The sequence below is a fragment of the Prochlorococcus marinus str. AS9601 genome, from assembly GCF_000015645.1.
Classification (GTDB): Bacteria; Cyanobacteriota; Cyanobacteriia; order PCC-6307; family Cyanobiaceae; genus Prochlorococcus_A; species Prochlorococcus_A marinus_O.
This window is the reverse complement of sequence record NC_008816.1, coordinates 857,091-1,314,666: the sequence shown is the minus strand read 5'-3', so window position 1 is coordinate 1,314,666 and position 457,576 is coordinate 857,091. Positions and strand designations below refer to the sequence as shown.

At 30.5% G+C, this 457,576-nt stretch carries 520 protein-coding genes, 11 tRNA genes, 1 other RNA gene and 2 pseudogenes (2 of these 534 only partly in view); 255 read left to right on the top strand and 279 right to left on the bottom strand.

The genetic code is table 11. The features are described 5' to 3' along the window. Positions 1-949, top strand: the 3' portion of a protein-coding gene (gene lpxB, locus A9601_RS16400) for a lipid-A-disaccharide synthase (protein WP_011818949.1). 230 nt of this gene lie to the left of the window's left edge; only the last 949 of its 1,179 coding nucleotides appear in the window; the start codon falls outside the window, past its left edge; its stop codon occupies positions 947-949. Positions 950-965: 16 nt separating this feature from the next. Beyond that, positions 966-1,568: a peptide-methionine (S)-S-oxide reductase MsrA gene (msrA, locus tag A9601_RS16395; protein WP_011818948.1), complete on the top strand. Its 603-nt coding sequence runs from the start codon at positions 966-968 to the stop codon at positions 1,566-1,568. A gap of 11 nt (positions 1,569-1,579) precedes the next feature. Here msrA and A9601_RS16390 read toward each other — a convergent pair whose 3' ends face one another. Further along, positions 1,580-3,052 carry a leucyl aminopeptidase gene (locus tag A9601_RS16390; protein ID WP_011818947.1) on the bottom strand — a complete coding sequence of 491 codons (1,473 nt, stop codon included), beginning with the start codon at positions 3,050-3,052 and terminating at the stop codon, positions 1,580-1,582. A 24-nt stretch (positions 3,053-3,076) separates the two neighbouring features. Continuing rightward, positions 3,077-3,688, bottom strand: a complete 612-nt coding sequence (locus A9601_RS16385) for a hypothetical protein (protein WP_011818946.1) — start codon at positions 3,686-3,688, stop codon at positions 3,077-3,079. A 152-nt stretch (positions 3,689-3,840) separates the two neighbouring features. On the opposite strand from A9601_RS16385, the gene A9601_RS16380 reads away from it, so the two are divergent. The 3 genes from A9601_RS16380 to pyrF are packed head-to-tail and all read left to right on the top strand — an operon-like array spanning position 3,841 to position 6,156. Then, positions 3,841-4,164 (top strand): DUF1825 family protein, encoded by a 324-nt coding sequence (locus A9601_RS16380; RefSeq protein ID WP_002807348.1) that lies wholly within the window; start codon positions 3,841-3,843, stop codon positions 4,162-4,164. 18 nt (positions 4,165-4,182) lie between these two features. Further along, positions 4,183-5,421, top strand: coding sequence for a tyrosine--tRNA ligase (tyrS, locus tag A9601_RS16375; protein ID WP_011818945.1), 1,239 nt, complete (start codon positions 4,183-4,185; stop codon positions 5,419-5,421). A 6-nt stretch (positions 5,422-5,427) separates the two neighbouring features. Beyond that, the gene (gene pyrF / locus A9601_RS16370; protein ID WP_011818944.1) at positions 5,428-6,156 is read left to right on the top strand and encodes an orotidine-5'-phosphate decarboxylase; all 729 of its coding nucleotides are present in this window, start codon (positions 5,428-5,430) and stop codon (positions 6,154-6,156) included. Here pyrF and plsY read toward each other — a convergent pair. The 5 genes from plsY to A9601_RS16345 are packed head-to-tail and all read right to left on the bottom strand — an operon-like array spanning position 6,140 to position 10,305. Then, positions 6,140-6,733 (bottom strand): glycerol-3-phosphate 1-O-acyltransferase PlsY, encoded by a 594-nt coding sequence (gene plsY, locus A9601_RS16365; RefSeq protein WP_011818943.1) that lies wholly within the window; start codon positions 6,731-6,733, stop codon positions 6,140-6,142. The genes pyrF and plsY overlap by 17 nt on opposite strands. A 5-nt stretch (positions 6,734-6,738) precedes the next feature. Beyond that, a complete protein-coding gene (locus A9601_RS16360) occupies positions 6,739-7,749 on the bottom strand; it encodes a DUF3086 domain-containing protein (protein ID WP_011818942.1) in 1,011 nt (336 codons plus the stop codon). Between the two features lie 35 nt (positions 7,750-7,784). Then, positions 7,785-8,189: a DUF3119 family protein gene (locus A9601_RS16355; RefSeq protein ID WP_041484630.1), complete on the bottom strand. Its 405-nt coding sequence runs from the start codon at positions 8,187-8,189 to the stop codon at positions 7,785-7,787. A 4-nt stretch (positions 8,190-8,193) separates the two neighbouring features. Continuing rightward, on the bottom strand, positions 8,194-8,949 hold the full coding sequence (locus tag A9601_RS16350; RefSeq protein ID WP_011818940.1) for an MlaE family ABC transporter permease: 756 nt from the start codon (positions 8,947-8,949) through the stop codon (positions 8,194-8,196). 9 nt (positions 8,950-8,958) lie between these two features. Continuing rightward, on the bottom strand, positions 8,959-10,305 hold the full coding sequence (locus A9601_RS16345) for an MFS transporter (protein ID WP_011818939.1): 1,347 nt from the start codon (positions 10,303-10,305) through the stop codon (positions 8,959-8,961). A gap of 112 nt (positions 10,306-10,417) precedes the next feature. On the opposite strand from A9601_RS16345, the gene A9601_RS16340 reads away from it, so the two are divergent. Beyond that, positions 10,418-10,488, top strand: a tRNA-Gly gene (locus tag A9601_RS16340). Between the two features lies 1 nt (position 10,489). Here the strand turns inward: A9601_RS16340 and A9601_RS16335 are convergent. Next, on the bottom strand, positions 10,490-12,523 hold the full coding sequence (locus tag A9601_RS16335; RefSeq protein WP_011818938.1) for a glycogen debranching protein: 2,034 nt from the start codon (positions 12,521-12,523) through the stop codon (positions 10,490-10,492). A 623-nt stretch (positions 12,524-13,146) separates the two neighbouring features. On the opposite strand from A9601_RS16335, the gene A9601_RS16325 reads away from it, so the two are divergent. From A9601_RS16325 to A9601_RS16310, 4 genes are all read left to right on the top strand, one after another. After that, complete coding sequence (locus tag A9601_RS16325) at positions 13,147-13,422, top strand: HU family DNA-binding protein (protein ID WP_002806330.1); 276 nt, start codon at positions 13,147-13,149, stop codon at positions 13,420-13,422. Positions 13,423-13,614: 192 nt separating this feature from the next. Continuing rightward, complete coding sequence (locus tag A9601_RS16320; RefSeq protein ID WP_225866251.1) at positions 13,615-13,872, top strand: hypothetical protein; 258 nt, start codon at positions 13,615-13,617, stop codon at positions 13,870-13,872. A 54-nt stretch (positions 13,873-13,926) separates the two neighbouring features. Beyond that, entirely contained in the window at positions 13,927-14,181 is a 255-nt protein-coding gene (locus A9601_RS16315; RefSeq protein ID WP_011818935.1) for a hypothetical protein, read from the top strand. Between the two features lie 58 nt (positions 14,182-14,239). Next, positions 14,240-14,497, top strand: coding sequence for a hypothetical protein (locus A9601_RS16310; protein ID WP_041484563.1), 258 nt, complete (start codon positions 14,240-14,242; stop codon positions 14,495-14,497). Here A9601_RS16310 and A9601_RS16305 read toward each other — a convergent pair. The 7 genes from A9601_RS16305 to A9601_RS16275 all read right to left on the bottom strand — a co-directional run bounded on the left by A9601_RS16305 (position 14,492) and on the right by A9601_RS16275 (position 19,556). Then, positions 14,492-14,704: a hypothetical protein gene (locus tag A9601_RS16305; RefSeq protein WP_011818934.1), complete on the bottom strand. Its 213-nt coding sequence runs from the start codon at positions 14,702-14,704 to the stop codon at positions 14,492-14,494. The two genes, A9601_RS16310 and A9601_RS16305, sit on opposite strands and share 6 nt — an antisense overlap. 2 nt (positions 14,705-14,706) lie before the next feature. Further along, complete coding sequence (locus A9601_RS16300) at positions 14,707-14,952, bottom strand: chlorophyll a/b-binding protein (protein WP_011818933.1); 246 nt, start codon at positions 14,950-14,952, stop codon at positions 14,707-14,709. A 48-nt stretch (positions 14,953-15,000) separates the two neighbouring features. After that, positions 15,001-16,020, bottom strand: a complete 1,020-nt coding sequence (gene cbiB, locus A9601_RS16295) for an adenosylcobinamide-phosphate synthase CbiB (RefSeq protein WP_011818932.1) — start codon at positions 16,018-16,020, stop codon at positions 15,001-15,003. Continuing rightward, complete coding sequence (ilvC, locus tag A9601_RS16290) at positions 16,008-16,997, bottom strand: ketol-acid reductoisomerase (RefSeq protein ID WP_011818931.1); 990 nt, start codon at positions 16,995-16,997, stop codon at positions 16,008-16,010. The genes cbiB and ilvC overlap by 13 nt, the downstream gene beginning before the upstream one ends. Before the next feature lie 110 nt (positions 16,998-17,107). Beyond that, entirely contained in the window at positions 17,108-17,719 is a 612-nt protein-coding gene (locus tag A9601_RS16285) for an ATP-dependent Clp protease proteolytic subunit (RefSeq protein WP_002807795.1), read from the bottom strand. Between the two features lie 24 nt (positions 17,720-17,743). Beyond that, the gene (locus tag A9601_RS16280) at positions 17,744-18,406 is read right to left on the bottom strand and encodes an ATP-dependent Clp protease proteolytic subunit (RefSeq protein WP_011376956.1); all 663 of its coding nucleotides are present in this window, start codon (positions 18,404-18,406) and stop codon (positions 17,744-17,746) included. 40 nt (positions 18,407-18,446) lie between these two features. Continuing rightward, positions 18,447-19,556: a PIN/TRAM domain-containing protein gene (locus tag A9601_RS16275; RefSeq protein ID WP_011818930.1), complete on the bottom strand. Its 1,110-nt coding sequence runs from the start codon at positions 19,554-19,556 to the stop codon at positions 18,447-18,449. Positions 19,557-19,651: 95 nt separating this feature from the next. On the opposite strand from A9601_RS16275, the gene hemW reads away from it, so the two are divergent. Then, positions 19,652-20,875 (top strand): radical SAM family heme chaperone HemW, encoded by a 1,224-nt coding sequence (gene hemW / locus A9601_RS16270; RefSeq protein ID WP_011818929.1) that lies wholly within the window; start codon positions 19,652-19,654, stop codon positions 20,873-20,875. Here hemW and panB read toward each other — a convergent pair. Then, positions 20,868-21,641, bottom strand: a complete 774-nt coding sequence (gene panB / locus A9601_RS16265; protein WP_011818928.1) for a 3-methyl-2-oxobutanoate hydroxymethyltransferase — start codon at positions 21,639-21,641, stop codon at positions 20,868-20,870. The genes hemW and panB overlap by 8 nt on opposite strands. A gap of 47 nt (positions 21,642-21,688) precedes the next feature. Here panB and ffs point away from each other — a divergent pair. Continuing rightward, an RNA gene (gene ffs / locus A9601_RS18375) (signal recognition particle sRNA small type) lies at positions 21,689-21,785 on the top strand. 12 nt (positions 21,786-21,797) lie between these two features. On the opposite strand, the gene ftsZ is transcribed toward ffs, so the two are convergent. The 6 genes from ftsZ to A9601_RS16235 form a co-directional block, all read right to left on the bottom strand. After that, entirely contained in the window at positions 21,798-22,913 is a 1,116-nt protein-coding gene (gene ftsZ / locus A9601_RS16260) for a cell division protein FtsZ (protein WP_011818927.1), read from the bottom strand. Between the two features lie 179 nt (positions 22,914-23,092). Next, a complete protein-coding gene (locus A9601_RS16255) occupies positions 23,093-23,824 on the bottom strand; it encodes a cell division protein FtsQ/DivIB (protein ID WP_011818926.1) in 732 nt (243 codons plus the stop codon). Then, on the bottom strand, positions 23,814-24,224 hold the full coding sequence (locus A9601_RS16250; RefSeq protein ID WP_011818925.1) for a hypothetical protein: 411 nt from the start codon (positions 24,222-24,224) through the stop codon (positions 23,814-23,816). The genes A9601_RS16255 and A9601_RS16250 overlap by 11 nt, the downstream gene beginning before the upstream one ends. A 10-nt stretch (positions 24,225-24,234) precedes the next feature. After that, a complete protein-coding gene (locus A9601_RS16245; RefSeq protein ID WP_011818924.1) occupies positions 24,235-25,302 on the bottom strand; it encodes a D-alanine--D-alanine ligase family protein in 1,068 nt (355 codons plus the stop codon). Between the two features lie 12 nt (positions 25,303-25,314). Next, entirely contained in the window at positions 25,315-26,709 is a 1,395-nt protein-coding gene (gene miaB / locus A9601_RS16240) for a tRNA (N6-isopentenyl adenosine(37)-C2)-methylthiotransferase MiaB (protein WP_011818923.1), read from the bottom strand. A 71-nt stretch (positions 26,710-26,780) separates the two neighbouring features. Next, positions 26,781-26,853: transfer RNA gene (locus A9601_RS16235), tRNA-His, on the bottom strand. Between the two features lie 130 nt (positions 26,854-26,983). Here A9601_RS16235 and A9601_RS16230 point away from each other — a divergent pair. Continuing rightward, positions 26,984-28,219: an amidohydrolase family protein gene (locus A9601_RS16230; protein WP_011818922.1), complete on the top strand. Its 1,236-nt coding sequence runs from the start codon at positions 26,984-26,986 to the stop codon at positions 28,217-28,219. 37 nt (positions 28,220-28,256) lie between these two features. Beyond that, on the top strand, positions 28,257-29,609 hold the full coding sequence (locus A9601_RS16225) for an FAD-binding oxidoreductase (protein ID WP_011818921.1): 1,353 nt from the start codon (positions 28,257-28,259) through the stop codon (positions 29,607-29,609). Here the strand turns inward: A9601_RS16225 and A9601_RS16220 are convergent. The 4 genes from A9601_RS16220 to murA form a co-directional block, all read right to left on the bottom strand. Further along, positions 29,606-30,838 (bottom strand): bifunctional folylpolyglutamate synthase/dihydrofolate synthase, encoded by a 1,233-nt coding sequence (locus A9601_RS16220; protein WP_011818920.1) that lies wholly within the window; start codon positions 30,836-30,838, stop codon positions 29,606-29,608. The genes A9601_RS16225 and A9601_RS16220 overlap by 4 nt on opposite strands. 11 nt (positions 30,839-30,849) lie before the next feature. After that, positions 30,850-32,025: an aspartate aminotransferase family protein gene (locus A9601_RS16215; protein WP_011818919.1), complete on the bottom strand. Its 1,176-nt coding sequence runs from the start codon at positions 32,023-32,025 to the stop codon at positions 30,850-30,852. 5 nt (positions 32,026-32,030) lie between these two features. Next, positions 32,031-32,112: transfer RNA gene (locus tag A9601_RS16210), tRNA-Leu, on the bottom strand. A gap of 535 nt (positions 32,113-32,647) precedes the next feature. Next, positions 32,648-34,018 carry a UDP-N-acetylglucosamine 1-carboxyvinyltransferase gene (gene murA / locus A9601_RS16205; protein ID WP_011818918.1) on the bottom strand — a complete coding sequence of 457 codons (1,371 nt, stop codon included), beginning with the start codon at positions 34,016-34,018 and terminating at the stop codon, positions 32,648-32,650. A gap of 159 nt (positions 34,019-34,177) precedes the next feature. On the opposite strand from murA, the gene A9601_RS16200 reads away from it, so the two are divergent. Genes A9601_RS16200 through A9601_RS16185 form a run of 4 tightly spaced genes read left to right on the top strand, consistent with a single transcriptional unit; the run spans position 34,178 to position 38,128 of the window. Then, positions 34,178-35,050, top strand: a complete 873-nt coding sequence (locus A9601_RS16200) for a TrmH family RNA methyltransferase (RefSeq protein WP_430270484.1) — start codon at positions 34,178-34,180, stop codon at positions 35,048-35,050. Positions 35,051-35,061: 11 nt separating this feature from the next. Beyond that, positions 35,062-36,501, top strand: coding sequence for a dihydrolipoyl dehydrogenase (lpdA, locus tag A9601_RS16195; protein ID WP_011818916.1), 1,440 nt, complete (start codon positions 35,062-35,064; stop codon positions 36,499-36,501). Between the two features lie 12 nt (positions 36,502-36,513). Continuing rightward, on the top strand, positions 36,514-37,401 hold the full coding sequence (trpC, locus tag A9601_RS16190) for an indole-3-glycerol phosphate synthase TrpC (protein WP_011818915.1): 888 nt from the start codon (positions 36,514-36,516) through the stop codon (positions 37,399-37,401). Between the two features lie 55 nt (positions 37,402-37,456). Further along, entirely contained in the window at positions 37,457-38,128 is a 672-nt protein-coding gene (locus A9601_RS16185; protein WP_011818914.1) for a hypothetical protein, read from the top strand. Here A9601_RS16185 and sodX read toward each other — a convergent pair. The 3 genes from sodX to A9601_RS16170 form a co-directional block, all read right to left on the bottom strand. Further along, a complete protein-coding gene (sodX, locus tag A9601_RS16180; RefSeq protein ID WP_071813230.1) occupies positions 38,087-38,479 on the bottom strand; it encodes a nickel-type superoxide dismutase maturation protease in 393 nt (130 codons plus the stop codon). The two genes, A9601_RS16185 and sodX, sit on opposite strands and share 42 nt — an antisense overlap. Before the next feature lie 8 nt (positions 38,480-38,487). Next, a complete protein-coding gene (sodN, locus tag A9601_RS16175; RefSeq protein WP_011818912.1) occupies positions 38,488-38,961 on the bottom strand; it encodes a superoxide dismutase, Ni in 474 nt (157 codons plus the stop codon). A gap of 78 nt (positions 38,962-39,039) precedes the next feature. Next, positions 39,040-39,612, bottom strand: a complete 573-nt coding sequence (locus A9601_RS16170; protein WP_011818911.1) for an FKBP-type peptidyl-prolyl cis-trans isomerase — start codon at positions 39,610-39,612, stop codon at positions 39,040-39,042. 86 nt (positions 39,613-39,698) lie between these two features. Here A9601_RS16170 and A9601_RS16165 point away from each other — a divergent pair, with 86 nt between their 5' ends. Then, positions 39,699-41,186 carry an apolipoprotein N-acyltransferase gene (locus A9601_RS16165; protein WP_011818910.1) on the top strand — a complete coding sequence of 496 codons (1,488 nt, stop codon included), beginning with the start codon at positions 39,699-39,701 and terminating at the stop codon, positions 41,184-41,186. Here A9601_RS16165 and mnmA read toward each other — a convergent pair. Next, positions 41,179-42,336, bottom strand: coding sequence for a tRNA 2-thiouridine(34) synthase MnmA (gene mnmA, locus A9601_RS16160; protein WP_011818909.1), 1,158 nt, complete (start codon positions 42,334-42,336; stop codon positions 41,179-41,181). The two genes, A9601_RS16165 and mnmA, sit on opposite strands and share 8 nt — an antisense overlap. Positions 42,337-42,382: 46 nt before the next feature. Here mnmA and A9601_RS16155 point away from each other — a divergent pair, with 46 nt between their 5' ends. Further along, complete coding sequence (locus tag A9601_RS16155; protein ID WP_011818908.1) at positions 42,383-43,948, top strand: bifunctional ADP-dependent NAD(P)H-hydrate dehydratase/NAD(P)H-hydrate epimerase; 1,566 nt, start codon at positions 42,383-42,385, stop codon at positions 43,946-43,948. 139 nt (positions 43,949-44,087) lie between these two features. Continuing rightward, complete coding sequence (locus A9601_RS16150; protein WP_011818907.1) at positions 44,088-45,029, top strand: RpoD/SigA family RNA polymerase sigma factor; 942 nt, start codon at positions 44,088-44,090, stop codon at positions 45,027-45,029. Position 45,030: 1 nt separating this feature from the next. On the opposite strand, the gene pdhA is transcribed toward A9601_RS16150, so the two are convergent. Beyond that, positions 45,031-46,104, bottom strand: coding sequence for a pyruvate dehydrogenase (acetyl-transferring) E1 component subunit alpha (gene pdhA / locus A9601_RS16145; protein WP_011818906.1), 1,074 nt, complete (start codon positions 46,102-46,104; stop codon positions 45,031-45,033). A gap of 113 nt (positions 46,105-46,217) precedes the next feature. Here pdhA and A9601_RS16140 point away from each other — a divergent pair, with 113 nt between their 5' ends. The 5 genes from A9601_RS16140 (at position 46,218) to A9601_RS16120 (ending at position 52,091) form a co-directional block, all read left to right on the top strand. Continuing rightward, entirely contained in the window at positions 46,218-48,323 is a 2,106-nt protein-coding gene (locus tag A9601_RS16140; protein WP_011818905.1) for an IMS domain-containing protein, read from the top strand. A gap of 47 nt (positions 48,324-48,370) precedes the next feature. Then, the gene (ffh, locus tag A9601_RS16135) at positions 48,371-49,867 is read left to right on the top strand and encodes a signal recognition particle protein (RefSeq protein ID WP_011818904.1); all 1,497 of its coding nucleotides are present in this window, start codon (positions 48,371-48,373) and stop codon (positions 49,865-49,867) included. Between the two features lie 54 nt (positions 49,868-49,921). After that, positions 49,922-50,287 carry a 30S ribosomal protein S16 gene (rpsP, locus tag A9601_RS16130; RefSeq protein ID WP_011818903.1) on the top strand — a complete coding sequence of 122 codons (366 nt, stop codon included), beginning with the start codon at positions 49,922-49,924 and terminating at the stop codon, positions 50,285-50,287. A 36-nt stretch (positions 50,288-50,323) separates the two neighbouring features. Beyond that, entirely contained in the window at positions 50,324-51,280 is a 957-nt protein-coding gene (locus tag A9601_RS16125) for a PhoH family protein (protein WP_011818902.1), read from the top strand. A gap of 73 nt (positions 51,281-51,353) precedes the next feature. Then, a complete protein-coding gene (locus tag A9601_RS16120; protein ID WP_011818901.1) occupies positions 51,354-52,091 on the top strand; it encodes a Bax inhibitor-1/YccA family protein in 738 nt (245 codons plus the stop codon). 52 nt (positions 52,092-52,143) lie between these two features. Here A9601_RS16120 and A9601_RS16115 read toward each other — a convergent pair whose 3' ends face one another. Further along, complete coding sequence (locus A9601_RS16115) at positions 52,144-52,671, bottom strand: hypothetical protein (protein ID WP_011818900.1); 528 nt, start codon at positions 52,669-52,671, stop codon at positions 52,144-52,146. A gap of 38 nt (positions 52,672-52,709) precedes the next feature. Here A9601_RS16115 and era point away from each other — a divergent pair, with 38 nt between their 5' ends. From era to larB, 4 genes are read left to right on the top strand one after another with little or no spacing between them, the layout of a single operon-like run. Further along, positions 52,710-53,621, top strand: a complete 912-nt coding sequence (gene era / locus A9601_RS16110; protein ID WP_011818899.1) for a GTPase Era — start codon at positions 52,710-52,712, stop codon at positions 53,619-53,621. After that, the gene (gene trmD / locus A9601_RS18370; RefSeq protein ID WP_011818898.1) at positions 53,622-54,848 is read left to right on the top strand and encodes a tRNA (guanosine(37)-N1)-methyltransferase TrmD; all 1,227 of its coding nucleotides are present in this window, start codon (positions 53,622-53,624) and stop codon (positions 54,846-54,848) included. Continuing rightward, the gene (locus tag A9601_RS16095; RefSeq protein ID WP_011818897.1) at positions 54,838-55,284 is read left to right on the top strand and encodes a TIGR03792 family protein; all 447 of its coding nucleotides are present in this window, start codon (positions 54,838-54,840) and stop codon (positions 55,282-55,284) included. The genes trmD and A9601_RS16095 overlap by 11 nt, the downstream gene beginning before the upstream one ends. Continuing rightward, positions 55,281-55,937: a nickel pincer cofactor biosynthesis protein LarB gene (gene larB, locus A9601_RS16090; protein ID WP_011818896.1), complete on the top strand. Its 657-nt coding sequence runs from the start codon at positions 55,281-55,283 to the stop codon at positions 55,935-55,937. The genes A9601_RS16095 and larB overlap by 4 nt, the downstream gene beginning before the upstream one ends. Before the next feature lie 4 nt (positions 55,938-55,941). Here larB and A9601_RS18955 read toward each other — a convergent pair whose 3' ends face one another. From A9601_RS18955 to A9601_RS16075, 5 genes are all read right to left on the bottom strand, one after another. After that, on the bottom strand, positions 55,942-56,073 hold the full coding sequence (locus A9601_RS18955; RefSeq protein WP_011376917.1) for a hypothetical protein: 132 nt from the start codon (positions 56,071-56,073) through the stop codon (positions 55,942-55,944). Between the two features lie 67 nt (positions 56,074-56,140). Then, positions 56,141-56,308 carry a hypothetical protein gene (locus A9601_RS18745; protein WP_011818895.1) on the bottom strand — a complete coding sequence of 56 codons (168 nt, stop codon included), beginning with the start codon at positions 56,306-56,308 and terminating at the stop codon, positions 56,141-56,143. A gap of 112 nt (positions 56,309-56,420) precedes the next feature. Further along, on the bottom strand, positions 56,421-56,630 hold the full coding sequence (gene thiS / locus A9601_RS16085) for a sulfur carrier protein ThiS (protein WP_011818894.1): 210 nt from the start codon (positions 56,628-56,630) through the stop codon (positions 56,421-56,423). Continuing rightward, the gene (locus A9601_RS16080) at positions 56,620-57,675 is read right to left on the bottom strand and encodes a thiamine phosphate synthase (RefSeq protein WP_011818893.1); all 1,056 of its coding nucleotides are present in this window, start codon (positions 57,673-57,675) and stop codon (positions 56,620-56,622) included. The genes thiS and A9601_RS16080 overlap by 11 nt, the downstream gene beginning before the upstream one ends. A 7-nt stretch (positions 57,676-57,682) precedes the next feature. Continuing rightward, the gene (locus A9601_RS16075) at positions 57,683-58,606 is read right to left on the bottom strand and encodes a bifunctional riboflavin kinase/FAD synthetase (RefSeq protein WP_011818892.1); all 924 of its coding nucleotides are present in this window, start codon (positions 58,604-58,606) and stop codon (positions 57,683-57,685) included. Between the two features lie 68 nt (positions 58,607-58,674). On the opposite strand from A9601_RS16075, the gene A9601_RS16070 reads away from it, so the two are divergent. Further along, on the top strand, positions 58,675-59,208 hold the full coding sequence (locus tag A9601_RS16070; RefSeq protein WP_011818891.1) for a DUF3611 family protein: 534 nt from the start codon (positions 58,675-58,677) through the stop codon (positions 59,206-59,208). Here A9601_RS16070 and surE read toward each other — a convergent pair. Next, positions 59,188-59,997: a 5'/3'-nucleotidase SurE gene (gene surE, locus A9601_RS16065; protein WP_011818890.1), complete on the bottom strand. Its 810-nt coding sequence runs from the start codon at positions 59,995-59,997 to the stop codon at positions 59,188-59,190. The two genes, A9601_RS16070 and surE, sit on opposite strands and share 21 nt — an antisense overlap. 68 nt (positions 59,998-60,065) lie before the next feature. Here surE and pheS point away from each other — a divergent pair, with 68 nt between their 5' ends. Beyond that, positions 60,066-61,073 carry a phenylalanine--tRNA ligase subunit alpha gene (gene pheS / locus A9601_RS16060; RefSeq protein ID WP_041484562.1) on the top strand — a complete coding sequence of 336 codons (1,008 nt, stop codon included), beginning with the start codon at positions 60,066-60,068 and terminating at the stop codon, positions 61,071-61,073. 70 nt (positions 61,074-61,143) lie between these two features. Further along, positions 61,144-62,052: an NAD(+) kinase gene (locus A9601_RS16055; RefSeq protein WP_011818888.1), complete on the top strand. Its 909-nt coding sequence runs from the start codon at positions 61,144-61,146 to the stop codon at positions 62,050-62,052. Positions 62,053-62,065: 13 nt separating this feature from the next. On the opposite strand, the gene A9601_RS16050 is transcribed toward A9601_RS16055, so the two are convergent. Then, entirely contained in the window at positions 62,066-63,340 is a 1,275-nt protein-coding gene (locus A9601_RS16050; RefSeq protein ID WP_011818887.1) for a bifunctional cobalt-precorrin-7 (C(5))-methyltransferase/cobalt-precorrin-6B (C(15))-methyltransferase, read from the bottom strand. Positions 63,341-63,423: 83 nt separating this feature from the next. Between A9601_RS16050 and A9601_RS16045 the strand changes: the two genes are divergently transcribed. From A9601_RS16045 to A9601_RS16015, 7 genes are all read left to right on the top strand, one after another. Then, the gene (locus A9601_RS16045) at positions 63,424-63,675 is read left to right on the top strand and encodes a hypothetical protein (protein ID WP_041484627.1); all 252 of its coding nucleotides are present in this window, start codon (positions 63,424-63,426) and stop codon (positions 63,673-63,675) included. Continuing rightward, positions 63,650-64,150: a DUF3122 domain-containing protein gene (locus tag A9601_RS16040; protein ID WP_011818885.1), complete on the top strand. Its 501-nt coding sequence runs from the start codon at positions 63,650-63,652 to the stop codon at positions 64,148-64,150. The genes A9601_RS16045 and A9601_RS16040 overlap by 26 nt, the downstream gene beginning before the upstream one ends. 15 nt (positions 64,151-64,165) lie before the next feature. After that, entirely contained in the window at positions 64,166-65,260 is a 1,095-nt protein-coding gene (ribD, locus tag A9601_RS16035) for a bifunctional diaminohydroxyphosphoribosylaminopyrimidine deaminase/5-amino-6-(5-phosphoribosylamino)uracil reductase RibD (protein ID WP_011818884.1), read from the top strand. A 114-nt stretch (positions 65,261-65,374) separates the two neighbouring features. After that, positions 65,375-67,237: an ATP-dependent zinc metalloprotease FtsH gene (gene ftsH / locus A9601_RS16030; protein WP_011818883.1), complete on the top strand. Its 1,863-nt coding sequence runs from the start codon at positions 65,375-65,377 to the stop codon at positions 67,235-67,237. 28 nt (positions 67,238-67,265) lie between these two features. Beyond that, entirely contained in the window at positions 67,266-68,192 is a 927-nt protein-coding gene (argF, locus tag A9601_RS16025; RefSeq protein WP_011818882.1) for an ornithine carbamoyltransferase, read from the top strand. Positions 68,193-68,249: 57 nt separating this feature from the next. Next, positions 68,250-68,867: a transcriptional repressor LexA gene (gene lexA, locus A9601_RS16020; RefSeq protein ID WP_011818881.1), complete on the top strand. Its 618-nt coding sequence runs from the start codon at positions 68,250-68,252 to the stop codon at positions 68,865-68,867. A 174-nt stretch (positions 68,868-69,041) separates the two neighbouring features. Then, positions 69,042-70,406 carry a TIGR04372 family glycosyltransferase gene (locus A9601_RS16015; RefSeq protein WP_011818880.1) on the top strand — a complete coding sequence of 455 codons (1,365 nt, stop codon included), beginning with the start codon at positions 69,042-69,044 and terminating at the stop codon, positions 70,404-70,406. On the opposite strand, the gene A9601_RS16010 is transcribed toward A9601_RS16015, so the two are convergent. From A9601_RS16010 to A9601_RS15975, 8 genes are read right to left on the bottom strand one after another with little or no spacing between them, the layout of a single operon-like run. Further along, complete coding sequence (locus A9601_RS16010) at positions 70,401-71,585, bottom strand: FAD-dependent oxidoreductase (RefSeq protein WP_011818879.1); 1,185 nt, start codon at positions 71,583-71,585, stop codon at positions 70,401-70,403. The two genes, A9601_RS16015 and A9601_RS16010, sit on opposite strands and share 6 nt — an antisense overlap. Continuing rightward, the gene (locus tag A9601_RS16005) at positions 71,578-72,414 is read right to left on the bottom strand and encodes an NAD-dependent epimerase/dehydratase family protein (RefSeq protein ID WP_011818878.1); all 837 of its coding nucleotides are present in this window, start codon (positions 72,412-72,414) and stop codon (positions 71,578-71,580) included. Before A9601_RS16005 ends, A9601_RS16010 begins: the two co-directional genes overlap by 8 nt. A gap of 17 nt (positions 72,415-72,431) precedes the next feature. Beyond that, positions 72,432-73,403, bottom strand: a complete 972-nt coding sequence (locus tag A9601_RS16000; RefSeq protein ID WP_011818877.1) for a hypothetical protein — start codon at positions 73,401-73,403, stop codon at positions 72,432-72,434. A gap of 2 nt (positions 73,404-73,405) precedes the next feature. Continuing rightward, on the bottom strand, positions 73,406-74,002 hold the full coding sequence (locus A9601_RS15995) for a hypothetical protein (protein ID WP_011818876.1): 597 nt from the start codon (positions 74,000-74,002) through the stop codon (positions 73,406-73,408). A gap of 2 nt (positions 74,003-74,004) precedes the next feature. Continuing rightward, the gene (locus A9601_RS15990) at positions 74,005-74,919 is read right to left on the bottom strand and encodes a transketolase family protein (RefSeq protein ID WP_011818875.1); all 915 of its coding nucleotides are present in this window, start codon (positions 74,917-74,919) and stop codon (positions 74,005-74,007) included. Continuing rightward, positions 74,916-75,770 (bottom strand): transketolase, encoded by an 855-nt coding sequence (locus A9601_RS15985; protein ID WP_041484561.1) that lies wholly within the window; start codon positions 75,768-75,770, stop codon positions 74,916-74,918. The genes A9601_RS15990 and A9601_RS15985 overlap by 4 nt, the downstream gene beginning before the upstream one ends. A gap of 40 nt (positions 75,771-75,810) precedes the next feature. Then, positions 75,811-76,809, bottom strand: coding sequence for a GDP-mannose 4,6-dehydratase (locus A9601_RS15980; protein WP_011818873.1), 999 nt, complete (start codon positions 76,807-76,809; stop codon positions 75,811-75,813). 31 nt (positions 76,810-76,840) lie between these two features. Then, a complete protein-coding gene (locus A9601_RS15975; RefSeq protein ID WP_011818872.1) occupies positions 76,841-77,908 on the bottom strand; it encodes a zinc-binding dehydrogenase in 1,068 nt (355 codons plus the stop codon). A gap of 195 nt (positions 77,909-78,103) precedes the next feature. Between A9601_RS15975 and A9601_RS15970 the strand changes: the two genes are divergently transcribed. From A9601_RS15970 to A9601_RS18250, 3 genes are all read left to right on the top strand, one after another. Then, positions 78,104-78,967 carry an FkbM family methyltransferase gene (locus tag A9601_RS15970; RefSeq protein ID WP_011818871.1) on the top strand — a complete coding sequence of 288 codons (864 nt, stop codon included), beginning with the start codon at positions 78,104-78,106 and terminating at the stop codon, positions 78,965-78,967. Between the two features lie 145 nt (positions 78,968-79,112). Next, a complete protein-coding gene (locus A9601_RS15965) occupies positions 79,113-80,873 on the top strand; it encodes an ABC transporter ATP-binding protein (protein ID WP_011818870.1) in 1,761 nt (586 codons plus the stop codon). A gap of 38 nt (positions 80,874-80,911) precedes the next feature. Next, a complete protein-coding gene (locus tag A9601_RS18250) occupies positions 80,912-81,895 on the top strand; it encodes a beta-1,4-N-acetylglucosaminyltransferase-like protein (RefSeq protein ID WP_011818869.1) in 984 nt (327 codons plus the stop codon). A 25-nt stretch (positions 81,896-81,920) separates the two neighbouring features. Here A9601_RS18250 and A9601_RS15955 read toward each other — a convergent pair whose 3' ends face one another. The 12 genes from A9601_RS15955 to A9601_RS15900 all read right to left on the bottom strand — a co-directional run bounded on the left by A9601_RS15955 (position 81,921) and on the right by A9601_RS15900 (position 105,207). After that, complete coding sequence (locus A9601_RS15955) at positions 81,921-82,355, bottom strand: LIC12192 family sporadic carbohydrate cluster protein (protein WP_011818868.1); 435 nt, start codon at positions 82,353-82,355, stop codon at positions 81,921-81,923. Next, complete coding sequence (locus A9601_RS15950; protein WP_011818867.1) at positions 82,348-83,037, bottom strand: sporadic carbohydrate cluster 2OG-Fe(II) oxygenase; 690 nt, start codon at positions 83,035-83,037, stop codon at positions 82,348-82,350. The genes A9601_RS15955 and A9601_RS15950 overlap by 8 nt, the downstream gene beginning before the upstream one ends. A 41-nt stretch (positions 83,038-83,078) precedes the next feature. After that, positions 83,079-83,804 carry a TylF/MycF/NovP-related O-methyltransferase gene (locus tag A9601_RS15945; protein ID WP_011818866.1) on the bottom strand — a complete coding sequence of 242 codons (726 nt, stop codon included), beginning with the start codon at positions 83,802-83,804 and terminating at the stop codon, positions 83,079-83,081. A gap of 33 nt (positions 83,805-83,837) precedes the next feature. Then, positions 83,838-84,491 carry a class I SAM-dependent methyltransferase gene (locus tag A9601_RS15940; protein WP_225866249.1) on the bottom strand — a complete coding sequence of 218 codons (654 nt, stop codon included), beginning with the start codon at positions 84,489-84,491 and terminating at the stop codon, positions 83,838-83,840. Positions 84,492-84,547: 56 nt separating this feature from the next. Then, positions 84,548-85,426 carry a glycosyltransferase family 2 protein gene (locus A9601_RS15935; protein WP_011818864.1) on the bottom strand — a complete coding sequence of 293 codons (879 nt, stop codon included), beginning with the start codon at positions 85,424-85,426 and terminating at the stop codon, positions 84,548-84,550. 3 nt (positions 85,427-85,429) lie between these two features. After that, positions 85,430-86,377, bottom strand: coding sequence for an NAD-dependent epimerase/dehydratase family protein (locus A9601_RS15930; protein ID WP_011818863.1), 948 nt, complete (start codon positions 86,375-86,377; stop codon positions 85,430-85,432). Positions 86,378-86,447: 70 nt separating this feature from the next. Beyond that, entirely contained in the window at positions 86,448-87,953 is a 1,506-nt protein-coding gene (locus A9601_RS15925) for a PfkB family carbohydrate kinase (protein ID WP_011818862.1), read from the bottom strand. 31 nt (positions 87,954-87,984) lie between these two features. Further along, a complete protein-coding gene (locus A9601_RS15920) occupies positions 87,985-88,599 on the bottom strand; it encodes an SIS domain-containing protein (protein WP_011818861.1) in 615 nt (204 codons plus the stop codon). Beyond that, on the bottom strand, positions 88,590-89,300 hold the full coding sequence (locus A9601_RS15915) for a nucleotidyltransferase family protein (protein ID WP_011818860.1): 711 nt from the start codon (positions 89,298-89,300) through the stop codon (positions 88,590-88,592). The genes A9601_RS15920 and A9601_RS15915 overlap by 10 nt, the downstream gene beginning before the upstream one ends. A gap of 98 nt (positions 89,301-89,398) precedes the next feature. After that, positions 89,399-90,079 carry an HAD-IIIA family hydrolase gene (locus A9601_RS15910; protein ID WP_011818859.1) on the bottom strand — a complete coding sequence of 227 codons (681 nt, stop codon included), beginning with the start codon at positions 90,077-90,079 and terminating at the stop codon, positions 89,399-89,401. A gap of 94 nt (positions 90,080-90,173) precedes the next feature. Beyond that, positions 90,174-90,893: a methyltransferase domain-containing protein gene (locus A9601_RS15905; protein ID WP_011818858.1), complete on the bottom strand. Its 720-nt coding sequence runs from the start codon at positions 90,891-90,893 to the stop codon at positions 90,174-90,176. Between the two features lie 142 nt (positions 90,894-91,035). After that, positions 91,036-105,207, bottom strand: a complete 14,172-nt coding sequence (locus A9601_RS15900; RefSeq protein WP_011818856.1) for a choice-of-anchor U domain-containing protein — start codon at positions 105,205-105,207, stop codon at positions 91,036-91,038. Between the two features lie 54 nt (positions 105,208-105,261). Here A9601_RS15900 and A9601_RS15895 point away from each other — a divergent pair, with 54 nt between their 5' ends. Together A9601_RS15895 and A9601_RS15890 are read left to right on the top strand one after the other, a co-directional pair. Continuing rightward, positions 105,262-105,600, top strand: coding sequence for a hypothetical protein (locus A9601_RS15895; RefSeq protein WP_011818855.1), 339 nt, complete (start codon positions 105,262-105,264; stop codon positions 105,598-105,600). A gap of 53 nt (positions 105,601-105,653) precedes the next feature. Then, positions 105,654-106,169: a hypothetical protein gene (locus A9601_RS15890; protein WP_041484560.1), complete on the top strand. Its 516-nt coding sequence runs from the start codon at positions 105,654-105,656 to the stop codon at positions 106,167-106,169. Here the strand turns inward: A9601_RS15890 and A9601_RS15885 are convergent. The 5 genes from A9601_RS15885 to A9601_RS15865 form a co-directional block, all read right to left on the bottom strand. Further along, complete coding sequence (locus A9601_RS15885; RefSeq protein WP_011818853.1) at positions 106,153-107,028, bottom strand: hypothetical protein; 876 nt, start codon at positions 107,026-107,028, stop codon at positions 106,153-106,155. The genes A9601_RS15890 and A9601_RS15885 overlap by 17 nt on opposite strands. Positions 107,029-107,433: 405 nt before the next feature. After that, on the bottom strand, positions 107,434-108,597 hold the full coding sequence (locus A9601_RS15880; protein WP_011818852.1) for an HlyD family secretion protein: 1,164 nt from the start codon (positions 108,595-108,597) through the stop codon (positions 107,434-107,436). Further along, positions 108,598-111,498: an ABC transporter transmembrane domain-containing protein gene (locus A9601_RS15875; protein ID WP_167315828.1), complete on the bottom strand. Its 2,901-nt coding sequence runs from the start codon at positions 111,496-111,498 to the stop codon at positions 108,598-108,600. 2 nt (positions 111,499-111,500) lie between these two features. Continuing rightward, a complete protein-coding gene (locus tag A9601_RS15870; RefSeq protein WP_011818850.1) occupies positions 111,501-112,238 on the bottom strand; it encodes a hypothetical protein in 738 nt (245 codons plus the stop codon). Further along, positions 112,231-112,464 carry a DUF6447 family protein gene (locus A9601_RS15865; protein ID WP_011818849.1) on the bottom strand — a complete coding sequence of 78 codons (234 nt, stop codon included), beginning with the start codon at positions 112,462-112,464 and terminating at the stop codon, positions 112,231-112,233. The genes A9601_RS15870 and A9601_RS15865 overlap by 8 nt, the downstream gene beginning before the upstream one ends. Positions 112,465-113,426: 962 nt before the next feature. Here A9601_RS15865 and A9601_RS15860 point away from each other — a divergent pair. Continuing rightward, positions 113,427-113,499, top strand: a tRNA-Ala gene (locus A9601_RS15860). A gap of 166 nt (positions 113,500-113,665) precedes the next feature. Here A9601_RS15860 and galE read toward each other — a convergent pair. Further along, entirely contained in the window at positions 113,666-114,733 is a 1,068-nt protein-coding gene (gene galE / locus A9601_RS15855; protein ID WP_011818848.1) for a UDP-glucose 4-epimerase GalE, read from the bottom strand. A 196-nt stretch (positions 114,734-114,929) separates the two neighbouring features. Here galE and A9601_RS18245 point away from each other — a divergent pair, with 196 nt between their 5' ends. The 5 genes from A9601_RS18245 to A9601_RS15830 all read left to right on the top strand — a co-directional run bounded on the left by A9601_RS18245 (position 114,930) and on the right by A9601_RS15830 (position 119,456). Next, a complete protein-coding gene (locus A9601_RS18245) occupies positions 114,930-115,652 on the top strand; it encodes a cytidylyltransferase domain-containing protein (RefSeq protein WP_011818847.1) in 723 nt (240 codons plus the stop codon). A gap of 74 nt (positions 115,653-115,726) precedes the next feature. Then, entirely contained in the window at positions 115,727-116,383 is a 657-nt protein-coding gene (locus tag A9601_RS15845) for a glycosyltransferase family 2 protein (RefSeq protein WP_011818846.1), read from the top strand. A 1-nt stretch (position 116,384) separates the two neighbouring features. After that, positions 116,385-117,455: an N-acetylneuraminate synthase family protein gene (locus A9601_RS15840; RefSeq protein WP_011818845.1), complete on the top strand. Its 1,071-nt coding sequence runs from the start codon at positions 116,385-116,387 to the stop codon at positions 117,453-117,455. A 67-nt stretch (positions 117,456-117,522) separates the two neighbouring features. Further along, positions 117,523-118,374: a class I SAM-dependent methyltransferase gene (locus A9601_RS15835; protein ID WP_011818844.1), complete on the top strand. Its 852-nt coding sequence runs from the start codon at positions 117,523-117,525 to the stop codon at positions 118,372-118,374. A 158-nt stretch (positions 118,375-118,532) separates the two neighbouring features. Continuing rightward, positions 118,533-119,456, top strand: coding sequence for an NAD-dependent epimerase/dehydratase family protein (locus tag A9601_RS15830; protein WP_011818843.1), 924 nt, complete (start codon positions 118,533-118,535; stop codon positions 119,454-119,456). A gap of 11 nt (positions 119,457-119,467) precedes the next feature. On the opposite strand, the gene A9601_RS15825 is transcribed toward A9601_RS15830, so the two are convergent. The 4 genes from A9601_RS15825 to lhgO are packed head-to-tail and all read right to left on the bottom strand — an operon-like array spanning position 119,468 to position 124,112. Next, positions 119,468-120,583 (bottom strand): hypothetical protein, encoded by a 1,116-nt coding sequence (locus A9601_RS15825; protein WP_041484559.1) that lies wholly within the window; start codon positions 120,581-120,583, stop codon positions 119,468-119,470. Continuing rightward, a complete protein-coding gene (locus A9601_RS15820; protein WP_041484558.1) occupies positions 120,580-121,788 on the bottom strand; it encodes a hypothetical protein in 1,209 nt (402 codons plus the stop codon). The genes A9601_RS15825 and A9601_RS15820 overlap by 4 nt, the downstream gene beginning before the upstream one ends. Before the next feature lie 55 nt (positions 121,789-121,843). Further along, positions 121,844-122,902: an NAD-dependent epimerase/dehydratase family protein gene (locus tag A9601_RS15815; protein WP_011818840.1), complete on the bottom strand. Its 1,059-nt coding sequence runs from the start codon at positions 122,900-122,902 to the stop codon at positions 121,844-121,846. 7 nt (positions 122,903-122,909) lie between these two features. Next, entirely contained in the window at positions 122,910-124,112 is a 1,203-nt protein-coding gene (gene lhgO, locus A9601_RS15810; protein ID WP_011818839.1) for an L-2-hydroxyglutarate oxidase, read from the bottom strand. Between the two features lie 168 nt (positions 124,113-124,280). Here lhgO and hisH (A9601_RS15805) point away from each other — a divergent pair, with 168 nt between their 5' ends. The 13 genes from hisH (A9601_RS15805) (at position 124,281) to A9601_RS15745 (ending at position 138,562) form a co-directional block, all read left to right on the top strand. Next, positions 124,281-124,943 carry an imidazole glycerol phosphate synthase subunit HisH gene (gene hisH / locus A9601_RS15805; RefSeq protein WP_052293371.1) on the top strand — a complete coding sequence of 221 codons (663 nt, stop codon included), beginning with the start codon at positions 124,281-124,283 and terminating at the stop codon, positions 124,941-124,943. Next, positions 124,927-125,691: a HisA/HisF-related TIM barrel protein gene (locus A9601_RS15800; RefSeq protein WP_011818837.1), complete on the top strand. Its 765-nt coding sequence runs from the start codon at positions 124,927-124,929 to the stop codon at positions 125,689-125,691. The genes hisH (A9601_RS15805) and A9601_RS15800 overlap by 17 nt, the downstream gene beginning before the upstream one ends. Beyond that, positions 125,691-126,803 (top strand): N-acetyl sugar amidotransferase, encoded by a 1,113-nt coding sequence (locus A9601_RS15795; protein ID WP_011818836.1) that lies wholly within the window; start codon positions 125,691-125,693, stop codon positions 126,801-126,803. Before A9601_RS15800 ends, A9601_RS15795 begins: the two co-directional genes overlap by 1 nt. A 37-nt stretch (positions 126,804-126,840) precedes the next feature. After that, positions 126,841-127,791 carry an MraY family glycosyltransferase gene (locus A9601_RS15790; RefSeq protein WP_011818835.1) on the top strand — a complete coding sequence of 317 codons (951 nt, stop codon included), beginning with the start codon at positions 126,841-126,843 and terminating at the stop codon, positions 127,789-127,791. A gap of 312 nt (positions 127,792-128,103) precedes the next feature. Then, entirely contained in the window at positions 128,104-129,858 is a 1,755-nt protein-coding gene (locus tag A9601_RS15785; protein WP_167315827.1) for a polysaccharide biosynthesis protein, read from the top strand. Between the two features lie 3 nt (positions 129,859-129,861). Continuing rightward, a complete protein-coding gene (locus A9601_RS15780; protein ID WP_011818833.1) occupies positions 129,862-130,380 on the top strand; it encodes an acyltransferase in 519 nt (172 codons plus the stop codon). A 20-nt stretch (positions 130,381-130,400) separates the two neighbouring features. Next, entirely contained in the window at positions 130,401-131,507 is a 1,107-nt protein-coding gene (locus A9601_RS15775; RefSeq protein ID WP_011818832.1) for a DegT/DnrJ/EryC1/StrS family aminotransferase, read from the top strand. Between the two features lie 40 nt (positions 131,508-131,547). Next, the gene (locus A9601_RS15770; protein ID WP_011818831.1) at positions 131,548-132,660 is read left to right on the top strand and encodes a Gfo/Idh/MocA family protein; all 1,113 of its coding nucleotides are present in this window, start codon (positions 131,548-131,550) and stop codon (positions 132,658-132,660) included. A gap of 4 nt (positions 132,661-132,664) precedes the next feature. Next, positions 132,665-134,464, top strand: coding sequence for an ABC transporter ATP-binding protein (locus tag A9601_RS15765; RefSeq protein ID WP_011818830.1), 1,800 nt, complete (start codon positions 132,665-132,667; stop codon positions 134,462-134,464). Between the two features lie 106 nt (positions 134,465-134,570). Further along, entirely contained in the window at positions 134,571-135,788 is a 1,218-nt protein-coding gene (locus tag A9601_RS15760) for a hypothetical protein (RefSeq protein WP_011818829.1), read from the top strand. Between the two features lie 136 nt (positions 135,789-135,924). Further along, positions 135,925-136,698: a glucose-1-phosphate cytidylyltransferase gene (gene rfbF / locus A9601_RS15755; protein ID WP_011818828.1), complete on the top strand. Its 774-nt coding sequence runs from the start codon at positions 135,925-135,927 to the stop codon at positions 136,696-136,698. A gap of 113 nt (positions 136,699-136,811) precedes the next feature. Beyond that, complete coding sequence (gene rfbC / locus A9601_RS15750) at positions 136,812-137,357, top strand: dTDP-4-dehydrorhamnose 3,5-epimerase (RefSeq protein ID WP_041484556.1); 546 nt, start codon at positions 136,812-136,814, stop codon at positions 137,355-137,357. After that, complete coding sequence (locus tag A9601_RS15745) at positions 137,354-138,562, top strand: class I SAM-dependent methyltransferase (RefSeq protein WP_011818826.1); 1,209 nt, start codon at positions 137,354-137,356, stop codon at positions 138,560-138,562. Before rfbC ends, A9601_RS15745 begins: the two co-directional genes overlap by 4 nt. A 167-nt stretch (positions 138,563-138,729) precedes the next feature. Here A9601_RS15745 and A9601_RS18910 read toward each other — a convergent pair whose 3' ends face one another. Then, on the bottom strand, positions 138,730-138,858 hold the full coding sequence (locus tag A9601_RS18910) for a carbamoyltransferase N-terminal domain-containing protein (RefSeq protein WP_225866277.1): 129 nt from the start codon (positions 138,856-138,858) through the stop codon (positions 138,730-138,732). Between the two features lie 196 nt (positions 138,859-139,054). Here A9601_RS18910 and A9601_RS15740 point away from each other — a divergent pair, with 196 nt between their 5' ends. From A9601_RS15740 to A9601_RS15730, 3 genes are all read left to right on the top strand, one after another. After that, positions 139,055-140,338, top strand: coding sequence for a hypothetical protein (locus A9601_RS15740; protein ID WP_011818825.1), 1,284 nt, complete (start codon positions 139,055-139,057; stop codon positions 140,336-140,338). Positions 140,339-140,416: 78 nt separating this feature from the next. Beyond that, the gene (locus tag A9601_RS15735) at positions 140,417-141,223 is read left to right on the top strand and encodes a glycosyltransferase (protein ID WP_011818824.1); all 807 of its coding nucleotides are present in this window, start codon (positions 140,417-140,419) and stop codon (positions 141,221-141,223) included. A 4-nt stretch (positions 141,224-141,227) separates the two neighbouring features. Further along, the gene (locus A9601_RS15730) at positions 141,228-142,109 is read left to right on the top strand and encodes a hypothetical protein (protein WP_011818823.1); all 882 of its coding nucleotides are present in this window, start codon (positions 141,228-141,230) and stop codon (positions 142,107-142,109) included. 45 nt (positions 142,110-142,154) lie between these two features. Here the strand turns inward: A9601_RS15730 and A9601_RS15725 are convergent, their stop codons facing one another. The 4 genes from A9601_RS15725 to A9601_RS15710 all read right to left on the bottom strand — a co-directional run bounded on the left by A9601_RS15725 (position 142,155) and on the right by A9601_RS15710 (position 147,926). Beyond that, on the bottom strand, positions 142,155-143,879 hold the full coding sequence (locus A9601_RS15725; protein ID WP_011818822.1) for a GumC family protein: 1,725 nt from the start codon (positions 143,877-143,879) through the stop codon (positions 142,155-142,157). A 117-nt stretch (positions 143,880-143,996) separates the two neighbouring features. Next, complete coding sequence (locus tag A9601_RS15720; protein WP_011818821.1) at positions 143,997-144,965, bottom strand: GDP-L-fucose synthase family protein; 969 nt, start codon at positions 144,963-144,965, stop codon at positions 143,997-143,999. A gap of 12 nt (positions 144,966-144,977) precedes the next feature. Beyond that, positions 144,978-146,120: a GDP-mannose 4,6-dehydratase gene (gene gmd / locus A9601_RS15715; protein ID WP_011818820.1), complete on the bottom strand. Its 1,143-nt coding sequence runs from the start codon at positions 146,118-146,120 to the stop codon at positions 144,978-144,980. Between the two features lie 363 nt (positions 146,121-146,483). Beyond that, positions 146,484-147,926 carry a mannose-1-phosphate guanylyltransferase/mannose-6-phosphate isomerase gene (locus tag A9601_RS15710; protein WP_011818819.1) on the bottom strand — a complete coding sequence of 481 codons (1,443 nt, stop codon included), beginning with the start codon at positions 147,924-147,926 and terminating at the stop codon, positions 146,484-146,486. Positions 147,927-147,994: 68 nt separating this feature from the next. On the opposite strand from A9601_RS15710, the gene A9601_RS15705 reads away from it, so the two are divergent. Further along, positions 147,995-149,023 carry a GDP-mannose 4,6-dehydratase gene (locus A9601_RS15705; protein ID WP_011818818.1) on the top strand — a complete coding sequence of 343 codons (1,029 nt, stop codon included), beginning with the start codon at positions 147,995-147,997 and terminating at the stop codon, positions 149,021-149,023. 49 nt (positions 149,024-149,072) lie between these two features. On the opposite strand, the gene A9601_RS15700 is transcribed toward A9601_RS15705, so the two are convergent. Beyond that, complete coding sequence (locus A9601_RS15700; protein ID WP_011818817.1) at positions 149,073-150,131, bottom strand: MraY family glycosyltransferase; 1,059 nt, start codon at positions 150,129-150,131, stop codon at positions 149,073-149,075. An 86-nt stretch (positions 150,132-150,217) separates the two neighbouring features. Then, positions 150,218-151,159 (bottom strand): glycosyltransferase family 2 protein, encoded by a 942-nt coding sequence (locus A9601_RS15695; protein WP_011818816.1) that lies wholly within the window; start codon positions 151,157-151,159, stop codon positions 150,218-150,220. Between the two features lie 151 nt (positions 151,160-151,310). Here A9601_RS15695 and A9601_RS15690 point away from each other — a divergent pair, with 151 nt between their 5' ends. From A9601_RS15690 to A9601_RS15670, 5 genes are all read left to right on the top strand, one after another. Continuing rightward, a complete protein-coding gene (locus A9601_RS15690; protein ID WP_011818815.1) occupies positions 151,311-152,402 on the top strand; it encodes a glycosyltransferase in 1,092 nt (363 codons plus the stop codon). 10 nt (positions 152,403-152,412) lie between these two features. After that, entirely contained in the window at positions 152,413-153,378 is a 966-nt protein-coding gene (locus A9601_RS15685) for a glycosyltransferase family 2 protein (protein WP_011818814.1), read from the top strand. Further along, complete coding sequence (locus A9601_RS15680) at positions 153,379-154,533, top strand: glycosyltransferase family 4 protein (RefSeq protein WP_041484555.1); 1,155 nt, start codon at positions 153,379-153,381, stop codon at positions 154,531-154,533. It begins immediately after the preceding gene. Positions 154,534-154,580: 47 nt separating this feature from the next. After that, on the top strand, positions 154,581-155,738 hold the full coding sequence (locus tag A9601_RS15675) for a glycosyltransferase (protein ID WP_041484554.1): 1,158 nt from the start codon (positions 154,581-154,583) through the stop codon (positions 155,736-155,738). Positions 155,739-155,843: 105 nt separating this feature from the next. Next, a complete protein-coding gene (locus A9601_RS15670) occupies positions 155,844-157,268 on the top strand; it encodes a nucleotide sugar dehydrogenase (RefSeq protein ID WP_011818811.1) in 1,425 nt (474 codons plus the stop codon). On the opposite strand, the gene A9601_RS15665 is transcribed toward A9601_RS15670, so the two are convergent. Together A9601_RS15665 and A9601_RS15660 are read right to left on the bottom strand one after the other, a co-directional pair. After that, the gene (locus tag A9601_RS15665; protein WP_011818810.1) at positions 157,265-158,515 is read right to left on the bottom strand and encodes an O-antigen ligase family protein; all 1,251 of its coding nucleotides are present in this window, start codon (positions 158,513-158,515) and stop codon (positions 157,265-157,267) included. The two genes, A9601_RS15670 and A9601_RS15665, sit on opposite strands and share 4 nt — an antisense overlap. A 102-nt stretch (positions 158,516-158,617) precedes the next feature. Further along, positions 158,618-158,691: transfer RNA gene (locus A9601_RS15660), tRNA-Arg, on the bottom strand. An 81-nt stretch (positions 158,692-158,772) separates the two neighbouring features. On the opposite strand from A9601_RS15660, the gene A9601_RS15655 reads away from it, so the two are divergent. Then, on the top strand, positions 158,773-159,510 hold the full coding sequence (locus tag A9601_RS15655) for a hypothetical protein (protein ID WP_011818809.1): 738 nt from the start codon (positions 158,773-158,775) through the stop codon (positions 159,508-159,510). 250 nt (positions 159,511-159,760) lie between these two features. Here the strand turns inward: A9601_RS15655 and rsmI are convergent, their stop codons facing one another. Beyond that, positions 159,761-160,621, bottom strand: a complete 861-nt coding sequence (gene rsmI / locus A9601_RS15645; RefSeq protein WP_011818807.1) for a 16S rRNA (cytidine(1402)-2'-O)-methyltransferase — start codon at positions 160,619-160,621, stop codon at positions 159,761-159,763. 3 nt (positions 160,622-160,624) lie between these two features. On the opposite strand from rsmI, the gene A9601_RS15640 reads away from it, so the two are divergent. Beyond that, positions 160,625-161,527, top strand: coding sequence for a 3'(2'),5'-bisphosphate nucleotidase CysQ (locus tag A9601_RS15640; protein WP_011818806.1), 903 nt, complete (start codon positions 160,625-160,627; stop codon positions 161,525-161,527). 2 nt (positions 161,528-161,529) lie between these two features. Here the strand turns inward: A9601_RS15640 and A9601_RS15635 are convergent, their stop codons facing one another. The 12 genes from A9601_RS15635 to sppA all read right to left on the bottom strand — a co-directional run bounded on the left by A9601_RS15635 (position 161,530) and on the right by sppA (position 172,245). Then, positions 161,530-163,695, bottom strand: a complete 2,166-nt coding sequence (locus tag A9601_RS15635) for a polyribonucleotide nucleotidyltransferase (protein WP_011818805.1) — start codon at positions 163,693-163,695, stop codon at positions 161,530-161,532. A gap of 170 nt (positions 163,696-163,865) precedes the next feature. Continuing rightward, positions 163,866-164,168 carry a 30S ribosomal protein S14 gene (rpsN, locus tag A9601_RS15630; RefSeq protein WP_011818804.1) on the bottom strand — a complete coding sequence of 101 codons (303 nt, stop codon included), beginning with the start codon at positions 164,166-164,168 and terminating at the stop codon, positions 163,866-163,868. Between the two features lie 64 nt (positions 164,169-164,232). Beyond that, positions 164,233-165,312 carry an RIP metalloprotease RseP gene (gene rseP / locus A9601_RS15625; protein ID WP_011818803.1) on the bottom strand — a complete coding sequence of 360 codons (1,080 nt, stop codon included), beginning with the start codon at positions 165,310-165,312 and terminating at the stop codon, positions 164,233-164,235. Between the two features lie 9 nt (positions 165,313-165,321). Continuing rightward, entirely contained in the window at positions 165,322-166,599 is a 1,278-nt protein-coding gene (gene serS, locus A9601_RS15620; protein ID WP_011818802.1) for a serine--tRNA ligase, read from the bottom strand. Between the two features lie 122 nt (positions 166,600-166,721). Beyond that, positions 166,722-168,188: an AAA family ATPase gene (locus tag A9601_RS15615; protein WP_011818801.1), complete on the bottom strand. Its 1,467-nt coding sequence runs from the start codon at positions 168,186-168,188 to the stop codon at positions 166,722-166,724. 16 nt (positions 168,189-168,204) lie between these two features. Next, on the bottom strand, positions 168,205-169,347 hold the full coding sequence (yidC, locus tag A9601_RS15610) for a membrane protein insertase YidC (protein ID WP_011818800.1): 1,143 nt from the start codon (positions 169,345-169,347) through the stop codon (positions 168,205-168,207). 72 nt (positions 169,348-169,419) lie between these two features. Next, positions 169,420-169,833 carry a PH domain-containing protein gene (locus tag A9601_RS15605; protein WP_011818799.1) on the bottom strand — a complete coding sequence of 138 codons (414 nt, stop codon included), beginning with the start codon at positions 169,831-169,833 and terminating at the stop codon, positions 169,420-169,422. Continuing rightward, the gene (gene rnpA, locus A9601_RS15600; protein ID WP_011818798.1) at positions 169,830-170,216 is read right to left on the bottom strand and encodes a ribonuclease P protein component; all 387 of its coding nucleotides are present in this window, start codon (positions 170,214-170,216) and stop codon (positions 169,830-169,832) included. The genes A9601_RS15605 and rnpA overlap by 4 nt, the downstream gene beginning before the upstream one ends. 12 nt (positions 170,217-170,228) lie before the next feature. Beyond that, positions 170,229-170,366, bottom strand: a complete 138-nt coding sequence (gene rpmH, locus A9601_RS15595) for a 50S ribosomal protein L34 (protein ID WP_002808184.1) — start codon at positions 170,364-170,366, stop codon at positions 170,229-170,231. A gap of 30 nt (positions 170,367-170,396) precedes the next feature. Beyond that, a complete protein-coding gene (locus tag A9601_RS15590) occupies positions 170,397-170,858 on the bottom strand; it encodes a DUF2808 domain-containing protein (protein ID WP_225866247.1) in 462 nt (153 codons plus the stop codon). Positions 170,859-171,045: 187 nt separating this feature from the next. Beyond that, positions 171,046-171,429 carry a chorismate mutase gene (aroH, locus tag A9601_RS15585; protein WP_011818796.1) on the bottom strand — a complete coding sequence of 128 codons (384 nt, stop codon included), beginning with the start codon at positions 171,427-171,429 and terminating at the stop codon, positions 171,046-171,048. 6 nt (positions 171,430-171,435) lie between these two features. Further along, entirely contained in the window at positions 171,436-172,245 is an 810-nt protein-coding gene (sppA, locus tag A9601_RS15580) for a signal peptide peptidase SppA (RefSeq protein ID WP_011818795.1), read from the bottom strand. Between the two features lie 52 nt (positions 172,246-172,297). Here sppA and A9601_RS15575 point away from each other — a divergent pair, with 52 nt between their 5' ends. Genes A9601_RS15575 through A9601_RS15565 form a run of 3 tightly spaced genes read left to right on the top strand, consistent with a single transcriptional unit; the run spans position 172,298 to position 176,156 of the window. Continuing rightward, positions 172,298-173,239: a DMT family transporter gene (locus tag A9601_RS15575; protein WP_011818794.1), complete on the top strand. Its 942-nt coding sequence runs from the start codon at positions 172,298-172,300 to the stop codon at positions 173,237-173,239. A gap of 28 nt (positions 173,240-173,267) precedes the next feature. Continuing rightward, on the top strand, positions 173,268-174,344 hold the full coding sequence (locus A9601_RS15570; protein WP_011818793.1) for a glycosyltransferase family 4 protein: 1,077 nt from the start codon (positions 173,268-173,270) through the stop codon (positions 174,342-174,344). Between the two features lie 6 nt (positions 174,345-174,350). Then, entirely contained in the window at positions 174,351-176,156 is a 1,806-nt protein-coding gene (locus A9601_RS15565; RefSeq protein ID WP_011818792.1) for an ArnT family glycosyltransferase, read from the top strand. Here A9601_RS15565 and A9601_RS15560 read toward each other — a convergent pair. The 5 genes from A9601_RS15560 to A9601_RS15540 all read right to left on the bottom strand — a co-directional run bounded on the left by A9601_RS15560 (position 176,153) and on the right by A9601_RS15540 (position 178,803). Continuing rightward, positions 176,153-176,404 (bottom strand): hypothetical protein, encoded by a 252-nt coding sequence (locus A9601_RS15560; RefSeq protein ID WP_011818791.1) that lies wholly within the window; start codon positions 176,402-176,404, stop codon positions 176,153-176,155. The genes A9601_RS15565 and A9601_RS15560 overlap by 4 nt on opposite strands. Before the next feature lie 97 nt (positions 176,405-176,501). Then, positions 176,502-177,287 (bottom strand): AEC family transporter, encoded by a 786-nt coding sequence (locus A9601_RS15555; RefSeq protein WP_011818790.1) that lies wholly within the window; start codon positions 177,285-177,287, stop codon positions 176,502-176,504. Between the two features lie 205 nt (positions 177,288-177,492). After that, a complete protein-coding gene (locus A9601_RS15550; protein WP_011818789.1) occupies positions 177,493-177,717 on the bottom strand; it encodes a hypothetical protein in 225 nt (74 codons plus the stop codon). An 85-nt stretch (positions 177,718-177,802) separates the two neighbouring features. After that, the gene (locus A9601_RS15545) at positions 177,803-178,060 is read right to left on the bottom strand and encodes a SemiSWEET family sugar transporter (RefSeq protein ID WP_011818788.1); all 258 of its coding nucleotides are present in this window, start codon (positions 178,058-178,060) and stop codon (positions 177,803-177,805) included. A 14-nt stretch (positions 178,061-178,074) separates the two neighbouring features. Beyond that, a complete protein-coding gene (locus A9601_RS15540; protein WP_011818787.1) occupies positions 178,075-178,803 on the bottom strand; it encodes an AhpC/TSA family protein in 729 nt (242 codons plus the stop codon). A 139-nt stretch (positions 178,804-178,942) separates the two neighbouring features. Between A9601_RS15540 and fldA the strand changes: the two genes are divergently transcribed. From fldA to A9601_RS15525, 3 genes are all read left to right on the top strand, one after another. After that, entirely contained in the window at positions 178,943-179,467 is a 525-nt protein-coding gene (gene fldA / locus A9601_RS15535) for a flavodoxin FldA (RefSeq protein ID WP_011818786.1), read from the top strand. Positions 179,468-179,610: 143 nt separating this feature from the next. Further along, positions 179,611-180,669: a chlorophyll a/b binding light-harvesting protein gene (locus A9601_RS15530; protein WP_011818785.1), complete on the top strand. Its 1,059-nt coding sequence runs from the start codon at positions 179,611-179,613 to the stop codon at positions 180,667-180,669. A 76-nt stretch (positions 180,670-180,745) separates the two neighbouring features. Continuing rightward, positions 180,746-181,399 carry a DUF3386 domain-containing protein gene (locus tag A9601_RS15525; protein WP_011818784.1) on the top strand — a complete coding sequence of 218 codons (654 nt, stop codon included), beginning with the start codon at positions 180,746-180,748 and terminating at the stop codon, positions 181,397-181,399. A 6-nt stretch (positions 181,400-181,405) separates the two neighbouring features. On the opposite strand, the gene A9601_RS15520 is transcribed toward A9601_RS15525, so the two are convergent. Next, positions 181,406-181,651: a hypothetical protein gene (locus tag A9601_RS15520; RefSeq protein WP_011818783.1), complete on the bottom strand. Its 246-nt coding sequence runs from the start codon at positions 181,649-181,651 to the stop codon at positions 181,406-181,408. A gap of 111 nt (positions 181,652-181,762) precedes the next feature. Continuing rightward, a complete protein-coding gene (locus A9601_RS15515) occupies positions 181,763-182,401 on the bottom strand; it encodes a methyltransferase domain-containing protein (protein ID WP_011818782.1) in 639 nt (212 codons plus the stop codon). A 325-nt stretch (positions 182,402-182,726) separates the two neighbouring features. Between A9601_RS15515 and A9601_RS15510 the strand changes: the two genes are divergently transcribed. The 4 genes from A9601_RS15510 (at position 182,727) to A9601_RS15495 (ending at position 185,935) form a co-directional block, all read left to right on the top strand. Further along, positions 182,727-183,059, top strand: a complete 333-nt coding sequence (locus tag A9601_RS15510; protein WP_011818780.1) for a phenylpyruvate tautomerase MIF-related protein — start codon at positions 182,727-182,729, stop codon at positions 183,057-183,059. Between the two features lie 20 nt (positions 183,060-183,079). Continuing rightward, the gene (locus A9601_RS15505; protein WP_011818779.1) at positions 183,080-183,466 is read left to right on the top strand and encodes a DUF1824 family protein; all 387 of its coding nucleotides are present in this window, start codon (positions 183,080-183,082) and stop codon (positions 183,464-183,466) included. Between the two features lie 155 nt (positions 183,467-183,621). Then, complete coding sequence (gene glyQ / locus A9601_RS15500; protein WP_041484553.1) at positions 183,622-184,491, top strand: glycine--tRNA ligase subunit alpha; 870 nt, start codon at positions 183,622-183,624, stop codon at positions 184,489-184,491. A gap of 145 nt (positions 184,492-184,636) precedes the next feature. Next, positions 184,637-185,935, top strand: coding sequence for a carbohydrate porin (locus A9601_RS15495; protein ID WP_011818777.1), 1,299 nt, complete (start codon positions 184,637-184,639; stop codon positions 185,933-185,935). A 76-nt stretch (positions 185,936-186,011) separates the two neighbouring features. Here the strand turns inward: A9601_RS15495 and A9601_RS15490 are convergent, their stop codons facing one another. After that, entirely contained in the window at positions 186,012-186,251 is a 240-nt protein-coding gene (locus tag A9601_RS15490; protein ID WP_011818776.1) for a hypothetical protein, read from the bottom strand. Positions 186,252-186,322: 71 nt separating this feature from the next. Further along, positions 186,323-186,988 carry a Fe2+-dependent dioxygenase gene (locus tag A9601_RS15485; protein WP_011818775.1) on the bottom strand — a complete coding sequence of 222 codons (666 nt, stop codon included), beginning with the start codon at positions 186,986-186,988 and terminating at the stop codon, positions 186,323-186,325. Positions 186,989-187,141: 153 nt separating this feature from the next. Here A9601_RS15485 and A9601_RS15480 point away from each other — a divergent pair, with 153 nt between their 5' ends. Beyond that, complete coding sequence (locus A9601_RS15480; protein WP_011818774.1) at positions 187,142-188,113, top strand: extracellular solute-binding protein; 972 nt, start codon at positions 187,142-187,144, stop codon at positions 188,111-188,113. 61 nt (positions 188,114-188,174) lie between these two features. Next, positions 188,175-188,259 (top strand) — tRNA-Ser (locus A9601_RS15475). A 220-nt stretch (positions 188,260-188,479) separates the two neighbouring features. Here the strand turns inward: A9601_RS15475 and A9601_RS15470 are convergent. Beyond that, positions 188,480-189,124, bottom strand: coding sequence for a hypothetical protein (locus A9601_RS15470; RefSeq protein WP_011818773.1), 645 nt, complete (start codon positions 189,122-189,124; stop codon positions 188,480-188,482). A gap of 652 nt (positions 189,125-189,776) precedes the next feature. Between A9601_RS15470 and A9601_RS15465 the strand changes: the two genes are divergently transcribed. After that, positions 189,777-190,934, top strand: coding sequence for a glucosamine inositolphosphorylceramide transferase family protein (locus A9601_RS15465; protein WP_011818772.1), 1,158 nt, complete (start codon positions 189,777-189,779; stop codon positions 190,932-190,934). A gap of 323 nt (positions 190,935-191,257) precedes the next feature. Here A9601_RS15465 and A9601_RS18740 read toward each other — a convergent pair whose 3' ends face one another. Next, on the bottom strand, positions 191,258-191,428 hold the full coding sequence (locus A9601_RS18740) for a hypothetical protein (protein ID WP_011818771.1): 171 nt from the start codon (positions 191,426-191,428) through the stop codon (positions 191,258-191,260). 334 nt (positions 191,429-191,762) lie between these two features. Here A9601_RS18740 and A9601_RS18735 point away from each other — a divergent pair, with 334 nt between their 5' ends. Beyond that, positions 191,763-191,921, top strand: coding sequence for a hypothetical protein (locus tag A9601_RS18735; protein WP_011818770.1), 159 nt, complete (start codon positions 191,763-191,765; stop codon positions 191,919-191,921). A gap of 88 nt (positions 191,922-192,009) precedes the next feature. Next, positions 192,010-192,612, top strand: coding sequence for a rhomboid family intramembrane serine protease (locus A9601_RS15460; protein WP_011818769.1), 603 nt, complete (start codon positions 192,010-192,012; stop codon positions 192,610-192,612). 19 nt (positions 192,613-192,631) lie between these two features. Here A9601_RS15460 and A9601_RS15455 read toward each other — a convergent pair whose 3' ends face one another. From A9601_RS15455 to A9601_RS15425, 7 genes are read right to left on the bottom strand one after another with little or no spacing between them, the layout of a single operon-like run. Further along, complete coding sequence (locus A9601_RS15455) at positions 192,632-193,279, bottom strand: class I SAM-dependent methyltransferase (protein WP_011818768.1); 648 nt, start codon at positions 193,277-193,279, stop codon at positions 192,632-192,634. Between the two features lie 6 nt (positions 193,280-193,285). Next, complete coding sequence (locus A9601_RS15450; RefSeq protein WP_011818767.1) at positions 193,286-194,590, bottom strand: DUF4910 domain-containing protein; 1,305 nt, start codon at positions 194,588-194,590, stop codon at positions 193,286-193,288. Continuing rightward, positions 194,587-195,177, bottom strand: a complete 591-nt coding sequence (locus A9601_RS15445) for a hypothetical protein (protein ID WP_011818766.1) — start codon at positions 195,175-195,177, stop codon at positions 194,587-194,589. Before A9601_RS15445 ends, A9601_RS15450 begins: the two co-directional genes overlap by 4 nt. Then, positions 195,171-195,968 carry a formyl transferase gene (locus A9601_RS15440; RefSeq protein ID WP_011818765.1) on the bottom strand — a complete coding sequence of 266 codons (798 nt, stop codon included), beginning with the start codon at positions 195,966-195,968 and terminating at the stop codon, positions 195,171-195,173. Before A9601_RS15440 ends, A9601_RS15445 begins: the two co-directional genes overlap by 7 nt. A gap of 6 nt (positions 195,969-195,974) precedes the next feature. Further along, positions 195,975-196,697 carry an acylneuraminate cytidylyltransferase family protein gene (locus tag A9601_RS15435; RefSeq protein WP_011818764.1) on the bottom strand — a complete coding sequence of 241 codons (723 nt, stop codon included), beginning with the start codon at positions 196,695-196,697 and terminating at the stop codon, positions 195,975-195,977. Continuing rightward, positions 196,694-197,674, bottom strand: coding sequence for a Gfo/Idh/MocA family oxidoreductase (locus A9601_RS15430; RefSeq protein ID WP_011818763.1), 981 nt, complete (start codon positions 197,672-197,674; stop codon positions 196,694-196,696). Before A9601_RS15430 ends, A9601_RS15435 begins: the two co-directional genes overlap by 4 nt. Next, a complete protein-coding gene (locus A9601_RS15425) occupies positions 197,674-198,693 on the bottom strand; it encodes a Gfo/Idh/MocA family oxidoreductase (protein ID WP_011818762.1) in 1,020 nt (339 codons plus the stop codon). Before A9601_RS15425 ends, A9601_RS15430 begins: the two co-directional genes overlap by 1 nt. A gap of 550 nt (positions 198,694-199,243) precedes the next feature. On the opposite strand from A9601_RS15425, the gene A9601_RS15420 reads away from it, so the two are divergent. Further along, entirely contained in the window at positions 199,244-201,067 is a 1,824-nt protein-coding gene (locus tag A9601_RS15420; RefSeq protein WP_011818761.1) for a hypothetical protein, read from the top strand. A 15-nt stretch (positions 201,068-201,082) separates the two neighbouring features. On the opposite strand, the gene A9601_RS15415 is transcribed toward A9601_RS15420, so the two are convergent. Both A9601_RS15415 and A9601_RS15410 read right to left on the bottom strand, forming a co-directional pair. Next, positions 201,083-201,334: a 2Fe-2S iron-sulfur cluster-binding protein gene (locus A9601_RS15415; protein ID WP_011818760.1), complete on the bottom strand. Its 252-nt coding sequence runs from the start codon at positions 201,332-201,334 to the stop codon at positions 201,083-201,085. Beyond that, the gene (locus A9601_RS15410) at positions 201,331-202,860 is read right to left on the bottom strand and encodes a cobyric acid synthase (RefSeq protein WP_041484551.1); all 1,530 of its coding nucleotides are present in this window, start codon (positions 202,858-202,860) and stop codon (positions 201,331-201,333) included. Before A9601_RS15410 ends, A9601_RS15415 begins: the two co-directional genes overlap by 4 nt. A 66-nt stretch (positions 202,861-202,926) precedes the next feature. Between A9601_RS15410 and A9601_RS15405 the strand changes: the two genes are divergently transcribed. Continuing rightward, positions 202,927-203,538, top strand: a complete 612-nt coding sequence (locus tag A9601_RS15405) for a nucleoside triphosphate pyrophosphatase (protein ID WP_011818758.1) — start codon at positions 202,927-202,929, stop codon at positions 203,536-203,538. Between the two features lie 60 nt (positions 203,539-203,598). Here the strand turns inward: A9601_RS15405 and psbC are convergent, their stop codons facing one another. Together psbC and psbD are read right to left on the bottom strand one after the other, a co-directional pair. Next, positions 203,599-204,981 carry a photosystem II reaction center protein CP43 gene (gene psbC / locus A9601_RS15400; RefSeq protein ID WP_011818757.1) on the bottom strand — a complete coding sequence of 461 codons (1,383 nt, stop codon included), beginning with the start codon at positions 204,979-204,981 and terminating at the stop codon, positions 203,599-203,601. Further along, complete coding sequence (gene psbD, locus A9601_RS15395) at positions 204,965-206,041, bottom strand: photosystem II D2 protein (photosystem q(a) protein) (RefSeq protein WP_002807316.1); 1,077 nt, start codon at positions 206,039-206,041, stop codon at positions 204,965-204,967. The genes psbC and psbD overlap by 17 nt, the downstream gene beginning before the upstream one ends. A gap of 182 nt (positions 206,042-206,223) precedes the next feature. Between psbD and A9601_RS15390 the strand changes: the two genes are divergently transcribed. Together A9601_RS15390 and A9601_RS15385 are read left to right on the top strand one after the other, a co-directional pair. Next, entirely contained in the window at positions 206,224-206,781 is a 558-nt protein-coding gene (locus tag A9601_RS15390) for a photosystem I assembly protein Ycf4 (RefSeq protein ID WP_011818756.1), read from the top strand. A gap of 47 nt (positions 206,782-206,828) precedes the next feature. Then, complete coding sequence (locus tag A9601_RS15385) at positions 206,829-207,434, top strand: peptidylprolyl isomerase (protein ID WP_011818755.1); 606 nt, start codon at positions 206,829-206,831, stop codon at positions 207,432-207,434. Here A9601_RS15385 and ilvN read toward each other — a convergent pair. Together ilvN and A9601_RS15375 are read right to left on the bottom strand one after the other, a co-directional pair. Next, on the bottom strand, positions 207,431-207,955 hold the full coding sequence (ilvN, locus tag A9601_RS15380; RefSeq protein WP_011818754.1) for an acetolactate synthase small subunit: 525 nt from the start codon (positions 207,953-207,955) through the stop codon (positions 207,431-207,433). The two genes, A9601_RS15385 and ilvN, sit on opposite strands and share 4 nt — an antisense overlap. Before the next feature lie 3 nt (positions 207,956-207,958). Then, positions 207,959-208,900 carry an alpha/beta fold hydrolase gene (locus A9601_RS15375; protein ID WP_011818753.1) on the bottom strand — a complete coding sequence of 314 codons (942 nt, stop codon included), beginning with the start codon at positions 208,898-208,900 and terminating at the stop codon, positions 207,959-207,961. A gap of 94 nt (positions 208,901-208,994) precedes the next feature. Here A9601_RS15375 and petM point away from each other — a divergent pair, with 94 nt between their 5' ends. The 4 genes from petM (at position 208,995) to infA (ending at position 210,739) form a co-directional block, all read left to right on the top strand. Then, entirely contained in the window at positions 208,995-209,093 is a 99-nt protein-coding gene (petM, locus tag A9601_RS15370) for a cytochrome b6-f complex subunit PetM (protein ID WP_011132786.1), read from the top strand. 57 nt (positions 209,094-209,150) lie between these two features. Continuing rightward, positions 209,151-210,113 (top strand): NAD(P)H-binding protein, encoded by a 963-nt coding sequence (locus A9601_RS15365; RefSeq protein WP_011818752.1) that lies wholly within the window; start codon positions 209,151-209,153, stop codon positions 210,111-210,113. A 54-nt stretch (positions 210,114-210,167) separates the two neighbouring features. Next, entirely contained in the window at positions 210,168-210,380 is a 213-nt protein-coding gene (locus A9601_RS15360) for a hypothetical protein (protein ID WP_002807551.1), read from the top strand. 92 nt (positions 210,381-210,472) lie between these two features. Then, positions 210,473-210,739 carry a translation initiation factor IF-1 gene (gene infA / locus A9601_RS15355; protein WP_011818751.1) on the top strand — a complete coding sequence of 89 codons (267 nt, stop codon included), beginning with the start codon at positions 210,473-210,475 and terminating at the stop codon, positions 210,737-210,739. 9 nt (positions 210,740-210,748) lie between these two features. Here the strand turns inward: infA and trxB are convergent, their stop codons facing one another. The 3 genes from trxB to A9601_RS15340 all read right to left on the bottom strand — a co-directional run bounded on the left by trxB (position 210,749) and on the right by A9601_RS15340 (position 213,162). Continuing rightward, the gene (trxB, locus tag A9601_RS15350) at positions 210,749-212,125 is read right to left on the bottom strand and encodes a thioredoxin-disulfide reductase (RefSeq protein ID WP_011818750.1); all 1,377 of its coding nucleotides are present in this window, start codon (positions 212,123-212,125) and stop codon (positions 210,749-210,751) included. 79 nt (positions 212,126-212,204) lie between these two features. Then, entirely contained in the window at positions 212,205-212,429 is a 225-nt protein-coding gene (locus tag A9601_RS15345) for a hypothetical protein (protein ID WP_011818749.1), read from the bottom strand. Between the two features lie 154 nt (positions 212,430-212,583). Beyond that, a complete protein-coding gene (locus A9601_RS15340; protein ID WP_011818748.1) occupies positions 212,584-213,162 on the bottom strand; it encodes a hypothetical protein in 579 nt (192 codons plus the stop codon). Between the two features lie 127 nt (positions 213,163-213,289). Between A9601_RS15340 and A9601_RS15335 the strand changes: the two genes are divergently transcribed. The 4 genes from A9601_RS15335 to A9601_RS15320 are packed head-to-tail and all read left to right on the top strand — an operon-like array spanning position 213,290 to position 217,243. Beyond that, a complete protein-coding gene (locus A9601_RS15335) occupies positions 213,290-214,420 on the top strand; it encodes a Re/Si-specific NAD(P)(+) transhydrogenase subunit alpha (RefSeq protein WP_011818747.1) in 1,131 nt (376 codons plus the stop codon). Between the two features lie 12 nt (positions 214,421-214,432). Beyond that, on the top strand, positions 214,433-214,726 hold the full coding sequence (locus tag A9601_RS15330; protein ID WP_011818746.1) for an NAD(P) transhydrogenase subunit alpha: 294 nt from the start codon (positions 214,433-214,435) through the stop codon (positions 214,724-214,726). An 8-nt stretch (positions 214,727-214,734) separates the two neighbouring features. After that, positions 214,735-216,174 (top strand): NAD(P)(+) transhydrogenase (Re/Si-specific) subunit beta, encoded by a 1,440-nt coding sequence (locus A9601_RS15325; RefSeq protein ID WP_011818745.1) that lies wholly within the window; start codon positions 214,735-214,737, stop codon positions 216,172-216,174. Further along, positions 216,155-217,243: an alpha/beta fold hydrolase gene (locus A9601_RS15320; protein WP_041484550.1), complete on the top strand. Its 1,089-nt coding sequence runs from the start codon at positions 216,155-216,157 to the stop codon at positions 217,241-217,243. The genes A9601_RS15325 and A9601_RS15320 overlap by 20 nt, the downstream gene beginning before the upstream one ends. Here the strand turns inward: A9601_RS15320 and A9601_RS15315 are convergent. From A9601_RS15315 to A9601_RS15295, 5 genes are all read right to left on the bottom strand, one after another. Further along, on the bottom strand, positions 217,233-217,574 hold the full coding sequence (locus tag A9601_RS15315; RefSeq protein ID WP_011818743.1) for a (2Fe-2S) ferredoxin domain-containing protein: 342 nt from the start codon (positions 217,572-217,574) through the stop codon (positions 217,233-217,235). The two genes, A9601_RS15320 and A9601_RS15315, sit on opposite strands and share 11 nt — an antisense overlap. Positions 217,575-217,576: 2 nt before the next feature. Next, positions 217,577-218,806, bottom strand: coding sequence for a 1-deoxy-D-xylulose-5-phosphate reductoisomerase (locus A9601_RS15310; protein ID WP_041484549.1), 1,230 nt, complete (start codon positions 218,804-218,806; stop codon positions 217,577-217,579). A gap of 82 nt (positions 218,807-218,888) precedes the next feature. Next, positions 218,889-220,358, bottom strand: coding sequence for a cysteine--tRNA ligase (cysS, locus tag A9601_RS15305; protein ID WP_011818741.1), 1,470 nt, complete (start codon positions 220,356-220,358; stop codon positions 218,889-218,891). Positions 220,359-220,382: 24 nt separating this feature from the next. After that, complete coding sequence (gene polA / locus A9601_RS15300; protein ID WP_011818740.1) at positions 220,383-223,313, bottom strand: DNA polymerase I; 2,931 nt, start codon at positions 223,311-223,313, stop codon at positions 220,383-220,385. Next, positions 223,310-224,371 (bottom strand): efflux RND transporter periplasmic adaptor subunit, encoded by a 1,062-nt coding sequence (locus tag A9601_RS15295; RefSeq protein ID WP_011818739.1) that lies wholly within the window; start codon positions 224,369-224,371, stop codon positions 223,310-223,312. The genes polA and A9601_RS15295 overlap by 4 nt, the downstream gene beginning before the upstream one ends. 144 nt (positions 224,372-224,515) lie before the next feature. Here A9601_RS15295 and ychF point away from each other — a divergent pair, with 144 nt between their 5' ends. Next, entirely contained in the window at positions 224,516-225,607 is a 1,092-nt protein-coding gene (gene ychF / locus A9601_RS15290) for a redox-regulated ATPase YchF (protein ID WP_011818738.1), read from the top strand. A gap of 166 nt (positions 225,608-225,773) precedes the next feature. Here ychF and A9601_RS18730 read toward each other — a convergent pair whose 3' ends face one another. Further along, the gene (locus tag A9601_RS18730) at positions 225,774-225,917 is read right to left on the bottom strand and encodes a hypothetical protein (RefSeq protein ID WP_011863263.1); all 144 of its coding nucleotides are present in this window, start codon (positions 225,915-225,917) and stop codon (positions 225,774-225,776) included. Positions 225,918-226,077: 160 nt separating this feature from the next. On the opposite strand from A9601_RS18730, the gene A9601_RS15285 reads away from it, so the two are divergent. Next, complete coding sequence (locus tag A9601_RS15285) at positions 226,078-226,359, top strand: hypothetical protein (RefSeq protein ID WP_041484548.1); 282 nt, start codon at positions 226,078-226,080, stop codon at positions 226,357-226,359. 363 nt (positions 226,360-226,722) lie between these two features. Continuing rightward, positions 226,723-226,938 carry a hypothetical protein gene (locus A9601_RS15275; RefSeq protein WP_011818733.1) on the top strand — a complete coding sequence of 72 codons (216 nt, stop codon included), beginning with the start codon at positions 226,723-226,725 and terminating at the stop codon, positions 226,936-226,938. A 211-nt stretch (positions 226,939-227,149) separates the two neighbouring features. Here A9601_RS15275 and A9601_RS15270 read toward each other — a convergent pair whose 3' ends face one another. The 4 genes and pseudogenes from A9601_RS15270 to A9601_RS15255 form a co-directional block, all read right to left on the bottom strand. After that, complete coding sequence (locus A9601_RS15270; RefSeq protein ID WP_011818732.1) at positions 227,150-227,329, bottom strand: hypothetical protein; 180 nt, start codon at positions 227,327-227,329, stop codon at positions 227,150-227,152. 1 nt (position 227,330) lies between these two features. Next, a pseudogene (locus A9601_RS15265) lies at positions 227,331-227,438 on the bottom strand (chlorophyll a/b-binding protein); the annotation flags it as partial. A gap of 55 nt (positions 227,439-227,493) precedes the next feature. Next, on the bottom strand, positions 227,494-227,754 hold the full coding sequence (locus A9601_RS15260; protein WP_002805301.1) for a chlorophyll a/b-binding protein: 261 nt from the start codon (positions 227,752-227,754) through the stop codon (positions 227,494-227,496). Beyond that, positions 227,754-227,960: a high light inducible protein gene (locus A9601_RS15255; protein WP_011376777.1), complete on the bottom strand. Its 207-nt coding sequence runs from the start codon at positions 227,958-227,960 to the stop codon at positions 227,754-227,756. The genes A9601_RS15260 and A9601_RS15255 overlap by 1 nt, the downstream gene beginning before the upstream one ends. 321 nt (positions 227,961-228,281) lie before the next feature. Here A9601_RS15255 and A9601_RS15250 point away from each other — a divergent pair, with 321 nt between their 5' ends. Continuing rightward, positions 228,282-228,389 carry a high light inducible protein gene (locus A9601_RS15250; RefSeq protein WP_011818731.1) on the top strand — a complete coding sequence of 36 codons (108 nt, stop codon included), beginning with the start codon at positions 228,282-228,284 and terminating at the stop codon, positions 228,387-228,389. A gap of 65 nt (positions 228,390-228,454) precedes the next feature. Here A9601_RS15250 and A9601_RS15245 read toward each other — a convergent pair whose 3' ends face one another. The 3 genes from A9601_RS15245 to A9601_RS15235 form a co-directional block, all read right to left on the bottom strand. Then, complete coding sequence (locus tag A9601_RS15245; RefSeq protein WP_011818730.1) at positions 228,455-229,192, bottom strand: type 1 glutamine amidotransferase; 738 nt, start codon at positions 229,190-229,192, stop codon at positions 228,455-228,457. Next, positions 229,189-229,485, bottom strand: coding sequence for a hypothetical protein (locus A9601_RS15240; RefSeq protein WP_011818729.1), 297 nt, complete (start codon positions 229,483-229,485; stop codon positions 229,189-229,191). The genes A9601_RS15245 and A9601_RS15240 overlap by 4 nt, the downstream gene beginning before the upstream one ends. 120 nt (positions 229,486-229,605) lie before the next feature. Beyond that, positions 229,606-229,875: a DUF1651 domain-containing protein gene (locus A9601_RS15235; protein ID WP_011818728.1), complete on the bottom strand. Its 270-nt coding sequence runs from the start codon at positions 229,873-229,875 to the stop codon at positions 229,606-229,608. A 149-nt stretch (positions 229,876-230,024) separates the two neighbouring features. On the opposite strand from A9601_RS15235, the gene A9601_RS15230 reads away from it, so the two are divergent. The 3 genes from A9601_RS15230 to A9601_RS15225 all read left to right on the top strand — a co-directional run bounded on the left by A9601_RS15230 (position 230,025) and on the right by A9601_RS15225 (position 230,918). After that, positions 230,025-230,207 (top strand): hypothetical protein, encoded by a 183-nt coding sequence (locus tag A9601_RS15230; protein ID WP_011818727.1) that lies wholly within the window; start codon positions 230,025-230,027, stop codon positions 230,205-230,207. Positions 230,208-230,280: 73 nt separating this feature from the next. Further along, the gene (locus A9601_RS18725) at positions 230,281-230,442 is read left to right on the top strand and encodes a hypothetical protein (RefSeq protein WP_011818726.1); all 162 of its coding nucleotides are present in this window, start codon (positions 230,281-230,283) and stop codon (positions 230,440-230,442) included. A 53-nt stretch (positions 230,443-230,495) separates the two neighbouring features. Then, complete coding sequence (locus A9601_RS15225) at positions 230,496-230,918, top strand: cupin domain-containing protein (protein WP_011818725.1); 423 nt, start codon at positions 230,496-230,498, stop codon at positions 230,916-230,918. A gap of 44 nt (positions 230,919-230,962) precedes the next feature. Here A9601_RS15225 and A9601_RS15220 read toward each other — a convergent pair whose 3' ends face one another. Together A9601_RS15220 and A9601_RS15215 are read right to left on the bottom strand one after the other, a co-directional pair. Continuing rightward, positions 230,963-232,666, bottom strand: coding sequence for a protein adenylyltransferase SelO family protein (locus A9601_RS15220; RefSeq protein ID WP_011818724.1), 1,704 nt, complete (start codon positions 232,664-232,666; stop codon positions 230,963-230,965). Between the two features lie 403 nt (positions 232,667-233,069). After that, positions 233,070-234,413, bottom strand: a complete 1,344-nt coding sequence (locus A9601_RS15215) for a sodium-dependent transporter (RefSeq protein ID WP_011818723.1) — start codon at positions 234,411-234,413, stop codon at positions 233,070-233,072. Between the two features lie 134 nt (positions 234,414-234,547). On the opposite strand from A9601_RS15215, the gene A9601_RS15210 reads away from it, so the two are divergent. From A9601_RS15210 to A9601_RS15195, 4 genes are all read left to right on the top strand, one after another. Next, a complete protein-coding gene (locus tag A9601_RS15210) occupies positions 234,548-234,829 on the top strand; it encodes a DUF3764 family protein (RefSeq protein ID WP_011818722.1) in 282 nt (93 codons plus the stop codon). Positions 234,830-234,844: 15 nt separating this feature from the next. Beyond that, complete coding sequence (locus A9601_RS15205) at positions 234,845-235,144, top strand: hypothetical protein (RefSeq protein ID WP_011818721.1); 300 nt, start codon at positions 234,845-234,847, stop codon at positions 235,142-235,144. Between the two features lie 80 nt (positions 235,145-235,224). Further along, positions 235,225-235,581 (top strand): hypothetical protein, encoded by a 357-nt coding sequence (locus A9601_RS15200; protein ID WP_187146051.1) that lies wholly within the window; start codon positions 235,225-235,227, stop codon positions 235,579-235,581. 362 nt (positions 235,582-235,943) lie between these two features. After that, entirely contained in the window at positions 235,944-237,248 is a 1,305-nt protein-coding gene (locus tag A9601_RS15195; RefSeq protein ID WP_011818717.1) for an NRAMP family divalent metal transporter, read from the top strand. A gap of 223 nt (positions 237,249-237,471) precedes the next feature. On the opposite strand, the gene A9601_RS15190 is transcribed toward A9601_RS15195, so the two are convergent. After that, positions 237,472-237,669, bottom strand: coding sequence for a hypothetical protein (locus A9601_RS15190; RefSeq protein ID WP_011818716.1), 198 nt, complete (start codon positions 237,667-237,669; stop codon positions 237,472-237,474). 79 nt (positions 237,670-237,748) lie between these two features. Between A9601_RS15190 and A9601_RS15185 the strand changes: the two genes are divergently transcribed. The 7 genes from A9601_RS15185 to A9601_RS15160 all read left to right on the top strand — a co-directional run bounded on the left by A9601_RS15185 (position 237,749) and on the right by A9601_RS15160 (position 240,599). Further along, positions 237,749-237,979 carry a hypothetical protein gene (locus tag A9601_RS15185; protein WP_011818715.1) on the top strand — a complete coding sequence of 77 codons (231 nt, stop codon included), beginning with the start codon at positions 237,749-237,751 and terminating at the stop codon, positions 237,977-237,979. Next, positions 237,955-238,197 carry a DUF2839 family protein gene (locus A9601_RS15180; protein ID WP_011818714.1) on the top strand — a complete coding sequence of 81 codons (243 nt, stop codon included), beginning with the start codon at positions 237,955-237,957 and terminating at the stop codon, positions 238,195-238,197. Before A9601_RS15185 ends, A9601_RS15180 begins: the two co-directional genes overlap by 25 nt. A gap of 177 nt (positions 238,198-238,374) precedes the next feature. Then, a complete protein-coding gene (locus A9601_RS18950; protein WP_011818713.1) occupies positions 238,375-238,509 on the top strand; it encodes a hypothetical protein in 135 nt (44 codons plus the stop codon). Positions 238,510-238,875: 366 nt separating this feature from the next. Beyond that, positions 238,876-239,151, top strand: coding sequence for a hypothetical protein (locus tag A9601_RS15175; RefSeq protein ID WP_011818711.1), 276 nt, complete (start codon positions 238,876-238,878; stop codon positions 239,149-239,151). Positions 239,152-239,340: 189 nt separating this feature from the next. Continuing rightward, entirely contained in the window at positions 239,341-239,511 is a 171-nt protein-coding gene (locus A9601_RS18720; protein WP_011818710.1) for a hypothetical protein, read from the top strand. A 192-nt stretch (positions 239,512-239,703) separates the two neighbouring features. Then, on the top strand, positions 239,704-239,994 hold the full coding sequence (locus A9601_RS15170; RefSeq protein ID WP_011818709.1) for a hypothetical protein: 291 nt from the start codon (positions 239,704-239,706) through the stop codon (positions 239,992-239,994). A 407-nt stretch (positions 239,995-240,401) separates the two neighbouring features. Beyond that, positions 240,402-240,599, top strand: a complete 198-nt coding sequence (locus A9601_RS15160) for a DUF2839 family protein (RefSeq protein ID WP_011818707.1) — start codon at positions 240,402-240,404, stop codon at positions 240,597-240,599. Positions 240,600-240,627: 28 nt separating this feature from the next. On the opposite strand, the gene A9601_RS15155 is transcribed toward A9601_RS15160, so the two are convergent. The 7 genes from A9601_RS15155 to A9601_RS15125 all read right to left on the bottom strand — a co-directional run bounded on the left by A9601_RS15155 (position 240,628) and on the right by A9601_RS15125 (position 243,847). After that, a complete protein-coding gene (locus tag A9601_RS15155; RefSeq protein WP_011818706.1) occupies positions 240,628-240,888 on the bottom strand; it encodes a hypothetical protein in 261 nt (86 codons plus the stop codon). After that, positions 240,889-241,026 (bottom strand): DUF3721 domain-containing protein, encoded by a 138-nt coding sequence (locus A9601_RS15150; protein WP_011818705.1) that lies wholly within the window; start codon positions 241,024-241,026, stop codon positions 240,889-240,891. Between the two features lie 105 nt (positions 241,027-241,131). After that, positions 241,132-241,650 carry a DUF411 domain-containing protein gene (locus A9601_RS15145; protein ID WP_011818704.1) on the bottom strand — a complete coding sequence of 173 codons (519 nt, stop codon included), beginning with the start codon at positions 241,648-241,650 and terminating at the stop codon, positions 241,132-241,134. Positions 241,651-241,711: 61 nt separating this feature from the next. After that, a complete protein-coding gene (locus A9601_RS15140; RefSeq protein ID WP_011818703.1) occupies positions 241,712-242,164 on the bottom strand; it encodes a MauE/DoxX family redox-associated membrane protein in 453 nt (150 codons plus the stop codon). A gap of 2 nt (positions 242,165-242,166) precedes the next feature. After that, positions 242,167-242,397 carry a hypothetical protein gene (locus A9601_RS15135; protein ID WP_011818702.1) on the bottom strand — a complete coding sequence of 77 codons (231 nt, stop codon included), beginning with the start codon at positions 242,395-242,397 and terminating at the stop codon, positions 242,167-242,169. A 112-nt stretch (positions 242,398-242,509) separates the two neighbouring features. Then, positions 242,510-242,653 (bottom strand): hypothetical protein, encoded by a 144-nt coding sequence (locus A9601_RS18715; protein ID WP_011818700.1) that lies wholly within the window; start codon positions 242,651-242,653, stop codon positions 242,510-242,512. A gap of 930 nt (positions 242,654-243,583) precedes the next feature. Next, the gene (locus A9601_RS15125; RefSeq protein ID WP_011818696.1) at positions 243,584-243,847 is read right to left on the bottom strand and encodes a DUF1651 domain-containing protein; all 264 of its coding nucleotides are present in this window, start codon (positions 243,845-243,847) and stop codon (positions 243,584-243,586) included. 294 nt (positions 243,848-244,141) lie between these two features. On the opposite strand from A9601_RS15125, the gene A9601_RS15120 reads away from it, so the two are divergent. After that, positions 244,142-244,453 carry a DUF3303 domain-containing protein gene (locus tag A9601_RS15120; protein WP_011818695.1) on the top strand — a complete coding sequence of 104 codons (312 nt, stop codon included), beginning with the start codon at positions 244,142-244,144 and terminating at the stop codon, positions 244,451-244,453. A 61-nt stretch (positions 244,454-244,514) separates the two neighbouring features. Next, complete coding sequence (locus A9601_RS15115; RefSeq protein WP_041484546.1) at positions 244,515-244,682, top strand: hypothetical protein; 168 nt, start codon at positions 244,515-244,517, stop codon at positions 244,680-244,682. A 67-nt stretch (positions 244,683-244,749) separates the two neighbouring features. Here the strand turns inward: A9601_RS15115 and A9601_RS18710 are convergent, their stop codons facing one another. The 3 genes from A9601_RS18710 to A9601_RS18705 all read right to left on the bottom strand — a co-directional run bounded on the left by A9601_RS18710 (position 244,750) and on the right by A9601_RS18705 (position 245,506). After that, on the bottom strand, positions 244,750-244,914 hold the full coding sequence (locus tag A9601_RS18710; RefSeq protein WP_167315826.1) for a hypothetical protein: 165 nt from the start codon (positions 244,912-244,914) through the stop codon (positions 244,750-244,752). A gap of 11 nt (positions 244,915-244,925) precedes the next feature. Then, positions 244,926-245,111 (bottom strand): hypothetical protein, encoded by a 186-nt coding sequence (locus A9601_RS18355; RefSeq protein ID WP_025891023.1) that lies wholly within the window; start codon positions 245,109-245,111, stop codon positions 244,926-244,928. Between the two features lie 248 nt (positions 245,112-245,359). After that, positions 245,360-245,506, bottom strand: coding sequence for a hypothetical protein (locus A9601_RS18705; RefSeq protein ID WP_011818692.1), 147 nt, complete (start codon positions 245,504-245,506; stop codon positions 245,360-245,362). 189 nt (positions 245,507-245,695) lie between these two features. Between A9601_RS18705 and A9601_RS15110 the strand changes: the two genes are divergently transcribed. The 3 genes from A9601_RS15110 to rluF all read left to right on the top strand — a co-directional run bounded on the left by A9601_RS15110 (position 245,696) and on the right by rluF (position 247,485). Beyond that, entirely contained in the window at positions 245,696-246,334 is a 639-nt protein-coding gene (locus A9601_RS15110) for an SOS response-associated peptidase (protein WP_011818691.1), read from the top strand. Between the two features lie 32 nt (positions 246,335-246,366). Further along, complete coding sequence (locus A9601_RS15105) at positions 246,367-246,612, top strand: DUF1651 domain-containing protein (protein WP_011818690.1); 246 nt, start codon at positions 246,367-246,369, stop codon at positions 246,610-246,612. A 150-nt stretch (positions 246,613-246,762) separates the two neighbouring features. Beyond that, positions 246,763-247,485 carry a 23S rRNA pseudouridine(2604) synthase RluF gene (gene rluF / locus A9601_RS15100; protein WP_011818689.1) on the top strand — a complete coding sequence of 241 codons (723 nt, stop codon included), beginning with the start codon at positions 246,763-246,765 and terminating at the stop codon, positions 247,483-247,485. Positions 247,486-247,675: 190 nt separating this feature from the next. Here rluF and A9601_RS18900 read toward each other — a convergent pair whose 3' ends face one another. The 3 genes from A9601_RS18900 to A9601_RS18700 form a co-directional block, all read right to left on the bottom strand. Beyond that, positions 247,676-247,789, bottom strand: coding sequence for a DUF1651 domain-containing protein (locus tag A9601_RS18900; RefSeq protein ID WP_225866275.1), 114 nt, complete (start codon positions 247,787-247,789; stop codon positions 247,676-247,678). A gap of 132 nt (positions 247,790-247,921) precedes the next feature. Further along, on the bottom strand, positions 247,922-248,149 hold the full coding sequence (locus A9601_RS15090; protein WP_041484545.1) for a hypothetical protein: 228 nt from the start codon (positions 248,147-248,149) through the stop codon (positions 247,922-247,924). After that, the gene (locus A9601_RS18700) at positions 248,150-248,404 is read right to left on the bottom strand and encodes a high light inducible protein (protein ID WP_011818688.1); all 255 of its coding nucleotides are present in this window, start codon (positions 248,402-248,404) and stop codon (positions 248,150-248,152) included. Positions 248,405-248,705: 301 nt separating this feature from the next. Between A9601_RS18700 and A9601_RS15080 the strand changes: the two genes are divergently transcribed. Then, positions 248,706-250,460, top strand: coding sequence for an FAD-dependent oxidoreductase (locus tag A9601_RS15080; protein WP_011818687.1), 1,755 nt, complete (start codon positions 248,706-248,708; stop codon positions 250,458-250,460). A gap of 334 nt (positions 250,461-250,794) precedes the next feature. Then, the gene (locus A9601_RS15075) at positions 250,795-251,067 is read left to right on the top strand and encodes a DUF3303 domain-containing protein (RefSeq protein ID WP_011818686.1); all 273 of its coding nucleotides are present in this window, start codon (positions 250,795-250,797) and stop codon (positions 251,065-251,067) included. 325 nt (positions 251,068-251,392) lie between these two features. On the opposite strand, the gene A9601_RS15070 is transcribed toward A9601_RS15075, so the two are convergent. Further along, entirely contained in the window at positions 251,393-251,617 is a 225-nt protein-coding gene (locus A9601_RS15070; RefSeq protein ID WP_011818685.1) for a hypothetical protein, read from the bottom strand. A 638-nt stretch (positions 251,618-252,255) separates the two neighbouring features. Beyond that, complete coding sequence (locus tag A9601_RS15065) at positions 252,256-252,621, bottom strand: hypothetical protein (RefSeq protein WP_011818684.1); 366 nt, start codon at positions 252,619-252,621, stop codon at positions 252,256-252,258. A gap of 228 nt (positions 252,622-252,849) precedes the next feature. On the opposite strand from A9601_RS15065, the gene psbF reads away from it, so the two are divergent. From psbF to A9601_RS15050, 3 genes are all read left to right on the top strand, one after another. Continuing rightward, entirely contained in the window at positions 252,850-253,146 is a 297-nt protein-coding gene (psbF, locus tag A9601_RS15060) for a cytochrome b559 subunit beta, long form (protein ID WP_011818683.1), read from the top strand. 12 nt (positions 253,147-253,158) lie between these two features. Next, a complete protein-coding gene (locus A9601_RS15055; protein WP_041484544.1) occupies positions 253,159-253,344 on the top strand; it encodes a hypothetical protein in 186 nt (61 codons plus the stop codon). Between the two features lie 599 nt (positions 253,345-253,943). Beyond that, positions 253,944-254,357, top strand: a complete 414-nt coding sequence (locus tag A9601_RS15050; protein ID WP_011818681.1) for a hypothetical protein — start codon at positions 253,944-253,946, stop codon at positions 254,355-254,357. Positions 254,358-254,795: 438 nt separating this feature from the next. Here A9601_RS15050 and psbA read toward each other — a convergent pair whose 3' ends face one another. After that, the gene (gene psbA, locus A9601_RS15045; protein ID WP_002805533.1) at positions 254,796-255,878 is read right to left on the bottom strand and encodes a photosystem II q(b) protein; all 1,083 of its coding nucleotides are present in this window, start codon (positions 255,876-255,878) and stop codon (positions 254,796-254,798) included. A gap of 324 nt (positions 255,879-256,202) precedes the next feature. Here psbA and A9601_RS15040 point away from each other — a divergent pair, with 324 nt between their 5' ends. Next, complete coding sequence (locus A9601_RS15040; protein WP_011376693.1) at positions 256,203-256,337, top strand: high light inducible protein; 135 nt, start codon at positions 256,203-256,205, stop codon at positions 256,335-256,337. Positions 256,338-256,913: 576 nt separating this feature from the next. Here A9601_RS15040 and A9601_RS15030 read toward each other — a convergent pair. Continuing rightward, on the bottom strand, positions 256,914-257,279 hold the full coding sequence (locus A9601_RS15030; RefSeq protein WP_011818679.1) for a DUF1330 domain-containing protein: 366 nt from the start codon (positions 257,277-257,279) through the stop codon (positions 256,914-256,916). A 152-nt stretch (positions 257,280-257,431) separates the two neighbouring features. Here A9601_RS15030 and A9601_RS15025 point away from each other — a divergent pair, with 152 nt between their 5' ends. Then, complete coding sequence (locus A9601_RS15025) at positions 257,432-257,809, top strand: DsrE family protein (protein WP_011818678.1); 378 nt, start codon at positions 257,432-257,434, stop codon at positions 257,807-257,809. 161 nt (positions 257,810-257,970) lie between these two features. After that, positions 257,971-258,147, top strand: a complete 177-nt coding sequence (locus tag A9601_RS18350; protein WP_071813229.1) for a DUF3721 domain-containing protein — start codon at positions 257,971-257,973, stop codon at positions 258,145-258,147. Between the two features lie 609 nt (positions 258,148-258,756). Here the strand turns inward: A9601_RS18350 and A9601_RS18945 are convergent. Together A9601_RS18945 and A9601_RS18695 are read right to left on the bottom strand one after the other, a co-directional pair. Continuing rightward, positions 258,757-258,888: a hypothetical protein gene (locus A9601_RS18945; protein ID WP_263890221.1), complete on the bottom strand. Its 132-nt coding sequence runs from the start codon at positions 258,886-258,888 to the stop codon at positions 258,757-258,759. Between the two features lie 49 nt (positions 258,889-258,937). Then, positions 258,938-259,105, bottom strand: coding sequence for a hypothetical protein (locus tag A9601_RS18695; protein WP_011818674.1), 168 nt, complete (start codon positions 259,103-259,105; stop codon positions 258,938-258,940). A 349-nt stretch (positions 259,106-259,454) separates the two neighbouring features. Here A9601_RS18695 and psbN point away from each other — a divergent pair, with 349 nt between their 5' ends. The 9 genes from psbN (at position 259,455) to A9601_RS14980 (ending at position 262,772) form a co-directional block, all read left to right on the top strand. After that, positions 259,455-259,670, top strand: a complete 216-nt coding sequence (psbN, locus tag A9601_RS15020; protein WP_011818673.1) for a photosystem II reaction center protein PsbN — start codon at positions 259,455-259,457, stop codon at positions 259,668-259,670. A gap of 310 nt (positions 259,671-259,980) precedes the next feature. Beyond that, positions 259,981-260,097, top strand: coding sequence for a high light inducible protein (locus A9601_RS15015; RefSeq protein ID WP_011818671.1), 117 nt, complete (start codon positions 259,981-259,983; stop codon positions 260,095-260,097). Beyond that, entirely contained in the window at positions 260,098-260,241 is a 144-nt protein-coding gene (locus A9601_RS15010) for a high light inducible protein (RefSeq protein WP_011818670.1), read from the top strand. 93 nt (positions 260,242-260,334) lie between these two features. Further along, positions 260,335-260,589, top strand: coding sequence for a hypothetical protein (locus A9601_RS15005; protein WP_041484611.1), 255 nt, complete (start codon positions 260,335-260,337; stop codon positions 260,587-260,589). Between the two features lie 224 nt (positions 260,590-260,813). Beyond that, positions 260,814-261,065 (top strand): hypothetical protein, encoded by a 252-nt coding sequence (locus A9601_RS15000; protein WP_032520423.1) that lies wholly within the window; start codon positions 260,814-260,816, stop codon positions 261,063-261,065. Further along, the gene (locus tag A9601_RS14995) at positions 261,065-261,313 is read left to right on the top strand and encodes a DUF1651 domain-containing protein (RefSeq protein ID WP_011818666.1); all 249 of its coding nucleotides are present in this window, start codon (positions 261,065-261,067) and stop codon (positions 261,311-261,313) included. The genes A9601_RS15000 and A9601_RS14995 overlap by 1 nt, the downstream gene beginning before the upstream one ends. A gap of 345 nt (positions 261,314-261,658) precedes the next feature. Further along, positions 261,659-261,961 (top strand): EF-hand domain-containing protein, encoded by a 303-nt coding sequence (locus A9601_RS14990; RefSeq protein WP_041484543.1) that lies wholly within the window; start codon positions 261,659-261,661, stop codon positions 261,959-261,961. Positions 261,962-261,964: 3 nt separating this feature from the next. Then, positions 261,965-262,519 (top strand): RNA polymerase sigma factor, encoded by a 555-nt coding sequence (locus tag A9601_RS14985; RefSeq protein WP_011818664.1) that lies wholly within the window; start codon positions 261,965-261,967, stop codon positions 262,517-262,519. Next, complete coding sequence (locus A9601_RS14980) at positions 262,512-262,772, top strand: hypothetical protein (RefSeq protein WP_011818663.1); 261 nt, start codon at positions 262,512-262,514, stop codon at positions 262,770-262,772. Before A9601_RS14985 ends, A9601_RS14980 begins: the two co-directional genes overlap by 8 nt. 69 nt (positions 262,773-262,841) lie before the next feature. On the opposite strand, the gene A9601_RS14975 is transcribed toward A9601_RS14980, so the two are convergent. The 3 genes from A9601_RS14975 to A9601_RS14965 all read right to left on the bottom strand — a co-directional run bounded on the left by A9601_RS14975 (position 262,842) and on the right by A9601_RS14965 (position 265,831). Next, on the bottom strand, positions 262,842-264,413 hold the full coding sequence (locus A9601_RS14975) for an autotransporter outer membrane beta-barrel domain-containing protein (protein ID WP_011818662.1): 1,572 nt from the start codon (positions 264,411-264,413) through the stop codon (positions 262,842-262,844). Positions 264,414-264,625: 212 nt separating this feature from the next. Then, a tRNA-Pro gene (locus A9601_RS14970) sits at positions 264,626-264,699 on the bottom strand. 139 nt (positions 264,700-264,838) lie between these two features. Further along, positions 264,839-265,831 carry a YadA C-terminal domain-containing protein gene (locus tag A9601_RS14965; RefSeq protein WP_011818661.1) on the bottom strand — a complete coding sequence of 331 codons (993 nt, stop codon included), beginning with the start codon at positions 265,829-265,831 and terminating at the stop codon, positions 264,839-264,841. A gap of 496 nt (positions 265,832-266,327) precedes the next feature. On the opposite strand from A9601_RS14965, the gene A9601_RS14960 reads away from it, so the two are divergent. The 5 genes from A9601_RS14960 (at position 266,328) to A9601_RS14945 (ending at position 271,907) form a co-directional block, all read left to right on the top strand. Further along, positions 266,328-266,840 (top strand): adenine phosphoribosyltransferase, encoded by a 513-nt coding sequence (locus A9601_RS14960; protein ID WP_011818660.1) that lies wholly within the window; start codon positions 266,328-266,330, stop codon positions 266,838-266,840. Between the two features lie 465 nt (positions 266,841-267,305). Then, complete coding sequence (locus A9601_RS18690) at positions 267,306-267,470, top strand: hypothetical protein (RefSeq protein ID WP_011818658.1); 165 nt, start codon at positions 267,306-267,308, stop codon at positions 267,468-267,470. 179 nt (positions 267,471-267,649) lie between these two features. Continuing rightward, a complete protein-coding gene (locus A9601_RS14955; RefSeq protein ID WP_011818657.1) occupies positions 267,650-268,717 on the top strand; it encodes a porin in 1,068 nt (355 codons plus the stop codon). A gap of 130 nt (positions 268,718-268,847) precedes the next feature. Beyond that, complete coding sequence (locus A9601_RS14950; protein ID WP_011818656.1) at positions 268,848-270,692, top strand: tetratricopeptide repeat-containing sulfotransferase family protein; 1,845 nt, start codon at positions 268,848-268,850, stop codon at positions 270,690-270,692. Positions 270,693-270,797: 105 nt separating this feature from the next. Beyond that, positions 270,798-271,907, top strand: coding sequence for a porin (locus A9601_RS14945; protein ID WP_011818655.1), 1,110 nt, complete (start codon positions 270,798-270,800; stop codon positions 271,905-271,907). 676 nt (positions 271,908-272,583) lie between these two features. Here A9601_RS14945 and A9601_RS14940 read toward each other — a convergent pair. After that, positions 272,584-272,691: a high light inducible protein gene (locus tag A9601_RS14940; RefSeq protein ID WP_011132751.1), complete on the bottom strand. Its 108-nt coding sequence runs from the start codon at positions 272,689-272,691 to the stop codon at positions 272,584-272,586. A 437-nt stretch (positions 272,692-273,128) separates the two neighbouring features. Beyond that, a tRNA-Lys gene (locus tag A9601_RS14935) sits at positions 273,129-273,200 on the bottom strand. Between the two features lie 177 nt (positions 273,201-273,377). Here A9601_RS14935 and A9601_RS18345 point away from each other — a divergent pair. Genes A9601_RS18345 through A9601_RS14920 form a run of 4 tightly spaced genes read left to right on the top strand, consistent with a single transcriptional unit; the run spans position 273,378 to position 277,005 of the window. Beyond that, positions 273,378-273,494, top strand: a complete 117-nt coding sequence (locus tag A9601_RS18345) for a photosystem II protein Y (protein WP_011818654.1) — start codon at positions 273,378-273,380, stop codon at positions 273,492-273,494. Positions 273,495-273,500: 6 nt separating this feature from the next. Continuing rightward, a complete protein-coding gene (gene trmFO, locus A9601_RS14930) occupies positions 273,501-274,913 on the top strand; it encodes a methylenetetrahydrofolate--tRNA-(uracil(54)-C(5))-methyltransferase (FADH(2)-oxidizing) TrmFO (protein WP_011818653.1) in 1,413 nt (470 codons plus the stop codon). Between the two features lie 24 nt (positions 274,914-274,937). Next, a complete protein-coding gene (gene crtH / locus A9601_RS14925; protein ID WP_011818652.1) occupies positions 274,938-276,482 on the top strand; it encodes a carotenoid isomerase in 1,545 nt (514 codons plus the stop codon). 16 nt (positions 276,483-276,498) lie between these two features. After that, on the top strand, positions 276,499-277,005 hold the full coding sequence (locus tag A9601_RS14920) for a hypothetical protein (RefSeq protein WP_011818651.1): 507 nt from the start codon (positions 276,499-276,501) through the stop codon (positions 277,003-277,005). Here A9601_RS14920 and A9601_RS14915 read toward each other — a convergent pair. Continuing rightward, positions 277,002-277,739 carry a response regulator transcription factor gene (locus tag A9601_RS14915; RefSeq protein ID WP_011818650.1) on the bottom strand — a complete coding sequence of 246 codons (738 nt, stop codon included), beginning with the start codon at positions 277,737-277,739 and terminating at the stop codon, positions 277,002-277,004. The two genes, A9601_RS14920 and A9601_RS14915, sit on opposite strands and share 4 nt — an antisense overlap. Before the next feature lie 86 nt (positions 277,740-277,825). Here A9601_RS14915 and A9601_RS14910 point away from each other — a divergent pair, with 86 nt between their 5' ends. Further along, complete coding sequence (locus A9601_RS14910; RefSeq protein ID WP_011818649.1) at positions 277,826-278,095, top strand: DUF6761 family protein; 270 nt, start codon at positions 277,826-277,828, stop codon at positions 278,093-278,095. A 48-nt stretch (positions 278,096-278,143) separates the two neighbouring features. Here the strand turns inward: A9601_RS14910 and grxD are convergent, their stop codons facing one another. From grxD to A9601_RS14890, 4 genes are read right to left on the bottom strand one after another with little or no spacing between them, the layout of a single operon-like run. Beyond that, complete coding sequence (gene grxD, locus A9601_RS14905; RefSeq protein WP_011818648.1) at positions 278,144-278,467, bottom strand: Grx4 family monothiol glutaredoxin; 324 nt, start codon at positions 278,465-278,467, stop codon at positions 278,144-278,146. Positions 278,468-278,470: 3 nt separating this feature from the next. Continuing rightward, positions 278,471-278,701 (bottom strand): BolA/IbaG family iron-sulfur metabolism protein, encoded by a 231-nt coding sequence (locus A9601_RS14900; RefSeq protein WP_011818647.1) that lies wholly within the window; start codon positions 278,699-278,701, stop codon positions 278,471-278,473. Between the two features lie 12 nt (positions 278,702-278,713). Continuing rightward, positions 278,714-279,229, bottom strand: coding sequence for a hypothetical protein (locus A9601_RS14895; protein ID WP_011818646.1), 516 nt, complete (start codon positions 279,227-279,229; stop codon positions 278,714-278,716). 43 nt (positions 279,230-279,272) lie between these two features. Beyond that, positions 279,273-279,887, bottom strand: a complete 615-nt coding sequence (locus tag A9601_RS14890; protein WP_011818645.1) for a lysophospholipid acyltransferase family protein — start codon at positions 279,885-279,887, stop codon at positions 279,273-279,275. Positions 279,888-280,047: 160 nt separating this feature from the next. Here A9601_RS14890 and A9601_RS14885 point away from each other — a divergent pair, with 160 nt between their 5' ends. From A9601_RS14885 to A9601_RS14845, 9 genes are all read left to right on the top strand, one after another. Beyond that, positions 280,048-280,764, top strand: coding sequence for a pyridoxine 5'-phosphate synthase (locus A9601_RS14885; protein ID WP_011818644.1), 717 nt, complete (start codon positions 280,048-280,050; stop codon positions 280,762-280,764). Between the two features lie 8 nt (positions 280,765-280,772). Next, positions 280,773-281,090: an MgPME-cyclase complex family protein gene (locus tag A9601_RS14880; RefSeq protein WP_011818643.1), complete on the top strand. Its 318-nt coding sequence runs from the start codon at positions 280,773-280,775 to the stop codon at positions 281,088-281,090. Positions 281,091-281,107: 17 nt separating this feature from the next. Beyond that, entirely contained in the window at positions 281,108-284,290 is a 3,183-nt protein-coding gene (locus A9601_RS14875; RefSeq protein ID WP_011818642.1) for an exodeoxyribonuclease V subunit gamma, read from the top strand. 3 nt (positions 284,291-284,293) lie between these two features. Then, on the top strand, positions 284,294-284,767 hold the full coding sequence (locus A9601_RS14870) for a methyltransferase family protein (RefSeq protein ID WP_011818641.1): 474 nt from the start codon (positions 284,294-284,296) through the stop codon (positions 284,765-284,767). Between the two features lie 12 nt (positions 284,768-284,779). Beyond that, positions 284,780-288,406, top strand: coding sequence for a UvrD-helicase domain-containing protein (locus A9601_RS14865; RefSeq protein ID WP_011818640.1), 3,627 nt, complete (start codon positions 284,780-284,782; stop codon positions 288,404-288,406). Between the two features lies 1 nt (position 288,407). After that, on the top strand, positions 288,408-290,111 hold the full coding sequence (locus A9601_RS14860; RefSeq protein WP_011818639.1) for an AAA family ATPase: 1,704 nt from the start codon (positions 288,408-288,410) through the stop codon (positions 290,109-290,111). A 138-nt stretch (positions 290,112-290,249) separates the two neighbouring features. Beyond that, on the top strand, positions 290,250-292,031 hold the full coding sequence (locus A9601_RS14855) for a DEAD/DEAH box helicase (protein ID WP_011818638.1): 1,782 nt from the start codon (positions 290,250-290,252) through the stop codon (positions 292,029-292,031). Between the two features lie 147 nt (positions 292,032-292,178). After that, positions 292,179-292,334: a hypothetical protein gene (locus A9601_RS18895; protein WP_225866245.1), complete on the top strand. Its 156-nt coding sequence runs from the start codon at positions 292,179-292,181 to the stop codon at positions 292,332-292,334. A gap of 11 nt (positions 292,335-292,345) precedes the next feature. After that, complete coding sequence (locus A9601_RS14845; RefSeq protein ID WP_011818636.1) at positions 292,346-294,118, top strand: ABC transporter ATP-binding protein; 1,773 nt, start codon at positions 292,346-292,348, stop codon at positions 294,116-294,118. A gap of 14 nt (positions 294,119-294,132) precedes the next feature. Here the strand turns inward: A9601_RS14845 and psbP are convergent, their stop codons facing one another. Further along, positions 294,133-294,690, bottom strand: coding sequence for a photosystem II reaction center PsbP (gene psbP / locus A9601_RS14840; RefSeq protein ID WP_011818635.1), 558 nt, complete (start codon positions 294,688-294,690; stop codon positions 294,133-294,135). 103 nt (positions 294,691-294,793) lie between these two features. Between psbP and recR the strand changes: the two genes are divergently transcribed. Together recR and lipA are read left to right on the top strand one after the other, a co-directional pair. Beyond that, complete coding sequence (gene recR / locus A9601_RS14835; protein WP_011818634.1) at positions 294,794-295,393, top strand: recombination mediator RecR; 600 nt, start codon at positions 294,794-294,796, stop codon at positions 295,391-295,393. Positions 295,394-295,396: 3 nt separating this feature from the next. Next, positions 295,397-296,296 carry a lipoyl synthase gene (gene lipA / locus A9601_RS14830; RefSeq protein WP_011818633.1) on the top strand — a complete coding sequence of 300 codons (900 nt, stop codon included), beginning with the start codon at positions 295,397-295,399 and terminating at the stop codon, positions 296,294-296,296. Here the strand turns inward: lipA and A9601_RS14825 are convergent. The 6 genes from A9601_RS14825 to lysA are packed head-to-tail and all read right to left on the bottom strand — an operon-like array spanning position 296,284 to position 301,864. Continuing rightward, complete coding sequence (locus A9601_RS14825; RefSeq protein WP_011818632.1) at positions 296,284-296,793, bottom strand: hypothetical protein; 510 nt, start codon at positions 296,791-296,793, stop codon at positions 296,284-296,286. The two genes, lipA and A9601_RS14825, sit on opposite strands and share 13 nt — an antisense overlap. 11 nt (positions 296,794-296,804) lie before the next feature. Continuing rightward, a complete protein-coding gene (locus A9601_RS14820) occupies positions 296,805-297,737 on the bottom strand; it encodes a rhodanese-related sulfurtransferase (protein WP_011818631.1) in 933 nt (310 codons plus the stop codon). Beyond that, entirely contained in the window at positions 297,734-298,741 is a 1,008-nt protein-coding gene (gene bioB, locus A9601_RS14815) for a biotin synthase BioB (protein ID WP_011818630.1), read from the bottom strand. The genes A9601_RS14820 and bioB overlap by 4 nt, the downstream gene beginning before the upstream one ends. Before the next feature lie 5 nt (positions 298,742-298,746). Then, complete coding sequence (locus A9601_RS14810) at positions 298,747-299,550, bottom strand: isoprenyl transferase (RefSeq protein ID WP_011818629.1); 804 nt, start codon at positions 299,548-299,550, stop codon at positions 298,747-298,749. 3 nt (positions 299,551-299,553) lie between these two features. Beyond that, positions 299,554-300,462, bottom strand: a complete 909-nt coding sequence (cdaA, locus tag A9601_RS14805) for a diadenylate cyclase CdaA (protein WP_011818628.1) — start codon at positions 300,460-300,462, stop codon at positions 299,554-299,556. A 28-nt stretch (positions 300,463-300,490) separates the two neighbouring features. Further along, positions 300,491-301,864, bottom strand: coding sequence for a diaminopimelate decarboxylase (lysA, locus tag A9601_RS14800; RefSeq protein WP_011818627.1), 1,374 nt, complete (start codon positions 301,862-301,864; stop codon positions 300,491-300,493). A gap of 88 nt (positions 301,865-301,952) precedes the next feature. On the opposite strand from lysA, the gene rimI reads away from it, so the two are divergent. The 4 genes from rimI (at position 301,953) to A9601_RS14780 (ending at position 307,115) form a co-directional block, all read left to right on the top strand. Then, a complete protein-coding gene (rimI, locus tag A9601_RS14795; protein WP_011818626.1) occupies positions 301,953-302,393 on the top strand; it encodes a ribosomal protein S18-alanine N-acetyltransferase in 441 nt (146 codons plus the stop codon). Positions 302,394-302,572: 179 nt separating this feature from the next. Further along, a complete protein-coding gene (locus A9601_RS14790; protein WP_011818625.1) occupies positions 302,573-305,101 on the top strand; it encodes an ATP-dependent Clp protease ATP-binding subunit in 2,529 nt (842 codons plus the stop codon). A 15-nt stretch (positions 305,102-305,116) separates the two neighbouring features. Further along, entirely contained in the window at positions 305,117-306,208 is a 1,092-nt protein-coding gene (locus A9601_RS14785) for an iron-containing alcohol dehydrogenase (protein ID WP_011818624.1), read from the top strand. A 7-nt stretch (positions 306,209-306,215) separates the two neighbouring features. Next, positions 306,216-307,115 (top strand): alpha/beta fold hydrolase, encoded by a 900-nt coding sequence (locus tag A9601_RS14780; RefSeq protein ID WP_041484610.1) that lies wholly within the window; start codon positions 306,216-306,218, stop codon positions 307,113-307,115. A gap of 12 nt (positions 307,116-307,127) precedes the next feature. Here A9601_RS14780 and A9601_RS14775 read toward each other — a convergent pair whose 3' ends face one another. Beyond that, positions 307,128-307,985 carry a phosphatidate cytidylyltransferase gene (locus A9601_RS14775; protein WP_011818622.1) on the bottom strand — a complete coding sequence of 286 codons (858 nt, stop codon included), beginning with the start codon at positions 307,983-307,985 and terminating at the stop codon, positions 307,128-307,130. Between the two features lie 9 nt (positions 307,986-307,994). Beyond that, positions 307,995-309,392: an aminotransferase class I/II-fold pyridoxal phosphate-dependent enzyme gene (locus tag A9601_RS14770; protein ID WP_011818621.1), complete on the bottom strand. Its 1,398-nt coding sequence runs from the start codon at positions 309,390-309,392 to the stop codon at positions 307,995-307,997. A 64-nt stretch (positions 309,393-309,456) separates the two neighbouring features. Here A9601_RS14770 and A9601_RS14765 point away from each other — a divergent pair. After that, positions 309,457-311,110 (top strand): annotated as a pseudogene (locus A9601_RS14765) (ABC1 kinase family protein). Between the two features lie 109 nt (positions 311,111-311,219). Continuing rightward, positions 311,220-311,714 carry a helix-turn-helix domain-containing protein gene (locus A9601_RS14760; protein WP_011818619.1) on the top strand — a complete coding sequence of 165 codons (495 nt, stop codon included), beginning with the start codon at positions 311,220-311,222 and terminating at the stop codon, positions 311,712-311,714. Positions 311,715-311,727: 13 nt separating this feature from the next. Here the strand turns inward: A9601_RS14760 and malQ are convergent, their stop codons facing one another. Continuing rightward, entirely contained in the window at positions 311,728-313,248 is a 1,521-nt protein-coding gene (gene malQ / locus A9601_RS14755) for a 4-alpha-glucanotransferase (protein ID WP_011818618.1), read from the bottom strand. Positions 313,249-313,494: 246 nt separating this feature from the next. Here malQ and A9601_RS14750 point away from each other — a divergent pair, with 246 nt between their 5' ends. Further along, positions 313,495-314,490 carry a ribose-phosphate pyrophosphokinase gene (locus tag A9601_RS14750; RefSeq protein WP_011818617.1) on the top strand — a complete coding sequence of 332 codons (996 nt, stop codon included), beginning with the start codon at positions 313,495-313,497 and terminating at the stop codon, positions 314,488-314,490. Between the two features lie 13 nt (positions 314,491-314,503). Here the strand turns inward: A9601_RS14750 and A9601_RS14745 are convergent, their stop codons facing one another. Further along, complete coding sequence (locus A9601_RS14745; RefSeq protein ID WP_011818616.1) at positions 314,504-314,938, bottom strand: hypothetical protein; 435 nt, start codon at positions 314,936-314,938, stop codon at positions 314,504-314,506. Positions 314,939-315,010: 72 nt separating this feature from the next. Beyond that, entirely contained in the window at positions 315,011-315,550 is a 540-nt protein-coding gene (locus tag A9601_RS14740; RefSeq protein WP_011818615.1) for a hypothetical protein, read from the bottom strand. A gap of 106 nt (positions 315,551-315,656) precedes the next feature. Here A9601_RS14740 and A9601_RS14735 point away from each other — a divergent pair, with 106 nt between their 5' ends. Both A9601_RS14735 and A9601_RS14730 read left to right on the top strand, forming a co-directional pair. Further along, a complete protein-coding gene (locus A9601_RS14735) occupies positions 315,657-316,775 on the top strand; it encodes a histidine kinase (protein WP_011818614.1) in 1,119 nt (372 codons plus the stop codon). Positions 316,776-316,816: 41 nt separating this feature from the next. Further along, a tRNA-Glu gene (locus A9601_RS14730) sits at positions 316,817-316,889 on the top strand. A gap of 11 nt (positions 316,890-316,900) precedes the next feature. On the opposite strand, the gene A9601_RS14725 is transcribed toward A9601_RS14730, so the two are convergent. Continuing rightward, a complete protein-coding gene (locus tag A9601_RS14725; protein ID WP_011818613.1) occupies positions 316,901-317,443 on the bottom strand; it encodes an SRPBCC family protein in 543 nt (180 codons plus the stop codon). 182 nt (positions 317,444-317,625) lie between these two features. Between A9601_RS14725 and A9601_RS14720 the strand changes: the two genes are divergently transcribed. The 4 genes from A9601_RS14720 (at position 317,626) to A9601_RS14705 (ending at position 323,086) form a co-directional block, all read left to right on the top strand. Continuing rightward, positions 317,626-318,753 (top strand): FAD-binding oxidoreductase, encoded by a 1,128-nt coding sequence (locus tag A9601_RS14720; RefSeq protein ID WP_041484539.1) that lies wholly within the window; start codon positions 317,626-317,628, stop codon positions 318,751-318,753. Positions 318,754-318,863: 110 nt separating this feature from the next. Then, positions 318,864-320,387: a glucose-6-phosphate dehydrogenase gene (gene zwf, locus A9601_RS14715; protein ID WP_011818611.1), complete on the top strand. Its 1,524-nt coding sequence runs from the start codon at positions 318,864-318,866 to the stop codon at positions 320,385-320,387. Positions 320,388-320,389: 2 nt separating this feature from the next. Further along, positions 320,390-321,691 (top strand): glucose-6-phosphate dehydrogenase assembly protein OpcA, encoded by a 1,302-nt coding sequence (locus tag A9601_RS14710; protein WP_011818610.1) that lies wholly within the window; start codon positions 320,390-320,392, stop codon positions 321,689-321,691. 3 nt (positions 321,692-321,694) lie between these two features. Further along, on the top strand, positions 321,695-323,086 hold the full coding sequence (locus tag A9601_RS14705; protein ID WP_011818608.1) for a cobyrinate a,c-diamide synthase: 1,392 nt from the start codon (positions 321,695-321,697) through the stop codon (positions 323,084-323,086). On the opposite strand, the gene A9601_RS14700 is transcribed toward A9601_RS14705, so the two are convergent. Genes A9601_RS14700 through folD form a run of 3 tightly spaced genes read right to left on the bottom strand, consistent with a single transcriptional unit; the run spans position 323,083 to position 325,412 of the window. Further along, the gene (locus A9601_RS14700) at positions 323,083-323,562 is read right to left on the bottom strand and encodes a divergent PAP2 family protein (RefSeq protein WP_011818607.1); all 480 of its coding nucleotides are present in this window, start codon (positions 323,560-323,562) and stop codon (positions 323,083-323,085) included. The genes A9601_RS14705 and A9601_RS14700 overlap by 4 nt on opposite strands. 13 nt (positions 323,563-323,575) lie before the next feature. Next, positions 323,576-324,478 (bottom strand): polyprenyl synthetase family protein, encoded by a 903-nt coding sequence (locus A9601_RS14695; protein WP_011818606.1) that lies wholly within the window; start codon positions 324,476-324,478, stop codon positions 323,576-323,578. 37 nt (positions 324,479-324,515) lie between these two features. Then, positions 324,516-325,412: a bifunctional methylenetetrahydrofolate dehydrogenase/methenyltetrahydrofolate cyclohydrolase FolD gene (folD, locus tag A9601_RS14690; protein WP_011818605.1), complete on the bottom strand. Its 897-nt coding sequence runs from the start codon at positions 325,410-325,412 to the stop codon at positions 324,516-324,518. A 74-nt stretch (positions 325,413-325,486) separates the two neighbouring features. Here folD and A9601_RS14685 point away from each other — a divergent pair, with 74 nt between their 5' ends. Beyond that, positions 325,487-326,959, top strand: coding sequence for an HDIG domain-containing metalloprotein (locus A9601_RS14685; protein WP_011818604.1), 1,473 nt, complete (start codon positions 325,487-325,489; stop codon positions 326,957-326,959). A gap of 9 nt (positions 326,960-326,968) precedes the next feature. Here A9601_RS14685 and A9601_RS14680 read toward each other — a convergent pair whose 3' ends face one another. Continuing rightward, positions 326,969-327,361, bottom strand: coding sequence for a hypothetical protein (locus tag A9601_RS14680; protein ID WP_011818603.1), 393 nt, complete (start codon positions 327,359-327,361; stop codon positions 326,969-326,971). 82 nt (positions 327,362-327,443) lie between these two features. Next, the gene (locus A9601_RS14675; RefSeq protein ID WP_011818602.1) at positions 327,444-329,084 is read right to left on the bottom strand and encodes a 2-isopropylmalate synthase; all 1,641 of its coding nucleotides are present in this window, start codon (positions 329,082-329,084) and stop codon (positions 327,444-327,446) included. Positions 329,085-329,309: 225 nt separating this feature from the next. Here A9601_RS14675 and A9601_RS14670 point away from each other — a divergent pair, with 225 nt between their 5' ends. Then, complete coding sequence (locus A9601_RS14670; RefSeq protein ID WP_011818601.1) at positions 329,310-330,893, top strand: glycoside hydrolase family 57 protein; 1,584 nt, start codon at positions 329,310-329,312, stop codon at positions 330,891-330,893. Between the two features lie 7 nt (positions 330,894-330,900). On the opposite strand, the gene crtL is transcribed toward A9601_RS14670, so the two are convergent. Continuing rightward, positions 330,901-332,112, bottom strand: coding sequence for a lycopene beta cyclase (crtL, locus tag A9601_RS14665; protein WP_011818600.1), 1,212 nt, complete (start codon positions 332,110-332,112; stop codon positions 330,901-330,903). 23 nt (positions 332,113-332,135) lie between these two features. Further along, on the bottom strand, positions 332,136-334,733 hold the full coding sequence (gene gyrA, locus A9601_RS14660) for a DNA gyrase subunit A (protein WP_011818599.1): 2,598 nt from the start codon (positions 334,731-334,733) through the stop codon (positions 332,136-332,138). Positions 334,734-334,913: 180 nt separating this feature from the next. Between gyrA and A9601_RS14655 the strand changes: the two genes are divergently transcribed. The 4 genes from A9601_RS14655 to rsmD all read left to right on the top strand — a co-directional run bounded on the left by A9601_RS14655 (position 334,914) and on the right by rsmD (position 337,873). Continuing rightward, complete coding sequence (locus tag A9601_RS14655) at positions 334,914-336,077, top strand: GuaB3 family IMP dehydrogenase-related protein (RefSeq protein ID WP_011818598.1); 1,164 nt, start codon at positions 334,914-334,916, stop codon at positions 336,075-336,077. Positions 336,078-336,307: 230 nt separating this feature from the next. Next, positions 336,308-336,631 (top strand): thioredoxin, encoded by a 324-nt coding sequence (gene trxA / locus A9601_RS14650; RefSeq protein WP_011376622.1) that lies wholly within the window; start codon positions 336,308-336,310, stop codon positions 336,629-336,631. Positions 336,632-336,642: 11 nt separating this feature from the next. After that, complete coding sequence (hisH, locus tag A9601_RS14645; protein WP_011818597.1) at positions 336,643-337,260, top strand: imidazole glycerol phosphate synthase subunit HisH; 618 nt, start codon at positions 336,643-336,645, stop codon at positions 337,258-337,260. A gap of 13 nt (positions 337,261-337,273) precedes the next feature. Beyond that, positions 337,274-337,873 carry a 16S rRNA (guanine(966)-N(2))-methyltransferase RsmD gene (gene rsmD, locus A9601_RS14640; RefSeq protein WP_011818596.1) on the top strand — a complete coding sequence of 200 codons (600 nt, stop codon included), beginning with the start codon at positions 337,274-337,276 and terminating at the stop codon, positions 337,871-337,873. Here rsmD and petG read toward each other — a convergent pair. After that, complete coding sequence (gene petG, locus A9601_RS14635; RefSeq protein WP_011376619.1) at positions 337,850-337,969, bottom strand: cytochrome b6-f complex subunit V; 120 nt, start codon at positions 337,967-337,969, stop codon at positions 337,850-337,852. The two genes, rsmD and petG, sit on opposite strands and share 24 nt — an antisense overlap. Before the next feature lie 55 nt (positions 337,970-338,024). Between petG and A9601_RS14630 the strand changes: the two genes are divergently transcribed. From A9601_RS14630 to A9601_RS14585, 10 genes are all read left to right on the top strand, one after another. Further along, a complete protein-coding gene (locus A9601_RS14630) occupies positions 338,025-338,411 on the top strand; it encodes a c-type cytochrome (RefSeq protein ID WP_041484538.1) in 387 nt (128 codons plus the stop codon). Beyond that, positions 338,408-339,160: an RNA methyltransferase gene (locus tag A9601_RS14625; protein ID WP_011818594.1), complete on the top strand. Its 753-nt coding sequence runs from the start codon at positions 338,408-338,410 to the stop codon at positions 339,158-339,160. The genes A9601_RS14630 and A9601_RS14625 overlap by 4 nt, the downstream gene beginning before the upstream one ends. A 117-nt stretch (positions 339,161-339,277) precedes the next feature. Further along, complete coding sequence (gene bchI, locus A9601_RS14620) at positions 339,278-340,366, top strand: magnesium chelatase ATPase subunit I (RefSeq protein WP_011818593.1); 1,089 nt, start codon at positions 339,278-339,280, stop codon at positions 340,364-340,366. 5 nt (positions 340,367-340,371) lie between these two features. Then, a complete protein-coding gene (gene ruvC, locus A9601_RS14615; protein ID WP_011818592.1) occupies positions 340,372-340,845 on the top strand; it encodes a crossover junction endodeoxyribonuclease RuvC in 474 nt (157 codons plus the stop codon). A gap of 10 nt (positions 340,846-340,855) precedes the next feature. Then, positions 340,856-341,413, top strand: a complete 558-nt coding sequence (locus tag A9601_RS14610) for a 5-formyltetrahydrofolate cyclo-ligase (protein ID WP_041484609.1) — start codon at positions 340,856-340,858, stop codon at positions 341,411-341,413. Positions 341,414-341,452: 39 nt separating this feature from the next. Then, positions 341,453-341,869, top strand: a complete 417-nt coding sequence (locus tag A9601_RS14605; protein ID WP_011818590.1) for a SufE family protein — start codon at positions 341,453-341,455, stop codon at positions 341,867-341,869. Positions 341,870-341,914: 45 nt separating this feature from the next. Further along, positions 341,915-343,216 (top strand): homoserine dehydrogenase, encoded by a 1,302-nt coding sequence (locus A9601_RS14600; RefSeq protein ID WP_011818589.1) that lies wholly within the window; start codon positions 341,915-341,917, stop codon positions 343,214-343,216. Positions 343,217-343,286: 70 nt separating this feature from the next. Beyond that, positions 343,287-343,538, top strand: a complete 252-nt coding sequence (locus tag A9601_RS14595; protein WP_193328895.1) for a hypothetical protein — start codon at positions 343,287-343,289, stop codon at positions 343,536-343,538. 17 nt (positions 343,539-343,555) lie between these two features. Further along, positions 343,556-345,127 carry an ABC transporter substrate-binding protein gene (locus A9601_RS14590; protein ID WP_011818587.1) on the top strand — a complete coding sequence of 524 codons (1,572 nt, stop codon included), beginning with the start codon at positions 343,556-343,558 and terminating at the stop codon, positions 345,125-345,127. Continuing rightward, the gene (locus A9601_RS14585) at positions 345,120-346,142 is read left to right on the top strand and encodes an ABC transporter permease (protein ID WP_011818586.1); all 1,023 of its coding nucleotides are present in this window, start codon (positions 345,120-345,122) and stop codon (positions 346,140-346,142) included. Before A9601_RS14590 ends, A9601_RS14585 begins: the two co-directional genes overlap by 8 nt. On the opposite strand, the gene A9601_RS14580 is transcribed toward A9601_RS14585, so the two are convergent. Further along, positions 346,139-347,689: an alpha/beta hydrolase gene (locus A9601_RS14580; RefSeq protein ID WP_011818585.1), complete on the bottom strand. Its 1,551-nt coding sequence runs from the start codon at positions 347,687-347,689 to the stop codon at positions 346,139-346,141. The two genes, A9601_RS14585 and A9601_RS14580, sit on opposite strands and share 4 nt — an antisense overlap. A 2-nt stretch (positions 347,690-347,691) precedes the next feature. Here A9601_RS14580 and A9601_RS14575 point away from each other — a divergent pair, with 2 nt between their 5' ends. Next, complete coding sequence (locus A9601_RS14575; RefSeq protein ID WP_011818584.1) at positions 347,692-348,921, top strand: MFS transporter; 1,230 nt, start codon at positions 347,692-347,694, stop codon at positions 348,919-348,921. Here A9601_RS14575 and A9601_RS14570 read toward each other — a convergent pair. Next, positions 348,918-349,289, bottom strand: a complete 372-nt coding sequence (locus tag A9601_RS14570) for a DUF2834 domain-containing protein (RefSeq protein WP_011818583.1) — start codon at positions 349,287-349,289, stop codon at positions 348,918-348,920. The two genes, A9601_RS14575 and A9601_RS14570, sit on opposite strands and share 4 nt — an antisense overlap. Positions 349,290-349,330: 41 nt before the next feature. Between A9601_RS14570 and A9601_RS14565 the strand changes: the two genes are divergently transcribed. Genes A9601_RS14565 through A9601_RS14555 form a run of 3 tightly spaced genes read left to right on the top strand, consistent with a single transcriptional unit; the run spans position 349,331 to position 350,755 of the window. Beyond that, positions 349,331-350,200: a carbohydrate kinase family protein gene (locus tag A9601_RS14565; RefSeq protein WP_011818582.1), complete on the top strand. Its 870-nt coding sequence runs from the start codon at positions 349,331-349,333 to the stop codon at positions 350,198-350,200. Between the two features lie 16 nt (positions 350,201-350,216). Continuing rightward, positions 350,217-350,402: a hypothetical protein gene (locus A9601_RS14560; protein WP_011818581.1), complete on the top strand. Its 186-nt coding sequence runs from the start codon at positions 350,217-350,219 to the stop codon at positions 350,400-350,402. After that, positions 350,402-350,755, top strand: coding sequence for a hypothetical protein (locus A9601_RS14555; RefSeq protein WP_011818580.1), 354 nt, complete (start codon positions 350,402-350,404; stop codon positions 350,753-350,755). The genes A9601_RS14560 and A9601_RS14555 overlap by 1 nt, the downstream gene beginning before the upstream one ends. Positions 350,756-350,764: 9 nt before the next feature. Here A9601_RS14555 and A9601_RS14550 read toward each other — a convergent pair whose 3' ends face one another. The 5 genes from A9601_RS14550 to A9601_RS14530 form a co-directional block, all read right to left on the bottom strand. Then, a complete protein-coding gene (locus A9601_RS14550) occupies positions 350,765-351,283 on the bottom strand; it encodes a pentapeptide repeat-containing protein (RefSeq protein ID WP_011818579.1) in 519 nt (172 codons plus the stop codon). Positions 351,284-351,366: 83 nt separating this feature from the next. Beyond that, positions 351,367-351,840 carry a hypothetical protein gene (locus A9601_RS14545; RefSeq protein ID WP_011818578.1) on the bottom strand — a complete coding sequence of 158 codons (474 nt, stop codon included), beginning with the start codon at positions 351,838-351,840 and terminating at the stop codon, positions 351,367-351,369. Positions 351,841-352,014: 174 nt separating this feature from the next. After that, positions 352,015-352,872, bottom strand: a complete 858-nt coding sequence (locus A9601_RS14540; protein ID WP_011818577.1) for a transglutaminase family protein — start codon at positions 352,870-352,872, stop codon at positions 352,015-352,017. Positions 352,873-352,883: 11 nt separating this feature from the next. After that, on the bottom strand, positions 352,884-353,825 hold the full coding sequence (locus tag A9601_RS14535; protein ID WP_011818576.1) for an alpha-E domain-containing protein: 942 nt from the start codon (positions 353,823-353,825) through the stop codon (positions 352,884-352,886). A gap of 1 nt (position 353,826) precedes the next feature. Continuing rightward, positions 353,827-355,269, bottom strand: a complete 1,443-nt coding sequence (locus A9601_RS14530; RefSeq protein WP_011818575.1) for a circularly permuted type 2 ATP-grasp protein — start codon at positions 355,267-355,269, stop codon at positions 353,827-353,829. Between the two features lie 128 nt (positions 355,270-355,397). Here A9601_RS14530 and A9601_RS14525 point away from each other — a divergent pair, with 128 nt between their 5' ends. Both A9601_RS14525 and A9601_RS14520 read left to right on the top strand, forming a co-directional pair. After that, a complete protein-coding gene (locus A9601_RS14525; RefSeq protein WP_011818573.1) occupies positions 355,398-355,634 on the top strand; it encodes a hypothetical protein in 237 nt (78 codons plus the stop codon). Positions 355,635-355,678: 44 nt separating this feature from the next. Beyond that, positions 355,679-355,900, top strand: coding sequence for a hypothetical protein (locus A9601_RS14520; protein ID WP_011818572.1), 222 nt, complete (start codon positions 355,679-355,681; stop codon positions 355,898-355,900). Positions 355,901-355,924: 24 nt separating this feature from the next. Here the strand turns inward: A9601_RS14520 and A9601_RS14515 are convergent, their stop codons facing one another. Then, positions 355,925-356,200: a hypothetical protein gene (locus A9601_RS14515; protein WP_011818571.1), complete on the bottom strand. Its 276-nt coding sequence runs from the start codon at positions 356,198-356,200 to the stop codon at positions 355,925-355,927. Between the two features lie 559 nt (positions 356,201-356,759). Here A9601_RS14515 and A9601_RS18685 point away from each other — a divergent pair. Further along, a complete protein-coding gene (locus A9601_RS18685; protein WP_167315825.1) occupies positions 356,760-356,915 on the top strand; it encodes a hypothetical protein in 156 nt (51 codons plus the stop codon). Positions 356,916-356,933: 18 nt separating this feature from the next. Here the strand turns inward: A9601_RS18685 and A9601_RS14510 are convergent, their stop codons facing one another. From A9601_RS14510 to A9601_RS14500, 3 genes are all read right to left on the bottom strand, one after another. After that, complete coding sequence (locus A9601_RS14510) at positions 356,934-358,007, bottom strand: WD40 repeat domain-containing protein (protein WP_011818569.1); 1,074 nt, start codon at positions 358,005-358,007, stop codon at positions 356,934-356,936. After that, complete coding sequence (locus A9601_RS14505) at positions 357,995-359,344, bottom strand: CobW family GTP-binding protein (protein ID WP_011818568.1); 1,350 nt, start codon at positions 359,342-359,344, stop codon at positions 357,995-357,997. The genes A9601_RS14510 and A9601_RS14505 overlap by 13 nt, the downstream gene beginning before the upstream one ends. Before the next feature lie 84 nt (positions 359,345-359,428). Next, positions 359,429-360,592 (bottom strand): metal ABC transporter substrate-binding protein, encoded by a 1,164-nt coding sequence (locus A9601_RS14500; RefSeq protein WP_011818567.1) that lies wholly within the window; start codon positions 360,590-360,592, stop codon positions 359,429-359,431. A gap of 129 nt (positions 360,593-360,721) precedes the next feature. Here A9601_RS14500 and A9601_RS14495 point away from each other — a divergent pair, with 129 nt between their 5' ends. Further along, the gene (locus tag A9601_RS14495; RefSeq protein WP_011818566.1) at positions 360,722-361,492 is read left to right on the top strand and encodes an ABC transporter ATP-binding protein; all 771 of its coding nucleotides are present in this window, start codon (positions 360,722-360,724) and stop codon (positions 361,490-361,492) included. Positions 361,493-361,506: 14 nt separating this feature from the next. Here A9601_RS14495 and A9601_RS14490 read toward each other — a convergent pair whose 3' ends face one another. Continuing rightward, positions 361,507-361,941 carry a Fur family transcriptional regulator gene (locus A9601_RS14490; RefSeq protein ID WP_011818565.1) on the bottom strand — a complete coding sequence of 145 codons (435 nt, stop codon included), beginning with the start codon at positions 361,939-361,941 and terminating at the stop codon, positions 361,507-361,509. Between the two features lie 17 nt (positions 361,942-361,958). Here A9601_RS14490 and A9601_RS14485 point away from each other — a divergent pair, with 17 nt between their 5' ends. Beyond that, positions 361,959-362,744: a metal ABC transporter permease gene (locus A9601_RS14485; protein ID WP_011818564.1), complete on the top strand. Its 786-nt coding sequence runs from the start codon at positions 361,959-361,961 to the stop codon at positions 362,742-362,744. Here the strand turns inward: A9601_RS14485 and A9601_RS18680 are convergent, their stop codons facing one another. Together A9601_RS18680 and A9601_RS14480 are read right to left on the bottom strand one after the other, a co-directional pair. Next, positions 362,745-362,891 carry a hypothetical protein gene (locus tag A9601_RS18680; RefSeq protein WP_167315824.1) on the bottom strand — a complete coding sequence of 49 codons (147 nt, stop codon included), beginning with the start codon at positions 362,889-362,891 and terminating at the stop codon, positions 362,745-362,747. A gap of 83 nt (positions 362,892-362,974) precedes the next feature. Further along, complete coding sequence (locus A9601_RS14480; protein ID WP_011376589.1) at positions 362,975-363,223, bottom strand: hypothetical protein; 249 nt, start codon at positions 363,221-363,223, stop codon at positions 362,975-362,977. A gap of 855 nt (positions 363,224-364,078) precedes the next feature. Between A9601_RS14480 and A9601_RS14475 the strand changes: the two genes are divergently transcribed. Further along, positions 364,079-364,462 carry a DUF1499 domain-containing protein gene (locus A9601_RS14475; RefSeq protein ID WP_011818560.1) on the top strand — a complete coding sequence of 128 codons (384 nt, stop codon included), beginning with the start codon at positions 364,079-364,081 and terminating at the stop codon, positions 364,460-364,462. 620 nt (positions 364,463-365,082) lie between these two features. On the opposite strand, the gene A9601_RS14465 is transcribed toward A9601_RS14475, so the two are convergent. The 3 genes from A9601_RS14465 to A9601_RS14455 all read right to left on the bottom strand — a co-directional run bounded on the left by A9601_RS14465 (position 365,083) and on the right by A9601_RS14455 (position 366,359). Further along, complete coding sequence (locus A9601_RS14465; protein WP_011818559.1) at positions 365,083-365,502, bottom strand: OsmC family protein; 420 nt, start codon at positions 365,500-365,502, stop codon at positions 365,083-365,085. A 126-nt stretch (positions 365,503-365,628) separates the two neighbouring features. Then, positions 365,629-365,871, bottom strand: coding sequence for a hypothetical protein (locus A9601_RS14460; RefSeq protein WP_011818558.1), 243 nt, complete (start codon positions 365,869-365,871; stop codon positions 365,629-365,631). 281 nt (positions 365,872-366,152) lie between these two features. Then, complete coding sequence (locus A9601_RS14455; protein WP_011818557.1) at positions 366,153-366,359, bottom strand: hypothetical protein; 207 nt, start codon at positions 366,357-366,359, stop codon at positions 366,153-366,155. 179 nt (positions 366,360-366,538) lie between these two features. Here A9601_RS14455 and A9601_RS14450 point away from each other — a divergent pair, with 179 nt between their 5' ends. Continuing rightward, positions 366,539-366,913: a hypothetical protein gene (locus A9601_RS14450; protein ID WP_011818556.1), complete on the top strand. Its 375-nt coding sequence runs from the start codon at positions 366,539-366,541 to the stop codon at positions 366,911-366,913. A gap of 97 nt (positions 366,914-367,010) precedes the next feature. Beyond that, positions 367,011-367,172, top strand: a complete 162-nt coding sequence (locus A9601_RS18675) for a hypothetical protein (RefSeq protein ID WP_011818555.1) — start codon at positions 367,011-367,013, stop codon at positions 367,170-367,172. Between the two features lie 18 nt (positions 367,173-367,190). On the opposite strand, the gene A9601_RS14445 is transcribed toward A9601_RS18675, so the two are convergent. From A9601_RS14445 to A9601_RS14435, 3 genes are all read right to left on the bottom strand, one after another. Beyond that, positions 367,191-367,505: a hypothetical protein gene (locus tag A9601_RS14445; protein WP_011818554.1), complete on the bottom strand. Its 315-nt coding sequence runs from the start codon at positions 367,503-367,505 to the stop codon at positions 367,191-367,193. A gap of 131 nt (positions 367,506-367,636) precedes the next feature. Continuing rightward, positions 367,637-368,407, bottom strand: a complete 771-nt coding sequence (locus A9601_RS14440; RefSeq protein WP_011818553.1) for a PAP/fibrillin family protein — start codon at positions 368,405-368,407, stop codon at positions 367,637-367,639. Between the two features lie 85 nt (positions 368,408-368,492). Further along, positions 368,493-368,675, bottom strand: a complete 183-nt coding sequence (locus A9601_RS14435) for a Nif11 family protein (RefSeq protein ID WP_011818552.1) — start codon at positions 368,673-368,675, stop codon at positions 368,493-368,495. A gap of 248 nt (positions 368,676-368,923) precedes the next feature. Here A9601_RS14435 and A9601_RS14430 point away from each other — a divergent pair, with 248 nt between their 5' ends. The 5 genes from A9601_RS14430 (at position 368,924) to A9601_RS14415 (ending at position 370,163) form a co-directional block, all read left to right on the top strand. Beyond that, the gene (locus A9601_RS14430; protein WP_011818551.1) at positions 368,924-369,103 is read left to right on the top strand and encodes a hypothetical protein; all 180 of its coding nucleotides are present in this window, start codon (positions 368,924-368,926) and stop codon (positions 369,101-369,103) included. A gap of 85 nt (positions 369,104-369,188) precedes the next feature. Then, a complete protein-coding gene (locus A9601_RS14425) occupies positions 369,189-369,374 on the top strand; it encodes a hypothetical protein (protein WP_225866242.1) in 186 nt (61 codons plus the stop codon). After that, the gene (locus tag A9601_RS14420; RefSeq protein WP_011818549.1) at positions 369,375-369,677 is read left to right on the top strand and encodes a hypothetical protein; all 303 of its coding nucleotides are present in this window, start codon (positions 369,375-369,377) and stop codon (positions 369,675-369,677) included. Between the two features lie 86 nt (positions 369,678-369,763). Beyond that, the gene (locus A9601_RS18940) at positions 369,764-369,895 is read left to right on the top strand and encodes a hypothetical protein (protein ID WP_011818548.1); all 132 of its coding nucleotides are present in this window, start codon (positions 369,764-369,766) and stop codon (positions 369,893-369,895) included. 88 nt (positions 369,896-369,983) lie between these two features. Further along, entirely contained in the window at positions 369,984-370,163 is a 180-nt protein-coding gene (locus A9601_RS14415) for a hypothetical protein (RefSeq protein ID WP_011818547.1), read from the top strand. Positions 370,164-370,167: 4 nt separating this feature from the next. Here the strand turns inward: A9601_RS14415 and A9601_RS14410 are convergent, their stop codons facing one another. Together A9601_RS14410 and A9601_RS14405 are read right to left on the bottom strand one after the other, a co-directional pair. Continuing rightward, entirely contained in the window at positions 370,168-370,347 is a 180-nt protein-coding gene (locus A9601_RS14410; protein WP_011818546.1) for a hypothetical protein, read from the bottom strand. Positions 370,348-370,484: 137 nt separating this feature from the next. Next, positions 370,485-370,769, bottom strand: coding sequence for a DUF1330 domain-containing protein (locus tag A9601_RS14405; RefSeq protein WP_011376579.1), 285 nt, complete (start codon positions 370,767-370,769; stop codon positions 370,485-370,487). A 79-nt stretch (positions 370,770-370,848) separates the two neighbouring features. Here A9601_RS14405 and A9601_RS14400 point away from each other — a divergent pair, with 79 nt between their 5' ends. After that, complete coding sequence (locus A9601_RS14400; protein ID WP_011818545.1) at positions 370,849-371,391, top strand: PAP/fibrillin family protein; 543 nt, start codon at positions 370,849-370,851, stop codon at positions 371,389-371,391. Between the two features lie 9 nt (positions 371,392-371,400). Here A9601_RS14400 and A9601_RS14395 read toward each other — a convergent pair whose 3' ends face one another. Further along, complete coding sequence (locus A9601_RS14395; protein WP_011818544.1) at positions 371,401-371,694, bottom strand: hypothetical protein; 294 nt, start codon at positions 371,692-371,694, stop codon at positions 371,401-371,403. A gap of 374 nt (positions 371,695-372,068) precedes the next feature. On the opposite strand from A9601_RS14395, the gene A9601_RS14390 reads away from it, so the two are divergent. Next, positions 372,069-372,473: an MAPEG family protein gene (locus A9601_RS14390; protein ID WP_011818542.1), complete on the top strand. Its 405-nt coding sequence runs from the start codon at positions 372,069-372,071 to the stop codon at positions 372,471-372,473. 5 nt (positions 372,474-372,478) lie between these two features. Here the strand turns inward: A9601_RS14390 and A9601_RS14385 are convergent, their stop codons facing one another. Genes A9601_RS14385 through A9601_RS14370 form a run of 4 tightly spaced genes read right to left on the bottom strand, consistent with a single transcriptional unit; the run spans position 372,479 to position 374,312 of the window. Further along, entirely contained in the window at positions 372,479-373,348 is an 870-nt protein-coding gene (locus A9601_RS14385) for a restriction endonuclease (RefSeq protein ID WP_011818541.1), read from the bottom strand. 20 nt (positions 373,349-373,368) lie between these two features. Next, a complete protein-coding gene (locus A9601_RS14380; protein WP_011818540.1) occupies positions 373,369-373,620 on the bottom strand; it encodes a hypothetical protein in 252 nt (83 codons plus the stop codon). 40 nt (positions 373,621-373,660) lie between these two features. After that, positions 373,661-373,858, bottom strand: a complete 198-nt coding sequence (locus A9601_RS14375) for a hypothetical protein (RefSeq protein ID WP_011818539.1) — start codon at positions 373,856-373,858, stop codon at positions 373,661-373,663. A 34-nt stretch (positions 373,859-373,892) separates the two neighbouring features. Continuing rightward, positions 373,893-374,312, bottom strand: coding sequence for an acyl-CoA thioesterase (locus A9601_RS14370; RefSeq protein WP_011818538.1), 420 nt, complete (start codon positions 374,310-374,312; stop codon positions 373,893-373,895). 438 nt (positions 374,313-374,750) lie between these two features. On the opposite strand from A9601_RS14370, the gene A9601_RS14360 reads away from it, so the two are divergent. Both A9601_RS14360 and A9601_RS18670 read left to right on the top strand, forming a co-directional pair. Further along, positions 374,751-374,987: a hypothetical protein gene (locus A9601_RS14360; protein ID WP_011818536.1), complete on the top strand. Its 237-nt coding sequence runs from the start codon at positions 374,751-374,753 to the stop codon at positions 374,985-374,987. 42 nt (positions 374,988-375,029) lie between these two features. Further along, on the top strand, positions 375,030-375,194 hold the full coding sequence (locus A9601_RS18670) for a translation initiation factor IF-2 N-terminal domain-containing protein (protein WP_011818535.1): 165 nt from the start codon (positions 375,030-375,032) through the stop codon (positions 375,192-375,194). 18 nt (positions 375,195-375,212) lie between these two features. On the opposite strand, the gene A9601_RS14355 is transcribed toward A9601_RS18670, so the two are convergent. Together A9601_RS14355 and dusB are read right to left on the bottom strand one after the other, a co-directional pair. Next, positions 375,213-375,470: a DUF2470 domain-containing protein gene (locus A9601_RS14355; protein ID WP_011818534.1), complete on the bottom strand. Its 258-nt coding sequence runs from the start codon at positions 375,468-375,470 to the stop codon at positions 375,213-375,215. An 18-nt stretch (positions 375,471-375,488) separates the two neighbouring features. Then, on the bottom strand, positions 375,489-376,496 hold the full coding sequence (gene dusB / locus A9601_RS14350; RefSeq protein ID WP_011818533.1) for a tRNA dihydrouridine synthase DusB: 1,008 nt from the start codon (positions 376,494-376,496) through the stop codon (positions 375,489-375,491). Between the two features lie 171 nt (positions 376,497-376,667). On the opposite strand from dusB, the gene A9601_RS14345 reads away from it, so the two are divergent. Together A9601_RS14345 and A9601_RS14340 are read left to right on the top strand one after the other, a co-directional pair. Then, complete coding sequence (locus tag A9601_RS14345; RefSeq protein ID WP_011818532.1) at positions 376,668-377,060, top strand: hypothetical protein; 393 nt, start codon at positions 376,668-376,670, stop codon at positions 377,058-377,060. A gap of 47 nt (positions 377,061-377,107) precedes the next feature. Next, positions 377,108-377,587, top strand: a complete 480-nt coding sequence (locus tag A9601_RS14340; RefSeq protein WP_011818531.1) for a hypothetical protein — start codon at positions 377,108-377,110, stop codon at positions 377,585-377,587. 133 nt (positions 377,588-377,720) lie between these two features. On the opposite strand, the gene A9601_RS14335 is transcribed toward A9601_RS14340, so the two are convergent. Then, positions 377,721-378,200, bottom strand: coding sequence for a glutathione peroxidase (locus tag A9601_RS14335; RefSeq protein ID WP_011818530.1), 480 nt, complete (start codon positions 378,198-378,200; stop codon positions 377,721-377,723). Between the two features lie 145 nt (positions 378,201-378,345). On the opposite strand from A9601_RS14335, the gene A9601_RS14330 reads away from it, so the two are divergent. From A9601_RS14330 to A9601_RS14320, 3 genes are all read left to right on the top strand, one after another. Further along, entirely contained in the window at positions 378,346-378,588 is a 243-nt protein-coding gene (locus A9601_RS14330; RefSeq protein ID WP_011818529.1) for a hypothetical protein, read from the top strand. Between the two features lie 9 nt (positions 378,589-378,597). Further along, positions 378,598-379,773, top strand: a complete 1,176-nt coding sequence (gene purT / locus A9601_RS14325; RefSeq protein ID WP_011818528.1) for a formate-dependent phosphoribosylglycinamide formyltransferase — start codon at positions 378,598-378,600, stop codon at positions 379,771-379,773. A gap of 93 nt (positions 379,774-379,866) precedes the next feature. After that, positions 379,867-380,067: a hypothetical protein gene (locus tag A9601_RS14320; protein ID WP_011818527.1), complete on the top strand. Its 201-nt coding sequence runs from the start codon at positions 379,867-379,869 to the stop codon at positions 380,065-380,067. Positions 380,068-380,082: 15 nt separating this feature from the next. Here A9601_RS14320 and A9601_RS14315 read toward each other — a convergent pair whose 3' ends face one another. From A9601_RS14315 to A9601_RS14280, 7 genes are all read right to left on the bottom strand, one after another. Beyond that, on the bottom strand, positions 380,083-380,244 hold the full coding sequence (locus A9601_RS14315; protein WP_011818526.1) for a hypothetical protein: 162 nt from the start codon (positions 380,242-380,244) through the stop codon (positions 380,083-380,085). A gap of 404 nt (positions 380,245-380,648) precedes the next feature. Continuing rightward, positions 380,649-383,255, bottom strand: coding sequence for an aminopeptidase N (gene pepN, locus A9601_RS14305; RefSeq protein WP_011818525.1), 2,607 nt, complete (start codon positions 383,253-383,255; stop codon positions 380,649-380,651). A gap of 50 nt (positions 383,256-383,305) precedes the next feature. Further along, entirely contained in the window at positions 383,306-383,587 is a 282-nt protein-coding gene (locus tag A9601_RS14300; protein WP_011818524.1) for a hypothetical protein, read from the bottom strand. A gap of 155 nt (positions 383,588-383,742) precedes the next feature. Beyond that, positions 383,743-384,459, bottom strand: coding sequence for an MBL fold metallo-hydrolase (locus tag A9601_RS14295; RefSeq protein ID WP_011818523.1), 717 nt, complete (start codon positions 384,457-384,459; stop codon positions 383,743-383,745). 66 nt (positions 384,460-384,525) lie between these two features. Next, positions 384,526-384,828, bottom strand: a complete 303-nt coding sequence (locus A9601_RS14290; RefSeq protein ID WP_011818522.1) for a hypothetical protein — start codon at positions 384,826-384,828, stop codon at positions 384,526-384,528. A gap of 43 nt (positions 384,829-384,871) precedes the next feature. Beyond that, the gene (locus A9601_RS14285) at positions 384,872-385,057 is read right to left on the bottom strand and encodes a hypothetical protein (RefSeq protein WP_011818521.1); all 186 of its coding nucleotides are present in this window, start codon (positions 385,055-385,057) and stop codon (positions 384,872-384,874) included. A 107-nt stretch (positions 385,058-385,164) separates the two neighbouring features. Beyond that, positions 385,165-385,545: a DCC1-like thiol-disulfide oxidoreductase family protein gene (locus A9601_RS14280; protein ID WP_011818520.1), complete on the bottom strand. Its 381-nt coding sequence runs from the start codon at positions 385,543-385,545 to the stop codon at positions 385,165-385,167. A 201-nt stretch (positions 385,546-385,746) separates the two neighbouring features. On the opposite strand from A9601_RS14280, the gene A9601_RS14275 reads away from it, so the two are divergent. Both A9601_RS14275 and A9601_RS14270 read left to right on the top strand, forming a co-directional pair. Then, positions 385,747-385,884, top strand: a complete 138-nt coding sequence (locus A9601_RS14275; RefSeq protein WP_002806597.1) for a hypothetical protein — start codon at positions 385,747-385,749, stop codon at positions 385,882-385,884. Positions 385,885-385,993: 109 nt separating this feature from the next. Beyond that, the gene (locus A9601_RS14270) at positions 385,994-386,263 is read left to right on the top strand and encodes a hypothetical protein (protein ID WP_011818517.1); all 270 of its coding nucleotides are present in this window, start codon (positions 385,994-385,996) and stop codon (positions 386,261-386,263) included. 420 nt (positions 386,264-386,683) lie between these two features. Here A9601_RS14270 and A9601_RS14260 read toward each other — a convergent pair whose 3' ends face one another. The 3 genes from A9601_RS14260 to A9601_RS14250 form a co-directional block, all read right to left on the bottom strand. Next, the gene (locus A9601_RS14260; protein WP_011818514.1) at positions 386,684-387,001 is read right to left on the bottom strand and encodes a DUF3303 domain-containing protein; all 318 of its coding nucleotides are present in this window, start codon (positions 386,999-387,001) and stop codon (positions 386,684-386,686) included. 92 nt (positions 387,002-387,093) lie between these two features. Then, positions 387,094-387,243, bottom strand: coding sequence for a hypothetical protein (locus A9601_RS18665; protein ID WP_167315823.1), 150 nt, complete (start codon positions 387,241-387,243; stop codon positions 387,094-387,096). Between the two features lie 444 nt (positions 387,244-387,687). Next, positions 387,688-388,158 carry a GNAT family N-acetyltransferase gene (locus A9601_RS14250; RefSeq protein WP_011818511.1) on the bottom strand — a complete coding sequence of 157 codons (471 nt, stop codon included), beginning with the start codon at positions 388,156-388,158 and terminating at the stop codon, positions 387,688-387,690. Positions 388,159-388,178: 20 nt separating this feature from the next. Here A9601_RS14250 and A9601_RS14245 point away from each other — a divergent pair, with 20 nt between their 5' ends. Next, on the top strand, positions 388,179-388,859 hold the full coding sequence (locus A9601_RS14245; protein WP_011818510.1) for a peptidase E: 681 nt from the start codon (positions 388,179-388,181) through the stop codon (positions 388,857-388,859). Between the two features lie 23 nt (positions 388,860-388,882). Here A9601_RS14245 and A9601_RS14240 read toward each other — a convergent pair whose 3' ends face one another. Next, positions 388,883-389,287 (bottom strand): hypothetical protein, encoded by a 405-nt coding sequence (locus A9601_RS14240; RefSeq protein ID WP_011818509.1) that lies wholly within the window; start codon positions 389,285-389,287, stop codon positions 388,883-388,885. Between the two features lie 169 nt (positions 389,288-389,456). Here A9601_RS14240 and A9601_RS14235 point away from each other — a divergent pair, with 169 nt between their 5' ends. From A9601_RS14235 to A9601_RS14225, 3 genes are read left to right on the top strand one after another with little or no spacing between them, the layout of a single operon-like run. After that, on the top strand, positions 389,457-389,690 hold the full coding sequence (locus tag A9601_RS14235) for a hypothetical protein (protein ID WP_011818508.1): 234 nt from the start codon (positions 389,457-389,459) through the stop codon (positions 389,688-389,690). 32 nt (positions 389,691-389,722) lie between these two features. Further along, on the top strand, positions 389,723-390,526 hold the full coding sequence (locus A9601_RS14230) for a hypothetical protein (protein WP_011818507.1): 804 nt from the start codon (positions 389,723-389,725) through the stop codon (positions 390,524-390,526). A gap of 20 nt (positions 390,527-390,546) precedes the next feature. Continuing rightward, on the top strand, positions 390,547-391,713 hold the full coding sequence (locus A9601_RS14225) for an NAD(P)-binding protein (protein ID WP_011818506.1): 1,167 nt from the start codon (positions 390,547-390,549) through the stop codon (positions 391,711-391,713). On the opposite strand, the gene A9601_RS14220 is transcribed toward A9601_RS14225, so the two are convergent. Beyond that, positions 391,702-392,298 carry a uridine kinase family protein gene (locus A9601_RS14220; RefSeq protein WP_011818505.1) on the bottom strand — a complete coding sequence of 199 codons (597 nt, stop codon included), beginning with the start codon at positions 392,296-392,298 and terminating at the stop codon, positions 391,702-391,704. The two genes, A9601_RS14225 and A9601_RS14220, sit on opposite strands and share 12 nt — an antisense overlap. Positions 392,299-392,564: 266 nt before the next feature. Between A9601_RS14220 and A9601_RS14215 the strand changes: the two genes are divergently transcribed. Next, positions 392,565-392,882, top strand: a complete 318-nt coding sequence (locus tag A9601_RS14215; RefSeq protein WP_011818504.1) for a helix-hairpin-helix domain-containing protein — start codon at positions 392,565-392,567, stop codon at positions 392,880-392,882. 72 nt (positions 392,883-392,954) lie between these two features. Here A9601_RS14215 and rpsU read toward each other — a convergent pair whose 3' ends face one another. The 7 genes from rpsU to A9601_RS14180 all read right to left on the bottom strand — a co-directional run bounded on the left by rpsU (position 392,955) and on the right by A9601_RS14180 (position 395,523). Continuing rightward, positions 392,955-393,131, bottom strand: coding sequence for a 30S ribosomal protein S21 (rpsU, locus tag A9601_RS14210; RefSeq protein ID WP_002806486.1), 177 nt, complete (start codon positions 393,129-393,131; stop codon positions 392,955-392,957). An 85-nt stretch (positions 393,132-393,216) separates the two neighbouring features. Continuing rightward, complete coding sequence (locus tag A9601_RS14205; RefSeq protein ID WP_011818503.1) at positions 393,217-393,675, bottom strand: nucleoside 2-deoxyribosyltransferase; 459 nt, start codon at positions 393,673-393,675, stop codon at positions 393,217-393,219. Then, positions 393,672-394,067 (bottom strand): phosphoribosyltransferase, encoded by a 396-nt coding sequence (locus A9601_RS14200; RefSeq protein ID WP_011818502.1) that lies wholly within the window; start codon positions 394,065-394,067, stop codon positions 393,672-393,674. The genes A9601_RS14205 and A9601_RS14200 overlap by 4 nt, the downstream gene beginning before the upstream one ends. Position 394,068: 1 nt before the next feature. Further along, positions 394,069-394,254 carry a hypothetical protein gene (locus A9601_RS14195; RefSeq protein ID WP_041484606.1) on the bottom strand — a complete coding sequence of 62 codons (186 nt, stop codon included), beginning with the start codon at positions 394,252-394,254 and terminating at the stop codon, positions 394,069-394,071. Positions 394,255-394,328: 74 nt separating this feature from the next. After that, positions 394,329-394,832, bottom strand: coding sequence for a hypothetical protein (locus A9601_RS14190; RefSeq protein ID WP_011818500.1), 504 nt, complete (start codon positions 394,830-394,832; stop codon positions 394,329-394,331). Between the two features lie 223 nt (positions 394,833-395,055). After that, positions 395,056-395,280, bottom strand: coding sequence for a hypothetical protein (locus tag A9601_RS14185; RefSeq protein ID WP_041484535.1), 225 nt, complete (start codon positions 395,278-395,280; stop codon positions 395,056-395,058). A 36-nt stretch (positions 395,281-395,316) separates the two neighbouring features. Then, entirely contained in the window at positions 395,317-395,523 is a 207-nt protein-coding gene (locus A9601_RS14180) for a hypothetical protein (RefSeq protein WP_225866241.1), read from the bottom strand. Between the two features lie 179 nt (positions 395,524-395,702). On the opposite strand from A9601_RS14180, the gene A9601_RS14175 reads away from it, so the two are divergent. Together A9601_RS14175 and A9601_RS18980 are read left to right on the top strand one after the other, a co-directional pair. Beyond that, a complete protein-coding gene (locus A9601_RS14175; protein WP_011818496.1) occupies positions 395,703-396,104 on the top strand; it encodes a hypothetical protein in 402 nt (133 codons plus the stop codon). A gap of 9 nt (positions 396,105-396,113) precedes the next feature. Next, positions 396,114-396,308, top strand: coding sequence for a hypothetical protein (locus tag A9601_RS18980; protein ID WP_011818495.1), 195 nt, complete (start codon positions 396,114-396,116; stop codon positions 396,306-396,308). Positions 396,309-396,401: 93 nt separating this feature from the next. On the opposite strand, the gene A9601_RS14165 is transcribed toward A9601_RS18980, so the two are convergent. Next, a complete protein-coding gene (locus tag A9601_RS14165) occupies positions 396,402-396,743 on the bottom strand; it encodes an HNH endonuclease (RefSeq protein WP_011818494.1) in 342 nt (113 codons plus the stop codon). 138 nt (positions 396,744-396,881) lie between these two features. Between A9601_RS14165 and A9601_RS14160 the strand changes: the two genes are divergently transcribed. Both A9601_RS14160 and A9601_RS14155 read left to right on the top strand, forming a co-directional pair. Beyond that, positions 396,882-397,694, top strand: coding sequence for a sulfite exporter TauE/SafE family protein (locus tag A9601_RS14160; RefSeq protein ID WP_011818493.1), 813 nt, complete (start codon positions 396,882-396,884; stop codon positions 397,692-397,694). A 470-nt stretch (positions 397,695-398,164) separates the two neighbouring features. Continuing rightward, positions 398,165-398,392: a hypothetical protein gene (locus A9601_RS14155; protein WP_011818492.1), complete on the top strand. Its 228-nt coding sequence runs from the start codon at positions 398,165-398,167 to the stop codon at positions 398,390-398,392. Between the two features lie 269 nt (positions 398,393-398,661). Here A9601_RS14155 and A9601_RS14145 read toward each other — a convergent pair whose 3' ends face one another. The 9 genes from A9601_RS14145 to A9601_RS14105 form a co-directional block, all read right to left on the bottom strand. Beyond that, positions 398,662-399,456, bottom strand: coding sequence for an ABC transporter permease (locus tag A9601_RS14145; RefSeq protein ID WP_011818490.1), 795 nt, complete (start codon positions 399,454-399,456; stop codon positions 398,662-398,664). Next, positions 399,453-400,247, bottom strand: coding sequence for an ABC transporter permease (locus tag A9601_RS14140; protein WP_011818489.1), 795 nt, complete (start codon positions 400,245-400,247; stop codon positions 399,453-399,455). Before A9601_RS14140 ends, A9601_RS14145 begins: the two co-directional genes overlap by 4 nt. Further along, a complete protein-coding gene (locus A9601_RS14135) occupies positions 400,237-401,232 on the bottom strand; it encodes an ABC transporter ATP-binding protein (RefSeq protein WP_011818488.1) in 996 nt (331 codons plus the stop codon). The genes A9601_RS14140 and A9601_RS14135 overlap by 11 nt, the downstream gene beginning before the upstream one ends. 77 nt (positions 401,233-401,309) lie before the next feature. After that, a complete protein-coding gene (gene petP / locus A9601_RS14130; protein ID WP_011818487.1) occupies positions 401,310-401,699 on the bottom strand; it encodes a cytochrome b6-f complex subunit PetP in 390 nt (129 codons plus the stop codon). A 598-nt stretch (positions 401,700-402,297) separates the two neighbouring features. Continuing rightward, positions 402,298-402,374 (bottom strand) — tRNA-Met (locus A9601_RS14125). 44 nt (positions 402,375-402,418) lie between these two features. Further along, complete coding sequence (locus tag A9601_RS14120; protein WP_011818485.1) at positions 402,419-403,384, bottom strand: asparaginase; 966 nt, start codon at positions 403,382-403,384, stop codon at positions 402,419-402,421. Beyond that, positions 403,385-403,879, bottom strand: coding sequence for a CGLD27 family protein (locus A9601_RS14115; RefSeq protein WP_041484605.1), 495 nt, complete (start codon positions 403,877-403,879; stop codon positions 403,385-403,387). Positions 403,880-403,889: 10 nt separating this feature from the next. Further along, the gene (gene rsfS, locus A9601_RS14110) at positions 403,890-404,234 is read right to left on the bottom strand and encodes a ribosome silencing factor (RefSeq protein WP_011818483.1); all 345 of its coding nucleotides are present in this window, start codon (positions 404,232-404,234) and stop codon (positions 403,890-403,892) included. Beyond that, the gene (locus A9601_RS14105) at positions 404,224-404,862 is read right to left on the bottom strand and encodes a DUF3318 domain-containing protein (RefSeq protein WP_011818482.1); all 639 of its coding nucleotides are present in this window, start codon (positions 404,860-404,862) and stop codon (positions 404,224-404,226) included. The genes rsfS and A9601_RS14105 overlap by 11 nt, the downstream gene beginning before the upstream one ends. Positions 404,863-404,969: 107 nt before the next feature. Here A9601_RS14105 and carB point away from each other — a divergent pair, with 107 nt between their 5' ends. Then, complete coding sequence (carB, locus tag A9601_RS14100; protein ID WP_011818481.1) at positions 404,970-408,266, top strand: carbamoyl-phosphate synthase large subunit; 3,297 nt, start codon at positions 404,970-404,972, stop codon at positions 408,264-408,266. A 3-nt stretch (positions 408,267-408,269) separates the two neighbouring features. Here the strand turns inward: carB and A9601_RS14095 are convergent, their stop codons facing one another. Both A9601_RS14095 and A9601_RS14090 read right to left on the bottom strand, forming a co-directional pair. Continuing rightward, positions 408,270-408,488 (bottom strand): DUF6447 family protein, encoded by a 219-nt coding sequence (locus tag A9601_RS14095; RefSeq protein WP_011818480.1) that lies wholly within the window; start codon positions 408,486-408,488, stop codon positions 408,270-408,272. Between the two features lie 33 nt (positions 408,489-408,521). After that, positions 408,522-410,165, bottom strand: a complete 1,644-nt coding sequence (locus tag A9601_RS14090; protein ID WP_011818479.1) for an ABC transporter ATP-binding protein — start codon at positions 410,163-410,165, stop codon at positions 408,522-408,524. A 118-nt stretch (positions 410,166-410,283) separates the two neighbouring features. Between A9601_RS14090 and A9601_RS14085 the strand changes: the two genes are divergently transcribed. Genes A9601_RS14085 through folP form a run of 3 tightly spaced genes read left to right on the top strand, consistent with a single transcriptional unit; the run spans position 410,284 to position 412,067 of the window. Further along, entirely contained in the window at positions 410,284-410,460 is a 177-nt protein-coding gene (locus A9601_RS14085) for an RNA-binding S4 domain-containing protein (protein WP_011818478.1), read from the top strand. A gap of 52 nt (positions 410,461-410,512) precedes the next feature. Beyond that, complete coding sequence (gene tpiA / locus A9601_RS14080) at positions 410,513-411,238, top strand: triose-phosphate isomerase (RefSeq protein ID WP_011818477.1); 726 nt, start codon at positions 410,513-410,515, stop codon at positions 411,236-411,238. Further along, complete coding sequence (gene folP, locus A9601_RS14075; RefSeq protein ID WP_041484533.1) at positions 411,222-412,067, top strand: dihydropteroate synthase; 846 nt, start codon at positions 411,222-411,224, stop codon at positions 412,065-412,067. Before tpiA ends, folP begins: the two co-directional genes overlap by 17 nt. 8 nt (positions 412,068-412,075) lie before the next feature. On the opposite strand, the gene A9601_RS14070 is transcribed toward folP, so the two are convergent. Next, on the bottom strand, positions 412,076-416,086 hold the full coding sequence (locus tag A9601_RS14070) for a magnesium chelatase subunit H (RefSeq protein WP_011818475.1): 4,011 nt from the start codon (positions 416,084-416,086) through the stop codon (positions 412,076-412,078). A gap of 102 nt (positions 416,087-416,188) precedes the next feature. Between A9601_RS14070 and dapB the strand changes: the two genes are divergently transcribed. From dapB to A9601_RS14035, 7 genes are all read left to right on the top strand, one after another. Continuing rightward, positions 416,189-417,037: a 4-hydroxy-tetrahydrodipicolinate reductase gene (gene dapB / locus A9601_RS14065; protein WP_011818474.1), complete on the top strand. Its 849-nt coding sequence runs from the start codon at positions 416,189-416,191 to the stop codon at positions 417,035-417,037. Position 417,038: 1 nt separating this feature from the next. Further along, positions 417,039-417,680: a hypothetical protein gene (locus tag A9601_RS14060; protein ID WP_011818473.1), complete on the top strand. Its 642-nt coding sequence runs from the start codon at positions 417,039-417,041 to the stop codon at positions 417,678-417,680. A 19-nt stretch (positions 417,681-417,699) separates the two neighbouring features. Continuing rightward, on the top strand, positions 417,700-418,854 hold the full coding sequence (locus tag A9601_RS14055; RefSeq protein ID WP_011818472.1) for an FAD-dependent monooxygenase: 1,155 nt from the start codon (positions 417,700-417,702) through the stop codon (positions 418,852-418,854). Between the two features lie 5 nt (positions 418,855-418,859). After that, positions 418,860-419,057, top strand: coding sequence for a DUF2949 domain-containing protein (locus A9601_RS14050; RefSeq protein ID WP_011818471.1), 198 nt, complete (start codon positions 418,860-418,862; stop codon positions 419,055-419,057). A 39-nt stretch (positions 419,058-419,096) separates the two neighbouring features. Next, positions 419,097-419,621, top strand: coding sequence for a DUF3038 domain-containing protein (locus A9601_RS18340; protein ID WP_225866274.1), 525 nt, complete (start codon positions 419,097-419,099; stop codon positions 419,619-419,621). Between the two features lies 1 nt (position 419,622). Further along, complete coding sequence (locus tag A9601_RS14040; RefSeq protein WP_011818469.1) at positions 419,623-420,213, top strand: DUF4335 domain-containing protein; 591 nt, start codon at positions 419,623-419,625, stop codon at positions 420,211-420,213. Between the two features lie 88 nt (positions 420,214-420,301). Beyond that, on the top strand, positions 420,302-420,670 hold the full coding sequence (locus tag A9601_RS14035) for a hypothetical protein (protein WP_011818468.1): 369 nt from the start codon (positions 420,302-420,304) through the stop codon (positions 420,668-420,670). 2 nt (positions 420,671-420,672) lie between these two features. On the opposite strand, the gene A9601_RS18660 is transcribed toward A9601_RS14035, so the two are convergent. Together A9601_RS18660 and mfd are read right to left on the bottom strand one after the other, a co-directional pair. Continuing rightward, a complete protein-coding gene (locus A9601_RS18660; protein ID WP_011818467.1) occupies positions 420,673-420,834 on the bottom strand; it encodes a hypothetical protein in 162 nt (53 codons plus the stop codon). A gap of 72 nt (positions 420,835-420,906) precedes the next feature. Next, positions 420,907-424,419, bottom strand: coding sequence for a transcription-repair coupling factor (mfd, locus tag A9601_RS14030; protein ID WP_011818466.1), 3,513 nt, complete (start codon positions 424,417-424,419; stop codon positions 420,907-420,909). 74 nt (positions 424,420-424,493) lie between these two features. Here mfd and A9601_RS14025 point away from each other — a divergent pair, with 74 nt between their 5' ends. Further along, entirely contained in the window at positions 424,494-425,192 is a 699-nt protein-coding gene (locus A9601_RS14025) for a TerC family protein (RefSeq protein ID WP_011818465.1), read from the top strand. A gap of 8 nt (positions 425,193-425,200) precedes the next feature. Here A9601_RS14025 and fmt read toward each other — a convergent pair whose 3' ends face one another. The 10 genes from fmt to A9601_RS13975 all read right to left on the bottom strand — a co-directional run bounded on the left by fmt (position 425,201) and on the right by A9601_RS13975 (position 434,659). Continuing rightward, positions 425,201-426,187: a methionyl-tRNA formyltransferase gene (gene fmt / locus A9601_RS14020; RefSeq protein WP_011818464.1), complete on the bottom strand. Its 987-nt coding sequence runs from the start codon at positions 426,185-426,187 to the stop codon at positions 425,201-425,203. After that, positions 426,184-427,536 (bottom strand): TldD/PmbA family protein, encoded by a 1,353-nt coding sequence (locus A9601_RS14015; protein ID WP_011818463.1) that lies wholly within the window; start codon positions 427,534-427,536, stop codon positions 426,184-426,186. The genes fmt and A9601_RS14015 overlap by 4 nt, the downstream gene beginning before the upstream one ends. 3 nt (positions 427,537-427,539) lie before the next feature. After that, positions 427,540-428,964, bottom strand: coding sequence for a TldD/PmbA family protein (locus tag A9601_RS14010; RefSeq protein WP_011818462.1), 1,425 nt, complete (start codon positions 428,962-428,964; stop codon positions 427,540-427,542). Positions 428,965-428,995: 31 nt separating this feature from the next. Next, positions 428,996-430,168, bottom strand: a complete 1,173-nt coding sequence (acsF, locus tag A9601_RS14005) for a magnesium-protoporphyrin IX monomethyl ester (oxidative) cyclase (protein WP_011818461.1) — start codon at positions 430,166-430,168, stop codon at positions 428,996-428,998. Between the two features lie 79 nt (positions 430,169-430,247). Beyond that, on the bottom strand, positions 430,248-430,811 hold the full coding sequence (locus A9601_RS14000; protein WP_011818460.1) for a DUF2996 domain-containing protein: 564 nt from the start codon (positions 430,809-430,811) through the stop codon (positions 430,248-430,250). 59 nt (positions 430,812-430,870) lie between these two features. Continuing rightward, positions 430,871-431,134, bottom strand: a complete 264-nt coding sequence (locus A9601_RS18890; RefSeq protein WP_225866239.1) for a hypothetical protein — start codon at positions 431,132-431,134, stop codon at positions 430,871-430,873. A 247-nt stretch (positions 431,135-431,381) separates the two neighbouring features. Then, positions 431,382-433,604, bottom strand: a complete 2,223-nt coding sequence (locus A9601_RS13990; protein ID WP_011818458.1) for an RNB domain-containing ribonuclease — start codon at positions 433,602-433,604, stop codon at positions 431,382-431,384. Positions 433,605-433,676: 72 nt separating this feature from the next. Further along, positions 433,677-433,988, bottom strand: a complete 312-nt coding sequence (locus A9601_RS13985) for a TMEM165/GDT1 family protein (protein WP_011818457.1) — start codon at positions 433,986-433,988, stop codon at positions 433,677-433,679. Continuing rightward, positions 433,989-434,315, bottom strand: a complete 327-nt coding sequence (locus tag A9601_RS13980) for a TMEM165/GDT1 family protein (protein ID WP_011818456.1) — start codon at positions 434,313-434,315, stop codon at positions 433,989-433,991. After that, positions 434,312-434,659, bottom strand: coding sequence for a YkgJ family cysteine cluster protein (locus A9601_RS13975; protein ID WP_011818455.1), 348 nt, complete (start codon positions 434,657-434,659; stop codon positions 434,312-434,314). Before A9601_RS13975 ends, A9601_RS13980 begins: the two co-directional genes overlap by 4 nt. A gap of 82 nt (positions 434,660-434,741) precedes the next feature. Between A9601_RS13975 and psb30 the strand changes: the two genes are divergently transcribed. The 3 genes from psb30 to A9601_RS13965 are packed head-to-tail and all read left to right on the top strand — an operon-like array spanning position 434,742 to position 435,909. Beyond that, positions 434,742-434,819: a photosystem II reaction center protein Ycf12/Psb30 gene (gene psb30, locus A9601_RS18995; protein WP_144010216.1), complete on the top strand. Its 78-nt coding sequence runs from the start codon at positions 434,742-434,744 to the stop codon at positions 434,817-434,819. A 15-nt stretch (positions 434,820-434,834) separates the two neighbouring features. After that, positions 434,835-435,596: an HAD-IA family hydrolase gene (locus A9601_RS13970; RefSeq protein ID WP_011818454.1), complete on the top strand. Its 762-nt coding sequence runs from the start codon at positions 434,835-434,837 to the stop codon at positions 435,594-435,596. Beyond that, positions 435,583-435,909: a DUF565 domain-containing protein gene (locus A9601_RS13965; RefSeq protein WP_011818453.1), complete on the top strand. Its 327-nt coding sequence runs from the start codon at positions 435,583-435,585 to the stop codon at positions 435,907-435,909. The genes A9601_RS13970 and A9601_RS13965 overlap by 14 nt, the downstream gene beginning before the upstream one ends. Positions 435,910-435,912: 3 nt before the next feature. Here A9601_RS13965 and rpmF read toward each other — a convergent pair whose 3' ends face one another. After that, a complete protein-coding gene (rpmF, locus tag A9601_RS13960) occupies positions 435,913-436,083 on the bottom strand; it encodes a 50S ribosomal protein L32 (protein ID WP_002805281.1) in 171 nt (56 codons plus the stop codon). 131 nt (positions 436,084-436,214) lie between these two features. Here rpmF and ftsH (A9601_RS13955) point away from each other — a divergent pair, with 131 nt between their 5' ends. Further along, positions 436,215-437,969: an ATP-dependent zinc metalloprotease FtsH gene (gene ftsH, locus A9601_RS13955; protein ID WP_011818452.1), complete on the top strand. Its 1,755-nt coding sequence runs from the start codon at positions 436,215-436,217 to the stop codon at positions 437,967-437,969. A gap of 800 nt (positions 437,970-438,769) precedes the next feature. Here ftsH (A9601_RS13955) and A9601_RS13945 read toward each other — a convergent pair. Beyond that, entirely contained in the window at positions 438,770-439,354 is a 585-nt protein-coding gene (locus A9601_RS13945; RefSeq protein WP_011818450.1) for a peroxiredoxin, read from the bottom strand. 305 nt (positions 439,355-439,659) lie between these two features. Between A9601_RS13945 and A9601_RS18655 the strand changes: the two genes are divergently transcribed. Then, entirely contained in the window at positions 439,660-439,818 is a 159-nt protein-coding gene (locus tag A9601_RS18655) for a hypothetical protein (protein ID WP_011818449.1), read from the top strand. A 4-nt stretch (positions 439,819-439,822) separates the two neighbouring features. Here the strand turns inward: A9601_RS18655 and A9601_RS13940 are convergent, their stop codons facing one another. Beyond that, the gene (locus A9601_RS13940; protein WP_011818448.1) at positions 439,823-440,044 is read right to left on the bottom strand and encodes a hypothetical protein; all 222 of its coding nucleotides are present in this window, start codon (positions 440,042-440,044) and stop codon (positions 439,823-439,825) included. Positions 440,045-440,113: 69 nt separating this feature from the next. Next, positions 440,114-440,284 (bottom strand): hypothetical protein, encoded by a 171-nt coding sequence (locus A9601_RS18650; RefSeq protein WP_011818447.1) that lies wholly within the window; start codon positions 440,282-440,284, stop codon positions 440,114-440,116. Between the two features lie 185 nt (positions 440,285-440,469). Between A9601_RS18650 and A9601_RS18645 the strand changes: the two genes are divergently transcribed. Continuing rightward, a complete protein-coding gene (locus A9601_RS18645) occupies positions 440,470-440,646 on the top strand; it encodes a hypothetical protein (protein ID WP_011818446.1) in 177 nt (58 codons plus the stop codon). Positions 440,647-441,265: 619 nt separating this feature from the next. On the opposite strand, the gene A9601_RS18640 is transcribed toward A9601_RS18645, so the two are convergent. Next, positions 441,266-441,418 (bottom strand): hypothetical protein, encoded by a 153-nt coding sequence (locus A9601_RS18640; protein ID WP_011818444.1) that lies wholly within the window; start codon positions 441,416-441,418, stop codon positions 441,266-441,268. Between the two features lie 76 nt (positions 441,419-441,494). On the opposite strand from A9601_RS18640, the gene A9601_RS13930 reads away from it, so the two are divergent. The 3 genes from A9601_RS13930 (at position 441,495) to A9601_RS13925 (ending at position 442,667) form a co-directional block, all read left to right on the top strand. Further along, positions 441,495-441,860, top strand: a complete 366-nt coding sequence (locus A9601_RS13930) for a hypothetical protein (RefSeq protein WP_011818443.1) — start codon at positions 441,495-441,497, stop codon at positions 441,858-441,860. 268 nt (positions 441,861-442,128) lie between these two features. Next, complete coding sequence (locus tag A9601_RS18635) at positions 442,129-442,281, top strand: hypothetical protein (RefSeq protein WP_011818442.1); 153 nt, start codon at positions 442,129-442,131, stop codon at positions 442,279-442,281. Beyond that, complete coding sequence (locus A9601_RS13925; protein WP_011818441.1) at positions 442,278-442,667, top strand: hypothetical protein; 390 nt, start codon at positions 442,278-442,280, stop codon at positions 442,665-442,667. The genes A9601_RS18635 and A9601_RS13925 overlap by 4 nt, the downstream gene beginning before the upstream one ends. A gap of 23 nt (positions 442,668-442,690) precedes the next feature. Here the strand turns inward: A9601_RS13925 and A9601_RS18630 are convergent, their stop codons facing one another. Continuing rightward, entirely contained in the window at positions 442,691-442,843 is a 153-nt protein-coding gene (locus tag A9601_RS18630; protein ID WP_011818440.1) for a hypothetical protein, read from the bottom strand. A 225-nt stretch (positions 442,844-443,068) separates the two neighbouring features. Here A9601_RS18630 and A9601_RS18935 point away from each other — a divergent pair, with 225 nt between their 5' ends. After that, the gene (locus A9601_RS18935) at positions 443,069-443,200 is read left to right on the top strand and encodes a hypothetical protein (protein ID WP_257008952.1); all 132 of its coding nucleotides are present in this window, start codon (positions 443,069-443,071) and stop codon (positions 443,198-443,200) included. Here A9601_RS18935 and A9601_RS13920 read toward each other — a convergent pair. From A9601_RS13920 to A9601_RS13895, 6 genes are all read right to left on the bottom strand, one after another. Continuing rightward, positions 443,197-443,448: a DUF1651 domain-containing protein gene (locus A9601_RS13920; protein ID WP_011818439.1), complete on the bottom strand. Its 252-nt coding sequence runs from the start codon at positions 443,446-443,448 to the stop codon at positions 443,197-443,199. The two genes, A9601_RS18935 and A9601_RS13920, sit on opposite strands and share 4 nt — an antisense overlap. An 11-nt stretch (positions 443,449-443,459) precedes the next feature. Next, entirely contained in the window at positions 443,460-443,747 is a 288-nt protein-coding gene (clpS, locus tag A9601_RS13915; RefSeq protein WP_011818438.1) for an ATP-dependent Clp protease adapter ClpS, read from the bottom strand. 67 nt (positions 443,748-443,814) lie between these two features. Continuing rightward, positions 443,815-443,888 (bottom strand) — tRNA-Met (locus A9601_RS13910). Between the two features lie 29 nt (positions 443,889-443,917). Further along, positions 443,918-444,400, bottom strand: coding sequence for a tRNA (cytidine(34)-2'-O)-methyltransferase (locus tag A9601_RS13905; RefSeq protein ID WP_011818437.1), 483 nt, complete (start codon positions 444,398-444,400; stop codon positions 443,918-443,920). 2 nt (positions 444,401-444,402) lie between these two features. Further along, positions 444,403-444,963 carry a bifunctional adenosylcobinamide kinase/adenosylcobinamide-phosphate guanylyltransferase gene (locus A9601_RS13900; RefSeq protein ID WP_011818436.1) on the bottom strand — a complete coding sequence of 187 codons (561 nt, stop codon included), beginning with the start codon at positions 444,961-444,963 and terminating at the stop codon, positions 444,403-444,405. A gap of 10 nt (positions 444,964-444,973) precedes the next feature. Further along, positions 444,974-445,285: a hypothetical protein gene (locus A9601_RS13895; protein WP_011818435.1), complete on the bottom strand. Its 312-nt coding sequence runs from the start codon at positions 445,283-445,285 to the stop codon at positions 444,974-444,976. A 111-nt stretch (positions 445,286-445,396) separates the two neighbouring features. Between A9601_RS13895 and A9601_RS13890 the strand changes: the two genes are divergently transcribed. Further along, positions 445,397-446,023 (top strand): cofactor assembly of complex C subunit B, encoded by a 627-nt coding sequence (locus A9601_RS13890; RefSeq protein WP_011818434.1) that lies wholly within the window; start codon positions 445,397-445,399, stop codon positions 446,021-446,023. Here A9601_RS13890 and lptC read toward each other — a convergent pair. The 5 genes from lptC to rpmG all read right to left on the bottom strand — a co-directional run bounded on the left by lptC (position 446,020) and on the right by rpmG (position 449,903). After that, positions 446,020-446,643, bottom strand: coding sequence for an LPS export ABC transporter periplasmic protein LptC (lptC, locus tag A9601_RS13885; RefSeq protein WP_225866238.1), 624 nt, complete (start codon positions 446,641-446,643; stop codon positions 446,020-446,022). The genes A9601_RS13890 and lptC overlap by 4 nt on opposite strands. Then, positions 446,627-448,171 (bottom strand): methionine--tRNA ligase, encoded by a 1,545-nt coding sequence (metG, locus tag A9601_RS13880; protein WP_011818432.1) that lies wholly within the window; start codon positions 448,169-448,171, stop codon positions 446,627-446,629. Before metG ends, lptC begins: the two co-directional genes overlap by 17 nt. 68 nt (positions 448,172-448,239) lie before the next feature. Beyond that, positions 448,240-449,424: a ribonuclease catalytic domain-containing protein gene (locus A9601_RS13875; protein ID WP_011818431.1), complete on the bottom strand. Its 1,185-nt coding sequence runs from the start codon at positions 449,422-449,424 to the stop codon at positions 448,240-448,242. 45 nt (positions 449,425-449,469) lie between these two features. After that, positions 449,470-449,691, bottom strand: a complete 222-nt coding sequence (gene rpsR / locus A9601_RS13870; protein ID WP_002806014.1) for a 30S ribosomal protein S18 — start codon at positions 449,689-449,691, stop codon at positions 449,470-449,472. Positions 449,692-449,708: 17 nt separating this feature from the next. Next, positions 449,709-449,903: a 50S ribosomal protein L33 gene (rpmG, locus tag A9601_RS13865; RefSeq protein ID WP_002805540.1), complete on the bottom strand. Its 195-nt coding sequence runs from the start codon at positions 449,901-449,903 to the stop codon at positions 449,709-449,711. Positions 449,904-450,003: 100 nt separating this feature from the next. Between rpmG and pheT the strand changes: the two genes are divergently transcribed. Next, positions 450,004-452,448, top strand: coding sequence for a phenylalanine--tRNA ligase subunit beta (pheT, locus tag A9601_RS13860; protein ID WP_011818430.1), 2,445 nt, complete (start codon positions 450,004-450,006; stop codon positions 452,446-452,448). Positions 452,449-452,553: 105 nt separating this feature from the next. Continuing rightward, positions 452,554-452,802, top strand: a complete 249-nt coding sequence (locus A9601_RS13855; protein ID WP_041484532.1) for a hypothetical protein — start codon at positions 452,554-452,556, stop codon at positions 452,800-452,802. A 414-nt stretch (positions 452,803-453,216) separates the two neighbouring features. Here A9601_RS13855 and A9601_RS13850 read toward each other — a convergent pair whose 3' ends face one another. The 3 genes from A9601_RS13850 to A9601_RS13835 all read right to left on the bottom strand — a co-directional run bounded on the left by A9601_RS13850 (position 453,217) and on the right by A9601_RS13835 (position 455,817). Next, positions 453,217-454,227 carry a molecular chaperone DnaJ gene (locus tag A9601_RS13850; protein WP_011818428.1) on the bottom strand — a complete coding sequence of 337 codons (1,011 nt, stop codon included), beginning with the start codon at positions 454,225-454,227 and terminating at the stop codon, positions 453,217-453,219. A 327-nt stretch (positions 454,228-454,554) separates the two neighbouring features. Continuing rightward, positions 454,555-455,385 carry a DUF4922 domain-containing protein gene (locus A9601_RS13840; RefSeq protein ID WP_011818426.1) on the bottom strand — a complete coding sequence of 277 codons (831 nt, stop codon included), beginning with the start codon at positions 455,383-455,385 and terminating at the stop codon, positions 454,555-454,557. 48 nt (positions 455,386-455,433) lie between these two features. Next, a complete protein-coding gene (locus A9601_RS13835) occupies positions 455,434-455,817 on the bottom strand; it encodes a DUF2237 family protein (RefSeq protein WP_011818425.1) in 384 nt (127 codons plus the stop codon). A gap of 98 nt (positions 455,818-455,915) precedes the next feature. Between A9601_RS13835 and A9601_RS13830 the strand changes: the two genes are divergently transcribed. Further along, positions 455,916-456,134, top strand: coding sequence for a hypothetical protein (locus A9601_RS13830; RefSeq protein ID WP_011818424.1), 219 nt, complete (start codon positions 455,916-455,918; stop codon positions 456,132-456,134). Positions 456,135-456,143: 9 nt separating this feature from the next. Here A9601_RS13830 and metH read toward each other — a convergent pair whose 3' ends face one another. After that, a protein-coding gene (gene metH / locus A9601_RS13825) for a methionine synthase (RefSeq protein WP_011818423.1) crosses the window boundary here: on the bottom strand, positions 456,144-457,576 show its final stretch. 2,134 nt of this gene lie beyond the right edge of the window; only the last 1,433 of its 3,567 coding nucleotides appear in the window; its start codon lies beyond the right edge, outside the window; it ends in the stop codon at positions 456,144-456,146.

The following is a 457,576-nucleotide window of genomic DNA, read 5'->3' as shown; positions in this document are numbered from 1 at the left end:
AATTCAAAAAAGGTTCTATAAATTACTAAAAAAAAATCCGCCTGATTGCTTAATTTTGATTGACTATATGGGCCCCAATATAAAAATTGGAACTAAATTAAAAAGATCGAAGACTAATGTTCCAATTTTTTACTATATCGCGCCTCAAGAGTGGGCTTGGAGGGTTGGCAACAATACTACGACAAATCTAATAAAATTTTCTGATAAAATTTTTGCGATTTTCAAGAAAGAAGCAGTTTTTTATAAAAAAAGGGGTGGAAATGTTTTGTGGGTTGGTCATCCAATGATTGATTTGACAAAAAAACTTCCTTTAAAGAAAAATGCCAGAACTATTCTGAATCTTCGCCCAGATCAAAACATTCTACTTTTGATGCCCGCATCAAGACCTCAAGAATTACGATATATTTTACCTACTTTTATGAGAGCGGCTAAAAAATTACAACAAAAATATCCAAGTTTGGTTGTCTATATTCCCTCCTGTAGGAGGGCTTTTGATGAAATATTCAAAAAAGCCTTCAGGAAATATCAAGTTAAAGGTCTTGTTATTTCTCAAAAAGATAGTGCAAAATTAAAGCCTTATATTTATTCGCTTACTAAAATTGCTTTTTGTAAATCTGGGACAGTTAATATGGAATTAGCTTTATATGGAATTCCACAGATTGTTGGTTATAGAGTAAGTAGGGTAACTGCTTTTATTGCTAAAAAAATACTCAATTTCAAAGTAAGATTTATCTCCCCTGTAAATTTATTAGTTAATAAATTAATAATTCCTGAATTTGTACAGAAAGAGTTTGACGAAAATAAAATCTTCTATAAATCTTGCAGGATTCTAGAGGGAAAGTCAGAAAAGATAAAAATAAAAAAAGGTTATGCTTTTTTAAAAAAAGAATTAGGTGAAGAAGGTGTAGTCCAAAGAACTGCAAAAGAGATTATTAATTCTATTATTTGAACTTTATAATAAAAAAATGAAATATTTGTTACCTCTAATAGTCGCTTTTTCACTATTTATGACCCCTGTCAACGCTTTTGCAGATGAATTGATTCTTGCAGGAGGTTGTTTTTGGTGCTTAGAACATGATTTAGAGTCTTTAAAGGGGATAAATTTTGTTCAAAGTGGCTATTCAGGTGGAGATTTGCAAAATCCTACTTACGAAAATCATGAAGGATATCAAGAAGTGGTTTTGATCGACTATGACTCCAATTTGGTAACTTTACCCGAGATACTTAGGCTCTATTTCAGAAATATTGATCCTCTGGACGGCAAAGGTCAATTTTGTGATCGTGGAGATTCATATAGGCCAGTAATCTTTTTCAAAGATGCAACTGAGAAAAGTGATGCAATAAATGCAATTGTTTCGGCCTCCAATGAGTTGAGAGTGCCAATAGAAAAAATATCTGTAGAGTTAAAATCAAAAGGTCAATTTTGGTTGGCTGAAGAATATCATCAGGATTTTGCTGAGAGAAATGAATTAAAATACAAATTCTATAGATTCTCATGTGGTAGAGATCAAAGGTTGGATAAATTATGGGGTGATAACGCTAGATCGATAAATATTTGGAATGAATGATTTAAATATAGTTATTTATTTTTAATCCATTGAACAAGAGTTTTAACTCCAAAACCGGTTGCACCTGATGGATTAATTCCTTTATTCTTATCAGTCCAACAAGTCCCAGCAATATCAATATGAGCCCATTTAATCTCTGAATCAAAGAATTCCTCTAGAAACAAAGCCGCAGTTATTGACCCACCTGCTCTAGGGCCTGTATTTTTCATGTCAGCTATATGAGACTTTAACCCTTCTTTATAAGATTTTTGTAAAGGCATTTGCCATAATTTTTCTCCAGACTGGGCTGATGCAGCTTTTAGGTCATTTGCTAGATCATCATTATTGCTCCAGAATCCAGCTACATCATTCCCTAATGCAACAACGATAGCTCCTGTTAAAGTGGCAAGATCTATTATTGAATCGGGGTTTAAATTGGATGCATAAGTTAAAGCATCAGCTAATGTGAGCCTACCCTCTGCATCAGTATTATTTATTTCAATTGTCTTACCATTTGATGCTTTAACTACATCTCCAGGATGAACAGCAGATCCATTTATCATGTTTTCGCAAGCTGCCACAATAAAATGAATTTCTAATCCCTTTGGTTTTATTGCTCCAAGTGCTTTTGCTGCTCCTAAAACTGCAGCGCTTCCTCCCATATCATATTTCATCATTTCAATTTGAGAGGCTCCTACTTTCAGATTGTACCCTCCAGAATCAAAGGTTAAACCCTTCCCAACAAGTGCAATCTTTTCTTTTATAGGCCCCTCTGACTTCAAAGTAAGATGTATAAATTTAGGATCTAGATCAGAACCTTTTGCTACAGCTAAATATGCACCCATTTCTAAATCTTCACAATCTTTTGCCTCTAAAATTTTTACTTCCAAACCATGATCTTTAGCTATTTTAGAAGCTTGTAAAGACATTTCCTGAGGTGTAAGACTATTTGGAGGGGCGGCTACAAGTTTTCTAGCTAGTTCTACACCTTCACATATTTGTGCTGTCTCTTCAAAGCTAATATTCTCAAATTGTTTTAAATTCAAAAACTCTATTTCTTTAAGAACTTTCTTTTCATCTTTTTTCTTATTAAATCTATTGTCCTTATAGGCAGATAATCTGGCTGATTCTGCTAGTTTAGTTATCTCTAGTTGTGAATTTATTAATTCCCAAGGTAGCAAGATGCTGATTTTTGCATTTTTATCAACAGTTTTCCTAACTAGATTTCCTATAGAGTTTTCTATATCACTTTTGTTTAGGTCTTTTGATTTGCCAAGACCAACTATGATTAAAGTTTCTAATTTTTGATCTAAAAATTCAAAGCTTAAAGTTTTTCCTTTTTCTCCTTTGAATTTTTTTTGAGTAACTTTTTTTAGTAATAATTTTGGGTCAACAACAAATTTTATGTTTTCAAGTTGGCTTGCAATTTCTTCCTCTAGAACTCCAAAAATTAATGAAGCACCTTGCCAGTTATCTAGATTTGTTTGGAATGTGGAAAATTGCATTTGTTAAATGGATTTAATTAACTTTTAGTTGTTTGTGAAAGTAGTTGCCCACCTATCTCGAGTTTCTTTATTAAAAGGTGGTAACCATAAATATATCAGTTGCTGTTCTAATTTACGTCTTAATTTTACTTCTTTGGGTACATCTAAGAAAAAACGAATATCTTGATGACTTGAGAGTTTGTTATGAGCTAGGGCTTCTTTATAGTTTATGAGGTAATTTTTACAGTCATGTTCTCCCTTCCATCTTTTATTTGCTGAATTTGTTTCTCCTATATAAAGGATTATTTTAGAATTATCCATCGAGTCAATTACAAAATACATTGCTGGACCATTATGTATATATTGATTGGTTCTCCAAAAGTTCAATGATAATGGCTGCAAGGAAAAAGGATCAATTTTTATTTCATTGGAAATTGTATTTATAGGAAGACTTGTTTGGCGCAAAATTTTATTGTGTGTGTCTTTTGAAATTTTGAATTGGTGATTGTATATTCTATTTCTCCATTCAGTTAGGATTTCGCCTTTGATTTTTAGATTATTTGAGTGCTGAAAATTAATTGATGTATTTACATTAGAACCAAATAATTCAAATTGTCTATTTTGGTTTGAAATATTATTTACGTTAAATTTTTCCAATATTTATGAAACATCTCTACTAAATTTAATTATGAAAAAATATAAATCAAAGAATTATTTATAAACTAAAATTTATTAATGTTCTAATCAATTTAAAAGATTCTTGTTATCTTGTAATTGAGCCATAATCTTGGGAAGTAAAAAAAATAGAAATGGGATTTTTTGAGTCAGACATCGTTCAAGAAGAAGCCAAAAAGCTTTTTACAGATTACCAAGAACTTATGAAACTTGGTTCTGATTATGGAAAATTTGACAGAGAAGGGAAAAAAATGTTTATAAAAAAAATGGAATCTCTTATGGACCGTTATAAAGTTTTTATGAAGAGATTTGAATTGTCTGAAGATTTTCAAGCAAAAATGACAGTAGAACAACTAAAGACACAGTTAAGTCAATTTGGGATTACTCCTGATCAAATGTTCGATCAAATGAATAAAACTTTAATAAGAATGAAGGATGAACTTGATAAAACTTCTTAAATTTAACTGTTAAACTTCATGTCAGATAATTTAATAATTCCATCATGGCTTTCAAGAGGAATAGAAGAATATTTTCCAATTAAGGGAACAGATCAAACCTTTTTGGAGATAATTGATTATGCGAAAAAAAATAATAAAAAATTAAGGGTTAAACTCGGGATCGATCCAACCGGAACAGATATTCATCTTGGGCACAGCATATTGTTTAAAAAACTTAGGGCGTTCCAAGATAATGGACATATTGCAGTTCTAATTATTGGCGATTTTACTGCTCAAATTGGAGACCCAACCGGAAAAAACAAAACAAGAGTTCAGTTATCGGAAAAACAAGTTAAGGATAATGCAAAAACATATTTAACCCAATTAGGGATGGGAAAGCCAGCTAATGAATCTATTTTAGATTTTGATTCAAAAGATAGAATAGAAATTAGATATAACAGTGAATGGTTAAAAGGATTAAATCTTAATTCGATAATTGAATTAATGGGGAGTGCGACAGTTAGTCAAATGCTAGCTAAGGAGGAATTTAATAAAAGGTACACTTCGCAAGTTCCAATTGCTTTGCATGAATTCTTATATCCACTATTACAAGGTTATGATTCGGTAGTTGTTCAATCAGATATTGAGCTTGGAGGTACAGATCAGAAATTTAATATTGCAATAGGAAGAGATCTTCAAAGGCATTTTAAACAAGAGCCTCAATTTGGTGTTCTGCTGCCAATTTTGACAGGTTTAGATGGTATTAAGAAGATGAGTAAATCTGAATTTAACACCGTCGGTTTGAGTGAAGATCCTCTTTCAATGTATTCAAAATTAGAAAAAGTACCTGATAATATAATTCCTACCTATTTTGAATTACTTACTGAATTAGATTTAAGGTTTCTTGAAAACTCAAATCCTCGTGAATTACAGAGAAGAATGGCTTTAGAAGTTACTACTTTATTCCATGGGGCTGAAGAAGCATTAAAGGCGCAATCAAATTGCGAAAAATTATTCCTTGGACAAAAAGAAAAAGTTGGAGAAATTCCAGAGATTTCTATAAAAGAAGTAGTTTTCCCAGTAAAGTTTTTTTACTTGTTAAGTGCTCTAAAACTTTTCAAATCTAGCAGCGAATCCAAAAGATCTATTAAAGGAGGGGGTGTAAAAATTGATAGTCAAAAAGTAACAAATCCTGATTTAGTTTTTAATTCAAAAAATGATTTGGAAGGGAAAATTTTGCAAATTGGAAAAAAAATAATTAAGAGGTTTGAAAACTAAAAATTGATGAATAAAAGATTTAATTCAGAAGATAAAATAATATTGGCAATTGATGGATTAGATTTAAGTCAAGCAAAATTACTTCTGGAAAAATGTCCCCATGTTAAGTGGGTGAAAGTTGGTTTAGAGCTTTTTGTTAGGGAAGGTCCAAGAGTTATTGAAATATTAAAAGGTTTAAATAAAAAAATTTTTTTAGACTTAAAATTTCATGATATTCCAAATACCATGAGTGCAGCATGTTTCCAAGTTTCAAAATTAGGAGTTGATATAATTTCTATTCATGCTTCAGCAGGTCTAAAAGCCCTTAAGGATTCGAAGAAAGCATCTTTAGAAGGAGCCACATCAGTCAGTGTTAAACCTCCATTTGTTGTAGGAATAACTGTTTTAACAAGCTTTTCTCTTAAAGATTTTCAAACTGATCTTGATAGAAATAATTCAATTGAAGAAAATGTATTGAGACTTGCAAAATTGTCTTTTGATGCTGGATTAGATGGATGTGTTTGTTCCCCTTGGGAGGTAAAAATGTTGAGATCTAACTATAAGAATAATTTTGAACTTATTACACCAGGAATCAGATTAAATATTGATAGTAAAGATGATCAAAATAGAATTATGACACCCCATGAAGCTATAGATAATGGCGCTTCTAAGTTAGTCATTGGTAGATCAATATCAAAAGCTATAGATCCTAATATGGCTCTAATAGAAATATTTAAATCTATTGATTCTGATTAATTTTAGATTCTTCTCCCTTAATCAATCTTTTAATGTTTGTTCTATGTTTCCAGATTACTAATAATGCCACAATTAAACTTATAAAAAAATATGAGTGAATAAATTTACCTAGGTAAAAAAACATAAAAATAGGAAGTAAGATTGCAGCTGAAATACTGGATAAAGAAACAAATTTAGTTTTTGTTAGGACTATTAAAAAAATACCAAGAGATGCGAGTCCAACTTTCCAAGAAAGAGCTAAAAACATACCTAATCCAGTTGCAACAGCTTTCCCTCCTTTACCTCTAAGCCAAATTGGCCAAATATGTCCTGATATAGCGGATATCCCTGCTATAACTTCTATTAATCCTTGATCTGTATAATATTGAGCAATTTTTACTGCAATAAGACCTTTCCCAACGTCAATGATAAATACAAAAAGTGCTGGCCATTTCCCAACATTTCTTAAGACATTTGTGGCACCTGTAGATCCAGAACCTATAGTTCTTAGATCTATATTTTTAAGATATTTCCCAATTAAAAAACCTGTCGGAAGTGATCCTAAAAGATAACTTGTAAAAATTATTAAGATATTCATAAAGCTTAGTTTAGTTCAAGATCATCGTAAATTTCATTATCTGAACCAGCAAATGCAACCCACAATGGGAATTGAAGTATTGGAATTTCAACAGAGGTTTCTGCTGCATCAATGATAATAAATGGCAATTCTTCATTAGCTTCTAATCTATCAGCTCTCTCGATGACACCTTCTGGCCTTTCAAAAAGAACAATCCCACTATTAGGTCCAAAGTCATCCCTGGTGAGACCAAGTGAATCTTGCAGAATTCTTCTCCATTCACCTAATCGTTCAGGCTGCGAAGCTAAAATAAGAGTCTGAAACTGATCACCATATAATTCGCCAAGAATAGAGATTAAACCCGCTGATAACAAAGCATTTTTTTGTCGAGAACCTCTACTTTCAAGAGAACCTCTTCCGCCCATGTTAAAGAACCAATCACTCATAATTTCTATATCTGATGAATCAAGACTCCGTCTTAATTTCCAAGGTTCAGCATAAAAATCAGGTTGTTCTGTAAAACTTGAAAAGCAACTTTTTATAATCTCTTCATCTGGTTTAAATGTTTCAGAAAGAGCGGGAACATTAACTACATTATTTGTGATATTGTTTTGCTTTTTTTCATCAAGGGGAGAAGGCTTTACGATTATTGGTTGAGAAACTAATTCAAGTTTCTCTACGTTTTGCGAAAGATTCTGTAAAGCTCCAGTTAAGTACTCTTGAAAGCCTTTAACTCTCTTAGCAATATTATCTGACTGTCCTTTAAAATTTGACTCAATATCTTTTTCTATTTCATTTTTTTTTGTTTCTAACTCTTTTATTTCTTTAACTAAAAAGTCTTTTTTTGAAATGAGATCTCTAAAAATTTCATTAGAAATTTCATCAAAAGATTTAATTGATTTGTCGTTTTTTGGTGTAATTTTTTTATTTTGCGTTGTATTTTTCTTACTAATTTGTTTGGTTTTATCATCTGAAATTGACTTATCTATTATTAATTCCTTTTCAGGATTATTGTCGGAAATTTCTGTATTTGTCATTTAATTAATTTTGAGGAATAGGCAAAGTCTGAATTTTAAGAATTTTTAATTTCCAAGGAGTCAACTTTTTTAATGAGCTCATCTTTTAATTGCTTTGGATTAAATAAAATTGGCAATAAATGAGGGCTCGACTTTTCTCTAAAATAAAAAATACCTGGGATTATAGGGAAAAAGAATTTCCATGATATCCAGTTCTTGAATGGAAAAGTTCTAATCTCTTTCCCTAATTGTAAAACGATAAAATCATCATTTGTTATTTTTATTCTTAAGGTGAATGACTGAAGTAATAAAAAAAAGCTAAAAGAAGCAAAAACTATTGTTGGCAAAGAACCAATTTTCAAAAACAAAAGCATAAAGCTTAAGACTATTAGAATGATTGGTAACTGAAATGATGGAGATATTATTACTGGTTCCTCTTTTTTTGACTTAGTTTTAAACATAGGATTATCCAAATAAAATTTGTGTTAGAAATACATCCATTAAAGATACAGTAACGAGAGTCATTACAACTGCGCCTGTTGTACTTGTTCCAACTTCTTTTGGACCACCTTTAGTTGTGAGTCCATATCCACAAGCAATGATTGAAATAAGTAATCCGAACACTACAGATTTTATTAACATTGAAGTTAAGTCTGTACTTGTTAAACTCACATTACCTGATCTGACGGATGTCCAAAAAACTATTGGAGGAACTTTATAAAAAATTGTGCTCCAAATTTGTCCGCTCCATAAAGCTACAGATAAAAATAAAAGACATTGTATTGGAGACATTATTACCATCGAAAGTAACCTAGGGACTACCAAATATTGGACTGGTTCGGTCCTTAACATGGTTATTGCCTCAATTTGTTCTGTGACTTTCATAGTACCTAGTTGAGCAGCATAGGCAGTGGCAACCTTTCCAGTCATTAAAGTAGCAGTTAGAAGAGGAGCCATTTCTCTCGCCATACCTACTGCTAATAAACCTCCAATTTCACTTGAAACTCCCATACTTGTAAGTTGTGATGCAACTTGAATATTAAAAACTGTACCTGCAGCAATTCCTGTAATTAATACAATTAATAAGCTGCCCGGACCTGACTCCATAAGTTGGTCAAAGAGATCATTTTTGGAAATTTTACCCTTAAAGATAAAATTAATTGCTTGCCCGCCAATGATTAAGCTGCTTAGAAGTCTTTTGAAAAAATTAGGGTAATACATATCTCTATATTAGTTTGTAATTAATTTTGGATCCCATTTTCTCATTATTAAAAGACCAATTATTACCAATATTGAGGGTATAAAACCAATACATAATCTAATAGTTAATTGTGCTGAGTAGCATTGTTCAATAATATTTAGACTATCTTTATCAACAAAGCATGATTGATAACCTGATAAATACAATAAAAATCCTAATAATTGAACACTAAACGCGATACCAATCTTCTGAATAAGTACCATCCAAGCGGTATATAATCCTGCTGGTTTTTCTGGGTCTTCGTCTATTGCATCAGGAAGTAGTGACCAAGGGATAAGAAAAGCGGTTGAAGCCCCAATGCCAATAAGACAGATTATGAAAATTAAAAGAATGAACAGAAATATATTGCTGGTATTTAGGAATAAACTATCTCCAACTCCTGAAATTTTTGATAAAGAAGGTAAAAATAAAGCTGCCGTACATGAAATAATCCATAAAATCGCTCCATAGTTTAAAGCTGAAATTCTGTTCAATTTATTTGATACTCTGGTCCATATTTGTAGACCCACTAAAGCGCTAATTTGGAAAGGTATCGGGATCCACTTCGCAATGTATGTTGGAACATTAAGTACATCCTCTACATAGATTAACGCTACTGTTTGCATCAATTGTAAGGCGCACCAGAGAAGAATATAAAGAGTAATAACTTTTAGAAATTTTTTATTTCTGAAGATCCTTTTGAATTGAAGTGTTATTGCTTCAACTTTCCCTGAAGGCCTTCTTGCTTTTTTCGCGAATGGAGCCAATCCCCAACAAGAAATTAATGTTGCAGCAACTGCAATACATCCGCTTATTTTACCCATTAAAAAATATTCATTATTTGCTGATCCTTCAGAACCCAATACAACTCCTGCAATGATTAAACCAGTTAGTCCTGCAATTATTGAGCCAGTAAATCTAGAGGCGTTTAATCTTGTTCTTATTGCTGTTTTTTCAGAAATTTCAGTAGATAAAGCTGCAAAAGGAAGATTAATACTAGTATAAGCGGTCATTACGATTATAGAAATTATGGCGTAGTAAATAGTCTTGGTTAGCACGGAACCAGTGGGTGTCCACCATATCGCAGCTAAAGATAAACCAAGCGGAACAGATGCTGCTACCATCCAAGGGATTCTAGGCCCCCATCTGGATTTAGTACGATCACTTAACCATCCAATCAACGGATCATTTACTGCATCCCATATCTTTATTAACATTAATAATGAACCTGCAATTATTACTGGTAAACCAGCAGAAATAAAGAATTTGAACAGAAAAAAACCAAATTGCGTAGCGACTAAACCTGTACCTGCATCTCCTAGCCCATAAGACAACATTAATCTTGTTGTTGATCTAGTAATATTTTTTTTCGAGTGTGAATTTTCCAATCTTTTTACTTTGTTGATTGTTTGATAATGTATTATTGCAATGGTAATTCTATTACTTAATGCGGGCGTGGTTTAGTGGTAAAACCTCAGCCTTCCAAGCTGAAGATGCGGGTTCGATTCCCGCCGCCCGCTTTTAGAATATATTATTTTTTTCCAAAAATACTTCTTCTGAGATAATTAATAAAGAGCTTCTACTCTTTATTGAAACAGATTTTTGATTAATAGTTAAGGGTTCAAAAATCTCGGACATGCTAGTGTCAACAACTTTTAGCCAATTATATTTACATTTCGGCAAAGGGAAATCGATACTTTTTGAATATGCATTTAAACCTATCCAGACCAGCGGATTAGTATTGCCTTCGTTAATGCTAAATGCAACTGTGTGTGACCAACTACTCCAATCTGGGCTATCTAACTTTGTTCCATGCCAATGATATGTTGGAATATTTTCATTGGTTTGATTATTAGGAAAGAATGATGGATTAAAAATGTGTATTAGTTTTTTTCGGATTTTTATAACGTATTTAAAATATTCTAATAATTCCAAATCTTGTTGACCATGTTCCCAATTCATCCAGCCCAGTAAATTATTTTGGCACCAAGAATTATTATTACCGCCTTGTGATCTTCCTATCTCATCACCCATTAGTATCATTGGAACACCTTTAGAGATAAGTAAACTAAGAATAAGATTTTTTTGTTGTCTTTTTCTTAAATCATTAATTAATAAATTTGTAGTTGGTCCCTCCGTACCATGATTCCAAGAATTGTTATGGTTATCACCATCTCTGTTTTGTTCTCTATTGGCAAAATTATGTTTTCTATTGAAAGTTACTAAATCTTTTAGAGTAAATCCATCATGTGAAGTAATAAAGTTTATTGATTTTGGGAAAATAGTATCTTCTTTATAAATCGATGGAGTACCTTTGATTTTATCGCTCATATTCCAAGCTGTATCTTTATCCCCTTTCCAAAATCTACGCAAATCATCTCTAAAATGACCATTCCAAGTGAAAGTATTCTTAGATGGGAAATCACCTAATTTATATAACCCACCACAATCCCATGGCTCACTTATAAACTTTATATCAACAAGTTCTGGCTCACATTCTATATCTTCAAAAATTGGAGGATTATCGAGTGGCGAAAGATTTTCACCTCTTGATAAGGCAATACCTAAATCAAATCTAAAACCATCTACTCCAAATTCACTCGCCCAACACTTTAATGATTCAATAATTAGTTTTCTAACTAATCCTCTGTTTGCTGCAATAGTATTCCCACAACCAGATACGTCCTGATAATTTTTATCTTTCCCAATAAAGTAATAAAGATTTTCATCTATACCTTTCCAACATATCGCAGGCCCTTTGTAATCTCCTTCAGAAGTGTGATTGTATACGACATCTAAAATAACTTCAATGCCTGACTTATGACACTCCTCTACTAATTTTCTAAATTCCTCTCTATTCTTTTCAGCTGATTCATTCGAAACGTATTCAAAATGCGGAGTAAACCAATTAATTGGACTATAACCCCAAAAATTCTCTAAACCACTTGGTGCATCAGTTGGATCAAAACAAAAAATTGGAAGTAATTCTATAGAGGTAATTCCCAGTTCTTTGAGATATGGAATTTTTTTTAAAAATTTCTTGAAACAACTTTCGGTTTTATCATTTGATTCAGTGAAGGATTTGATATGGAGTTCATAAATTATTGTTTCTTCCCAAGAATGTTTCGGTCTTGGAAAATCCTTAAAATTAAATAATTTTCTATCGCAAACAACGCTTTTAAGACAAGAATTAGTATTTTCTTGTGTTTTTAATGCATTTTCTCTTTTATAACTTTCCCACCCAGTTATACCCCTTGAACATGGATCGAGTAATACTTTTTTTTCATAGTTATTGTTGATCGCATTATTTTTTTGTTTTACTCTGAAAGCATAAATACAACCTTCATTTAGATTCTTTACCTCTGCATGCCAGTAGGGACCTGTATTATGATTCTGATCTAGTTTCAATATACTTTTTGGGGAAATAGAGCCCTCTTTCTCAAACAATAAGATTTCTACATATTCTGCATTTGTGGCTACTAGGGAAAAATTAACCCCTTGTGAAGTTAGAGAACTTCCTAGGGGAAATGGTTTACCTTTATTGATATGAGTCACGTTCTCTTTATCATTGATTAATTAAATATTGAGATAATTTATTCAAATTACTGATATTAGAATAATAGATACAAAATTGAGAAAAAAACTAAAATATAAGGTTTCAGTAATCAACTTTATTAGACTTTGAGATTATTAATTTCCAAATTAATTACAATTTGTTTATCCATTTTCTCAATGCATAAAAAGATTTAGAGAGAAAGCTTAATTGTGAGAAAACCAGATTTTTCTTGATTTCAAAATACAAATTATGCTTTTTCATGTGATGAGAAGGAAATATATCTGAAAATTAATAAAACATAATAAATGGCACAAATTCTTAACTTTATTTATCTTTGACATTTTTTCTTTGAAAAATTAAGTTAGATTTTTCAAGGATAAATCAAGTGGTACTAATGGTTTTAGCTGTTTTATAGTTAGAGGTGCTAATTTTATATAAGAAAAAAGTGACGCTATAAAAATAAATAATGGAGCTAAAAATGTCCCTAAGATTTGTATAAAGCTTTGCGCCGCCGGCATTTTCGGTTGCCGTATTTGAATTTGCTCCATATGATATGCAAGTTCGAGGTTTTTAGGCTTGCTTAAAAAACTTGTCTTAAAATCTCTGCTTTATAAACAATTCAATGAACAAAGCTGATTTAGTAAACCTCGTTGCTGCTCGTACAGAGCTCACAAAAACTGATGTTTCTTTAGTTGTTGATGCAGCTATTGAAACTATTGTTGACTCAGTAGTGGAAGGCAAAAAAGTCTCCTTACTAGGATTTGGTTCTTTCGAACCAAGAGATCGTTCTGCAAGACAGGGATTAAACCCTAAGACAGGCGAAAAAATAGCAATACCTGCTAAAAGAGTTCCAACATTCTCTGCAGGTAAACTTTTTAAGGATAGAGTTCAAGGGTAATATTTTTTAATCTATTTATTCCCTTAATAACTAGATGCTCTTTTAGGGCATCTTTTTTTTTAATCGCATTAAAATGGAATTAGCTAAATAACCAAAACTCCTGCCAAGGTATCTAAAATTTTGAAATCTTAAAAAGTAATGAAATTTTTAACTATTTTATTCTTTAAATTTTTATTATTATCAAATTTCCTTATGGCAGAACCAATATCAACGAAGTCTAAAATTTTAAAACAATCTAATAATTGTTTAAAAGATTCTCGAACGCAATTATGTAAAGAATTAGTTTCAGAAATAGAAAAACTTCAATTAGTAGTATTTGACCAAAATAAATTTAAATGTCAATCTAGTTTATTGGGGCTTCAAACGGAAATTATTGAAGCTTATTTTTTTAATAATTCCTCAAATAAGAGAATCTCATTAATGATCCCTTTTGTGATTAAAAATTGTTAATTATTAAAATAATTTATTTTTTTGGAATATTATAAATCTGTTATTTAATGTGAAATGGCAAAAGGTTTTTCTGATAATGAAGTTAAGGATAATACTCAAAAAACTCAAATAAAAGAAATAAAAAAAGAAAAAAAAGGCTTAGCTGGTTTTCTTAAAGGCAAAAAATTTACTTACACTTTGCCAGGTAAAAAACAAATAAATATTTTTGGATCAATAGTAATAGGCTTAAATATGATTTTAGTATTGTTAGTCATCCTGTATTTAAAGAATCAAGAATTCCATGACTTTGTATTTAATGTTGGTCGTTAGCTATATTTTTAGATCGAAAAATTTTATTAGATGATATATTTAAATTTTACAATATCTTATGAAGGTAGTTAATTTAGTTTCTAATGTGTTTTTTTTGTTAATAACTGTTCTATTTTTGATATATTTTCTAACAGGTTATGATTCTGCTTTTGAAGCAGACCAAAATTGTCATTCATATCTTTCAAGTTACGATACTATCTCTGGAAAATATGATTGTGATCATGATACTGAGACACATCAGTGGATACTTTACGAGTCAAATGACAAAAAAGAACCAGCAAAAATTATTAAGAAGTTTAGGTACAAATTTTTATAACTCAAATTTTTTATAAAAAAACTTTGCACTTATTATTGATATTATCGCTGTAATTGTGAAAGTAAGATACTGATATAAGCTTCCTTCTAAGTAAATTTTGTTTTTATAAAGAGGATAATCAATGAAAGAGCCTAATGTTCCCCAAATTATTACCCATACAGATATGTATAGGATTGCTTTTATTGGATTAGATTTCTTTTCATCCATTTTTAATTAATACCAAAAATTGAAGAAGTCACAGGCCTGCCGCTAAAAACCAACTCGGTTAATATGAGCATTAAGAATCCAACCATAGCTGCTCTCCCATTCACAAGCTCGGCGCTGCTATTGAATCCAAAAACATTCTTTACTTCATCCCCCTGATTGTCTACCCATTTTGAGTATTCATTATCACTTGATGAAGTATTAGTTAAGCCATCATTTTGATTTTCCATAGGAGAGCCGTTTTCTTGCATTGATTTTAGGTTTATTCTAATAATTTTTAAACTAATTTATTATTAAATTTAAATCGATATTATAAAAAAAATTAAGGCAAAAATTATTATCCATAAAAATTGTAATCTCAAAATTAATTGACAAATTAATTTGATTTTTTCTTCAGTGCAATTATCTCCAGTCTCATTAATTATTGGCTTTTCAATAATTTCATTTTTATATTTACTTTTGCCTCCCAATTTAATTTCGGAAATATAGGCAAATATAGCTTCTGAAATCCCAGCATTAGGCGAATCATATTTTTTACCATCAAGATAACTTTTTTTTATGATTGATCCATACTCATTAACTTTAGAGCTAATTAAAGGTAACGTGATTAAAACTAATCTTGAAGGAACAAACGTAAAAATATCTTCGATTTTTGCACTGAAAAAACCCAAATATCTAAAATAATCATATTTGTAACCTATCATTGAATCCAAAGTACTTATGGCTTTATAAGCAAAACCAAGTGACAAAGGTCCTGGTAGAAAAATTGAAAACTTCATAAAAATAATTCCAATAAAAATCCAAAATAATGGCCCAAATATTCCATCAACAGAATTTTCGGTAAGGCTCTCGGTACTTGATCTCAAGAGATGTTTTATAGAAGATGACCTTACATCCCTACTTACTATTCTTTGTACCTTCTCTTTGATTATTTTCTTATTTTGGTCATTAATTTCCTCGCGTTCTATTAGCTCTGCAATCTCTTTCACACTTGAAATAAGTCCCTTTGTAGCAATACAACTTGAAAGCCCAAAAAAAATTAACAATCCAACAAAAAAATGATTTCCCGATTGCGCATAACTTAGTTCTATCAATTTTCCTGAACCAAAACTCATTCCAATAGATGATATGGCGACAAAGAGACCACCCCAATACAATATATTTTTATTTTCTCCAAAATTATTTATAAGGTAATCAGATATTTTTTTTATGTAAAAGCCAATTACTTGAACAGGGTGTATTAAGAATTTTGGATCGCCTAACAATAAATCAAAACCAATTGATCCAAGAAATAGTAAAAATAAATTTATTTCAGCCAACTGAACATCGAGCGCAGACCTTTACCCACTTTCTCAATTTCATGTTTTGAGTTCTCTTCTCTTAATTTTGTCATTAAGGGTTTGTTCTTATCGCATTCTTCCACAAAATTCTTAGCGAAAGTACCATCTTGAATATCCTTTAGAATTTTCTGCATTTCTTTCTTTGTATCACTATTGATAAGTCTTTTACCACTTACATAATCTCCATATTCTGCAGTATTTGAAATGGAATCTCTCATTTGAGATAAGCCTCCCTTCACCATTAAATCAACAATAAGTTTAACTTCATGTAAGCATTCGAAGTAAGCAAGTTCGGGCTGATAGCCTGCCTCTACAAGAGTTTCGAATCCTGATTTGACGAGTTCTGATAACCCTCCGCACAAAACTGCTTGTTCTCCAAATAAATCAGTTTCTGTTTCTTCTTTGAAGTTTGTTTCAAGAATCCCAGCTCTCGTTCCGCCAATCCCTTTTGCGTAAGCCATCGCCAATGATCTTGCATTCCCTGAAGAATCCTGCTCTACGGCAAACAATGCTGGAACTCCTTGACCATTCTGATATTCCCAACGAACAGTGTGTCCAGGTCCTTTTGGGGCAATCATTACAACATCCACAAAACTAGGAGGTTTGATAAGTCCGAATCTGATATTGAAGCCATGAGCAAAACTTAATATCTTTCCTTCTTTTAAGTTTGGTTCTATTTCTTTAAGGTAAACATCTTTCTGAAACTCATCTGGGAGGAGAATCATAATCCAATCTGCTTTTTCGCAAGCTTCAGAAACGCTAAATACTTGTAGTCCATCGCTAATAGCTTTGCTCTCAGACTTACTTCCTTTATATAATCCAACAATTACATCCATACCGCTATCTTTAAGGTTTAGGGCATGTGCATGACCTTGTGAACCATATCCAATAATCGCTATTGTTTTATTATTTAAAAGACTTAGATCAGCATCTGTGTCGTAAAAGAGTTGGGTCATTAGTTGTAGTTTCTTTGCATTTAATAATTAATATTTTAGACTTTAAAGGTGTAAATAAACTAAATAATTATTAATTTAAAAATTAAAATTAAAATATTAATTTAGAAAATTTAAGATTGATTTGCTTCGCTTGGATGTGTAATTACTCTATCAATTAGGCCATAGTTTTTTGCTTCTTCCGCACTTAAAAAATAATCTCTATCAGTATCCTTTTCAATTTTCTCAAATGATTGGCCTGTCATATCTGCCATAGACATATTTAACATGTCTTTAATTCTTAAAATTTCCTTAGCTTCTATTTCAATATCACTTGCTTGACGTTGAGATGTCCCCCCTAAGGGTTGATGTATCATTATTCTGCTATGGGGCAAAGCAACTCTTTTACCTTTTGTGCCAGCGGCCAAAAGGAAAGCTCCCATGGAGGCTGCGAGGCCTACGCATATGGTTACTACATCACTTTTTACATATTTAATGGTGTCATATATAGCCAAGCCTGCAGTTACTGATCCTCCTGGGCTATTGATATACAGATAGATAGGTTTGGAATTATCATCAGAATCTAAATAAAGCATTTGTGCTACAAGGCTATTAGCAATTCCATCATTCACTTCTTGTCCAAGAAAAAGAATTCTTTCAACACCTAGTCTTGTGTATATGTCAACCCATCTTTCGTACTGACTTCCTGGAAGTCTGTAAGGCACGCTTGGAGTTCCTATTGGCATGATTTTAAAATAGTTTTGTGAGAGTTAAATTTTATTTGGTAAATCTTTTTGACTTGTTAGTATTCTATCGATAACTCCATAATCTAGGGCTTCTTGGGGGTTGAGATAACTCATCCTGTCAGAGTCTTTTGAGAGTTCTTCGATAGTCTTCCCAGTATTACGAGATAGAATCTCCAGCATTGATTTTTTATTTTTCAAAACCTCCTCAGCTCTTATTTGGATATCGGTTGCTTGGCCTCTTGCTCCGCTTATAGGTTGATGTAAAACAATAGAAGCATGTGGAAGAGCCGCCCTTTGTCCCTTAGTGCCAGATGAAAGGATAACTGCGGCAGTCCCCATTGCTTGTCCGATACATATTGTGTGTACTGGGGGCTTGATGTAACTTATTGTATCGCAGATAGCAAAAGCTTCTGTTTCAAAACCAACTGCATCACCAGTGTACCAACTTGTCCCCGTTGAATTGATATAGAAATAGATTGGTTTTTCTGGATCCTCAAACTCTAAATAAAGAAGTTGAGCAATGATTAGCTCAGTTACATCCATTCCTAATTGTCTTTTAGCATCATCATCTGAAAATAATGGTAAACCAAGATAAACAATTCGCTCTTTCAATAAAAGAGATGGGAGATCAGGGGGAGGGGTCCTCATAACGGTATTTTCCCCGTAATAAGGAGCAGATACAGTCATTTGTATCACGAAATTAAGATTGAACTGATTCTAGCTAGATTTAGCCCTGTGTCGCTGGTGATTTAAAAGATTTGTTTGACTCAGGATTATTTATTAGTTTTCCAAAGACCATTCTTCCAGTGGGAGTTTGTAATGCTCCTGTGATAATAATATCTAATCTGCTGCCAACAAAATTCTTTGCCTCGTCAATAACAACCATTGTGCCGTCATCTAAATATCCAATACCTTGCATTTTTTCTTTGCCTTCTCTCACGATTTTTATATTCAGTGATTCTCCTGGTTGAACTTCTGGCCTTAAAGCAATAACTAGATCACTCAAATTCATAACTTTTAATTCTTTAACTTCAGCAATCTGAGAAAGATTGTAATCAGCCGTAATTAAAGTTCCTGTCATATCCTCAGTAATTTTCAAGAGTTTTTCATCTACCCCATTACCTTCATACTTTGTTGGGTTTATTACAAGTCTTCTCCCATATAGATCTCTTAATTCTTTTAATAACTTGAGACCTCTTCTGCCTTTCGACCTTTTTTCATTACTGCTTGAGTCAGCTAAAGTTTGTAATTCGTCAATTACACTTTGAGCAACAATTAATTGCCCTTCCAATAATCCGCAACTTAATAGGCCATTGATTCTTCCATCAATAATTACACTGGTATCTAGAATTTTTGGACTTGCAGCAGGGAGTATACCTTCATTAACTAGATATGCATCAGTATTATTTGGATTGAATAATCTCAATAATGTCCTTCCATGGGTATCTGCCAACTTATAACCAAGCGCACCAAAGAAAATGTTGCTTAATATAGCTGCCAAGGGTTTTGCGAAAAAAACCTCTCTAGGGAAGGGAATTAATAGTATTGGAGCAAGTAGCAGATTCGCAACAAGTAATCCTAAAATTAAACCAACGGACCTACTTATTAGTAAATCTGTTGGCATTGTTCTTATTTGATCAAGAAACGTCTTTCTAAGTTGAAGAAATACAAAACCAGCTGCTAATCCTACAAAAAAACCAATTATTGCTAAAACAATTCTAAAACCTTCTACATTAGAAACCTGTTTGAGTATGTCTACTGGCAATAAATCAACACCAAGCCATCCTGAAGCAGCCCCAGACAATACAAATAAAATTAATACTAAAATATCTGTCATATATATAATCTACTAGGATTTATTAATTGAGTAAATAAGGATCTTATTTTTTTGATCCTTAATACTTTTTTGGAGCTTAAGAATGAATTTATATTATGAATAAGTTTCCAAGAAGTGCTTATGTGCACATTCCTTTTTGCCACAGAAGATGTTTTTATTGTGATTTTGCAGTTATTCCATTAGGAAACAAAGTTGAAACTTTAAAAGGTTATGGAAGCAAAACTGTTCAAGAGTATTTGCAATTTTTATTTAAAGAAATATTGTCAATTAAACATAAATCACCTCTATCGACAATTTATATAGGAGGTGGTACACCATCAATTTTAGATCCCAGCCAAATCAAAGAATTAATTGATCTTTTTAAAGAAAATTATGGCATTGACTATGGTGCTGAAATCACTATGGAGATTGATCCAGCTAGTTTTACTCAAGATGATCTTTTTGGATTCATAAATGCTGGGATAAATAGATTTAGTCTCGGAGTACAAAGTTTTAATAATCAGGTACTTCAAAAGTCGGGAAGGCGTCATTTGAAAGAAGATGCAGAAAAATCTTGTTTCTGGTTGAAGAGAGAATATGATTCTGGGTTAATAAAAAGCTGGAGTTTAGATTTAATACAAAACTTGCCACTTAGTGGATTTAAAGAATGGCAAGATGACTTAAAAAAAGCAATAACATTTTCACCGCCGCATCTATCTATTTACGATTTAAATATTGAAAATGGCACTGTTTTTAAGAAATTAGTTAATTTAGGCAAATTAAAACTCCCAAGTGATGAAGAAGCTGTTAGAAATAGTGAATCAACACATTTAATTTTAAAAAACTTAGGGTATTCAAGATATGAAATCTCAAACTATTGCCTTCCGGGACATCAATCGAGACACAATAGAGTTTATTGGAGTGGTTTAGGCTGGTGGGGTTTTGGTCAAGGCTCCACTAGTTCACCTTGGGGGGAAAAATTAACTAGACCAAGAGTTAGTAAAGAATATAAAGAATGGGTAATTAGACAATACGAATTTAATTTAGATTCATCCTTAACTAATAAGGATTTTGTCTACAAAGAACTTGATGAGAAAATAATGTTGGGATTAAGACTCAAAGAGGGTTTAGATATCAAAAAAGTGTTTCAAGAACAAAACTGGGAGAACAAAAAATTTGAAAGCAACTTTAGTAAATTGCTCAAAGAATGGGAAAGGTTTCTTGAAAGTGGACTTTTAGTAAGAAAGGGTTATAGATTCTTTTTAAGTGAGCCTAATGGCATGGAACTAAGCAATCAAGTTCTTGTTTCTATGTTTAAGTGGTGGGATGAGATTAATTAAGTCTTTCAGAGTCTACCCATTCTTTTAATTTATCCTTAAATAATTTCTTTCCCTGGATAATTGGTTGGCAAAATGGTGGTTGATCATCATTTAGGCCTAACAAATCTGCAGTAACTCTTACTTGCCCATCGCAATAATTGCCTGCACCAATACCTATTATGGGAATTGTTAAAGAATTTTTTATTTCTTTAGCAAGCAAATCAGGAATATGTTCAAGAACTATTGAAAAACATCCTAATTCTTCAAGAATTGAAGCCTCTTTCTTAATTTTTTCTTGGCTTGCTAAGCTTTCTCCTTGTTTTCTTAATCCAATATTTAGGTAGCTTTGTGGTGTAAGACCTATATGACCCATAACAGGGATTCCCATCCTTATTAATCTAGAGATAACTTTTTGTATTTCTGGTTCTGCCCCTTCCACTTTTACAGCTTTTGCATAAGTGCTCTGAATGATTTTCCCTGCATACTCAACAGCCTTATCCTCACCACATTGGTAAGTTAGAAAAGGCATATCTGAAACTACTAAAGGTTGTTCCTCAATTTTCTTCTTGAATCCTCTAGAAACAGCATTAGTATGGTAAATTATATTTTCCAAAGTTAATGGCAATGTCGATTTGTATCCTAAACAGACCATTGCTAATGAATCTCCTACTAGTACAAGATCAACATTTGCTTGTTCTGCAATAGATCCTGATATGGAGTCCCATGCTGTTAGAGCAATGATTTTGCGAGATTTTTTTTTATAGTTAACTAGGTCTGAAGGTAACATAATAAATTTATGTATCTTTTTTAAACAAGAATTGCTAATATGATCTTGACTCGGCCTTTCGCGGTTTTAACGCCTAAACCTGGTCAGGACCGGAAGGTAGCAGCCACAAGGGATGCTTGAGGCAGGCGAGATAACCGAGTCACTCTATTTTACCTTTTAACCTATATCTTTTTTATTTTGCCTTAATCTCAAAAACTCAGGAATACTAGCTCCTGATTCTTTATTTTCGGAAAAATTATATAAGGGTTGATTAGATAATCTGTTTTTTATTCTTTGTTGATTTAATGGTTGAGTTGTCTCAAATCCTGTAGCAATCACAGTAACTTGTATCTCCCCTTCCATTGCTTCATCAACGACTGCACCAACAATAATATTTGCTTCTTGATCAACAACATCATAAATAATTTCAGATGCAGAGGTCATGTCTTCTAAAGTCATGTCTTTGCCACCAGTAATATTTATAACGCAGCCTTTAGCTCCATCAATTCTAGCAGCTTCTAGTAAAGGACTATTCATTGCAGCCTGTGCCGCCTCTATAGCTCTCGATCTTCCTGAACCTATTCCTATGCCGAGGAGAGCAGTGCCAGCTTCTGTCATAACTGATCTTACGTCTGCAAAATCAACATTAACTAATCCTGGGCAAGTAATTATGTCGCTTATGCCTTTGACGCCCATTCTTAGAACATCATCAGCATTCCTAAATGCTTCTTGAAGGGGAGCTCCTGCTATAACATCTTTTAATCGGTCGTTTGGAATAACAATAAGAGTATCAACGTTTTCAGCTAGTCTTGCGATCCCCTCCTCTGCTTGACGCATTCTTCTTTTCCCCTCAAAAGAAAAAGGTTTGGTTACTATACCTACAGTTAGAGCACCACTTTGTTTTGCTACTTCTGCGACAACGGGAGCTGCACCTGTGCCAGTTCCTCCACCCATTCCAGCGGCTATAAAAACTAGATCAGATCCCTCTAAAGCTTGTTGAAGTTCTTCTTTGGATTCTTCGGCTGCTTTTTGTCCAATACTTGGATTCCCTCCTGCACCTAAACCTCTAGTGAGGTTTTGTCCAAGTTGAACTCTACTTTCTGCAGAAGATTGTAGTAGGGCTTGTGCATCTGTATTGAGGACTCTAAATGAAACACCTTCTAAATCACTATTTATCATTCTATTGACTGCATTACTGCCACCACCACCTACACCAATAACTTCTATTTTGGCGTTTTGGCTTGGAAGGATTTCTCTCGATTGATCAAAGTTTGGATTGTTACCGAAGCTCATCTCTTAATAGGAATCTATTACTAGTATTGGGTGCATTATGAACTTACTGCGCTCATCTGTAGGAATTTGTTGAGGAAAATCCTAAAAATATTTATTTATTAAATATTTTGTTTTGAATGCAAAACCCATATCAACACTACAATAATTAAAAAAAATTACTCAAAATCCTTTTTTAAATATTAGGGTTTGAACACTTTTATTTTTGGTTTATCTGGGTTAGTAAGATCAATATTATCTATTTTTTTTGAAAAGCTACTTTTCTTAAATTCATTTTTCAGATTATTGATTATTTGTAATTGATAGTTGATTAAATTTGGCTTAAATCCTAAGAATATTGTTTTTAAATCTTTTTCCTCAACAGTTAGAAACCCATCGGATGAAAAAGTTATTTTAACTATCTCTAATTCATAATTTTCTATAGCGATAAAAATATCAGATAATATTTTTTTAAATTTTTCTTTCCATCCAAACACTTCTATGGTTAATTTGTTTAAAGTTTTTTTGTCTGCATTTTGTCTATTTATAAAAATTCCATCTTTATCAATGTAGCCTAATATTTTTTTATCTTTTAATATTCTCTCACCGTAAGCTATTGGGATTCTTGAATCAATATGAACTTTCAAACCAAAAGGAAATAATTCTCTGTTTACTGAAACATTCTTGAGAGACAAATTTTGTTTTAACTCTTGTTCTAACAAATAAGTTTTGACAAAAATTAATCGGATCGGGAATTTTAAAGATGAATTATTTATCACATCATTCGGTGAAAATAATTCACTACCAGAAACCCTAATGTCCTTAATATCAACTTTTTTGAGAGTTTTTATGCTTAATAAGCTTGTTAAAAAGAAAAATGAAATTAGAAAAAAAAAGCTTCTATTTTTGATTTTTTTTTGGTTTTCAAAGGTCACATCTAGCTTTTTCCATCAATTGATCCATCCATTCTCTCGCTTGTTCTGCATCTGAAAAAGGTACATCCATCTCTTTCCCGTCACCTACTAATCTCAACCTGCACTTACCTTGAGATTCATTTGTTAGAGGAGCTTCTCCTGAAGTTAGTGCCATTAATTCAACCAACTCTAGTTTTTTGATTATAAAACTATCTTTTTCTTCAAATTTACCAGCTTCAAATGCGCTCCACCTTAACTCCCCATCTTTTAAAGAGGCTGCACCTGAACTGTCTAACTTGCATAGTTCAGAATCACTCGCCCAACTTCTAAAAAGATTTTGCCTTCTTCTTTCTAACCATCCAAGCGCAGTTAATAAAATGAAGATTAAAAGTAATGGTAACCAAAGAAGTCCATGCAACATTTGATTTAAATTACAAATCTAAAGATATATCTACCAGTTTAGCCACAAGTTGTTCAATTTTTAAACCTGAAGCTTTCCAAAGCATTGGGAACATACTATTTTTTGTAAAACCAGGAATTGTATTTATTTCATTTAAAAAAATTTTATTTGAAGATTTTTCTAAAAAGAAATCTACTCTCGCAAAACCGAAAATATTTAGTGCTCTACAACTTTTAATAGCGATTTCTTTAATTTCTTTTGAGATTTTAGAATCTATTTCGGCTGGGATAATTATTTTGTTATTTGAGTGATATTTTGAGTTGTAATCATACCAATCACTTTTGTAATTAACTTCACCTATCTCAGAGGTTAAGAGTTTTGAATTCCCAATTATTCCGCATTCAATCTCCCTTACCTCTAAACCTTCCTCTATTAAGATACTTGGATCTATTCCCCGAGCTTTTTCTAATGCTGGTATTATTTCTGACTTATTTATGACTTTGGAGATGCCTAGAGATGATCCGGAGTTCGATGGTTTAACAAAAACAGGAAAATTTAATTTTTTTAAGATTTCATGAATTAACTTATTTTTTACTTCCTCATCGTTAAGATCTTGATTCTGAAAAACTAGATAATTAACTTGTGGAATTTTTAGATTTGAGAAAATTATTTTCATCAATATTTTATCCATTCCAAGTGCAGAGCCTATAATTCCACATCCGACTAAAGGTTTCTTTGTGAATCTCAGTAAGCCATGAATTGATCCGTCTTCTCCATTAATTCCATGTAAAAGAGGAAACCAAACATCAACATTTTGAAAATCAACTCCGTCCAGGAAGTTAATTTTTTCTTGATTGAAAATTTGTTTTTTTGTTGTGTTTTTGTTTTTAGATTCATCAATTAGGATTTTTTCTGAACTATCACTATCAAGCCAATCTCCATATTTGTTTATGTAAAAAGCTCTTATCGTAAAGCGTTCTTTGTTTATTTCTGATTTAAATGCTTGAAAAACTGTTTTTGCAGAGGATATCGATACTTCATGTTCATTGGAATTACCACCAAATATTAACCCAATACATTTTTTCTTTCCCCCAATCATTTAGAAAAAAAATTATAGATAAAGTTCGCCTGTTAAAGAGAAAGGTCTTGTTTCATTAATTCTGACATCTATCTCATCTCCCAATGAAAAATTAAAGTCAATGTTTTTTGGAATCTCTACGAAAGTTAGTCTATTCGTTCTAGTTCTACCCATAATTTGCGAGGAATTTTTTGGATTTAAACCCTCAATTAAAACGCTTTCTATATTATTTATGTATCTTTTGTTTCTGCTCCTAGCAGTTTTCTCGACCAAATCATTTATTTCTTGCAATCTAGCTTTTTTCACCTCTTCTGAAAGTTGATTCGACCAAACTGCCGCAGGCGTATTTGGTCTTGGAGAGTATGCTGCTGTATTTACTTGATCAAAGCCAATTTCTGTTATTAGCTTTAACGTATCTTGGTATTGTTTTTCGGTTTCTCCTGGGAATGCAACTATTGCGTCAGCTGTGATTGATGCATCTGGCATTAATGATCTTATATTCTCGATAATATTTTTATACTTTTTGATAGTATATCCTCTGGACATTTGCTTTAAAATCTCATCATTTCCACTTTGGAAAGGAATATGGAAATGTTCACAGACTTTATCAAGTTCATAACAAGCTTGAATCAACCTTTTTGAAAAATATCTTGGATGACTAGTAGCAAATCTTATTCTGCGAATTCCTTTAACATCATGAATATAATATAAAAGATCAGTTAAAGTATTTTCTTTTCTTCCCTCTTTTGTTGTTCCTGGAAGATCTCTACCATATGCATCAATGTTCTGACCCAAAAGAGTAATTTCTTTAAAATTATCACCAGCTAATTTTTGAATCTCACTTTTTATCGCATTTGGATATCTTGATTGCTCTTTTCCTCTTACAGAGGGGACTACACAATATGAACATCTTTCATTACATCCATAAATGATATTAACCCAGCCACAAATAGAGCTTTCTCTTCTGGCACTTGTTATGTCTTCAGAAATGAAGTTTTCTTCTGTGGCAGCAACTTGATTTCCTAAATCAACTTTCCCCAGAAGATTCTCAAGATTATTTACGTGTTGAGGCCCCATAACCAGATCAAGTTCTGGGACTCTCCTTAGTAAGGACTCTCCCTCCTGCTGAGCAAGGCAACCTGCAACAACAAGTTTTAAGCTAGGTGTTTTGTGCTTTCTTTTTGCTTGTCTTCCTAGAAAGCTATAGACTTTTTGCTCCGCGTTATCTCTGATTGTGCATGTATTGTACAAGACCAAATCCGCATTTAATTCATTATCTGCTCTGGTATATCCCATTTTCTCCAATGTACCAGCCATTCTCTCAGAATCAGCCTTGTTCATTTGGCATCCAAATGTGGTTATCCAATAACTACCAGTAGTTGAATTCTTTTGAAAAATTTTTTCGTCTGGTTTTGTGTTTGTTAGCACTTTGCTAGGAATTTTTATGATTCTTTAATTCAAAATTACAATTTAAAAAATTTTGCTGCAATTTTTTTGAGGGCGAGCGAGGGGATTCGAACCCCCGAATGGCGGCGCCACAAGCCGCTGCCTTAACCACTTGGCGACGCCCGCCTCACATTTATAAATTTAACAACTCAAGGGTAATTTTTCATAGTTATTTTTATCTTTTAGCGAAATTTGAATTATTTTCAAATTCAGTAAAGTTTTCTTATGATTTAAAATAAAAAGAAAATTTAAAAATTTGAGTAATTCCGGCACAGCTGAGGTTCTTATTCCCAGAAGCCTTTGTCTAATAGAAGATATAGATAACCTCATTATCGATGTAGAGGATTTATGTTCAGTTTCCATTAGTTGGGAGGATGGATTAGTTTCTGAGTTAAAGCCTTTAAAAAATAAAATTACAAAACCAAAAAATATTTTATTCCCAAGATTTGTTGAAACGCATTCGCATTTTGATAAATCTTTTACATGGGCAGACTTTCCTAATCTGGAATCAAACTACGGAGGAGCGTTATCAGTAAATCTTGAAGAACATAAAACTAGAACTACAGATAAGGTTCTTGAGAGAGTTGATAAATCATTAAAACTTGCCATACAAAATGGATACCGAGCAATTAGAAGTCATATCGATACATACAAAGGTCAATCTATTGACATTTGGATTGAACTTTTTAAATTACAAAAAATATTTTCATCTGAGTTGACACTACAATACGTTGCTCTAGCTCCAGTGGAATTCTGGGATACAACTGATGGAGAAGATTTGGCAAAAATATTTTCCTCTAATGGAGGTATTTTAGGAGGTGTTATTGTACCCCCTTTCAATAAAAAAAATACAAGCAAATTTCTAGCAAAGATGCTTCTTCTTGCTAGAAAATATAAATTAGAAATTGATTTGCATATAGATGAATCAATTATTGAACCTGGAGCGGGAATAAAAGTTTTATTAGAAACAATAGAAAATTTAAAAATTAATAGTATTCCAATCACTTGTAGTCATTTGAGTAGTCTTATTTCTCTAAGTAATAGTGAGATTTTAAATTTAGGAGAAAAAATGGCTGAGAAAAATATTAAGGTTGTTGCTTTACCCCTAACAAATTTTTGGCTGCTCAATCGAAGTAATAAAACTACTTCATTTAAAAGACCAGTTGCGCCAATAAAGCAATTACAAAAATCACATGTGGATGTATCTCTTGGTAGTGATAATGTTCAAGACCCTTGGTACCCATTTGGTAATTTTGACCCTTTTTATATGCTGTCTTGCTCGATGCCTATGCTTCAACTAAATCCCTGGGAGCGAATGACTCTATCTTCTATTTTTTTAGCTCCAAGCAGATTATTAAATTTAAAATGGGATGGTTTAATTAAAAAAGGTTGTCCTGCTGATTTTGTGATTTTAGATGCACAAAGGTGGGCAGATGTTTTTTCGAGCAATTTAAAGAGAAAAGTATTTATAAACGGCGATTTACATTCCTAATTGGCTAATTTATATACAAATCATAAAAATTTTATTAATGATATCAAAACTTAAATTTATAGACAAATTTAGAGAAGTCAAAAACTTAGAGATTATTGAAAATAAATCCGATGTAAAAAGACTTTCAAAAGATTTTTATAACTACTCTCCAATCCTTACTGAAAAATTAGACGAATGTATTGCTGATGTGGTGGTAAGACCTAGTGATCACAAAGCGGTAAAAGAAGTAGCAGAAATTTGTTGGGAATTATCTATCCCACTTACTTTAAGGGGTTCAGGTACGGGTAATTATGGACAAGCTGTCCCATTATTTAAAGGAGTTGTGATGCAGATGAGTCAATTTAATAAGTTAGAAGAATTTGATCCAGATACAGGCTTTGTAAAAGTACAATCTGGCTGTGTTATGGGAGATTTGAATAAACAATTAGATAAATATGGGAGGGAATTGAGGTTACTTCCTAGTACTTGGAAAACTGCCACAATTGGAGGTTTTATTGCAGGTGGTTCAGGAGGTATTGGTTCCATTAGATGGGGATTTTTAAGGGATCCAGGAAATCTTTTAGGTTTAGAGGCAGTAACGATGAATGAAAAACCTGAATTACTAAAATTTGATGCTGAAGAATCCGAACCTCTTAATCATGCTTATGGGACTAATGGAATAATTACTTCTTTATTACTTGCTACTGATATCAAACGTAAGTGGTACTCATTAGTTATCGACTGTATTGAATTTGAAAAAACAATAGAAATATTAAAAACTCTTACTAGCGCAGCAATTAATCTGAAATTAGGAGCAATTCTTGAAGAAGAAATTGTAGATCAAATGCCAAAATGGTTTAAAGGTAAATCTAGAAGTCACAAGATATTAATACAATCTACCCTTGGAGGAATAAAAACCATCGAGCTTATTTGTAAAAAATTTAAAGTTGAATCTACCTTACTTGGGGAAGAAGAAAAGCTCGTGAATGGAATTTCTGAAGTCGTATGGAATCATACAACTCTTCATATGAGGTCTAGGGATAAAAATTGGACGTATTTACAGATGCTTTTGCCACTTAATAATGAAATAGAATTAATTAATTTTTTGAGGAAAAAATGGGGTAAAAAAGTTCTTTGGCATTTAGAGGCAGTTTCACAACAAGGATCACCGCGATTAGCGGCTTTGCCTGTTTTAAAGTGGAATGGGCCAGAAGAATTAAAAGAAATAATGGAAGATTGCAAGAAACTTGGTGCGTTTATTTTTAATCCTCATGTTTTAACAGTTGAAGGAGGAGGTCTCGGAGTGGTGGATGCAGATCAAGTAAAAGCGAAATTAAGATTTGATCCAAAAGGGCTATTAAATCCAGGGAAATTGGAAGGTTGGGAAGTAAGAGAACAATTTAAAATTTAGAATTTCTGTTTATACGCAAATTTAATAAATTCAGCAACTAAAAAAATAGAACCTGTTACAACAGGATGATTAGGTGGCCATGTTTCCAGGGAAAATAAATACTCAATGGCATGTTCAAATTTTTTAAATTCAATTATTTTTTGAAAGTCAATTTCTTTAATCTGAGAGAGATCATTTAATTGCCAACAAGGTTGGTTTGGAACTGGCACAAGTAATAAGTGATCATTTTTCTTTAGAAGTGTTTTTAATATTGCGTAAATATCTTTTTGTCTTTGGACACCTAAAATCCAATAAATTCCTTTATCTTCATTCTCCCAATTGCTTCGCTCATTAGAGAGTGCTTTTGCAGCAGGATAATTATGCGCACAATCTACAAGAATTTCTTTGTTTAAATAATTTATTATTTCTAGCCTTCCGTTCCAAGTTGTCTTTTTAAGACCTTCAGATATATGTTTTTCTTTTATATTGAATCCCAAATTATTCAGCGCTTCAATTGCTCCAACAGCTACTGAAGCATTTTGCTTTTGAAAAATTCCTTTTAATCCAAGCTCATAGCTGTTTGAAATTGAATCTTTCCAAATAATTGCTGCACCTGCCTCTTTAACTTTTTTGGTTATTAAATTTTCAACTTTACTATTTTGGTGGCATGAGATAACAATTGAATTTTGTTCAATAACTGCTAATTTTTCTTTGGCAATTTTTTCAATCGTATCTCCAAGAAATTCCTTATGGTCTAAGCCAATATTCCCAATAGCAATTATTGGTCTAGATTTATGAGCTGTTGTCGCGTCTAATCGTCCCCCTAAGCCAGCTTCAAGAATGAGCAATTCAACTTTTTTATTATCAAAAAAATTAAGTGCGCAGCAAATAATTTTTTCAAAAGGTGTTAATTCAAATTTTGAAAATTTTGTTTCTATTAATTTATAGATTTTTTCAAAATCAGTTTTGCTGATATTTTTTTTATTTACTCTAATCCTTTCGCATACGTCAAAAAGATGAGGAGATGTCGTTACACCAAAATTCTTTTTAGCTTCAAAAAGTATACTCTCTATATATGCTGCGATTGATCCTTTCCCATTGGTTCCAATAATTTGTATCGCAGGGACATTTCCGCAGGGATTACCAAGTTCTTGAAGTGCTTTTTTAATTCTTGATAAACCTAATTTGATATTATCCCTTTCGTATTTAGGAGATAATAATTCAAAAATTTTTAAATTTGCATTTTTCAAAATTTAAATTGTTATAACTCTTCAAAAATTGAATTTAGCTTATTCAAAAGAATATTAATTTCTCTTCGAGATATAACTAATGGTGGGACAATTCTTACGACGTTTCCTCCTGCAGGAACTACCAGTAATCCTTTATCAAAAGCTTTTAATGTAATTTTTTTTGCTTCAGCATAATCATCATTGATCACAAGACCTTGTATTAAACCTAAACCTCTTTTTTCGCTAATAATATTTGGAAATTTTTTTGACAATTCTTCAAATCCAGCACTTAATTGTTCCCCTCTTAGATAAACATTATTAATAAGATTTCTTCTATTTATTTCTTCTAATACAGTTAGAGCAGCTTTGCAGGCGAAAGGGTTTCCCCCAAAAGTGCTTGCATGATCTCCTGGAGTAAAAATATTGGCTTTTTCTTTTACTAATAATGCTCCAATTGCATGACCTCCTCCTAATCCTTTAGCAAGGGTGAATCCATCAGGTTCTATTCCTAAATTCTCATAACCCCACATTTTTCCAGTTCTACCTACTCCACTTTGGACCTCATCTAAAATTAGAAGAGAATTATGTCTATTACATATATCTCTAAGGCCTTTGAAAAATATTTTACTTCCTGGAATTACGCCACCTTCTCCTTGTATTGGTTCAACTAAAACGCCGGAAATCTTTTGGTCATTATTTTCACACTCTTCAAATAATTTTTTTACAGAATCAAAATTGTTAAATTTAAAAAATTTGAACCCTTGAATCATTGGTTCGAAACCTTTTTGGTATTTGGGCTGTCCAGTAGCACTCAAGGCTGCCAGCGTTCTTCCATGAAAGCTAGATTCTGCTGCGAGAATAATTGATTCTTTACCTTTATTTGTTGTATTACCATATTTTTTAATTAATTTAATTGCTGATTCATTTGCTTCTGCACCACTGTTGCAGAAGAAGACGCTTTTGGCACAACTCATATTCGTTAAAGTTCTGCTTAATTGTTCTTGTTCTTCAATGTTGTAGAGATTGGAAATGTGCTGAATCTTTTTTAGTTGACTTGATAGCCTTCTTCTTAAAACTCTATCGCTATGTCCAAGACTGCAAGTCGCTATACCAGCGACTGCATCAAGATACTTTTTACCTGATTTGTCCCATAACCAACAACCTTTTCCTTTTTTGAAAGATATATCGAATCGACTATAGGTATTCATCAAAGTGGGAGCGGTCGGACTTGAACCGACATACCCGAAGGTGCCGCATTTTGAGTGCGGTGCGTCTACCAATTCCACCACGCTCCCAAGGCTTTTGAAAAAATGAACTTTTTTATTATAACAAAAATCAACTTGTTGACTATTGTTTTGGTCAAGGAACAATGATCAAGATAACGTTTGTTAATAGTTAATCTTTCCGATAAAAACTTAGAATTATATTTATTGCATTTGCTGACAAGAAATGAGGTAAAAAAGGAAATTTAAACATTTATGATACATTTTTGTGATTAAATGCGATTAAAAGTCTTTTTTTAGAGGATATAGCTTCATGATTAGTAATATTGTGTTATATTTAATAAAAAAAAGCAAATGTCTAAAACTCAAGCTAAAAAATTATCCTTTAAATTTGTACCTTATCTTTTTGTTGCGGTAACTATACTCACAACATTCGGATCTAATAGCGGAACTTGGGTATGAACGAATTCAATTTTAATGGTTTAAATAAAATTTGGTCTAATCGCTTTCTAGTTTTGTTTATATTATTTTTGGGTTGTATTTCACTAATTAATATTGCTTACGTTTAAATCAATTCCCTTAGTTTTAAAAACATATTTGGAAAAGGTTAGGCTGCTCCGAGTTTTGAAAGATTCTCAGATTTAGATTCAATTTTATATCCATTCTCCTCAAAAGTATTTTTACTGATCTCTCTAATTATTTTTACACCTAAATTTTTTAGTTTTAATTCAAAATTTTCATAACCTCTATCAAGATGTTCTAATCCATAGAAATTACTACTACCTTTTGCGATGATTCCTGCAATTATTAATGCAGCTGATGACCTTAAATCTGAGCCAACTAGATTCATCCCATTAATTGTTTTAACACCTTTGATGTGAGCTACGTTTTTGTTTAGTTTTATACTGGCGCCCATTTCATTAAGTAGATAAATATGATTCATTCTGTTTTCGAAAATTGTTTCAGTTATCTTTGATTCACCATTTGCGATTGTCATTAGAGTTGTAAATGGTGCCTGCAAATCAGTAGGAAAGCCTGGGAAAGGAGCTGTTTCAATATCTACTCCTTTAATCTCTTTACTCTTGATAGAAATAGAATTACCTTTAATCGTAATTTTACTCCCACTCTCTTGAAGCTTATTAGTGACAGCTTCAAGATGATGAGGGATTACTGGAGAAATTGTTATTGAAGAGGAAGTTGCAGCAGCAGCAATTAGAAAAGTCCCAGCTTCTATTCGGTCTGGAATTACTTTATGGGTACATCCGCCAAGCTTATTAACACCATCAATAATGATTGTTTCTTTACCGGAGTCATAAATTTTTGCCCCCATTTTATTAAGCATTTGGCATAAATCTTGAACTTCAGGCTCTCTAGCAGCATTTTCAATAGTAGTTCTTCCTTTGGCTAAAGATGCTGCCATAATTAAAGTTTCAGTCGCACCTACACTTGGACAATTTAATTTAATATGAGTGCCATGAAGTCTATTTTTGTTCCCCCTTATTTTTGCCTTTACAATTCCCTTTTCAATAATAATTTCTGCTCCTAGTGCGATTAATCCATTAATGTGCTCTTCTATTGGCCTTGAACCAATGTTGCATCCACCTGGTAACGGTACTTGAGCTTCTCCAAATTTAGTTAATAGTGCACCTATACAAAAGAAACTAGCTCTTAATCCTTTAACAAGTTCATATGGAAGTTCTTTAATCGAAATAGTTGTTGGATCTATTTCTAGTTGGTTGTTTTTACGAACTAAATTCACTCCTAGATTCTTTAGGATATTCCCCATCTTTTCAATATCAGTGAGAAAAGGTACATTTTCAAGAATTATTTTTTCATTAGTTAGCAATGATGAGGCTAATAAAACTAAGGCGGAATTCTTAGCACCACTTATTTCAACTATTCCATTTAACTTGCCTTGGCCAAGAATCTTTAAATTTTGCGATTTAAGATATGACTTCGTTTTGCTTCCGCAAATCATTAAGACTTAATTTATTAGATTCATCATGACAAACTAATATTATTAAGTCCACCCTATGTAACGTCATGAATATTAATTAAAAGTGAAAATGTATTTTTTGATTTTTTGGGAAATAAAAATTTAATAAATAATTGTTCAAAATATTTATGTAATTAAAATATAGTTGATAACAAATTTTTCAAAATACTCATAGAAAATACTTTTTTAAAAATAACTAGTAAAAACAATAATCTAGTTAAAAGATTTAGATCATTTAAAAGAGGATCATCTCCAAAAGATCAAGACTTTTTTTGCATAGAGGGTACACATCTCATTGAAGAATTGCTGAAGTCTGGAAAAAATCCTTCTAAGATTTTAGTTACTGAAAAATGGCTAAGAAAGAATCAAAATCTAAGCAAAAAATTTGATGAGTCATTAATAAATATTGTCTCAGAGGAAGTCTTGGCGTCAGCGATTTCAACAATTAATCCAGATGGGATAGCAGCTTTAGTAGAGATTTCAGCAATACCTAATTATCAATTTAATAGAAAAGATGATTTTGTTCTTGTTCTCGACAGAATTCAAGATCCTGGGAATATGGGTAATCTATTTAGAACCGCTTTAGCTGCGGGTGTTAATGCAATTTTTTTAGCTGGAGGTGCGCACCCATTAGGCCAAAAGGTATTAAGAGCATCCTCAGGTGCAGTTTTTCATCTGCCATTTTTAAGATTTGATGGCATTGAAGAAGAAATATTAAATTCTTTACTTAATTCTTTGTCTGAATTATCAAATGTAGGATTTAAGATTTTCTCTACTAGTAGCCATAATGAGAGTACAAAAAAACCTTCAAAACCTTACTGGGAAGTTGATTGGTCTAGACGTACAGCATTAATTTTGGGTAATGAAGGTAAAGGTATTCATAAAAAAATTCAAGAAGCTTTTAATGAAACAATTACAATTCCGCATAGCGAGATTGTAGAATCATTGAATGTGGCTTGTGTTGCAGTTCCGTTATTACTTGAACGAAAAAGAGTCGCATATACCTCTAAATAAATAAATAAAAAGTGACTGATTCAAGTTTTGATTTTGATTTAATTGTAATAGGAGCAGGATATGGAGGTTTTGATGCCGCTAAACATGCTGCTGGTAAGGGGCTGAAAGTCGCAATAGTAGAATCTTCTGATATGGGAGGCACTTGTGTTAACAAGGGTTGTGTTCCCTCTAAAGCTCTTTTGGCTGCAAGTGGAAAAGTTAGAGAAATAGCTGATTATGAACATTTAGCTAAATTTGGTATACATGCTTCACCAGTAAGGTTCGAGAGATCAAAAATTGCAGATCATGCAAATAATTTAGTTTTAAATGTTAGAGAAAATTTAACAAAAACTCTTAAAAGGAGTGGAGTTGAAATTATTTTGGGCATTGGAAGAATTGAAGGAAATCAAAAAGTAGGTGTAAGAGATAAAAACGGAATTGATAAAATTTTTACATGTAAGAATATTGTTATAGCAACAGGCTCTTCTCCTTTTGTGCCCCGTGGAATAACTTTGGATAATAGGACCGTATTTACTAGCGATGATGCGGTTAAACTTGAGTGGCTTCCAAGATGGATAGCAATTATTGGAAGTGGATATATAGGTCTAGAATTTGCTGATGTTTATACCGCGCTTGGTTGTGAAGTTACCATGATTGAGGCTTTGGAGAATATTATGCCAACATTTGATCCAGACATCACTAAAATTGCCAAGAAGAACCTTATTCAAGCAAGAGATATAGACACAAAATCAAATGTCTTTGCGACAAAAATAACACCTGGATGCCCTGTAAAAATAGAACTGACTGATGCAAAATCTAAGGAAGTTGTAGAAACTTTAGAAGTTGACGCTGTACTAGTAGCAACTGGCAGAAGTCCTAATAGTAATAACTTAAATCTTGAGTCGGTTGGTATCGAAACAGTAAAAGGTTTTATTCCTGTAGATGATCAAATGAGAGTTAAGAATGGTGATGAAATAATACCTAACATTTGGGCTGTTGGAGATGTAACAGGCAAATTAATGCTAGCCCATACAGCTGCAGCGCAGGGTACTATTGCTGTTGATAATATTTGCGGTGGTAATGTCGAAATTAACTATAAAAGTATCCCCGCAGCAACCTTTACTCACCCAGAGATAAGTTCAGTTGGTCTCTCTGAAGTTGAAGCTAAAGAGATATCTACAAAAGAAAATTTTACTTTGGGAGTTGTCAAAAGTTTCTTTAAGGCTAATTCAAAAGCATTGGCTGAATTAGAGAGTGATGGATTGCTAAAGTTGATTTTCAACAAAGATAATGGGAAAGTATTAGGGGCTCATATTTTTGGGTTACATGCAGCTGATTTAATTCAAGAAATTTCGAACGCTATTTCAAGGAACCAAGATGTACTTGAACTATCTAAAGAAGTTCATACTCATCCTACTCTTAGTGAAGTAGTGGAGGTCGCATATAAACAGGCGGCTTCTCAAATAAAATAATACCTAAAATTAATGGAGATAAGACGCAGGCCACCAAATCCAACAGTGAGGGTAGAAAACTTAGAATATGCTGTACCTCATAGAGAAGCACAAGCAAAAAACATTCTGGAAGAAATTGTATGGCACAAGGATATTGAAATTAAGAATTTTAAAAAAATAGTCTCTTTAGAAGATCTCATCAAAAAAATTGAAAATCTTCCTACTCCCAAAGATTTTTATAAAAATATCTTGGAGTCAAAAATAAAACCAGGAGTTATTGCTGAAATAAAAAAAGCTAGTCCGAGTAAAGGAGTTATTAGAAAAGATTTTAACCCTGAAAACATAGCAATTTGTTATGAAGGATTAGGTGCATCATGTATCTCAGTACTTACCGATAAAAAGTTTTTTCAAGGTAGTTATGAAATACTCGAAACTGTAAGGAAATCTACTAATCTCCCTCTACTCTGCAAAGATTTTATTATTTCTGCTTATCAGATTTATAAAGCAAGGGTATCTGGTGCTGATGCAATATTATTAATCGCTGCGATTTTAAGTGATGATGATTTAATTTATTTAAAGAAAATAGCTGATAATTTAAAGATGAGTGTTCTTGTTGAAGTCCATAACTCTTATGAATTAGAAAGGATTCTAAAGTTAAAATCTTTTAATTTGATTGGAATAAATAATAGGGACTTAAAGACTTTTAAAACGGATTTAAAAACATCAAAAGAATTGATGAATACATATGCAGATATATTTTTAAAACAAAATATTATTCCCATAAGTGAATCTGGAATTAATTGTGCCGAAGATTTAGAATCGCTTAGATCTATTGGAATCATGGGAGTATTAATTGGTGAAACTTTTATGAGAGAAACTGATATTGAACAATCGTTCAAGAAATTATTTAACTCAATTTAAAATTGACTTCAAATCGTGCTATAAAATTGGATAAACAGAGTTGTCCTGAATATATATGCAGGCTGTAATTTTAACAGGTATAGTCTCAGGATTTGTGCATGTAGTTAGCGGCGCTGACCATCTAATTGCAATGGCACCAGCAGCGATTAATAATCCCCAAAAAGCTCTTAAAAATAGTTTCTCATGGGGTTTGGGACATTCTTCAGGAGTCCTTTTGTTAGCTTTTCTAGCGATTTTTATTAAGGATATTACGCCATTAAACAAATTTTCTAGTATTGCCGAATTCTTAGTTGGAATTTCACTTTTAATTGTTGGAGTATTTGCTATAAAAAATTCTTTTCAATTAAGTATCCACTCGCATTCCCATAAGCATGAGAATGGAATTGCCCATCGTCACTTTCACTTTCATGTTAAGGAACAAAAAAATAATAATAAGCACTCACATGCTTTGACTGGTTTAGGCTTGCTACACGGTATAGCTGGAGGTTCACATTTTCTTGCAGTTCTTCCTGCTTTAGCACTACCTTTAATAAGCGCTTGCTTTTATTTGATTTCATATTTGATTGGTTCAATCATAAGTATGAATCTTTTTACTTTTTTAATATCTTTTACTACCTTTAAAGCAAGTCAAAAATTTATTAAAAGATTAATAACTGTAGCAGGAGGTCTTTCCTTTTCTTTGGGATTATTTTGGATTCAAAGAAGCGCTTCTGTTTTTTTGAATTAAAAAATTTTTTAATTTAGGAATAATCATTTTAGAGGTAACAATCCCAATTATTTTTTCGTTATTGATTAATCCAAATTTATTACTATCTTCGCTAAATTCAATATTGTCGCCAATAACCTCAACGTTATTTTTATTTACTGAATTTATCCTTTTTATTAGTTTTTTATTTTTAATTGGATGATTAAAAATAACTATTTGTCGATTTTTAAGTATTGATTTATTCTTTTTATATTTTTTAAAAAATACAATGTCGCCTTCTTTTAGGCAAGGAAACATAGATTCACCACTAATAATCGCGGTTCTTCTTAAACCTAAAAAAAATAAAATAAAATCAAAAAAACTTTTGAAAATAATTCTGATTAACTAGCTTTTACAAAAGCGTCTGATCTTCCTTTTGAAGCCCAGAAGATATTATGAATTTTTTCTACATAACTCATTAGTTCTTCAGCTTGGGCTAAGTCAATATTAACTTTGCATGCACTGCATAATTTGGCCGCCTTCCAAATGGTTTCATGTAAGTCTGGATAAGTTTCTAAGTGAACTGGTTTAAAGTAATCTGTCCACAAAATTAAAATATCTTTCTTTGTTTCTTTTGCTTGCTCTTCTTTAACTGCAACATATCTAGAAAATGTATTACTGTATGCAGCCCACTCTGCTGAATCAGTGCTAGAAGGAGCTTCTAATGCAATAAGTTTTTTTGTCATTGATAAAACTGCTTCAGCTGCAACTCTCGTAGATGCTGGATCGTAAACTCCACAAGGACCATCGCAGTGAGCATGGACTGTCATTGGGGATTTTTTATCTAGAAAAGAATTGATGAATTTACTTAACATTTCAAATATTTGATGTTGTATATATATTACTTGGAGATTAACTAAATTGAAAAGTCTTAGATATTTTTCTTACTTAATTTAATTGACTTTTAATAATTCAACTTCAAATATTAAAGTCGCATTAGCAGGAATTACATTTCCAGCTCCTCTTGATCCGTAACCAAGTTCCGGAGGTATTGTTAATTTTCTTTTGCCTCCAACTTTCATGCCTGCTACACCTTCGTCCCAACCCTTTATTACTCGGCCAGCACCCAATGGAAAGCTGAATGGAGCTCTGCCAATACTGGTATCAAATTGTGTCCCGTCTTCTAGCGTTCCTGTGTAATTTACAGTAACTGTTTGCCCAGCACTAGCCTCATCTCCTTCCCCGTTTACGATATCTGCAATAATTAGACCGCTTTCTGTAGTCCTTGAATTGTTGTCTGATGGTGTTTCTTCTGCCATAGCGAAAAGTATAGGATTTGGATCTGATGGGTCTAGTTCAAATAAATTATTATTTGAGACATTTGATGATTTTGCAACAGGTGATCTTTGAACTGACTGAATTTCTGATTCAGCAGCATTAACAACTTGAGGTGAATTAAATTGACTGAAAAGAGTTAATGAAACACAAAAAACAAAAACTGCAAAACTAATAAAGACTTCTCTCACTTAAATTTTGAAAGTTACTACAACTTAGTCTACAGAATGAAGGTACAATAAATGGGTGATTATAAATTTAATTTCGTAATTTTAGATTGTTAATCCCAACTCAAGTTAAAAGTCTAAGACAATATTTTTACCCTTGTTTAGGAGGGATTTTAGGAGGTATTTCAGTTTCAACTCATTTTTGGCTGATTTTTATGCCGATATCATTATTTATTTTATGGAAGGGAAGTGAAAGGAGAATAGCAAATTTTTGTTGGGGTTTTTTCTTTATCTTGATAAGTCATTCTTGGCTTTATGATCTTCATCCATTGACATGGCTTGGTTTTTCAAAGCTTGCAAGTATAAGTATTGCCATTTTAATATTATTATTTTGCGCTTTCTGGGGTGGGATATTAGTTTATTTATGGGGATTATTAGTTGAAATTATTCTCTGGAAAGAGGATGTTTTCAAAATGAAAAAATTATCTTTAATAGTAAAAGTATTTTTTCTATCTTTGACTTGGGGTATTGGTGAATTGATACTTTCTCAAACCCCTTTTTTTTGGATAGGTTTAGGAGAGAGTCTTATACCAGGTGATATTTATCTTGCTGGTTTAGCAAGATGGATTGGTGCAAGTGGTTTATGCGTATTGCAAATATTGTTTGGATTTTGGATTTTTTATATTCAAGGTAGATGGGAAAGAAAACTTTACTTTAAGAAAATATTTCTTTTAGGAATTTTGGTTTTTATTTTCTTACATTTATTTGGAGGTTTAACAACTCCAATAAAAAGAAATTATGAATATCCAGTAGCTATTTGGCAAACAAATATACCAACAAGAGAAAAATTCAAAATAAATGACGAATTTATTGAAGAAAAGCTATCTATCGCTCAAAAATATGCTTTGTCAAACAAAGCGAAACTTCTTGTTGCTCCAGAAGGAACTCTATCTAATAATTTTTATTCTTCTAAAGGCATTAAGGTTAATTCCTTGTTAGGAGGTTTCAGAAATTCAAATAATGAGTTAAGAAGTTCTTTACTCGGATTTCAAATTGGAGATAAATCTTTTACCACATTTATAGATAAAAATAGACTTGTTCCAATAGGTGAAAAAATACCTAGATTTCTAGATAGTTTTTCAAGAGGATTATCTGCAGTAGGAGGCATTCAACCAGGCTCTGATTCAAGATTTTTTGATCCTAAATTTACACCCCCACTAGCAGTAGCTATATGTTACGAAATTAGTGATGGACTAAAAATAAGAAAGGCTATTAGTAGCGGTGCAAAACTAATAATAACTGCAGCAAATTTAGATCCATATCCAGCTAAGCTTTATAATCAATTCCTATCTTTGGCTAGATTAAGAAGTATTGAAAATATGAAAAATAATTTACTTGTATCAAATACCGGCCCTTCGGGCTTAATTCAAGATGATGGAAAAATAATTAAAATTTTAGATTATGATGTTGAGCAAAATGAAATAGTGTTCCCTAATTTTTCATCCGAAAAGACTTTCTATACAAAATTTGGAGATAAACCTATTTTGTTTTTATTTATATTATTTGTGGGATTGAATTTCTTTTGGAAAATTAACTAATTAATCCACCACCTAATAAAATTTCTCCCTTATAAAAAACTGCAGCTTGTCCGGGCGTTACCGAACTTTGACTTTCTTCAAAAATTAATTTAAATGTTGTAGTTGTATTATCTAAATTTTTCAAAGGGATTAATGTACCTTTTACTGGATTACTTCTATATCTAATTTGTGCTTGTACTTCTATCTCTTGCTCAGGTTCTTCGATTGAAACCCAGTTAACCTTACTAATTATTGCTTCTTTATTAAATAGATCACTTTTATCTGCTACATAAACTATGTTTTTTAACCTATCTAAACTTTTTACATATAATGGTTCAGGCCAGGCAATGCCCAACCCTTTTCTCTGACCTACCGTAAAGTGCTGAATTCCATTGTGCTTCCCAAGGACTTTCCCATTTACATGAACAATTTCTCCTTCTTTGGGTTCTATGTGTTTATCGATAAATATCTGCATTGATCCATAATGCTCAACTAAACATAAATCTTGACTTTCTGGTTTTTGAGCAGTTCTAAGGCCTAATCTGAGGGCTTCCCTTCTTGTATCTTCTTTTTTCATTTCACCAAGAGGAAATTCTAATCTGCTTAGTACTTCTTGAGAAAGAGAATAAAGAAAATAACTTTGGTCTTTGTTTTCGTCAGCACCTCTGAGAAGAAGGAATTCCTTAAATACAAGGTTCTTGCAATCAAGTGTTGTAGCATATGATGATTTATTTATCCTTGCGTAATGTCCTGTCGCAATATGAGTAAAGTCTTTTTTGCTTATTGCGTAATTAAGCATCTCTTCAAACTTCACATTCTTGTTACACATCGAACATGGAAGTGGAGTGAACCCTTTCTCATAGCTTTCAGTAGTTTTTTTAATTACCTCTCTTTCGAAAATTTCTCTTGAGTCTATTATTTTATGATTTATTCCCAAATCTTCACAAAGGCCAGCAGCATCTACTAATCCTTCAGAACAACAGGAGCCTTGTCCTTTCATTAGCCAAAGAGTTAGTCCCTCAACATTCCAGCCTCTTTCTACAAGAAGGGCAGCTGAAAGGGAACTATCTACGCCACCAGATAGACCTACAATAATATTTTTCTTCTTTTTAGTTTTATTATTAGAAGAAAAAAAGTTCTCTAAGTTTTTATCCTTTTGTGTCTTTAACATGAATGTTTAAATTTTTGAACAGTACTTCAATTGCTTTGTACTCATTATGAATGAAATTGTATGGCCAACAATTGACTCTGAACATTTAATTGTTGATTCAAAGCAAATGCTGGTATTAGAGAAAGAAATGTTTTCTGATGGGATGCCAAAAGAAGCATTGATGGAAAAAGCTGGTATCCAAATTAGTAGATGGCTCTTAAAAAAGAAACCTCTTCTCAAGCATGGAATAACTTTTTTTATAGGTCCTGGGCATAATGGCGGGGATGGTGCAGTAATAGCTAGAGAACTTTTTTTGAGAGGTTTTAATGTTCAGGTATGGTGTCCATTCCCGATAAAAAAAACATTAACAAATAACCACCTTAATTATCTTACATCTATTGGTGTCACAAAATTAGTAGAGCCTCCTGATGCAAATGGGAAAGAGCTTTGGATTGATGCAGTTTTTGGTAACAATCAAACAAGAAAAGTTGATGATAAATTAATTAAACTGTTTAATCAAAAATTTCATAAAAAACATGGAAAGGTAATAAGTATTGATATTCCAACAGGATTATGTCCTGATAAAGGAGAGCCTTTTTTAGATAACGCAGTAAAGGCAGATTATACCTTGACCATTGGTCTTTATAAGATTGGGTTGACCCAAGATTCTGCTTTGCCTTTTATTGGAGAATTGCACCATATAGATGTTGGGATACCTACTAGTAAACTGTCCAAAGTTGATAAAAAGATTTTTAAGGTTACTTACAAAGACATTAAACATATTGATTTACCTTCTTTACCAAAAAATTACAACAAATATCAAAGAGGTAGGACATTACTAATAGCAGGAAGTGAAAAATATCCTGGTGCCGCATACTTGGCATTAAAAGGGGCTATGTCAAGTGGAGCAGGCTTTATCTCTGCGGTCCTTCCTGGGATAGTTTCTGAATCTATTTGGCAAGTTGCCCCAGAAATAGTTTTGAAAGAAACTATGCAATCTAACCAAAATGGCAATGCATCTTTATTTAGTGCATTAAGGAATATTGATTTAAGTGCATTTGATTCATTAGCTGTCGGTCCAGGAATAGGAATTGATAATGATGATTGGCAAAAATCAAAAGACTATCTTATTGATTTTGGAGGATTATTGATCTTGGATGCAGATGCACTTAATAGAATTTCGGAATCTAAGTTGGGGGCAAATTTCTTTTTAGAGAGAAAGTTTAAGACATGGATTACACCACATAGCAAAGAATTTGGAAGATTATTTCCCAATATCAATTCTCATACCAATGTTGGGCTTGCCCGTGAAGCGGCAAAAGAATTCAATATCAGTATTTTGTTAAAAGGAGCTAACAGTGTAGTTGCTGATAATAGAAAAGTATGGCAACTTTTTGGAACCGATTCTCAGACAGCTCGAGCTGGATTGGGAGATCTTTTATCTGGTTTTGTAGCTGGTAGTTCTGCAATTGATTCAACCTTGTGTAGAAATATATCAACAGATTTTTTTGCTAAGTATGTACTTCTGCATTCATTTGCTGCATCAAAGTGCAAAAAAGGGTCAAATGCTTCTGTTATTGGTGACGAATTGTCAAAATTAATGAGAAATATAAAAACGAGACAAATATCTTGAAAGAAACAATTTAAGAGAGTTATTTATAGTTTTAAACACATAAGTGTACAAATATTACTTGAAATCTGAAGCGCGCATTAAATATTTGGCCATTTTCATAAAAGTGTAGGAGAGTTTTAATACCTTATTAGGTCTAAAAATGGTCTCATCATTACCCATACAATCAGAACCACCTAAAAGGAGGAGTAATGATCCAATAAGTTGGTATTTGCAAAATATTGGTAGAGTTCCCTTATTAACGCCTGCCGAAGAGATTGAATTGGGTAATCAAGTCCAGAAGATGATGATTCTTACAGAAGATGGACAATTAAATGAAAAGGTTAATGAATTTACAACACAGCAAAAAAGAACTATAAAAATTGGACGAAGAGCTAAAGAAAGAATGATGAAAGCTAATTTAAGATTAGTTGTCAGTGTGGCAAAAAAATATCAAGGTAAAGGACTGGAATTACTTGATTTAGTTCAAGAAGGTTCTCTTGGGTTGGAGAGGGCTGTTGAAAAATTTGATCCGACAAGAGGATATAAGTTTTCTACTTATGCATTTTGGTGGATTAGGCAGAGTATGACAAGAGCTATTGCATGTCAATCAAGAACAATCCGTTTACCTGTTCACTTAAGTGAAAGGTTGGCTTCTATCAGAAAAGTTAGTAGAGATTTGGCTCATAAGCTTGGTGCTATGCCAAGCAGAATTGAAATTGCAGAAGCAATGGAAATTGATGTAGAAGAATTGGATTCTGTTTTGAGACAAGCCTTATCGACAAGTAGTTTAGATGCCCCAGTAAATGGTGATGATGGCAGGAGCTTTTTAGGTGATTTGATTGCAGATAGTAATAATGAAGAACCTCTAGATCAAGTTGAACAAAAAATGCATCAAGAGCAGCTTGGTAAATGGTTAAGTCATTTAAGCGAGCAAGAACAACATGTTCTCAAACTAAGGTTTGGACTTGATGCAAATGAGAGACATACGCTTGCAGAAATTGGAAGATTATTAGAAGTTTCTAGAGAAAGAGTAAGACAAGTTGAACTTAAGGCACTAAGAAAATTAAGGAATTTAACCAGAAAATTACCTAGCGGTATTTAATCTAATCTTCTGCCCAAATATATTTGGTTAATTCTTCTGAAGGAGGTTCAGGAGCTTCAATTGCATTTTTAACTGACTCCGCTATTTCAGCATCAATCTTCTTTTCAATAATTTTTAATTCTTCTTCCGTAGCGAATTTACCGTCAATAATTTCTTGAGCTAATTTCTTAATAGGGTCTCTTTTTCCCCAAAACTCCTTCTCTTTTTCAGACCTTAATTCATCTGGATCTGCAAGAGAATGCCCTCTATATCTATAAGTTAAACATTCTAAAAGTGTGGGACCTTCTCCTGCCCTAGCTCGCTCAATTGCTCTTTGTGCTGCCCCTCTTACTGCTAATACATCCATTCCATCAACTTCCTCACCGTGCATGCCAAAAGCAGACGCTTTTCTCCAGATTTCAGGATTACTAGTAGCTCTATCATGAGCCATACCAATAGCCCATTTATTATTCTCAACAACAAAAATTATGGGTAATTTCCATAACTGGGCCATATTTAAACATTCAAAAAACTGCCCATTATTGCAAGTCCCATCCCCAAAAAATGCTGCAGTTACAGCATCACTATTACTATTTCCAGCAACTTCCTTTTTGTATTTACTTGAAAAGGCTGCCCCTAAGGCAACAGGAATTCCCTCTCCAATAAATGCATATCCTCCTAGTAGGTGATGCTCTCTTGAAAATAAGTGCATGGATCCACCTCGGCCTTTGCTACAACCAGTGGATTTACCAAAAAGTTCACTCATTACTTCAAATGAGGGAACACCCGCACTTAGTGCATGAACATGATCGCGATAGGTACTACAAAACCAATCATGTTTCTTTTTCATGGCGCCAATTACTCCTGTGCTTATAGCCTCTTGACCGTTATATAAATGAACGAAACCAAACATTTTCCCCCTGTAATACATTTCTGCACACTTATCTTCAAATCTACGACCAAGCGTCATGTCTTCATAAAGGAATAATCCGGTTTCTCGATCTAATTCGGCTTTTTTTATGTCTTGAAGATTTGAGATTCTCTCTACGTGTGTTTCCAAGAAAAATACCTTAACGAAGTTTTGATTTGTTAACATTCTAAGCCGTGATGGGCGATTTTCATGATTTTTTTTAATAACTCTGTAAGACCTTGTGAAAAAATTTTTTAACTTGATAAAATTTGTCTAAGAATTTTCAATAGGATATTTGTTTGGAACTTCCTTTAGACCATTTTCGTTTAATTGGCGTAAGCCCCTCTGCAACTTCTGAGGAAATATTAAGGGCGTTTCAATTGCGGTTAGATAAAACACCTGATGAAGGTTTTACTTATGAAGTTTTAACCCAAAGATCTGAGCTACTTCGCCTCACTGCCGATCTACTTACAGATCCAGAAAGCAGAAGAGAATACGAAAATTTGTTATTAAATGGGAATTCTGGATTGGATTTTTCCTCAAATAGAGAAGTAGCAGGATTAATACTTCTTTGGGAATCAGGTTCACCAAAAGAAGCTTTTAAAATAACGAGAAAAGCATTGCAACCCCCTCAAACCCCAGCTTTAGGAAGTAGTAGAGAAGCTGATTTAACATTATTGGCTGCTTTAACAGCTAGAGATTCTGCAATACAAGAACAACAGCTTAGATCCTATTCGAGCGCGTCAGACTTTTTACATGAAGGTATAAAACTTCTACAAAGAATGGGAAAGCTTGGAGAAAAAAGAAAAGAACTTGAAGAAGATTTGGCTGCTTTGCTTCCTTACAGAATACTAGATCTACTTAGTAGAGATCTAAATGATCAAGACTCTCATAAAAAAGGTTTAAGTATGTTGGAAAATTTAATAATCAAAAGAGGTGGTTTGGAAGGTAATAATAAATCTGAATATAAAGATTATTTAAATCAGCAAGAGTTTGAAGCTTTTTTTCAACAAATAAAGCCATTTTTGACAGTGCAAGAACAGATTGATTTGTTTCTTGAATTACAAAAAAGAGGATCATTAGAAGCAGGATTTTTAGCGTTTCTATCTTTAACAGCTATTGGTTTCTCTAGAAGAAAGCCAGAAAAATTATTTGAAGCGAGAAGAATTTTAAAAAAATTAAATTTATCAGGTCTTGATTCAATGCCTCTAGTTGGTTGTTTAGATTTACTTTTAGCTGACATTGACCAAGCCTCTGCAAGGTTTTCAAGTAGTTCTGATGAAAATTTACGAGATTGGCTCAATAATTATCCTGGAAATAAGTTAGAAGCTATATGTATTTTCTGTAAAAATTGGTTAGAAAATGATGTTTTAGTTGGGTATAGAGACATTAACTCAAAAGAGGTGGATTTAGATTCTTGGTTTGAAGATAGGGAAATTCAAGAATTTATTGAAAAATTAGAAAAGAAAACAAAAAAAATTGCAATTAGATCAAATCTTCAAAACCAACAAACTGAGAAGGAATCCTCCACAAAAACGACTGAAGATTTTGATAATGTATTGGGGAATATTGATGAAAGAAGATTACCTTGGCCTGGTGGCATAAAACAAGGCTATGAGAAGGTTGAGACCAAAAAAACAGAATTCAATGAGGAATACTTTAAGAAAAAACCAATTGAGTTTTATAATTTTTTAATTGAAAAAATTGCTGAATTTAAGTTTAGTTTTGGGGAATTCTTAAAGGATAAAGAGATAATTAATCGGTCTCCGTATTTAATTTATATCTATGCATTTTTGATCTTATTTGCATTTGGTATTGGTATTGGATTTTTAAGAAATAATTTTAAAAAATCAATTCAGGACGAATCTATTGCTGAAAAACCATTAATTGCAAAAGATAAAAATCAAAAGATTAGTGAGATAGATATTATTCAAGAAATAAAAAAAAATCCTTCAAATAAATTGAATTCTATTTCTGAGAAATCTACTTCAATTATTTCTTATGAATTCAAAGAACTTAATACTGCTTCACCTACTTTGGAAGATATAAAGAATTTAATTAATAGATGGCTTCTTAATAAAAGTAATTACTTAGAGGGAAAGGGTGAAATTAATCTTTCTAAGATTGTTAGTAAAGGTCTAATTGATCGAACAATCGAAGAAAGACAGAACGATATCAAGAAAGGAATTTATAAGGAGATTAATTCCCAAATACTTAAAATTGATTTGGAATCGCAAACTTCATCTAGGATAGTTGTTTTAGTAGAATTGAATTATTTAGAGAGGTTAGTAAAGAATTCGGGAGAATTTATTAATGAAACATCTTTAAATCCCCTTAAAGTTAAATATATTTTGGGCTTTTCAAATAAATCGTGGAAATTGGTTGATTTCGTGAGCGGCTTGTAATTACAAACTTCAAGATCATCTATAATAATTAAAATTACTTTTTAATAATGTTTGATGAACTCTCGTCACGCTTTGAAGACGCAGTAAAGGGTTTAAGAGGCGAAGCAAAAATTAGTGAAAATAATATAAACGATGCCTTGAAGGAGGTAAAAAGAGCACTCCTTGATGCAGATGTTAGTTTGTCTGTAGTAAAAGAGTTTATTTCAGATGTCAAAGATAAAGCTATTGGGGAAGAAGTAGTTAGGGGTGTAAACCCAGGTCAAAAATTTATTGAAGTTGTAAATAAAGAGTTGATTAACATTATGGGGAATGAAAATTCTCCATTAAACGAAAATGAAAAAAGTCCTACAGTCATTTTGATGGCTGGACTTCAGGGAGCTGGTAAAACAACTGCAACAGGAAAATTAGGACTTTATTTAAAGGAAAAAGATAAAAAAGTTCTTTTGGTGGCTGCAGATATTTATCGACCAGCAGCTGTAGAGCAGCTTAAAACATTGGGAAGTCAATATGAATTGGAAGTTTTTTCAGCTAAAGAAAAAAATAGCAAACCAGAAGAAATAGCAAAGGAAGCATTGAATTTTGCTAATGAAAATGATTTTAATTCGATAATTATTGATACCGCAGGAAGACTGCAAATTGATGATTCCATGATGAGTGAAATGGTTCGAATAAAAGAAGTTTCTAATCCTGATGAGATTTTGCTTGTAGTTGATTCAATGATTGGGCAAGAAGCTGCAGACTTAACAAAATCATTTCATGAAAAAGTAGGAATCACAGGGGCGATATTAACTAAGTTGGATGGCGACTCAAGAGGTGGAGCTGCTTTATCGATAAGAAAAATAAGTGGTAAACCAATCAAATTTATAGGTGTAGGTGAAAAAATAGAGGCATTGCAACCATTTCATCCAGAGAGAATGGCCAGCAGAATTTTAGGCATGGGCGATGTATTGACACTTGTTGAAAAAGCACAAAAAGAAGTTGAACTTGCTGATGCAGAAGCGATGCAAAAGAAACTTCAAGAAGCGACTTTTGATTTTAATGATTTTGTAAAGCAAATGAGATTAATTAAAAGAATGGGTTCACTTGGTGGATTGATTAAATTGATTCCTGGAATGAATAAAATAGATGATGGGATGATAAAAGATGGAGAAGATCAACTTAAGAAAATAGAATCTATGATCTCGTCAATGACTCTTGAGGAGAAACAAAAACCCGAAGTTCTTGCCGCTCACCCCTCAAGAAGACAAAGAATCGCTCAAGGTAGCGGTTATGAAGCAAAAGATGTAGATAAAGTTTTAGCCGATTTTCAAAGAATGAGAGGTTTTATGAAACAAATGTCTAACGGAGGGATGCCAGGAATGGGAGGAATGCCAGGAATGGGAGGTATGCCAGGAATGGGAGGAATGCCAGGAATGGGAGGAATGCCAGGAATGGGAGGAATGCCAGGAATGGGAGGTATGCCAGGAATGGGAGGTATGAGTGGTAATAGGCAAATGAAAAAACAAAAAAATAATAAAAAGAAAAAAGGTTTTGCTGATTTATAGTTTCTATATTTTTACCTTTAAATGATATTATTATTTAAAACGCATTAATTTAAGATGATTAAATTGCGCCTTAAGCGCTTTGGAAAGAAAAAAGAGGCAAGTTTCAGAATTGTTGCATGCAACAGTACTTCCAGAAGAGATGGTAGACCCCTGCAAGAACTAGGTTTTTATAATCCAAGAACAAAGGAAACCAGACTTGACACAGAAGCTTTAAGAACAAGACTTACGCAGGGTGCTCAGCCAACTGATGTTGTAAGAACTTTATTAGAAAAAGGAGGGTTATTAGAAAAAACAGAAAGACCCTCGATCGCAATTGGTAAAGCAAAGTTAGAGAAGGAAAAATTAGCTAAGGCTAAAACTAAAGACGAAGAAAATGATAATAGTAAAGTTGAAAGCGAGGGTAATGAAGCTGAAAGCTAGTGAGTTGTTAAATTTTTATTCTTATTCAATAACTAGATGAAAGAAGTTTCCAAAACTGGTCACTTCACAATAGATCTGCCAAGCTCTGATGCTGCTACAGCATTATCTGGACCTGGTAATTCTTTCTTAAAAAAATTTGAGTCTCTTACAGGAGTTTCTTTAACTATAAGGGGCTTACAACTTGAGATGAACGGTGTCATATCTAAAATTGAGAGAGCCTCAGCATTAGTAGAACTAACAAGACCAATTTGGGAACAAGGGTTAGAAGTCCCAGAGGTAGATCTTAAAGCGGCTTTAAGTTCTTTAAATATGGGCGAATCGTCTTCACATGCTGAACTAGGAAAAAAAATTCTTGCGCGTTCCAAAGAAGGAAGATATTTAAGACCAAGAACTATAAGACAAAAAGAATATGTTGAATCAATTGAAAGCTTTGATCTTACCTTTGCGATCGGTCCAGCTGGAACTGGTAAGACATTTTTAGCAACTGTTTGCGCGGCAAGACTATTAAACGAGAAAAAAATTGAAAAAATTATTTTAACCAGACCAGCTGTAGAAGCTGGTGAAAGTTTGGGATTCCTACCTGGTGATTTGCAACAAAAAGTAGATCCATATTTAAGACCCTTATTTGATTCTTTACATAGTATTTTCGGGATTGACAGAACAAATTCGTTAATTGATAAGGGAATTATTGAAGTTGCTCCTTTGGCATTTATGAGAGGCAGAACCTTAGATAACTCCATAGTTATCCTAGATGAAGCGCAAAATACTACTTGCTCTCAAATGAGAATGTTTTTGACCAGATTAGGAGAGAGATCCAAAATGGTTGTAAATGGAGATATTACACAAATTGATTTAAAAAAAGATCAGGAAAGCGGCCTCATCGAAGCATCGAGAATTTTCTCAAAAACTCAAGATATAAAATTTTGTTATTTAACTGTTGAAGATGTGGTTCGTCATCCTTTAGTTCAGAAAATTATTGAGGCTTATCAATAACTTCATAACTCTGGAGATCCGTACCCTGAAATTTTAAAAATCGAGTAGAATAAAACCATATTTAAAAAAGAAAATGCCAGCAAGTAGTAATTTCAATCAAGCTATTCGTGAAGCACAAACTAGTTCAATTGTTGGACCTAATGTTGTTCAAAAAGCTTTACCTTACGTTGGTGGAGGTATGGTTCTAACTTCTTTAGGAGTTTTAGCAGGTGTCTCACTCATAGCAACAAATCCTGGGCTTTTCCAGCCTCTTTCAATAGTTGCATTAATTGCAGAATTGATTTTGTTTTTTATAGCCACAAGTGCTGCAAATAATGCAAATAATGCGAAGGCCCTACCCTTGTTGACAGGATTTAGTTTGTTAACTGGATTCACCTTAAGTGGAATAGTTGCTTTAGCAATAGGAACTATTGGTATTGGTTCGGTTGGAACAGCTGCCTTAGCCACTGGTATAACTTTTGTTATTGCCTCTTATACTGGCCAGAGAATGAGTGATAGTGTTGGTCAAGCACTAAGTGGGGTAGTTGGTCTTGGGTTGATAGGACTGCTTATAGCAATGTTTGTCCAATTAATTGGAGGATTTTTTGCTCCAGGCGTTTTTGGAGGCTCAGGACTCGAATTGATAATTGCAGGATTTGGAACTGTCTTATTCGTCGCAATGTCATTTGTCGATTTCTATACAATGCCAAGAAGATATAATGATGATCAATACCTTGCAGGGGCTTTAGGTATGTATCTAACTTATATAAATCTTTTTGTTTTTATATTGAGATTAATGATTGCACTTCAAGGAGGCGGAAGAAGAGACTAAACACATTACGTAAATAACTAAACTAAAAGCGTAGATTTGTTTCTACGCTTTTTTATTGGGCGATATCAAGAATTTGTTTTTTTATAAATTCCTTTTGCTCTTTATCATACTTTACTGATTTATCAAAACTATTGCCCATATCATCTAAGTCTCTAAGGACTTGATTGACAGACTTTGCAACTGACTTAGATTCTAACAGTCTTAAAATAGCCTTACATCTATCTGAAATGTTTTCTGATGTTATCTCATATTCATGATTATTATCTCTTCGATGAATAATAATTTGAGCAGAACTCATTATTAAATTTTTTACTACTATGTCTGTTACAGCATCACCACCTTCGTTCAGTTTGTAAATTAGTGAAAAAGGAAGTTTATCTAATAAAAAACAATCTTTATCAGATAAAGCGTATGCAAAAAATCCTCTGAGTCCATTTCTTGTTTTAGTTAGTTCCGCGATTCTATCTGCTAAAACCTCTTCGCTGAGTAAATCTTCACCCCACTCTTTGCACCATTGTGCGGATATGTTTATTGCTTGCGTGAACGAAGCTTCTTTTAAATTTATGGTTTTTTTTTTCATTTTTGATCAGAATTTTATTATTGATGCATTAAAAGTCTTTGACCAATTATAGATCTGGGTTTGTAACTTTACTAGGAAGGCCAAATGTGGGTAAATCTACTTTAATAAATAAATTGATTGGCGAAAAAATAACAATTACTTCTCCAATAGCGCAAACTACAAGAAATAAATTAAAAGGAATACTTACTACAAAAGATGGGCAAATAATTTTTGTCGATACTCCTGGTGTGCATAAACCTCATCATCGACTTGGAGAGATATTAGTAAAAAACGCAAAATCGGCAATTAATGGAGTTGATATGGTAATTTTTGTAATTGATTCAAGTGAAGAACCTGGAAGAGGTGATGAATATATTTTGAACTTTTTAATCGCAAATAAAACTGAGTTTATTGTTGCATTAAATAAGTGGGATTTGGTTAATAAAGAATTTAGGAATTTACGATTAGATCAATATAGAAGATTTTTTGGAATTTATAGAAACTTTCAAGTTGTAAGTGCTTCTCAAGGAGAAGGATGTTCTGAACTAATAGATATGGCTCTTAATTTTCTTCCTGAAGGACCAAAACTTTATGGCGAAGAGACGATTTGCGACCAACCGTTAGATAACTTATTATCTGATTTAGTAAGAGAACAGGTATTAAAAAATACAAGAGAAGAAGTACCTCATAGTGTCGCAGTAAAGATAGAAAAGAGAGAGGAAATGAAAAGAAAAAATGGCAAAGTTTTTACAGCCATTTTGGCTACTATTATTGTTGAAAGGTCCACTCAAAAAGGCATTCTTATCGGAAAGAAAGGTTCAATGTTAAAAATGATTGGTCAGTCAGCAAGATCAAATATGTCAAAATTAATTGATGGTCCAGTTCACCTAGAGTTGTTTGTGAAAGTTGTTCCTAATTGGAGAAAAAAAGAATCAAGGTTAATTGAGTTTGGTTATGAGGAAGAATTCTAGATGAGTGGTTTTAATTTTGATGTAATTACATTGTTCCCTAAAGCTTTTGAATTAATAAATAATTTAGGGGTCATAACAAGAGCTCTAGATAAGAAGTTAATCGATGTAAATTTACATGATTTAAGAGAATATGGAGAAGGTTCTTACAGACAAGTAGACGATAAGCCTTATGGAGGAGGAGCAGGTATGGTATTAAAACCTGAACCTATTTATAAGGCATATGAATCAATTAGAAAATCATCTAAAAGTAAAACTTTGTTGATGACCCCTCAGGGTAAAATTTTAAAGCAGAAGGATCTTGCGAGATGGTCCACTTTGGATCAAATAATAATTATTTGTGGTCAATATGAAGGTTTTGATGAAAGGATTAGATGTTTAGCTGATGAAGAGATATCGTTAGGAGATTATGTCCTTTCTGGAGGAGAAATACCCGCTATATCAATAATTAATGGTTTGACTAGGTTATTACCAGGGACTCTTGGTGATCCAGACTCCTTAATCGATGAGAGTCATAATTCTCCTTTATTAGAATATCCTCAATACACAAGGCCTTTAACTTTTAAAGATATGAAAGTGCCAGATATTTTAGTGAGCGGTAATCATGAAGAGATTAAATCGTGGAGAAGAAAAAAAAGTTTCGAAAGAACATTGGAGAGAAGAAGTGACTTAATTTCAAATGAAAACTACAAAAAATCCCCACAAAGTAAGAGAATAATAAAAGAAAATAATCAATTCATGAAATTTAGAATAGGTAATGGATACGATATTCACAGACTAGTAGAGGATAGAGATTTAATTATTGGAGGTGTAAAATTGAATCATCCTGAAAATTTAGGATTGGATGGTCATAGTGATGCTGATGTTTTAAGTCACTCAATAATGGATGCATTATTAGGAGCGCTTTCGTTGGGCGACATAGGAAAGTATTTCCCCCCATCTGATGAAAAATGGAAAAATGCTGATAGCTTGTTTTTGTTGTCAAAAGTAATTGACTTGATAAGACAAGATGGTTGGGAAATAAATAATATTGATAGTGTTCTAGTTGCTGAAAGGCCAAAAATCATGCCACATGTAAAACTAATGAAAAAAAACATTTCTGAAATTTTAAATATTGATGAAAATTTAATTGGCATTAAAGCAACCACTAATGAAAAATTGGGTCCAGAAGGTAGAGAAGAGGGTATAAGTTGCCATTCAGTAGTTCTTCTTGAGAAAAATGAGTTTTAATTTAAATTTGAAAAAAAATTTTCAAAGATTTTGTTTATTATTAATTTGTTCAGTAGTTTTAATTTTTCAATCTGAATTTCCCAATTTAAAAGCTCTTACAATGGATAATTTTCAAAGTGAAATGGTCATAGAGGAATTAAGACTTAAAGTACCTGCTGATGCAAAAGGAGCTTGGCTAAATGCGGAGAAAGAAATATGGGAGCCATGGTTATCTTCTCAAGATGGTTTTTTGGGTAGACAGTTATTTTGGGATAAGGAAAAAGAAGAAGCTTTAATATTAGTAAATTGGAAAAGTAAGAAGTTATGGAAAAGCATACCAATGTCAGAAGTAAATTTAGTTCAACAAAAATTTGAAGATAATGTTAAAGCTGCTCTAAATGTAGGGGATAATCCTTTTGAATTGATTTATGAGGGAGAATTGGATAAACAAAGATGAATTTTGATATCAAGTTTGATTTTCAAAGAAGAGATAGGCTTGGACTCATTGAGGCTATTTGGGGGCAAGATAAGAGCATCGATCAATTAGAAAGATTATGTGGAAATGTATTAAGTAAAAATGAGGTTGTTTTCATTACTAGGATTAATAGTGAAAAGGCTAATTATCTTTTAGATTTATATGATGATGCACGATTCTATGAAAAAGCAAATTGCCTAACAATTGGGAAAAATTTTAATAAAATAATCACCAATAAAAAAGTTGCTATAATTTCAGGCGGCTCTAGCGATTTGGCCATAACACTTGAAGCACAATTAGCGCTTGAAATTTATGGCGTGAATTGTCAATCTTTTATAGATGTTGGAGTAGCGGGACTTCATCGATTGATGAGTCAGTTAGAAGAAATTAATAAATATGATGTATTAATAGTTTGTGCTGGAATGGAAGGAGCTTTGGCTACAGTTGTGGGCGGATTGTTGGCTCAACCGATAATTGCAGTACCTGTCTCAGTAGGATATGGCGTTAGCAAGGATGGAGAAACCGCTTTAAATAGTATGTTATCAAGCTGTTCTCCAGGCATTGCAGTTATGAATATAGATAATGGTTACGGAGCAGCAATGGCGGCTCTCAGAATTATTAAAAGTATTTCTTAAATAATCACTTTTTTTCAATTTCTAATAGGTTTTCTATCCATAAATTTAGTTGTTTTGATAGCATTCCTTCTTCTCTCATTTTGATTGCTTTTATTACGACTTCTGTATTTACCCATTCTGGAAATCTTTTCGGCATTTATTTTTTTATTCAGTATTTTTAATTTGGTACAGATTTTTATAAAAACAAGATCTAAGTAACAAATTTAATCTTTTATGTTTGATTTTGTACCTAATCTGGACAGCTCAGAGGAGGTATGTTCACTTTCTACATTTTTTAATCTTTCAATTAGTTCAGAGAGATCTTTATGTGCTAACTCCCCATTTTGCTCCCATTTTAGAGACCTTGAGTTGTTATCAATTTTTTCTTTCATTGTTAAAATCAAGCACTTAAAATATAAAACGAAAATAGGAGAAATTTGGTTATTGTTTCAAGCCTAAACTTAAAAAAATATGAAGATTTTTAATAAATCAAATATTTTTCTTTTATCCGCCACCAACTATTGAAACAATTTCTAAATTATCACCATCTTTAAGCTTCACTTTTTCCCATTTCATTGAATTTATAATTAAATTATTTAACTCCACTACAATTGTGTTTGGTTTATATCCCATATGGTGAAGAGCTTTAGATAGTAGAGCATTTTCTTGATCAAGTTCTATTTTTTTTTCTTCTCCATTTACCCTAATTTTCATGAGACAATTCTTTTAAAATCATCATAGCGTCTTCTTTAGGATCTTCAGAATTCATTAATTCCGAAACTAAGGCAACTTTTTTAAACCCATTTCTTTTTAAATATGAAATGTTATTTGACTTGATTCCTCCGATAGCAAACCAAGGAATATTTAAATCCTTTGTTAATGTTTTGATATTTTCAATACCTAAAGGTTTTTTATTCTTTTTTGTCGTAGTTTCAAATACTGGCCCTATCCCTATGTAGTCACAACCCTCGTCAAGAGCATTTGAAATATCAATTGCATTATTTGCACTTATACCGATTATTTTTGAATATCCAAATAGCTTTCTTGTGGTTTTTAAGTCTAAATCGTCTTGTCCAAGATGAATCCCATCCGCGTTAGATGCTAGAGCTATATCAAGTCTATCGTTAACTATGAACAAAGAATTATATCTTTTACATAGATTTTTAATCTCAATTGCTTCTTGAAGATGATCTTGATCAGTTCCCGTTTTAAATCTATGCTGAATAATTTTTACTCCCGCAATTAAAATCTCTTCAATTATTTCTAATAAATTGTCCTTTTGATCTGTGATTACATATAAGTCATTTTCTTTTAATATTTTCTCCGACTTCTTAAACTTGCTAAAACTTAATAGGTCAATTTCAACAGTATAAATTTCATATCTAATTTCAGAAGCGATTTTTGAAAGCTCATTATTGTGCAGCCTTGAGAATTCCTCTATGACTCGTAATGCTTCTTGAACTCTTGCTGAATTAGAACTTATAATTTGCTCAGAAGTTTTTCTGTTTAATTGCTCTTGATGAGTCAATCCTTTACAATTGTCTTCGATCTGATTTCTAGATTGTTTATAAACTTCTAAATGATTTTTTCCTAAAATTTGTCTAAAATTTTTAATTTTTTCAACATATTTTTCTTTGCCTAGACCAAATCTAGCCCAATCCTCTAATACTCTTAGTCCTTCTCTTGCTCTATCTAGATTAGCGTCAATAATCTGATAAATTCTTAAATCTTCATGGTCTTTAGTATTGGAATTCAGCATTTGTAATTTATTTTTTGTAGTTTTTAAAAATTTTCAGAGCATTATCTCTATCTATTTTAATTTGATTAGAAAGTTGATCTATATTTTTGAACTTGATTTGTGATCTAAGTTTTTCAACTGGTTCAACAGATAGATTTAAACCATATAGATCGATATCTTTATTTATTAAATGAACTTCAACTGCAGATGGCAATAAAGGATTAATTGTTGGTTGAGAGCCAAGATTCATAACAGATTCAATTTTTTTGTTGGAATTTTCTATGGTTGTCCAAGATGCGTAAACTCCTTCTCCAGGTAAAAATTTTCTGCCATCTATTTCAAGATTTGCGGTAGGCCATCCTATACTTTTTCCAATTCCTTTACCTTTAACTACCTTTCCATTAAAACTATAAGGCCTATTAAGAATTTTGAAAGCGTTGTTCAGATCACTTTTCTCTAATAGATTTCTTATTCTGCTGCTGCTAATTCTACCGTCCTTGTCTTCTAAAATTGGAATAATTTTTAGTTTAATATCCGTATCCTTAATCATATTTTTTATTGTATTTATATCTCCACTTCTTCTGAAACCAAATTTAAAATTAGCACCTACAGAAATGTTTTTTGCTTGTAATTGATTTATCAAAATATCTCTTACGAATCTTTCTGCACTTAATTTGGATAGTTCTATATCAAAAGGAATCAGAACTAATTGTTCAATTCCCAGATCTTCAAGAATAGATAGTTTTTCATTAGGGAGATCAAGCCTAAGACGCATCTCTTTGTAAAGAACTTCTCGGGGATGAGGCCAGAAGCTTGCAATTGTTGGGGTATATTGATTCTCTTCAACTACACTTTTTATTAATTGTCTGTGGCCAGCATGAAGGCCATCAAAACTTCCAATAGCTATTGAGGTAGGACTTTTAACTTCAGATGGCGATATTAAAGAGATCAAAAGATTACGTGCAATTTTATGATTTTGATGGCAAATTTGAATAGATTATAATTTATTCAATCAAATGAATGTCTGACAAAATTGATTTTCAGTCCCTTTCATTTGGAATGCGGCGCATTGGGTGGATACGCTTTTGGGTTCAATCCATTTTAGGTGTTGTTGTTGCAGCTGTTTTGCTTTTTTCAAATGTTGTAAATAATAGCGAAGGACAGCTTGGCTTAGCGCCTGGTCTATCACTTACGACAATATCTTTGATCTTACTACTTTTTAGTCTTTGGCAAGGTTGGTTAATAGTTAGAACAGGTAGAGCAATCGCAAGCAACGCTAGACCTTCAAGAGGACAAACAAGTAAATTAATAAAAAGAGGACTTATAGTTGATTTATTAGGTATTTTGTTTGGATTAATTGGATATCAAGCACTTATGGGGGCTCTATTTATACAGGCATCCTCTCAAACAACTGGTCAATTGATAACTGCGACATCTGATATTCCAATTACTGGACTTGAAATATTATCAGTTCTCAGTAACACACAAGTTATTGCTGCTCATTTTTTTGGGCTTTGCTTTTCTTTATGGCTTTTAAGAAGGATTTATAAATGAATTATTAATTTTAGGTAAGTTTTCTAAATCACCTCTCCAAAATAAATCTGGTTCCACAGGTGTTAGAGATATTTTATTGTCTTGTATTTGAGATACGTCACTGGGCCAGTTCTTTGGGCCATAACCTTTTGATTTAAGATCTAAAACTACCTCACCTGCTAACCAATAATAATCGTCACCCCTTGGATCCTCCCTTTTGGAAAATTGATTTTTATATTTTCTTACTGATAATCTTGTCCAAGATAATTCTTTTATTTTGCTTTTGTCGCAAGGTGGTATATTCAAGTTTAATAGAAGTGAAGCAGGCCAACTATCGTTAATTGCTTGTTCGGCAATATTCATAGCAATTTCTCCAGCAGCTTCAAAATTCTTCCATTTAAAACTAGCAACACTTATTGCCATTGAAGGAACATTTTCTAAAGTGCCCTCCATGGCTGCAGCTACTGTCCCAGAACAAAATATATCTGTCCCTAAATTTGGACCGTGATTTATTCCAGATAGAATTAGATCAGGTTTATTATCCAATAGTTCAGATAGTGCTAATTTAACGCAATCAGCAGGCGTGCCAGAACATCCCCAAGCTTCAATTCCTTCCCCAAACAATTCGTCAGCTTTTTCCACTCTTAAAGGAGATTGTAAAGTTAGACCATGACCAGTAGCTGATCTTTCTTGGTCAGGACATACTACTTTTACTTTATGTCCTCTTTTTTGAGCTGATTTTGCTAATGCTCTTATCCCTGCAGCAAAAACACCATCATCATTGCTAATTAATATATTTAACGGTTTCATTAATCAATGCATTTTATTTATGGACAATATTTAAGTAAGATAAAGTGATACTTATTTTTACTATATCAGTGAGTCAAATTGAATCATTAAGTCAAATTGAGGGAAAACTAAATAATCTTTCTCTTGCAGCAAAAAAAAATATAGATAATCTTAATACCCATGAAGAGCTAGATCAATTAAAAGTTTCTTTGCTAGGAAAAAAAGGTGATTTGTCAGTTATCTTGAAAACAATGGGGCAATTATCTGCTACTGATAGGCCAATTGTTGGCCAGAAGGCAAACTTAATAAAGATAAATTTGCAAGAATTAATAACTGAAAAGAAAAACCAACTAAATAGTGAAGCTTTAGATAAAAAGATTAAAACAGAAAAAATTGATGTAACTATTCCTGCAATTGGAACACCACCAGGAAAAAAACATCCTTTAATATCAACTCAAGATGAAATAATAGATATTTTTTGTGGTTTAGGATACTCAGTAGAAAGTGGTCCTGAAATAGAAACTGATTTTTATAATTTTGAGTCTCTCAACATACCCAAGAATCACCCAGCAAGAGATATGCAGGATACTTTCTACTTAGATGAAAATCAACTTTTGAGGACCCATACTTCACCTGTTCAGATAAGGTACTTAGAGAATAATCCTCCTCCAGTAAGAATAATTGCTCCCGGGAGAGTATATAGGAGAGATGCAGTAGATGCTACTCATTCCCCTGTATTTAATCAGGTTGAGGTTTTATGTATCGATCAAGACATTAATTTTAGTCATTTAAGAGGAACAGTTCTTACATTTTTAAAAGCCTTTTTTGGAGATATTCCTGTAAGATTTAGAGCTAGTTATTTCCCATTTACTGAACCTTCAGCAGAAGTAGACGTCCAGTGGAAAGGTAAATGGTTAGAAGTAATGGGTTGCGGAATGGTTGATCCAAAGGTCTTAGAAAAATTAGGAATTGATTCTGAGAAATGGACTGGTTTTGCAGCAGGATTAGGAGTTGAGAGATTTTGTATGGTTAGACATCAGATCGATGACATCCGAAAATTTTATACAAATGATATTAGATTCTTAGAACAGTTCTAATAGTATTTAATTTTTAAATTAGGATTGTCCAACAAATTAGTTTAAGATAGTCCTAGTTTTAATTTTTTGATTGGTACGTAAAGCAGGACTAATCGTTAATGATGGAAAGGAACTAGCTGTTCAAACTGCAACTTCTGTTCAAAAAAAATTGGAAAAATCTAATTTTGAAGTTGTAAGAGTTAGTAGCTCCGGAGGGATGGTTGGTTTCGCAAATCCTGATCAACATGTACGTCCCTTGGGATATACGAATTGTGTCCCTGAGGGGTTTGACTCATCAATGGAATTCGCAATTGTTCTTGGCGGAGATGGGACTGTACTTTCTGCTGCAAGGCAAACGGCACCTGCTAAAGTTCCAATTCTTACAATAAATACTGGTCATTTAGGATTTCTTGCGGAAGCTTACTTATCTAACCTAGATGAGGCTATAGATAAAATAATTGCTGGAAATTGGGATATTGAAGAAAGAACTTGCTTTATCATTAGCGTAATGAGGAATGATCAGAGGAGATGGGAGTCTCTTTGCCTTAATGAGATGGCTCTTCATAGAGAACCTCTAACAAGTATGTGTCACTTTGAAATTTCTATAGGTCGACATGCTCCTGTGGATATTTCAGCTGATGGAGTAATTTTATCTACTCCAACTGGTTCTACCGCCTATTCTCTAAGTGCTGGAGGACCAGTTATCACACCTGATTGTCCAGTCGTGCAATTAACTCCAATTGCTCCACATTCATTGGCATCTAGGGCATTGGTTTTTAATGATTCAGAGCCAGTAACTGTTTTTCCTGCAACTCCTGAAAGATTAGTAATGGTTGTTGATGGCAATGCTGGTTGTTATGTTTGGCCTGAAGATAGGGTTTTAATAAGAAAAAGTAAACACTCAGTAAAATTTATTAGACTTGAAGATCACGAATTTTTCCAAGTTTTAAGAAATAAACTTGGTTGGGGTTTACCCCATGTGGCTAAACCTGAAAAATAACAATTATTTGAATTTATTTTTTCCCTGTTAATAGAAAAACAGGATTATTTGGTTCTAGTCTCATTCCCTCCGCAATACTTAAGCTTTTATAGGTCTGAATTAAATTTAAATTTGTTTTGAAATTTTTATCTTCTAATTCCTCTTTCAATTCTTTAATAGTTTGAATATTTATTATTGGGATAACGATAATGTCTCCAATATCCATATCTTGTGCAATTTTATTAATAATCTGGAGTTTAGTTTTTTTATCACATCCTCCAATTATTAATCTATTAGGGTTTTCAAAAGAACTTAAATTTCTCGCATTCAAGGTGTGATTTATGTCTTCCTCAAAAATAAATTTTGGGTTGACGTCAAGCCTTTTTGAGTTTTCTAGTATTAATTCTTTTGAGCCAATCCTTTTATCGAAACAAAACAAATCCAAATTAGGCCTTAGCTTTAATGCCTCTAAACCAATTGATCCACAACCTGCTCCTATATCCCAAATGACACCATTTCTTGGGAGCTCTAAAGCAGCTAATATTTGAATGCGAACTTCTCTCTTAGTTAATAAATTTGGTCTATCATCAAAAGTCTTAAAAACATTGTCATTGATTCCGAATAGAGGAAGATTGTTGTTCGAATAATTTTCCTTTTTTTTTGAAAGAATAGCAATATTCAAATTTGATATATCTGAGGGCAATGACTCTTTAAGATTTAATTTCCTGATTTTTTCATTTTCGAAGCCTATTTCTTCACAGAGCCAAAAATCATAGATGTCAATCAGATCAAGTTCTGATAAATTTTTTTTGATTATTTCTAGACTTTTGTTATTTGAATCTGTAATGACAGCCAAATTTGACGGTCTTGCTTTAAGAGCTTCAATTAACTTAGTCGAATCTCTTCCGTGAATACTCACATTAACAGTATCTTGCCATGGGAACTTTAACTTACTAAATGCTAATTGAATGCAAGTATTTGCAGGGTAGAAACTTAATTCATCTTTTGAAAAATTTTCTAGTAGTATTCTCCCAATTCCAAACCAGAGAGGATCTCCTCTTGAAATTAAAATAACATCAGTTTTTTGTGATCTAAGCCAGTTAACAAGTTCCTGATTACTGTTGCTCGAAAAAAATAATTTATTTTTTTCTAAACCATTTTCGCTCCATGATTTTATTTTTTCAAAATATGAATTTGGAACTGCAATATTTTCTGTTTCTAAAAATAGATTTTGTAATTTGAAAGATAGATCCTCAAATTTATAAGAATTAATTCCTACTACATGAATTTTTCTTTTTTTTTCAGTCATGAATATTTAATTAAAAGAAACTTATTTATTTGAATGTTTTATTAAATTATCTTATGATTATTCGAACTTCCATAATAAATCAATTGTCTGAAAGAAGAAAGAGATTACATGATTTATTATTAACTCTAATAAACAAAGATAGTGAATTAGAGTTAATTGAAGAAGATTCTAGCGATTTAACATCTAGCTATTCCGAAAAAGACACTTTGAATTTATCTCGAGTTATAGAAAAAAATCGTAAAATAATCAAAAGATATCAAGCTATTGTAAGAACAGCTGTTACTCTTGATGCCCTAATGGATTCTGAAAATGAAGAAAATTACAAAATCAAATAAAAATATTTTTTTAAAAAAAATATTACCTTTACTTTTACTACTATCCTTTATTTTTAACCCATTAAAAGTATCCGCAGAAGTTACAGAAACAGAAATAAATGGGGAATTTATGAATGCCAGCAGTGAGTTTTTAAGAGATTTGGACTTTGAAACTTGGCAATTAGTTGCCTATAAATCACCTCTTTTTGAAGATAAATTGATCTTGAGAGTAATAGGATATCCAGGAAACCTTAGGATTGATCATCCCACTGACTTGAGGGTTGAATCAGGGAGAAAACAGTGGCTTTTAGATGATAAAACATTACTTAATGTTGAATTGGCAAATGATCGAAGACAAGCTGCAGCAGAATTCGATCTTGATGAATTGATTAAAAATTTAGATAAAAATAGACCATTAAGATTATCTTTGTCGGGAGTTTTTTCTGAGTTACCTGTTCCTCCTTTTGTTGTTAAAGAATGGAGATCATTAAACTGAATTTGACTTTTGGAGATGACTGAAAAAAATGTAAGCCATATAAAATGGATGAAAAGAGCAATCTTTTTGGCTTCTTTAGGAAAAAATACAACGAGTCCTAACCCTAGGGTGGGAGCAGTGATAATTGATAAGAATGGAAAGCTTATTGCAGAAGGATTTCATTACAAGGCTGGCATGCCCCATGCTGAAGCGATGGCTTTTAATAATTTAAAAAAAGATCCCAAAGGTGGATCAATTTATGTAAATCTTGAACCTTGCTGTCACCAAGGTAGAACACCGCCATGTGTAGATAAAGTGATATCCTCGGGGATAAAAAAGGCTTATATATCTATTGAAGACCCTGATGCAAGAGTCGCTGGTAAAGGTATTAAACTGTTAGAAGAAGCTGGAATACAAGTTCATTTAGGATTATGTAAAAAGGAATCCTTAGATTTAAATAACGCTTTCATTCATAGGAATATTACTAACAAGGCATTTGGAGTTTTTAAATGGGCAATGAGTATTGATGGGAGAATAGCTTTAAAAAATGGAAAAAGTAAATGGATTACTAATGAAGAATCAAGAGCATTAGTACACTCTTTTAGATCAGAATTTGATGCAATAATCATTGGCGGAAACACATTAAGAAGAGATAATCCCCTTTTGACTACAAGAGGTTTAAAAAATCCTGAGCCTTTGCGAGTTGTGTTTACAAAAAGTTTAGACCTGCCAACAAAATCTAATCTTTGGGATTGTAATAAAGCAAAAACATTAGTTATTTATGATTCTTCAACTGCAAATGAAAGCTACCTTAATAGGATTCCAAAATCTGTTGAAATTGAAAAGGTATCATCAGATAATCCAGAGTTAATTTCAAAAATACTTGCTAAAAGGGGATGTAATAAAGTTTTGTGGGAATGTGGTCCTCGATTGGCTACTGCCGCAATTAAATCTAATTGTATTCAAGAAATTATAACTTTTATTGCTCCAAAAATTTTAGGAGGAGAAAATAGTATGAATCCCCTTGGGGATTTTGAGTTTGGAGAAATGCATGAAATTATTAAATTAAGCGAATCTCAGCATAGTTTGATTGGTGATGATATATGCGTTAAGGGTTCATTGAAAAATTAATTTTTAAGAAATTTTATATGGGTTAAAGTACCGTACGGTTCTCACCCAAAAAAAACAATACAGATACGAAACCCCTTCGTTTAGTTTATAATAAGTTCAAATTTGACCACAATTATGCCAATAAGACAAGACGATAATCAACCTAATAGAAGATTTGGAATTGTAAATATCATTTTGATAGGGGTTGGAGCATTACTCCTATTTAGTAGCCTCTTCCCTAGTCAAAATATGCAAATTCCTAGGGTTCCTTATTCTTTATTTATTGATCAGGTTAATGATGGGGAAGTTAAGCGTGCTTACATCACACAAGAACAAATTAGATATGAATTAAATGGAGCTGAAGAAGGAGCTCCTTCAGTATTGGCTACTACTCCAATATTTGATATGGACCTTCCACAAAGATTAGAGAGTAAAGGGGTTGAATTCGCTGCTGCGCCTCCTAAAAAACCTAATTTCTTCTCAACAATTTTAAGTTGGGTTGTTCCTCCTTTGATTTTTATCCTTGTCTTACAATTCTTTGCTAGAAGAAGTATGGGTGGTGGTGGAGCTCAAGGAGCTCTAAGTTTTACTAAAAGTAAAGCTAAAGTTTATGTGCCAGATGATGAATCAAAAGTAACATTTGCAGATGTAGCTGGAGTTGATGAAGCTAAGGATGAATTAACAGAAATAGTTGATTTTTTAAAAAAACCTGAAAGATATACTGATATTGGAGCGCGAATACCTAAGGGTGTACTCCTTGTAGGACCTCCAGGAACAGGAAAAACTCTTCTCTCAAAGGCTGTAGCTGGTGAGGCAGAAGTCCCTTTCTTCATTATTTCAGGTTCTGAATTTGTTGAGCTTTTTGTAGGTGCAGGTGCGGCAAGAGTTAGGGATTTGTTTGAACAAGCAAAGAAAAAAGCTCCTTGCATTATTTTTATTGATGAATTAGATGCTATAGGTAAAAGTCGTTCTGGGTCTATGGGAGTAGTTGGCGGAAATGACGAAAGAGAACAAACTCTAAATCAGTTGCTAACTGAAATGGATGGTTTCGCTTCAGCTGATAAGCCTGTTATAGTTCTTGCTGCTACTAACCAACCGGAAGTCCTAGATGCCGCGTTATTAAGGCCTGGAAGATTCGATAGGCAAGTTTTAGTCGATAGACCTGATTTGTCAGGAAGAAAAACAATTCTAGAAATTTACACAAAAAAAGTTAAATTAGCAGACTCTATAGATTTAGATTCCATAGCACAAGCAACAAGCGGTTTTGCAGGTGCCGATTTAGCAAACATGGTTAATGAAGCTGCTTTACTTGCAGCCAGAGCCAAAAGAAAAAGTGTAGAGCAACAAGATTTAAGTGAGGCTATTGAGAGAGTTGTTGCTGGTTTGGAAAAGAAGAGTCGTGTTTTGCAAGATGATGAAAAGAAAGTCGTTGCCTACCATGAAGTTGGTCATGCAATAGTTGGCCATCTTATGCCTGGAGGTTCAAAAGTTGCAAAAATCTCAATCGTTCCTAGAGGAATGAGTGCCTTGGGTTACACTCTTCAACTTCCTACAGAAGAAAGATTTTTAAATTCTAAAGAAGAATTAAAAGGTCAAATAGCCACACTTCTTGGCGGTAGGTCTGCTGAGGAAGTCGTATTTGGAAAAATAACAACTGGAGCTTCAAATGATCTTCAAAGAGCAACTGATATAGCAGAACAAATGGTCGGTACATTCGGAATGAGTGATATTCTTGGTCCCCTTGCTTATGACAAACAAGGTGGAGGTCAGTTTTTAGGAAATGGAAACAACCCAAGAAGATCTGTTAGTGATGCTACTGCTCAAGCAATAGATAAAGAGGTTAGAGATTTAGTTGATGATGCACACGAAACAGCACTTAATATTTTGAGGAATAATTTACCTCTTCTTGAATCGATTTCTCAAAAAATTCTCCAAGAAGAAGTTATAGAGGGTGAGGATCTTAAAACCCTCTTGGCAGAGAGTAAGATGCCAGCATAGTAGAATTTGGGTTTTAGTATAAAGTTAGATGTTAAATCCGATCAAGCTTGCAAGTAAAAATTTCTTATCAAGCTTGGATACTTCACTTGAAGAATTTCTTCATATTTTAGAGTTAGCCAAAAATTTTAAAAATAAAGATCTAAGTATAAAACTCCAAGAAAAAGTTTTAGGGTTAATTTTTGATAAGTCATCAACTCGCACCAGAGTTAGCTTCCAAGTGGCAATGTCAAGACTTGGTGGCACCACAGTTGACCTAAATCCTACTACTTCACAAATTGGGAGGGGAGAGCCAATCAGAGATACAGCAAGAGTGCTAAGTAGATACTGCGATGTTCTTGCGATAAGAACGTTTAAACAAACTGATTTGGAAGAGTACGCAAAATGGTCCTCTAAACCAATTATTAATGCTCTTACTGATTTAGAACATCCATGTCAGGCACTAGCTGATTTTATGACAATTAAAGAGGAATTTCTTGATTTTAACGATGTAGTTTTGACATTTATTGGAGACGGTAATAACGTCGCAAATTCTCTTATTTTATGTGGCGCGTTATTAGGAGTAGAAGTTAGGATTGCATGCCCTAAAGGTTATGAACCTAACTCGTTGTTAATTGATAAAGCATATGAAATATATGAAAATAAGAATTTGTTGAAAATCACTAATGAACCCAACACCGCTGTTTTAGGAGCAAATGTTCTTTATACAGATGTTTGGTCATCTATGGGTGAAGAAAATCAAAAAGATGAGAAAGAAAAAGTTTTTAATGGTTTTACTATTGACAGAGATTTAGTTAGTAAGGCCGATAAAGATGCAATTATTCTTCATTGCCTTCCTGCCTATAGATCCAAAGAGATAACTGATGAAATATTTGAAAGTCACAAAAGTAGAATTTTTGATCAAGCGGAAAATAGATTACATGCTCAACAAGCTCTTTTATCTTGCATTCTCCAATAGAAATACTTGCGAACTAATTAAAAAAAAGGTACAAATGTATTAGAGTACATATGTTTTATGGATGCTTCTTCAGGCGACCAGCTGACCCAAGCTCAGGATGAGCTTTATGAATGGATAAAGGAATATATGAAAAACTTTCAACATAGTCCATCCATCAGACAAATGATGCAAGCTATGGGATTAAAATCTCCTGCTCCAATTCAAAGTCGTTTAAAACATTTGCAAGAAAAGGGCTACATCTCTTGGCAAGAAGGTAAAGCAAGAACAATGCAAATTGTTGATGAAATTATAGAAGGTGTACCAATTATGGGTTCAGTCGCAGCTGGAGGTTTAATTGAAACTTATTCTGATGTTCAAGAGAATTTAGATATTTCTGATGTTTTAAAAAAGAAAAATGTTTTTGCTCTTACAGTTAATGGTGATTCTATGATAGATGCATGTATTGCAGATGGAGATATGGTTTTGATGGAGCCAATTAAAGATTCATACTCTCTTAGAAACGGAATGATTGTTAGTGCATTGGTTCCAGGTTTAGGAACAACTTTAAAATATTTTGTTAAGAGAGGAGGAAAAATATTTCTTGAGGCAGCAAATCCAGCATATGAACCAATTGAGTTGAATTTAGATGAAGTTATTTTTCAAGGAAAATTACTTGCTGTTTGGAGAAAAATATAATTCGTAATTTTTAATATTCTTAAGATAAAAAAATCAGATGCGAACTGAAATAATAATAAGACTTTTAACCTTTTTGATATATTACTTAGGAAGTAATAGAATATTTTATTGTAAAAATTTTAATTAGATAATATTCAATTTCTATTTTGATTTTATCTCAAAGCTTTATTTATTTTGATTGGTAAAAGTTTTCCTAATTTTCGAAATTTAAAAATTTTTGTTTTTAAAAACATTAGAAAATTTTGGAGTAAGGTTGATTATCAATTAGTACCACCCCACGAATTCGTTGAAGAAAGTTCTATTGATAGACTTAGAAAAAAATATTTTGTTGGATTTCTTAAGACAAGAAAATTAGGCAATCTCATACCGATATTTTGGTACTCAGCAACCTTAATTTTTTCTCCAATCTCATTATTAATATATTTGAGTATTAGTCCATTTTTTCCATTAAAAATCGTAAAAATTGATTTATCTCAAATTGGTTCTTTATTATGGCTAGCATCAATTGCAGCTCAAAAAAAAAATAAATTTTGTAATTTCAATTTTGTAGTATGTTTGCCAAGAATTTTTCAATACCAAAATCAACATATTTTTGATTATCTATCAGAAGAAACTTTTCAAAAATTTGTTTTTGTTAAAGATTTTTGTTTGAGATTTTTTTACTCTTCTTTATCTTGGTTCGAATTTTGCTCAATAGATACAAAAGAATTTGAATTTTTTAAAGAGAATCATTTTTCTGAATTTTCTAAAGAGATTTCAAACTCTATCTCATTTGACATAGAAAAAAAATTAGAAGATATTGAGCTTGATAAAGCTAGGTTAAACTTTAAAAGTAAGATAAAAAAAAATGGCTTAGTAACCCTTAATTTAAGGAATTCATCATTTTATAAAGAAGAAAGGAAGTCCCTTAGAAATGTTAGTGGAGTGGATTACTTTGATGTGTGTGTTTATCTATTTCAAAGAGACTATTCCATCGCATTTACCCATTCACCTGGAAGTGAACTTCTTAAAAAGCTAGATGCCTTATCTATAACTTATAGAATTTTTGATTCACGAGATAAGGTTGGTCAATTTGAAAATTTATTGTCTCTAATATCTTGTAAATATTTTATTGGCAGCTCGACGGGTGCAAGTGTTATTCCCTTAATGAGAAATATTCCTGTTTTATTTACTAATTCTCACATTCCATTTTGGATGCCTCTAAAAGCAAATGATGTGGTTATTTGGAAGAAGTATTTTTCATCTTCTGGGGATCAAATTTCCTTTCAGGAATTTGTAAATTTAGGATTAGATATACCTTCTAGATTTTCATCTCTTTTTAAAAAAAAGGAAATAAAACTTGTATCTAATAGTTCAGAAGATCTTTTAATAGCGTTGAAATTATTTCTAGAGTTGCAGGATCCCTCTGTTAATCGTAATCAAATATTGAAAAAATATTCGGCAAAATCAATAAAGGATTATAATTTCTTTCAAAGTTATAGATGGACATTTAATTCGGAAGCTGTATTTTTAAAATCAAATATAAAAATTGATTTATAATTCTGGGAATTGATATTCTTTCCCAGGCACGGTATTATCTTGCCCTCCCTCTTTTAATTCTTCAGAAATAATCATTGTTTGTCGAATGCAATCATCAATATCAATTCCATATAGATATGATCCAGCTCTGCCGATTGAATAAACCCCTTCAGGCATTGCTTCATAATATTTCATTGCTTTTTTTTGTTCTTCTTTAAATGGTACAGGATATTCATATCCTCCATTTAATGCTGGTATTTCCATCCCAACCAAGGTTGTGTTTGATTTATGGTGAGTAAATTTTTTGTATTCAACAAGTCTAGTGAAAGGCTCAGCATTTGCGTAGTAAAGGAAATATACATTCTCGGGAAAAATATATTCTGAAGGGAAAACCATAAGTTTTAGCTCTCTGCCAATGTATTTTAAAGGTCCAAAAATTTCATTTAAAAATATATCTGGTGCAATACTAGAAATGATAAGGTCAAAATAATATTCTTCACCTTCTATAAGTACTTTCTTCTTATTTATATCTACGATTTGACAAGTTGTATTTAAAAGAACTTTTGTATTTTTTGTAGCAAAAGGGAAGTATTTATCATATCCATCTTTAGCATAGGGATATCCAGAAATTGCTGAGTCCCATGCTGCTCTTGGGCCATCTTTTAAAGCAACTCCTTTGGGAGACCAATTGAAGGTATCAATTGATTTGTTATCTTCAACTAACCACATTTTCTTATTATATTTATCAATCATTTTTGAATATAAAGTTTGACCTACACTTGCGATCCAATATTCTTCAAGATTTCTTGCAAATTTTACCCCTTTATATTGCGATTCTTTGATTGATTTAAGTTCTGAGTCGATTATTTCGTAATCGGGCATTTCTCTTACATCTTGCATATTTATTGGATATGCATAGAAAGCGTTATCTCTCTCAACATATGTTAAGAATTCATGTTCAGGACATTTTCTAATTGGAATAATTTTATCTATATAATCAAAAACTTCTTGATAAGGCGTTAAAAAATGACGTGGGCCAAATGTATAAGGATGACCTCCATACCATCTGGTCTTATTACCTGCCCCAAGATAATTTGCTTTTTCTATTAAAGTGACATCCCAGTTCCCTATTAGTTCTAGTTGATGAGCAGCTGAGCAGCCTGCAAACCCGCCACCTATAATTAATGCTTTTTTATTCATAATCTCTTATCTCTTTTATGTAATATTCTAATTCTTCACGTGTTTTTCGTATTGGGAATTTAAATTTATTACATTTTGCATTATCTATAATAAAAGGTTGATGATTTAAAGGTTCTTCAATCCACTTGATAGAAGATAAAGATTTTGTTTTTTGTTTGACAAAATCTACTAATTCTTCTAGAAGCAAAGATTGATTTGATGCGATTAAAAAAGCCCCAGATTCTATATTATTTTGTAGGACATGATTTATACACCTGTAAATTGAATAATCAGATGTAATGTTATTAAACTTTGATTTAGGTGAATGTATTTCTATGGGAATATTTTTTTTTAATTTATGAATTAATGTTGAAATAAAATTTCCTGAAGCTTGGAATGATCCCTTCCCAATTATTCCTGGAGCTCTAAAATGATAAACTCTCATAAATGCTTTGAGATTACTATCGATAATTTCTTCTGATAATAATTTTGAATATCCATAATTATCTTTTGCATCCAATGGACTATCTTCTGTAAGCTGACTTGTATTGGGTTTCCCATAGACACTTACTGAAGATATATTTATGAAATACTTTACTTTGCATTTCAAAGCTATATTGCATAATTTTGATGTATTAACAATGTTTGACTCTAGGATTAATTTATTATCACAGTTCTTTGGAGTTGCAGAAGCCGTATTTATAATTAAATCAAATTCTTCATTACCTTTTAGAATTTCATAATAGGACTTTTGCCTATTATAAAAATGTAATAAGTATGGTTTTTTAATATAAAAATCTTTTAAATTACCACCTAAGAAACCATTTGATCCTGTTAATAAAACTTTCATTTTAAAATAATTTCAGGTTAAAAATCTTTAATAATTTGAATAATTTCTTCACTGTTTTTAAGATAATCAAACGCTTTCATTAAAATTTTAAAACTATCTTCAGATCCTTGTTTATCTTCTTTTAAATAACCATTTAAAATTATAAGAAACCATTTTAATCTATAGATAGGTAAGATTATCCTAAATCTATCAATTGCATTTTTGAATATTTTAAGAGTTGAAATTTTTTCTAACACTATATTGAAATCATCTTTGTTAATAATCTGATCAGGATTAATCAATAGGTCGCAAATTGTTTTTGCGGGATCATCTAAACCAGCATATTCATAATCAAATGTATAAATCTTTTGATTATTTATAAATGAATTGTGTACTCCTATATCTGATTGAGAAAAAATTATTTCTGAAATTTTAATTTTATTAAAGTAATTATCATTTAATCTTAGTTGTTCTTCATATGAATTCAGCCATGGGAAAATTTCATGTGATATAAATTTACAAGCTTCTTTTGTTTGAGCTTGTGAAGTTAGTTTTTCTAAAATAAAATTTGCTTTTTTTTTAACTATTCCTAGATGTTCAAATATACTAAAACCAGCTTCAGAAGCATTCATCATTTTATTCTTATCAATAGGAAGAATATAATTTTGCTGATTTTCTATATATTTTGCTAGATCAAACTTAAATTTATTATTTGGGATTGGTTTATTTGCTTTCAGTTCTTCAATAATCAAATACTTGTAAAAATTATTAAAGTAAAATAATTTAGGACAGAATTCGAAATGGTTTTTATTTAAAATATAAAGACTTTCTTTTTCTCTATGGTATCTAATTTTATCTTCTGATTTATAAAGTTTAAGAATGGAAATTTTATTTTTATATTTTATTTTATAAAGCCTTCCATTTAAAGATTTATGAATTTCCTTGATAAGGGTTATTTTTTCTCCTGTATCTTCTAAATGTTTTTTGATAATTAAATCGATATTAGACATAGTTACTTAAAACAATCATAAATATATGTCCAATTAGAAATTTTATCTAAATTGTAATTTTCATATTTGTTAAAAGGATCATACAAGATTCCTTTAATTCGCGAAGGCAATTTTTCGATAATAAGAGGTAAATCATCAAAGTAATAGTCACATTTTAGAGAATTAATTCTTGCGATTTTTTCTTCTATTGTGGCCTCAAAAAAAATATTATTTTTTGGGAAAATTTTTCTTTTATTAATCTTTAAGAATTCTTCGATCCACTTTTCAGCAGCTTCCCTTAGGTTTATTCTTTCTCCAATATAAGGATATTTTGTTTTATGACTTACTATAAAGAGATCTTCATTTTTTGCAAACTTTAATAATTCACTTAAACCAGTTAATAAATGTTTTGTAGGCTTTGACTTATAAATTTCTCTACCATAAACTAAGCCTTGTATTTCGGTAAAAGCATCCTCTTTATTATTTTTTTTCAAATATTCCTTTACACTATTTTTATCTTTACTAATTGATGGCGGGATTAAACCCTTGCTAAGGGCTATTTCATAAAAAACTCCATAATAGTTTATTAAGGTGTTATCAAAATCAAATCCTACTCTCATTATTAAAATATTATTTCTTGCAAGATTGAATTAGAGTCAAGTCCAATTTCTTTTCTTATATATTTTTGATTCCCAAGATTATGAATAAATTTATCTGGAGCTGCCATTCTTTTAATCTCAGGAGTCTTAATTTTATTATCTATTTTCCACTCAATTATTGAACTTCCCAAACCTCCTATTATTGAGTGTTCTTCAAGAATTATCCATTTCTTAAATTTTCTTTTGTTAATTTGATTTAAAAAATTTGTATCTAATGGCTTGACTGAACCCATACTTACTACAGATACCTTTTCTCTATCAATATTTTTGTTATTAGCAGCCTCTAAAGCTTCATTTAAAATTGGGCCAATTCCAAGAATAATTATGTCATTCCCATCCTTAAGTATATTCGCTTTCCCTATCTCAATCTTGCTAGATTCTTTAGTAAGAATTGGTTCCCCTTTTTTTCCTATTCTCATATATGTTGGGAATTCACTTTGAAGAGATTGATGTAAAAATGCTTTTAATTCGCTACTGTCGCATGGAGCAAGAACTCTTATATCAGGAATAGATCTAATAACTGAGACATCATCTAAGGAATGATGAGTTGCCCCTAATTCTGCATATGATAGCCCAGAACCAGTTCCGATAATTATTACTGGAACTTTGTGATAAGCGGCACCTATTTTTATTTGTTCTAAGCATCTAATAGTGGTAAATGGGGTGATTGTATAAATTATTGGTCTCAAACCGCAAAGTGCCATACCAGAGGCAACACTCATCATATTACTTTCAGCGATTCCACAATTAAAAAATCTTGAATTTGCAATTAATTTAAAGTCATCAAACATTCTATTGCCTATATCCCCAGAAAGTAAAACTACATCTTTCCTCATTTCAGCGATGTTTGTTATTTCTTTTGCGAATGCAGTTCTCATTTGATATTGTCTAATTCTTGAAGAGCATTTTCTAATTCTGTATTGTTTGGAACTCTATAATGCCAATTATTATCATCTTCCATAAAACTTACTCCTTTTCCTTTTATAGTATTTGCAATTATTGCTTTTGGCTTTGATTTAATCTTTCTAGCTTCTATAAAAGCATCATTTATTTGAGAAAAATCATGGCCATCAATTTCTTGTGTATGCCATCCAAACGAAGACCATTTTTCTCTTAATGGATCTAAAGCTAAAATATCTTTACTTCTTCCAGTCGCTTGCCATTTATTAAAATCAATTATTACTATTAAGTTTTCAACTTTTTGACTTGCAGCCATCATTGCAGCTTCCCAAATACTTCCTTCATTGCATTCCCCATCACTGAGCATTGCATAACATCTGAAATTAAGTTTTAGAATCCTTGACGCTAATGCCATTCCTAAAGCCATAGGCAAACCATGCCCAAGTGATCCTGTAGCAGCTTCAATCCCAGGAACAAGACCAGGTTTAGGAGGATGTTCATGAAATAAACTTCCAGCCTTGCCAAAGTTATTAAGATCAGTAACTGGGAAAAAATTCTTTTCTGCTAAAACTTGAAATATCGCTGGAGCTCCATGTCCTTTGCTAAGAACAAATCTATCTCGATTTATATGTTTTGGGTCAGAGGGATTTATAAATAATTCACTCCAATATAAATAGGTTAATAAATCAATGCAAGATAAGCAAGAACCTAAATGTGGAATTTTTGCTCTATGAGAGGTAGTAATTATTTTTTTCCTTAATTTGGTAGCAATTTTTTGTAATTCTTTTTCATTATATTTTTCTTTAAATGATTTTTTTAAATTTTTCATTAATCTATGCATATATTTTTTAAATCTTTTTTTTTTTTCCTCAAGACTTGTGAGAATAATTCCAAGAAATATTTTTCAAAACTTCTAGGTTTTCTTGAATCCATTCCATGGTTATTTTTAATCCTGAATCTAAGTCTACCTTATCCTCCCAATTGAAGGCATCTCTTATTTTTGAACTTTCAAGTAAATAATTTTGATCTTTGCCAAGACGATCTTGCGTATTATTTACAAGAGAATTAGGATTTTTACCTGCAATATCGAAAATTTTTTCTACTAAATTTTTAATACTAATCTTTTTCTTTGTTGATAAATGCCATGATGTTCCAGGCTCAGCATTTAATGCTAACTTAAGTGTCGCTTCTGTTACATCTTTAATAAATATAAAAGATCTTTCCGATAAACCTCCTCCATGAAGATTCATTTTTTTATGACATTTAGCACTTAATATTGTTCTTGGAATGATTCTATAAAGTTGTTGGCCTGGACCATATACATTTGCCGCACGAGTAAAAATAACTGGAAAGCTATATGCCTTAAAAAAACTCATTAAATGTAAATCACATGCAGCCCGACTAACTGCATAAGGCGTACTTGGAGAAAAATTAAAGTTTTCCTTTATCCATCCACTTCCTGTATCTCCATAAACCTCTGGAGTTGTAACGTGGACATATTTTTTAAGAAACTTTAATTTACGTAATTCATCATGCAATGCAACTTGCGAAATCACATTAGTTTTATACCAATCAATAGGATTGTCCCAGCTTTCGGCAACCATACCTTGAGAAGCAAAATTTACAATATGAGTAGGTTCAAATTCTTCGATAAGTTTAAGAAGTTCATTTAGATCTTCATTTAAATTTATTTTATTAAATTGAAAATTATTTAAATATTTTTTATTCCACTTATAAGGTAAGAAAACGTCTTTAGGTTCTAAAGATCTACTTACTCCTAATACTTTTATATCTAAATCTATTAAATCAGAAACAAAATGTGATCCACTAAAACTATTACTACCTATAACTAGAAATTTTTCATTCACAATATCATTTTATTTGGCTTTATTTATTATCTCATTTTTTATGAGACAATTCAATAATTATTCTTCCTGCAGTATCTCCACTTTTTATTGAATCTATTGCTTTATTTATATTTTCAAGATCAAATCTTTGTGTAATTATTTTTTTTGGATCAACTTTATTTTTTATGAAATGATTAATATACCTTGGGATGTCAGAATCAGGATTAGATTCTCCACCATGAGAACCAACTATGGTTTTACCAAAGTGTAAAGGTAGAGAAAATATATTTATATTATTTCCAATTTTTGGAACCCCAACTAAAACAATTATTCCAAACTTATCTACTAATGAATAACCAAGTTCAATAATTGATGGGATACCTGTATTATCAATAAATACATTAAGAGGTTTATTTTTTAAAATCGAATTAATTTTATTCTCAACATCTCCTGACTTTCCATTGATAATATGAGTTGCGCCGATCTCTCTCGCTAGATTCAATCTATTATCAAAAATATCAACAGCAATTATTGGCCATGCTGAAACGGCTTTTGCAGCCTCGATCACACTTAAACCAATTCCTCCAGCCCCATAAATAACGATTGATTCACCAATTTTTAATTTTGCATTATTTTCTACAACACCAAAACCAGTAGTAACTGCACACCCAAGTAGCGAACCAATTTCTGGGTCTAAATCTTTATTTATTGAAGTGCATCTATTTTCACTGATTATCCCATATTCATTAAAAGTTGTTACCCAACCAGCATTTAAGTCTCTTCCTTGGAATTTATATTTTGGAGGATCAGATTGGATGCCTGATCCAGGTCTCCAATGCATCACAACCTTATCATTTACTTTTACAGTTTTAACTCCAGGTCCTATAGCTTTAACTATTCCGCAGCCTTCATGACCCAGTAAATGTGGAATATATTTATCTTCCCCCTTTGCCCCTGAAATCTCTCCAAGTTGAGAACCGCAAATCCCACTTACTAAAACTTTCACAAGTACCTGTCCGTAATCTAATTGTTTAGGAAATTGAATATCATCTACAATTAGAGGGGAATTCTGCTTAACTAGAATTGCTGCCTTTGCATTTTTTATGTCTAAGAAAGTCATATATCAAAATTCAAAATTTATGGTAAGTTTTTAAAATAATAACTTTGAAAGATTCAATTTTAATTTATTATATTTTATTAATGCTTATAAATTACTTTTTTTATTTTTAAGGTAATCTAAGAAAATATTTTTTTATTTAAATTAAAAAGGTTTTTCCTAACTCATATTAAGTTTCAAAGATTAAAAAAGAGATTAATGAAGAATTTCAAAAATTTTAAATTGAAGAGATTTATCTATAAATTAGTAATAAATTTAGTTCTCTCAAATGAAAAAATTAAAAAAAGGGTTCTTGCTATATCTTCTAAAGTATATGCTGATATAGAAAATTTTAATTATGATCCTGAATCAAATGGAGAATATTGGTTATTAAAAAATTTATCAACTAATTACAGTGAAACAATATTGGATATAGGAGCAAATATAGGAGAATATTCGCTCAAATGCTATAAATATTTTCCGAAATCAAAAATCTATGCAATTGAGGCTTCACCAAAAACTTACAAAAAATTAATAAAAAATACATCAAATGTTTTAAATATTTTCACTATTAATAAAGCCTTATCAGATTCTTCCGAAAAAAAATATTTTTACGAAAGAAGTGATTTTTCTGGTAGAAATACATTTGAGGGCAAAAATACAGGATTAACATATAAAAATAAAATAATTATTGAACTTATAAAAGGGGATTATTTTCTTTCAGAAGAGGGAATTGAAGAGAATATAAAAATAATGAAAGTTGATGTTGAAGGCTATGAACTGAAAGTTTTAAAGGGATTTGAAAACTCTTTGAAAAATTTTAAAATTGATATCATTCAGTTTGAAAGATCAACTGCTGCTTGTACACCAAGTATTTTTGAATTTTATGATTTTTTAAGTCCCTATGGATATTACATTGGAAAACTATATCCAAAATATATAGAAATATATAAAAACTATAAATATACTTTAGAAGAATATATTGGATGTAATTGGATAGCTGTAAATAAAAATTCTGAAAGCTTTAAATCTCTTAATCAAAAAATTAAATTTATAGATGAACCGCCAAGACGAATTGGCTAATTATGCCTAAATCAAATATCTGTTATTTATAAAAAGTGTTATATTTTATTTATGGTTTTTGTATTTAAACTAAGTGTTTATTAAGTTTATTAATATGAATTTAGATCTTTTTAAAAAGGTAGTATTGAGATTTATTTGTAATTAAATGAAGATTCATAAGACCATAAAAGATAATATTATATTAATTAAAAAAACTTTATCTATTTTAAGTAAAAGGAGGAAGATTGAATTATTACTTCTTTTATTAATAGCTCCCATAACAAGTTTTTTTGATTCTCTTTCTTTATTAATTATCGGACCATTTTTAAGTGTAATTTCAGGGAGTGATAATATAAACATATTATTGTTAAATAAATTTGTTTATAAATTAATTGATTTATTTGGATTTTCTTCTTTAATTACAATATCTATTTTATTTATTCTTTCAGTAGTAGTTGCAAATATTTTTAGAATTGTTCAACTATATACGAGCAATATATTCTCAGCTTCTATTGAAAGTGAAATTAGTACAAAAACATTTGGAAGTATCATAACTAATGATTATCAAAATTTTATAAGGGATTCATCTTCTTTCAATTTAACTATCTTAGTGAACCAAATTTCATCATATGGTAATTACATAAAATCAAGTATTCAGTTGATTACTTCTTCTTTGATATCTCTTGTTATTTTTGGGACTCTGTTTTTTATTGATTCAAAAGTTTTTATTATAAGCTTTATTACTTTTTTTATTGTATACGTAGGTATTACTTTTAGATATCAAAATCTTATAAAGAATTTTACATTAAGAGAAATAAGACTTAGAGAGAAACAAATTAAGATTACGCAGGAATCATTATCATCAATCAAAGATATTATTCTTGGTAATAATTATTCTACCTATATAAATAACTATAAAAAAAATGATTTCCCAATGCGAAGAATCTCTTCATATTTGGCTTATCTCATATTAGCTCCAAAATATTTTATTGAAGTTATTGCTTTCTCTTTTATAGGATTTATTGCTTTATTTTCAAATAATACAGATTCTTTAAATCAATCATCCTTAGTAGCTATTGGTACTTTAGGACTAGGAGCTCAGAGATTTTTGCCTCTACTTCAACAAATTTTTAGTAGTTGGATAAACCTAAATGCTTCAAGAATTCCTTCATTAGAAGTTTTAGAAGTTATAAGAAAAGAAAAAAATAGGAACAAATACTTTAAAATAGTAAAACCATTAGATTTTAAAAAATATGTAGAATTTAGAAATGTAAATTATTCATATCCTAATCAGAAAAACAAAATAATAAATAATCTGAGTTTAAAAATATCTGTTGGAGATATAATCGGTATAGTAGGAGAAACTGGTGCTGGAAAGACTACTTTTATAGATTTATTAATTGGGCTCCTAAGACCAATGGAGGGTGGAATATTTGTAGATGATAAATTAATTTCAAATGGAAGATTGTTAAATTCATGGAGGCAATCAATAAGTCATGTTCCACAGCAAACGTTTTTAATTGATGATTCCATAGCAGCAAATATTGCTTTTGGAGTTAAAAAAAAAGATAGAGATTCAAGAAGACTTATTAAAGTAGCGAAGTTAGCCCAGATATATGATTTTATTTCCGAGTTACCTCAGAAATTTGAAACTAATGTAGGAGAAAGAGGAGTTAATTTAAGCGGAGGTCAATCTCAAAGAATTTCTATTGCAAGAGCACTTTATGAAAATAAAAATTTGTTAGTACTAGATGAGTCAACAAACTCACTTGATTTAAACACTGAAATTAGGATATTAAAAGAGTTAATAAAATTTAAAAAAAATATTACAATATTGATAATTACTCATCGTTTAGAAAATCTAAAATTATGTAATAGGATTTTAAAATTAGAAAAAGGTAGAATTCTCTCTGATGAGAAATTATAAATTGGTCTATTTGAAAAAAGTTAATTAGGACTATTATTATGAAAATTTATGATTGTTTTTGTTTCTCAGGAGAAGTTAATTTATTAAACCTAAGATTAAAATTATATGAAAAAATTGTAGATTATTTTGTAATAGTTGAATCTAGTGTTGATTTTAGAGGTAAGAAAAAAAGTACTATCATAGACAGTAACTTTTTAAAAAAAAATCCCAAAATAATATATGTTTACTTATCAGAAAAAGATTTTATTCTGGATGATGCTTGGCATAGAGAAATCGTTTCAAGAAATGCAATAAGGAGGGGATTAGATAATGCAAAAGATGATGATCTGATTATTATCTCAGATATTGATGAGATAATATCTCCTTCTAAGTTCCCTAATATTGCTAATTCAATAAGAGTATATGAAATGTATTGGCATAGATTTTTCCCTCAATATATTAATTTCATTTCGACATGGAAACATGCATCATCTTTCCCTTTTAAATATTTAAAAATTTATGAGCCATTTGATATGAAATTAGTTAGAAAAAATTACTATAGAAAGAAGGTTATACCTATCGATAAGTATGAGGAAATTCCAGAAGCGGGCTCACATCTAAGCTACTTTCCTAGAGAATTCCAAAGTAAAGAAAATAAAGAGATCTATAATATAATTTATAAATCTATAAAGAACAAAATAAATTCTTTCCCAAAAGATCATTTAAAAAATAAATATGCGACCTTTGACACAAATGAAAAAGAATTCAAATTATTATTCTATTTCGGTATTGATATTCTTGGAGTAAAAAATATTTGGGGAAATACAAGGAATCCTTTTGACCATTTTTCAGCTGAAGAAAGAATTGTCATTAATGAATTTTTTAAATTTTTTCCAATAAAAACTCTTTTTAATGTAAAAAATTCAAAATCAATTCTTAGGTTTTCAAACTTCATTTCTAATTTTCTTTGGAGAATTATATTATTTTTTATAAGTTTATATTTTAAATTTATAAGATTTATAATTAGTTTAATTAATTTATAGATAGATTAAATCTATAGGAGTCCTTTTATTTTTTCATATTTTTATTACGCAAGGTTTTTAGGTTTTTATATGACATAGCATACTTTTTATTTCTAATAACTTTTTCTATAGTCAAAATTAATTTATTAATATCCATTGATTCATCGCTATAAGTAAAGTGAAACAAAGGACATGCAGAATTATCTTTTTTAAAAAATTCTCTCCAAATTTTTAATATTTTTAGACATTCTTTATTTGCTATCAATATTTCACTAAAAATTATAAATTCAGAAAATCCATTTTTTAAAAGTAAATTTAATGTATTATATTTTTTTGAAAAAAGTAATTCTGATTTTGGCAAAGAAAATATTAAATTTTTTCTTTTTGAATAGTCTCTTGCATATGAAACTTGAACTCTTATAGGTAATTGCCAATTATTTACTTTGAAAGGGATAACATAAACGCAAGATTTTCTATTCATTTTCTTTATCTAATATTTCAAAAGCTCTAATTGTTGATTCTGAAAAACATAAGTCTTCATAATAAACTCCAAATTGTCTATCAGGAGCAAAATTTGATAAATCTGGAGAAAACCAGTTTTTAACCCTAACGTTAATTGATACTCTAGTTTTATCAGTTTTATTTACGATATTTCCATGTTCAGTATTAGGATCAAAAACTAAAAATTCTCCATAATTTATATTAATTGGTTTATAGTTTGATTCTTTATCAAGCATAAAAATAGAATTGCTATCATATGAATTAGTAACTGGAATCCAGACAACTCTCTGAAATGGAGAATCTCCAGTTCTATAATCTACATGTTTTTCTAATATGGAATTTACTTCTCCGGGCATTTGAATAGAAAGATTTAAGTTTTTTTGAATAGCTAAATCAAGTCCTAATATCTCATAAATTTCAGGACTAATTAGATCTAGAATTTTTTTCTTCCATTCACTAATTTTGTTTATAGATTTAAAAGCCTTTATTCTTAATTCATTTATTTTTTCTGATTCAACCTGTAAATGCAATTCTTCTAATTTTTTAATATTAAGACAATTGGAAATATCATTTCTTAATTCTTTAATAAATTTGTTGTCGTTTTTTTTAAATATATATCTATCAAAACTACCTTCAAAACTTGGCTCTGATATATATGACATTTTTTTAAATTCAGTAAAATAATTATAAAGTAATATTTATTTTATTTATATAAAACGTAACTTCTTCCAGCATATCCAACGTCGCGATAATTCTCGAGCTTCCATTTCGTAGAATTTTTCCATTCATTTAATGCAAGTGAAACTCCTTTTTGAGGATTTCCTTTATATCCAGAAAAATAATCATCTATGTATAAAATTGTCCCCTCTTGAACTAAAGAATCAATATGTTGAAATACAGGGACTGCTGATTCATAGAGATCACAGTCTATATTAATTAAAGAGGCTTTTTCATCAGAATAGATTTCTTTTTTATCTATGTTGGGAAGACTAACATCATAAAAGCCTTCAATTAATCTTACATTATCTAATTTAAATCCTGAATCTAAAATCAATTTTTTAAATTCATCTTTACTAGTTGATAAAGCTCCCTCGTTCCATCTAGATCCAAATTCATGATCTTGTTCTACCTTGGGCAAACCCTTAAAACTATCATAGGCAAAGAATCTCATTTTATTTTCTAGAAAATGTCTACTACTTTCTAGTAGAGCCATCCTAAATGTTCTACATCTATGACAACCAAATTCGTGATAATTTCCAAAAATTGAATTTTCAGAAATAAACTCAAATGCTTGATAAAAAAAATTAAGTTTTGAAGCATGACGATTAGTTTGATTATAAATAATCTCATCTTGTTTACACCAATTTTTCTGACCAGTAATTGAATTTAGTCTTTCATTAAACCAGGGCTCACTTCTTTTTGAATTCATAATTTTTTTTAAGATAATAACATTAATCTTTTTTTAAGAAAAATATATATATGAATAATCCCCAGTATATCCACTTTGATTAAACCACCATTCCCATTCTTTTGGATTATTAAACGCCTCACAAGTAACTTGCCAGTATAGAAGGTTAGCTTTCTCCTCCTCATTCCTATAGCTTTCAACACATATATATTTATTTATTTTGGCAACTCTCTCAATTTCTTTTAAAGCCGAGAAAAGATCAAAACAATATAAATTATGTAGAGTATTTATAGAAATTACTAAATCAAACATCTTTGAATTAAATGGGAGATTATTGGCGGATCCTAATTTCAAATTTTCTCTTACTTTTTCATGAGAATTTTTAATAGCATATTCTGAAATATCAATACCAAAAACTTCACATTCTGGAAGTAATTTTCTAAATTCATATAATAAGTATCCCTTACCACAACCAATATCAAGAATCTTTGAATCAGATTTTAAATTGTAAGTATTTATCATTTCTTGGGCAACTTTTGTCCACCTGCCTGGTTTGTAACTATATCCGCCATAGTTAATTCGTCTGTCTCCATCCCAGTAATCAAAGTCAAATTTTTTTGCTAGAGTTGCTGCTTTAGACTTTGGGAATTCTTTGTCATTTACTCTTTCTAAATAATTTCTCTTTGTACTTTTATGAAGTGAACTCATGAAATCTATTTCTCTCATATTATCTTTTTGTATATCTAATTATCTTACTTTAATGTTCACTTTAAAAAGAATATTGATCTCTCATCTTCGTTTAAATTAAAGTTTCCTTGAGAATTACGAGTTTCTTTTTCAATTTCCAATAGATTTATTTTGCTTATTTCTTTATAATCCCATCTAGCAAGATTATATAATTTTTTTCGATTAAAAATGCCATTTATACTTGAGGGAAATAATAGAATAAAATTAAGAAATGAAATTCTATACCCCCAGTCAGATGAAAGAAAAATTCTTTTTATATATTGTTTGAAAGTAATAAATATTGAGGGAGAATAAGAGAAAGAGATACTCATAGCAGAATATTGTGAAGATAAGACCTTTAAGACTTTTTTTCTTCTTTTCTTTATTGGAATTCTTTTTCTAAAAACCTTATGTTCAATAGTAATTAGTTTTCCAAAAGTTGCTAGTTTAGACCATAAAAGTCTATCTTCTCCATAGTAAACATTTTCGTATGGATTTTTAATCATTAAATCTTTAGTGGTCATTTGTATCTGTTTACCACTGAGGAAAAAATCCTTAATTTTTAGCCTTTTTTCCAATTCATGATAGACATTTATAAAAGAATTTATATAAGGTTCCCACACATCATCAGTATCCAAATGTAAAATCACATACTTCCCTTTAGCTGCTTTTATTGATAAATTTCTAGTCTCTCCTAATTTCCTTCTATGATCCCTCAATAAGGCTATAAAATTAAAATTTGATTTATTTTTAGACTTAATTCTTTTTAGAGTTTCAACTGAATTATCGCTAGATCCATCATCTATTACAATTATTTCCGTTCGTTCATTGATTTGTGCCAGTAGGCTATTTATGCTCGATTCTAGAGTATCGTTCATGTTGTAATTGCAAATACATAATGAATAAATAGGTTCCATTTTCTAGTTATGTAAACTTTTTTTTAACCACTTAACAGAAAAACATGTTTCATTTGTGTTAAGAGTTTTTGATTCATAGGAATCAATTATTTCAGAGATAGCATGTTTCACACTTTTTTTAGGAATAAACCCCAAATCTAAAATTTTATCTGAACATTGCCTATAAGATCTTGGGTCATTTGAGGGAGTTATCTCTATTTTCGTATTTGGTAAAAGTTTCTTAACTTCTTCAGCAATTTCTAATATTGAGATATTTTCAAAACCAGCATTATAAAATCCTGATTCAAGTTCACTATATTTATTTATGAAAAACAAGTATAAATCACAAATATCATCTATATGAATATTTGGGCGTATTTGATTCCCACCGAATACAGTTATTAGCCCTTTTGATAAGGCAGAAAAAGTTAGTATGTTTACTGAAACGTCTAGCCTCATTCTTGGAGATACACCGCAAACAGTAGCTGGCCTTATACAAAAAATTTTCATTTTGTCTTGGTAACTTAAAAAAATCCTTTCTGCTACCATTTTTGTTTTGTTATATTCCGAGATAGGTAGTAACTCTGTATCTTCAGTTACTCGTTCTTTGTCACTAATTCCATAAACACTTCCAGAACTTGCATAAATAAAAGTTTTTACACCTGCTCTATAAGCTTTTTCTGCCAATTGCTGACTTGCTAAGACATTAACCTCCCAGCTTAAATGGGGATCTAATTCTACAAGAGGATCATTTGCTATATTGGCCAAATGAATAACTGCATTTATCCCTAAGAAGTGACTTTGCTTTATATTTCTTATATCCTCTTTTATGATTTTTAAGTTTTTAGTTGGTTTTAAGTAGTTACCAAATAAATTTGAATCTATTGAAGTAATTTTATGACCTTCTTTCAAAAGTTTTGGAATTAATACGGTGCCCTTATAACCGTTCCCACCTGTTACTAAAATATTCATAGATTAGTTTTTAGGAAAACATATTAACACAAAGAGAATCTGCTTAAATCGAAAAGAAAATTAAATTTCTCTAATTCTTGCTAATAATTTGTATAGCCTTATTCAAAACTTTATCAATATCTATTGGGTTATTGCCCATAGTATCTACTGCTATAGAAGCTCCACAACATGCAAGTGCTGCTATTTTCATTATTGAAGATTCATTGCACATACCTGTAGCCATTATAGATAATAATGTATCGCCAGCGCCTGAAACATCTACTGGATTTACTGATAGGGCTGGGAAAGCTTGAATTTGAAGACTATTATTTAGGCTTTTTGAATAAACTACAAATCCATTAGCACCAAGTTTCATTATAAGGTTTTGACAATTTGTTTTATCCATCAACTTTCTACATAACTCATCTAGGCCGATATCTTTATTATTCATAGCAATTCTGGCTTCTTTTTCATTTGGACAAAGAAGCGTAAAATTTTTCATTCTTAAAATATCACCAATTTGACTACTCGATTGAGAATCTCCATATAATTTGAGATTATTTTTTTTCGCACATTTTTCTAATCCCTCTATTAGTTCATCTGAAATTAGACCATAAGCAAAATCCGAAATAACAATACCTTCAGATTCGCATGATAAACTTTCTACCTTATTAAGAATTAATTTTGTCATTTCTTTTGTAATCATATGATCATCTAATCGGCTAACTCTAAAAAGTTTTTGATTCTCAACAAGATATCTTTTCTTAAAAGTTGTTGGTCTACTTTGATCAATTATTAATTCAGAAATCACTGAATTTTCTTTAAGTGAATTTCTTATCCAAGAACCTTCACCATCATTGCCAATTATGGAAATAAATTTACAACTAGATCCTATAGAAGAAATATGAGAGGCGACAATAGATGCTCCTCCCAAAAAGTTTTTTTGATCTAATTCTTTCACTACTATTACAGGCGCCTCGGCACTCATTCCTATAGCTTCGCAAGCAGTATATTGGTCTAAAATTGAATCTCCAATAACTATTAAATTAGATTTTTTTATGTTTTTACTTGCTTCCCTTAAACAATCAACGGTTATATTTTGTCTTTCTAAAGCTTTTAAAAATTCCTTCTCGCGTTTGTTTTTTAAATTATCTTCAGATATTGTCAATAATTCAGAGCTGGCATAACTTATTTCTCCAGCATGAAAAAATATTGATTTTTTTGTTTTATGAAGCGTTTTTATTGTTTCTTTAATATCTTCTAATTCTGAGTTTTCATATTCTTTGCCTAATATAACTTCTTTTGGATTTATTTTTTTTACAGCTTTATTGAGACTGTTATCTGGTAGAAGGATTATTGCATCAGCAATTCCAAGTTGGGCAAGTGAATTTGCTCTTTCTGTTTGGTTGAAAATCAATCCTTCGCAGGAAAGATCCTTAAGAATTGCCACAACAAAAAGTTTGTTAATTTCACGGGCATGCTTTAAATATCTAATATGGCCTGGATGAATCGAATTAAAGTGCCCATAACCTAAAATACAATTTGAGTAAAAATTAGCTTCACTTAGTTCGATTATGGTACTAATTTCATTTCTCATTAAGTTTTGAAAACTTTTTTTATTATATTTCTTAGGCCCTTGTTTTAGAAATCCATTGCATACAAATATGAAAAAGTATTAACTGAGTATCTTCAGCTATTTGCATGTCTTTAATTTTAAAATGAATATTTTTATCTGCAATTTCTTTACATTTGCCACCATCAAATCCAACAATTGCATATGTTTTAATTCCTATTTTTTTTGCTGTTAAAATTGCATTTATAACATTTTGGGAATTTCCGCTACCAGACAAGATTATAAGAATGTCCCCAGCATTACCAAGAACTTCTAGTTGATGTGAATAAATATTTTCGTAACCGATATCATTCCCTAGGCATGTAATTATGCTCGGATTGGAAGGTAAAGCAATCATTCTAAGACCAGGAATAGTAGACTTTTTACCTGTATCACTTTTCGAATAACCAATTCCATAGTGAAAGTCATTAGCTATGTGCATCGCATTTCCTGCACTTCCTCCATTACCGCAAATAAATACGTTTTTTGAATTAACCCAACAACTCTTTAACTCTCTAGACAAATCTTGTATTCTTTCCAAAATATTTTCATCAAATACATTATTTAAATTCTTCAAATAAATATTTGCAAAGTTTGTAAAATTATTATTTTCTTTGGACTTTATTTCCATAATTCTCTAGCCTTCTTCAAATTAGTATGAGTGCCAATATCAATGAAATTTGAGTTAGTTTTATAAGTAAATATCCTACCATTAATTTTAGGTATAATATCTAAACTTATATCACCATGCTCAAGATTAAAATTTGATAAGTATTCTATAAAATCTTCATCAAAAGCATAAATTGCTCCATTTGCTAATTTTGTAGGAGGATTTGATATTTTTTCATAAAAACCTTTTACTAAATTATTATTATCTAATTCTATTACTCCACATTGCTCGGGATTTTCTGTTTCGAAAGTAAGCATAGTAATTAATGCTTTAGAGGGCCTATTTTTGTGAGCTTTGATTAACTCCTTTAAATCATCATCTGTGACATTATCTGCATGCAAAATTAAACCTTTTGAACCTTTAAAAAAGCTGAGATTATTAATTAATGTTCCTGCCGTTCCAATAAGTTCTTTTTCATAAATAGTATAAACCTTAAGATTTTTGCTATTCCACCTTTGGATTGATTCATACACTTTGTTCGCAAGATAGTGCGTATTGATAAGTACTGAATTAATTTCTAAATTTTGAAGTTTATCAAGCCACATATGTAAAATTGGCTTGTTATTTATTTCTACTAAACACTTTGGAATATCATTTGTAAGAGGTCTTAATCTTGTACCAAGACCTGCAGATAGTAATAAAGCCTTATATTCATTTTTCATTTTTTAAAAATAATTTAAGTAAATAATTTTAATAAAAGAATTTAAATTCTATAATTTAAAAAAATAAAGATTTTATTTTATAAAGGCATTCAATAATCCTACATTAAGCAATTGTCTTTCAGAATGTTTTCAATAATTTTTAATGATTTATTTGAGAAATTATCAATAAAAATAGGCTCTAAATTATTTTGTGGATTTATAATATTGAAGTATTCTTTTACTTTGTCTCTTTCTTTTAAACCATGTCCAGTTTTTATGTGTATAAGAGTTGAAATTCCTGCATCCAATCCTGCAATTAAATCTGACAATCTATCCCCAATAATTAATGATTTTTTTAAGTCAATATCAAGAGTTAAAGATGCATTGAGAATCATATTAGGACTAGGCTTCCTCCATGAAAAAGATGGTGCATTCGGACCTAATCCATTAGCGTAAATAGCAATTAATGTATTACTTACTTTAACTTTATTTAACATTGCTTTCGTAACATCCATATAATCCTCCCACGTAAAAAATCCTCTTGAAATGCCAGATTGATTTGTAATTATAATTATTGGGATATTTAGAGTATTTGATAATTTAAAAAGACTAGGCACCCCATATTCCAATTCAACATCTTTACCATTAGAAATAAAGTGTTTGTCCTTAATAATTACTCCATCTCGATCTAGAAAAATTGCTGATCTCTTTAAATTGTCTTTTGATTGAAAGACCCTATTTTCATAAAAGAAATTTACTAAATTGCTATTTTCAATAAGCTTATTAATCTTTAATATCATTTGTTCATCATGAGAATTTAATAGTAGTGTTTATTAATTTAATATTCATTTTTATATAATTTTTAACATATTTAAAGAAAATGTAATTTATTTATTATTTTTTTAAATTAGCTTTTACATAATAGAAAAGTGGATTAGTTGTATTGTATCTAAAGTATTTTTCTTTAAAACATTTATGAAAAGCTTTATCTAGAATTACCGCAAATTGCGAGCAAGGTCCATTTATTATTTTGTGGCGATAACCTATCAGTTGCGAGTTTGTAAATGGCCCATAAGAGATAGGAGAAGTAGTTATATTTTTAAATGAATTTTTTCTAAGAAAATTTTTAATATAATCACTTGTTACTCTAATATAATCGTTTGGAGAACCATGAATTGGATAAATAAAAGGAATAATTATATGTATAAAAGAATCATTTTTTAAAACTCTTTTTATCTCTGCAAAAAGAAAATCCCAGTCATAAACATGTTCTAAAACATTAAATAGTAGGCATTGATCAAATTGATCGTCTTCTAAGGGGAATTTTTCATTAATATCAACCAAAATATCAGGATTTATTTTTTTATCAATATTAATTGAGGTATAGTTATCACATCTAATGATGCATGAATAATTAGAGTTTTTTCCGCCACCTATATCTACTATCCTTCCTTTAAAATAGATTTTTTCAATCAGTTGATTCATTAAAGATCTCATTATTGAAATTTTATATACATCCTTTAAAGTTCTAGTGAATTTAGTAAAAGAAAAAATATCAACATTATTTTTCTTTGAAGAACGTTTAATTTTTTTTATCTTGTTCTTCAAATTCATCTTGTAAAAACTTTATTTATAGTAAGAGATAATTGAGACTATTCAAATAAATTTAGTCAATTTGAAAATATATATTTTTATAATGAAGTTAAAGATTTTAAAAAGGATTTCATAATATCTTTAGTAGGAAATAAGCTTTAAATTAAACAGTTAATTTAAGATCAAATCCAAAGATCAAATCATCAAAGTCATTATCGCCACCACCATATAAATCTTCCAAACCTATAACTCCATTACCAAATTCTCTAAAATGAGAAATCCCATCAGCATTGGCTTCAGTAAAAGAGAAATAAGTTTGACCTGTTTCATGAACAGAGGCATAAGGAGCAATCATCTCTGAGTCAGAGAATGATGTGATTGAACTTGTTACAGTGTCTCCATCGCTAGTAGATAGACTGCCAAGAGAGGAAAATAAATTAGTTGAATGCAACGCTGCATCTTTATAACCAGTTTCATCGGGAGTAATTAAATCCCCAGTTGTTGGGTCTATAACTGCTCCGTTACCATTTTGGATTTTATAAAATCCAACGGTGCTTCCGTACATGGCTTCTCTGGCAACGGAAACAGAACCCTCCAAACTTAATCCGGCAAATCCTGTGAAATCTAATATTGGGTTGAATCCTAAATCACTTGAAATCAAATCGTTTACGCCAGAAAATCCTTGTTGTAAAGATATGGCAATTGTGTTCCCTTCATTAGAAGCATTAGCCATTACAAGTGGATCACCCGCTGAATTTGTTGTAATGTCACTAAGGTTGAGGATATTAAAACTAGAGCCAAAACCGTCCAAATTAGTATTATTTACGAGAAGAGATTCAAGTGTTGTATCTACGATTTCAAAGAAAACCAACTTTTGAGTATTTATTAGACTTATATCTGCACTTAAATCCATTGAAGAGAGATTAGGCGTATCTGAATTTTCTACATTTGAAAGTAATATTGAACCTCTATTTTTAATCAAATCATAAGTTAAAGTATCACTTTCATTTGAGTTGAGTGCCACATATCCAATCTGATTTACAGTACCAGCATTACCGCTAATACTTATACTTAAATTAAAAGCAGCAGGAGAGGTAGTATCATCTGCGTCAGCAACAATTAAGGCTTGACCACTAGTAGATCTTGTAAATTTTGGAGTGAGATCAACAACACCAGCAGTAGATGGATCAAGAATTGTTCCATTTTTAATACCGTCTTTATCTCCATAACCCCCATCAACTAACTCTAAATTAACGGTATCGGCATTTCCATCTCCACTTAAATCATAAAATCTTGCGCCTGCTTTTTTTGTTGGGTCAAAAGTAAGAGTTGTAGCTGTGGGAGCAGACCCATCTCCAGAATCTGTATAAGAGAAATATGCAACATTCTTACCTGTTGTTGTAAGTCCATCTAAGAGTGGATCTAAGTCTGTTGTAGTTTTACCTTTACTATTAAGTGCAGCATTTCCTAATAACAATTCAAAATTAATACCAGTTTGACCTATTGAAAGTCCGGAAGGTTTATTAGAAATTGTAGGAGCATTAGATAAACGATTAAGAGTTAAAGCACCGTTGATAGTTCCAAAAGTGGGACTAAATAATGGAGTGATTAGAGTGTTATCAGTCTTTTTATATGAAAGTTTATAAAACTTGTCCAAAGCATTAGTTTTCTCACCAATATCAGTAATTGTGACTGTATGAGTTTGATTAGATGTATTATTTTGAGCATCTGTAGCTCTAACTACTACAACATAGTTATTATCAGAGTCGCTATCCGTAGGATTTTCATAATCAGGTGCGGCCTTAAATGAAAGCGTCCCTGATGAAGAATTAATTTCGAATAAAGAGGCATCAGCGCCCCCATTTAAAGACCAAGTAACAGTTTCATTAGCAGTGAAACCATGAACACCAGTAACATTTTCTTGTATAGATTTTGCACTAGTAGCAGCGCCTGGACTTCCTGATGATCCAGTTATTTGAGCTGGAGTTTCATCTACATCAAGAACAGTAATGGTGGTTGTCTGATCAACAGTGCTACTTGAAGAATTAGTTGATCTAACTACAACTACATAATCATTATCGGTATTGGTATCGGTGGGATTTTCAAAATCTGGCGCGCTGCTAAAACTTAATGCTCCCGTAGAAGAATTAATTGCGAATTTGGATGCATCTGCTCCTCCATTTAATGACCAGGTAACAGTTTCATCTGCAGTAAATGTGTGAACGGTAGTTGCATTTTCATTTATTGATTTAGAGAAAGTAGTACTTCCTGATTCTCCAGCTTCGATAATATTAGAAACAGTAACAGTAACCGTTTGATTGGAAATATTTCCCTGACTATCAGTTGCTCTAACAATGACAACATAATCATTCCCGCTGTTGGCGTCAGTTGGATTTTCAAAATCTGGCGCGCTGCTAAAACTTAATGCTCCCGTAGAAGAATTAATTGCGAATTTGGATGCATCTGCTCCTCCATTTAATGACCAGGTAACAGTTTCATCTGCAGTAAATGTATGAACAGTTGTTTGGTTTTCACTTACTGTTTTTGTACTTGTAGCTGCTCCTGCACTTCCTGTATTACCAGTAATTAATGGATTTGTATCATCAACATCAGTTACTGTTACGCTTACTGTTTGATCAGAAGTATTGCTTCCATTATCAGTGGCTCTAACGACAACAATATATTCATTATTTAAACCATTATCAGTTGGATTTTCATAATCTGGAGCGGCAAGGAAACTTAAAGCTCCAGTTGAAGAATCAATCGAGAATTTAGATGCATCTGCTCCTCCATTCAAACTCCAACTGACAGTTTCATTAGCAGTAAATGTATGAACAGTTGTGGTGTTTTCTGTAATAGATTTTGCACTCGTAGCATCTCCTGCACTTCCAGAAGGTCCTGTTATGTTTGCTGCTGTTGTATCGCTTGAATCTCCAGAATCCCCAATCATTCCAGGGTCACGGACCTTTCCTAAAGTTGTATCCGCATCATATTTTCCATTATCACGAACATATACCGTTAATGTTTTTGTCGAATCATCCCATTTTGCACCTTCGCCAGTCTCTGAATTAAATTGAAAATCAAAATATTCACCTGTTGCAGGATCTTTTTTGTAGTAAACAGGATTTCTAGTATCGTCGGGGAGGACCCAAGATAAGGAAACAATCTTTCCATAATTACTCGCATCTGGGATGGTGACATTAAAGTCCATAACACCAGTTAAAGCTTTAATATTCGAAGAAGATCCACCAGTATCTGCTGCAACTTTTCCTATAACAGCAGCGCTTGCTTCTTGAATGATAGAAACATCCATTGTGTAATCTGTTTTGGCGCTACCATCAACACCTTTGACAAACATCTCAATTTTGGAATCAGATGATGAAGAGTCAGAATTAGATATTGAATAGATATCTGATTGAGCTGTATTAGAAAACTGCTCAATAACCTTTGCATCCGTATTAGATGTTGTTACAGCATCAGCGAAAGTATCAGATGCCGATGAAGTTGATCCATTACTGATATTTCCATCACCTGTAATATCCTGTCCAAACTCTGATTCATTAAGTTCTGCGGTGGTTCTGTAAGTAACATCACCCCAATCAATTAATCCTGCAGAACTTAATTTATAAACCAAATATGAGATATCAGTATTAGATTCAAATGAGGCAGTTTCTTTAACAACTAATTTGTAATCATTACCAACTTTCTGTACTGCAATAGCTTCTGATTTAAAGGATCCTTCAGTAAAAGTATCTGTGAAATTGAGATCAACATAACCACCATCTGGAGATGTTATTTGGATAGTAGAATCACTATCTTTAATGAAAAGACTTCCATCACTTGTTTGTCTAAGCTGCGCTCCTGTTGTATCAGTGGCAATTGCTGTTGTACTACTTGAACTAATTGTTGTTATCGTTCCGTCGCCATCAATATCAATTTGGAATGCTGATTCTAGTTTTTTAGGATCATCGTAATAAGAGAACGTTCCCCAATCAACAATCATTGTTGATTGTTTTATATTTACCGTTTCATAAGCTGTAGTGGTGTCAGACCCAGAGGTGGTTGTGTTTTTAATTAGAACTTTGTAGTAATCAGTGCTTGAAACTGTTGCTGATTCAACTGCAAGGACTTCTCTTTTATCAGTAAAATCTCCAACTTTATATGTCTCATCAAATGAAATTAGACCTCCAGAAAAATCTAATACTGCATTTTTTGTTTGACCAGATCCAGATGCAATAAATAAATTTTTAGAAGAATCTAAATAAGCTAAAGCTCCTTTTGTATCAGAAGAAACTGATGTAAGAACCTCACTTGTTGCAGACCATATTTTCCCATCTCCATCTAAATCTTGATTGATATCTGCTTCATGTAATTTTGCTTCTCCAAATGTTTCTGTATTCCAATTAACGACACCAGCAGTAGATATTTCAATCGTCTGCCATTGTGTTGTTATGGCATTTGAATTGTTATTTTTTAATTCATGCTTGACAGCAAGTTTATATTTATCAATAGTATTATCAGAATCACTATCAATTCCTTCTACCGCATATGCTGCAGAAGTTCTTGTCTCTCCGGCCCAGGTATCAGTCCAGTCGAAGGCGACTGCGGCATCATTAGAATCAATTATCAAAACATTAGTTGATCCTTTTGTTATGTAAAGGCCACCCTGAGCATCTTTTGTTAATGTAACTGCTGTATTGGCGGTAGTACTTGTATCGGTGCTAACAGCTGTAGTTGTGACTTTACTTGCATCGTAGGTGGCACCATCACCATCGATGTCCTGCCCAAAAACAGACTCTTTCTTCCCAATAGCTTTTGACCAAGTTCCACTACTCCAATCCAATGACCAATCTCCCGCACCAGATGAAGATTCTTTAATTACATAAGTTTCCCAGAAAGTATTTTGCTGTCCAGCCCAAGTATCTGAACTTTTTATTGCGAGTAAGAATTTTTTAGTACCACTATCATCAAATGATTCAACGGCATATGCCGCTGATGAATATGCCCATGCGTAATCACCAGAGCCTCCAGAATCACTCCAGTCAAAGGTTGGAGTGCTACCCCATTGATCTGTAATGGCGATAGTTACGTCATCAGAAGTATCTGCAGTATCTTTGTTGTCAATAATATATAAAGCATTACCATCATCTTTTTTAAGTAAATCTCCAGTAGTATCAGTACTTACTGAATTTAAGGCATCTGCAGATAAACCAAAAGCACCATCACCATCAAGGTCAGCTTGTGATGCATCATTACCAAATAGTGATTCTTTGCTTTTTATAGATTGAGTCCAAATACTATTATTCCAATCAATAATCCCTTTGCCATCAGTATATCTAAGCTCCCAATCAGTGAATTGATCAGATCCGTAAGAACCAGAATTTTTAATTGCAATAACATATCCATCTACAGAATTACCAGAGAAATTTGTATAAGTAACATCTTCTACTGCAACAGCTTTACTAGACCAGGAACCACCTTCCCATTGTGAAGAATAATCAAATTGAGCAGAACCTCCCCATGATTCTGTTATTGCAATATGCTCTCCTGCTTCTGTAAGAATAAAGAAATTACCATTAGAGTCTTTTTTTAAGACATCGCTATATGTATCAGTATCAACAGAGGATAAATTACCTAGATTTAATCCCTGACTTCCATCGTTATCAAAATCCTCTCCGAATGCTTTCTCATAAGGTTGAATTGACTGAGTCCAGATACTTTTACTCCAGTCAAGTACACCAGAATTACTTACTGTAAGAATCTCCCAGTCTGTATTGGATTCAGTTCCAAAATTATTTGTATGCTTAATTGCAATAGAAAATGATTCCCCATCTAAATTTATTTCTGCCGCTACAGCTTCTGAACTACTCGATCCAGACCCCCAGTTAGAAGAATAATCAAAGTTAGGTGTCCCGCCATAATCATCCTTTATTGCTTTAATATTCTCGCCATTACTATCACTTATATATAGTGAATTTTTAGAATCTTTCTTTAATAGCCAGCCATTTGTATCGCCAGAAGCAGTAGTTAGATTACTTAAATTTAATCCTGTTGTTCCATCCCCATCAAGATCCTGCTGGAATGTAGTCTCATAACTTTGAATGGATTGGGTCCATACTGTTTTCTCCCAATTATTATTTCCAGCATTGCTACCAGATGCATAAATAGCATAAACTTGCCAATCCTCTGAAGTCGTTTTCTGACCAGTTTGCCAGTCAGTCCAGGTATTTGCATTTTTGACAGCTACTTGATAGTAATCATCTGAGGTATCTCCAGAAGTTCCATTATTATTTACCTCAGATACGGCTATAGCTATTGATGAGTAACTTCCATCTCCCCAATTCGAAGAGGACTCTATCCAACTATCGTTAATAGCGATTTGAGTATTGCCATCAACTATATATAAAGCGCCATTTGCTCCTTCACTTGCAAGTATCGCTCCAGTTGTATCTGTATTTCTATTAGTTAATGAAACCTGACCAGATTTATCTCCATCTCCATTAAGATCTAAATCAAACTCATCTTCCCAACTAGTTATTGATTCTGTCCAGATTTGACCCGACCAGTCAATTTCTCCATCTGATTTAATTTTGTATATTTCCCAGTTTATATTTATATTATTTTCCCCATCAAATTTGTAAGTATCTGTATGTTTAATAGCTATGCGATAATAATCATCTATTTTCGCAACAGCTATGGGATCCATAGAGTAACTGAAATCTGAGCCCGGATCTCCAAAAGAGCTCTTCATTGAGGGATTTCCACCCATTGCATCTTTTACTGCAATCATCGTTGAAGTATCAGATCCGTCCCAAATGTATAAACTTCCAGCCGAATCTATTTTTAATCGATGAGAAACAGTATCTGTTGTAATGTCAGTTAAGCTTTCAAGATCAACTCCAATATGACCATCACCATCAATGTCTTGACCAAGAATTGGTTCGTAACTTCCTATTGATGTAGTAAAGGATGCATTCTCCCAACTAAGAACCCCAGAAGAACTAATAGAGTGGACTTCATAAGCAGTCATTGCCTCTCTATTATTGGCATTTCCTGAGGCTCCTCCAGTAAAGAAATCATTATCAAAGGTTTCTGTGAATTTAATAACAAGAGTGAAAGACCCATCTGATTTTTTTTCTGCTGCATAACCAATAGAACTATATGAACCGCCATCCCAGGTACTTGAATGCTCCAGTGAAGGATTCATTCCATAGTCATCTTTTATTTTTATTGGATCATTATTACCATCAACTATGTATAAAGAACCAGAACCTCTTTTTAGGTCAACACCATAAGTATCTGTAGAAATATCTTCTAAATTATTTAAATCAACTCCAATATGACCATCACCATTAATATCCTGATCAAATATTTTTTCATAGTCTGCAATCTCTGCTCCCCATGTTCCCATCCAGTCAAATGAGCCATCTGTTTTAACTTCATAAACAATCCATTGTTCTTCATCATGAGTTTGTCCTCCCCAATTATTTGTAAGTGTTTCCTTTACCGCCAAAGAATATCTATCATCAGATGTGTCATTGCTAGTTCCTTTATTATCTAAGCCAACATAAAGAGCTTCTCTTTTATAAGATCCATCCCAAGATTGATCATCTAAGACAATTTCATTGCCACTCCATTCCTCAACTACTGGAATATAAGCACCAGAAGAAGATAATATAAAAAGTGAATTATTATTATTTACCGCAAGTTTTTCTCCAGAATTATCCGTAGTTTTTAAAGTTAAATTACTTGTATCGATTCCAATAGCTCCATCATTATTTAAATCTTCATTGAATAAAGCCTCTTTACTAGCAATATCTTCTGTGTAATTGGAATTATTCCAGTCAAGGACACCTGTTGCACTTGTTTCTATAGTCTGCCAACTTGTTCCCTCCCCATAGTTAATTATTTCTTTGATTGCGATAATATACCCGCCAGATGAAAGTTCCTCTACCGCATAAACTTTTCTACTTCCATCTATCCATGAGTTATTCAAATATGCCGCTCCTCCAAATGATTCCGTAATTAAAATTGGATCATTAGATGTGTCGTTGTCTTTTAAGATATAAGTCTTTTTTTCATAGTCATTTTGAACATTGTTCGTATAAACAGCATCACCCTTTTCTCCTCTTCTGACCTGTACTAAATCATTAATATCTGCAGTCTCTTCTGTTTCATAATCCATTTTCCACCAGTCATATCCAGCTGCAGCTGCCCCACTATCAGAAGAAGGCACCGCATCTCCCGATATATTTTCAGTGCTACCTGTATCCCTTTGCCACCAGTCATATCCAGTTCCACCAGTTCCACCAGTTCCACCAGTTCCACCAGTTCCACCAGTTCCACCAGTTCCACCAGTTCCACCAGTTTCACCAGTTCTACCAGTTCCACCAGTTCCACCAGTTCCTGACATGCTTTCTTCAACAGTTGAATATATTATTTGATCCGTTCCAGCACCATGACTCGCCCCCGTCATTTTCATGCCGCCATCAACTACGCCATCCATTACATGAAAATCACCTTCATAAGTTGCTCCATTTATATAGCCAATTACATTTGAATTATTTGTAACGCTTTGAGAGGTGACGCTGCTTAAGTAATTGCCAGTTGAATCTTGAACCGTTTGGGTGCTATGTGAGTAATCAAGAGTTATTTGTTGGCCATAAAGAATTTTGTCCGATAAGGTTGCTTGTAATTCAGCATTAGCAGTATTTACTGCCGTAACTGGATTATTAGTTGTTCCATCTACTGTTACTTGTAACGCCGAAAAAGTAGCTCCTGGAGCTAAGTATATATTCTCGCTAAAGGTAAGGATTAATTTACTTCCATCATTTGAAATCTCAGAAGTAGTTAATGTTGGATTTGTATCAGTAACCGGCATACCAGGATCAACGATTATTGATTCGTTATTGTTATTGCCATCTTGATAACTTAAAACAGTCCTTATTTTTTTACCTACTTCATTCGAAGTGATCGTATAACTAGATTGAGTTCCTACTTCTTCCCATTCAGTTGTATTTATTGATCTTTGCCAGCTGTAACTAATTCGACTATCAGTGCCTGAACCGTCAGGATCAGCACTATCTTGATTGACAGTAAGTGTATGACCTACCTGAAGATTGCCAGATATAGAAAATGATGCATCGCCAGTATCAGTAACATTAACCGGCATACCAGGATCAACGATCCTTCCATTTTTGGTTCCATCACCATCCCAATGAGGATCACCGTCAGTAAGGGTTAAAGTTACTTTTTTATTATTAGGATCACTGGTATCGAAGCTATATAAAGCATTACCATTTGAACCTACATATGGCCTGAAGTCGTTATAAATATAGTTATATCTTAGATAAGTATTTGCACTGCTGAAGGAAGAAGGTAAATAGATATCTGCATTAATAGTGCTGCCAGGTTCTAATCCAGAGATATTAAAGGCAATAGGATCATATGTTGTCTGATATTGAGAATCTACAGAAACCGTATAACTCGTGCCATTTGAAAGTGGAATTGAATACTGGGAATTATTAGCGTCAAAAACTTCTATCCCTTTTAATGAATAAGTTGACTGAACCTTGATCGCAGCAATATTTGTCTGATCAGCGTCAGATCCTAAATTAAATTGCTCTGCAGTTGTCCAAGGAAGTATTGCAATATCTGGTTGATAAACATCTGCCTCTCCATCCTGGTCATAGTCAAGTAATTTACCGTCATCATCTAGGAAACTCTGTGATGCAATTGATAATCCCTTTGGCTGAGTTCTATCAATAGATTGAGAACTTTGCGTGAGAGTAATATCTGAGGCAATATTTACTGACTGAGATTTCTCTAATATCTGCTCACCTTCTTTAGAGAAAGTAGCTGTAAAGATATTGGTTCCATTGACTAAATTCTTCCAATCACCATCTGTAAGTGTGTAACTCCAAGTTCCACCAGAAGAAGTTGCTTTTCTTGTTATCCCGGCAAAGGTAATAGTAACTTCTCGTCCATCATCTTGACCTGTGAGGTTAACTCCAGAAACTTTTTCTGCATTATTAATTGTGTTATCACTGGCAACCTGATTAAAGGAAACATTTGGTAGAGGTTGACTATATATATTGACAGGATCTGAATAAACAGAACTTCTAATACCAGTTCCATCTGAATATGTAGCTTTTACTCTTAAGGTCTTATTACTATCTCCGGACTGAGGGGAATAAGTGCTGGAGTTTGCCCCACTGATATCAGTCCAGGTATTGGAGGTATAAGAAGCTTCCTGCCATTGATAGAAAATATTGGGATTAGAATTTACACCATCTGGATCATCTGTAATGGCACCTGCAGTAATAGTCCCGCCAATAATTGGATCACCAGAAATTGGAGCAAATATTCCCTGACCGCTATCTTTAATAGTTCTGCCAGTAACTTCTAATTGAACATCTGCATCACTAAACGAAATTGTTTTAATACTTGTTAAAAGGTCCTTATTTGAATCTTTTGAGACTGATATTGTCTCAAATAAATTACTAACTTCATATTGAATCGTATAACTATCTTTGGTCCCTGAATAAATAACAGTATCTTCCCCTTCCCCACCATCGATAGTATTGCTTCCTAATCCGGAGTAAACGATATCGTCTCCGCTTCCTAAAGTTAGGACATCATCTCCTTTTCCAAGGGTTACAATATCTACTCCAGCAGATCCTTTAAAAGTTATATCTCCTTCAAATGTTGAGCCAACAGTAAATGTTCCGTCTGATGAATTCTCTCTAGTCGAGGCATCAACCTCTATACCTTCTCCATCTCCCGCAGCTTGATCTCCTAGATTCGCATAGTAACTATCCCTAAAAGTTATTTTTTCAACGTTTTTTATTGCATATCCCCACGTGCTACTTCCTGTCCCTGAGTTGTTCCCGACAGGGATAATCATTAATTCGTCGGTTCCAGTCCCACCATCAAAATAATCAACTTGATAGCCATAGCTATAAATCTCTATAAAGTCATCTCCAGAACCAGCATCAAGATATCTAAAATCACCATCTATATGATCATCTCCATCTCCCGCAAGTATTTTTACGTTTTTACTACCACTCCTTATATACATCCGGTCATCACCGGATCCAGCATCAATTAACTGTTCATTAGTATTGCTGGTCTCAGCGCCACCACTACTCCCTGCATAAATCTGGTCATTCCCATCTCCTCCATAAATTGCGTCAGTACCTTCATTGCCGTAAAGAGTATCATTCCCTCCTCCCCCGTAAATTGTGTCATCACCATATCCTCCTTCAATATTGTCGTCACCATCACCACCGTAAATTTCATCGTTCCCATCTAATCCTTTTAGGGTGTCATTTCCTCCGTAACCATTTATAGAATCATCCCCACCTGCTCCGGAAATTTCATTATTGTCCGCATCTCCATTAAGAGTTTGATCTGGAACGGGGATTGACTTTGTGGAATTATCCTGGAATTTGACTGTTTCTACATTGATAATCTTAGTTATCTCAAGAGAATCATTCTTAGTAAAAATTGTGTAGAGACCTGAAGTTGTTTCGGTATATTGCGCCTCATTCCCAGTTATAGTAACAATGTCAGTTCCTTCCCCACCATCGATAGTATTGCTTCCTAATCCGGAGTAAACGATATCGTCTCCGCTTCCTAAAGTTAGGACATCATCTCCTTTTCCAAGGGTTACAATATCTACTCCAGCAGATCCTTTAAAAGTTATATCTCCTTCAAATGTTGAGCCAACAGTAAATGTTCCGTCTGATGAATTCTCTCTAGTCGAGGCATCAACCTCTATACCTTCTCCATCTCCCGCAGCTTGATCTCCTAGATTCGCATAGTAACTATCCCTAAAAGTTATTTTTTCAACGTTTTTTATTGCATATCCCCACGTGCTACTTCCTGTCCCTGAGTTGTTCCCGACAGGGATAATCATTAATTCGTCGGTTCCAGTCCCACCATCAAAATAATCAACTTGATAGCCATAGCTATAAATCTCTATAAAGTCATCTCCAGAACCAGCATCAAGATATCTAAAATCACCATCTATATGATCATCTCCATCTCCCGCAAGTATTTTTACGTTTTTACTACCACTCCTTATATACATCCGGTCATCACCGGATCCAGCATCAATTAACTGTTCATTAGTATTGCTGGTCTCAGCGCCACCACTACTCCCTGCATAAATCTGGTCATTCCCATCTCCTCCATAAATTGCGTCAGTACCTTCATTGCCGTAAAGAGTATCATTCCCTCCTCCCCCGTAAATTGTGTCATCACCATATCCTCCTTCAATATTGTCGTCACCATCACCACCGTAAATTTCATCGTTCCCATCTAATCCTTTTAGGGTGTCATTTCCTCCGTAACCATTTATAGAATCATCCCCACCTGCTCCGGAAATTTCATTATTGTCCGCATCTCCATTAAGAGTTTGATCTGGAACGGGGATTGACTTTGTGGAATTATCCTGGAATTTGACTGTTTCTACATTGATAATCTTAGTTATCTCAAGAGAATCATTCTTAGTAAAAATTGTGTAGAGACCTGAAGTTGTTTCGGTATATTGCGCCTCATTCCCAGTTATAGTAACAATGTCAGTTCCTTCCCCACCATCGATAGTATTGCTTCCTAATCCGGAGTAAACGATATCGTCTCCGCTTCCTAAAGTTAGGACATCATCTCCTTTTCCAAGGGTTACAATATCTACTCCAGCAGATCCTTTAAAAGTTATATCTCCTTCAAATGTTGAGCCAACAGTAAATGTTCCGTCTGATGAATTCTCTCTAGTCGAGGCATCAACCTCTATACCTTCTCCATCTCCCGCAGCTTGATCTCCTAGATTCGCATAGTAACTATCCCTAAAAGTTATTTTTTCAACGTTTTTTATTGCATATCCCCACGTGCTACTTCCTGTCCCTGAGTTGTTCCCGACAGGGATAATCATTAATTCGTCGGTTCCAGTCCCACCATCAAAATAATCAACTTGATAGCCATAGCTATAAATCTCTATAAAGTCATCTCCAGAACCAGCATCAAGATATCTAAAATCACCATCTATATGATCATCTCCATCTCCCGCAAGTATTTTTACGTTTTTACTACCACTCCTTATATACATCCGGTCATCACCGGATCCAGCATCAATTAACTGTTCATTAGTATTGCTGGTCTCAGCGCCACCACTACTCCCTGCATAAATCTGGTCATTCCCATCTCCTCCATAAATTGCGTCAGTACCTTCATTGCCGTAAAGAGTATCATTCCCTCCTCCCCCGTAAATTGTGTCATCACCATATCCTCCTTCAATATTGTCGTCACCATCACCACCGTAAATTTCATCGTTCCCATCTAATCCTTTTAGGGTGTCATTATTGCGAGAACCAATTAAAAGATCATTTCCGCTTCCTCCTGATGCGGTAATTCCTTCAGTTGTGTTGTCTGCAACCGTAAAAAAGATATCTTTTGAAACCGTTGTTATTTGTTCACTATGGCCTTCGTTATCTGTATAGCTGATAACTGCTCTAATCTTTTTACCTTGATCACTATCTGCTATCGCATAAGTAGAAGATGTTCCTACCTCGCTCCAGGTACTATTATCACTTGATATTTGCCAGCTATAACTTAAGGCCCCTGTTCCATCAGGATCTGCTGCATCTTGAGAAATACTTAATGTATTTCCACCCTCTGTTGTACCAGAAATAGAGAAAGAAGCTTCACCATTATCAACACCGATACTACTTGTCTCTACTAATGTTCCGTTTACAGTTTTTGTGACTATATAGTTATCTACAGATTGAGAATTAAAATCTATTCCTATCGCTTCATTAGATGCATTTGTATAGTCAATATCTAAAGTATCGTATCTTAGATTTACGTCATCGGTCCCTAATCCTATATTTATTACGTCATTAACAGTCTCAAAATAACCTGTTCCAGAGATATTTATCTGACTAAATGTAAATAAATTTGTTAGTACAGAATTTCCACCATTTCTCGTATCAGTTATCTTTATCGTGGGAGTTAAACCTGTGGTAGAGAAACTGGTGTAATGACTATCAGAAGAATTAGTTTTAGTAAAAACAACAGAACCGCTATATTTCAGTTCAATATCAATATCAGATGAATTTCTTGGATTGAGTTTAAAAATTAAATCTGTAACGGTATAAGTTTCTGATACATCGGTGAAAGCTGATAAATCTATAGCTCCAGAACTTATTTCTCTTGTAAAACTTTGTTCTTCAATGAAGTCATTGAAGACATCAGAATTTCTAAAGTTCTCATTAAAAAAAGGTTTATATAAATATCTCCCAATTACGTATAAATTTGAAACTGTACCGAAAGACATCTAAATAGTCTTTATTTATAATGATAATATTAGTTATCTTACTAGAAATCTAGTATGGGAAAATATACTTTGTTACTGTTTAAATTAATTTTTTTTTCAGCAATTCTTAGTACAGATAATATGGTCTTAGCAAATGAGAAGATAAAAGCTATTGAGCAGGAAAATAAAGGTAAAGATTGGATAGAAGAAATAAAGGGAGAGATAAAAGCTATTGAGCAGGAAAATGAAGGTAAAGATTGGATAGAGGAATTAAAAGAAGAGATAAGAGAAGTTGATCAAGAACGTAATGTTAAAGATAAAATATCAACAGAAAAAGAAAAGAAGAAAAAAGTTTCAAAGAAAAAGATTTTGAAGAAATTGGAACGGGTCTATCAGAAAAAGGAATCTATTTAGATTTTTTAAAAAATTCAATTACAAAAAATAAACTTGGGATAAGAATAAATTATTTGCCTGAAGATTTTTTTACTCATAAAAATATATATGTTGATGGTAGAAATGTAAAAGCAGAATATTTTGGAATTGGGATGTTATATCAGCGTTATTTGTTACCTAAAGAATCAAGATCGAATTTTTATTTGCAAGCTAATACCGATATTTCCACTTTTAAATTATCTCATGATATAGATCTAACAAAAGAAACATATACTGATGGTAATGTTCAAGTTACTTGTAGTGCTTGTGGGATTCTGACTATTCAAACTAATCCAGATAAAGTACACATCATTCCTACTGTCAGCATTGGCTATCAATACAAAAATACTCCTAATTTCAAAACAAATTTCTCGGTTGGTATTCAATATATAGATCCAGGATCACTAGAAAATTTCACAAACACAGATTACAATCTTCCCTCTTATGTACAAACAAGAGTAGATGATTGGGTTAAGAAAACTCAGAATAAAATTGATAAGTATTCAGAATTTCAACCATCATTAAATATTGGTTTTAGTTATGCTTTTTGACAATTTTAAAAATATTCTTTAAAAAATCTATTAGTGAGTCTGTAAAGCATCTCGCCCAAAATCTATTTAATCCTAAAATTCCTGAATATTTAGTATGGCCATAAGGACTTGGTCCTATTATTAATTTTGGATTAATAAAAATTGATCCTTGATTTTGCTTGATTGAATTGTGAAAAGATACATGCTCACAAATTTTTTCACCATTTCTACTCAAGCCTATGTATTTTGCATTATCAGGTATACTCGATTTTCTATAAATAGCTAACCCCCCGAAAGCAGAATCTACAGGGATAATTTTTTTTGAGGAATTTATTTTAATCATCCTTGAATATACATTTCTTGATTCCGATTCAAACCTACTGAATCCAATATTTAATTCTTCTTTAGTTGCTTGCCAGCAATCATTCGGAGACCAAATATTATGACGTAGTGCCCAAATATCATAATATGATCCTTTTACATTCGCTGTCTGAGCAGACCATCCGTCTTCTGAAATGCATTTTTTAATTACTTGACTATTTATATTGCGGCAAACACCATCTGTATCAACAACAATTAAATAGTCTACCCAACAATTTTTTTTACTTTTCAATTCCTCTAAACATCTATTTCTACATAAAGCTAATCTTTGTGTATGAATTGGTAATTTCGTTCTTAATTTGCCAAAAGATTCATAACGAAAGTTTTTTTTCTGCTTTGAAAGTTTTTCTAGGCTATTTAGAGTTTTATCATTACTATCAGATTCAACAAAAAAATATTCAATTTTATTCGCAAAATATAGAGCCTTATCTAAACATTTTATTGTTTGAAAAATTTTTCTTTGACAATTTCTTATTGTACCAACTACTAAAAAATTCATAATGAAACTTCTTTAGAAACAATTATCTAATTTTTTAATAAAAGCTAATTTTTATAGTTTTAATTTAGTCTCGTAGTATATATTTTTCAAGATGCAGCAATTTTTAATGTATTTTTTATGACAATTCTTGTAAAGAATGCAAAGAAAATATTCAAATATTTGGTAATTATTATTTAGAAATTGCTTTTTTTAAAAGCAGAATAAATAAACCTGAGAGATTGTTTTAGATTCAGATCAAGAGTATTATTTAACAAGTATTCCTTAGCAGAATAAGGAATTTTTTCTAAAAGCTCAAATAGTAAGAATTTTAAAATTATTTAAATAACCATTTATAATTTATTTTTTATTTATTTTTTATTTATTTTTTAAAAACATTCTTACAAAAAAACTTTAATTTAAATAAGCTTAAAGTTCTTGTATAGATTTTGTCTTATCTTTAAAGTTAGTAAATAGCAATTGCAGATAAGATACTTTTCTAAGTTTTATATTTCCTTGTAAAGACATTCCAACTTTTAAATCTAATTGTTTTCCTCTCCTTAATTTTAGTTTTTGACTCTTAAGCTCAATCCGCGCTGGATAAACAAATTGATTCCTTTGTTCACTTGGATCAGGTTCAAGTGCATCGGTGCCAATACTAGTTATAGTGCCTTCTATTATTCCAAAATCTGTTGAGGGATATGAATCAATACTAATTTCCACATCCATTCCTTCTTTTACAAATCCGATATCAGAACTTGGGATTTCTAAATATGCAATTAGATCTCCCATGGGAACAATTTTTACAATAGTTTCAGTCATCTGGGCTGAATATCCTGATGCGACTGGCTTTAAATCGAAAATGTAACCATTAACTGGCGAATTAATACTTTTCTTCCCTAAATTAAGATCATTTTCTTCTAATTCTCCTTTCAATTGATTTAATGAATTTTTTAACTCTTGCATTTGTAGTTCTTGAGATTTACTTTTAGTAGCCCAATCCATTTCATATTGAAGTAAGTCTGACTTTAGAGATTGTAATTTTGTCTTTTGTTCAAGAAAGTTCAACTCAGAGATTGCACCTTCATCTAGTAGAGTTTGATATTTATCAGTAATATTCTGATAAATATCAATCTTATCTTTAAGAATATTTTTATTTTTATTGTATATTTCTTGTGTGTTTAATATTTGAGAATTTAATGACTCAATTTGCTGTTTTTTTATTTTTATTGAATTTTCTAAAGTAGTAGATAAATTAGAATTTGTATCACTTTCAATTCTCATTAAAACTTGTTTTTCATATACAAGATCACCTTCTTTAATTTCTATTTTTTCTATAACACCTGACATAGGCATTTTAATTTCTTTTACTTTTCCAATTGGAATAATTTTTCCAGGTACGATTATTATTTCATCTGTTTTTGCTAGTGCTAGCCATCCTATTCCAAGAAAACTTGTTAAAACAATTATTGAGCTAGCAACTTTAAGTAATCTTTGATCACTATTAATGAATATATCTTTATCCAAATCTGTTCCTTCAGTTGAATAAAAAGAATCAACTTTATCTTTTAAATTTTTAAATAATTTATTCAATTATTTTTCCTCATTATTTAAGAGTGAATAATATACTGATTTGTTTTTAAGAAGTGATTCATGATCTCCTTGTTCAGATAAGTCACCTTTTTCAAAAACAAGAATTTTATCTGCATTTATAACGTTAGATAATCTATGCGTAATAATTATTATTGTTGAATTTTTAAATTTATTTAATAGATTTTTAACAAATAGTTGTTCAGTTTCTATATCTAAAGCACTTGTTGCTTCATCTAAGATAATTATTTTTGGTTTTTTTAATAATGCTCTTACTAATGCAATTCTCTGACGTTGTCCCCCACTTAATGAACTTCCTTTCTCAGAAATTTTTGTATTGTATCCCAATGGAAGTTCCATAATAAATTCATGGGCGCAACATATTTTTGATGCTTCTACAATCTCCTTATCAGAAAAACTTTCATCACCAAAACATATATTATCTCTTATTGTTCCAGCGAAAAGTAAAGGGTCTTGACTAACTATCCCTAATTGCCTTCTAATTGAACTTATTTCTACCTTTTGGATATCGTATTTATCAATTAAAATAGACCCCTCATTAGGTACATAAAGCCTAGAAATTAATTTACAAAATGTACTTTTACCACTTCCACTTTTACCAACAATTCCAACAAAAGAATTTTTATCAATTTGACAGTTGATTTTATTCAGAGTTGTTTTGGAGTCGCCAATAAATTTAAATGATACATTATCAAATAAAATATTCCCCTCAACACTTGGCAGTTGAATTTTTCCTAAATCTTTTGATTCATTTTCTTTTGGAGTATTAACAATATCTCCCAATCTTTCAAAACTAATTTTTATTTCCTGGTACTGTTGCCATATAGTGCTCAACCTTAAAATTGGTTGTGTTACATATCCAGAAATGATTCTAAATGCAATTAGTTGACCAAGAGTAAATTCACCGTTTAAAACCATTATTGCTCCATACCATAAAACTATTAATTGAGAAATTTTTTGCAGAGATTGAGTAAGTTGATTTAATGAAACAGCTGTAATCGTTTTTTGGTATGTACTCTTAATAAATTTTGAATAGTAATTCTGCCATCTCCAGCGACTTGAGGTTTCTGCATTTTGTGTTTTTACCGTTTGGATACCAGATAGCACTTCTACTAAATAACTTTGAGTATTTGCATTATTAATAGCTGCTTTCCGATATTGTTTTTTAAAAAGTGGCGATCCATAGTATGTAATTAAAATCTGAATTGGGATAACACTTAAAGCTATTAATGTAAGCTTACCGCTATATAAAAATAGTACGAAAATATAAAATAAAGAAAATGACGCATCTAAAAAAGTATTAATACCTTGACTAGTCAAAAAGTTCCTAATTTTCTCAAGTTCACCTACCCTATTAGATAATTCTCCTATAGATCTTTTGTCATAATATTCAAGAGGTAATCTAAATAAATGATCAATTATTTTAATTCCTAATTTTTGATCTATTCTATTAGTAGTTTCTGAAAGGATAAAAGATTTTATACTTGATAATACTGCTTCAATAACTGTAATTACTAATAGTGCGAATCCTAATACTTGTAGTGTATCTAGACTTCTTTGCGATATAACCTTATCAATTATTACTTGAATTAATAATGGATTCGACAATATAAATATTTGTACAACTAATCCTGAAATTAAAATTTGGAATAAAGTATTTTTATATTCTTTTAAAATTGGAATAAACCAACTTATTGAGAATTTGTTTTCTTGAGTTAAACGATTTTTTGAAATATTTATGATGTTAATATTTCCCTCATATATTTTCTCTAAATCATTTTTATACAAAGTAATCAATCCATCTGCAGGGTAAATTAGAGTCAGTTTTTCTCTGTCTGCATTAACTACTAAAGCTAAATCATTTTTATAAATTATTAATGAAGGCGTTTTAACCTTAAGTACTTGCGATATGCTAAGTTCTCCACAAGATACCTCTAAACCTAATCCATAAGCAATTTCTGCGTAATTCCTAAAAGTATATTTCTTTTTATTCTTATCAAGAAAATCTAAATAATTGCTTATTGGATCAACTCGATAATTAATATCAATTAACTTACTTAAAATCCTAAAACATTCAATAACATTATCTTTCCTATTGCAAACATTTTTTTTAATATTTATATCTGCATAATGTAATTCTTTTTTTGATTCATCTATAGATTCTTCAACCATTTGAGAAATTTTATCTACTTTGGGAATTTTATTTTTATGAATTTTAAATTTCTTGAATTTATTATTAATAATTACTAATCTTTCTAGTTCTGAAAAATCTAAACCTAATATCTTCTCGAAATTTATTTTTTCAAGGTAATCAAAGTGAATTGATTTAGAAATTGAAATAATTTCAAAATTTTTTGAATCAATCTTTTTATCCTGAATATTTTTCAAAATTTTCTCATTAACAAGGTCTATATTTTCTGAAAGATTATTAAGAAGTTGTTCTTTATCAAAATTGTTATTAAATTCCTCCTTTAATAATTTATTTAAAATTGAAATTTTCTCATTTTTGAAGATTTGATTATTTATCCATTTACGAAATTCATTATTTTCCTTTAATAAATTTAAAAATTTTTCCTTTTCAATAGATATTAACTGCAAGTCATTTGCTGCTATATAGTAAAAAGAATTTTTAAGTTTATAAATCAATTCAGGAATAAATAAAAAATCATTTTTAACATATTTATAAATATTGGTATTATTTGTAGAATCTCTTTTTATTTGTCTAATACTTCCAGATAAAATAATTGAAACTTTATTAATTGTGATTTCAGGATTGAATATTTCTTCACCTACTGAATAATTCTCTAAAAAAATATCTTTTTCAATTATTTTAATTATCTCCTTATCAAGATCTAAATTTTTAAAGTAACTATCTTTATCCATATTCATAAATTTAATTTATTTTTCATTAAATTTAAATATTCTTTTTCATATTCTTTTTCTATTTCTTTCTCTAATAACTCCATGCATATTTGATTTTCATAATATTCACTATATATTGCTGGAACAAAATTTTCTCTTTGTATTAGATACCATTCATTACCTATTTCGATTGGATCATTAATTATTGAATCCTTTGAAATTTTTAGAATTTCTGCGATTTCTGAATTAAGATTTATCAAATTTACTGGTCCAATAATACCTAGCTTTGTTTTCTCAGATCCTGAGCTATGTTCTTTTGATAAATCATTAATACTCGATTCTTTTGATTCAATTTGATAGTAAAACTCATAAATTTGACTTTTATTTTTGTTCCTTAAGAGCGAATAAAAATATCGATCATAGCTATATTCCTTTCTTATTTCGAAGATTTTCTTGGCTTTACTAGAAAATTTATCAAGAGATAATTTTTTCAAACTAGCTAATTTATATATTTCTTTGTTTAAATTATGGATAAGAAATTCATTATTTTTTTTATTTTTTATTTGCTGAATATTATACTTTAAGTATAATTCTTCTTTAGTTTGATTAATTTGAAGTTCATTTGGGATAATATTTTTTACCTTATCTGCTTTTAAAAGCTCTATAAATATAGATCTAAAAAAACCTTTCTTTTCCAGATTTTGCAAATCGCTTAAGGAAAATTTTGTATCTAAAAATGGTAATTTGCAAATTTCAGCCATTCTGAATTGGTTCTATTTTATCCAAAATCATTTTTAGATCTTGGACCATTTTGTTTTTGCCTAAAGCTATTAATTTAAGAGTATCTTCATACATCTTTGTTTGAGCATCGGCTGTTCTCAAGCCCATTACTATTTGCTTTGCTTCTTTAGGAAGATCATCAAGAAAATATTCAGAATCATCGAACTTTAATTTTTGTTTATTTTCTCCGTCTGTTATTTCTTTCATTGTTTTCTAGTTTTTTTTAAAGATACAATCTAGATTAATAGGAAACTAGATTTTTTAGGAAATCTTTATTTCTTTTGTTAAATTAATTTTAAATTTCGAAGCAATAAAAAAACTAGAGATTTCTACTAACTTTAATGTTTTTGGTATTTTCTTAAATATTTTTTAAAAAATCGTTTGTACGTTCATGCTGGAAAGTATTGGAATGAATAATATTCAATCCGTAATCTTTTATGAGAGAGGATTGATAAGAAAAATAATATATAAATAGATGCAATATTTTAATTTAGTTTATTCATATTACTTCATTTATTGGCTTTTTTTAACTAAAAAAATCTTTAGTTTGGAATATTTTTAAAATTATTCCTTTTCTAAAATTATTATTGATAGGCTCTTTATCTGAAATTATTTCATTAGAAAAGATATTTTTATAGTGTTTTTAATATGGCCTTATTATTCTGACAATGTTAGTTTATTCAAAAACTTCTTAATGCCCAATCCATCCACTATAGTTCTTGTTTAAATTTAGCTTTCACTAGTTTCAATAGCAGTCTTGTAAGCTTTGGCTAAAGATACTTTTTTTCGTAAATTAAATCGAGTAATTTTCTAATTAATGTTTATATATCTGGAGATTTTTGTTGTGTAAATTTGATAGATGTTAAGATTGGTATTGCAAAGGGTTCATTTTGTAAAACATCATCGATCCTGTGAGTTATTAGAAGCTTTTCTAGTTTGCCATACTTAATGCCTCGTATACTCCATCATTCGAAATTAAACAATCAAAGATGTTTTGCGTAGAATTTGGCTCCTTTCATCTTCCCTGTTAGCCAGTACCTTTTCTCAATCAATCGTCCGTAGATTATTGTGCAGAACTATTTATGACAGAAGCGGGCAAAGTATTACAACTTTGACGCTTGGACAGGTGAAGCTCAATCAAATGATTGGTATACTGGAAAACTGGTTGTGGGGCCATAGCTCAGCTGGTAGAGCACCTGCATGGCATGCAGGGGGCCAGCGGTTCGAGTCCGCTTGGCTCCATTTGATTTTATTCTTGTTAGCAAAAGATTTGAAGGACTTAAATAGTTTTTAGGCAAGCCTTCTGCAAATAAGTTGCTGTATTTTTTTTAGGCTCTTCTAAAATTTATATCTTGAACATTCCAAAAATATTTTATGAATTACATCTAGTCGTTCTTAAAGAAAAAAATCAATTATTTTTAAAATTACTTCCTTCTTTACTTTTGATAAACCAACGCCATGAGTCTTTGCAAATATCTTTTAGGTTTCTCTTAGGTTCCCACTTTAAAGTTTGAATAACTAAAGAATTATTCGCAACAACGAAAGCAGCATCACCTTTTCTTTTTTCAGTAAAGTAATATGGAATTTGACAATTATTTACATTGCTAAAGGTCTTAATAAGTTCTAGTACACTTATACCTGTACCCGTTCCAATATTGAGATTAAGGTAAGTCGGCTCATTTTCATATAAATAAATAAGTGCAGCTAAATGAGCTTCTGCTAAATCCATTACATGAATATAGTCTCTAATACATGTCCCATCTTTAGTAGGCCAATCGGATCCGTAAATAGGAAGTTTTTCAATCTCTCTATTAATTACCCTTAAAATTGTAGGAAATATATTTGAATGATTTATTAAGGGATTTTCTCCAATTATTCCTGAATCATGAGCTCCACAAGGATTGAAATACCTCAAGTTAGCTATTTTCCATCTTTTATCGTCGCTTTTAAAAACGTCTTCGATTATTTTTTCGTTACTTAATTTTGTATTTCCATATGGATTAAGAGGTGAAAGGATTCCATTTTCTGATATCTTTTCATTTTTATCAATTTTATAAACAGTTGCGCTACTACTAAATATCAATTTAAAGCATTTAAATTTAGACATTACTGAAAGGAGACATAAAGTAGTGTTGAGATTTACATCATAGTAATTTAAGGGATTTAATATAGATTCTCCTATAGATTTTAAACCTGCGAAGTGAATGACGGCCTCGATAGGTTGTTTTTTATCATTAAATTCCTGAAAAATATTTTCAAGCCATAATTTGTTCCTTAAATCTCCTTTCCTAAAAAATAATTTTTCTTTAATTTCACCCATCTCATTAAATAAAATTTTTTCAATATTATTAAACGTTTCCGACTTAGAATTTATTAATGAATCAATAATCAAAACATTAAAACCCCGATTTATAAGTGCAATTACCGTGTGACTTCCTATATATCCAAGTCCTCCTGTGGTAAGAACAGTTTTCATTCAGAAGTTATAAGATCTAATTTCTAAATTATCATTTAAAGTCATTTATTTTTTATATATTTATAAGTATTAATTAATAAAATACTTTGAGAAATAATTATTTAAGAACAAAATGGAATTTTTTTAAATTTTAATTTAAGTATTTAGGAATATGATCTTATATTCTTTATATAATTAAATTGTTGATTATTTTTTAATGTTAAATAATATTTTGTCTAGTGAAATCAAAAATTCAGTTGTTATAGGCATTCAAGCAAGAATTTCGTCTCAAAGGCTACCTAGAAAAGCATTAATGCCAATAAAAGAAACTACAATTCTTGGAGCAACAATTAGTAGATGTTTAGCATCTGATCTGAGAACATATGTTCTTACTTCTAATCAAGTTGAAGATGACTTAATCGAAAATGAAAGTAAAAAATATAAGGTTAGTGGAGTTTTAAGAGGATCATTAGCTAATGTTTTGTCAAGATATAAGAATCTAGAAAAACAAACTAAAGCGAAATATATCATAAGAGTAACCGCTGACAATCCATTCACTGATACGTTAGGTATCATAAATCTTGCAAATCAAACTTTAAACAATAATTACCTTTATTTACGAAACTTAGAAGAAGATTTGCCTATTGGATATCATTCAGAACTGTTTAATTCTAAAGAACTATACAAACCATATAACAATAATGATTTAGCTAAAGAACATGTAACTTACTCTATAAAAAAGAATGTCAAAATTTCGTATGCGCAATCTTTAAATTATGGATTTAATAAAATTAATTTGAAAGCATTAGAATGTAGTATTGATACTAAGAACGATTATTTGAAAGCTATTAACTTGATAAAAAATATTAATTCAAATCAATGTTTTGAAAGTCTTAATTTGACAAAAAAAATTTTTTTAAATATTAAAAATCAAAAATGATTATTTGTTTCTTATTATAAATTGGCAATACTTAATAAATGTTACTATTAACTTTATTAGTTTAAATTCATAGGATGAATAATCCAATTGTTTCTGTAATAATTCCATGCTTAAACGCAGAGAAATTTATTTCTAGAGCATTAAGATCAATTTTGCATCAATCTTTAAATAGAGAAAAATATGAAATAATTGTAATTAACGATGGTTCAACCGATAATTCAGATTATCTAATAAAACAGTTTAAGGAGGATATAAGGTATTTTACTAATGATAAAAATATGGGGTTGCCTAATACATTAAATAGAGGAATTTTGGAAGCAAAAGGTAAATATATTTGTAGATTAGATGCAGATGATTTTGTGAATCAGTATTATTTGTTATTTCTGCTCGAATATTTAGTTCAACATCCAGAAGCAAAAGTTTGTAAGTGTGACTATTACTTAGTAGATGAAAATGGAGAGAACCGAATATATACTTCATCTTTAGAGAATCCGATTGGATGTGGGACAATTTTTGAATTAGATTTATTGTCAAAAGTTGGTGGATACAATAAGAAATATTTATGTAATGAAGAAAAAGAATTATTTATAAGAATTGAACGTCTAACTAAAGTGCATCATTTGCCAATGCCACTTTATCGATATAGAAAACATCCCGAAAGCCTAACAACTAATGATTTAGTTATGACTAAGTATGATCAAATTTTAGAAAAAGATTATCCACAAAATTGATATGTTAAAAAATCAAAATTTTGATAGTTATTCACGAATATTTAACAGGAAATTAGAAGAAGGAATAATTATTGCAGAAATAGGAGTTAATCATGGAGGAGATATTGATAAGGCAATCGCAATGATTGATGATGTAAAAAATAATGGAGGAGATGCGGTTAAATTTCAGACTTACAAGGCAAATTTGATTGCAAGAAAAGATTCAAAAGCATATTGGGATACTACCAAAGAAAAAACAATGTCTCAGTTTGAGCTTTTTTCTAAATATGACAAATTTGGTTTAGAAGAATTTAAGAAAATTGAGGATTATTGTAAAAGAAAATCGGTTCTATTTATGAGTACTCCATTTGACTCATATAGTGCAAATTATATTAATCAGTTAAGTAAGATACATAAGGTAGCGAGTGTTGACATAACAAATCATATTTTAATTTCGCAATTAGCATCTTATGGAAAGGATATTATTTTATCCACGGGAGCCTCAAATTTAGATGAGATTAAAGCTGCCGTAAGTTTAATAGAGTCTAAAAGTAAAATTTCTCCAGCACTTCTTCATTGTGTAGTTAATTACCCTACATTAGATAAAGATGCTAATTTATTAAGAATAAAAAAACTCAAGGAAAGTTTTCCTGAAAATATTATTGGATATTCAGACCATACTCTGCCAGATAAAAATATGATTGTATGTACTCAAGCATATAATTATGGGGCTTTAATAATTGAAAAACATTTCACATATGATAAGAAAATCCAAGGAAATGATCATTATCACAGCATGAATGCTAATGATTTAAAAATTCTCAGAACTAATATTAGTAAAGCATACTCACTTCAAGGAAAGGGAAATATTAAACCTATGGAAAATGAGAAGTCTTCAATATTGCATGCTAGGAGAAGTTTGACTTCAAAATTTTTGATTAAGAAAGGATCGATACTTTCGAAAGAAATGATCATCCCAAAGAGACCTGGCAATGGAATTTGCCCATCAAAAATTGAAGAAGTATTAGGGAGAAAGGTAAAAAAAGAAATAAAGGAAGATTCTCCTATTAATTGGGAGGATTTAGAAATTTGAAAAATTAATATTTTAATATTGTTAAATGATTTTTTTATTTTCCCAGAATTTAGAAGTAAAATAGTTTATGTGGTTAATAAAAATATTTTTAAAAATTATTTTTTCACGAATACCCATTAAAAAAAGTATTTGGAAAAAAATTGGTGTTTTTAGAAATGGAGGAATGAATAGGGCAGAATATTCTAAAAAGATATTCTTCGGACATTTGGAAGGCTTAAGAGCTATTAAAAAGATTGAAGAACCTACAATTATCGAGTTAGGACCAGGAGATGGTTTGGCGTCTGCTATTTATTCTAAGATTTATAACTCTCCAAAAGTTTTCTTAATAGATATAGAGGAATGTGCCGATTATGATATTTCTGTTTATAAAAAAATTATAAACTCTTTAGATAATAATTTGCTTACTAAATTAGATATCCAAAATTTAAGAAATATAAATGAATTATTAAATACTTTTAATGCCTCTTATTTAACTGATGGATTAAATAGTCTAAAAAAAATAAGTTCAGATTCAATAGACTATTTATTCTCGCATTCAGTTTTGGAGCATATAAGATTAAATGATATTGATGAATATATTTTTGAAATGTATAGAGTTTTAAAGCCGGGAGGATTGATTTCTCATAATATTAATTATAAAGACCATCTAGATGAATCTCTAAATAACTTAAGATTTTCTGAAAACATATGGGAGTCAAGTTTTTTTGCATCTAGTGGTTTTTATACAAATAGAATCCCAGCAATTGAGATGCATAAGAAATTTTCTAATCAGGGTTTCAATATTATTTGGGAGAAATATGGTAATTGGCAAAAGTTGCCTTTAAAAAGAAAGTATCTTAATAAAAAATTTAGAAAATATTCTGATGAAGATTTGAAAAAATGTACTTCAGCTTTTATTGCTTGCTTAGAAAATAAATAGAATAGATTTATATAAGTATAAATTTTAAAATGTTAAAAATTAATATAATTAAATCTAATTAATAAGCTTCTGTAAAATTTAAATTTGTTTATTAAATTTATCTTCTTATTTTTTTTATAATAAATAAACCAGTTTATAAAAATCTTAAGTTTTTCAAAATGCAAAAAGAATTGTTAGTAACTGGATCATCAGGATTTTTTGGAAGTGCATTAATAAATAGAGCCCTAAAAAGGGGATGGTTTGTTAAGGGCACAGCAAGACATTCTTTAGGAATTCTCTCTGAACAATTTGGTGTTGATATCAATTATTTAGATTTATCAAAAGATACAATTTCAATACCAAAAGCTAATTATATAGTTCATTGCGCAACTGCTAATGAAATTAAGTCTTTAGATTTATTTAAATCTATCGATTCAACTATAAAAGGCACAAAAAAATTAATTGAATATTGTTTAGAAAATCGATTTGAGCATTTTATTTATATTTCGACTGTTGGAATTTATGGAAGAGAACTTAATGGAGAAATTAATGAAAATTCTCCTTTTCAAGCAAATTCTAATTATGCTTTAAATCATTATTATGCAGAAAAAATTTGTGAAAGATATGCCTCAAGAAATTTTAAAGTGACAATAATAAGATTATCCAATGTTTATGGAATTCCTTCTGTTAGCACTGTAGATAGAAATACATTGGTACCTATATGCTTTGTAGTTAATTTATTAAGAAAAGGTGTTGTAGAATTAAATTCTTCTGGACTTCAGCAAAGGGATTTTATTAATCAAATTGAAGCATCAGATATAGTATTAAATTCCTTAAATAATCAGAAAAGTAATTTCGATATAATTAATGCTTCAAGCGGAAAAAGTTATTCAATTATCGAAATTGCAAAAATTGCATGTCAAGAATATTCTAAATTTTCAGGAAAAGTTGGAAAAATAACTTCAATGCCTGATAAAAATAATTATGAAAATAACTATAGTTTTTCTAGTAAGGCTTATAAAAGTAAAGACAAAAATTTAGAATATCTTTCAATAAATGAAACTATTTCAGAGTTATTTAAAATTTATAATGCATTAATTTAAAATATTTTTTATTAATTTATAGTTAAAACTTTTTCCCAAATTTCATCAATTTCTAAATTATATTTAATTGAATTAAAATATATTTTATTTTTTTCATTAGTTAATTTTTTAAATTTTGATCTATTTGCAAATATATTAAATAATAATTTTGAACAGTTTATAATAGATGAATATGATATGACTCTTCTATATTTTTTTTCAAATCTTAAATAGTCTTCTAAATTCGGACATAAAACCAAACCTAAACCTAAAGATAATAATAATCTTATTTTATTAGCTGGTTTGTATTTTGTTGCTGGGTGAAGAGAATTGACAGTTATAATCGCAATATCACTTTTTTTTGAGAATTCAATTAAATTTTCCTTAGTCCATTTCTTGTATTGAATATCAGTCCCAATTAACTTGAGAAGATTGACAACTAATTTTGTTGGAATTGTAAGACGACTATAGGCTGATATTTCAGGATCTGTTAAAAAATTTATTTTTGAATTTATATTTTTAATTTTTAATAAAAAACTACAAAAAGCAAGTTTAAGTAATGGAATTAAGGCCCCATATCCAATTCCTTCCCATAGGATATTAATTTTTTTCTGTATATCAGGTATTTTTTTAATTTTTACATTTTTCTGAAAAATTTCTTCAATATAATCTGGAATTACATAAATATCCTTATTTTTTAAAAATGGATATAATGTTAAAAGGTTATCTCTCTGAAAATCAGAACCTAAAATAAGAGTATTTGATAAAGACATTAATTTATAAGAAACTTCTAAAAAGTCGTTCCTTCTGTTATAAATTATCCTTCTATAAAACTTTGTAAATAAATTATATAAATTAGATTTATATCCATGATAAAAATCAATATAAATACAAATTAGTTTCCTTTTTTTATAAGAATCATTATTTTCAAATTGATAAACTAGTCTTGAAATAATATCAGTATTAGCGGGCGTTATAAATACTATTATTTGTGATTTATCAATAATAAATTTATGATCAATAGACTTTATCTCGAACGTTTTTTTTCTAGAGCAAAACATTTTGACCCCTCTCCTATCAGAAGGATGGCTAAAATCTTCCGATGCTGGTAAATAATTTATTATTGTTTGATAGGAATCTTTTCTCATATTTTGAATTCTTTAAGATATTTCAAGAAGTTTTTCCTTATCAAAATTCTATGGTTTGTTTTTGTCATTCTTTTTAAATCGTCAACAATATGATTATCTAATTCATATATGCTCATAATATCAATAAATCCACCCATCTTTTTGCTCAAATTACATGCTGCACCTGCAGAACTGTTTGTTAATATTGGTAGACCTGCTGCCAAGTATTCATAAACTTTTATTCCAACCCTTGTAATATTATCAGGACCATCAAGCATAATATGGCAGCCTAAATTAAAGAATGATAAACTTTCTTCGATTGACAAATCCTCTAAAAATATAACTTTGCATTTTAAGGAATTAGTTAGTTCAGTTTTTTGTATTTTATTGAGCCATGAACTCTTTATCGCAAAGCAAAATTCTATATTTTTGCCAACTAATTGGTAAAGACTGTTTAGATGTTTAATATATGGATAAATAGAATTCCATTGTCTTGAAGACCCAAGACTTCCTAAAAATCCAAAGACTATTGTATCAGGTCTTATATTAAATTTTTCTCTATAAAAGTTTGATAAACCTGGCTCAGAGATTTCAAGATTAAAAATCTTCTCATCAATATTGAAATGTTTTAATGAAATTTCTCCCTTGAACCCCTCGGATTTGAACCATTGATACATCTCTGGAGTAACAACTGAAACTTTATCAGTAAAATGTAATATAAACTTCTCCTGTTTTTTCCAGTTTTGATATATCTTTCCACCAAAAGACCATTTTTGAACTGTCACGCTTTCTTCTGGATATAAACTTCTTGGGTCAAAATTATGATTTATTTTTTTTACTTTAGACTTTATAACTGAGGCAATTACACCAGCGTGATATGCCCTAGATATTATTTCGATTTTATAATTATTTCTAATTTTTTTCTTAAGGTAAAATGACAAAAATCTTCCTATTAATTTCAAATAAATTGAAAACAATTTCGTCTTTTCTAAATATCGGCTTGGTAAAGCAATTGGTAGACATATTAGATTAATATCTATGGAAGTAAGATATTTTGAAAAAGATCTTATTTTTTTTAATTCTTTTAAAAAAATATGTGGTTGCCATATAAGAATAATAGTTACTTTTTTAAATGCTGATTTTATTTTTGCTTCTAGAAAAACTTGATTTTTTAGTATTCCAGATTCTATTCTGTCATTATAAATAAGGTGAACTATTTCATTCATCTTTATTAATTTATGAAAATTTTATTTATTCTATAAGAATGTTGTTTGCAATATATTATTTCCAATTTAAATTTACATCTATTAAGTTGTTTTGTTTGAGAGATTTAAGAGCATTTAATCTAATTAAATGATTTCTATCTTCTCTTGAAAGTCTTTCTTTAAATGGTTTGAGAGCCTTTAACATTCTTATTACAGATTTTTTCAAATTTATTTGAGGTGTAAAATTTTGAGGGGTTAAATTAAAGTATTTATCAAAACAAACTTTATAAGATCTTTTATCAGGTGCAGCAGACTTATTGATTTTTATATGAATATCTTCTCCTAATAATTTTTTAATTTCAAAAGCTAAATCCTTTATTTGGTAGTTCCAATCTTGTGATCCCACATTTATAACCTCCATTTGTTTCCCAGATAATCTATTGCATGCCCAGAAAATAGATCTTGCCATATCTTCTACATCTATAAGTGGCCTCCATGGAGACCCGTCACTTAATATTTCAATTTTGCCTGAATTAATTGCTGTCGCGACAAAATCATTAAGAACAAGATCAAGCCTTAAATTTGGACTATACCCGCAGGCGGTAGAAAATCTAAGTGAGGTGATTTTTGTGTTTTTATAATTAATTAAACCTAATAAATCATTCTCAGTGCCTACCTTACTTTTTGCATAAGCAGTTAGCGGTTTAACAGGATCTTTTTCAGTTCTTGGTGAATCTGATCCGGTTCCATATACTGAACATGATGATGCAAAAACAAATGATTTTACATTATTATTTATAGCCTCTTTGGCTATGAATAAACTTGATTCTTGATTAATCTCTTTTGTCACTTTCGCAAATTCGCTACCCATTGGATCATTTGAAATAGCTGCTAAGTGAACAATAAAATCTGCTTTCTCAATATATTTGGATAATTTATTTTTATCTCTAACGTCACCATATACTTGTAAATCTAAGAAGGGTTTTTCCGTCAATACCTCTGCGGCTATGGGGCAATTAACGAAGTAACCATTGTCATATCCGGTTATGAATGAATTAGGATCATTTTTTTTTATAAATTTACATAAAACAGGCCCTATATAACCCAAGTTTCCTGTTATTAAATAATTATTCATAATAAATTCAGCTAATTAGAGATCTTACTACATAATCTGCAATGCTGAGTGAAGAAGTTGCTGCAGGACTTGGTGCATTTAATATAGATATAAAGTTTCCCTTGATTCTAATATCGAAATCTTGTTCAAGATCTCCTTTTTGGTTCATTAGTTGAGCTCTTATTCCTGAAGGGCCTCGATAAATCATTTCTGATTTTATGTCTGGAATTAGTTTTTGCAAACTTTTAAGAAAAATATTTTTTGACAAAGAACGAATTATTTCTCCAGCGCTAATAAGAGGATATTTTAAAATAAATCTTTGCAAACCAATATATGAAATAGATTCATAAAGTTCATTTAAATTGATATCACTCCATTTATATCCTTCTCTTGCTAATGCTAAAATTGCATTAGGTCCTGCTTCTACACCACCATTTATCATCTTAGTAAAATGTACTCCCAAAAAGGGTAACTTTGGATTGGGAACTGGATATATAAGGCTTTTAACTAAATATTCATAATCAGGTTTTAAGCAATAGTATTCTCCTCTAAAGGGTAAAATTTGTTTTTTTTCAATATCAATTCCTAGAATTTTAGAAATCTTATCACTATATAATCCAGCGGTAGATATTATTATATCACCACATAATTTATCCCCATTTTGTAAAACTAGCTCTTTATATTCATTATGGTGATTAATATTTACGACTTTAGAGGAACAGAGTATCCTTCCGCCAAATGCAATGATTTCTTCTTTATATTTTCTTGCAACTTCCTTATAAGAAACTATACTTTCCTCTGGAACATGAATACCAGCTTTTGATTCAACATAGGGCTCTATTAAATTTACTTCTTTGGCAGTTAATTTCTTAATGCCGATTAATTGATTTATTTTACCATTGTTAAAAAGGGAATCTAATCTTTCTAATTCGTTTTGACTGGTGGCTACTACAACTTTTCCGCATTCTTCCCATTTAATTGAATTTTGATTACAGTAATCCTTCATCAAAAGAATACCTTCTCTACTTAATTTTGCCTTTAAACTGTTTGGGGGATAATAAAGGCCAGCATGCATTACACCACTATTTCTTGATGATTGGTGATTTGCGATATCTTTTTCCTTCTCCAAAATTGTAATTTTTTTAAAACCCTCTTTGAGAAACTTTCTTGCAATAGATAATCCTAATATTCCTCCTCCAATTATTATTATTTTTTCTTTCTGCAGAATCATTTTTAGCTAGAGGTATATTAATTAATTTAAATATTACTTAAATATTTAAAATAGTATGATTTAGTAAAAATTATATCCATATGTAAAAATACATGAAAAAATTGTTATTTTGCATTCAAATCTATGCAGATACCATCTTATATTAGATAGTTATTGATTAATAATTAATTGAGTATAGAAATCCCTCCTGTAAAAGTAGGTGTTATTAATATTGGCTTTGGAAATATTGGATCTTGCATTAATATGCTGGATTCTATAGAAAATTGTGAGACAGTTATTGTAGAAAATTATCAAGATTTTAAATATACAGATATGCTTATTCTCCCAGGCGTAGGTTCTTTTGATACTGGGATGAAACTATTGAAAAAACGTGAACTTTGTAAACCTTTAATTGATTATGCAAATAAAAAAAATCTTTTAGGTATATGCTTAGGTATGCAATTAATTTCAGAAGGTAGCGAGGAAGGAAGTGAAGAAGGTTTGGGTATCATATCAGGATATTTTAAGAAGTTTCCTAAAGAAGATTTCAACTCAAAATCCTTAAAAGTACCTTGCATGGGTTGGAATTTTGTAGAATATTCCTTAGAAAAGGGGTATCTATCCCATGAATATGCAATTAATGGAGTTACTAGATATTATTTTGTACACTCTTATTATTATGCAGGACCAGAAGAAAATGTTTGCGGATGGAGCAATCATGGTATTAAATATGGTGTCGTTATAAATAATAAAAAAACGATCGGGGTACAATTTCATCCTGAAAAAAGTCATGATTTTGGGAGAAAATTTTTAAAAAATTGGATAAATAAAAATTATGAAAAAACATCCTAGAGTTATTTTATCTTTAATAATTGATAGTAAAAGAATGATAAAAAGATCAAAATTCAAAAATTACAAATATCTTGGAGATCCATTAAATATAATAAGGATTTTTAATTCTAAAAGAGTTGATGAAATATCCATAATTTCTTGTGAAAATTATGAAAAGAAAGATATTAATATTGATTTTGAATTCCTGGAAAAAATTTCTGGGGAAGCATTTTGTCCATTAACTTATTCAGGAGGTGTAAGAAGTTTAGAAGATGCTGATAAGCTTTTTTCTATAGGTTTTGAGAAGATTGGGATTAGAAATCTTCTTCATACTAATCCAGAAGTAATAAAACAAATTGCTGAAAAATATGGTTCCCAATCCGTTGTTATTTTTATTGATTATAAAGAATTAAATAATAATGAAATTGAAATTTATACTTCATATAATTCATTTTTCAAATCAACAAAATCTTCAATTCTTGAATTTATAAAAAATGCAGAATCATATGGAGCTGGTGAGGTGGTTTTACAATCTATCCTTAGAGAAGGCCAATCAAAGGGTCTAGATTTAGATATTATTAAAGAGATTACAAATAAAACAATACTTCCAATTATTTCATCTTGTGGAATGAGAGATTTATCTGATGCTAGAAAGGCATTCTCATTAGGAGCTGATGGAGTTATGGCAAGTAAGTTTTTTTCTCTTTATGGGAATTGTGATGGAGTATTATTGACTTATCCAACCTATCAGGATATTGAAAAACTTTAATGGCAAAGGAATGTGTAAATTGTTTATTAAATGATTCTTTAAGCAATGTATTTATTGATAATTCTAATATTTGTAATTTTTGTAAGTCTTATTCAAAAAGAAAAAAACAAAATAATGATAAGCAGTTAAAAAAAATAGCTTTGACTAATATTCTTAATAAAATAAAAGATAATAATAATAAAAAATATGATTGTATTGTTGGAGTATCTGGAGGATTAGATAGTTCAACAGTTTTAATAAAAGCTAAAGAGCTAGGGCTAAGGTGTTTAGCAGTTCATATGGATAATGGATGGGATGAACCTTTATCTCAGAGAAATATTGAGATAATTCTTAAAGCTACGGGATTTGATTATGAAACTTGGGTTATTGATTGGGAGGAATATAGAGACTTACAAAAAGCTTATATCGCTTCAGATCTAATAGATATAGAAATGCTTTATGACAATGCAGCCTTTGCTGTAAATTTTTATTTCGCTCAAAAATATAAAGTTAAAACAATTCTATCCGGGGAAAATATTGCTACAGAGGGTATTTCAATGCCAAAAGAATGGTCTTGGCAAAAATATGATGCAACAAATATTTTGTCAATTGCAAAATCAGCAAATATAACATTAAAGACTTTTCCTTATATTCGTTTTAGAAGAGTATTATTAGCTAAAATTTTAGGAATTAACAGAATACCACTACTAAATTATATTGAATATAGTAAGGAAATTGCTTTAGAAAAATTGATACCATTAGGTTATCAACCATATCCGTATAAACATTATGAATCAGTTTTTACAAGATTTTATCAAGGAGAGATATTACCTAGAAAGTTTAATATCGACAAAAGATTAATTCATCTATCATCTTTGATTCAGAATGAGTCAATTACAAAAAAAGAAGCAAAAAAAGAATTAAATAAACATCCTTATTTAGATTTGCTTAAGTTAAAAAAAGATAGAAAATTTATCTGTAAAAAACTTAAATTAAGCGAATCTGATTTTGAAAGTTATTTAAAAAGGCCCGAAAGAAGTCATCTAAATTTTAAATCTCATGCAAGGCTTGTTATTATTTTTGCAAAAGTAATAAAATTTATTTTTAGAATTAAAAAAAAGATTTATTTTTAATAATTTATATAAATTACAAATAATTTAAATTTATAGAATGACTTATTTTTATTTATTTTTAATTTTTATTATATTTGCCTTATCAAGCTATTTTATTTATAAAAAGTTTATTCCTGCTTTTTTCTCTTTCATACCTGATAGTCCAAATACAAGAAGCTCTCATAGTAAAATTATACCTAGAGGAGGTGGGCTAATTTTTAGTTTGCTTGGTTTATTTAGCCTTTTATTTTCTGGAAATCTATCTCAATTATTTTGTATGCCGCTCGCCTTTATTGGATTTTTGGATGATAAGTTGAATTTGTCTCCATTATTTAGATATTTTTCCCAGATTATTACTGCAGTTGTTTGCTTAATTTATAGTGATAATATTCTAAAAATTTTTGCTTCTTTTTCTCATCCATTCTTATTTTCTTGCTTATATTTTTTGTTTTTAATAGTAATTTCTGCAATTATAAATTTTTCAAACTTTATGGATGGAATAGATGGTCTAGTAGCGAGCTGTTTTTTTATTATTTTTGGAAATATGATTTTAAATGGTGAGTATGATCTTATACCAGTAACTGGAGCACTCTTTGGTTTTTTAATATGGAATTGGACTCCCGCTAAGATTTTTATGGGAGATATTGGGAGCACTTTCTTAGGCGCTTTATTTGCATTTAAAATATTTAATTTAAATTCTTTATCTTTATTTTTTGCTTACTTGATAGTAGCTTCTCCACTTTTTGCAGATGCCTTAATTTCTATTATTAGAAGATTTATAAATAGACAAAATATTTTTAAACCGCATAACTTACATTTATATCAAAGGCTCTATCAAGCTGGATGGAAGCATGATCATATATCAATAATTTATATATTATTCACACTAATTTTTTGTTTGACATTCAACATATTTGGATTTAAATATCTAATAATTACATTTTTCTTAATGTTAATGACTGGTTATTATTTAGAGCGCAAATATGCCCTGCCATTCAAAAGAAATTAATACAAACTTTTATTTTAAAAATGATCTTTAACTTCAATTTTTTAAAATTACCTTAATTTCTAATTGCTTTAAAATTAATTTTTAAATACTTATAGTAAATGAAGTTTGAATTTATTTGAAAAGAACTATCATTACTTGAACTTAAATACAAATAATGCTAATTTTATATTTAATTCTTTTAGATAATTGAGTAAGTTAGACTATTTTTATAGAAACTATAACTTAAGAAAATTAATTGTTATTATTATTGATATTTCAATTTTTTGGATATTTTTTTATTTAGTTTTGTCAATTAAATATAATTTTTATTCTTTGAATGAGGATTTCAATTTTAAATGGATTTTATATATAGGAACTATATTTGGAACTTTTTTTTATATTATAACTGGTCAATATAAAGCACTTACTCGTTATTCTTCTAGTGTCGACTTTTACGCAATCTTAGCCCGTAATATTATTCTTGTATTTATTCTTTTTTTAATTGGAAAGATATTTAACTTGGCAATGCCAGCTTTAACAATATGGATATTGACTGCTGCATTAGTTTCAAGTTTTTCATTTATTGTTCGACTATTTTTAAAAGACGTAATATTTTTCCTTAAAAATAAACTTAATAATAAACAAAAAAATATTGTTATTTATGGAGCTGGTGATGCTGGGAATCAACTTGCGAATGCATTGTGCTTGAGTCAAAAATATAAAATTATAAGTTTTATAGACGATTCTTCTAATCTTCAAGGTAGGACAATAGGAGGAATTCCAATAAAAAGTCCAAATTATTTAAATTTTCAAAATTCAAAAGTTGATAAAGTTCTTTTGGCAATACCTTCTTTGACAAAAGAGAGAAAAAAAACTTTATTAGAAAATTTAGAAAAAAAATCTATAGGTGTATTACAAATCCCATCTATTGATGAATTAACTAGCGGCTCGGCACAAATTGACACATTGCGACCAGTTTCTCCTGAGGATTTATTAAGCAGAGATATTGCAACTTATGAAGATAATAATCTAGAGGAATTAATAAAAAATAAAGTTGTTTGTATTTCGGGAGCAGGCGGATCTATTGGATCTGAATTATGTAGACAGATCATTAAACTTAAACCCAAAAAATTAATACTTATTGAAATGAATGAGCATAGTCTTTATAAAATTAACTATGAATTGACTCAAAAAGAAATTTACGAGATTGAAATTATTCCAATACTGGAAAATGCATCAAACTATAAATCTCTCAATCTCCTATTTAAACAAATTAAAATTAATATCTTATTTCACGCAGCTGCTTATAAACACGTACCCTTAGTAGAAATGAATCCAATGTCAGGTCTGGCTAATAATTTTTTATCAACAAGTAATTTATGTAAATTAGCATTAGAAAATTCAATAGAGAGAATAATTTTAATTTCATCTGATAAAGCAGTAAGGCCTACTAACTTAATGGGCGTTTCAAAACGATTGTCAGAATTAATTTTTCAGGCATATTCCAAAATTGATAATAAAAAAGATGTTAATAAAAAGACTATTTTTGCGATGGTTAGGTTTGGTAATGTACTTGGTTCTTCGGGATCAGTAGTGCCATTATTTAATAAACAAATTACTAAAGGAGGGCCTATAACTTTAACTCATCCAGATGTAATAAGATTTTTTATGACTATTTCAGAATCAGTACAATTAGTTCTACAAGCCGCCTTATTAGCTAATGGGGGAGACTTATTCATACTTGATATGGGAAAACCTGTAAAAATATATGATCTTGCCATGAAAATGATTAATTTAAGAGGATTAAAAATTAAAAATAAAGAGAATCCTGATGGTGATATTGAGATTATTTTTACAGGTCTAAGGCCAGGGGAAAAACTTTTTGAGGAATTATTAATTGATGCCGATACTGAATCGACTATAAATCCATATATTCTTCGAGCACAAGAAAAATTTATTATGCCAGAAAATCTTTTCCCTAGATTAGAAAAATTGGAATATCTTATTGACTCAAGGGATTCAAAAGAAGTTTGGAATCTCTTGAATGAAATTGTTCCTGAATGGATTAGAAGTAAAGAACTAAATTAAATAATGAAAAGTAATTTAAGAAAATTAATAAAAATTTTTATTAAAGAAAGTAAAAATCTTTTTATTTATGATAGCGGAATTAAAAATGTTTCTTTGGGTTCTAATGTCAAGATAATTAAACCAGTTAATATTTATGGATGTAAGATTGGTGATAACTCCTTTATTGGACCATTTGTAGAGATACAAAAAAATGTAAAAATTGGAGAGAATACAAAAGTTCAGTCTCATTCATTCATATGTGAACTTGTTTCCGTTGGTAATAATTGTTTTATTGGTCACAGTGTTGTTTTTATAAACGACTTATTTTCAAATGGTTCCACCTCTAATGGAAATAAAGAAAATTGGCAGAAAACTACAATAGGTAATAATGTCCTAATAGGGAGTAACGCAACAATATTACCTGTAAAAATAGTAGATAATGTAGTTATTGGAGCAGGAAGTGTTGTAACCAGGGATATTCTGAAATCGGGGATATATGTGGGAAACCCAGCAATTTTTCTTAGAAATATTGATTATAAATAAATTTAAAATATATTAAATAAATGAAAAATATTCCAATATTAGACTTAAATCTTCAGCATTTAAATTTACAGGATGAGATTTTTGATGCATTTAAGAAAGTTATTAATAAATCCTCCTTTATAAGAGGGGAGTATGTAGATTCTTTTGAAAATGAGTTTGCTAAATTGACGGGAAGGAAACACTGCATATCCTGTGCAAATGGAACAGATGCACTATACATAGCTATGCATGCTATGAATTTGAAAAATAAAGAGGAAGTTATTGTTCCTGCACATTCTTGGATATCAACTTCTGAGACCGTAACGCAAGCTGGAGGAAAGGTAGTTTTTTGTGATACTAATGTTGATGATTTTACTATAAATACTGATCTTATTGAATCAAAAATAACTGAAAAAACAGTTGGAATAATACCAGTCCACTTGTATGGTCAGCCAGCTAATATGTCAAAAATAAAGCAGATTGCTAAAAAGTATTCTCTTTGGATTATTGAGGATTGTGCACAAGCCCATTTTGCTGAATTTAAAAATTTGCAGGTTGGCTCATTTGGAGAAGCATCGACTTTTTCTTTTTATCCTGGGAAAAATCTTGGAGCTTTGGGTGATGCTGGAGCTATAGTTACAGATAATGATGAAGTCGCTTATAAATTAAAAACTTTTGCTAGACATGGCGGATTATTGAAGGGTGATCATCAAATTGAAGGGATTAATAGTCGTATGGATGGATTACAGGCAGCCTTCCTCTTAATCAAGATGAAGTATATAAACAAATGGACAGATCAAAGAATTGATAAAGCTAATAATTACTTTAAATTGTTAAATGATATTCCAAATTTAACTTTGCCGGTAGTTAATAAGGGTAATAAACATGTTTGGCATTTATTTGTTATCAAACATGCAAAAAGAGATGAATTATCAATTTATTTAAAAGGTAAAGGAATATCCACATCAATTAATTATCCTATTGCATTACCTTTTTTACCTGCATATAAATATCTAAATCATTCTAAAAATGATTTTCCAGCAGCATATGAAAATCAAAGTAAAATTTTATCAATTCCTCTTTACCCAGAACTAACTTTAGATCAACAATCTTTTATATCTAAAAACATAATAGATTTCTGTATTTAGTTTATAGTAAAGTTAAAAATTAAAATCTAAAATAATATTTATGTATGCGAAATTCAAACCTATCACTAATAGAAAAATTAAAGTTGGAATAGTTGGTTGCGGTCGAATTTTTAAAAAGCATCTTGAGGCAATTACAAATAATTTTGAAAGAATAGAATTAGTTGCAATTTGCGATGAAAATAATGATTCTTTAGAAAAAGCTAATGAATTTATTAAAGATGTTTGTTCAAAAATAAAAAATTTTTCAAATAATCCCAAAAGGTTTTTTTCCTATAAAATATTGTTGGATTATTGCTCTCAAAATCCTAATTTCATTGATTTAATTGTATTAGCAACACCAAGTGGTTTGCATCCAAGTCAAGTAATTAGTGCTGCTAAATGTGGTCTAAATGTTATGACTGAGAAGCCAATGGCTACGAAATGGGCTGACGGGCTATCTATGGTTAAAGCCTGCGATGATGCTGGTGTAAGATTATATGTCATAAAGCAAAACAGATTTAATAGAACTCTTCAGTTACTTAAAAAGCAAATTGTAAATGGTAGGTTTGGAAGAATAGCAATGGTAACTTCTAATGTTTTTTGGCAAAGACCTCAATCTTATTACGATCAAGATTCGTGGCGAGGTACCTGGGAGTTTGATGGTGGTGCTTTAATGAATCAAGCTAGCCATTATGTTGATTTAATGGAATGGTTGGTTGGCCCAATTGCATCGGTTAATGCTTCAATTGCAACTGTTGGACGCAATATTGAAGTTGAGGATACAGCAACTTTAAATTTGAGATGGCGAAATGGTGCGCTAGGTTCTATGTCTGTTACCATGCTTACTTATCCTAAAAATTTAGAGGGCTCAATAATTGTGTTGGGTGAAAATGGTTCAGTAAAGGTAGGGGGTGAAGCTGTCAATAAAATAGAATTTTGGGAATTCAAAGACAATCATCCTGATGATAAAAATGTTGAAATTAACAACTATGAAGTTAAAAGTGTTTATGGCTCAGGACATTCATTATTTTATTCAAATATTCTTGATCATTTTCAAGGAAAAAATGTTGATGTTTGTGATGGAAGAGAAGGTTTAAAAAGCCTTGAATTATTAATAGGAGCTTATAGGTCTGCTAGAGATGGTAAGAATATTTATTTGCCCTTAGACTACTGATTTAATGACTACCAGAAACGTAGAAAATATTGATATTAATTTGCCGAATTTAATTTATGCGCTTTGGAAAAAATTAAAAGAACAAAGAAAAATGCAAATTATTTTTCTTTTTTGTTTTGTATTGGCTAGCGCATTTTCCGAAGTTTTTTCATTAGGTTCAGTATTGCCATTTTTATATGTATTAATAAACCCAATAGGACTTTGGAATTTAACTTTCTTTAGAAATATTTTTATATTTTTGGGTATTAATAATCCTAATTACTTATTACTCCCAATGACAGTAATTTTTTGTCTTTGTATAGTTTTTGCAGCTTTTTTTAGATTAGTCACTATTTGGCTAAACTGCAGATTGTCTGCTGCAATAGGTTCAGATTTGAGTTGTGAGGTTTTTACAAGAACTATTTTTCAACCATATAAATACCATTTAGAAAGAAATAGTAGTGAATTAATTGCGGCGATTAACATTCATATTCCTCAATCTATTTATTCAATAAATTTATTTTTTAAATTAATAAGTAACGCAATTATTGCTTCAAGTATCATAATTGCATTGTTAATTATCAATCTGAAGATTGCCTTATCATTAATAATTGTTTTTGGATTTGCTTATCTATTGATTTCTATTTTTATAAAAAATAAACTTGCTGCAAATAGTTTGTTTGCAGTAAATGCAACTCAAAATCAATTATCAATAATACAAGAAAGTTTAGGTGGTATAAGAGACTTGATAATTGATCAAAATTTTAATTATTACATTAAAAAATTTATTAAATATGATAAACCATTAAGAATAAGAGATTTACAAAATGAGTTTTTGGGTTCTTTCCCTAAATATGCCTTAGAAGCTCTTGGTATGATTCTTATAGCTGTTTTAGGTTTCTTAATTAAATCTTTATCTCCTAGCACAGTTAATGCAATACCACTTCTAGGAACTATTGCTCTTGGGGCACAAAGATTACTACCTTCTCTACAGCAAGTATTTACAAGTTGGTCTGCAATAAAAGCTAAGCAAGAAAATTTAAAAAAAATACTTGATATACTTGATCGCCAAAACTATAACAAAAATTTTAATTTAGGATATTCTGAAATTTCCTTTAACAAGGAATTAAGACTTTCATCAATAAGTTTTAAACATTTAAATCAAAAAAAATCAATATTTGAAAATATCCACTTAACTATTAATAAAGGCGAATGTCTAGGAATTATTGGTACAACAGGTAGTGGTAAAAGTACTTTTATAGATATAGTTATGGGTTTGCTAATAGGCTCACAGGGGTACTTGAAAATTGATGGTCTAAATTTATATTCAGGGAAAGATAGTTCAAGAAAAATAAGGGCTTGGATGTCAAAAATTGCGCATGTTCCTCAAAGTATTTTTCTTTCTGATAGCACTATTGCTGAAAATATAGCTTTTGGTATTGAATTAAATAATATTGATTACAGAAAATTAAAAAATGCTATTGAAGCAGCTCAACTTAATGATTTTATTGAAAGTCTGCCGAATAAATACAACACTTTTGTGGGAGAAAGAGGGGTTAAATTAAGTGGAGGTCAAAGGCAAAGAATTGGTATTGCTAGAGCATTTTATAAGAATCCACAAATTTTAATTTTAGATGAAGCAACAAGTGCATTAGATATTAGAACAGAGAGGAAAATAATGGAAAAAGTAAATTGCCTAAGTAAAGACTTAACTATCATTATTATTGCTCATCGTCACTCAACTTTAAAAAACTGTGATAGGGTTATTGAGATTAATGGAGGTAAGATAATCAAAGAAGGTTTACCTAAAGATGTGTTATATTAATTGAAAATATTTTCAATAAACCATTTGAATATTATTTAAAAAAATTTGTTCTTTAGTATTTACATAACCACTTTAAATTTCCAAAAATATTTATTCATAGTTATTAATGTTTTTTAAAAAAAAATATGATATTTTATTAATCTGTAACGATGAAGATAAAGCAGAAATTAAAGATGGGAAGTATTTCTCAAAATTTTTAGATAGCTTGAAAATATTGTTGGAAACGTACAATCTAAAATCTCTTAGTTTAGCTTTGCCTTTTGCAAGAAGATATGGCGGATCAACTTACTCAAATGCAATTTCTGTCAATCTAGAAATTTTTTTTATCAAAGTTATACGAAAGGTGCTTCAAAAAATAAATTTATACAATGGCATTGAAATTTTTCTGAATAAATGTTCTTTGACAGAGGATAAGTTTTACCAAAATTTTATAAAAAAATTCGGTATTAGATTAGTAATTTGCATTGGAGCTAATAAATATATTTGTCAAGCATGTAGGGAAAGTAAAATTAATATTGTTGAGTTACTTCATGGTTTAGGCTACTCAAAGATTCCATGGGGATGGAGTTATGAAGAAATTAAAAATCTACCGACACATATATGGAGTCTTGATAGAGCAAGCACAAAAGTTTTTAAACCTCTTGAAGGTATGGGCATTATTCTGGAAGAGATAGAACATCCTTGGTACTCTCAATTTGAAAATTTTAAGGAAGGTTCTTTCGGCTCAATTTCATTCCTAAGTAAAAAAAATAGTCCAATAAAAAATAAAAAAGTTGTTCTTTTATCTTTAACCTGTGGTTATGACGGTGATGAAGGAACTTATTTATATAGAAAGAATGTAATTAAAAATGGTTTAATTCCATCAAATTTAATGGAACTATTAGAAGATCAGAATCAAAATATTTTTTGGTTTATTAGAAGACACCCCAAGCAAGAAGCAAAGATGAAATATAATAATCAAAAGAAATTATTAGATCAAATTTGTAAGAAAAATAAAAATGTTGATTGGAGACAGGCAACTTCAGTATCATTACCCTATCTTTTGCCTTATGTAGATTGTCATATTACTATGAATAGCCAAATTTGTTACGACACAGCTATATATGGGATAAAATCTCTTGGTCTTTGTCCAAGTTTGATCAAAGGAAACTCATATCAATTTGCATTTCAAGATCTTGAAGAGGCTAATTTGTTTAAAAGGGGAGTTTCTAAAAAAGATGATATTCTTAGCTTTATTTTGGAATCAAAAAAGATTAAACCATTTAAATTAACTTGTAGAAATAGGGATGATTTTGTAAAAACAATTTATAGAGCTATTAAATAAATTTTAAAGAAATATTTTGAAAAATTTCTTATTGATTTAAATTAAAAAATTTAACGAATTAACATATGTTAAACTTTCTAAAATCTTAAATTAAAATTTATTGGATTTTATTTAAGACCACACTTTTAAAATTGATTTGACTAAAGCAGTAATTTTAGCTGGCGGACTAGGGACACGTTTGAGCGAAGAGACATCCTTAAAGCCTAAACCAATGATTGAGATTGGGGGGAAACCAATTCTTTGGCACATCTTAAAAATATTTAGTCATTACGAGATTAATGATTTTATTATATGCTGCGGTTACAAGGGATATTTGATAAAAGAATATTTTGCGAATTATTTTTTACATACAAGTGATATAACTTTTCATATGGATAATGATAACTATATGGAAGTACATCAAAGAAAAAGCGAACCCTGGAAAGTAACCTTAGTTGATACTGGAGACCTGACTCAAACTGGAGGCAGACTTAAGAGAGTTTTTAAATATTTAGATTCTGAGACTTTTTGTTTTACATATGGTGATGGGGTCTCTGATGTTAATATTAAAGATCTTCTTGAAAAACATAAAGAGTCAGAAAAACTTGCTACTGTGACTACCGTTAAGCCTCCAGGAAGATTTGGAGCTTTAAGATTAGATAATGATTTAGTATCAAATTTCCAGGAAAAACCAGATGGCGATAACTCTTGGATAAATGGTGGTTTTTTCGTCTTAGAACCTGAAGTAGTAGAACTTATTGAAAATGATCAAGTTATATGGGAAGAAGATATATTACCTAAATTGGTCTTGAAAAATCAGTTAGGAGCATATAAACATAGGGGTTTTTGGCACCCAATGGATACTTTGCGCGATAGAAATTCTCTAGATTTACTATGCAAAAAAGGAAATGCACCATGGATAAAATGGTAAAATTTGAAAATCAATTTGTTTGATTTTGATTTTATGACCTAAGGTTATAAAATCTAAGAAGTTTAAATGCTTTAAATGATAATATTAATCTGCAATTCAAAGCAATATAAATAATGGCTCATATGCTAAAGCCTACAAGTATTGACGGAGTTTTTGAAATTCAAACAGATATTTTTAATGATCAAAGAGGTTCCTTTATTAATTTTTTTAGATCATCAGAAAAAGCTTTTAAAAATTGTTGGTTTGATAAAGAAATAAAACAAGTTAATTTGAGTAAAAATAGTTTTAAAGGTACATTAAGAGGTTTGCATTATCAATTAAATCCCTACGCAGAAAAGAAAATGGTTAGATGTATAAAAGGTTGTGTTTGGGATGTTGCTGTTGATTTGCGAGAAGATTCTTCAACATATCTTTCATGGCATTGTGTAGAGTTAAGCCCAAAATTTGCAAATGCCATTGTAATTCCAGAAGGTTGCGCTCATGGATTTCAAGTTCTTGAAGAGGATAGTGAGATATTATATTTGCATTCTGGGGATTGGATTAAGGAATCTGAAACTGGTATAAGATGGAATGATCCTCAAATAGCAATTTCATGGCCTTTGCAGGCTGTTAATTTAAGTGAAAGAGATCAAAATTTGCCTTATTTATCTGAGAAATGAATCTTAAATGTAGACATTGTGGAAAAACTCTAAATCATGAAGTTATTGATTTGGGCAACCAGCCTCCAAGTAATGCATATTTGGATAAAAATCAAATATTGAGACCTGAAATTACGTATCCCTTAAAAGTCTATGCATGTGAACATTGTTGGTTAATTCAACTTCCTGAACATGCCACATCAGAGGAATTGTTCACGCCAGATTATGCTTATTTTTCAAGTACATCAACTAGTTGGTGTGCTCATGCTGAGAAATTTGTAAATGAAGCTGTCTCAGATCATAATCTTTCGCAAAAAAGTTTTGTTGTTGAATTAGCAAGCAACGATGGATATTTATTGCAATATTTGAAATCTAGGGGAATACCTTGTTTAGGTGTTGAACCAACTAGAGCTGCTGCTGAAATCGCAAGATCTAAGGGGATTAATACAATAGAAAGCTTCTTTGGCTTAGAAATGGCTAAGGATATGGATAAGGCAGATCTTGTTATAGCTAATAATGTTTTAGCTCATGTACCTGATATTAACGATTTCATGGGGGGTATACATGAAGTTTTAAAGCCAAAAGGAAAAGCATCAATTGAATTTCCCCACTTATTAAGAATGATAAAGGGGAAACAATTCGATACTATTTATCATGAACATTTTAGTTATCTAAGTCTTAGAACAGTTCAAAGAATAGCTTCATCTGTTGGACTGGAAATATTCAAAGTTTCCGAATTAAGTACTCATGGAGGTAGTTTAAGGGTATGGCTTTCCAAAAAAAATAATTTTGAGATTGATTCTTCTGTTGAGAGAATACTAAATTTAGAGGTTCAAGAGGAATTAGAGTCTCTAAAAATTTTTGAAGAATTTCGCGCGAGCGCCTTAAAAGCTAAATATCAATTCTTAGATTTTCTTATAAAAGCTAAAAATAAAAATAAAAAAATAATGGCATATGGAGCCGCTGCAAAAGGTAATACTTTTTTAAATTTTGCTGGAATAAAATCTGATTTAATATCTTTGGTAGCAGATAAATCTATTAGTAAACAAAATAAGTTTATGCCTGGTAGTTTGATACCAATTGTTTCACCTAAAACTCTATTGAATGAGAAACCTGATTCAATAATAGTTTTACCTTGGAATATTATTTCAGAAATCAGATCTCAATTAAAAAACCATCAGCTTGTTACTGCTATTCCGAATTTAAAGGTTTGGAATAATTTATAAAATAATTTCTCTTTAAACCATATTTCAATGAATGCAATAAATGATCTTATTCCTTTAGAAGCAACTGCTAAATATGTTTCTAAAAGTCTATCAATAGTTAAGAGTGGTTTCTCATAGTAAATAATTTCTTTAATTTGACTAAGATCAATTTGATTAGATTTAAGTATTTATATTATTGCATTATTGGGAAATCTAGGATCATGTCCCCTCCTAGAAAATCTTTCTTCCTGAACTGCAGAAATTATTTCGCCAACATCTATAAGAAAAGCAGCGCTGTCATGATAAAAACATGAAATTCCAAGAATAAAAGTTTTGATATTTAATTAAAGAAATATTTATTTTCTAAATAGAATGCGAAATAAATTTTTGCAATTTTTAATAAAAAATTAACCATACTTTAAAAAAAATTTTCAAAATTGTGATTTTTTTATTTTATTAATTTCAAATATCAATAAATACTTTAAAATTGAGCTTAATGCTGAAATAAAAAATTTGAAAATATCAAAATCTTATATTTTATGTTTATCTCTTTTTCTACCTTTTAGATCATATATAATACTTTTTCCATTAATAGTTTTTAGTTTATTTAATAAAATAACTATTCCTAGAAAAGTTTTAAGAGATTTTTTGGTTTGTATATTTGCTTTAAGTATTGCTTTAATATTTGGGAACTCAATAAATTTTGAATTTAATTCAAGTTCAAATCTTTTAAGAATTTTTAGAGAGTATTTTTCAACTGTACGATATTTTTTTCTTATAGTTATCTTTTGTAATGCTGTTAAGAATATTCACCGTTATCATAAATTAATTAATAAATTAGAAAAATTTTTTACTGGATTTTTAGTATTAAATTCTTTAGTTATTTTACTATGTTTATTTTTTCCTCAATTAAATGATTTTTTGAAATATTTATATAACTTTGGTAATGTAGTTGATACTTTGCCAGTTAAATATAGAGCTATGGGTTTAGTTGGAGCATATGAATATTCGTCTCTAGCATGTATCAGTTTATCAATTTTGGGACTAGTTAATAAGAGTCAAACTATGTTTTATTTAGGTATTTTTTCTTCTGCTGCTACAGGAAGATTTGGCGTATTAGCTTCATTCTTATTAATATTTTTTCAATTTGCAAGTTTGATATTTGTGACATTAAAGAAATTAATTTTTAATTTAAAAATTTCAAAAAATATCTCAGTAAAAATTTTAATTTCAGTTGTTTCACTTTCAGGATTTTTATTAACAATATATTTGCTTTTGGTTAATATTCTTGGTCAAAATTTATCAATAAGTCAATTGGTACAAATTTTTGGAGATGCCTCTTATTTTTCAAATACAACATCTAGTAATATTGGGGTTTTTGATAAACTAGGTTATGCTAATTATGATATTTTTGCTGATTATTTTAAATCAAGGATGGGATTTACAGAATTAATGATAGGTTCTGGTGATTCCTCAATTGATTTAATTGAGATTGATTCAGGATGGTATAGATTATTGAATAAAGGGGGTATTCTTTTTTTAATATTTACACTATCTACTTTTTTCTATTTTCTTAAAAAATCATTTGAGCGTGCAGAAAAGATTATTGAAAATAAAGATTTATATAAAAAACTTAAATTCTACATTTCAACTTATTCAATATTTATGCTTTTACTTAATACAAAAAGTATGGCATTATTATCATCTTTTACTTTAGATATTTTCTTAATTACTATTTTGATTATTGTAAATTGTGGTTATAAATACCGAGAAGATTACATTTTTGAAGAAAATTGAATTATAACTGTTTATGCTATTTGTATTCCGAAATTTAAATATATAATGTAGATAGTTTCAAGGGGAAATAGGATTTATATGAATTATAAATTCCTTATAGTTGTACCTACATTTAATTCTTATAAAATTTTATCTAAATTAATTTATTCTTTAGAAAAGCAAACTTATCCTTTTTGGAGAGTTTTATTTGTCGACGGTTTTTCAACTAAAGAACACATTAATTTTCTAAAAAAGATTTGCAAAGAAAATAATCATTTTTCATGGTCCTACCAATTAAAAACAAAACCGGGTATTTATTCAGCTATGAATTATGGTGCTACAAAAGCAAAAAAAGATGAATGGACTTTATTTTGGGGTTCTGATGATTGGGCTTCTTCGAGTAATGTTTTCGAAAGTTTAAATAAATATATAAATAAATGTATATTTGATAAGAAATTTCCAGATCTTTTAATTAGTAATTGTACATATGTCGACAGAAACGAAAATCCTTCAAGGAAAGGAAGATTTCTAAAAAAAAAGGATAATGTAATTAATCATTTTAATTCTAAAGAGTTTAGAAAAGCATTATTCAAAGGTTATATTCCTTCTCATCAGGCAACAATCTTTTCTAAAAAAAGTTTATGTTTCGAACCACTATATGATTCTCAATATGAATTAACCGCTGATTTGGATTTTTTTCTGAGGTTTAGTAATAAAAGTGATTTAAATGTGACTTATATTGATTATGAAGCAGTATATTTGGCAAAAGGTGGCATAAGTGGACGCAAACCTCTAAAAAGAATAAATGAAGTATTTAAATCCTATAAACTTAACTATCCCTTTTTGTATTTATTGCCAATTTTTACTCGATATTTTCGGAAAATATTATCTTCCATAATAAAATAAAATTATGTTTGAGTTACACTTATTTGGAGCTTCTTCACCTACTGGAAAAAGCCTAGCTCAAAAAATTAAAAAAAATAAATTATTGAAACTTATTGGTTACTCAAGGTCAAATCCTTCTTATAAATTTATTGATTTAAGTAAAAAAAATAATGTTATTTCTAATTCAAATTCGCCGTTTATTATTGTTTCCCTTGCACCAATTTGGTTATTTGCAGATTTCTTTGCTTTTATATCAAAAGAAAATAAAACCTTTTTAAAAAATTTAAAAGGTTTAATAATTTGTTCATCATCTTCGGTTATTACAAAAAGATTCGCTAATAATGAGTTTGATAAAAAATTAGTCTCATTATTATTATTAAGTGAGAATAAAATTGTTAATGAAGCCAAAAAAAATAAAATACCTATAAGACTTATTAGACCGACTTTGATTTATGGAGATTATCTTAATTATGAAGATAAAAATATAAGTAATATCTTAAAGGCAATGACTATTTTACCACTGATTCCATTACCTTCTAAATCTGGCTTAAGACAGCCTATTCATACAAGTCAGCTTTCTGAATATATTATAAAAATTTCTCAATTTTTACTTAAAGGATCAAACGAAAATAAGGCTAAAGAGATAATTAATCTAGGTGGAGATGAAGAAATAAGTTACTTTGAAATGCTCATCGCAATTAAAAAATCTTTACCCAAAAAACATAAGGCTAAAAAATGTATAATTTTAGAAATCCCATCAAAGTTTTTTTATTTTATATTTTCTCCACTTCTGATATTTAATAATAAATTTTTTGGTGCAATTTTAAGAATCGGATCTAATTTATCAGGTTTCGAAAAAGTATATAAATTAAGTAAAACAAAACCTAAAAAATTTCCCATTAGTTAAATTTATTTCTTTTCTAAAAGTAAGGATTTAGGTTCAAAAAAATTATCAAGTTTCGTTAATGAAATTGATCCATCCAATCATATCTATCTTAAGTATCTCAAGTTTTTTGTTTAAGTCTTTTATATCATTAAATGTTTCTTCTCCAAGTTTACATACAAAAACTTTTAATCCTACTTTTTGGGCATCAAAAATATTAAATGTATAGTTTATTGATACTTTACCAGTAAGTTTTTTAAGCTCATCAATAAATAGTTTTAATTCCAATTCAGAGACACTTTTTGAGGAAATTATAGTAATTGATTTTGCTTCAATATTATCTGTAAGGATCTTAGAGAGATATTGTAGAGAATTTTCTAATACTATATTTGAATTTATAACGTAATTATCTAAGAAAGGAATTTTTAATATTCTGTTAATATCTTCAATATTATAAATTAGATTTTTCTTTTTTTCTAAAAATATGGAGTAAATAATTCCTAATATACCCCCCCCTATTGCTCCAGCCATTATTAATAATTTTTTATTAGGACCTACAGGAACTTCCAAAAGAGTAGGTCTAGTAATAAGCTCCCAAGGATCTTTAATTTTATTTTTCTCTAATTCAAACTGTAATCTCAATTTTTCTAAATTACTTAATGTATTTTCATCTCTTATTGATTCTGCAGATAATTCTTTAAATTTTAAAATTATTCCATCTTCTCTAGTATTAGCATCTATCTCAGAATTAAGTTCAAATTTTTTAGTTATTAAGTAACTCTTGAATTGTTCTTTAAGGCTTTTTAATAGGGTTGACCTTTTATTTATTAGATTTTGGATATTTCTATTTTTTTCTTTATAGTTTGTTCTTAGAACGGCCAATTTATTGTTAATAAGATCAATTTCTTGTGGAACTCCTTTAAGTTCAGATTCAGAACCATAGTTAGAAATGTAGTTTTTACTCAAAAATAAAACATTAAGTTCATTTTCGTTGTATATCTTATCAAGTTGCGATAAGAGACTATCTATTCTTCTTATTTGATTTGAAGCTGTTATTCTTTCTAATTCCACGTCAGATTTTGTTAAATTAGAATAGTTTCCTTTATCACTAATTAGATTTGGGGATATGAATAATAGATCATGTTTTAATGCAAATTCTCTTGCTTTTGTACTTGAATTAACTGATTTTTTTTTAAATTTTTTTATCTCATCTACTAGATAATTTAAACCATTTGTGATTTCTCTTTCTCTGTCTCTCCCAGAATACTTTTGATATGATGCGGAAATTTGTTTTAAAGCAGGTAAGATAATATTTTTATCTTTATCTCGAAATTTTATATTTAAAGCTGATGTACCTTTCATTAGTTCAAATTTAAAACTATTTTCTCTCCACTCTTTAAATCTCCATTTTTCTGCATATTTCCAATTTTTATTTTTATTATCTAACACATAATTATAAGTAGGCATCAATATGGAGGGACTTTTTAAGACCTCTAACTCTGTCTTTAACTCTCTATTACTTCCTATATTTAAAGAATCCCCAATTAGAGAGTTATCAATCAAAATAGATCTCGCTAGACTTTGACTATTATTAACGTTTGTATCTGATAAAACTATTTGAAATTCTCCCTGCCAAATTTTTTTCAGATTTAATGCAATAATTCCACTCACTAAAACACTAATTCCGGTTATAGAAGCAATAGCTTTTTTATTTCTAAAAATAATTTCATATAGTCTTCTAATATCAAATTCATCTTTTTCAAATTCACTTTCTTTTAAAAGGATATCACTCAATTTAAATCTCCTTACTCTAGAGTTGTGGCACTTATCTTTATAATTATAAAGTATTAAAGATCTAATACCAAAGTAATTTAAGAGTCATAGATTTTCAATTTTTTAAAAAATTCAGAATTAAATATTATTTATTTTTTTATTTTCATTAATGTAGCAATCAATTGTATTTTTAATTCCATCTGAAAGTTTTATTTTTGAGGACCATCCTAATTTGCTGAATTTTGAAATATTTAATTGTTTTTTTGGCGTTCCATCAGGTTTAGAAACATCCCATTCTATTTCCCCTTCGAAACCAATTTCTTTTGCGATTATAGTTGCTAATTCTCTAATACTTATATCCTTACCAGTTCCAACATTCATATATTTTAACTCCTCTTTTTTAGGATACCAATTTTCTAAAGCATAAATAGATGCTTCGCTAAGATCATCTACATGCAGAAACTCTCTCATCGGATAACCAGTACCCCAGCAAATTACTTTATCCAAATTATTTATTTTGGCTTCATAAAATTTTCTTATTAGAGATGGAAGTACATGACTATTGTTTGGATCATAGTTATCCCCTGGTCCATATAAATTTGTAGGCATTAAACTTATGGCATCAAAATCATATTGCTTTCTTAGTGCTTCACATAATTTAATTCCTGCAATTTTTGCAATTGCATACCATTGATTTGTAGGTTCTAAATATCCGTTTAATAATTCCTCTTCATTAATTGGCTGATTAGCGTATTTTGGATAGATACAACTACTTCCTAGAAATAAAAATCTTTTTATATTATTTTCCCAAGATGCTTCTATAACATTTGTTTGAATTTTAAGATTTTCCAGAATAAAGTTTGCAGGGTATTTATTATTAGCCATAATCCCGCCAACTTTTGCTGCCGCGAGTATTACAATATCAGGTTTGTTTTTTTTAAACCAATTCTTTACTTTTAAATCATCTAATAAATTTAAATCATTCTTTTCTACAGTAATTAAATTAGTGTAATTCTTAGAAATTAAATTTTTTTTAATTGACCTACCAACCATTCCTTTATGACCAGCAATAAATATTTTATCTTCTTTGGTAATTAATTTTTTCATTATAATGTATATTTATTTTTCAAAAATGCTCGGAGGGTTTTCAATTGATTTAGGGATGTTAAATCCTTTTCTAAATAAAAAAGCTTCTTTTTTTGCTAACTCAATATCTGCATTTATCATTTCTTTTATAAGCTCTTCTAAACTTATTTTTGGTTTCCAATTAAGTTCTTCATATGCTTTTGAAGAATCTCCAAGGAGTGTTTCAACTTCTGATGGTCTGAAATATTTTGGATCAATCCTTATAATAATTTCATTTGTATCAACTCTTCTTCCTACTTCATCTAATCCTGAACCCTCCCAAACAATAGCATTATTCTCTGCATTTGTTTTCCACCCCAATGCCAAAGCTGCTAAATGAATAAATCTTCTTACACTTTCCTGCCTGCCTGTTGAAATTACATAATCTTTTGGGTCTTTTTGCTGTAACATCTTCCACTGCATTTCTACATAATCAACAGCATGTCCCCAATCTCTTAATGCATCAAGATTACCAAGATAAATACAATTTTCTAAGCCCTGATCTATTCGAGATAATCCTCTTGTTATTTTTCTTGTAACAAATGTCTCTCCTCTTCTTGGACTTTCATGATTAAAAAGAATTCCATTGCAAGCAAATATTCCATAGGATTCTCTGTAATTTACAGTTATCCAATATGAGTAAAGTTTAGCTACTCCATAAGGACTTCTAGGGTAAAAAGGTGTTTTCTCAGTTTGAGGGGTTTCTTGCACTAAACCATATAATTCGCTTGTACTAGCTTGATAAAATTTAGTAATTTTTTCAAGTTTTAATAATCTAATTGCTTCTAATATTCTTAAGGTCCCTAACGCATCACAGTTAGCTGTGTATTCTGGAGTTTCAAAGCTAACACTCACATGACTTTGAGCCCCAAGATTGTAAATCTCATCTGGCTTTACATATTTGATTATTCTTATAAGGTTTGTACTATCAGTTAAATCTCCGTAATGCAATATCAATGAGGGGTTACTTAAATGCGGATCTTGATAAATATGGTCAATTCTCTCAGTATTTAAACTACTGGACCTTCTTTTTATTCCATGAACTATATAACCTTTATTCAATAAAAATTCCGCAAGATAGCTGCCATCTTGACCGGTAATACCAGTAATTAGAGCAACTTTTTGATTCTTTATCATTTTAAATCCTATTGAAACTTGTCATATAAATTTTGGGATACATAAATAAATTACTTCTAAGTTATTCTATTTAAAAGTGAGTAAAAAAATTTACTAATTAATATAATTTGATTATTTTTAAAATTTATAAAATATATATATAAAGCTTTTTATAATTAAATTTATTTTATTTTTTTTAAGCATTATTAATATTATTAAAAATAAAAAAAATAATTAGCATATTTGGCAGTTTTGTTATTTGAACTAAAATTCAAAAAAAAATAGTGAGATATATTTCATAAATTTATTTGAAAATTATACTTAATTGCCTAGTCAAATATAAGCAAGAAATTAAAATTCATTTAAAAAAATTTTTTAAAAAAGTTAAGAATTTAATCTCCCATAATTATCTTCAAAACGTTCTATGTCATCTTCTCCTAAGTATGTACCACTTTGCACCTCAATTATATTTAGTATTTCTTTACCGCAATTACTCAATCTGTGTTTTGCTCCAACAGGTATAAAGGTACTCTGGTTATCCTCTAAGATGAGTACTTTTTTGTCAATTTCGACTTTTGCGACACCCTCTACTACCACCCAATGTTCTGCTCTAAACTTGTGTCTTTGTAATGAAAGTTTTTCTCCGGGATTAACAGATATTAATTTAACTTGCCATTTTGAATCTTCTACTAATGATAAATAATTTCCCCAAGGCCTATAAACTTTTTTATGTGTAAGACCTTCAGGTATATTAGATTTTTTCAATAAACTAACAATATCTTTAACATCTTGCGATTTTTGTTTATCTGCAACGAGTATTGCATCTCTTGTCTCGATTGTTATTAGATCTTTTATCCCTAACCCAACAATTAACCTATTTTCACTTCTCAAATAGCAATTTTCTGTTTTTTCTCCGATAACGTTTCCCTGGAATACATTCCCTTTAGAATCTTTTTTTGATATTTGCCAAAGAGATTCCCAACTTCCTATATCATCCCATCCCGCATCTAGAGGCAATACAGTTCCTAAGTCCGTTTTTTCCATAATTGAAAAGTCAATTGATAAATTAGGACATTTTGAAAATTCTTCTTGGTTAATTCTTGTAAAATCTAGATCAATCTCCTTATTGGAAAGAGATTTTTTGCAGCATTTAATAATTTCAGGATTGAATTTCTGAATTTCTTTTAAAATCACACTTGGTTGGAATAAGAAAATACCGCTATTCCAAACGAATTTTCTATCTTTAATAAATTTCTTTGCAGTTTTTAAATCTGGCTTCTCTATAAATCTAATTATGTTATGCCCATCTAATGAGTTTTCTTTGAATGGGTACTCTGACTCTATATAACCAAAACCAGTCTGTGGTGATTTTGGGATAATTCCAAATGTAACTATTCGTCCTTGTTCTGCATAATTTGTTCCCTTAGAGATAACTTCTTGAAATTTTTTTTCAGATTGTACTATATGGTCAGAAGATAAGATTAATAAAAAAGGATCTTTACTATATTTAATTGCCTCAAGGCATGCCAAAGTAATTGCAGGACAAGTATTTCTTCCGAAAGGTTCTAATATTATCGCTGTTGGTTTTATTTTTATTTCACGCATTTGTTCTGCGACAATAAATCTATGTTCTTCATTACAAATAATTATTGGACCAGAACAATTTTTTATATTTTTAACTCTTTGATAAGTTTGCTGAAGTAAAGATTTTTTATTTTCTGGATTAAGAGATAAAAATTGTTTAGGAAGACTTTTTCTTGATAAAGGCCAAAGTCTCGAACCAGATCCCCCACAAAGAATAACAGGTATGATCACTTTGGAATTCATAAATATATATATAATTATTTATTATATTAATAAAGTAGTTATAATATTTAAACAGAAAAGAATCCTTTTTGAATAATAATCGCATCTTGATAACTGGGGCTGCAGGATTTATAGGTTCTGCTCTAATTTTAAGATTATTAGAAAACGAAAAAACTATTATTGGAGTTGATAATTTAAATAATTATTATGATGTAAGACTTAAAAAATCTAGATTAAAATTAATTACTGAAAAATCAAAAAAGCTTAAAGCAAATTGGATTTTTCATGAATTCCATATTGAAGATAAGAAATCATTAGATTTTATTACAGAAAAATATAGCCCTAGCATCGTTATTCATCTTGCAGCTCAAGCAGGTGTCAGATATTCATTAGATAATCCAAAATCTTATGCAGATTCAAACTTAATCGGATTCTTTAATATTTTGGAATTCTGCAAAGAAAATAAAGTTAAAAATTTTGTTTTTGCATCTAGTAGCTCAGTTTATGGACTTAATAAAAAAATTCCATTTGTAGAGGATGATAATGTTGATCATCCAATAAGTTTTTATGCAGCAACAAAAAAGTCCAATGAACTTATGGCTCATAGTTACAGTCACCTTTATGATATACCAACTACAGGATTAAGATTTTTTACGGTATATGGTCCTTTTGGTAGGCCAGATATGGCACCAATGATTTTTGCTAATGCGATCTTAAATTCTAAACCAATAAATATTTTTAATTATGGGAATTTACATAGAGACTTCACCTATATTGATGATATCGTAAATGGCTTGTTTGGTTGCTGTTATAAGCCTGCAATAAAAAGCGAAAATTTTAGTTCAAACTATCAAAATAAATCTTATTCAAACGCACCTTTTCAAATATTCAATATTGGAAATAGTAATCCTATAAAAATAGATTATTTTATAAGTATGCTTGAGCTAAATTTCAACAAAAAGGCAATTATAAACTTAATGCCTCTTCAGCCAGGAGATGTAAAATTTACCTACGCTGATATATCAAAAATTCAAAAATGGATAGGTTATAAACCAAAAGTATCTTTTGAAAAGGGGATTAGAGAATTCTCAAAATGGTATTTAGATTTCTATGAATAGAAAGTTTAAGTTCTTAACTTAGGCTAATAATTTTTTCTATTGTTAAATATTAAAAATTTATGAACTTGGTTAGGAAACTACTCAAGAATAATAGTATTGAAGAAAACATAAAGAATATTAAATAGAATGAATTATTTAGAGAAGCTAAAGTAATAGTTAAAACAGTTATCCATTGTGAAATACCATATAAATTTAAAACTGTACCAATTTCGGTTAATCCTGAATTCATTAATCTATGGTGGATATGTTCTCTATCTGCAATAAAAGGGGACTTTCTTTTTCTTAATCTTCTGTAAATCACATATGCCATATCAAGTATTGGTAATCCAAGAAGGAGTAACGGAACAAATAAACCTATCGGATTTACATTACTAGAAATACTTTTTAAACTTATAGTAGCTAATAAAAACCCTAGAAAATTAGAACCTCCGTCGCCCATTAATATTTTAGCAGGGAAAAAATTGTATCTTAAAAATCCAAAACTGGATCCTAAAACAGCAGCTCCTAACATGGGCTCAATAATTTGTCCATTTTGAAAAGTAATTGTACTTAAACCCAAAGAGGCAAACCCAACAATCCCGGATGCAAGCCCATCGAGGCCATCAAGCCAATTAATTGCATTTGTTATTCCAACAATCCAAATAGATGTAAAGATTACACTAAATAAATTTGAAAAATAGATTTCTGAAATTTGTAGCCAAACTATATCAATTTTTTCAATTCTTAAACCTTTACTCCATAAAATAATTGAAATAAAAACTTGTAAGATTAATCTTATAAATGGTGAAATATTGTATAAATCATCGCATAATCCTATTAAAAAAATGATGATTGATGCGATTACTATATTTAAAGTAATATCGTTTGAAAATAAAGAAAAATCTGTTATTAAATTTATCAAAAAAGTTGAAATCGCGAATCCTACTACTAGAGATATACCTCCAATTCGAACAAGGTTTTTTTTAGGTTGTTTTCTAGAAGAAGGTTTATCAAATAGTTTTAATTTTAATCCAATTTTTTTTGGTATTGGTAATGATATAAGCGTCAGAAAGTAAGAAGTTGCGGCTATTAATATTACTGTTTCTAATCTTGAGAATGCAAAAATCAATGTTCCTTAAGATTATTTAATTCATTCTAATGAAGACTATGCAAAAAACAAAATTGTTATTATAAAAGCTTTAAATTAAACATAATTTATCTAGAAAAATTTTTAAAGAAAATTTTCAAATCTAGAATTAGTCTTGATTTCCCAGTCTTATAGATATGTATGAAAGTTCTTCTTGGATTTCCTATAAAAAGTAAAACGATTACAACAAATGCTCTGATAAATTTTTTACTAAAGTAATAGTATCTAAGATAAGGCCACTGCAAGGCATGCCATAATAGTTTATTTTGTTTTAAATAAGTTGAATATTTTTTTATTAGCTTTACCTCAGATAAAAAGTTTTTGTAGTTTTTATTATTGCTAGAGGATGACTCTTGATGTATGAGAATATTTTTAACTGATGTGAAAATTATGCCATTTAATGATAACCTTATAGAAAAATCCATATCTTCAACTCTTTCCAAAGACTCATCAAATAGACCAACTTTTTCAAAACATTCTTTAGTTATTGCCATAGAGCATGTTGGTAATCCGAAGCCATAATCAACCCCTTTTTTCTTTTCATAAAATAGTAAAAAATTTGCCAGCTCGTCATCTTTAGGTAATCTTCCTTTTGAACCCATCGCAATTAAAGTTCTTTTATGTCCTGATCTATATTCTCTTTCCATTGAGGCTGTACAAGCTATATATTTTTCATTTGGATATCCTGAATTTATAATCTCCTTTATTTGTAAATCTATTCTTTGTAAATCAGAAATGTCATCATCATCCATAAAAAAAATAATTCTTCCTTTTGCTTGATTAACAATTTTATTTCTGCAAAAAGATATTCCCTTATTTCTTTTATTCTTAAATATTTGTATATTATTTCGACTCTTGAATTTATTTATAGCTTTAATTGAATCGTCAGTTGAACAATCGTCAATAATAATAATTTCTTTTTTTGTCCAAGTTTGTTGGATTGCATTTTTTATAACTTTCTCAATCTTATCTTCAGCATTAAAGCATGTTATACCTATTGTAATAAGCATTTAATTTTATAAGTTAGTAATCTTTTTTTAAACTTTTTAAATTCTAATCTCTATATTAATATTATGATATTATAAAACAAAATTTTACGTAAGAATTTTGAAGAGTTACAAATTAAAAGAATTGGTAACCGTAAGAAATAAAAATCAATAAATGAAGGAAAATAAAAAAATACTCGCATTTGTTTGTATGAGTCTAGATAAAATGGCAGGTGGGTTAGAAAGACAAATAATAAGAACAGCAAAATCTTTATCAGATAGCGGTTTTAAAGTTATTCTTATTACATATGACAACAAATCAGCAGAATCTTTTTATAAAGTTCCTAAAGATATTGAATGGGTTAAATGTGGTATTGGTTTAAGCCCTCATCAGGGAGCCCCAATTTTAAGAAGATTAAAGCAAATTTTTTTTCTCAGAAAAAAACTTTTATTTCGAAAAGTAACGCATTTAATAACCTTTCATCATGGTTTATTCCCAAGATCATTATTAGCCTCTTTATTTCTTCCTATCAAGAATATAGTTTCAGAAAGAAATAGTTTAAATAATTATAAATATATAAAATTATCCAAATTCAATTTAGGTTTTTTAAGTTTAATCTTTGCGAATAAAATAACTGTTCAGTTAGATGCATATGTTGATGAATATCCTAAATTATTCAAAAATAAAATTGAGGTTATCCCAAATTTCATAAAACCTCCTTTGCCGAAATCTAAAAATCCTGCATTAAATTCTAAAAAAGTTTTAATGCTTGGAAGGTTATGTGCTCAAAAAAATTATTCCTTAATTTTAGATCAATTTAAAAATATAGATTCCAAGCCATTCGAAATTAAAATAGCTGGTGAAGGGGAACTAAGAACTAAATTTGAATATGAATATAAGGATATTTTGGATTCTAATAAAGTTAAACTTGTCGGAAATATTAAGGATGTAGATAATTTTCTTTTAAAAGGATCTATTTTTTGCTTCCCTTCATTATGGGAAGGTTATCCAAATGCATTAGTTGAAGCTTTAAGGGTTGGGTTGCCTATAATAACTACTAGCAGAATGGCAAATTTAAGTGACTTTATTGAACATAATGTTAATGGATTAATTGTTGATGATTCTAAATTATTTAAAGCATTATCTTACTTAATTGAAAATGAAAATATTCTTAAGAGAATGAGTTATGAAAGTAAGTTAAAATACTATAAACTTTATTTTAAGAGTCCAAAGAAACTTTGGAATAAATTAATCGATAATCTATGAAAGGTAAAAAATGGTAACAAATCTGGTTACATGCGCATTTACTACATTTAATTCAAGTGATTCAATTGAAATGGCAATTAGGTCAGCTTTTAATCAGGACTATGTAAATATTGAGATAATAATAGTTGATGATTATTCTTCTGATAATACAATAAAAATCCTATTAAATCTTTCAAATAATTCTCCCTTCCCTTTTAGAATTATTTCAAATAAAAAAAATATGGGTATCGGTTACTGTAGAGATGTCTTATTGAATGAATCTAATGGTGAATTTATAGCTTTTTTTGATGACGATGATTTTAGCTATAAAAATCGTATTTCTAACCAGTTGAGTAAAATAAGAGAGTTTGAAAAAGAATCTAATATAAATATTATAAATTTTGAGAAATCACCCTTATGTTATTGCAATAGATATTTAAGAAAAAGCGAAAAAAAAATTTTAGTTAAATCAATATATGCTGATTTTAGAAAAATATCTAATAAAAAAACTTCTTATGCTTTATTATCGTGCGGTCACTTCCCAATTAAAGCCAGCCCAGGCAGCACAGCAACTTGCGTATTATTTGCTAGATTAAAAACATTAAGGTCATTGGGTGGATTTAATCATAAATTAAGAAGATTCGAAGATTTGGATATAGCAGTTAAAGCTGCTATTAATAATATTTCAATGATTTCTACTGAATCTATATTGTTAGATCAATATGTTTCATACGGTGAAGAAAAGAAGGATTCATTAAAATATGAATTGTTGCTGCTTGAAGAAAACAAAAATTACCTGGACAAAAGACAATATAATTTTGCAAAAGATTATATTAACTTTAAAAATTATTGCTTCTCATTTAGGCCATTTTTAATAATCAAATATTTTATTAAGTTTTCTTTTGGAAATCCCCTTTTATTTATTAAGAAGTTTCTTTCAAGTTTTAGGACAATTATCTTATCTATTAAATACAAAGATTTTTCTGAAAATATTTAAATGAAAAAATATCGAGTAATAGTTGATATGAGATATGCTGAAGAACCTCATACTGGTCTAACTAGGTTTACTGTAAACATTTTTAAAAATTTAATCAAAAATTCATCTAAAAACTATTTTTATTATTTATTACTTCCTCCTAAAGAATGCAGTAAACATTTTATTGATGACTTTCCCTCTGATTTAAAAAACTTTAAAAAAATATTTTGGAGACAAAAAAGAGGATTAAAATGGAAAATACCATTTGTTTTATTTGATTTAGATATTTTATTATTAGTTAAAGAAATTAAACCTAATTTATTCATATCTCCTTATATTGATCCTCCATTTATTCCATTTGTAAAAGTTATCGCAACTATTCATGATTTAATATTTATTGAAGTAAAAGATTATTTTCAGCACTTATCTCTATTAAAAAGATTAGTTGCATATTTTAGAATATTAATAACGATATTAATTTGTGATAATTTATTAGTGGTCTCATCTGCCACGAAAAAAAAATTAATTAATAGATTTAATTGGATCCCAAATAGCTTTAAAAGTAAGATTAAAAATGCAAGTATTATTTCTAATGGAATAGACTTGTTAAGTTTAGATAAAAAAAAATATGTTGAAATTAAAGAGTTAATTAACAAAGATTTCTTTCTCTATGTAGGAGATAGAAGACCCCATAAAAATATTATTTACTTAATTAAACTAGTCAAAGCTATTAATAAAAAATTTTCTAAAAATACTATTTTAATTTTAGCTGGATCAAATAAGTATAAGAATTTAAAGCTTAATAAATTAATTACTAAAAATAATTCCTTAGTTCATGAGATTGTAAATCCTTCAGATTTAACATTAGATTTCCTTTACAGGAACTGTAAATCATTTTTCTTGATTTCAAAAGAAGAAGGATTTGGTATACCAGTCATTGAAGCTGCAAGTAGAGGCGCTAAGATTGTAATAAGTAATATTCCTGCTTTAAGAGAAATATCGCCCAAGCATTCATGTATTATTAATTTACGAGAAATTACTGAAGATGTTAATAAGATTTCATGTTATTTGAAAAATGATCTAAGACCAAATTCAAAAGAAGTTATCAAAAAATGGAGCTGGCAAAATTCCTCTAAAAATTTGTTTGAATTAATAAAAATTGTTTTAGAATCTTAATAAGTTATTAAATACTATTATTATTAATATTAAAAATATTCTGAAAAGTGAGCTTAGATAATAAGGAAGATATTATTTTATTTGCAAATACACTATGGTTTATATCAAAATTCAAAGAATCATTAATAGAAAAATTAATACAAGAAAAATATAATGTAAAGGTTTTATTTTTAAGAGAAGGTCCATCATTATCTAAAGAGTTTTTTAAATCCCACAAAATAACTTGCTATAATTACTCACTATTTTTATCTCTTTATATTAGAAGTCTTTTAAATAGAAAGAAATTTATAAGTAAGAATGTTAAATTATTAAGTTTTACTATAGGTCCAATTATTTTATCTTCTTTTTATCCTTTTAATAAAGTAGAAAAATATGCAACTTTGGAAGGTTTAGGAAGGGTCTTTTCTTCTAGAAAGATCTATATGCGGATAGTGAAATTAATAGTGAAACGGATATATAAATTTATTTTTGAAAAAAAGTATAAAGCTATATTTGTACTTAATTATGTTGATTTTGCTTATTTACTAGAAAACAAAATTGCTCCTATTAAAAAGCTCAATATTATTCCTGGTACTGGTGTAGATTCAACTAAATATAATCCTGATAATTTAATTCAAAAAAGAGAAAAGTTAAATCTGTTTAATAAAGATAAAACATTAAAAATTGATGAAATGTTTATTACTTTTATTGGAAGAATTTCAGAGGATAAAGGGTTCTTTAGATTTATTTCTGCAGCTTTATTTTTACTTGACGATAAAAAATTTAAAGATTTAAAGTTTAGAATAGTTTCTCCAATTTCAGATATTGAGAAAATTGATATTGAATTAAAGACTTTTTTAATAAAAAATAATTTTGATATAAAGCCATATTTAAACGATCCAATTTCTTATTATGCACAATCTAAAGTTGTTGTTCTGCCAACTATTTATGGTGAGGGTCTATCAAGAGTCGCATTAGAAGCAGGGTTCCTTGGTATTCCAATTGCGGCAGTTCACAATAGAGGTATATCATCTTTGTTTATTGACGGAGTTGCAGGAGAATTAACTATGGACTATGAACCATATGGAGTAAGTAGGATAATAAAAAAAATTTGTGAAAATTACTATCAATATCTTGATATTAATAAAAATATATTCAACAATTTAAGGCAAAAATACGATAATTCTATTTCAACTAATACAGTATTTAAAATTTTAGATTCTTAATGGTTATCCTAATAAGTCAAGACATAAAAATTAAATTAATTATTTTTTTATTAACAAACTAAACCTGTTATATAATGATTTAGATTTAATAAGCTTGATAATGCAATGTTAAAAAAAAAGGTAAAAAATATTTGTTGTATAGGTGCAGGTTATGTTGGTGGGCCAACTATGGCTGTGATAGCCGACAACTGTAATTATCTAAATATAACTGTTGTAGATATTAATGAAGAAAGAATATCAAAATGGAATTCCTCCGATTTTGATAATTTGCCTGTATATGAGCCTGGTCTCAAGGAAATAATCAAAAGAGTTAGAAATCGAAATTTATTTTTTACTATTGACTTAAAAAACTCAATTAAGAATGCTGATATGATTTTTATCTCTGTTAATACTCCCACAAAAACATCAGGATTTGGAGCAGGTTATGCTAGTGATTTAAAATGGGTCGAAGCTTCTGCAAGGCAGGTTGCTCAAAATGCTGTTGGACATACAATTGTAATAGAAAAAAGTACGCTTCCAGTTCGTACCGCAAAAGTAATTAAACAAATTCTAATTAGTTCTTTCGATGAAGAGTTCGAAAATAAAACCGAGAAATCTTTTTCTATCCTTTCTAATCCAGAGTTTTTAGCCGAAGGTACGGCTATAGAAGATTTAAATAACCCAGATAGAGTTTTAATTGGGGGAGATGAGGAGGATTCTATTAATGCCTTAAAAAACATTTATGAAAAATGGGTTCCTGAAGATAAAATTATTACAACAAATCTTTGGAGTAGTGAATTATCTAAGCTTGCTGCCAATGCTTTTTTAGCTCAAAGAATAAGCTCAATTAATTCGATATCTGCAATATGCGAGGCTACAGGTGCAGAAGTTAATGAAGTGTCCAATGCAATAGGATTTGATAGTAGGATAGGTTTTAAATTTCTTTCTGCAGGACCTGGATTTGGAGGAAGTTGTTTTAAAAAAGATATATTAAACCTGGTATATTTATGTAGATATTTTGGCCTGAATGAAGTTGCAGAATACTGGGAACAGGTAGTTAAGTTTAATGAATGGCATACAAAAAGAATTTCTAAATTGATAGTCGAGAAATTGTTTGATACTGTTGCCCTTAAGAAAATATTAATTCTGGGCTTTTCTTATAAAGCTAATACTAATGACACAAGGGAATCTCCCGCTATCAAAATAGTTAAAGACCTTCTCGAAAATGGAGCCGAAATAATAATCTCAGACCCACAAGTTGACCCTGATATTATTGCACTAGATCTTGGAATTGAGGAGAATGTATTTAAAAATGGAAGTGGACAAGGTAAGTGGAGATATCATAAAGATATATATGAGGCAGCCATGGGGGTTGATGCGGTTGTGATTATAACTGAGTGGAAAGTTTATAAATCATTGTCTTGGCATAAATTAGTAAAAGTCATGAGAAAGCCTGCTTGGTTATTTGATACTAGATCAATTACTAATTATGAAGAATTAAAGGATTTAGATATTAATTATTGGTCAATTGGGAATTCAAATTATTGTTAAATTATTTGGGGGCTTATACGTGTTTTAAGCCCTGCTAGTAAAACCCAGAAAATTATACTTATTCTTAGATCAAAGTACTGTACATCAACTTGTTGAGTGCATAATAGTGTAAAAAATGAAGCGAACCATGCTCTTTCATTTATATCAATATTATTTGTTTTCTTGATATAAATTTCTTTAAAGGAAAAAAAACAAATTAGAAATATTGGTACAAAAACTATTAATGTGATTGGGATACCATAACTTAAAGCTAATTCGAATACTAAATTATGTGTATGTCCTGCATAAGCATTCTTTAAGGATTGATAGATAATAGGAAATGCACCAGCTCCCAAACCTAATAGGGGATTTTTGAATATTAGTTTTATGGCTTCCCACCATATTTCAGGCCTTGACTCTCTAAATTGAAAATGAGTTGAAGTGAATTCTTGATTAATCCAAGAAGGAAATAGGTTACTTATAGTCGTTTGTATATCTAGTGGGATTAGAATATTTAGTAGAAAAACACTAATTATTGTAATAGTTATACCTATAAATATTGGCCAAAAAAGGGAGGCTCCTCTTAATAAAGTAATCAATAACAATAATCCTCCCCATGCATTTCTGGAAGTTGTTAATATCAGACATGTTGAAATGGAAATCAAAAATCCTAGTGATATAAATCTATGTAAATTATTTCTGAATGATTGAATAAAAAAGGATAGACAAAATGGCCAAACTATACAAAACCAAGATCCCGCATAATTTTGGTTGCTAAATAAACTAGTTAATCCAGTTTCGGTTTGCATAGGTCTTTGAAACCAAATAATAAATCCATTTAAAAATTCGAATGGTCCATACCAATTAAACCAATATTGACCAATTCCTGAAATTATGAGGGGAAAACTACCAGCTATTAAAAGCTTTCCAATAATTTCCCTATCTGATTTGCTATTAACAAATTTTTGAAAGGCGATGAAACATAAAATTAAAGGAATCCAATTATTTAAACCAATCCATGTAAGTGACTTATCAAAATTATTAAATTTGTAGAAAAATCTACTACTCTGTATTAAGCAAATTATTGGAAACAAAAAAATAGATATAAAAAAAGTAATATTCCATCTATCTTTGATTAATTCTAAAAAGTTATTTATTAATGAGCAAATGAGACATAAAAAAAGAAAAATAGATCCAATGCTAGGAGCTGAAGGTAATAAAAAAATGCCAATATAAAAAAATTTAAAAAGAGGCTTTTCTATTTTCATTACTTTTAGTTATGAAAATTAATCTTAAATTTAGGGATTTTATTTTGAATCATCATATGAATATAGAAATAAAATCAATTTGTTTATATATAATTTACTATACGCTTCCTGCAGGATTCGAACCTGCGGCCCACTGCTTAGAAGGCAGTTGCTCTATCCAGCTGAGCTAAGGAAGCATCTTATTATTATATCTGACACCATAAGCCTAAACAAACTAAATAAATTCTTTTTAAGATTTTCAGTAAAAATATTTTGTTTTGTTCGAATTGAATAAAAATCGCATAAGATTAATTATTGTTGTACTTTTAACCTTGGCAAGAAGACTTACTGAAAAACAAAAAGAAGAAATAGTAAAAAGGTTTGAATCAGGTACTTCTATTGATCTTTTGTCAAAAAAATATGCCTGCACAATCTCAACAATTACAAGGAATTTGAAAAAAAAACTTGGAGAATTAAAATTTCATGAGTTGTTCACCAAAAGTAAATTATTGAAGGAAAAATCTAAAACCAATAAAAATCAAACAAATAATTTAGTTAAAAAATGTTCTGCTCATGAAAATTTTAGAAATGATGCAAATGATCCAAAAGTTTTTAATGAAAATATAACTACTTCAAATTTTGCGCCAATTGATTCATTTTTTGAAATTGCTCCTTTAGATTACGAGATAGATAATTCATCTCGAAAAGAACTGTCTTCAGTTCCTTTATCAGAGGTAGATTTCCCTAAAATTGTTTATATGGTAGTGGATAAGAAAATTGAGTTAGTGATTAAATTATTAAAAGATTTTCCAGAATGGCAATTTTTACCTCAAGATGATTTGAGTAGAAAAACGATAGAAATATTTTTTGATATAAATCTTGCAAAAAGATCTTGTAATAAAGAGCAAAAGGTACTTAAAGTACCAAATACTGATGTATTTAGAATCGTATCACCTGTTCTTATTTCTAAAGGCATTTCAAGAATAGTTTGCGCTGAAAATCTAATAGCTCTTTGAGCTGTTTTTATTTATTATTTATATTTAAATCAATAAAGCTTCCTAAAATAGAACCTAATATAAAACTAGACCCAATTAAAAAACTTATTGGGAGTTCAACAGTTTCGTTAATTAAAAAGTTTACTTTGCTTTTATTTGAACTATTTTGTATCCCAATAAATAGAAGCACAAATAAACAAGAATTGAAAATTGCTGAGTATAAAAATTTTTTAATAAATAAGCTCATATAGATTAATACTTTAATTTAATTTTAAATCAAATTATAAACTTCGCTTTTCTTTAAACTATTTTTCTTCGCTAAGTACTTTGATGCTGCTGACAAACTTAGGCCGGCATCTATTAAATCATTGAGATCTTTCTTTATAGTTGATTTATTAGGATTGAAATCTGTTTTTCTTATACCTTTTATAACTATTGTTATTTCACCGATAATATCCTTATCTCTGAAAAATTCAATAACGTTATTAATATCATGACCAACATGTTCTTCAAATTTCTTTGTTAATTCTCTGGCTACCATAATTTCTCGATCTCCTCCACAGAATTTAAGTAATTCATCTAATAATTTACTAAGTCTCTTAGGTGATTCATAAATTATGGTTGTTTTTTCATTTTTACTTATCTCTAAAAGAATTTTTTCTCTATCAATTTTCTTTTTCGGAAGAAAGCCTTCAAATACAAATCTTGAGGAGGGAAGTCCGCTTGAAACCAGCGCTGTTATTGCAGCACATGCTCCAGGAACGCAAATCATATCAATCCCCTCATATTTTACGCTCCTTGCAATTTCTTCTCCCGGATCGCAAATCCCTGGCATGCCAGCGTCACTTACAATGGCAATTGATTTCCCATCCTTAAGATCTTTTACTATTTTTGGAATTTTTATTAAAGAATTATGTTTATTAAAACTTATAAGTTTATTTGAAATATTGAACTTATTCATTATCTTTTTTGTTTGTCTTGTATCCTCACAAGCAATAAAAGAAACATTCTGTAGAATATTTAGTGCTCTTTGGGAGATATCATTTAGATTCCCAATTGGAGTGCCGACTATATATAAAATACCGTTTTCCGGTTCCTCCTTTCTATGGGATAATGAGGAATTATTATTCATTTAATGATTGAATTACCGTCTGGTGTTGATATTAATAATCTTATCGATGATATAAGAATTTTCAGCTGGCAAGCAGCAGATGTTTTGCTTTATTACTCTAGATTGTTAGAAAATTCAGATGATAAAAGAAATATAGTCAAAAATAATAATGAAGACGATCCTGTTACTTTGGCTGATTTAAAAGTTAATGAATTAATTATTGAAAGAATAAATGAAAAATATAAAAATATTAACTGGGATATTTTGAGCGAAGAAAATGTAAAAAATTCTTCAGAAATTTTTGATAATAAGACTGACTGGATCTGGGTTCTTGATCCTCTCGATGGAACGAAGGATTTCATCCAGGGAACAGGTAACTATGCAATGCATTTGGCATTGAACTTTAAACAAAAACCATATATCGGGTTTGTTCTGATTCCAGATAAAAATCAATTATGGATTACAGATGGAAAAAAAACATGGTGTGAAAAAAGAGATGGTAAAAAATATAAACTAAGTCTCTCAAATAAAAAAAATCTTCAAGAGATGACTGTAGTAACAAGTAAAAATCATGGAAATGAGATTTTGAGAAATTTAATTCAAAAAATCAATTTTCGCAAAGTAGAAATTATGGGAAGCATTGGCTGCAAAATTGCATCTATAGTCAGAGGGGACAGTGATATTTATATTTGTCTTAGCTTACCGGGTAAAAGCTCACCAAAAGATTGGGATTTTGCTGCGCCAGAAACTATCCTGAAAGCAGCTGGTGGGGCAATTACAAATTTAGATAATCAAGAACTATCCTACGGGAAAAGTAGTTTCGAGCAAGGAGGAATTATAATTGCTACAAATGACAAGAAAACTCACGGAAATATTTGCTTAGAAATAAAGAAAATTATTGAGGATTATGGAATCTATCCTCTTTAGTTTTAATTAAGCGGAGCAACTGGAGTAGGAGTTGGTTCTGGATAAGACATTCCATTATTTTGGCCTACTCCTCTCAAAGTAAGATTAATTCTCCCTCTACTATCAATCTCTCTAACTCTTACGGTTACTTCATCACCTTGCCTTACTACATCTTCGACTCTCTCCACCCTTGCTTCAGATAATTGAGAAATGTGAACCATCCCTTCTTTGCCTGGCAATATTTCTACAAAAGCACCTATTGGTATTATTCGTGTTACGACTCCGGAGAAAATCTCACCTTCATGAACCTTTCGTGTTAATCCTTCTATTATCTTTTGAGCTTCCTCTGCCGCAGCTCCATCATGAGAAGCAATAGTTACAATGCCACCATCTTCTATATCTATTTTTGTATTTGTTCTTTCAGTGATTCCTTTGATAGTTCTACCGCCGGGTCCAATAACTGTTCCTATAAGCTCAGGGTCAATTCTAAAGCTTAAAAGTCGGGGGGCATGAGGAGAAAGAGATTCTTGAGGCTTATCTATTGCCCCTTGCATCTTTTCTAAAATATGTATTCTTGCAGGACGAGCTTTTTTAATTGCATCAGAAATAATAGATACTGGTAAGCCTGTAATTTTCATATCCATTTGTAAAGCGGTTATACCCTTGTCAGTACCTGCAACTTTAAAGTCCATGTCTCCAAGAAAGTCTTCAATTCCTTGAATATCTGTGAGAATTCGGACTTCTTTACCTTCCTTGATTAAGCCCATAGCAGTCCCACTTACAGGAGCCTTTAAAGGGACTCCTGCATCTAGTAACGAAAGAGTGCTGCCGCATACAGAACCCATTGAGGTTGATCCGTTAGAACTTAAAACTTCACTTACTACCCTTAAAACATAAGGAAATGTTTCTTTACCAGGCAGCACAGGTATTATTGCTCTTTCAGCTAATGCTCCATGACCAATTTCTCTTCTGCCTGGAGTTCTCATTGGTCTTGTTTCTCCCACTGAATAAGGAGGAAAATTATAGTGATGCAAATATGTTTTTTCAGTACTTGGATTTAAATCATCCATCTCTTGCGCATCGCTTGGCGTGCCAAGAGTAGTAGTAGATAAGACTTGAGTTAGGCCTCTTTGAAAAAGTGCAGAGCCATGAACTCTTTTTGGAAGAATTCCTGCAGAGGCTGATATTTTTCTAACTTCATCGAGATCCCTTCCATCAACTCTTTTCCCATCATTTATGATTTGCGACCTCATTAATTTTTTTGTTAATTTTTTAAAGTCGGAATGAAGCAATTTTTCATTTTCTGAGGTTAGAACTTTTACTTGATTGTCATCTTTAAGTGAATCAATTTTGCTTTGAGTTTCAGTTTTAATTTTTTCGAGTTCAAGATCTCTTTCTTCCTTTGAAAGGTCAAATTTCTTTAAAACTAACTCAATAGGTTTTGTACAATTTTTCTCTAAATAAGAGGGTAATGTTTTATCTTCTTCAGGTTCAGATGGCTTAATCTGTTTTATTCCTAAATCTTGTAGTAAATCTTCTTGCGATTTAATAAGTTCAGTAACAGCCTCATATCCGAAATCTATAGCTTCGATTGTATCTTGCTCTGACAATTGATTTGCACCTGCTTCAATCATGACGATACCGTCTGGTGATCCTGCAACAACAATGTCTAAATCTCCCTTTTCAATCTCTCTATAACTAGGATTTAAGATGAAATCATCGCCTATCAGCCCAACTCTTACAGCAGCCATTGGCCCATAAAATGGAATCTCTCCAACTAAAGTTGCTATTGAAGCCCCGGTAACAGCCAAAACATCTGCTGGAACTCTTTCATCTAGAGAAAGGCATGATGCGACTATTTGAATCTCATCCCCCATCCATGTGGGGAAAAGTGGCCTCATTGGCCTATCAATTAATCTTGCAATTAAAGTCGCTCTTTCTGGTGGGCGACCTTCTCTCCTCATAAAACCACCAGGAATTCTCCCTGCAGCAAAAAGTTTTTCTTCATAGTCGCATATCAGAGGGAGAAAGTCTGATGGTTCTTTTTTGGCAGTTTTTGTAGCTGTAACTAATAGTGAGGTATCACCACACTCAATCATTACTGATCCACTTGCTTGAGGAGCGTATAGTCCTGTAGTTAGTCGTATCTCTCGTCCGTCAAACGTGATCGACTTATTTTGTCCTTCCACTTTTTAAATTATAAATCTATACATAATTTATTCTTACATTTAATAGGGACATATTGAGTAAATTATTTAGATAAGCTATAAAAATTTTTAAAAATGTCCTAAAAAAGAGTTTATTTTCCAAAAGTTTTATTTTTTCTTGAGAAATATAGTACTTAAGTTGAAATCACATACTACCAACTTGATTTTACTACCCCGGGGAGTTCACCGTTATGAGCTCTTTGTCTTAACTGATTCCTGCAAAGACCAAAATCTCTATATACTCCTCTAGGTTTACCAGTTGCCCAACATCTATTTCTTACTCTATTTGGTGCAGAGTTCCTTGGCAGACCTTGAATCTTTCTATGAATTTCTAATCTTTCCATAGGATCTTTTGCGGCATTAAATTCATCTAATAATGCTTTTCTTTTTGCAGAATATTTCTTCACAAGTTTTTTGCGTTTAACTTCTCTCGCAATCATGGACTTTTTAGCCATTTAGTCAGAATATTTAAAACTATTAACTATATTAACAGCTTGGCGAACAGTTTTTAAAATTTCTTTATTGGTTTAATAATCTTTGTACGATTAATAGTTGACTAGTATCTCTGATAATAAGCAGAACACTTAGTCCAACTAAAAGAAAAAAACTGGACTGAGTAACAACCATTTGCACCTTGACTGGAACGGGTTTCCCTCTTAAACCTTCAATTATAGTAAAAACAAGTTGTCCTCCATCTAACAATGGCAAAGGCAATGAATTAAGTACTGCTAAATTAATAGAAATTAAAGCTGCAAATAATAATATGCCTGTTCCACCTTGTTGAGATAATTGTGCTCCGATTTCAACAATTTTTACCGGTCCACTTAATTGTTGAGCTGTTGATGAGAAATTTGTTATTAAACCTTTATAACCTTGAATTGTTTTTACTAAAAGTGATGAAAATTCATTATTTGTGTATTTAAAAAGTTCGAAAACGTTTTTTGTCTTTTTAGTTTCTTTTCTTATATTCGGTTGCAATTGAGCACCTATTGTTCCTTTCCCATCAATATTTTTTGGTACCAAAGTTAAATCTTTGAAACTCCCATCCCTTTCAATTTTTATTGAAATTGGTTCGTCTGATGAATTTTGAATTTCTTTTACTAAAGTGGAAACGGCTTGATCCCCAACTCCTAAAGTACTAGTTTCGATTTCTAATATTTTATCCCCTGGTTCTAAACCAGCAAGAGAGGCAGCCTTCTCAGGTTGAGTAGCCAAAACTAGAATCCCTGGCTCCGGATCAAATGGAATACCAACAGTAGTTACATTTATAATCAAGATTGAGTAAGCAAGTATCAAGTTGGCAAATACTCCAGCGGAAATTACGATAACTCTTTGAATTATTGGCCTATTTTTTAAAAGATTTGGATCTTTAGGGTCAATATTTTTTAGTTCTTCATCAGGGAAGGATACAAAGCCTCCAAGAGGAAAGGCTCTGAATGAATAAGTAATATCTCTAAACTTTTTTTGAATAATTGAGGGCCCAAAGCCAATTGAAAATCCATCAACATAAATTCCTTGTAAAATGGCCGCAAGAAAATGTCCCATCTCATGAAAAAATATAAGGAATCCAAGTACTGTTATGGAGGTTAAAACATTCATTTTTTTATATTAAGCAGTTTTTAATAGATTTGATCCAAAATATGGAACCAGAGCATCTGGAATCTTAACGCTACCATCTGTTTGTTGGCCATTCTCAAGAATCGCTGCCATTGTTCTTCCAATAGCAAGACCACTGCCATTTAAGGTGTGGATATATGTATTTTTTTTATCAATTTTTGATCTTATTGATGATCTTCGTGCTTGAAAGTCAAGGCAATTACTGCAACTTGAAATTTCTCTATAACATTTACTACTGGGAAGCCAAACTTCAAGATCAAAAGTTCTACTAGAAGAAAAGCCTAAGTCTCCAGTACAAATATCTACTAATCTGTAGGGTAAGTTGAGCTTTTTTAAAATGCTTTCTGCATCAGTAGTAATCTCTTTATGAGCTTCTAAAGATTTACTTGGATCACAAAACCAATAAAGTTCAACCTTATTAAATTGATGAAGTCTTATTAAACCTTTAGTATCCCTTCCATAACTTCCAGCTTCTCTCCTAAAACATGGGCTATATGCAACGTATTTAAGGGGTAAGTGCTTGGGATCAATAAGCTCGTTTCTATGTAAAGCAGTTAGTGGAACTTCAGCTGTTGGAGAAAGCCATAAATCGTCATTGGAACACTTGAAACTTTCATTTGAAAATTTAGGCAATTGACCAGATCCGGTAAGACTTTCTGAATTTACTAAAGCTGGCGGCATTAACTCCAAGTAACCATTCTTAGTATGCATATCGAGCATAAAATTAATTAATGCCCTCTCTAATCTGGCACCATTGCCTATAAGAGTGATAAAACGACTTTTTGATATTTTTGTTGATTTTATAGAGTCAAAAATATTAAGACTTTCTCCGATTTCCCAGTGTGATTTTATATTCTCTTTTATTAGAGGATCCCCCCAAGTTTTAATTTGTAAATTTTCACTTTCATCTTTCCCAATAGGTGCATCTTTGCTAGGGAAATTTGGCAAATTATAAATTTCATCATCTACTTTTTTGTTTAATATTCTTTGTTTCTCTTCGAGTTCAGAAATTTTAATTCTGTATTCGTTTCCTTTTTTCTTTAAATCATTTAATTCTTGTGAATTATTATCTTGGGACTTTCCAATAACTTGACTGATTAATTTGCTTAATTTTTTACTCTCAGATTGGAGACTGGATATTTCTATGTCAATTTCTTTTTTCTTAACAGTTAATTCGTGTATATGAGATATCTTATAAACTTTTCCTCTTAAGGATAAATTCTCTTCAACAGATGTTGGGTTTTCTCTTATTAATTTTTGATCTAACACTCTTTTTTTTTATTACATTAATTAAGATAGTTAATCTCAATTCATTATTTGGGTTTTTTGATTAAAAATTAACTAAATTAATGATTCCTAACTTATGGAATACTTTAGAAATTAAATTTTATTCATGATGCAGAGCGGGCCCGTCCTGTTGATGACCATTCTTTTAGAAATTCAATTTGCTCTTTAGCAGTTCTTGATAAAGGAACTAGTTCAGAAACTGCCTTTATTAAATCTTTCTCCATAAGCTCTCTATTTTCAGAAAATGAAATATGCATCCCCTCTATTACTGCTTGTTCAAGTTCTGCCCCTGAGAATCCATCTGTTCTATCGATGATAGTAGATAGAGGAAAACTGTAACTTGGTCTCCTTTTTTTTAGGTGCAAATCCAGAATACTTAATCTTTCTTCGGAATTTGGCAAATCAAGAAAAAATATCTCATCAAACCTACCTTTCCTTAATAATTCAGCAGGAAGCTTATCTATAGCATTAGCGGTAGCAATGACAAATACGGCGGATTCTTTTTCAGCCATCCAAGTTAGCAAACTTGCCAAAACCCTCTGACTTGTTCCCCCATCGCTTCTAGCATCGCCACCAAAGCCCTTGTCTATTTCGTCTATCCACAAGATACACGGAGACATAGCCTCAGCTCTTGAAATTGTTTCTCTAGTTCTTGCTTCGCTTGAACCAACAAGGCTAGAAAAAAGTCTCCCAACATCTAACTTGAGTAGCGGCATTGACCAACTCTTGGAAATTGATTTTGCGGTAAGAGATTTCCCTGTTCCTTGCGCACCGACGAGTAAGACGCCCTTGGGAATAGGTAACCCATAATCTCTAGCTTCTTTAGAAAAGGCCCTGTATCTTTGGTTGAGCCAAACTTTTAAGACATTTAAACCACCAATATCATCTTGACTTGATTTAGCCTCGAAAAATTCTAAAATTTCACTTCTCGCGATAACTTGCTTTTTCTCTTCAAGAATATCTTTAATATCTTCTTTACTTATTTTTCCTCTTTGAGCGAGGGCCTTTGCAGTGACTTGCTTTACTTTTATTTCCGTTAATCCACTTGAAGCTATAGAAAGTTCGTTTAAGTCTTGTTCCTCAAGATTTGAATTGGTATTAATAGCAATTTTTTTTATTAGATTTTTCAATTCTTTTTGATCAGGTAAAGGTAGATTTACAATTGTCATTAATTCATCCAGCTCTTCTGATGATGGAAATAAATGAGAACTAATAATTAAATTATGACTAGTTTTCTTAAGCGCTGAAGATAGTTCTTTAATAGTTCTATTAATTGATGGATCATCATAAAATTTGTGGAAATCTTTTAATAATAAAACTGCTGAGACTTCAGAATTTTGTTCTTTAAGCCAATTGAGCACTCCTAATGGATTATTAGAAAATTTACCTTCTTCATTTATTAATCCTTTTAAACCGTTAACACAATCCCAGCTAATGAATCTTTTTATATTTAGTCTTTCACAAGAAAATTTAACCAGTTTTTCTAATCTTTCCTCTTCTTTAGTCCTTATCCAAATTAATGATGTTCTTGATTTTATAAGTAACTCTAAATTTCTACTCCAAGAATTCATTACTTAAGATATAAGACTATTTTTTACTGTTAGGTTCAAAAGGCAATCTTTTCTCTGAAATAGTTGAAGCAGAAGTTGTTATTACTTCATCTTTTGCCAATAATTGTTGATCCAGAATTTTCTGTAGATTCTCAGGAAGAGCTTCTTTATTAAGAAGAAAGGTCTGAAATGCTTGAAATATATTGGCAACAACCATATAAAGTAATACTCCTGCAGGTAATGGGAAGAACAGGAACATTCCAGTAATCATAACTGGTGTAATCTTGTTAGCTGTTGATTGTTGAGGATTCGCAGGCATCCCTTGACTAGATAAAACTTGGGAAAGAAGTAGAGTTAATCCAAAGGCACCAACTAATGCAGCGATATCCCAATTAACAGCCCCATCTACATAAAAACCCACTTGACCGAGGGCTTTAATAAATAGAAAACCGCTCTTAGCAGCTAGACCTGGAATTTTTGCTTCAATTGTTGCATCGCCTGGTTTAATTGCAGTGACTGTACCGTCTTGGGAAACTTTTAAATTTTCAGAACCTTTTGAAACCGTCCAAGTAGGGAGGAATTTGGATCCATTTTCGTAATTGGATAAAACTTCTGAGTAGCTATTTCCATTTGTTGTTTGCAAATTTATTTTTATTGAATCTTCTGTACCTAATTTTGTTCCATTTGGAATAGTTGCTACTACAGGAAAATGTGATTTTTCTGTAATAAAAATAGAATGTCTTGGTGATTTATAGGGTTTTGGGTCAATAGCAGCAATTTGATCTTGAGGGACGACCTTAAGATTTATGTTGTAAGGAACATCAGCAAATGGAGATCCTCTAAGGGTTGCAAACAATGCAAATAGCACGGGCATTTGGACAATCAAAGGAAGGCAACCTGCAAGAGGACTGCCAAACTCATTCATTAATTTTCCTAATTCTTCTTGCTGTTTCTTTGGATCACCTGAAAACTTAGATTTTATTTCTGCTTGCTTTTTTTGCATTACTGGTTGTGCAATTTTCATTCTTCTTGCACTTCTAATTGACCCAGCACTTAAAGGGAAAAGAGCAATCCTTATTACTACTGTTAGTGCAACAATCGCCAATCCGTAGCTGGGTACTAGGCCATAGAAAAAATCTAGAATCGGGATAAGTAGTTTTTCAGAAATGAACCCTATCACGATATTAAAAAGAGTGTAATTTTACTAGACATTTTATTTTACAGGAAAAAAAGGTTTTTGTAATTAATTTGTTTAGGATTTAGTTGCAAATCCCTCAACCTCATTGAGATTTGGGATTTGTGATCCTTTATTTATATTCTCTTCTATAAATTTTTGCTTTTCTCTGAATAAAGGTAATGATTTCATTTCAACCTTTGACCCATCATCAAGAATAAGAACCATATCACCATATGATCCGAATCCCCTTGGAATAGATCTGATTTCTTCAATTTTACTTAATGAGACTTGTGTTTTGTTTTTACCAAACCATCCTCCATCTATTGTTATTCTTTTGTTTGTAATTTTATATCTCAACCACAATGCTCTAACAATTGCGGCAAAGGTAAATGGCAACCCAAGAATAGTTATACCTGCAAGAAGATTTATTATTAAATCGCTTTTTGCGGGCCCACCTTCATAAAAGGTTTCTTCATTCATGTTAATCATTTGATTAGACGAGATTTAAACATTAAGTTTTGAAATTCCTCCAAAAGCTTACTTTTGTCATTGCGGAAATCCCCAAATTTAAGGTTAACAAGTAACCAATAAGGTTTGTGGTTATTAATTTTTTGAATATTTGTTAATAACCACTCTTGCAGAATTCTTCTTAATTTATTTCTTTCTACAGCTTTTTTTGAAACTTTTTTGCTAATAGCAATTGCAACCCTAAAATTGTTTGAGGTATTTGTGAGTTTATGGGTTAAGAGTATTTCTGGATTTGATCTTGCAACTTTAAATGTCATTAATTTCCCATGATATGTCATTGAATTTTTGTGAATATAATTAAAAGTCCTGTGACCTTTTAAACGCATATCCTTAGGTATGGCCATTAATATTTGAAGTTATACAGCTATTCTTTCTCTACCTTTTTGTCTTCTGCTTTTAATAACTCTTCTACCTGTATGAGAACGCATTCTTACTCTAAAACCAGATACACGTTTTCTTTTTCTTGAAGTTCCGCCAAAAGTTCTTTTAGTCATTTTTTTAATTATCCTTATTTAATTTATCATTTAATCGATCACTACGGTCCAGCTTCCTAAATAACTTGAATATGATTTCCCTTTAGGTTGCCCAAATGAATGAAATTGAAATAAACCTGATCTTTTGGGATTAAAGATTTTTAATACAATTGCATAACTGTCTTTGTCAGAAGAAATTGGACTGTAGGGGTAAATATCTAGTGAACGTAAGCCTGATTCATCAGTATTAATTTCGATATCAGATGGAATGTCTTCTAAACATTTTGTATTACTATCAAAACCGCCTATTTTTACTTTACAAAAACTAATTTTTTCGTTTTTTAACGTGGATTTAAAGGTCTTAGGAATTGCTAGATTAATTTTTAAGAGATCAGTTTTTCTATCAGATGGCCTCAAGAAAAAATAAATTGTATTCTTAAATTGCCTTTTTTTTTGTTTTTGAAACCACTTCAATCTTCTAAAACTATCGTCTTGATCCCACTGGAATTCCAACCCCGATTTAGCCTCTTGTAAATTATTAAAAAAAGGAGTTAAAACTAAAATTATAGGGATAATAAAAAATCTTAAAATTTTAAGATTTAAATTATGGTTTTTTGTGATTTTTAACATTACTGGAATGGAATTTAAAGGTTGAGTTCGTGCTATTCAAATTTAAAGCAGAAAAATAATTTCACTAAGATTAACATCTATCTGTCCTTAATTTTGCAGCGCCTCTTAAATAAGGGTGCTTTATTGCGTATTTTGGTGGCAATAAAACTTGAGCCATTATTCTTATACAAAAATTAATATCATTGGATACGTGCATTTGTTGGCAGTCTAAAAAGGCAACTGAATCAAGTCCATTAAATTTTCTTGCAACTGAGGCAGGGAAACATGCATTTAAATCTTTTGTTGCTGTGAATGTAATGGATAGTATGTTTGTCTTAATTAGATTGTTTCGTGAAATTAATTCATCCATTAATTCCACTACGGCAACTTCTATTTCCTTAATAGAATTCCCAGATGCTGTTGTAGCTCCACGAATAAATGTAATTTTATAATCATCTTTCATTTTTTCAAACATATCGATTTAAGGTTTGTATAACCAAAGTACTTTATTTGACGAGTCAAACTCAAAAAAGATATTTTTAATAATTTTCTCAATCACTCTACTCCCAGGAATTAGCCCAAGTATTTTTTTCTTTTTCTTCCCAAATGTCAAGGGCTGAATCTTAGGATCAATATTAACCATTTCTGCTGCAAGTTCCCTAGCAACAAATTCATCTCCAATCTTATCAACTAGTCCTAATTCTTTCGCTTGAGTACCAGTGAAAATTCTTCCATCAGCAAATTTTCTTACTTCTTCAACAGGTAAATTTCTTCCTTCAGCAACAGCTTCAGTAAATTGTTTGTAACTTTCATCTATTAAGCCTTGAAGTAGACCTCTTCCTTCCTCACTTAGAGGTTTATCTGGAGAAAGTATATCTTTAAATACACCACTTTTAACAGTCTCAAATTTAATGCCGATCTTATCTAATAATTCAGATAAATTATTTCCTCTTATAATCACACCAATAGACCCTGTAATTGTGCCTGGATTCGCAACTATTTTGTCAGATGCAACACCAATGTAAACACCTCCTGATGCTGAGATGTTCCCAAAACTAGCAATGACTTTACATCCTTTATCTTTTAGTCTTTTAATAGCAGAGTATATTTCTTGGCTATCACCAACAGTGCCCCCGGGAGAATCGATTCTCACGATTAAAGCAGGAAATTCTCTATCCTCAACTTGTTTAAGTGCTTTAAGGAAAGAAACTCTTGTTGAACTTGTAATAGGCTCATCAATTACTATACGAGCCATTCTTTTTTTTGACTTTCGTCTAAAAGGCCAAATCATTCTTTTAAGGTAAATACATAAAACTACTTTAAAAAGACTATCAGCAGACCTAATGAATTCAATCCTAAATTGGTTTTTAATGATTCTCCCTTTTGCACTTTGGGGCACTTCAATGGCGGCGATGACTCCCCTAGTATCTAGTGCTGGACCGGAGTTTGTGGCTTCTTTGAGATTACTTCCTGCAGGAGTCCTTGTTCTAATTACAACATATTTGTTTAAAAGAGATTTAAAAATTTATAAGTGTGATTTGAAGTGGTTTTTTGTTTTTACGATTGTTGATGCCACTTTTTTTCAGTTGTTTTTAACTTATGGTATTGAAAAGACTGGAGCAGGTCTAGGTTCTGTCTTAATTGATTCTCAACCGCTTTTGGTAGCTATTTTAGCGAGGGCAATTTTTGGGAATTTAATTAATCCAATAGGATGGTTGGGACTACTTTTTGGCTTAGGAGGAATAGTATTTTTAGGAGTTCCACAAGAATTTTTAGGGAATTGGTGGTTGATGTCTGATAAGTCTGTAAATGATGTTGCTTTTAACTTTGGAGAACTTTGGATGCTTGCAGCTTCTCTTGCTATGGCATTAGGAACAATTTTAATTAGATTCACTTGTACTAAAAGTGATCCAGTTGCAGTTACAGGTTGGCATATGGTTTTAGGGAGTTTGCCCTTAATTATTAAGCACTGCTTACAATCAAATTTCACAATTATTCCAGATTGGTCAATATTTGATTGGGGACTTATGTCATTTGCAAGTATTTTTGGAGGAGCAATAGCTTATGGATTGTTTTTCTACTTTGCTAATAATAAAGAAATTACTGGATTTAGCACTCTTGCATTTTTAACCCCTGTATTTGCTCTTCTCAGTGGAGGTGTTTGGTTAGATGAAAGACTCACTATTGTGCAGTGGATAGGAGTGGTGTTTGTCCTTATCTCAGTATTTTTTGTTAGCCAGAGAAAGAGTTTATGGGAAAATAAATTTTCTGATACTACTATTTAATTAGTTTCTTTTTGTAAAAAGTATAATAATGCGAATAGTTTTGATTAGTACTCCAATAGGGTTCTTAGGGAGTGGTAAGGGTGGTGGAGTTGAATTGACTTTAAATTCTTTAGTTTCAGGTTTAATTTCTTTAGGCCATTCTGTTGAGGTTATAGCTCCAAAAAATTCTAAGTTACATGAAAGTAACGTAAAGGCAAAATTACATTTTGTGGAAGGTGAAGATCAAATTAGTTGGCAGCATCAAAATTATAATTCTCCCGTGACTATCCCAGACAATTCTCTTTTAGTAGGAATGCTTGAGAAGGGATTAGATATCGCTAAACATTCAGATGTATTGTTGAACATGTCCTATGATTGGCTGCCTATCTGGATGACTCTAAATTTAGAGATACCCATTGCACATATAATTAGCATGGGTTCTGAAAGTTCAGTAATTAGTAATTTAATCTCTAAGGTATATGCTAAATATCCAAATAACTTTGCTTTTCATTCGAAAATGCAAGCTAATGATTATCCATTTATAAAAAAACCAACAATTATTGGGAATGGGTTTAACTTAGATAATTATATTTTTCAAGATTCAGTTAAGGGACCCTTAGCATGGGTTGGAAGAGTGGCTCCTGAGAAAGGTTTGGAGGATGCAGTTTATATAGCAAATCAACTTGGCGAAAAATTAAAAGTTTGGGGATTTATAGAAGATGAGATGTATGCCTCAAAGATAGAAAAATCATTCCCTCACGGAGCTATAGATTGGATGGGGTTTTTATCAACCGATGAATTACAAAAAGAACTTGGCAAATGCAGAGGGTTGCTAAATACTCCGAAATGGAATGAGGCATATGGGAACGTTATTGTTGAAGCTTTAGCCTGTGGGGTACCTGTTGTAGCTTATAAAAGAGGAGGACCTAGTGAAATTATTCAGCATGGCCAAACAGGTTATCTTGCTGATCCTGATGATAAAAAAAATATGCTTTCTTATGTAGAGATTATTGAAAAAATAAAGCGTCAGAAATGTAGAGAATGGGTAGAAAAAAATGCCTCCGCAGATATATTTGCTAACAAGGTTGTGAAATGGCTTAATAAGGTAATGCATGAATATAAATAATATTAAATGATTCTTATTAACTCAAAAAAAAGGCTTATAACCTTATTGATAGTTTTAGTTTGTGGGATCATTATATTTTTCTTAGGTTTAGGCTCCACAGGATTGGTGGATGAAACCCCCCCCTTGTTTGCCGCTGCAGCACGGGCAATGAGTGAATCTGGTGATTGGTTAACTCCAAAAGTCAATGGAATATTCCGTTTTGATAAGCCTCCACTGATATATTGGCTAATGGGTTTTTTTTACTCATTACCGAAAAACGAGATTTGGGATAATTTCGGGACTCTCTCTGCAAGACTACCTTCAGCTTTGGCATCATTATTTTTGATGTTGATGATTGGAGATACGCTGTTTTGTTGGCCACAGAAGAGTGATAGGCAATTCCTCACTCCAATAGTTGCAACATTAGGCTTTGCTCTTTCTCCATTAATAATTATTTGGAGTAGAACTGCCGTGAGTGATGCTCTTTTAACTGGAACCTTAGGTATTAGCTTGCTATTGTTTTGGAGAAGAATGGCAAGTGAAAATAATGATCAATGCATTTCAGCCTGGGTATTTTTAGGGTTTGCAATTTTAACTAAAGGACCTGTTGCATTTGTTTTGGCATTATTTACTATTACGTGCTTCTTCTTTTGTCAGAAGAATTGGAAAACTTTGCTCAGTAAGATAAATCCAAAGAAAGGTTTTTTAATAACAATATTAATAAGTGTTCCATGGTACATATTAGAACTTCTAAAAGAGGGAAAGCCTTTCTGGGATAATTTTTTTGGTTACCATAATTTTCAAAGATATACCTCAGTTGTAAATAATCATGCAGAACCATTCTGGTTTTTTCTTTACATAATGATATTGGCTTCACTACCATTTACCCCTTTTTTGTGCCACGGGATATTTAAAACCTTTAAGGATTTCTTAAAAAGTTCAAAAGAAAGTTGTAATGTATCTGACACACTTTATATATATTCTCTATGTTGGTTATCGTCAGTTTTAATCTTCTTTAGCCTTTCTGCAACGAAACTTCCTAGCTATTGGTTGCCAGCAATTCCAGCGGCGGCATTATTAACAAGTAATAGCTTTGTAAGCTTAAAAAATATAAATAAAAGTTATTTATATTTTTGGATTTTTAATATTTTAATTTTGTTTGGCTTCTCAATAGCATTCTTTTTCTCGGATGTTTGGCTGAGTTCAATTAATGATCCCGAAATGCCTAATCTTGCCTCAGAACTTGTAAGCTCTGGTATTATTTTCAAGGCAAAATTGTTCTTCTCTTCATTTACCCTTCTTGCAATAATCTTATTTTCTTTAAAGTTCAAAAATATCCTCTTTTATCTTCAAATTCTACTTTTGATTGGACAATTTTTATTGATGTCGCCAATTAGAAAATTAGCAGATACTTCTAGGCAACTACCTTTGAGGAATATATCAAAATTAATTATAGATAATCGAAAGGGGAATGAAACTTTAGCAATGATAGGGGTAAGAAAACCGTCATTACATTATTATTCGAGACAAATAGTTTTTTATGAAGGAAGCACAGAAGAGGGATTGATTAATCTCTCAGAAAGGCTTAATACTGATAGGAGAAATAATTATGAAGATCAACCTGATTATGAATACGAATCTATATTGGTTGTGATAGATGAATATTCTTCCCGACAAAAGCAATGGTCAAAAATTAATCATCAAAAATTGGGCAAATATGGAATTTATAATTTATGGCGAATTCAAAAAAGTGATTTGAATAGGTATTCGGAATTTTTAATGATTAACGGTTTTAAATCTGACTGGAAAAATAGAAAAGTTGAAAAATTTTAACAAAGTCTTTTTTTTAGAAGAGCTTTTTTTAGATCATCAACGCTGCACTTACTTGGGATGTCAACTTTATTTAAATCTTCCATTAATTCAAGATCAATGACAGAATCTTCGGCTAAAAAACTAAAAACTTCATTAATGCTTATTCCCATATCTTGAGCCATCTCTGAGATAAGCCTAAGAGTATCCCTCCTTACAGAAATCCTTAGATCTAAAGGGATATATTCATTTTCAGGGTTTGCTGACTTCATAACCTAAATCTTAAGACATTATGTAGTTATCAGGATATAAACTTTACAATTTTCATTAATCATGCTGCCAAAAACGGGTTTTCTCCCATTAAGTTGCTTAAATATATAAGTTCATACATATTTTTAATAAAGGAATTGTAATTATTGAAATTAGAGTTGTAGTAAAAAGAATTTTTGAAGCGATTTGTTGTTTTACACCGTAAGCCTCTGCCATTAATATTGTGGATATTGCTGTTGGGGTGGCTGCCTGTAGAATTATTGCTGATGATTCATAGAAATTAAAGTTTAAAGATTTACATATTAAAAAAATTAATAAAGGAAGAATAAATAATTTTAATAAAATTGAAAATTTAATTTCTTTATTTAGATCTAAAATCCTTCCCTTTTGATTTGTTATTATTCCAAGTCTTGTTCCCACAATTATTATTGCCAATGCAATAACTAACCTTGCAGGAATCCAAAGATAATTGCCTATAATTTCATCTATTTGGAAAAGATATGCAAGAAGTACACCAATAATCCCTCTTGATGCAGGGCTATTTATCAAAGCATTTAATAGTCCATTGATGTTTGGGATATTATTGCTGTTGGATTTTTCTTGAAGAAAAAAAGGTCCAAATATCCAAGCGAAAAGTGTTGTTCCTAAATCAAATCCAATAGTAAAATTTATAGTTGTTGAAGGTAGAAGAGCAAGCGCAATTGGTATTCCAAGAAATGATGTATTACCTATTAGACCTGCTAGCTGCAATGTGTAATTTGGAAGCCTTTTCTTAAATATTGGGATTATATTTATTAAAGTTATTAAAAATCCAATTACAAAGAATGCTAAAAATGCACTTTTAATTAGGTTTATATCTATGCCTTCCTTTAATAATAGACCCATTACACTTAATGGAATGCCAAATCTTATTAGAGGTCTTGCAATATACTTTGAAATCTTTGGATTCTTTTTCCCGAGAAGAAAACCAAGGATTAAGAAAGGAATAATATTTATGAAAAGAGAGTAGATGGTATTAATTAAATATTTATTAAAGCAATATTAACTTGCCGTAGTGCAGGCAAAAAGTTTTTTCTAATTCATTGAGAATTTAAATTATTTTCCAGATTGCTTTGTCAGGAATTAAAGGTGATTTATATAAATTTTCTGGTTCTTTAGTCAAAACTCTCCAAGTAGGAACCCGACAAGTTACGTAAGCAGGACTTTCTATTAAAACTCCTGGTTTCTCATCAAAAGTACATGTAAATCCTTCTTTCCAATATCCACCATTATTAAGGCTACCTTTAAACCAAACCCAGCATTTTGCAGTTTTCAAGATCAGAAAATTTTTGTTCTATATTAATCAATGTTTAGTAATAAATTAAAAATTTATTACTTTATAAAAAAATATTTTATTCATTTTAGTTTTTTGAAAAATATATTTTAGATATTAATATCAAAAGATTTAAGATTAGGGTAATTAAATTCGCTATCAATATTGGTGTAGAAGAAATTTTATAACCGTAAATAATCCAAGACAAAACACCGATAATAAACATTACTAATGTTGTCAAAGAAACATCATCTGCCTTTTTTGTTTTTAAAGTTTTTATCAATTGAGGTAGGAATGCCGCGGTTGTTAAAATCGCTGCAAGGTATCCGAATATATCTACATTCATAAAATTTTTAGAAATTATTTAATTAAATCAGATAAAAATCCTAAAGGATCTCTCATGTTTGATGAATATCCAAGAACATAACTTGAAAAAAATTTATAAACAACTTGATTTTGATCATTTAATAAAAAGGAAGCTCCCCTTTGTGGAAGATATTCTTCATTAAGAATATAATCACTCCAATTTTGGATTATTTCATTCATATTATTTAATCTAAATGTTGCTAATTCAAATGGTCTTAAATAACCTTTTCCGAAAACCTTTTTAAAAGAATTACCTGAAAATTTTATAAATTTTAATACATCGATTTTGTCATATTCTGAATAGATTTGCTTTGCTTTGCGGTCGCCGACATAACCTCTAATAACCTCTCTAATTGTTTTAAAAGAATTTATCCCTGATAGCATCAAAAGCATATTTATCCAACCTCCGAAACCAATATCTAATCCTCTTGAGACTTTTAATTTATTGTGGATTTGATTATCAGAAACAACTATTAAATTCTCTTTGGGAAAGCCAGTAAATTGACAGAATTTTTGTTTCCCATTTTGGTTGCCAATAGCAATGGCAAAAACGTCTAAATTGTTATCTTGATTCTTAATAAAATTTTTTAAGTTTATTGCATATTCAAAGCTATCAAAATCTCCCAATAAACCAAATAATACGATTAATTTGAACTTTTTCTGCCCATTAAAGTTAAATTCTTCAACAAGATTTTTAATATCATTTTGAAATTTATCAGTCACGATGGTTGAAATGTTTTGTAAATTATTCTCAAAAAAATTTTCTTACCTTAATTAGTATAAAATTTTACATGAAAAAGTTTTTAAAGAAATTAATTTAACGTTTTTAGATTTTATTATTTTAATGTAAACATTTTGAATTATGACTGTAGGAATTTATTACGCAACTACAACTGGAAAAACTGAAGACGTAGCAGATCGTCTTCACAACTTTATTTCTTCAGCAGAAGCACCTAAAGATGTATCTGATGTAGATGATCTTTCAGAATTTGAAGGTCTTGATGGAATTATCTGTGGGATACCTACATGGAATACAGGCGCCGATGAAGAAAGATCGGGAACTGCATGGGATTCAATCTTAGAGGATATTGGTGAGCTAAGTTTATCAGGAAAAAAGGTTGCGATTTTTGGTTTAGGAGATTCTTCTACATATACAGAAAACTATTGTGATGCTATGGAAGAACTTCATAGCTACTTCACAAAAGCAGGCGCCGAAATGGTCGGTTACGTAGATAAATCTTCTTATACATTTGATGAGTCTAAAAGTGTAATTGGAGAAAGCTTTTGTGGATTACCTCTTGATGAGGATAGTGAATCAGATTTGACCGATTCTCGTCTTGAAACATGGGCTTCTCAGCTTAAGGGTGAAATCCCCTCATTGGCGTAAGCTTTCTCAGATATTATTTTCTAAATTTGTAACATTTGTTCTTTCACAATATGTTTTTTTTACATAAGTAATTAAATCTGTAAAGAACATGTAAAAACAATTCTGATAAGCAATATGCTCAATGTGCTGTTTACTTAAATCAAGTGTTACAAACTTACGGAAAATCTGATGTCACCTATGACTGGTACGCAGGGAATTCTGGTGTTGTTGGCCGTTCAGGTAAATTCATAGCTGCTCATGCTGCCCATGCAGGCCTAATGATGTTTTGGGCAGGAGCTTTTGGATTATTTGAATTGGCTCGTTACGACGCCAGTATTCCAATGGGCGCACAGAAAGCAATTGTTTTGCCTCACCTAGCGGGTATTGGAATTGGTGGCATTGAAAATGGTGTTATTACTGAACCATATGGAATAGTTGTAATTTGCACATTACATCTAATTTTCTCAGCAGTATTGGGTGCTGGTGGATTATTACACTCCAATAAATTTGCAGGTGATCTTGGAGACTATCCAGAAAATAGTAAGCCACAAAAATTTGATTTTGAATGGGATGATCCAGATAAATTAACTTTTATTCTTGGTCATCATCTAATCTTTCTTGGACTTGGAGCAATTATGTTCGTTGAATGGGCTCGAATTCATGGAATTTACGACCCAGCAATAGGATCCACGAGACAAGTTATTTACAACTTAGATATTGCCGCTATCTGGAATCATCAATTTGATTTTTTAAAAATAGATAGTTTGGAAGATGTTATGGGAGGACATGCTTTCCTAGCTTTCCTCGAAATAATTGGAGGAGTTTTCCATATTTGTACTAAACAATTTGGAGAATATACAGAATTTAAAGGAAAAGGATTACTTGGCGCTGAGGCAATCTTGTCATACTCAGTTGTTGGTGTTTCTTATATGGCTTTTGTTGCTGCTTTTTGGTGTGCTTCTAATACAACTATATATCCAGTTGATCTATATGGAGAACCCTTGAAGCTTCAATTTGAATTCGCCCCTTATTTTACTGATACAGTAGATTTAGGTTCAGGAGCGTACAGCTCAAGAGCTTGGCTTGCTAATACTCATTTTTATTTGGGTTTCTTTTTCTTACAAGGTCATCTTTGGCACGCACTAAGAGCAATGGGATTTGACTTTAAGAAAATTGGTCAAGCTTTTGATAATATTGAAAATACAAAAATTACTCAAAACTAGTTTAATCTAATAAAAAACCTCTCCTCTAACAGGGAGGTTTTTTTTTGTAGAATTGTTCAAAATATTTAAAAAATTAATGGATAATCCAAAAGAAATTAATTGTAATAAGATTTTCAAAAAGGCTTATGAAAATCGTTATACCTGGCAGAATGATTTTCATGGTTATCAAGGTAAATGTATTTTTTTGAGTAATAATAATATTTATAAAGGTGACTTCATATTAGGTAAAGACTTTAAACCAAATATTCAAAAAATAGAAGATGAGAAAGTTGTTAAAAGTATTGCCTCTCAATTATTTGAAGTGTGTATACATAGGGTAAAGAGAGAATTTGAATCAGTGCATTCAGAAAATAATTTTAATTTGCTTAAAAATTCTGAAAGTGGGATTGAAATGATTGTTTCAGGTAAGAATCAAGGTGATAAATATAGGGTTAAAAATAACTGTATTAATATGGTCTATAGAAAAATTCATGGAACTATTATTGAGATCTATGTTGAAGAATTCTTAGATACAGGAATAGGTTATCTTAGTAAAAAATATAGTAGTCAACAAATTGATCCAGAAACACTTGAGGCAAATTCTCAAAAATTTGAATACGAAGATGAATTCATAAATATAGATAGAGAGGACAATTGGATATTAAGTTCGAGGATAATAAAATACACAAACCAAAATCAAGAGGAAGAAACACAAAAGTTTGTTTTCGAGGATCTATGCTTATTAAGATAGGTTTTTTTATTCAACCAGTCTAAACCCTTTATCAAGTAGTTTTTGATATAAGAGTCTTGCTCTAAAAGCTAGAATTTGTTCCTCATTTTCATTACTGATAACATGAAAATAATTATTATCTAATTTATTTTTGCTAAAGCATACATTTGCCTCTCCTAACCTTAAAGTCCAGTTCTCTTCTTTGGCTAAATGTTGATTAGGTCCTAGATCCCAAGGGCATCTTTCAGGATATTTTTCTCTTTTAGAACCCATTTGATAAATTTTAAACTATCCAATATTAGTCAAAATTTAAAAGTATGGCTATGAAAAAAAATTTGATAACTTTTTCATTAAATTTTTGCTTGGTGCAATCCAATTAAAAATTTACTCTTTCGTAGCGATTAAACAATAAAATGGGTCTTTATTTAAAAAATTGAAGATATTAAGTCCTGGTTCAGTAAACTTTTTGAGAATTTTTGGCTCATTAAATCCGTTTGAGATTAATACTTTTCTTACATATTTAACCCTCTCTTCTTCACTAGATGAAGTCCATATATTAGGAGCTTTATGCCAAAATGCTCTGTTTGAAAAAGCAATAATAATCTTGCCCTCTCTGCTCAATATTCTCGCGATTTCTTTAGTTAAATTCTCTGGATATTGTAAATATTGCCATGCGGCCACCATCAAGCAATAATTAACGCTTTCATTATCTAGCGGAATTTGTTGACTTAAATTAAAATTTTGTATCCAATAAGAATCAAAAATTTTATTTCTTTCAAGTTCTTGTTTGTTTAAACCATGTCCAATAACTTTTTTATATTTTTTCCCTTTAGGTAAATAACTATCCCAACTTGACATTAAATCAAGGACAGTTGAATTATTATCAATTTCTCTTTCATATAAATCTGATAGATTTTGTCTGAAGTTTGCATCTAGATGATAAACAAATTTTGGATCAGAATAAAATTCTTCATCATTGCTTTCATCAAGTTTTTTTCTTTGATAATTATTTAAAACTTCCAAAGCAACTAATTAATAATCTACATTCCGAATCTAGTAAAAAGAAATTCTAATTGTGTATTAGAAATTTGCTTTAATTTAAAAAATTAAAAATTCTCAATAAAACTAGACATCTATTAAAAAAAAGTTAAATTATTAATAATACTTGAATAATGATGATTGAGTTCAAAAGGAGCAAAAAAAACAGGTCGAAAAGTGCTCTTTTCAATCCTTATAAAAACGGAATAAGTTCATATGATATGGCATATCTTTCATCAAAAAGAAGTTTAAAAAATAAAATTATTTCTCTAAAGAGTGATCCTCAAAAAGATTCTTTTGCAGCATAGAGATGCCTTATATAAATGTTTCGACTTCTGCAAAAATAGAGAATAAACAAAAATTACTCGAAGAAATTTCAATTCTTATTTCAGATTTAACTAACAAATCAAGAAGTTTTGTTATGGCGAAAATAGATGATAATTGCCAAATGTATTTTGTTGATGAGACCCCTTCTTGCTTTTTAGAAATCAAATCAATAGGTTCTCTAAATCCTTCAGAAATGGCAAAGCCAATATCAGATTTTATATATGAGAAAATAGGGATCCCAATAGATAGGATTTATATCTCTTTTGAGGATGTTCCAGCTTCATTGTGGGCTTGGAATGGAAGAATATTTGGTTAGAATTTTTATTTATATAGCCAGTGGAAATAAATAAATTAGTCGATTTAAATAATCTAAGAAGCGCACCTCAATTAAGTAATAGTCAAGAAAAAAAACTTTTAGAGGAATTAGAATCAAATATTTTTAATGCAGATTGGATAACAATAGGAATAATGGCACCAAGTGATATTAAAGCTATTGAAACATTGAAATCAATTTCTAAGAAATATTCCTCAATTAAATTTGAGAATCTAGGCCCCCTTCATGCTGATGGAAGCGTTTTTTTAAAAGCTAATCAAAAAACTAGTAATGTTTTTGTTAGATCTGAAAATGGTCTTGGAGAAGGAATTTTAATAACATGTCAGTATGACGATGGTCTTAAAGAATCTAATACTTTTGGGCCATTACCATTAGATTTTTTTACATAATTAATTCTCCATTTATTTTTATCAAGGATCTATTTTAATGAAACTTTTTAATCAGATGATATTTTTGAGAACTTGGAATTAAAGATAACTTTACCTTAAAGCTTTGTTATTATGACTACTGGCATTGATCTACATTTTCTACCATCCTAATCTAAATGTTTTTTCAGGAGATAATTCAAAATCTAAATAATTTTTGGTCAGAAGAAGGTTGTTTGATTATGCAGCCATATGATACTGAAAAGGGTGCTGGGACAATGAATCCGCATACTTTTTTAAGGGCTATTGGACCAGAGCCTTGGAGTGTAGCTTATGCGGAGCCATGTAGAAGACCTACAGATGGGCGTTTTGGTGATAATCCAAATAGGGCGCAACATTACTTTCAATATCAAGTAATAATAAAACCTTCCCCGGAAGGAATACAGGAAAAATATTTGACGTCTCTAGAATCTCTTGGAATTAATCCTAGAAATCATGACATAAGATTTGTGGAAGATAATTGGGAGTCTCCAACACTCGGAGCCTGGGGTGTAGGTTGGGAAGTTTGGCTGGACGGAATGGAAGTTACCCAATTTACTTATTTCCAACAATGCGGAGGTATTGATTGTAATCCAATCCCAATTGAAATCACTTATGGACTAGAGAGGATTGCAATGTTTTTGCAGGATAAGGAAAGTATCTGGGACTTAAATTGGAACAAAAATTTGAAATATAGCGATATTTGGCTTCAATTTGAAAAAAGTCAATGTTCTTATAATTTTACTGAATCTAGTGCTGAAAACCTCAGGAAATTATTTGAAATTTACCAAGATGAGGCAAATAATTTAATTGAAAAAAAATTAACTTATCCGGCCCTTGATTATGTTCTTAAATGTAGTCATACATTTAATTTGCTTGATGCAAGGGGTGTTATTTCAGTTACAGATCGTGCTCAATATATTGAGAAGATCAGAAAACTAGCAAGAGAAGTTGCATCTTCATGGGTAGATGAAAGAGAATCCCTTAACTATCCATTGATAAAGAACTAAAACATAATATATATTTAGATAAGAAAAAGAATTTAAAGTATCAAAAGTTACACGGGACTGAAACTTATATATCTTTCCTTTTCTGTTACGCTCGATACAGTATAGGTACCCAAAAAATTTTTGGGCTACTTTAGTGTGAGGTAAAATGAAACTCTTCCAACAAATGTTGGTTGCTGGTGCATCTTTGAGCTTATTAGCTCCAGTTGCTGCCCAAGCTTCCGATGTTGTTAACATTGAAGAAATGAACAGCTATGTACGTAGCCAATCAAAATCTTCGAGACTTAACAGTAAAACATTCATTAACGAAGTTAGTGCTGATATCGCTAACTTAAAGGGTCGTGTTGATGGCCTTGAAGTTAAACAAAAAGAATTTGAAGCCGGTGGCTTCTCAGATACAACTGTAATGGATCAAAAAGTTGTATTTGATATTGGTGCAATAGATCTCAGTGAAACCGATGGCTCCGATGAGGCTGCTAAATTTGCCTACTCTTATAGAGCAAATCTTAATACAAGTTTTACTGGAGACGACAACCTCTATGTGAGACTCCTTTCTGGTAATCATGGCGGCTGGATGAAAAGTAACGTCGACGGAGGTTACTTGACCTCAGTTGGTAAAGGTGACAGCTTAACTGTTGATAAGATTTGGTACTCCTTCCCAGTTGGGGAAAACAATACTGTATGGGTAGGTCCAAAGATTGAAAACTATTACATGCATGGTGCTGCCCCTTCAATTTATAAGCCTGTTACAAAACAATTCACACTTGGTGGAAACGGTAGCGCTTATGGAGCAAGTACTGATACTGGTGCTGGTTGGGCTTTTAAAGCAGATAATGGATTTTCGATTAGTTCAAACGTAGGTACTAAATCACATTCAACCCAAAAAGTAGGTGGTAGTTACGTTGATAGTGGACTTCTCACTGACGAAACAAAAACAAGTTGGGCAACCCAGATTGGTTATACTCAGCCACAATACTCTGTTTCTGCAATTTTTAACTTAAAGTACAATGGTTGGACAGACGGTTATTTACACACCACGACAGCTAAAGCTGCTATTTCTGGTGCAGACGGAAATCATACAGCTGTTGGTTTAAGAGGTTGGTGGAGACCAGATGGAACTGGAACCGCTACACCTTCAATTTCCGTAGGATACGATACGACTCAGTATTCAGGTGTTCCTTCTGGAACTTCAGATAGTACTGATATGTGGTTTGTCGGCCTCCAGTGGAAGGATATTTTCAATCCTGATGACAAAATTGGCTTAGCAATGGCACAGCCAACAAAGTTTGATGATGAAACTAATGATCCATTTGCTTATGAACTTTATTATTCATATAAAGTAAATGATGGCATGACTGTTACACCAACTATTTTTGGTGGAACTGATAGGGATGGTGGAACTGAAGATATTTTTGGAGCAGTTGTTCAAACTACATTTAAATTCTAAATATAGTGAACAAATTAAAAAACACCCGAAAGGGTGTTTTTTTTTGCTTTTTTATATTTTAAAAACTTTTAGTTTTTTACCAACAATTCTCTCCTTCCCCAATAGGAACACAAGCACTTGATTTTGCAGCTTCATCGGCTAGTTTTTGAGCATTTTCATCGAGTACGAAATCTGCATCAATCGGCATATCAGTGCTCCATTCTTTTAATCCTCCGATATCATTCTCTCCCGCTTTTGATGCAATATCTTCAGTTGCAGCTATCGTAAGAATACTTGTAGCAGCTAAGAATATTGAAATTGGACTTTTTCTTGGCATTTTATTTTAATAACTTTATATATAATAAAGAATTCAAGAATTATTATCTATTGAGTGTATAAAATGATTCTCTAATTACCAAGTAATCTCAGAAGATTTGAATATGATTTGAATATCAAATCAAGCTCATCTGACCTCCCATGTTTTGCCAATAATCCTTTAGCCCCTGCATCAAGATCGAATAAATATTCTCTTTTTTCAATAGACTTTACATAACTTTCAATCCAACCTACACATACTATTCTTTCTCCACTTAGTATCTTTTCAACAGAATGTAGATACGTACTTGGATAAATAATTATTTCTCCAGCGTTAAGTTTAAATTTATTTTCTGAATTAATTGTTTCTATGATTAATTCTCCCCCTTCATATAAATCTTTTGGAGTTAGTGAAATTGTGAATGATAAGTCTGATCTTCCAGAAGACATGAATGGGTTGTCGACATGCCTGCCATAGCCCATATTCTTTTGGGATTTCGTAAACATTATTCCATGTATTAATTTAGGTAATGCAAAGCTTTTAATCAGTGGGTTGGCCAGGAGTTTGTTTTTTATTAATTCAGCTAACTTTTTAGATAACTCAGAATTTCTATTAATTTGCAAATTATTTTTGACTTTTGATGCATAACTGCCTGCAGTCTTTTTACCATCTTCCCAAAGATCGCTTTGATTTTTAAGATTATTATTTATTGTTTCTATCTCTTCATTAATTAGTAGTTGACTCGTTAAATAATTCATTTTACATATTAAAAATGATACAACCTGATGTATCAGAACTATCTTTTAGGATTCTTGTGCTTTTGATGTATATAAAGTAACCATAGATACTATTTAAAAAAAGTGCAAAAGTTTAAAAAAATCTTCTTTTCAGCTTTAGCGTTTAGTTGTTTCATGAATTTAAATATACCTGTAAATTCTACTGAAAAAGAAGTCAAAGTTTATTCAGGGAGGCATTACAACACTGATAGGAGCGTCTATAAAAAATTTGCAGAGGAAACAGGGATTAAAGTAAGGCTTATTGAAGCTGCAGGTATATCTTTAATTGAGAGATTGAAGAGAGAGGGTAAGAATTCTCAGGCAGATTTAATTTTATTAGTTGATGCTGCAAGAATTACTAATGCAGCCAAAGCTGGATTACTTCAATCAATAGAATCTTCTAATTTAGAAAATGATGTTCCAATTGGATTGAAAGATCCAAATAAGGAATGGTACGCCTTAACCAGAAGAGTAAGAGTTATGATAGCAAATCCAAAAGTGGTAGATGTTAGCAAGATTAATGATTACACTGATTTAGCTGATCCTTCTCTAAAAGGGAAAGTATGTTTAAGAAATAGAAAAAGTCCATATAATCAATCTTTAGTTGCTAACCAAATAATTAACAAAGGTGAATCAGAAACTAAAGCTTGGTTAAGCGGAATGATTTCAAATGTTTCCCAACCATTCTTCCCAGGTGATATTTCAATAATTAGAGCAGTTTCCAAGAAAAAATGTGGAGTAGGAATTGTTAATCATTATTATGTCGCAAGAATGTTAGCAGGTGTAAACGGAAGAAGAGATGCTTTATATGCAAAAAAAACAAAGGTCCTTACACCGAATCCTGCTCACGTAAATATTAGTGCCGGAGGTATTGCAAAATATGCAACCAATAAAAATGAAGCGATTAAGTTGCTTGAATTCCTAGCGTCTCCTAAAGGAAGCAAAGGTTTAGCAGCGCCAACTTTTGAACATCCTTTGAAGGAAGTTAATCAAAATGAAATAGTAAAAAACTTTGGAGAATTTATACCTGATAGTGTAACAGTAGAAGATCTTGGAGAAAAAAATTCTCAAGCTATTAAATTTATGAAAGATGCAGGTTGGGATTAAAAATTAAGATAATTATATAGGTTATAATTTCACTTAATTTTGTGCATACTTATAAATAGACGGAGAGGTGGCTGAGTGGTCGAAAGCGAACGACTCGAAATCGTTTAATAGGTGACTATTCGTGGGTTCGAATCCCACCCTCTCCGTACGATTTCAAATCTTCCCATTTCACGGACTATAAATTTTCTAAAATTTCTCTGATTTAATAGCTTTAAGTAAATTTCACCTCTATCCAAAATTAAATCTAGTTCTTATTTCTAGCCTAAAAGACGACTTCCTGTTGGCGGGTATGTTGGCGGGAATTTAAAAAGCTGTTGGCGGGATTATGATATGGATAAACACTCTTCATAATAGACGATATGAATTTTAATAAGGGGGTAGTGAGTATCCTTTATTAGACATATCTCTTCTCAAAATTTGATAATAAATACATTCGTTGTTGTTTAATGTAGCGCTATCGCCAGAAGCGTTATTACATAATTTCTTCCTAATTTTAAGTTCGCGATATAAGTCATCAACTTGTTTTGTTTCATTCCTAAATGCTCTTTGCCTATCATTCTCTTCTGAATTTAATCTATCTGCTTCTATTTGATACTTTTTAATTAACCCAAACTTATTAACGGCACGGCATAAATGATTGTCTTCGTCACAAGAAGTTCCTTTATTGAAAACATATTTAAAACCAGTTGTTGTAAATTTAGTACCTTTCAAGTAACAATATGCCCTATATCTATTTCTAGCTGTTGTTCTTTGTTTTTTCCCAGGACTTAAATCAATTCCTGTTCTCTCTGTTGAAGTTTTTGAAATAACGCATTCACAGTCTTCTTTTTTAATGACGAATTTGTTGCCATTGCTATCTTTCCAAGAATAAGAATTATTTAAAAAAGCATATAGTTTTTCCACCCCTTTTTCATCAAAATTTTTTAAAGTATTAGCGCTTGACTGATTATTAAAAATTCCTATTGCAGTTAATAATAAAGAAGCAATTGCAATATTTTTTTTTAGGCTCATAATACTTTAATTTCAATGAAATTGATTATAAATAACTAATTGATTAAAGTAAAACCTTATATTTTTGTATTTTTAAATTGAAATTATTGTTGGCGGGTTTGTTGGCGGGTTTGTTGGCGGGAAATTCTTTTTCGATATGAAAACCCTGTTCAGGTTTGTTCTATAGTGTTCTCTGATGTTGAACTCTTATTCCACCCTCTCCGTACGATTTTAAATCGTCCCATTTCACGGATGATAAATTTATTAAAATTTTCATGAGTTTATAGCTATAAATTAATTTCGCCTCTATTTAAATTAAAATCTAATTCTTAAATTCAGCATTAAGAACAATGCGCTATTGGCGGGTTTGTTGGGAGGAATTTGATTTACGATATAAAAAATCTGTTTAGGTATGTTCTACAGTGTTCTCTGATGTTGAACTCGTAATTAACCCTCTTTGTTTTTAGATAGTTAGTTAGGGCTCAATATGGTCAATACCATTTTACTGACTCGGTTTTTAGAGGGTTTAGGTTGTGATGATCATATTAATCTTAGGGCGATCTAGAGTCCGAAATAGATCCAATTAGAATTTTTCTTAACTATTTGGACTCTGGCCAATCAAATCACCAAGACGAGAACCAGTGCTAGGTTAAAATATTAATCAAAAAACATTATGTTGAAACTAATAATAGGCATAATTAAGACAAGAAAAACAATTTATATAGCTGCCCTTATTTTTATAGCTATTGCAAGCCTACCTTTAGTCATAAAACCAATCACCAAAATAGAGAGGGTATTGCGAAGGGCAGCTAAAAGCTTTATCTATCCAGAGAGCACTTCAAATATTTTAATCGGCGATAACTGGAAAATTTACCTTGCTGAGGTTGAGGACCTCTTCAGCAAAAGGCCAAGGATTTTATCGATAAGAAGTCTGAACATTAACCCAAGAGATGCACACCCAGAGTCTGAGTTGAGATTATATGATCCGTTCATTCTTAGAGTAAAAAAACCTCAACAAAGTGAACGCTCTTATGTTGTCTATGAACCCTGCTACTTCAAGGCCAAATCAACTAAGAAAAGACCAGATTATCAATGCAATATTCAATACTTTCCACTTGAGCAAGCGATGAATGTTAACGAAAATATTAAAAGCGATATTATCTTTGATCCTGATTACAAAGTAAGTTTTCCTTATCCTTATAGTTTCGGAAATAGAATAGGGTTTGTATTCGAGTCAGCCACACAAGATACAATTAAATTTGCAGAGGTAGAACCCACTAAGGATGGAAGAATACAAGTAAAAAAATTACAAAATTTAGTAGGAAATAGCCTTGGACACTATGATCCAGCAATCACTAATTATGAGGGTGTGGATTATCTTATGTCCAACAATAGTAAATCTCTAAGGGTATGTAAGCTTGGTAAGAGTATAGATAAGTTCATAAGTTCTAATGAGGGGAAATGGGATGAAAGTAACTGTAAATTTTACGATCTAGGGAATCAAACAGGAGAAAGAAATGCTGGGTTAATATACAAAGAAGAAGATAGCAATCGCTTTTTCAGATTTACAATGAATAACTACCGTAAATACGGAGAATCTGTAGATCTGTATGAAATAACAGGCTTTGATCCTAAATATAAGCAGAAGCTTGTCAAAAAAGATCTTTTGAAAGATGAATTCAGAAGGATTGGCATGAAAATTGATCTTTACCATCATATTGCGCCTGTAATGAGAACAGGCAAGTCTAAGTATCTAATACTTCTAGATGCTTCTAAGCCTATATTTACATCGCTACATCGTAAAGCGCGTACAAAAATAGAATTCGAATAATTAAATTATCACTTTCATAACAAGCTTTATCAATGAGCCGCTCTGAAAAGCTAACCATTTTTAAAGAAAAGATTTAATTCTTATTTCTTCCTGATTATCTTCTAAATCACTTTGAATGACGATTTCATTTGACTGTATTTTTTAATGGATCATCTTTATATAACACCTTTTTTTCTTCATCTGGAATACATAAATCCAAGATAGATTCCTTGCAAAAGTTTTTAGCTCCACGTTCTAGAAAATTTTTGAAAAATTATCATTAAATTTTCCACTTTATTATAATTTTTTCTGCCAGTTTATTTATCCTGACATTGCTCTTGCTATTACTCCTGTATTTTCTTCAGTCTTTTGCATTCAACATGTAAAACACCTAACCGCCATGAATCTTTTAATCCTTTTACGCCTCCCATTAAGAGTTTTGCATCTGAAGGAGATAGAGACTTCATGTTTAAGAAATCTTTCTTCCAAGATTTGTCATCCCATTTAGTTCTCATACTTACCCTGCATACTTTTTGAACTCATCAAAAAAGATTTTAATCATTATTCTTTGAATAAGAAATAGTATTTTTACCTTATAAGTTTAATTCTTTAACAAAAATTACTAATAAAATTAAAAAAAATAAGAGGGCATTTATGGCCTCTTCGAGTCTTTTATACCTCGCTGTCCACAAAGTCGATGAAGTGTTTTGAATTCTGCATTATTCCTATTTCTGTTTAATGAGAAAAGATAGTCGTGACAATGACAAAGCACTAATACTCGGGTATTAATACTCTATTAATTTTAATTGAATAGGAGGATAATTAAGTAATAGAGATAAAGGAGGCTTTATGAGACTCACCATTACATTCGCTGCCCTTAGAAATTCAATTTCAGATATTTGGAGAATGCATGATTTTAATTATCAATTACCCAAAGATCTTAGACATGAATATTGGGAAAAAGAATGCATAGACCACCCAACAAGTTCTCATTGCAAAGTTTACTAAAGGCAATATAAATTAAGATATTAATTAAGATCCTTGTCAGGGTTTTTTCTTATATTTAAGAAGATATTTTTAAATTTAAAACTTAAAAATGCCTTTTAATAATTCAATATCAAAATATGATTGGCAGTTTATTGTAACTGGATTTTTGTTAATCTCAGTTTTTATTTTTACAGATTTAATTGGAGTTATTGATAAGGAATATTTTTACTTTGTACCAAGATTAATTAGTGTTCAACCCTATAGGATTTTCACATCAACTCTAACTCATGCAGATTTAAATCATTTATTAACTAATCTTAGTGGAATTATCATCACTAGATATTTTTTGATGAGACTCAGAATTAAAAGTAGATTTTTTTATTTGAAATTTATTTTAATTTGTTCTTTTTTAAATTTTTTTATTATCTGGTTTTACGAGATGACTCTATCGTACTTTAATATCTTTCCGAATTATGCCTCAATAGGATTTAGTGGAATAATTTATGCTTTTTTGGGATTCTTATTGTTAACTTCTATTTATGGAAAGAAATATTTTTTAGGTAAAGAAATTGGTTTTAAGTCTAATTATGAAGTTCAAAAAATGTTAAAAACAATATGCCTGATAGGTCTGATTTTCTCTTTTTTGCCGGGGGTAAGTTTACTTGGGCACTTAAGTGGATTTATTTCAGGATGTTGTTTATTTTTAATCTAATTTAGAATAATTATGAGCACTATTTTTTTATATAAATACTGTTAAAAATACTAAACCAGAATGGATATTTAGATCTCATACCAAGAAGGTTTAAAATGAATTTATAATGATCTTGGATAGGATTCGCATATCCACTATTGAGGTAAGGATATTGTGTTTTTAAATGCTGCATATTGTAATTATTCATTACCTTTCTTAATTCAACTGTTGAAGGTACCCAGTAATTCAAATTTTCAACTAGCGGTGGCAATGTTTTATTTAAAATATAGTAGGGTGAATAGGTATTAGGTGAAGCAGTGAAAATTAAATAACCTCCACTTTTTAGATTATGATTAATCAAATTAGATATTGTTTTAAAAGGTGTAGGGAGGTGCTGTATTACTCCTCTTAAGCAAATAGCATCATATTGTTGGTCTTCATTATATTGCTTGAACTGTTTTTTATATTCAAATAAATTTTGTATTGTTGGTGATGGATCGTAAACATAAACCTGAGAAGTTAGTTTTAAAAGAAATCTTGTAAATAGCATTTCTCCACAACCAAAATCCAGAATGTTACTTATATCATTTATATTATTTTTTATAAATTTGAAATCATTTTCGTAAGCGAGTTTATTTCTGTTTTTAGACCTCTTTAAAAAGTATTCATCGTTGTAAGATTTTGCCATTATTAGTTAATCATAAACTATATTTAAATCTATTACTTTTTGAAGAACTTTCTCAACATCTGATCTCTCGGAATCTATTTTACTCATAGTAAGTTTAACTATCTCTTCGAAAGAGAGTTTACCATCAATAATTGATAAAAGTGTAAATAATATTTTTTTTTGATTTATATTAGAATTGGTTTTTTTCGATGTATATGAGCCCCCATCATGTAAAAACAAATCATAAGCACTTAAGCAAGGTTCTCCAAATCTGGCATGAGACTTTGGAATCCTGAGATTTTTATCAAGACTTTTAATTGCATTAAATATAAAATTTGTGCTTTCGTTTACTGCACAAATATCCATATATTCAAGTGTATCAAGAGATGTATGATATTCTTCATATTCGTAGTATCTGTTTCTGCATAGGCTTGAACTCGCAATTCCAACATTTGGGGAAGAGAATTGTCTCTCATCACTGCCATCAGGAGTAAATGGCATTATTTTTATATTAGGGATTTCTTTTTTTAATTCGTTTTTATACGCTTCGGAATAAGATGATTTTACTGGGGATTCTTTGAAACTATAATTTTTTAATTTACCTCCTAGGCATGTTAAAACTGAGCTAAAAAGAATATTTTGTAATTCATCATTTTTTTGAAGATAGTTTATATAAAAAATAGCACCTATTGTCTCTGGGAAAACGGCAAAACGATAAGTAAAGTGAAGGTTATTAAGATTTGAAAGTTGTCTGTATAATTTGCACAATCCAATTAAACCGGAAAAATTATCATTACCTAATCCAGGATGACAGTTATAAGTTGTAAAAAGAATTTCATGCTTTGAATTACCTTCTAAGGTTATTTCAAGAACTTCTAAATTCGATGGCTTGGTTCTTGACTCTACATTTATTGATATTTGGTCTTCATCATTTAGACAGGATAAATATTTAAAGGGTAAACAGATCTTATAATTTTTGGGCGAATAGTAATTTGTTCTATAAGGAGTAGCTAAAGGTTTATCCTCTAAAGTATAAATAAATTTTTTAAGATCAATATAATTTCCTGAAACTCTAAATGATGCGGTTCCAAAAGGCACAATCAAAGGTATATCTTTTTGATTTATTGATAAGGAATTAATTTTAACTTCTACTCTAATTAATTCCCAAGATAAAGGAACTTTCCAATTGTCAATTTTTTCTCCAGATTTATATTTTATTTTTTTAAATGGAATTAATTCACATAATCTTTTGTTTAAATCATTATTTAAGTCACTAACTATACCTCTATTATTATTGAATAAAAAAGATAAATCATTGTAAATATCTTTCATTTGTTCAATTCTATTTTTTCTTTAGAGCAATATTCTCTAAATAAGTTCATCTCTTTTTCAAATAAATTAGACCATTGCTCCTCTTCAGTTATATTCCATTTATAGTCTATATTCTTAGAATCTTTATAAAAATATTTGCTGTTTTTTGAATATGTGCCATCAAAACCGAATAGGTTGATTTTTTTCGGATTATATTGCATACATAATGGCAGCATTATAGTAAATAAAACTGAACAAGTATCTACAACATTTGGATAATTTTTAATATTTTCGCAAACTAAACTTTTTGCTTCTTTTTCCCTCTTTAAAAAATAACTAGATATGTTTTTAATCCCTTTATTATAAAATTCATAGTCAGAGGGGCAATAAATGTTTTTACACTTTTTTGAAAGAGAATAAATTAATTTAAACTTATTTTTAAATGATAAATCGGAAAAACAAACAATTATTCTTTCTGAAAATTCATCAAATTGTTCATGGAGGAAAATTCTATTACAACTAATTATAAAATTACTTTTATTAATAGTTTCTCCAAAATTTATATTAGATAATGAAGGCCCATTTCCTAATAAAGTTACTTCTAACATTCTCTTAATTTATATTTATTTCTTAATTTCTTTAATTCAGAAATTGATAAATTAAAAAAACCTTCTTCATACATTGTGTAAATACTTTTAAGAATAGCTTCTCTATAATCTCTTTCCATAAATGTTCTTCCAAACTTAGATTGTGGCACTGAAGTCAAGCTCCCTTCTATTATTTTATTAATAATATTTTCAATTTCTTCGTATAATTTTTTTTGACAAGATGCAAACATTTTTGTTGGACTCATCCCAAACTTAAGATCAGGAAGCAAGTGACAAAATATATCTCCCGAATCTATGCCAGAATCAATCTCATGAATCGTCATCCCTAATAGTTCAGGTTGACCTAAGGCTAAAGCGTACAAAAGTGTACTTGAACCTTTGAAATATGGCGAAATCCCGCCATGGATATTTATAAGAGGTTGTGGCAGGACTTTCATGAAATCATCACCTATTATACCGCTCCCATATATAACAGTAGCATCTGCATTAAATTCAAAACTTTCTAGAAACTTTGGAGATAACTCATTGAAATTCTTTAAAGAATCGATTTCCAAACTTTTAATAATATTCTTACTCTTGAGAATCTCATTTATATTAAAAATACCTAACTCATCTGTCTCATCTTTAACAAGTTTTTCAAGATGCTCTTTAAGAAAATTCGACTGAATTTGATCAACTTGAGGAACTAATTTTCTTTTATATCTAATCCAAATAACTTCAAAATTATCTATAAGTTTTGAAGCTATACTTAGGTGTCTATTTTGAGTCCCCGTTATTAAAACTATTGTCATTAAATTCTATTTGACTATTTTTAATAAGCTTTCGATAAATCTAAAGTCAAGCATTGTATCAATATCTAGCCTTGAATACTCAGATGAGACCACACCTTTTACTTTGGCGTCCATATAGTTAAAACTATCTATAGGGTATTCTTCATTATTTCTAATTAAACCAGTTTTGCCAGATATTATTGCACCATTAAAACGATAAGCTTTAGGTAATTCTTGTCTATTTGACCACATTACTTTATTTTCTATAGGAAAAAAAGGCTGCATAATGTTTGTTTTTTCACAGACCCTTACTGCTCTATATGGGTGATGCTCACATTCGTTACAAGTAAAAACCCATTCTAAATCTTTATCATTTTCATATGCATTTTTAACTAAATGAATATCTTCTATATTCCTTAAGGGATTAGTAGGCAATAGAATCATTAGGATATCTTCATCTTTGATTGCAGTTAATTTTTTTGCAAATTCTTTATAAACCTTAAACATATGTGTTCTATCTCCTCCAAGAGAGGCATCTCTCATAAAAGGTATTTGAGCTCCATAATCTTTCGCAACTTTTGCTATTTGAGAATCGTCGGTGCTCACAAAAATCTTTTCAAAAATTCTTGATTCTTTTGCACATTCAATTGTGTAGGCAATAAGAGGTTTCCCTTCTAAAAGTTTAATATTTTTCCCTTTAATTCCTTTTGAGCCTCCCCTGGCAGGTATTAAGCAATAGTATTTTTTCATAAGTTTATAAATTGACTGTAAGAAATGTTTTGTTCATTTATTATCCTATGGCATAATTCTAAAGTCCTTAAAGCATCAGCCAATTTTGATATTCCAGGTGATTCTTTTTTGTTTATACAAAATTCCATAAAAGCTTGAGCTTGCGAAAGAAAACCAGGCTTAAATGATGCATCTTCAATATATTCTTCTTTTAGTGATGGGACATATCTTCTCAGTGGCATTTCTTTCGTAGGTTCCAAAATACTCATTTCTTCAAAAATCTTTAATACTTCAATTGGTCTTAATTTATAGACGCAATTATTTGAAGATGCAGAGATTTCGAAATTGTCTGGTACTCCTGGTTTGCTATCAATTAACACCTGCCAATTATTTGCGCCTTTAGCAATTGCAGCAAAATTTTTAATAATATTGTTTGATTCAATATTAGATTTACTATACTGGATTTCTAATTCAGGAATAAGATAATTTATCAAGTCAATCATATGACACCCATTGACTAAAAATTGTCTAACTGTATTAATCGAATCAGGAATAGAAACTCTCAAAATGCCATCTTTATTATTTTGAATGAAATCTTTTAAGATATTCACACCTTTATAAAATCTTCTATTGTAAGCAACTAAGATATTTTCTGAAAAACTTTGATATTCATTTAGGATTTCTTTGAGCTGCTTAGGATGCCATCCAACTGGCTTTTCAACTAAAATAGGGATATTAAGGCTAATAATATCCTTAAGGACTTTTGGGGTTGCTTGAGTGTCTATAGCTATCACAGCACAATCAAATTTCTCGTTTTGAATAGCAAATTTATATCCTTTATTTTCAAAAGCATGAATTAATTCATGGTCTTTGCAGAATGATTGACAACGATCTGAATTCTCTCTTGTAGCTATTTTTTTTATGGAGAAGCCACTTTTCACTAATGCGGGCAAGTGAAAATTAGAAATTGGTCCAGATCCTATGTAAAGAAGTTCCATTAGCTTATATTCCAGGAGTTGTTAAACTCTATTTCCGCATGTTGATGGTAATTTAATTGTTTGCCTAATTTAGAGCTTTCAAGACATAAGATTAACATTCTTGAGGCTCTTAATCCATCAAAAGCTGAACAAATCATTTCATTTTTGTTATCATCAAATATCTCTTCTACAACATTTGGAATTGATGATTTATTTTGAAGAATTTTTGATTCATAAATTAGATTTGCAATTCCATACCTTGTTATTTGATTCTCAGCAATTTCAATTTCCTTCTTATTTCTTTTGTAAACTCTAATAATTGATTTGGAATCTATAGTTATGTATCCATGCTTATAAACTAATTTGGTTTCCGATGCAATTGAACTATTGTTGTCTAAATTAAAAAAAAGTCTTTTATTATTTTCAAAAATAAAAACGCTGGAGCCGTCTATGTAGATTAATTCTTTACTCCTTGGATTTATTTTATCGCAATTATTTAAACTAGAAATTATTTTGGGCATACTTTTAAAGTGCCTACAAGCAAAATCCATCCAATGAATGCCGCCTGTGCTTAAGCAATTCGCGCCTCCAATAATATTAATTGAAGATATAGTTCCAAGATTAAATTTTTTTTCAATAAATTGTATTTCCTCAATTAAGCCAATATAAGGCCATCTAAAGTGAACATTAACTTTAATTTTATCTCTATTAATTTTTTCTAATAACTTTTCTCCTAAAAAAAGATTATTACAAAATGGTTTTTCTACCGTGATTTTCTCTATTTGATTTTTGATAATCAAATCACATGTATTTGTATGATCTGGACCCCAGTTTGAAACAATCCCATAATCAAATTGGTTTTTAAAAACTTTTTCATTTAATTCTTCAAAAACTTCGAAATTATTTGTTTTTGCTTCTTTAAGTGCCTTAGAGGATGGATCTACAATTGATATATCATATTTATCTTGATCCTTTAAATAGTCTCCATATTTCTTCCCAATAGAACCATAGCCTATAATTAAAACTTGTTTTTTCTTCATAAATTTTTAAAAAATAGGACTTAAATAATAAAATTTATCATTAAGGGTGTTATAAACTCCAAGTTTTTAAAAATATTTGGAAATATTATTATTTCTGGCTATCTTTTTCATCCCACTAGATAATAATTATCTTTTAAAATTTTTTGAAAATCTTACTTTTAAATCTATTTATATATAGATAATAAGATCTTCCCCATTCTTTACTCATATTTAGATAGTTATATTAAAGCCTCTTCAAGAATCAAAAAAGGTTACTTTAATAAATAAATTTCAAGGCTCAGTTTTTTATTGAATTTTTTTCTTTGTTTTTATAATTTGGAATGTTTAGTGAAAATTATTATTAGAGACTTCTTAACTAAATCAATATTTTATTTAAATTTTACTCCTCTTTATTGGTTTATTGGCAGATGAATTTAGACAAAAATATAGAACAATTGAAAGATTAGTTTTTTACCTGGTAAGTCAATTTCTTTAGAAGCTTGAGATTGATCGATGTTGTTAACATTGCTTATAATTAAGAAAATACGTATCAAATCTAAGAAGTTTTTAAATGAGGTTGATTTTTTATATATTTTTAATTAGTCAATTCTTAAATTTTCTTGGAGTATTTGCAGAAAAAGTTAAAGAAGACTCGTCTGGATTAAATTCGGTTAACTGGACAAAGGTGGATGAAAATAAACGTAAACCATTGAAAAAGATTATCTGGAAATCTTACAAGAATGATGAATTTTATTTTGGGGATCAAAAACGACAAGGTTCAATTATAAATAAGACTAAATTATCAAACGAAGAAAGAAAATATGAATCCTCAAAAAAATCAGTTTCTTCTATTATTGAAATCGAACCTTTTTTGCCACTTAATAATTTTCTTGATAATGGCAACTATCAAACCTCTATTAGGTGGAAATCATCTTTTGAAGGAGGTGTATCGGGAGGAACTGGGCAACAAAACCCTGCATTTATTTTTGATTATGGTATTTCAGATTCTTCACTCATGACTGTATATTTTGCTGAGGCTGATGATGATTTATACAATCTTATTGATGGTCAAAAAGTAAATTACAATTGGCAAAACTATGCTATTTCATTTAAGAAAGAATTATTAAATGGCGATGTAAATAGCTTAAGAGTTTCCATAGTACCAACCATTGAGTATTGGAGGCAAGCTAGCGGAACTAAAGACTCTAAAAGTATTTTTAATCAAAAAGACAGTTTAAATGGAAGAGATAGATTTGATAATTTGATTGGGTCATTGTCCTTGCCAATATCAAAAAAATTAAATGAAAATTTAACTGCTTTAATTGTTCCTGGCATTAATTTCTTGCCTGAAAAGTTAGGTTCAAAAGGGATTGGTAAAAACGCGTATGGTAATAATTTCTATATTGGAAGTGGTCTTGTCTTTGATGTTGCTAAAGATCTTAATCTTCTTTTCTCATATACAACCCCTTTAGGGCCAGGAAATAATTATTTTGACAGCGATTTGAAATACTCTAGAAAGCCTATTTATAGTATTGGTTTAGGATGGGATATTAATCCCAAAATTGGAATTGAAGGAAAAATAACAAACTCCTTTGGTGCAACTCCATCTACTGGACTATTAACTATCCCATCAGATGATCTGGCACTTTATTCTGCCAAAATTACTTATAAACCTTATGAAAAAAATACCTACCTTACTCCGTTAATAAAAAGAGATAAATCTATTAGAAATGGTGGAATTACAGTAAATAATGCCTTGTTACCAAAAGCGGGAACTTCACAAATTAAATTTAACTATGATAGCAAAGGTAATTTGTTTGGTTTTTATGGTTATTCTTTATCAAATATTTTTCAATTAGAGCTTTTAAGTATTGGTAGTTTTAATGATTTGAACTTTAGTAAAAGTAAAAATTCAAATCTATATTCAACCTACTTAGGTGAAAATAATCTTAATTATCGATTAGGTGGCAAGCTTTTAATATTTAGTCCCCAAAAAAATGACCTTTATTGGCTCACATTTAGATCATCTGTTGGAAGAAATGACGATAGTAATCAAGGGTATTTATTTACAGAATTTATAAATACTTTTAGATTAAATAATTGGTTGGCATTTAATATAAGTCCTAAATACTTTTTTAGTGGAGTGGAAAGTTTTGGGGGGATAGGCTTTTCAAGTTATATAAATTTATCAGATAATTTGATGCTTATCCCAGAAATAAATACTTCAATTAAAAACGATTCTGATTTTAATTCAACTCTCGCATTGAGATATTCTCTTTCTCCTGAAAAGTCATTAGATTTATATTATTCCAATGCTGTAGGAGTTCAAGATATAGGACAAATTCTTAAAAATGAAGAATATACGTTTGGAATTAATTTGAATTTTTTATATTAAAAAAGAATATAAGATTTAGCTTTCCCAAAAGGGATCTGTAGTTAAAGAAACTTTTAATAGACTTTTTTTATTGCTTTTAATATCGCTTATACAAGCCCTTATCGTTTTACCATTTACATCTATCTCACAGGCACCGCAACTACCTGTTAAGCAGCCAGTTGGAATTTCTAAACCTGCTTTTTCTGCAGTTGAGAACCAATCATCTCCCTCAGAAGCATAGGTCTCGTTATTATTTGCCCATAGAATTTTAATTTTTTTATCTTTCAATTTAGTAATGATGTGATATTTAGATGTTTATCAAATTCGTTGGCAAGATTATCAATAATTGATTCTCTTTTCTTTTTATAAGATATTGATTTTTTATTGAATATTGGTAAATTTTTACTTTTCCTTATTAAATTTATATATTGATCTCTCCAATTATCATTTTCAAAGATCCCGTGAATGTATGTACCTGCGATAGTTCCACCTTCCTTTTTTTCAGTATACCAACCAAGATCTAAATCCTTAAAAATAGGCCTAATCTTTAATAAGTTTTCACTTTCTACTAATTCAGTTTTGCCGTTGTGAATTTCGAATCCATTAATTTTTGAGTGGCATGGCCATAAAGATTCGGAGCTGATTTGTCTGGTCAATTTTTTCTCAAAGAAAGTGGTTTTTAATGGCAGTAATCCAATTCCTTTAATTTTTTGTTCTAAACAACTTTTTGACCCCTCTTTGAAAAAAGGATCTTCAAGTGATGTCCCTAACATTTGTAAACCTCCACAAATACCAATAATATTTCCTTTATTGTTTGAGTATTCTTTTATGTCCTGAGATAAACCACTTTCTTTGAGATAAATTTGATCTTTAATAGTTTGCTTACTTCCAGGAAGGATAATAAAATCGAACTTTTTTAAGTTTTGGGATTCTCTTACCCATTCAATTAGTATTGATTTTTCATTTTCTAATGGATCAAAATCTGAAAAATTGCTTATAGATGGTAATTTTATAATTCCTACTTTTATCTCGGCAGTTGTGTGACGAGATTTTTTTTCTAATAAATCTAGTGAATCTTCTGGAGGAAATGAGTCATTTAGCCATGGAATAATTCCAATGATGGGAATTTGAGTTTTACTTTCTATCCATTTTTTCCCCTCTGCAAATAATGAAAGGTCTCCTCTGAATCTATTTATAATTATCCCCTTAATAAGTTTTTTTTCTTCAGGTTTCATTAATTCAAGCGTTCCTATTATTTGGGCAAATACACCCCCTCTTTCAATATCAGTAACTAAAATGCAATTTGCATTTAAATACTTAGCAACTCTTAAATTAGTAAGATCTCTATGAATCAAATTCATTTCTACTGGACTTCCAGCACCTTCGATAATTAAACGGCAATTTGGGGTTTTTTCATAAATAGAACTTAGACTTTTTTTAATTACTTCCCAACCTGGAATAAACCAATCTTTGTAGTAATTTGAGGCAGTTGTTATTCCTATACTTTTGCCAAGGTGAATCACCTCGCTTATTGAGTTTCCTTGTGGTTTTAATAAAATGGGATTCATCTCTGCAGAGGGATTAATACCACAAGCAAAAGCTTGAAGTGCTTGTGAATATGCCATCTCTCCACCTTCCCAATCAACCCAAGCATTGTTACTCATATTTTGTCCTTTAAAAGGTATTGGTTCTTCTCCTAAATTTTTAAGAATCCTGCAAATAGCAGTAACCGTTAACGATTTCCCTGCTCCACTGGAAGTACCTAAGACCATTATTGGTTTCCTTATTTCATGTAATTTTGCTTCTAACTCCATTAGTAATTTATATTAATTTTAAAATTTATTAATTATTAAATTGAATTATAATTTGGTAAAAAATTTGTGTTAATTCTAGCCTCTGCTTCTCAATCTAGAAAGAAATTACTAGAAAATTGTCAAATCGAATTTATCCAAATAGCAAGTAAATTTGATGAAACTACTATTCAAGAAAAGAATATATTTAATTTAGCTTTGGAATTATCTTTTCAAAAGGCTAATAGTTTATCTGAAAATATTCAAAACTTATCATTGCCCGAAGAATTTAATTATGGAACTATGGAAATACTTGGGTGCGATTCAATTTTTGAATTTAAAGGAGAAGCTTATGGAAAACCATCTAACAAAGAGGAGGCATTTATTAGATGGAAAAAAATGTCTGGAGAATTTGGATTTTTACATACTGGTCATACTCTAATAATTGGGAATTTTGATTCAACTTCCAATATTTTTAAAATCACTGAAATAATAAAAAAAACAGTAAGTTCAAGAGTTTATTTTTCTAATTTGGAGGATTGGGAAATCAAGAGTTATGTAGATACAAATGAACCTTTATATTGCGCAGGAGGATTTGCCTTGGAAGGTATTGGTGGCAAATATATAGAAAAAATAGAGGGTTGTTTTAGTAATGTAATGGGTTTAAGTTTGCCATGGCTCAGAGAAAATTTATATAGATAATAAAATTGAGCAAAAAAAACCCTATCTAAAGATAGGGCTTTTTTAAAGATGAAATAGAAATTAATCTAGATCAGGCATTTCTAGAGCTGGTTCACTCTTTCTGTCGATTCCTTTCTCGAAACCAGCAGCGGCAGCTCTAGCACGTCCAGCATGCCAAAGATGACCGATAAATGTAAACCATCCTAGGAAGAATTGAGCTGCAGCTAACCATTGTCTTAGGTTAACGAAGTTAACAGCATTTGGCTCTGTAATGATTCCACCAACAGAGTTGATAGAAGCGTTAGGAGCATGAGTCATATATTCAGCTGCTCTTCTTACCTGCCAAGGCTGAATATCATTTTGAATTTTCTCAAGGCTCAAACCATTAGGACCTCTTAAAGGCTCTAACCATGGACCTCTGAAATCCCAAAATCTCATTGTTTCACCACCAAATATAATTTCACCAGTAGGAGATCTCATGAGATACTTACCTAGACCTGTTGGTCCCATTGTTGAACCTACGTTAGCTCCAATTCTTTGGTCTCTCACTAGGAAAGTAAAGCTTTGAGCCTGTGAAGCTTCAGCATTTGTTGGGCCATAAAATTCTGAAGGGTAAGCAGTATTGTTAAACCAAATGAATGTTGAAGCAATGAAACTTGCTACACAAATTCCACCAAGAGCATAACTTAATAGTCCTTCACCATTCCAGATGAATGCTCTTCTTGCCCATCCAAAGGGTTTTGTGAAGATATGGAATATTCCTCCAATAATTGCAGTAATACCCACGTAAACGTGTCCACCAACAATATCTTCGATGGAGTTGACACCGATTATTGAACCAGCTCCTCCCCATGGAGATCTAAATAGATAACCAAGAATAACTCTCGGATCTAAAGTTGGATTAACAAGTCTGACTTCACCACCACCAGGTGCCCATGTGTCATATGCACCGCCAATAAAACACCAGTTAACTGACCATGCTAATGCACCTACACCTAATACAATCAAATGATATCCAAGAATATTTGTCATTTGATTTTTATCTCTCCAATCGGTGGAGAAAAATGGAAAATCTTCTTCAAGTTTTTCTGGGCCTGCTAATGAATGGTAAATACCACCAAAACCAAGAACAGCAGAAGCTATCAAATGAACCACGCCTGCTTGGAAGAAAGGCATGATATCAGTAACTTCACCACCTGGGCCTATCCCGTAGCCAAACATTGCAACGTGTGGCATACAGATTAAACCTTGCTCCCACATTGGTTTATCAAAAGTGAAATGATTAACCTCAAAGAGCATCATTGCTCCCGCCCAAAAGACTATTAGTCCAGAGTGAGCAATGTGAGCTCCCAATAAACGTCCAGATAAATTGATTAATCTAGCGTTGCCTACATACCAGGCATAACCAGTTTCCTCAATACTTTGGTTTGGAGCTCTTAATAAATTATTAAAGGGCGTTTCCACGTGGAAGAACCTCCTCAGGGAATACAAAGTTTTCGTGTGGTTGATCCACAGAAGACATCCATGCTCGCATACCTTCGTTCAAAAGTATATTTTTTGTATAGAAAGTTTCAAATTCTGGATCTTCTGCTGCACGAATTTCTTGGCTTACGAAATCATAAGCTCTTAAGTTTAGTGCTAAGCCGACGATACCAATTGAAGATGTCCACATACCCATTACAGGTACAAATAGCATCAAGAAATGTAAGAAACGCTTGTTTGAGAAAGCAATACCGAAGATTTGACTCCAGAATCTATTCGCTGTAATCATTGAATAAGTTTCTTCTTCTTGAGTTGGGTCAAAAGCTCTAAATGTTGAACTTTGAACCTTACCATCTGTATAAATACTTGTATCTTCATACAAAGTGTTTTGTACTGTAGCTCCATGAATAGCGCAAAGTAGAGCACCACCAAGAATTCCAGCAACACCCATCATGTGAAATGGATTTAAAGTAATATTATGAAAACCTTGAATGAACAGAATGTAACGGAAGATTGCTGCAACACCGAATGAAGGTGCGAAGAACCAACTATGCTGTCCTAAAGGATAAATAAGGAAAATACTTGTAAATACTGCAATTACTGCTGAGAATGCTAAAGCGTTGTAAGGTCTAATTCCAACAAGGCCAGCAATTTCAAACTGACGAAGCATAAAACCAATAAGGCCAAATACTCCATGTAATGCAACGAAGTTCCAAAGACCACCAAGCTGTAGCCATCTTACGAAACTACCTTGGGCTTCAGGACCCCATAAAAATAGAAGACTGTGTCCCATGGCATCACCAGGGGTACTTACAGCTGCTGTTAAAAAGTTACAACCTTCAAGGTATGAGCTTGCAACTCCATGTGTGTACCAAGAGGTAACAAATGTTGTTCCGACGAACCAACCACCTATAGCAAGATATGCACAAGGAAGTAGGAGTAGTCCGGACCAACCAATAAATACAAAGCGGTCGCGCTTCAACCAATCATCAAGGACATCAAACCATCCTCTTTGTGGGGCGCTACCAACTGCGATCGTCATGAGAAATCGTTTTTAGCTTCGGGATACGCAGTGACTGTAACAAAGATTGAGAGTAATGTGGGGAAATATTTGTATATCTGAAATGCCTTGTAAAGCTTTCCTGACTTTTTTATTAAAAATTAGGTAAGAATACTCCCTTAGTTTGTTAAATTATCTGAATTAGGCTCTAAAAAAAGATAAAAATGAATTCAGACCTCACGTCATTCGATAAAATCGAACAAAAAATTGGTGGATCAAGAAAAATTTCAAATTATATTATTGGAGGGATGTTGACTATAGGAGGTATTGGTTTTCTTTTGGCCTCTATATCTAGCTACACAGGAAGGGATTTATTACCTTTAGGAAATCCTTCAACTTTGTTGTTTATACCTCAAGGAATAATAATGGGAGCATACGGAGTAATAGCTAATTTATTAAATTTTTACTTGTGGTATTTGGTTTACATAAACTTTGGTTCAGGAAGTAATTATTTTGATAAATCATCAAAATCTGTAGAAATAAAAAGAAAGGGATTATTTAAAGATGTTGAAGTTAAATTAAATTTTGATGAAATTAAATCTGTAAAGTTGGATATAAGTGAGGGATTTAATCCTAGAAGAAGAATTGCTCTAGTATTAAAAGGTAGAAAAAAACCTCTCCCTCTAAGCGGTGCGGGTGAACTAAAACCATTGCTTCAGGTTGAAGAAGAAGGAGCTCGTCTAGCTAAATTTTTAGATGTTAATTTGGAGGGCCTAAAATAAAAAAAAAATATTTTTTAAAAACATTATCTCTTATACAGGTTTTGTTTTTGGTTCAAGCATGTAGTTATAAAAGTAAGATTGATCCAAATTATTACTGCCAAAAACTTAAATTTAGTTGTATTCAGAGCAATAAAGTAGTTAGTTTTAAAACTTCAAAAGGTGATTTTGCGGTAAAATTATTTGGTAAAGATAACCCAGTAACAGTATCAAATTTTCTGGAAAACATAGAAAATAATATTTATGTAAATCAAAAATTTTATAAAATAATAAACTACCCCCAAATAAGATTTATACATGGCGGCGTTAATCCGGAAAATAAATTTTATACAGAACGACAACAAAACCTGAATAAGAAAAGTCCAACAATACCTTTAGAAATAAAATTCAAAGAAGAAGTAAAACCGAGATACAACTATCAAATAAAAAATCCTATTGAAACAGTAAATTTAGTTAATACTTTTGAGAGTGGATCAATCGCTATGGTTAAAAGTGGAAAGGATAAGTCTTCATCTACTGAATTTTTTTTTGTAACGACTAAGATCCCAGAACTAGATGGAAGATATTCGATTTTTGGAAAGATTATTAAAGGATTAGACGTACTCGAAAAAATAAATAAAGAAGACTACATTAAGGCAGTCCAGATTTCTAATTAAATTTCTAGAGAATATTTATTTATTTTCAACATTTCTGTATTAACTCCTGAAGAGCGTTTAAGAGCTACCTTACCAGTCCTCGCTATTTCAAGGATGCCGTATGGCTCGAGTAATTTCTCTAGAGCAACTAACTTCCCAGGATCTCCAACTACCTCGAGAGTTAAGGCCATATCTGATACATCAACAACTTTTGCACGGAAGATCTGTACTATATCAAGGATATTACTCCTAGTATCTTCTTTCGATGAAACTTTTAGTAACATCAATTCCCTTTCAACAGCTGCGAGATTAGTAAAATCTACGACTCCCAGAACATTAAATAACTTATTAAGTTGCTTAGTCATTTGTTGAAGAGTTTCATCATCTCCCTCTACTACCATTGTTAACCTTGAAATACCTTTAGATTCTGCAGGTCCTACTGCAAGGCTATCTATGTTGAATCCTCTTCTAGCGAAGAGACCTGAGATTCTACTCAAGGCTCCAGATTCATCTTCTACAAGAACTGATAATGTATGTTTCATATTTTAAAAGGTTTTTAAATCTCTAATCCATTCATAAGAAACTCTATTGAATACTGAAGGGTCTTCATCATGGATACAATGCCCTGAATTGGATATTATTTTTAATTTTACCCATCTATGGAAATTTGCAATCTTTTTACCAACAAACAAAGGTATGAAATTATCTTTTTCACCCCAAATTAATAAAAAAGGAACTTTTTTTGAGGCGCTAAGTTTTCTCAAAAGGTAAGAAGCTTTAAATTTTTCATCTCTAGAAGACATTCCAATACACATTGCTCTTAATGATCTAGCTGAAGTTCTCCTTAAAACTGGTTTTGTTACCAAATCTATTAGTTCGCGATCAATATTATCTTTTTTAAAATAGGCAGAATTTAGTCCCAGTTTAATAACCCCTAATTTAGTTATTAAAAATAAAATAATCTCCAAAGGGAAAAACAAAAAAAATATCGTTATGAATCTATCTTGAAATTTCTTAAATGATGATTTTTTTGTTATGGACTGTTTATATTCTTGAATTTGATCTGGCAAAGGCGATGCAATAACTGTTGCAATCTGATCCTCTAATGAAACAGCACATGTTAAAGCAACTAGTGATCCAAGGGAATTGCCAATAAGAATTACTTTCCCAGAATTCTTTGGTCTTATTACCTGTGCAATAAAGTCTTTCACTTGATCACCCCAAATCTCATTATTTAATTTTCCGATTTGTCTAATCCCGGGTTGATCTGAATCCCCAAATCCTATTAAATCCAAAGAATAAGAGGCAAAATTCTTTTTCGCAAAATACTCTAAATTGTTTCTCCAATGTTTTCGACTTGCTCCAAATCCATGGAGAAAGATAATTGGAATCTCATTTTCTTCGCCTGTAACACTCCAACAAATTTTAAAACCTTTCCAATTCCAGTAATTAGGAATGTTTATATTTTTTTTAAAATTATTATCCATATATTCAAAAAATTTTCAAGATATTTGAATTATCTACATTTTTAACAAATAAATGTATTTTGAATGTAAATTATAGTAATCATTCAATTTTACTATGGCTAAAGAAATTTTTAGTATTGCAGCAGTTTTTTGGATACTGATACCAATAGGATTAGTAGGTGGTGCTTTGTTATTAAAGTTTCAGGGAGACTGATTCTCACGGATACATCACAATTTGAGTTATGGTCTTAAAGTTAAGTAAATCTTAAGTATGAAGATTCTTTTAGTAGGAGCAACAGGGACACTTGGTAGACAAATAGCAAAGCAAGCTATAGAAGAGGGACATGAAGTAAGATGCTTTGTAAGAAATCCAAGAAAAGCTTCCTTTCTACAAGAATGGGGTTGTGAGCTAACAAAAGGTAATTTATTAAATTCTTCTGATATCGAATATGCATTGCAAGATATTGAAGTAGTTATTGATGCAGCGACTAGTAGGCCAGATGATCCTAAAAGTATTTATGAAATTGATTGGGATGGAAAACTTAACTTATTCAATGCTTGCGAATCTTTAAACGTAAAAAGGGTAATATTCCTTTCTATCCTCCTAACAGAAAAGTTTAGAAATGTTCCTTTAATGGACATTAAATTTTGCACTGAAAAACTTCTTGAAAAATCTGATTTAGACTATACAATCTTCAAATGTGCAGCTTTTATGCAAGGAGTTATTGGTCAATTCGCAATCCCAATCTTGGATAGTCAAGCAGTGTGGATGAGTGGAACTCCAACTAAAATTGCTTATATGAATACGCAAGATATGGCGAAAGTTGTTGTAGCAGCAGTAAATAATCCAAAAACTCACAGAACATCATTGCCACTAGTAGGTCCCAAAGCATGGGATTCAAATGAAGTTATATCTTTATGTGAAAAATTTAGTGAAAAAAAAGCGAAAATTTTTAGAGTTTCCCCTTTCCTTATTAGTGTCACTCAAAAAGTAGTTTCCTTTTTTCAAGATTCTCTTAATGTTGCTGAGCGATTGGCTTTTGCTGAAGTAACTAGTAGTGGTGAATCATTAGATGCTGACATGAGCAAAACTTACGAAATATTAGAACTTAAAAAAGAAGATATGACATCACTAGAGAGTTATATAAAGGAGTACTACCAACAAATTCTTAAGAGATTAAGAGAAATGGAAGCAGATCTAAATATTGAAGAAAAAAAGAGATTACCTTTTTAATATTGCAATTTTAGACTTATATAGTATATTTGTACTAAATAAAATTACTGATCTATGTCTGTTTCTAAGTCTAAAAATCTTGAACGAAAACTAGATAATTTTGCAAAAGAAGCAAAAAATGAATTGAATAATGTTTGCGGATCTTCATTATGGGAAAGCCTTGGCTTTGTTTTTTTTGATCAATTAGAAGATTCTGAAAAAATTGCAAAAGCTAATTTTTACTATGGTCAACTTCAAATAATTAATGAAATTAAATTTTCAATTTGAATTGAATTCTATATTGTTACGTATGTAATTTTTCTTAAATCAATTTTGGCCAATCTTTTTCTGATAATATGAATGTAGTAAAAGATTAATTAATGATTGAAACTTCAGGAGTAATAGAAAAAGAGCAGGGAAATGGATTTTATTTGGTTACCTTGGAACAGCCTGAAGGACATCAATGTTTATGTAGAGCTGCTGGTAAATTGACTAAATTTAGAATTAAATTATTAGCTGGAGACAAAGTGTTAGTTGAGATAAGTCCTTATGATCTTTCTAGAGGAAGGATAACTTATAGAGAAAGAAATGCAGGGGGTTCTAAACCCACAACTAATAAAAATAACCCCAAGAGGAATAATAAGTAACCAGTTATTTTAGATAATATTTTTTATTGCTTCTTTAAACTCACTTCTTTGTTTAACACCTTGCCATTGCTTTTTTAATAATTTTTCTTTAAAAAGTTGAACTGTTGGTGTGCCGTTAATACCAGCTTGTTTTGCAATATTTTGATCTTTATCAATATCTATTTCAACCCCAAGCACTGCACCATCAAGTTCTTTGATTACCCTTTTTAATTGAGGTTTTAATACATGGCATGGGCCACAACTTGGGGAACTAAAAATTACCAAGATAGGTTTTTTACTCTCGTGATAAAGTTTCCTTAATGCATAACTGCCTTTTTGCCATTCAGAATTTGAATCGAAAGTATCTTCATTAACTTCTTCTTCATTAAAGTCTGATGAATTAAGTTTTTTTTCTGGTTCGGGTGTTTCTCTGACTATGGTTTTTGCTAAGTTTTTCTCTGCTAGCCACCTTTCGGTAGCTAATGCTGCCATGCATCCAGTTCCTGCAGCTGTAACTCCTTGTCTCCACTCAGAATCAACAACATCACCTGCTGCAAAAATGCCTTCAATAGATGTTTCTGGTCTTCCTGATTTGCAAGCAATATAACCTTTATTATCTAAATCAATTTTGTTGTCTAAGAACTTCGTATTTGGTGTGTGTCCTATCGCATAAAAAAGACCTTTTATATTGATTTCTCCTTTACCTTCCTGAGAGTGAATAGTTTCTATTTTCTCAAGCCATTCAAAACCATCAGCTTTATTAACTTTTGTGTTCCAATGGATTTCTATCTTTGGATTAGCTTTTACTCTATCAACCATTGCTGCGCTAGCCCTTAATTTTTCTGATCTGACAATTAAATGAACCTTGCTGCCATACTTTGTGAGGTATGCTGCTTCTTCACATGCAGAGTCTCCTCCTCCTATAACAGCTAATTCTTCATCTCTGAATTGTGGAGTTGCTCCATCACAGATTGCACAAGCACTTATTCCTTTACTCCAGAATTTATCTTCATTTATCACTCCTAATCTATTTGCACTTGCTCCAGTTGCAATAATAATTGAGTTAGTTTTTATAGTCCCTTCTAAAGTTTTTAATTCAAAGGGATGTGAATCAGTATTTATTGAGACAACATCACTTTCGTATAAATTAGTACCCCATCTTTCTGCTTGAGCCTTCATAAGATCCATTAATTCAGGACCTAGTACTCCATCTGGGAACCCTGGATAATTTTCAACAAATGTTGTAGTCATTAATTGGCCACCAGGAATTCCACCTGAATTAAATCCTGTTACGAGTAATGGTTGAAGATTTGCTCTTGCGGCATATATTGCAGCGGTATAACCCGCAGGTCCTGAGCCTATGATTACAACATTTTCTACGTTTGAATTGTTCTCTTTATTCTCCATTTATTTGCTAAATTCACTACTTATAATAATAAACAAACCCAAATTATGTAGGGCGGGTTTCACTCGATCGACTTGTTATTTAATCGTTGACTTTTTGGTCTAATAATTTTTTTAATTCCTTTGGGAAGTTTAAAACAGAATCTTTTAAATTTTCGTTCTTTTCTCCAATATGTAATATCCACTCTCTAAATTCTTCTGCAATTGCATAACTGTCTTCATATCTTTCTAGAGTATCCATTGCAGAAATTCTATTAGTTGCCCAACATGTTGCGATGTCAATCCTTTTTCTAATGAAATTTTCCATTGAAATTTAAAAGTTGTATATAGATAAACACATCAAACAGCTTATGTATTGTCTAATAAGTTACAACTTCGTACTTCCAAACAATAATTTAATCTTTAATTTATATTTGAGCCAATTTCTAGATTAAATACAAAGAAAATATAAAGAAATAGAGTTAGACTGCCTCGCTGTGGTTAGCAAGTAGCCTTTCAACTTCCTCAAAACCCTCTTTTGCTGAATTTATTGCAAGTTCCTCGCTAACTTTTTCTTCTGATATTAATTTTTCGGATATTTTCTTTAAAAGAGTTTCTTTCTTTTCTCTTAGTGAACTAACAATTTCTTCTTCAATGATAGACTTTATTGCTTTAGAAATTATTTTTTTATCATTTGCTTCTTCGAATGTGCCTTGAACTAATTCTTGAATAAATAATCGATGAACCTCACTACTCCTTAGAAAGCTTTCTGTGGCATTTATAATTCCTTCAACAAGAGCTTCATCAGGTTCAGAATCATTTTCTGCTAGCTTAAATTCCCAATCTAAATGTCTTCTTTGCCAACCTGCTGAGTGGAGACTAGGCATGACTGTCTGTGAATAAGTATCAACTGACATTTCATAAATTCTCTCTGCTAATTTCTCGCACCAATCTTTACCATGCTTTTCTAGATTTTTCTGCATAGCTTGCCTTGGAACAGCATGACCACCATGATGACTGTGGCACACTCCATCAGGACATTCGATTGCTTTTATACTCATTGGATTATTTAGTACTTATATATTCTAGATAGCTATTTTTTACAGAAAAGAAAATATATTTTTAACAAAAATCCAAGACTTTTGACTTTCTTCAATTTATATTTAGTATGTTAAAAAAATAAATAAATTGACAAAGATACTTATTCCTTCCGAAACAAGCTCTGGTGAAAGGAGAGTTTCAGCCACACCAGAAGCTGTAAAGAAATTAAATAGCCTTGGATGTGATGTTTATATTGAAAGTTCAGCAGGAAAATTATCAGGATTTAGTGACTTATCATATGAAGAATCGGGAGGAACAATAATAAACAACTTAGATCAAAAAATTTGGGGTGAAGCTGACTTAGTATTTTGTGTTCGAACTCCATCAGAGGATAATTTAACTAAGTTAAAGAAAGGTGCTGTTCTTCTTGGTCTTCTTAACCCATATGGTAATAAAGAGCTTCTAAGGATTATAAATAGTAATAAGATTTCAGCTTTATCACTAGAGTTGCTTCCGAGGATTAGTAGAGCTCAATCTTCTGATGTTCTTTCTTCACAGGCTAATATTGCTGGATATAAAGCAGTTCTTTTGGCTGCAAGTGAGTTAGATAGATATTTTCCAATGCTTATGACTGCTGCAGGGACTGTCCAACCTGCAAAAGTAGTGGTTCTTGGTGGAGGAGTTGCAGGATTGCAGGCAGTTGCGACGGCGAAAAGACTTGGAGCAATAGTATTTGTGTCTGATATTAGACCTGCTGTTAAAGAACAAGTAGAGTCCCTCGGAGCAAGATTTATAGAACTTCCTGAAGTAGAGGAAAAGCCAGGAGAGGCAGGAGGTTATGCAAAAGCTGTAACACCAGAATTCCTCTCAAAACAGAAGGCAACTTTAACTAAATATTTATCTGAAGCTGATGTTGCTATATGTACTGCGCAAGTTCTAGGTAAAAAGGCCCCTGTTTTAATAGACTCACCCATGATTGAAAAAATGAGGCCTGGAGCAGTAGTTATTGATTTAGCAGTTTCTCAGGGAGGTAACTGCGAAGGAACAAAATCTAATGAAACTATTATCAAAGATGGGGTAAAACTTATAGGAGCAGGCGAATTACCCTCTTCAGTTCCTTATGATGCAAGTTCACTTTATGCTAAGAATTTAACATCTTTGATTACACCATTTATAAAAGATGGTGTAATTAAATTAGATAAAGAGGATGAACTCATTTCTGGATGTTTATTAAGCGATGAAGGAGTTGTTCTTCAAAATAAAGTTTTTGAAAATTGAGGTTTTAAAATTATGTCTTTTATAAGTCTTCTTTGGGTTCTTTTACTTGGTAGTTTATTAGGTCTCGAGTTAATTGGAAAAGTTCCTCCTACTCTTCACACACCTCTAATGAGTGGAGCAAATGCAATTTCAGGAATAACAATGCTCGCAGCCTTGACTTTAATTGTAAAAGCAGAAGGTAACATACCACTTTTAATTATTGGTTCAGTTTCTCTTGGATTTGCTCTTTTCAACGTTGTAGGTGGTTTCTTTGTAACTGATCGAATGCTCGCGATGTTTAGTCGTAAACCATCAAATAAGAAGTAATTTTTAACATGAATCTACCTGTAATCATTAAATTCGTTATTGACCTTCTAGCAGTACTTTTACTGGCTTTGGGAATAAAAGGTTTGTCAAAAGTAAAATCAGCAAGGGATGCCAATAGATTAGCTGCATTTGCAATGTCGCTATCAGTAGTAGGATTACTTTCTTACTATTTAGGCACTTCTGGAATTGCTATTCAGTCTTGGATTTGGATAATAATTGGATCAATCATAGGTAGTTTATTCGGAGCAATTCTTGCAAAAAAAGTACCTATGACCTCCATGCCTGAAACGGTGGCATTGTTCAATGGTTGTGGAGGAATGTCATCTCTTTTAGTGGCCTTAGGAGTAGCTATTTTTCCTATATCTGGTGGCCAAGAAAATTTTGATTTTTTTAAGTCACTGATTAACGAAGTTTCAATATCTGTTTCTATATTTGTTGGTGCCATAACTTTCACAGGTTCAATTGTTGCGATGGCAAAGTTACAGGGGTGGTTGTCAACTCCAGGATGGACTCAGAGTAAAGTTAGGCATTTTGTAAATATTGTTTTTGCAGTTGCTTCCTTGATAGCCTTTTTTGATTTGATAAACGGCAACACAAGTTCTATTTGGCTTTTAGTTATAGTTTCTTCTTTATTAGGCATTGGAGTTACTTTGCCAATTGGTGGAGCTGATATGCCAGTCGTTATATCTTTATTAAATAGCTATTCAGGGATTGCAGCAGCAGCGGCAGGTTTCGTTGTTGATAGTCAGCTTTTGATAGTAGCAGGCGCAATGGTTGGAGCAGCAGGTCTAATACTTACACAAGTTATGTGCAAGGGTATGAATAGATCATTGGTCTCAGTTCTTTTTGGAGGATCTTTAGCTGCACAAAGTACAGCTTCTTCTGGTTCTGGAGAATATACAAATATAACTTCTTGCAGTGTTGAAGAATGTGCATTGACTTTAGAGGCAGCCAACAAGGTAATTATTGTTCCTGGGTATGGTCTAGCGGTAGCTCAAGCTCAACATACTTTAAGGGAAGTGACTAAAAAACTAGAGCAAAATGGTATTGAAGTTGTTTACGCAATTCATCCTGTAGCAGGGAGGATGCCTGGACATATGAATGTACTTTTAGCAGAAGCAGATGTTCCTTACGAACAACTTAAAGAGATGGACGTTGTAAATCCTGATTTTCCAGCAACGGATGTTGTTTTAGTTTTAGGAGCAAATGATGTGGTTAATCCTCAAGCTAAAAATGATAGCTCTTCTCCTTTATATGGCATGCCAGTACTTGACGTGCAGGAAGCAAGAACAGTATTTGTAATTAAACGTGGTATGAGTGCAGGTTACTCTGGAATAAAAAATGATTTATTTGATCTGCCAAATACCTCTATGGTATTTGGTGATGCAAAAAAGGTACTCAATGATTTGATTGGGGAATTAAAGGATCTTGGAGTTGGGGAGAAATAATAGTATATCTTTTAGTTTTTCAGATTACTTAAAAAATAAGCCATTTCGAGAAGTCTTACCTTGGATAGGTGGCGACTTACAAACTTTGAGAGATACGTTTGTTATTGATTTTGTTAAATCAAAAAAAAATAAAAAAATATTCTTTCCGATTAATAAAATTCTTTCTAAAAAATTTGAGTCTGATTATCTTTTAGGTTTTTTAGAATTACCTGAAAACTTAAAATCACTTAGGGGATTTGTAATCGTTACACATGGTTTAGGGGGCTCAACTAAACGGTTTGGTTTAAGAAGAATATCTAGGAAATTAACAAATAATGGTTTTGGAGTTCTCAAATTAAATCTAAGAGGATCTGGATCAGCGAGATATTTAGCTAATGGAAATTATTGTGCTAGATGCTCCAGTGATGTTATTTCAGCAGTTAATTATTTTAAAAAATTGATTAATTTAGAGTTCAAAGATCTTATGAAAAGGAATAATAATCTTCCAATTTACGGCGTTGGATTATCTTTAGGCGGAACTATTCTTTTAAATGCCTGTCTAGATTACGATGAAAACAAAGGAGAAAAACTTTTAGATGGCCTTGCATGCGTGAGTACCCCTTTAGATTTATCTTCATGCAGTCTCTGTATTGAAAAACCTAGAAATTCTATCTACCAAAAATGGTTACTTCATCGCTTAAAAAATCAGTTATGGGAGGGATTTAATGATGAAGGCAAACTCCTTGATAACGAGAAATTAAGAAAAAAAATTAGATCTTTAAAAAGTATTAGGGAATTTGATCAGAAATTTACAGCTCCAAGTTGGGGATTTAATTCTTTAGAAGATTATTATGTTAAAGCTTCTCCAATATTTAGAATCCAAAACTCAATAAAAAAATTACCTCAAATGCTTTTTATTCATGCCAAGGATGATCCTTGGGTTCCATATAATGCAACTTTTAATTTAAGAGGGAAATTTATTGATAAATTTACTATTTTTATAACTGAAAAAGGAGGTCATAATGGTTTTCATTCGATTAATGGCTGCTGGTCAGACGAAGTCGTAAAGAACTGGTTTATTAGTATCTAAAACTATCTAAAAATGGTGTTTTTTTGAAAATCCATTTTTCTATTGGCTTACCGTTAATAATATGTGAGGTAAAAATTTCAGAAATTTTTTCTGGAGAAACTTTCTCATACCAAATACCATCTGGCCAAATAAGAAGAATTGGGCCGTTCTTACATACCCTTAAACAGTCAGCTTTTGATCTTAATATATGTACGTTTTTTGTAGAGGGATCATTCTCAAATTTTTTTAAAGTCTTTTTCAGACATTCCCATGTTTTTTGTCCTTCATTGCCTTTAAAGCATTTCTGTTTTGTAGGTGTTGCGCACAGTAGAAGATGCTTTTTAATATTCACTTTTAGCCAATATTTACGTATTTTTTCCCTTTTTTAATTTCTTGCTTAACAAAAAGCCTGGCCCAATTGTCTACTTCAAGAATATCTTCTAATTCTGGACTTAAATTCAAATTCTCCAAATGTGATTCACAAGCTTTACTTATAAATGTAGGAATTTCTTGAAAAGAAATTTTTTGTTTTAGGAATTGTTCAACAGCCATTTCATTAGCAGCATTTAAGACAGCAGGCATAGTTCCAGAAGATTTTCCTGCGGCATAGGCAAGTCCCATACATGGATATTTAAACTCGTCTGGCTCTTTAAAAGTTAATTTTCCAATTTCACTTAGGTTTAATCTTTTCCAATTTGTTTTAAATCTTTCAGGCCAACTCATCGCATATAAAATAGGTAGCTTCATATCTGGCCAACCTAATTGAGCTAATACTGAAGAATCCTCCATCTCAATCATTGAATGAATAATACTTTGAGGGTGGATAACTATTTCGATATTTTCGTAAGAGGTCCCAAATAAATAATGAGCTTCAATAACTTCTAATCCTTTATTCATAAGAGTTGCAGAATCTACAGTTATTTTTTTCCCCATATCCCAATTAGGATGTGAAGTCGCATCTTCCACTGTGACATGCTTTAAATCCTCAACGGCCCAATCTCTAAAAGCACCACCAGAAGCTGTTAAATGTATGGCTTTTAAACCCTTAGGCATCTCTCCTGTTGAAAAATCTGCATTTTTATAATTAGGTAATCCTTGTAAACATTGAAAGATAGCAGAGTGTTCTGAATCAGCAGGTAACAGCCTACTATTATTTTTCTTTAATGCAGGAATAACAATTGGCCCTGCCGCAATTAAAGTTTCTTTGTTAGCAAGTGCAATATTTTTCCCAGCATTAATTGCTGACATTGTTGGAATTAAGCCTGCACAGCCTACTATCCCAGTTACCACAGTATCTGCCTTATCCCATGCTGCAACTGCGTTAATTCCCTCTTTCCCACCCAAAACTAAGGTAGCATTATCCAAATCTAAGTTATTAATATTATCTTTTAAATCTTCTACAAGATTTTCATCCTCAATTGCAACTACCTCTGGTTTATGTGTTTTAACTTGTTCAGTTAATAAATTAATATTTCTTCCTGCAGAAAGAGCTACCGCTTTAAACTTATCAGGCTGCTCACTAGCTATTTCGAGAGTTTGAGTCCCTATTGAACCAGTAGAACCGAGCACAGTAATGTATTTCAATTTTCTCTGATATTTCTAATATCTTCCCATTTAAAGGTGTATTTAAAAAACAAAAATTTCAAATTGGTTTTTTTCTTAAAATTTAGACCCTTATCCATGTTGTTATTTCCTTTGATTGATCAATAAGTTCAATACCTTTTTCTTTTAACAAATTCCTGATTTCATCCGCCTTCGCATAATTCTTTTCCATTTTTGCTTTCAATCTTTCATTAATGAGCGATGATATTTCTTCTTCTTTTATTTTACTTTCTTTTACTAAAACCTCTTTTTTAAGACCAAGTACCTCAGTTAACTTTTCAAGAGTTTTAAAATTTTCAAGTAGAAAGAATTTTTCATTTAGTTCTACTGTAAAACCTTCAACCCTTTGAAATTGGTTTAAAAAGTTTTTTAAGGGTTTCGCTAAATCGTAAATAATTGCAATAGCACCTGCTGTGTTAAGGTCATTTCCAAGAGCCTCAGAAAATTTAAGCTTTTTTTGAGATAATTCAAAACTTATTTTCTCTTTATATTTTTCTTCGATAGATTCATTTTTATCAATAGATATAAAAGCACCTTTTGTAAGGTCCATAAAAGAAAGTGCTACATTAATGTTTTTCCAAGCTTCTGAAGCACTCCTTAAAGCTTCTTCAGTAAAATCAAGTGGTTTTCTATAATTCACAGTCATAACAAAATATCGCAAAGTCATAGGGCTAATACCTGACTTAATTAGCTCTCTGATAGTTTTAAAATTTTTAAGGGATTTACTCATCTTTTGTCCATTTACATTGACCATCCCATTGTGTAACCAATAGTTCGCTAGCTTTTTGCCATTGGCTGCTTCTGATTGGGCGATTTCATTCTCATGATGTGGAAAAATCAAATCAGAACCACCTAAATGGATATCGATAGTATCTCCTAATTCATCTTTAACCATCGCCGAACATTCAATATGCCATCCTGGCCTACCTTTACCCCATGGCGAATCAAAAAATGGTTCATCATCTTTGGCTTTTTTCCATAGCGCAAAATCTTGCGGATTAAGTTTTTTACTATTTTCCTCATTAACCATTCTTCCTTGCTGATTGATATTTTGTTCTTGTAAATTTTGATTACTTAGCTTTCCATAATTTTTATTTTTGAAAACAGAATAATAAACGTCTCCATCCCTAGAGTATGCATAACCTTTGTCCTCAAGGATTGTTATGAAGGAACAGATATTGCATATATGATTCGTTGCTCTTGGCATGCTATCCGGACGCATTATCCCTAAAGAATCCATATCTTTGTGAAACTCAATGATATTCTTTTCAGATACTTCCTTCATTGAACTGCTTTCTTCTTTCGCTCTTTTTAAGATCTTGTCATCAATATCTGTAAAATTTTGAACATACTTCACTTTGAAATCACTGTAAATTAAAAATCTTCTCAATACATCCCAAGCGATATAACTTCTGGCATGACCAAGATGACATAAATCATAAACAGTTACCCCACAACAATAAATTTTTACTACATCATCAATAGGCTTAAAAACCTCAACTTTTTTGCTTAAAGTATTAAAAAGTTTGATCATCTTAAAATAAGTATTTCATAAGGTTTATTTTGTCTCCATCCAATTGTCTCCAATTCCAACATCAACTAAAAGAGGCACATTTAATTTTACACAATCTTCCATAGTCTTCTTTACTAATTTCGTCGTAATTTCCAAAGAATCTGGTTCGACTTCAAACAATAATTCATCATGTACTTGTAAAAGCATTTTTGCTGGAACATTCATTTCTGTGAATTTTTTATTTAGTTGAACCATTGCAATTTTAATAATATCTGCACTTGAACCCTGTATTGGGGCATTGGCTGCGGCTCTTAGTGACTGTGCTTCCATGCCAGCTCTTCTTGCGGCTTGCAAGTCAATTTCGTAAGGATCTTTTCCTAGTAATCTTCCAAGTCCATTTTTATCAAACTTAAATTCTCTCTTTCTACCAAAAATTGTTTTTACATAACCTTTTGATAAGGCAAGCCTTTCTTGAAGTTCAAGAAATTTGAAAATTTTTGAATATCTTTCTTTGTATTTTATTAGGAATTCTTTTGCTTCTGGAGTACTTACTCCTGTAGAACGTGCAAACTTTTTAATTCCCATACCATAGATAACTCCGAAATTTATTGTTTTCCCAACTCTCCTCTCATCAGAAGAAATTTCTTCTTTCTCAAAAATTAATCTTGCAGTCAAAGAATGAATGTCATCATTTTTATGAAATGCATTTATTAGTATTTCTTCATCCGCTAAGTGAGCGAGTATTCTTAATTCGATCTGAGAATAATCAGCTGATAAAAGTTTCCAATTTTTTTCAGGCAAGAATGCTTTTCTGATTCTCCTACTAAATTCAGTCCTAACAGGGATATTTTGAAGATTAGGATTGCTACTACTTAGTCTCCCAGTCGCTGTAGCAGCTTGATTAAAGTTTGTATGAACTCTTCCTGTCTTTTCGTTAATAAGATTTGGAAGAGCATCAATATAGGTGCTAAGTAATTTGCTAAGAGTTCTATGTTTTATTAAATGTTGGATTATTTCATGTTCGTCGACTAATCTTTCCAGAACTACTGCATCTGTGCTCCATCCTGTTTTTGTTTTCCGTGATTTTTTCTTATCCAAATTTAATTTTTCAAACAAGATCTCACCAAGTTGTTTTGGTGAAGATAGATTGAAACTTTCATCTGCTAACTCATAAACTTTACTTTCAATATCTTCTAAGGTACTTTTTAATTCTTTTGAGAGTTTATCCAAATAAGGGATGTCGATCGTAATGCCATTCATCTCCATTTGGGACAATACCGGCTCTAAAGGTAGCTCGATTTCTTCGAACAATTTGATTAATTCATCTTTTTCCTTTGAAAAACTTTCTTTAAAAATTTTGACAATCTTAAAAGTTAGAAAAACATCATAACCGCAGTAAATACTTGCTTCATCAATATCAACAAATGAAAAGTCTTTATTTTTTCCAACTGTCTCCTTAAATGAAGGAGGCTTAAATCCAAATAATCTAAAACTAATTTCACTTAACCCATGTTTCTCCTGATTATTAAGAAGGTAGTCTGCTAATAAGGTGTCAAAGGTTACGCCTTTAAGATCAAGTCCATGATTAAAAAATATTTGCCTATCAAATTTAGAATTTTGGAGTGCCTTTTCTTTTTTTGGATCTTCTATCCAATTTCTTAGCTTTGAGAAAACATCTTCAATTGATAATTGATCGGGGGTCTCCTTTTTTGTTTGATGACCAAGGGGTATATAAAATAAATCATCATTTTCTTCTCCAAGACATAACCCTATCCCAACAAGTTCCGCATCGATTGGATTCAAACTATTGGTCTCTGTATCTAAAGAAACTATTTGATTAGTCTTGTCTAATCTTTGAATTAATTTATCAAGTAATTCGAAATCATTTACAACAGTTACGTTGATTTTAGGGATTTTATTTTCACTATTTTCTAATTCATTATTGCCTGCGACTTTTGGTGCCTTCTCCTCCTCTTTAGCTACATTATTTTTGTCAAAACCACCTTTGCTGAAAGTTGAATTGAAAATATCAATTTGTCTAAGTAGTGTTGATAGTTCTAATTTTTTCAGTGACTCTGAAAGTAGTTCTTGATTTATATTTTTTAATTCATAACCGTTACTTAAAATTAAAGGCACCTCAGTATTTATTTTTGCTAAATCCCTGGAAAGAAAAGCATTATGTTTATCGTTTCTGAGCTTTTCTATAACTGAACCTTTGATGAATCCTTTATATTTCTTATCTTTGTTCTGCTGAATCTTGTCCAAAGCCTGATAGATTCCATCAAGCGTATCGTTCTCTTTTAGTAGATTAATTGCAGTTTTTGGCCCTACTCCTTTAATACCTGGAATATTATCAGAACTATCACCAGTTAGGGCTTTGAGATCAACTACTCTTTCTGGCGCAACACCTAATTTTTCTTTTACTCCATTTTCATTCATAAGAGTTGGATTTCCACTTTTCGCATATGGACCACCACCCATATAAAGCACATAAATATCTTTTTGATCATCTACTAATTGAAATAAGTCCCTATCTCCAGAAAGAATATTCACGCACCATCCTTTAGAAGAAGCATCATTTGCAATTGTGCCTAGGAGATCATCTGCTTCGTATCCTGGAGATTTGAAAATTGGTAAATTAAGGCTTTCTTCTAAAATGATTTCTAGTTGTTCAATATCCTGAAAAAAAACATCTGGTGCTACATCTCTATTGGCCTTATAATTTGGATCTAATTCATGTCTGAAAGTAGGTTTTTCGGTATCAAACGTAATACAAACACCCTCAGGACTAATATTTTTACAATTATCCAGAAGGCTCTTTAGAAATCCATAAGTGACACTTGTTGGAAATCCCTCTTTGGTAGTTAAACCTCCATCAATCCCTTTGCTAAATGCATAGAAGCTTCTAAAAGCAAGTGAGTGGCCATCGACTAAAAGTAAAATTGGTTTTTTAGAGTTTTCAGATTTTAAACTCATTTTCTCTTCTTAGCCCAAGGTGGAATATCAATAAAGATTTGCTCTCCAGGTTCTAATCCATCAATTACTGAAGTTTTATTTCCACTACTAATACCAATTTCGATTTTTTCAAATTTGGGAGAATTGTTTTTATCAACTTTCAAAATTCCTTTTTCACCTTTTTCCGTGACAATAGAAACTGTTGGTACTAAGATTTTTTCTTCATTACCTTCGACTCTAAATTCAAGATCTGCAGTCATTCCAATTTTAATTTCTTCAGAAATATCTTTAAAATTTAAAGTTACTTCGAATGAGGTTACATTATTATCTTTTACAGCTCTTGTAGCTATTTTTTTAACTATGGCACTATATTTTTTTGAGGGATAAGCCTCAATTCTTACTGAGGCTTCTTGACCTATTTTTATTCTGCCAATGTCACTCTCAGGTACTTTAGCAACAATTTCTAGGCCCTCTGATAGTTCAAAAATAAAGTTTTTGGTTTTAGGGTCTGAACTTAAGTTTGTACTTGGTGTGACATAAGATCCTATCTCAGCATATTTTGCAGTTATCTTTCCTCCATAAGGCGCTTTAATTAGGTAGAAACTTTTTTCAGCTTTTGCATCATTAAGTTTTGCGCTACTAATGTTGAAGTTATTTTTATAACTTTCATAGTCTTCTTTACTTACCGCACCTTCTTGATATAAATATTCCCTTCTTAAAAATTCAGATTTTTGTTTTTCTACATTTAATTCAAGTTCTTCAATTTTATAGATAAAGTCTTCATCATCAAGAGAAGCTAAAACCTGATCTTTTTTTACAAGATCGCCTTCATCTACTATGATTTCTTTTATTACGCCTTGCTTCCGAGGCCCAATATTGCTTGTCCTTATTGCTTTTACTTCACCACTAGTATTAATTGAATCTGAGAGGATTCCTTTTTCAACTTGAACTACAAAATCAGAAATATCTTTTGACTTATTTTTCTTGAAGGAATTGCTTATAAAAACGAAAAATATAGCTAGAGAAAGCAATATAATTCCACTTCTTAGGTTTATATTTTTTTTTATTAAATCAAACATTTCTTTTTAAAAGCAGAAGTAGAGAATATTTAGGAACTAAATAAATAATCAAGACGATTATAATTAACTTATCCAAGATTGGTTAAGTAAATACTATATTACTAGAAGATGTTTTCTTGATAATTTTTCCATAAGTTTTTTCAAATGTTAAAAGCAGGTATTATTGGATTACCAAATGTTGGAAAATCAACTCTATTTAATGCACTTGTAGAAAATGCTAAGGCCCAAGCGGCTAATTTTCCCTTCTGTACTATAGAACCTAATAAAGGCATAGTTTCAGTACCAGATCAAAGGCTGCAAGAGTTAGGTAATTTAAGTTCTAGCCAAAATATTATCCCAACAAAAATTGAATTTGTAGATATCGCAGGACTAGTAAAAGGAGCCAGCAAAGGTGAGGGTTTGGGAAATAAATTTTTATCAAATATTAGGGAGGTTGATGCAATAGTTCATGTTGTGAGGTGCTTTGAAGATAGTGATGTAATTCATGTTTCAGGGAAGGTGGATCCCCTGGATGACATTGAGATAATAAACCTGGAATTGAATTTAGCTGATTTATCCCAACTCCAAAAAAGGAGAGAAAGAATAAAAAAACAGGTTAGAACTAGTAAAGAGGCAGCTAAAGAAGATACCTTACTAGAAAAAATTGAAGAAGAGCTAGAAAAAGGCCTTTCAGTTAGATCAATATCTTTGAATGAAGAAGAAAATTTAATAATTAAGCAACTAGGCTTCCTTACTGCAAAACCAATTATTTACGCAACAAATTTGAATGAAAATGATTTAGCTTTAGGTAATGATTTCTCATCAAAAGTTCAGAGTTTTGCAAGGAATGAAAATACAGAATGTATAAAAATATCAGCGCAAGTCGAATCTGAATTAATAGAGTTAGAACAAGAAGATAAAAAAGACTATCTTATTGGTTTAGGAGTAGAAGAAGGGGGATTAAGTTCTTTAATTAGATCAACATATAAATTATTGGGATTAAAAACTTATTTCACTACCGGAGAAAAGGAGACAAAAGCTTGGACAATAAAAGATGGGATGACTGCGCCACAGGCAGCAGGAGTAATTCATACTGATTTTGAAAAAGGATTTATAAGAGCTCAGACTATTTCGTATCAAAATTTAATTGATTCAGGTTCAATTGCCAATGCAAAAACTAAAGGCCTTTTAAGAAGTGAAGGTAAGGAATATATTGTTAACGAAGGTGATGTAATGGAGTTCTTATTTAACGTTTAGTAAGTCTCTTAAGGCTTACTATTTTGCTTTTTGAATTTAAATTCAAAAAATGAAATTAATAAAATTAAGATACATCCTAAGCAACTTCCTATTAACCCAAAAACAATGGTTGTAAAGCCATCATCGTAGCCATATTGTAGTTGTGGTAAGTGAGGGGGTATTGGCATTATTTTTCAACAGAATTTTCAATATCTTCCAGTAAATGTTTAGTTGATCTACTAAAACCATTAGTTTTTAAATAGTTTTGAGCCTCTCTAAATTTTTCAGCTACTCTTTTTGCATAAGGAGTATTCATGGAATTTTGAGTCATGTTGAAAATGCGACTCATTTTATGATCTGATTTTGGTAAACCCTTGATAAGTATTCAAAAATACAAGAATATAAAAATAGGATTTTTTACTTACTAAGAAATTTATTCTGAAAAGTTCTTGATTCTCCAAATTAAAGTTTTTCAAATTAGAAAATTGACAATGACAAATATATTATTAATTCTTTTTTTTGTAATTATATTATTATTTTTTTATTCAACACGAAACAATAAGTCAACCAAAAAAACAATAATTAGTCCAACTTATGTAACTTTCTTAAAAGAACAAGAATTTAATCCTGATATAAGTACTGATAATTGGGATTTACACAAACTTAGATTAGATAAATTTAAAAGATCACAATATAAGGGATTAACTTTCTTCGTAAGTTCAGAAAATAAAATTTACTATCTTTCGGAAAATGGGGATAAGGTTTATTGCTAACAGGTGAAATTAATTTTATAAATAAGAAAAGCAGATAGAAATTAATAATATTAATGAAGTATTTTTTTTTATTATCAGAAAAGTTTTATAAGTTTATCGAATGGGAGTGGAATACTTTAAAAAATCTAAAAAGAACAAAAAGAAAGAATTTTTTTCTAAGAGGATCATTTGCCTTATTTAGTTTATTCTCTATTCTTTTTTTAATATTTTTTCCTCCTATCGCTTTTGGATTGTTATTTGGAGAGGGATTGAAATTTAGTACTTTTTTTATTTGGATATGGATTTTAAATTTGAAGTTTTTTTGAAAATGTATAATTTATTTCCCGAGATTATTTAAAATTAAGAATATAAAAAATTTACCTTATGCCAAAAATATTCAAACAAAATAAGTTTGCTTTGTTGGGAGCAAATATATTAATAATTTTACTTTGGGTAACTATATCTTCCTTTTTGATGAATTTATTTAAAAGTGAAAATGCTCCATTTTATATATATAAAATTTCTTTTTTAATCAGATTCATTCCTCCTATTTGGGTTACATGGTTCCTTTGGATAAAAAGAGGTGGTTTAAAAAGATAAATTACAAAAGCATTTTTACGGATTTACTATAAAAACAAATCAGTTAAGATCTGAAAGCTTACTTGAAATTTTCATGTAAGAATTAGGTAATTGAGAGATTGTTTTTAGCTAAGAAACAATCTCTTTTTTTTTTACAAGTATTTTTTCTCATAAAAAAAGTGTTTGTCAGTATCCCTATTGACAAACACTCATGACGATCAATTTTCAAAAATTAAACAGGCAATCTATTATCAATTTCTACTACTCCAGAATCCATAAGACGGCCGATTTTAATAACTAAAGCCATATCTAACCTTGAAAATTCAGATTGATGGTTAGTTATCCAATCAAGTTCAGAAAGAGTTATAACTCCCAAAGTATTTACTTTAAGAAAAAGTAAGCCTAAATTCATTTTAAAAAATTCCTGGGATTATCCATCCGAATAAGCCATAATTTACAACTAATGCAAATAAGCCCATCATTGCCATTCTTCCATTAGTTCTCTCGGCGTTTTGCCAATAAGTTGTTTTTGAATTTTCCATTTTTCTGATTTGTAGAAATGTTAAATAGTAGGTTTTAAACGAAACCAGGAATTATTTGACCTGTTGTTAGGTATGCTCCAACAGCAGCTATTAATCCAAGCATTGCGAATCTGCCGTTAAGAGTTTCAGCAACAACTTTTTCTTTTTCGATTGTTTTGACTTTTGTGTTTGTGTTTTTCATTTGATTAGAAGATGAATAGTTTAAATTTTCGTTTTGAAATTGCTTGGTTAAATAAGCAACGAGGATGGCTGTAAAGAATACAATTACGGCTAAGAAACCTGAAAGTGGACTCATTAAAAAATGCCAGGAATAATTTGTCCGGTTGAAACGTAAGCACCTACTAAGGCAACAAGGCCAATCATTGCCCAACGACCGTTAACTTTTTCTGCATTTTGTGGGTAGCTGTCGTAAGAAACAGACTCATCTATGTAAGGACGTGTCTCAGTAGGAAACATATTCTGTCTGCCACCTGATTCAGTAGTAACGTTTGAATTGGCCATTAAAGTTTTGTAATTGTTAATTAATGTAACACTACTATTAATTAATGTAAAGTATTAAGCCAAAATTAAGTTATTTTCAAGATATTTACTACATAACTGTTACAGTTTCGCGACATATATTTAAATAGTTGTTTTTTAGGATTGTTACGCTTTACAGGTTGGCTCGAAGACTATTGCGAGTTCAATTTGTTGTTTAAGTATTTATTTTTAATCCTTAGAAAAATATCAATTTGGTAGAAAAAACTACATCATTCTGAAATTTGAATAATTAGTTTTTAGATATAATTTATTTCACTTTATTATGGATTTCGCAAAAAAATCATGACCGAAAAAGCTGAAAAGCTTAATGGTAAAGCAGCAATGCTTGGAATGTTTGCTCTTGTAGGAGCCTACTATTTTACTGGTCAAATTCTTCCAGGTATTTTCTAATAAAAATCCTTTTTAAATTTTTTCAGGGGTTTTATCAAGTCCTTTTTTAATTGATTATGCCCTTTTTAATTATCTAATAATTCAAATAATTTACTTATTAGAAGCTTTCTTTTTGAAAAAGTTTTATCAATATATTTTTTATTCTCTTCTTCTAAAATTTCCTGACCATTTAAGCCTAATCCTTTAAGGACAAACTCTTTATCTTCTTTAATCCAGTTATTTATCATTACTCCCGTCGTCTCTATATGGAATTGTAATCCGTAAGCAAAATTACCAATCCTAAAAAACTGTTCCTTACAACGTGCACTACTAGCAATGAGTACTGCTTTATTAGGTAACAAAATCCTATCTCCATGCCAATGTAGTACATGAAAAGGGTCTTCAAACAGTGCTTTAAAGTCTTTATTCGATTTGTCTATAAAAATTTGAGACCATCCAATTTCTGGTAATGCTTTTGGAGGTGATCCATATTTAAGAATTTCTACATCTCCCCCAGCAGCACTCGCAAGCAATTGAGCACCTAAGCAAACACCGATTATAGGTCTCTCATTTTCTAATTCTTTTTTTATAAAATCTCTTTCTAATTTAAGCCATGGATATTTTCCGCTTCCAATATCTTTAACACCCATTGGTCCACCCATAATTAAAATTAAGTCACCTTTTTTTGTTTGCGGCAGAGCATTTTTATTATCTAAACGAATAATTTCTATTTTAAAATCTCTTTCTTTAGCAAATTGCTCAAAAAGACCAGGCCCCTCTATTTCTAAATGCTGCAAAACTAACAGGCGTTTTATTTCCTTCATTCACTTTCCATTATTTCAGCTGATTCAGAACAGACATTAACGCTAAACCACTTCATTGCCGACCAAGTATCTTCTTGGTATGTACCTGCTGCAATACTTACAAAACAATCATTTTCATACCAACTTCGATAACTAGGAGTTACTCCCGTTCCTTTTAATCTATTTTCTAAGCCTTTCCCATATTTTTTAATTACAAGATTTATAGCTTCATTCTCAATTTCTCTTTGCCTTTCATCAGCAAAACCTCCTAATGGACTAAAAAAAAGAATTGATGTAATAAGTAAACGTATCATTGAGTCTTTTTTATATGTAGCTAATTTTATATTGAATATTTATTTTTGACACCGAATTCTATATCTTAGGAAACTCTTAAACTTATAAAAAAAATAAATGCTTTTTCTTGTCCGGATCCCTTATCCGTAATAATGAGAGACTTCTGTCCACCCTTTTTGGTGAAGTTCGTGCCACTTTTCCCAGGCTGAATCTATATTGAGTTTTTCAGAGGATTTGTACCCTCCTGGTTCTCCAAGGTGATTTGTAAAGAAAAGATGAGTATGAATTTTCGAAATAGGTTCAAGAGGATTTTTGCATTCTTCGAAAAAGATAATTCTGCTACCTTCAGGATTTAGTAGGCATCCGTTGGGTTTGCTCGTGCTACAACCAAATGAGTACTTAGGCTCCATACTTTACCTTTAATTGGCTGGTTGATTATTGATACGTTTGTACTATAAATTATATCCTCCTTGTTTTGCTGTCAATCCTTTTAAGGTTAAGTACTTATTTACTAATAATTATTTTGTTTTTTAATAAATAAGATAATTTCTTTAAGCTTATGAATTACAGGGAAGATCTAGAAATCAAACTACAAAAAGTAACACTTGCAATGCAGGAAGTTGTAGATGATATCCATAAAACTGATCCTGAGAAGCAAAGAATAATTTCCAAACTTATTGAATTTAAAGAAGCAATTATTTCAAAGGGAATTGAACTTAAAATTGAATTAGATGCAGCTTAGAAATATTTCCTATCTCATGAATGTTTAATAACTTTTAAAATATTGGTATTTACAAAGAAGGGTTATTTATCAAATGCAGCCTGGTACTTTTGAATTATTGATCCTAGTATTTATTTTTTTAGGTCTTCAAGCCTGGTGGATTATTCCAATAGTTATTAAAAATAATAAATTTAATAAGAGAGGTAAGGATTTAAGAGAGGAAATTAAGCAATTAGAAAAGTTATATAAGAAATAAATTAGTTTATTATTTTTGCAAACTACCTATTATTAGTGAAACTTAAATATCTAATGCAAATAAAAACATTTATTCCATTTTGTTTCCTTTTTATTGGGACTTTAGCTTTACCACAACCTTCTCTTGCTGAAGAAAAAATTGAAGTTATACCTATTATTCAAAGTTCAAAAGGACTTAGTGGTAAAAATTTTAATTATCTCGAGGGTAAGCCTGAATTAAGACTCTTAAAAGTCAAGATTCCAGTTGGCTTGAAAACTCCAATTCATACTCATCCTTCCCCAATGTTGATTCATGTCACCAGAGGAAGATTAAAACATGTTAGGGGTGAAGAAATTAATTTCTTTAAAGCGGGTGATGCATTTATAGAGAGTAATAATGGGGGCCCCCACTATGTGAAAAATGTTGGGAAGAAGCCGGCCATACTTCATGTGGGAGTTGTATCAGTAGTTGGAATGCCTACGGCCATAAATGAATAAAATTTTCTCTAAGTTATTCAATCTGCATTTTTAGGATTTACCTTTTACGAAGAACAACTGTAATGAGATACTCCTCCATAGTTAAAATACTGGCTTGGCTTTAGTCGATTATATTTTTGATCTATTTCTGCGGGTTGTTCTACATATGGATTGCTAAAGATATCCTGTAACTCTTTTATTTTCTTGTAATTTCCCTTTTCAGCTTCTTCATATGCAGGAACGACCATCCATTCACGCCAAGTATAGACTGGATTAAGGGATTTCATTGATGCCGATTTTGCTTTAATATTTTCCTCTTTCTTCAAGACTGATTGCCAGTTTTCAAGCCATACTTCCCACCTATTATTGAGCTCGTCATTAATTGGTAAATAGAAACAGTCTTTTAAAGAATCTAAGTTATCAGGGATTTCAGAGAGTTTACGGAACAAAATTGTATAGTCTGCTTTTGAAATGACCATGAGATTAAAAAATTCATTTATTAGAGTTTCGTTGTAATGTTCTAAACCAAGCTTGTTTGCCCACATTTTCATTAATTCCTTATTCATTAATTCAGAAAAGTCTTTTTCGATTTGATCTAACTTTTCTTGATCTTGTTTGCTTTTTGAAAGTAACGGACTAAGAGAGGAACAAAATGTTTTAAAGTTGATTGCCGCTGCAGAAGGCTGGTTAAAAAATGAGAAATGTTCACCTCCACCTGTCCATGGTTGAAATCTTGGATCAAATAATTCACAGAATCCAAAGGGGCCATAATCCAAGGTATAACCTCCAGCAGCACAATTATCACTATTGAAATTACCCTGGCAATAACCAACTCTCATCCAGTTGGCTATGAGTGATATAAGTCTTGATCTGTATAAAGAAGCCAGTTTTATTACTTTACTTTGAATCGAAATCTCATATTCAATTTCATCTTTATAATTTCTATCAATTAGATGTTGAACTATCATCTTTAGTTCATTGAGGGCCTCATCATGCGCATTATCGCGAACTCTTCTTGCAAAAAGTTCAATCTGGCCTACACGTAAAAAAGATGGAGCGACTCTCGTAGTAATTGCTGCTTGATTATCAATCATGATATCAGGTTCAAAATATCTGGACCCTTTGGAATACCACGGTCTTCTAACTATTTCTGAACGTGAGACAAAAAGTGTTAAAGATCTTGAGGTAGGGATTCCCAAGGCATCCATTAATTCCTGTGCGAGAAATTCTCGAACGCTAGACCTTAAGACAGCTCTACCATCTGCTCCACGACAGTAGGGAGTTGGACCTCCTCCTTTAAGTTGCATTTCCATTCTTTTCCCATTGAATAAACCTTCAAAAACAGAAATTGCTCTGCCATCGCCATAACCATTGCCAGTGCCAAAGGGACATTGTTGGGTATATTCAGTCCCGTAAATAGATAATGCATAACCTGTTGCCCAACCAACAGGACTCATTGGATAATTAGCAACAGAAATATCACCTGAGAAAAAACGACAAAAATTCTGGTCTTTAGTAAGATTTGAGCTTAGCCTTAGTTCTTTAAAAAGTTTGTTGCTATGGGAAATATATTCTGGTTCTGGAATAGCAGTTGGAACAACTGGCACGTAATGACCTGAATATACTGAACGCGGCTTATGATCATTTCCATCTTTTGTTGATTGAGGATCTGCTTTAAGAGAATTCATAAAAGAATAGTCAGATAGTTGAGAAAATTCGGAAAAATTTTCTGTAAGCTTTCCTTTTAATGAATCAGATTTGGTTGACATCAAATTTGTTATCTATTCTTTTAGGCGCTCTAATTCCTTTAAATTAAACACCTAAATTTATTTTATATAGATTCTATTAGGGATGGTTTTTGCCGATACGTTTGAGATTTAATATAAGTTAAATTTTAATACTTCATTAAAAAAAGTTCCGCAGTAAAACATTTTCTTGAGAAAAATATTTAGAATTTGGTAATAAAACAAAGCACTTAGTCTTCAAATCAATTTTTTAATTAATAACCATTGCAAATACTTAATTATTGACTAATATTTTTTTGAGTTTGATCAAAAATAATGCGAAAAAGTTAAACTATTTTATCTTTTTTAGACTTGCACCCCTCCCCCTATTTCCGCACTATATCGCAGTAAATTTATTCAATTTTATAAATTATAATTTTATTTATTTTTAACTTACCCAGCCTTTAAGCAAATCAAACACACTAATAAATAGTCCAAAACCAATAATTGGTGGCGCAACCCATCTTGTCATGAATTTCAAATAACGTGTCGTTTTGATTCCAACTTTTGAATCACTAAGTTCTTCATTAAACTTTCCAGGTACTACCCATCCCATAAAGAAAGTAACCAAGAATCCACCAAAGATAAGTAATACACCTCCAAAAATCGAATCAATAGTTCCAAGAATGTTTAAGTTTAATGCAGAAGGAATGCCTGCTAAGAATAAGAAAAGAGTTATCAGCCAAACAGATTTTTCTCTTTTAAAACCAAATTTATCCATTAAAGAGGAAACTGGAACTTCCAATAATGAAACAGAGGAAGTTATTGCTGCAATATAAGCTAATGCGAAAAATGCAACAGCTACAATTCTTCCTGCCGCACCATATGAACCTAAACCTGTTGGAATTGAGATAAATAAAGCACCAACAGTGGATTCAGAAATAGCGTCACTTAAACCGAATGTTAAAACTATTGGGAAAGTTATAAATCCAGCCATTAGTCCAACCAAAGTATCTAATGATGCAACTCCTACACTTAATTTTGGAAGATTACTTTTTTTATTTAAATAGGATGCGTAGGTAACCATAATTCCAATCCCTAAACTTAATGAAAAAAATGCTTGTGTAAAAGCGTTTCTTATTGTTTGAGGATTTCTCAATTCATTGAAGTCAAACTTAAGTAGAAATGTTTTATATCCTTCCCATGCACCTGAAAGTGAAGTAGCCCAAATAGCAAGAATCACAATAATTATGAAAAGGATTGGCATGAAATATCTAGTAACCTTTTCTATACCTTTTTTTATACCTGATGAAACTATTATTGCTGTAAGTACAAGACTTAATAGGTGGCCCAACAAAACACTGCTGCCACTACTAATCGAGCCAAAGAAGGTTTCTGCTTCAGTTAAATTCTTTGGTAATCCAAAAAATAAAGAATGGAACAAGGTATCTGCAGTCCATCCCATTATCACTGAATAATATGATGCTATTCCTAAAGGAGCTATAAAGAAAAGAATTCCTAATGGATACCAATTCTTCCCTGCCAGCTTTACAGGAGCAAGCAATGTACTTGCCATTGCGTTTCTCCCTAGAGCCATTTCAGCAACAAATACTGGAAGACATACAATTAAAACGATCAATATATATAAAAGTACAAACGCCGCACCTCCACCCTGAGATGCTCTGTAAGCAAAACCCCAAAGGTTGCCTAGACCTACTGCACTACCAGCAGCTGCGAGAATGAATCCTAGCTTACTAGTCCATTGTTCTCTCTGAGAAATTTTTGAGTCCAAAATTAAAATCGTTTTTTATAGTTGATTTATAACTCATAAATGAAAATTAGTTAACACTTTGCTTAATAAAAACTAATTTTTTTAGATTAATTTTTTTGATAAAGATTTAGAATTAAAAAAATTTAATTATTCTTATGACTATTGAAACGACTATTTTAGATTTTCAACTAAGTAATACCTATGAGGAGTATGAATCACATATGAATGCAAAAGAACAGCAGACGATGTTTAAAGAAATGGGAGTTAAAACATTTTATATTGGTAAATCATTAGATGATCCTCAAAGGGCAACTGTAATTTTTCAAGGACCAGAAAATGTTTTATATGATATTTTTATGAATCCTGAAACAAAACCTATAGTTGAAGCTTCAGGACATATTTATGAGGGTACAAAAATAACACGCTGGGTTTCTTAAAAAAATAATTCTTTAATGAATTACCAACTTTTAATTGAATCATATTCATTTGGTTCAGCCCTTACTGAGCAAGAAATAGAACTCTTAAGTCTTGAACTTGAAACTCAAATAATGAACATTAATATATCAACAGAATTTGGATGTTTTAAATCTGCTCCCTCTCATATTTGCGAAAGTCTTAATTTAAAAAAAGATACTTATTGGATAATGTGCCTTGCTGAAATATTAGATTTACATAAGCCCCCACAATTTGGGAAAACGAAAAGTGTGGAGGTTTTCGATTTACTTCTTGAAAGAGGACTTGTTATTGGCTAATTAATTAATTATTTGATTATTAAAAATGAATACTTTTTTTCTTTAGGCTGATAGGATTAATTTTGGTCAGCAAAAAAAAAATGGAAGATTCTGGTGAATTGATATTGGGAAATATTATTAAGCTAACCCGATCAAGTGAAAAGAAATTTAAACTTGGAAATTTTAAAGGAGCTTTAGAAGACAAAATTAAAGCTAATGAGATATTGAAATATAAATCTTGTGATGAAAAAATTATTGAAAAGTATAGAGAAGAATTATCTAATTTGTACTCTTCAAAATTCGATCTTATATTTGATCATAAGCTTAAAATTGATGCAATTAAGAGAAATGAAATAGTACAAATGTTGGAACGTAAAAGTGAGGAAAAATTAAAAAATCATGATTACAGAGGAGCAATAAAAGCATTAAGAAGGGCAGAAAAATACTTATCAAATTAAAAAAAACTACAAAAAATTTTAAGAAGTATTGCTTATTGTGTTTTTTTTAGCTTAATTTAAATTTGAAATAATTAGGCAATAATTTATGCAAAAACAAAATAATAAAAATCTAAAAAATGTTGAAAAAAAAGAATTAGATGTTTTGGATAGGTTTTTGAAGATTTTATGGAGAAAAGAGGTTGAATACAAAATAAATATCTGATAAAAGCATATTTGAGGGAGATATCTTATGAAACTTCGAATAGGATTCTTAATTATACTTTTTATTTTTCACTCATTATCTGTTTTTGGGGTTAAAAAAAGAGTATTAAAAAATAAATTTAGAAGGGCTCAAAAAGTAAATTAAATCATTTGATTAAAATATGAATTTAACAAAAGGAATACAAAAAAGTTTAGGTCCAGGAATTGTCCTAGCTGGAGCGGCAATTGGGGGTTCTCATTTATTATCATCCACTACTGCTGGCGCAAGGTTTGGATTTTCATTAGTTGGCCTAATCCTTCTTACTAATCTTTTGAAATATCCATTCTTGTTGGTTGGGACTAGATTTACGGCATCTACTGGTAAATCATTATTAGAAGGTTTTAAAGAGAGGAATTCTTTATATCTTCCTTTATTTCTAGTAGTTAGTCTAATTACAGGTACTTTCACAATAGCTGCTGTAAGTTTTGTCTCTGGTGTCCTTTTAACTAATATTCCCCTTTTCTCAACTTTTCCAGCTATGGATTTGTCGATAGGAATCCTTATTGTTTCTGGAATGATATTAATTCTTGGTAAATATAAAGCCCTTGATAGAATTTCCAAATTTTTAGTATCTCTACTAACTTTATTAACATTATTTGCAGTTTTATCGCTTTTGTTCAAAGGGTCAATAAATGAGTCCTTAAATATGAGTTTTTTTGAACCAGAAATCAGCCCATGGAAGTTAACAAATTTAGCTTTTTTGATCCCTTTAATGGGATGGATGCCTTGCCCAGTAGAGTTATGTGTTTGGCCTTCTTTATGGATGTTTTCTCGAGCGAAAGATTCAAACTATAAGCCAAATATTAATGAAGCAGAATTTGATTTTAATCTCGGTTATTTAATAACTGTTATTACGGCTATTTTCTTCCTTACTCTTGGCGCAATAACAATGTATGGTACTGGCGATGGAATGCTTTCCGGAAGTGGAGTCTCCTTCGCTCAAAAGTTAATACTCCTTTACACTAAATCCATCGGGAATTGGGCTAAATGGATCATAATACCTGCAGCATTTGCCGCAATGTTTAGTACTACAATTACTTGTCTAGATGCATATCCAAGAAGTATTTCTGCTATTCAAGGTTTATTGAGAGGAACTGATTTTGGACACCTGGATTCCAAAGCAGAGCGCAATAGATTTCAAATTTGGATGATTGTACATATCTTTGCATCATTAATAGCTTTGCTGATTGCAAGGTCAGGAGGTATAGGAGTAAAAGATTTTGTATTTGCTGCAATGACTGGAAGTTTTCTAACCGCCCCTTTATTTGCTTGGATGGCAATGGATACTATAAATAGCAAATTAGTCCCATCTAAAAATAGATATGGATTTTTTCTAAAAACAATAAGTTGGATAGGATTAATTTTTTTAACATTATTTAGTTTATTGTTTATTGCAAATTCATTTTTTGGGCTTGGGATTTATTAATTTGAAAATAATAAATAATTAAAGGGTTGATTTTTCTTCAGAATTCGTTTTTGTAGAAATGTATTAATTTTTGGTACTTATTATGGTTATGCCTCAATCTACTTTAGAGAGCTTATTATTTTTTTTGATACTATCTCTTGTTGCAACTTACATTGTTAATTTAAAGTATTCTTCAAAGTTAAAAATACAAAAGTAGTTTTTTATTTATCTTTTTGAATTTGATTTATTTCTTTGGATCACTCCAAGTTTCTTTGTATAACCAACTCAAAAAAGTAAGAGTAAGTATATTCCCAAATGCATAAGTAATTCCTAATAATGGGTCATAAATATTGGCAATAATCGTCGACATTATAAAGATTATTAACCCTGAAACAACCAAATCCTGAATAGGCAAATGTTTAAAATCTACCGAATTTATCATTTGATAATTGTTTTTAAAAGATTAAATTAATTATAAAACAAACAAGTTACTTATTTTTTTATAAGGCAACACCAAAGATATGAATAAATTTAAAATGGCAAAAATAATTATAGTTTTTTCATCATTATCTTATTTGAGTATTTCTTTTTTAAGAAATTATAATTCTCCAGAAAATATAGAAAAAAGATGTATTCTTAAATTCGAAAAAGATTTTAAAAATAATTTGGAAACATCTCATGAAGAATGGAATCAAATTTTAGATATAGTTGATAACAATTATTTAAAATGTATGGGAATTCCTCAGTATTAATTATGGGTGAGGCAAAGAGAAGAAAAAATTTAGGTATTCCGCCTAGAGAAAAAACTGAAGATATAAAGTTGCCTCAACTTGATAAAAAAGCCATACAACAAAAAGTAAGGACTACATTGTATAAATATCCAATTATCCCTTTTCTTTTTTATGGAGCTGCAATATTGATCCTAATAGGAGGTTTATTTTATGTTTTCAAATCCTTTAATATTGCTTAATTATGATGATTCTTTATTTTGTTGTTTATGATTTTTGGCATCATCAATTAAAAAACTTGAAGGATAATAAATGAACAATTTTTTGTGCAAATATAATTAAATAATTAATATATAAGAATTATTTACGATTGACACCATCATATAGTGTTGTAATTTTGAATTAAATTAAAACTATTTATGAAAAAAATAAATAAAAAATATGCTGAAATTATGCGTCAAGCTGATAAGGCAGTTGGAAGAAAAGAAGTAGTTAGTTTATTAAAAAAAGCTGCGATTATAATGTCTAAATCAGAGGAAAATTTAGCTGCTTAAATGATAAAGCTATCTTATTAGGAAAAATAAAACACAATAAAGAATAATAGATGAGGATGCAGCCATAAAGATAAATGGTAATATCATGCCTGAGTTTAACCATCTTAAAAGTCTAATTTTTTTGTTAATTACTCTTGGCATTTTTCCTTAATCTCTTATTTGCAAATTAACAAGTAAAAAAATTGTGTAAATGATTAATTAATCTTTTTAAATATCATTCTTTAGCTATTTTGGAATTAAATTTTCTAAAGAAAATTATTTTAATTGCATCAGGATTTTTTATATTTAGAGATATTTTTAGGTAATTAATACCTTGTATTCTTCAAATTTCTTATGCAAGATTTAGAAACATTAGATTTCTAAATAATGATTAAAAATTTAAAAGATGGCCCTGAAGAATTTAAAGATTATGATTCAGAACTGTTACTTAAAATTATAAATAAGACATCACTGGAAAATGAAAAAGGTGATGATAAAGAACTATTTGTAGATGAAAATTGGAAAATTAGTTCAAAAAATATGAGTAAAATAATTCCTTCAGATAATTCAAATTTGAAAAGAATATTATCAGATATTTTCCCAAATAAAAAAATAGTGATTCAGGATAATAATGATGGGTCGCAAACAATTTTCTTATACTAATTTAGGAAATATTAAAACCTTATTTATACTATCTATTCAATATTTATTTTTTTGAGAAAAATTTAGTAAAAATTACTCTCGCGAAATTTTTTTAAAGATGTTAATGTTCACTAACGTTCATCCAAGTTTATATCTCTGGACGCATGAAATGGGAGTAGGGAACGGGATTCTCATTAACTGCAAAAGACCATGAATAACCTCTTACAAATAAGAGAAAAAATCAAAAGAGCCAATAGGCTATATGAAGCCCAACTTTTGGCTACTAAAAGTGGAGAAGTTACTCCATACAGAAGATCCGTCTTTGAAGAAAGGAGCAAGGAAACACAAAAAGAAATGAAATTGAAAGACTCAAAAAATTAAATTCTTTTTTGAAACTGATCAATTAAGAGGGGGGTTTATCCCTCTCTTTTTTTATTTTTATAAAAACAACGTAACTATTAATTTATTTTTCCGATTATCGATTATTAAAAAGAACATAATTTTGATGCTTTTACAGTTGATTTAAATTATATAAATGGCAAATTTAATTCAGTAATTAAGAGGTAAATAAATATGTTTAAAAAGAAAAATAAACAAATTAAAACCTCACCCAATAAATCAAATTTAGATCAAGTTTTATGGTTTATAGAAAATTATTTGCCCCAAAAGAAAGATCGAGGTGTTAGAAAAAAATTGTATATGGATAATCTAGAAGCAGAGACTATTAAGATATTTTCTAAATTAGCCTCTACACATACTAAAAAATTATTACCAACTACAAAAAATACAACAATCTCTTTTACCTTTGGTAATTGGGCCTTGCCTTACTTGAAATTGCTCAAGAAAATAGGATTAGCTAAGTAAGAAAATTGTAATCGGCTATAACTACATTTATCCCGCAAATAAAAATAAATAAAGATTAAAAAGTCTCAGAAAGTTCTTTTTGAAATTTAAGGAGGAATACTTACTTTACATAAAAAATACAATTGCTAAGTTAAAAATAAGAGATCTATTGATTATGTTTCTAAATTATCTGCCTAGTGAGATGGTTGAAGTTGTTGGTTTGACAATGATTTTTTCATTTCTAGTTGGAACTATATTAATTTTGTTATTTACATCAGATCAGGCAAATACAAAGAATCTATATTTAAAGAAGGCTAAATAAAATTTAAATAATTTGTTTATCTATAAAGGACCTCTGTTCTTAATAAAGTTAACTCGCAGGTGTGGTACATAATTTTTAATATTGATACATAAACAAATTTAAGATTATGGGCGAAGCTAAAAGAAGAAAAGAAATAGGATTGCCACCTAGGCAAAAAAATGAATTAAATAAATCTGATAGATATTTTTCATGGCTTCCAATTACTAAATCAAGAATTAAGAAATACCCCTATATGGGTGTAGCAACAATGGCACTAGGAGCGATAATTTTCTTAGTAAGTGGGGGCGCAAATAGTATTAATTAGTAAGATTTTGGCTTAACTGAGAATATATCTAAGATTTTTTTTGTAATAGTTTAATGCCAGATATTATTGAGATTATTGAAGCCATACCAAGAAATATCGAGTAAAAAGGTTGCAAATTAATAATGCCAAAATTACCTGTATGCCATTTTATTAACCAAAAAGAATCTATTCCAAGTGGTTGAAGAATACTATAAATAGTCCCAGATACAATAGTAATTAGCAAAGGGATTGCTGAAATTGCGGTTATTTTCCTGTGAATTTTTCTTTGATTTGTTTTTAATTTTTTCATCTATTTCCTCAAATAGATATGTAATTCTTTTTCGTTTTTGCATGGCATCCATTTATCTTTATTCTTATGTATTCCTTTGCAACCAAGTTCTAAAGATCTATTTTCGGCGTCCTCTTCAGAAAGAAATGTACCACGCATATGTGCATGCAAATAACTGTTGAAATTTAGAAATAAGGTAAATAAAAAAATAAAAAATTTAAAATTTCTAAGAAAAATATACATTATTTCAAAAAAGTATTTTTATTAAGGAGAGATTTTATCAAATATTTTTGTTTTGCCAGTTTTACTAAATGAAACTACTTTGTAGTTCTCATAATCATGAGAGTGCGAATCGTGAGAATGCATTTCCATCCCTGGAGAGCCAAGTGGCATGCCCGGAACTGCTATCCCATTGATATTTGGTTTTTCTCTAAAAAGTTTGTTGATTGATTCAATCGGGACATGTCCTTCAATCATATAGTTAGCTATTTGAGCAGAGTGACATGATCTCAGATTATTGGGAATTTGATATTGGTTTTTAATTACTGAAACATCCTCAACTATATTATCAACAACTTCTAATCCATTAGCTCTTAAATGATTGATCCATTTTTTGCAACAACCACATGATGCTGATCTGTAAGAAACAACTTTTGGGATATCTATATTTTCTTGAGTTAAAGCAATACTCTTATATGGATTAATTATATTTGTAAAAAGAATTCCAGAAAAAATTAGATAATTTAAAAATCCTCTTTTAATAAATATTTTATTAAGTGCCATACTAATTACGACGATTAAATTTAATATTTAAATTAACCATAAATGAAAATTTATTAAATCGCTATTTAATAAAAATTAAGACACTCATAATTGCCATTAAAAGATTTTCGATAAAACTAATAATTCCCAAAGGAGTTTTTGCATATCCACCAATACATGCACAATTTAATTTTAATTTATCCAAATAAACAGCCTTAAATACCGAAATCATGCCAGAAATTCCTAAAATTAGAGCAATAAAAATAATTAAAGAGGGTGGAGAAGAATTAAGAAAACTTATTCCAATTAATAATTCGCAAAAAGGATAAATATATATCCAGCCATCAAATTTAGAAGATATTAAATCATATTTCTTATAACTTGTTCCAAAAGCTTCAATATCCATAAGCTTGAGCATAGCTAAAAGGCAAATTGATATCCCCATAAAAATTTGGAAACTTTTAAGCAATGAAATGGTTATCAGAAATGAAGTACCAAAGACTGCAATTAACGGGGGAAATGACTTAATCTTCATTTTTAACTTTTAAGGATGGAGTCACAAATACTAGATGGATTTGCTTGTTTAACTATTTTTAGTCTTTTGATAAGTTTGTCTCGATCTATTTGATGTTTTAAATAATTAATACATAAATTTTTTTCCTGATATACCTCTGCTATTGGAGCAATCTTTAAAGCAATGGCAAAAGTACCAATAACTAAAAGAATGTTTGTGGCTAGTCGAATGTTTTGTCGAAAATTAGATCTCATTCGTATTCTTTATTTCTGTCAATAACTTCCCTTAAATATATATCTTTTAGCTCATCATTGTATCCATTTTCATCTGCAAATTTCTCTAATTTTTTCAACTCTTTTTCTGTCATTAAGCAGATTTGGATATATTGTTTTTCATATCTTCAATTTGGTTGATTAATTCATCTAACCATTCTGTATTATTTTCTGATCTTTTCTGAAAATATGTAATTTTAGGTTGATTGATTTCTAGTGTCTCATAATCTCCACTCATAAATTCCCCCTAAATTTATACTCTGCATAATTTATCTAGAGAAATTATGCCCATCAATAGGTTCTATTACTTAAAAGACATTTCCCATGTGTAACAAGTCGCTTTTTTAATATTATAAATATCAAGGAATTTATCTCTAAAATATATGGCAACTAATGAAGAACTAGAAAAAAGAATTGAAACTTTAGAAAAAGAAGTAAAACATCTAAAAGCTGTTCTGCAATATCAAATGAGAAATAAGAAAAAGTGATTCTTATTGTATAGCAATTACTTTTGGTCAGATAAGTATTTTCTTTTTGTCGTTTTAGGTACCTAATAAAAAAGCTAAATATTAAAATTAGTCCATAATAAATTCCTTTTTGAAAAAATAACTTTAGTCATTGATATTTAGAACATATTTGTTTTTATATATATAAAACTAATTGATATGATTAACTCAATAGCTTTTACATTGTTATTATTAGGCTCTTTAGTCGCTTACAAAAGACTCAAAAGAAAGAAACGGCAATTTCACGCACCACCTACAAATCAGCTTCCTAGTTGAAGATTAAATTCCGTCTTCGTCTTCTCCAAAAGGATTGTATCTAATATCCCAGATAAGAACTACTGCTATAGATAAAAGCAATAGACCAAAAATAACTTGAGGTGGTGGGAATAACATCAATGAAATTTAAAATTGTTAATAAGCTTTGCTTATGAAAATTTTAAAGGATAATCAATATTGTTTGGTTCTAAATGTTTTACATAACATGCTGTTGTGCAATCTACTCCCTCACTATTGATGCTACAAGAAGTTATACATTCAAAAAAACTTTCCAAAGCATCGGAATCTTTGATATTTGAATAAATTTCATTTTTCATGTTCAATCTTCCATCCTGAAGCTTATCTAGCAATTAATTTTTAATAATGTCAAATTTTAGGTAAAGTACCTATCCACCATTTTTTTTAAAAAAACTATTGAATCTATAAGTTTTTTCCCACCCTTGCTCTAAAAGTTTTTTATATTCGTTTCTCGCTTCTTCGATAGATTCAACCCTAGAGCCTTTCATAACTGGCTTACTTGATCGCTTAAAAACGCAACCATAAGAGATTAAAATTGCATTTACCATATAAGAGTTCTTAGAACTATCTTCAAAAGGTTCAAATACTTTAATCCTCGATCTGGCTTTATTGATTAAAGTAAATTTTTCCATAAAAAAAGGGCGTTAGCTTCGCCCCAATCAAAAAGCGGGATAATCCCCATCACCCAGCCTTTTCAAAATCTTAGCACTACATATGGTGTTTGTAAGTATTTAAAATTACCTATTGATGGGGTTGTTTGTTTCTATTTAATTTGTCATTATAGGAGTCCCCATCACCTAGGCTCGTAAGAGTCTTTTTTTTTGCTGTTTTCCCTTTTAAGCTTAAACCCTTTTTGATTAGTGTTTAAAGACTTTTTATTTAATTTTTAAATTCGATAATTAATAATTAAAAAAATAATTTTATTCATGCAAACTTACATCGTACACTGGCAATTTCCAGATCAAGAAAGTCATATGCAAGGGGCTGAAGCTTTTGCGGGTTTTGTTGAAGGAGGGTGCGAAGGTGATGAATTTGATGGGTTTAAAGTTCTTAATCGAGTAGTAAATCCTGAGGGGGCTAATGGTTGGGCAATAGTTGAATCTTCAAACCATCAGAACATTTGGAAATGGAGCAGTATCTGGGTCGATAATTTTGGCGTAGAAATTGAAGTTACACCAGTTCTAACGGATAAAGAATTTCTTTCCGTCCATAAAGAAATTGCAGCAGCTTCTAACTAATAGTTAATTTTTTTGATGTTTGACATTTGATCTAAAAATAAAATGATATTTGCTATTTTTTATGGGAAAGTTTTCTTCTGAAGAAATTGAAAGTCAATTCAATTTAATAAAAATGCTTTTAGCCGAACCTGATAAGTATAGAGATGCAATTAATGCAATAAAAAAAGATATTGCATATATGCCTATAGAGCTTAAAAAAAAACTTGAGGAAGAAAATATTATTTTATGAATGAATCGCAAATGGCATTCATCATAATCGTTAATTTTAAAAATTAGTAAATAGCCAATCTCGTAAACTAACCGAGAGAGTCTAAATCTCTACGACGGTGAACTGTATTTGCATAATCTTGTGGAACTTTCTGTTCTCTCATTAAATCTGCAATGGTTGGATAATCTTTTACATTATCAAGATCTCTTGCATTTTTATCTTGAATTGCGAATGGTGATCTTTTTAAATTCATAATTATTTTCCTCAAAATTTTTGTTGGATTCTGATTACAGATCCTGGATTGTCATGTACGTAAGTGTTGAATTCTCTCGCAAGCATTAGGCAATCGTATGCATCGCGCGCGTAGAAGCCAACTTCATGTGTCTTATTTGTTGAATCTTTGTAACTCAACACATATTTATTACAAGACTTTATTGGTGTTGAAGGCATTTAATTTATCTTCGTTACTAATAATTTCTAACTAGACATGCTTATCAATCGACTAATAAAAATGTACGGTTTAAGGCACAAACATATACGGATAGAGGACCAACAACTTAACTTAAAAATAAATATAATAATCAAGTAAATTCCGCAAAGAAAGACAATATTTCTGTTACTCCTATAAAACTATTTTCAGTGATGGCCTGTTTTGCAATAAACTTTTTGTAAATAATAAGTTTTAATAAGCAAATCGACTATCTTGCTAAAAAAGTTTGTTCGAGATTATAAATATATTTTTCTCCATCATCATCACCATCATCATCATCATGGAAGGAAGAGATTAATACATAAATTCCTCCAAGTCCCAATAACATAGATAAATAAAGAATAGGATCTGTCATGATTTAAGTTTGAAACATTCAAATTAAATTTGAGGAAGCTTTTCAATATCTATATTTTCTTTTAATTATTTGGATAAAAAACTTTCTACGAACAAAAAATTGTTTTTTATTTGAGAAGACTTAAAGTATATCTAAAATAAGGTAAATTTACTGTTTTTTTAGTGAGTTTTAAAAATATTTTAAAAATCAATGTGCGGAAGATTTGAGCTGAAAACTAAATTTGAGAAGTTGCCAAAGGTTTTGAAACAAGACTATCCAAGTGGACTTGATTCTAAATATGATACTCAAAGTCTAATAAGACCTAATGATCCTGTTCTTGTAATTAAAAACGAAGGAAGAATTAAAACTACTTTTATGACATGGGGTTTTATTTCTCCTTGGGCTAGAGAACCATTTGATAAAGATAGACCAAGGCCATTTAATGCAAGATCAGAAACCGTAGAAGAAAAAAAATTATTTAGTGGAAGTTGGAAACATAAAAGGTGCCTAATACCTGCGAGCGGTTTTTTTGAAAAAAAATATCGTGTTCGAAAATCGAACTATGAGACTTTTTGGTTGGGTGGAATTTGGAGTAAGTGGACTTCACCAGATGGAGCAGAACTTGAGAGTTGCTGCGTTTTAACAACTGAACCAAATGATTTAATTAAACCTTTACATCACCGCATGCCTGTGATCGTCCCTAATGGATATGAAGAACAATGGACAGAGCAAGTTAAAGACGCAGATGAACTAAGAGGATTATTTGCAATCATGATGAGTTGGTCCCCTGATGGTTGGTTAGTAGAGGATGTAAAGAAAAAAGAAACTGATCAAATAAGTTTGTTTTAAATGGAACGCTTACTAATTCCACGGTTAGACTTATGGCTAAATCTTATTGGTTAATTAATTCAAATAGGTCAGAAGTTAAAAGATTTATGAAAAACGATAAGAGTATTGATGGAGTTTTTGAGTATATGTTTATAGATACTGGAAAAATAGTGGGGGGATTAGGAAACAAACCACCAGTAATGACAAATACAGTTTCTGTTGAAATAGATTTAGCTAGAGAAATTTATGAAAGATTACTTTCTAAGGGATGGAGGAAAATTGAAAAAAATTGGAATTAAACAGAGAGTTAGATCTGTGTGGAATAAATTACTGATGAAAATAATCTGAAATTCAATAATGAGAATATTAACTAAAAATTGACATCCGATCTAAAATATTATGAGATTATTAAATTATTTTTTTGTGCAGATAAAAATTAAACATCCGAAATGGCTACCAGAATAAATAAATATTTAAGTGAAGTCGGTTATTGTTCCAGAAGAGAAGCAGATAGATTAATCCTAGATGGAAAGGTAACCATTAATGGCAAAATTCCAGAAATTGGAACTAAAGTAGAAGATAGTGACCAAGTTGAAGTTAAAGGTCAAAGAATAGAAAAATCAAAGAGACAAAAAAACATATACTTAGCCTTTAATAAACCTGTAGGAATTGTTTGCACAACAGATAGAAAAGTAGAACCGGATAATGTAATAGATTTCATTAAATATCCTAAAAGAATTTTTCCCATCGGAAGATTGGATAAGCTCAGTGAGGGATTGATTTTTTTAACCAATGATGGAGATATCGTAAATAAAATTCTTAGAGCAAGAAATAATCATGAAAAAGAATACATTGTAAAAGTTAATCGTCCTATTAATAACGATTTTATTCAAAGCATGAGTAATGGAGTTGAAATATTAGGCACAATAACTAAAAATTGTTTCGTAAAACAATTGGGGCCAAGAAATTTTAAAATAATTCTCACACAGGGACTTAATCGCCAGATTAGAAGAATGTGTGAGGCTTTAGGATATAGAGTACAGTCATTAAAGCGTATAAGAATTATGAATATTAAGTTAGATGTGCCAACGGGAGAATATAGAGAACTTAGAAAAGAAGAACTCTTAGAATTAAATGAATTACTTGAAAACTCCTCTAAAACAAATGAGTAATCAAAAACCAATAAAAGTAATTGGGAGTTAAAGTTAATTGGCTGGCAAAAATCCAAGATTTATACGTTTCGACTTTGGAAGAAATAATTTAAATAGTATGAAACGCTTTCTACTTGCACCCCTATTAATTCCTAATTGAGTATTGTTTGACCACTTATTAAGAATTAGCAGCCTGAGATCTCTTTTTTATCTAATCTTCCTTATCTCTTCTCCAACCCTGAGCAGCTATTTTTTCCCAATATTCTCTAGCTGTATCTTTCTTTAATTCTTCTCTGGTTGGCATGAGAGGTGGCTCTTTCCCTATATAGAAGTAACCTTCCCAGAATCAATAAATATATATTTAAAAAAACTGATCTTTATTAGTTGCATTTTCGATAAAACTCTTTAGTCTTGAATCATTTGAATTAACCAATCAAAAAGACCTAGTCGTTTTTCTTTAAGGATAAAAGTCTACATCCCAACGCATCAGGCAATAACTTAATGGGTTATATCCATTACAATTCAAGAATTTGAATATTTTTACAGCGAAATGGTGGAAATTAGCATCATTGAAAAATGCCCAACCAAAATAAATAGCAAATGTAGTTACAACAAATGCAGCATACTGAAGCCAATGTGTTCCAGACTTATCTAAACCATTGTTGTCAAAATTAGAATTACTCATTTAAAGGATAGGATAAGCTATCCATCCAAATAAGGTGTAGTTAATAATGACAGCCATGAAACCTATCATTGCTAGCCTTCCATTTGTTCTTTCGGCAATATACCAATAGGTATTTGGCCATTCAAAATCATTCCCCATATTAGATTTTTGATCTTTTGAAATTGGGTCAACTTTGGGAGAATTGTCTTGATCAAGATAATAATTACTATCAGGATAAAAGCTTTCGCTTGAGAAGTTGTCTTTAAATTTATTCATCTTATTAGAAAATCAATTTAGACATATCTTAAAAAATAAAAAAGCTAAATAGGTTAAAAAGGGATTGCATCAACCAATTTTTTTTCAGCCCATTGGATAGAAACAAATCCACCAAGCACTTTCAAAGTGCCGTACACCCCATTAGCATTACTAGGTTTTTAAGCTATAGCTAATTTCTTACTTGATTTTGCGTGATATGTCCCGACAATTTTAGAAACATTTGACCACATTTAAAATAATGAAATTATTTATATCTTTCTAAGGCATAGAGTTAAAATTAAATTATTAAATTTACTTAAAATTGCCTGTTAAAGAACATCTCACTCATATATCAAATGTTCTCGTGATTGGGTGTGGGGGAGCTGGTCTAAGATCTGCTATTGAAATTAAAAAATCTGGTCTCAATGTATGTATCCTAGGGAAAAGACCGAAGACAGATGCTCATACCGTTTTAGCAGCAGGAGGTATTAATGCTGCTTTAGGCAACCTAGATAAAGAAGACACATGGGAACAGCATTTTGTTGATACTTATTTAGAGGGGTATGGTATTGGTGATCCTTTAAAAGTTGAAATAATGGCTAAAGAATCCCCATTTTTAGTAAAAGAAATAGATAAATGGGGGGCTAACTTTGCAAAATTAAAAAATGGTGAACTCGATCAAAGATTTTTTGGTGCACATAAATATCGTAGAACTTGTTATTCAGGTGATTTTACTGGATTATCAATTTTAAAAACTCTCTTAAAAAAATCAGATGATTTAAAGATTCCTATTTATGACAATCAATATGTTACTGAATTATTGATTAGGGAAAATACCTGCTTTGGAGCAATGTCGTTTAACTTGTCTACTTCAGAGAGGACTGTGCACTTAGCAGATGCAGTTATTTTATGTACGGGAGGGCATACAAGATTATGGAAAAAAAGTTCATCTAGAAAAAATGAAAATACAGGTGATGGTTATTATTTAAGTCTAAAAGGAGGATGTGAATTAATAGATATGGAAATGGTACAATTCCACCCTTCTGGAATGGTCTTACCCGAGGAAATTGAAGGAACTTTGGTTACTGAAGCTGTAAGAGGTGAGGGTGGAAAGTTACTAAATAATAAAGGTGAAAGATTTATGAAAGAATATGATCCGAAAAGGATGGAATTATCAACAAGAGATAGAGTAGCAATTGCTAACTATACAGAAATAATTGAAGGCAGAGGAACAAAAAATGGGGGTGTTTTTCTTGATATAAGCCATAAAAGTAAAGAGTTTATTGTTGAAAAGCTGCCAAGCATATATAGACAATTTCTTGAAACCCAAATGCTTGATATTTCAAAGTCGCCAATGGAAGTTGCACCAACTGCTCACTATTCTATGGGTGGAATTTTAGTTAATCCAGAGAATTTATCTACTTCTGTAGAAGGTCTTTTTGCCGCTGGTGAAGTTGCAGGAGGACTTCACGGAGCTAATCGATTGGGTGGTAATTCTTTGGCAGAAATTATTATTTTTGGAAGACGTGCGGGCATTGCAGCTTCAAAATATTCAAAAAATAAAGATCATCAAATGAGATCAAATAAAGCCATCGCCATTGCACATGAAAACATTAATAAGTTTATTAAAAATGGTAATGAATTAGTGGGGCCTCTTCAAAATGAATTGCGATTAATAATGTGGAAATATTGTGGGGTTATTAAAAATGAGACATTACTTTTAGAGGGGTTATCAAAAATTGAAAGTATAAAAAGAAAACTCAGTGACGTTGATGTAAGAATCGATCAATATAATTGCGAAGATCTAGCATTGATTTTTGATTTGCAATCTTCTTTGTTGAGTGCAAAAGCGTCAATTGTTTCGGCATTACAAAGAAATGAGAGTAGGGGCGCACATCAAAGAAGTGATTTCCCATTACTAGACCCCTCATTTCAATTTAATTGCGCAGTAAGGTTGGATGATGATAATAATTTAAAAATTTATAAAGTACCTATAAAGGAACTAAATAACCAACAAAAAACAATTGTTGCAAATGCAAAAAGAGAAGAGGATATCAGAAATAAACTGCTTGAGTAATGTGATTATTTAATTCTAAATTAAAGGATTAATTACGTTAATTATAAAAAATTTAAATGAATAAAAAATAAATTCTTAACCACTATTTGACCTCAATTTGAGTGGTCATATTTTGCAATAAAACAGAAAGGCTGGGAAACCTTTCTATGCCTTGGTCTTTAAGAGTCGGAGCGACAGGATTCGAAACTGCGACTTAGTGCTTTACCTTAACTAGGCGGGACATTTGATATTTTTTTTGAAAGTCGATCTACAATAACAGGCAATTAAAACTATTTATTTTCTATAATTGTTTTTTTTGCTAGTAATAGAAAGCCAATAAAACTTAAAAAATAAAATGCTTTATGTTCAGCATTGGTCATTTAAGGCCGGATTTCATCAAAAAGGTGCAGAAAAATTTCTTGGTGGTGGAGGAGATTATCCTGGAGTTGAGATGATTGGAAGATATCATGCACCCGGTTCTTTAGAGGGATGGATAGTTTTAAAGACTGATGATCCAAAAGCAATATATCAACATGCCGCTGAATGGGGTGAATTTCTCAATTGGGAAACCACACCTGTGTTTACTGATGAAGAAGCTGGTCCAATAGTTGCTAAAGTCTACTCATAAATCGATATTGAAAGTTGATTTAAAATAAGGGGCAATTAGCTCCTTTTTTTAATGAACACTCTGATCATCTCAACTTATAGCCGTACATTTGAAGAATTTAAAAATGATCTAACGACATTATTCCTTGAAGAAATGTGCAAAGAGTTTGTAAATGATTATGAGTTTGTAAAGTCAATGAACACAAATCTCATTTATTAATGAATTGTACCGACTAAGAAAAATTAGGTGCTGAGATAGAATCTCCTCTAGAAAAGGAATGGGATAAAAAAATAATTGTAAGGATGCCGTATATTCGATCAAACTTGTTTCGGAAATATAACGTTTACTAATTTTCTATAACACCTGCTACTTTCCTTTCCGCTAGTCGTTTTTTTAGAATTGAATAATTTTGTGAAGCCCATTTTCGAGAAACATCAAATTCAACATCTAAATTCTCTATGAGTAATTTGCCAATTTTAAATACTTCTACAAAGCCTAGATAAATTATTACCAGCAACTTAGTTATGTTTACTGCAACAGTTGCTATCTTTTCAATTTTTTGATCTTGCATCTGAATTTATTAAAGCTCACTAAAATTACCAGTTGAAAGAAATTATGCAAGATTTATGCCTTAAGATACTTTTGCAATTCGGTGAAAACTCAATCGGGGCAACAGGATTCTAACCTTTGACCTAGTGCTCCCAAAGGACTCGATCGGTCAAATGAGATTTCCTTTAATTCCAATTCATGATTTTAATTGTCTACAGATAGTTGAATAATTTTGGGACTAAATATAAAAATATCTTCGTAGATAATATAAGGTTTTTAATGACTCCAGCTACCCCCTATGACCAATTATCCTATTTTGATAAGGCTTGTCCGCAAAATATTAGTTAAGAAAAATTTAACTAGCATTTGATACTAGAGATTGATTTATTTAATCAATAAAAATTTGAGAGCTGGGATATAGTTTTAGGAAATTACGAGAAAAAATTTTGGAATCCTTTGATTACTACGAATACCTAAATTCAATATCATTTCATCCACCTGTAATGATAATAACTACATTAGTATTCTTTTATATAAGAAGAAAATTTTTGTTAGCTGGCAAAAAACATTAGCAATCTATTTAATATTTATATTTTTGACTGAGTCAAAAATTAAATAAACGAAGCAAGTAATGAAAACAATTACGTATATAGATTCCATTTAACTTATTGTTGTTATTGAACTGCTCAATCCATAAGTAAGAAAAATAAAACTAGCAAAAGTAACTCCAATCATTACTGTTGTGTAGAGTTTATTTAGTGTGAAATTATTAGTTGATGAGAAATCTGCCACAACTAAATTTTTCATTGAATATTTGTCTCTACTTTTGAAATTGTTGCTGTTTACCAAACTGCCTAAAATTGGATCTGTTGAAACATTTATTTCTTGATTGATAACAGAATTTAAACCTTTATCTTCATTAAAGAATTTTGGAAACATATAAGTATGCCATAACGCTATTACTGCTACCCAAAAAACCACGCTTACTCCTGCTAACCCAAAAAGTAGAAATCTAAAAGTATCCATATTTTTATACCTGATATTTAATTTAATTTAAATCTACATCAAACTAATATATTTAAATATTTAAATTTAGAAAATATACTTCAATAAAATCAATTAATCATAATTAATTGTGATTAATGATTAAAAATAATGTTATTAAGTGATTTTGTATAAATATAAGTTAATGATTTAATCAATTATTAATTTAAAAAGGGCACAATAATTACCAAATTTATTATTTTTAAAGAAATGGATTTTAGAGTCGTACTAGTTATTACACCAATAGTATTTTCATGGATATTTACAGTATTTTGGTTAGGTAGATGGGATGTATTTAGATTGACGCCACTTGGACTACCAAAAAAGGGAGTAGCACCTTTCAAAAACTATCAAGTATGGGATGATACTGCACTAGTTCCTGCGACTGGCAGACCAGCAGAAGGTTATCCAGTATTTACCGTAAGAACCGCAGCAGTTAATGCCCTAGGCATTCCTACTGTTTTCTTCCTTGGAGCAATATTGGCAATGCAGTTTAAATCTTATTAATAGGAAATTTTGATGGATATTAGATTTTTAATTGTTGGAGCACCATTTTTAATCGCATTTTTTTATACCTTATTTTGGCTAAAAAAATGGGGTGCTTTTAATTCTCCGAATAATAATTTGCCAAAAAATATTTCTCATAAAAATGATTTAATAGAACAAAGTTATATTTTAGAGAATATCTTTTTAACAAAAAATTAATCAAATTTTTCTTACCCCAAATTAATACCTTGTCATGATTCCAATAGAACAGTATTTATTTTTTGCAGTATCTCTTTATGCATTTTTTTATCTTTCAATAACTATAGTCAGTGCATTAATTACCTTTTCCTAAGCAATAATCACATAAAATATTAAACACATATTTGTATAAAATTAATCTTCCTGTATTTTAAAACTCATTATATAAATATATAAGTAGATATTAGGGCAATCTACTAGCCGCTAGCTTTGATAAAGCGGTTCGTAATGAGAACCTCCCTTTGACCTCATTTTCTTTTTCGCAATCTTAGAAAATGAGGTTTAAATATTTTTTTAATAGTCTTGAATATTAAATTTAACTCTTAATAAAAACTCTAAATTATTAAATATTAAACCTTCTTATGTATATTATTTACTTTTTAAAAAAGAGTTTTTTATTTATAAAGAATATGTAGATATTTGGCGAATCTGCAACGGTATAGATTCCGTCTTTATGAACCTAGCCAACGAAAATATTCCTAACTACGTTTTAGTTATTTTAGTAGTTAGGAATATTTTTATTTATTACACCTTTTAAAGTAAATTTTTCTGAAAATCAAATGATCAATAAATCAAGTAAGGAATCTACATTAGAAAAAATTTATAAGAATCTGGAATCTGGAATGCCAGAGAATAAATCTATCAAAGAGTATGCTCTGCCTAATGCGAGACAATGGCTTGGTGGAAGATTCGTTGCTATATGGGTTTTACCTATTTATTTTTTAAGAAAAATTGCAAAGTTTTCTGCTTCCTCTGCATTTATAAAACCATATTCTCCAAATAAAAATGGGCCATCTTATAAGCAACCAGAAACCCTATTTACTTCTTTAAGAAGTGTTTTCAGGGGTGAAGATCATTTAAGATTTTTTGATCATAGATTTATTGGTATTTGGGTATTGCCTATTGCTTTGACTGGAATTGTTTTTGAAATCTTATTAATAGCTCCTACTAATAACACTTCACCTTTCAATTAAGCCTTTTTGACCGCAATCATTGTGGTCATAATATGGGCATTAAAAAAAAGAAAGGCTGAGGAACTTTTCTAGAACTTGGATTGTTAGAGTCGGTGCGAAATGATTCGAACCTGTGACCTAGTGTTTCCAAAGCACTCGATCAGCAAATTGCGACAGCACCCAAGAAAACAAAGTCATGCCATAACTTTAGTTTGAAATATAGGCAGCCATAATGAGTCTCAAGAAATGCTTTAAATAGAGCAAAGTATTGCACAGTTAAGCATTTGATCGCCCAGGGATCGCCCGCTTAAGATCTAGTGTCATAAAGACACTAATAATTCTTTATGCCCTAATCATTCTCACGATTTGGTTCTCAGTAATAAATATGCATACCCAATTGAAAATTAAACAAAAAAAAAGCCCCCAAAAAGGGGGCTTGTAAATTTAAGAACTTTAAGCTTAACCGATAGCTGGAGCTGAAAGAGCTACTGTTGTAGACTCAGCTGCTGCTAGATCAAGTGGGAAGTTGTGAGCGTTACGCTCGTGCATTACTTCCATACCTAGGTTTGCTCTGTTAAGAACGTCACCCCATGTAGGAACAATCTTACCGTTTGCATCAACAACTGACTGGTTGAAGTTGAAACCGTTAAGGTTGAATGCCATTGTGCAGATACCCATTGAAGTTAACCATACACAAACAACTGGGAATACAGCTAGGAAGAAGTGAAGACTTCTGCTGTTGTTGAATGAAGCATATTGGAAGATCAAACGACCGAAGTAGCCATGAGCTGCAACGATGTTATATGTTTCTTCTTCTTGTCCGAACTTGTAACCATAGTTCTGAGACTCTGTCTCAGTTGTTTCTCTGATTAGAGATGAAGTAACAAGTGAACCGTGCATAGCTGAGAATAAAGATCCTCCGAACATACCAGCAACACCAGCCATGTGGAATGGGTGCATAAGAATGTTGTGCTCTGCCTGGAAAACAAACATGAAGTTGAATGTTCCAGAGATACCTAAAGGCATTCCGTCAGAGAATGAACCTTGACCGAATGGGTATACAAGAAATACTGCGAAAGCTGCTGAAACTGGTGCAGAGTATGCAACACAGATCCAAGGACGCATACCTAAACGGTATGAAAGCTCCCACTGTCTTCCCATGTATGCTGAGATACCAATTAGGAAGTGGAAAATTACAAGCTGGTAAGGACCACCGTTGTATAACCACTCATCTACAGTAGCTGCTTCCCAAATTGGGTAGAAGTGTAGACCAATAGCGTTAGATGAAGGAACAACTGCACCTGAGATGATGTTGTTTCCATATAGGAATGAACCAGCAACTGGCTCTCTAATTCCGTCGATGTCTACTGGTGGTGCTGCGATGAATGCAACGATGAAGCAAGCCGCTGCTGTAAGAAGGCATGGAATCATTAAGACGCCGAACCAACCAACATAAATTCTGTTGTTAGTTGATGTTACCCACTCACAAAACTGTGGCCAACCTTTTAACAGCGAAGAACGCTGCTGCTGAATAGTTGTCATGAGTTCGTTATGTTATTGCCTCTATACGAGACGTTTAAGTAAGAACGGATTAAATATTCCGTCCCAGTAAGCATAGTCCAAAAATTCAATAAATGAGCGGAGTAAATCTTATGCCATTGATAAATTATGCTTATTAATTAAATGCATTATTTAAATTTTATTTTTATTGAATAATTGCTCAATTAAAATCGAAATACTTTTAATAAGTTCAACTTATAGAGGGTATGAGGGTAAGTAATTATACTCACACTTGTAATTTTCTTTTACTAGATTCATTTCAAGATTGCATTAGTAAGCGTCTTAGCTAAACAACCAACCAAACAAATGAACGAAACAAAAACAGTTGAGAAGGAAAAAATCGTAGCTGAGAAGCTTAACGGTAGATTTGCGATGATTGGCTTTATTGCACTTATTGGCGCATATCTAACAACAGGACAAATTATTCCAGGATTTGTATAAATGGATTTTATATCTAAAAGACAAGGATATGTACCCCTTAAGTTGGTTCCTTACATATTTTTTGTTGCAGTTGTTTTAAGCATCACAACAACAACTACATTCGTATAGTTTTTTAAAACTTAGATCGTCATGAAAGTCAGCCAGTAGGGGATACAGGCTGACTTTTTTAATGGTTTATGGACTGACTGCTATGAAAGGCAGCAGGGTAGAAACTTTTGAGGCTGCAAGAAAAGAATAAAAACAACTACTAGATGAGGGTTGGGAAAAGACCTCAATTTTTAATTCTTATTTTTAGTTATAGCGGGCGATGCACCATGCAAAGTTATGCAAGGTATAGCAAATGATCGCCCAGAGATCGCCCAGAGGATAATTGAGAATCTTGAGAAGTCAATCGGGGCGACAGGATTCGAACCTGCGACCTAGTGCTCCCAAAGCACTTCCCCACCTATCGCAAGCACTAGCGTTTCGAGCTATATCTGGATTCTTGCGTGGTGTCGCGTTGTTTGTCCTGACTATTTAAGCAACATTTGACCACTTTTTGACCACTTTTTTAGGATAAGTAGCCCTAGCTCTTTTTTATCTATTTCTTTCAACTATTCTAAAATTCATATCTATAGCTCCTTTTCTTAAAGGAATTAATTCTTGATATGGTCCTTCATAACAATCAATTACTGCTTGTTTACTTGGAAATTTCGAAAGCACAGAAAACGGACCATCATAACCCTCTCTAACATCAGTCTCGAAGTCAACTGATAGTGTCTTTGCTCCGCAACCTTTAACAACAACATCATTTACTGCTTCAAAGTATTTACCTGCTTGTTCTGGATTTGTAATCCTGCCAGAAATCATTACGTAACCAGCATTCTTGTCTTTTGGGACTTTATAACCAATTGCAAGCCCAGCAATGCAAGCAATTAAACCCGTTAAAATAGTTTTTTTCATTAATGATTTTGATTTTTATAAATGTTATTCGATTATCTCTAAGTTGGCTGTCATTTTTTTAACTATCAGCAGTGCAGGTAGTAAGCGTTTCATAAAAAACAGCTAATGAATATTGATTTTATTTAGGATATAAAAAAATTGGGGAGGATTAAATGTCTATTATTACCGACAATACAGTTTTAGTACATATTTACAGCGGTTTAGAATCCAAAAATAAAATAACTTTAGGTTTATTGGTTGCCCTTACTGCAGAAAAAAACGATCATAAAGTAACACTTTTTCTTGCAGGAGACGGAGTACAAATATTAAATTGCAAAAAAGCTGGCGAAATAGTTGGTCAAGGTACTGGAGATTTATACGAACATCTTCAAAATTTAAAGAATTCAAAAATTACCATATATGTCTCAGGAATGTCTGCTAAATCTAGGGGTTACGATGAGAAGCTTCTAGATGGATACACTGCAGAGTTTGTTATGCCAGATGTTCTAGTTGAAGAATCAATTAAAGCGGATAGCGTACTTTGCTATTAAAAAAGGAGCTTATTACCCCTTATTTTAGATCGACTGTCAATCAATAAATATATGTAAAGAATTCAATTTTTTAAATATTTCGAAAGATATTTAATACTATGCTGCCTTGATTTTATAAATAAATTTTGAAACACTTTATTTCTTTTCTTCCTTTTTTTTTCATGTCAATTCTTTCGTTAAGTTGTTCAAATAAACCCGCCGAAAAAGAAATGAAAATGCCAATGTTATTTGATACAAAAGAACAGGCTGAAAAAGAAGCTTATAAATTTGACTGTGAAGGCGCTCATCAAATGGGAGATAAATGGATGCCATGCAGTAAGCATGAACATAATCATTAAAAAAAGAGGGTTTTATCTCTCCAATTTTAGATCGACTATCAAGCTATTAATAATTAATTAATTTTCTTTTTCCATCTCTATTTTCTACTCTATTTATTCTTAACCCAATAAACAGAGCCCATATAAGTGCAAAGGCAATTGGTAAGAAAATGATTGCAAGTTTCATCATTTTTTTAAATCCTGTTATTTGCTCAAAATAATAACTTTTAAATGAATAACAAAATATAGGTACTTTATCTAAAAAGTAGGGTCGAGGTTAGATCGACTGTTAATCAAATTTGACCACTATTTGACCACATTTCGAGTGGTCATATTTTTGCAATAAAAAAGCGAGTTGGGAGACTCGCTAGTATGACTTGGTTTTTAAGAGTCGGGGCGACAGGATTCGAACCTGCGACCTAGTGCTCCCAAAGCACTCGATCTATTAAATGAGATTTATCAATATTTTCCTGCTATAACTAGGGTTTAGGTTAGTGGTACAAATGAGTTTGAGTCTCAATGTTGTACAAAGTACATACTCCTACATACTTAATACATATGCTCAGCTCCCCCTGTAGCTCCCCCCTATCCGACCTAGTGCCTCTTATGAAGTAGGTCGATGAAATGATTTCATTGATCATCTTTTGGATTTAGAAAAGGTCTTATTTTATTCTTCACTTCATTAAGTGGTTTTTCAATAAAATCAGGTTTTTTTAAGACTGCAAGAATAATCCAACCTGCACTAATAGCAAGAACCATCATTAAATAGGCAAACCCATAAATCATAAATAACTTGATTAATTTGCTTTTATTATGCTTCTTTTTTGACTTCTAAAGAGGGTTCGATGCTTTCCTCTTTTTTAAACGTTTCCTTTTCCTGAATAATTAATTTATTTTTGGTTCTTCCAAAATCATCCTTACCTGAAATAAAAAAAATAAGAGCACTAATAAAAAAAAGTGCAAAAAGCAAAACTTCCATACGCTAATACCATTTAATTAAATCCAAACTAGTTGAGAGGTCTAATTTTAATCAATATCAAATAATACAAGTCACGGTAAATTTCGTGCGATTAAATTTAAAATATAAAATCCTTTTATATCAATCTATTTCAATAGATAATAACCTTAAAGTGTTATTTTTTTACTTTGGCAAATATTTAATAAGTATTATTTTGTGATTAAAAATTTTGATTTTTATTGTTTTATATACAATCTGGCCATTTAATCTTTATATTTAAGAATGCTTTTTTCTGCTTTATTATATAAATTTTGAACTTGAATAAATCTTTGAAGATATTTAGGGTTATTTAGTAATTGATTTATTGAAAATGCTAGGAACAATTAAAGATCCAACTTTATTTCTACTTTTGAGTAGTGTTGGAATTTTACTATTTGGCTCAATTGGATATGGGATTTATACAACAGTTGGACCATCATCTTATAAGTTAAGAGACACCATTAAAGAGCATGCAAGGATGCATGAATTAGGTATTGCTCATGGTCACAATCATCACAACCATAATGAGGCAGAACATATTCACTGAGTAGATATAAATGTATTTATATTTTTTTGATGCAGAATTAACAACAGAATTCTTCTTCATAGCAATCCTTTCTGGAGCATTATTATCATTCTTTATTTTTCTATTATTTTGGTTGACTAATCAAAATGCCATTTTTACAAAGCAATAAATTTAAACTAAAAAAATCTCAAAAACGTCACTCAATAGTTTGAATAACTAAAACTTGCTACATTTTTAACGCATTTTTGTGTCAGGTGAATCATTTGATACAACCATATCTCGACATCTGTTTACATTAAGTAATATTTAGGAACCAGTTCTTTAATTAACAATGGATTCAAATAAAGATATTCTCAACAGAGCCATTGGAAGACCAGCAATGATGGCTTTCATGATCTTAGTGGGGACATATTTAACAACAGGCCAGCTTATCCCAGGAGTTTTTTAAATGGAAAATAAAAATCAATCAAGAAATATTGATCCTCAAAAAATAAGAGCAGAGAATTTAAATGGCAGATTTGCTCTCGTCGGTCTAATTGCTTTAGTGGGAGCATACATAACAACTGGACAAATCGTTCCTGGAGTTATTTAAAATATTCATCTTTAATTTCTTCAAGATATCTTGTTATGGAACACGAGAAATTACGCAGAATCAGGTAAAAAGCTTTTACATCCCGCAAAAAAAATGGCAAAACCCACTAACGAACTTAAATCAACTCCCTTCACAGAAGTGATAGAACTAGAAAGGATAGTAACTCCTGATGAAGAAAAGAGAGTTGATCATATTTTTGTAAGAAGAAAGAAAATTTGTACTCGTCATCCTGAGGGCTTCGAGACGGAAGAGATTGCGAGATTTGATATTGCCTGGCCTGAAGAATCTAAAGAGGAATTAAAGGAGTTAACCGAAGAAAAAGAAGAGATTAAAATCAGCACTGATTGAATATTTCAAATAAATTACTTTATGTATAATGAGTAATTTTTTTATGGAATATTTAACTAATCTTTGGAATAATCAACCAAATATACTTATTGGAGGAGGTTTAGCAATATTAGTACTGTTAGGAATTTATATAAAATTACTCGATATTTATCAGTGAAAATTAACTCGCAAGGGTGGAGCTTAATTTTTAGTATGGGAGCAATTATGTGGTTATTGCTTATTTAATGGAAGAAGAAAGAAAAAAACTGGAAAAGATGTATCAAGAGCTAAACGAAGAAGATACAAATATAAAGAAATGGAATCAGGCGCTCATTCCAAAAGCAATATTATTATTCCCTCCAATAGCTTTTGCTTTAACTTTTTTAAAAATAAATACTGATAAATCATTAATAGATTTACTTGGATTTGTTGCTATGGGATGTTTATTAGTTTCAGGAGGTATTTTTTTAAATTATCTTTTATCTAAAGGCAAGTAATGGAGAGATTTATTCTTATAAATAATGAAAGAAATAGGATAAAAGTATTTGAACCATTTGAAGATGTATCGAAGCCTAGTCCTAGTATTGATGCAATGATGATTAGTTATGGATGTGTTTATAAGCGAGCTAGTAAACCAGTTATGAAAGGAAGCAGAGTTGAAACTATCGAAGCAGCTCGGAAGGAATACAAACAACTACTGGATGAGGGGTGGAAGAAAACAAGTATCTTCAGGAGCTATTTCTAGGCACTAAATACATCAAAGTACATCCTATGAGCTCCCCCTACAGCTCCCCTTTCTCACTTTGAGACATAAACATAAAAAAAGAGAGTTTGGGTAACTCTCTAGTATGACTTGGTTTTTAAGAGTCGGGGCGACAGGATTCGAACCTGCGACCTAGTGCTCCCAAAGCACTTCCCACCCCATTGCAAGCACTAGCGTTTCAAGCTATATCTATTTTTTTGCTTAGTTCTGCGTAGTTTGTCCTGACAATTCAAACAATATTTGTCCACTATTTGTCCACTTTATATATTTATGCGAAGGATTTTTATTGATTTCTGCGTTAATAATTTAGAGACATTTAAAACCTTTATGAAAAATTTTTCATTTTTAATTTTGGCATTAGCCTTTTTTATCGCATTACCTTCTTATTCCAATCCAACTTTTGAGAAAAATAGTTTTATTAAGATGCGCAAGCGATTTCAAAAGATCGATAAGAATGGAGATGGACTTCTTTCTAAAGGCGAGATGATAGAAGCTCATCGTGATCGTATAGATAAACTATTTTTGAATTTTGATAAGAATGCTGATGGCAAGTTATCAAAAAAAGAACTACGAGCAGTTAAGCAAGAAATGAAAAAAAGGATATATAAATTTAGAAATGAAGGGAATTAAAGAATGTCTACAGACCTTAGTGCTTATATGCTCAAAGTCGCAAAGGGTGATAAGGCAGCTTTCCGATTCATTGCAAATTCTTTAGGATACAAAATGCATGCCACAGCAATTAAGATTTTAGGTTCATCGCATTCTGAGGATGCAGAAGATGTAGTACAAATTTCTTTAATTAAAGTATGGCAATCAGCTCCTAATTGGGTAAATAAAGGAAGTGTAGAAGGGTATATTCATAAAATCGTTTTTTCAACTTGCATTGACTTTTTTAGAAGATATAAAAGTGCTGAAGAATTTAAAGATAATTATTCCAACTTAGAAATAATAAATAACAACTATACAACTAGTGAATTGAGAAAAATGCTTTTAAAAAATATTCAAAAACTTCCTCAAGATCAGGGAGAAGCCATTTTGCTACATTACTTTTCTGGCTATAAACAGAGAGAAGTGTCTAGGATCTTAAAAAAAAGTGACAAGGCAACTGAAAGCCTCATTATTCGCGCTCGCAAAAAGTTAAAAACTATTTTGCCAAAAAATATTTTGGAGGAATTTTTGGATGTCTAAATTACAAAAGGAACGTCTTAATCAAATGATTGAGAATGCACTTTCTTATAAACAAGAAGTAAAAAACATTAAATCTAATTCTTTACATAAAAGGCTTAAGGAATTAATTCTCAAGCCAAACGTTTATGGATTAACTTTTACCTCATTGATTATTTCTTGCATTTTTATTCCTCAATTATTGATATCTAGGAATATTGTGGATGTTAATGAAATTAATGATTTTGTGACTTATGGGATTATTGAGGACTTATAGTTTTAAATTTCATGAGGTCCTTAACTAGATCAAAAAAAATAATATTTTTTAAAAAATGATAATCTTTTATTAATCGAAAAAATAAGACACTCCTATTGCGGCTCTCCAATCAGAAAACTTTTGGTTTGATTCCCAAAGTTTTATTCCATATGAAACTTCAGCCTCAAGCTTAGACTCACTATCTTTCGTTGGACCTAGTTTTATGGAACTCTCTATTAATATTCCTTGCTGGTTTTGTTCATCAGGTTTAATAGTTATTGTTTGGCTATTTTCGAGATTAGTAATTGTTGCTGGCTTATTATTTAAATCCCAATCAACAATCCATCCAGCTTTAATTGTTGGAGTTAATATGAATTTCTCATAAACTTTAGCCTTTTTTGATATGGCAATCGAGATTTCTGTGAGAAGAAAATTATCTTTGTATTCGTTGTACTGAAGATTAAATGGATCACCTCCTGACTCTTTCCATTCATGATCTATATTTTGATTCCAGGTGCCACTTATTTCAGGATTAATGAGAAATCCATTTACCTCTTTTCTCTTGCCAATTGTTAGATCAAAAACATAAGAAGTTATGCTTTTATTCCCGCTCGCAGATCCACCAGCAAAGTCACCAACCGGAATAAGTCCGCGATTGTGTTTTCCACTAAAGCTAGTATTACTAAAAAGAAAATGCGAATAATTTTTTTCTGATTCTTTACCAATTACAATTCCAAAACCATTCCCTTTAGGTTTATATGTTCCTCCTCCTTGATCGAGGAAATCGACTTTAACAGAACCATTATTTCCAAATATAGAAATAAATTTATTTGAACCAACTTCATTAGTTAGACCAATAAGAAAACCATTATGATCACTTTTCCAATTCCCATATTCTCCAAAATTATTAGTATTGAAATCAAAAGGTGAGTTATTTCCACTAAATATTGACGTCCATATTGAAACCTTTTCTTTTTTATTATTTTTTGATTTCTTTTTAACTGCAGTTACGAGGTCGTTTTGATAAGCCTGAATAGCTTTTCCTCCTGTCGCAAATAAACTTTTCGGTAAAAAGTTTAGTGCCATTTTATAGTTGTTTTCTCTAGTATTTGATACTTCTAAGACTATATTTTTTGCCAACAACTCAATATCTTCATTTGGAATGCCAACATCAGGTATACCATTCTCAGTTGAGCAGTTGCCTATATACTGTGCCCAATTTTGAGCTCTATTATCATCAGTCCAAGTAAATTGACTAGAAGTAGAATTTTTCCATCTATGATGACGAACCATCGTTCTTGTGGGTTGGGTAACTTCATCTGAAAAATATGCAAATCTTACCCAATTGATGGAATTTTGTTCAAAATATTTATCAGACCATATCCTTGAAGCTTTATTATTTTCATTTTCTGTCCAACTATTCCCTCCTTTTTTACCTGTATACCAAGGAGCATCTAAGTGTCCACTATTTAAAGAAAGCTCCTCCCATTTTCCATTATTCCAACCTATTATTCCGCATGTTAGACCAACGGTGATGTTAGTTTCATTGTTCGCAGCTATCGTCTTTTGAAAACTATAACCAGAAAAAATAGAAATTATTACTATATAAATTAAATTCTTAGATTGACCGCGCTTTATAAATGTGAAGAATTTTTTTGTCAATAAAATATCTTTAAGAATAACAATTCAGGTTCTTATTTATACATATTATTAGTATTTTTAAAATTTAGAATCATAAATTTTAGAAAATAAGATTTTTTATGAATATATTTGGATGGTAATTTGTCCACTATCTGTCCACTTAAGACGTGGACAAATTTTACCCAATAAAAAAGACAGGCTGGGGAACCTATCTATGACTTGGATTATTAGAGTCGGGGCGACAGGATTCGAACCTGCGACCTAGTGCTCCCAAAGCACCCGCGCTACCAAGCTGCGCCACGCCCCGCTCATAAGATCTTAGTTCATAACAGTCATCTATAAAAGACTAAATCTCTAAATTTTTTATAAAAAATCATTTTTGAGGCTTGAAAATGAGTTATATCACTATTTTGTCACTAAAAAAATATGTGTTTTGTCACTAGAAATTAGTCTTTGGTGGCGGCAGAAATTATCTCTGGCTTTGATTGAAAATTTAAAGCTATATTTTCTAATTTCATTAATCTCGATAAAAGTTTTTGATTTTGAGAAATTATCTCATCATTTTTAGCTTTTAAAATCTCATTATCTTTTTCAAGAATTGATATTTTTTCATCAATAATTGCCTTATCTTTCAAACCTATTTGAGTTGGTTTCAATGATTTACCTAACTTCCAAACAAATCCTGCTCTTGCGGAAAAAGTATCTTCAAAATCACCTGCGTAATCTTGACCAGGAATAGTCATAGATGCGGCATAATTAATTGACAGTTTTTCATTGACTTTAGATGCACAACCACCTGAAAATGCAAAATCACCTCCATGAGTTCCTGTCCCTAATCCACAAGCATGGTTGGTTTCGGTAGGAATAGTCGGTAAACCTGTAAGAGCGGCACTTAACGCTCCCACATTATTAATTGATTGCTCTACATCTCTGCCATCTATTAATAATTTACTCCCGTTCGTTATGTTTATTGGGACGACTTTCCCATCTGAGTTGGTCCCCCATAATTTTTTTTGTGATGAGGTTGTTTGGACGTGAAATGTTTTTTCTCCAAGACTATAAACTTCTAATGAACCATTACCACTCGCAGAGGGTACTTGTAAAATATGAGGAGCATTGGGGAATAAACTTTCATCAATTGTTCTCCAAGTATTTGTTTTCCAGTTATAAGCTTCTTGACCACTTTCATTGGTAATTATTACAAGCTCCCCGGAATTTGGATTTACGTAAGAGTTTCTTCCCGCTGAAGAAGGATCTGATCCGCCTAAATTTTTTTCAGTTAATAATGTCTTTTCTTTAGTTATTAAATCCACCCCATAAACCTTCAGCACATTATTTGTGGTATCAGACTCAAGGGAAAAAACATCAAATGCATAACTTGGATTTATAGAAAATAATCCTAAAAATGTTATTAATAATGTTTTTGAAAGTTTGTTCAAAAAAAAAATTCTCCATATTTGTCTGTTTTTATATTGCAAATGATTTGAAAAAAAATACTGATTTTATTAGGATTCGCAAATTATTTTAGAGGCACCCGCGCTACTAAAATTTTGTCGCTTTCCCTCGCTTTTTGGTTTGTAATAAAAGTAAGAAAGTCAGTTGATGCAATCGTTCTCGTTAATAAAAAGGGATGCTCTAAAGCACTCGAGCTATCAAGCTGCGCCCCGCCCCGCTCACAAGATCTTAGTTCATAACAGAAATCTATAGAAGCCTTAATTTCAAAAATATTTATAAAAAAGCAATTTTCAGGCTAAAAATGATTTTAGTTACTTTTTTCAGAATTAAAATAGTTTCATTGATCCTATAAATTAGTTTATCCAAATCAAGATATTACTTATTAGTTCGCTTTGAAATGTTTTTAATTTACGACATATTAAAAATGTGAATTGAAATCCATAAGGATATCCATCTGAATTGCTTTTGAGAATTTGAAGTATGAAAAAATTAGAAGATTTGATTCTCACTTATAAGGATTTTCCAAAAAAAGGGATTGAATTTAAGGACGTTCTCGAAATTCTTCAATATCCAGATATTTTTCAGGACATAATTTTAAAAATGTCTTCAAATCAATTCCTAAAAAAAGCTGAAGCAATAATTTCCATAGATGCGAGGGGATTTATTTTTGGTTCAGCAGTTGCTCTAGAATCATCTAAACCTATGATTGTGGCACGTAAACCTGGGAAACTACCAGGACAGTTATTAACAAGAGAATATGATTTGGAATATGGGAAAAATTCTCTTTCAATACAAGTTAATGCCCTGAAAAAATTTAATTCTTTTGTAATCGTAGATGATTTATTAGCTACAGGAGGAACAGTTAAATCTGTATCAAGGTTGATTCGTGATCAAAAGAAGAAAATATTGGGATTAATAACTGTTGTTGAATTGAAGAGTTTAAAAGGCAAATCTAAGTTGGATTTTCCAGTACACTCAATAGTTACCTTATAGAATCACAAAAGTGGAATTTTAAAAAAAGTATCTATTAGTGAGCTTTAGTAATTTGTCTATCAAGTAGAAAATTTTTAGTTTTTAGTAAAAATTTGAGAGATTGAATTTAGAAACCTTGTTATTTGAATTTATATGATTCCAACAGATCCAGCTGTAAAACCAACTGCAAGAAAAAAAACAAATTCTAATAGATCTCTTGGTAGTGAATTTACAAAAAGATTTAGATGAGTCATTTGACCTTGTGCTCCTCAGGTATTTAATTTTTAAAAAATATAACTAATTATTTTTTTTGTTGAGGGAAATAAAAGTCTTTTTTTCTTTTTTCTAAAGATTTCAGGAAAGTAAAGCTCCATAAGAAAATAATTTTCAAAATGCTAATAAAAATTATTTACCAAACTAATCTAAAGCTCAAATGTTATTTAAATGCTATATTTTTTCTATTAAATAAAAAAACTTTGAAGGTTTATGGATTATAAAAAGAAATCCCTAAATAAAATTAATCAAAAAGAAAGCTACGAGGAAATTGACACTAGGTTGGCCTCTGGGTGGTACGTTGATTCAATTGATAATAGAAAAAAGAAAAAATATAAAACAGAGAAAGTTACTTTTAAAATTTCGAAAAAAATATAAAATTAATCCTTTTGTTATTTCATCGCAAATAACGAAATCTTGATAAAATAATTTAGTAATTTTGATTGTGCAACTAAAAAAAGTGGCACTTTTTTTCATTATGTAGCAGTTAATACTTGATTTCGTATACCCAAATACACTATCTTGAGGTGTACTTTAAATTTCGTGTGAGGAAATTTATGAAGCTTTTTAAGAGCTTATTAGTTGCTCCTGCATCATTAGGCCTTCTTGCGCCTATGGCGGCAACTGCGAATGAAGTCACTATTAACGACTTCAATGCTGCAGAAGAAATTGCAGTTACAAATAGCCGTGTAGACGGTTTAGAAGCTAGACTAAACAACTTCGAAGCTGGCAGTTTCTCAGAAACAACTTCTGCATCCTTCAGCGTTGATGCTGTTTTAGGTGCTATCGACGGTGCAACTAGCGAAACAACAAGTCTTGACTACCAATTCAACATTGGTTTATCAACAAGTTTTACAGGTGAAGATTCACTAGATATTACTATTGACAGTGGTAATTCAGCAGCATCAGTTCTAAGTAAAGCAATGGGCTTCGACGAAGGAACTAAATTAAATGTTGATGGTGTAACTTACACATTCCCTGTTGGTGGAGCAACAATGATCGTTGGTGATGCAACTGACATCAGTGCTTCATTTACAGGAGCTTGTCTTTACAGTGCATTTACTGATTACACCCCAGACGACTGTGGAACAGGTAATTCTCTAGGTGTAACTGGTAAAGCTGTTACAGCATCTATAAGTTATGCATTTGATAATGGTTTCTCAGTAGCTGGTGGAATTTCTTCTCCTGAAGATGAAATCTTAGGTGATTCATCTGACATATACGGTCTTAATGCTGCTTATACAACAGACACTTACGGATTAGCTGTTGGATATTCTACTGATGATGGTGGAACAGGCGCTGAGACAACAACTTGGGGTTTCCAAGGTTACTACAGTTTTGATTTAGCAGACTTAAGTGTTGGTTACGAAACTCAAGATGATGGTTCAGATGATAAAACTGGATACTTCGTTGGTTTAACTTTCTCTGACGTTGGCCCTGGTACAGTAAACGTTGCTGCTGCAACTACAGGACTCTTTAAAGATACTGAGTCTGAGAAAATGATCTATGAAGCATCTTACTCTTATCCAGTAAATGATGGCATGACTATTACACCTGGTGTATTTATCGTAGAAGATACTACTGATGACACAGGCGTAGCTGTTAAAGCATCATTCTCTTTCTAATAACTTAGATTAGAAAAACTACACACAAAGAAAGATCTGCTATAAAGCAGATCTTTTTTTTTTAATTTCTAAAATTAATATTTTTTTTTAATACTTTCATTAACTATAATGTATAAAAAATTTAAATATATTGAAAAAAATTGACTTATTAAAAAAAATTGAAGAAGCAAAAATAAAACATAAAGCAGGGAACTCTTTAGAGGCAAATCAGATATTTCAAGAGTTATTAAAATCAAATAATGATTCTTTTGATTTACTTTACGCTTATGGGTTGTTTTGTAGAGATTTAAAAAATTTTAATTTAGCAAAAAGAGTATTTCTCAATCTAATTAATAAATTCTCATCATCAATTAATTCTTATATTTTATTAGCTGAAATATTAAAAATTGAGAACAAATTCAATGATGCAGAAAGGGTACTGCAAAAGGCAATAAAAATTAATCCTAATCATGGAGATTTACTTTATAATCTTTCTCTTTTGTACTTTACATTGAGAAACTTTGATTATGCACTAGATTATATAGATAAAGCTATTAAAGTATCGATAAATAATGATATTTATAAACTTTTAAAGTCTGAGATTTATATCAATAAATTCAATATTGATGAAGCATTGTATATCTTGGAAAATCTAAATAATAAAAATAGAATTAAAAAAGATAAAAATAAAGAAATAAGAATAAATATTCTTCTAGCCAATGCATTCCTAAAAAAAAGGAAGTACGAAGAAGCAGAAACAATTCTTTTAAAATTGACCAAAAAATATCAAGGATTGGAATTGGCTTATTTAAATTTAAGTATTCTGTATAAGGATAAGAATCAATTAAGTAAAAGTATACAAATACTAAAAAAGGGAATAAACCTATCTCCCAATTTCATGCCTTTTTATAAAAATTTAGCAAGTTTCTATAGAAATTCAGGACAGCTTAAACTTGCTATTGAGACTAACTTATTTATTATTTCTAGAAATAAATTTGACTTCAATAGTTTTTATGAATTATCTGGGATTTATGATTTTAAGAATCATAAAAATGAATTAGATTTTTTATTAAATACTAAACTTGAGAATCTTAATCCAAACTCAAAGATATACGCAGCTTTTGCAATCTCAAATTTGCTGCACAAACAAGGAAAATTTAAAGAAAGTGCAAAATATCTAAAAATCGCCAATGACGAAGGCATGAAGTATAAAAAATCTGACTCAAGTTTGAAGATTAAACATACTGAATCTTATAGATCACTAAAAATCAAAAAATCAAAAAATAAATATTTGAAGAATTCTTCTAATTATGTCTTTATTGTTGGCATGCCAAGATCAGGAAGTACTTTACTGGAAAACATATTAAGTTTAAATTCTGAAGTAACTGATATGGGCGAGGTTAGCTTTTTAGAGGAATCCATCAAGGAAGCTAAAGATTTTGAAGAAATATATGATTTATATGAAAAAAAAGTTATTAATCAATTTAAATCCGCTACCTTTTACACCGATAAAAGTTTATTTAATTATATGTATATTGCCATTATTTCTAATTTTTTTCCTAAAGCAAAAATAATAAATTGCATAAGAAACCCTCTCGATAATATTTTATCCATTTATAGAGCAAACTTTTTAAATCAGTCATTCTCTTTCTCTTTATCTGATATTTCTTGTTTATATAAACACTATTTTGAAACTATGGAGGAATATAAAATTAAATATGGTGTAAATATTTATGATTATTACTATGAAGACTTAATTGAAAATCCCAATAATGTAATACCTAGGATAATAAATTGGCTTGGTTGGGATTGGGACGAAAAATATCTTTCTCCCCATCAAAACAAAAGAAATGTACACACCGCAAGTAGCGCTCAAATAAGAAAGAAATTTTATTCTTCTTCTATAGGAATTTGGAAAGAATATAAGGAACTTTTGGAACCTGCAATAGAAATTATTAAAACAAATAAACTTCTTGCAGAAAAGATTTCTAGGTGAAGAGAGTGTTTTAGTAATAACCGGCTCGGATTTTGTCTACTGGAGGTTGTAAATTCTTGGCAAATAGATTACCTTTAAAATACCTTAAATTGTGTGAGGAATTTTATGAAGCTTTTTAAAAGCTTGTTAGTAGCTCCAGCAACTATTGGTCTACTAGCTCCATTATCTACGTTTGCTGGCGAGGCAGACCTAAATAATATCTCAAAATACTCTGATCTAGAGCATATTGATCTAGCCAATGCTTTTGTAAATGATGAACTAAATCATGACTCTTTACTTGCAGGTGGAGAAGGTTTAGTTGATGATCATAGTCATGATGGCAGTTTCTCAGAAACAACTTCTGCATCCTTCAGCGTTGATGCTGTTTTAGGTGCTATCGACGGTGCAACTAGCGAAACAACAAGTCTTGACTACCAATTCAACATTGGTTTATCAACAAGTTTTACAGGTGAAGATTCACTAGATATTACTATTGACAGTGGTAATTCAGCAGCATCAGTTCTAAGTAAAGCAATGGGCTTCGACGAAGGAACTAAATTAAATGTTGATGGTGTAACTTACACATTCCCTGTTGGTGGAGCAACAATGATCGTTGGTGATGCAACTGACATCAGTGCTTCATTTACAGGAGCTTGTCTTTACAGTGCATTTACTGATTACACCCCAGACGACTGTGGAACAGGTAATTCTCTAGGTGTAACTGGTAAAGCTGTTACAGCATCTATAAGTTATGCATTTGATAATGGTTTCTCAGTAGCTGGTGGAATTTCTTCTCCTGAAGATGAAATCTTAGGTGATTCATCTGACATATACGGTCTTAATGCTGCTTATACAACAGACACTTACGGATTAGCTGTTGGATATTCTACTGATGATGGTGGAACAGGCGCTGAGACAACAACTTGGGGTTTCCAAGGTTACTACAGTTTTGATTTAGCAGACTTAAGTGTTGGTTACGAAACTCAAGATGATGGTTCAGATGATAAAACTGGATACTTCGTTGGTTTAACTTTCTCTGACGTTGGCCCTGGTACAGTAAACGTTGCTGCTGCAACTACAGGACTCTTTAAAGATACTGAGTCTGAGAAAATGATCTATGAAGCATCTTACTCTTATCCAGTAAATGATGGCATGACTATTACACCTGGTGTATTTATCGTAGAAGATACTACTGATGACACAGGCGTAGCTGTTAAAGCATCATTCTCTTTCTAATAACTTAGATTAGAAAAACTACACACAAAGAAAGATCTGCTATAAAGCAGATCTTTTTTTTTTAATTAATTTAAGTAATTATTATCAAAAGATCATAAGTTTTAGATAAAAATGATACTTTTGATTTTTTGTGTTGCTTTAAATTTTAGTATTTATATAATTTATTTAAAACAGTAATGTTTATAGAGAAACCTATTTTTGAAATTGATAATTAAATGACTCCAATTTTTAAATGTTTGATATGTAGAAAGGATATAGAAAGATCAACAAAAACTTTTTGGAGTAAAAAAGGACACTTATTATGTTCTACATGTTTGGACAATATAGAAAAAAAACTATGAGTTAGTAAATATATTAAAAAAAGTCGAATTATACATACCTGAAAAAACAGGGAACTTTTCAGCCAAATAAACCTTAATCTAATATCAGTACCAAAAAATGTAAAAAGGTAAAACAGCCTTTTGTTAGTTTTTTTGACTATAAGCTAGTTTTCCTTGAGTATGAATTAAATATTAAATAGTATAAATTTGAAAAAAAAATCTTCAAGCATTTGGAATCAAAGTAAAATTATGATTCGTAAATAACTTGAAGAAAATTAGTTTTTGGTAATTCAATTAGGATAGATCAAATAATTGATGCTAATAATTGATATTTCTAAATTCTTTATGAATAGAATTTAAAACCAACCAGGTATGATTTGTCCAGTAGTTACATATGCGCCTACTGCTGCAACGAAACCTAACATTGCTGCCCAACCATTAAAACGTTCTGCTTCAGGTGTCATGATAAAAATGTAAAATGTATATGAATTATTGTAACAGGTATATTAAGCTTTGTAAAGTAATTTTTTAGTTTTTTTGAGAGATTTCAATATTAAGCAAAAATTATGCCTAGATTTTACATTCTTGTTGCAAAAACGTGTCAATTTATTTGGTTTGTCCAGTAATCATTGAAAAAAAAGAATTTTAATATTTTCGTAATAAGTTAATTGAAGTTATTAATGAAAATAAATAGTATTCTGTATTTTCTTCACAGCTTTATGAGTTTTAAAAATGCTTTATATTTTGAGAACCCTAATGTACATCCTAGATTTGTTTATCCACGAATTTGCTTGAAATTTATCTCGAGATCATTAAAAAGCAACATATCTCAATTAAGAAATAATCAAAATTTAAGATCTATTGTCTTTTACTTTTAAAAAGATGAACTCAATTAAAAATGTGGGTCGCCTGAGATTCGAACTCAGGACCAGCCGGTTAAAAGCCGGATGCTCTACCGCTGAGCTAGCGACCCATTTTGTAAAATTGAGTACATATGAAATTATCCCTTTTTAAGGTAAAAAAAACAACTTTTTATCTCAAGTTGAACAATAGAAAAACAATTCTTAACTAATGAAATAAAAAATTAAAATTTCTCTCTAAATTTACAGTTAAAAGTTAAAATAATCTAATAAATAATAAGATTTCTAAAATGCTCAGAACAATCGTAGTTTTTGCACCCATTATTGCGGCTTTAGCTTGGGTCATATTCAACATACAAAAACCAGCAAGAGAGCAATTCAATAGGGACTTTTTGGGCAAGGATTAATCCAATTTGTCATATAAACAAGTAATAATTATTGGAGCTGGTCTCGCAGGATCAGAAGCAGCTTGGCAAGTTGCAAGTTCTGGTGTTCCAGTTAAATTAGTTGAGATGAGGCCTATTAAATCAACTCCAGCTCATCATACAAGTGAATTTGGAGAATTGGTTTGTAGTAATAGCTTTGGAGCTCTAAGCCCTGATAGAGCTGCCGGTTTATTACAAAAAGAACTTAGAATTTTTAATTCATTGATAGTTCAAACAGCAGATAAATTTGCTGTTCCAGCTGGAGGCGCTTTGGCGGTTGATAGATCTAAATTCAGTATTGCTTTGACTGAAGCTTTATCTAATCATCCTTTAATTGAAATTAAGAGATTTGAACAATTAGATTTGCCAAGCAAAGAAAATATAACTATCCTTGCAACTGGTCCATTAACTGCAGATGAATTATCCTATAAAATTCAAGCTTTTACAGGTATAGATGCGTGTCATTTTTTTGATGCCGCTAGTCCTATTATTTATGGAGATACTATTGATCAAGAGATTGTATTTAAAGCTAGTAGATATGACAAAGGAGATCCTGCATATTTTAATTGCCCTATGGGAAAAAATGATTATATCAATTTCAGAAATGAACTAATAAAAGGTGAACAAGTTAATTTAAAAGACTTTGAGAAAGAATCAGCTAATTTCTTTGAAGCTTGTTTACCAATTGAAGAAATTGCTAGAAGAGGAGTTGATACAATGAGGTACGGACCACTAAAATCAATTGGTTTGTGGAATCCAAAATGGGGAGATTTATTTGATAGGGAAAATAGATTAAAAAAGCGACCTCATGCAGTTGTCCAATTAAGGAAAGAAGATTTAGAAGGAAAATTGCTAAATATGGTAGGTTTTCAAACTAACCTCAAATGGTCTGAGCAAAAAAGAATATTTAGGTTGATTCCTGGTTTAGAAAAGGCTGAGTTTGTACGTTTTGGAGTAATGCATAGAAATACTTTTTTAGAATCTCCAAAATTACTTTTACCGACATTACAATTTTTGAAAAGAGAAAACCTTTTTGCTGCAGGCCAAATAACGGGTACCGAAGGTTATGCAGCAGCAGCAGCAGGGGGCTTGCTTGCAGGAATAAATGCATCCTTATTAGCTAAGGGTAAAAAAACAGTAAGTTTCCCTGATCAATCAATGATTGGTTCTCTAATGAATTTTATCAGTAACAAAAATCAAATATTATCTAATCAGCAAAAGAATAAATTCCAACCAATGCCCGCTTCATTTGGTTTAGTTCCAGAGCTAATTAAAAGAATAAAAGATAAAAGATTAAGGTACAAAGCTTATCAAGAAAGATCTACAGAAGCCTTGAATGACTTTAAAAATCAACTAGATTCTTGTTTTGATAAAGACCACTTACTTAGCAAAATTTACTAAGATTAATTATCAAAGATCCAAAAAATGGAATTAAATAAGGAAAACTTCGATGCAATTATTATTGGCTCAGGAATTGGAGGATTAGTAACTGCTTCACAATTGGCGGCTAAGGGAGCTCAAGTATTAGTTCTTGAAAAATATATTATTCCAGGCGGGAGTGGAGGCTCATTTAAGAGAAAAGGCTATACCTTTGACGTCGGGGCTTCAATGATTTTTGGATTTGGAGAGAAAGGTTATACCAATTTATTAACTCGTGCTTTGAAAGATGTGAATGAAAAATGCGAAACTATTCCCGATCCTGTTCAACTGGAATATCACTTGCCAAATAACTTAAATATTTCTGTAGATAAAAATTATGAGCAATTTATAAGCAAATTATCAGCTATTTTTCCCAAGGAAAAAAAAGGTATCAAGAAATTCTATGATACTTGTGCAAGTGTATTTAAATGTTTAGATTCAATGCCTCTTTTATCAATAGAGGATCCAAATTATCTTTTTAAAGTTTTCTTTAAATCTCCATTATCCTGTTTAGGGTTAGCTAGATGGCTACCTGCAAATGCAGGAGATGTTGCGAGAAAGTTTATAAAAGATCCAGAACTTTTAAAATTTATTGATATCGAATGTTTTTGTTGGTCTGTAATGCCAGCTCTAAAAACCCCTATGATTAATGCGGGAATGGTATTTACAGATAGGCATGCGGGGGGGATAAATTATCCAAAAGGGGGAGTTGGAACGATAGCAGAGAAGTTTGTTTCTGGGATTGAAAAATTAGGAGGAAAAGTTAGATATAAAGCCAATGTGACTGAAATCCTCTTAAAGGATGATAAAGCGGTAGGAGTTAAGCTCTCAAATGGGGAAGAAATATATTCAGATATTATTGTATCCAACTCCACTAGATGGGATACATTTGGATTAAAAGATAATACTAAAGGATTAATTTCTAGTAAAAACGTGCCAAAAAGTGAATATAAGTGGTCAGAAACTTATAAACCCTCACCTTCTTTTGTTTCGATTCACCTTGGAGTAGAAAAAAATCTAATACCAGATAATTTTAATTGTCATCATATAATCGTTGAAAATTGGGATGAATTAGAAAGCGAAAAGGGAGTTATTTTTGTTTCTATACCTACTTTGCTTGACTCGTCTTTGGCTCCAGAAGGTAAACATATTTTACATGCATTTACTCCTTCATTGATGAGTGAATGGGAAGGCCTATCAAGGAAAGAATATATGCAAAAGAAAGAAAAATATTTTTCTTTTCTTGTTGAAAAAATATCAACTATTCTTCCTAATCTTGAACAAAATATTGATCACAAAGAAATTGGTACTCCCAAAACTCATAAAAAGTTTCTTGGAAGATATGAAGGTAGTTATGGGCCAATTCCCAGTAAAAAGTTGCTTGGACTTTTGCCAATGCCTTTCAACACTACAAAAATTCAAAACCTATATTGTGTAGGGGATTCTTGCTTCCCTGGCCAAGGCCTAAATGCAGTTGCTTTTAGTGGATACGCATGCGCTCACAAAATAGGTGCAAAGTTAAACATAAACAGTTTTAAATTGCCCGATTAAAAGGATTCCTTCTGAAATGATAGAAAAATTTAAAACTCTTATTTTTGTGAAAAGTTCGTTAATTTCTCTTTATTTAGCGCTTACAATTCCTTTACCATTTATTTCAATCGAAAAACTAAAAATCCCCTCTATTATAATTTTTATCATAGGACTTTATTTGATAATCAATATCACTAGTGATTATGTTGAAACTTGTAGTAATAAAATTTCATATAAAAGTAGCTTTATTTCTAAATTCTTAGGAAAAAAAAATTGGGAGATTTCTTGGAAAGATATTAAATTAATCAAATCTTTGCCAACCAGTCAGGGTAGTAAAGTTTATTACTTTAATACTTTTCAAGGTGAAAATTTTCTTGTCCCACAAAGAGTTGAAAACTTTGAAAAATTTTTATTAATTGTTTCCAGCAATACTGGGATTTCTATTAATGAAATATCTTACATATCACCACTATGGACATATAAATTACTCACGTTACTATCAGTTTTTATGATTATTGGTGAACTTTTTGCTTTTCTAAATTAAATATTATCAATGCTGAATCTATAACCTTGTTGTCTAACAGTGGTTATTCCCCCACCTTCTCCCAATCCAGCTTGTTCTAATTTTCTACGCAAAGTTAATACCTGAGTATCTACAGACCTTGGGCCACCACTGAAGGGCGGCCAGGCCATCCTTAAGAGCTCTTGACGACTCCTTACCATTCCCGGCGGCATTAGAAGAGCGCAAAGCAGTGCAAACTCCCTAGGGCTTAATTCTACGGGCTTTTCGCTAAGAGTAACTTGTCTTAAAAGAAGATGAACCTCTAAAGGTCCAACCTCAACTTTTTCTTGTAATCCTATCCTTCCCCTTTTTAGGAGTGTTCTGCATCGTGCTGCAAGCTCTTCAAGCCCAAAAGGTTTTCTGAGTACATCATCTGCCCCCTCATCTAATAGATTTACTAATGCTTCAACACCTGATCTTGCAGTTAAAACTATGACAGAGGATCCCAGTTGTTGAGCTAGTCTCATTGCAGTATTATTCTCCAGGATTTCTGCGCTAACTAATAAGTCAGGTGATTGTTCTCTGCATAAGTCAATAGCTTCTGCAGCTGTACCTACTGCTGCAGCTAGATGGCCATCTTGGCGAAGCCTTTGCACAAGTACTGTTCTAAGTGTGGGGTGAGGTTCAACAACTAGAACTCTTGATGGGGTCTGAGAGCTCGTAGGCAATTGTGAACTGCCAGGAGTTGAAGCTAAGATTTGCTCAGTTGATTGCATTCTTAATTACTGTTTGGCCAGGCAATTTTTGATCGTTCTTAATAAGGTATAACAAATGCAAAATAAAAATCAGAATTTATCGAATTATGACATCATTTGAAAACCCCAAAGCAATTCGTCATTTTCAGTCAATTTGCGATAGTTGCCAGGACTTAGTCACTCGTTTTCATACGCCATCTGATCTTAAATTATATAGTGATGGTTATCTCCAAGCATTGAGGAATTGCAGTAGTTTAGAGCAAAAGGATCAAGAGAAATTGGAGAGATTAATTGAAAGATGGATTTTAGATCCGTCAAGTTTTATTGATCCAGATGGAGATGGAAATAAAGGTTTTTTTGATAAAAAAAGTATTTAAAATATTAATTTTTATTAACCAATACAGTATTTATACTCACTAATTATCTTAAGACGCTAGTTCAATTTCTATTTTTTCTTTAAGAGATCCAGAGTTGTACATCTCAATAAGGATGTCTGATCCACCAAGAAATTCTCCTTTTAAGTAAACTTGAGGAATTGTTGGCCAATCTGAATATTCTTTAATACCTTCTCTTATAGCGAAATCACTTAAAACATCAAACGTACCAAATTCTACCCCTAAAGAATTTAGTATTTGAACTACATTGTTGGAAAAACCGCATTGAGGCATTAATTTTGTCCCTTTCATGAAAACCATCACTGGATTAGAATCGATCAGTTTTTGTATTTTATCTTTTGTTGAGTTGTCCATAATTCAATTTGGAGTTTCTGTTTTTAATGCCAGTGCATGGATAGCCTCTGAAGCTAATTCTTCCTTCAAAGCAGAATATACTAGCTGGTGTTGTTTAACTAATGATAATCCATTAAATTCAGATGCAATTACAGTTACTTGCAAATGATCATTTCCCTTGAGGTTTTCAACAAAAACTTGGGAACTTGGTATTTTTTTAGTGATTAATTTGATAACTTCTGTTTTTGTAATCATAGTAAATTAAAATTAACCTTTATAATTTGTCTCAACAAAACCTAGTTGGATCAATCTTTCATAAGCTTCTTTACCTTCAGGGCTTGTAGGTGACATTATTCTAATTGTTTCAACGAGTAAGGGTACTGCAACCTCAGGCTTTTCAGTTTTTATATACAAAGAGGCTAATCTCTCATTTGATTGTGCCAAAATTTGTAATGTTTGCTTACCTTTCCTTTGCATTTCATTTGGTATTCTCGCATCAATTCCTTTGAACGATGAATTTAGATCAGAATAAAAAGACGCAAGTTGCTTTGCTAATTTTCTAGCGTCTAAATAAAAATCCTTTGCTTTTTCAAAATCCCCGTTCTTAATATATTTATCACCTTCTTTTATAAAATACCTCACGTTTGAGATGGAAAGCTTTTTACTCTCATTTGAGAGTACTCTGAAGTCTTTTGGATTCTTTATTTCTGCACGAACTTCATTTTTGTAAGGAATATTTCCAAAAAATATAAATAAAATTGGAATTAATTTTAAGAATTTCATCTTCTTTTTCAATTATTAAAGTTCATAGTAACTTATTGCAGATTCATCTACCTACATTTTTTAATGCTTTTTCTTCCTCTTGAATCATTTTTTTATTTAGAAATTTATTAAAGTCCTTGATGTTAAAGTTTGAGTAATCATTAATTGATATTGGTTTTCCAAAGGATAAACAAAATTCGCCCCTAAAGTTCGGAGGTATTTTGCTGTAAGCAATTCCAATTGGAATAATAGTAATAGAGGTTGTTTTTTTTGTAGCTAATCTAGCTAATCTATATAGTCCTTCTTTGAGAACTAATTTTTTCCCATATCTATTGATCTTTCCTTCAGGGAAAACTACTAGTTGTTCACCTTTTTCTATAAGATCAATCGCATATCTTAAAGCTGAGAGAGATGGCGATAATTGATTTATTGAAAAACATCCAAGTCTTTTTAAAAACCAACCTTGTATTCCTCTCATTTCGGAATTAGTAACCATAAATCTACAATCCTTTTTTGTTACCCTTCTACCAATTGCCATGGTGAGTATTAAGCCGTCCCATCTTGATCTGTGGGTTGGAGCCAAAATAATAGAGGAATTTATGGGAATCGAAAAACCATTTTTTAATATTTTCTTTTTTCTAAAAAAGAATCTCAAAACAACGTCCTGAGTAACAAACATTGCAATAAATCCCAATAAAGGGTTTATTTTATGCCAAATATTTAATGAATTCTTCTTCAAGTTCTATTTACTATATATTAATAATTTAAGTCTTTGCCTTTTTTTATTAGCTATTATTGGGCGGTTACTAGATTGTCTAGAAACTAAGATTTACAAAATTATGGCTACTTTAGGAGTAAACATTGATCATATTGCGAATGTAAGGCAAGCAAGGAAAACTGTCGAGCCTGACCCTGTCCAATTTGCTTTTTTAGCTGAATTAGGAGGGGCAGATTCCATAACAGTGCATCTAAGAGAAGATAGAAGACATATACAAGATAGGGACGTATTCCTTCTGAAAGAGACTATAAAAACAAAACTCAACTTAGAGATGGCTGCTACAAAAGAAATGTTAGAAATTGCCAAAAAAATTCTTCCCGATTATGTAACGCTTGTACCTGAGAAAAGAGAGGAAGTTACTACTGAAGGCGGATTGGATTTAAAAAGTAATGTGCAATACCTTAAGAAGGCAGTTGGTAGTTTAAAAGATTCAAATATAGAGGTAAGTGCATTTATTGATCCTCTTAGTGAACAGATAAATTATTCCAAAGAAATAGGCTTTGATTTTATAGAATTACATACTGGAAAATATGCTGAACTATCAGGATCTAACCAGCATAAAGAGCTCCAAAGGATCATAGAGTCTACTCACATAGCAAATGACCTCGGATTAGTTGTTAATGCTGGTCATGGCCTTAACTATAATAATGTTAGGAAAATTGCATCAATTAACAATATGAACGAGTTAAACATAGGTCATAGTATTGTTGCAAGGGCTTTAGCGATTGGATTAGAAAAGTCTGTACGTGAAATGAAGTCCCTCATTACATTAAATTAATTTTCAAAATGACAACATATTTTTTCGTCGCCGCAAGTGAAAAGTTTTTAACAGTTGAAGAACCACTTGATGAAATTTTGAAAGAGAGGATGAGGAATTATAAAGAAAATAATAAAGAAATAGATTTTTGGCTCTTAAAAAATCCATCATTTTTACAAACTACCCAATTTGCTGATCTAAAAGCAAAAATTCCATCTACCCCAGCAGTTGTTTTATCGACTGATAAAAAATTTATAACTTTCTTAAAGCTTCGTTTAGAGTTTGTTGCTGTGGGGGAATTCGAATTTCCTAATGCAGAAATAATTGATCCATTTAAAGTTGAGTAATATAACCATCTAGTAAATTGCTCAATCTTTATAAAACAAATAAAATTGAAGTAATTAGTGAGCTGTTAGCAGAGGAATTAAAAATATGTCCTCCGCCTATAAATGAGAAATTAGAAATAGTAGTCCCCAACTACTTTTTGGGTAATTGGTTACGTGAACAAATAACTATAAAAAACAAAATAAGTGCTCTTTATGAATTAAAGACAATATCAACGTATACCGAATCTTTATTGACAAATTTTTTCCCTGCAATTGATATGAGCGCATGGAATTTTGAGTCAATTAAATGGGGCATTATTGATTCCTTGGAAGAATTAAATGGCTTTAAAGAATCATTTCCGCTTAGAAATTGGATTAATAAATATTTGGATAATAAAAAGACAATTGATGGAGACATATATAATCTGACAAAAAAGATCACGAATAATTTTATTGATTATCTGATTTTTAGACCTGAAATGATTGCTCAATGGAATAGATATGAAATTAATTCATCTAATCTATTTAAGAATTTAAACTCAGATCAATTTTGGCAACCTATTTTATATAAATTATTAGAGGAAAAGATACCTGAAAAGCCATCATGTTTATACATGATTGAAGTAATAAAGAATTTAAGAAAAATTAAAAACATTCAATTTCAAGTACCAAATCAAATTTATATTTTTTCGGATAATAACTTATCTAAACTACATATTAATTTTTATTCAGAACTTTCAAAATTTATTAAGGTAAATTTGTATTTATTATCTCCTGGAGAAGATTTATGGAATAGAATAAATTGTCTTGAGGGTGAGTTGGAATTTAATGATAATGAAAGTAAATTGAATTTAAATAGTACAAATATAGAGAAAATATTTGGAAAATTTGGAGCAAACTTTCAGAAATTAATTGATGAAAATATTTATATAGAAGGTATAAATTTAAAAAATAATCTTATTTATCTCGATCCAACAACTAATTTTCATAATAAGAAAGATATTCCTCTTCTTAATCAAATACAAAAAAGACTAATTGATAATAATAGCGTTGATTTTATTCTAAGTGAAAGGGATGATTCAATATTACTTTGTGAGCATTTTAATCAGAATATTCAATTTGAATATTTAAGAAATAAAATTATAGAAATAATTAATTCTTGCGAGAATATTAAATATAGTGATATTGCTGTTTTATCTCCACAAACTAATTTAATTAAACCTTATCTAAGGTACATATTTAATAATGAGTTAATTAATGGTGAAAAGATACCTTATTTTTTTATCGATGAGGATAATAATGACTCTTCAGGAATTTATGAATTTCTAATTGACATCACTCAAATAGCAAGTGAAAAAATTACACTTGAAAAAATAGATTATATTCTTTCGAAAAAAGTAACTCAGAATATTTTTAATTTTACAATTACTGAGAAGGATGAAATTATTTTCTTACTTACCCAAGCGGGGTTTCATTGGGGATTAGATGATAAAGAAAGATTAGGTGAAGAGAAAAATACTCTAGATTGGTGTATAAATAGAATTACTTTAGGCTTAATTTATGACAAAGAAGTAAATTTAAGTATTTTTAATTTAAAACCATTTAGCTATAAAAATATAAGTTTGGATTTGAATAAATGGGTTAAAATATTAATTAATTTAAAAAAATATATTAATTTGATAAGGGGATCTTTTTCTTACTCGAATTGGGTTGAAAAGATAAAGTTTATATTAAAAAGTATCGCTGATTCTAATGCAAATTTCAATTTAGAAATAAGTGAAATAAATAGAATTCTTGATAATCACGCAATACCTTTAATACCTGATGATCTTATCTTGTTAAAAGTTTTTAGAGAAATATTAATTTCTTGCATAAATAAAGCTAAATATCAAAGTAAATCACGAGTCAACAAGATCCTTGTAAGTGATATTGAGAATTCAAGGCATATTCCACATAAGGTTATCTTCCTAATAGACATGAATAGTGTTAATTATCCAAAATTACCAAAGAGTGAAAACATTAATTTATTAAAAAACAAATATCATTTGGGAGATCCATCTGTTTTTGAAAGAGAGAAATATGCATTTCTGGAGTTGTTAATTTCCTGCAGAGATAAATTTATAGTTAATTGGGTAAAAAATGATAAAGACAATAAAAAATTAGATGTTTCTTTTCCTATAAAAGAGTTAATTTCTTTTTTTGATAGTTTTCTAAACCAAAGCCAAAGAGGACTAATAATTAAAGATTCTGATTTAAAAAAAATTGAAATAATTGATCTTGATAAATCTAAGATTGTTAAAAGTAATTATTCTTTAATGGAAGATATAGATTGGAATGAAAAAAAATCTGATATTAAAAATTACAAATTATCAGAATTGATTTATTGGTTCAAGACTCCACAAAAATATTGGCTTAATAAAAACAATATTTATCCCAAGGAAATATTTATTCATCATCCAGATGAGGAGTATGTAAGCAATCTGCAAAAGTCACAACTAATTACCAAAATAATCCAGCAAGTAGAGATTGGTAATCATAATATTGTTGATTTTTTAAATGAATTAAATATTAATGATCAATTGGCTGAAAATGGCATTATTATGCCCAAAAATAGTATTTTTACAAAAGAAAAAGAAATCAAAGACTTATTAATCAGTCTATCTGCAAGTCTTAGTCAGCATAATAAGATTAATAAAATCTATGTTAAGTTAAATGCGAATAAAGAAGAATATTTAATCGCTGATGACACCGTAATTGAATTAATTAATGCGAAGTTAAGTTTAAGCCGTTTGATTGAGGCTTGGATAAAATTACTCTTTATTTCTTCTTTAAAGAGGAATATAAAAAGGACTAAAGTAATTTTTAGAACAGAAAATAATTATAAATCGCAAATTATTCAATCACCGGGATTAACTGAATCAAATCTTATTTTGGAGGAGTACATAAATATTTTTAAAAATTATTCTGAAAAATGTTTACCTCTTCCTCCAGAAAGTGCCTATAAATATGTAGAAGCAAAAATAAAATCAAAAAATGAAAAAAAAGCTTTCAGAGATAAATGGATTGGTAATAAAAATTTTTCTAAAGGAGAAAGAGATAATATCGAAATGAAAATGTGTTTTGGTAATGAAAAAGAACCAGAATTCTTTCTTGGAAATAATAATTTTGATCAATTATCATACAGAATATATGGTCCTCTAATTAAAGCATTTAAGAAATAATAAATGTCTAAATTTCAGTTAAAAAATTTTTTTAAAGCTGTTTATGAACGATTACTTGTTTTTTTACAGTTCTTTATTATTAGTCTTCATTTTTTTCAATGGGAATTTTTTCTTCAAAAACAAATAATTCAAGAAAGTCCTTTTTTTTATTTCCTAGGTATTTTAATTATCATAATCGCTTTCATAATAATGTTAGTTTCAATTAAAGACTTAGGAAGCAATTTATCCCCTTTCCCAAGACCTATAAACAATAGCAATCTAGTTACTACAGGTATTTATCGTTTTACACGTCATCCTATGTACTATTCTTTAATATTTATTTCTATTGGAGTTTTTATAATAAAATTATCTATTTATTATTTATTTTTGACAATAAGTTTATGTTTAATAATTAAATTTAAGATTGACTTGGAAGAGAAATATTTAATGAAAAAATTTAAGAATTACTTACTTTATAAAAATGAGGTCAAAGTTTAATTTAATAAAAAAATGGATATTAATCAAATTAAATTAAATAAAAAATTTAAATTAGTTGAAGCAAGTGCAGGCACTGGTAAGAGTTTTACTTTGGCACACATAGTTTTAAGAAATGTTTTGGAGAAAAAAGTTAAACCAGATGAAATACTCTTGCTAAGCTTTACAAAAAATACTTGTTCTGAATTAAGAGACAAAATTCTCTCGAGATTTCTTAATTTAAAATTATATTTGCAAAGTTATAAAGAATGTAAGATAGATAATACTCTTAAGGATTGGTATCTAAATTTTAAGGATAAAGATAAATCTAAGGAAAAAATAATTTCCGAAATTGACAATTTTATAAATCAATTCTATAAGTTAAAAGTAACTACGTTCCATGCTTTTTGTAATAATATTATTGATGAATATAGTATTGAAATAGGTTTAACACAAGATCCATATATTGAGAATAATATTGATAATTTGTATAAAGATGTAATAGATAATTTATGGATTGATGATTTTCTTAATCTTAATCATGAGCTTATTTCAGCAGTATACAAAAAAAAAATAAGTTCTAGATTTGGAAGTAGGATCAATAAGTCATTTTTTGTAGAAATTTTAAAAAATATAGATCAAGAAAATATCTATAAATTTCAAATAAATAATAAATATAAGATTATTGATTTAAATAATTATTTTAATGAATTTTTTTATTTAAATTGGAACGAGTTTTGTTTTGAATGGAATAAGAAAGGTAAGGAATTATTTTTACAACTCATAGAGTTGGGAAAATTAATTAAGGAAAGTGGTGGAAAAAGTCAAATATATGCAGCAAAACCAAGAAATGATAAGTTTAATCAAATAAATTGTTGGATTGAAGAGATTAACAAAAGGCTTAATTCTAAAAATGTTATTGATTTCATATATGATATTTCTAAGGATGATCTTTTATCTAAATATTTTTACATTGAAAATATATCTAAAGAAATTAATAAACATAATATTAAATTAGATTTTACTAAATTTAATTTATTACAAGATAAAATTTATAAAATAAAAGAAGGCTTTTTTACTGAATTTGTAAGAATATTTACTCAATTAGCTTATATAAAATTATTTGAATTAAAGAAAAGTTTTTCTATTTTCAACTTCAATGATCTTATAAAGACTGTAGAAAATACATTTCTAGATTCGGAAATTAGTAATAGTAATACTCTTTCTAAAATTCAAAAAAGATTTAAATGTGTCTTAGTTGATGAGTTCCAAGATACAGATATTACTCAGTGGAATTTAATAAAAAAGTTCTTTAATACAAAAAATCATTTTTTACTTTGCGTAGGTGATCCAAAACAAGCGATTTACAAATTTAGAGGTGGAGATATTGAAACTTACTTAGATGCAAGATCTAATGCAATCGAAGTTTTTAGTCTTACAGATAACTATAGATCCTCAAAAAACTTAATCGATGTTCTTAATAAACTTTATAAGAATGGACTTAAACAATCAAAACTAAAATATAGTAAATTAACCTCAAGAATCAATGAAAATATTAATCCTGAATTTAAATTTAAGGATGTATTTGAAATTGTAGAATTTTCAAAAAAAGAGACTGATATAGAGGATCTTGTAACTCATTATATAGTTAACTTTATTTTAAATAATAAAGAAATTGATATTAATAAAATTGCGATTCTTACATTAAATAATTCTCAATGCTTAGATTTTAAAAAAAAATTAAATCAGTTTAACCTGCCATGCAAAATTCAAAATAAACAAAATATTTTTGATACAGAAGCAAGTTCTCTACTATTTTTATTCATTGAATGTTTATTAAATCCGAGGTCTTTAAAAAATATAACTTTGCTTGCTACTTCAAAGTTTATAGAAATAAAATTAGAAGATTTACTTGATCATGGAATTAGTAATAATTTAGAAATTTTAATGAATAAATGCATTACTTGGTCCCAAGAACTAAGAGAAAAAGGTTTTTTAAATATTGTTAATGAACTAGTTATAAATTACAAATCATCCTCGATTATTCAAGATTCAGATTTAAATTCAAATTTATTTCAACTTTCAGAAATTGTTGAAATAGAATTAATAAATAATGATTTAGATCTCAATATAGTCTTCAACTGGTATAAAAATCAGTTAGATCATATTTTAAGAATTTCAACTGGAGAAGATTTTTTGACGAAAGATTATAATCTTCAAAATGGAATAAATCTTTCTACCATTCATAGTAGTAAGGGCCTCGAATTTGAAATAGTCCTATGTCCATATCTCTCAATTATTTCAAATAAGTTAAATAAAATTAAAGGACCTCTTTGGAAATCAAATATTGATAGAAATATATACGTTAATATTTCTAATAATTACGCGAAGGTTGAAAAATTTAAATTAATAGAAGAAGAAGATCTATTCAAAGAGAGTGAGAGGTTAATTTATGTAGCACTTACGAGGAGCAAATATAAACTTATTGTTTTTAATGATTTAGAGGATACAAATAATATTTTAAATAATGATTTACTTAATAATTTGGAAAATATAAATATTTATAAGTCTACTTTTAAAGTTAGGATAGAAAACGAGAAAATAAAAGAAATTTTTTCTAAGTTCCAAACCAACCGATTGAATAATAATCTTTGGAAAATCGATAACGTTAATAAAAAAATATCTAATGTATTTAATTCTGATCAATTTATTTCTTATTCAAGTTATTCTTCTTGGATACGTAAAGATAAAAATATTGAAGCAGTCATTAATCAATATAAGGATTATGAAGATAATATATCAATTATCAAAGATTCTAATTTTAAGAATTCAAAGAACTATCCTAATTATTTCTCTCATCCAAATCCCTTAAGTGAATTTCCAAAAGGAACTATTGCTGGGACTTGCCTGCACAAAATAATAGAAAGATTTGAATTTAGAAACGATAATAATCAAGAATTAATTGATTTAATTATTGAGGAATTGAACTTTCATCAAATCGATACTTCTTTGGCTTTTAAAGTAAAAGATGCGATTTTAAGAATCATAAATATATCTTTAGGAAGAGAATTACAAAATAAGAAACTAGTTGATATTCCAAATGAATACTTAATTAAAGAACTCAAATATGATTTAACCCTATCTTATGAAGGTAGAAATATTAACTCTAATGATATATCAAATTGCTTTTTTTTAGATCAGGATTATGAATTTGGTGAAGAATATGCAAATAAAATAAATGATCTTCAAATTATGAATAAAGGCTTTCATTCAGGATGTATTGATTGTATTTTCCCTGTAGGAAATAAATTAGAAGATAGTAAATGGTGGGTAATTGATTGGAAAAGTAATTTGATTTCTGATAGTGATAATAGTGATTGTTTACCAAGAAACTATAACTATGAAAACATGAGAAATGAAATGATTAAACATCATTATCCATTGCAATCTCATCTTTATTTATTAGCATTGCATAGATTATTAAAGTGGCGACTTAAAAATTATCAACCACAAAAACATCTAGGAGGATATATTTATTTATTTTTAAAGGGATTGCCAGATTTTGAATTATTTGAAAAATCTAAGTCTGAAGATATATCTCCAGGTATTTTTATTAGCAAGGCACCTTTAAAAAGAATTAATTATTTAGATAACCTTTTTTAGAATGACTAAAACCTCTACAGATATTGAAAAGTTCCAATACGATCATATATTTAATTTAATCTTAGGTATTTTCAAATTTAGTGAAAAAAAATATGGAAATTTCGTAAAGGATGTAATAAGAATCTTATTAGATTTTGAAAAAAATGGTGAAACTATTATTGATGTTGATAATAGTTTAATAATCTTTGAATTATTAGAAGATGGCTGGCCCAATAAACATATACATGTTCTAAAAACTATAGGTTTGATTGGTTCCCTTCATTCTCCATTCGTATTAGTAAATAGAAAATTATCCTTATCAAAATGGTCAAAAAAGATTGAAAGAGTTATTAATTCATTCCTAAAAAAAATAGATACCGTTAATTTAATGAACTCAATAATTTTTAAAGATGATAATAAAATTGATGAAATTAAAAATATATTTAAATATTCAAACATAGTTTTCCTTCAAGGAGGACCAGGTACGGGTAAAACCACTTTAATAATTAAGTTAATATTAGAACTCCTTCAGATTGATAACTTTTTAAATATTGGTTTGTCTGCTCCAACTGGTAAAGCTACAGCACGTTTAAAAGAAGCTCTCAATGATAAAAAAAATATTTCCTTCAATAAATTTCTAGACCAAATAGAATTTCAAACTTTACATAGATGGATTTTAAATTCTCAAAATAAATCTCTTAAGTTGAAATTTAAACTAAAAGAGCTTGATATTTTCATAATTGATGAAATGTCAATGGTTAATATCGATTTGATTGAATCAGTTTTAGATTTGCTAGCAAAAGACTGTAAAATTATTTTAGTTGGAGATAAAAATCAATTGTCTCCAGTAAATAACTGTTCTATATGGAATTATTTGTTTGAATATTCCGATAATAGTTCAATTAAATCTTGTGTAGTAAATTTAGAAAAAACTTATAGAAATATTGGAGATATAGCATTAATTAGTAGTTTAATATTTAATAATGATTTTTCTTTACTTAATCAAAAGATAAAAGAATTAGAAAAAGATAATAATTCAAAAGAAATTACTATTTCAAAGAGTAGTGAAAAAGATATCCCAAAAGATCTATTATTTTCGATTACAAGTCATCTAAAGCAGTTAAATATTTCAACTTCAAATTTAAGTAAAAAAAAATATATATTTGATGAGAGTATAGATAATTTATTGCTTAATGAAAAAGATTTAGTAGATAAGATATTTCTGGATTTACAAAGTCACTTGATTTTATGCGAAAAAAATTCGGGAATATGGAGTGTTGAATATTTGAATGAAATTGTTTTTGGTCAAAAAAAACCCTATGACCTTAAAACTCTTAAAGAGGGTATTCCCATCATGTGTACAAAAAATAATAATGAACTAGGATTGTCAAATGGGGATATAGGAGTACTTATAGGTTTAAAAAATAAAAGAAAATATCTTTTTAGAAAATTTAATGATAATAACGAAGAAATTGTCTCATTAATTGATCCATCTAATTTAGAAAATGTTGTACCAGCAATAGCTTTTACTATTCATAAATCTCAAGGAAGTGAATCTGAAAAAGTAAACATTTTGTGGTCCCAAAATTATAGAAGAAATAAATATGCTGTAAAAGAAAAAAAAGATGATCAAAATATCTTTTGCAGAGATAATTTTGAAAGAAGGTTATTTTATACTGCTGTTACAAGAGCGAAAAAAACTTTAAATATATTTTATTTAAATTAAATTTTATTTTTGAGAAATTAGTAATATCTCAACCCCTAGATGTTAGATTAATAACTCGGCTCTGCAAGGCTAATCAACAATTTAAGTCAATTTAGATATTTGTTGAATGCCTAATCAGAAGATTATTAGGCATTTAAAATGGCTTTTAAAAAAGATAGTAACTCTCTTGGTAGTGAGCAGGAGAATTTTCATAATGAAGATTCTCCCCTACTAGAGTCTAAGAACTTAGAAAACAAAAAAGAAATTGAATCTCAATTATTGGAAGTATCGAAAGAAAATGATAATGAGAATGGATTTCTCGATTTTGGGTTTAATCAATCAATCTTAAACTCGTTAATAAATAAAGGATATAAAAATCCAACTCCCATCCAAAAAGCTGCAATTCCCGAACTAATGTTAGGTAGGGATTTACTGGGCCAAGCACAAACAGGAACAGGAAAGACTGCAGCTTTCGCATTACCATTAATAGAAAAACTTACAGATAATAAAGAATTAAATGCCAAGGTTTTAGTTATGACTCCTACAAGAGAATTAGCAACTCAAGTGGCAGAATCTTTTAAAAGTTATAGTTCTGAATCTAGTAATTTTAAGACGGTTGCAATATATGGAGGCACCGACTATCGAAATCAAATTTCTGCATTGAAAAGAAAAGTTGACGTAGTAGTTGGTACACCAGGCCGAATAATGGATCATATAAGACAGGGGACTTTTAAAATTAAAGATATAAATTGTCTTGTTTTAGATGAGGCAGATGAAATGTTAAATATGGGTTTTCTTGAGGATATTGAATGGATAATAGATCAACTTCCGGAAAATAAGCAAATGGTATTGTTTTCAGCAACAATGCCTAGTGAGATAAGAAATATAGCAAAAAAATATCTAAATGATCCCGCCGAAATATTAATCAAAAGTGTCAAAAAAGAAACTCAATTAATTTCGCAAAAATTTCTATATGTACAAAGGCATCATAAGTTAGATGCTTTAAAAAGAATACTAGAACTTAATAACGAGGGAGTAATTATTTTTGTGAGGACAAAACTACTTACTACTTCAATAGCTGAAGCTTTAGAGAATTCAGGCCATACTGTGGCAGTACTTAATGGAGATATACCTCAAAATCAAAGAGAAAATACTGTAGATAGATTGAAAAAAGGATTTATTAATATCCTTGTTGCAACTGATGTCGCAGCTAGAGGATTAGATGTTGAGAGGATAAAACTTGTTGTTAATTACGATTTTCCTTTTGACAAGGAAACATATACTCATAGAATTGGAAGAACTGGAAGGGCAGGCAGATCTGGAGAAGCAATTTTATTTGTTAATCAAAGAGAAAAACATTTTCTAAGAAACTTAGAAAACTCAACAAGAACAAAGATTGAAGAAATTAACATACCAAGTAATAAAATAATAAATGAAAAAAGGATGGAGAAACTTATAGATAATGTTAATGAGAGTTTTTTAGCTAAAGATGAAAATGAAGAAAATAAAGCTTTGATTATTGATGTACTAGATAATTTAAAAGAAAAATACTCTATGGATGAATCAAATATTGCAATGGCGGCGATTAATTTAGTAATAGGTAATAAATCATTTTTTGTTGATGAAGATGATTCTTGGATTAATAAACAAAATAATACTGATCGAAATAGATCAAATAGAAATAGTAATAATCGTATGAGAAATTCAAATAGAAGAAATAATTATCAAAATGATTCTTTTGAAACCTATAAATTTAACTTTGGTAAATTTGATGGAGTTAGAGTTGCAAATATTATATCCTCAATCTGTAATTCAACTAATATAAATGGTAGATCCATAGGTAAGATACAGATTTTTAATGATTACAGTTTGGTAGATTTACCCAGAGATCTGCATAGAGAAACTAAAAATAAATTAAAAAAAATTAAACTCAGAAACTAGTTATAGAGAATGAAAGCTAGCAAATATAATTTCTTTATTTTTGTGAATCTGATAATACTATTCAACTCCTTTAATAGTTATTATTTAGCTCAAACGAAACAAAATTCAATTATAAAATTATTTTGTCTTCAGAGTGTCAAAGAGGAGATGATGAAAGCAGAAATGGTATATAGTGAAGAAATTGCGAATGAAACTTGTGATTGTTACTACGAAAAATTCATGCAAACTGAAAGCCATCAAGATGCAAAAACAAAATGTAAATTAGAAACTAAAGAAAATATAAATCATAATAGAAAAATTTAATTATTATTTTTATGAGGTCTAAGAACAATCAAAATCCAATAATTAGACTTTATTTAAATCTGATTGAGGAAAGAAGGTTACTATTTTTTGCTTTTCTTAGTTCCATAATTAATAAAATATTAGATTTAGCTCCCCCTGTAATAATTGGTCTTGCAGTGGATATCGTTGTTAAGGAACAGAATTCATGGATTGCTGGTTTTGGAATAAAAGAAGTTCCAGTACAATTGATTTTTCTTGCATTTGCTTCTGGAATAGTTTGGTCTGGTGAATCCTCCTTTGAATATTTATATTCGATTTTATGGAGAAATTTGGCTCAGCTATCGCAACATAAATTAAGAATAAAAGCTTATGAGCATATCCAGGAATTAGATATGGATTTTTTTGAAAATGATAATACTGGAAGGCTATTATCTATTTTGAATGATGATATAAATCAACTCGAGAGATTTCTAGACCAAGGTGCTAATCAGATTATTCAGTTATTTGTAACTGTCTTAATAATTGGGGGCACTATGCTTTTTGTCGCTCCAAAAATTGCTTTATTTGCTTTCTTTCCTATTCCAATTATATTTTTAGGATCAATTAAATTTCAAAGGAAGCTTGCTCCAAAATACAGAGATGTTAGAAATAAAGCTGGACTGTTGGCATCAAGGCTTAATAATAATTTAAGTGGAATTCTAACCATAAAAAGTTTTACTAAAGAAAAATGGGAACTAGATAGATTAAATAAAGAAAGTCTCGATTATCAAAGAAGTAATAAGGCTGCAATAAAATTATCTTCTGCTTTTATCCCTCTTATAAGATTTGCAATTTTATTTGCTTTTATAGCGATTCTATTAATTGGAGGTTTCCAAACTTGGAATAAGACACTTGATGTAGGTACTTATAGTTTTTTAGTTTTTATTACACAAAGACTATTATGGCCTTTAACTACTTTGGGGCATGTTTTAGATGATTTTCAGAGATCTATGGCTTCAATAGATAGAGTAATTGATCTCATAGATACGCCAATAAAAATAAAGGATGGAAAAATAAATATTGAACCTAAAGATATCAAAGGAGAAATTATTTTTAATAATGTAAATTTTAATTATCCTGGAAGAGATTTAACTTTAAAAAAAATAAATTTAAAAATTGAAAATAAATCAACATTAGGAATTGTTGGTTTAACAGGTTCTGGGAAAAGTACAATAATAAAACTATTACTTAGAATTTATGATAGTAATAACGGGTCAATAACCTTGGATGGGGTTTCTATTAAAGAAATAAATTTGAGGGATTTAAGAAAGTGTATCTCTTTAGTAAGTCAAGAAACTTATTTATTTCATGGCAGTGTACAAGAAAATATTGCTTATGGCTCAATCAACCCAAGTCTTAAAGATATTATTAAAGCTTCAAAGATTGCGGAAGCTCATAAATTTATTGAACAATTACCAGATGGTTATAAAACTATAGTGGGGGAAAGGGGCCAAAGGCTCTCAGGAGGGCAACGTCAAAGAATTGCCTTGGCGAGAGCTGTTTTAAAGGATGCTCCAATATTAATATTAGATGAAGCTACAGCTTCAGTTGATAATGAAACAGAGGCTTTAATTCAAAAATCATTATCTAAAATCACAAAAGAAAGAACAACTATAGTAATAGCTCATAGATTAAGCACCATAAAAAATGCGGATAATATTGTAGTTATTGATAAAGGTAAAATAGTTGAAAGCGGAAAACATGAAAAACTATTAGATCAGAACGAAATATATGCTGATTTGTGGAATGTTCAAGTAGGAATCTAGTATGAATTTCAAAACTATATTAAGAAGTTAAATGATTCAATTACGTTATTAAACATACCGTCAACTTTATTCCACCTTTCTTCATTTGTTCCTACGGCGAAAGTGTAAAGTGTTCCTCGATCAATTACCACAGTAGCTAATTCATGTCTTGCCTGTTCATTTAAATTTAATTCATACTCTAAATCATAGAAAATATGATTGGATGCCTCCCTCTTATTGGCATTTATAAGTTTTACCTTTCTACCTGAACCTTCGGGAGCAATGACTTTATCAATTAATGTTTGACCTACTTCACTTGGGCTTCCTAATTGCTCTAATTGAACCTCTTTATTGACATCAGAAATAACTAAACTTAAGGTCTCATTACTATTTATTAAATCATGATAAATAATTTCAGGTCCTCCATCGACTTTTACTCTTGTCCATCCTGTTGGATACAAAAAGGCATATCTACCATCTGGACTTTGATAAGCTTCTAATCCCGCATTTAGTCCGCCACTACAAGCACTCAGTGTTAAGCACAAAAAAACCAAGAATAAATATTTGAAAGGGTTAAATTTAATATTTTTCATTTTGTTTGAAATTACTAACTAAAAACATAATAAGACATTAAAAGCAAACAATTATGGCAATTCGGAATTTTGCGTCTAAATTATCTCTAGAAATAGTTTAATTTTGATTACTTATACCAAACCACTTTCAAAATTAATCGGTCATTTTGAGAAATTCCCAGGGATTGGTCCAAGAACAGCGCAACGATTAGCCCTGTTTATTTTAAAACAACCTGAAAGTACAATAAGGGATTTTTCAAAGGCTCTTTTAGAAGCTCATAATAATGTTGGCCGTTGTAAAAAATGCTTCAATTTGACTTCAGAAGATGAATGTGAAATTTGTAGAAATACTGAAAGAAATCAAAAACTAATCTGTGTAGTATCGGAAACTAAAGATTTACTTGCTTTGGAACGTGCTCGAGAATTTAAAGGTGTATACCATGTTATTGGTGGTTTAATATCTCCAATGGATTCTGTTGGCCCTGAACTCTTAGAAATAAGGAGCTTAGTAGAACGAGTTAGTAAGTCTGAAATAGATGAGATCATATTGGCATTAACTCCCAGCGTTGAGGGAGACACAACAAGTCTTTATATTGGAAAATTGTTATCACCTTTTACTAAAGTTACGAGGATTGCATATGGGCTCCCAATGGGGAGTGAACTTGAATATGTGGATGAAGTTACACTTGCGAGAGCCTTAGAGGGAAGAACAAAATTAAATTAGATAATGAGAAACAATAATCTTATCAAGAAAGAAAAAATCTTAAGGCTTCCCTCTTGGATAAAATTTCCCATTAGTAAATCATCAGAGTTAGAAAAAATACAAACACTCATCAAAAAATCAAATATTCACACTATTTGTGAAGAAGCAAGATGTCCAAATAGAGCAGAATGTTATGCCTCAGGAACAGCCACCTTCTTACTGGGTGGATCGATATGCTCTCGTTCTTGTGCTTTTTGTCAGGTAAATAAAGGTAGACCTAGTTCTATTAATATTGATGAATGCACTCAAGTCGCTGAAGCAGTAAAAGTACTAAATTTGAAATATGTTGTTTTGACATCTGTAGCTAGAGATGATCTCCCTGATCATGGTGCAAATTTATTTATATCTACAATTGATGAGATTAGAAAAATTGATTCAACAATTAAAATAGAGGTTTTAACTCCTGATTTATGGGGTGGGGGCAAAAATTTTGATGAAACTAACAACCTTCAGACTGAGAGATTAAAAATGATCTTAGAAAAAAATCCAACATGCTTTAATCATAATCTTGAAACTGTTGAAAGATTGCAAAAAGAAGTTAGGAGAGGTGCAAATTACAAAAAATCCCTTAGCTTATTAAAAAAGTCAAAAGACATTGCCCCTCATATTCAAACTAAATCAGGCATCATGTTAGGTCTTGGTGAAACCTTGGATGAAATAAAAAATACAATTTATGATCTTAAAAAAATAGATTGTGATCAAATTACAATTGGCCAATATTTAAGGCCCTCATTCAATCATTTGGCAGTTAAGAAATATTGGGATCCATCAGAGTTCGAATATTTATATCGCTTTTCCAAGGAATTAGGATTCAAGAAAGTATCTTCTGGGCCCTTAGTTAGAAGTAGTTATCATGCGGGTTGACTTCCCTCAATTAAAAAAAGTTTCTTTTCAAGTTTTTTCAATATGGAAGTACATTCCCCGTTCATAAGTGTACCCGCACCACCCCAAACCAATCTTAATAAAAGATCTACTGGGCTATTACCAACTTCTTTAACAATTTTGAAGCCTATTAACTTGAAATATCTTACAAGTTTTTTACTATATCCTTCACTATCAAAAATAGCTAAAAGTCGTGCTTTGTTGCTTGATTTTTTTTCAATTGCCCAAGCCATAGTTGTTGCCCATATTAATTCCGAAACAAAAGCAGGAGCTTTACTAAGGATTCTTAATGTATCAAGCTGAATACCTTGTTTATTTAAATAAGTCCAACCTTTCATTTCGGCCCAAATCTTAATGATGTTATCTTTCTGTTCTGCTATAACGATTCTAAAAAAACATAATCCAAGTGTTTCTCTAGCTTGAATTTTAATTATTAATCCAATGGTACCTGCTAATTTTTCTAATTCTTCAACTTTCATGATTTTGAAAATTAGTCCTTATTGATTTTATTATTTTCCACTTTTAATCTATCTATTTGTTTTTGTCTTTCTTCAAACCTTTTCCTATCATTATCACTGAATTGATCTATGCAGAAATGACATTGGATACCCTTTCTGTATTCTTTTCTTTTTTGATCTTGAATTGAAATTGGCATTCCACATGCATGACAAATCGAATAAGAGCCTTTTTCTAATTCTTGATCTAAAGCAACTCTTTTATCAAAAACATAACATTCCCCTTCAAATAAATTTTCTTTTTTTGGTATATCATCAAGGTATTGAAGGATACCGCCTTTTAGGTGATAAATATTTTTATAACCTTTCTTTTTCAGCAAACTAGTAGCTTTTTCACATCTTATTCCTCCGGTACAAAACATTGCTATATTTGTAGAATCTTTATTTTCTAAATGAGTATTTAAATGATCATCTACCCACTTGGGGAATTCGCTAAAGTTCCTTGTATTTGGGTTTATAGAATTCTGAAATGTTCCTACAGAAATCTCATAATGATTTCTAGTATCAATAACTATTGTATTTTGATTTTTAATTAATTTATTCCAACCAGCTGAATCAATATAGGTCCCATTATTTTCTGAAGGGTTTATTTCAGGGACACCCATGGTAACTATTTCTTTCTTGATTTTTATTTTTAATTTTTTGAAGACTTTCTTTTTTGAAAAGTTTACCTTGATATTCAAATTTCTACTATCTGTATATTCTTTAATTAAATTGATAACAATATCAATTACATTTTTCTCAGCACAAATAGTTCCATTAATGCCTTCACTTGCAAAAATTAACAAACCTGAAAGATCGTTTTCATTTTCGATTTCTAATAATTTATTTTTGAGATCAAAAATTAAGTTTTCTTGAAATGGGAAGAAAGAGTATAGAGAAGTAATTTTATAATTTTTGCCTTTCATAAAGAAGATAATGTTTTTTCACAAGTTTCAAAATCTTTGTTAAATGATACTCCAACCTCTTTGAGAAGTTTTCTGTCTGACTGAAAAGATGGATTTGAAGTAGTGAGTAACTCATCTCCGTAAAAAATGGAATTTGCACCGCATTGAAAACATAAGATTTGGGCTTCTTTTGAGAGCTTTTCTCTTCCTGCACTTAATCTTATTTTACTTTTAGGCATAAGAATTCTGGCTGTAGCTATCATCCTTATCATCTCAATAGAATCAATTTCTTGATTATCTTCTAAACCAGTACCTTCAATAGCTACTAATGAATTTATTGGAACACTTTCAGGGTGTGGATTCATGTTTGAAAGCACTTCCAAAAGAGATGCTCTATCGCCATTAGTCTCACCCAAGCCTATTATTCCTCCACAACAAACATTTATTCCTGCATTTCTCACTCTTTTGATAGTATCTAGTCTGTCTTGATAAGTTCTTGTCGTAATAATATTTTTATAATGCTCAGGGCTAGTATCAAGATTGTGGTTGTACGCTGTTAAACCTGCATCAGCCAGTCGGGAAGCTTGTTCTTCTGTAAGCATCCCAGCAGTAACGCATGCTTCCATTCCTAAATCTCTTACACCGCTAACCATCTCTAACATTGCATTAAAAGATTTTCCATCTCTAATTTCTCTCCATGCCCAACCCATACAAAACCTATCTGCACCCTCATTTTTTGCTATTTTAGCTCTTGCTAAAACCTCTTCAACTTGAAATTGTGGATGACTTTTTATTTCGCTAGCACTATAAATTGATTGGCTACAATATGAACAATTTTCCTCACATCCACCAGTTTTTACGCTGAACAATGATGCTAATTGAATGTTATAGCTGTTGAATTTCCTGTGAACGATTTGTGATTCCCACATTAAATCGATCAGAGGCATATTAAGAATTTCTAATATCTCCTTTTTATTCCAATCGAACCTAATTTCACTTAAGACCTGATTATTCGAATTTATCATAATTTTTAGAGAGTATAATGAGAATCTTCAAAAGATTCATTTGGTAATGATTCTATACCTCCGAAACGTCTATTCCTCGATTGGTAATCAATGATTGCTTTTAGAAATTCAAACTCATTGAAGTCAGGCCACATTACGTCAGATATATAAATTTCTGAATAAGCTAATTGCCATAAAAGAAAATTACTTATCCTTTTTTCTCCACTGGTTCTTATTAGTAATTCTGGATCTTTAATTCCTCGAGTTAATAGCTCTGAATTAAATAATTCTTCATTAACCTCACTTGGTTTTATTTCGCCAGAAGAAGATTTTAATGCTAATTCTTTTGCAACTTTTACTATTTCTTGTCTACCACCGTAGTTAACACAAACATTCAATAAAAATTTATTGTTGTTTTTAGTTAGAGATTCTGAATTAGATATTATTTTTTTTAGATTTTCTGGGAAAGGGGTTATATCTCCAATGAATTTTATTTTTGTTGATTCTTCATGTATCTCTCTAATTTCATTTCTCAAAACTTCGATAAAAAGATTAATGAGGAAGTCAACTTCTTTTGTTGGTCTTGTCCAATTCTCTGTTGAAAAAGCGTAAACAGTTAGTACTTTACATCCTAATTTTTTTGATGCTTTGAGAATCTCCTTTAAAACACTAACGCCTTTTTTATGCCCATATGTGCGAGGGAACCCTTTTTTTGTTGCCCATCTACCATTGCCGTCCATTATTATTGCAACATGTTCTGGAACTTTTTGCTTATCTATTTTCATGGATAAGTTATTATTTTTCGCGTCAATTATTTTTCCTAAACTCATAATTTAATCATTTTTGTTAAAAAAAATTGCTGGCTTTTCCTTCTCTTTCTCATTAGAATCATTGATAATATTATCACTTGATTTTGTATTTTGGGATAAAGAGTTTTTACCTAAAGTTGATTTATTCGTTCCAATTGTGTTTTGATTACCAATCAAATTTACAAGAAGTTCTTGTAACCTGCTACTGGTAATTGGTCTTTCTAGTTTCCCTTGGTTTGCTAGTGATAATGTACCTGTCTCTTCAGAGACAACAATACAAATACATCTGTCAAATCTTTCCGTAATTCCTAGTGCAGCAAGATGTCTTGTCCCGTATCTACTTATTCCTTGTCTAGATAAAGGGAGTATTACCCCGGCAGATATTATTTTATTCCCTTTCACAAGAACAGCTCCATCATGTAAGGGTGTATCTGTTGCAAATAGATTTATTAAAAGGTCAGTTGATAATTGTGCCTCAATATTAGTGCCTGAATATAAAAAATCTTCTGGTCTTAAGTCACTCCCCAAATCTACAACAATTAAAGCTCCCCTTCTATTTTGAGAGAGTTTACCTGCAGTATCAACTAATTGAGTAATAGTAGTTGAAGTTGCTCTAAATTCCTTTTGTGGATTTCCGAGTAATACGGCAAGCCTCCCAGTGCCTAAAAGTTCCATTAATCTTCTTAACTCTCCTTGCCAAAGGATCGCTAATGAGAGAGAGCATGCTAGAACTACGGCATCAATTAATTTTGATGTTAGTGGTAAGTATGCATATCTTTGAATAAACCATGCAGATGAAACTAAAAACAAATATCCCCTTAGAAGCCACAATGTCCTTTGTTCTTTTACTCTAGAGAATAATAAAAGTCCGAAACCAACAGCAAATAAGACATCTAATAAAAGCTTTAAATTTATAATTCCCCAGAAATTCACACTAAAAACAACATTAATTTAAATGTACCTAATTTTGTTTAATAAAGCGATCAGGCAAAACATCATATCTTAAAAGATCAAATGGACTTTCTCTTTTTTGAATAATCTCTGCTTCTCCATCACAAACTAAAAGAGCTGCGGGCCTTGGAATTCTGTTGTAGTTAGAACTCATTGAAACATTATATGCACCAGTACCAAAAACACATATAAGATCTCCTGTTTTACAATTTGCTAGCTCTATCTCCTTCAACAATACATCTCCTGATTCGCAATGTTTTCCAGCAATAGTATATTTATTTTTTGAATTAATGTTTAAGGGGTTTTTTACCAAACATGCAGAATAATTTGATTGATATGTTATGGGCCTTGGATTATCACTCATCCCACCATCAACAGACAAATAGGTTCTGATTCCAGGAATTTCTTTGAAAGCCCCAATTTTGTAAATTGTTATGCCTGCTGTAGATACGATGGATCTTCCAGGTTCACACATTAACTTAGGTAAATCTAAATTGTGTTTTTTACAAGCTTCAACTACAGAGGTGGAAATTGTTTTTACCCATTCATCAATAGAAGGTGGATCGTCATTTTTTGTATATTTAATGCCTAATCCTCCACCAACATTAAGTTCCTTAATATTGTGGCCAAATTTCTTGGCGTCCAAAATAACCTTTACCATTATTTCGCCTAGATCCTTATGAGGTTCTAGTTCAAAAATTTGGGAACCAATATGAGCATGTATTCCTCTTAACTTTAAATGTTTAGTGTCGCTTATGTTGGCAAATAAATTATTCAGATATTCGATTCCAAAACCAAATTTGCTATCAAATGAACCTGTTCTTATGTATTCATGTGTATGGCATTCTATTCCAGGAGTAAAGCGAATCATTATTTCTAAGTCATGATTTAATGAGTTTGATACTTCCTCTAATCTTTTTAAGTCATAGTCATTATCTACAATTATTTTTATGTTATTTTTAATCGCGAAATCTATTTCTTTGTCAGATTTATTGTTCCCATGAAAAACAATTTTTTCATTTGGCACCCCACCCTTTAGGGCAGTTAATAATTCCCCCTCCGAAACTGCATCAAGTCCTAAACCTTCTGAGGAAACAAGGTTACTCATAAATATAGAGCTATTAGCCTTGGATGCATATATCGGGAGTGTTTCTCCTGGATAGTATTTTTCTAATGCTTTTTTATAAGCTCTACAAGACATTCTCAATGTGGTTTCATCCAAAATATAGAGAGGAGAATCATATTTTTTAACTAATTCTTCAATTGAACATCCACCAACTGACAATTTCCCATCTCCTCCAATTGAGGTAGTAATGGGCACTATATTTTTATTGGGACTTTCCAAGTCAATTTTCTGTTTTAAAAAAGATTCTTTTTCATCCATAAGAGAACTTTAAATAAAGTTTTGCCAAAACAGCCATATTTTATAATGACTCTAGATTTGAACTTTATAAATATAAATACATAATAAAATGATATCTATTAAACAAATAAATGAGAAAGATATCGAATTATGTTGTGAATTAGATAGAAATACGATTTCGCTATGGAGCAAAAAACAATGGGCAAACGAATTTAAAAAAGATGGTACAAAAATATTTGGGTTATTAATTAAAAATTTAGTCATTGGTATTTGTGTTTTTCAAGTTGTTCTTGATGAAGCTCAAATAAATTATTTTGTTGTAAATCAAAAATTTAGGGAAAAAGGCTTTGGATCTTACCTCATGATCTATCTAATAAAAAAATGTGAGAAATTAAATCTAAAGAAATTACTATTGGAAGTTTCTCAGAGTAATGTTAGTGCTGAAAGATTTTATAGTCGCTTTGATTTTTATACCGTAGGAATAAGAAAAAATTATTATAAAGATGGTTCACATGCTCTTTTAAAAGAAAAAAAATTAACAACAAAATAATGTAAAAATTTAATTGTTCGGATAACCAGAATGCTTGAAATTACTATATTTTCTTGTTATATCACTAAAAAAGTTCAATTTGATTCAATAAATCATATTTTTGGGTATTCACAAAAGCTCATTCTGAACACAAAATAAACAGATTACTGGTAGGTTATTAGTAGGAATTTAATCTTCTAATGTTTGAAAGATTTACTGAAAAAGCTATAAAAGTCATTATGCTTGCTCAAGAGGAAGCTAGAAGACTTGGTCATAATTTCGTTGGAACTGAACAAATTCTTTTGGGATTAATTGGAGAAGGAACTGGGGTTGCAGCGAAAGTACTTAAATCACTTGGAGTCAATTTAAAAGATTCAAGGATAGAAGTAGAGAAGATAATAGGGAGAGGGTCAGGATTTGTAGCTGTAGAAATACCTTTTACCCCTAGGGCTAAGAGAGTTTTAGAATTATCTCTCGAAGAGGCTCGCCAACTAGGTCACAATTACATAGGAACAGAACATTTATTATTAGGTTTAATAAGAGAAGGCGAGGGAGTAGCTGCAAGAGTTTTGGAAAATCTTAATATTGACCTTACCAAAGTAAGAACTCAAGTCATCAGGATGCTAGGCGAAACAGCCGAAGTTGGTTCAGGAACTAGTACAACTAAGAGTAACCAGAAAACTGCTACTCTTGATGAATTTGGTACAAACCTAACAAAACTAGCTAGTGAATCAAAATTAGATCCTGTCGTTGGCCGTTATTCAGAAATAGATCGTGTCGTTCAAATATTAGGTAGGAGGACCAAAAATAATCCTGTTCTTATAGGGGAGCCAGGTGTAGGTAAAACAGCTATCGCAGAAGGTTTAGCTCAAAGAATACAAACAGGCGATATTCCAGACATTCTTGAAGACAAAAGAGTTTTGACACTTGATATAGGATTATTAGTCGCAGGAACAAAATATAGAGGTGAATTTGAAGAAAGGTTAAAAAAAATAATGGAAGAAATTAAATCAGCAGGTAATGTCATACTCGTCATTGATGAGGTGCATACTTTAATTGGTGCTGGAGCTGCTGAAGGAGCTATAGACGCAGCAAATATTCTGAAGCCAGCACTAGCTAGAGGAGAACTTCAATGTATTGGAGCAACAACTCTCGATGAATATAGAAAACATATCGAAAGAGACGCCGCTCTGGAAAGACGATTCCAGCCTGTAATGGTAGGGGAGCCATCTATTGAAGATACAATAGAGATATTAAAAGGCCTCAGAGAGCGTTACGAGCAACATCATCGTCTAAAAATTACTGATGATGCGCTAGAAGCAGCAGCTCATTTAGGGGATCGTTACATATCTGATAGGTATTTACCTGATAAGGCTATAGACCTCATCGACGAGGCTGGAAGTAGAGTTCGTCTAATAAATTCTAAACTCCCGCCTGAAGCAAAACAAATAGATAAAGAACTAAGACAAGTTCAAAAACAGAAGGAAGAATCTGTAAGAGATCAAAATTTTGATCAAGCTGGCCAATTACGTGAAAAAGAGATTGAATTGTCTGCAAAAATTAAAGAGGTATTGGAAAATAAAAAAGAATCTGCAGAGGAAGATCAATTTAATGATGATAATAAGTCTGTTGAAAGTGATTCAAAACTCTATCAAAGTCCCCTTGTTAGTGAAGAGGATGTAGCACATATTGTAGCTTCATGGACAGGCGTTCCTGTTCAAAAATTAACAGAAACCGAATCAGTAAAACTTCTTAATATGGAGGAAACACTTCACCAAAGGTTAATTGGACAGGATGAAGCTGTAAAGGCTGTTTCTAGAGCTATAAGAAGAGCAAGAGTTGGTCTAAAAAATCCTAATAGACCCATTGCAAGTTTTATCTTTTCTGGCCCTACTGGTGTAGGTAAAACTGAATTAACTAAATCATTAGCTTCATATTTCTTCGGTAGTGAAGAAGCAATGATTAGGTTAGATATGTCAGAATTTATGGAAAGACATACAGTTAGTAAACTTATAGGTTCGCCTCCTGGATATGTTGGTTTTAATGAAGGAGGTCAGCTTACTGAGGCAGTTAGAAGACGTCCTTATACAGTTGTTTTATTTGATGAAGTTGAAAAGGCGCATCCAGATGTATTCAATTTATTATTGCAACTACTTGAAGATGGAAGATTAACTGACTCTAAGGGTAGAACCGTAGATTTTAAAAATACTTTGTTAATAATGACTTCTAATATCGGTTCTAAAGTAATTGAGAAAGGGGGGGGCGGACTCGGATTTGAATTCTCAGGAGATTCAGTTGAAGATAGCCAATACAATAGAATAAAATCTTTAGTTAATGAAGAACTTAAGCAATACTTTAGGCCTGAATTTTTAAATAGACTTGATGAAATAATTGTATTCAGACAACTAACTAAAAATGAAGTTAAACACATTGCTGAAATAATGTTGCAAGAAGTTTTTGCACGACTACAAGATAAAGGCATTAAGTTAGATGTAACCGATGCTTTTAAAGAAAGACTTGTTGAAGAAGGTTATAATCCTTCCTACGGTGCGAGACCTTTGAGAAGGGCAGTCATGCGTTTACTTGAAGATAGTTTGGCTGAAGAAGTTCTTTCTGGGAGGATAAAAGATGGAGATAAGGCTTTAGTTGATATAGATGATAATAAAAAAGTTATAATAAACATATCTTCTGAAGAATCTTCTCAAGAACTAGCAAGTGCTAACTTCTAATAATTCTAAGTAAATATGCAGTCAATCTCTCCCGAAACTATATATAGGGGAAATAATGCTTGGGAAAAATCTTTACCTCAAATTACTAAATTAACTAAAAGTCCATTAATTCTAGGCAGAGGGATTCAAACGAATAATTTGAGAAATAATATTTTTAATGATTTAAAAAATCAAAAACTTAATGTAAATTTTGCCAATTTACAATTTGATTGTTGTTACGAAGATATTTCAAGAGTTAGGAATATTATTTCAAATAATAATAATGATTGTGTTATTGCAGCTGGAGGTGGCAAAGTTCTAGATTCTGGAAAATATATAGCCGATTCTCTTAATATCCCTTGTATTACAGTTCCCCTTAGCGCCTCTACATGTGCTGGTTGGACAGCCTTATCGAATATTTATACAAAGGATGGTCAATTCATAAAAGATGTTGCATTAGGATCTTGTCCGAAAATACTAGTTTTTGATCATAAATTTATTCAAACAGCTCCATCAAGAACACTTGCAAGTGGCATAGCAGATGCCTTGGCAAAATGGTACGAATCCTCAATAACAAGTTCAAATATAGATGACGGTCTTGTTCAACAAGCAATTCAGATATCAAGAGTTTTAAGAGATCAACTATTAATAGATGGAGAAAAAGCATTTAAGGCTCAATTTGAAAATAATCCATCTTGGCAAAATACTGTAGAAGCATGTGGACTTACAGCAGGATTGGTTGGCGGTATTGGTGGAGAAAAATGTAGGACTGCCGCAGCACATGCTATTCATAATGCAATTACCCAGATAATCACCCCTAATAAATTCTTTCATGGTGAGATTGTTGGGGTTGGTTTATTATTGCAATTAAGAATAGAAGAAATGAAAAATAATAATAAATTAGCTGATCAATTAATTAAACAATTATTTGTACTTATGAATGAATTGAATTTGCCAACTTCTATCGGACAACTTGGAATAAATGTTTTTGAAAATAATAATTTAGAGAAAATTGCTGATTTTACTTGTCGAGATAAATCTGAGATTCACTTTTTGCCTTTTGAAATTAATAAACGGGATATAATAGAGGTTATTTCAAATTTTGAACAACAAAAAATTAAAATATAAATATTTTTTGACTAAAAACAATTTTGAAAAATTAAGTGATTTAAATGTAGAATTTTTCGAAAGTGCCAAATTGTCACTATTAGATCCTTTAGGTCTTTATTTGGCAAATGATGTTAAGTGGATAAAACTCAACCAAAATTGGAATTCCTTAAAATTCCCAGTAGTTATGGGAGGAAAAGGTCAACCTATACTTCTTCTACATGGCTTTGATAGTAGTTTTTTAGAATTCAGAAGAATATATAAATCACTAAAAAGAAATTTTCAAGTTATCGTTCCTGATCTTCTGGGCTTTGGTTTTAGTCCCAGGTACGCAACAAATGAATATAATGCCTCGAAAATAATTTCGCATTTAATTGATCTCCTTAAGACATTAAAAATAACAAAGAATCTAAAAATTATAGGTGCCTCTATGGGAGGCTCAACAGCTTTAAAACTTGCTTATGAAATTCCTGATTCTATTGAAAAAATTATCCTTTTGTCCCCCGCCGGATTGTTTGGAGAACCTAAGAGTATCCCTTTTCCTCTTAACCAAATTGGTGCCTCATTTCTTGGAATGCCTCAGGTTAGAAAAAGTCTTTGTAGGCAAGCATTTGCTTTCCCAGATGAATGCGTTGGTAAGATGGAAGAGCAAATTGCTTCAATTCATTTAGGTTGTAAAGGATGGAGGAATTCACTTGCATCATTTGCAAAAAGTGGTGGGTTTGCAGGAACTCAAAAATATATCCAAAATATCCCAATTAAAACATTATGCGGAGAAAATGATCGAATTCTTGGAAAAACAGAGCTTAAAAAAATAGGAAATATTGAAAAATTGAATTTTGTAGGGTTACAAAATTGTGGACATCTTCCGCATATAGATCTTCCATCATTATCTAGTAAAATAATCCAAGATTATTTTTTGGAATAAAAGATTTCTTAATTAATTTAAATACTTGAGAATTATAAAAATATAATACAAAACAGATGGAGTAAAGATGTAACTGTCAATTCTGTCAAGAATCCCTCCATGTCCCGGTAAAAAAGTTCCGGAATCTTTTATTTTTGCATCTCTCTTCATCATAGATTCAATTAAATCTCCAACCAATGCCATAAGAGAAATTGAAATTCCATATATTATTCCAACAAATAATGGATTTTCCCAATTCAATAAAAATGCGAAAAATATTGCTAGTAAAGTTGAACAGGATATTCCTCCAATTAAACCTTCTATAGTTTTGCTAGGAGATATTGGAGATAGAGATTTTTTACCAAATGACTTCCCAATGAAATAAGAACCAATATCACTAGCTACAATTAAAAAGCAAGAAGTTAAAGTTAAATGCAGACCTGTAGTATTTGATAAGTTCTCAAACGATATAAACCCTTGATTTGAACTGATTATCACTGAATCTAATCCCCTTAACTTAATCCAGTAACTAGGTAAAAAACCTAAATAGAATAATCCAAAAATAGAGGCTGCAATATCTGAAATTGTCCCAGGTTTTGGCTGCAAAAGTAACCAAGTACATATCCCAACTGAACAGATTGGCAAAATTGAATTTGAAATTTCTCCTTCAATCAAACCTATAGTCTCAAGATAAGTAGAAACTATAATTATAAAGGATGAAAATAATGTGGTTTTTGTAGCTGGTCTTATTCCTTTAAATTCTGCCATTCTAAAAAATTCCAATAATGCTAGATATGTAAGCATCGCAGTTGCCAATGTAAAAAACCATCCCCCCATCAAAACAACAATTAAACCAAAAATTCCTATAAGTAGACCGCTTCTTAATCTCATATGAAATTGCTATGTTTCTAAGACTCTTATATTAAAATTTACCAGATCCTTGTTGCATAAACTTTGATTATTTATCCAATTAAACCTATCTAAATCAATTTTTTCGCCAGGAACTAGTAAAGGTATCCCAGGAGGATAAGGGCAAATAATATCTCCAGATATTTTATTTAATGATTGTGAGAAAGGAATATTCTGACTCTTACTTCTCAAAGCAATTCCAATTTCGATTTCGGGAGCTTGAACTAATTTAAAGGGTGATCTGAGCACTTTTAAACTTTTTGATTTTTTGGAATTTAATAGTAATTTTTTCCATAATTTTTCAAATAAATTAAGAAAATCTTTTTGATTTCCAAATCCTAAGCAAAAAGTAAGAGTCATCATTTCCGGTAATTCTGCAATAAGTCCATTTCTATAAAAAAAATTATCAGCAGTAAAACCATCAATCCCAGCCTTAGAGGTATTTAATACAATTTTTAAGGGGTCTTGAGTTTCTATGAGAGGAATATTTTTTTGAATTAATTTTTTATAAATATTTTTTGCCTCTAAAATTCTTTTTTGATATTTTGATAAACTTTTTTTGTTAAGCCAGTCCCTTATAGACTCTTCACAAGAAGAAAGTAATAAAGAACTTGGACTGGTGGTTTGAAGCAAATTAATACTTTTGATTAATTTATATTCATTTATTAGATTCCCTTTGTACCAAAGTACCGCCGTTTGAGTTAATCCATTGAGTGACTTATGCAATGAATTAACTACTAAATCAGCGTTTGATGATAAGGCCGGTTTTGGTAAATTAAGATTTTCACAAAAAAGTAAATAAGAACCATGGGCTTCATCAACTAAAACAGGTAAATTTTTTTGATGACAACAATCTATTAAAGGCTCTAAATCTCCTGCATAACCATGATAAGAGGGGCTTACAAGAATAACCCCTGCAATTTTATTCTCATCAAAATTTAATTTTTTAAATACATTTTCCAACCAAATTTTTGTAATTGGTTTGTAATGACCCGTTATGGTTGAAAATTCTAAGTCAAAAAATATTGGATTTATATTCTGCATCGCACAGATTTTTATGACACTTATATGAACATTTCTAGGCATCAGGATATTTTCGCCCGGATTTGCCATTGCAATTACTGCTGATTGTATTAATCCGGAAGCTCCATTAACTCCAAAGAAACATCCTTTAGCTCCAAATTTGTCTGAGAATTCTCTTTGAGATTTAGCAATTAATCCGATTTGGGATAGTGGGGAGCCTATTTCTGGTAGTTCTGGCAAGTCCCAATACCCAGGTGGATTTTTTAACAACTTCACTAATTTCTTTGGTAAAGCTGCCCCTCTGTTATGAGCGGGAAAGAATAAAGACTTTAAAAACTTTTTAGTTAGAAAAGATGAAATGCTCATAAAGTATTATTGACATATATAGAATGGACTACATGGTAATCTTTTTTGATATTTTTTAACTTTAATGAAAAGATCTTATTCGGAATATTCAGCAAAAGAAGACTTTCTTTGGTTGATTTTGAGACCATGGATTTTTATCCCAAGAGTTTTATATATCCTTTTAACTTTTATTTTTCTTTTTTTAAGAATACTTTTTCAAGGTAACAGTAAAAATAAAAATGTACAAAAAAATCTCTCGAAATATCTTTTTGATGTGATAACGGATTTAGGGCCTTGTTTTATCAAATTAGGCCAAGCACTCTCAACTAGACCAGATCTTGTTAGACAAGATTGGCTTACTGAACTTACAAACTTACAAGATAATCTCCCAGCATTTGATCACAAAATTTCTTTAAAAATCATTGAAGAGGAACTTGGATCCCCTGCTAATGAATTATTTGAAGAGTTTCCAGATAGTCCTATTGCTTCAGCAAGCTTAGGTCAAGTTTATAAAGCAAAATTAAATAATTCTTATCTAGCTGTGAAAGTACAGCGGCCAAATTTATACTTCCTTATAAGAAGAGATGTTGTAATCTTAAGGTTTTTAGGAACTTTTTTATCCCCACTCTTACCATTAAATATAGGTGTTGGAATTGGAGAGATAATAGATGAATTCGGTAAGGCACTTTTTGATGAAATTGACTATCAAAAAGAGGCCGAAAATGCTTTGAAGTTTGCAAATTTATTCAAAGAAAATCCAAATATTTTTATTCCTAAATTAGAAAAACAGTTTTCATCCAAAAGGGTAATCACAACTTCTTGGATTGATGGAGTTAAGTTAAGAGATAGATTTTTACTAGAGGAAAATAACTTAATACCTGCTTCGTTTATAAAAACATGTGTCATCAGTGGACTGCAGCAATTATTTGAATTTGGATATTTTCATGCAGACCCACATCCAGGAAATATGTTCGCTCTCAAAGGAGGAAATGCAGATAGTGGGAATTTAGCTTATGTTGATTTTGGAATGATGGATACTATTACAAACTCAGATAGACTTACTCTTATTAAGGCAATAGTTCACATAATAAACGAAGAATATTATCTTCTCGCAGAAGATTTCCAGAAATTAGGTTTTTTAACCAAAGAACAAGATCTTCAAAAACTTGTTGAACCATTAAAAGAAGTTCTAGGAGGATCTTTTGGCGCTGAGGTTGGTAATTTTAATCTTAAAAATGTAACTGATAAATTCTCAAAACTAATGTATTCCTATCCTTTCAGGGTTCCAAGTAGGTTTGCCTTAATAATTAGAGCAGTTGTTAGTCAAGAGGGTTTAGCACTAAGGTTGGATCCTGAATTTAAAATTCTAAAAATAGCTTATCCATATATTGCAAAAAAATTACTGACCGATAATTCTGAAGAGATTTTAGACATACTTTTAGAAGTCGTTTTTGATAAAAAAGGTCAAATCCAAATAGAAAAAGTTGAAAGTTTACTAAACATTTTATTTAGAGATTCAGAGAATATTAATTCAGATCTTATACCAGTTGCGAACGCTGGATTGAAATTATTTGTCAGTAAAAAGGATCCGAAGTTAGGAAGAATCTTCTTTTAGTCTTATAAAAGATGAAAAATTAGAATTTACTGATGCAAAAAAACTCTTGGCTTTAATTAGAGATACTTTTAGTCCTCTAAATATTGCAAAAAGTGCAGTACAAAATATTATTTCAACAGTTTAGTTTTTATATTTATAGTTAATTAACTTACTTATTAATTTAATTCTATTAGAATTGAATGTAATATTTTAATAATTAGAAGTAAAAGGATTATTTAGCTTTGGAAGATTAAATGAATATTTTGAAAAATCTCTTTTTATTTAATAAAAAATCTAAAAAAAATAAAGAATTTAGTCCTAGATTGGTTGACCAATCTTTAGAAATTGCAAAGTTAGTAAAAGAAGCAAGAATTCAACAAAACCTTACTATTAAAGAATTGTCAAACATTTCAAAAATCCCTGAACGAATAATAAACTCTATTGAAAATAATAATAAAAGTACTAGGCCAGAGTATCCTTTTATAAGATCCATATTAATTAAATTAGAGGAATGCTTAGTATTAAAAAAAAATACATTATTAAATTTAGTAGTTAAAGAAAGAAAAATTTTAAAGAAAAAAGGAAGGGTTTTTATGTTCAGGAAATTCGATCTTATCAATACATGGCAAGGAAGTCTTTTGTATTTTTTTATATTAGTTTTAACTATTTTTATATTAAAGAGATACTTTATTTTAAATGTAAATGTTATAGAAATTAAAAATATTGAAAATCAAATTATTGATAAATAATTTTTAATAATATCTACATTAGAGTTCTCCCAAAATTATTTCCTAGCTCACTAAACATTTTTATATTATTTTCTATTTCTTCTAAAGGACAATTTAACTTCCATTTCCAGTTATTTTTTGTGGTCCCAGGTTTGTTTAATCTACTTGAATCGTTTAGAGATAATAGATCTTGTAATGGAGCGATAAAAAGATTAGCATTTGTCTCCATGCCAATTTCTATTAAATCCCAAGAAGGATTTTCTGAAAATTTATACTCATCTTTTATTCTTTTTTGGGATTCATAATCTAAATTTTCCCACCATGAAACAGAAGTAGAGTTGTCGTGAGTACCTGTATAAACAACCCAATTTTCTCCTTCAATATTCTTTGGTAAATAAGGATTATCTTTATTGCCATCAAAAGCAAATTGTAATATTTTCATGCCAGGTAGTTCGAAGCGTTTCCTTAATTTCTCTACATCTGGAGTTATTACTCCCAAATCCTCCGCAATAATAGGTAGATAGTTACCCCCTAGATCCTTTTTTACTTTATTTAATAGTGTTTTACCTGGAGAATTTATCCATTTTCCAATAATTGCCGTTTTAGAATTGCCATTAACTCTCCAGTAACCTGCTAAACCCCTGAAATGATCAAATCTTAATATGTCCACAAGTTCAAATTGTCTTTGAAATCTTTTTCTCCACCAATTGAAATTAGTCCTTTTATGCTTTGACCAAAAGTAAGTTGGGGTACCCCATAATTGTCCTGTTGATGAAAAATAATCAGGCGGAACACCACTTTGAAAGATTAAATCCCCATTTTTAAAAATTGAAAATAATGATTTATTACTCCATACGTCGGCGCTGTCTCTAGAGACATAAAAAGGCAAATCTCCTATGAGCTTAATATTTTTTGATTTTGCAAAGTTTTTAATGACGCTCCATTGTTCATCAAGATGCCACTGTATTAATTTTTTAATAAGTATCTCTTCACTTTTTTTCTTAATCCACGATTTTAAGAACTTGTTATTTTTTATTTTAAAATCTTGAGGCCATTCCCACCAAGGCAACATATTAAATTCCTCTCTAATAACAACAAATGTTGCATAATCTTCAACCCAAGAATGCCTACTGACCCATTTGTTAAAATTAATTTTTCTTTTTTCAGATTGTGAACTCCAACCTTGCAAAAGGAGGAGACCTAATTTTTTTGTTAGGTCATCCGCAATATCAAAATCAAAATGATCTTTATTTTGATTTGTTGGACCCAGATTTTCTTTATTTGAGATGTAAATAAAACCTTTTTCGATTAAATCATCTATATCCAAAAACCATGGGTTTAGTGCAAAGCTAGATGGGGAACTATATGGCGAACCTGTAGAGTCAGTAGGTGTAAGGGGTAAAAATTGCCAGTATTCAATTCCATGCTTATGAAGTTTTCTTATCCACTCTTTAGCTCCTCTCCCAAAAGTTCCACAGACATTTCCTCCCGGAATACATGTTGGATGCATAAGTACGCCTAATGATTTTTTTGCAATAATTGACTCTATAGGCATGTTTTCAATATATTTTGATTATTTAAACTTAACTAGTTTTTAATTCTCTAAATTAAACCTTATACAAATTTTTTTTAATTGACAAATATCACTGCTGATTTTTAAGTCTGGATAAATATAAATTCTAATTTTTAATCAACAATTTTTTGCTTAATTGATGTGACTTTTGAAAATATCTAGTCATTATCTTTTGCGAAATTCACATAAACGACTACGATGATAATATAGTTTTATGGTGCAAATTTCGTGACAAGTTTTATCACGGCAATGCAGAGTAAAGAATCGAACTTTAATCTAACTAATAGTAGATTAAGATTAGTAAGTGGGACAACAAACCCAAAGTTAGCTGAAGAAATTGCATCATACTTAGGGATTGAAAATGTACCTTTAATATCTAAAAGATTTGCAGATGGAGAACTTTATGTTCAGATTCAGCAATCTATTAGAGGTTGTGATGTATTCCTTATACAACCTACATGCGCTCCTGTAAACGATAGTTTAATGGAACTAATGATCATGATTGACGCTTGCAAAAGAGCCTCTGCAAGACAAATAACGGCTGTAATTCCCTATTTTGGATATGCGAGGGCAGATAGGAAAACCTCAGGAAGAGAGTCTATAACTGCAAAATTAACTGCCAATTTACTAGAGAAATCAGGAGTTGATAGAGTTTTAGCAATGGACTTACACTCAGCTCAAATACAAGGCTACTTCGATATACCATGCGATCATATTTACGGTTCACCTGTATTAATTGATTATCTAGAATCTCTAGATTTAGAAGAAATAGTTGTAGTCTCTCCTGATGTAGGCGGGGTAGCAAGAGCAAGAGCATTCGCCAAATTAATGAATGATGCGCCTTTGGCTATAATTGATAAAAGGAGATCTGCGCATAATATCGCTGAAAGTCTAACGGTTATCGGTGAAGTTAAAGGTAAAACTGCTATTCTTATAGACGACATGATAGATACGGGAGGCACAATTTGTTCTGGAGCAAATTTGCTAAAGAAAGAAGGAGCTAATAGGATATTTGCTTGTGCCTCACATGCTGTATTTTCTCCTCCTTCTTATGAAAGATTAAGTTCTAAGAATCTTTTCGAACAAGTTATTGTGACTAACAGCATACCAGTTAAACATAAAGATAATTTTCCACAATTAAAAGTTCTTTCTGTCGCAAATATGCTTGGGGAAGCCATTTGGAGAATTCACGAAGAAAGTTCTGTTAGTTCTATGTTTAGATAAAAAAATTTATTTTTTACAAACCTTGTAATTTCTTGATTCTCTCAGTTTCAATCTTAAATTGTTTTTCGATCTTTTCAGGAACATTATCTGGGCACACTTTAAGAGCTGATTCAACTAATTGCAGGGATGCAATAAATTGTAATTGTTTCATATCAACTGTTTGTTCTTTCTTTTTTTCTATTATTTTCCCTCCATGTTTTTGCGATACTACTGATGCGAAGGTTGCTGAAGCAACACTTAATGTTTTTGGGAAATCCAGATCAAATCCTTTTCTTGTCGCATTACATAGAAATGAAACACCCATCCCATGATATAAATCTAAATCATTTTTATTGGCAGGCGAATTTTTAACATTTGCATTTACTTTATTAAATTCATTATTTGTATCAAATAAAATAGATAAAAAAATTAGAGGAATTGCAAAAATATTAGATAATTTTAAACTCATATTTGATTTATTTTTAATTCACATTATTAAAGATAACATTTTTTATTTTTAAACTAAATCTGCCCACAGTATTTATTTAATAATTTTAATTTCGTGATGATTCTCTACTATTTTAAGCATATCTTTGTTCCATGAATATATAACCCTAAATCTATACTTATCAGAATCTACAAGCCTTGTATGTTCAAGAATATACCAATCTTTATAAGAAGATTCAAAAATCATTTCGTGTTCGTCGACTTGTTTAATATTTGAAATACCTTCATCATTACTTAGATAAAATTTTTCCCTCTTAAGTTGATGACCTTTTAAAAATGCATGCATTTCTCCTCGCTCTTTATACTGGGGATTTTCGTCAAAGAAATTATATTTTTTTTCTGGGTACCAAGTAAATTTATAATGCGACTCCCATTTAGACTTACTCTCGAGAGCTTGAATATTTATATTCATACTTAAACTATAAGTTTTTTGTGCTTCATCGAGAAAATACGTTCTATTAGATTTCCATGATCCAATATTCCTGGAAAACCACCTTTTTAAATTACTATTTAAGTTGATTTCAGGAGGGTTTTCACCAAAATGTAAATTTTCCTTTGGATTAATAGCAACCATTTATAAAAAAGTCCTATTTATTTAATAGCCTATCTGTAAAATAAAAAAAAATATCTTAAGGTGTTTATAAGGATTAACAGCTTTTCAACACTTCAGAGGATTTCATTTGAATGATAAAAAAGAGCTAAAATTAATACTTGTGGCAGCTAGAAATCAACTTTCTAGTAATGATATTAAGTGCTTAATAGCTTATTTAGAATCAGATGATTGTGAATTTGAGACATCTCTTCAGATCTCAGAACCCAAAGAGCAACCAGAATTACTTGAATTACATAGATTAGTCGCTATCCCTGCTCTTATAAAGGTTTCCCCAGCTCCAAAGCAAATATTTGCTGGAAGTAATATTTTCTCTCAGTTGCAAAAATGGTTGCCAAGGTGGTCACAGGAAGGCTTAACAAAAAATCTTGGGATTAATTTGCAGCCATCCAAAATTGATTCAACAAGAACTCAAAAAGAATTTCTATTGGAAGACGAACTTCTTGTTTTAAGACAAGAAAATGAGACATTAACAAAAAGAATAGAATCTCAGGAAAGATTATTAAGAATGGTCGCGCATGAATTAAGAACACCTTTAACTGCTGCTACTTTGGCTGTTCAAAGTCAAAAACTCGGACAAATAGATATTTCAAAATTGCAGGAGGTTATTAAAAGACGTCTTGAAGAGATTGAACTCTTATCTCAGGATCTTTTAGAGGTTGGAACAACCAAATGGGAAGCATTATTTAATCCTCAGAAAATTGATTTAGGTAATATTAGTGCTGAAGTAATACTCGAATTAGAAAAATTCTGGAGAATAAGGAATATTGAAATTGATACTGATATTCCATCTGATCTGCCAAGTGTATTTGCAGATCAAAGAAGAATGAGGCAAGTATTTTTAAATTTAATTGAAAATGCTATTAAGTTTTCTAAAGATTCTGGATCTATAAAAATCACTATGATTCATAAGACAAATCAATGGGTAGAAATAACAATTTGTGACAAAGGTGCAGGTATCCCTTTGAGCGAACAAAAAAGAATTTTTCTAGATAGGGTTAGACTTCCCCAGACATCTGAAGGAACTTCAGGATTTGGTATAGGCTTATCAGTATGCAGGAGAATAGTACAAGTCCATGGAGGAAGAATATGGGTGGTATCTGAAGTAGGGGTGGGTTCCTGCTTCCATTTCACAGTTCCTGTGTGGCAAGGACAAAACAAAGAGCAACAAAACTTGACGAAAGGCTAGCCTTACTCTTAGTTTTTAATAAGCTGTTATGCTAATTTCCTGGCCCCATCGTCTAGAGGCCTAGGACACCTCCCTTTCACGGAGGCGACAGGGGTTCGAATCCCCTTGGGGCTATTAATTTAAATTTATAACGATCTTCTTGATGATTTTGCTTGCTTATCTACGGCAATTAAATTTTCTGAAAGATCTTTTTTCAGTCTTTTCTCTATCATCCCTATTGGCATCCACTGACAACCTTGAACAGTAAGATCATAAATTAATGAGTTTGTTGAAGTATTTTTAATATTTTGAATTTTCCAACTACCCTCAAACTTTCTGAAATCTCCTTTTATTAAATTAAATTTTAAGAGGCCAAGCTCCTTATTTTCAAATAAATCTATAGTTACTTCAGCTGAAAACTTCATGCCAAGGAAATCCTGAGCCCCAACTTGCTTAAGGTGGACATTATTTCCCTTCTGAAATATTTTTTTGCTTGATAAAAGATTTGGTATGTAGAGATTTAAACGATCATAATCTGTTAAAACACTCCACAAAGAATCAAAACTTGCAGAAGTTGTAAGTTGAGCTGCCAGTCGTCTTGTCCCACCGGAAAACTTCTCCATCGTCTGCTCAATTGTCCTGTAATCATTGTCTTTATAATGATCTTCTGATTCTTGAGGTTTGTTCATGCAATGAATTTTTTAATTAGATAAAAAATTATTTCTGTGTAACTATACTGATAAAAACAATAAATACTGAAAAATTAAAATAATTTCTTTTATTTATCCCGATCTCAAAACGTAACCATTTTTGTAAAATCACTACAAATTAAACTACAAATTGATAATCTTTTATAAAAGAAATCTAAAAAATGTATTCACAAGCAAAAGTAATCGCAGGCGGATTAGCTCATATACCAGTAGTAATAGCTGTTTTTTATTTTATACTCACAACTTTTAATAAAAGAGCTTTAAAATTTGTTGAAGAAGCAAAAACAAAAAAACCTGAGGCAAAAGCTGTGGAACCTAAAAAAGTCGCTGTTTCAAAAATAGAAGCTCCAAAAACAGAAGCTCCAAAAACAGAAGCTCCAAAAATAGTTAAGAAAAAACATGCAGATGTTCCAGTCAATATTTACCGTCCTAAAACACCATATGAGGGAACAGTTATTGAAAACTATAGTCTTCTCAAAGAAGGGGCAATTGGTAGAGTTAATCACATAACTTTCGACCTTAAAGATAGTGATCCATTTCTAAATTATGTAGAAGGTCAAAGTATTGGTATCATGCCGGCTGGTGAAGATGCTAATGGAAAGCCTCATAAATTAAGACTGTACTCAATTGCTAGCACTAGACACGGTGATGACTTTAATGGAAATACAGTTTCTCTTTGTGTAAGACAGCTTCAGTATGAAAAAGATGGTGAAACCATTAATGGTGTCTGCTCTACTTACTTATGTGATATTAAGCCTGGAGATAAAGTAAAAATAACAGGTCCTGTTGGTAAAGAAATGCTTCTCCCTGATGAAGAGGACGCAAACATTGTAATGCTGGCCACTGGAACTGGAATAGCACCAATGAGGGCTTATTTAAGAAGAATGTTTGAACCAACGGAAAAAGAAAAAAATAAATGGAATTTCAAGGGGAAAGCTTGGTTATTTATGGGTGCTCCAAAATCAGCTAATTTGTTATACGAAGAAGATCTTCAAAGATACATTACAGAGAATCCAGATAATTTTAAATATACAAAAGCTATTAGTCGCGAACAGCAAAATACTAAAGGTGGAAGAATGTACATTCAAGACAGAGTTTTAGAGTCAGCCAATGAACTTTTCAATATGATTGAAGATGAAAAGACACATATATATCTTTGTGGATTAAAGGGTATGGAACCTGGAATAGATGAAGCGATGACTAAGGCAGCAGAAGAAAAAGGATTGAACTGGTCAGAATTAAGACCTCAACTAAAAAAAGCAGGAAGATGGCACGTAGAAACTTACTAAATCTTGGTTACTTAGATTTAAGTTTCACTTATTAAATACTTTTTGGTTTAGACACAATATGTAGCTAATTTTTGAAAAAAAGAGGATTTTAAATAAAGAATACTAAGAATATGCCTTCAACTTTAAGTAATCCTCTAAGATTAGGTTTACGGCAGGAAAGAGTCATATCTCCACAATCTTTAGTAATTTTTGGCGCTAGTGGAGACCTTACTCATAGAAAATTAATACCAGCCTTATTTGAACTCTATTTGCAAAGAAGAATTCCTAGTGAATTTGGAATAGTTGGTTGTGCGAGAAGACCTTGGACTGATTATGAGTTTAGAGAAAAGATGAAAGTAAAGTTATCAAATCAAATATCTGGTAAAGAAAGGGAGTGGGAACAATTTTCTAATTATCTTTTCTATGAACCAGTTGACTTACAAGAAAGTGATCATGTCGTAAGGCTTTCTAGAAGATTAAATGAAATTGATAAAACACAAGCTACTCATGGGAATAGAACATTTTATTTATCAGTATCTCCAAATTTCTATGCAAGTGGATGTAAAGCTCTAAAAGGAGCTGGCCTTTTAGATAACCCTAAGAAAAGTCGTTTGGTAATTGAAAAACCTTTTGGCAGAGATTATTCAAGTGCAAAAAAATTGAATAAGATTGTTCAAAGTTGCGCTGAAGAAAGTCAGATTTATAGGATTGATCATTATTTAGGTAAAGAGACAGTTCAGAATATTCTTGTTTTGAGGTTTGCTAATACTATTTTTGAACCAATTTGGAACAGGAATTATATATCAAGTGTTCAAATTACTTCATCTGAAACAGTTGGTGTTGAAGATAGAGCAGGTTATTACGAAAGCTCTGGTGCTTTGCGGGATATGCTTCAAAATCATATGACTCAAATGCTTGCAGTTACTGCAATGGAACCTCCTGGAAAATTTGAACCAGAAGCAATAAGAAATGAAAAAGCTAAGGTTCTTCAAGCTTCCAAACTTGCTGACGAAAATCAACCGTGGAATTGTTGCATAAGAGGACAATATGGAGAGGGAGGGAATATTTCAAATCGACTCAAAGGATATAGGCAGGAAGATGGTGTTAATAGTAACAGCACAACAGAAACTTATATCGCGACAAAAGTTTTCGTTGATAACTGGCGTTGGCAAGGAGTGCCTTTTTATTTGAGAACTGGTAAAAGACTACCTAAAAGACTTGGAGAAATAGTCTTGACTTTTAAAGATGTTCCTGTTCATTTATTTGAATCAACAATAATAAATCCTGCCCCAAATCAACTTATCCTTAGAATTCAGCCAAATGAAGGTGCTACTTTCAAATTTGAGGTAAAATCTCCTGGTTCTGGAATGAAATCAAGACCTGTTGAAATGGAATTTTCTTATGATGAATCATTTGGAGAACCATCAGATGAAGGCTATGTAAGATTATTAGCTGATGCAATGCTTTCTGACCCAACATTATTTACCCGTAGTGATGAGGTAGAGGCAGCCTGGAAACTTTATACGCCATTAATAGAATTGATGGATAATTCTCCTTGGAAGTTACCTATTTATAATTATGAATCTATGACATGGGGACCTCCTGAGTCAGATCAATTAATTTCAAAAGATAATATTTTCTGGCGTAGACCCTAAAAATGAAACCTCAACTTACACTTCAAACCCCTTTAGAGCTGCCTTATCAGGAAATTTCTAATTACCTTAATAAATTATGGATTTCAGAAGATAAAGATAATAGTGGAGCTAATACTTTCACATTAATGGTCTGGCAGCCTGCTTGGCTAGAACAATGTTTGGTTCAAAAAGGATTAGTAAATGGACCAATTACTGGAAACTTAAGTCCAGAGATAATTGAAGTTGCTAAAAAATTTATATTGGATCAAGGACTTCCTATCGCGACTTCACTTAATAGTGAAGAATTATTGAATTTGTTGAAGGAAAATTTATCTAATAAAGAATTTGATGATTTTAGAGGACAATTTTTTGAATCAACGATAAGTACATTGAATCCAAGAAGATTAATAACTTTAGCGCCAACCATAAATAAAAATTCAGATATCAAAACTTTTGTATCTGCTTATTGTCCATTAAGTGATACCCCAGCTATGCAACCTATTTGTGGGGATTTAGTTGTTATTAGGGGGGACTCGGCCTCAATATCTAATAAAGGATTAAAAATAATTGATGAATTATCTATTGATGAATTACCTTCATGGTTGTGGTGGAATGGAAGCTTGGATGAATCGCCTGAAATTTTCGAATATTTTACTGATTATGGTCTAAGGTTAATAATTGATACTGCTCTTGGATCGCCTCAAAGATGTTTAAAAGTTTTAGATCAATTAAATAATTCAAATAAAGCTATTAATGATTTGAATTGGGTTAGATTGAAAAATTGGAGGGAATCATTGGCAATGATTTTTGATCCGCCTTCGAGGAGACCGATTTTAGATCATATTACTGATATTGACATTGATATCGCAGGAGATCATATGATTCAAGCGTTGTTTTTGATTTCATGGATTAGCGATAAACTTGGTTGGTCTTTTCTAAGAGTTGAAACGGATACAGAATCAACAAAAATAGAGTTTAAAAGAATTAATGGCGAAATAATTTCTACATCAATTAATCCCTTATCTTTGGGAAATCCAAGTATTCATTTAGGACAAGTCATTGGATTGAGGCTGATTTCAAAAATTAGTGAGGTTCAAAAAAATAACACTTGTGTAATACTTGGCTGTGAATCAGTGGAATGTATGAGACTTGAAGCAGGGGGAATGGCTAATATGGAATTAATAGAACAAGTTGTTCCAAATTCTTTTTCTACATCAGAATACGATGTTAGTAAATTATTGGGAAGTAGTAGAGGTAATACCAGTCCTCTTTTTGAAAATTCTATTAAAATAGCTCTTCAAATATTTAATGGTTTGAATAACTAATAGATGCCTTGTGTAATATCTTCTCCTTCAACTGATAGCGGGAAAACTACATTATCTCTTTTGCTATCTTGTTGGGCGTTCTCAAAAGGTATAAAGATACAAACTTTCAAGGTGGGCCCAGATTATCTTGATCAACAACAACTTAGCTCAATTGGTCAACCTATTTGTAGGAATTTAGATATTTTTTTAAGTGGTGAGGAATGGGTTCAAGAAAGTTTTTTTAAACATTCTTTGAAATATGAATTCTCGTTAATTGAAGGAGCAATGGGTCTGTTTGATGGACTAGGGTCAACAACCTATTCCAGCACAGCAAATATCTCTAAACTTCTCAATGCTCCAATAGTTTTTATTGTTAATGCTAGAGGTCAAGTAGCTTCTCTTTTGGCGACTATTCGAGGTTTTAGAGATTTCGATAGTGAGTTGTCAATAGTAGGAATTATATTTAACAACGTTAATTCAGATCGACATAAAAAATTAATCAAAGAAGTTTTTAAAAATGAAGATATCGAAATTCTGGGTTTTTTACCATCTGATTCAAAAATAACTTTAAACAAAGCTAATTTAGGTTTGATATCTCCAATGGATAATGGAAAAGAAATTGATGTTGAATATTTTGCAAATTTCGCCGAAAGAAATCTTGATGTATTTTCTCTTATTAAATTTCTGAAATCTCCTCAAAAGAAAAAATTTAATTCTTTCAATTTTAAAGATTTTAAAATAGACAAAAGTAAACCTATCGCAATTGCAGAAGATAAAATCTTTCATTTTCAATATCCTGAAACTAAGGAGTTTTTGAGTGAACTAGGAATACCATTGATTTCATGGAGTATTTATGATGATGAAGAAATACCTAATGAGGCTTCTTCTTTAATTATTCCTGGGGGGTTCCCTGAAAAATATGCTGATCATATAAGTAACTCTACAAAAAGCTTAAATTCGTTAAGGAAATTCCGCAAAAATGGATTTATATATGCCGAGTGTGGAGGGATGATGATTTTAGGTGACTTCATAAAAGATGAAAATGGTAATTATCATAAAATGAGTGGCATCCTGCCTTTTAGATCAAAAAAAAGTAAACTTACAGTGGGTTATAGATACATTAAGGGTTTAAAAGATACTCCGATCATTAAACAAAATCAATTCATAAGAGGACATGAATTTCATTATTGGGAAATTGAAAATAATTTGTCTGAACTTGATTTAAGAAAAGCTGAGTATCATAAGAAACTATTTTCCCCGTGGAAAATCAAATCTTGGGAAACTGAATATAAAAATGAAGGCTATTTTGATGAAAAATTACATGCAAGTTGGATTCACTTACATTTGCCAAGTTCTCCAGAAGTCGCAAAAAACTTTATAGATGCCACCCAAATTAGTTTTCCAAAGGATTACTAGTTTATTATCAAATCAAAAATTGTGAGAGGAGAACCTAAAAAAAACATTCCAGGCAAAGTAACTAAAGGTCCTAAAAAACTTCCCACCATGACCTCAATTTTTGTATGGCCTAGGGTTTCCTTCAAAAATAATTCAGATTTAGGGTCTAGTTTTTTTGATAGTTTATTGATTTCTGCAGCTTGAATCCCAGCTGATTTTCGAACTCCACTAGCGTCATACATAACTATAAGTGCTACAGCAACTGCTAACGCGAATATAGAGCTATCAAATCCTAATTCATAACCTATACCTGATGCAGCACCAGTTATTAGCGCGGAATGACTTGAAGGCATCCCACCAGTCTCGAACATAATTCCAAATCTTATCTCCCCAGTGGAAAAGAAATTAAATAAAATTTTAAAAAATTGAGCCAGTAAACAGGATAATAAACTCCAAAAAAGAACTGAATTATTAAAAAAGGCAAAAAAATCAGACATAAATTTAAACTATTTATCTATCTCTATTTGTAATGAAATCGGCTAATGATATTAAATACTTTGCATCTGGCCCCCAAGGTTCAATTGCTTTTTTTGCTTTTTCAACTAAATCAAATGCTCTTTTCTTTGATTCCTCCATTCCAAGTAATTTAGGGTAAGTAGTTTTGTCAGCTAAAAGATCTTTCCCGGCAGTTTTACCAAGCTTTTCACTACTTGAAGTTAAATCAAGAATATCATCTATTATCTGGAAGGCTAATCCAATACCCTCTGCATATGTTGTCAGAGCATGTAATAGTTTTTCGTTTGCGCCTGCGATCATCGCGCCTGTTCTTACGCAAGCTTTTAATAAAGCCCCAGTCTTATGAAGATGAATATATTCGAGAGTTTTAAGGTCAACCTCCTTGCCTTCGCATTCTAAATCAACTACTTGTCCTCCCACTAAACCTGGTGCCCCAGCAACTAAAGAAAGTTCACCAACTACATTTAATAATCTAGTTGGATCAACTCCTGGACTTCTTAAAGAGACCATTTCAAAGGCCCTGGTCAATAAAGCATCACCTGCAAGAATAGCTATTGCATCTCCATAAACTTTATGATTTGTCGGCCTACCTCTCCTCAAGTCATCATTATCCATGGCGGGCAGATCATCATGAATCAAGGACATTGTATGGATCATTTCTATTGCTACTGCAGTAGGAACAGCAAGAGAGGGTTCTCCTCCTGCCAGTGAGCAAGATGCTAAACATAAAATTGGACGTATTCTTTTCCCTCCAGCTAAAAGGGAATATCTCATTGATTCCCTTAATATTTCTGGATTCTCAGGACCCAAGGAAAAATCAAGTGCTTCTTCTACAACCTTTTTTGTGTTTTTAAGATATTTTTCAAAATCAGAAATATTATTTATAACTTCAGTCATTTTATACCGTTAGTAAAAAAATTTTGCATCTTGGAGTTTATGGCAAAAGGTCATTAAGAGTTGATGATAAACCAAATTGTTTTTGCCAGCTAAAAATAGTATTTACAAGTAACATTGTTACTGTCATTGGTCCAACACCTCCTGGTACAGGTGTGTAAGCAAATACTTTAGAAATGACATCTTCTAATAATACATCTCCACATAATCTGGTTTGATTTTTATCGGAACTTTTTAATCTATGTATTCCAACATCAATAATTACGGCTCCTTCTTTAACAAAACTCGAATCTATAAGATTGGGTTTTCCTGCAGCCGCAATTAATATGTCGGCTTCTCTACAGACTTTATTCAAATTTAATGTTTTTGAATGGGTCATTGTTACAGTGCCATTTAGATTCAATAACATAAGCGATAGAGGTTTCCCAACAAGCAAACTTCTTCCAATAACAACAATTTTCTTACCTTCAATTGTAATATTTTGGGATCTTAATAAATTAATAATTCCTGCGGGTGTACATGATCTCATCCCAGGCTCATTTTTTACTAATTTACCGATGTTTATCTCATTTAATCCATCTACATCTTTGCTTGGATTAATATGGCTGATCAGTTTTTGCTCATCAAACTTCTTTGGGATGGGAAGTTGTAGCAACATTCCATCAATATCCTTATCCGAATTCAGTTTGATTATTAATTGTTCAACTTCTTTTTGCTCTACACTTTCATCTAAATGAAAGATAAAGCTCTTTATTCCAATCCTTGAACATGCCTTTTCCTTGTTATTAACGTAAACACCACTCGCAGGGTCTTCACCTATTCTTATTACAGCTAAACCGGGCACTCTTTTTGCAATTATTTTATTATTAGAAATGTAGTCATTTAATCTTTTTTCAATTTCAAGAGATAATTTTTTACCGTCTAATTTTAATGACATTTAGAAAAACATCTCCTTTTTACACCTAGCATGCCTATAATTTTAAATTATTCAAATAGATTTATTTATATTCTGTGCAAAACATCACAACTTCCCTAAAGAAAATATTTTATCTGTGGAGGCGAAGTCAAGTTCCAGCAAAACAACCAATAAAATTTTCAAAGATAGATAATCTCATTATTTTTTTAGTATGCATTTTAATTTCAATAATTTCTTCCTATAAACTACTTATTATTTCGCCTTTAAATATCAGAGATATTTCTTCTTGGTTTTTGAACTTTTCTGAAATACTTATTAGTTCCGGTATTTTGATATTAGTTTCAAAAAAAGAGAATCCTACAATTTCTTCAAGACAAATCTTCTTGATTATGACTCTTCTTTTAACAGTACAAGCTACGAAATTAGCCTTAGCTTCAACCATAAGCCCATTATCTATAATAATTCCACCAGCATTAATAATATCTCAAGGAATGGGAAGCATAACAGCTTTAGCTTGGGTATCAATAGCAAGCTTTAGTTGGCCAGACCCAGCAGTTACTATTAATAATAATTTATTTTTTATTTTATTAGTTTGCGCTTCAGTCGTATCTCTACTTGGAGGAAGAATTAGAAGTAGGGCTCAGTTACTTCAATTATCAATTTTTGTCCCCTTAGTATCGTTCTTGAGTCAGTGGGTATTGATAGGTAAAGATAGTAAACCTCCTTTTGACAATCAAGAATTTGTTTTAGCTAACGGGGATATTTTTTCGGATTCCTTACTATTGGCGATAGTAATGCTTTTTACTATATTATTTATTCCTATTTTTGAATCGATATTCGGATTATTAACTAAAGCAAGATTACTCGAATTGGCAGATAAGGAGAAACCTTTAATTAGAAGATTGTCTCTTGAAGCTCCTGGAACTTTTGAACATACCTTACTAATATGTGGTTTAGCAGAGGAAGCAACAAGAATGATTGGTGGCGATATTGATTTAATTAAAACTGGTGGACTATATCATGATGTTGGAAAATTACACGCGCCTAATTGGTTTATCGAAAATCAGGATGGTTCAAAAAATCCACATGACGAATTAGATGATCCGATTAAAAGTGCAGAAGTATTACAAGCACACGTTGATGAAGGATTGAAATTTGCAAGAAAAAATAGACTACCTAAACCTATAGCTAATTTTATCCCTGAACATCAAGGTACTCTAAAAATGGGATATTTTTTTCAAAAAGCTAAAGAAAAAAATCTCGACATTAATGAATATTATTTTAGATACAAAGGCCCTATCCCTCAGTCAAAAGAAACAGCTATTTTAATGCTTGCAGATGGCTGTGAGGCAGCACTAAGAGCTATGAATATTAATGCATCTGATAAAGAAGCTTTGGAAACAATATCTAATATTATCTACTCGCGTCAAAAAGATGGGCAATTAGATGATAGTAACTTATCAAAAGGAGAAATCTATCTAATAAAAGGGGCATTCTTGAATGTGTGGAAAAGAATTAGGCATAGAAGAATTCAGTATCCAACTAGTAAGAATAATACTTTTTCTTGATTTTCAATTTTATAACCTAATACTTCTTCGATGTTTTGGATTACACCAATATAGAAGCGCTAATGTACTTAATAAAGTTGTCAAAAGAGTAAACCCACCAATTCCAAAAATGTCTTTAAGAGTTATAAGTCTCACCACAGAATAAGGACCCGTCCCGGAAATTACCATTGATAGAGATACTAGAGTTAAAGTTACTCCCCATTTTCTCTCTGCTAGAAGAGCTGCTGAAGAAACTATTCCAACTATGGCAGCAGGCCAACCAAGGCTTATGGCAAGAGTTATATTTGCAACTTTTAGTGGAGGTCCATAACTTATTATTATTGCGATTATTGGAAGTGCAATAATATTGCTGATTAGCCCAACCCATGAAAGTGCCCAATATCCTAGTAATCTTTCTCTCATTATTAACTGCTTTAACTATTAGATTAATTTACAATATTAAAGAGGCTTTTTTAATGCTACTTAATATTCCTAAAAAATTAATTTAATTTGCATTATTGGATAGAAATGTATTAGTTGAATTTTCTAAACTATCAAATTGTGGGTGGATTGAATTTTTTTTCTCAGAAAATACAAGCCTATTTAAGGCATTAACGTAAGCATTTGCTGCGGCAACTACAACATCAGTATCAGCAGAATGACCAGAATATATTTTATTATCCCTTCTTATTCTTATTGTTACTTCTCCCAAAGCGTCAATTCCTTCTGTTACCGACTTAACAGAAAATTCAATCAATTCATTAGGAACTTTAGCTAATTTGTTTAAAGCCTCGCATACAGCATCAACGGGGCCAGTCCCTATTGATACGGCGGTATCCTCAGTATTATCTTCCGTGTTTAGAAGCGATATTGTGGCAGTAGGTTTAGACGCGTTACCGCAACTTACTTGGACAAGACTTAATTGAAATTTAGCTTCAGGAAGCTGAACTTGTTCACTAACAATTGCCTCTAAATCTCTATCAGTAATTTCTCTTTTCCTGTCAGCTAAATCCTTAAAACGAGCAAAAGCATCATTTAAATCTTCTCGGCTCAAATCATACCCCATCTCTTCTAATCTCGCTCTTACTGCACTTCTTCCACTAAGCTTCCCCAAAGATATTTTGTTGTCACTCAAACCAACAGTTTTTGCATCGATAATTTCGTAAGTTAGTCTATTTTTTAAAACCCCATCCTGATGAATGCCTGACTCGTGTGCAAAAGCGTTAGCTCCCACAATTGCTTTATTAGGTTGTACTGTCATTCCAGTTAGGTTGGAAACAAGTCTAGAGGTTTTTGTTATTTCTTCTGTTCTTATTGCTGTAAGAGGAGTTGGTGAATCTGGATTTCTTTTGAAAAAACTATTAAAAAAACTTTTTCTAACGTGCAGTGCCATTACTAATTCCTCAAGGGAGGCATTCCCGGCTCTTTCTCCAATTCCATTAATGGTACATTCCAATTGTCTTGCTCCATTTTTTACTGCCTCAAGAAAATTAGCTACTGCTAAACCTAAATCATTATGACCATGAACCGAGATTACTGCCTCATTAATATTTGGAACATTTTTATTTATATCTGCAATTAGGTTGCCAAATTCACTTGGGGTTGTGAATCCAACAGTATCAGGTATATTTATCGTTGTCGCCCCTGCTGAAATTGCTAGTTGGATCACTTCATATAAAAAATCAGGATCACTCCTTGAGGCGTCTTCACAAGAAAACTCAATATCATCGACCAATGATTTTGCATAGTTAACCATTTCTGGGACTATTTGCAGAACATCTTTTCTGGATTTTTTAAGTTTATGTTTAAGATGAATATCACTTGTCGCAATAAAAGTATGTATTCTTTTTTTTGGCGCTGGACTTACTGCTTCATAACATGCTTTTATATCCCCTTTTGAGGCTCTGGCCAAACCACATATTATAGGGCCATTTTCTTTCCCTACGGCATTGGCAATTTTATTAACAGCTTTAAAATCTCCAGGACTTGCGAAAGGGAATCCAGCCTCGATAACATCCACCCCTAATCTTGCCAATTGATGGGCGATAGCAAGTTTTTCTTCAAGATTTAAACTGGCACCAGGAGATTGCTCTCCATCTCGAAGAGTTGTATCAAATATCAAAATTCTTCCAGGATCTTTTGACATTGAAGTGGATAACCTAAACTTATATTAAGCTAATTAAAAATATTTGACTAGATTTAATTCAATAAAAATTTGCTGCAAGTTTGTAACTTAAACAATAATGGTTAAAATTCTGAAGATAAAAATGAAATACTTAAATTATTCAAGTATTCTTTTATGATTAAAGCTTCCTTTTATAAAAGGTTATTTTGATTTTTTATAGAATTAAAGGCATAAATTATAAAAAATATGAATGGGCAATACTCCCCAAAAAATGTTTTAGGTCAGTTAGCGATAGTTTTACATGCTCATCTACCTTATGTCAGAAAAAATGAAAAGAATTCCTTAGAAGAGGATTGGTTATTTCAGGCAATTTTGGAATGTTATGTACCACTACTTCAATCAATAGAATCTTCCAAAAAAGAAAATCCTGAAAATACAAAACTTACTATTAGTTTGTCTCCAACTTTATTATCACTTCTAAATAATAAACAAATTCAAGAAACTTTCCCAAGCTGGATTAAAACAAGGAATGATTTCTTAAACGAACTACCAATAGAAGAAAAAAATGCCTCTGCATTTTTAATTAAGAATCTCAATGAAAAATACTCATATTGGCAAAATTGTTCTGGAAATTTAATTGAGAAGTTTAGGGTCTTAAATAACTCTGGAAATTTGGATATTCTTACTTGTGCGGCTACTCATGGATATTTGCCGATTCTAAGGGAGAATCCTGAAACTGTTAAAGGCCAAATTAATACTGCAATAAGGAGCCATAAAAATATTTTTGGAACAAAGCCTTTAGGTATTTGGTTACCTGAATGCGCTTATTATGAGAATTTAGACGAAATACTAATTAATTCCGGAATAAGATATGCAATCTTAGACGGTCATGGGATTCTTAATGCGACACCAAGGCCTAGGTATGGGGTGTACGCCCCAATCTGCTCGAGAAAAGGAGTTGCCTTCTTCGGAAGAGATAGTGAGTCAACATTGCCCGTTTGGTCTGCTAAGGATGGATTCCCGGGAGATAAAGTTTATAGAGAATTTCATAAAGATTTGGGATGGGAATTGCCTATCTCTAAACTCCAAAAGAAAGGTATTTCAACTAAAAGACCTTTGGGTTTGAAGTTTCATAAGATTACAGATGATAAGGTACCCCTAGGGGAAAAGGCGTTTTACTTAGAAAATGAAGCCAAAAAGAAGGCTGCAGAACATGCTGATGATTATCTTCTCGCGAGATCCAAACAATTAGAAAAATTAATATTATCCTCTTCCTTCAAGCCCTTATTGGTAGCTCCATTTGATGCAGAGTTATTTGGTCATTGGTGGTATGAAGGGCCTTTTTTTATTGAAAATATTTTAAAGAACTCTAGTAAATATTCAATTAAGCTTACAAATTTAAAAGAATTTTTACTTCAAAAGCCAAAACTTCAGATTTGCGATCCATCACCATCAAGCTGGGGACAAGGAGGTTACCACAACTACTGGATTAATGATGCAAATGCATGGATTGTCCCAGAGATCACAAAAGCAGGCTCAACTTTTGTTGATTTATGCTCGAAAAATTTCAATAATGACTTGTCCACAAGACTTTTCAAGCAAGCAGCAAGAGAATTACTTCTCTCTGAGTCTTCTGATTGGAGTTTTATCCTAAGAGCTGGAACTACAACTGAGCTTGCAAAAGAGAGGATAGAAAGACACTTGTTTAGATTCTGGAAAATAGTTGAAATGATTAAAAATCATTCCAATATTAATTTAAAATTTCTTGAAGATATCGAGGAAGAAGATAAAGTTTTTCCAGATATTAATATTGATGATTGGCGAAAATAAAAAAATACTAATTTAATTTAAGCATTCCTAGTTTTACCTTTAGAGGTGAATTTATAAACATTTTACTCATCACATAAATAAGTTTTGGAAGAGGAAGTGTATTAGTAAGAAATCCTACCCATTCATTGGTCGATAATTTAAAGAAATTTGAGAAAAAGCTTCTTAATTTACTTTCGTCAAAACTCATCAATCTTCTTAAACCATATTGGTAAAGTTTATGCCTTTGTGTTAACTCGTAAGGCCAAAGGACCCCCCATCCTTTTGTCGCTAGTTCAAGAGAACTTAGATTAGGTTCTTTTAAAAAGATCGCCAATTTTTCTGCGAGTAGTGGAGCTCTCCTTAATAAAGATCCGATCATGTATCCTGATGCAGGATGCACCATGCTTGCTGAACCTCCAAAACCAAGAACAAATTGTTTTTTAAATGGGAGGGGTAAATTCATTGGAAAAAGGCAATTCTCTTCATGAAAAACTTCACTCACCTCAATACCCTTATTATTAAGTCTTTTGAAAAGTCTTTTTTTTAGATTATCTTGGGATAGTGCAGGATAACTAGCTAATGATGTTTCCTCAACAAAAAAAGTTTCATTTCCAAGATCCATTGCATAGAGAAAGGATGGTGATGATAACTTTTCTTCATTGTTTAAATGATTTGGACGAAAATCCATTAAAACAAACTGTTCTTTTTTGACTGGTGGGGATGAAAATTTACCGACAATTCCATATGCAGCTTGTTGAGCGATTTCATTTTGTACGGGTCTTTTTACAAAATTACTCTTATGACCACTTGCGTCAATGACTAACCTCGCCTTTATTCTTAGTCCTGAAGAACAAATAACCTCAGATATTTTATTTTTCTCTTTAATATCTTTTGCCGTTTCATTCAACCATTCAATCCCTTTGCACTTTTTTAAAAGTTCATTTTGAAAAGCTTCTTGATTTATTAAACCATAATCATAATTATGTTTTGTTGGATTATCTCCCTTTTTATTTTCCCCGTTTCCAAAAAAACTAACTGTTTTACACCACCGATGAGATAACAATGACTCTAATCCTAATTCCTCTAATTCAGATGCCCAAATTCCATATGTATTCTCCCATTTTTCATTTGGAGATTTAGTTGATATTCCCTTTATACTAAGATCTTGCTTGGCTAATTCTGAAGCTAAGCACAGTGCTGCAGGCCCGGAACCTAAAATTAAAATATCAAGTATTTCCATATGATCTAATAAGCCAATCTCTTTTAATTTTCTTTGTCTGAGTTGGATTGGTCTGCTTCTTCTGTTTGTTCATGAGGAACCAATACAACTTCTGATAAATGATCGCCCATATCTAATCTTTGTAATTTTACTCCAGTAGCGGCTCTGGATTGCTGGGATATTTTATCTGCGTTTGTTCTAACAATAACACCTTTTTCGGTCACAAAAAGTAATTCTTCCCCTTCTCCAAGAACCTTCAAACAAACTAATACATCGTCTTTAATTCTGAATTTTATTGCTCTCAATCCCATGCCAGCTCTTTTTTGTAATCTAAACTGAGTTACAGGTACTCTTTTACCTAGTCCAAATGCACTGGCTATTAGAACCCAAGGACCCTCTGAAGAGTTGACTTCAAGATTTTCATCAGACTCTTTCGTAATATCTTCACTTTTAGCTAATTGATCAACTAAATCAGATGTTAAAACATCCATAGATACTAGATTATCGCCTTTCCTAAGGTTCATTGATTTAACCCCCCTTGCCGTCCTGCCAAGTGGCCTTAATTCGTTAATATCTAGTCTGAAATGGATCGCCATTCCTGTTCTTGATCCAATTAAAACACTGTCACCTTCTCTGGATAACCTAACCCAAGTTAAAGCATCTCCATCCTCAAGATTTATTGCTATTAATCCATTAGATCGAATTTTTGAGAAAGCAGAAAGTGAAGTTCTTTTTATAAATCCAGCCTTGGTTAGCATTAACAGATAACAATCGTTATCAAAAGAATCTACTGCAACTAGCGAGGTTATCTTTTCTTCTCTTGGTATTGGGAGAAGTTGAACTGATGGAGTACCTTTAGCTGTTCTGCTACTCATGGGAACTCTATATGCTGGTAAAGCATAAGATACACCTCTATCACTGAAAAGCAAAAGAGTATCATGATCATTACAACTTATAAATAGTTTTACTTCATCATCTTCTTGTGTCTTTGTTCCAGCTTTACCTCTAGACCCACGACTTGTAGATTCGAATTCATTAACAGGCATTCTTTTTAAATAACCCGCTTCAGTCAATAAAACTACAGATCTGTCATTAGCAATAAGATCAATATCATCTAGACCACCGCCCAAATCAAGTATTTCTGTTTTTCTTGGAGAGGAAAATCTTTCATCGATTTTATTAAGTTCTTCTAGAATAATTTCAAATATTCTTTCTTTACTATTCAATATTTGCTTATATAAGTTGATTTTTCTGGTTAACTCATCATGTTCTCCTTTGATTTTATCTGCTTCTAGTGCTGTTAATCTTCTTAATTGCATTTGTAAAATAGCTTCTGCCTGTGTGGCAGATAACTCATGATCAGCTTGTAAATTTTCTCTGGCTGAAACTGTATCTTTTGCTGATCTTATTAGATTAATTATCTCATCCATAGCACCCAATGCTAATAAAAGACCGTTTACTATATGATCCCTCTCTTCAGCCTTTTTCAATAAAAATCCTGTTCTTCGCCTTATTGTCTCTACTCTAAAGTCTAGAAATACATCTAACATTTTCCTGAGAGAAAGTGTTGTGGGCTCTCCTTTTACTAAAGCAAGTATATTTGCACTAAAGTTATTCTGTAGAGGTGTTAACTTAAATAGATTATTTAAAACTACTTGTGGGTAGGCATCTCTTTTTAGTTCAATAACAATCCTCATTCCGTCTCGATCACTTTCATCTCTAATATCAGAAATACCTTCTAATTTTTTTTCATTAACCAAATCAGCAATTCTTTCTATCAATGCTGCTTTATTTGTTTGAAATGGAAGCTCTGTAATTATTACTGCATCTTTTTCTGCTCTACTAGTAGATTTAATTTGCTCAATATTTGCTACACCTCTCATAGTTATTGAACCCCTTCCTGTTTTGAAAGTTTCTTTGATACCGTCTCTGCCTAAGATTTGACCACCTGTAGGAAAATCAGGACCCTTAATTATTTCAAAAAGTTCTCTATCTTCAAGTGAAGGGTTTTTGATTATTGATTTAAGACCATTAATTAATTCCCCTAAGTTATGAGGTGGGATATTAGTTGCCATTCCTACTGCTATTCCAGATGATCCATTTAGAAGTAGTTGAGGAATCCTAGCAGGCAAAACTGTTGGCTCTTGCTGAGAGCCATCAAAATTATCGGCGAAATCTACAGTTTCAGATTCAATATCCTCTAATAAACTTTCATCTGTAAGAGACTGCAAACGAGATTCTGTATATCTCATTGCTGCTGGAGGGTCGTTATCAACAGAACCAAAGTTTCCATGGCCATCTATGAGTGGCATCCTCATCGAGAAATCCTGAGCCATCCTAACCAAAGCATCATAAACAGCAGTATCGCCATGAGGGTGGTACTTACCTAGTACTTCTCCTACAACTCTTGCACATTTTCTATATGGTCTTCCGCTAGTTAAACCAAGTTCATACATTGCATAAAGAATCCTTCTATGAACAGGTTTTAATCCATCTCTTGCATCTGGAAGAGCACGACCAACTATTACGCTCATTGCATACTCAAGGTATGAGCGAGACATCTCATTTCTTAGGTCAGTCTGAATAATTCGGTCGTTATCTTCGCTTAAACCTGAGTTATCAGAATCTAAAATATCAGACATATAAAAATCCTTTTTTTAATAATAATCGCTGATTGTCATAATGAATAAAAAAAAATATTTATTTAATTCCCAAATACTTACATTTACACACAAATCAAAATAAAACCTTTTGTTTTTGAACAAATCTTGGCTTATTACCCCTTTAGTTGTTAATTTAATCAAAATAAAGAGTAAATTATCGTGAATATTGAACTTGGTCTAAATAAAAAAGTCAGAAGGGCTTATGGCATTGATGAAATAGCTTTAGTCCCTGGTAATAGAACTCTTGATTATGATTTAACTGATCCTTCTTGGTCAATAGGTGATATCAAAAGAGAAGTTCCGATCGTAGCTAGTGCTATGGACAGTGTTGTGGATGTTGATACGGCTGTAGAACTCACGAAATTAGGTTGTCTAGGGGTTATTAATATGGAGGGCATACAGACAAGATATGAAAACCCTGATGAAATATTAAACCAAATAGCATCAGTCGGGAAGAATGATTTTGTTCCGTTAATGCAGAAGATTTACAGTGAACCAGTCAAGGAGGAATTGATTTTACAAAGAATAAATGAGGTCAAAGAAGGAGGAGGCATCGCTGCTTTTAGTGGGACTCCACAAGCCGCTATTAGGTTTAAAGAAATACTTAATAATTCCAAAATAGATTTATTTTTTCTTCAAGGAACAGTTGTTTCAACTGAACATCTTGGTATGGAAGGTAAGGAAACCTTAAATATTAAAGATCTCTGCCAATCTATGAATGCCCCAGTTGTAGCCGGAAATTGTGTTACTTATGAAGTTGCAAAACTTCTCATGGACTCTGGAGTTGCAGGATTAATGGTTGGGATAGGACCTGGAGCGGCATGTACATCAAGAGGAGTATTAGGAATTGGAATCCCTCAAGCAACTGCAATTGCTGATTGTAGTGCGGCAAGAAATGATTACTTTAAAGAAACTGGTCGTTATGTTCCTATTATTGGTGATGGAGGAATTGTGACGGGCGGAGATATCTGTAAATGTTTAGCATGTGGATCAGATGCTGTAATGATTGGATCCCCAGTAGCTAAATCCTCAAACGCTCCAGGTAAAGGATTTCACTGGGGTATGGCTACTCCAAGTCCAGTATTGCCAAGGGGTACAAGAATTGAAGTTGGTTCTACAGGATCCTTAGAAAGGATAATTAAAGGCCCTGCCTTACTTGATGATGGGACACATAACTTATTAGGAGCCATTAGAACATCAATGAGTACTCTTGGAGCAAAAAATATTAAAGAAATGCAAAAAGTTGAAATAGTTATCGCACCATCTCTTCTTACAGAGGGTAAGGTTTATCAAAAAGCTCAGCAGCTTGGGATGGGTAAGTAATTCATTAAGAACAAAATTATAAAACCTTAGTTAATTAAATATTAAATTGAAAAATATTCTAATTAGGAGCTATTATGAAATGATGGGGGAAACCCCATACTCCTCACACACTAAATCGCCCGATTAATCGGGCTTTTTTAGATATTTTGTTACTTATATTATTTTATCTGTAATGAAATCATCACTTAAAAGAATTGCCTGCTAAATTTTCAAAAAGGAATACTTAAATTATGTCATCAGCTCCAGCCGTAACTGATTCTTCATTTGACAAGGATGTACTGCAAAGTGATCTACCAGTATTGGTTGATTTTTGGGCACCATGGTGCGGTCCATGTAGGATGGTTGCACCAGTTGTAGAAGAAATCTCAAAAGACTTTGAAGGGAAAATTAAAGTTTTTAAATTAAACACAGATGAGAATCCAAATGTAGCAAGTCAATACGGAATTAGAAGTATCCCTACCTTGATGATTTTTAAAGGAGGTCAAAAGGTTGATACCGTTGTTGGTGCTGTGCCAAAAGCAACTCTTTCGAGCACTTTAACTAAGCATTTATAAATTTAAAAGCTTTGCATAAAATCGGACTAATAGACTATGGAATGGGTAATATTCATTCTGTAACGAAATCTCTAGAAAGTCTTGGAGAAGAAATTATATTAATTAAAAACTTTAATGATTCTAAGCTTTGTAAGGCGATAATACTTCCTGGGGTTGGAGCATTTGATCCAGCGATGAATAATCTCATAAATACTGATTTGATAAATGATTTGAAAAATTGGATTAAAAGTGGGAAGTCCTTTTTTGGGATATGTTTAGGTCTCCAACTCCTTTTTGAATCTAGTGATGAAGGAAAAGTTCAAGGGCTTGGAATTTTAAAAGGAAAAATACAAAAAATACCCAATATTGTTAACCAAAGAATCCCACACATGGGTTGGTGCCAACTTATACCTACAAAAAAAAATACTCTTTTTGGGATTGAAGAATTAAATAATTGGGTCTATTTTGTACATTCCTATCATGCAATCCCAGATGACTTAAATATTATTGCAGCTCAGGTTGATTATGGCCCTGAAAAATTAACTGCAATGATCGAGAATGATAATTTATTAGCCTGTCAATTTCATCCGGAAAAATCTGGAAAAACCGGAGAAAAACTTTTGAGACGATGGCTTAGCAATATTCAATAATTGATAATTACTGATGAAGACAAACTTAAGATTAATAGGTGGTAAAAAACTCCAAAGTCCAAATAATTCCAATACCAGACCTACAACTTTGAGAGTAAGAGAGGCTATATTTAATATATTGAATAAAAGAGTTGAAAATAGTAACTGGTTAGATTTATTTAGTGGAACAGGGACCATATCTTGTGAAGCCTATAATCATGGGGCAAGCAAAATACTTGCAATTGAAAAAAACAAAATCAACTCAAAAATATGCTTAGAAAATTTACTCTCGTTGGAGAATATAGAGAATAGGAGAAATGATATAGAAGTTATTTGTAAAGACGTTGTGAAATGGACAAAACCAAATTATGAGAGAAACTTATCATCTAAAAATATGGATTTAAACAAATTAAAATTTGATTTTGTTTATCTAGATCCTCCATATGATGTGGATTTCCATGAATTAGTTTTAAATCAATTATTTAATTGTAATTTTTTAAAAAAAGATTCAACTGTTATTTGTGAACATTCTCCAAAACTTTTTATTAAAAAAAGTACTTTGTGGGAAACTATAGATGTAAGAGATTATGGGCAGTCAAGATTAACATTTTTAATCAATGTCCAGCATTCCTGAACCTCTTCTGTATTGATTCCATGCACTTACGAATAATCCAAGAAGAGTTATTGGAACTAACCCTAAAACAATTCCACATAGAAGAGGCTCGATCATCTTTTTGCCTTTTTTGAATTTCTTATTCACAATTGTTACATAGAGACTATTTTTTGTGTCAACATCTTCATCAACTGCAGCAGAAAGAGACTTCAAAAGTGAATTCTTAAAAATTGTTTTTATTGTATTTGGAGTTTTATTGATTTGTTTTTCAATATTTTTTTTAAAACATCATGAAAATAACAAATATATTGTTGAAACTCTTGAGCTTAATGGCTCTGCTGAGGAAGGAGATGCTCTTTTTAAGATAAATTGTGTTGGATGTCATGGAATTACAGCAAGAGGATTAGTGGGCCCAGACTTACACTCAATAACTCAACGTTTGAATGATAAAGAGATAATAAAACAAGTTACTGGAGGCCTAACTCCTCCTATGCCAAGCTTTGAAATTGATCCTGTAAATATGTCTAATTTATTAAAATATCTTCATAGCCTTGAATGATTTTGGGAAAAAATTTTTCTAATTTAAAGGTAATATTAGTTGAGCCAAATGGCCCTTTAAATGTAGGTAGCGTCGCTAGATTATGCAGTAATTTTGAAGTTGATGAATTAAGAATCGTCTCTCCTAAATGCGATATTTTTTCTTTAGAAGCAAAAAAAATGGCCCTTAAAGGTCAAAAAATTCTTGAAAATTGTAAGATTTTTGATGATCTTCAAAAGGCAATTTTTGATTGTGATTTAGTATTAGCATCTTGTGGAAGGATTGATGTAAATAAAGATTCATTTTTTGTATCTTCTGAAGATATATTTGATTGGACTTTATCCTTTAATAAGTTAAATAATTTAGCAATTATATTTGGCAGGGAAGATAGAGGTTTAACTAACAGTGAATTGCTTCTGGCAAATAAAACTTTTAGTATCCCAACTTCTCAGAATAATCCTTCATTAAATCTTTCTCACGCTGTTTCAATAGTTTTATATGAATTGAATAAGTCTTCTAAAAAGAATTTGAATAATGAATTAAAAGTTTTTAACTTAGCATCATCTAAGGAAGTACATGATACATTTCTTGATATAGAGGAAATGCTTTTGCGAGTTGGATATCTCTTAAAACATACCTCTAAGGCAAAAATCAGTAAATTTAAGAATTTTATTTTGAGGGCAAATACATCAATGCACGAAATAAATGTTTTAAGAGGAATTGTCCATCAAATAAATTGGTTTTTGAACAATTCAAAAAAAAATAAGTAAGTATAAATTTGATTAGTTATTGTTCTCTTCTTGTTTTAATTTGATAGGAATATTTACTAAAAACATTTTCTGAAGTAGCATCTATTGATTATTTGAATATTTAAGAAAACTAAAACTGTGCCTACAACAAAGAAAAGAAGAGTTTTTCCTTTTACAGCAGTAATTGGTCAAGAAGAAATGAAATTAGCTCTCTTGTTAAATGTTATTGATCCAAGAATTGGAGGAGTGATGATAATGGGTGATAGAGGGACTGGAAAGTCAACTACAATCAGGGCCTTAGCTGATTTGTTGCCTGCAATCGATGTTGTTAAAGACGATCCATATAATAGTTCACTAGTCGATCCTGATTTACAAAGTAAAGAAGTTTTGGAAAAAATTACTCAAGGAGAAAATCTAGAGAGTATTCAAAAACAAGTACCTATGGTTGATTTGCCTTTAGGGGCTACTGAAGACAGGCTTTGTGGAACCATTGATATAGAGAAGGCTTTGAGCGAAGGTGTTAAGGCATTCGAACCAGGTCTATTAGCAAAAGCTAATAGGGGGTTACTATACGTTGATGAAGTAAATTTACTTGATGATCATTTAGTTGATGTACTTTTAGATTCGGCCGCTTCCGGATGGAATACAGTTGAAAGGGAGGGAGTTTCAGTCCGACATCCTGCGAGGTTTGTCCTTATTGGTTCAGGAAATCCAGAAGAAGGTGAATTAAGGCCTCAACTATTGGATAGGTTTGGAATGAGTGTTGAAGTTAAGACAGTTAGAGATGCTGAATTAAGAGTTCAAGTGGTTGATCAAAGAACTTCTTTTGATGATAATCCTGATGAGTTTTCATTGAGTGTTGAGAAACAACAGGATGAACTTCAACAAAAAGTTATTAAAGCACAAGAAATATTAAATTCTGTTCAAATGGACGATGATTTAAGATTGAATATTTCTGCAATTTGCGGAGAACTAGATGTAGATGGTTTACGTGGAGATATTGTTACCAATCGATCAGCAAGGGCAATTGCAGCATTTGAGGGCAGAACTGAAGTGCAAGAAGATGACATAGCAAGGGTTATTTCTTGTTCTTTAAGACATAGACTTAGAAAAGATCCCTTAGAACAAGTTGATTCAGGAGAAAGGGTTATTCAAGCTTTTTGTAAAGTATTTGATTTAGATGAAAAAGAAAATTTATCAAAATTTCAATTATCTGCTGAAGCTTAATAACAGTGAGAATAATTGGGATTGACCCCGGATTAGCTAGAGTTGGTTATGGAATAATTGAGATAGAAAATGAAAGAAAGATATTATTAGATTGTGGCGTTATTGAAACAGGTAAAGATAAAAAAGAAGAAGATAGACTTTATGAGATATTCCAAGATCTTAATGAATTAATAAATCATTGGAAACCAACTGTAGCGGCAGTAGAAAAATTTTTCTTTTACAGGTCAAGTACTACCATTAGTGTGGTGCAGGCCAGAGGCGTGATTATGATGGTATTGGCCTCTAAAAAAATTCATGTTAGTGAGTATTCACCCGCTAAGATAAAATTAACAATTGCTGGATCAGGAAAGGCATCTAAGAAAGATATTCTTGATGCTGTTATGTACAACTTAGATCTTGACAAACCTCCAAAACCTGATGATTCAGCAGATGCATTAGCTATAGCACTTACAAAACTAAATGAGGATGGCTTTAACTAAAAAATTTAATATGACTATCTTTGAAAATAAGAAATTGGAGAGGGATAAGTTTAGAAAACTAAGAGATGGGATTTCTCTTAATCAAAGAGAAAATGTAGAAAAGAATGTAAGATTATATGTTGATTCATTTTCTAAGGGATATAAAAATATTGGTTATATAGCAATATATTGGCCTTTAAAAAATGAAGTAGATATAAGAAGTCTTAAGAAAAAATTTTCTTTAGCTTTGCCTAGATGTAAAGAAAAAAAAAAGTTGTTATTTTACCAATGGGATGAAAAACCTCTTACCAAAGATTCTGAGGGGATATTAAGTCCAAATAACTCTTCCCCATTAAGTTATTTGCAGATAAGCATGATATTTGTTCCATGTCTATCCGTTGATAAAAACCTAATAAGATTAGGTTATGGAGGAGGTTATTTTGATAAATTAAGGATAGATAATGATTGGAGAAATGTTCCATGCATTGGAGTATTAACTTCTAATTGTGTAAGTAAAATTCCATTAACCAGGGCTGAGTGGGATATTCCTCTATCTGGCTTTATCACAGAAAAAGAAATATTTGTATAATAGAAGACTCATAAAGTGATTAATTTATAGTTTTAAAAAATGGAACAGGAAAAATACAATAATTTATCAAAATTAGTAGAAAAGTTGAAGAAATCAGAAGATCCAAAAAGAAAATATGAATACATTTTGTGGTTAGGCAAGAAATTGAAAGAACCAGATAGTGAAATCCTTATTGAAGAAAATAAAGTTAAGGGATGTGTTTCAGAAGTTTTTGTTAAGGCAACTATTAAAACCGGTAAATTATTTTGGGAAGGATATTCTGATGCTCTCATAACAAAGGGTTTGTTGGCCTTTCTAATAAGTGGATTAAATGAGTTAACACCTAATGAAGTTGTTGAAATAGATAAGAAATTTATTGAAGATACTGGTTTGAAAGCAAGCTTAACTCCTTCACGATCAAATGGGTTTTTAAACATATTATTGAAAATGCAGTCTCAAGCAAATGAATTTTTGTAGGTCTAATAATATAAAATTAAATTCAAAGTAAAAAGAAATAAAACAATGAGAAAATGCAAAATTGGTATTGTAGGTTTTGGAACTGTAGGTTCAGGGATTTATAAAATATTAACTTCTGAACTCGATTCACATCCAATTCTAGAAGAAATAGAAATTTCAAAAATAGCAGTTAAAGATCTTGATAAAAAAAGAGATATTGAGCTAGATAATAATTTATTAACTGATGATCCATTTAAATTAATTAATGACCCATCTATAGATGTTATTGTTGAAGTAATGGGTGGGGTTGATTTAGCGAAAGAAATTATTCTGCAATCATTAAAATTAGGTAAATCTGTAGTTACCGCAAACAAAGCAGTTATTGCAAGATATGGAGAAGAAATATATAAAACTGCATCTAAAGAAGGTGTCTATATATTGTCAGAAGCAGCTGTTTGCGGGGGGATTCCAATAATTGAACCCTTAAAAAGATCATTAAAAAGTAACAGTATAAAAAAAATGGTTGGGATAATAAATGGCACAACAAATTTTATTCTTTCAAAGATGGCAAATGAAAAAGCTGATTATAAGGAAACTTTAAAATTGGCCCAAAGCCTTGGTTACGCAGAATTTGATCCAACTGCAGATGTTGAGGGGCATGATGCTGCTGATAAGATTTCAATCCTTAGTGAACTCGCATTTGGAGGGAAAATCAAAAGAGAGGAGATACATTCTGAGGGTATCAGTAAAATTAATCTCAAGGATATCGAATATGCCAATAAATTAGGATTTGAAATAAAACTTTTAGCGCTCTCTGAAAGGGGACAAATTAATAGTAATGATTCACTCGCTTTAAATATTTGGGTAGGACCTTCTTTGATTCCAAAATCTCATCCATTGTCAACAGTTAAGGGAGTTAACAATGCCTTGTTGATTGAGGCTGATCCTCTTGGAGAAATAATGTTATATGGTCCAGGTGCAGGGAGTGGTCCAACTGCAGCATCAGTAGTATCAGATATATTAAATCTGCATGCCGCCTCAGTAAAAAATAATAATTCAATCGATCCATTATTATCTTTTGATTTCTGGAGAAACTGCCATATCATAGGATCTTCGCAAATAAACAAAAAAAATTACCTTAGAATTATTTGTCTTGATAGTCCAGGTGTAATAGGAAAGATTGGAGATATTTTTGGAAAGAATAATGTATCAATCGAATCAATTGTTCAACTTGATGCGAGTGAGGACAAAGCTGAAATTGTCGTTATTACTCATGAGGTGAATAATGGAGATTTTGAGAGATCGAAAAATGAAATAAATTCGTTAAATGAAGTAAAAATTATTGCAAGTCAATTAAGTTGTATTTAAAAAAATAGTTTGCAAATTTCTTTATAGCTTGGTAAACCGAAGAAAGTAAGTGTTTGGATTTAGCACCTTAATGATTCATTCAAAATTATTAGACAGTGAAAATAATAATAATAATTTAATTTCTTCTGAAAACCTTTATAAAGGTGCTTGCGTAAAAATTAAAAATAGCAATAAAACTTTTCAAGTAATTGGTTTAAATAGAGGTAAAGAAATTTGTTGGGTGAGAGAATGGCCTTTTGCTTGTAATTCTAAAAAAACGTTTGCTTTAGAAATTAGTCAAATAACCTTACAAATTTTCTGCTCAAATAATTCTTCAGAATAATCAAGAACTAAGGAAATATGAAAAAAAAAATTGTTTTATCAATATTTATAATTTTAATTTCTTTTTTACAGAATTCTTGCGGCTCAAAAAGAATATCTGAAAAAATCATAGTAGCAAGTTCTGGAAAAATTGAATCTTTAGATCCAGCTAGAGCAAGTACTCTTAAAGCAATTCAATTAATCAGTTCTCTTGGAGACACATTATATGAATTAAATTCTAACGGAGAATTAATACCTGAATTGGCCTCGGGGATGCCAGTTATTTCAAAGGATAGACTTCAAATAACTATCAATTTAAGAAAGAATGTTTTCTTTCACGATGGAACTGCATTTAACTCAAATGCTATGAAGTTTACCTTTGATAGATTCAAAAGAATTGGAACGATGAACTATATTTTAGGAAATAAGATTAAATCAATAGAAACGCCAAGTGAATATTCAGTGATAATAAATTTGAATAAACCATCAAGTTCTTTAAATGGTTTACTCACATCAGTAAATTTAACTCCAATATCTCCTACATTTTACAAACAATATTCTGATAAGTTTCTAAATGAAAAATTTGTTGGTACTGGCAAGTATGTGCTGACCAGTTTTTCTAATGAAGTTCAATCAATTGATCCATATTTGAATTATTGGGGTGAAAAGCCCTCAAATAACGGCGTTAATTTTGTGGGCTATTCAAACTCATCCTCTCTTTTTGGGGCTTTAAAAAGTAAACAAATTGACGTGCTTTTATCAAATTCAATTGATGATAGTCAGAGAAAAAGTTTAAATGATTTAAGCAAAAATAAACATTTTAATGAAGGTAATAGCCCTTTCACTGAATTAAGTTTTATAAGCCTCAAAACTAGTTCTTATCCCTTAAGTAATTTTAATTTAAGATTGGCTTTAGCAAAAAGTCTTAATAGAAAATTGATTAGTGAGAAAGTAAGTTATGGATTAAGGAAGCCATCTAGATCAATTATTCCTCCGATATTAAAAAAAGATAATCAAGAACTGTGGCCTAAATATGATTATTTAGAAGCGAGAAGGTTATTGCAAAAAGAAAATTATTGCAATGGAAATATTCTAAAAATACCCCTTACTTATAGATCGAACGTGCCAGCTGACAAGCTTATTGCTCTGACATGGCAAGAAGAAATTAAAAATTCTTTGAAAGATTGTATTGATATTGAACTCAATGGGGTTGAATCTACAACAGTTTATAAGAATCTAAGTTTAGGAATTTATACGGCAGTTCTTCTCGATTGGACTGGGGCTTATTCAGATCCAGAGGCTTATCTTACCCCTCTTTTAAGTTGTAATAAAATAGTTGACGGCATATGTAAAAAAGGAGAATCAGTTTACAGCGGTAGTTTTTGGGGATCTAAGAAAGTGGAAAGTTTATTTCTTGAAAGTGAAAAAATAAGTGGAATTAAAAGATTAGAAAAACTTGTTGAAATTGAAAAAATAGCAGCAAGTTCAATACCATATATTCCTATTTGGATCTCCTCTCAAAAAGCATGGTCACAAAATAAAATATCAAAACCTATTTTTAATGGTGCAGGAATAATCTCATTGAGTGATCTTGAGTTAATTAATGAGTAGAAATTTAGATAAACTACTAAATTATTCCTTATTGAAAATTTCATTAATACCGATAATGTTATGGATAATTTCTTCATTAGTTTTTATTTTATTAAGAATTGCTCCCGGCGATCCTGTAGATGCCATACTTGGATCTGGTGCAGATGAGGTTTCCAGGGAATTTCTAAGAAATAAATTGGGGCTAAATGAACCTTTAATAAATCAATATTTTTCATATATTAAAAATATATTGCACTTAGATTTTGGCCAATCTCTTAGTACCCAAGAGCCAGTCCTTAATATTATTATAAAGTCGTTGCCTGCAAGTCTTGAGCTTGGATTCTTTTCAATATTAAGTGCCACACTAATAGGATTTCCATTGGGATTAATTGGCTTAAGAAATAGAGGTAAAAAGACTGATTATATTGCGAGAATATTAGGAATTGCCACATATGCGATCCCTCCTTTTTGGGGTGCAATGTTAGCTCAATTATTATTTTCTGTATTTTTTAATATTTCCCCAATTGGAGGGAGATTTCCTATATTTCAGCAACAACCCCAAATTACAGGTTTTCTAGTTTTAGATAGTATTCTTTCAAATAATATTATTGCCTTGAAAGATAGTCTTTATCATCTCGCACTTCCTTCGATTACCCTTGGCTTTTTATTAAGTGGTATATTCAGCCGCTCATTAAGAGTAAATTTGGATAAGACATTAAAAAGTGATTATGTAAATGCTGCTATATGTAGAGGAATATCGAGGAAAAAAATATTTTTAAACCATGCATTGCCTAATGCTCTATTGCCAATTGTCACTATTTCTGGCTTGACTATGGCCTCTTTAGCAGGAGGTGCTCTTTTGTTCGAGGTGACTTTCTCATGGCCAGGTATAGCTTTAAGATTACATGAAGCTATTTCTCAAAGAGACTATACTTTGGTTCAAGGAATTGTAATTTTTACCTCTATGCTTATAGTCTCTCTAAATCTCTTAGTGGATATTTTAATCGCATATTTAGATCCACGAATAGAGTACTAATTTTCGGAAATTTCTTTTATCGTTTCAAGATCTAAAAAATGGAAGTCAAGTCCCAAATCTCTTTGGTTTTTAACTACATTAGGGATCTTTTGGTCTTTAATATTTTTTAAAAATTCAACTATAAATTTAGTAGATAAATCTTGTACTAATATTGGCTCTGAACCAATAAAAGATTCACTTATTTTGAAGAGGTCATTATTTTTTTCATAGCTTTTATTAATTCTTATTGGAGAGAAATGACTTGCTCCTTCAATAATTAGAAATCTATTTGATGGATTATCTAAAGCATAAAAAACTTTAAATTGTTCATTCATTAACGGTGTAATAAGGTCATAAGTACCTCCTATTAGAAGAGTTGGTACCTTAATGCCTGTACTATTTTCTTTTGGCCATACTAGACTTCCAAATGAATTAAAGCCTACTATGGCACTGGCCTTATTAGTGTTATTGTTCTTAGGGAATGGTATTTCACTCAACTGACATTGAAGTAATTTTGATAAATTTGTAACCGCAAAGTCTTTTAATGCCAAATCACATTTTTCCTCTAGTTGATCAGTAGGTTTCTTGCCTTCATATAAAAGTGCTATTAAAGCACCAAGTGAATGCCCCATTAAAATGTAAGAATTATTAGGTAAATCAAATTCTCCATTTTCATGAGCTTTCAATACAGCATCTAAATCTTTAATTCTATATAAGTAAAAGTCTGCACTTCCTGGTATTGTTTCCTTACCATCGAGTACTTCTATGAATGATTCTAAATTACTTCCTCTATGATCTATGAATAATATTGGCCAGCCTCTTCTAGCTAATTCGTTACCTATCCATTTGAAATTATTAATTTCTCCTCCAAGTCCTGGCATAAATATTATTAATTCTCTATCAGAATTTGTTTTATTGCTTTTCCATATTTCAATTTCAAAAGGTTTCACTCGGTGAGGAGCATAAATTTTTTTTTCAATTTTTATTAGATCTTCAATTGATTTTTTTTCAGTATTTTTAGAGACATTTTGTTTAGTTCTTTCAAGTTGATTTAATTTGGACAACAGTTCTTGTTGCATTGATAATTCATTTTTCCAAGATGAAATTATTAAAATTAGATTATCAATATCCAGTGAAATTTCTTCTGATGGTAATGCCTTTATGATGTCTAAAGTTGAAATTTGTTTTTTTTGATCTAATAAATTTTCTATAGTGTTATATATTTCTGTTCCATTATTGTCATTTGGAACTTTAATGCTTTTGCTTAATTCTGTAAGAATTTTACGCCCTATCCAACTTCTTAATATTTCTCTATTTAATCCATCTTCTTTGAAAACTGGAAATTCTAAAAACTTTGATAATTCAAAAACTCTTATAAATCCATTTTTTTTTAACCAATCTATTAATTCTGTTGAATTATCTTTGTATTTTTCTAATTTTGATAATTGTTCTATAGTAAGAGGGATTTCCATCTCTTCAAACTTAATATTTATCTTTTCAGCAGCCTTTAAACCATTATTAAAAAATAAACCACAAAAACTAAAAAAAATTATAAAAATGTATTTCACTAGTGATTAGTCCAAATAGTTTACAAATTAGCAAAAATTGGTGGATTCAATTTCCTTATCATTTGAGGTTAATAACTAAGATAAGATTTTTCGCTGCATTTGGAGCAGGAGGTGTTATTTATTTAACATCACTTATTTTTAATAACCTAGGATTATCGGCGACAGATATTGGCCTGGGATTTACCATTTCAGCAATAATTGGAACCGTAACAAGACTCTTTACAGGTAATTATCTTAATAAAACGGGAAAAATACAATTTCCGATAATTACTTCTTCAATACTAAGTATTGCCGCTAGCTTATGCCTCATTTTTTCAAGAGATACTTTTTTGTACATAATTGGGCAATCACTTGTTGGGGCTGCTGCAGGAATATATTGGCCTGCTGCCGAGTTTGGGGTGCCCTATTTTTGTCATCCTATCGAAACACGTAAAGCTTATGCCCTTGTTAGAAGTTCGGAAGCTTTAGGAATATTTCTAGGGGTATTCTTAGGAGGGTATATGACAAATTTTTTGTATTTTAAATCAATATTTATAAATGATATATTTTGCATGTTAGTTATCACGTATTTAATATCTAGAAATAGTTCTTCTATAAAAAGAAACTTAGAAAATTTTCAAAAAAAATTAGTAGATCCAATTAATCAGGGACAATTGAAATGGAATAAAAATTCAACAATAATAATTTTATCTATTTTATTGATAACTACCTCTTTAGCCCTTATACAAGTAACTTTGCCTCTGGATCTTGTTAAAGGTGGAGTATATCGTAATGCATTAAACAAAGAAATTATTAGTCTTATAATTTCTATTCAGTTAATTTTATTGTTGTTTTTACAATGGCCTATCGGTTCTTGGATATCTAAGAAAGAAAGATTATTTGGCTTGAAATTTAGTTTAATAAATTTCTCTTTCGCTTCATTTTTATTATTTATTTCTAGTTATTTAAATATCCCAGCGTTTTATTTAATTTCTTTGGCATTAATTTTAGTAAGTTTAGGGACTGCTTCATTTCTTCCAACATCAACAGATGTCGTTTTCAGAATAGCTCCTTCAAATAAAAAAGGTTTTGCACTCGCTTTATTATCACAATGTTTCGCTATGGGTTATTTTTTCGGACCATTTATTTCAGGACGCATATTAGATCTATTTGGTTATGCTTCATTAATCTGGCTTTCAATTTCTTGTTGTTGCTTTATTGCCTTTACAATTCTATTTAAGAGATTATTTTAATTAATCTTTTCTAATTCAATAATTCTTCTCTCTCTTAGAAATAAGAAAAAAGGTGCAGAGAATGCGAAGGCTATAAGAAAAGTTCCAATGTATACAACCCACATATGCTTCATGTTTAGTTTTTTTGATTCATTTACTATCCATATAAAAATAGCGCTTGCACCTACTAATAAGTCTCTAGAAATCGACTGAGCTGCAGGGTTTGCATTCGCTAATGAAATGAAGTTATTTATATCAAAACTGTTTCCATATTCCCTAGCAAATTCTAAATTTGCCAACATTGGCAGAACAGCTCCTAAAATTGATAGAAAAAGGTAAAGATAAGATAGTATCTGTTTATTATCTTTTAAAATGTTAAATGAATTCACTTGTCAAAAATATTTCTTTTAATAATAGTATTTAAAAGCTTATGGTTGTTGAAAAGAATAATAAAGTTGAAGACTATAAATTTAAAAAAGGAAATTTAAATTTTGCTGTTGTTGGTCATGTTGAGTGGATAAATTTCTTAAAGGTCGATCAATTACCAAAACCAGGCGTCATTTCTCATTCTGAAAAATCTCTTGAGTATCCAGCTGGTGGTGGCTCTATTATCGCGAAAATACTTTCTGATTTAACTTTAAACCAAATTCATTTTTTTACGTCATTAGGTAATGATGAATATGGAGATAAGTGTTTCAAGATTCTCTCAAATATGGGAATTAAGATGCATGTAGCTTGGCGTGATAAACCAACTAGAAGAGGATTTAGTTTAATTGACTCTCTAGGTGAAAGAGCAATAACAGTTATTGGTGAAAGGTTAGCTCCAACTCATAAAGACAAGTTGGAATGGAATATTTTAAAAAAAATGGACGGAATTTTTATTACGGCATCTGATTCAGAGATTTTTAAAATGGCTAGATCAGCTTCAATACTATGTACGACACCAAGGGTAGGATTAAATACAATTAATAATTCAAATGTTCTTTTAGATGGATTAATAGGCAGTAATCTTGATCCAGGAGAAGTTTTTTCTTTTTCTGAATTATCGTTAAAACCAAAATATACTATTAAAACCGAGGGAGAGAAGGGAGGCATAATATTCCCAGGAGGAAGATATAAGGCTCTTAAAAACAAAAAATTAAAGGTTGATTCTTATGGATGTGGCGATTCATTTGCTGCTGGGATTCTTTATGGAATGGCATCTAAATGGGATATAGATAAAACTTTAAATCTTGCTAAAGTAATGGGAAGAGACGCAAGTGAATTTTTCGGCCCATATGCAAATAGTGATGAAAAATAATTGAATTAAGACTTATATGAGCAATCTAGATAATAAAAATCTACTTGTAGAAAACATTATTGTTTTCTTTTTATTTACTGTTTTTTTAGTTTTTAATTCTTTAAAAACTTTATCTAAAATTTTTACCTATGGAATCATAAAAAAAGAAATATTAACTACTAAAAGTAACTTAGGCGTAGATATAAAAATAAAAATTAAGTAATGAATGTATTTTTAGTTTTTCTAATTTTAGGAGTTATTTTTTTGGTCTTCAAAAAAATTAATTCTAAAAAAACAAAGAACTTAAAATTAGATAAATTTAAAAATAAATTACAGAGCACGCAAACAAATATTGACAGGATTTTTTTAAGAGAGGAAGAAAAAACTTTTTCAAATCCTAATATAAATATTTATATTGGTGTTTATGATAACGAAGAAAATATAAATAGAAAATCCAATATACACAGAGCAAGACTTTCAAAATTTAAGAAATCCAAATTAAATGGCGAGATGATATTTCAAGACGATGAACAAAGGATTTATAAATTTAATGACGGTAAGAAAGTTTACTTATAATTTTTAATGCTAACTACACTCAAGACTTTCTCTTGTTGAAACTCCTGTTGTTGGATTGATCCCATCAGCGATTTCACAAAGATTTCTTTGGTCTTCGCTGTCAAGGATGGCATAAGAAAAATCTGCTCCTTCTATTTGAGCTCCTGCAAAACTGCTGCCTGATGCGATCATATTTATTAAAACAGCATTTCTAAGATCTGTTTTTTGGAAATTAACTCGATCAGAAAGAGTATCGGTCAGGTCGATTCCATTTAAATTAGAACCTTTTAAATCAGATAGGGTTAATGTAGTTCCATGTAAATCAACATCACTAAAATCTGCATCTCTAGCAACTGCTCCAGCTATAGAAGATAAATGAAGATCCTCTCCATGGAAATCGAATCCTGTGATATTAGATCTTACATAACTTGGAACTTCATCTCCTTCTCCCTTAACAGCAACATTCGCTCCAGCAAAAACTGGAGAGGATAAAACCAAGAAAGAAAAAGTTATACATAAAAAATATCTTAAAAACCTAAAAAATTTCATATTAATAAATTTGAGTAATTCTATTTTATAACAATTAGATAATTTTTAAAATTGATGACTAAATTTGGAACTCCTTTTTAAAATTATTTAACACTATAAATTTTGAATCTAGGCTCTAAATTGGTTATACAATCTAGAAGTTTTTTGTTATCTTTGCTATTCGTAACCTTGAATTCAGACTCAACTGTACCTTCTTTATCTCTTATAGCTTGATTTAAAACTATAGAACCGTTTTGGTCAGATACTGATCTATGAAAAGTTCCTCTAGGTATTCTTAAAATGTATCCGCAAGATTCTAATCTAACTTTATAAAAAGGATAATCCCAGCCAAAATTGACAAGAAAAAATGTTCTTCCCCCGGAGATAGCCAGTAGATTATCTTCTTGATTGTGATGTATGTAAAATTGCCAATTCTTAAATTCTTCATCATTTGGAGGACTAACTGCAGGCCCACTGTGAATAACTAGATCTCTATAGTTTGATTCATTAACACTTATATCAAAAAATCTTACATCTTTTGTATCGCGAAATTTTTCATAACTTATCAATTCAAACATTTTCGATTTGTTTGATTTGATAACTGGAATTTCTAAACTTGAGTTCAATTTTCTTTAAAGATTAAACAAATGAAAACAGATATATATATACAAGAACGTATCAATTAACACTAAAAAAGAAACATATTATTATTTATATTTTTTTGTTATTTTAAAAGATTAAAAATTTAGTGTTTATTTAATTTCAAGAGGTTTGATTTCCCAGGATAAAGTATTTTCTAAATTATTTTTTCCTATAAAGTTTCCTGTAATTACAGAGGTTAAATTAGATTTTGAAGAGGATACCAATGTTAAATATCTATCATCTATTAATCCTTTTCCGCTTGGATCAAAACCTCTCCAACCAGCGCCTGGAATATATAATTCAGCCCAAGCGTGTAAATCCAACTCAGAGGGTAACGGATCTTCAAAATGATAACCACTTACAAACCTACTTGGGATACCTATAGACCTGCAAGCTTCAACCATAAGCATTGCTAAATCTCTGCATGAACCTATACGTTCTCTAAGTGTTCTGCTAGCCGGCCATGCTGGACCAGTATGTCTTTTGGTATATTTAACCCGATCTTGAATAATCTCTATTAGTTGGTAGGTAAATGATAATGCGTTATTAATGCTTCCTGCTAAGGCTTCTTGAGCAAGTTCTACTGCAGAGGGATCGTGTTGTCCATTTGGCATCCATCCCTCTAATGCTCCCTGTAAATCTCTGTTAATAATGCTTCTACAAAAAGGTAATGTTAAATCTCTATTTTTAACTCCATCAATAATGTTTGGATGTTTAATAGTTTCAACTTCACTGACTGATTCAATAATTAAATTATCTGTTAATCCATTAAATCTGATTCTATTAATCTCTTCCCCGCTGGCCGCAAGTAATGGATAAATAATTTCTGGTTCTGGGGTTATTTTTAATTCAAAATTCTTTAGCTTTTGGAATCCATTTGACCTTGGCTTTATACATAATCTATGCTCGCCTAATTGAACAGGGTCTTCGTATTTATATTCAAGTTTGTGAATGTATTTAATTCTCATTAATAAACTTTTTAATTAATAAAATATTTTTCTTGAATGAGATCATTTAATTTATTTAAATCCATTTGCAATGAATCAATCGCCTCATGTAAACCATCATTGATTATATCTTCAATTCTGATATAACTCCACTTTGCTTTAAGCAAACCTCTCATGCATTCTAATTCTGAAGGATTTTCAGTACTTGGAGAGTTATCTATTGATTTAAGAGTATTGCTTATCCCATCAAGACAGTATCTTACTGATCTAGGGAAAATTGGATCAAGTAAAAGAAATCTCGCAACTGAATTCGGCTTTATAGAATTTTGCACTGCTTTCCTAAACATTTGATAAGCTCCAGCTGAACGTAAAAGTGCAATCCATTGCAGTTCATCAAGAACTCCTCCAAGTTCATCTAAGCTGGGTAAGAGTAAATAATATTTAACATCTAAAATTCTTGATGTTTTGTCAGCTCTTTCGATTAATCTTCCAAGAATGCTGAATCTCCAGGCAAGATCTTTGCTTAGAGTCGCATCTGTAATTCCATAAAAAAGCTGACATTCTCTCCTTATTTCGCTTAATTGTTCTTGTCTTGGTTTATTCCATATTGCTTCTCCTTCTTGCATATTCCAATATAAAATATTAATTTGTTCCCACATTTCTGTGGTCATAACATCTCTGATTTGTCGTGCATTTTCTCTTGCCATTTGAATGCAAGAAATTATACTGTTTGGGTTTAAACGATCTCTTATTAAAAAATTAATAACGTCATCAGGTTTTTTCTCTGGGAATCTTTTATCAAAAGATTCTCTGTCACTAGAAGCGTCAATTAACGGTAGCCAGGGTTCTGCACTTCCTGGCGGACAATCTAATGACATTGCTTCGCTTACTTCCACGAAACGAGATATGTTTTCCGCACGTTCTAAATAACGATTGATCCAATAAAGAGATTCTGCTACACGACTTAAAAGCATATTATTTACCTACAACCCATGTATCTTTGCATCCTCCACCTTGAGAAGAATTGACGACTAATGATCCTTTTTTTAATGCTACCCTCGTTAGCCCGCCTGGGCTAACCCATGAATCTTTTCCTCTTAAGATGTATGGCCTTAAATCAACATGACATGGATATAGTTCTCCATCACATAACGATGGCACAGTAGATAATTCTAACGTTGGTTGTGCTATGAAATTTCTAGGATTATTTTTAATTTTATTAGCGAATTCTTCTATTTCACTGGTTGTTGAGTGAGGTCCAATTAACATTCCATAACCACCGGCTTCTGCTACAGACTTAACAACAAGTTTTGATAAATTTTCTAGAACATATTCTCGATCCTTTTGGTAATGACAAATATACGTTTCTACATTTTTAATAATAATTTCTTCATCAAGATAATATTTAATCATTTTTGGAACAAATGAATAAATCATTTTGTCATCTGCTATTCCAGTACCAGGTGCATTTGCTAAAGCAACATGACCTGCCTTAAAAACATCAAGTAATCCGCTGACACCAAGGCAGGAATCTTTTCTGAAATTAAGAGGATCTAAGAAATCATCATCAATTCGCCTGTAAATGACATCTACTCTTTTTAATCCAGAGGTAGTTTTTAAATATACATAATCATCATTACAAACTAAGTCATGACCTTGAACTAGTTGGATGCCCATTTCTTGCGCTAGATAACTATGTTCAAAATAAGCACTATTAAAAATTCCTGGAGTTAGTAGAACTATCTTGGGAGTGTCAGTCCAAACAGCAAGTTCTTGAAGCGTTTTTAAAAGATATGATGGATATTCATCAATTGGTTTTACTATTCTTCCTGAGAAAAGATTAGGAAAAATATTTTTCATAACTAATCTATTTTCTAAAAAATAAGCAACCCCAGAAGGGCACCTTAAATTATCTTCTAAAACATGCCAATCTCCTTTTCTATCCCTTATTAAATCAAGTCCCGAAATTTGACACCATTTATTTAGTGGAGGTTTGAAACCTATCATCTGAGGTCTCCAACCTTCTGAACTCTCTATTAATTCTCTTGGAATTATTCCATCATTTATTATTTTTTGAGAATTATAAATATCATCTAGGAATAAATCTATTGCCTCAAGCCTTTGTTTTAGGCCTTTTTCTAACGTTACCCAATCATCTTTACTAATTATTCTGGGAAGTGGATCAAAAGGTAATATTCTCTCAGTACCTTTTAAACCAGTATCGTTTAATCTAAAAGTTGCACCATGTCTTAGTAATAATTTTTTTGCGGCAGAGTGATTCCTGTTTAATTCTTCAAGTCCCATATTATCTAAAGATGAAAGAAGTGGAATCAATATTTCTCTAGCAGAGTTTACATTGTCCTTAAAGTATTCATCAAAACTATTTTTAGGCTGATAACTTGAAAACATATATTTCATCGTTTAGTAACTTTTACTTTAGCTTTATATCTTTATTCGTATTTATGGCTACCAAAAATAATATCTCTTGACTAGATCTATATCATTATTTTGATCATTGAAGTATATTTCTTAAAAATCTAAAAAGCATGAGTTCTAGTAATTGGCAATTTGTTTTTTTTAGATATTTCGCAAGCTTTCTTTTTATCCTCTCTCATAGTTTGCTGGTTCTTGATCATCTACCAGTAGGGGCGGCACTTCACGGACTTGGGGAAGTTTTTATTGCACCTTGGGCTTTTAGGGAAAGAGCATGGGATCTTGTTGTTATTGCAGTTTTATTTTTCTTCTTCGATATCTGGGGACTTATAAACACTCCTTGGAATTAACTGATATTATTTATTTACTAATTATTGGAAAATCATAATAAAAAATGATTTCATATTTTAATCAAATTTATAAAATAATTTTTCTTTTATTACTTACGAATAGTTCCAGTTTATATGCACATAATTTATTTAATGGTGGTTGCAAAGAACATTGCGGCCAAAAAGTTAAAGTAATAAGTAATAAAAACAAATTAAAAAATATTGATGATCGAATAAATATTGAGAGTAAAAATTCTTGTTTAAATAAATCACTATGTAGGGGTTAACCTCTCTAGATTTTTTAAATTGTTTTATGAAAGTTTTTCTTTGATAATTATCATTAAAGTACTATTTGCTTGATAATTTTTATTAGGAGGATTTATTTGATTTTTAATTAAAAAAATAAAAGTATATATTAACGGTAGAAGTAATGATGATGCGGCAACTAAAGCAATTATCTGGTTCAACCTAATAAATGGTTTTTTTATAAGATCCTCTCCACACAAGCCACAAATTAAAGTACCATTAGACGATTGTTTTTGAAATTGATATTTAGGATTGCAATATGGGCAATAATATTGAACCATTTTAAAATTTTATTACTTTAATCATTATCTATAAAATTAAAAGAAAGTCATCTTAATAAAAAAAGAGGGCTTAAATAAGCCCTCTTTTATCTCTTACTTATATTTTTTACTGAAGTTAAAAACGCACCTAAATCATGGATCCTTGTTGCTAACTTCTATTAAGCTAATGCTCACCAAAATTAACTAATTGTCTTTAACTGGGGCAAAAACTCTAGAATTAAGCTTGTTTCTTAAAGGGCACCTAAACGATGCAGAAGAAGGAAGCTTAGACATTAATAAAAAATAATTGGAGCAGTTAATTAAATTAGTTCGGTTTATTCCGAAATTTCAGGCAGGCTATCGATCATTTTGAAAGACCTCCTAGAACTCAACAATATAAAATTAGGAAAATATTTCTCTAATGACAATCCGTTTTTATACGCATTGCTTTTTAATTAAAAATATCCGAGAGTAGTAATCAATTGTGCTATTTTTTTTCAGATATTTTTAGTAAGTTTTGCTTATTTCCTTTGATATTTAATTCGTCTATCTTAATTTTAAATAATTGAGGAAGTCTTTTATGAAGCAGTCGAAAGAAGTTAGTAAAACTGATAAATCTAATCCCATAGACGAATATTTTCAATGTCTCTCATATTGCGATATTCACCCAAAAGGCATAGATAATGACTGTGAGGTCATTTGTATGGAAAGACATTTAAAAGCTAACTATTGGTAATTAATAAATTTCTACTTTTTACTTAAATCCCTTTGAAAAAAGGTTAGTACGAACTTTAAATTTCCATACATTTACAACACCTTTTGCATTAACTGCTGCAAGTGCACAATCATCAGGTCTCCATGATATTGCCCCTACCAAATCTCCGGCAAATGCAGCCCCAACTGGGTCTCCATTGCCGTCATTTTTTAGGAAACTTGCGACAACAGAACCATCCCTAGATCCTGAGGCTACAAGCATACCTTTATTTGAAAAGGCTAAGCTCGAAATAGGTTCTGTATGGTGACATAGCTCTCCTGGCATAGTCCCTTCTGGACCATTTCCTATAAAGCTCCATACTGTAATTCTTTCACTGCCGCTAGTCGCTAATAATTTTCCGCTGTCATCAAAAGAAAGGTGACTTGGTTTTCCAGGGTATCCAGTCATTTCAGCATCCATTCCTGTTGATCTTCTCCAAAAATGAACTGAATTGTCTTGACTCCCACAGGCGACTATATCTCCATCAGGGCTTAATTCCATAGATACCAATGATCCTTGCCATTCGAGTTTTTGATTCGTTTTATTATTAACTATGTCAAAGAATGTCACTCTTCCATAGCAAGCAGTTGCTAGCTCATTTTTATTTGACCACGTTATTGCACTTACTGTGCTTGGATGGTCTTCTGAGATCCATTTCTCTTCACCAATTTCATTAAAAACATATACTTTTTTTGAGGAAGCTATCGCTAGAAATAAACCGTCATTAGACCACTTGAGGTGTTCTACCCAACCTTTGCCAAGATCAAGTGTTTTAATAACTTTACCTTCATGGCAATTACAAATTTGAACATTTCCATCCTGACCTGATGTTGCAAAAATTTCACCCTCTGGATGAATTGCCATTGCTAGTAGACCACCAGAGTGAGTATTTTCTTTTTTCCAAATAATTTTTCCAGTATCTCCTTCGAACGAAAAAAGACCTCCTGCTACGTCGCCAACAATAAATTGTTTTCCTTTAAGAGCCCAGCCACATGCTATGGCGTAATCGTTAACTTCAGCAGTCCATCCTTCATGGAACATGCCTCTTGGGCTAAATGGTTCTATTTCAGGCATTTATCAAAGCCTTCTTGCATCTCTTTCTCATTTAAATTTCTACCGATAAAAACAAGTTGATTTCTACGAGGTTCGTTACCCCATTCTTTATCAGGTTGTGCAGTAAATAACATGTGAACTCCCTGGAAAACTATTCTCCTTGGGTTACCTGAGTAACTTATGAAACCTTTAGTTCTGAATATATCCACTCCTTTTTCTGATAGAAGTCTTCCCATCCAAGTATTTAGTTTTTCTGGGTCAACATCTCCAAAACGCTCTATAGCAATTGAGCCTACTTCATCATCATGTTCGTGCTCTGCTTGCCAGAATCTTTCAGTATTAAATGGAATCTCTTTATTTTCGTCACTTTTAATGACTTTCATATTGAATTCTTCAGCAGTGTGCTGTGTAAACAAACCTATTTTTGTTGGTTTTTCTATGTTCAGGATGAATGATTTATTTCCTTTATCCTCCAATTTGAGATTTATATGTTCTCCATATGGGATGGTATTTCCAGGATCTAAACTATTAGCTTTTTCTGCATAAAGTCTCACGGAGGATTCAGCACCATCTTTAAGTTCCTCTTCACTCTCTCCTTGGTTAGCGAGGGCTACTAAGGACATTTCTGGATCGGGTCCTTCTTCTAGCATTAATTCATATTTACCTGCATCAAGATCGTAAACACCTGTCCATTCAAAAGGATATTCTGGTTCAAGGAATGTTGGCCTGCGTTTAAGGATCTGATCAAGATCAAATGCACTTAGATTTAAGACTGTTTCAATTGGTACTTTGGCATTCTCGGCTCTAATAATTCGGGTCATTCGGTTCATGTCTCTCAATCTCGATTCAAGAGTATTTAGTGCATCATCAGAGACTAAATCAGTTTTATTAAGGACAAGAACATCTGCAAATGCCACTTGTTCTGAACTTTCATCACTCCTGCCTAACTGTTGATCAATGTGGGCAGCATCAACTAAAGTCACAATTCCATCAAGAGTGAATTCAGAACTAATCTCTTCATCCATGAAAAATGTCTGAGCAACTGGACCTGGATCTGCTAATCCTGTCGTTTCTACTAAAACATAGTCAAACTTATCTCTTCTTTTCATAAGGTTGCCAAGGACTCTTATTAAATCGCCGCGAACAGTACAACAAATGCACCCGTTTGACATCTCAAACACTTCTTCATCTGCATTAATTACGAGCCCTTGATCTATACCCACTTCACCGTATTCATTTTCAATTACTGCTATTCTTTTCCCGTGCTCTTCACTCAATATTCTATTAAGCAAAGTAGTCTTCCCTGATCCTAAGAATCCAGTAAGTATGGTTACAGGAACCTTTTCCTTAATACTCATTTCGCTCTGTTTTTAAAATGTAATGCTAACCATCAATATAATAATCAAAAAATCGAAATGAAAACCATTTTTATCTATAAAATTTTATTGATTAAGTGATCCCCAGTTACTTGCTAAATCAAAACCTGTTGTCTCATCACATGAGCCACCAAGCTCATTGACGATAGTGCACGTGTTATGAACTGCCACAGTGATAGTGTTTCCTTCCATCATTAGTCCATCGACAAAAATTTGATTAGAAGAGAGTGGGATAGAACTTTGCTTGCTTAAATTATTGACTAATTTTGAAGCAGGCTCTTGCTCCTTAAATATGACTTTGACATTTTCTTCCTTTAACTCATTTAAAACTTTTGATATGTTCTGAGGCCTCAGGCTAGATGAATGACCTAAGAAATCTAATAAACTTATCGTTTCAAAACCAAATGCATCGCCATAGTAATCCATAGCTTTGTGTTTTGAGACAATTACACGATTTGAAGAAGGGATAGTAGATACTTGTTTGACAATCCATTTATCAAGATCTTCTAGTGTTTTGTCAAAAGTTTTGAATCTATTAGAGATAGCTTTGCGTAGTTTTCTTTCAGACACGTCTTTTTTAAGACTTTTTGATACGACTTCACCCATCTTGATGATGTTATGAGGATCATGCCAGACATGTGGATCCACGCCTCCGTGATCATGATGGTCGTGGTCATCATGGTCATCATGGTCATCATGTTTCTTTGCTGAGTGTCCATGATCGTCGTGGTCATCATGGTCATCATGTTTCTTTGCTGAGTGTCCATGATCGTCGTGGTCATCATGGTCATCATGGTCATCATGTTTCTTTGCTGAGTGTCCATGATCGTCGTGGTCATCATGGTCACTATGATCGTCAATATCAATTGCGCTTACGCCTAAAACAACAGTGCTATTTCTCTTCACCCAATTCCTCATTGCGGGTGTCATTTCTGTCCCTAAAGTAAAAACTTTATCTGCCTTTTTTAATAATCTTGCCTGTTTTGGAGAAATTTTTAAATCATGAACATCTTGTTTTCTATCTACTAGACATATAACTTCATCGGAAGGGAGTGCTATAGATTTAACGATATCGCAGGTAAGAGGCTCAACTGCTACATAGTTTTTACTTTCAGCAAAGGCACCGTTTGTATTTATTGAGAATAATGCCGCACTAGCGATAAGTGAATTTCGGATAGATACTTTTTTATGAGATATATAGCTTGAAAAAATTCTCTTAAAAATTGACATAAAAAAAATGATAGATATTTTAAAATGATAATCATTTTCATTTTTATATGCAAGTTTAGGTATAAAATGTTTTTAAAGTAAATTATTTTCCATAATTAAAATATTATGGGGTTGTAAGTTCAATCATTAATGTCACTACTAGTAGCTGAAAATTTATCTTATTCGTATGCAAAAAATGTAAGCCCGGCTATAAGTAAAGTTTCTATAACAGTTGAACCAGGTACATTAACTGCTCTAGTAGGACCAAACGGAGCTGGCAAATCTACTCTTTTAAGAATATTGCAGGGACAATGTATCCCTGATAATGGCCAGATAACAATTGACGGGGAGAAGTTAATTAGACAAAGATCTCAGGTGGCACTCATGCCACAAAGAAGCTCTATGAATTGGAAATTTCCAATAACTGTAGAAAAACTAGTTTCATTAGGACAAATAAAATACTCAAAATCAAAAAGTAGTAGTCCTTTTCAAATAAAAGCTCTTCTTGCTAACCCTAATGCATGGATTAATAAATGCTGTGAATTGGAGGCCACAATGCAAAGAGTCGGCATTGCAAATATTGCTAAAAGAAGGCTTGATTCTTTATCTGGTGGACAACAACAAAGAGCTCTATTAGCCAAAACATTAATGTCTCCAGCAAAAATTTTCCTTCTTGATGAACCTTGTGCAGCTTTAGATCCACCTGCAAAGGAGGATTTTCTAAAAATTGTTCGTCAACTTGCTGATGCTGGTCTTTCTTTAATGGTGAGCAGTCATGATTGGGGTACCTCGTTAAATAGTTATGATCAAGTTATTGTTTTGGATAAAGGTGTATTGGCCTGTGGAAGCCCTGATTCCATAAAAGATAAATTAGAGGATATAAATATCAGCTCTATTGAGGATAATAATTGTTGTGATTAAAAAAATATTTAGTTTTAACTTTGTGCTTGATAGCAGTTCTGGCAAAGTCCGAAATACTCCAGGGTATGGAACAACAATTGGAATTTCTTTGGATTTGTTTTGGGTGTATGAATATCTTTTACAGGGCACCCTTCCATTTTTGAAGTCTCACCACATTGAACACATGTCAAATGATGAATGTCTCTATCTACGGGAGTGTAAAGAACCTCTCCTGTTGGGAGATGTCTAGAACGTATTAAACCATGCTTTATAAGAACTTGAAGATTCCTGTATACAGTTGTCAGTCCCATAGCTTTTCCGCTTTCAATCAATTGTCTATGCAACTCTTGACCGCTCAGTTCATCTTCACATTTATTAAGTTCTTCAAGAAGTTGTTCTTGTCTTTTGGTAATGTCAGGCTTAGTTACCATTGTTTCCGAAATCTTTTTTTTCCCCGTATTTTTGATCATACCGAATCAATAGATTAATGTCTTTTATTAATAGCAGTTGGTGGCTTGTTCCCTTAATAATAACTATTTTTTCAGGAATTCTATGTCCAGCTATGGGAACTGTATTAATAACACATAGGAGATTACTTCAAGTAAATTTAATCTCTCACTGCGTTTTGCCAGGACTTGCTTTAGCCTTAGCGCTTGGAATTCATCCTTCAATTGGTGGGGTTATCAGTGGTCTTTTAGGTTCTGTAATTGCGGAAAGTTTAACTAATAAAAAGAGTGAAAACTATGAAGCAATAATGAACACAATATTAGCCGGAATGCTTGGGTTTGGAGTCCTTATAATCCCTTTACTTGGAATAAGGATCGATTTGGAGGCAGTATTATTTGGCGATTTATTGACAGCAAATTTTGGAGATTTACTTAGAACAATAATTGCTTTTTTAGTATTTATACTTTTAATAACTTTTGGATATGAAAAGGTTGTTTATGTGGGAATGGATCCAGAAGGAGCATCCGCGAGTGGTATAAACGTTTCTTTATTAAATCTTGCTTTGAGTTTTACAACGGCATTAGTAATTGTTAGTTCAATGTCAGCAGTGGGAGTAATTCTTGTTATTGCTCTTCTTTCTACCCCAACACTGTTAGGGCTTAATAAGGCTCATAGTTTAAGAATTGCAATGATGAGGTCTTCATTTTTTGGATTATGTATCTCACTTCTGGGCTTTATTCTATCTATAGTCTTTAATTTGTCGCCTGGACCTGCAATTAGTGTTATTTGTGTCGCATCTCTTTTGATTCCTAAACTTCGTAAATAATTAAATCTTAAATGTCCAATCAGAGTTTAATGCTTGAGCTTCTGGATTGTTTTTTAAAGCTAGTTCCATAGCTTCTTTTTTATTATTAGCTATAACAACTTCATCAAATTCCTTTCCATTTTTTTTGAGACTTACTTTGAAACGCATAAAAATTATTTTATTAATCAAAAGTTAACCACTAAGCAACTAGATTTAAATACTTTTAAGAGTTAATTGATGAAATAGAAACTTTAGTTATTCTGAAGTTTTTCTACTACAGATTCTTTCTCAATCTTAGCTACATCCTGTAATCCATTAGCATCAAACCAAGGAGCGTTTTCCCAATTAAATCCTTCCCCAAAAGTATTGTCGGGAGCAGCTACGTACCAGTGACATGACGAATCGGGAACATCTACAGCACATTTTGACCAGTCAGCTTCCCATTGTGGAACTTGTACCCACATTACAGATGCTAATAAAAAAGAAAAAATAAAATTCATATTTATCGGTTAGCAAAATTTTGAAAGATTTTTTTCACATTCTTTCTTTCTTTTCTTCCAGTAATTCTCAAGTATTTGATATTTATGTTTATTTTTGAATTGACTTAAATAAATATTATTCTGATTAAGAACTGAAGTATTTTTGATTTTCATGACTCAGGCTGTCTGTGTAGCACATATTTAAGACATTTTATAGATTTTTTGAAGTGAATTTATACTTAATTTTGTCTTACTTTTGTGTAGGTAAGTATTTTTCGGGATTATTTTCAATATAAGTAAGCGAATATTTGACAATACCGACTATTACTGAAAAAAGAGCAATTGCCGAAATAAGAAAAATGATTTTTTTGTAAATGCTTTTCATGATTTTTTTGTGTTTTTGATTATTTTTTTCATAAACGCCCAATTTTTCTGAATGATTTAAATAATTAGTAATTTATACTGTAGCCTTTTAAATTACCTACGGAGTAAATTAAATACATCAGAAACTCCTCACACACTTATTTCTGATAACTTTAAAAGTACTCGACCGCAATGTTTGAGTACTTTTTGTATTTTTTGTGATGTGACAGTTAAGATAGAGGTCTATTAGGTATTACATATTTTGGAAATAAGTGTGATATTAAGTTTGTGTGTAGGAGGAATTGATTTATTTCAGTGGAAACAAGGAAACACTTGATATAAATCAATTTTAAAAGATCTCTCTCTGAGGGGTCTTTTTTTTTGGGATTTTTAGCAATACATATTAAATTCTGAATATAAAAACATATATGCTTTCTTCCAAAATAATTAGATATGTCATTACAAATTAGTAATTTAATTCGTTAGATTATGGTTCGTTAAATACTTCTGTTAATGAAAATACTTTTTTTAGCAATTTTAATTTGTTCAAGCTTTTTATTCCCTTCTTCATCATTTGCCTCACATGTAGAACTAAAACCTTGTGTAGAGATCGCTCATTGTGTACGAGAAGAATGGGAGGTTAACAATATTGAGAAACCTTTTGAAGAGATTAAAACATTTATCGAAAACACTCCAAGAACTGAGATTGTAGAAATAGATGGCGATTATCTTCATGCTGAGTCAACCAGTAAATGGATGAAGTATGTAGACGACTTAGAAGTATCCTTTCTACCTGAATCAAACATCTTATCAATAAGATCAGAATCAAGAGTTGGAGAAAGTGATTTGGGAGTGAATCAAAAAAGAGTTGATTTACTAAAATCTAAAATGTTTTAAGATAAAAAGTAAAAAAATAATTTATTTTTATTGTTTTTTGTATAACTTTTCCATTTTTAAAAAAAATTAGCAGATAAAAAAGTGATAATTGTCATCATGCCTTGATAATGGCAAATTTATTAGATTTTCTTTGAAAAGATGATCATAAATTTTATATATTTATTTTTATCTAGTTTTGTTTTTTTCTGGTTTTTTATAAACATTAAAAAATATGGACTTAAATGGATAATCAAAGGTCTTTTTCAAATTGGAATATTGGTATTATTCATTGGAGGGTTTTTCAAAATATTTTTCACCTTACCCCCTAATATAGTTATAAAAATATTTTTTCTTATTACTTATACATGGTGCACTGTTGGAATAAATGTAAATTTCATGATCCCTTTGATTAGTTTGATTGATCAAAAAATAGTGAAAAAATAAAACTAAAATAAGTCTTTATTGTCAGTACAAAAATAAATCTATTTGCTTAATCATTAAAATTTATAAGATTTATTTTTTCCTTTTTGAAAGTCTTTTTCTTGTATACCTAGTCTTTAATGCCAAGTCAGTCATTATGCATATTCCAAATAAAAGAAGGACTATTCCAATAAAGTATTTCATTATATTTTTTGTAATTACTATGTTAGAGATTTATCATTATGCCAACTAATTTTAATATCTATTTCTTGAGATAAATTTCTTGTAACTGGACATTCTTTGGAAGCTTTTTTCAAAAAATCAATAGTTTCATTAGAAGTGTTCTCTGGTATAAAAATATCTATTATTAGTTCTTTTATCTTCCTCTCGCTATGTTGTGTCATTACTTTTTCAATATTTAAATATATACCTTTCAAATCAAATCCTTTCGATTTAGCTTTGATTGCCATAATGGTTAGCAGGCAAGTACCTAGAGATGTCGCTAATAAATCAGTTGGGGAAAAACTTTCACCCTTACCGCAGTGATCTAAAGGTGCATCAGTTCTAATAAGACTTCCAGATTGTAGATGAATAGCCTCACAATTTAAATTTCCTAAATAAGAACATTTAACTTTAGTCATTTTAGAAAAATTAAATTAGGAAAATATTATTAATAAAAAATTATGGAACATAACAAGATTATTGATGAGAATTTTTATTTGCATATTAGTGGAGTATTAAGGAAATTCATCATTCAAGTTTTGAAATCAGTTTTTATATCCATATTCCTCTAAGCAATACTCAATTAATTCAATTGATTTATTAAGAGTTCTTTTATTTTTATTTTCTAGATCGAAACATTCATTTAAAACACGTACAGATTCGTTTAAGAATGATTCTTCTTTATTTTTTATATCTTTAACTTGATTTATATAAATTAATTTTTTAATCCCAATTAGGGAAAATATGATTATTGATATTGTAAAAATTGCTATTTTGAATTTATTCATACAATTAGTTATTACAAATATTTTAATTTACTTAATATCTAAAAACTTTACATAGCTTATAGAACTAAGTAATTACATATGTAGCTGCTGTTATTGCTATGGCAGTAATTGAAATGAAGATGTATGGAACAACCTTTAAAGGTATATATAGATTATTTTTAGACATAACTAGAACCTTCATACAAATAATTACATTCCCTTTAAACTTTATAAGTCTTCAAATATACAAATTAATTTTCTTTGTATAAATTCAATCCTTTTAAAGATTAACAAATTTATATTCATTGAATTTTCATTAAATAAAGTATCTCTAAATCCTGTCTTGAGTCCGATATTTTTCTTTTTAAAAAGATTAATTCTTCTTGGCTCATTTTTGATTCTTTTATTATCAATTCTGCTTGTTCAATAGCATGTTCTATATTTCTAATTTTAATTTCTCTTATTGAGGGATCATCTTTACATGCTTTTTTAGTATTTGCATCTAACATATGTACGAAAAAATCACCTTGAATATAATCTAAATTAAAACTTCATTATGCTACAACCGCAAATTTAATTAAAATAAATTATTATCAAGATAAGAACTTTAACCTTAGCTAACCCTCTCTTCAATTGATCGAGTGGGTTTTTTTTATGGTGTAATATACTCCTAGCATTTACTATTAATTTGGAAGATTCAAAACTTAATCCTGAGGAAAATAATTCAATCGAATCGTCCCCCAATTTGAATGAAGACAATAAAGATCTTAATGAGGGGAATAAAAAAGAAGAAAATGTAAAGGCATTTACAGAATTTCTAGAGAAAGCAAGTAATCAAGATTCTTCAGAAGAAAAAGTAAAACTTGATTCTGGGCAACAAAAACCAAAAATTGACAAGTCACTTTTTAAAAGATTTCTTAATAATGGATTTGATGGAATTTCAACTAATCCAAACTATAAAATGTTGGCATTATTAATAGTCCTTTTAATTAATCTGTCTCTATTTTTTGTAATTGGCAATATGGGTAAAGCGTTTTTAAGAAATGCAGGAATTATGGGTTAAAAATTATTTATTTCTTTTTGGAAATTCATCTTTACAATTTTGATTCTTCAAATGAAACTGTGATATTTTCTTGTCAAATTAATATTTAAAACAAAATTTGGATAATAAAGAGCCAGAAAATCCAGTAGTTTATCTTTCTAATTTAGTCAAGAAATTAGATGTAAAAAACAGAAATGGTTTAGTAGCCTTAGCAATAGTAAACCTTTTAGTGATACTTTTATTTAAATTTTATTTGAAAGGATCTGGATTATTATCTTGAATTTAACTGCTGGTAGTATTATTCAGCATTCTCAAATTGTTTAGCTAATCTAAATGCCTTCTTAATTATTAGAAAGCCACCATATGCTCCTGCCAGTAAAGGTAATACTATTAAAGGGTTAGGGGAATAATCTGAATAATTTTTCACACCCTCAACATATTCATAACCTGAACATTTAAGAAAGATAAAGCTAAAAAATGTGATACTCCAACCAATGATTGATAAAAAGCCACCTTTTTTATCACCTTCGTAGAATCTGTCTAGACCTAAGCCCCAACCTCCTATTAGGAATATTCCTCTAACAACAGAATTTTTTTCTTGATTTCTAAGCATAATAAAAAAATGTTCATTATGAACATAACCTATTTATATTTAAGATGTGAGAAGTTTTTATTAATTAATCTTTAAAATAAATTTTTAATGGTTTTCTCTATAAATAACAAAATTATTATTCAGTGTTTTAATTAATCATTAGAGATTGAATTTGAATTCAACAAGGAAATTGAAGGTCTTATATAAATAAAAATAGACCCATACATATCCTGCACAATTCTCATTTCATCGTCTAAATATACTATTGAAACCTGGCAATTTGGCGATTCTTTATTCCAAGGTAACTTATTCCATACCTCTTTAACTGGATACCATCTATCCATAAGTAATTCACTAAATAATGGAATCTTATTAAGTCCATCAACTTTGGAAACTTTTGTCTTTTGTAGTTTCATATCAAGAAAATTATTTCTTAAAACTAAATCACTTGCTAGGGTTATTACTCTTCCACCAAAAGTAGGCAATAGTTTGAACCAACCTAAGATAGGAATAGTTGTAAGCCCAAATATTGTAGTGTCAAAAGTAGATATAAATTCTTTTTTTTCAAAATCAATCTTTTGAGCAATTCTCCCAATAGTTGATATGCCAAAGGATCCTACTTGCAATTGATGTAATTTAAAAAAAAGATTACTTTTAAATTCATCATTTAATGCCTTTTCAATAGCAAGGAAGAAAGGAGAACTTCGAAATAATTCAACATTAGAAAAAATTAATTCCCACTCTCCAGACAATAATTTTTCTGATATTTCAAAACTAAAGTCTTTAAGAGCATCAATCAATTCATCCATTTCATTAGCTTTTTCCTCATACATAGGAGAAATTAATTTATTTAATCTTTGCCCTCTATCTGTAACAGCAGCTATTTTATATATATTTGACTTTATCTCTCCAATTTCTTTCATAACTCCAATACAAGAAATACTAATTAATCTTAGGAATTTAATTTGATGTTGATGGAAATTTTAATAATGCTGGTAATAAAATCAATTAATATTCTCCCCATCTTTTACCAATATCAAAACCCCATTCAGTGGTTAATTTAATTACTTCATCATGATTCTTGCATTTTGAAAGGGATAACTTTTTACCAGGATTATTTTTTATTAGCTCAGCAATTTGATTAAGTTGCTCTATCTTTTTTAGAAAATTACTTAGATCTTTATCTGACATTTATCTAGGAAGTAAATTTTTGATCATAAGTAAATATGTAATAAAGAACCCAGGCAACACCAATAATAAGAATCGCAATCATTATATTTACTGACCAAACTACTTCTATCATGTAATTTTTTTTATATATTTTTAATATATCCAAAATTTAAATTAAATTAAATTAAATTAGCCATTAATAATTTAAATCTAGAACAATACACTACTACTACTGGGTATATAGAATAGTCATAAATAGTTTAAAAATTATGGGAGAAGCTAAGAGAAGGAAAGAGTTAGGTTTACAACCTAGAGAAAAGAAAAAGGAAAAACAAACATCGAAAAATCAACTAAACAAAATTTTAAATAAATATCCTTATTTCCCTTTCATTTTAGGTTTTTCTTTACTAGCAATATTAATTATCGATTTAGTTAATTACTACAAATAGATATATAAAAAGGGGATACTTTTAGCAGAAGAGAAGATTATCTTCGCAATTGCGAAATTATTTTTCCATAATAAAAATAAAACTCATGAAACCGATTAACACCTCATGCGCCTTAATCTTAGGGGTACTAACTTTGTTTTCAATATCTAATGCAAATGCAGGTGGCTGCAGTTCTCATAGTGAGAAGAAGGCAGAAATTGAATGCTTGTCTGATGATAAAAAATGTATAGAAGCGAAAGAAAAAGAATCACTATACAAAGTTGAGGCCTAAATGTTTGATAATCTTGGAACTGCTCTAGTACAGGCATTAGGCTTCTTTACTGTTTTTGGTTTTTTTGTATATCAAACTTTATTTGCAGATAGCAAACCCAAAAATTCAAAATCAAATCCTAAAAAAACAAAGATTTCTGACAAAAAAGAATCAATTAAAAAAGAACCTAAAAAAGGCTTATTTAATAGAAAATCTAAACCTGTTGAAGAGAATTTAACAGTCCAAAAAAAGGGATTATTTGGGAGAAAAAAAGAAGTTTTTAAAGAAGAGATTAAACCAAAGAAAAAAGGTTGGTTTAAATAGGTAAAGTTACTTAAACTCTTTTTTGATATCTTTTATACAAAAATTTTTTTTAGTAACTTTATAATTTAAAGAAGATAACACTCAAAATGAACCATAGAGAAATCACAAAAAAATATAGCGAGTTACTTAACAAGGCTGAGTTTGCTATTGGCCGTAAGGAAGTTGTAGGTCTTTTAAAAAAAGCTGCCAAATTGAAATCTCAGATTGAAATCAATTAGTAGATCTTAAAATTAGTTTAATTCTAAATGTAAAAAATTTTTTTAAATAAGTTTTTACATGAGATAATCTGCATAGATTATTTTTCTTATGAATAAAAAAGGTTATACAACCGAAAGCGGTGGTAGACAAAATGGTTTTGCAATTGAACCAGAAATTAACCCCATATCAGAAGGCGAATCAAAGAAATCCATATTTTTATTTATTGGAATATTATTACCTTTTCTTATAGGCGGTTTTTATTATTTAAGGACTCTGAATATATTCTGATATTTTATAAGCCATTTTTAGTAATATATTCTTCTGAACTAACTATATCTTGCATTAAGCTCTCTGATGAAGGATTAAATCCATTTTGCTCTAAAAAAGATTTAACCTTTTCAAATTTTTGCTGAATTTTCTTTGTATATGGAGTTGTCATCAAATAATCATCTTTTTCTGTTGAATAGTTCATTTGATTAACGGATTACTTTTACAACTAAATTTTGCAAAATATGCTATTGCTAGTGAAGTTATAAATATTACATAAATAATTTAATAGTAATAAATACTTATAAGTCGTTTGTGTGAGGTCGATATTGGTTGATTTTTTTAAAGAGTACTTATAGTAACTAGTTCCATTAAATCTCTGGACTGCAGATATTTTTGAAATACTTCAGAATAAAATGCTTTTTTAGCAGCAAATTTTGATTCGAATTCAATTACTAATCCTAGCTGCCCTCCATCCCATTCATTTGAGGTTGATTCTTGTATTAAATCTCTTTTTACTATTACTCCTCCCACAGATTTAATCCAAGGCAATACTGTCCTTATATATTCCAGAAATAAATCAGCATTTGGAATTGAAATTTTCTTAAGCCAATAGCTCTTTGTCATCAAATCAACATATTCTGGGTAGAATATAGCACATGGAGGTAAGTATTTATCCTTAGCTATATACTCCAACGTTTATTAAATGGAAACCGAAAATGATTTATTAAATTTACTTCTTAAATCTCCAAATTCAGAGAGTATACGTAATTTTGCCGAACAACTTGAAATTGATCATAATTTTTCCTTTACCAAAGATAGAAATGATTTGCAGGGTGTTTGGGAGCTTAGGTGGAGTAGTTCTAATAGCCCTTTTTTAAAATATTCTCCTTTTATTGATAACCTTCAATTTCTTGACCCCTTAAATTTAAATGGTCTTAATTTACTTAAACCTAGAGGAATAAAATCAATTATTGGTACTGGCATTTTAATAAGATTTAATTACATAAATGAAAAAAAAATTGGGGTCAAATTTACACATGCCGGTGTTATTGGCCCTAAATTTGGAAGAAAAAATTTTAAGGCTATGAAAGAAATAAATAATGAACAATTAGGGTGGTTAGAGATAACATATTTAAGCAATAAGCTTAGAATCTGTAGAGGTGATAAAGGAACTTTATTTGTTTTAAGAAAAATAAATTCACCGACTTTATTCAATAATTTCAAGGAATTTATTAAAATCTATTAAAAATAGAAATTAATTCTTTATCCAAATAGACTTTAATGCGAAATAAATTGGTAAATATTTAAATGATTCTTTAGGTATTTCATAACTTAAGAATTTTAGTGCTTCTTCTAACCAGTAACCTATATCAAATCCTAAAAGAATTTTTTCTACAACAAACCAAAATTCTTTATCAAATATAATTCTGAAGTTTAAATAAACATATTCCCAATGAAAGGTATTCCAATATTGGGTTAAAAATGAGGATAAAATAAGCCATAGTGATATAAATAGAAAACTTTTAAGAAATTTATAAAATTTTTTCATATACCAGCAACTGTCTTATTTAATTTCAAATATCCCTTATTATTATTTGGATCAAATTTTATTTCCATTAAATATATTCAAAAAGATATAAAAATATTGTGAAAATAGTAAATTTTCGTGGCATTAATAATCTATTCTTCTTTTTTTAGATTCTGTGCCTTTAGATTTTTATTCTTAAGAAAAAAGCCTAAAAACAGAAAAGCAGAATATATTAGTAAGCTTATGCCAAAAATTAAAACTATCTTTGAAATATCCATAAATGATTTTTTTTATAAATTACAGCATTTTTTGCAAAGTTTTATCTATGGTAATGATTTTTCATTTATCACGATAACGAGCTTCAATTATTAAGCTAATAATATTATTTAAATCATATGCAAGTAGCTTTTGCCTGGAGCCTTTGTCTGTCAGTTGGTGTTGTTTTATTATCAATTATTCCATTAACTATAGGGAGAGTTAAAGCAGGATATTCTGTTGAAAATATGTCTGCTCCAAGGGCTTTATTCGATGAATTACCTTCTTTTGGAAAAAGAGCAGTTTGGTGTCATCAAAATTGTTGGGAAAGTATTTCTCTACATGCACCCGCATGTCTTCTTTGTTTGATTAGTTTAACTGACTCTAATATTGCAATAATTGCAGCATTGATTCATCCTATTTTTCGATTTTTATATATTGGTGCATATATATTTAATATCCCCACAGCTAGAGGTTTAATGTGGGCCTCAGGAATTTTTACAACACTTTTGCTTTATAAAGAGGGCTTAACTCAATTGATATAAACTTTTTAAACAATAAATTTTTCTAAATCTTTTAATTGATATTCATTGATTAGTTCCACTTTATTTGATTTTGCTAGTTGATGAGCAGACTTTGTAAAGCCAGATTTTGAGACTATTATTGCATGTGTACCTTTCCAAAATAATTTACCAGCTGAAATTTCCTGAACTGCTTTATTTCCAATGGCTTTTTCATGATCTTTGCATTGTATACATATTCGCAAATCATTTATTGACGCAATTAAGTCAACCCCTTGATCTCCTGTAATAGGGGTTTCTTTTACCTCCCAGCCATTTTGTTTGAGAATTTCCATACAATGATTTTCAAATCTAATACCTTTTTTGTAGTTTCCCTTTTTTTTACTTGAGTAGCTTTTTTCTATTAGGTTTAAGCATGATTTCTCAATTTGACTTGCTATGAAAACAAACCAATCTTCAGTCTCGAGCTTTCTAATAGATCCAATTATCTCATCATCAATAGTAGGATTTTCATTACAGTAGGATCTCCACTTTTCGAAAAATAATTCCGTACTTCCAAATTCTTTTAAAATTACTTTTTCATAGAAGTATGGTATACCCTCTTTAAATCGCTTAGATCCATTAAATATATTTTTCTCAATGGCTTTTTCATCAAGAGGTGGATTGCCAATCCATTTTTTATAATCCTCGTTACCGTAAGCATCTATCTCCCTTAATCTGATCCTCTCCTCTAACAAATTGTATTTGTTCTCGTCAATTAATTTATTAATTGTTTTAATAAAGAAATTGGAATTTAAGGCATTTTTTAATTTTAACTTTTTCTTCTTAATTTGATAATCTCTTACTATTATAAAAATTAAAAAAATGATAAAAATAATTAAAATAAAAAAATTTTTCATTAAAGATTTTTATTTTCTATCTAAAAAGTTTTTGTTTTTCTAATAACAAAATTATTTTTTGTTATTACTGAAGATTCATTTACTTCAAACCCATTAATTGCTGATATTTCTCCTTTTATGCCTTCTAATGTTAATTGCTCGATAATGCCTTTTATTACTTCGTCCTCGACCAATTTTCTATCAATTCTTTCGGGTGTAATATCTGTAAGCCATTTTGAGGTCTTTTTTTTTACAACCTCTGTAGGGTTAGTTATTTTTAAGTAGATAGCCATTTTTTATGTCATTCAGTTGAATTATAAGCATTAAATCTTCTTAACTTTTATTATTGTCATTACTTTCCCACTCAAGAAATTGAAAAACAAAAATTGCAAAGATAGAGAAAAATACTATAAACAACCCTAACCATCCTATAAATTTGTGCTCTGTAAAAAGATTAGTGAGCATTGATTTTTCTTGATATCTTGATTCCATTTCATATTGATAAGAATCAATAACTTGAAATATATTCATAATTAATAAATCGTTGAATTAGCGGATAATAATTTCAACCATTTAATTTACTAAAGGCTTCCGATAGGAAATCTGGTCTTTTTCTTATTATAGAAAAATTCAGTTTATTTATTAAGACTAAATTGACTTCAGCAATCGTTAAGATTTCATTTTTCTTGTTATGAAATTTTGAAATTACATTAATCCTAGGACTTTTATCAATATTGAATTCGCTCTCGATTGTTATTTTTTCACCAAGAAATAAAGGAGATTTATATTTTATAGAAGTATTGATTAAAGGTAAATCTAAGCCATTTTTAGTTAGTTCGAAATAACTTATACCTACTTCTGAAAGTGCATTTATTCGGCTTTCTTCAAGCCAATTAAAATATTTACCGTGCCACATTACGCCTGCATGATCTGCATCTTGAGGTAAAACAATTTTTTCTATTTTCCAAACTGGTTTTGAGTTCATCTTTTATTTAAAAAATATTTTTGTTCAATGAAAAAAATTTATTTTGTTATTGTAGATTAATTTTGTTTATTAACATAAGAATCATCAAAACTATATTTATAAAGTTATGTTTAATCGAAAAAAAAGAACTAGAAAAATAAAGAAGATTTTTCAATGGGAAGAATATTTAAATTGGAAAAATATGTCAAAGGAACAGAAATTAAATTTCAAGAGGGCATGCTTATTCCCCTTTCTCGTCTATATGGTTTATGTTTTTCTTAATAAGTACTCATTAGCAATTCTTTTGTTACTAGGTCTTTATTTTTTAATTAGATTTAAAAATAGAAATAAATTGGGAAGATGATTATTTTTTGATTTATATAGATTTGTTTTAAAATAATCTAGTTTTTCTAATTAACTCTATTGGCATATAACAATAGTATTAGATAAATTTTTTTTATGAAAAGAATTGTTTTGTTTTTATGTGTATTAGTTTTTTCAATATTTTCTAATACGAATAATTTATTAGCAAAAGAAATTGAAAATAACATTAAAGATAATATTTCTAATGAAATTGAAGAAATTAAGCCTGATAATAAAAAAACTAATATTTCTAATTCTTCGGTAGAAGATATATTTGGAGATGAACAAACTTTTCCATTCGTTGCAGGTTTAGGGAAAAATGCAGCCCATTGATTTTAAGGTTCTTGATAATTTAGAAAAGATTTTTTAATACTAATGAAAGGTCTTAGGGTCCTAGAACTTTCTGAAGCACTTGATATTGATAGCTCCGACTTATTAGCTGTTTGTGCAATTCTAAAAATAAAAGCCACATCTAGATTAAGCATGCTTTCATTTGAAGAATGTAAAAAGATAACTGATTACTATGAAAATAAAAATTAGATTTTTTTTTAAATTATTTTATTTTTTAATGTCTTTAATCATTGATACTAAAGTTGAATGAATTTCTTCTTCAGATATTTCATTTTTAAAATTGATAATTGCTGATTGGCCATCGTAATTGATTTTTATATAACTATTATTAATTTCTTCCATATAAGCATTCTCAAATCTTGATATCTTCCCATAATGAATAAGATATTTGTGTACTGAATCTATGTGATCATTATTCATGTGATCACAAACTCTTTTACTTGTTTCTTTACTAATAATTTTCATTTAAAAAATAAATTTGTTTTAAGCTAATCTATTTTTTTCATTATTCAAAGTTTGAATCATTTTATTTATTAAATTTTTAACTTCATTTTTATCAACAGCTCTAACCAAGTTATTTCTCAAATTTGATGCCCCTTTAAAGTCTTTGCATGTCCATGAGATATGTTTCCTTGCGATTAGCAAACCGTGATCTCCTTTTTCTTTTATTAATTCATCAAGATGCTCAATAATTAAATATAGTTTTTCTTCTGTGTTTGGTTCTTTAAAATTTTTATTTTCTCTAAGAGCATAATCTATTTCTCCTATTTTCCATGGGGATCCTAAAATTCCTCGTCCAATCATTACACCATCAGCTTTTGTTTTTTTCAAACAATTAAGAGCGTCATCTGGATTTTTGATATCTCCATTAGCAATTACTGGAATTTCCAACAACTTTTTAAGTCTCCCGATCATTTCCCAATCTGACTTGCCTGAAAAACCCTGTTTTCTAGTTCTTCCATGAAGTGTGATCATGGTTGCTCCCGCATCTTGAAGTTTAAATAAGAAATCCTCTATATTTTCTTCTTTACTATCCCATCCGAGTCGTGTTTTTACTGTTACAGGAACCCTAACAGCTTTTACAACATTTTTGACTAATTCTATAGCAAGTTTTCGGTCTTTAATTAAGGCACTGCCTCCACCTTTCTTTGCAATTTTTTTTACTGGACATCCCATATTTATATCGATTAAGAAAGCTCCAGAGTCCTCAGCTTGTTTTGCAGCTTCAGAAACAGCATATGGCCTATTATCAAATATTTGTACTCCAATTGGACCTTCTTCTAAATCTATTTGATTGATTTTTTGTGTGCCATATCCTTTTTTAAGACTTGTGGCATTTATCATTTCTGTAAAAAGTAAAGAGTTTGGAGCCCATTTACGTACAAGTCGTCTAAAAATGTTATCCGTAACTCCTGCTAATGGCGATAGCATTACCTTACTCGTAATTTTTCTGTTAACTCCCCTTCCTTTTAGCCTTATATTTGAAGACATATAATTTTAAATTTATTTAATCTTTATTTATTATAAATTCAGATAGGGAGATGATCTTACGTTTTCTATTTATTTCTTAATTTATACTAAGTGCTTTTACTTAAATAGGCCTAATTGATTACTTTTTTTGCTAGTTTATGTTGAGTTGAAATTTAAAAAGGAAATTTTTTCTTGTTTATATTAGTATCTATTTTTCTTCCAATAATTATTTTTATTGCACCAATAAATGTAAATGCTATTCAAGGTAATTTAGATTTATCAAGTGCTCAAACTTCTGTAGGAAAAAGATTTGCTAAAGTTTTTTGTGATGCTAAGAGGGAAGGTTTAGATTCTGATTTTGCTAGTGAATATGCTTTGAATAATACATATTTGAAATTTGTAGCATTTCCTGATGATGACGAATATTTGGCTGATTTATGGAAATTTACCCATAATAATATATTAGATAATTGTGGTGAATTTGTAGATATAAATGATCTAAAAGATCTTGAGATTTTTTTTAAAGAAGAAGGTTTAATTGCATCAAATAGGGAACTCTATTTACCCACTTTTGAGAATAATTAGATTAAATTTTTAGCATGTACTAAGATATAAATAGAATATGAAATTTTATGAAACTATTAGGTTTAAATTCACCTGAAATATTCATAATATTAGTAATTTTGCTTTCAATTTTAGGTCCTAAAAGAGTTGAAAAAGGCTCCTTATTATTCAAAAAACTATTAAAGTTCCTTTTAAGTAAAGATGAAGATCAAAGTTCAGCAAATTCAAAAGTAAAACCAGAGGAATCAGAAGAAAGTGAAGTTAAAGAAGAAACAGTAGAGTCAGAATTAAAACCAGAGGAACCAGAAGAAAGTGAAGTTAAAGAAGAAACAGTAGAGTCAGAATTAAAACCAGAGGAACCAGAAGAAAGTGAAGTTAAAGAAGAAACAGTAGAGTCAGAATTAAAACCAGAGGAACCAGAAGAAAGTGAAGTTAAAGAAGAAACAGCAGAGTCAGAATTAAAACCAGAGGAAAAATCAATTAAACCTAAAAAAAGAACTGTTAAAGATGAAATAATAGATGTAGAAGTTGATTCTGATAATAAATAAGATTTAAAATAAATAAAAGAATTCTAGACAAGCTTGAATCTAAAAAAGAAAATTTTAAAATAATTTGCTTATTTTTTAATTAAATAAAAAAGTCTTAATTTTTAATATTTTAATTTGAAAAATAAGAAGGTTTTTATGAATCTAAAGCTACTTCTATAGCTGCTATTAAGTTTTCGTCAAACGGTTTAACACCTGGCTTGAATCTTGCAATTACTTTACTATCTTTCCCTATCAGAAACTTCTCGAAATTCCATTCAACATCTCCTTCAGGTTCAACTTTGTTAAGGGTTGTGTATGGTTCTGTGGTATTCCCTTTGGCATGAACTTTTTCATAGATTTCAAATTTAACTCCATATTTTGTTGTGCAAAAATCTTTTATTTCTGAGATAGAATCGGGTTCTTGTTTTCCAAAATCATTACAAGGGAAAGCAAGTATTCTTAGCCCTTTGCTTGCATATAAATCATGTAGTTTTTGAAGATCATCATACTGAGCAGTATTTCCGCAATAACTAGCTACATTAACAACTAAAATTACCTCCCCTGAATATTCACCTAGTTTTATGGATGATCCGTCTGCGGAAAGAACTGTAGTATTTTGTACGTCAACTTGCATGTCTAAAAAAAATCACCCTTTGAAGATAGCATTGTATAGACTTTATTGTGTTTAATTTATATGGTGTTTTTGGTTATTTCTTTCATAAGTTTTAATTTTTCATCTATTAAACCATTTATAATTAATATTATTAGTCAGTTTAAATTTGGACCCTTTAGACCCACTTACTGAAATTATTAATTCCGGTCAAGGTTTTTCACCTGCAATTGCTTTAGAAAGAATTATTTGGGCAATGATTGGAATCTTTTTTTTAGGAGCAATTTCAAGATCAATAACTAATAGCATGCGAAGTCAAAATTGGTTTGGTAGAAATTTTTTATTTAGTTATTCTAAAGATAAAAAAAATACAGATAATACATCTTCACAACCTTCTAGTGATGAGGAATAAGTTTTATAAATGAAAGAATCAATTTTTTCTAAAAAGAGAATTTTATTACTTGGTAGTGGCGAGCTTGGAAAAGAATTAGTAATAGAATCCAAAAGATTAGGATTAGAAGTCATTGCAATTGATCGATATGAAAAAGCTCCTGCTATGCAAGTTGCTGATTATTCAAGAGTAATTGAAATGGGAGATAAAAATATTTTAAAAAATGTAATAAAAGAATTTAAGCCTGACTATGTTGTCCCAGAAATAGAGGCACTTTCAATTGAAGCCCTAAAAGAACTCGAGGATGAAGGATTCAATATTGTTCCCAATGCTAGAACTGTAGAAATTACAATGAATAGAGATAAAATTAGAGACTTAGCTTCTAAAGATTTAAAAATTAAAACTGCAAAGTTTGATTATATTTTTGAATTTGATGATTTAGAAAAAAAAGCAGATGAAATTGGATTCCCACTTTTACTTAAACCTTTAATGAGCTCTTCAGGAAAAGGGCAAAGTTTGGTTGAAACAAAAAATGATTTACAAAATGCTTGGAAACAGGCACAAGCAAATTCAAGAGGAAAGGTTAAAGGTGTAATTATTGAAGAATTTATTAATTTTGATTTTGAGTTTACTCTTTTAACTGTAAGAAAAGAAAATGGTGAAAATATTTTTTGTTTACCAATTGGACATCTTCAATCTAATGGAGACTATCAATGTAGTTGGCAACCTTTAGAGATCAAGGAGTCCTTAATTATTGAAGCTAAGAGAATGACTAGTAGAATATTAAATAACCTTAATGGAGCTGGATTATACGGAGTAGAATTTTTTATAAAAGGAAGTGAGGTTATCTTTTCAGAATTATCTCCAAGACCTCACGACACTGGTATGGTTACATTAGTTAGTCAAAATATTAATGAATTTGAATTACATTTAAGGGCTTTTTTAAATTTACCAATACCGCGTATCGATCTAATAGAGCCCTCTGCAACCAGAGTTATACTCTCTAACCAAGAGTATCTAAATCCTATTTATGAGGGTCTTTATGAAGCATTAGAATTTGAAAAGACCAAAGTGCTCATATTTGGCAAACCAGTTTCCAGAAAAGGCAGAAGAATGGGTGTTGTTCTCTCTTCAAATACTGACATAAATTTGGCCAGAAAAAATGCAGATGAAGCTGCTCTTAAAATAAAAGTCAGTACTACATAAATATTAAATAAAAATAACGAAAAAAATACTTATTTCCTTTGTTTTTGTTAGGTGTCTCTCTGAGTATTATTTGAGTATGTTCTCTCTTTCTCAATGATAGAAAATTATAAAGGTTGGGATATAACTTTAAATTGGGATAATAAAGATTATCTCGAGAGGGATATAACTAAAAATAATTTTTTTAATCAAAAGGAAAAATGGATTGGGGTTAACTTAAATGGTGAAAAAATCTATGGCTCTTCTCTGAAAGAAATTAGGCATATTATTGATTATCCTAGCTTGCATGCAAAGTAGGTTAAAAGATTTTTTTTAATTATCCTGATTATTTTCATTATCTTCAATTAGTTCATTGGCAAGTTTTCTTAAATCTCCCTTGATCGAGACCCATGTAAAGGCAATTATAAAAATTGAAGCAGATATTGCAACAGTGATTTTTTCGAAAGGGGACATTCCAAGTGCAATAGCAAACATTTCTAACTAAATACTAATTTTTTATTATATTGAATTTTTTTAAATAGTTAGATTTTTTTTTTTTTTTTGCAATGATATTTAAAATTAATCAAAATATAATAAATAAAATTTAAATTACTTATTTTATTTATTGTTTTTGATTTCAATTTTATTCAGTAAGATTAAATTATGGAAAAAAAAAAGTGCCCTCAATGTAAAAATTTAATTTTAAAAACTTCTCCAACATGTTTATATTGTGGTAGACCTAATAAATTTATAACTAAGGAATACGTAAATAAAAAGTGGAATAAAGATAATAATAAAAATGTATTTGATTATATTTTTTTTAATAAGTATATTGTATTTATTTTATTATTAATATTTACAATCGTTATTATTAAATTTAGTTAAATATCATCAAAAAATCACTCTATTATTGCATCTAAAACTTCTTTAGTATTTTTTGATAGTTTATTTTTTTTAATCTGCTTTATTGTTTTAATCATATTACTTTTGTAAGGTTCTGAATAATAATTATATCTACTAAATATTTTTACAAAACGGGAAATTACTATTGGGTTTAATTTATCGAATTCAATTATCTTTTTTGCAATATATTTATAACCAGAACCATTAATTGCATGAAAAGTACTATTTCTTGTTACGAATGTATTTAATATAGCTCTTAATGTGTTTGGTGATTTTGAATCAAAAAAATTATTTTCAAATAATCTTTCAATGCTGCTTGTTTTTTCATCAATTTCTATAGATGCATTAAATGAGAACCAACTATCCAATACGACACTATTATTTTTCCATTTATTGAAGAATATATTTGAAATAATTTTTCTTTCAGGACAATTAATTCTACTGAATGAATTCATTGCAGCTTTTGCTAGCGTCATAGAATTACTATCGACATAATTAATTATTCTGTCTTTAATTTCCCTATCATCACTGCTTAAGAGTAGTTTCCAAATAGTTTCGATTAGTTTTCTTTCATTTTTACCTTCTGGCCAAACTTTATCTAGATTTTTCTCTATTTCTTGGAGCTTAAAATGTAATTCTTTTTTTAATTTGGTACCGAATAAATGATTTAATTCGTCAATAGTTTTATATATCTTTAAAGGGTCTATATTTTCTATCTCCGATTCAATTTCAGCAAATGTCGGAATACTTAGTAATTCTGATAAAAGAGATAAATTAATATCTTTATTTTTTATAAATGATATTAAGGTGCTTATTAATTTATTTTCAATTTTATGATCTGGTTTTTCACCTAATCTGCATAAAATAATTTTTTTATAAAATACTTTTACAGTATTAGATAGTGTAAAAAAATCTTTTTCATATTTTAAGATTAAAAACTTTTCATCCAAGGTAGTGTCTGATTCCCACTCAACAGGTGAAGAGAATTCGCGAAAATAAGTCACTAAAGGAATTTGGAAGTGAGATCTTACATTCCTAAAAATGAATTCTTGTTTTTTTGTTTTTAAAACAACTGTTTTTTCTATCGATTTGTTATCACCGCAAAATATAGCCAGATTTATAGGAATTATTAGAGGTAAATCATTATATGGGTTCTTCTTTATTGGATTACTTTGTGAAGCTTCAATTGTAAGTTTTTCGCCTGTTTGATCCCAGATTCTCTTGAATTTAATTTTTGGAGTCCCATTTTGCTTGTACCAGATTTTAAACTTTTCAGGATCGATTTCCTTATTGTGCTCTAAAATTTTATAGACAAATTGGTCTATTGTTGCTGCCTTTCCATCATATGTTGAGATGTAATTACTAAATCCTCTATAGAAATTTTCATCTTTTACAAGCTTATTAAGCATTCTAATTATTTCTGCTCCTTTCTCGTAAATAGTGGTCGTATAGAAATTGTCTATTTCTTGGTATCTCTCTGGCATTACAGGATGTGATGTTGGACCAGAATCCTCTCTAAATTGATTTCTTCTGAGAAATTTCGCATCATCAAGTCTCTTGATTTCACGATTATGAACGTCTGCAGTGAATTGTTGATCTCTGAATACTGTTAAGCCCTCTTTTAAAGATAGTTGAAACCAATCCCTACAAGTTACTCTATTCCCCGTCCAATTATGGAAGTATTCATGGGCGATCACACCTTCTATTCTTTCTAATTCTTCATCAGTTGTTGTTTCAGAATTAGCGAGTATGAGTTTTGAGTTGAAAATATTGAGACTTTTATTTTCCATTGCTCCCATATTAAAGTGCCTGACTGCAACAATATTGAACAATGACAAATCGTATTCAAGGTTATATTTATCCTCGTCCCACTTCATAGATTTCTGTAATGAACTTATTGCATGTTGAACATATTTTTCATCGCCATACTCAACATAAATATTTATTTTTACTTTTTTATTCGATTTTGTTATGAAATTGTCTTTTACACAATTAAGTTTCCCTGCTACCAATGCAAATAGATATGAGGGTTTCGGATATGGGTCTTCCCAAATTATTTCATGTCGATTATTTGCAAGATTATTTTCTTTTACGACGTTACCATTTGAAAGTAAAACAGGATAATCATTCTTGTCTGCCTCAATTCTCACGGTGTATTTGCTTAGTATATCAGGCCTATCAGAGTGAAAACTTATTCTTCTAAATCCCTCCGCCTCACATTGCGTAGTTATAATTCCATTGCTCTCATACATTCCTAAAAGGGATGTATTTTCCTTCGGTTTAATTATGCCTTCTATTTTTAATAAAAAATTATCTTTGTTTATATTTTCAATTTTTAAGTTATTTTTTTGCTGTTTGTAGTATTCCTTTCCCAGTAGTGAGTCATCTATAAATATTTTTTTTATTAATATATCCGTACCATCAAGAATTAGATTGTTGGTATTCTTATTTTTTTTTACCAATTTTAGTTTGGTCGTAACATTTACAGCATTTTTCTTAATTATGAAGTCCAAAAATATTTCTGGAATTTCATAATCAAAAAATTTGTAATCTTCAAGTTTCACATATCTTGAAATATTATTTTGGTTTTTTGGATTGTTCATCTTTACAAAGAAGTTAAGAAGTTAAAAATTCTAGAATACTTATTTTGAAATTATAAGTTTGGTTTATTATCTTCTGTTTCACAAAAATGTGTTTTAATCTCCCCAGAAGGTAGTAGTTCGTATAAAGAAGGATTATTAATATCAGGCGATCCGTCCTTATTAAATTGATACCTCCAGTCCCATTTTTTATCTGTAAAGGAAATATAATCTTTTCGTAGAGAATATGGGAGCATAAGCTTTTTTTTATTCCAATTGATATTTATAAATGCTCCGGGCTTTAACTCAGATATCTTTTCTACTATGGAAAAGTCACCATTAATATTATTTCTCATCACAAGATTAAGCTTTGAATTTTCGCATACATAGCTACTATTTAAAGCTAATAAAAGTATTGAGGTAATAAAAAATGAATGAATTTTTTGAGCTCCTTTTAAAGAAGATTTACTTTCAAGCTAAATGATTTAATTAAAGATCTTTTTGGGTCGGTTTAAATCATAATAGATTGCATACTCTTTAGATCTATAAGATTACAATTTAATTCCTCTTTATAATCCTGAACTGAAATAAAATTATTTAAAAAACCTGAATATTTTGCATCTCCGCCTATGGTGCTGGAAAGTATATATTTTGGATTGAATTTGTTAATTAATTTGGGGATTACATCAGCACCTTTTACAAAAGAACCTACTAGGGGTAAGTCTAAATTTTTTGTAGGAGTAATGACAGCATCAAGAGTTTGCTTATTTAAATTTTCATCAAGATATCCATGGGGTTCTATATAAAACCCATTATCTTGATCGTCTTTAACAATATATCCGTTTTCTATTTGTGGTACTGGAGCCCCAGCAGTAGCCTCAAAACTTAAATTAAAAAGATTTGTCTTTTCAGTTGGCTTAAGCACTTTAATTGTACTAAAACCAATTTTTTTTAATGTTTCAACAGCACTTATGGGACAAATTATGGGAATATCCTTTCTGAACATTTCTAATGTTGGAACATGACAGTGGTCGGGTAATCCTTGGGTTAACAAAATAATATCTATTTTTTTATCTATTGAAATTTCTTCTTCTAATGATCCTTTAAAAAACCACTCACCTAGAGGAAATATTAAATCTCCTTTGAGCCAAGGATCAATAATTAAATTGGTTTTATTAAATTTTATAAGCCAACCATTTGAACCAAGGTAGGTCGCTTGAAAAGTCATTATCACTTAATTGTTTTAATAGACTATAAAGTAATTTTGGCTTTATCGAGAAATTAATAATTTGGATTAGTTTGCTTCATTTAAGATTTGAAATGACTTTCTTTTTAGATTAAATAATAAAACTTGATTATCTTTACAACTAATTTTAAAATCTTCTTTTTTTAGCATTTGTATTGGGATTAAAGCTAATCCTCCTGTTCCTGAAAATATGATTGGCATTGTATTATTTTTCGTTCCATTCATTTTTTGTAAGTCAATTGCTTGAGAAACTATTTTTCTGGCTTTGTCAAATCCGTAATCTTCTATTAATTCAGACCATAAAAAGTTAACTGATTCATATTTCGAAAACTCAATTTGTACTGTTTTCATTAAAAAATAATATATCTAGTGATTAATTAATAACGATATAAACTTAATTACTATTTTTAAACCTATCCATGACTAGTTGCAACATATCAACTACATCACCATCAGTTAAATTTAAATCCTTCTTTAAATCATTGCAAGTTAAATTCATTTCAAGTGCCGCTTCAGCCATATGATTAACTTTTTGGTTATCACCGCCCAATGAAATAAAGGGATTGAAGTTTTCTATCATCTAATACTTGTTGTTACTATTTAGTTCTAGCTAAGAAATAATTAATTATCATTTATTGATACAGAAGCTTATAAATATGTTATTTTATTTTTAGAAAGTTTTTATTTTTAAACTAGGGATATTGATACACCTTTTGATATCAAAACGAATCTTCTGGCTCTGACGAGTAAAGGAAATATCAAGTTTGTTCGTTTATTTGATTTAAACACTCTAGAAAGTAACAAAAGTAAACTACTTGAGGGATTATTTATCTGTTTGCAAATAGTGTTAATTGCATCTGCTCCATGAAAGATATCTTCATCTTTCAGAAGAATAGCTCCTTTATCAATGTCATAACCTTTATCTAGGAGGGATTTAATCAAAGTTAAATTTTTACGACCATCAAGAATTCTAATATTATTTAACTTGCTTTTGATCTCAAGTAGCTCAGCAAAATGATTGCAGAATGGGCATTCTCCATCATAAATAAAGGTATAGTTGGAAGTCATTAGAAAAAAACAGTTTTGATGTTCTTAAAGTGCGCCAACAAAACATTAATTACTCAATAATAAAATAAATAATAAAAAATTTGTGGATTTTTTATAAAGGGATAGTTAAACGATTCTAATAATTACAAAGAAATGTCTCAATATAGGTTTATTTTTCATAAAAATCTGTATGCTAACTCGGAGATATTATGTTTTAAAATCATGAATTTATTAGCTTCTTTTGCTTTAGGTGGTTTCAATCCATGGGCAGCAGGCTTTGGAATTGGTTCTTTAGTCCTTTTTGGTCTTGTTGGACTTGTGGCGGGTCCAAACTTAAAGAATTTTGACCCTGATGCATAAATCATCATATTAAATATATATTTTTTTAAAAGACTCATTTGAGTCTTTTTTTTATGCGGTTTTTAAAATTTATTTTTAGAATCAATCTAAATTATATAAAGCCAAAGAAATGTTGTTAAATCCTTTCTATCCATTTACTTTTTTGAAAATCTCTTCTCTTAAATCTACTATTGTTTTTTTATCAATACTTTTAATAAAATCAAATTTGCTTAGATTAAAAGGGGGTCTAATAGGAGGACTTTTTGCATTGATACTCATATCGGGGATTTTTGCTTCTAGTACCATAGCTTTAGGATCATTAGTTTATGCCTATCGATTAAAGAAGAAATCCAATTCTGATGATAATCAAGTTCAGGATTTAGAAACTGTTAATGTTTAAGATATTTTGTGAATCAAATTTAGTTGGATAACCTAAAATGGAGTTCCAGGTACAAAATGCAAGACTAAAAATCCAAAACCGGCAGCAAAAACTATTGATACTGCAATGATTAGAAGACCCGATGCCATCCCCCCTTCGTTAAACGCCATTTAGTTAGTTATTTTTATTAATAATAGAACATATTTGTTCCCAGGTAATAGTTCTAATTACTCATATATCATCCAAATTTATTATTAATGGTGAATAAAAGTAAAAAAATGGAAGTTAATGAGATGATAAAACCAAATATTATTAATGGTTTAGATTTGACGTTTTCTTCTTTCTTAAGCTTATTTTTTGAAGAAGGAATATTTCTATCTTTTTTTTTATAAATAAGATTGGAAAAAGGTTTAATCACGATAAATTTTAGATTTAAGCTAATTACCCTAATGTTTTGAACAAATCTTTGTGGTAATCAACAACATTTTGACAACTTATTACAGGAGTAAATTCCATATGAATGCCAAATTTAGCTCTCCATGGAGCAAAATGCTCGAAAATTTCTTTATCACTCTCTGCCTTACATAAACAAACTACTCTACCCTCACCTGGAGCATGAACTCTAAATAACATCTCAAATTTATCAGTTTTATCTGATTTTGCCATTTCACCGTTTTCCCAAGCTTCTACAAATAATTGATAAGCTTTCACTTGATTCTCAATATCTGGGAATTGGCAGTCAGCAAGAAATAATTGCATTGGAGTATTCTTAAGGTTTTACTCATTATCCCTCAAATACTTATTTATTAATGGGACTGTTTGAATTTGAAGATCAGAAAAAGAATATTTTCTTAAATAAAGTGAGAAGAGAGAGTCTCAAGGAATTTTCCAATATCTTTTTTATATAAACTATCTGTGATTTTTAAAGAGAATAATTCATAATCATTTATATCTTTTTTTTTATCAAAATTAATATTTCCCTTTAATGAAATATTTTTCATGATTTTATTGATCACTATTTAAAATCTAAACAAATATAAATAAAAGACAAATTTCTTTACATTATGTTTTTTATGTGAGAAATTTCTAAGACTAATAAATAATAATTAATCTAATTAAGAGTTAATTAATTTTCCTAGGATATATAAGAAAGAATTAGTCGAGGAAAAAATTACAGTTAATAGACATGCAATAACGGGCAATAAATTAAACCACAATTGCGAAGTTGTCATTTTTGAATCAATAGGCAGAAAATTGGTTCTTTTTTTAATTCTTATTTGTAACCAAAAAATAGATAATGGATAAATAATTCTTGAGAAAGTAATTATCAACGAAGGCAAAATACCTTGGTTTGAATAAAGTATAAATCCTGAAAAAAAGTATAACGCCCAAATTAGAACCCTTTGAATCAGAATTAATCCCTTGCTTTTGCCAGACATTATTAATTAATTAATTTTTATAATTTTAGTCATTTTATATCTTTCAAAAAAAATGTTATTTATAATGACTTTTTCTTTACGTATAATTTCCCATTTATTTTTAAGAAATAATTCATAACTTATTAAGCTCGCTTCAGTATAAAGAGATTCTAAACCTTCTTTCTTTGCTGCATCTTCTAATTTATGAAGTAACTTAGAGCCGTAGCCTTTTCTTTGGAATTTACCTTTACAGTAAAATAGCGCAATTCTATCGGTGGGATATCTTGTTGCAAAAGCAATAATAACTCCTTGTTCACTTATTAGCCAGCCTTTTCCTTTAATTATTGACTTATCAAAATTTGGGTTATTCCATGCTTGGCTTGACCAGGCTCTTTTTTGTTCTTTACTATAAATTTTTTCATCTAAAGATTGAATTGAATCAAAATAAACCTTCTTTAATACCAGTTGATCTTTAATGGTAATTTGTCTTAAATTCATATACAAATCTATTATTTAATATGCCTAGTAAAAATATAGTCGCAATTGGGGGAGGAGGGTTTGGACGTTCTTTAGGCTCTCTTGAAATTGAAAAATATATAGTTTCTTTAAGTAATAAAAAAAGACCTAAAATTTGCTTTATTCCAACAGCATCTGGAGATAGTAGTTTGTACAAACTTAATTTTTATAGAGCATTTTCTAAACTTGATTGTATAACAAGCCATATTGATTTTTTCTCTAGAACAGAAAACTTAGAAGAAATAGTTTTAACTCAAGACATCATTTATGTTGGTGGAGGAAATACAAAAAGTATGTTGGCTGTTTGGAAAGAATGGAATTTTCATAAAATTCTGCGAAATGCTTATGAAAAAGGAATTGTAATGAGTGGTGTAAGTGCTGGGGCTATTTGTTGGTTTGATAAAGGTATAACTGATTCTTATGCTAAAGAATTATCCATAATTGACTGCTTAGGTATAGTTGAAGGTATTGCCTGTCCGCATTTCGATGAAGAGAAAGAGAGGGAACCTTACGTTTATGATGTTATTCAGAGAGAAATTATTGAATCTTGTATATGTATTGAGGGCAATTGTGCCTTACATATTAAAAATGATTTTGACTATTCCTCAATTGATTTTGGTAATGGTAGAAACTGCTTTAGAGTTAGAAGGGAAAATAATATTGTGAAAAAAGAAATTCTTTGAAAAGAAAATATTTTTAATATATTTTAGATCTCCTCATTCTTCGAGATAGAGGTAAATTCAATCCCTTTGTATTTTACGAAAGATGCAGTCCATACTTCTTTTGAGAGATTGCCAAGGTATTTTAGAAACTGTTGTGTATCTCCATCTCTTATCCATTCAGATTTAATGAATGGAAGCTCTTTCTGCATTCTTTTAGGATGCATATGAACAAGGAGCAAACCTTTTTCTTCAGAAGCCCTTTTTAAAGCACCTTCATCACTTCTTTGAAACACTCTCATTAGAAGATTTAAAATTACCTCTTCTCCAAGTTTCTTGAAATTTTCGGATTCCTCTAAATTATCTTTAATTTCTTTACCTCCAAGAGGCATTGCTCTAACTAAGTTTTGCTCTATTAAAGCTATTGCAATTAGATAATCTTGGCTAGCCATATTCTAAAATAATACTTTTTTTGTTATTCTAACCTCTCGAGTTCATGAAAATCTTTCAAGGAATAAATATTTGCGATAAGAAGTAGGGAAATAATTTATTAATTATTTTCTAATACAATTGAAATATTGTTATTTATTTTAATTAGTAAAATTAAAAATTTTATTTGTTATGAGGTTTTTTTTATTTTTATTTTTAGGGATTTTTGTAGGTCTTTATTTATCATGGCCCGGTTTACTAATGCCAGAAAATTGGAAATGTTTTAATCAAATTATTGCAAAATCTTCAGAAGATAAAATTTCTTTAAAAGCTGCATTAGAGATTTCCCCCAGTTATTTTTTAAAGGCTAAGAATAAAAAGACGACTTCCAAATTAAGAATCGTAGCAGATGCTTGTTTTCGTTAATATGTTGAGTGATTAAATATGACTACTAAATAATGAACAATAATATAAGATTTGAATTATCGTTTAAAAATATTTCTCAGTTAGAAAATAAACTTAACTTCTGCAAATCTAATAATATAAAAAATATCAATATTCCATGTAAAGGACTTATAAAGAAGGATTTATTTAATTCAACTTTTAAATATATAACAAAAAACTATAATGAATTTAATGTAACCTATCACTATAGTCTTTATCATCAATATTCAGAAAATAAAGAAATATCGTATCAGGATTTTTTAGATTTTGTTAAAAGTTCTCAGACTAATAAAAATTATCAAATTCTGCTTGTTTCGGGATCTAAAAAGAAAAAAAACTTTGACTCAGTTGATGTATTAGCTTATTTAAAAAAAGAAAAAAATTTAAAACTTAAATTAGGTATAGCTTACAATCCATATTTGAAAAAGTATTATAATATTTTTTCAGAAAGAGAAAGGTTCGAAAGAAAAATTTCGACTGGATTAATAAATTCAATTTGGTTTCAATATGGCACAGATATTAAAGTTCTTCAGAATGAGTTGACTTATCTAAAGAAAATAGCAAAAGATCAAAAATTAAATCTATTTGGAAGTTTATTTATTCCCTCTAAACAATTTATAGCGCGGTTTAAATTTCGTCCTTGGAAAGAGGTATACATATCAGAAAAGTGTTTATTTACCTTAGAAAAATTTTTTGATTTTACAAGAGATTTAGTTAGTTTTTATAAAAATAATAATATTACTCCTGTAATTGAATCTGATTTTTCATCATCAGATAAACTTGATTCTGTTTATAGTTTTTTAGAAAATGAAAGATAATTTCTGCAAATATTAAATCAATGAAAAGTGATTTTACATATGACTTATTAATAATAGGTGGAGGTATATCTGCGTGTGTTTTTGCTTCGAAGATTCTGAAAAATAATATTACAAAAAAAGTTGCATTAATTGAAATTGGTCGTGGTCTTGGAGGGAGATCAAGTACAAGAATAAGCAAAAAATATAAAGGATGGAAACTAAACCATGGTTCTCCAAATTTCAATATATCTAACAGTAATAATAATCTCCTATTAAAAAGATATATTGATGAATTATTGGAAAATAAATATATAAAAATTGACGACTCAGATATATTTTTTCTAAGTGAAGATTCTAATTTAGAAACCATAAAAAAATCTGAGTTTTCTTGCGGGGTCAATTATCTATCTTCAGATTCTATGAGTGAATTATCGAAAAAGATAATTGAGTCAAATAATTTAGAAGAGAAAATTGATTATTTCTTTGAAACTTTAATAGTTGATATGAAGTTTAATCATAAGGAATGGTTACTAACATCAAATAATGGTGAAAAATTCAAGTCTAAATATTTAATTTGTTCCACTAATTTGTTATTACATAAGAGGTCTTTAAAAATATTAAACGTAAATCAAATTCCATTAAGAAAAGCTATTCCTATTAATAATGATAGAAAAATAGATTTACTATTAAATTGCTTAGAAGAACAAACATTTATTCCCAGGTTAACTTTTTTAATTTATACAAATGAAAATTATAATTTTAAGGATTATTATTCTAAAAAACAGAGGTATTTTTATTTAAAAAACAATTTAGAAAAAAAATATCGATTTGAAAGAATTATTTTTCAGCTGCAAGATAACAATAAATTAGGAATCGTAATTCATTCAAAAAACGCAGATTTAATTAATTCTTATATAAGCGCAAAAGATGAAGAAGTTTTTAAACAAATAATAATTACAAATTTTAATAAACTGTTCAAAGAGAATTCTGTAGTACATAAATTAAATTGTGATGAAAAAATATCTATTATGAAATGGAGAGCTTCACAGCCTTCTGGCCTTGCCGTACCATTATCTTTACAATTTAGTAGAAAATATAGAATTGGATTTTGCGGAGACTGGTTTGAAGGATATGGATTTGGTAGAATTGAAGGATCAATTTTAAGTGCACTAATATTAGCGGAAAAAATTAAAAACTTAATTAAATAATTTTTCCAGAATTAGATCTATATCAGTGTTTTTTTCAATAATGAATTTTTTTTTATTATTTTTTATGCTATCAGGTTTGAATTTTTCGTAATAAATGCTCCATGATTTTAAGAAATCATTCTCTGCTTGTTTTTTACCTTTCCCCCTTTCTTTTACATCTCTTTGGACAACTCTTTTCATGCACTCATTTTTTTTAGTTTTTATTTCTAAAAAAATATAATCCTTATTATTTAAAGTGTTTGAGAATTCTTTTGCAAATATACCCTCAACAATTAGAAAACTAATATTATTTGTTTCGTTTACGATATTTTGAATTGTTTTCTTTTCGAAATTATAATAACGATCACAGATTGAAATTCCATTCTTATAAATAAAATCAAAATCTTTTTTGAATAGTGTGTTATTGAAACTGATACTTCTATCAAAAAAACCTTCTACAAATTTTGGTAGTAATTTACTTATTAACCCTGTCTTATAGTAATTATCGGTACTTAATACAATACCATTTTTATTTTTTTTTATTATTTGATTTGATAAAGTTGTTTTCCCGCTTCCGGAAGGTCCACTTATAAAAATAAGCTTCATTTTTATGATCTGTTCTTTAATATGATTTTAATATTACTATTAATAAATACCTTTAAATTTTGAATATACATACTATCTTTTTTTAGTCTTGAAAATAATTTAGAATAACTTGCAATTGCTCGTAAGCTTGCATAAATATTAAATGTGTGTCTTTATATAATTGTAAATAAATTATTTCTATTCAATTAGTCATTGTTTTGTTATTTTTTCCTCTGGAATTTGATAGTATTTAATTGAAGAGCTAATTTTATTACTTATATATTGCAATGATTTCTAAATTTCTCAGCAAACTAAAATCAATTTTATTTAAAAGTGCAGTAACTCCTGAAACTCCTTTAAAGAAAGAAAAAAAAGCAGCAAAGTCTGCAAAAACAAAAACAAAAACAAAAACAAAAGCAAAGAATTCTAAGAAAAATATTGAAACTTTGACTACACTTCCTGGTGTTGGTGCTAAAAGCGCAAAAGCTTTGTATGAGGCTGGATTTAAAACAACAAAGGCAGTTATAGCAGCTGATGAAAAAGACCTTCTTGCTGTGTCAGGAGTTGGAATAAATCTTGTCAAGAAACTTAAAAATCTTAAATAGTTAAATTTTTTTAAACCTCTATAGAAATTAAAAATATTAAAAAATCACAAAAACTTTATAAGTTTTAGGAGATTATCTTCTTCTTGCTTTTCTTCTCTGTTGCAATTTTCTTTTGTATTTTTCAATAGGGGTTTCATGATGCCTAAGTCTTTTTAAATCTGCAAAGATTCCAGATTTAGATACTTGTCTTTTAAATCTTCTAAGGGCAGATTCAATTCCCTCGTTCTCTCCTACTGTAACTTGTGTCAAAATTTTCGAAATAAAATATATTCTAGCACTTTAAAAGATATATTCAAACTTTAAACTTCTACTTTTATATTGACGGTTTATTTGGCTAATTTTCAGCCCACTCCAAAAATCTTTTTTTATTACTTTTTATATCTTGTAATGATTCAAAATAATATTTCTCCCAATTATCTTTAGGCAGTCCAAGAAATAACATTAGGTTTAATGGGTATTGATTGCTATCAGTACAATTTCTAAAATCATCCCTGAATAAAAAGATTTCCTTTTTTAAAGCAATTGCGATACCTAACTCAATCATTACCCCTTCATCTGGTGGATTTCCATTAACAATCGCAAAAATACAATCACATTCTTTTAAATCAAGAAAATTACTTCTTGCAACTTCATATGCCCACTCACTTTCTTGTTGTATTAATCGTTTTGTTCTCTCAAAAGGTTCAAATACTTCTACATTTAAATCATTGAAGATTTGAATAAATTCATTTAAGAGGGTTTTAGTTTGTTTTGAAAATCCATATGGATTAGCCAAATATAATTTCTTTCTCAACTTAAACCTCTTTTTTTTATATATTCTTCGCGGTCACTTTTTGAATTTATAGTATTTTCCCAAGGGAAAACAATCCATTGACTTTTTTTTGTTAGATGAACTGTATTCCACCATGTAGGTTTGATTTTACTAAATAATACAAAAAACATTGCTCCTTCAATATTCTTGAAGGTCGTCAATGTAATTCCTGTTTCATAAACATCATCTACTATTAGTGAATTCTTTATTGGTTCAGAAATTAATTCAATTTTTAATTTATGGCTTAATGCTACAGCAAGACATAATCCACCACGAGGAACTCCATATATTCCAGAAAATTCCTTATACCTACATTTATTAGCTATTTGTTCTACGCTCTTATCAAATTCGATCCAAGTAAAATAATTTATCATGTTAATTTTCTTTTTTTTCTTTAGTAGTAGCGTAATTTGAAGCAATTACACTTAAAAGTGCTACTACTTGCTCATTTGGACAATTAGTATTTTTTTTTAGGTTTTCACATTCATTTATTATCTTGGCGTATGTATCCTCAACTATCCCGTTCATTTGGTCGATACTAAAAGAATATGGTTTATTCATTTTTAAATTATTTGTTATTTTATTTTTACTTAAATATCCAACGAAGTAAATATTTTTAGTATTTAAAGATAAAATTATTCCCACATGGGGTCATTTAATTTTTCATTTTTAAGTGAAGAAGGAACATAAGTATGTAAATTTTCAATTTTTATAGCCCATTTTTTAGATTTCCCCTTTAAACTTTCGCTTTCAATTAGGTTTGTTAGGGGAATCCTTTTTCTAACTTTAAGAAGTCCTAAACAAGCTTCCCAGGCTTCATGATTTTTATAAATATCTAACCAAAAATCAAAAATATTTTCCAAGATTTCTAAAGGGATATCAAATGGAATCCCCATTGAAGGTCTTGTAATTAAATAATTTTTGTTTCTTAGTTCATTTAATAAATTATTTACGTTTAAATTAATAGCTAAAAGAATATCTTTTGCTGATTCATTACCGATTAATTCTTTTCTATGGCAATCTAGAAGATTTTCATCCTCAAGGATATTTTCATCGCAATTTTTTATTCCCACAATCCAAAACCCTTCTCCATTATTCACTCCACTAGCAAGAAATAGAAATTGCGGTGTATTCTCCAAGATTTCAAATTGTTTTTTTCATTTTTAACATTTTTTGCTTGATATGAAAATTATTTAGCTGTGCAATTAACAATATGAGGTCCTCGTAAAAGAAATTTTGTTGTTATAGTTAAATTTTTAGAGATGTTTGATTTAAGAGAATTACAACTAATGTTTTTAGACCCTACTGATTTAATAATTAATAATATAAATAAATATCTTTATAGTAATAAAGCAATTAAATTTATTTTTTCTTAGGAAATAATTTTCCTATCTTCTCCTTTTGCAAGTACTCCTTTTTAGTTCTTATTTTTTTGTCTTCTAAGGATTCTTTATTAGTACTTACAGCATAAATAATATAGAAAATCATGCTAGTAAATATTAATCCTACAAGAATAATGAATATTCCTATAGGTTCACTGGGGCCAAATATTTTAAGATCTAAAGCTGTATTTAGGGAAATTATCATCAATAAACTAATTCCTCAAATAAATTTTTTGGAAATCTAATTGATTTCCTCGTATCCAAAAAATGTTGCATTGTCTGAATTTTTATAACCATTAGCGGCTTCCTGTGGGTTTTGACTGTCAATTTTTCTTGCTTTAGCATGAATCATGTTGAATGGGAAAATTACAGCTCCTACAAAAAAATGGAGAATTAAGAAATCTGAAGGTAATCCATTTGTCCAATCAGGAAAAAATAACAGTGTCATCAATGATTCGTACATATTTGTAGTCAAATAAACCTCAGACTATTATTACTGAACTTATCGCAATACTTTTAATTATTAATAAATTGAAATTTAATTTCCTTTTAATAATTATCAGATTTAATTGAAAAGACAATTTTAAAATACTATTATATTACGTATGAACTTTTGATTAATAGCTGTTGTTCAAATTATTTTTTGTCTTCCTTTTATTTATAATTTTTCAATTCAAACCTGCAATTGGTTTATCTTTTGATACGTCCGATCCTAGTGTTAGTTTGCTTCAAAATAGGATCTCTAATAATTTCTCTAAGAAATATTGCAATGCTATCCAAAATGGTCTTTCTAAAGATGAAGCAATGAAATCAGCTATTGTAAAAACTGAAAATATTATATCTTTCTCTTATAATCCTCAGAAAAAATGGATTGAGAAAAGTGACTTGGCAAATCAAATTTCATTGCAAGTAGTAAATGATTGTGGATGGTCGTTTGGATTAATTGGAAAGGAGGGGGTTGATTATTTTAAATCATATTTTCTAGAAATTTACGAAAAAACTACTCCTGACAAGAATTTTTCAAGATAGATTAGATTAATGAATAATATTTCAGACAAATTAGTATTGACTATAATTTTGATTACTATTCTTTTTGTATTTGGATTGATTTTTTCAGTAAAGTCCCCAGAGAGAAAGGTTATAGATTCACCAATAATGTGGAAAGATGATTATTCTAATATCTCGATTTTTAATAACAATTATATAAATTCAGAAAGAATAAGAATAATTTAATAAAAACATTGCTTACTAAAATAAAAAATCCAATTCAATTATATAAAAATATTTTTTCGAATCTCAATAAATTTATCATTCATTGTTTAATGTTTAATTTAAGTAGTTCAAAAGAACTGACGCTAGTTTTAAATCATCATTAAACCATGCTCGTATCGCCATAGCTCTTCGAGGATCATAAAAATTTTGTTTTCTGTACCAAGTAAGAACTTCTGAATCTGATTTCTTCCCATTACATGACAAACAACATGGAACGCAATTACTAGTACTGCTTATCCCACCCTTTGACATTGGGTGCAGGTGGTCGAGTGATTCTGAGGGTTTACCGCAATAAATGCATTTATAATTAGTAAGTTTATTAAGTGACTCTCTCCAATTTTTATTACTTGTCTTGGGACAAAACTGATCAAGGTAAATTGCATCTTGTTTATGCATAAAAATCTTGATAATTTTTTCGATAATAACAGTTTTTTTTAAAGTATGATTAAAAAGATAATATAAGACTTCTTAAAGCAAATGTTTCTTATGAAAAGTATAATTTTCACTTATTAATAAAAGGGCAATTTATAGTTAATGCTTTATTTATTAACAATATTATTAGGAAATTTTGATCATTCTTTATTAAAAAGTATTTATATCTTTTTGATATCGTTTTTTTCTAATACGTTCTCAGCGGTTTCTGGAGGAGGAGCAGGACTATTACAATTACCTGCATTGATTTTATCTGGAGTTCCTTATTATCAGGCTTTGGCTAGTCATAAATTAGCAACAGTAGCACTAGGATTAGGGGGTTCCTTAAGAAATTATAAATCTTTAGGTAATGATATAAGTGTTGCTTGGCAAATTTTAATTTTTGGATTACCAGGAGTAATTTTGGGGGCTTCTATAGTTGAATATATATCAGAAAAGTATTTGTACTTAATTTTAGGAATAATATCCATATTATTAGCTTTTTACTCATTCTTTAAAAAAGATTTAGGTTTATCGTCTGGGAATAAAAAACTTAATTTTGTACCTAAAATTAGATTTTTATTTTTTATTTTTTTTATAGGTATATTAAATGGTTCTATTTCGTCAGGAACTGGATTGTTCGTAACAATACTATTAATAAAAACTTTTGAAATGGATTTTCTTCGAGCCATAAGCATGACATTTTTTACTGTTGGGATTTTTTGGAATTTTATTGGAGCAGTATTTTTGGCAAGAATAGGATCGGTTCCATTAAATTTATTGATAGTTTTAATAATTGGTTCCTTTACAGGAGGATTTTTTGGAGCTCACCTGTCAAAATTAAATGGGAATATACTTATTAAAAAAACTTTTATAACAGTTTGTATTATTGCTGGTATTAGCTTATTGATTAAATCCATAAAAAGCTTTTTATAAAATTATTGGAGGATAACAGTACATTTTGGTAAAAAAATTTCAAAGCAGGATCATAAATTAAAAAAATTAATTAATTATTATTTTTATTTTTATTTTTATTTTTATTCGTTATCAAAGGGGTTATTGATTTTCTCTTTTTATTTAATAATAATTTTAGACCTTATTTTAAAACCATAAAAAAAGGGCCTCACATACGTGGGGCCGGGTGATGGGGAATCTTATTTTTAAACCAATTTCATAAAAAATGCAACCCCCTATCTGTAGCGCAATCAGTTACTTATCAATACACTACAGATAGTGCTTTAATGAGTTTCATATATGTAAATTTTAAAAATTCTAAAAAATTTTGAAATTTTTAAGTTTTCAAGCAAAAACTATATCTTATTATTTCAAATGTTTTGGGTAATTTTACTTGTTAAAAATGTCCTGCACAGTATCATTCGTAAGAACTTTGCTAGTAAAAAACTTTAATGATTGAATTAACTTTACTAACTCTTTTAAATTATGTTGGGGATAATTTCTGTGAGTATAGAAATCTAGGTCATGATAACTATAAATCTTTACTTCTTTCCTATAGTGATGCTAGTAATAAATTTGGAGCATTAGAGGTTAAAAAGGTTATTGAGAAGTCAGAAAATTTTAAAGTTACGGCTGTTGCTATTGCTGCAATTAAGTGCCCTCAGCATATAGTTAAGTAATGAAGTTTGAATTAAAAACTGAAAATGAAAATTATTCAAAATCAATTTCACAATTTTTCTGTATAGTTTTTTTAATCACTTTAATAATAATCCTTTGTGATGTTGCACTCAAATTAGGAATTATATCTAGAAATCATAAAATCGAATACAACTGTAGGCTTTTATCTGTCGAAAAATCTAAACCTTATTTTAAGAAATTATCTAGACTTTCTAATCTGAAAAGTAAACAACAAATTTGGGAATTTTGCAGGGAGGTCATTAAATAGTAGTTAGCTAGATGCTGATGAATAGAACTTTAATGCAAATAACCAGAATTTTCTTGAAGTTATAAGAAATACTGAAGCAACAATAACTTCAAGCATTATTTTCCATAATTGAGAAAAGCCTAGAAAAACTTCAGAAGGAATTGTAGTTATAAAAGCAATAGGAATGAAAACACTAAAAAATATTCTTAAAGAAAATGAAAATGAATTTAGAGGAAATCTTCCAATATAAAGAAATGATCTTAATACTTCTATTGCATTCCAAGTCTTAACAAACCAAATAGTAGTAGTAGAAATAAAAAACCATAGACTATATAAAATACAAATCGAGCAGCTTATCGTAATTAACGATAATGTTAGAAAACTTAAATTTAAATTTATTTGATTTATTCTCATGCAGAATAACAACAAGAAAAATCCAAGCATTATTTCTAAAAATCCAGATGGATTTATTTTTTTTAATGAAATGAAAAATTGACTATCAATAGGTTTTAAAAGTACGAAGTCTAATGTTCCTTCTCTTATATGTTTAACTATTTCTGTAAGATTAGGATTGAACCATGTATTTGTTATTCCATTCAAAATTGTATAAATGCCTTGAATTATTAGTGCCTGTTCAAATTCCCATCCCCCAATATTTCCATTATTTTGAAAAAAAATAGATAAAAGAAAAATACTCCCTACTAAACTTAAAATTGCAGTAGTTAAATCAACTAATATATTTGTCTTATACTCCAATTCAGAAGCCAAAGAAGTATGTAAGAATTTTTTATAAACTTTTAGATATTTTCTTAAATTCATGACCCCATAGCTGTATATTTTTTGGTTCCTTCAGACCAGATTTTCTTAAAAAGTGGGAAAAGTAAAAAAATCCATAGAATTTGCATACTTAAGCCTCCACTTATATTTGTTTCATTACCTGATAGTAGGTTCGCAGGGAAATCAATTAGATATGGAAAAGGAGTTAAATAAATCCAAGATTTAACAAATGCGGGGAATGAAACTACTGGAGCTAAAAGACCTGAGAGAAATAAAGTTGGAATAAATAACAATCTTTCTATCGATGATGCTTTCTCTGTCCAGAAACAAAGACATGCAATTATTGACTGAATTAAAAATTGAATCAAGAAGGATAAGAACGTTGATACTATCGATAAAAGTAAAATACCTAAATTTGGAATCCATATACTTTCAGGATTAAAAATAAAAAAGAAAAATCCAATTATTAGTGCGAATGGAAATCTTGTTATTTGTTCAGCAACATGTTGTGCAAAATATCTGAAAAATGGATTTAAAGGTTGGATTAAATACGGAGATACTTTCCCCATAAGAGAATCCTCTTCAAAACTAAATACAACCCAAACTACCGAAAACTGTCTTACAAAAAAAGCACATAAGAAATACCTAGATAACATAACATCACTAATGTTTATAGATTCATTTAAATTATTATTTGTCCAAATGTTTAACATGAAAAAAGGAATAATCCCTGAAATTGCCCATAATGCAATTTCTACCCTATATTCCAACATGTTTGAATATTGGACTTTTAATAAGGTGAATATTTTACGGTTAATCAAATTAGATGTCATAATCTTTTTTGATTAGTACCTTCCCAATAATTTCATCTATAGGTGGTTCATTTATAAAAAGGTCTTCAATATCAAAATTATTTAGGATTGTCTTTAGTGAGGAGGTAATTGAGTTGTTTTCAATTTTTATAGTGATTTCATTCTTAATTTTATTTTTAACAGTAAATCCGGAGCTTTCTAATTTAGTTGCATCTTTTTCGGAACGACAAACTATTAATATTTCTTTAACAGGAGATAGTTTTTTTAAAAGTAGGTTAAGTTTTCCATCATATGATATCGCCCCTTCGTGCACGCATATAACTCTTTTGCATAGCGATGTTATATCTTTCATGTAATGACTGGTTAGGCATATTGTTGCATTAGTTTCCTTATTATATTTTTGTAGGAATTTTCTTAAATTTCTCTGTGCATTAATATCTAATCCAAGTGTCGGCTCGTCCAAAAATAGAATATTAGGTTCATGTATCAAAGCTGCTAGTAATTCTGACTTCATTCGCTGACCTAGTGAAAGTTTTCTAACAGGTATGAATATCTCTTCATCAATTTCAAGCATTTCTGATAGTTTGTTTATTCTCTTTTTAGCTTCGAACTTATCTAAGTCATATATGGAGGCATTCAAATAGAATGATTCAATTGGCGGAAGATCCCAAATAAGCTGTTGCTTTTGTCCCATTATTAAGGTGATTTTCTTTAGGAAATTTTCTTTTCTTCTGAAAGGTAAGTGACCTGAAACTAAAATCGAACCTTCACTTGGATAAATTAAGCCACAAAGCATTTTTAATATTGTTGTTTTACCAGCTCCGTTAGCGCCTAGAAAACCTACTATTTCTCCTTCTTTAATTTCAAAACTAATATCTTTTATAACTTTTATACTTTTTGTTTGTCTTTTAAAAAAATGTTTTATTGTTCCTTTTAAGCCTGGTTCTTTAGTAGAGATATCAAATGACTTAGATAAATTTCTTACATCTATAATGTTTTGTACCATTTAAATTCTAATTATTGAAATTTTTATATTTAGATAAATTATTAAATTATTTATATTTTAGAAAATTTTTTTACGAATTAAAAAATATCTTTAAAAGATACAACCAGCCAGATTAAAAAGTTAATTGGATTAAGTAACTCGCTTACCTTATTTTTATTTTCATAATTTAATCTTTTAAAAAAATCGAATAGAAAATTACTATTCTCTTTTTTATCATTATTTTTCTTAATTACATTACCATTTTCGTCGAGAAGATCAATTTCATCTTCAAAAAACCATTGCTCTTTTCCGTTAGATAATTGCAAGACAACTCCAATACCTTTACCATCAGTTATTCTGAAATCCCTTATCTTACCCAATGAAGAAATATTTATTGCATCAATAGTTTCTTTAGTAAGCCTATCCTTTGACAGGCCTAAGTTAATTTGAACAGAATTTCCTATCTTAACCTTATCTAGAATTAACATTTTTTTAGGTTATTATACTTAGTGATAAAGGGATTATGCGATTAACTCATAATTATTTATTTATTTCAATAATTATTATTTTTTGAAAATTGTTTCAAGGATTCTTTTTATTGAAATTGTTAATACTCTCAAGAATACAAAAAACAGTCCTAACCAACCTAAAATGACAGCAAGTGATAATAAGCTTGAACCTAAATCACGCTGTAGTAAATTCTGCATATTATTTTTCTGAATTTGATTGTTATACTCTACTTTATTAATTTGCTAATTAAAGATGAAAATGTTCAACATTGAGATTTATTTAAATTCTTCTTTATTAGAGTATTTAATAGAAATGATTTGTGAGCTAAACTTTATTTAGATAATTAATTTTTATATTTTGGATCTATCTTTTAACTCATACATTGGAATACTTTTTATCATTATTGGTCTAATAGTTAGATTGGACTTTAAATTCTCCATTCAAAAAGATCTCAAATGATTTCTAATAGGCTAATTTTTCATTTTAGTAAGATGTAAAAACCTTTATTTTTTTATTTTTTATAATTGCTTTAACTATTTCAATTACTAAAAAAGCAGCCGTGAAGCTGCCTCTCTATGGTGGCGGGGGGGAGATTTGAACTTCCGACCTTCGGGTTATGAGCCCGACGAGCTACCAGACTGCTCTACCCCGCGTCATATACATAGCATACATCTGAAAGGGTTATTTTTCCCGTTTTTTAGGATTCTTGGAATTTTAATTTACCTTTAACTTCAAGTCGCACTCCTTCAGAAAAATTAAACACCTTTTCTTCGATGTCTTGAATTCTTAAGTCAGATATCCACTCTAACTGTTTTAGTATGTGTAAACTAACTGCGTGTTTTGCTCTTTTTGAACCGTCTTCTACTTTTAAAGCTAATCCTATCCCTTCATTTACCTTACATAGACACTGTATTCCTTCGGCACCACCTTTACCTATAACTTTCCCATGAGAAGCTTTGATTATTTCGGTATCAAATTTATTGTTGTCACTTATCATTGTTGGATTTAACGTAAAAGCTCTACTGATTTGTTCTAATTCAGCATTTTCTGAACTACTTAGAAGTGAATATAACCTCGACATCTCTACTAGTTTTAAATAAAGGGTAGGGGCACCACAATCATCACGTTCTGCGCTTATTTCAGATGCCGGGATTCCAAGTAATTCAGAAACAATTCTAAATATTTCGATTTGAAGTGGATGATCCCCTTTTAAATAACTATCTAATGGCCAATTCATTTTTTTGCATGTAGCTAAAAAAGCAGCATGTTTACCAGAACAATTATGTTCTAATGGACTTATCTTAGTTTTTGGACATTTCAGGTTATTAATGTCAATGTCATATTCCCATAAAATTTTGAAAGCTTCCCTTGCATGAATTTTTGAACCACTATGTGACCCGCAAGCTAAAGCAATTGATTTTGATTCATTAGTTATATTTGATGCGGCTCCACTACTTACGAAAGGTATTGCTTGAAAGGGTTTAAGTGCTGACCTTATGAAACTTTTATATTCTGGATTTCCTGCACACATTAAAACCCTCCCTTTTTTGTCAGTAATAACAGCATGAATTTTATGTATTGATTCAATATTTGACCCTCTCATTAAGGTTGCTTGTAAAGGAGGATTGTTAGAGGTGTAGAGGTTTTTGAAATTAGAACTCATTTAAAAATTAATGTATTGAAAAATTAAAATTCCCGATAAAGCTAAGACTGAAATAATAGAAAAAATTTGAATTAAATTTTTTAAAATAGGCTTTACCTCAATTGAGGCAATAAGTGATTCTTTTTCTTTTAAAACTAATGGTTTTTCCCAAACTTGGCCGTCATACCAACCCGATTCCTCGTATTCAACTTTTTCTGATCTTAATCTTTTAAAAATATGATTCCATCCTAAATATAACCTTATTGAAATTAAAAGAGGTATTGATAAGCTGCTAAAAAAACTTAATAGAGTATATTTTAAGAGAGATGTTTTAAAATATACACTTCCTGAAGAAATTACAAGAAATAGAAGGAAAGCTCCTAACCAGAACTTTATTAAAATAAGAATAAGTGATTTTTTTGTTTTTGGCCAAGAAAAAATTTTAGATTTTGATAATTCGATGAATTCATTTGAGGGTTGTTGCTCTATAGGGACAGGACATTTATATTCGTTCATAAAATAAAAATTATGGAAATATAAGATTATCTCCATTACTCCAGAATGATTCGAGGTCATAAAATTTTCTTATCTCTGGTTGAAAAATATTTACAATCAAATCACCATAATCGAGTAAAGCCCATTTCGCTTCGTTAACCCCTTCTTTGCGTAATGGTTCAATTCTAGCCTTCTCTCTAAGCTCACCCTCTACAGAGCTAGTTATAGATCTAACTTGTACGTCAGATAATCCTTCTGCAATCAAAATCCACTCACTGATAAATGATACTTTGTCAATTTTTATAAGCTTTATATCTTTTGCCTTTTTTTCATCACATGCTTTAGCTGCCATTAAAACCAAACTTTTATTGTCCATAAACATTTTCACTCGAAACTGATTTTTCTGAACCTTCCTGCTGAGATAATTCTGATCTTGCTTTCTCTGCACTTTTTCTTAAGGCATCTAATCTATCTTCAAAGAAACTCCTTTTTTTCTTTTTTCGTGTCTTATCTATTAATTCCTTTAACGCTCCTCCAAGACTCTTATAAGCATTTGGAATGCTGTATCCAAATCTACAAGCAAGATCTATAGCCACTTCATCTGCATAAATAGCATCTTGAAGTTTTTTTTCAGAATTATTTTTTAAATATAATCTATACCCTGCAAAACTTGACAAACCAAGCGCAAGTAATAAAAGTAAGCCATCTTGGACCCACAACTCTCCTATCGCCCCACCAAGTCCTATGGCAAGAGCTGCCATTTCCCATCCATCTCTAGGAATTGTGTCATTTTGAATTTTCCCGACCTCGTGCCAAAATAATAGATTTCTGTGGTCAATAGCAAAATTATCCCATTCATCTAAATCTATTTGGATTTCTACTTCGTCACGACCTATCTCCTCAAGTGTTATTAGAGGTGGGTCTATAGCCGCAGCAGCTTCAACAAATACCCAACTTTCATTCTCTGGAGGCAACAAATTTTTAAGTCGCTGAAGTTCGCTCATAAAAAATTAATTTCTTTCAATACTATAGAAACAAATGTTGCTTTTCAAGTAACTTGATTAACATCTGATGATTTATAAGTAGCATGAGATAAATGAAGGTTTAAATTATGCCTCAAAGAGGTGATCTTAAAAAAATTCTTATTCTAGGTTCGGGCCCGATTGTTATAGGACAAGCATGTGAATTTGATTACTCTGGTACTCAAGCTTGCAAAGCTTTAAGAAATGCTGGTTATGAAGTTGTCTTGATAAATTCAAATCCAGCATCAATAATGACTGATCCTGAGATAGCGAGCAAAACATATATAGAACCATTGACTCCTGAAATTGTTTCTCAAATCATATTAAGAGAAAAACCTGATGCGATTCTTCCTACTATGGGAGGTCAAACCGCATTGAATCTTGCGGTTAAATTATCAGAGTCAGATTTTTTAAAAGAAAATAATGTTGAATTAATTGGTGCTGATTTAAGAGCTATTAATAAAGCTGAAGATAGAAAATTGTTTAAAGAATCGATGGAGAAAATTAATGTAAATGTTTGTCCGTCTGGGATTGCATCTAACTTGGATGAAGCTGTGGAGGTATCAAAAAAAATTAGTTCCTATCCTCTTATAATAAGGCCTGCATTTACATTAGGTGGTGTAGGAGGTGGAATCGCTTTTAACCTTGAAGAATTTGTTGTGTTGTGTAAATCAGGTTTAGAGGAAAGTCCAAGTAATCAAATATTGATTGAAAAATCACTTATTGGATGGAAGGAGTTTGAACTAGAGGTAATGAGAGATACTGCTGACAATGTAGTAATAATTTGCAGTATTGAAAATTTAGACCCAATGGGAGTCCACACTGGAGATTCTATTACTGTCGCTCCTGCACAGACTTTAACAGATAAGGAGTATCAGAGATTGAGGGATTTGTCATTAAAAATTATTCGAGAGGTAGGAGTCGAAACAGGAGGGAGTAATATTCAATTTGCACTAAATCCATCTAATGGAGAAGTAATTGTCATTGAAATGAATCCCCGTGTGAGTAGATCCTCTGCTTTGGCAAGTAAAGCAACTGGATTTCCCATTGCTAAGATTGCAGCTTTATTATCTGTTGGCTATACACTTGATGAGATTATTAATGACATTACAAAAAAAACACCTGCATGTTTTGAGCCGTCAATTGATTATGTAGTTACTAAGATTCCAAGATTTGCCTTTGAAAAGTTTAAAGGCTCTACAAATACTTTAAGCACTGCCATGAAATCCGTTGGTGAGTCAATGGCAATAGGTCGTTCTTTTGAAGAATCATTTCAGAAAGCATTAAGGTCATTAGAAGTCGGTGTTTTTGGATGGGAATGTGATTCTCTAGATGAATTTAAAAATGAAAGTCACATTAAAAATAGTTTAAGAAACCCTACATCTGAAAGAATTCTCATGGTTAAGAAAGCTATGCAGCTTGGAAAAACTAATTCTTATATTCAAGAAGTTACAAATATAGATTTATGGTTTATCGAGAAATTACGTAATATCTTTAATTTTGAAAATGAATTTTTGAAAGAAAAGGAACTTTATACTCTAGATAGGGATTTGATGTTACATGCTAAACAATTAGGCTTTTCAGATCAACAGATAGCAAAGTTAACTAATTCTGATTTTTTTGAAGTGAGAAGATATAGAAAAAAACTTAATATAATTCCAATTTATAAGAATGTTGATACTTGTTCAGCAGAATTCTCGTCATCAACTCCCTATCATTATTCAACTTACGAAGAGGCATTCATAAATTTTAATTCTCAAACTTTTGATAGCGAGATTTCAGAAAATAGTAAATCAAAAAAAATTATGATTCTAGGAGGAGGTCCAAACAGAATTGGTCAGGGAATAGAATTTGATTACTGTTGTTGTCATGCATCATATCAAGCCTCCACAAATGGTTATAAAACAATAATGGTTAATAGTAACCCTGAAACTGTATCAACAGATTATGATACTAGCGATATTTTATATTTTGAGCCTGTAACTTTGGAAGATGTGCTCAACATAATAGAGGCTGAAAATCCTTATGGTTTAATTGTTCAATTTGGAGGCCAAACCCCACTGAAATTATCATTACCTTTATCTGAATGGCTTAAATCTAATGAAGGGCTCAGAACTGGATCAAAAATTCTTGGGACTTCTCCAATATCTATCGATTTAGCAGAAGATAGAGAGGAATTTACAAAAATACTTAAAGAATTAGCTATTAGACAACCTTTAAACGGTATTGCACATAATCAAAAAGAAGCGGCGGTTGTAGCAAAAAATATAGGGTTCCCCTTGGTTGTAAGACCTTCTTATGTTTTAGGAGGAAGGGCAATGGAAATTGTTAAAGATGAGAATGAATTATCTAGATACATCTCTGAAGCAGTTAAGGTATCTCCTGATCATCCAATACTTCTTGATCAATATTTGAATAATGCTATTGAGATAGATGTTGATGCTTTGTGCGATTCAGAGGGTTCGGTTGTTATTGCTGGTCTAATGGAACATGTTGAACCGGCAGGAATTCATTCTGGAGACTCAGCATGTTGTTTGCCATCCATTTCTCTTTCAAAATCCACCATAGAAAATGTAAAGAAATGGACTAAATTAATTGCACAAAGATTAAATGTTGTTGGTTTAATTAATTTGCAATTTGCAGTAACGAATACAAATAACAAAGAAAAAAAATTATTTATTCTTGAAGCAAATCCAAGAGCATCAAGGACAGTCCCATTTGTTTCAAAAGCCATAGGTAAACCAGTTGCAAAATTAGCTACCCAGTTAATGCAAGGTTTTACATTAGAAGATGTTAATTTCACACAAGAATTTTACCCAAAATATCAGGCAGTAAAAGAAGCTGTTTTACCTTTCAAAAGATTTCCTGGATCTGATACATTACTTGGTCCTGAAATGAAATCTACTGGAGAAGTAATGGGCTTAGCTAAAGATTTTGGAATTGCTTATGCCAAGTCGGAATTGGCTGCAGGAAATGGTGTGCCTTCAGAAGGAGTGGCTTTTTTGTCTACAAATGATTTAGATAAAAAACTTCTTGAGGAAGTTGCTAGAGAATTGATGATTTTAGGATTTAAATTAATCGCAACAAAAGGGACAGCTGCATATTTGATTAATCTAGGCATTCAAGTTGAAGAAGTGCTAAAAGTTCACGAAGGTAGACCAAATATTGAGGATCTAATTCGTTCTGGACTTGTTCAATTAATAATTAATACTCCAATCGGCTCACAGGCTCTACATGACGACGCTTATTTAAGACGTGCTGCTTTAGAATATAATATTCCAACTTTTACAACCATTCCTGGAGCAAAGGCAGCGATTAAAGCAATCAAAGCATTGCAATGTAATAATATTGATTCTTATTCTCTTCAAGAAATCCATAATTTTTAAAATTTACTTTAAATTTTTTAGTTTTTCTCTTAATTGATTAGCTAAAGAGTTTCGGCTTATAGAAATTAATTTGAGAGTATCTTGATGCATTTTAAGTTGTGTCTCGGCTATCTGTAATACTTTTATTGATTCTTTAATTTCATTAGAAAGTTCATTTATTAAGTATTTTTTCCCATCAAAGGTTAAAACTGGATTTGCAGAATCATTTGTGTTTTCGCTCATGGACTTACCTTTTTAATAAATAAAATAGGGTTATTATTTTTTAATCAATTGTTTTTCACATAATTCTTTATAAATTCCTGGTTTATTGATTAAATCAAAATGTTTCCCAACTTCAATAATTTCGCCTTTATCGAAAACAAATATTTTATTTGCCTCCTGAGTAGTGGCTAATCTATGAGCAATTACAATAACTGTTCTATCTTTCATAGCCCTATTTAATCCTTCTTGGACTTCAGATTCTGATTCTGCATCTAACGCACTTGTGGCCTCATCTAAAAGAAGAATTGAAGGGTTTCCAAGTATTGCTCTTGCAATTGCGATCCTCTGGATCTGACCTCCTGAGAAATTTGATCCTCTTTCAGTTATCTTAGTTTCATATTTTTCAGGAAGCTTTTCAATAAAGTTATGCGCGTTTGCTTTTTTTGCTGATTCTATAACCTCTTCTTTGCTATAACATCTGCCCATTCTTATTACATCAATAATTTTTCCTGAAAATAAAAAAGGCTGTTGTTGTACTAATGCAATGTTTTTTCTAATATCTTTTGTGTTTAATAATTTGAGATTTATATCATCAATAAAAATGTCTCCACTACTTGGAGATATAAATTTTAATATCAAAGCCAACATTGTACTTTTACCAGCTCCAGATGCTCCAACGAAAGCTGTGACTTCCCCTTTCTTAACTTCTAAATTGATATTTTTAAGAACTTGATTATCTTTTTTGTAAGCGAAATTAACTTTCTTGAAACTTATTTTGCCTTCAAGATTGGATATCCTTTTTAAATTTTCTTTATCATCTTCGTTAGGTTCTAGAGTTAGGTTTTTCAACCTTTTTATTGAAGCTTCTGTTTGTTTATAATCATTAAAATTTGTACTAACATGGCTTATTGGATCAATAAGCATCAATATTGCAGCAAAGAAACTACTAAATTCTTCACTTGTTAGAAGTCCAAGATTTATTCTTGCTGCTCCTAAACCTAATATTGCTAATATTCCAAATGCTTCAACAAATCCTACGACTGGATGTTGAAATGCGAGTAATTTTAATGTTTTATATTTTGCTTTTTTATTTGTACTTAATCTTTTATGAAATCTATTCTCAATCCATTTTTCTGCAGCAAAAGACCTTATCGTCGACATTCCATTTATAGATTCACCTATTAAACTTGCTAGATTACTTGTTGATTCTTGACTTTTTTCAGATGCGGATAAAACTCTTCTTCCAAAACTATTAACTGAAAGAATAATCAATGGTGCTAAAACAGATGTTGATAATGTTAGTGACCAATCTAAATAAAACATATAAATTACAACTGCTATCAATTGTAAAATGCACGGAATAGTATCCTGCACTGTTTTATAAATAACTTCGCTAACTCTATCTGCATCTTCTGTAAGTCTATATGTGATATCCCCGGCTGAAATCTTTTCAACAGAATTCATCTCTATCTTTTGAATTTTGCTGAATAAATTTCCTCTCATTATTTCACTAATTTCTAAAGATGGTTTTGCTATGAATACATCTTGTCCAAATTGAGCAATTTTCTGAACTAAAAATACAAATAATGACTTCACTATTATGTTAGTTACTTTTGTTAGGTCACCAGATCCAATCGCGGGGATTAAGTTTCCAGCAAAATAAGCTAACAAGGGCCAACATGCTACATAAATAAGCATGCATATAAAACCTCTAATAAACCTATTCGAATATGGTCTGACTGGTGGTATTAATCTCAAGTTATTATATATTTTATAATTTATCCTACTTTATCAATATATTTGGGTATAAAAAACAATGAAATTAGATCAATTCTTAAAATGGAAAAATTTGGTCTCTTCTGGTGGAGAAGCAAAAATTTTTATTAAATCCGGTTCTGTCAAAGTTAATGGTTTAATAGAAACTAGGAGAGGAAGAAAATTAAATAAGGGAGATAAAGTTATATTTCTAAAAAATGAATTATTTTTTGAATAATTGGCCTATTAAACTCAATATATATTAATATGATTTTCTTGGAGATAGTATTTTGAGAAAATCTGTTATTGCTGGTAATTGGAAAATGCACATGACTTGTGCTGAGGCTAAGTCTTATTTAAAAGAGTTTATACCTTTAATAAAAGATATAAATGAAGATCGTAAAGTAGTTATTGCTCCACCTTTTACTGCTATTTCAACCTTTTCTAATCATTCTGATTTTGATTATTTAGATATTTCTAGTCAAAATATTCATTGGGAAGATCAAGGAGCATTTACTGCTGAAATATCACCAAAAATGCTTCTTGAACATGGTGTCTCATATGCAATCGTTGGACATAGTGAACCAAGGAAATATTTTAGTGAAAGTGATGAACAAATTAATAAAAGAGCAGTTTTTGCTCAATCAAGTGGACTTACTCCAATAGTTTGTGTAGGAGAAACATTAGAACAAAGAGAGAGAGGAGAAGCTGTAAGAGTTATTACTAGACAAGTTGAACAAGGATTAGAAAACACAGATCCATCTAATTTAATTGTTGCCTATGAACCAATATGGGCTATTGGCACTGGTAAAACATGTCAGGCAGAAGATGCTAATAAGATATGTTCTTTGATTCGGAAATTAATTGGTTTTGATGATGTAATTATTCAATATGGAGGATCCGTTAAACCTAATAATATTGACGAAATCATGTCAATGAGTGACATAGATGGGGTTTTAGTTGGGGGGGCTTCATTAGATCCAAATAGTTTTGCGAGAATTGCAAATTATCAATAAGAAAAATCCATGGCCAAAAGGCTGGGGCCAAAAAACTTCAATAATGGGAGTTATTAATTTAACTCCTGATTCATTTAGTGATGGTGGGGAATTAAACTCTTCAAAAAAAGTTTTAGATCAAGTAAACCATTTCTTGAGCAATGGTGTTGATGTTATTGATCTTGGTGCTCAAAGTACGAGACCTGGGGCTGAAGAAGTAGGATCTAGTATAGAAATTAAAAGATTGATCCCATATCTAAAATTAATAAAATCTGAATTTCCAGATGTTTTAATTTCTATTGATACTTTTAATTCTGAAGTGGCTTACGAAGCTCTTTTAAATGGTGCTAACTGGATAAATGATGTCACGGGAGGAAGAAGAGATATAAAAATTTTGGATGTTGTATCAAAATTCAATTGTCCATTCGTCATAACTCATAGTCGTGGTAATAGTCAAAATATGAATCAACTCTCTAATTACCAGAATGTATTGAGTGATGTTAAGTGCTCGCTTGATAATTTAATAAAGAATGCTTTAGAAAAAAATATATCTGAGAGAAATATAATAGTGGATCCTGGAATTGGTTTTTCAAAAGATATCATTCATAATTTGGAAATCTTGAGAAATTTAGATGCATTTAAAAAATGGAATTTGCCAATTTTGATAGGTGCATCTAGGAAGAGATTTATAGGAGAAATTTTGAATGAGAAAATTCCAAAAGAAAGGGATATAGGAACTCTTGCAATAAGTTGTATTTGTTCTCAATTTAATGTTGACATTGTGAGGGTTCACAACGTCAAGCTAAATTATCAAATCCTGAAAGTAGCTGATAGGATTTACAGAAAATAATAAATTTATTATTCTTTAACTCCCTCGATTTTATCCTCTACCTCTTGGTATAGTTCTTTCAACTGTTCTATATTCTCATCTGAAGTTTCCCAATATCCCCTACCATTGACTTCTAGCAAAGTCCCAACAATTCTCCTGAAACTATTAGGATTAAGATCCATTAATCTTTTCCTCATCTCTTCGTCATTTATAAATGTTTCATTAGTTTCTTCATATACAAAATTATCTACTTGACCACTTGTCGCGCTCCAACCAAGAGTGTAATTAAGTCTGTTAGAGAGTTCTCTAACTCCTTCATAACCAGATTTGAGCATACCTTCATACCACTTAGGATTTAAAAGTTTTGTTCTTGAGTCTAATCTGATAGTTTCTCCAAGTGTTCTGACTTGAGCATTAGAAGTAGTAGTGTCTGCTATATAGCTACTTGGTTCTTTTCCGTCATCTCTAAGTGTCTTAATCAGTTTTGTTGGATCTGAATCAAAATAATGACTTACATCTGTTAATGAAATCTCTGAGGAATCAAGGTTTTGAAATGTAACATCTGCTGTTTTCATTACTGACTCAAATACCTCTCTTTTTTGATTCATCTCACCTGGATTATCAGCATTAAAAGCATAAGTTTTGCGTGATAAATACATTTCTTGTAATTCATTTTCTTCCTCCCATGTTGAATTTTCTACGGCTAAATTAACATTTGAACTGTAACTTCCACTTGCGTTAGAGAATACTCTCGCTGAGGCCTCTCTGATAGAGGTACCTTCTTTTTCTGCTTGTTCTAGTGAATGCTTCCTTACAAAATTAGATTCCAATGGTTCATCAGCCTCAGCGGCTAATTTGACCGCTTGATCTATTAATGCCATCTGATTTATAAATAGATCTCTAAAAACTCCTGAGCAGTTAACGACTACATCTATTCTTGGCCTACCTAATTCTTCTAAAGAGATTAATTCTAATTTGTTGATTCTTCCAACAGAATCTGGTTTTGGTTTAACACCAACAAACCATAAGATTTGAGCAAGTGATTCTCCATAAGTTTTGATGTTATCAGTACCCCATAAAACACAAGCAATTGTTTCAGGCCAGGTCCCTTGCTCTTCCTTTTGTCTCTCAATTAATTTGTCAACAACTGACTTTGCAGCCGCTACAGCTGCTGTAGTAGGGATTGATTGTGGATCAAGTGCATGGATATTTTTACCACTGGGTAAAACACCTGGATTTCTTATAGGGTCTCCACCTGGTCCAGGTAAAACATAATTCCCATCTAATGCTTTAATGAGGCTATCCATTTCTTTATCAGCACAGACCTGTTCCAAGCAGAAAAGTAAGTAATCAAATAATTTGTTTAATTCCTTCTGGTTAACTTCATTAAATCCATTTAAGTTACAGGCCCGTAACCAAGGGGTAGGTAGATTCAACCCAAAAACTTTAAGTAAGTCGAAAAGTTTGGAAAGTAGTGATTTTTCTAAATAAACTCTGCCATCAACAATTTTTAAAGAGTTGACCATCGCAAAAATAGACTCTCTTGCTGTCTTAATAATTTTTTCATTGAGCTCTACAAATTTGAGTTCACCTTTATTATTACCATCATAAATTTGTTCAATAGTTAGGCCTATGGATTCAGCTAGCAATCCAGGAAGAGATCTTAATCCCTCTTGCTCTCTCTCTAGTGATGCAATATTTACGAGAGTTGCAACAGCTTCTTCTGCTGTTGGGGCTTCTCCAATAGTATGAAGACCGCAAGGTAATAATCTACTTTCAATTTCCATCAACTGTTTATAGATATTACCAACAAATAAATCTCTTTCATCAATTGAGAGCTCTTCTACATCTTTTGAAGGAAGCTCAACGTCTTTGTCAAGATTACATTGTTTAGAAGTCTCAACTATTGCATTAACTATTTGAATACCCCTACTATTTTCTCTTAATTGTTGATAAGAGCCAACAAGTTCGCTCAGTTCTTTAAGTCCTTTGTAGAGTCCTGCATTTTCTGCTGGAGGAGTCAGATAACTAATAGTTGAAGCATATCCTCTTCTCTTCGCAATTGTTGCTTCAGAAGGATTATTAGCAGCATAGTAATACAAATTAGGTAAAGATCCAATGAGAGAATCCGGATAGCATGTTTCACTCATGCCCATCTGTTTACCAGGCATAAATTCAAGTGATCCGTGAGTTCCAAAATGAAGAACAGCATCAGCTCCCCAGATTTTTTCTACATAAGTGTAATAAGCGGCAAAACCGTGATGAGGACTGGCACTTCTTGAATAAAGTAACCTCATGGGATCACCTTCATAACCGAATGTAGGTTGAACTCCTATAAAAACATTTCCAAAATGTTTTCCATAAATAAGTAAATTTTGTCCGTCACTATTTAGGTTCCCAGGAGGTTTACCCCAATTCTCTTCAAGTCTTTGTGAATATGGTGTGAACTCTTCGTATTCTTTTACTGACATTTTATGAGCAATATTTAACTCGGGAGAGCCGTCCATTGCTTCAGGGTTATTAATTACTTTTTCCATTAATTCTTTTGAATTACTTGGGAGTTCATCTATTTGATATCCTTTCGATTTCATTTCAAGGAGTACTCTATAAATTGAACCGAAAACATTTAAATATGCTGCCGTACCAACATTTCCTTTGTCTGGTGGAAAACTAAATACTGTGATGGCTAATTTTTTGTCCTTTCTTTGTTTGACTCTTAATGTTGACCATTTTATGGCTCTTTCAGCTATTACATCAACTCGATCTTGGAGCGTATGCGCCTTACCTGTAGCATCATCACGACCTGAGAGAATAATAGGTTCAATAGCACCATCAAGCTCTGGAATCGCAATTTGAAGTGCTACTTGAACTGGGTGTAACCCTAGATCACTATCTTCCCATTCTTGTGTGGTTTGAAAGACTAATGGAAGTGCAACCATATAGGGTCTGTTTAACCTTTTTAGGGCTTCAATAGCTTTAGGATGATCTTGTCTTGCTGGCCCACCAACTAGAGCAAATCCTGTTAGAGATACAACTCCGTCTACAATAGGTTGATTCTTATTTATGGAATCATAATAAAATTCATTAACTGGTTTAGAAAAATCTAGACCTCCACAGAATATAGGTAGTACCCTCGCACCTCTATATTCCAATTCTTGAATAACAGCAACGTAATGAGCATCATCTCCCGTAACTATATGACTCCTTTGAAGCACTAGACCTATTGTTGGAGTTTTGTCATTTTTAGGATTTATATCTTTCCTATTATTTTCCCAATTTTGATATTCTTTAAGACTTTCAAACATGCAAGGAGCAAGAGGATGCCAAATTCCTAAATCTGGGAATGTTTCTGGGTCTTGAATTTTGAATTCTTCTATTTGATCTTTTATTATTTCTGAAACAGCGTACTTTTCAGAAATCATTAACAAGAAGTTTTTTAAGTTTTCAGTGGTACCACCTAACCAGTACTGAAAACTCAGAATAAATGTTCTAGCATCTTGAGCTTTTTCTACTGGTAGATATTTAAGTATTGAAGGTAGTGTATTTAATAACTTCAACATTGAATCTTGGAAACTAGCTCCATCAGATTCTTTTTTCTTTTTTATTAAATCTCCAATAATACTTTTAGATTGACCAAGTTGGGCCATACTAAATGAACCTAACTTATTTAATCTCATTACCTCTGGCATGGAGGGAAAAACAATTGATGCTTTAAGTTTGTTTTTATATGGAGATACTGCATCAACCACTTTTTGAGCAAGGTCTTCAATGAAAATTAGAGAAGCTACAAATATATCTGCATTAGCTACATCTTCTTTGAAATCTTCAAAATTACTATCATTCCTAAGTTCTTCTATGAGATAGCCGCTAAGGTCTATACCTATTGGCCCATTCATCTTATTTATTGACTTTGCAGCTTCCGTTAAGGAATTTTGGTATTGTGGCTCAAGGACAACATAAACTGCTTTTATTACAACTTTGTGTTTGTTATCCTCAACAGGAGATACTCTGCGGTTTGCTGAGCGGACCTGCGTAAACATTGATTTTCTTTAAGTATTTCTACCAGCCTACGAACGAAAAGACGTTATTGTGTGCAATATAAATAGCGTGTAACAACCTTTAAAAAAAATTTTTTAAAAAAAATGATTAAAAATTCTACAAAACCCATACCAGTACTAGTTTCCGGAGCTTTAGGCAGAATGGGTAGCGAAGTTGTTAATACTGTATTAAATTCTACAGATTGTGAACTTGTCGCGGCAATTGACATAAACGAAAAAAACAATGGCTCAAATATTTCTGAATTATTGAAAGTAAAAAATTGTGATGTTTTTGTTTCAAATGATTTTGAAGGGACTTTATGTTCCGTTAGTCAAGATTTTAGAAATGAAAAAATCAAACCTGTGCTAGTTGATTTTACTCATCCTGATTCTGTATATGAAAATACCAGATCAGCTATTGCGTATGGGGTATCACCAGTAGTAGGAACTACAGGTCTAAGCCCTTCGCAAATACAAGATTTGTCTGTTTTTGCTCAGAAAGCATCGGTTGGTTGTGCAATAATTCCTAATTTTTCAGTAGGTATGGTTCTTCTTCAGCAGGCGGCATCAGTAGCTGCGAGGTTTTATGACAATATTGAATTGATAGAGATGCATCATAATCAAAAAGCTGATTCCCCTAGTGGTACGTGTATAAAAACTGCAGAAATGATTGAAGAATATCCAAAGAAATTTAATCAGAATTTAGTAAAAGAGTCTGAGTCATTGAAAGGTGTACGGGGTGGGCTCAGAGATTCAGGAATTAATATACATTCTGTACGATTACCAGGATTATTAGCTCATCAGTTAGTAATTATGGGATCTCCAGGTGAAACTTACACAATTAAACATGACACTATTGATAGAAAGGCATATATGCCAGGGGTTTTACAGGCTATTAAAAAAATTGGTAATTATGAAACTCTAATTTACGGACTTGAAAAATTGATTTTTTAAAATGATAATTCCAATTAATTCAAGTCAAATTTCAAAACTTATTCCTGCAGTAGGTACAGGAAGTCAATTTAAGTACGCGTTGGGGAACCCGAGAAAAATTCTTCAAAGAGTAATAGTTTCTTCAATTGGTGGATTTATCTCATTAATTATTAGTTCGACTGGAGATCAAACTAATAATTTCTGGTTATTCCTATGTGTAGGTTTCTTTTTGTATATCATCTGGGGCCCTATTCTCGAATCAAGTAGAAAAAATTTGCAATTAAGAAAATATAAATTTTTTTCTTTATTTGATGGCTACGTATCAGATATCTATAAAACAGAAAAGATTGAAAGTTCTAGAGAACAATCCAATAGGCAAGGTCGATTAGAAGTTATCGAAAACAAAAGGACTTGGTTAGTACTTGAATTAGAAGATGAAGATGGTTATTTGAAAAAATTAAGTTTTCCCATGGAAAATAAGCACAGTCAAATTAGGGTGGGTTCGAGTATTAGATGTTTAATAACATCTGATAACCGTAATTTTGACAGAGATTTTTATTTGACAGATGCTTGGCTTCCTGAAATTAATTTATGGGTTGGTGAGTACCCTTATTTATTAAGACCAGCATTTGAAGAAATTTGCTATATTTATCTGAATAGGTAGTTGATAATTATACAATCTGATGAAAAATAAGTTCAATTTTAAAATTGTTGGAACAGGTCCTACAGGTTTATTACTTTCAATTGCACTTTCAAAATTTGATTGCAATATTTTTTTAACTGATTTATTAACAAAAGATAGATTAATTGATAAAGATAAAACTTATGCAATTACTCACTCAACGAGAAAAATCTTATCTAAATTCAGACTTTGGGAAAAATTAGAACCATTTTTATTTGGGTTTGATACTCTTTCAATTTCAGATAGCGTAACTTCTGCTTTTACCAATTTATCAACTTCTGACTTGGATGATGATATAAGTTCTGCTGAAAATATTGGCTGGGTAGTTAAACATTCGGATCTCATGAAAGTATTTTTTCAAGAGATTGATAATTATGAAAATATTTTTTTTACGACACCACAGAGATTGTTACGTAAAAAAATATTATTTGATTATCAATTCTTTTCTACAGGAGCAAACTCACTTGATAAAAAAGTCATAGATTTTATTGATATAAAAAAATCTTATAGTCAGTCTTGTTTAACTTTTAAAGTTTCTCTTAGAGGTCATTGTGAAAAACGTGCTTATGAAATTTTTAGAAAAGAAGGCCCACTTGCATTATTACCTTTAGAAAAAAACTTATATCAAGTAATTTGGACTTCCAGTACATTAAAGGCAATTGAAAGGTTGAATTCTGACAAGAATTTTTTAATGGATAATTTATCAACAATCTTGCCTGATGAATTTAAGTTGGATCAAATAATTGGCGAATTTAATATTTTTCCTGTTTCATTATCCTTGAATTTACCAGTTTTAAATTTTAAAAAATTAGTTTTTGTAGGAGATGCATTTCATACATTTCATCCTGTTGGTGGTCAGGGTCTAAATACTTGTTGGAGAGATGTTAATACTATTTATGATCTTTTCAATAAAAATACTGCTATTACTAAATTGCAATTGATATTATTTAAATTTAAGTATTTTTCAAGCAGAATTTTAGATATTATCGTCACTATTTTTATAACTGACTCATTGATAACAATTTTTGCTAATAGTAACGTTTTTTTATTTCCAATAAGGAAATTTTCATTTTTACTTTTAAATAAATTTCTTTTTACAAGAAAATTAGTCCTAAATCAAATGACTAAATCTCTAATCTATGCAAGTATTAAATAAAATTCATGAATAATTATGTATCTAGAGAAATGATAAATTATTTATTTAATGTATTAGGTTTAGATGAATCTACTATTGAACTTGGTATTAAATTATCTATAAAAAATAACACTCCATTACCAATATTATTATGGAGTTATGGAATGCTAACTATTGAAGAACTAGATAAGTTATATTCATTTTTATTTCAAAAAATGGATTAATAATACTGTTATAATTCACCTATATCTTAATCGAGAACAATTAAAGATTTAACTAAGGGAAAACAGGTATCAAGACAATCTATAGAGAAGCTTGATTTATTATTATTAATCCTAGAAACTATTGATTTAAATGGTATTCAATCTCTTTACGCTATATCAAATAAACTTGATTTAAATGATGTTTTGCCAAATAAAATTACTATTTGGAAATTAAGGAATAATAATCCATTGAGAAAATCTTATGTTAACAACAATATTAAAGTAAACGAATTCGATGCCTTAATTAAAATCACTGTTGAAATGTCTAAATATTTATATCCTTATATCAGAGAGATACTAAAATCTAAAGAAGATATTAAAAAGAATTCAATTATTTGGAATGATTTTAATAAGAGATTTATTGAGTTGATTAAAGAGAGATTTAATGTAGATAGTATTAGAGTGAAAAAGCTTTTAAATCAAGATGAAAATGATGAGACTATAATAAAATTTTTGCTTATTTTATCTTTTTGTATTTCAAATCAGGGTTATCAAAAGTTGAAGAATTTTTTATACGATTTTTAATATGATGCAAAATAAATTGTCATTTCATCAATCTTCAGTAAGTCTCGAAATAATCGGATTGCCAGATTATTCTAATAATGAAAATAAAGATCAAATATCTATAATTTCTCAATGGAAATTAACCATAGTTGATAAACCACTTATAGAAGGCAAAATTGAACATTTAGGGCCTATTATGGATGCTTTTTATATTTATTCAAATCTTTTAATCAAAAATGAAATCCCAATTTATGAGTCTCAATTAATAGATATAAAAGCCGATAATCTAAACATACATAATATTGTTCTCAAGAGCTCTAAAGCAAATGTAAAGCCTTTAGTTCTAAAGATTGGTAATTCATTGCTTTCAGACACCATAAATTGTTTTGATCAGTTAAATGAATCTCCTAAAGTAAAAATTAAAAAAACTGATATTACTACTAACATTCCCAGAAAATTAAGATTTGGGTTAAATAAAAAAGTTAAATTTTACAATTTCTTTATTCCACCTTTTATTGCAATTTGCTCTTTAATTCTATTTTCTTCTTCTTTTATTTATTTTTATAGTCCTTTTGAAAATATTGAAGAAAAAGAACTAATAAACCCTGAATAAAGAGTGATTAGCATCTTAAATACAAACACGATACTATAGGTTAATTTCTTTTCAGAGTAATTCAAATTTATTCTTAGAGCATTGATGTATGGCAGATTTAAAAATCCCAAATTTGAATAATAAATCTGATAAATATATATTTAAAAAAAAATTAAATTTAAGAAGAAAAACTAAAAAACGACTATTTACTGAATCTTTCTTTTTATTTATTTTAAGTGTTTTATTGATTTATATAAATTATTTAATTCCTAATAAAAAATTACTGCTACAAAACATACCTATTACTGTTAATAAATCTTTTTTATTAATTATTGATCTCTTTTCTTATCTCTATGAAATATTCTTGGTGGTTTTTATATTTTCCTCTTCTTTTGCGGCTATGATCTTAATGGTAGGTTCTTTTTATAGGTTAATTAGAGTATCTAAAAGAAAGTCTAAACAAATAAGTTATAAATAATTTCAAATAGGTTGCATCAAGCCACCACTTCCTGAATCAGAATCATCATCATCATTTTCTGTTTCCTCTCCAAATAATGCAAATATACCAAGTACAATTGATGAAAGAATAATAGATAAGGGTAAAATCGAAGTTTGTATTCCGACGTCTATATATTCACCCATAAAACAAATAAATTTTTATAAACCTAACCGAAATCATACATATTCGCGGATTTTAAATAATTATTTAATAATTTATTCTTTTTTCATAAGAAGTTCTTTATCGAAATTCTTTATTTCTCTTTCAAAAGATTCGAACCACAACATAAGTTGATCAATTTGATTTTGAATTTCAGTTGCACCTAAACCCCTTATAGTGATGATTGATAATTGTTCGCCTTCATTAAAATTAAATTTATTTTGAACACTACTTGCCAAAGAATTTTTAAGAATTTTAAAAGTAGAATTTTTTAATTTTGTCTCTATCAAGATGTTTGGCTTTTTGAGCTTGATCTTACTAAAACCACATTTTTTAGCTAGTAATTTTAGTCTCATTATCATAATTAAGGACTCAACAGGTTTGGGTAAGTTTCCATATCTATTTACCCAGTCTGTAGCTAATTCAGTTAATTCATCATTTTTTGAACATTCAGTAGCAGATTTGTAAGCCTCAAGCTTCTCTTCTCTGTTTAATATCCATGTTGCAGGTATAAAAGCATTTATTGGTAAATCAATTTGAGTATCGTTAACTTCAGGTATCTCTTGCCCACTGATTTCTGAAATAGCCTCATGGAGCATTTCTATATATAAATCATATCCAATAGCATTAACCTTTCCACTTTGTTCTTCTCCTAATAAACTACCAACACCTCTTATTTCCATATCTTTCATTGCAAGTTGGTAACCACTTCCTAGTTCTGAAAAATCTTTTATAGCTTTCAATCTTTGTTTTGCAGCGTCATTAATTTTATTTATATCTGGATAAAACAACCAAGCATGTGCTTGTACACTGCTTCTACCAACTCTTCCTCTAAGTTGATAAAGTTGTGAAAGGCCAAATTTGTGAGAATCTTCAATAATGATTGTATTTACTTTAGGTATGTCTAATCCACTTTCAATTATTGTTGTGCATATCATAAGATCTACTTCTCCATTATTAAAAGCAATCATTGCATTTTCAAGCTCTGTTTCGTTCATTTGCCCATGAGCAACAATAAATTTTAAGCTTGGAAAAATATTTTTTAATTTATTTAAAGCTTGATTAATATCAGAAATTCTTGGAAGAACATAAAAAATTTGACCTCCCCTATCAAGTTCTTGATTAATGGCAGTTCTTATAACATCCATATCTATTTCAGCTAAATAGGTTTTTATTGATCTTCTTGATGGAGGAGGAGTATTTAGTAAGCTCATTTGTCTTAGTCCAGATAAACTCATATAAAGAGTTCTTGGAATTGGAGTTGCCGATAGAGTTAATACGTCTATGCTTGTTTTGATTTTTTTAATTTTCTCCTTTTGCCTTACTCCAAATCTTTGTTCTTCATCAATTACAAGTAGTCCTAAGTTTTTTATCTCTATTTCCTTTCCTAAAATTTGGTGCGTTGCTACAACTAAATCAATTTTGTTATTTTTCAAACCAGCATAGATTTCCTTTCTTTCATTAACGGTTTTGAATCTATTGAGTAATGATACTTTTATTGGGTAAGGTGAAAATCTATTGCTTATTGTTCTCCAATGTTGCTGAGCTAGGATTGTTGTGGGAGCAAGTAATATTACCTGTTTGCCTGATGTAATAGCCTTAAAAATAGCCCGAACAGCGACTTCTGTTTTGCCAAATCCTACATCTCCACAAACTAGCCTGTCCATTGGCTTTTCGCTTTCCATATCAGATTTTATTTCTTCTACAGCAGTAATTTGATCAGGTGTTGGTTGATAAGGGAATGATTCCTCTAATTCATCTTGCCAAGGACCATCTTCTGGGTAAATGTAACCCTTTAATTTCTCTCTCTTTGCATAAAGTTTTAAAATATCGACAGCAACTTTTTTGATTTGTTTCTTATTTTTGTCTTTTATTCTTTCCCATTCCGTCCCTCCTAATTTATTTATTTTTGGCTTTATTTTTCCACTTGATCTATATCTGTTAACACTACCAAGTTGATCAGCGGCAACACTTATCTTCCCATCCTGATACTGAATGACTAAATAATCTCTTGAATCTCCAGTTATATTTATTTTTTCTATTTTTAAAAATTTTCCTATTCCATGATTTTTATGAACTATAAAATCACCGGGACTAATCTTGTTTACGTTTATATTTGAATTTACACTTCTTTTTTTTCTTCTTATGAATACATTATGAAAAAGAGATTGTTGTGAAAATAATTCTTTATCTGTTATTAGGACAACTTTCCAAATTGGAAGATAAAAACCCTCGATTTCATAATTGTTCTTATTTTTTAAAATTAAAGGAGTTGAATTATTAATTGACTTAAATGCTTCATCAATATCATTAGGATTGTTTAAGAAATTTGTATTACATTCGTGCTCAAAAAGTAAAGTCCTAGTCCTCAATGGCTGTGCTGATAATATCCATACTTTCTCATTATTTTTTATATTTTTATTTATATCATTGGATAATTTTCCTATATTTTTAGAGTATGAATTTATTCTTTTATCATTTAACAAAAACTTATTATCAATATTGGTTTTAGATTCAAATTCATAAAATTTTATCAAATTAAAATTTCCTAGTGAATTTAATATTTCGTCAAACTTTAAATGTAAATTAGGTTTGGCCTGTAAATTAATATCATTATTTTTAAGGTTCTCATTTAATTCATACTCACAATTATCAAAATTACTTTCTGAATCTTGATACCAATTATTTGCAAATTTAGTACAATCTTCTAATTCATCAATTACGAGAATTGTTTCCCTATCAATAAAATCTATTATATTTGAGGGGGTTTTTTCAATTATTCCTAAATACCGATCAAGATTATTTTTATTTATATCTTCTGAATTAAAAATACCGTTCTTAGAAAAATTATTTAACTTATCTTTAATTAGCAAATTAAATCCAGCCTGTATTATTTCAATATTATTAATACTTTCTAATGTTTTTTGTGTATGGGGATCATATTCTCTTATCTTCTCAATTACATTATCAAAAAATTCTAATCTTATAGGAAACTCATTATTGACGGGATAAATATCTATTATTTCCCCTCTCCTACTCCAGAATCCCTCTGTTGAAGTTACATTATCCTTCGTATAACCAAGTAAAGAAAGTTTATTTGCTAATTCTTGAATCTCGATTTGAACCCCTTTTTGTAAATTCAACTTATTTTCAATTAATAAGTTTTTATTTATTAGATGAGGTTGTAGTGATCTCTCTGTTGATATAACAATATTAAGTTCATTTTTCTCTTTTTTTATTAATTTGGATAAAACAGTAAGCTGACTAAATTCAATCTCTTTGGATTTATTAATTGATGAGTATGGTAGATGTTCTTTTGGAGGATAATATAAAACTGCTTTATCATTTATACTTTCAAAATAACCAATCCATTTGTAGGCAATTTCTACATTAGGACAAATTAATAATATATTTTTTTTCTCTTTTTTTGCGATGCTATCTAAGATTATTGATTTAGCATATCTACTTGAACCAACAATATTTAATTCATTATTTTTTGAAATTCTTTTTACTAATTCAGAAGTAATTTGTGAGTTCGAAATATAATCAACTAAAGTATTTAAACTCATTTATAGTTATCAATCTTGATTACAAATATCCGATATATTATATTAGATTTTATACTGATTGTGAATAATATTTGATGGATTCAGCTGCAATAAATTCTTTTATACCCACGCTAGATCAGGTAGATAGTTGGTACGAAATCTTTACACTTTTACCAATATTAATTGCTCTAGAATTATTATTATCGGCAGATAATGCTGTCGCACTAGCTTCTCTTACTAAATCCCTCGACACTTCAGAATTAAGGTCAAGAGCCTTAAATATTGGCATAACAATATCTTTATTATTTAGGATTATTCTGATCATATTATCTAATGTTCTTCTAAAGTTTATTCTTATTAGAGTTTTTGCTGGTTTTTATTTAATATACTTATTCTTCTCAAATGTTTTTTTAAATTCAGATATAGAAAACACCGAAAATGGGACTGAAAATAATAAAAATAATTTTAGGTTCTTAAGAGTTGTAGCACTTCTTTCAATTACTGATTTTGCTTTTTCCATAGATAGCATCACTACTGCAGTAGCTATCAGTGATCAATACATATTAATTATATTTGGAGCTGTGATTGGTGTATTAGCCTTAAGATTTACATCGGGGATTTTTCTAAAACTTCTGGATATATTTTCTAGATTAGAAACAGCTGGTTACGTAGCAATTTTAATAGTGGGGATTAAACTTTTACTAAATACGTTAGTTAAAGAATCTATTCTTCCAGACTATTATTTTTATTTTTTGATTCTTTTTGCTTTTATTTGGGGATTCTCTAAAAAATAATCAAAAACTTAATCTGAGAGATATTCACCTACTGATGGCTTTAACTGTTGTATCAATTGCTTTTTGCTAGAAATGTTTTTGCCTTCAAGTTTCGCTTCTAACAATATAATCGGATCAGTTTTAGTTGAAATTATTATTCCTTCATCTTCTATTACAGCAAGAATAATACCTGGTCTTGAATAATCGCTCATGAAAAGGTATTTTTCATTTTTAATTTCATCGCTACTCAAAACTTTGATTTTAAGTATTTTTAGGTTCTTACCTCTAAAAATTGTATTTGCTCGTGGGTATAATCCTTTTATTTTTTGAGAAATAGCAATTGCCTGATTACCCCAATCAACTCTAAAGTCTGATTTTTCAATCATTCTTGCGTAAGTAATTTCTCTTCCAAGGGAATTTTGTTTTGTTAATTGAGATTTAGTATTTTTATAAAAATTTTCTTCGAGTAGTGATGCGGCTTTTAAAAATAATTTTGCAGACAAAATACTAAGTTTTTCCGATAGTGTATTTAAATTATCTTCATTACCAATTTTAATTTTTTCTTCCAATAATAAGTCGCCAGTATCTAGTCCCTCATTCATTTTCATAATTCCTACACCAGTAAATTTATCACCCTTTATTAGCGACCATTGGATTGGGGCTGCACCTCGCCATCTTGGAAGTAATGAAGCATGTGCGTTCCAGCATCCAAATTTTGGGATTTCTAATATCTCTTTTGGTAATATTTTCCCGTAAGCAATAACAATAAATAAATCACAAGATAGTGATTTAAGTTCATTTATAAAATGTATATTGTCCCTGATTTTTACTGGAGTATAAATTTTTATAGATTCTTGCTCGGCAAAGCTTTTAACAGGAGAGGATATTAATTTATTTCCCCTAGATCTTTTCTTATCGGGTTGGCTAACTACTCCAATTACTTCGTGCTTAGATTTAATAAAAATATCAAGGCTAGCAATTGAATATTCAGGTGTTCCCCAGAATATAATTCTCACGCGTCACCAGTTATTGATAATTCATCTACCCATATATGTGGAGAAATTCCACTTGTTGTTACTTTCTGGTTTGATTCAATATTTAATATATTCTTCAAAAGATATTTGATATCCCCAGCTACAGTTGCAGATTCTATTGAGATTTTTTTACCGTTTTTATAGAGCCAACCATCAAATGGAAGAGAGAATGAACCTTGACTTGCTCTGACACCTGCATGGATTGCATTTAATTCTTCAATATAAACAAATTCTCCCTCATAAGTAGAGTGATCTAAGGATGTTTTTAGATCTGAGTTTTCCTCTGATTTCTCAACTACTATCCAATCAGGAGATACTGAGACTTTTGATCCTAGTCCAGCGTGGCCTGTGGGGATTGTTTTGAATATTCTTGCAGTTGATTCAGAATGTATAAAATTTTCAAGTCGCCCTTTGTTAATTAAACATAGTCTTTTGGTAGGAGTTCCCTCTCCATCAAATGGTGATGAAGAAATATTCTTTTCGTGAAGACCATCATCATAAATGTTAAGTGCTTCTGTAGATAGTTTCTCTCCAATAGAATTTTTATTAGATAAGCTAACTCCATCTAAAATGCTTCTAGCATTAAACATTGAACTAAAGGCATTAATGATAGTTAAAAAAGACTCTGGGGAAAAACATATTAAGTATTTATCAGTTTTAATAGATTTATAATTTAAATGAGAAATTGTTTTATTAGAAGCGTCTTTAATACACGATTCTATATCTATATCGTCAACTCCATATCCAAGTTTTACAGAACCTGAGCTACGAGGTTTTTTATTTTTCTCTTCTGCTCTTGCGTATAAATAAAGCGCAGCTTGACTTTTAGTATAACTCCGAAAGGCACCATCACTATTTGCATAAACTCTCTCATAAAAACTCTCAGATAGACCATTATACGGAACAGATTTTATGGATTCATGGCTTTCTAATAGTTTTACTTCCGCTTCTCTTAAAAGAGTAAGTAATTTTTTTATTCCAACAGGGTTTCTTTTTTTTGAGTCCTTAACTTCAATTGGATCCTTTGCTAGTGGTGAAAATTCTGTTCTTTCATTCTTGTTGCCAAAATCAGATGCAATATTTGCTTGATTTAGAGCTTTTTTAATACCAGATTCACTGATATCACTAGTTGTTGTAATACCAACTAAATTAGATTCGTTCCAAACTCTTATAGTTAAAATTTGCTTTTGTGATGCCTTAAGTTGTTTAGCCTCACCATTATCTACTTGCACAGAATAATCATTAGAAAAGCTTGCTCCATAATCCCATTTTCTAAGATTTAGAGAATCTGCAGCTTCAGAGATTTGAGTTGTTATTTCTTTTGAATTCATATCCTATCTTCCGCCAACAGTGATTGAATCAACCTTAATATGAGGTTGGCCAACAGTTACATTGACACTTCCACTAATGGATCCACAGAATCCGGGAGCTAATTCGAGGTCATTTCCACACATTGATATTTTTGGCATAACTTCTTTGGCCTCACCAATCAAAGTTGCTCCCTTTACTGGATTAGTTAATTTTCCATTTTTAATAAGATATCCTTCTTCAACTGCAAAATTAAATTGTCCGGTAGCACCTACACTACCACCACCCATTGATTTGCAGTAAAGACCATCACTAATACTATTGATTAAATCCTCTTTAGAGTGCTCACCTTTAGCTATATAAGTATTTCTCATTCGTGAAGCAGCAGCAAAAGAATAGTTTTGTCTTCTTCCACTTCCTGTTCTTTTATGGCCAGTTCTTAATTCACCTGCCCTGTCCGATATGAATTTTTTTAAAATCCCATCTTTTATAAGAACTGATTTTTCGGGTTCCATACCTTCATCATCTACTGATAATGAACCAAAGGATCCTTCTGAAATCCCTTCATCTATTGCTGTTACAGATTCATGTGCAATTTTTTCATTCAATTTATTCTCAAATGGTGTTGTTCCTCTCTCTATTTGAGTAGTTTCAAGTAAATGACCGCAGGCTTCGTGGAATATAACACCACCAAATTTATTAGCTAATACAACAGGCATTTGTCCCGCATCAACATAGTCTGCATACAACATGTTCATTGAGCTTTCGAATACATCATTAGCTGCTTTTTCGTGATCCCATAATCTGAATTCAAGAGGCATTCCTGAAGATCCAAATCTTCTACTTCCACTAGATCTATATTGGGCATCACTAGCAATCACGTTGAGCCCAACTGTTTGATGCAACCTAATATCTGAAACATAGGTCCCATCGCTAGAGGCTATGATAACTTCTTGCAGATTTCTTGAGTAACTTCCTTTTCTAGTTATTATTTTATTATTTTTTTTAAGAGACTTTGTACTGACTAATAGTTTTTCACTTATCTCATGAATCGATGGAACTTCATTTATCCATTTTTTTTTGGATAAACTATAGTCCCTGAATTTATCTAAACCGTTAAATACTCCTCTTTTTTTGTTGTCTGTTATGTCTAACATCTCAATAGCCTGAGATACCGATCTCATCAAGCCATGCTTTGTTAAGTCATTTGTACATACAAATCCGTCCTTTTTGTCTTTGAAGATTCTAATACCGGCACCCTTTCCAAATGATGGACTTACACTTGTAATGAAATCCTCTTCAGCTAGCACACTAGAATTATCAGTATTCTCTACAAATATTTCTACAAAATCGGCCCCAAGCTCCATCCCGTAGAAAATAATTTCTTCTAATAAATCTTTATTGCAACTACCAAAAACGATTTCATTTGATTTGATTTGTGACGAAAGCATAAGAGTCTATTAATCTTCTCTGTATAAAAGATTATCTAATCGAAGGTTGGAAATCTTTGCTATCAAGAGGTTTTAATAAGTATAGTCTTAATAACTGGTAACCGTTTGATAAATATTTGGGTAATTTTTTAAAAGTTTTAGATACTTTATTTCCATCACTGTTTGCAATATCGGAAAGAACCTTATTATTCTCTACTATTTTATCTAATCTTCCATAAAAAGAATTATCGTAAACGTCCATTACAACAGGGAAAACTCTAGCTGCAGTTTCATTTGTTTTATTGATAACAAACTGGTCGTAATCTCTGGCATCTAAACCTAATGAACTGTAGAAATCTTTTTTAATTCCCAAATCCCTTGCATACATAGTTGCAAATACAGCTAATAGAAAGAATCTAGACCATAACTTGGATGTTAATGGAAGATTATTCAGAAAATATCTAAACCTATGGAAGTAGTCAAATAATGGGTGTGTAAAAGTAGAGCCGCCAATGGTAATTTTTTTGCTTAAAGATTTAACAGTACGTGGCTGTGCTTTCATTAATGCATCAAAGAAATCCCCATGTCTATTTTCATCTTGACACCAATTTTCAAAGTAATTAAATAGTGGAAAAATTTTGCTATCAGGGTTCTTTTCGAGATGCCTATAAATTGCTATGTATCTCCAATAACCTATTTTTTCGGATAAATAAGTAGCGTAAAAAATACTTCTTGGTGGGAAATAAGTGTAATCTTTATTGGCTGTTAAAAAACCTAAATCTAACTGTAGTCCAAAGTCACTCATTGATTTATTTAAAAAACCTGCATGTCTTGCTTCATCTCTGGCCATATGAGCAAAACATTCAGCAAGTAGAGGGTTTTTGACTTTAATTCTCTTACTAAGTTCCTTATAAAGTAAAAACCCTGAAAACTCTGAAGTACAACTTCCCTCGAGAAAATCAACAAAGAGCTCTCTTGTCTCAGGATCTAATTTTTCTGCAGCGCCTTCAAATTCACTATTTCTTACAAAATGATGTCTATTGTAATCTTTCCTAAATTCCTCACATATAGCTTCCAATTCCTCCTCGTTTATTGATAAATCCATATTTTCCATAGCCTCAAAGTCTGTGGTATAGAATCTTGGGGACAAAATTGTTTCTTTTGCTGGTATCTTTCCATTGTTAATATCTTTTCTATTTTTTGATTCAACAGTTGATTGAGCCATTTTTATCAGGTTTATTAATACTATTATTTACTATGATTTGTATTTTCGAGGGAAAAGTTAACTTGGTGTTATTGTTTTTCTAATTAACTCCTATTAACTTTTGCCCATTCAATCTTTGAAGTACTCTTGAAATAATTAATTTTAGGGTAATCCTTTTTTCGTCAATAAGAAAAGATTCAATAATACTTGGTTTTTGATTAGGTTTTGATAAAGAAATACTTTTTAATGAACTAATGTCATCCTTCTCAAAGGATAACCAAAAGTTACATGTATCTTTAATTTCACAATTTATTACCCAACATTTATCACCAGCAATAGGTCTATTTGTGTTAGTGAGGTTAATATTGTTTATTTCTAATCCTCTTTGATTAATTTCCTCAGTAAGTGAAGGAATTAGGTGTAGGTTAATAAATTCTTGGAAAGGCTTTTTCTCTACTGGGAGTTCTTTTTTGGGTTTTGTTATAGGTTTTTCTGGAGTATTAATTTCATTTTTAATAGCAATTTTAGTAGCAGAATCACCATTTTTATCCAAAATGATAGCTTTTTCTGATTTAGGCTCTTTTATTTCCTCAGAGTTTGATTTAGTAGTTTTGTCAGGTATTTCTTTATTTACTTCATTATTTTTGTCTAAATTTTCTTCCATAAAAAAAACTATTTATTTTATTATAAATTAAAAAAACATTTTTTAATTAATTTATTTTTCTACCAATCATTATCAGCATTATCCCAGTCATCTTTACTATCTTGATTTGAATTACTTTGATCTTTTTTTAAATTATTATCATTCATATTTTTGACTACTCTGTAATTAACAGAAATTGTTGGTTGAGTTTCTCTAATATCTCTTTGTGGGGGCATCTCAACGTTTTGTTCCATTTCTTCTTCATTATTGTTAGATACAAAATCATCTTCCATATTTTCGAAAGTTTTTTTTCTGAAACTTGTACTAGTAATTGTTGTATTCAATAAAGTGCTTACAAATAAACCAGAAAAAAACGAAATACTGATTAACTTACCTATACTTACTTCTTGGAGGGTCCATTTAAAGTATCTAAATGAAGTCTTCTGATTATTATTTGTATATAATAAAATTTGAAAAATAATTATTAAAATAAGTGTTAAAAGTAAATATTTTTTCTTAAACATTATTATAAAAAGTTATCTTAAAATTTTTTTGGTTAATATTTCCATAATATATTTTGTGAATATTTATTTATGTTAATTCTAAATCAATTTGATATTTAAGAATATCGACTTTTATAATTTTTACTTCTATTGCATCACCAACTTTATATGATTTTTTGGATTTTCTTCCAATCAATAGATTTTGTCTTGACCTGTATTCATACCAATCATTATTAAGTGTGCTTACGTGTACTAAACCCTCTACATTTAGTTCTGATATCTCAACAAAGAAACCATATGTTTGCACTGATAAAATAAACCCACTATAAATATTACCTAGTAATTTTTCTGCTTTTCTTACTTTTTTTATATTTATCATATTAGATTTATATTGGTTAACTTTGTACTTAAATTCATTAAGTTTATCTATCACAAACTTGTTAAATAATATTTCTAGATTTTTTGAAATTGATGAATTAAATATATCCCATTTTACTAATTCTATTGAATTACTATCAGATATATTAATTTCATTTATATTATTTTTCTTTGATTTCTTACCATTTATTATCATATTAAAAATACAGTACTGATTTATAAGATTTGAAAAGTCATATCCAGGAATTGTCCATGGAGAAATAAATAATTTTTCTGATTCATCATTATCAGCATCTTTAGATATCAACCTTATTTCATTGTCCTTAAATTCATTAATTAGAAGTTTATGTAAGATTCTTTTTTTATTTTCGTCGTCACATAATTTAATTACTTGGCTAAATGTCAAATTGCCATCTTCATTAAGCTCTAAATCATTATCAATAAATTCTGAATATTTGATAATTTCATTAGCATTAACGTAATCTATTCCATTTGAGATGTATCCTGCACTTTTTAATCCATATTGATTTGAATGTTTGAACCATATTAAATTAGCTTCATAAAGTATTGGTGAAAGGTAAGTTTGGCAATCTTCTTTATTTAATGATTCAAAATATCCTTTTGAATATTCAGCAGGATTGTGAATAAAAAATTCTTCTAGTGCTTCAATCTTATTCAGTGGCGCAGGAATTTCCACCTTACCCTCCAAAAGATGTTTTTCTCTAAATGAACATGAAATTTCTAGTATTTTATCTAAATCGTCGACATATTCCTTTATAGGTTTTAATACCCGAGATGTTATTCTTGATTTGCTTTTTCTAGATAGAAGCGCGTCAGTATGAGCACTTCCAACAATAAGAGTGCATCTTACTAAAGTAAGATGAAATGTCCAATCAATTATTTCATTATCACTATTTAAATTGATACAGAGGCTTATTGCTTCATTTTTTTCACCAATTTTAAATTCAGAATCATTTCTTATGGCTTCACCAAGGTAGTTTTGCCAATCATTTAATAAGGGTAATGATTCAAAGCCTTTGAATAATATTTCTAGAGATTTTTTACTATTTAGATCTACTCTTTCTGCAAGATTATTTGTATGTATCCATAATTTAGTATTTTTATTTTTCCCCTGCTCTATTTGAATCATTGGAGGCATTGGAGAATTATTAGAATTCCAACTTTTGAATAAATAAGAGTTTTTATCTGAAAGGTCTATTCTCTCCCTTTGTTCTATTTTTTTTGATTCAATATGATTTAAATCGTATGATTTGACGATATTGCTTTTAGATAAAACAAAGTCCGTATCATAGTCTTCATTATTATTTAGTTTTAGTTCTTGTATCACATGACCTAGACCTTCTTCTTGACCTATTGGGAATCTATCAATCTCAACTTTTACTATATTCTTATTGTCTGGATTGAAAATGTATTTTTTATTTTCTTTTGGAAGTTTAATTTTAGAAAGGATCCTATCGTCTATTGGGATTGCATATACATCATTGTTTATTATTTCTACTTTAGAAAGAAGTATTTGATTTGATCTTTCAAGAATACAATCAACTATTCCTTCAGGTGATCTTCTTCTATATCCCTCTTTTATTATCCTTACTAAAACTTTATCTCCATTCCATGCATAGTTAAGTAGATTTTCTTTAATGTAGATGTCTTCCTTGTCTTTTCCTCTTACAGCAAAGCAATAGCCTTTGCTACTACATCTTATTTTGGCGACAAGATGATCATTATCCTTTATGCAAGTATATTCATCATTTTCATTTTTATTAATTATCTCAAGTTTTTCTAGAGCTGTTAAAGCAATATCTAATTTATCCTTATCAGATTTCTTTGTTATTTTTAATAATCTGCATAATTTTTTATATTCTAACCCTTCTGACTGATTAAGATTATCAATTATTGAAGATGATGTGAACATGATCTTAGTGTAATTATAAATTAATTTAGAGGGTTATACTTTATTATTACACCTTATTATCCAAGCTTAAAACTAATTATTTTCTTTCTCTTCTTTTTCTTCTTTTTCGATGGTGAAAGAGTTGATAAAAAGCCTTATACCAATGATGAAAAATGTAATGGACGCTATTGACTTAAGAACTACTTCGGGTAAAAAACTTGAAATAGAACCACCTGTTAAAGCTCCTAGTAAACTTGCAAAAACAAGTGCTGAAGACGATCCTAGAAAAACTGCCAATGGTTTATTTGAAGTGCCACTTATAGTTAGAGTAGCTAGTTGAGTTTTGTCACCTAATTCAGCTATGAAAACGGTAAAAAATGTTGATAGTAATAAACTTAAAACCATTTATAAATAATTTTTGAATGTTTCATAAGCTAAAAATATACTTATCAATATCATTAAAGTACCAGTAGATAAAGCAAATTTGCTAGGAGATATTTTTTTTGATACCCATTTACCAATAAGAACTCCTACTATGCTGGAGCTTATTAATGCTAGAGAACTCCCAAAAAAAACAACTATTGGCTTGCCCGATTCAGCAGAAAGCATTAATGTGGCTATCTGAGTTTTATCCCCAAGTTCAGCAATAAAAATTGTTGTAAAAGTCGTTATAAATATTGAAAAAAAACTTTTTTCTAAATTGTTTTCTTTTTTTTCTAATTTACTATTCATTTTCCTGAAACAGCAATTCTAAAAGTTTTCATCTCTTTACTTTGGTATCCATAATTTGATGAAATATGTTGTTTGCAGCAATCTATTAAAAATTTATCACCAGATTTCAAATATCCTTTAAATGAAGTAGAAAATTCACTTACCCGGCAAAAATGTGGTCTGGTTTCATAAATTAAGCATTTTCTATTTTCTCTGTCCAGGTTTTTACACCAACCGTCTTTGGCCGTCATAGAATTTATCAAGGCCTTATCTTCTTTGTTGAGTTTGTTAGCCAAATCGCTTCTTTCGTTCAAGTCGAATTTACAACAAGCTCCACAATTTTCTATACATGTCCATGATTTCATGATTTAATTCAATCTTGTAACGTATTAGTACAGTTTCGACATTTATTTGTAAAAATAGTATCACAAAACATATTCATTAATTATGGCAACACTTATTCCTTTGGCTGTAGTTGCGTTAGCAGGACCAGCAATAATTGCTCTTGTATTTTACCGTAAATAAAAGATATTCTTTTTGGTGACATATCTGGAGGGTGTTTATTGGGATTTAGATGGTACCATCGCAAATACTGAATTAGAGGCCCATTTGCCGGCCTTTAATAATTCTTTTAATGACCTTGGTATTAATTGGAATTGGGATACAAATACATATATAAAACTTCTGAAGATAAATGGGGGTAGAAATAGGATTGCTTATTACGCTAAATCTAATAATGATAATTTCTCAAAAGATTTAATTCTCAAAATTCATGAAACAAAGCAGTATCATTATTTAGAACTTATAAAAAAAAATTGCGTTAGTTTAAAAACTGGAGTTTTTAGATTAATAAATGAATTACATAAAAAAAAAGTAAGACAATTTATTGTTACTTCAAGTTCAAGAATTCAAGTCAATCTACTTGTTGCTTATCTTTTTAATGGCTTCAACCCTTTTGAGTTCATTATTTCAAGTGAAGACGTTGAATTAAAGAAACCAAATCCATTGCCATATTTAAAGGCAATCCAATTGAGTGGTATAAACAAAAACAACTCAATTGTTTTTGAAGACTCCAATCCAGGATTGAAATCTTCCTTGTCAGCTAACTTGCCAACAATTTTTGTTCCCTCAAATATCCCAATTGTTCTTGAAGAAAATATTAAATTAGATTGTATTTTAGACAGTCTTGGTGATCAGAATAATGTGGCAAATGTAATCAAAGGCCCTAAACTAAAAAAATCATATGTTGACTATAACTTTCTATGTGATTATTTAGTCTCTTTTAGTAATGCAAAAAACTAATTTTTCCAGAATTACTTACCAGTTAAATAATTTATTTTTTGGTTTTCTAAGTGATACTTGGAGAACAAAATCTATTAGTCTAATTTCTGTTTTGACAGGTTATTTTTTGTTCGCAAATTTTATTACAAAATTTATATCTGAAGGTAAAAATGAGTTGATTATGGTCCCAATAATTATTATTTTTATTGAAATCATTATAAGAATTAAACCTTCCGCAAGTTCAAAATTTTATTATCTATGGAACGTAGTTGATAAATTAAGAATTGGTGCAATTTATGCCGTTATACTTGAAGCATTTAAATTAGGATCTTAAAAGCTACTCTTCTTCTTCTTCTTCAATAGGATAAACAAATCCTTGAGCTTTACCAGTTAAAACTGATTTACCTAAAGATATAGCTTTTTGAGCTGCAATTGCTGCTTTTCCTTTCCAAACAGCGTGCCTTTGATTTCTTTTGCTCTTTGATTTTTTCTTCTTAGGTACAGCCATTCTGTTTCTTTGTTTCCATATAATAATATAACCTTTAACTGGTTATCTCCAAAACTTTTGAGTATATTTTGTTTATATACGTCAATTTTTTAAATAAGCATATATGCTTTATTAATCACTTATAAAGATTAGTGTTTAGATCAAAATTCTCATATACAGATTCTAAATCAAGTTATTCCGATCTTTTAGAAGATATAGAGACGGGGAAAATAGAATCAATATTTTTCTATCCAAGGCAGAGAGAAATTGATGTTCTGTATATAAATGGCGACAAATTTAAAATACCTATCCTTTACAACGATCAATTAATCCTTGAAAAGGCTACCGAAAATAAGGTAGATCTAACTATTAACAATAGTAGAAAAGAAGCCTCAGCTGCTAATTCATTTGCTTCAATAAGTCTTTTCCTGATTTTCATATTAGCTATAGTCTTAATCTTGAGGAGTACATCAAAATTGGCTTCCAGAGCTTTTGGTTTTACCAAAAATCAAGCTAAATTTTTAACTATTGATGATGTAGAAACGAGATTCGATGATGTAGCTGGTGTCCCTGAAGCCGCTGAGGAATTAAAAGAGGTAATAACATTTTTGAAAGAACCAAAGAAATTTGAAAATCTTGGAGCAAAAGTTCCTAAGGGAGTTCTTCTAATAGGCCCACCAGGAACTGGTAAAACATTATTAGCTAAAGCAATTGCTGGTGAATCAGGAGTGCCTTTTCTCTCAATATCGGCATCAGAGTTTGTAGAACTTTTTGTTGGTGTTGGAGCAAGCCGAGTTCGAGATTTGTTCTCTAAAGCTAAGGAAAAATCTCCTTGTATAATTTTCATTGATGAAATTGATTCCATTGGTAGGCAAAGAGGGTCTGGGATCGGAGGAGGAAACGATGAAAGAGAACAAACCCTTAATCAGCTTCTAACTGAATTAGATGGTTTTGCTGATAATTCTGGGATTATCGTTTTAGCAGCAACAAATAGACCAGATATTTTGGATTCAGCATTATTAAGACCAGGTAGATTTGATAGGAAAATTGAAGTAATGCTTCCAGATTTAGATGGAAGAAAAAAAATTCTTTCAGTTCACTCACTTTCCAAACCACTTTCAAACGAAGTTGACTTAGGATACTGGGCTTCTAGAACAGTTGGATTTTCGGGAGCAGATCTTGCAAACTTGATGAACGAGAGTGCTATTCACTGTGCAAGAGACGAATCTAAATTAATCAGTGATCTTCATATAGAAAATGCGCTTGATAAAATTACTATTGGACTGAGAAGCTCATTAATAACTTCTCCTAATATGAAAAAAATTATTGCTTATAATGAAGTCGGTAGAGCAATTGTATCTGCTGTGAGAAATGGAATTGAATCAGTTGATAAAATTACGATTTTACCTAGATCTGGATCTATAGGAGGATATACAAAAATATGCCCTGACGAAGATGTAATTTCAAGCGGATTGATTTCAAAAAAATTGTTATTTTCAAAAATTGAAATTGCTCTAGCTGGAAGAGCAGCAGAAACGATTGTTTTTGGTGAAGGTGAAATTACACAATGTTCTGTAAATGATATCTCTTATGCGACAAATATCGTAAGGGAAATGGTTACAAAATATGGATTTTCAATTATTGGTCCAATTTCAATGGATTCTGATAATAATGAAATGTATTTAGGAGATGGATTATTTAGAAGAAAGCCTCTGATAGCAGAAAATACCAGTTCTAGAATAGATAATGAAATCATAAATATTTCTAAAATTTCATTAAATAATTCAATAAAAATATTGAAAAAAAATAGAGTCTTACTAGATAAATTAGTTGACATACTTTTAAATCAAGAAACTATAGATAAAGAAGTTTTTAAATCAACAACTTCTAAATTGTTGAAAGTTTGATTTAATTGCTTTAAATTAAAAAAAAATTTTTCTTGATAATTAAAAACAATACAACGAAGTTATTAGTTACACTTTCATTTTTATTTATTCTTCCATTTGTACAAAAACAATGGTTTAATTTGTATTCACTCAATATTAATGATATTTCCTTTTATTTAATCCTTTACTATTTGAGCGGAGCAATATGTCCATCTTTGGTGTATTTAAACTCTTTAAAAAACTATACAGAATATAGTTTTACTAAGGATAAAATCCATAGTAAAAAAATAATTAAAGGAAAAACATTATTATTCTTAGTAGCAATAAATTTAATATTTCTCTCTTTCTTAATAGCTGATTATATATATATAAATTTAGATCTTATAGTTAATTTATTTCTTGAAGGAATTAATGTCCCAAAACCGGATATTCCACATTTATGTTTTTTCATATTTTTAATTTCTATCCTATTAATTTTTAAGAAATCTAGGTTTCTGTTAAAAAAAATAATATTGGTAAATTTTATTTTGATTTCTCTCTATCTTTGGCATCTTCAAATTATTAATATTAATGTTGATGATCAGTTTTATATTTATAGATATTTTGGTTTAAATGACCTAAATTTAATTAATCTTTTTATCCTAGTCGGAATAGAAATTTCTTTTTATACGTGGTCCTTTTTATCATATAAAACTAATTTGAGCGATTGGATCGTGCCCAAACCTCAAAAAGGGGATGTTATCCCCTTTTTGAATATATTTATTTTTTATTTTTTTATAATTATTTACTACTCATTACTTACTTAAATGTTTTTAATTTTCTTATAGCGCAGAAAAATATTCCTTACTACCTTTTGGGTCCTCTAACATTGTTTTCTCCCCAGGGGTCCAGTTTGCTGGACATACTTCATCGGGGTTTGCCGCAACGTATTGATAGCCTTGAAGAATCCTTAGCGTTTCATCGACATTTCTACCTACAGGAGCCTTGTTAACAGTCGTATGCATAACTACTCCTTCGGGATTGATAAGAAATAAACCTCTATCGGCCTCTCCATCATCATTAAGAACATTGTAAGCCTGGCAAATTTCTCTTTTTAAGTCAGAAACTAATGGGTAGTTAATATCACCTATTCCGCCTTCATTTCTTGGGGTTTGTATCCAAGCCAAATGACAGTGTTTGCTATCAACTGACACTCCAAGTATTTCAGTATTAAGAGCTGAGAAATCTTGGTATCTATCACTAAATGCAGTAATTTCAGTTGGACATACAAATGTAAAATCTAGTGGGTAGAAGAATAAAACAACCCATTTACCTCTTAGACCTGAAAGTGTAACCTCCTTAAACTCTTGATCATATACTGCTGTAGCACTAAAGTCTGGTGCTTCTTGGCCAACTCTTAAGCTCATGAAAAAATTTGTCCTTAATTTAAATTATGTATGGTCTTAATGACCGTAGTAAGTATTATAATTTTATTGATAATGAATTAGCAAGTTTTTTTTTAATTCAATGAAATGGCATTATTCCTTTACTAGGAAATTTACAATTTTGAATCACAATAAACTTTTAAAAAATCTCAAAAAGGAATTAATTAAATATCCCATTAACAGGCTTGACAATAAAAATTCTAATTAAAAGAAATTTTATTTTATTTAAGATTCCTTAAAATTTATCTCTCTATAATTAGTAATATTCTTTTAAATATTTTTAATTTATGGCTAAATATATTGAAAGACTAAAGGAAAAAATTAAAATAAAAAAATTTGATACTAATCAGCCAATTGGAGCTTGGATTTTCGTTGTAATTTTGAATATAGTTGGATTTGCGGGTTATTTTTACTTAAAGGTAAATCATATACAACTAGGTAGTTAAAAACTTATCTTATTTCCTTCTTAATTGAGCGACAAAAATTTTTTAGTCTTTCATCCCTCGTTAAGTCAGGTAAAGTCCAAATTGATTCCGTCTCAGGTAATGGATCTTTGCTCCATTCTTTGAATTCTTCTATTATCGAAGCATTATTTAATTTTGTTGTATACTTTTTTCGTTTTTTTAAATATTTTCTGATCACTGTAAGATTTGTCTTTATATATTCCCTCATAAAAAATAATAAGTCTTATATTAATTTATCATTTAGGAAGTTCTAGTTCTGCTTTAAAGAAAAGATTAATTAGACATTTTGAACTGCTTGAAAAAGTCCAAACGAATAACCTCCAATTAGAATCCAGCCAAGTACGCTTGATATTATTGTAGATCTTCTATTATGTCTCCTTAAAGCTGATTCAATCATCTCATTAACTTCATCTCTATTAAGGTATTCTTTCTTAGAATTTTTTTTCATTTTTTTCTTTTTACAATAAACGAATTTAAAAGAAAGTGAGCTTATGATATTTTCTTATAAGTAAAAGTTTTATTTTTGATGATTTTATAAATATTTTTTATAATTAGCATAAAACATATAATTAAGTTCTTAAAATTATTAGATAAAGTATTTAAATTGAAGGATCAAAGCTTTTTATACAATTAATGAATATTAATGATAAATCTGTTTTAGAAATGCTTAATAAACTTATTATTATTAATAGGCTAAATAAAAGTCAAATTCTTCAAATGGTTAATTTAGCTTCAATATCAAATGATATCAATGATTTAAAGGATAACTTGAAATGGGAAAGTTCTAAATCATTTAATCAAAATATTTAAAATACAAAAACTAATTTTTTATAATTATGAATTCTTGGAATTTACAAGAGAGATGCTTAAGTTAATTCAATTAATTAAGAGTCTTAAAAATAATTTATATAAGCTATTCAAATAAATTTTTGATAGTAATTTTCCTTATAAGAAACTTGCTCTTGATTACTATAATTAAGCGATGTTTTCTTATCCTTGCTAAATGATTTTATTAATATTGTAGAAGTGATTATTATTATTAGTATTATTAGTAAATCTCCAACAGTAATCCCTCTCTCCTTTAGATTCATGATAAAACATATATTTTGTTTAAATATAGCCTTTATTATTTAATAAACTAATATTTTTTACAAACGTGCTAAAAACATATATGAAGGAAATATAAAAAGATTATAAAAATATTGAGACTATAACCTTTTAAGTCATATAAAAAAAATAGATAAATTGATTATATGGAAGTCAAAAAAAAAATTAGTAGTTCTAACACTCCTTATTTTTTCTCTAAAGAGATGATTATCACAAAAAAATCACTTAACGAAAATCAACTCAAATTTACTTATCAAAAACAGTTAATCTCAGATCTAGATAATAAGCACAAGGAATGGTCAAAATCGATTAACAGTAAATTTTAAAAGCTTTCGTTGATTATATTTAAAAGTTTATTTCTTTTAATTGTATTTTTTTCTTCCCAATTAAGTGTTACTTCATCATTAATGATAGGTTTTGCTTCATAAGCTAGATACCAAAGAATAAATCCGACAGGAAATAATAAAATATGCATAGCAAAATTAGTTGACTTAAATCAAATATAGTGCAACACTTATAATGTGCAAGTGTCACACTAATTTTTTTTTATTATGCCCTCTCCGAGGAAAAGAATTGGTTTTTTGCCAAGTGAAGAAGTGCATGAAATTATTGAAAAATTGTGCACAGCTAATGAGTTTAGTCAGTCAAAAGTCACAGGATTATTGGTTGAGGAAGCGTTAAGGTCTAGAGGTGTGTTAAATAAATCTTATGGTCAAAATCAGAATAATAATAATGATTTAATAAACTTTTCTTTTGATCACGAATCATTTTCTGAAAATAATAGTTCTTCACTTAATGTGGACGAATATGCAGTTGATAAAAAAGTATTATCTGATGATATCAAAATGATGCATGAATTTATTGAGTTTAAGTATTTTAAGAAAATTATGAAGCGAAATAACAACATTATTAAATAAATAGTGTCACACTATTAATGTTTATATAAGAATGCTTTTCAGTGGAATTTAGAAATTATGCAGAGATAAATATTTTTTAAGATTTCTAATCGATTTCTTAAAGAAGGATATAAAACAAATTGAATCTTTAAAAATTCAGCGGACTAAATCCTCGTGGAGATATGAACCTTAGCCCGCTTTAAAAAAATAGCAATAAAAAAATATAATTACAACAAGTATGTAAATTTACTTTTGATTTAGAATTGGATTATAAAAACTCTATATATTAATGGCTGTAAGTGAATTAAATGAAGATACACAGGATCAAATATGTGATCTTCTTGAAAATCTTCAGCAAATAGAGAAACTTAAAAATAAAGATATACGAATTTTGCTTGATAAGGTAGTAAGAAAATATGGAGGAAAAGTAGTAAATAAATGAAACATCTATTAATCCCACTATTAGTTTTACTTCCTTTACCAAGTGTCGTAAATAGCTCCCACTTAAATAATCAGAGAGAACTTATAGTCACCTCAGAAAGCACTAGGGAATCAATCGAGTTAGCAAAATACCTTAAAGATAGTGGTGTAGTTAAATATTCAGCATATTGGTGTCCTAATTGCCTTAATCAAAGTGAATTATTTGGTAAGCAAGCTTATAGAGAACTTAATGTGGTTGAATGTGCAAGAGATGGCATAAACAGTCAAACTCAGTTATGTATTGATAAAAAAATTAAAGGGTTTCCCACATGGGAAATAAATGGAAACCTAATTTTAGGTGTACTTTCTCTAAAAGAGTTATCAAAGTTGACTGGATTTAAGAATTAAGGAAAATGTAAGATGATTAATGGCTAGATATTAAAGGTTAGTTCTTGAGTACCTTTCATACATCCTCCACCAGTTGGATAGTTAAATACTTTTTTTGATATTAATCCAATACTTATAGCAACTATTCCAATACCAAATAAAGCTATTGATCTTTTGCTTGTGATGAGATATTTCATTGGGTCTTTATTAAGTAATAAATATCAGGGACTATTAAACTGTAACCTGGAATTTTTTGTTAAAAAAAAACAAGTAACCCTAAATCTATAATTTTTTAAAACAAGTTTTAGATATTAGATATCTTGATAATCCTTAATCAATAAATGCTTATATATCTTTTTTCAGAATTTTTAGTTTGTATTTGACAGTCTTTTTATAATTAAAATGAGACTTTTATTTTTTTTATGAAAAATAAAGAATTTAATGTAACTCAAGGAATGGCTTTGTTACTTTTGAAGCCATTAAATTTACCCGCTAACTACGTCCTAAATCTCATAATTTATATAACTAATCCTAGTAACAATATTGGATACTAGTAGTCTTCCCAAACTGGTTTGGTTCTCCTCCAACCTTGAGCGATTAACTTTCTCCATTCATCTCTAGCTTTATCAACTTTAAGTTCTTCTCTGGTTGTCATAACAGGTGGTTCTTTTCCTAAAACACCAAGAATTTTTCCAGAGTCTATAAACATATATTCAAAAAATTTATCTTTATTTTGATTATTCTTTGAAAACCTTTTAACCCTTGAACGATTCGAATTTATAAGCCAATAATTTTCTGTCAATCTTACTTATTTTATGTTTTCTCAATTGGAGCCATTGTTAATCCTTTGCTGAATAGTTGCTCATGATACAGCTCTGCTTGCTCAAGATTACCTCTCCACACCTCTGCAGATCCTGTCTTGTCAACTTTAATGGTTAGATCCCATGCCCTTTGTTCACTCATGCTTGGAATTATTGTTAGAAGACAATTTGCGACATGTTGAAAAGTATTAAAATTGTCATCAAGAACTATAACTCTTGCTTCTGGATATTTTGCTTTAGATTTTTTTGGTTCTAAGACTGTCCCGAGTGAATTAACCATTATTGTCTTTAATAGTTTAATTAAATTAAAATTACACCTATGTTCTTCAATTGAAAAGTATTAAAAATGTCTCGAGCGTGACTTGAACACGCGACCTGCGGGCTATGAATCCGCCGCTCTAACCAGCTGAGCTACCGAGACATGGGAATATTGTAAGGCATTGGTTGTACTTAATTACCATTTTGAAAATTTATTTGTTTGTAGGCCTCATATATAGCAATTCCGCATGCAACAGAAAGGTTTAGACTTCTCACACCTTTTTGATCATTGTTACCAGTCTGTATATTCGGCATAAATATTGATATTAAAAAGTCGCTTTTATCAATAATGGAATCGGGTAATCCTGAATCTTCTCTCCCAAATAGCAAAATATCATCTTGCTTAAATTTAAAATCCTTCAAATATAATCCATTTTTTTTACTAAAAGAGATTATTCTTTTTGTTGATTTTGACGCTAAAAATTTTTCAAAATTCTCATACTGATTAACAGTAACTAAAGGCCAATAGTCTAAACCTGCTCTTTTTAAATATTTATCTTCTAGTTTAAAACCTAAGGGCTCTATAAGATTTAAAGGTATATTAAATGCAGCACATGATCTGGCAATATTACCAGTATTTTGTGGGATTCTAGGTTCAAAAAGAGCGACTTCCAATTTTAAGTAGGTATTTCAATACTTATTTCATCTATTTTGATTGCTCTGCCGTTTATGGCCAGCCAATTATCTTTTGATATTTTGGTTATTCTCTTTTGAATTTCGCCGATTCTCTCAATATATGTATTACCAATTTTATATTCAGAGACCAAACTCCAACCCACTTGTTCTCCAACAATAATTGTTATGCTTTTTCTTTTCATTAAGAGACTTATAAGTGAATTCATTTTTGTTAACCATTCTTTTTGTTCCTTTCCAATACTTTTCATAACGAATCCCCCAATAGAATCTATTAATAATGGACCTTCTTCATTCCTTAATGTATTTAATAGATCTGTCGTTTCTATTAATTTCCAATCTTTTGGTCTTCTTTTTCGATGTAAATTAATTTTATCTTGCCATTCTTTATCATCCAAATTGTTTTCAGATAAGGCAACATATGATAATTTTTTTACCCCCTTTGCAAGATGCTCCGCGAATTCACTTTTTCCACTCTTTGTCCCTCCTGTAATTAAAACTATATGAGATGAATATTCACTAATATTTAAAACCTTGGCATTCATAAATTCTCTATTATTTAGAGAAATACCACCATGTTGCTAGAGGAATAATCGTGGCAGCAATTAACAAACCTACAACTATATAAGTAGCAGTTGAACTCTCAGTATCTTTTGATCTCATAGTGTTAAAATTTGGATCCACTACAGGGTTGTCGATAGATGAGGGCTGACTTTTTTCGTAATTTATAACAGTCTTCTGTTGAGTAACACCAAAATATTTATTTATAGTATTAAGTTCATTTGCGTATGTAGTCGAAGGGATAAGAATAAAAATAAAGCCAGTAAAGATAAGGGAAAGTAAATATTTATTGATGTTTAGGTTCATTTTGAGAGGTTTTGGTTAATTATATATTAAAAACCATATGTTTGAGTAATTTTAAATCTACTAAACAATATAATATTTGAATAATTTAATTAGAAATAACATATTTAAAATATGGGATTCAATGGGAAATCATTAATATCAGTCGGTGTAATACTCTTTATTTTTCAGATAGCAAATTTCATTTCAATAGAAACAATCACTCCTGAGCTTGAAAGAGCACAAGTGTTAGCTGCAATAGCTTCGTTAATTATTATTTTGATAGGTTTTTTATTTAAACAATTCCAACCCATAGCTGGTGAGAAAACTCTTTTAAAAGGAGAAAATATGTTTCTCTTCGATAAAAACATGCCGGATGAAGTTATTGATGAACTTGCATGGGGTTCTGAAGCGATATTAACTTCTACAGCAGCAGCAGCAATATTAATCCACAATGATGGCGTTAATATATTGAGGAGAGGTATCACTTCAAGTAATGATTTTAAACCTGGGGAAACTTGTCTGAGATCTATTAAAGATATGAAATTAATATCATTGGCAAACACTAAATTTTATCCTAGGAGAGATGAATTTTATAATTTTTGCGCTGAAATCCCATCTATTTTAATTGTTCCTATAAATAATAAGGCTTTCATATTGATAGGAGGCTGGAGTGCTAAGTGTTTTACGAAGTCTGATGAAAAATGGATTAATAACTGGTCCAAAAAAATTAATAATATTTTCTCAAAAAATAAAATTTAAAAATATATTATTGATTTAACTCTTTTATCTCTTGCTTCAAAGCTTACTGATTCAGTATTTAAATTATAGAAAGCATTTTCTGAGTTTATTTCATATTTATTTTCGTTATTTTCATCTTTAATTATATATTTTACTGGATTGAAAAATTCAATTATGTTATCTGAACCCAATATGGCTTTTCCTGAATTTAAGATGATATTTTGATTTTCAAATCTTATATTTCCCTCTAATAGATAGTTAGTATTTTCTATATTCCAAGTAAAATTATCAGCATTTAAAATATCCTCATTATTTTTTAAAGTTTTTAATTTAACATTCCCTTTCAATTTCAAGAGTTTATTATTGTCTGATAATGTAGATTCTTCTGCACTAATAATATATTTAGTTTCTTTCCCATTAAGAATATTAATAATAGGTTTTTTTAATTCGAATTTTAATTCAATATTGTCATAACTTGAATTTGGACTGGTAATAGAATATATCTTATCTCCACTTTTAGAGAATATAGTCATATCTAAACTGTCTATTTTTTGGATAACTTTTTTTTCATCAATTACACTTGGAGAGCAACCAAGCATAAATAATGTAAGGAAAATTATTAATCTATAATTTTTGCTCATACTCAAGTTTATTTATGATTGGAGTGGGTTTAGGAAGACTTGAGTTGCTAACTAATAATCCCCAAATTAATTGTTTTTTCCAAGAAATCTCCTCTCTGTATATAGAGCCAAGTTGTTCATTAATTTTTATAGATAATTCGGGCAATAAAGGTAGTAATAATAATCCTATTATTCTGGTACTTTCTAAAACGTTATAAATAATTTCTTTAACTAGAGGTAGATTATCTTTCTCTTTTATTAGCACCCATGGCTGATTATCATTCAAATACAAATTTGTATTAATTGCTAGGCTAAGTACTTCATTAGCTGCTAAATCTAATTTATAGTTATCAAAGTTATAAATATAGTTTTCAACTGCAATTTTGGCATAATTCTCTAATTTATTTTCACTTGAAATTTTTTCATTATTTGGCACTTTATTATCAAACCATTTTCTAGACATAGATGATGTTCTATTTAATAAATTACCTATTGTATTAGCTAAGTCATTATTGATGATGTCAACAAATCTTTTATCTTGAAAATCCCCATCATTTCCTAATGATATGTCTTTAATGAGGTACCACCTTACAGGATCATTTCCATATTTTTTAAGCAATAAATCAGGGTCGAGTACATTTCCTAAGCTTTTACCCATTTTTTGCCCCTCTCTTGTAAGAAACCCATGCCCAAAAACCTTCTTAGGAACTTTCATTTTGGCAGAAATGAGCATTGCAGGCCAATATACAGCATGGAATCTCAGAATATCCTTACCAATTAAATGAACATCAGCTGGCCATCCTCCATTAATTGATTTTTCCAATGAATGTTCTGTCGCATCAGAACTAATGGCACTTACATATCCAAGTAAAGCATCAAACCACACATAAAAGGTATGGTTATCGTAACCAGGGACTGGAATTCCCCATGTAACATTTGTTCTTGAAATTGAAAAATCCTTTAAACCTCTAGAAACAAAATTTATAATTTCATTCTTTCTTTCTATTGGCTCTATAAAAGAAGGTTCGTTGATTATTTTCTCGATTTCTTTTTGATATTTTGAAAGCCTAAAAAAGAGATTCTCTTCATTTTTCCATTCAAGATTTTTTTGATGTATGGGACATTTGTATGTTGATGAATTTTCTGGATTATCTTTAAATTCTTCGCAACCGACACAATACCAACCTTTTTGAACTCCCATATAGATATCATCTGATGCTTTTACTCTTTCATAAAATTCATTAACAACAAATTCATGATTTTTTGAGCTTGTTCTTATAAATTTGTCAAAGGATATATTCCAATCTTTCCAATTATTATTAAAGATTTCTGAGATTTCATCACAATGTGATTTTGGAGGAATACCCTTTTCATTAGCTGTTCTTTGTATTTTTAAACCATGTTCATCGACACCAGTGATGAAAATAACTTCTTCACCTGCAAGCCTTTTATACCTAGCTATTGAGTCACAAATTATTGTTGTATATACACTTCCTAAATGAGGTTTATCATTAACATAGTATAAAGGTGTAGTAATGACAAAAGTCATAAAGCTTTTATATTTATACTAACAGATATTTTTTAAACTAATAATAACCCATTATATTGATTATCTTATTAATAAATAAATTCTAAAAGATTACTATCATTTATAATATATTTAACTTTATATATTTTATTACTGTATATTTCTATTGATACAAAAAGAGTAATAAGTATTTCTAGTGAATAATCTGGAAAATAAACCAAAGCAATATTTTTTTTATGATTAATCCACTTAACGAATATAATTTTATAAAAAGCTTTTTCTTCATTTTTAAAAAATAATTTTAAATACTTATATTTATCATTTTTAAATATATTATTATTTTCTGATTGTCTATTCTTTGAATAATCAATAATCTTAGAGACTGAATCTTTACTAAGAACTTCGTAATTATTAATTTTGTTATAGACTTGCCTTTGTATAATCAAATCAAGATATCTTCTTAGTGGTGATGTACATTGTACATACATTTTAAGGCCTAAAGATTCATGAATTCCAGGCTTAGTAGTTATGTAACTTCTTCCCATATATTGTTTTAATATTATATATTTAATATCACTATCATTATATCTATTGAGTATTTCAGATGGATTGCAGTTTATTTTTTGAATCCTAAATGCAGCCGCTAAATCATATTTATCTATAAATAAACTTGTTACATAACCCATTAATATCATTGATTCTGCAATTATAATTTGTGATATTGTCTTCTCTAATTTAGTAAGTATAATCTTATCCTTATATAATTTAATTTTATTATTAGGACTTTCAAAAATAATTGCTCCTTGTTTCTTTCTAAATTTAATACTTTTTTCTAATAATTTTTTAATCTCAAGTAATTCTATTTCTTCTTTGGGTTCTATTTCTAATATTTCATTTGCATCTTCATATGTTAATTGATATTTTGGTTTTATTATTGCTTCAGTTATTTCATATTTATTTATTGATCCATCGTCATTGAATTCTATCGCTGCACTAATAGTTTCTGAAACTTTATTTTGGGCTAGATTTGCCTTTTCAAGAATATCATTAGGCAGCATTGGGACATATTGATCAATTAAATATAAACTGCTATTTCTCTTTCTTGCATTTAAATCAATATTAGATTCATGCAAAAAGAGTTTGCATGGATTACTAATATGTATCCATAATTTTTTTTTATTTCCTTTTCTTATTTCTAATGAAACAGCGTCATCAACCTCATGTGGATCATCAGAGTCAATAATATATGTTTTTAAATTAGTTAAATCTTTCAAATATTTGAAATATTAATTATAGTGCCAAATATATTAAATATGAAATTATCCTTCAGGATTTACGAAGGGTAAAAGAGCTACAATTCTGGCTCTCTTTACAGCTAATGTAAGATCTCTTTGTTGCTTAGAGGTTAAACCTGTCATCCTTCTTGGTAGGATTTTTCCCCTCTCAGTTATGAATTTTTTTAGTAGTTCTACATCCTTATAGTCAATGGGATCTCCAGGTTTGATAGGTGATAATTGTTTTTTAAAAATTGAATTTGGCATGATTTAATTTAATTTGATTACTTAATTTCTTTGTGAATTGTCATTCTGTTTAAATGAGGATTAAACTTTTTTAGTTCTAATCTTTCAGTTGTATTTCTACGATTCTTTTCAGTAGTATATCTTGAAACACCATTTGATCTCTTAGGATCTGTGCTTGTCCTAGCTTCAGTACATTCCAGGGTCACTACAACTCTTGTCCCTTTTTTGGCCATTTTAATTAATACTTTATTGTATAATTTTCTATTGTACATCTTCAACAAACTTTTTTGAAGATATACTCATTTCTTTTATACTCATTGAATAAAAATATAAATGAAAGTTTCTCAAAATTGGTTGAATAATTTAGTAGAAATTACTTCTACTCCTGAAGATCTCTCTGAGAAATTGTCTATTGGTGGATTTGAGGTTGAATCATTAGAAGATTGTTCAGAAAATGTAAATGGTGTTGTTTTAGGTAAAGTGTTATCTGTTTTAAAACACGAAGGATCTGACAAGCTTTCAATTTGCCAAGTCGATATTGGTAATTCAAGGAATTTACAAATTATCTGTGGTGCTCGCAATATTAAACCAAATATTTATGTTTATATTGCTACTGTCGGCGCGAAATTAAATGCTGTTAATTTAAATATTAAAAGAAGCGAAATTAGAGGTGTCATGAGTGAAGGCATGATATGTTCACTGCAGGAACTAGGTTTAGAGGACTCTAGCGAAGGTATAGAGATCATTGATGAAGATTTAGCCTCAAAACATGAATTAGGCACTCCAGCGTCTGAATTGCTTCAATTAAATGATTTTATATATGATTTAGCCATTACAGCTAATAGACCTGACGGAATGTCAGTTTTGGGTATAGCCCGTGAAATTTCTGCCCTTTTAGAATCCACTTTAAATTCTCCTGAATTAAACCATAAATACAATATTCAATTACTTAAGGGAATTAAACTTTGTCCAGAGGCTATAGAATCGAACTGTATTTATACAATAAGCTGCATTGATGGAGTAAATGGAGATAAATTATCGCCAAATTGGCTTAAAGACCGTATAGAAAAATCAGGTATAAAATCTATTAATCTTCTAGTTGACTTGACAAATTATATTCTTTTAGAACAAGGTCAACCTTTGCATGCGTTTGATAAAGATAAACTTTCAAACTTAATTGGTAAGGAAGTTTCTCCAGAAGATTTCTCTGTAAGAAAAGGTAAGGATAATGAAAGACTTATTTGCTTAGATGGTAAAGAATATGACTTAAATGACAATATCACAGTCATTACTTGTTGTGATAAACCGGTAGCTATTGCAGGGGTGATAGGCGGTATAGAGACTTCTGTAACTAATACTACCTCATCTATTTACCTTGAAGGCGCTGTTTTTAATCCAGTTACTATAAGAAAATCTTCAAAGGCGGTTGGCATAAGAACAGAATCTAGCAGCAGGTATGAAAAAGGGATATCATCAAAAAATACGATTAGTGCAGTAACAAGGGCAATTAATCTTTTAGAACAATATTTTTGTATTAATTCACCAATCATCAATACTTCCAATTTAATAAGTAATGAGGATATATTTATTAAACTACGGAGAAATCGAATACATAAAATTCTTGGTCCATTAATAATTAACGATCAATCTGAAAAAAGAAATTTATCTGATAATGAAATAGTTGATAAATTAAAACTTATAGGTTGTACTTTAAAGAATAAAGAATATGGCTGGGATGTAGCAGTAATCCCTAATAGATCGCATGATTTAATAAGAGAAATAGATTTAATTGAAGAAATAGCGAGATTAATAGGGTATGACAGATTCGACTTAAAACTTCCCAATCCAATTAAGCCTGGAAAATTGTCATCAGAACAGTTGGCATTGAGAAAAGTAAAAAATGGTTTTATAGATAACGGTTTTAACGAGGTACTAAGCTACTCTCTTGTTCCTGAAGATAATGAAAAACTTATAAAGATTTCAAATCCTTTGTTATTAGAAACTAGCTGTCTTAGAAATAATATCTGGAAAGAACATTTGGAGATAGTGAACCGTAATATAAAAGCTGGACAAGAAAGTTGTTATATATTTGAAATTGGAAATGTTTTTCATAAAAAAACTGATTTCATTCAAGAAGAAGTTCTGAATGGTGCGATTTATGGAAATAAAAAATTTGGAAAATGGTTAAATTCGGGTAAGGATAATCATCTTAATTATTACCAGGCCAGAGGAAAATTAAAGGAGGCTTTATCATCTTTGAACATAAAAATTGATGATAAACCTACTGATTCAATTGATTTTCTTCATCCAGGAAGAACAGCGAAATTAATTATTGAAGGGAAAGATGCAGGTTATTTTGGTGAAATTCATCCCAAACTAATATTAGAAAAGAAGTCATTAAAAAAAGTTTATTTATTTAACATTAATGTTTCTAACCTCTTGGAAGCTAGTACAAGAAAAAATAAATGGATTCCAATATATAAGCAATACCCAATTGTTCCGAAAATGGAAAGAGATATAAATTTTGTTTTCAGTAAGAAATTTTTAATTAGCGATATAACATCACAGATAAGAAAAACTGGTAAAAATCTCTTAGAGGATGTAAATTTACTTGATGTTTTTGAAGATACTAAATTTGGAGAGGATCATATAAGTTATACATTTAGATTATCTTATAGAGATAAAGATAAAACATTATTGGACTCGGACATTACATCAATACATTCAAATATCATTTCTAATGTTGAAAAATGTTTCGACACGAAATTGCGGAATTAATTGTATTACTAATCTTATTTAAGACTATATTCTAGTCTAAATATAATTCTTATATAAGACAAATAATAATCGTATAAAACTAATTAATGTTGTATGATCATTTTCATGATCAATTTACTATCTCTACTTCTATCTTCAGTTTTGTGGGTGCAAGTCCCTCAGTGGTCAGATGATTGGTCAAAATGTGCTGTTGACATACCAGATGCTTCATGTCATTGGTACATAGCTGCACCAGATAATACTTTTGGCGAAGGATTTGATTGGGCTAGTGCTCCTTGGTTTGATGCTAACGGATTAAGTGACGTCCCTAGCATTGACAAACAAACAGCAATTGAAAAGCTTCAATCCAAGTAGTACTGTCTTTAAGGCAGTTCGGGAAATCATAAAAACCTTTGATATCAAGACTTTTTAAGAGTTATTATTTTCTTGGACATTGAAAGGACATAATTTGTTGATTTATTATTCAATTTTTAATTTTTCGCAGGTAATAAACAGTTTGGGTGCGAATCATCCAAATTGATAAATTAATTTATCTTACATATCTTTTTTGAGACTATATAATAGACTTATATTAAGTCTCACATAAGAAGTACTATACAGAGAATTTTATTCTTTAAAACTACATTCTATTTTTATTTATACGTAATTATTGTTTCTATATATTTGAATAATAATAATTGACAAAAATTAAAAAATTTCAAATTAGCGGCTATCTTATATAAGACTATTGAATAGACTTATAATTAGTCTTATTTGAGAATTAGTATACTATTTTCTATATAGATTTTTTAGCAATTGATAGGCTTCATTTAATTTTCTCATTTGATCTGTTGATCCTCCAGCATCTGGATGAGTCTCTAAGGCTATTGATTTATAGGCCTCCCTAATTTTACGGAACGTATGAGCAGATCCTGCGGATGTTGATAAATTCAATAATTTAAGTGCTCCATGTACTGACATTGTTGAGTCCAAAGTTTCAAATGAATTTGATCTATTATTTCGCTTAAATCTACTTATAAACCTTCTCATAAGTGTTGGTATTCTATTTATCAGGTCTGATGTAGCAAAAGGGTCTTCTAAAACGCCAATCATTAATAAAACAATTTCAAGGGATGGATTTTTCTTTATCCAAAATGGGCATAATTCTGACATTAATTTATTGGCTGCACACCACGTAAAGGTCAGATTTTCAGTTCCATCAAGATTTGGCCATATATCCCTTTCAAACCAATCCATCGAAGCTTCTACTACATGATCATTAGGAACTGATCCATATAAGGTTTTCCAATGACTAATTAACTCAATTCGACATTTTATTAATTCAGTTTCTTTAATTGTATTAATTTGAATATCATTAATATTATCCTTTAATTTTTCACTATTAATACTTCTTCTTAGATTCCTTACTTTTTTTTCAACAAAATTGGGAAGGCTTATGTTTGAGTTGGTTTTTTCCTTAGATTGATTGTTATTTTTAAATCTTTTATTCAAAGATATCTCATTAACTTCTTTTTTTACGTCTGATTTAATTAATACCAATGCAGTATCTTCATCAATATTTAAATTTTCTTTATTATTATTCTCGTTAAAGTCTATTTCTTGCTGTTGGTTCTTAGGTAGTAAATCATCTTCTTGAAGAAGTTCTTTCAGTATCTTTTCTATTACAGGCCCTCTTGCTCTAAATCCCCACTCTTTTCGTAATTGATCAAACCTGGAAATTAGTTCCTCAGGTAAATCAATTGAAATTCTTTTTGTATTTGAATTTTCAGGAATATTCAATAATATTTTCTTGAATAGTATGGAATTTATTTAATTTTATTCAAAAAAAATTGAAAGTCTATACGAAATATTGTTTTTAAATTAAAAACAATTTATTTTTATGTCACAAGTCAATTAATTGTCTTTTTATAATAAAAATAAAAAATGTTTAATTGTTATTTCAAGTCATCTAAAGAAAAAAAGAGTTTTTATCAACATAAGAAATTAGAAATGCTCAATTATATTAAGGATTCACTTGAACGTAAAATTGCCTCGGTAACAGCATCTATAGAAGTTTTAGAAAGCCAAATAAGCAGGGATAAGGAAGTTGAAGTAACTAACTAGTATTTAAACAAAATTTTCTAAAAGTTTTTCAGGGCCTAATTTCTTTAAATAATTAATATTTGAATTTTCAGTTACTAATAAGTATCCTGCAAATCCTAAACCGTTAATACTGAAACCATGGATATGATCTTTTTTTCTTTTTATAATAGCTATCCATTTATTAGTTATTAAAATATTGTAAGGATATATCGGTTTCTTATCACTAATAGGGTTCCCAAGTCCTAATTTCTTGCATAATGCCAAGTAAAATTCAAAAAGACATGATGGATTTTCTAAAAAATTAAATTTGGATACAACAATATTTTTTTTAAGCTTACTATCTATATCTTGATATGAGTTCATCTCTAAAAACCACTTTTCTCTTGGGCATGATATCTCACCTTTAGATCTACGCAGAAGTTGAAAATGCCTGTGAGGTTGACTTGCTCCCGCAATTGGAGAACTATTGAAAAACCATAATCCACTAGTATCTTTATTAACTTGTTGGATCGCTCTCCAATCTTTAATATCTAACCATCCATTTTGAGGTTTCCATTCATTTGTAATAAGTAAAATATGACCTTTTTGTACAGGGTATTTATTTAATATTAGTTGATGATTATCACCAATTTTATCAATTTCTAGTATCTTTTCCCAAGGACAAAATGGATTTTGTTTAGGACCATAAATTTTTTTTTTATTAAATTTTGACGTATCGAGTTTCCTAATTATGAAGTCGTCTTTTTCATATAAATCTCTTGTAATAATATCAGTTTTGAGAGGATATAATGATTCATCATCAATTGATAATTGAGTTTGTTCTAGTGCTTTTTCCCAATATATTTCTAAACTCATTTAAAAAAATTTATCATTATCATTTTAAAAAAAAAAATAAACTTGTAATTAATTTTTATTAAATTGATATTCTTTCAATTTTTCCAGAGGTACTGATTCTAAGACGACAATATTAGTTGATTCTAATATGACTTTTGGTGCAAGACCGTCTAATAATGCTTGCTTCCACCTATCAAGACAAATACACCAATGATCACCATCCTTTAGTCCTGGGAAGGAATAAATAGGCATGGGAGTTATTAAATCATTACCTTGCGATTTACTATATTTCAGGAAATTATCATCCATTACACAACATATGGAATGATTCCCTCCATCATTTTTGTCATAGTTGCAAAATCCATCCCTGAACCACCCTGTCATAGGTGCGCAACTACAAATCTCAATTTCTTCTCCAAGGACATTTAACTGATTTTGATTATTTATGGTCATAGTTTTTTTAATAATAATAAAACACCAACATTTCTTTAAAAAAGGTTGACGAGTATGGGGGGTAAGGAGGTAATAATTCTAATAAGGTTTTTTTCATTATGGATTGGGACTTTACTGAAAACATTGCATTTAAAGCTCTTTATGAAGCTTTTAAAGATAGTGATGAAACTTCCGCATTAGAATTTTTATCTAGTGATGGTGCTTCATATTATCTTGAGTTAACACAGGATGCCGCAGGTGAGGGAATTGATCTGGGTGATAATGAAACGATGGAAGAACTACAGGCAGAAATTATTGAATATTTAGAAAATAACTAAAAATTTAGCTTAAGCGCTGAAATATTTAGCTTTTGAGTGTAGTGAAATGATAGCTGTAGTACTTTGTTCTGGATGAAGTTGTTCAGATTCATCCATGGTCAAGTTTATTCTTTTGGCATCCAACAATGATAATTGTATGTTTGAATCAGATACTTTTGGACATGCAGGATAACCAAAAGAATATCTAGCTCCTCTATATTTTTGAGCTAGTATTTCTCTATTTTTATATGGTTCTTCAGACCTAAATCCACATTCAATACGAATTAATGCATGGACATACTCAGCTAGAGCTTCTGCTAATTGCACTGTAAGTCCATGGAACAACAAATAATCACTATATTTATCTTCTTTAAATAGTTTTTGAGAATATTCGCTAGCAATATCACCCATGGTTACTGCCTGCATAGGAAATATATCTATCGGTTTATCATTTTTCAAATCACAATAAAAATCAGCTATGCATAAATTATTCCCAGATTTTTGTCGTGGAAAATTAAATTGGGAAATTTTATTTAATGATTTCTCATCAAATAAGAAAATACTATTATCTTTTCTCCCGCATCTGAAATATCCATAAACTGCTTTGGGTGATATAAGTTTTTTCTCTATAATTATCTCTAACCATTTATCTAACAATGGTTTAGCATATGAATTTAAATAATTATTGTATTCATCTACGCTTTGGTTTTTTCCTTTTTTTATTTGCCATTGCCCGCTAAATAAAGCTTTTGTATCTAAATAAAATATTAACTTATTTAAATCTATATCAACATCGTTCAAGACTTTCGTTCCCAAGAAAGGGGCTTGAATTGGATCTTCTTCATTTATAAATTTAGATCTTATAAAATTTTCTTTTAAATTAAATTTGGAAGTATCGGTATTTATGGATATTGATTTTTTAACAGCTTGAGAGTTTGATTTTGATGAAGCTAAATTAATATTTATACCCTCATTGTTAATGAACCCCTCTGTATTTGACCAATTACCCTTTTTCTTATTATCCATATATTCATTCATGAATTTAAGATCAGTGAACGCATCTTTTCCGTACAATATTTTCCCTTTATATATTTTGCTGCAGTCCTCATTTACAAATTTTGGGGTTAAGGCTGCGCCTCCTAATATTACTGGTACACTAATATTTTCATTGTTAAAGGCCTCTAAATTATCTTTCATAAATGCAGTTGATTTAACAAGTAATCCGCTCATAGCTATGCAATCTGCATTGTATTTTTTTTGTGCATCTATAATTGCTGAAACATCTTGCTTTATTCCTAGATTTATTACGTCATAACCATTATTTGTAAGTATTATATCTACCAAATTTTTTCCAATATCATGTACATCGCCTTTGACAGTTGCAATTAAGAGTTTTCCATTCGATATGTTTTCATCTACAGTTTCCATGTGTGGTTCTAAAATTGAAACAGCAAATTTCATTG

What these genes read in the sequence shown, in the direction of transcription:
- A9601_RS15090 (WP_041484545.1), bottom strand. Translation starts at nt 248,149, where the DNA reads ATGAGTAATTCTAATTTTGACAACAATGGTTTAGATAAGTCTGGAACA.
- ftsZ (WP_011818927.1), bottom strand. Translation starts at nt 22,913, where the DNA reads ATGAGCTTCGGTAACAATCCAAACTTTGATCAATCGAGAGAAATCCTT.
- A9601_RS18740 (WP_011818771.1), bottom strand. Translation starts at nt 191,428, where the DNA reads ATGAGAACTAAATGGGATGACAAATCTTGGAAGAAAGATTTCTTAAAC.
- A9601_RS13895 (WP_011818435.1), bottom strand. Translation starts at nt 445,285, where the DNA reads ATGAACCTAAACATCAATAAATATTTACTTTCCCTTATCTTTACTGGC.
- A9601_RS18690 (WP_011818658.1), top strand. Translation starts at nt 267,306, where the DNA reads ATGGATTATAAAAAGAAATCCCTAAATAAAATTAATCAAAAAGAAAGC.
- A9601_RS14670 (WP_011818601.1), top strand. Translation starts at nt 329,310, where the DNA reads ATGAATGGGCAATACTCCCCAAAAAATGTTTTAGGTCAGTTAGCGATA.
- A9601_RS14855 (WP_011818638.1), top strand. Translation starts at nt 290,250, where the DNA reads ATGGCTTTTAAAAAAGATAGTAACTCTCTTGGTAGTGAGCAGGAGAAT.
- A9601_RS14000 (WP_011818460.1), bottom strand. Translation starts at nt 430,811, where the DNA reads ATGGAAGAAAATTTAGACAAAAATAATGAAGTAAATAAAGAAATACCT.
- lptC (WP_225866238.1), bottom strand. Translation starts at nt 446,643, where the DNA reads ATGAGCAAAAATTATAGATTAATAATTTTCCTTACATTATTTATGCTT.
- A9601_RS15915 (WP_011818860.1), bottom strand. Translation starts at nt 89,300, where the DNA reads ATGAAAAATGAATATAAGGCTTTATTACTATCTGCAGGTCTTGGTACA.
- A9601_RS15970 (WP_011818871.1), top strand. Translation starts at nt 78,104, where the DNA reads ATGAAGAATTTCAAAAATTTTAAATTGAAGAGATTTATCTATAAATTA.
- A9601_RS18670 (WP_011818535.1), top strand. Translation starts at nt 375,030, where the DNA reads ATGAAAGGTCTTAGGGTCCTAGAACTTTCTGAAGCACTTGATATTGAT.
- A9601_RS18715 (WP_011818700.1), bottom strand. Translation starts at nt 242,653, where the DNA reads ATGAGTGGAGATTATGAGACACTAGAAATCAATCAACCTAAAATTACA.
- A9601_RS15025 (WP_011818678.1), top strand. Translation starts at nt 257,432, where the DNA reads ATGTCTATTATTACCGACAATACAGTTTTAGTACATATTTACAGCGGT.
- A9601_RS14300 (WP_011818524.1), bottom strand. Translation starts at nt 383,587, where the DNA reads ATGAGAAATAATATTAATGGTGACTTTTCCATAGTAGAAAAGATATCT.
- A9601_RS15375 (WP_011818753.1), bottom strand. Translation starts at nt 208,900, where the DNA reads ATGGATAATAATTTTAAAAAAAATATAAACATTCCTAATTACTGGAAT.
- bioB (WP_011818630.1), bottom strand. Translation starts at nt 298,741, where the DNA reads ATGATAAATTCGAATAATCAGGTCTTAAGTGAAATTAGGTTCGATTGG.
- A9601_RS15070 (WP_011818685.1), bottom strand. Translation starts at nt 251,617, where the DNA reads ATGCAAGATCAAAAAATTGAAAAGATAGCAACTGTTGCAGTAAACATA.
- A9601_RS15105 (WP_011818690.1), top strand. Translation starts at nt 246,367, where the DNA reads ATGGCTAAATCTTATTGGTTAATTAATTCAAATAGGTCAGAAGTTAAA.
- A9601_RS15005 (WP_041484611.1), top strand. Translation starts at nt 260,335, where the DNA reads ATGGCAAAACCCACTAACGAACTTAAATCAACTCCCTTCACAGAAGTG.
- msrA (WP_011818948.1), top strand. Translation starts at nt 966, where the DNA reads ATGAAATATTTGTTACCTCTAATAGTCGCTTTTTCACTATTTATGACC.
- larB (WP_011818896.1), top strand. Translation starts at nt 55,281, where the DNA reads ATGAATTTTGATATCAAGTTTGATTTTCAAAGAAGAGATAGGCTTGGA.
- A9601_RS15995 (WP_011818876.1), bottom strand. Translation starts at nt 74,002, where the DNA reads ATGAGAGTAGGATTTGATTTTGATAACACCTTAATAAACTATTATGGA.
- lysA (WP_011818627.1), bottom strand. Translation starts at nt 301,864, where the DNA reads ATGGATGAAAAAGAATCTTTTTTAAAACAGAAAATTGACTTGGAAAGT.
- lhgO (WP_011818839.1), bottom strand. Translation starts at nt 124,112, where the DNA reads ATGATTCTGCAGAAAGAAAAAATAATAATAATTGGAGGAGGAATATTA.
- A9601_RS14600 (WP_011818589.1), top strand. Translation starts at nt 341,915, where the DNA reads ATGAGAAAATGCAAAATTGGTATTGTAGGTTTTGGAACTGTAGGTTCA.
- A9601_RS14610 (WP_041484609.1), top strand. Translation starts at nt 340,856, where the DNA reads ATGACTATCTTTGAAAATAAGAAATTGGAGAGGGATAAGTTTAGAAAA.
- A9601_RS15545 (WP_011818788.1), bottom strand. Translation starts at nt 178,060, where the DNA reads ATGAATGTAGATATATTCGGATACCTTGCAGCGATTTTAACAACCGCG.
- A9601_RS14200 (WP_011818502.1), bottom strand. Translation starts at nt 394,067, where the DNA reads ATGATAAATTATTTTACTTGGATCGAATTTGATAAGAGCGTAGAACAA.
- A9601_RS16050 (WP_011818887.1), bottom strand. Translation starts at nt 63,340, where the DNA reads ATGACTGAAAAAAAAAGAAAAATTCATGTAGTAGGAATTAATTCTTAT.
- A9601_RS15815 (WP_011818840.1), bottom strand. Translation starts at nt 122,902, where the DNA reads ATGAATAATTATTTAATAACAGGAAACTTGGGTTATATAGGGCCTGTT.
- A9601_RS14295 (WP_011818523.1), bottom strand. Translation starts at nt 384,459, where the DNA reads ATGACTTTTCAAGCGACCTACCTTGGTTCAAATGGTTGGCTTATAAAA.
- ilvN (WP_011818754.1), bottom strand. Translation starts at nt 207,955, where the DNA reads ATGAAACATACATTATCAGTTCTTGTAGAAGATGAATCTGGAGCCTTG.
- hemW (WP_011818929.1), top strand. Translation starts at nt 19,652, where the DNA reads ATGAATAAGTTTCCAAGAAGTGCTTATGTGCACATTCCTTTTTGCCAC.
- A9601_RS16275 (WP_011818930.1), bottom strand. Translation starts at nt 19,556, where the DNA reads ATGACAGATATTTTAGTATTAATTTTATTTGTATTGTCTGGGGCTGCT.
- metG (WP_011818432.1), bottom strand. Translation starts at nt 448,171, where the DNA reads ATGACTTTTGTCATTACTACACCTTTATACTATGTTAATGATAAACCT.
- A9601_RS13925 (WP_011818441.1), top strand. Translation starts at nt 442,278, where the DNA reads ATGAAACATCTATTAATCCCACTATTAGTTTTACTTCCTTTACCAAGT.
- A9601_RS15730 (WP_011818823.1), top strand. Translation starts at nt 141,228, where the DNA reads ATGTTTGAGTTACACTTATTTGGAGCTTCTTCACCTACTGGAAAAAGC.
- trxA (WP_011376622.1), top strand. Translation starts at nt 336,308, where the DNA reads ATGTCATCAGCTCCAGCCGTAACTGATTCTTCATTTGACAAGGATGTA.
- A9601_RS18245 (WP_011818847.1), top strand. Translation starts at nt 114,930, where the DNA reads ATGTTAAATAATATTTTGTCTAGTGAAATCAAAAATTCAGTTGTTATA.
- A9601_RS15640 (WP_011818806.1), top strand. Translation starts at nt 160,625, where the DNA reads ATGATTGAATTACCGTCTGGTGTTGATATTAATAATCTTATCGATGAT.
- A9601_RS14390 (WP_011818542.1), top strand. Translation starts at nt 372,069, where the DNA reads ATGCAAGTAGCTTTTGCCTGGAGCCTTTGTCTGTCAGTTGGTGTTGTT.
- gmd (WP_011818820.1), bottom strand. Translation starts at nt 146,120, where the DNA reads ATGATAAAGAATCAAAAAGTTGCTCTAATTACTGGTATTACCGGTCAA.
- A9601_RS18655 (WP_011818449.1), top strand. Translation starts at nt 439,660, where the DNA reads ATGGCTAAATATATTGAAAGACTAAAGGAAAAAATTAAAATAAAAAAA.
- A9601_RS14820 (WP_011818631.1), bottom strand. Translation starts at nt 297,737, where the DNA reads ATGAAAGGCAAAAATTATAAAATTACTTCTCTATACTCTTTCTTCCCA.
- A9601_RS14585 (WP_011818586.1), top strand. Translation starts at nt 345,120, where the DNA reads ATGAGTAGAAATTTAGATAAACTACTAAATTATTCCTTATTGAAAATT.
- A9601_RS14675 (WP_011818602.1), bottom strand. Translation starts at nt 329,084, where the DNA reads ATGTCAAAAGATCCTGGAAGAATTTTGATATTTGATACAACTCTTCGA.
- A9601_RS14315 (WP_011818526.1), bottom strand. Translation starts at nt 380,244, where the DNA reads ATGTTTGCTATTGCACTTGGAATGTCCCCTTTCGAAAAAATCACTGTT.
- A9601_RS15985 (WP_041484561.1), bottom strand. Translation starts at nt 75,770, where the DNA reads ATGAAAAATTTAAAAAAATCATTTAAAGAAAAATATAATGAAAAAGAA.
- A9601_RS14240 (WP_011818509.1), bottom strand. Translation starts at nt 389,287, where the DNA reads ATGGCTAGCCAAGATTATCTAATTGCAATAGCTTTAATAGAGCAAAAC.
- A9601_RS14880 (WP_011818643.1), top strand. Translation starts at nt 280,773, where the DNA reads ATGACAACATATTTTTTCGTCGCCGCAAGTGAAAAGTTTTTAACAGTT.
- A9601_RS15990 (WP_011818875.1), bottom strand. Translation starts at nt 74,919, where the DNA reads ATGAGAACTGCATTCGCAAAAGAAATAACAAACATCGCTGAAATGAGG.
- A9601_RS14260 (WP_011818514.1), bottom strand. Translation starts at nt 387,001, where the DNA reads ATGCAATTATTTCTTGCTGACTGCCAATTCCCAGATATTGAGAATCAA.
- A9601_RS15570 (WP_011818793.1), top strand. Translation starts at nt 173,268, where the DNA reads ATGCGAATAGTTTTGATTAGTACTCCAATAGGGTTCTTAGGGAGTGGT.
- A9601_RS14700 (WP_011818607.1), bottom strand. Translation starts at nt 323,562, where the DNA reads ATGTCTGATTTTTTTGCCTTTTTTAATAATTCAGTTCTTTTTTGGAGT.
- psbF (WP_011818683.1), top strand. Translation starts at nt 252,850, where the DNA reads ATGGATTTTAGAGTCGTACTAGTTATTACACCAATAGTATTTTCATGG.
- A9601_RS14980 (WP_011818663.1), top strand. Translation starts at nt 262,512, where the DNA reads ATGTCTAAATTACAAAAGGAACGTCTTAATCAAATGATTGAGAATGCA.
- A9601_RS18645 (WP_011818446.1), top strand. Translation starts at nt 440,470, where the DNA reads ATGAATATTAATGATAAATCTGTTTTAGAAATGCTTAATAAACTTATT.
- A9601_RS16005 (WP_011818878.1), bottom strand. Translation starts at nt 72,414, where the DNA reads ATGAAAGTTTTATTAACAGGATCAAATGGTTTCTTAGGTGGTAATTTA.
- A9601_RS14055 (WP_011818472.1), top strand. Translation starts at nt 417,700, where the DNA reads ATGAAAAATAAGTTCAATTTTAAAATTGTTGGAACAGGTCCTACAGGT.
- A9601_RS14605 (WP_011818590.1), top strand. Translation starts at nt 341,453, where the DNA reads ATGGAACAGGAAAAATACAATAATTTATCAAAATTAGTAGAAAAGTTG.
- A9601_RS15075 (WP_011818686.1), top strand. Translation starts at nt 250,795, where the DNA reads ATGCTTTATGTTCAGCATTGGTCATTTAAGGCCGGATTTCATCAAAAA.
- A9601_RS14160 (WP_011818493.1), top strand. Translation starts at nt 396,882, where the DNA reads ATGCTTTATTTATTAACAATATTATTAGGAAATTTTGATCATTCTTTA.
- pepN (WP_011818525.1), bottom strand. Translation starts at nt 383,255, where the DNA reads ATGAACAATCCAAAAAACCAAAATAATATTTCAAGATATGTGAAACTT.
- A9601_RS15565 (WP_011818792.1), top strand. Translation starts at nt 174,351, where the DNA reads ATGATTCTTATTAACTCAAAAAAAAGGCTTATAACCTTATTGATAGTT.
- petM (WP_011132786.1), top strand. Translation starts at nt 208,995, where the DNA reads ATGGCTAAAGAAATTTTTAGTATTGCAGCAGTTTTTTGGATACTGATA.
- A9601_RS18955 (WP_011376917.1), bottom strand. Translation starts at nt 56,073, where the DNA reads ATGCCGAAAAGATTTCCAGAATGGGTAAATACAGAAGTCGTAATAAAA.
- rseP (WP_011818803.1), bottom strand. Translation starts at nt 165,312, where the DNA reads ATGAATGTTTTAACCTCCATAACAGTACTTGGATTCCTTATATTTTTT.
- A9601_RS15900 (WP_011818856.1), bottom strand. Translation starts at nt 105,207, where the DNA reads ATGTCTTTCGGTACAGTTTCAAATTTATACGTAATTGGGAGATATTTA.
- A9601_RS16305 (WP_011818934.1), bottom strand. Translation starts at nt 14,704, where the DNA reads ATGGATGAAAAGAAATCTAATCCAATAAAAGCAATCCTATACATATCT.
- A9601_RS14405 (WP_011376579.1), bottom strand. Translation starts at nt 370,769, where the DNA reads ATGACAAAGAGCTATTGGCTTAAGAAAATTTCAATTCCAAATGCTGAT.
- A9601_RS14895 (WP_011818646.1), bottom strand. Translation starts at nt 279,229, where the DNA reads ATGAAATTCTTAAAATTAATTCCAATTTTATTTATATTTTTTGGAAAT.
- A9601_RS15735 (WP_011818824.1), top strand. Translation starts at nt 140,417, where the DNA reads ATGAATTATAAATTCCTTATAGTTGTACCTACATTTAATTCTTATAAA.
- A9601_RS15665 (WP_011818810.1), bottom strand. Translation starts at nt 158,515, where the DNA reads ATGAAAATAGAAAAGCCTCTTTTTAAATTTTTTTATATTGGCATTTTT.
- rsmI (WP_011818807.1), bottom strand. Translation starts at nt 160,621, where the DNA reads ATGAATAATAATTCCTCATTATCCCATAGAAAGGAGGAACCGGAAAAC.
- A9601_RS15050 (WP_011818681.1), top strand. Translation starts at nt 253,944, where the DNA reads ATGATCAATAAATCAAGTAAGGAATCTACATTAGAAAAAATTTATAAG.
- A9601_RS16080 (WP_011818893.1), bottom strand. Translation starts at nt 57,675, where the DNA reads ATGCTGAATTCCAATACTAAAGACCATGAAGATTTAAGAATTTATCAG.
- A9601_RS15000 (WP_032520423.1), top strand. Translation starts at nt 260,814, where the DNA reads ATGGAAGAAGAAAGAAAAAAACTGGAAAAGATGTATCAAGAGCTAAAC.
- pheT (WP_011818430.1), top strand. Translation starts at nt 450,004, where the DNA reads ATGAAAGTTTCTCAAAATTGGTTGAATAATTTAGTAGAAATTACTTCT.
- A9601_RS18685 (WP_167315825.1), top strand. Translation starts at nt 356,760, where the DNA reads ATGAAGCAGTCGAAAGAAGTTAGTAAAACTGATAAATCTAATCCCATA.
- A9601_RS15470 (WP_011818773.1), bottom strand. Translation starts at nt 189,124, where the DNA reads ATGAGCCTAAAAAAAAATATTGCAATTGCTTCTTTATTATTAACTGCA.
- A9601_RS14475 (WP_011818560.1), top strand. Translation starts at nt 364,079, where the DNA reads ATGAAAATACTTTTTTTAGCAATTTTAATTTGTTCAAGCTTTTTATTC.
- A9601_RS14845 (WP_011818636.1), top strand. Translation starts at nt 292,346, where the DNA reads ATGAGGTCTAAGAACAATCAAAATCCAATAATTAGACTTTATTTAAAT.
- A9601_RS14960 (WP_011818660.1), top strand. Translation starts at nt 266,328, where the DNA reads ATGAAAAAATTAGAAGATTTGATTCTCACTTATAAGGATTTTCCAAAA.
- infA (WP_011818751.1), top strand. Translation starts at nt 210,473, where the DNA reads ATGATTGAAACTTCAGGAGTAATAGAAAAAGAGCAGGGAAATGGATTT.
- A9601_RS16115 (WP_011818900.1), bottom strand. Translation starts at nt 52,671, where the DNA reads ATGAAAAAAAAAACCATAAATTTAAAAGAAGCTTCGTTCACGCAAGCA.
- A9601_RS14115 (WP_041484605.1), bottom strand. Translation starts at nt 403,879, where the DNA reads ATGAACGAATATAAATGTCCTGTCCCTATAGAGCAACAACCCTCAAAT.
- A9601_RS15065 (WP_011818684.1), bottom strand. Translation starts at nt 252,621, where the DNA reads ATGGATACTTTTAGATTTCTACTTTTTGGGTTAGCAGGAGTAAGCGTG.
- A9601_RS15745 (WP_011818826.1), top strand. Translation starts at nt 137,354, where the DNA reads ATGAATCTTAAATGTAGACATTGTGGAAAAACTCTAAATCATGAAGTT.
- A9601_RS14885 (WP_011818644.1), top strand. Translation starts at nt 280,048, where the DNA reads ATGGCTACTTTAGGAGTAAACATTGATCATATTGCGAATGTAAGGCAA.
- A9601_RS15770 (WP_011818831.1), top strand. Translation starts at nt 131,548, where the DNA reads ATGTATGCGAAATTCAAACCTATCACTAATAGAAAAATTAAAGTTGGA.
- A9601_RS15490 (WP_011818776.1), bottom strand. Translation starts at nt 186,251, where the DNA reads ATGCCAAGAAAAAGTCCAATTTCAATATTCTTAGCTGCTACAAGTATT.
- A9601_RS14290 (WP_011818522.1), bottom strand. Translation starts at nt 384,828, where the DNA reads ATGAAAACAGTACAAATTGAGTTTTCGAAATATGAATCAGTTAACTTT.
- A9601_RS15015 (WP_011818671.1), top strand. Translation starts at nt 259,981, where the DNA reads ATGGATTCAAATAAAGATATTCTCAACAGAGCCATTGGAAGACCAGCA.
- A9601_RS13900 (WP_011818436.1), bottom strand. Translation starts at nt 444,963, where the DNA reads ATGAATGCCAAGGTTTTAAATATTAGTGAATATTCATCTCATATAGTT.
- A9601_RS14385 (WP_011818541.1), bottom strand. Translation starts at nt 373,348, where the DNA reads ATGAAAAATTTTTTTATTTTAATTATTTTTATCATTTTTTTAATTTTT.
- A9601_RS14495 (WP_011818566.1), top strand. Translation starts at nt 360,722, where the DNA reads ATGTCACTACTAGTAGCTGAAAATTTATCTTATTCGTATGCAAAAAAT.
- A9601_RS15895 (WP_011818855.1), top strand. Translation starts at nt 105,262, where the DNA reads ATGGGAAAATATACTTTGTTACTGTTTAAATTAATTTTTTTTTCAGCA.
- A9601_RS15180 (WP_011818714.1), top strand. Translation starts at nt 237,955, where the DNA reads ATGTATGGGAATTCCTCAGTATTAATTATGGGTGAGGCAAAGAGAAGA.
- A9601_RS15520 (WP_011818783.1), bottom strand. Translation starts at nt 181,651, where the DNA reads ATGGGTTCTAAAAGAGAAAAATATCCTGAAAGATGCCCTTGGGATCTA.
- A9601_RS18720 (WP_011818710.1), top strand. Translation starts at nt 239,341, where the DNA reads ATGAATAACCTCTTACAAATAAGAGAAAAAATCAAAAGAGCCAATAGG.
- A9601_RS15445 (WP_011818766.1), bottom strand. Translation starts at nt 195,177, where the DNA reads ATGTTAGAAGTAACTTTATTAGGAAATGGGCCTTCATTATCTAATATA.
- argF (WP_011818882.1), top strand. Translation starts at nt 67,266, where the DNA reads ATGTTAAATCCGATCAAGCTTGCAAGTAAAAATTTCTTATCAAGCTTG.
- A9601_RS14105 (WP_011818482.1), bottom strand. Translation starts at nt 404,862, where the DNA reads ATGAGCGAACTTCAGCGACTTAAAAATTTGTTGCCTCCAGAGAATGAA.
- A9601_RS14185 (WP_041484535.1), bottom strand. Translation starts at nt 395,280, where the DNA reads ATGATAATTTCCCTAAATACAGCTTTAGATCTTAAAATATTTGGCCCC.
- A9601_RS18735 (WP_011818770.1), top strand. Translation starts at nt 191,763, where the DNA reads ATGAGACTCACCATTACATTCGCTGCCCTTAGAAATTCAATTTCAGAT.
- A9601_RS14425 (WP_225866242.1), top strand. Translation starts at nt 369,189, where the DNA reads ATGAAACCGATTAACACCTCATGCGCCTTAATCTTAGGGGTACTAACT.
- A9601_RS15690 (WP_011818815.1), top strand. Translation starts at nt 151,311, where the DNA reads ATGAAGGAAAATAAAAAAATACTCGCATTTGTTTGTATGAGTCTAGAT.
- A9601_RS18680 (WP_167315824.1), bottom strand. Translation starts at nt 362,891, where the DNA reads ATGCGTTTCAAAGTAAGTCTCAAAAAAAATGGAAAGGAATTTGATGAA.
- A9601_RS13990 (WP_011818458.1), bottom strand. Translation starts at nt 433,604, where the DNA reads ATGTTCACATCATCTTCAATAATTGATAATCTTAATCAGTCAGAAGGG.
- trmD (WP_011818898.1), top strand. Translation starts at nt 53,622, where the DNA reads ATGAGTGGTTTTAATTTTGATGTAATTACATTGTTCCCTAAAGCTTTT.
- A9601_RS15365 (WP_011818752.1), top strand. Translation starts at nt 209,151, where the DNA reads ATGAAGATTCTTTTAGTAGGAGCAACAGGGACACTTGGTAGACAAATA.
- A9601_RS16300 (WP_011818933.1), bottom strand. Translation starts at nt 14,952, where the DNA reads ATGCAAGAAAACGGCTCTCCTATGGAAAATCAAAATGATGGCTTAACT.
- A9601_RS14355 (WP_011818534.1), bottom strand. Translation starts at nt 375,470, where the DNA reads ATGAAAATTATTAGTAAAGAAACAAGTAAAAGAGTTTGTGATCACATG.
- A9601_RS15230 (WP_011818727.1), top strand. Translation starts at nt 230,025, where the DNA reads ATGAATTACAGGGAAGATCTAGAAATCAAACTACAAAAAGTAACACTT.
- dapB (WP_011818474.1), top strand. Translation starts at nt 416,189, where the DNA reads ATGATTAAAAATTCTACAAAACCCATACCAGTACTAGTTTCCGGAGCT.
- ftsH (WP_011818883.1), top strand. Translation starts at nt 65,375, where the DNA reads ATGCCAATAAGACAAGACGATAATCAACCTAATAGAAGATTTGGAATT.
- A9601_RS15790 (WP_011818835.1), top strand. Translation starts at nt 126,841, where the DNA reads ATGACTTATTTTTATTTATTTTTAATTTTTATTATATTTGCCTTATCA.
- A9601_RS18980 (WP_011818495.1), top strand. Translation starts at nt 396,114, where the DNA reads ATGAATAATATTTCAGACAAATTAGTATTGACTATAATTTTGATTACT.
- A9601_RS14565 (WP_011818582.1), top strand. Translation starts at nt 349,331, where the DNA reads ATGGTTGTTGAAAAGAATAATAAAGTTGAAGACTATAAATTTAAAAAA.
- purT (WP_011818528.1), top strand. Translation starts at nt 378,598, where the DNA reads ATGAAAGAATCAATTTTTTCTAAAAAGAGAATTTTATTACTTGGTAGT.
- A9601_RS15240 (WP_011818729.1), bottom strand. Translation starts at nt 229,485, where the DNA reads ATGATACGTTTACTTATTACATCAATTCTTTTTTTTAGTCCATTAGGA.
- A9601_RS14420 (WP_011818549.1), top strand. Translation starts at nt 369,375, where the DNA reads ATGTTTGATAATCTTGGAACTGCTCTAGTACAGGCATTAGGCTTCTTT.
- A9601_RS15905 (WP_011818858.1), bottom strand. Translation starts at nt 90,893, where the DNA reads ATGAATTTGAAGAACAAGATAAAAAAAATTAAACGTTCTTCAAAGAAA.
- ffh (WP_011818904.1), top strand. Translation starts at nt 48,371, where the DNA reads ATGTTTGATGAACTCTCGTCACGCTTTGAAGACGCAGTAAAGGGTTTA.
- A9601_RS14050 (WP_011818471.1), top strand. Translation starts at nt 418,860, where the DNA reads ATGAATAATTATGTATCTAGAGAAATGATAAATTATTTATTTAATGTA.
- A9601_RS15120 (WP_011818695.1), top strand. Translation starts at nt 244,142, where the DNA reads ATGCAAACTTACATCGTACACTGGCAATTTCCAGATCAAGAAAGTCAT.
- A9601_RS14900 (WP_011818647.1), bottom strand. Translation starts at nt 278,701, where the DNA reads ATGATTACAAAAACAGAAGTTATCAAATTAATCACTAAAAAAATACCA.
- A9601_RS15145 (WP_011818704.1), bottom strand. Translation starts at nt 241,650, where the DNA reads ATGGCACTTAATAAAATATTTATTAAAAGAGGATTTTTAAATTATCTA.
- A9601_RS15685 (WP_011818814.1), top strand. Translation starts at nt 152,413, where the DNA reads ATGGTAACAAATCTGGTTACATGCGCATTTACTACATTTAATTCAAGT.
- A9601_RS15840 (WP_011818845.1), top strand. Translation starts at nt 116,385, where the DNA reads ATGTTAAAAAATCAAAATTTTGATAGTTATTCACGAATATTTAACAGG.
- A9601_RS14040 (WP_011818469.1), top strand. Translation starts at nt 419,623, where the DNA reads ATGATGCAAAATAAATTGTCATTTCATCAATCTTCAGTAAGTCTCGAA.
- pdhA (WP_011818906.1), bottom strand. Translation starts at nt 46,104, where the DNA reads ATGTTAACAAATCAAAACTTCGTTAAGGTATTTTTCTTGGAAACACAC.
- A9601_RS15425 (WP_011818762.1), bottom strand. Translation starts at nt 198,693, where the DNA reads ATGAAGAAAAAACAAGTTTTAATTATAGGCTATGGTTCTATTGGGAAG.
- A9601_RS14775 (WP_011818622.1), bottom strand. Translation starts at nt 307,985, where the DNA reads ATGAGATTAAGAAGCGGTCTACTTATAGGAATTTTTGGTTTAATTGTT.
- A9601_RS14540 (WP_011818577.1), bottom strand. Translation starts at nt 352,872, where the DNA reads ATGAGAATTAAATACATTCACAAACTTGAATATAAATACGAAGACCCT.
- A9601_RS15765 (WP_011818830.1), top strand. Translation starts at nt 132,665, where the DNA reads ATGACTACCAGAAACGTAGAAAATATTGATATTAATTTGCCGAATTTA.
- A9601_RS15820 (WP_041484558.1), bottom strand. Translation starts at nt 121,788, where the DNA reads ATGAATGAAATAGTTCACCTTATTTATAATGACAGAATAGAATCTGGA.
- A9601_RS15605 (WP_011818799.1), bottom strand. Translation starts at nt 169,833, where the DNA reads ATGATTAACATGAATGAAGAAACCTTTTATGAAGGTGGGCCCGCAAAA.
- pyrF (WP_011818944.1), top strand. Translation starts at nt 5,428, where the DNA reads ATGAATAAAAGATTTAATTCAGAAGATAAAATAATATTGGCAATTGAT.
- A9601_RS14485 (WP_011818564.1), top strand. Translation starts at nt 361,959, where the DNA reads ATGTCTTTTATTAATAGCAGTTGGTGGCTTGTTCCCTTAATAATAACT.
- A9601_RS15955 (WP_011818868.1), bottom strand. Translation starts at nt 82,355, where the DNA reads ATGAATAGAAAATCTTGCGTTTATGTTATCCCTTTCAAAGTAAATAAT.
- A9601_RS15510 (WP_011818780.1), top strand. Translation starts at nt 182,727, where the DNA reads ATGCCTTATATAAATGTTTCGACTTCTGCAAAAATAGAGAATAAACAA.
- A9601_RS15875 (WP_167315828.1), bottom strand. Translation starts at nt 111,498, where the DNA reads ATGGATAAAGATAGTTACTTTAAAAATTTAGATCTTGATAAGGAGATA.
- A9601_RS15295 (WP_011818739.1), bottom strand. Translation starts at nt 224,371, where the DNA reads ATGTTTGATTTAATAAAAAAAAATATAAACCTAAGAAGTGGAATTATA.
- A9601_RS14400 (WP_011818545.1), top strand. Translation starts at nt 370,849, where the DNA reads ATGGAAACCGAAAATGATTTATTAAATTTACTTCTTAAATCTCCAAAT.
- A9601_RS15150 (WP_011818705.1), bottom strand. Translation starts at nt 241,026, where the DNA reads ATGCGTGGTACATTTCTTTCTGAAGAGGACGCCGAAAATAGATCTTTA.
- A9601_RS18950 (WP_011818713.1), top strand. Translation starts at nt 238,375, where the DNA reads ATGAAAAAAATAAATAAAAAATATGCTGAAATTATGCGTCAAGCTGAT.
- A9601_RS15495 (WP_011818777.1), top strand. Translation starts at nt 184,637, where the DNA reads ATGAAACTCTTCCAACAAATGTTGGTTGCTGGTGCATCTTTGAGCTTA.
- A9601_RS18940 (WP_011818548.1), top strand. Translation starts at nt 369,764, where the DNA reads ATGAACCATAGAGAAATCACAAAAAAATATAGCGAGTTACTTAACAAG.
- psbA (WP_002805533.1), bottom strand. Translation starts at nt 255,878, where the DNA reads ATGACAACTATTCAGCAGCAGCGTTCTTCGCTGTTAAAAGGTTGGCCA.
- crtL (WP_011818600.1), bottom strand. Translation starts at nt 332,112, where the DNA reads ATGGAAATACTTGATATTTTAATTTTAGGTTCCGGGCCTGCAGCACTG.
- A9601_RS14920 (WP_011818651.1), top strand. Translation starts at nt 276,499, where the DNA reads ATGATAGAAAAATTTAAAACTCTTATTTTTGTGAAAAGTTCGTTAATT.
- A9601_RS16155 (WP_011818908.1), top strand. Translation starts at nt 42,383, where the DNA reads ATGAATGAAATTGTATGGCCAACAATTGACTCTGAACATTTAATTGTT.
- fldA (WP_011818786.1), top strand. Translation starts at nt 178,943, where the DNA reads ATGACTGTAGGAATTTATTACGCAACTACAACTGGAAAAACTGAAGAC.
- A9601_RS15460 (WP_011818769.1), top strand. Translation starts at nt 192,010, where the DNA reads ATGCCTTTTAATAATTCAATATCAAAATATGATTGGCAGTTTATTGTA.
- A9601_RS15270 (WP_011818732.1), bottom strand. Translation starts at nt 227,329, where the DNA reads ATGAATTTAGGCTTACTTTTTCTTAAAGTAAATACTTTGGGAGTTATA.
- A9601_RS14120 (WP_011818485.1), bottom strand. Translation starts at nt 403,384, where the DNA reads ATGAGTTCTAATTTCAAAAACCTCTACACCTCTAACAATCCTCCTTTA.
- A9601_RS13980 (WP_011818456.1), bottom strand. Translation starts at nt 434,315, where the DNA reads ATGAATAGTAAATTAGAAAAAAAAGAAAACAATTTAGAAAAAAGTTTT.
- A9601_RS14015 (WP_011818463.1), bottom strand. Translation starts at nt 427,536, where the DNA reads ATGAATTCAAAAGAAATAACAACTCAAATCTCTGAAGCTGCAGATTCT.
- A9601_RS16325 (WP_002806330.1), top strand. Translation starts at nt 13,147, where the DNA reads ATGAACAAAGCTGATTTAGTAAACCTCGTTGCTGCTCGTACAGAGCTC.
- A9601_RS18705 (WP_011818692.1), bottom strand. Translation starts at nt 245,506, where the DNA reads ATGACAGATCCTATTCTTTATTTATCTATGTTATTGGGACTTGGAGGA.
- A9601_RS15720 (WP_011818821.1), bottom strand. Translation starts at nt 144,965, where the DNA reads ATGAAAAAATTAATTACCAAAGAAGATAAAATATTTATTGCTGGTCAT.
- A9601_RS14455 (WP_011818557.1), bottom strand. Translation starts at nt 366,359, where the DNA reads ATGTTAGATGCAAATACTAAAAAAGCATGTAAAGATGATCCCTCAATA.
- A9601_RS14890 (WP_011818645.1), bottom strand. Translation starts at nt 279,887, where the DNA reads ATGTTTGTTACTCAGGACGTTGTTTTGAGATTCTTTTTTAGAAAAAAG.
- A9601_RS14910 (WP_011818649.1), top strand. Translation starts at nt 277,826, where the DNA reads ATGACATCATTTGAAAACCCCAAAGCAATTCGTCATTTTCAGTCAATT.
- A9601_RS14870 (WP_011818641.1), top strand. Translation starts at nt 284,294, where the DNA reads ATGTCTAAATTTCAGTTAAAAAATTTTTTTAAAGCTGTTTATGAACGA.
- petG (WP_011376619.1), bottom strand. Translation starts at nt 337,969, where the DNA reads ATGATCGAGCCTCTTCTATGTGGAATTGTTTTAGGGTTAGTTCCAATA.
- A9601_RS16285 (WP_002807795.1), bottom strand. Translation starts at nt 17,719, where the DNA reads ATGCCAATAGGAACTCCAAGCGTGCCTTACAGACTTCCAGGAAGTCAG.
- A9601_RS15920 (WP_011818861.1), bottom strand. Translation starts at nt 88,599, where the DNA reads ATGGAAATAAAGTCCAAAGAAAATAATAATTTTACAAACTTTGCAAAT.
- glyQ (WP_041484553.1), top strand. Translation starts at nt 183,622, where the DNA reads ATGTTTTTTCAGGAGATAATTCAAAATCTAAATAATTTTTGGTCAGAA.
- A9601_RS18355 (WP_025891023.1), bottom strand. Translation starts at nt 245,111, where the DNA reads ATGCCTTCAACACCAATAAAGTCTTGTAATAAATATGTGTTGAGTTAC.
- A9601_RS14235 (WP_011818508.1), top strand. Translation starts at nt 389,457, where the DNA reads ATGAGGTTTTTTTTATTTTTATTTTTAGGGATTTTTGTAGGTCTTTAT.
- A9601_RS16125 (WP_011818902.1), top strand. Translation starts at nt 50,324, where the DNA reads ATGAAAGAAGTTTCCAAAACTGGTCACTTCACAATAGATCTGCCAAGC.
- crtH (WP_011818652.1), top strand. Translation starts at nt 274,938, where the DNA reads ATGGAATTAAATAAGGAAAACTTCGATGCAATTATTATTGGCTCAGGA.
- A9601_RS15135 (WP_011818702.1), bottom strand. Translation starts at nt 242,397, where the DNA reads ATGAGATCTAATTTTCGACAAAACATTCGACTAGCCACAAACATTCTT.
- A9601_RS18725 (WP_011818726.1), top strand. Translation starts at nt 230,281, where the DNA reads ATGCAGCCTGGTACTTTTGAATTATTGATCCTAGTATTTATTTTTTTA.
- rsmD (WP_011818596.1), top strand. Translation starts at nt 337,274, where the DNA reads ATGAAGACAAACTTAAGATTAATAGGTGGTAAAAAACTCCAAAGTCCA.
- A9601_RS15250 (WP_011818731.1), top strand. Translation starts at nt 228,282, where the DNA reads ATGACCGAAAAAGCTGAAAAGCTTAATGGTAAAGCAGCAATGCTTGGA.
- A9601_RS14530 (WP_011818575.1), bottom strand. Translation starts at nt 355,269, where the DNA reads ATGAAATATATGTTTTCAAGTTATCAGCCTAAAAATAGTTTTGATGAA.
- psb30 (WP_144010216.1), top strand. Translation starts at nt 434,742, where the DNA reads ATGGCAACACTTATTCCTTTGGCTGTAGTTGCGTTAGCAGGACCAGCA.
- A9601_RS14155 (WP_011818492.1), top strand. Translation starts at nt 398,165, where the DNA reads ATGATTGAATTAACTTTACTAACTCTTTTAAATTATGTTGGGGATAAT.
- A9601_RS15220 (WP_011818724.1), bottom strand. Translation starts at nt 232,666, where the DNA reads ATGTCAACCAAATCTGATTCATTAAAAGGAAAGCTTACAGAAAATTTT.
- A9601_RS15420 (WP_011818761.1), top strand. Translation starts at nt 199,244, where the DNA reads ATGAGGTTGATTTTTTATATATTTTTAATTAGTCAATTCTTAAATTTT.
- A9601_RS15450 (WP_011818767.1), bottom strand. Translation starts at nt 194,590, where the DNA reads ATGAAAGATATTTACAATGATTTATCTTTTTTATTCAATAATAATAGA.
- A9601_RS15965 (WP_011818870.1), top strand. Translation starts at nt 79,113, where the DNA reads ATGAAGATTCATAAGACCATAAAAGATAATATTATATTAATTAAAAAA.
- A9601_RS15125 (WP_011818696.1), bottom strand. Translation starts at nt 243,847, where the DNA reads ATGGAAAAATTTACTTTAATCAATAAAGCCAGATCGAGGATTAAAGTA.
- A9601_RS13945 (WP_011818450.1), bottom strand. Translation starts at nt 439,354, where the DNA reads ATGAGCTTAAGAGTTGGCCAAGAAGCACCAGACTTTAGTGCTACAGCA.
- A9601_RS15485 (WP_011818775.1), bottom strand. Translation starts at nt 186,988, where the DNA reads ATGAATTATTTAACGAGTCAACTACTAATTAATGAAGAGATAGAAACA.
- A9601_RS16380 (WP_002807348.1), top strand. Translation starts at nt 3,841, where the DNA reads ATGGGATTTTTTGAGTCAGACATCGTTCAAGAAGAAGCCAAAAAGCTT.
- A9601_RS16095 (WP_011818897.1), top strand. Translation starts at nt 54,838, where the DNA reads ATGAGTTTTAATTTAAATTTGAAAAAAAATTTTCAAAGATTTTGTTTA.
- A9601_RS15975 (WP_011818872.1), bottom strand. Translation starts at nt 77,908, where the DNA reads ATGACTTTCTTAGACATAAAAAATGCAAAGGCAGCAATTCTAGTTAAG.
- sodN (WP_011818912.1), bottom strand. Translation starts at nt 38,961, where the DNA reads ATGTTAAGTAAATTCATCAATTCTTTTCTAGATAAAAAATCCCCAATG.
- A9601_RS15155 (WP_011818706.1), bottom strand. Translation starts at nt 240,888, where the DNA reads ATGAAAAAATTAAAAACAAATCAAAGAAAAATTCACAGGAAAATAACC.
- A9601_RS14720 (WP_041484539.1), top strand. Translation starts at nt 317,626, where the DNA reads ATGTATTCACAAGCAAAAGTAATCGCAGGCGGATTAGCTCATATACCA.
- A9601_RS14760 (WP_011818619.1), top strand. Translation starts at nt 311,220, where the DNA reads ATGAATATTTTGAAAAATCTCTTTTTATTTAATAAAAAATCTAAAAAA.
- A9601_RS14230 (WP_011818507.1), top strand. Translation starts at nt 389,723, where the DNA reads ATGAACAATAATATAAGATTTGAATTATCGTTTAAAAATATTTCTCAG.
- A9601_RS14435 (WP_011818552.1), bottom strand. Translation starts at nt 368,675, where the DNA reads ATGTCAGATAAAGATCTAAGTAATTTTCTAAAAAAGATAGAGCAACTT.
- A9601_RS15285 (WP_041484548.1), top strand. Translation starts at nt 226,078, where the DNA reads ATGACAAATATATTATTAATTCTTTTTTTTGTAATTATATTATTATTT.
- A9601_RS15670 (WP_011818811.1), top strand. Translation starts at nt 155,844, where the DNA reads ATGTTAAAAAAAAAGGTAAAAAATATTTGTTGTATAGGTGCAGGTTAT.
- A9601_RS14135 (WP_011818488.1), bottom strand. Translation starts at nt 401,232, where the DNA reads ATGGTACAAAACATTATAGATGTAAGAAATTTATCTAAGTCATTTGAT.
- A9601_RS15695 (WP_011818816.1), bottom strand. Translation starts at nt 151,159, where the DNA reads ATGCTTATTACAATAGGTATAACATGCTTTAATGCTGAAGATAAGATT.
- A9601_RS15225 (WP_011818725.1), top strand. Translation starts at nt 230,496, where the DNA reads ATGCAAATAAAAACATTTATTCCATTTTGTTTCCTTTTTATTGGGACT.
- A9601_RS14555 (WP_011818580.1), top strand. Translation starts at nt 350,402, where the DNA reads ATGAATGTATTTTTAGTTTTTCTAATTTTAGGAGTTATTTTTTTGGTC.
- A9601_RS14825 (WP_011818632.1), bottom strand. Translation starts at nt 296,793, where the DNA reads ATGAAAGTTGAAGAATTAGAAAAATTAGCAGGTACCATTGGATTAATA.
- A9601_RS14915 (WP_011818650.1), bottom strand. Translation starts at nt 277,739, where the DNA reads ATGCAATCAACTGAGCAAATCTTAGCTTCAACTCCTGGCAGTTCACAA.
- A9601_RS14070 (WP_011818475.1), bottom strand. Translation starts at nt 416,086, where the DNA reads ATGTTTACGCAGGTCCGCTCAGCAAACCGCAGAGTATCTCCTGTTGAG.
- A9601_RS15110 (WP_011818691.1), top strand. Translation starts at nt 245,696, where the DNA reads ATGTGCGGAAGATTTGAGCTGAAAACTAAATTTGAGAAGTTGCCAAAG.
- A9601_RS15795 (WP_011818836.1), top strand. Translation starts at nt 125,691, where the DNA reads ATGGCAAAGGAATGTGTAAATTGTTTATTAAATGATTCTTTAAGCAAT.
- A9601_RS15330 (WP_011818746.1), top strand. Translation starts at nt 214,433, where the DNA reads ATGTCTTTTATAAGTCTTCTTTGGGTTCTTTTACTTGGTAGTTTATTA.
- A9601_RS13965 (WP_011818453.1), top strand. Translation starts at nt 435,583, where the DNA reads ATGCAAAAAACTAATTTTTCCAGAATTACTTACCAGTTAAATAATTTA.
- A9601_RS13840 (WP_011818426.1), bottom strand. Translation starts at nt 455,385, where the DNA reads ATGAGTTTAGAAATATATTGGGAAAAAGCACTAGAACAAACTCAATTA.
- thiS (WP_011818894.1), bottom strand. Translation starts at nt 56,630, where the DNA reads ATGAAAATTAGGGTAAATGGAGAAGAAAAAAAAATAGAACTTGATCAA.
- A9601_RS15325 (WP_011818745.1), top strand. Translation starts at nt 214,735, where the DNA reads ATGAATCTACCTGTAATCATTAAATTCGTTATTGACCTTCTAGCAGTA.
- A9601_RS14995 (WP_011818666.1), top strand. Translation starts at nt 261,065, where the DNA reads ATGGAGAGATTTATTCTTATAAATAATGAAAGAAATAGGATAAAAGTA.
- A9601_RS15455 (WP_011818768.1), bottom strand. Translation starts at nt 193,279, where the DNA reads ATGGCAAAATCTTACAACGATGAATACTTTTTAAAGAGGTCTAAAAAC.
- surE (WP_011818890.1), bottom strand. Translation starts at nt 59,997, where the DNA reads ATGAAACCGTTAAATATATTAATTAGCAATGATGATGGTGTTTTTGCT.
- A9601_RS18640 (WP_011818444.1), bottom strand. Translation starts at nt 441,418, where the DNA reads ATGCATATTTTATTATTTCCTGTCGGATTTATTCTTTGGTATCTAGCT.
- A9601_RS16250 (WP_011818925.1), bottom strand. Translation starts at nt 24,224, where the DNA reads ATGTTGCATGGACTTCTTTGGTTACCATTACTTTTAATCTTCATTTTA.
- A9601_RS15345 (WP_011818749.1), bottom strand. Translation starts at nt 212,429, where the DNA reads ATGGAAAATTTCATTAGAAAAAGGATTGACATCGCAACATGTTGGGCA.
- rpsP (WP_011818903.1), top strand. Translation starts at nt 49,922, where the DNA reads ATGATTAAATTGCGCCTTAAGCGCTTTGGAAAGAAAAAAGAGGCAAGT.
- A9601_RS14985 (WP_011818664.1), top strand. Translation starts at nt 261,965, where the DNA reads ATGTCTACAGACCTTAGTGCTTATATGCTCAAAGTCGCAAAGGGTGAT.
- A9601_RS15170 (WP_011818709.1), top strand. Translation starts at nt 239,704, where the DNA reads ATGTTTAAAAAGAAAAATAAACAAATTAAAACCTCACCCAATAAATCA.
- A9601_RS18345 (WP_011818654.1), top strand. Translation starts at nt 273,378, where the DNA reads ATGCTCAGAACAATCGTAGTTTTTGCACCCATTATTGCGGCTTTAGCT.
- A9601_RS18350 (WP_071813229.1), top strand. Translation starts at nt 257,971, where the DNA reads ATGTCAATTCTTTCGTTAAGTTGTTCAAATAAACCCGCCGAAAAAGAA.
- A9601_RS14595 (WP_193328895.1), top strand. Translation starts at nt 343,287, where the DNA reads ATGATTCATTCAAAATTATTAGACAGTGAAAATAATAATAATAATTTA.
- psbP (WP_011818635.1), bottom strand. Translation starts at nt 294,690, where the DNA reads ATGAAAAATATTAAATTTAACCCTTTCAAATATTTATTCTTGGTTTTT.
- A9601_RS15245 (WP_011818730.1), bottom strand. Translation starts at nt 229,192, where the DNA reads ATGAAGGAAATAAAACGCCTGTTAGTTTTGCAGCATTTAGAAATAGAG.
- A9601_RS14955 (WP_011818657.1), top strand. Translation starts at nt 267,650, where the DNA reads ATGAAGCTTTTTAAGAGCTTATTAGTTGCTCCTGCATCATTAGGCCTT.
- A9601_RS18730 (WP_011863263.1), bottom strand. Translation starts at nt 225,917, where the DNA reads ATGACTCAAAATTCCATGAATACTCCTTATGCAAAAAGAGTAGCTGAA.
- A9601_RS14525 (WP_011818573.1), top strand. Translation starts at nt 355,398, where the DNA reads ATGAGTTCTAGTAATTGGCAATTTGTTTTTTTTAGATATTTCGCAAGC.
- rpmH (WP_002808184.1), bottom strand. Translation starts at nt 170,366, where the DNA reads ATGACTAAAAGAACTTTTGGCGGAACTTCAAGAAAAAGAAAACGTGTA.
- A9601_RS18650 (WP_011818447.1), bottom strand. Translation starts at nt 440,284, where the DNA reads ATGAAAAAAAATTCTAAGAAAGAATACCTTAATAGAGATGAAGTTAAT.
- A9601_RS14945 (WP_011818655.1), top strand. Translation starts at nt 270,798, where the DNA reads ATGAAGCTTTTTAAAAGCTTGTTAGTAGCTCCAGCAACTATTGGTCTA.
- A9601_RS14370 (WP_011818538.1), bottom strand. Translation starts at nt 374,312, where the DNA reads ATGAACTCAAAACCAGTTTGGAAAATAGAAAAAATTGTTTTACCTCAA.
- A9601_RS15205 (WP_011818721.1), top strand. Translation starts at nt 234,845, where the DNA reads ATGAATTACCAACTTTTAATTGAATCATATTCATTTGGTTCAGCCCTT.
- A9601_RS14445 (WP_011818554.1), bottom strand. Translation starts at nt 367,505, where the DNA reads ATGCTTAGAAATCAAGAAAAAAATTCTGTTGTTAGAGGAATATTCCTA.
- A9601_RS14395 (WP_011818544.1), bottom strand. Translation starts at nt 371,694, where the DNA reads ATGAAAAAATTTTATAAATTTCTTAAAAGTTTTCTATTTATATCACTA.
- A9601_RS15560 (WP_011818791.1), bottom strand. Translation starts at nt 176,404, where the DNA reads ATGAAGTCAGCAAACCCTGAAAATGAATATATCCCTTTAGATCTAAGG.
- A9601_RS14215 (WP_011818504.1), top strand. Translation starts at nt 392,565, where the DNA reads ATGATTTCTAAATTTCTCAGCAAACTAAAATCAATTTTATTTAAAAGT.
- lexA (WP_011818881.1), top strand. Translation starts at nt 68,250, where the DNA reads ATGGATGCTTCTTCAGGCGACCAGCTGACCCAAGCTCAGGATGAGCTT.
- A9601_RS14560 (WP_011818581.1), top strand. Translation starts at nt 350,217, where the DNA reads ATGAGCAATCTAGATAATAAAAATCTACTTGTAGAAAACATTATTGTT.
- psbN (WP_011818673.1), top strand. Translation starts at nt 259,455, where the DNA reads ATGCTAGGAACAATTAAAGATCCAACTTTATTTCTACTTTTGAGTAGT.
- A9601_RS15340 (WP_011818748.1), bottom strand. Translation starts at nt 213,162, where the DNA reads ATGAGTATAAAAGCAATCGAATGTCCTGATGGAGTGTGCCACAGTCAT.
- A9601_RS14375 (WP_011818539.1), bottom strand. Translation starts at nt 373,858, where the DNA reads ATGAATATATTTCAAGTTATTGATTCTTATCAATATGAAATGGAATCA.
- A9601_RS15410 (WP_041484551.1), bottom strand. Translation starts at nt 202,860, where the DNA reads ATGGAGTTAGAAGCAAAATTACATGAAATAAGGAAACCAATAATGGTC.
- A9601_RS15760 (WP_011818829.1), top strand. Translation starts at nt 134,571, where the DNA reads ATGTTTTTTAAAAAAAAATATGATATTTTATTAATCTGTAACGATGAA.
- A9601_RS15930 (WP_011818863.1), bottom strand. Translation starts at nt 86,377, where the DNA reads ATGAATATTTTAGTAACAGGTGGGAACGGTTATAAGGGCACCGTATTA.
- A9601_RS15055 (WP_041484544.1), top strand. Translation starts at nt 253,159, where the DNA reads ATGGATATTAGATTTTTAATTGTTGGAGCACCATTTTTAATCGCATTT.
- A9601_RS14220 (WP_011818505.1), bottom strand. Translation starts at nt 392,298, where the DNA reads ATGAAGCTTATTTTTATAAGTGGACCTTCCGGAAGCGGGAAAACAACT.
- panB (WP_011818928.1), bottom strand. Translation starts at nt 21,641, where the DNA reads ATGTTACCTTCAGACCTAGTTAACTATAAAAAAAAATCTCGCAAAATC.
- A9601_RS14340 (WP_011818531.1), top strand. Translation starts at nt 377,108, where the DNA reads ATGAAACTATTAGGTTTAAATTCACCTGAAATATTCATAATATTAGTA.
- trpC (WP_011818915.1), top strand. Translation starts at nt 36,514, where the DNA reads ATGGAGATAAGACGCAGGCCACCAAATCCAACAGTGAGGGTAGAAAAC.
- A9601_RS15275 (WP_011818733.1), top strand. Translation starts at nt 226,723, where the DNA reads ATGCCAAAAATATTCAAACAAAATAAGTTTGCTTTGTTGGGAGCAAAT.
- A9601_RS15030 (WP_011818679.1), bottom strand. Translation starts at nt 257,279, where the DNA reads ATGAAAAAAACTATTTTAACGGGTTTAATTGCTTGCATTGCTGGGCTT.
- A9601_RS14515 (WP_011818571.1), bottom strand. Translation starts at nt 356,200, where the DNA reads ATGGTTCAATATTATTGCCCATATTGCAATCCTAAATATCAATTTCAA.
- A9601_RS13985 (WP_011818457.1), bottom strand. Translation starts at nt 433,988, where the DNA reads ATGGTTTTAAGTTTATTACTATCAACATTTTTTACCGTTTTCATAGCT.
- A9601_RS15870 (WP_011818850.1), bottom strand. Translation starts at nt 112,238, where the DNA reads ATGGCTGAAATTTGCAAATTACCATTTTTAGATACAAAATTTTCCTTA.
- A9601_RS14990 (WP_041484543.1), top strand. Translation starts at nt 261,659, where the DNA reads ATGAAAAATTTTTCATTTTTAATTTTGGCATTAGCCTTTTTTATCGCA.
- A9601_RS15910 (WP_011818859.1), bottom strand. Translation starts at nt 90,079, where the DNA reads ATGATATTAAAGATTAATAAGCTTATTGAAAATAGCAATTTAGTAAAT.
- A9601_RS14725 (WP_011818613.1), bottom strand. Translation starts at nt 317,443, where the DNA reads ATGAACAAACCTCAAGAATCAGAAGATCATTATAAAGACAATGATTAC.
- petP (WP_011818487.1), bottom strand. Translation starts at nt 401,699, where the DNA reads ATGTTAATTCTAGATAAGGTTAAGATAGGAAATTCTGTTCAAATTAAC.
- A9601_RS15800 (WP_011818837.1), top strand. Translation starts at nt 124,927, where the DNA reads ATGAAAAAACATCCTAGAGTTATTTTATCTTTAATAATTGATAGTAAA.
- A9601_RS15945 (WP_011818866.1), bottom strand. Translation starts at nt 83,804, where the DNA reads ATGAATTCAAAAAGAAGTGAGCCCTGGTTTAATGAAAGACTAAATTCA.
- trxB (WP_011818750.1), bottom strand. Translation starts at nt 212,125, where the DNA reads ATGGAGAATAAAGAGAACAATTCAAACGTAGAAAATGTTGTAATCATA.
- A9601_RS13975 (WP_011818455.1), bottom strand. Translation starts at nt 434,659, where the DNA reads ATGAAATCATGGACATGTATAGAAAATTGTGGAGCTTGTTGTAAATTC.
- A9601_RS14865 (WP_011818640.1), top strand. Translation starts at nt 284,780, where the DNA reads ATGGATATTAATCAAATTAAATTAAATAAAAAATTTAAATTAGTTGAA.
- A9601_RS14940 (WP_011132751.1), bottom strand. Translation starts at nt 272,691, where the DNA reads ATGACACCTGAAGCAGAACGTTTTAATGGTTGGGCAGCAATGTTAGGT.
- tyrS (WP_011818945.1), top strand. Translation starts at nt 4,183, where the DNA reads ATGTCAGATAATTTAATAATTCCATCATGGCTTTCAAGAGGAATAGAA.
- A9601_RS15950 (WP_011818867.1), bottom strand. Translation starts at nt 83,037, where the DNA reads ATGTCATATATATCAGAGCCAAGTTTTGAAGGTAGTTTTGATAGATAT.
- A9601_RS14280 (WP_011818520.1), bottom strand. Translation starts at nt 385,545, where the DNA reads ATGACTTCCAACTATACCTTTATTTATGATGGAGAATGCCCATTCTGC.
- A9601_RS15430 (WP_011818763.1), bottom strand. Translation starts at nt 197,674, where the DNA reads ATGGAACTTCTTTACATAGGATCTGGACCAATTTCTAATTTTCACTTG.
- A9601_RS18630 (WP_011818440.1), bottom strand. Translation starts at nt 442,843, where the DNA reads ATGAAATATCTCATCACAAGCAAAAGATCAATAGCTTTATTTGGTATT.
- A9601_RS16390 (WP_011818947.1), bottom strand. Translation starts at nt 3,052, where the DNA reads ATGCAATTTTCCACATTCCAAACAAATCTAGATAACTGGCAAGGTGCT.
- A9601_RS14245 (WP_011818510.1), top strand. Translation starts at nt 388,179, where the DNA reads ATGCCTAGTAAAAATATAGTCGCAATTGGGGGAGGAGGGTTTGGACGT.
- A9601_RS15525 (WP_011818784.1), top strand. Translation starts at nt 180,746, where the DNA reads ATGGATAATCCAAAAGAAATTAATTGTAATAAGATTTTCAAAAAGGCT.
- A9601_RS14505 (WP_011818568.1), bottom strand. Translation starts at nt 359,344, where the DNA reads ATGAGTATTAAGGAAAAGGTTCCTGTAACCATACTTACTGGATTCTTA.
- A9601_RS15390 (WP_011818756.1), top strand. Translation starts at nt 206,224, where the DNA reads ATGAATTCAGACCTCACGTCATTCGATAAAATCGAACAAAAAATTGGT.
- sppA (WP_011818795.1), bottom strand. Translation starts at nt 172,245, where the DNA reads ATGATTTGGCCTTTTAGACGAAAGTCAAAAAAAAGAATGGCTCGTATA.
- A9601_RS15160 (WP_011818707.1), top strand. Translation starts at nt 240,402, where the DNA reads ATGGGCGAAGCTAAAAGAAGAAAAGAAATAGGATTGCCACCTAGGCAA.
- A9601_RS13930 (WP_011818443.1), top strand. Translation starts at nt 441,495, where the DNA reads ATGCCCTCTCCGAGGAAAAGAATTGGTTTTTTGCCAAGTGAAGAAGTG.
- A9601_RS16315 (WP_011818935.1), top strand. Translation starts at nt 13,927, where the DNA reads ATGGCAAAAGGTTTTTCTGATAATGAAGTTAAGGATAATACTCAAAAA.
- A9601_RS14335 (WP_011818530.1), bottom strand. Translation starts at nt 378,200, where the DNA reads ATGCAAGTTGACGTACAAAATACTACAGTTCTTTCCGCAGACGGATCA.
- A9601_RS14770 (WP_011818621.1), bottom strand. Translation starts at nt 309,392, where the DNA reads ATGAGCATTTCATCTTTTCTAACTAAAAAGTTTTTAAAGTCTTTATTC.
- A9601_RS15575 (WP_011818794.1), top strand. Translation starts at nt 172,298, where the DNA reads ATGAATTCAATCCTAAATTGGTTTTTAATGATTCTCCCTTTTGCACTT.
- A9601_RS14500 (WP_011818567.1), bottom strand. Translation starts at nt 360,592, where the DNA reads ATGTCAATTTTTAAGAGAATTTTTTCAAGCTATATATCTCATAAAAAA.
- A9601_RS14025 (WP_011818465.1), top strand. Translation starts at nt 424,494, where the DNA reads ATGGATTCAGCTGCAATAAATTCTTTTATACCCACGCTAGATCAGGTA.
- A9601_RS16040 (WP_011818885.1), top strand. Translation starts at nt 63,650, where the DNA reads ATGAAGAAAATTACAAAATCAAATAAAAATATTTTTTTAAAAAAAATA.
- A9601_RS14275 (WP_002806597.1), top strand. Translation starts at nt 385,747, where the DNA reads ATGAATTTATTAGCTTCTTTTGCTTTAGGTGGTTTCAATCCATGGGCA.
- dusB (WP_011818533.1), bottom strand. Translation starts at nt 376,496, where the DNA reads ATGTCTTCAAATATAAGGCTAAAAGGAAGGGGAGTTAACAGAAAAATT.
- A9601_RS15200 (WP_187146051.1), top strand. Translation starts at nt 235,225, where the DNA reads ATGGAAGATTCTGGTGAATTGATATTGGGAAATATTATTAAGCTAACC.
- A9601_RS14285 (WP_011818521.1), bottom strand. Translation starts at nt 385,057, where the DNA reads ATGATAGAAAACTTCAATCCCTTTATTTCATTGGGCGGTGATAACCAA.
- A9601_RS14710 (WP_011818610.1), top strand. Translation starts at nt 320,390, where the DNA reads ATGAAACCTCAACTTACACTTCAAACCCCTTTAGAGCTGCCTTATCAG.
- ribD (WP_011818884.1), top strand. Translation starts at nt 64,166, where the DNA reads ATGACTGAAAAAAATGTAAGCCATATAAAATGGATGAAAAGAGCAATC.
- mfd (WP_011818466.1), bottom strand. Translation starts at nt 424,419, where the DNA reads ATGAGTTTAAATACTTTAGTTGATTATATTTCGAACTCACAAATTACT.
- rluF (WP_011818689.1), top strand. Translation starts at nt 246,763, where the DNA reads ATGGCTACCAGAATAAATAAATATTTAAGTGAAGTCGGTTATTGTTCC.
- A9601_RS16000 (WP_011818877.1), bottom strand. Translation starts at nt 73,403, where the DNA reads ATGTCTAATATCGATTTAATTATCAAAAAACATTTAGAAGATACAGGA.
- A9601_RS18665 (WP_167315823.1), bottom strand. Translation starts at nt 387,243, where the DNA reads ATGAAAAATATTTCATTAAAGGGAAATATTAATTTTGATAAAAAAAAA.
- A9601_RS15115 (WP_041484546.1), top strand. Translation starts at nt 244,515, where the DNA reads ATGGGAAAGTTTTCTTCTGAAGAAATTGAAAGTCAATTCAATTTAATA.
- acsF (WP_011818461.1), bottom strand. Translation starts at nt 430,168, where the DNA reads ATGGCTCAATCAACTGTTGAATCAAAAAATAGAAAAGATATTAACAAT.
- A9601_RS16245 (WP_011818924.1), bottom strand. Translation starts at nt 25,302, where the DNA reads ATGATTGGGGGAAAGAAAAAATGTATTGGGTTAATATTTGGTGGTAAT.
- A9601_RS14460 (WP_011818558.1), bottom strand. Translation starts at nt 365,871, where the DNA reads ATGAATAAATTCAAAATAGCAATTTTTACAATATCAATAATCATATTT.
- cysS (WP_011818741.1), bottom strand. Translation starts at nt 220,358, where the DNA reads ATGATCAAACTTTTTAATACTTTAAGCAAAAAAGTTGAGGTTTTTAAG.
- A9601_RS18660 (WP_011818467.1), bottom strand. Translation starts at nt 420,834, where the DNA reads ATGGGTGAATATATAGACGTCGGAATACAAACTTCGATTTTACCCTTA.
- A9601_RS14095 (WP_011818480.1), bottom strand. Translation starts at nt 408,488, where the DNA reads ATGAGCGAAAACACAAATGATTCTGCAAATCCAGTTTTAACCTTTGAT.
- A9601_RS16150 (WP_011818907.1), top strand. Translation starts at nt 44,088, where the DNA reads ATGGTCTCATCATTACCCATACAATCAGAACCACCTAAAAGGAGGAGT.
- zwf (WP_011818611.1), top strand. Translation starts at nt 318,864, where the DNA reads ATGCCTTCAACTTTAAGTAATCCTCTAAGATTAGGTTTACGGCAGGAA.
- A9601_RS14745 (WP_011818616.1), bottom strand. Translation starts at nt 314,938, where the DNA reads ATGAGTTTAAAATTATCTAATATTTTTGCAATTCCTCTAATTTTTTTA.
- A9601_RS13835 (WP_011818425.1), bottom strand. Translation starts at nt 455,817, where the DNA reads ATGACCATAAATAATCAAAATCAGTTAAATGTCCTTGGAGAAGAAATT.
- rpsR (WP_002806014.1), bottom strand. Translation starts at nt 449,691, where the DNA reads ATGCCAAATTCAATTTTTAAAAAACAATTATCACCTATCAAACCTGGA.
- A9601_RS15940 (WP_225866249.1), bottom strand. Translation starts at nt 84,491, where the DNA reads ATGAGTTCACTTCATAAAAGTACAAAGAGAAATTATTTAGAAAGAGTA.
- A9601_RS16185 (WP_011818914.1), top strand. Translation starts at nt 37,457, where the DNA reads ATGCAGGCTGTAATTTTAACAGGTATAGTCTCAGGATTTGTGCATGTA.
- A9601_RS15925 (WP_011818862.1), bottom strand. Translation starts at nt 87,953, where the DNA reads ATGAGAAATGAAATTAGTACCATAATCGAACTAAGTGAAGCTAATTTT.
- A9601_RS14695 (WP_011818606.1), bottom strand. Translation starts at nt 324,478, where the DNA reads ATGACTGAAGTTATAAATAATATTTCTGATTTTGAAAAATATCTTAAA.
- A9601_RS16010 (WP_011818879.1), bottom strand. Translation starts at nt 71,585, where the DNA reads ATGAATAAAAAAGCATTAATTATAGGTGGCGGGTTTGCAGGCTGCTCA.
- A9601_RS15825 (WP_041484559.1), bottom strand. Translation starts at nt 120,583, where the DNA reads ATGAGAAAAGATTCCTATCAAACAATAATAAATTATTTACCAGCATCG.
- A9601_RS13890 (WP_011818434.1), top strand. Translation starts at nt 445,397, where the DNA reads ATGGGATTCAATGGGAAATCATTAATATCAGTCGGTGTAATACTCTTT.
- lipA (WP_011818633.1), top strand. Translation starts at nt 295,397, where the DNA reads ATGAGAAACAATAATCTTATCAAGAAAGAAAAAATCTTAAGGCTTCCC.
- rsfS (WP_011818483.1), bottom strand. Translation starts at nt 404,234, where the DNA reads ATGGACAATAAAAGTTTGGTTTTAATGGCAGCTAAAGCATGTGATGAA.
- A9601_RS14195 (WP_041484606.1), bottom strand. Translation starts at nt 394,254, where the DNA reads ATGAATAAACCATATTCTTTTAGTATCGACCAAATGAACGGGATAGTT.
- A9601_RS14790 (WP_011818625.1), top strand. Translation starts at nt 302,573, where the DNA reads ATGTTTGAAAGATTTACTGAAAAAGCTATAAAAGTCATTATGCTTGCT.
- carB (WP_011818481.1), top strand. Translation starts at nt 404,970, where the DNA reads ATGCCTCAAAGAGGTGATCTTAAAAAAATTCTTATTCTAGGTTCGGGC.
- A9601_RS18250 (WP_011818869.1), top strand. Translation starts at nt 80,912, where the DNA reads ATGAAAATTTATGATTGTTTTTGTTTCTCAGGAGAAGTTAATTTATTA.
- A9601_RS15710 (WP_011818819.1), bottom strand. Translation starts at nt 147,926, where the DNA reads ATGAATTCCAAAGTGATCATACCTGTTATTCTTTGTGGGGGATCTGGT.
- malQ (WP_011818618.1), bottom strand. Translation starts at nt 313,248, where the DNA reads ATGCCTATAGAGTCAATTATTGCAAAAAAATCATTAGGCGTACTTATG.
- A9601_RS16360 (WP_011818942.1), bottom strand. Translation starts at nt 7,749, where the DNA reads ATGACAAATACAGAAATTTCCGACAATAATCCTGAAAAGGAATTAATA.
- A9601_RS16280 (WP_011376956.1), bottom strand. Translation starts at nt 18,406, where the DNA reads ATGACTGTATCTGCTCCTTATTACGGGGAAAATACCGTTATGAGGACC.
- A9601_RS15885 (WP_011818853.1), bottom strand. Translation starts at nt 107,028, where the DNA reads ATGAATTTTTTAGTAGTTGGTACAATAAGAAATTGTCAAAGAAAAATT.
- A9601_RS14225 (WP_011818506.1), top strand. Translation starts at nt 390,547, where the DNA reads ATGAAAAGTGATTTTACATATGACTTATTAATAATAGGTGGAGGTATA.
- rfbC (WP_041484556.1), top strand. Translation starts at nt 136,812, where the DNA reads ATGGCTCATATGCTAAAGCCTACAAGTATTGACGGAGTTTTTGAAATT.
- A9601_RS15780 (WP_011818833.1), top strand. Translation starts at nt 129,862, where the DNA reads ATGAAAAGTAATTTAAGAAAATTAATAAAAATTTTTATTAAAGAAAGT.
- A9601_RS15190 (WP_011818716.1), bottom strand. Translation starts at nt 237,669, where the DNA reads ATGATAAATTCGGTAGATTTTAAACATTTGCCTATTCAGGATTTGGTT.
- A9601_RS15465 (WP_011818772.1), top strand. Translation starts at nt 189,777, where the DNA reads ATGTTGAAACTAATAATAGGCATAATTAAGACAAGAAAAACAATTTAT.
- A9601_RS15010 (WP_011818670.1), top strand. Translation starts at nt 260,098, where the DNA reads ATGGAAAATAAAAATCAATCAAGAAATATTGATCCTCAAAAAATAAGA.
- A9601_RS14060 (WP_011818473.1), top strand. Translation starts at nt 417,039, where the DNA reads ATGATAATTCCAATTAATTCAAGTCAAATTTCAAAACTTATTCCTGCA.
- A9601_RS16320 (WP_225866251.1), top strand. Translation starts at nt 13,615, where the DNA reads ATGGCAGAACCAATATCAACGAAGTCTAAAATTTTAAAACAATCTAAT.
- A9601_RS15210 (WP_011818722.1), top strand. Translation starts at nt 234,548, where the DNA reads ATGACTATTGAAACGACTATTTTAGATTTTCAACTAAGTAATACCTAT.
- A9601_RS13830 (WP_011818424.1), top strand. Translation starts at nt 455,916, where the DNA reads ATGGATTGGGACTTTACTGAAAACATTGCATTTAAAGCTCTTTATGAA.
- A9601_RS18635 (WP_011818442.1), top strand. Translation starts at nt 442,129, where the DNA reads ATGGCTGTAAGTGAATTAAATGAAGATACACAGGATCAAATATGTGAT.
- A9601_RS14535 (WP_011818576.1), bottom strand. Translation starts at nt 353,825, where the DNA reads ATGCTTTTAAGTCGTGTAGCAGAATCTCTTTATTGGATCAATCGTTAT.
- A9601_RS14520 (WP_011818572.1), top strand. Translation starts at nt 355,679, where the DNA reads ATGATTTCATATTTTAATCAAATTTATAAAATAATTTTTCTTTTATTA.
- A9601_RS14380 (WP_011818540.1), bottom strand. Translation starts at nt 373,620, where the DNA reads ATGGCTATCTACTTAAAAATAACTAACCCTACAGAGGTTGTAAAAAAA.
- A9601_RS15260 (WP_002805301.1), bottom strand. Translation starts at nt 227,754, where the DNA reads ATGAGTCCACTTTCAGGTTTCTTAGCCGTAATTGTATTCTTTACAGCC.
- A9601_RS18945 (WP_263890221.1), bottom strand. Translation starts at nt 258,888, where the DNA reads ATGATGGTTCTTGCTATTAGTGCAGGTTGGATTATTCTTGCAGTCTTA.
- A9601_RS14545 (WP_011818578.1), bottom strand. Translation starts at nt 351,840, where the DNA reads ATGTTTGAATTGATAAGTTATGAAAAATTTCGCGATACAAAAGATGTA.
- A9601_RS14480 (WP_011376589.1), bottom strand. Translation starts at nt 363,223, where the DNA reads ATGAATTTTATTTTTTCTTTTTTATTAGCATCTGTAATGTGGGTACAA.
- rpmG (WP_002805540.1), bottom strand. Translation starts at nt 449,903, where the DNA reads ATGGCCAAAAAAGGGACAAGAGTTGTAGTGACCCTGGAATGTACTGAA.
- rpsN (WP_011818804.1), bottom strand. Translation starts at nt 164,168, where the DNA reads ATGGCTAAAAAGTCCATGATTGCGAGAGAAGTTAAACGCAAAAAACTT.
- A9601_RS14860 (WP_011818639.1), top strand. Translation starts at nt 288,408, where the DNA reads ATGACTAAAACCTCTACAGATATTGAAAAGTTCCAATACGATCATATA.
- A9601_RS15255 (WP_011376777.1), bottom strand. Translation starts at nt 227,960, where the DNA reads ATGGCCAATTCAAACGTTACTACTGAATCAGGTGGCAGACAGAATATG.
- A9601_RS15775 (WP_011818832.1), top strand. Translation starts at nt 130,401, where the DNA reads ATGAAAAATATTCCAATATTAGACTTAAATCTTCAGCATTTAAATTTA.
- A9601_RS14270 (WP_011818517.1), top strand. Translation starts at nt 385,994, where the DNA reads ATGTTGTTAAATCCTTTCTATCCATTTACTTTTTTGAAAATCTCTTCT.
- A9601_RS15845 (WP_011818846.1), top strand. Translation starts at nt 115,727, where the DNA reads ATGAATAATCCAATTGTTTCTGTAATAATTCCATGCTTAAACGCAGAG.
- A9601_RS14680 (WP_011818603.1), bottom strand. Translation starts at nt 327,361, where the DNA reads ATGAGAGAAAGATTACTAGGATATTGGGCACTTTCATGGGTTGGGCTA.
- A9601_RS18710 (WP_167315826.1), bottom strand. Translation starts at nt 244,914, where the DNA reads ATGAATTTAAAAAGATCACCATTCGCAATTCAAGATAAAAATGCAAGA.
- A9601_RS15140 (WP_011818703.1), bottom strand. Translation starts at nt 242,164, where the DNA reads ATGAAGATTAAGTCATTTCCCCCGTTAATTGCAGTCTTTGGTACTTCA.
- plsY (WP_011818943.1), bottom strand. Translation starts at nt 6,733, where the DNA reads ATGAATATCTTAATAATTTTTACAAGTTATCTTTTAGGATCACTTCCG.
- A9601_RS14490 (WP_011818565.1), bottom strand. Translation starts at nt 361,941, where the DNA reads ATGATCAAAAATACGGGGAAAAAAAAGATTTCGGAAACAATGGTAACT.
- A9601_RS18700 (WP_011818688.1), bottom strand. Translation starts at nt 248,404, where the DNA reads ATGAATAAATTTAAAGACAACTTCTCAAGCGAAAGCTTTTATCCTGAT.
- rimI (WP_011818626.1), top strand. Translation starts at nt 301,953, where the DNA reads ATGATATCTATTAAACAAATAAATGAGAAAGATATCGAATTATGTTGT.
- A9601_RS14180 (WP_225866241.1), bottom strand. Translation starts at nt 395,523, where the DNA reads ATGACACTGTTATTTTTTCCTGATTGGACAAATGGATTACCTTCAGAT.
- A9601_RS15440 (WP_011818765.1), bottom strand. Translation starts at nt 195,968, where the DNA reads ATGACAATAGTTTTAATAACGGGGACTCAAAATAGACACCTAAGTATA.
- A9601_RS15185 (WP_011818715.1), top strand. Translation starts at nt 237,749, where the DNA reads ATGAATAAATTTAAAATGGCAAAAATAATTATAGTTTTTTCATCATTA.
- A9601_RS14165 (WP_011818494.1), bottom strand. Translation starts at nt 396,743, where the DNA reads ATGCATAAACAAGATGCAATTTACCTTGATCAGTTTTGTCCCAAGACA.
- A9601_RS18935 (WP_257008952.1), top strand. Translation starts at nt 443,069, where the DNA reads ATGAAAAATAAAGAATTTAATGTAACTCAAGGAATGGCTTTGTTACTT.
- ilvC (WP_011818931.1), bottom strand. Translation starts at nt 16,997, where the DNA reads ATGACCCAACTCTTTTACGACACAGATGCTGATCTAAGTCTTTTAAAT.
- A9601_RS16215 (WP_011818919.1), bottom strand. Translation starts at nt 32,025, where the DNA reads ATGAATACCTATAGTCGATTCGATATATCTTTCAAAAAAGGAAAAGGT.
- A9601_RS14740 (WP_011818615.1), bottom strand. Translation starts at nt 315,550, where the DNA reads ATGGTTGCTATTAATCCAAAGGAAAATTTACATTTTGGTGAAAACCCT.
- galE (WP_011818848.1), bottom strand. Translation starts at nt 114,733, where the DNA reads ATGAAAACTGTTCTTACCACAGGAGGACTTGGATATATAGGAAGTCAC.
- A9601_RS18745 (WP_011818895.1), bottom strand. Translation starts at nt 56,308, where the DNA reads ATGAAAGAAAAAATTGATAACAACTCAAGGTCTCTAAAATGGGAGCAA.
- A9601_RS16070 (WP_011818891.1), top strand. Translation starts at nt 58,675, where the DNA reads ATGTCTGACAAAATTGATTTTCAGTCCCTTTCATTTGGAATGCGGCGC.
- A9601_RS15435 (WP_011818764.1), bottom strand. Translation starts at nt 196,697, where the DNA reads ATGAAAAAATACTATTGCTTAATACCTGCCAGGGGAGGCTCAAAAGGA.
- A9601_RS15040 (WP_011376693.1), top strand. Translation starts at nt 256,203, where the DNA reads ATGAACGAAACAAAAACAGTTGAGAAGGAAAAAATCGTAGCTGAGAAG.
- A9601_RS16120 (WP_011818901.1), top strand. Translation starts at nt 51,354, where the DNA reads ATGCCAGCAAGTAGTAATTTCAATCAAGCTATTCGTGAAGCACAAACT.
- A9601_RS14145 (WP_011818490.1), bottom strand. Translation starts at nt 399,456, where the DNA reads ATGAATTTAAGAAAATATCTAAAAGTTTATAAAAAATTCTTACATACT.
- A9601_RS16345 (WP_011818939.1), bottom strand. Translation starts at nt 10,305, where the DNA reads ATGTTGTCTTATGGGCTAGGAGATGCAGGTACAGGTTTAGTCGCTACG.
- A9601_RS14090 (WP_011818479.1), bottom strand. Translation starts at nt 410,165, where the DNA reads ATGCTTATTTATGTAGCATGTTGGCCCTTGTTAGCTTATTTTGCTGGA.
- A9601_RS13855 (WP_041484532.1), top strand. Translation starts at nt 452,554, where the DNA reads ATGATCAATTTACTATCTCTACTTCTATCTTCAGTTTTGTGGGTGCAA.
- A9601_RS14705 (WP_011818608.1), top strand. Translation starts at nt 321,695, where the DNA reads ATGCCTTGTGTAATATCTTCTCCTTCAACTGATAGCGGGAAAACTACA.
- A9601_RS15480 (WP_011818774.1), top strand. Translation starts at nt 187,142, where the DNA reads ATGAATTTAAATATACCTGTAAATTCTACTGAAAAAGAAGTCAAAGTT.
- A9601_RS14590 (WP_011818587.1), top strand. Translation starts at nt 343,556, where the DNA reads ATGAAAAAAAAAATTGTTTTATCAATATTTATAATTTTAATTTCTTTT.
- A9601_RS14320 (WP_011818527.1), top strand. Translation starts at nt 379,867, where the DNA reads ATGATAGAAAATTATAAAGGTTGGGATATAACTTTAAATTGGGATAAT.
- ychF (WP_011818738.1), top strand. Translation starts at nt 224,516, where the DNA reads ATGTTAAAAGCAGGTATTATTGGATTACCAAATGTTGGAAAATCAACT.
- A9601_RS14410 (WP_011818546.1), bottom strand. Translation starts at nt 370,347, where the DNA reads ATGAACTATTCAACAGAAAAAGATGATTATTTGATGACAACTCCATAT.
- A9601_RS14430 (WP_011818551.1), top strand. Translation starts at nt 368,924, where the DNA reads ATGGGAGAAGCTAAGAGAAGGAAAGAGTTAGGTTTACAACCTAGAGAA.
- A9601_RS15935 (WP_011818864.1), bottom strand. Translation starts at nt 85,426, where the DNA reads ATGGAACCTATTTATTCATTATGTATTTGCAATTACAACATGAACGAT.
- A9601_RS16310 (WP_041484563.1), top strand. Translation starts at nt 14,240, where the DNA reads ATGAAGGTAGTTAATTTAGTTTCTAATGTGTTTTTTTTGTTAATAACT.
- A9601_RS15555 (WP_011818790.1), bottom strand. Translation starts at nt 177,287, where the DNA reads ATGGGTCTATTATTAAAGGAAGGCATAGATATAAACCTAATTAAAAGT.
- A9601_RS15615 (WP_011818801.1), bottom strand. Translation starts at nt 168,188, where the DNA reads ATGAATTCTTGGAGTAGAAATTTAGAGTTACTTATAAAATCAAGAACA.
- A9601_RS18895 (WP_225866245.1), top strand. Translation starts at nt 292,179, where the DNA reads ATGATGAAAGCAGAAATGGTATATAGTGAAGAAATTGCGAATGAAACT.
- A9601_RS15195 (WP_011818717.1), top strand. Translation starts at nt 235,944, where the DNA reads ATGAATTTAACAAAAGGAATACAAAAAAGTTTAGGTCCAGGAATTGTC.
- grxD (WP_011818648.1), bottom strand. Translation starts at nt 278,467, where the DNA reads ATGGACAACTCAACAAAAGATAAAATACAAAAACTGATCGATTCTAAT.
- A9601_RS15865 (WP_011818849.1), bottom strand. Translation starts at nt 112,464, where the DNA reads ATGAAAGAAATAACAGACGGAGAAAATAAACAAAAATTAAAGTTCGAT.
- A9601_RS14510 (WP_011818569.1), bottom strand. Translation starts at nt 358,007, where the DNA reads ATGCCTGAAATAGAACCATTTAGCCCAAGAGGCATGTTCCATGAAGGA.
- A9601_RS14360 (WP_011818536.1), top strand. Translation starts at nt 374,751, where the DNA reads ATGAAAAGAATTGTTTTGTTTTTATGTGTATTAGTTTTTTCAATATTT.
- A9601_RS15175 (WP_011818711.1), top strand. Translation starts at nt 238,876, where the DNA reads ATGATTAAAAATTTAAAAGATGGCCCTGAAGAATTTAAAGATTATGAT.
- clpS (WP_011818438.1), bottom strand. Translation starts at nt 443,747, where the DNA reads ATGGTTAATTCACTCGGGACAGTCTTAGAACCAAAAAAATCTAAAGCA.
- A9601_RS14550 (WP_011818579.1), bottom strand. Translation starts at nt 351,283, where the DNA reads ATGAAATTTTTTAGGTTTTTAAGATATTTTTTATGTATAACTTTTTCT.
- polA (WP_011818740.1), bottom strand. Translation starts at nt 223,313, where the DNA reads ATGAGTTTAAAATCTGAAAACTCTAAAAAACCAATTTTACTTTTAGTC.
- A9601_RS15835 (WP_011818844.1), top strand. Translation starts at nt 117,523, where the DNA reads ATGTGGTTAATAAAAATATTTTTAAAAATTATTTTTTCACGAATACCC.
- A9601_RS16350 (WP_011818940.1), bottom strand. Translation starts at nt 8,949, where the DNA reads ATGTATTACCCTAATTTTTTCAAAAGACTTCTAAGCAGCTTAATCATT.
- murA (WP_011818918.1), bottom strand. Translation starts at nt 34,018, where the DNA reads ATGATTTGCGGAAGCAAAACGAAGTCATATCTTAAATCGCAAAATTTA.
- A9601_RS16225 (WP_011818921.1), top strand. Translation starts at nt 28,257, where the DNA reads ATGATATCAAAACTTAAATTTATAGACAAATTTAGAGAAGTCAAAAAC.
- A9601_RS15830 (WP_011818843.1), top strand. Translation starts at nt 118,533, where the DNA reads ATGCAAAAAGAATTGTTAGTAACTGGATCATCAGGATTTTTTGGAAGT.
- A9601_RS14415 (WP_011818547.1), top strand. Translation starts at nt 369,984, where the DNA reads ATGAATAAAAAAGGTTATACAACCGAAAGCGGTGGTAGACAAAATGGT.
- folD (WP_011818605.1), bottom strand. Translation starts at nt 325,412, where the DNA reads ATGTCATTAAAATTAGACGGTAAAAAATTATCTCTTGAAATTGAAAAA.
- A9601_RS14140 (WP_011818489.1), bottom strand. Translation starts at nt 400,247, where the DNA reads ATGACATCTAATTTGATTAACCGTAAAATATTCACCTTATTAAAAGTC.
- A9601_RS16355 (WP_041484630.1), bottom strand. Translation starts at nt 8,189, where the DNA reads ATGTTTAAAACTAAGTCAAAAAAAGAGGAACCAGTAATAATATCTCCA.
- A9601_RS18695 (WP_011818674.1), bottom strand. Translation starts at nt 259,105, where the DNA reads ATGGAAGTTTTGCTTTTTGCACTTTTTTTTATTAGTGCTCTTATTTTT.
- A9601_RS14785 (WP_011818624.1), top strand. Translation starts at nt 305,117, where the DNA reads ATGCAGTCAATCTCTCCCGAAACTATATATAGGGGAAATAATGCTTGG.
- A9601_RS15680 (WP_041484555.1), top strand. Translation starts at nt 153,379, where the DNA reads ATGAAAAAATATCGAGTAATAGTTGATATGAGATATGCTGAAGAACCT.
- A9601_RS14465 (WP_011818559.1), bottom strand. Translation starts at nt 365,502, where the DNA reads ATGACTAAAGTTAAATGTTCTTATTTAGGAAATTTAAATTGTGAGGCT.
- mnmA (WP_011818909.1), bottom strand. Translation starts at nt 42,336, where the DNA reads ATGTTAAAGACACAAAAGGATAAAAACTTAGAGAACTTTTTTTCTTCT.
- psbD (WP_002807316.1), bottom strand. Translation starts at nt 206,041, where the DNA reads ATGACGATCGCAGTTGGTAGCGCCCCACAAAGAGGATGGTTTGATGTC.
- rnpA (WP_011818798.1), bottom strand. Translation starts at nt 170,216, where the DNA reads ATGGCCATACCTAAGGATATGCGTTTAAAAGGTCACAGGACTTTTAAT.
- A9601_RS14625 (WP_011818594.1), top strand. Translation starts at nt 338,408, where the DNA reads ATGATTTTGGGAAAAAATTTTTCTAATTTAAAGGTAATATTAGTTGAG.
- rpmF (WP_002805281.1), bottom strand. Translation starts at nt 436,083, where the DNA reads ATGGCTGTACCTAAGAAGAAAAAATCAAAGAGCAAAAGAAATCAAAGG.
- A9601_RS14035 (WP_011818468.1), top strand. Translation starts at nt 420,302, where the DNA reads ATGGCAGATTTAAAAATCCCAAATTTGAATAATAAATCTGATAAATAT.
- aroH (WP_011818796.1), bottom strand. Translation starts at nt 171,429, where the DNA reads ATGTTTGAAAAAATGAAAGATGATTATAAAATTACATTTATTCGTGGA.
- A9601_RS14810 (WP_011818629.1), bottom strand. Translation starts at nt 299,550, where the DNA reads ATGAGTTTAGGAAAAATAATTGACGCGAAAAATAATAACTTATCCATG.
- A9601_RS15235 (WP_011818728.1), bottom strand. Translation starts at nt 229,875, where the DNA reads ATGGAGCCTAAGTACTCATTTGGTTGTAGCACGAGCAAACCCAACGGA.
- A9601_RS14250 (WP_011818511.1), bottom strand. Translation starts at nt 388,158, where the DNA reads ATGAATTTAAGACAAATTACCATTAAAGATCAACTGGTATTAAAGAAG.
- A9601_RS14010 (WP_011818462.1), bottom strand. Translation starts at nt 428,964, where the DNA reads ATGCTTTCGTCACAAATCAAATCAAATGAAATCGTTTTTGGTAGTTGC.
- A9601_RS15360 (WP_002807551.1), top strand. Translation starts at nt 210,168, where the DNA reads ATGTCTGTTTCTAAGTCTAAAAATCTTGAACGAAAACTAGATAATTTT.
- A9601_RS13940 (WP_011818448.1), bottom strand. Translation starts at nt 440,044, where the DNA reads ATGAGGGAATATATAAAGACAAATCTTACAGTGATCAGAAAATATTTA.
- gyrA (WP_011818599.1), bottom strand. Translation starts at nt 334,733, where the DNA reads ATGTCTGATATTTTAGATTCTGATAACTCAGGTTTAAGCGAAGATAAC.
- A9601_RS14440 (WP_011818553.1), bottom strand. Translation starts at nt 368,407, where the DNA reads ATGAAAGAAATTGGAGAGATAAAGTCAAATATATATAAAATAGCTGCT.
- A9601_RS14085 (WP_011818478.1), top strand. Translation starts at nt 410,284, where the DNA reads ATGAAATTAGATCAATTCTTAAAATGGAAAAATTTGGTCTCTTCTGGT.